Source organism: Bradyrhizobium sp. SEMIA (assembly GCF_014844175.1).
Classification (GTDB): Bacteria; Pseudomonadota; Alphaproteobacteria; order Rhizobiales; family Xanthobacteraceae; genus Bradyrhizobium; species Bradyrhizobium arachidis.
This window is the reverse complement of sequence record NZ_CP046601.1, coordinates 5791072-6252444: the sequence shown is the minus strand read 5'-3', so window position 1 is coordinate 6252444 and position 461373 is coordinate 5791072. Positions and strand designations below refer to the sequence as shown.

The 461373-nt window shown below is 62.4% G+C and carries 373 protein-coding genes, 2 tRNA genes and 26 pseudogenes (2 of these 401 cut by a window edge); 212 read left to right on the top strand and 189 right to left on the bottom strand.

Annotated features, from left to right (window positions below; all coding sequences use genetic code 11):
- The 6 genes and pseudogenes from FOM02_RS30285 to FOM02_RS30260 form a co-directional block, all read left to right on the top strand.
- Positions 1–375 (top strand): annotated as a pseudogene (locus FOM02_RS30285) (acyl-CoA dehydrogenase family protein) (it extends 798 nt beyond the left edge of the window).
- A 24-nt stretch (positions 376–399) separates the two neighbouring features.
- Entirely contained in the window at positions 400–1494 is a 1095-nt protein-coding gene (locus tag FOM02_RS30280) for an LLM class flavin-dependent oxidoreductase (protein WP_027560459.1), read from the top strand.
- Positions 1491–2429 carry an ABC transporter substrate-binding protein gene (locus tag FOM02_RS30275; RefSeq protein ID WP_092212490.1) on the top strand — a complete coding sequence of 313 codons (939 nt, stop codon included), beginning with the start codon at positions 1491–1493 and terminating at the stop codon, positions 2427–2429. Before FOM02_RS30280 ends, FOM02_RS30275 begins: the two co-directional genes overlap by 4 nt.
- Before the next feature lie 514 nt (positions 2430–2943).
- A complete protein-coding gene (locus FOM02_RS30270; RefSeq protein ID WP_265440428.1) occupies positions 2944–3789 on the top strand; it encodes a CmcJ/NvfI family oxidoreductase in 846 nt (281 codons plus the stop codon).
- A gap of 104 nt (positions 3790–3893) precedes the next feature.
- A complete protein-coding gene (locus tag FOM02_RS30265) occupies positions 3894–4202 on the top strand; it encodes a septal ring lytic transglycosylase RlpA family protein (protein ID WP_027560456.1) in 309 nt (102 codons plus the stop codon).
- Positions 4203–4431: 229 nt separating this feature from the next.
- On the top strand, positions 4432–5601 hold the full coding sequence (locus FOM02_RS30260; RefSeq protein ID WP_265440427.1) for a Gfo/Idh/MocA family protein: 1170 nt from the start codon (positions 4432–4434) through the stop codon (positions 5599–5601).
- Between the two features lie 183 nt (positions 5602–5784).
- Here FOM02_RS30260 and FOM02_RS30255 read toward each other — a convergent pair whose 3' ends face one another.
- The 10 genes from FOM02_RS30255 to FOM02_RS30210 form a co-directional block, all read right to left on the bottom strand.
- Positions 5785–5967 (bottom strand): hypothetical protein, encoded by a 183-nt coding sequence (locus FOM02_RS30255; RefSeq protein WP_265440426.1) that lies wholly within the window; start codon positions 5965–5967, stop codon positions 5785–5787.
- 369 nt (positions 5968–6336) lie between these two features.
- Complete coding sequence (locus FOM02_RS30250) at positions 6337–7545, bottom strand: ABC transporter substrate-binding protein (protein ID WP_265440425.1); 1209 nt, start codon at positions 7543–7545, stop codon at positions 6337–6339.
- A 165-nt stretch (positions 7546–7710) separates the two neighbouring features.
- Positions 7711–10245, bottom strand: a complete 2535-nt coding sequence (gene uvrA / locus FOM02_RS30245; RefSeq protein WP_027560452.1) for an excinuclease ABC subunit UvrA — start codon at positions 10243–10245, stop codon at positions 7711–7713.
- 172 nt (positions 10246–10417) lie between these two features.
- A complete protein-coding gene (locus tag FOM02_RS30240; RefSeq protein ID WP_265440424.1) occupies positions 10418–11653 on the bottom strand; it encodes an ABC transporter substrate-binding protein in 1236 nt (411 codons plus the stop codon).
- Positions 11654–11693: 40 nt separating this feature from the next.
- Positions 11694–13175 carry an ATP-binding cassette domain-containing protein gene (locus FOM02_RS30235; RefSeq protein WP_027560450.1) on the bottom strand — a complete coding sequence of 494 codons (1482 nt, stop codon included), beginning with the start codon at positions 13173–13175 and terminating at the stop codon, positions 11694–11696.
- Positions 13175–14101: a branched-chain amino acid ABC transporter permease gene (locus FOM02_RS30230; RefSeq protein WP_027560449.1), complete on the bottom strand. Its 927-nt coding sequence runs from the start codon at positions 14099–14101 to the stop codon at positions 13175–13177. Before FOM02_RS30230 ends, FOM02_RS30235 begins: the two co-directional genes overlap by 1 nt.
- Before the next feature lies 1 nt (position 14102).
- Positions 14103–14978, bottom strand: coding sequence for a branched-chain amino acid ABC transporter permease (locus FOM02_RS30225; RefSeq protein ID WP_027560448.1), 876 nt, complete (start codon positions 14976–14978; stop codon positions 14103–14105).
- A gap of 102 nt (positions 14979–15080) precedes the next feature.
- Positions 15081–16325, bottom strand: a complete 1245-nt coding sequence (locus tag FOM02_RS30220; RefSeq protein ID WP_027560447.1) for an ABC transporter substrate-binding protein — start codon at positions 16323–16325, stop codon at positions 15081–15083.
- Between the two features lie 257 nt (positions 16326–16582).
- Entirely contained in the window at positions 16583–17686 is a 1104-nt protein-coding gene (locus FOM02_RS30215; protein WP_027560446.1) for an NAD(P)/FAD-dependent oxidoreductase, read from the bottom strand.
- 100 nt (positions 17687–17786) lie between these two features.
- Positions 17787–19025 carry an SMP-30/gluconolactonase/LRE family protein gene (locus FOM02_RS30210; RefSeq protein WP_027560445.1) on the bottom strand — a complete coding sequence of 413 codons (1239 nt, stop codon included), beginning with the start codon at positions 19023–19025 and terminating at the stop codon, positions 17787–17789.
- A 305-nt stretch (positions 19026–19330) separates the two neighbouring features.
- Here FOM02_RS30210 and FOM02_RS30205 point away from each other — a divergent pair, with 305 nt between their 5' ends.
- The 5 genes and pseudogenes from FOM02_RS30205 to FOM02_RS30185 all read left to right on the top strand — a co-directional run bounded on the left by FOM02_RS30205 (position 19331) and on the right by FOM02_RS30185 (position 25045).
- Positions 19331–19594, top strand: coding sequence for a hypothetical protein (locus FOM02_RS30205; RefSeq protein WP_035730901.1), 264 nt, complete (start codon positions 19331–19333; stop codon positions 19592–19594).
- Positions 19595–20213: 619 nt separating this feature from the next.
- Complete coding sequence (locus FOM02_RS30200) at positions 20214–21776, top strand: 2-isopropylmalate synthase (RefSeq protein WP_027560443.1); 1563 nt, start codon at positions 20214–20216, stop codon at positions 21774–21776.
- 292 nt (positions 21777–22068) lie between these two features.
- Complete coding sequence (locus tag FOM02_RS30195) at positions 22069–23085, top strand: TRAP transporter substrate-binding protein (protein ID WP_027560442.1); 1017 nt, start codon at positions 22069–22071, stop codon at positions 23083–23085.
- Between the two features lie 258 nt (positions 23086–23343).
- Positions 23344–23682: pseudogene (locus FOM02_RS30190) on the top strand (hypothetical protein); the annotation flags it as partial.
- 148 nt (positions 23683–23830) lie between these two features.
- Positions 23831–25045 carry an ABC transporter substrate-binding protein gene (locus tag FOM02_RS30185; protein WP_027562230.1) on the top strand — a complete coding sequence of 405 codons (1215 nt, stop codon included), beginning with the start codon at positions 23831–23833 and terminating at the stop codon, positions 25043–25045.
- A 71-nt stretch (positions 25046–25116) separates the two neighbouring features.
- On the opposite strand, the gene FOM02_RS30180 is transcribed toward FOM02_RS30185, so the two are convergent.
- Complete coding sequence (locus FOM02_RS30180; protein WP_027562231.1) at positions 25117–26079, bottom strand: TAXI family TRAP transporter solute-binding subunit; 963 nt, start codon at positions 26077–26079, stop codon at positions 25117–25119.
- A 106-nt stretch (positions 26080–26185) separates the two neighbouring features.
- Here FOM02_RS30180 and FOM02_RS30175 point away from each other — a divergent pair, with 106 nt between their 5' ends.
- Together FOM02_RS30175 and FOM02_RS30170 are read left to right on the top strand one after the other, a co-directional pair.
- The gene (locus FOM02_RS30175; RefSeq protein WP_027562232.1) at positions 26186–27160 is read left to right on the top strand and encodes a Bug family tripartite tricarboxylate transporter substrate binding protein; all 975 of its coding nucleotides are present in this window, start codon (positions 26186–26188) and stop codon (positions 27158–27160) included.
- Between the two features lie 330 nt (positions 27161–27490).
- Positions 27491–27566, top strand: a tRNA-Ile gene (locus FOM02_RS30170).
- Between the two features lie 1693 nt (positions 27567–29259).
- On the opposite strand, the gene FOM02_RS30165 is transcribed toward FOM02_RS30170, so the two are convergent.
- Both FOM02_RS30165 and FOM02_RS30160 read right to left on the bottom strand, forming a co-directional pair.
- Positions 29260–29718: a hypothetical protein gene (locus FOM02_RS30165; RefSeq protein ID WP_416207727.1), complete on the bottom strand. Its 459-nt coding sequence runs from the start codon at positions 29716–29718 to the stop codon at positions 29260–29262.
- A 7-nt stretch (positions 29719–29725) separates the two neighbouring features.
- A complete protein-coding gene (locus FOM02_RS30160; RefSeq protein ID WP_092217518.1) occupies positions 29726–29947 on the bottom strand; it encodes a hypothetical protein in 222 nt (73 codons plus the stop codon).
- 1445 nt (positions 29948–31392) lie between these two features.
- On the opposite strand from FOM02_RS30160, the gene FOM02_RS30155 reads away from it, so the two are divergent.
- Entirely contained in the window at positions 31393–31605 is a 213-nt protein-coding gene (locus FOM02_RS30155; protein WP_194389416.1) for a hypothetical protein, read from the top strand.
- A 1580-nt stretch (positions 31606–33185) separates the two neighbouring features.
- Here the strand turns inward: FOM02_RS30155 and FOM02_RS30150 are convergent.
- The gene (locus tag FOM02_RS30150) at positions 33186–33428 is read right to left on the bottom strand and encodes a hypothetical protein (protein WP_265440423.1); all 243 of its coding nucleotides are present in this window, start codon (positions 33426–33428) and stop codon (positions 33186–33188) included.
- A 1069-nt stretch (positions 33429–34497) separates the two neighbouring features.
- Between FOM02_RS30150 and FOM02_RS30145 the strand changes: the two genes are divergently transcribed.
- Positions 34498–34686 (top strand): hypothetical protein, encoded by a 189-nt coding sequence (locus FOM02_RS30145; RefSeq protein WP_194389417.1) that lies wholly within the window; start codon positions 34498–34500, stop codon positions 34684–34686.
- Between the two features lie 735 nt (positions 34687–35421).
- Entirely contained in the window at positions 35422–35709 is a 288-nt protein-coding gene (locus tag FOM02_RS47270; RefSeq protein ID WP_416207726.1) for a recombinase family protein, read from the top strand.
- Positions 35710–37098: 1389 nt separating this feature from the next.
- On the opposite strand, the gene FOM02_RS30140 is transcribed toward FOM02_RS47270, so the two are convergent.
- From FOM02_RS30140 to FOM02_RS30125, 4 genes are all read right to left on the bottom strand, one after another.
- Positions 37099–38337 (bottom strand): tyrosine-type recombinase/integrase, encoded by a 1239-nt coding sequence (locus tag FOM02_RS30140; RefSeq protein ID WP_265440422.1) that lies wholly within the window; start codon positions 38335–38337, stop codon positions 37099–37101.
- Positions 38338–38965: 628 nt separating this feature from the next.
- Positions 38966–39358 carry a hypothetical protein gene (locus FOM02_RS30135; RefSeq protein ID WP_265440421.1) on the bottom strand — a complete coding sequence of 131 codons (393 nt, stop codon included), beginning with the start codon at positions 39356–39358 and terminating at the stop codon, positions 38966–38968.
- Between the two features lie 20 nt (positions 39359–39378).
- Positions 39379–40659: a type II toxin-antitoxin system HipA family toxin gene (locus FOM02_RS30130; RefSeq protein ID WP_265440420.1), complete on the bottom strand. Its 1281-nt coding sequence runs from the start codon at positions 40657–40659 to the stop codon at positions 39379–39381.
- Positions 40649–40987 carry a helix-turn-helix transcriptional regulator gene (locus FOM02_RS30125; RefSeq protein WP_027562245.1) on the bottom strand — a complete coding sequence of 113 codons (339 nt, stop codon included), beginning with the start codon at positions 40985–40987 and terminating at the stop codon, positions 40649–40651. Before FOM02_RS30125 ends, FOM02_RS30130 begins: the two co-directional genes overlap by 11 nt.
- A gap of 451 nt (positions 40988–41438) precedes the next feature.
- Here FOM02_RS30125 and FOM02_RS30120 point away from each other — a divergent pair, with 451 nt between their 5' ends.
- Positions 41439–41879, top strand: coding sequence for a hypothetical protein (locus FOM02_RS30120; RefSeq protein WP_265440419.1), 441 nt, complete (start codon positions 41439–41441; stop codon positions 41877–41879).
- 287 nt (positions 41880–42166) lie between these two features.
- Positions 42167–42559 carry a hypothetical protein gene (locus FOM02_RS30115; RefSeq protein WP_265440418.1) on the top strand — a complete coding sequence of 131 codons (393 nt, stop codon included), beginning with the start codon at positions 42167–42169 and terminating at the stop codon, positions 42557–42559.
- Between the two features lie 85 nt (positions 42560–42644).
- Here the strand turns inward: FOM02_RS30115 and FOM02_RS30110 are convergent, their stop codons facing one another.
- Positions 42645–43628 carry a hypothetical protein gene (locus FOM02_RS30110; RefSeq protein ID WP_265440417.1) on the bottom strand — a complete coding sequence of 328 codons (984 nt, stop codon included), beginning with the start codon at positions 43626–43628 and terminating at the stop codon, positions 42645–42647.
- Between the two features lie 509 nt (positions 43629–44137).
- Here FOM02_RS30110 and FOM02_RS30105 point away from each other — a divergent pair.
- A complete protein-coding gene (locus FOM02_RS30105) occupies positions 44138–44638 on the top strand; it encodes a molybdopterin-dependent oxidoreductase (protein WP_265440416.1) in 501 nt (166 codons plus the stop codon).
- Between the two features lie 188 nt (positions 44639–44826).
- The gene (locus FOM02_RS30100) at positions 44827–45216 is read left to right on the top strand and encodes a hypothetical protein (protein ID WP_265440415.1); all 390 of its coding nucleotides are present in this window, start codon (positions 44827–44829) and stop codon (positions 45214–45216) included.
- Between the two features lie 71 nt (positions 45217–45287).
- Here FOM02_RS30100 and FOM02_RS30095 read toward each other — a convergent pair.
- From FOM02_RS30095 to nac, 12 genes and pseudogenes are all read right to left on the bottom strand, one after another.
- A pseudogene (locus FOM02_RS30095) lies at positions 45288–46132 on the bottom strand (ABC transporter substrate-binding protein).
- A gap of 40 nt (positions 46133–46172) precedes the next feature.
- Positions 46173–46949, bottom strand: a complete 777-nt coding sequence (locus tag FOM02_RS30090) for an amino acid ABC transporter ATP-binding protein (protein WP_416207725.1) — start codon at positions 46947–46949, stop codon at positions 46173–46175.
- On the bottom strand, positions 46933–47706 hold the full coding sequence (locus tag FOM02_RS30085) for an amino acid ABC transporter permease (protein ID WP_416207724.1): 774 nt from the start codon (positions 47704–47706) through the stop codon (positions 46933–46935). Before FOM02_RS30085 ends, FOM02_RS30090 begins: the two co-directional genes overlap by 17 nt.
- A gap of 2 nt (positions 47707–47708) precedes the next feature.
- Positions 47709–48410 carry an amino acid ABC transporter permease gene (locus FOM02_RS30080; RefSeq protein ID WP_265440414.1) on the bottom strand — a complete coding sequence of 234 codons (702 nt, stop codon included), beginning with the start codon at positions 48408–48410 and terminating at the stop codon, positions 47709–47711.
- A 14-nt stretch (positions 48411–48424) separates the two neighbouring features.
- The gene (locus tag FOM02_RS30075; protein ID WP_265440413.1) at positions 48425–49192 is read right to left on the bottom strand and encodes an SDR family oxidoreductase; all 768 of its coding nucleotides are present in this window, start codon (positions 49190–49192) and stop codon (positions 48425–48427) included.
- Positions 49193–49272: 80 nt separating this feature from the next.
- On the bottom strand, positions 49273–50067 hold the full coding sequence (locus FOM02_RS30070) for a LamB/YcsF family protein (RefSeq protein ID WP_265440412.1): 795 nt from the start codon (positions 50065–50067) through the stop codon (positions 49273–49275).
- Positions 50064–50483, bottom strand: a complete 420-nt coding sequence (locus FOM02_RS30065; RefSeq protein ID WP_265440411.1) for a hypothetical protein — start codon at positions 50481–50483, stop codon at positions 50064–50066. The genes FOM02_RS30070 and FOM02_RS30065 overlap by 4 nt, the downstream gene beginning before the upstream one ends.
- Positions 50480–51466 (bottom strand): biotin-dependent carboxyltransferase family protein, encoded by a 987-nt coding sequence (locus FOM02_RS30060; RefSeq protein WP_265440410.1) that lies wholly within the window; start codon positions 51464–51466, stop codon positions 50480–50482. The genes FOM02_RS30065 and FOM02_RS30060 overlap by 4 nt, the downstream gene beginning before the upstream one ends.
- Complete coding sequence (pxpB, locus tag FOM02_RS30055; protein ID WP_027562255.1) at positions 51463–52122, bottom strand: 5-oxoprolinase subunit PxpB; 660 nt, start codon at positions 52120–52122, stop codon at positions 51463–51465. Before pxpB ends, FOM02_RS30060 begins: the two co-directional genes overlap by 4 nt.
- The gene (gene accC, locus FOM02_RS30050; RefSeq protein ID WP_265440409.1) at positions 52119–53471 is read right to left on the bottom strand and encodes an acetyl-CoA carboxylase biotin carboxylase subunit; all 1353 of its coding nucleotides are present in this window, start codon (positions 53469–53471) and stop codon (positions 52119–52121) included. Before accC ends, pxpB begins: the two co-directional genes overlap by 4 nt.
- 3 nt (positions 53472–53474) lie before the next feature.
- A complete protein-coding gene (locus FOM02_RS30045; RefSeq protein WP_027562257.1) occupies positions 53475–53915 on the bottom strand; it encodes an acetyl-CoA carboxylase biotin carboxyl carrier protein in 441 nt (146 codons plus the stop codon).
- A gap of 112 nt (positions 53916–54027) precedes the next feature.
- Positions 54028–54966, bottom strand: coding sequence for a nitrogen assimilation transcriptional regulator NAC (nac, locus tag FOM02_RS30040; protein WP_035730124.1), 939 nt, complete (start codon positions 54964–54966; stop codon positions 54028–54030).
- Positions 54967–55107: 141 nt separating this feature from the next.
- Here nac and FOM02_RS30035 point away from each other — a divergent pair, with 141 nt between their 5' ends.
- The 4 genes from FOM02_RS30035 (at position 55108) to FOM02_RS30020 (ending at position 60553) form a co-directional block, all read left to right on the top strand.
- Positions 55108–56316 carry an aspartate transaminase gene (locus tag FOM02_RS30035; RefSeq protein ID WP_265440408.1) on the top strand — a complete coding sequence of 403 codons (1209 nt, stop codon included), beginning with the start codon at positions 55108–55110 and terminating at the stop codon, positions 56314–56316.
- 21 nt (positions 56317–56337) lie between these two features.
- On the top strand, positions 56338–57003 hold the full coding sequence (locus FOM02_RS30030; RefSeq protein WP_265440407.1) for an RraA family protein: 666 nt from the start codon (positions 56338–56340) through the stop codon (positions 57001–57003).
- Between the two features lie 931 nt (positions 57004–57934).
- Complete coding sequence (locus FOM02_RS30025; protein ID WP_265442218.1) at positions 57935–58963, top strand: IS110 family transposase; 1029 nt, start codon at positions 57935–57937, stop codon at positions 58961–58963.
- Positions 58964–59863: 900 nt separating this feature from the next.
- Positions 59864–60553: a 50S ribosomal protein L11 methyltransferase gene (locus FOM02_RS30020; RefSeq protein WP_322596914.1), complete on the top strand. Its 690-nt coding sequence runs from the start codon at positions 59864–59866 to the stop codon at positions 60551–60553.
- 14 nt (positions 60554–60567) lie between these two features.
- Here FOM02_RS30020 and FOM02_RS47265 read toward each other — a convergent pair whose 3' ends face one another.
- The 11 genes from FOM02_RS47265 to FOM02_RS29965 all read right to left on the bottom strand — a co-directional run bounded on the left by FOM02_RS47265 (position 60568) and on the right by FOM02_RS29965 (position 72411).
- On the bottom strand, positions 60568–60945 hold the full coding sequence (locus tag FOM02_RS47265; RefSeq protein ID WP_416207723.1) for a transposase: 378 nt from the start codon (positions 60943–60945) through the stop codon (positions 60568–60570).
- Between the two features lie 881 nt (positions 60946–61826).
- Positions 61827–62024, bottom strand: coding sequence for a recombinase family protein (locus FOM02_RS30015; RefSeq protein ID WP_265440406.1), 198 nt, complete (start codon positions 62022–62024; stop codon positions 61827–61829).
- A 1343-nt stretch (positions 62025–63367) separates the two neighbouring features.
- The gene (locus tag FOM02_RS30010) at positions 63368–63670 is read right to left on the bottom strand and encodes a hypothetical protein (protein WP_416207722.1); all 303 of its coding nucleotides are present in this window, start codon (positions 63668–63670) and stop codon (positions 63368–63370) included.
- A 428-nt stretch (positions 63671–64098) separates the two neighbouring features.
- Positions 64099–64629 carry a copper chaperone PCu(A)C gene (locus FOM02_RS30000; protein WP_265440405.1) on the bottom strand — a complete coding sequence of 177 codons (531 nt, stop codon included), beginning with the start codon at positions 64627–64629 and terminating at the stop codon, positions 64099–64101.
- A gap of 439 nt (positions 64630–65068) precedes the next feature.
- Positions 65069–67003 carry a CopD family protein gene (locus FOM02_RS29995; RefSeq protein ID WP_265440404.1) on the bottom strand — a complete coding sequence of 645 codons (1935 nt, stop codon included), beginning with the start codon at positions 67001–67003 and terminating at the stop codon, positions 65069–65071.
- Positions 67003–67362: a copper resistance CopC family protein gene (locus tag FOM02_RS29990; RefSeq protein WP_265440403.1), complete on the bottom strand. Its 360-nt coding sequence runs from the start codon at positions 67360–67362 to the stop codon at positions 67003–67005. Before FOM02_RS29990 ends, FOM02_RS29995 begins: the two co-directional genes overlap by 1 nt.
- 15 nt (positions 67363–67377) lie before the next feature.
- A complete protein-coding gene (locus FOM02_RS29985; protein WP_265440402.1) occupies positions 67378–67875 on the bottom strand; it encodes a hypothetical protein in 498 nt (165 codons plus the stop codon).
- Between the two features lie 146 nt (positions 67876–68021).
- Complete coding sequence (gene amoB, locus FOM02_RS29980; RefSeq protein ID WP_265440401.1) at positions 68022–69269, bottom strand: bacterial ammonia monooxygenase, subunit AmoB; 1248 nt, start codon at positions 69267–69269, stop codon at positions 68022–68024.
- Between the two features lie 25 nt (positions 69270–69294).
- Positions 69295–70071, bottom strand: a complete 777-nt coding sequence (locus tag FOM02_RS29975) for a methane monooxygenase/ammonia monooxygenase subunit A (protein ID WP_265442216.1) — start codon at positions 70069–70071, stop codon at positions 69295–69297.
- Positions 70072–70266: 195 nt separating this feature from the next.
- On the bottom strand, positions 70267–71043 hold the full coding sequence (gene amoC / locus FOM02_RS29970; protein WP_265440400.1) for a bacterial ammonia monooxygenase, subunit AmoC: 777 nt from the start codon (positions 71041–71043) through the stop codon (positions 70267–70269).
- A gap of 954 nt (positions 71044–71997) precedes the next feature.
- Positions 71998–72411 carry a hypothetical protein gene (locus tag FOM02_RS29965; RefSeq protein WP_265440399.1) on the bottom strand — a complete coding sequence of 138 codons (414 nt, stop codon included), beginning with the start codon at positions 72409–72411 and terminating at the stop codon, positions 71998–72000.
- 186 nt (positions 72412–72597) lie between these two features.
- On the opposite strand from FOM02_RS29965, the gene FOM02_RS29960 reads away from it, so the two are divergent.
- Positions 72598–72813 carry a hypothetical protein gene (locus FOM02_RS29960; RefSeq protein ID WP_265440398.1) on the top strand — a complete coding sequence of 72 codons (216 nt, stop codon included), beginning with the start codon at positions 72598–72600 and terminating at the stop codon, positions 72811–72813.
- Between the two features lie 429 nt (positions 72814–73242).
- On the opposite strand, the gene FOM02_RS29955 is transcribed toward FOM02_RS29960, so the two are convergent.
- A complete protein-coding gene (locus FOM02_RS29955; RefSeq protein ID WP_416207808.1) occupies positions 73243–73404 on the bottom strand; it encodes a hypothetical protein in 162 nt (53 codons plus the stop codon).
- Between the two features lie 180 nt (positions 73405–73584).
- On the opposite strand from FOM02_RS29955, the pseudogene FOM02_RS29950 reads away from it, so the two are divergent.
- Both FOM02_RS29950 and FOM02_RS29945 read left to right on the top strand, forming a co-directional pair.
- A pseudogene (locus tag FOM02_RS29950) lies at positions 73585–73806 on the top strand (IS21 family transposase); the annotation flags it as partial.
- A gap of 167 nt (positions 73807–73973) precedes the next feature.
- Complete coding sequence (locus FOM02_RS29945; protein WP_322596913.1) at positions 73974–74789, top strand: YopT-type cysteine protease domain-containing protein; 816 nt, start codon at positions 73974–73976, stop codon at positions 74787–74789.
- Positions 74790–75245: 456 nt separating this feature from the next.
- Here FOM02_RS29945 and FOM02_RS29940 read toward each other — a convergent pair whose 3' ends face one another.
- Positions 75246–76562, bottom strand: coding sequence for a hypothetical protein (locus tag FOM02_RS29940; protein WP_265440396.1), 1317 nt, complete (start codon positions 76560–76562; stop codon positions 75246–75248).
- The gene (locus tag FOM02_RS29935) at positions 76547–77350 is read right to left on the bottom strand and encodes a hypothetical protein (RefSeq protein ID WP_265440395.1); all 804 of its coding nucleotides are present in this window, start codon (positions 77348–77350) and stop codon (positions 76547–76549) included. The genes FOM02_RS29940 and FOM02_RS29935 overlap by 16 nt, the downstream gene beginning before the upstream one ends.
- A gap of 1432 nt (positions 77351–78782) precedes the next feature.
- Here FOM02_RS29935 and FOM02_RS47260 point away from each other — a divergent pair.
- Positions 78783–78929 (top strand): BBE domain-containing protein, encoded by a 147-nt coding sequence (locus tag FOM02_RS47260; protein ID WP_416207721.1) that lies wholly within the window; start codon positions 78783–78785, stop codon positions 78927–78929.
- A 647-nt stretch (positions 78930–79576) separates the two neighbouring features.
- Here the strand turns inward: FOM02_RS47260 and FOM02_RS29930 are convergent.
- The 12 genes from FOM02_RS29930 to FOM02_RS29875 form a co-directional block, all read right to left on the bottom strand.
- On the bottom strand, positions 79577–80677 hold the full coding sequence (locus tag FOM02_RS29930; RefSeq protein ID WP_265440394.1) for a zinc-dependent alcohol dehydrogenase: 1101 nt from the start codon (positions 80675–80677) through the stop codon (positions 79577–79579).
- 233 nt (positions 80678–80910) lie between these two features.
- Positions 80911–82128, bottom strand: a complete 1218-nt coding sequence (locus tag FOM02_RS29925) for an NAD(P)/FAD-dependent oxidoreductase (protein ID WP_265440393.1) — start codon at positions 82126–82128, stop codon at positions 80911–80913.
- Between the two features lie 9 nt (positions 82129–82137).
- Positions 82138–82443, bottom strand: coding sequence for a non-heme iron oxygenase ferredoxin subunit (locus FOM02_RS29920; RefSeq protein WP_265440392.1), 306 nt, complete (start codon positions 82441–82443; stop codon positions 82138–82140).
- 27 nt (positions 82444–82470) lie between these two features.
- Positions 82471–83784, bottom strand: coding sequence for a Rieske 2Fe-2S domain-containing protein (locus tag FOM02_RS29915; RefSeq protein ID WP_265440391.1), 1314 nt, complete (start codon positions 83782–83784; stop codon positions 82471–82473).
- A 22-nt stretch (positions 83785–83806) separates the two neighbouring features.
- Positions 83807–84580, bottom strand: a complete 774-nt coding sequence (locus tag FOM02_RS29910; RefSeq protein WP_265440390.1) for an SDR family NAD(P)-dependent oxidoreductase — start codon at positions 84578–84580, stop codon at positions 83807–83809.
- Positions 84581–84620: 40 nt separating this feature from the next.
- A complete protein-coding gene (locus FOM02_RS29905) occupies positions 84621–85316 on the bottom strand; it encodes an ABC transporter ATP-binding protein (RefSeq protein ID WP_265440389.1) in 696 nt (231 codons plus the stop codon).
- Complete coding sequence (locus tag FOM02_RS29900) at positions 85303–86061, bottom strand: ABC transporter ATP-binding protein (protein ID WP_265440388.1); 759 nt, start codon at positions 86059–86061, stop codon at positions 85303–85305. The genes FOM02_RS29905 and FOM02_RS29900 overlap by 14 nt, the downstream gene beginning before the upstream one ends.
- Positions 86048–87013, bottom strand: coding sequence for a branched-chain amino acid ABC transporter permease (locus tag FOM02_RS29895; RefSeq protein ID WP_265440387.1), 966 nt, complete (start codon positions 87011–87013; stop codon positions 86048–86050). Before FOM02_RS29895 ends, FOM02_RS29900 begins: the two co-directional genes overlap by 14 nt.
- Entirely contained in the window at positions 87013–87882 is an 870-nt protein-coding gene (locus tag FOM02_RS29890) for a branched-chain amino acid ABC transporter permease (RefSeq protein WP_265440386.1), read from the bottom strand. The genes FOM02_RS29895 and FOM02_RS29890 overlap by 1 nt, the downstream gene beginning before the upstream one ends.
- 53 nt (positions 87883–87935) lie before the next feature.
- Positions 87936–89141 carry an ABC transporter substrate-binding protein gene (locus FOM02_RS29885; protein ID WP_265440385.1) on the bottom strand — a complete coding sequence of 402 codons (1206 nt, stop codon included), beginning with the start codon at positions 89139–89141 and terminating at the stop codon, positions 87936–87938.
- Positions 89142–89259: 118 nt separating this feature from the next.
- Positions 89260–90009 (bottom strand): citryl-CoA lyase, encoded by a 750-nt coding sequence (locus tag FOM02_RS29880; RefSeq protein WP_265440384.1) that lies wholly within the window; start codon positions 90007–90009, stop codon positions 89260–89262.
- A 50-nt stretch (positions 90010–90059) separates the two neighbouring features.
- On the bottom strand, positions 90060–91238 hold the full coding sequence (locus FOM02_RS29875) for a CaiB/BaiF CoA transferase family protein (RefSeq protein ID WP_265440383.1): 1179 nt from the start codon (positions 91236–91238) through the stop codon (positions 90060–90062).
- Positions 91239–91346: 108 nt separating this feature from the next.
- Between FOM02_RS29875 and FOM02_RS29870 the strand changes: the two genes are divergently transcribed.
- Positions 91347–92063 (top strand): dienelactone hydrolase family protein, encoded by a 717-nt coding sequence (locus FOM02_RS29870; RefSeq protein WP_265440382.1) that lies wholly within the window; start codon positions 91347–91349, stop codon positions 92061–92063.
- Positions 92064–93203: 1140 nt separating this feature from the next.
- Here FOM02_RS29870 and FOM02_RS29865 read toward each other — a convergent pair.
- The 3 genes and pseudogenes from FOM02_RS29865 to FOM02_RS29855 form a co-directional block, all read right to left on the bottom strand.
- A pseudogene (locus tag FOM02_RS29865) lies at positions 93204–94058 on the bottom strand (IS630 family transposase); the annotation flags it as partial.
- Positions 94004–94531, bottom strand: coding sequence for a hypothetical protein (locus FOM02_RS29860; protein WP_265440381.1), 528 nt, complete (start codon positions 94529–94531; stop codon positions 94004–94006). The pseudogene FOM02_RS29865 and the gene FOM02_RS29860, both read right to left, overlap by 55 nt.
- A gap of 441 nt (positions 94532–94972) precedes the next feature.
- Positions 94973–96466, bottom strand: a complete 1494-nt coding sequence (locus FOM02_RS29855) for a 4-hydroxyphenylacetate 3-hydroxylase family protein (RefSeq protein WP_265440380.1) — start codon at positions 96464–96466, stop codon at positions 94973–94975.
- Positions 96467–96630: 164 nt separating this feature from the next.
- Between FOM02_RS29855 and FOM02_RS29850 the strand changes: the two genes are divergently transcribed.
- The 11 genes and pseudogenes from FOM02_RS29850 (at position 96631) to FOM02_RS29805 (ending at position 104618) form a co-directional block, all read left to right on the top strand.
- Entirely contained in the window at positions 96631–97323 is a 693-nt protein-coding gene (locus FOM02_RS29850) for a DUF2848 domain-containing protein (protein WP_265440379.1), read from the top strand.
- 8 nt (positions 97324–97331) lie between these two features.
- Entirely contained in the window at positions 97332–97724 is a 393-nt protein-coding gene (locus FOM02_RS29845) for a cupin (protein ID WP_265440378.1), read from the top strand.
- A gap of 13 nt (positions 97725–97737) precedes the next feature.
- A complete protein-coding gene (locus FOM02_RS29840) occupies positions 97738–98577 on the top strand; it encodes an SDR family NAD(P)-dependent oxidoreductase (protein WP_265440377.1) in 840 nt (279 codons plus the stop codon).
- 8 nt (positions 98578–98585) lie between these two features.
- Positions 98586–99518 (top strand): ABC transporter substrate-binding protein, encoded by a 933-nt coding sequence (locus tag FOM02_RS29835; RefSeq protein WP_265440376.1) that lies wholly within the window; start codon positions 98586–98588, stop codon positions 99516–99518.
- Positions 99519–99527: 9 nt separating this feature from the next.
- Positions 99528–100061 (top strand): flavin reductase family protein, encoded by a 534-nt coding sequence (locus FOM02_RS29830; protein WP_265440375.1) that lies wholly within the window; start codon positions 99528–99530, stop codon positions 100059–100061.
- 62 nt (positions 100062–100123) lie between these two features.
- Complete coding sequence (locus FOM02_RS29825) at positions 100124–100456, top strand: amidase family protein (RefSeq protein WP_265440374.1); 333 nt, start codon at positions 100124–100126, stop codon at positions 100454–100456.
- The gene (locus FOM02_RS29820) at positions 100402–101229 is read left to right on the top strand and encodes an amidase family protein (RefSeq protein ID WP_322596997.1); all 828 of its coding nucleotides are present in this window, start codon (positions 100402–100404) and stop codon (positions 101227–101229) included. The genes FOM02_RS29825 and FOM02_RS29820 overlap by 55 nt, the downstream gene beginning before the upstream one ends.
- Positions 101230–101585: 356 nt before the next feature.
- Complete coding sequence (locus tag FOM02_RS29815) at positions 101586–102149, top strand: MarR family winged helix-turn-helix transcriptional regulator (RefSeq protein ID WP_265440373.1); 564 nt, start codon at positions 101586–101588, stop codon at positions 102147–102149.
- 1605 nt (positions 102150–103754) lie between these two features.
- Positions 103755–103937 (top strand): annotated as a pseudogene (locus FOM02_RS47255) (NADPH:quinone reductase); the annotation flags it as partial.
- Positions 103904–104233, top strand: a complete 330-nt coding sequence (locus tag FOM02_RS47250) for a zinc-binding dehydrogenase (protein ID WP_416207791.1) — start codon at positions 103904–103906, stop codon at positions 104231–104233. The pseudogene FOM02_RS47255 and the gene FOM02_RS47250, both read left to right, overlap by 34 nt.
- A 37-nt stretch (positions 104234–104270) precedes the next feature.
- Positions 104271–104618 carry a TfoX/Sxy family protein gene (locus tag FOM02_RS29805; protein WP_265440372.1) on the top strand — a complete coding sequence of 116 codons (348 nt, stop codon included), beginning with the start codon at positions 104271–104273 and terminating at the stop codon, positions 104616–104618.
- A 380-nt stretch (positions 104619–104998) separates the two neighbouring features.
- On the opposite strand, the pseudogene FOM02_RS29800 reads toward FOM02_RS29805, so the two are convergent.
- Positions 104999–106498, bottom strand: a pseudogene (locus tag FOM02_RS29800) (CoA-acylating methylmalonate-semialdehyde dehydrogenase).
- A 141-nt stretch (positions 106499–106639) separates the two neighbouring features.
- A pseudogene (locus FOM02_RS29795) lies at positions 106640–106849 on the bottom strand (FAD-dependent oxidoreductase); the annotation flags it as partial.
- Between the two features lie 26 nt (positions 106850–106875).
- Between FOM02_RS29795 and FOM02_RS29790 the strand changes: the two are divergent.
- Positions 106876–107626, top strand: a pseudogene (locus FOM02_RS29790) (polysaccharide deacetylase family protein).
- A 153-nt stretch (positions 107627–107779) separates the two neighbouring features.
- Here the strand turns inward: FOM02_RS29790 and FOM02_RS29785 are convergent.
- Complete coding sequence (locus FOM02_RS29785; protein WP_265440371.1) at positions 107780–110251, bottom strand: putative bifunctional diguanylate cyclase/phosphodiesterase; 2472 nt, start codon at positions 110249–110251, stop codon at positions 107780–107782.
- A 444-nt stretch (positions 110252–110695) separates the two neighbouring features.
- Between FOM02_RS29785 and FOM02_RS29780 the strand changes: the two genes are divergently transcribed.
- The 7 genes from FOM02_RS29780 to FOM02_RS29760 all read left to right on the top strand — a co-directional run bounded on the left by FOM02_RS29780 (position 110696) and on the right by FOM02_RS29760 (position 119899).
- Complete coding sequence (locus FOM02_RS29780) at positions 110696–110890, top strand: hypothetical protein (RefSeq protein ID WP_265440370.1); 195 nt, start codon at positions 110696–110698, stop codon at positions 110888–110890.
- 1442 nt (positions 110891–112332) lie between these two features.
- The gene (locus tag FOM02_RS29775) at positions 112333–112596 is read left to right on the top strand and encodes a hypothetical protein (RefSeq protein WP_265440369.1); all 264 of its coding nucleotides are present in this window, start codon (positions 112333–112335) and stop codon (positions 112594–112596) included.
- 419 nt (positions 112597–113015) lie between these two features.
- Complete coding sequence (locus tag FOM02_RS47245; RefSeq protein ID WP_416207720.1) at positions 113016–113249, top strand: type II toxin-antitoxin system antitoxin SocA domain-containing protein; 234 nt, start codon at positions 113016–113018, stop codon at positions 113247–113249.
- Between the two features lie 332 nt (positions 113250–113581).
- The gene (locus tag FOM02_RS29770) at positions 113582–116041 is read left to right on the top strand and encodes a hypothetical protein (protein ID WP_265440368.1); all 2460 of its coding nucleotides are present in this window, start codon (positions 113582–113584) and stop codon (positions 116039–116041) included.
- On the top strand, positions 116025–117083 hold the full coding sequence (locus tag FOM02_RS47240; protein ID WP_416207719.1) for an NAD(P)/FAD-dependent oxidoreductase: 1059 nt from the start codon (positions 116025–116027) through the stop codon (positions 117081–117083). The genes FOM02_RS29770 and FOM02_RS47240 overlap by 17 nt, the downstream gene beginning before the upstream one ends.
- 2 nt (positions 117084–117085) lie before the next feature.
- Complete coding sequence (locus tag FOM02_RS29765) at positions 117086–118228, top strand: hypothetical protein (RefSeq protein ID WP_035730126.1); 1143 nt, start codon at positions 117086–117088, stop codon at positions 118226–118228.
- A gap of 132 nt (positions 118229–118360) precedes the next feature.
- Positions 118361–119899, top strand: coding sequence for a tyrosinase family protein (locus tag FOM02_RS29760; RefSeq protein ID WP_265440367.1), 1539 nt, complete (start codon positions 118361–118363; stop codon positions 119897–119899).
- Between the two features lie 178 nt (positions 119900–120077).
- Here the strand turns inward: FOM02_RS29760 and FOM02_RS29755 are convergent, their stop codons facing one another.
- Entirely contained in the window at positions 120078–120803 is a 726-nt protein-coding gene (locus tag FOM02_RS29755; protein WP_027562269.1) for a hypothetical protein, read from the bottom strand.
- A gap of 589 nt (positions 120804–121392) precedes the next feature.
- Here FOM02_RS29755 and FOM02_RS29750 point away from each other — a divergent pair.
- Positions 121393–122850 (top strand): hypothetical protein, encoded by a 1458-nt coding sequence (locus FOM02_RS29750; protein WP_265440366.1) that lies wholly within the window; start codon positions 121393–121395, stop codon positions 122848–122850.
- 573 nt (positions 122851–123423) lie between these two features.
- Here the strand turns inward: FOM02_RS29750 and FOM02_RS29745 are convergent.
- The 4 genes and pseudogenes from FOM02_RS29745 to FOM02_RS29730 form a co-directional block, all read right to left on the bottom strand.
- On the bottom strand, positions 123424–124815 hold the full coding sequence (locus FOM02_RS29745) for an NEL-type E3 ubiquitin ligase domain-containing protein (protein WP_265440365.1): 1392 nt from the start codon (positions 124813–124815) through the stop codon (positions 123424–123426).
- Between the two features lie 1330 nt (positions 124816–126145).
- Positions 126146–128044 carry a methyl-accepting chemotaxis protein gene (locus FOM02_RS29740; protein ID WP_265440364.1) on the bottom strand — a complete coding sequence of 633 codons (1899 nt, stop codon included), beginning with the start codon at positions 128042–128044 and terminating at the stop codon, positions 126146–126148.
- A gap of 579 nt (positions 128045–128623) precedes the next feature.
- Positions 128624–128797, bottom strand: a pseudogene (locus FOM02_RS29735) (IS481 family transposase); the annotation flags it as partial.
- 770 nt (positions 128798–129567) lie between these two features.
- Positions 129568–129780 (bottom strand): hypothetical protein, encoded by a 213-nt coding sequence (locus FOM02_RS29730; protein WP_265440363.1) that lies wholly within the window; start codon positions 129778–129780, stop codon positions 129568–129570.
- A 216-nt stretch (positions 129781–129996) separates the two neighbouring features.
- Between FOM02_RS29730 and FOM02_RS29725 the strand changes: the two genes are divergently transcribed.
- The 3 genes and pseudogenes from FOM02_RS29725 to FOM02_RS29715 form a co-directional block, all read left to right on the top strand.
- Positions 129997–130383, top strand: a complete 387-nt coding sequence (locus FOM02_RS29725) for a hypothetical protein (protein ID WP_265440362.1) — start codon at positions 129997–129999, stop codon at positions 130381–130383.
- Positions 130340–130660 (top strand): hypothetical protein, encoded by a 321-nt coding sequence (locus FOM02_RS29720; protein ID WP_265442296.1) that lies wholly within the window; start codon positions 130340–130342, stop codon positions 130658–130660. The genes FOM02_RS29725 and FOM02_RS29720 overlap by 44 nt, the downstream gene beginning before the upstream one ends.
- Positions 130661–131224: 564 nt before the next feature.
- A pseudogene (locus tag FOM02_RS29715) lies at positions 131225–131379 on the top strand (transposase); the annotation flags it as partial.
- A 140-nt stretch (positions 131380–131519) separates the two neighbouring features.
- On the opposite strand, the gene FOM02_RS29710 reads toward FOM02_RS29715, so the two are convergent.
- The 4 genes from FOM02_RS29710 to FOM02_RS29695 all read right to left on the bottom strand — a co-directional run bounded on the left by FOM02_RS29710 (position 131520) and on the right by FOM02_RS29695 (position 133010).
- On the bottom strand, positions 131520–131957 hold the full coding sequence (locus tag FOM02_RS29710) for a hypothetical protein (protein WP_265440361.1): 438 nt from the start codon (positions 131955–131957) through the stop codon (positions 131520–131522).
- Positions 131958–132138: 181 nt separating this feature from the next.
- Entirely contained in the window at positions 132139–132471 is a 333-nt protein-coding gene (locus FOM02_RS29705) for a hypothetical protein (protein ID WP_265440360.1), read from the bottom strand.
- A 138-nt stretch (positions 132472–132609) separates the two neighbouring features.
- Positions 132610–132831 carry a hypothetical protein gene (locus tag FOM02_RS29700; RefSeq protein WP_265440359.1) on the bottom strand — a complete coding sequence of 74 codons (222 nt, stop codon included), beginning with the start codon at positions 132829–132831 and terminating at the stop codon, positions 132610–132612.
- Positions 132828–133010 carry a hypothetical protein gene (locus FOM02_RS29695; protein ID WP_265440358.1) on the bottom strand — a complete coding sequence of 61 codons (183 nt, stop codon included), beginning with the start codon at positions 133008–133010 and terminating at the stop codon, positions 132828–132830. Before FOM02_RS29695 ends, FOM02_RS29700 begins: the two co-directional genes overlap by 4 nt.
- 490 nt (positions 133011–133500) lie before the next feature.
- On the opposite strand from FOM02_RS29695, the gene FOM02_RS29690 reads away from it, so the two are divergent.
- The 3 genes from FOM02_RS29690 (at position 133501) to FOM02_RS29680 (ending at position 136155) form a co-directional block, all read left to right on the top strand.
- Complete coding sequence (locus FOM02_RS29690) at positions 133501–133725, top strand: hypothetical protein (protein WP_265440357.1); 225 nt, start codon at positions 133501–133503, stop codon at positions 133723–133725.
- A 601-nt stretch (positions 133726–134326) separates the two neighbouring features.
- Positions 134327–135493, top strand: a complete 1167-nt coding sequence (locus FOM02_RS29685) for a DUF262 domain-containing protein (RefSeq protein ID WP_265440356.1) — start codon at positions 134327–134329, stop codon at positions 135491–135493.
- Complete coding sequence (locus FOM02_RS29680) at positions 135490–136155, top strand: MAE_28990/MAE_18760 family HEPN-like nuclease (RefSeq protein WP_265440355.1); 666 nt, start codon at positions 135490–135492, stop codon at positions 136153–136155. The genes FOM02_RS29685 and FOM02_RS29680 overlap by 4 nt, the downstream gene beginning before the upstream one ends.
- Here the strand turns inward: FOM02_RS29680 and FOM02_RS29675 are convergent.
- The 3 genes from FOM02_RS29675 to FOM02_RS29665 all read right to left on the bottom strand — a co-directional run bounded on the left by FOM02_RS29675 (position 136125) and on the right by FOM02_RS29665 (position 138662).
- Positions 136125–137165 carry a DNA cytosine methyltransferase gene (locus tag FOM02_RS29675; protein ID WP_265440354.1) on the bottom strand — a complete coding sequence of 347 codons (1041 nt, stop codon included), beginning with the start codon at positions 137163–137165 and terminating at the stop codon, positions 136125–136127. The two genes, FOM02_RS29680 and FOM02_RS29675, sit on opposite strands and share 31 nt — an antisense overlap.
- Positions 137166–137514: 349 nt before the next feature.
- Complete coding sequence (locus tag FOM02_RS29670) at positions 137515–137940, bottom strand: very short patch repair endonuclease (RefSeq protein WP_265440353.1); 426 nt, start codon at positions 137938–137940, stop codon at positions 137515–137517.
- A gap of 50 nt (positions 137941–137990) precedes the next feature.
- Positions 137991–138662 carry a recombinase family protein gene (locus tag FOM02_RS29665; RefSeq protein ID WP_265440352.1) on the bottom strand — a complete coding sequence of 224 codons (672 nt, stop codon included), beginning with the start codon at positions 138660–138662 and terminating at the stop codon, positions 137991–137993.
- 247 nt (positions 138663–138909) lie between these two features.
- On the opposite strand from FOM02_RS29665, the gene FOM02_RS29660 reads away from it, so the two are divergent.
- The 4 genes from FOM02_RS29660 (at position 138910) to FOM02_RS29645 (ending at position 143599) form a co-directional block, all read left to right on the top strand.
- Entirely contained in the window at positions 138910–139458 is a 549-nt protein-coding gene (locus tag FOM02_RS29660; protein ID WP_265440351.1) for a hypothetical protein, read from the top strand.
- Positions 139459–139541: 83 nt separating this feature from the next.
- Positions 139542–140399 carry a hypothetical protein gene (locus tag FOM02_RS29655; RefSeq protein ID WP_265440350.1) on the top strand — a complete coding sequence of 286 codons (858 nt, stop codon included), beginning with the start codon at positions 139542–139544 and terminating at the stop codon, positions 140397–140399.
- Between the two features lie 169 nt (positions 140400–140568).
- Positions 140569–140982: a hypothetical protein gene (locus FOM02_RS29650; protein WP_265440349.1), complete on the top strand. Its 414-nt coding sequence runs from the start codon at positions 140569–140571 to the stop codon at positions 140980–140982.
- A gap of 1444 nt (positions 140983–142426) precedes the next feature.
- Positions 142427–143599: a TlpA disulfide reductase family protein gene (locus FOM02_RS29645; protein ID WP_265440348.1), complete on the top strand. Its 1173-nt coding sequence runs from the start codon at positions 142427–142429 to the stop codon at positions 143597–143599.
- Positions 143600–144148: 549 nt separating this feature from the next.
- Here the strand turns inward: FOM02_RS29645 and FOM02_RS29640 are convergent.
- The 3 genes and pseudogenes from FOM02_RS29640 to FOM02_RS29630 form a co-directional block, all read right to left on the bottom strand.
- Positions 144149–144697, bottom strand: a pseudogene (locus tag FOM02_RS29640) (recombinase family protein); the annotation flags it as partial.
- 187 nt (positions 144698–144884) lie between these two features.
- Complete coding sequence (locus FOM02_RS29635; RefSeq protein WP_265440347.1) at positions 144885–145184, bottom strand: hypothetical protein; 300 nt, start codon at positions 145182–145184, stop codon at positions 144885–144887.
- Between the two features lie 98 nt (positions 145185–145282).
- Positions 145283–145630 (bottom strand): trehalose-6-phosphate synthase, encoded by a 348-nt coding sequence (locus FOM02_RS29630; RefSeq protein ID WP_265440346.1) that lies wholly within the window; start codon positions 145628–145630, stop codon positions 145283–145285.
- Between the two features lie 1430 nt (positions 145631–147060).
- Here FOM02_RS29630 and FOM02_RS29625 point away from each other — a divergent pair.
- The 3 genes and pseudogenes from FOM02_RS29625 (at position 147061) to FOM02_RS29615 (ending at position 152087) form a co-directional block, all read left to right on the top strand.
- Positions 147061–148386, top strand: a complete 1326-nt coding sequence (locus FOM02_RS29625; RefSeq protein ID WP_027562286.1) for a DUF3422 family protein — start codon at positions 147061–147063, stop codon at positions 148384–148386.
- 191 nt (positions 148387–148577) lie between these two features.
- Positions 148578–148679 (top strand): annotated as a pseudogene (locus tag FOM02_RS29620) (DUF736 family protein); the annotation flags it as partial.
- A gap of 1620 nt (positions 148680–150299) precedes the next feature.
- Entirely contained in the window at positions 150300–152087 is a 1788-nt protein-coding gene (locus tag FOM02_RS29615) for an outer membrane beta-barrel protein (RefSeq protein WP_265440345.1), read from the top strand.
- A gap of 1395 nt (positions 152088–153482) precedes the next feature.
- Here FOM02_RS29615 and FOM02_RS29610 read toward each other — a convergent pair.
- From FOM02_RS29610 to FOM02_RS29585, 6 genes are all read right to left on the bottom strand, one after another.
- The gene (locus FOM02_RS29610; protein WP_265440344.1) at positions 153483–154835 is read right to left on the bottom strand and encodes an amidohydrolase family protein; all 1353 of its coding nucleotides are present in this window, start codon (positions 154833–154835) and stop codon (positions 153483–153485) included.
- A gap of 121 nt (positions 154836–154956) precedes the next feature.
- Positions 154957–155850 (bottom strand): amino acid ABC transporter substrate-binding protein, encoded by an 894-nt coding sequence (locus FOM02_RS29605; protein ID WP_265440343.1) that lies wholly within the window; start codon positions 155848–155850, stop codon positions 154957–154959.
- Positions 155851–155879: 29 nt separating this feature from the next.
- Complete coding sequence (locus FOM02_RS29600) at positions 155880–156647, bottom strand: amino acid ABC transporter ATP-binding protein (RefSeq protein ID WP_322596912.1); 768 nt, start codon at positions 156645–156647, stop codon at positions 155880–155882.
- A gap of 45 nt (positions 156648–156692) precedes the next feature.
- The gene (locus tag FOM02_RS29595) at positions 156693–157397 is read right to left on the bottom strand and encodes an amino acid ABC transporter permease (RefSeq protein ID WP_265440342.1); all 705 of its coding nucleotides are present in this window, start codon (positions 157395–157397) and stop codon (positions 156693–156695) included.
- Positions 157394–158185, bottom strand: a complete 792-nt coding sequence (locus FOM02_RS29590; RefSeq protein WP_027562293.1) for an amino acid ABC transporter permease — start codon at positions 158183–158185, stop codon at positions 157394–157396. The genes FOM02_RS29595 and FOM02_RS29590 overlap by 4 nt, the downstream gene beginning before the upstream one ends.
- A gap of 52 nt (positions 158186–158237) precedes the next feature.
- Entirely contained in the window at positions 158238–159398 is a 1161-nt protein-coding gene (locus FOM02_RS29585) for an aminotransferase class V-fold PLP-dependent enzyme (protein WP_265440341.1), read from the bottom strand.
- A gap of 203 nt (positions 159399–159601) precedes the next feature.
- Between FOM02_RS29585 and FOM02_RS29580 the strand changes: the two genes are divergently transcribed.
- Positions 159602–160399 (top strand): IclR family transcriptional regulator, encoded by a 798-nt coding sequence (locus FOM02_RS29580; RefSeq protein WP_027562295.1) that lies wholly within the window; start codon positions 159602–159604, stop codon positions 160397–160399.
- 176 nt (positions 160400–160575) lie between these two features.
- On the opposite strand, the gene FOM02_RS29575 is transcribed toward FOM02_RS29580, so the two are convergent.
- Entirely contained in the window at positions 160576–161580 is a 1005-nt protein-coding gene (locus tag FOM02_RS29575; RefSeq protein ID WP_265440340.1) for a thioesterase domain-containing protein, read from the bottom strand.
- A gap of 3 nt (positions 161581–161583) precedes the next feature.
- On the opposite strand from FOM02_RS29575, the pseudogene FOM02_RS29570 reads away from it, so the two are divergent.
- From FOM02_RS29570 to FOM02_RS29560, 3 genes and pseudogenes are all read left to right on the top strand, one after another.
- Positions 161584–163086, top strand: a pseudogene (locus tag FOM02_RS29570) (DUF3300 domain-containing protein).
- The gene (locus FOM02_RS29565) at positions 163083–164000 is read left to right on the top strand and encodes a DUF2950 domain-containing protein (protein ID WP_027559044.1); all 918 of its coding nucleotides are present in this window, start codon (positions 163083–163085) and stop codon (positions 163998–164000) included. The pseudogene FOM02_RS29570 and the gene FOM02_RS29565 overlap by 4 nt, the downstream one beginning before the upstream one ends.
- Positions 163984–164439, top strand: a complete 456-nt coding sequence (locus tag FOM02_RS29560) for a hypothetical protein (RefSeq protein ID WP_027559045.1) — start codon at positions 163984–163986, stop codon at positions 164437–164439. Before FOM02_RS29565 ends, FOM02_RS29560 begins: the two co-directional genes overlap by 17 nt.
- A 3-nt stretch (positions 164440–164442) precedes the next feature.
- Here FOM02_RS29560 and FOM02_RS29555 read toward each other — a convergent pair whose 3' ends face one another.
- On the bottom strand, positions 164443–164979 hold the full coding sequence (locus FOM02_RS29555) for a GNAT family N-acetyltransferase (protein ID WP_027559046.1): 537 nt from the start codon (positions 164977–164979) through the stop codon (positions 164443–164445).
- A 160-nt stretch (positions 164980–165139) separates the two neighbouring features.
- Between FOM02_RS29555 and FOM02_RS29550 the strand changes: the two genes are divergently transcribed.
- From FOM02_RS29550 to fabI, 4 genes are read left to right on the top strand one after another with little or no spacing between them, the layout of a single operon-like run.
- Complete coding sequence (locus tag FOM02_RS29550) at positions 165140–167368, top strand: DUF3141 domain-containing protein (RefSeq protein ID WP_027559047.1); 2229 nt, start codon at positions 165140–165142, stop codon at positions 167366–167368.
- A 29-nt stretch (positions 167369–167397) separates the two neighbouring features.
- Entirely contained in the window at positions 167398–168360 is a 963-nt protein-coding gene (locus tag FOM02_RS29545) for a phosphate acetyltransferase (protein ID WP_027559048.1), read from the top strand.
- Between the two features lie 5 nt (positions 168361–168365).
- Complete coding sequence (locus FOM02_RS29540; protein WP_027559049.1) at positions 168366–169580, top strand: acetate/propionate family kinase; 1215 nt, start codon at positions 168366–168368, stop codon at positions 169578–169580.
- Positions 169577–170365 (top strand): enoyl-ACP reductase FabI, encoded by a 789-nt coding sequence (gene fabI / locus FOM02_RS29535; RefSeq protein WP_027559050.1) that lies wholly within the window; start codon positions 169577–169579, stop codon positions 170363–170365. Before FOM02_RS29540 ends, fabI begins: the two co-directional genes overlap by 4 nt.
- Positions 170366–170534: 169 nt before the next feature.
- On the opposite strand, the gene FOM02_RS29530 is transcribed toward fabI, so the two are convergent.
- From FOM02_RS29530 to FOM02_RS29510, 5 genes and pseudogenes are all read right to left on the bottom strand, one after another.
- On the bottom strand, positions 170535–170993 hold the full coding sequence (locus tag FOM02_RS29530; protein WP_027559051.1) for a MaoC family dehydratase: 459 nt from the start codon (positions 170991–170993) through the stop codon (positions 170535–170537).
- 11 nt (positions 170994–171004) lie between these two features.
- Positions 171005–171655: a 3-oxoacid CoA-transferase subunit B gene (locus FOM02_RS29525; RefSeq protein ID WP_027559052.1), complete on the bottom strand. Its 651-nt coding sequence runs from the start codon at positions 171653–171655 to the stop codon at positions 171005–171007.
- Positions 171656–171658: 3 nt separating this feature from the next.
- Positions 171659–172305 (bottom strand): annotated as a pseudogene (locus FOM02_RS29520) (CoA transferase subunit A).
- Between the two features lie 98 nt (positions 172306–172403).
- Positions 172404–173006 (bottom strand): hypothetical protein, encoded by a 603-nt coding sequence (locus FOM02_RS29515; RefSeq protein WP_027559054.1) that lies wholly within the window; start codon positions 173004–173006, stop codon positions 172404–172406.
- Positions 173003–173929, bottom strand: coding sequence for an alpha/beta fold hydrolase (locus FOM02_RS29510; RefSeq protein ID WP_027559055.1), 927 nt, complete (start codon positions 173927–173929; stop codon positions 173003–173005). The genes FOM02_RS29515 and FOM02_RS29510 overlap by 4 nt, the downstream gene beginning before the upstream one ends.
- 130 nt (positions 173930–174059) lie before the next feature.
- Between FOM02_RS29510 and FOM02_RS29505 the strand changes: the two genes are divergently transcribed.
- The 3 genes from FOM02_RS29505 to FOM02_RS29495 are packed head-to-tail and all read left to right on the top strand — an operon-like array spanning position 174060 to position 177819.
- Positions 174060–176567, top strand: a complete 2508-nt coding sequence (locus FOM02_RS29505) for an alpha/beta hydrolase (RefSeq protein ID WP_027559056.1) — start codon at positions 174060–174062, stop codon at positions 176565–176567.
- Positions 176568–176576: 9 nt separating this feature from the next.
- Complete coding sequence (locus FOM02_RS29500; protein WP_027559057.1) at positions 176577–177440, top strand: alpha/beta fold hydrolase; 864 nt, start codon at positions 176577–176579, stop codon at positions 177438–177440.
- A gap of 28 nt (positions 177441–177468) precedes the next feature.
- Positions 177469–177819, top strand: coding sequence for a phasin (locus FOM02_RS29495; RefSeq protein ID WP_027559058.1), 351 nt, complete (start codon positions 177469–177471; stop codon positions 177817–177819).
- Positions 177820–177865: 46 nt separating this feature from the next.
- Here FOM02_RS29495 and FOM02_RS29490 read toward each other — a convergent pair whose 3' ends face one another.
- From FOM02_RS29490 to FOM02_RS47235, 12 genes are all read right to left on the bottom strand, one after another.
- The gene (locus FOM02_RS29490) at positions 177866–181054 is read right to left on the bottom strand and encodes an efflux RND transporter permease subunit (RefSeq protein ID WP_051377980.1); all 3189 of its coding nucleotides are present in this window, start codon (positions 181052–181054) and stop codon (positions 177866–177868) included.
- Entirely contained in the window at positions 181051–182289 is a 1239-nt protein-coding gene (locus tag FOM02_RS29485; protein ID WP_035729959.1) for an efflux RND transporter periplasmic adaptor subunit, read from the bottom strand. Before FOM02_RS29485 ends, FOM02_RS29490 begins: the two co-directional genes overlap by 4 nt.
- Before the next feature lie 59 nt (positions 182290–182348).
- Positions 182349–182606, bottom strand: coding sequence for a hypothetical protein (locus FOM02_RS29480; RefSeq protein WP_027559060.1), 258 nt, complete (start codon positions 182604–182606; stop codon positions 182349–182351).
- A gap of 338 nt (positions 182607–182944) precedes the next feature.
- Complete coding sequence (locus FOM02_RS29475; RefSeq protein ID WP_027559061.1) at positions 182945–183502, bottom strand: HdeD family acid-resistance protein; 558 nt, start codon at positions 183500–183502, stop codon at positions 182945–182947.
- Between the two features lie 135 nt (positions 183503–183637).
- Positions 183638–184750 (bottom strand): ABC transporter permease, encoded by a 1113-nt coding sequence (locus FOM02_RS29470; RefSeq protein ID WP_027559062.1) that lies wholly within the window; start codon positions 184748–184750, stop codon positions 183638–183640.
- Positions 184751–187501 carry a ribosome-associated ATPase/putative transporter RbbA gene (gene rbbA / locus FOM02_RS29465; protein WP_027559063.1) on the bottom strand — a complete coding sequence of 917 codons (2751 nt, stop codon included), beginning with the start codon at positions 187499–187501 and terminating at the stop codon, positions 184751–184753. It abuts the gene before it with no gap.
- Positions 187498–188568, bottom strand: a complete 1071-nt coding sequence (locus FOM02_RS29460; protein ID WP_265440338.1) for an HlyD family secretion protein — start codon at positions 188566–188568, stop codon at positions 187498–187500. The genes rbbA and FOM02_RS29460 overlap by 4 nt, the downstream gene beginning before the upstream one ends.
- An 81-nt stretch (positions 188569–188649) precedes the next feature.
- Entirely contained in the window at positions 188650–189135 is a 486-nt protein-coding gene (locus tag FOM02_RS29455; protein ID WP_027559065.1) for a DUF992 domain-containing protein, read from the bottom strand.
- Positions 189136–189735, bottom strand: a complete 600-nt coding sequence (locus FOM02_RS29450; RefSeq protein ID WP_027559066.1) for a hypothetical protein — start codon at positions 189733–189735, stop codon at positions 189136–189138.
- Positions 189732–190856 carry an AI-2E family transporter gene (locus tag FOM02_RS29445; protein WP_027559067.1) on the bottom strand — a complete coding sequence of 375 codons (1125 nt, stop codon included), beginning with the start codon at positions 190854–190856 and terminating at the stop codon, positions 189732–189734. The genes FOM02_RS29450 and FOM02_RS29445 overlap by 4 nt, the downstream gene beginning before the upstream one ends.
- 69 nt (positions 190857–190925) lie before the next feature.
- Positions 190926–191162 (bottom strand): hypothetical protein, encoded by a 237-nt coding sequence (locus FOM02_RS29440; protein WP_027559068.1) that lies wholly within the window; start codon positions 191160–191162, stop codon positions 190926–190928.
- A gap of 189 nt (positions 191163–191351) precedes the next feature.
- Positions 191352–191543 (bottom strand): DUF6894 family protein, encoded by a 192-nt coding sequence (locus FOM02_RS47235; RefSeq protein WP_084334272.1) that lies wholly within the window; start codon positions 191541–191543, stop codon positions 191352–191354.
- 249 nt (positions 191544–191792) lie between these two features.
- On the opposite strand from FOM02_RS47235, the gene FOM02_RS29430 reads away from it, so the two are divergent.
- Positions 191793–192503: a Bax inhibitor-1/YccA family protein gene (locus FOM02_RS29430; protein ID WP_027559070.1), complete on the top strand. Its 711-nt coding sequence runs from the start codon at positions 191793–191795 to the stop codon at positions 192501–192503.
- An 18-nt stretch (positions 192504–192521) separates the two neighbouring features.
- On the opposite strand, the gene FOM02_RS29425 is transcribed toward FOM02_RS29430, so the two are convergent.
- The gene (locus FOM02_RS29425; RefSeq protein WP_027559071.1) at positions 192522–193025 is read right to left on the bottom strand and encodes a DUF1269 domain-containing protein; all 504 of its coding nucleotides are present in this window, start codon (positions 193023–193025) and stop codon (positions 192522–192524) included.
- A gap of 444 nt (positions 193026–193469) precedes the next feature.
- On the opposite strand from FOM02_RS29425, the gene FOM02_RS29420 reads away from it, so the two are divergent.
- The 3 genes from FOM02_RS29420 to FOM02_RS29410 all read left to right on the top strand — a co-directional run bounded on the left by FOM02_RS29420 (position 193470) and on the right by FOM02_RS29410 (position 196167).
- Positions 193470–194729, top strand: coding sequence for an ATP-binding protein (locus FOM02_RS29420; RefSeq protein ID WP_265440337.1), 1260 nt, complete (start codon positions 193470–193472; stop codon positions 194727–194729).
- 22 nt (positions 194730–194751) lie between these two features.
- Positions 194752–195381, top strand: a complete 630-nt coding sequence (locus FOM02_RS29415; RefSeq protein WP_027559073.1) for a response regulator — start codon at positions 194752–194754, stop codon at positions 195379–195381.
- Between the two features lie 150 nt (positions 195382–195531).
- Positions 195532–196167 (top strand): response regulator transcription factor, encoded by a 636-nt coding sequence (locus tag FOM02_RS29410; protein ID WP_027559074.1) that lies wholly within the window; start codon positions 195532–195534, stop codon positions 196165–196167.
- A gap of 9 nt (positions 196168–196176) precedes the next feature.
- Here the strand turns inward: FOM02_RS29410 and FOM02_RS29405 are convergent, their stop codons facing one another.
- The gene (locus FOM02_RS29405) at positions 196177–197268 is read right to left on the bottom strand and encodes a HoxN/HupN/NixA family nickel/cobalt transporter (protein ID WP_035729955.1); all 1092 of its coding nucleotides are present in this window, start codon (positions 197266–197268) and stop codon (positions 196177–196179) included.
- Between the two features lie 183 nt (positions 197269–197451).
- Here FOM02_RS29405 and FOM02_RS29400 point away from each other — a divergent pair, with 183 nt between their 5' ends.
- The 9 genes and pseudogenes from FOM02_RS29400 (at position 197452) to FOM02_RS29360 (ending at position 205545) form a co-directional block, all read left to right on the top strand.
- Positions 197452–197754: an urease subunit gamma gene (locus FOM02_RS29400; RefSeq protein WP_027559076.1), complete on the top strand. Its 303-nt coding sequence runs from the start codon at positions 197452–197454 to the stop codon at positions 197752–197754.
- Positions 197755–197773: 19 nt separating this feature from the next.
- Positions 197774–198223: an urease subunit beta gene (locus FOM02_RS29395; protein ID WP_051378492.1), complete on the top strand. Its 450-nt coding sequence runs from the start codon at positions 197774–197776 to the stop codon at positions 198221–198223.
- 28 nt (positions 198224–198251) lie between these two features.
- Positions 198252–199973: an urease subunit alpha gene (locus tag FOM02_RS29390; protein ID WP_027559078.1), complete on the top strand. Its 1722-nt coding sequence runs from the start codon at positions 198252–198254 to the stop codon at positions 199971–199973.
- A gap of 9 nt (positions 199974–199982) precedes the next feature.
- Positions 199983–200558 (top strand): annotated as a pseudogene (gene ureE / locus FOM02_RS29385) (urease accessory protein UreE); the annotation flags it as partial.
- A 100-nt stretch (positions 200559–200658) separates the two neighbouring features.
- On the top strand, positions 200659–201378 hold the full coding sequence (locus tag FOM02_RS29380; RefSeq protein WP_027559079.1) for an urease accessory protein UreF: 720 nt from the start codon (positions 200659–200661) through the stop codon (positions 201376–201378).
- A gap of 19 nt (positions 201379–201397) precedes the next feature.
- The gene (gene ureG, locus FOM02_RS29375; protein WP_027559080.1) at positions 201398–202042 is read left to right on the top strand and encodes an urease accessory protein UreG; all 645 of its coding nucleotides are present in this window, start codon (positions 201398–201400) and stop codon (positions 202040–202042) included.
- Entirely contained in the window at positions 202039–202989 is a 951-nt protein-coding gene (locus tag FOM02_RS29370) for an urease accessory protein UreD (RefSeq protein ID WP_027559081.1), read from the top strand. Before ureG ends, FOM02_RS29370 begins: the two co-directional genes overlap by 4 nt.
- A gap of 47 nt (positions 202990–203036) precedes the next feature.
- Positions 203037–204053 carry an urea transporter gene (yut, locus tag FOM02_RS29365; protein WP_028146337.1) on the top strand — a complete coding sequence of 339 codons (1017 nt, stop codon included), beginning with the start codon at positions 203037–203039 and terminating at the stop codon, positions 204051–204053.
- Positions 204054–204099: 46 nt separating this feature from the next.
- Positions 204100–205545 (top strand): GntP family permease, encoded by a 1446-nt coding sequence (locus tag FOM02_RS29360; protein ID WP_027559082.1) that lies wholly within the window; start codon positions 204100–204102, stop codon positions 205543–205545.
- A 1-nt stretch (position 205546) separates the two neighbouring features.
- On the opposite strand, the gene FOM02_RS29355 is transcribed toward FOM02_RS29360, so the two are convergent.
- Positions 205547–206281 carry an SDR family NAD(P)-dependent oxidoreductase gene (locus FOM02_RS29355; protein ID WP_027559083.1) on the bottom strand — a complete coding sequence of 245 codons (735 nt, stop codon included), beginning with the start codon at positions 206279–206281 and terminating at the stop codon, positions 205547–205549.
- A 10-nt stretch (positions 206282–206291) separates the two neighbouring features.
- A complete protein-coding gene (locus FOM02_RS29350) occupies positions 206292–207332 on the bottom strand; it encodes a LacI family DNA-binding transcriptional regulator (RefSeq protein ID WP_027559084.1) in 1041 nt (346 codons plus the stop codon).
- Positions 207333–207522: 190 nt separating this feature from the next.
- Between FOM02_RS29350 and FOM02_RS29345 the strand changes: the two genes are divergently transcribed.
- From FOM02_RS29345 to FOM02_RS29310, 8 genes are all read left to right on the top strand, one after another.
- Positions 207523–208821 carry an ABC transporter substrate-binding protein gene (locus FOM02_RS29345; protein ID WP_027559085.1) on the top strand — a complete coding sequence of 433 codons (1299 nt, stop codon included), beginning with the start codon at positions 207523–207525 and terminating at the stop codon, positions 208819–208821.
- Positions 208822–208882: 61 nt separating this feature from the next.
- Positions 208883–209770 carry a carbohydrate ABC transporter permease gene (locus FOM02_RS29340; protein ID WP_035729952.1) on the top strand — a complete coding sequence of 296 codons (888 nt, stop codon included), beginning with the start codon at positions 208883–208885 and terminating at the stop codon, positions 209768–209770.
- 4 nt (positions 209771–209774) lie between these two features.
- Positions 209775–210602: a carbohydrate ABC transporter permease gene (locus FOM02_RS29335; protein WP_265440336.1), complete on the top strand. Its 828-nt coding sequence runs from the start codon at positions 209775–209777 to the stop codon at positions 210600–210602.
- 7 nt (positions 210603–210609) lie between these two features.
- Positions 210610–211614: a zinc-dependent alcohol dehydrogenase family protein gene (locus FOM02_RS29330; protein WP_027559088.1), complete on the top strand. Its 1005-nt coding sequence runs from the start codon at positions 210610–210612 to the stop codon at positions 211612–211614.
- Positions 211615–211620: 6 nt separating this feature from the next.
- Entirely contained in the window at positions 211621–212694 is a 1074-nt protein-coding gene (locus FOM02_RS29325; protein WP_027559089.1) for an ABC transporter ATP-binding protein, read from the top strand.
- On the top strand, positions 212691–213650 hold the full coding sequence (locus FOM02_RS29320) for a sugar kinase (RefSeq protein WP_027559090.1): 960 nt from the start codon (positions 212691–212693) through the stop codon (positions 213648–213650). The genes FOM02_RS29325 and FOM02_RS29320 overlap by 4 nt, the downstream gene beginning before the upstream one ends.
- Complete coding sequence (locus FOM02_RS29315) at positions 213647–214684, top strand: tagatose 1,6-diphosphate aldolase (protein ID WP_027559091.1); 1038 nt, start codon at positions 213647–213649, stop codon at positions 214682–214684. The genes FOM02_RS29320 and FOM02_RS29315 overlap by 4 nt, the downstream gene beginning before the upstream one ends.
- A gap of 39 nt (positions 214685–214723) precedes the next feature.
- Positions 214724–215848, top strand: coding sequence for a mandelate racemase/muconate lactonizing enzyme family protein (locus FOM02_RS29310; protein WP_027559092.1), 1125 nt, complete (start codon positions 214724–214726; stop codon positions 215846–215848).
- Positions 215849–216133: 285 nt separating this feature from the next.
- Here the strand turns inward: FOM02_RS29310 and FOM02_RS29305 are convergent, their stop codons facing one another.
- Together FOM02_RS29305 and FOM02_RS29300 are read right to left on the bottom strand one after the other, a co-directional pair.
- Positions 216134–216271 carry a hypothetical protein gene (locus FOM02_RS29305; RefSeq protein WP_265440335.1) on the bottom strand — a complete coding sequence of 46 codons (138 nt, stop codon included), beginning with the start codon at positions 216269–216271 and terminating at the stop codon, positions 216134–216136.
- A gap of 288 nt (positions 216272–216559) precedes the next feature.
- Positions 216560–216805, bottom strand: coding sequence for a hypothetical protein (locus FOM02_RS29300; RefSeq protein WP_027559094.1), 246 nt, complete (start codon positions 216803–216805; stop codon positions 216560–216562).
- A gap of 234 nt (positions 216806–217039) precedes the next feature.
- Here FOM02_RS29300 and FOM02_RS29295 point away from each other — a divergent pair, with 234 nt between their 5' ends.
- The 6 genes from FOM02_RS29295 (at position 217040) to FOM02_RS29270 (ending at position 224926) form a co-directional block, all read left to right on the top strand.
- Entirely contained in the window at positions 217040–217219 is a 180-nt protein-coding gene (locus tag FOM02_RS29295; RefSeq protein WP_027559095.1) for a hypothetical protein, read from the top strand.
- A gap of 77 nt (positions 217220–217296) precedes the next feature.
- Positions 217297–217977: a response regulator transcription factor gene (locus FOM02_RS29290; protein ID WP_027559096.1), complete on the top strand. Its 681-nt coding sequence runs from the start codon at positions 217297–217299 to the stop codon at positions 217975–217977.
- A gap of 9 nt (positions 217978–217986) precedes the next feature.
- Complete coding sequence (locus FOM02_RS29285; RefSeq protein ID WP_231164321.1) at positions 217987–219483, top strand: sensor histidine kinase; 1497 nt, start codon at positions 217987–217989, stop codon at positions 219481–219483.
- Positions 219473–220396, top strand: coding sequence for an RNA polymerase sigma factor RpoH (gene rpoH, locus FOM02_RS29280; RefSeq protein ID WP_027559097.1), 924 nt, complete (start codon positions 219473–219475; stop codon positions 220394–220396). The genes FOM02_RS29285 and rpoH overlap by 11 nt, the downstream gene beginning before the upstream one ends.
- A 79-nt stretch (positions 220397–220475) precedes the next feature.
- Positions 220476–223658, top strand: coding sequence for an efflux RND transporter permease subunit (locus FOM02_RS29275; RefSeq protein ID WP_027559098.1), 3183 nt, complete (start codon positions 220476–220478; stop codon positions 223656–223658).
- Positions 223655–224926 carry an efflux RND transporter periplasmic adaptor subunit gene (locus FOM02_RS29270; protein WP_027559099.1) on the top strand — a complete coding sequence of 424 codons (1272 nt, stop codon included), beginning with the start codon at positions 223655–223657 and terminating at the stop codon, positions 224924–224926. The genes FOM02_RS29275 and FOM02_RS29270 overlap by 4 nt, the downstream gene beginning before the upstream one ends.
- 67 nt (positions 224927–224993) lie before the next feature.
- On the opposite strand, the gene FOM02_RS29265 is transcribed toward FOM02_RS29270, so the two are convergent.
- The 5 genes from FOM02_RS29265 to FOM02_RS29245 form a co-directional block, all read right to left on the bottom strand.
- A complete protein-coding gene (locus FOM02_RS29265; RefSeq protein WP_063617171.1) occupies positions 224994–225644 on the bottom strand; it encodes a hypothetical protein in 651 nt (216 codons plus the stop codon).
- 31 nt (positions 225645–225675) lie between these two features.
- Positions 225676–227859, bottom strand: coding sequence for an ATP-binding protein (locus FOM02_RS29260; protein ID WP_265440334.1), 2184 nt, complete (start codon positions 227857–227859; stop codon positions 225676–225678).
- Positions 227860–227912: 53 nt separating this feature from the next.
- Complete coding sequence (locus FOM02_RS29255; RefSeq protein WP_265440333.1) at positions 227913–228572, bottom strand: winged helix-turn-helix domain-containing protein; 660 nt, start codon at positions 228570–228572, stop codon at positions 227913–227915.
- Positions 228573–228996: 424 nt separating this feature from the next.
- Positions 228997–229224 (bottom strand): hypothetical protein, encoded by a 228-nt coding sequence (locus FOM02_RS29250; protein WP_084334274.1) that lies wholly within the window; start codon positions 229222–229224, stop codon positions 228997–228999.
- A gap of 160 nt (positions 229225–229384) precedes the next feature.
- Positions 229385–229723, bottom strand: a complete 339-nt coding sequence (locus FOM02_RS29245; protein WP_231164322.1) for a hypothetical protein — start codon at positions 229721–229723, stop codon at positions 229385–229387.
- A gap of 156 nt (positions 229724–229879) precedes the next feature.
- On the opposite strand from FOM02_RS29245, the gene FOM02_RS29240 reads away from it, so the two are divergent.
- Together FOM02_RS29240 and FOM02_RS29235 are read left to right on the top strand one after the other, a co-directional pair.
- Complete coding sequence (locus FOM02_RS29240; protein ID WP_027559103.1) at positions 229880–230161, top strand: hypothetical protein; 282 nt, start codon at positions 229880–229882, stop codon at positions 230159–230161.
- Positions 230162–230249: 88 nt separating this feature from the next.
- Entirely contained in the window at positions 230250–233129 is a 2880-nt protein-coding gene (locus FOM02_RS29235; protein ID WP_027559104.1) for an ATP-binding protein, read from the top strand.
- A gap of 220 nt (positions 233130–233349) precedes the next feature.
- Here FOM02_RS29235 and FOM02_RS29230 read toward each other — a convergent pair whose 3' ends face one another.
- Positions 233350–236214 (bottom strand): ATP-binding protein, encoded by a 2865-nt coding sequence (locus FOM02_RS29230; RefSeq protein WP_063617172.1) that lies wholly within the window; start codon positions 236212–236214, stop codon positions 233350–233352.
- Between the two features lie 249 nt (positions 236215–236463).
- On the bottom strand, positions 236464–237345 hold the full coding sequence (locus FOM02_RS29225; protein ID WP_027559106.1) for an SDR family oxidoreductase: 882 nt from the start codon (positions 237343–237345) through the stop codon (positions 236464–236466).
- 351 nt (positions 237346–237696) lie between these two features.
- On the opposite strand from FOM02_RS29225, the gene FOM02_RS29220 reads away from it, so the two are divergent.
- From FOM02_RS29220 to cydB, 12 genes are all read left to right on the top strand, one after another.
- The gene (locus FOM02_RS29220; RefSeq protein ID WP_027559107.1) at positions 237697–238752 is read left to right on the top strand and encodes a catalase family peroxidase; all 1056 of its coding nucleotides are present in this window, start codon (positions 237697–237699) and stop codon (positions 238750–238752) included.
- Positions 238749–239312, top strand: a complete 564-nt coding sequence (locus tag FOM02_RS29215) for a cytochrome b (RefSeq protein ID WP_027559108.1) — start codon at positions 238749–238751, stop codon at positions 239310–239312. Before FOM02_RS29220 ends, FOM02_RS29215 begins: the two co-directional genes overlap by 4 nt.
- Positions 239313–239374: 62 nt before the next feature.
- The gene (locus FOM02_RS29210) at positions 239375–239875 is read left to right on the top strand and encodes a Dps family protein (protein WP_027559109.1); all 501 of its coding nucleotides are present in this window, start codon (positions 239375–239377) and stop codon (positions 239873–239875) included.
- Between the two features lie 227 nt (positions 239876–240102).
- On the top strand, positions 240103–240702 hold the full coding sequence (locus tag FOM02_RS29205; protein ID WP_027559110.1) for an HdeD family acid-resistance protein: 600 nt from the start codon (positions 240103–240105) through the stop codon (positions 240700–240702).
- Positions 240703–240705: 3 nt separating this feature from the next.
- A complete protein-coding gene (fdhD, locus tag FOM02_RS29200) occupies positions 240706–241542 on the top strand; it encodes a formate dehydrogenase accessory sulfurtransferase FdhD (RefSeq protein ID WP_027559111.1) in 837 nt (278 codons plus the stop codon).
- A gap of 14 nt (positions 241543–241556) precedes the next feature.
- Positions 241557–242219 carry a YoaK family protein gene (locus FOM02_RS29195; protein ID WP_231164324.1) on the top strand — a complete coding sequence of 221 codons (663 nt, stop codon included), beginning with the start codon at positions 241557–241559 and terminating at the stop codon, positions 242217–242219.
- A 182-nt stretch (positions 242220–242401) separates the two neighbouring features.
- Positions 242402–243838: a class II fumarate hydratase gene (fumC, locus tag FOM02_RS29190; protein ID WP_027559113.1), complete on the top strand. Its 1437-nt coding sequence runs from the start codon at positions 242402–242404 to the stop codon at positions 243836–243838.
- A 69-nt stretch (positions 243839–243907) separates the two neighbouring features.
- Positions 243908–244108 (top strand): hypothetical protein, encoded by a 201-nt coding sequence (locus FOM02_RS29185; protein WP_265440332.1) that lies wholly within the window; start codon positions 243908–243910, stop codon positions 244106–244108.
- On the top strand, positions 244096–244311 hold the full coding sequence (locus tag FOM02_RS29180; protein WP_265440331.1) for a hypothetical protein: 216 nt from the start codon (positions 244096–244098) through the stop codon (positions 244309–244311). The genes FOM02_RS29185 and FOM02_RS29180 overlap by 13 nt, the downstream gene beginning before the upstream one ends.
- Positions 244312–244353: 42 nt before the next feature.
- Complete coding sequence (gene mqo / locus FOM02_RS29175; protein ID WP_027559115.1) at positions 244354–245892, top strand: malate dehydrogenase (quinone); 1539 nt, start codon at positions 244354–244356, stop codon at positions 245890–245892.
- Positions 245893–245910: 18 nt separating this feature from the next.
- Entirely contained in the window at positions 245911–247311 is a 1401-nt protein-coding gene (locus FOM02_RS29170) for a cytochrome ubiquinol oxidase subunit I (RefSeq protein ID WP_027559116.1), read from the top strand.
- Positions 247312–247313: 2 nt separating this feature from the next.
- Positions 247314–248300, top strand: a complete 987-nt coding sequence (cydB, locus tag FOM02_RS29165; RefSeq protein WP_027559117.1) for a cytochrome d ubiquinol oxidase subunit II — start codon at positions 247314–247316, stop codon at positions 248298–248300.
- Positions 248301–248385: 85 nt separating this feature from the next.
- Here the strand turns inward: cydB and FOM02_RS29160 are convergent, their stop codons facing one another.
- The gene (locus FOM02_RS29160) at positions 248386–249633 is read right to left on the bottom strand and encodes an oxalate decarboxylase family bicupin (protein WP_027559118.1); all 1248 of its coding nucleotides are present in this window, start codon (positions 249631–249633) and stop codon (positions 248386–248388) included.
- A gap of 246 nt (positions 249634–249879) precedes the next feature.
- Here FOM02_RS29160 and FOM02_RS29155 point away from each other — a divergent pair, with 246 nt between their 5' ends.
- A complete protein-coding gene (locus FOM02_RS29155; RefSeq protein ID WP_027559119.1) occupies positions 249880–252177 on the top strand; it encodes an FdhF/YdeP family oxidoreductase in 2298 nt (765 codons plus the stop codon).
- A gap of 17 nt (positions 252178–252194) precedes the next feature.
- Here FOM02_RS29155 and FOM02_RS29150 read toward each other — a convergent pair whose 3' ends face one another.
- The 6 genes from FOM02_RS29150 to FOM02_RS29125 all read right to left on the bottom strand — a co-directional run bounded on the left by FOM02_RS29150 (position 252195) and on the right by FOM02_RS29125 (position 259518).
- A complete protein-coding gene (locus tag FOM02_RS29150; protein ID WP_028146336.1) occupies positions 252195–253688 on the bottom strand; it encodes a sensor histidine kinase in 1494 nt (497 codons plus the stop codon).
- Positions 253689–253783: 95 nt separating this feature from the next.
- Positions 253784–254200 carry a thioesterase family protein gene (locus FOM02_RS29145; RefSeq protein WP_027559121.1) on the bottom strand — a complete coding sequence of 139 codons (417 nt, stop codon included), beginning with the start codon at positions 254198–254200 and terminating at the stop codon, positions 253784–253786.
- Positions 254187–257330: an efflux RND transporter permease subunit gene (locus FOM02_RS29140; RefSeq protein ID WP_027559122.1), complete on the bottom strand. Its 3144-nt coding sequence runs from the start codon at positions 257328–257330 to the stop codon at positions 254187–254189. Before FOM02_RS29140 ends, FOM02_RS29145 begins: the two co-directional genes overlap by 14 nt.
- Positions 257327–258499 (bottom strand): efflux RND transporter periplasmic adaptor subunit, encoded by a 1173-nt coding sequence (locus FOM02_RS29135; RefSeq protein WP_027559123.1) that lies wholly within the window; start codon positions 258497–258499, stop codon positions 257327–257329. Before FOM02_RS29135 ends, FOM02_RS29140 begins: the two co-directional genes overlap by 4 nt.
- A gap of 20 nt (positions 258500–258519) precedes the next feature.
- Positions 258520–258930, bottom strand: coding sequence for a hypothetical protein (locus FOM02_RS29130; protein ID WP_156950869.1), 411 nt, complete (start codon positions 258928–258930; stop codon positions 258520–258522).
- 228 nt (positions 258931–259158) lie between these two features.
- The gene (locus FOM02_RS29125) at positions 259159–259518 is read right to left on the bottom strand and encodes a hypothetical protein (RefSeq protein WP_027559125.1); all 360 of its coding nucleotides are present in this window, start codon (positions 259516–259518) and stop codon (positions 259159–259161) included.
- A 251-nt stretch (positions 259519–259769) separates the two neighbouring features.
- Between FOM02_RS29125 and FOM02_RS29120 the strand changes: the two genes are divergently transcribed.
- From FOM02_RS29120 to FOM02_RS29075, 10 genes and pseudogenes are all read left to right on the top strand, one after another.
- Positions 259770–260555: an alpha/beta hydrolase gene (locus FOM02_RS29120; RefSeq protein ID WP_027559126.1), complete on the top strand. Its 786-nt coding sequence runs from the start codon at positions 259770–259772 to the stop codon at positions 260553–260555.
- Positions 260556–260653: 98 nt separating this feature from the next.
- Entirely contained in the window at positions 260654–260896 is a 243-nt protein-coding gene (locus tag FOM02_RS29115; protein WP_027559127.1) for a hypothetical protein, read from the top strand.
- A pseudogene (gene mdcA, locus FOM02_RS29110) lies at positions 260893–262546 on the top strand (malonate decarboxylase subunit alpha). Before FOM02_RS29115 ends, mdcA begins: the two are co-directional and overlap by 4 nt.
- A 9-nt stretch (positions 262547–262555) precedes the next feature.
- Positions 262556–262873 (top strand): malonate decarboxylase acyl carrier protein, encoded by a 318-nt coding sequence (mdcC, locus tag FOM02_RS29105; protein WP_027559129.1) that lies wholly within the window; start codon positions 262556–262558, stop codon positions 262871–262873.
- A complete protein-coding gene (locus FOM02_RS29100) occupies positions 262870–263808 on the top strand; it encodes a biotin-independent malonate decarboxylase subunit beta (protein WP_027559130.1) in 939 nt (312 codons plus the stop codon). Before mdcC ends, FOM02_RS29100 begins: the two co-directional genes overlap by 4 nt.
- Positions 263795–264517 (top strand): biotin-independent malonate decarboxylase subunit gamma, encoded by a 723-nt coding sequence (gene mdcE, locus FOM02_RS29095; RefSeq protein ID WP_027559131.1) that lies wholly within the window; start codon positions 263795–263797, stop codon positions 264515–264517. The genes FOM02_RS29100 and mdcE overlap by 14 nt, the downstream gene beginning before the upstream one ends.
- Entirely contained in the window at positions 264492–265172 is a 681-nt protein-coding gene (gene mdcG / locus FOM02_RS29090; RefSeq protein WP_027559132.1) for a malonate decarboxylase holo-[acyl-carrier-protein] synthase, read from the top strand. The genes mdcE and mdcG overlap by 26 nt, the downstream gene beginning before the upstream one ends.
- The gene (mdcB, locus tag FOM02_RS29085) at positions 265169–266050 is read left to right on the top strand and encodes a triphosphoribosyl-dephospho-CoA synthase MdcB (RefSeq protein WP_027559133.1); all 882 of its coding nucleotides are present in this window, start codon (positions 265169–265171) and stop codon (positions 266048–266050) included. The genes mdcG and mdcB overlap by 4 nt, the downstream gene beginning before the upstream one ends.
- Positions 266047–266997, top strand: coding sequence for an AEC family transporter (locus tag FOM02_RS29080; RefSeq protein ID WP_027559134.1), 951 nt, complete (start codon positions 266047–266049; stop codon positions 266995–266997). Before mdcB ends, FOM02_RS29080 begins: the two co-directional genes overlap by 4 nt.
- Positions 266998–267006: 9 nt before the next feature.
- On the top strand, positions 267007–267945 hold the full coding sequence (locus tag FOM02_RS29075; protein ID WP_027559135.1) for an acyltransferase domain-containing protein: 939 nt from the start codon (positions 267007–267009) through the stop codon (positions 267943–267945).
- A 220-nt stretch (positions 267946–268165) separates the two neighbouring features.
- Here FOM02_RS29075 and FOM02_RS29070 read toward each other — a convergent pair whose 3' ends face one another.
- The 7 genes from FOM02_RS29070 to FOM02_RS29040 form a co-directional block, all read right to left on the bottom strand.
- Positions 268166–269182, bottom strand: coding sequence for a helix-turn-helix domain-containing protein (locus FOM02_RS29070; RefSeq protein ID WP_027559136.1), 1017 nt, complete (start codon positions 269180–269182; stop codon positions 268166–268168).
- Positions 269183–269430: 248 nt separating this feature from the next.
- On the bottom strand, positions 269431–270726 hold the full coding sequence (locus tag FOM02_RS29065; protein WP_027559137.1) for an HlyD family secretion protein: 1296 nt from the start codon (positions 270724–270726) through the stop codon (positions 269431–269433).
- 12 nt (positions 270727–270738) lie between these two features.
- A complete protein-coding gene (locus tag FOM02_RS29060; protein WP_027559138.1) occupies positions 270739–270942 on the bottom strand; it encodes a DUF1656 domain-containing protein in 204 nt (67 codons plus the stop codon).
- A 55-nt stretch (positions 270943–270997) separates the two neighbouring features.
- Positions 270998–272794, bottom strand: a complete 1797-nt coding sequence (locus FOM02_RS29055) for an FUSC family protein (protein ID WP_265440330.1) — start codon at positions 272792–272794, stop codon at positions 270998–271000.
- Positions 272795–272961: 167 nt separating this feature from the next.
- Positions 272962–273345, bottom strand: a complete 384-nt coding sequence (locus FOM02_RS29050; protein ID WP_027559140.1) for a response regulator transcription factor — start codon at positions 273343–273345, stop codon at positions 272962–272964.
- Positions 273346–273450: 105 nt separating this feature from the next.
- Entirely contained in the window at positions 273451–274122 is a 672-nt protein-coding gene (locus FOM02_RS29045; RefSeq protein WP_027559141.1) for a response regulator transcription factor, read from the bottom strand.
- Complete coding sequence (locus tag FOM02_RS29040; protein WP_027559142.1) at positions 274119–275996, bottom strand: PAS domain-containing sensor histidine kinase; 1878 nt, start codon at positions 275994–275996, stop codon at positions 274119–274121. Before FOM02_RS29040 ends, FOM02_RS29045 begins: the two co-directional genes overlap by 4 nt.
- Positions 275997–276426: 430 nt before the next feature.
- Here FOM02_RS29040 and FOM02_RS29035 point away from each other — a divergent pair, with 430 nt between their 5' ends.
- Positions 276427–277281 (top strand): helix-turn-helix domain-containing protein, encoded by an 855-nt coding sequence (locus tag FOM02_RS29035; RefSeq protein WP_027559143.1) that lies wholly within the window; start codon positions 276427–276429, stop codon positions 277279–277281.
- Complete coding sequence (locus tag FOM02_RS29030; RefSeq protein ID WP_231164325.1) at positions 277278–277601, top strand: hypothetical protein; 324 nt, start codon at positions 277278–277280, stop codon at positions 277599–277601. The genes FOM02_RS29035 and FOM02_RS29030 overlap by 4 nt, the downstream gene beginning before the upstream one ends.
- Positions 277602–280063: 2462 nt before the next feature.
- On the opposite strand, the pseudogene FOM02_RS47230 reads toward FOM02_RS29030, so the two are convergent.
- Together FOM02_RS47230 and FOM02_RS29020 are read right to left on the bottom strand one after the other, a co-directional pair.
- Positions 280064–280259 (bottom strand): annotated as a pseudogene (locus tag FOM02_RS47230) (hypothetical protein); the annotation flags it as partial.
- Between the two features lie 262 nt (positions 280260–280521).
- The gene (locus FOM02_RS29020) at positions 280522–280950 is read right to left on the bottom strand and encodes a Rid family hydrolase (protein WP_322596911.1); all 429 of its coding nucleotides are present in this window, start codon (positions 280948–280950) and stop codon (positions 280522–280524) included.
- A 94-nt stretch (positions 280951–281044) separates the two neighbouring features.
- Between FOM02_RS29020 and FOM02_RS29015 the strand changes: the two genes are divergently transcribed.
- The 5 genes and pseudogenes from FOM02_RS29015 (at position 281045) to FOM02_RS28995 (ending at position 290499) form a co-directional block, all read left to right on the top strand.
- Complete coding sequence (locus FOM02_RS29015; protein ID WP_231164327.1) at positions 281045–283732, top strand: AMP-binding protein; 2688 nt, start codon at positions 281045–281047, stop codon at positions 283730–283732.
- Positions 283733–284533: 801 nt separating this feature from the next.
- Positions 284534–285579 (top strand): annotated as a pseudogene (locus FOM02_RS29010) (TAXI family TRAP transporter solute-binding subunit).
- Between the two features lie 77 nt (positions 285580–285656).
- Positions 285657–286223: a hypothetical protein gene (locus tag FOM02_RS29005; protein ID WP_265442212.1), complete on the top strand. Its 567-nt coding sequence runs from the start codon at positions 285657–285659 to the stop codon at positions 286221–286223.
- 16 nt (positions 286224–286239) lie between these two features.
- Complete coding sequence (locus tag FOM02_RS29000; protein WP_027559146.1) at positions 286240–286830, top strand: DsrE family protein; 591 nt, start codon at positions 286240–286242, stop codon at positions 286828–286830.
- Between the two features lie 1821 nt (positions 286831–288651).
- Positions 288652–290499, top strand: a complete 1848-nt coding sequence (locus tag FOM02_RS28995; RefSeq protein ID WP_265440329.1) for a hypothetical protein — start codon at positions 288652–288654, stop codon at positions 290497–290499.
- 220 nt (positions 290500–290719) lie between these two features.
- Here the strand turns inward: FOM02_RS28995 and FOM02_RS28990 are convergent, their stop codons facing one another.
- From FOM02_RS28990 to FOM02_RS28980, 3 genes are all read right to left on the bottom strand, one after another.
- Positions 290720–291145: a VanZ family protein gene (locus tag FOM02_RS28990; protein WP_108914365.1), complete on the bottom strand. Its 426-nt coding sequence runs from the start codon at positions 291143–291145 to the stop codon at positions 290720–290722.
- 23 nt (positions 291146–291168) lie between these two features.
- Positions 291169–291429, bottom strand: a complete 261-nt coding sequence (locus FOM02_RS28985; protein WP_199820232.1) for a hypothetical protein — start codon at positions 291427–291429, stop codon at positions 291169–291171.
- A gap of 80 nt (positions 291430–291509) precedes the next feature.
- On the bottom strand, positions 291510–293009 hold the full coding sequence (locus FOM02_RS28980; protein ID WP_265440328.1) for a polysaccharide biosynthesis/export family protein: 1500 nt from the start codon (positions 293007–293009) through the stop codon (positions 291510–291512).
- Between the two features lie 586 nt (positions 293010–293595).
- Between FOM02_RS28980 and FOM02_RS28975 the strand changes: the two genes are divergently transcribed.
- Entirely contained in the window at positions 293596–295476 is a 1881-nt protein-coding gene (locus FOM02_RS28975; RefSeq protein ID WP_084334280.1) for a Wzz/FepE/Etk N-terminal domain-containing protein, read from the top strand.
- 216 nt (positions 295477–295692) lie between these two features.
- Positions 295693–296706 carry a class I SAM-dependent methyltransferase gene (locus tag FOM02_RS28970; RefSeq protein ID WP_084334282.1) on the top strand — a complete coding sequence of 338 codons (1014 nt, stop codon included), beginning with the start codon at positions 295693–295695 and terminating at the stop codon, positions 296704–296706.
- Between the two features lie 167 nt (positions 296707–296873).
- Here the strand turns inward: FOM02_RS28970 and FOM02_RS28965 are convergent, their stop codons facing one another.
- The 4 genes and pseudogenes from FOM02_RS28965 to FOM02_RS47225 all read right to left on the bottom strand — a co-directional run.
- A complete protein-coding gene (locus tag FOM02_RS28965; RefSeq protein WP_028146331.1) occupies positions 296874–297644 on the bottom strand; it encodes a class I SAM-dependent methyltransferase in 771 nt (256 codons plus the stop codon).
- Between the two features lie 289 nt (positions 297645–297933).
- The gene (locus tag FOM02_RS28960; RefSeq protein ID WP_027559150.1) at positions 297934–299367 is read right to left on the bottom strand and encodes an HlyD family type I secretion periplasmic adaptor subunit; all 1434 of its coding nucleotides are present in this window, start codon (positions 299365–299367) and stop codon (positions 297934–297936) included.
- Complete coding sequence (locus FOM02_RS28955) at positions 299354–301510, bottom strand: type I secretion system permease/ATPase (RefSeq protein ID WP_051378489.1); 2157 nt, start codon at positions 301508–301510, stop codon at positions 299354–299356. The genes FOM02_RS28960 and FOM02_RS28955 overlap by 14 nt, the downstream gene beginning before the upstream one ends.
- A 219-nt stretch (positions 301511–301729) precedes the next feature.
- A pseudogene (locus FOM02_RS47225) lies at positions 301730–302113 on the bottom strand (cysteine peptidase family C39 domain-containing protein); the annotation flags it as partial.
- 327 nt (positions 302114–302440) lie between these two features.
- On the opposite strand from FOM02_RS47225, the gene FOM02_RS28950 reads away from it, so the two are divergent.
- On the top strand, positions 302441–302584 hold the full coding sequence (locus FOM02_RS28950) for a hypothetical protein (RefSeq protein ID WP_167380953.1): 144 nt from the start codon (positions 302441–302443) through the stop codon (positions 302582–302584).
- A 323-nt stretch (positions 302585–302907) separates the two neighbouring features.
- Here the strand turns inward: FOM02_RS28950 and FOM02_RS28945 are convergent, their stop codons facing one another.
- Genes FOM02_RS28945 through FOM02_RS28925 form a run of 5 tightly spaced genes read right to left on the bottom strand, consistent with a single transcriptional unit; the run spans position 302908 to position 306642 of the window.
- A complete protein-coding gene (locus tag FOM02_RS28945) occupies positions 302908–303225 on the bottom strand; it encodes a response regulator transcription factor (protein WP_027559827.1) in 318 nt (105 codons plus the stop codon).
- A 51-nt stretch (positions 303226–303276) separates the two neighbouring features.
- The gene (locus tag FOM02_RS28940) at positions 303277–303690 is read right to left on the bottom strand and encodes an ABC transporter permease (RefSeq protein ID WP_265440327.1); all 414 of its coding nucleotides are present in this window, start codon (positions 303688–303690) and stop codon (positions 303277–303279) included.
- Positions 303597–304499, bottom strand: a complete 903-nt coding sequence (locus tag FOM02_RS28935; RefSeq protein ID WP_265440326.1) for an ABC transporter permease — start codon at positions 304497–304499, stop codon at positions 303597–303599. The genes FOM02_RS28940 and FOM02_RS28935 overlap by 94 nt, the downstream gene beginning before the upstream one ends.
- Positions 304496–305221: an ABC transporter ATP-binding protein gene (locus FOM02_RS28930; RefSeq protein ID WP_027559825.1), complete on the bottom strand. Its 726-nt coding sequence runs from the start codon at positions 305219–305221 to the stop codon at positions 304496–304498. Before FOM02_RS28930 ends, FOM02_RS28935 begins: the two co-directional genes overlap by 4 nt.
- A complete protein-coding gene (locus FOM02_RS28925) occupies positions 305218–306642 on the bottom strand; it encodes an efflux RND transporter periplasmic adaptor subunit (protein ID WP_027559824.1) in 1425 nt (474 codons plus the stop codon). Before FOM02_RS28925 ends, FOM02_RS28930 begins: the two co-directional genes overlap by 4 nt.
- Positions 306643–307235: 593 nt before the next feature.
- Here FOM02_RS28925 and FOM02_RS28920 point away from each other — a divergent pair.
- The 6 genes from FOM02_RS28920 to FOM02_RS28895 all read left to right on the top strand — a co-directional run bounded on the left by FOM02_RS28920 (position 307236) and on the right by FOM02_RS28895 (position 310252).
- Positions 307236–307868, top strand: a complete 633-nt coding sequence (locus FOM02_RS28920) for a response regulator transcription factor (RefSeq protein ID WP_027559823.1) — start codon at positions 307236–307238, stop codon at positions 307866–307868.
- Positions 307869–308059: 191 nt separating this feature from the next.
- Complete coding sequence (locus FOM02_RS28915) at positions 308060–308452, top strand: hypothetical protein (protein ID WP_027559822.1); 393 nt, start codon at positions 308060–308062, stop codon at positions 308450–308452.
- A 174-nt stretch (positions 308453–308626) separates the two neighbouring features.
- Entirely contained in the window at positions 308627–308986 is a 360-nt protein-coding gene (locus tag FOM02_RS28910) for a curlin (RefSeq protein WP_245161728.1), read from the top strand.
- 46 nt (positions 308987–309032) lie between these two features.
- Positions 309033–309443 carry a curlin gene (locus tag FOM02_RS28905; RefSeq protein ID WP_028146253.1) on the top strand — a complete coding sequence of 137 codons (411 nt, stop codon included), beginning with the start codon at positions 309033–309035 and terminating at the stop codon, positions 309441–309443.
- 72 nt (positions 309444–309515) lie between these two features.
- The gene (locus FOM02_RS28900; RefSeq protein ID WP_265440325.1) at positions 309516–309947 is read left to right on the top strand and encodes a curlin; all 432 of its coding nucleotides are present in this window, start codon (positions 309516–309518) and stop codon (positions 309945–309947) included.
- A gap of 11 nt (positions 309948–309958) precedes the next feature.
- Positions 309959–310252 carry a hypothetical protein gene (locus FOM02_RS28895; RefSeq protein WP_027559818.1) on the top strand — a complete coding sequence of 98 codons (294 nt, stop codon included), beginning with the start codon at positions 309959–309961 and terminating at the stop codon, positions 310250–310252.
- Between the two features lie 55 nt (positions 310253–310307).
- Here the strand turns inward: FOM02_RS28895 and FOM02_RS28890 are convergent, their stop codons facing one another.
- On the bottom strand, positions 310308–310583 hold the full coding sequence (locus FOM02_RS28890; RefSeq protein WP_027559817.1) for a hypothetical protein: 276 nt from the start codon (positions 310581–310583) through the stop codon (positions 310308–310310).
- A 284-nt stretch (positions 310584–310867) separates the two neighbouring features.
- Between FOM02_RS28890 and FOM02_RS28885 the strand changes: the two genes are divergently transcribed.
- Positions 310868–311350, top strand: a complete 483-nt coding sequence (locus tag FOM02_RS28885) for a hypothetical protein (RefSeq protein ID WP_265440324.1) — start codon at positions 310868–310870, stop codon at positions 311348–311350.
- A gap of 18 nt (positions 311351–311368) precedes the next feature.
- Here FOM02_RS28885 and FOM02_RS28880 read toward each other — a convergent pair whose 3' ends face one another.
- A complete protein-coding gene (locus FOM02_RS28880) occupies positions 311369–312208 on the bottom strand; it encodes a GNAT family N-acetyltransferase (RefSeq protein ID WP_027559815.1) in 840 nt (279 codons plus the stop codon).
- A gap of 99 nt (positions 312209–312307) precedes the next feature.
- Between FOM02_RS28880 and FOM02_RS28875 the strand changes: the two genes are divergently transcribed.
- Positions 312308–313012 (top strand): SDR family oxidoreductase, encoded by a 705-nt coding sequence (locus FOM02_RS28875; protein WP_027559814.1) that lies wholly within the window; start codon positions 312308–312310, stop codon positions 313010–313012.
- 271 nt (positions 313013–313283) lie between these two features.
- Positions 313284–314108, top strand: a complete 825-nt coding sequence (locus FOM02_RS28870; protein ID WP_027559813.1) for an outer membrane protein — start codon at positions 313284–313286, stop codon at positions 314106–314108.
- A gap of 81 nt (positions 314109–314189) precedes the next feature.
- Here FOM02_RS28870 and FOM02_RS28865 read toward each other — a convergent pair whose 3' ends face one another.
- On the bottom strand, positions 314190–315251 hold the full coding sequence (locus tag FOM02_RS28865; protein WP_027559812.1) for a serine hydrolase: 1062 nt from the start codon (positions 315249–315251) through the stop codon (positions 314190–314192).
- 321 nt (positions 315252–315572) lie between these two features.
- Between FOM02_RS28865 and FOM02_RS28860 the strand changes: the two genes are divergently transcribed.
- From FOM02_RS28860 to FOM02_RS28850, 3 genes are all read left to right on the top strand, one after another.
- Positions 315573–315959, top strand: coding sequence for an ArsR/SmtB family transcription factor (locus tag FOM02_RS28860; RefSeq protein ID WP_027559811.1), 387 nt, complete (start codon positions 315573–315575; stop codon positions 315957–315959).
- Between the two features lie 2 nt (positions 315960–315961).
- Positions 315962–316453 (top strand): SRPBCC family protein, encoded by a 492-nt coding sequence (locus FOM02_RS28855; protein ID WP_027559810.1) that lies wholly within the window; start codon positions 315962–315964, stop codon positions 316451–316453.
- Positions 316454–317092: 639 nt separating this feature from the next.
- Positions 317093–317473, top strand: coding sequence for a hypothetical protein (locus tag FOM02_RS28850; RefSeq protein WP_416207718.1), 381 nt, complete (start codon positions 317093–317095; stop codon positions 317471–317473).
- A 48-nt stretch (positions 317474–317521) separates the two neighbouring features.
- Here FOM02_RS28850 and FOM02_RS28845 read toward each other — a convergent pair whose 3' ends face one another.
- Positions 317522–318493 carry a Bug family tripartite tricarboxylate transporter substrate binding protein gene (locus tag FOM02_RS28845; protein ID WP_027559808.1) on the bottom strand — a complete coding sequence of 324 codons (972 nt, stop codon included), beginning with the start codon at positions 318491–318493 and terminating at the stop codon, positions 317522–317524.
- A gap of 36 nt (positions 318494–318529) precedes the next feature.
- The gene (locus FOM02_RS28840; protein ID WP_027559807.1) at positions 318530–319414 is read right to left on the bottom strand and encodes an IclR family transcriptional regulator; all 885 of its coding nucleotides are present in this window, start codon (positions 319412–319414) and stop codon (positions 318530–318532) included.
- 211 nt (positions 319415–319625) lie between these two features.
- On the opposite strand from FOM02_RS28840, the gene FOM02_RS28835 reads away from it, so the two are divergent.
- Entirely contained in the window at positions 319626–320468 is an 843-nt protein-coding gene (locus tag FOM02_RS28835) for a hypothetical protein (RefSeq protein WP_027559806.1), read from the top strand.
- On the opposite strand, the gene FOM02_RS28830 is transcribed toward FOM02_RS28835, so the two are convergent.
- The gene (locus FOM02_RS28830) at positions 320449–321126 is read right to left on the bottom strand and encodes a response regulator transcription factor (protein ID WP_027559805.1); all 678 of its coding nucleotides are present in this window, start codon (positions 321124–321126) and stop codon (positions 320449–320451) included. The two genes, FOM02_RS28835 and FOM02_RS28830, sit on opposite strands and share 20 nt — an antisense overlap.
- Entirely contained in the window at positions 321123–322505 is a 1383-nt protein-coding gene (locus tag FOM02_RS28825) for a HAMP domain-containing sensor histidine kinase (protein WP_027559804.1), read from the bottom strand. The genes FOM02_RS28830 and FOM02_RS28825 overlap by 4 nt, the downstream gene beginning before the upstream one ends.
- A gap of 187 nt (positions 322506–322692) precedes the next feature.
- Between FOM02_RS28825 and FOM02_RS28820 the strand changes: the two genes are divergently transcribed.
- Complete coding sequence (locus FOM02_RS28820; RefSeq protein WP_027559803.1) at positions 322693–323559, top strand: DUF3280 domain-containing protein; 867 nt, start codon at positions 322693–322695, stop codon at positions 323557–323559.
- 1 nt (position 323560) lies between these two features.
- On the opposite strand, the gene FOM02_RS28815 is transcribed toward FOM02_RS28820, so the two are convergent.
- The 4 genes from FOM02_RS28815 to FOM02_RS28800 are packed head-to-tail and all read right to left on the bottom strand — an operon-like array spanning position 323561 to position 326898.
- Positions 323561–324589 carry an L-idonate 5-dehydrogenase gene (locus FOM02_RS28815; RefSeq protein WP_265440323.1) on the bottom strand — a complete coding sequence of 343 codons (1029 nt, stop codon included), beginning with the start codon at positions 324587–324589 and terminating at the stop codon, positions 323561–323563.
- Between the two features lie 22 nt (positions 324590–324611).
- Positions 324612–325379, bottom strand: coding sequence for a glucose 1-dehydrogenase (locus tag FOM02_RS28810; RefSeq protein WP_027559801.1), 768 nt, complete (start codon positions 325377–325379; stop codon positions 324612–324614).
- An 11-nt stretch (positions 325380–325390) separates the two neighbouring features.
- Complete coding sequence (locus tag FOM02_RS28805) at positions 325391–326590, bottom strand: mandelate racemase/muconate lactonizing enzyme family protein (protein WP_027559800.1); 1200 nt, start codon at positions 326588–326590, stop codon at positions 325391–325393.
- The gene (locus tag FOM02_RS28800; RefSeq protein ID WP_231164057.1) at positions 326587–326898 is read right to left on the bottom strand and encodes a hypothetical protein; all 312 of its coding nucleotides are present in this window, start codon (positions 326896–326898) and stop codon (positions 326587–326589) included. Before FOM02_RS28800 ends, FOM02_RS28805 begins: the two co-directional genes overlap by 4 nt.
- Before the next feature lie 24 nt (positions 326899–326922).
- On the opposite strand from FOM02_RS28800, the gene FOM02_RS28795 reads away from it, so the two are divergent.
- Both FOM02_RS28795 and FOM02_RS28790 read left to right on the top strand, forming a co-directional pair.
- Positions 326923–327537, top strand: a complete 615-nt coding sequence (locus FOM02_RS28795) for a GntR family transcriptional regulator (protein ID WP_231164056.1) — start codon at positions 326923–326925, stop codon at positions 327535–327537.
- A 24-nt stretch (positions 327538–327561) separates the two neighbouring features.
- On the top strand, positions 327562–328926 hold the full coding sequence (locus tag FOM02_RS28790; RefSeq protein WP_027559798.1) for an MFS transporter: 1365 nt from the start codon (positions 327562–327564) through the stop codon (positions 328924–328926).
- A gap of 51 nt (positions 328927–328977) precedes the next feature.
- Here the strand turns inward: FOM02_RS28790 and FOM02_RS28785 are convergent, their stop codons facing one another.
- From FOM02_RS28785 to FOM02_RS28765, 5 genes are all read right to left on the bottom strand, one after another.
- Positions 328978–329202, bottom strand: a complete 225-nt coding sequence (locus FOM02_RS28785; RefSeq protein ID WP_027559797.1) for a hypothetical protein — start codon at positions 329200–329202, stop codon at positions 328978–328980.
- A 97-nt stretch (positions 329203–329299) separates the two neighbouring features.
- Positions 329300–330550, bottom strand: a complete 1251-nt coding sequence (locus tag FOM02_RS28780) for an arsenic transporter (protein ID WP_027559796.1) — start codon at positions 330548–330550, stop codon at positions 329300–329302.
- A 25-nt stretch (positions 330551–330575) separates the two neighbouring features.
- A complete protein-coding gene (locus FOM02_RS28775) occupies positions 330576–331859 on the bottom strand; it encodes an MFS transporter (protein ID WP_027559795.1) in 1284 nt (427 codons plus the stop codon).
- A gap of 68 nt (positions 331860–331927) precedes the next feature.
- Complete coding sequence (locus FOM02_RS28770; protein ID WP_027559794.1) at positions 331928–332368, bottom strand: EamA family transporter; 441 nt, start codon at positions 332366–332368, stop codon at positions 331928–331930.
- Between the two features lie 228 nt (positions 332369–332596).
- Positions 332597–335062, bottom strand: coding sequence for a PAS domain S-box protein (locus FOM02_RS28765; RefSeq protein ID WP_027559793.1), 2466 nt, complete (start codon positions 335060–335062; stop codon positions 332597–332599).
- A 226-nt stretch (positions 335063–335288) separates the two neighbouring features.
- Here FOM02_RS28765 and FOM02_RS28760 point away from each other — a divergent pair, with 226 nt between their 5' ends.
- The 4 genes from FOM02_RS28760 to FOM02_RS28745 all read left to right on the top strand — a co-directional run bounded on the left by FOM02_RS28760 (position 335289) and on the right by FOM02_RS28745 (position 339805).
- A complete protein-coding gene (locus FOM02_RS28760) occupies positions 335289–336359 on the top strand; it encodes a zinc-binding metallopeptidase family protein (RefSeq protein WP_027559792.1) in 1071 nt (356 codons plus the stop codon).
- A gap of 177 nt (positions 336360–336536) precedes the next feature.
- Positions 336537–338552 carry an acetyl-CoA carboxylase biotin carboxylase subunit gene (locus tag FOM02_RS28755; protein WP_027559791.1) on the top strand — a complete coding sequence of 672 codons (2016 nt, stop codon included), beginning with the start codon at positions 336537–336539 and terminating at the stop codon, positions 338550–338552.
- A gap of 90 nt (positions 338553–338642) precedes the next feature.
- Entirely contained in the window at positions 338643–339509 is an 867-nt protein-coding gene (locus FOM02_RS28750) for an isocitrate lyase/PEP mutase family protein (RefSeq protein WP_027559790.1), read from the top strand.
- Complete coding sequence (locus tag FOM02_RS28745; protein ID WP_027559789.1) at positions 339506–339805, top strand: acylphosphatase; 300 nt, start codon at positions 339506–339508, stop codon at positions 339803–339805. Before FOM02_RS28750 ends, FOM02_RS28745 begins: the two co-directional genes overlap by 4 nt.
- A 127-nt stretch (positions 339806–339932) precedes the next feature.
- On the opposite strand, the gene FOM02_RS28740 is transcribed toward FOM02_RS28745, so the two are convergent.
- A complete protein-coding gene (locus FOM02_RS28740; protein WP_027559788.1) occupies positions 339933–341453 on the bottom strand; it encodes a PAS domain-containing sensor histidine kinase in 1521 nt (506 codons plus the stop codon).
- 152 nt (positions 341454–341605) lie between these two features.
- Here FOM02_RS28740 and FOM02_RS28735 point away from each other — a divergent pair, with 152 nt between their 5' ends.
- From FOM02_RS28735 to FOM02_RS28725, 3 genes and pseudogenes are all read left to right on the top strand, one after another.
- Complete coding sequence (locus tag FOM02_RS28735) at positions 341606–342163, top strand: GbsR/MarR family transcriptional regulator (protein WP_027559787.1); 558 nt, start codon at positions 341606–341608, stop codon at positions 342161–342163.
- Positions 342164–342184: 21 nt separating this feature from the next.
- Positions 342185–342849: pseudogene (locus tag FOM02_RS28730) on the top strand (DUF4166 domain-containing protein).
- Positions 342846–344281 (top strand): annotated as a pseudogene (locus FOM02_RS28725) (TIGR01777 family oxidoreductase). The pseudogenes FOM02_RS28730 and FOM02_RS28725 overlap by 4 nt, the downstream one beginning before the upstream one ends.
- A gap of 415 nt (positions 344282–344696) precedes the next feature.
- Here FOM02_RS28725 and FOM02_RS28720 read toward each other — a convergent pair.
- Positions 344697–345555, bottom strand: a pseudogene (locus FOM02_RS28720) (LysR family transcriptional regulator).
- Positions 345556–345666: 111 nt separating this feature from the next.
- Here FOM02_RS28720 and FOM02_RS28715 point away from each other — a divergent pair.
- A complete protein-coding gene (locus tag FOM02_RS28715) occupies positions 345667–346089 on the top strand; it encodes a tautomerase family protein (RefSeq protein ID WP_027559783.1) in 423 nt (140 codons plus the stop codon).
- A 54-nt stretch (positions 346090–346143) separates the two neighbouring features.
- Here the strand turns inward: FOM02_RS28715 and FOM02_RS28710 are convergent, their stop codons facing one another.
- Both FOM02_RS28710 and lipB read right to left on the bottom strand, forming a co-directional pair.
- Positions 346144–346857, bottom strand: a complete 714-nt coding sequence (locus FOM02_RS28710) for a DNA helicase (RefSeq protein WP_027559782.1) — start codon at positions 346855–346857, stop codon at positions 346144–346146.
- 199 nt (positions 346858–347056) lie between these two features.
- Positions 347057–347806 (bottom strand): lipoyl(octanoyl) transferase LipB, encoded by a 750-nt coding sequence (gene lipB, locus FOM02_RS28705; RefSeq protein WP_027559781.1) that lies wholly within the window; start codon positions 347804–347806, stop codon positions 347057–347059.
- An 83-nt stretch (positions 347807–347889) separates the two neighbouring features.
- Between lipB and FOM02_RS28700 the strand changes: the two genes are divergently transcribed.
- The 3 genes from FOM02_RS28700 to FOM02_RS28690 all read left to right on the top strand — a co-directional run bounded on the left by FOM02_RS28700 (position 347890) and on the right by FOM02_RS28690 (position 350260).
- Positions 347890–348132, top strand: coding sequence for a FliM/FliN family flagellar motor switch protein (locus FOM02_RS28700; protein ID WP_018647371.1), 243 nt, complete (start codon positions 347890–347892; stop codon positions 348130–348132).
- A 198-nt stretch (positions 348133–348330) separates the two neighbouring features.
- A tRNA-Leu gene (locus FOM02_RS28695) sits at positions 348331–348415 on the top strand.
- A gap of 951 nt (positions 348416–349366) precedes the next feature.
- Positions 349367–350260 carry a hypothetical protein gene (locus FOM02_RS28690; RefSeq protein WP_027559780.1) on the top strand — a complete coding sequence of 298 codons (894 nt, stop codon included), beginning with the start codon at positions 349367–349369 and terminating at the stop codon, positions 350258–350260.
- A 27-nt stretch (positions 350261–350287) separates the two neighbouring features.
- On the opposite strand, the gene FOM02_RS28685 is transcribed toward FOM02_RS28690, so the two are convergent.
- Positions 350288–351094, bottom strand: a complete 807-nt coding sequence (locus tag FOM02_RS28685; protein WP_141263003.1) for an outer membrane protein — start codon at positions 351092–351094, stop codon at positions 350288–350290.
- A gap of 358 nt (positions 351095–351452) precedes the next feature.
- On the opposite strand from FOM02_RS28685, the gene FOM02_RS28680 reads away from it, so the two are divergent.
- The 6 genes from FOM02_RS28680 to FOM02_RS28655 all read left to right on the top strand — a co-directional run bounded on the left by FOM02_RS28680 (position 351453) and on the right by FOM02_RS28655 (position 375401).
- Positions 351453–352931 (top strand): hypothetical protein, encoded by a 1479-nt coding sequence (locus FOM02_RS28680; RefSeq protein WP_265440322.1) that lies wholly within the window; start codon positions 351453–351455, stop codon positions 352929–352931.
- Positions 352919–368386 carry a hypothetical protein gene (locus FOM02_RS28675; RefSeq protein ID WP_265440321.1) on the top strand — a complete coding sequence of 5156 codons (15468 nt, stop codon included), beginning with the start codon at positions 352919–352921 and terminating at the stop codon, positions 368384–368386. Before FOM02_RS28680 ends, FOM02_RS28675 begins: the two co-directional genes overlap by 13 nt.
- A 32-nt stretch (positions 368387–368418) precedes the next feature.
- Positions 368419–368808, top strand: coding sequence for a hypothetical protein (locus tag FOM02_RS28670; RefSeq protein ID WP_027559778.1), 390 nt, complete (start codon positions 368419–368421; stop codon positions 368806–368808).
- 130 nt (positions 368809–368938) lie between these two features.
- Entirely contained in the window at positions 368939–370237 is a 1299-nt protein-coding gene (locus FOM02_RS28665; RefSeq protein ID WP_027559777.1) for an NHLP bacteriocin system secretion protein, read from the top strand.
- Positions 370234–372474 (top strand): cysteine peptidase family C39 domain-containing protein, encoded by a 2241-nt coding sequence (locus FOM02_RS28660; RefSeq protein ID WP_051377825.1) that lies wholly within the window; start codon positions 370234–370236, stop codon positions 372472–372474. The genes FOM02_RS28665 and FOM02_RS28660 overlap by 4 nt, the downstream gene beginning before the upstream one ends.
- Positions 372471–375401, top strand: a complete 2931-nt coding sequence (locus tag FOM02_RS28655) for an NHLP bacteriocin export ABC transporter permease/ATPase subunit (RefSeq protein WP_084334381.1) — start codon at positions 372471–372473, stop codon at positions 375399–375401. The genes FOM02_RS28660 and FOM02_RS28655 overlap by 4 nt, the downstream gene beginning before the upstream one ends.
- A 588-nt stretch (positions 375402–375989) precedes the next feature.
- On the opposite strand, the gene FOM02_RS28650 is transcribed toward FOM02_RS28655, so the two are convergent.
- From FOM02_RS28650 to FOM02_RS28630, 5 genes are read right to left on the bottom strand one after another with little or no spacing between them, the layout of a single operon-like run.
- Positions 375990–377282, bottom strand: a complete 1293-nt coding sequence (locus FOM02_RS28650; RefSeq protein WP_084334379.1) for an ABC transporter substrate-binding protein — start codon at positions 377280–377282, stop codon at positions 375990–375992.
- Between the two features lie 16 nt (positions 377283–377298).
- Positions 377299–378138 carry a carbohydrate ABC transporter permease gene (locus FOM02_RS28645; RefSeq protein ID WP_027559774.1) on the bottom strand — a complete coding sequence of 280 codons (840 nt, stop codon included), beginning with the start codon at positions 378136–378138 and terminating at the stop codon, positions 377299–377301.
- On the bottom strand, positions 378135–379064 hold the full coding sequence (locus tag FOM02_RS28640; protein WP_027559773.1) for a carbohydrate ABC transporter permease: 930 nt from the start codon (positions 379062–379064) through the stop codon (positions 378135–378137). The genes FOM02_RS28645 and FOM02_RS28640 overlap by 4 nt, the downstream gene beginning before the upstream one ends.
- Complete coding sequence (locus tag FOM02_RS28635) at positions 379061–380179, bottom strand: ABC transporter ATP-binding protein (RefSeq protein ID WP_027559772.1); 1119 nt, start codon at positions 380177–380179, stop codon at positions 379061–379063. The genes FOM02_RS28640 and FOM02_RS28635 overlap by 4 nt, the downstream gene beginning before the upstream one ends.
- Entirely contained in the window at positions 380172–381446 is a 1275-nt protein-coding gene (locus FOM02_RS28630; protein WP_027559771.1) for an alkaline phosphatase family protein, read from the bottom strand. The genes FOM02_RS28635 and FOM02_RS28630 overlap by 8 nt, the downstream gene beginning before the upstream one ends.
- A 240-nt stretch (positions 381447–381686) precedes the next feature.
- Between FOM02_RS28630 and FOM02_RS28625 the strand changes: the two genes are divergently transcribed.
- The gene (locus FOM02_RS28625) at positions 381687–382652 is read left to right on the top strand and encodes a sugar-binding transcriptional regulator (RefSeq protein WP_231164053.1); all 966 of its coding nucleotides are present in this window, start codon (positions 381687–381689) and stop codon (positions 382650–382652) included.
- A gap of 302 nt (positions 382653–382954) precedes the next feature.
- Here the strand turns inward: FOM02_RS28625 and FOM02_RS28620 are convergent, their stop codons facing one another.
- Positions 382955–383671, bottom strand: coding sequence for a Hint domain-containing protein (locus tag FOM02_RS28620; protein WP_051377827.1), 717 nt, complete (start codon positions 383669–383671; stop codon positions 382955–382957).
- 263 nt (positions 383672–383934) lie between these two features.
- Entirely contained in the window at positions 383935–386307 is a 2373-nt protein-coding gene (gspD, locus tag FOM02_RS28615; protein WP_028146257.1) for a type II secretion system secretin GspD, read from the bottom strand.
- A gap of 448 nt (positions 386308–386755) precedes the next feature.
- Between gspD and FOM02_RS28610 the strand changes: the two are divergent.
- The 14 genes and pseudogenes from FOM02_RS28610 (at position 386756) to FOM02_RS28545 (ending at position 398659) form a co-directional block, all read left to right on the top strand.
- Positions 386756–388308: pseudogene (locus tag FOM02_RS28610) on the top strand (GspE/PulE family protein).
- A 4-nt stretch (positions 388309–388312) separates the two neighbouring features.
- The gene (locus FOM02_RS28605; RefSeq protein ID WP_027559769.1) at positions 388313–389530 is read left to right on the top strand and encodes a type II secretion system F family protein; all 1218 of its coding nucleotides are present in this window, start codon (positions 388313–388315) and stop codon (positions 389528–389530) included.
- A gap of 16 nt (positions 389531–389546) precedes the next feature.
- Entirely contained in the window at positions 389547–390017 is a 471-nt protein-coding gene (gene gspG, locus FOM02_RS28600; protein ID WP_051377831.1) for a type II secretion system major pseudopilin GspG, read from the top strand.
- A complete protein-coding gene (locus tag FOM02_RS28595; protein ID WP_084334373.1) occupies positions 389962–390486 on the top strand; it encodes a prepilin-type N-terminal cleavage/methylation domain-containing protein in 525 nt (174 codons plus the stop codon). Before gspG ends, FOM02_RS28595 begins: the two co-directional genes overlap by 56 nt.
- Positions 390487–390499: 13 nt before the next feature.
- Positions 390500–390859 carry a general secretion pathway protein GspI gene (locus FOM02_RS28590; RefSeq protein WP_231164052.1) on the top strand — a complete coding sequence of 120 codons (360 nt, stop codon included), beginning with the start codon at positions 390500–390502 and terminating at the stop codon, positions 390857–390859.
- Positions 390856–391560 carry a PulJ/GspJ family protein gene (locus tag FOM02_RS28585; RefSeq protein WP_027559765.1) on the top strand — a complete coding sequence of 235 codons (705 nt, stop codon included), beginning with the start codon at positions 390856–390858 and terminating at the stop codon, positions 391558–391560. The genes FOM02_RS28590 and FOM02_RS28585 overlap by 4 nt, the downstream gene beginning before the upstream one ends.
- 2 nt (positions 391561–391562) lie before the next feature.
- On the top strand, positions 391563–392486 hold the full coding sequence (locus tag FOM02_RS28580) for a general secretion pathway protein GspK (RefSeq protein WP_027559764.1): 924 nt from the start codon (positions 391563–391565) through the stop codon (positions 392484–392486).
- Positions 392483–393556: a PilN domain-containing protein gene (locus FOM02_RS28575; RefSeq protein WP_027559763.1), complete on the top strand. Its 1074-nt coding sequence runs from the start codon at positions 392483–392485 to the stop codon at positions 393554–393556. Before FOM02_RS28580 ends, FOM02_RS28575 begins: the two co-directional genes overlap by 4 nt.
- A gap of 126 nt (positions 393557–393682) precedes the next feature.
- Positions 393683–394111 carry a type II secretion system protein GspM gene (gene gspM, locus FOM02_RS28570; protein ID WP_265440320.1) on the top strand — a complete coding sequence of 143 codons (429 nt, stop codon included), beginning with the start codon at positions 393683–393685 and terminating at the stop codon, positions 394109–394111.
- Between the two features lie 120 nt (positions 394112–394231).
- On the top strand, positions 394232–395086 hold the full coding sequence (locus tag FOM02_RS28565; RefSeq protein WP_141263009.1) for a hypothetical protein: 855 nt from the start codon (positions 394232–394234) through the stop codon (positions 395084–395086).
- A 378-nt stretch (positions 395087–395464) separates the two neighbouring features.
- A complete protein-coding gene (locus FOM02_RS28560; protein WP_027559761.1) occupies positions 395465–395677 on the top strand; it encodes a hypothetical protein in 213 nt (70 codons plus the stop codon).
- Between the two features lie 428 nt (positions 395678–396105).
- Complete coding sequence (locus FOM02_RS28555) at positions 396106–397206, top strand: polysaccharide biosynthesis/export family protein (protein ID WP_027559760.1); 1101 nt, start codon at positions 396106–396108, stop codon at positions 397204–397206.
- 176 nt (positions 397207–397382) lie between these two features.
- A complete protein-coding gene (locus tag FOM02_RS28550; RefSeq protein WP_231164051.1) occupies positions 397383–397775 on the top strand; it encodes a hypothetical protein in 393 nt (130 codons plus the stop codon).
- A 191-nt stretch (positions 397776–397966) separates the two neighbouring features.
- Entirely contained in the window at positions 397967–398659 is a 693-nt protein-coding gene (locus FOM02_RS28545; protein WP_084334399.1) for a lytic transglycosylase domain-containing protein, read from the top strand.
- 66 nt (positions 398660–398725) lie between these two features.
- Here the strand turns inward: FOM02_RS28545 and FOM02_RS28540 are convergent, their stop codons facing one another.
- Both FOM02_RS28540 and FOM02_RS28535 read right to left on the bottom strand, forming a co-directional pair.
- On the bottom strand, positions 398726–398992 hold the full coding sequence (locus FOM02_RS28540; RefSeq protein ID WP_159073930.1) for a FecR/PupR family sigma factor regulator: 267 nt from the start codon (positions 398990–398992) through the stop codon (positions 398726–398728).
- Positions 398943–399602 carry an RNA polymerase sigma factor gene (locus tag FOM02_RS28535; RefSeq protein WP_063617179.1) on the bottom strand — a complete coding sequence of 220 codons (660 nt, stop codon included), beginning with the start codon at positions 399600–399602 and terminating at the stop codon, positions 398943–398945. Before FOM02_RS28535 ends, FOM02_RS28540 begins: the two co-directional genes overlap by 50 nt.
- A 397-nt stretch (positions 399603–399999) precedes the next feature.
- On the opposite strand from FOM02_RS28535, the gene FOM02_RS28530 reads away from it, so the two are divergent.
- From FOM02_RS28530 to FOM02_RS28490, 10 genes are all read left to right on the top strand, one after another.
- Positions 400000–401694: a ShlB/FhaC/HecB family hemolysin secretion/activation protein gene (locus FOM02_RS28530; RefSeq protein WP_051377834.1), complete on the top strand. Its 1695-nt coding sequence runs from the start codon at positions 400000–400002 to the stop codon at positions 401692–401694.
- Entirely contained in the window at positions 401695–402618 is a 924-nt protein-coding gene (locus FOM02_RS47220) for a DUF2341 domain-containing protein (RefSeq protein WP_416207717.1), read from the top strand.
- Between the two features lie 139 nt (positions 402619–402757).
- A complete protein-coding gene (locus tag FOM02_RS47215) occupies positions 402758–403492 on the top strand; it encodes a MotA/TolQ/ExbB proton channel family protein (protein ID WP_416207716.1) in 735 nt (244 codons plus the stop codon).
- Between the two features lie 4 nt (positions 403493–403496).
- On the top strand, positions 403497–403901 hold the full coding sequence (locus FOM02_RS28520) for an ExbD/TolR family protein (RefSeq protein ID WP_027559757.1): 405 nt from the start codon (positions 403497–403499) through the stop codon (positions 403899–403901).
- 21 nt (positions 403902–403922) lie between these two features.
- Positions 403923–404639, top strand: coding sequence for an energy transducer TonB family protein (locus FOM02_RS28515; protein WP_051377836.1), 717 nt, complete (start codon positions 403923–403925; stop codon positions 404637–404639).
- Between the two features lie 78 nt (positions 404640–404717).
- The gene (locus FOM02_RS28510) at positions 404718–406517 is read left to right on the top strand and encodes a putative porin (RefSeq protein WP_231164050.1); all 1800 of its coding nucleotides are present in this window, start codon (positions 404718–404720) and stop codon (positions 406515–406517) included.
- A 2-nt stretch (positions 406518–406519) separates the two neighbouring features.
- Positions 406520–407113, top strand: coding sequence for a hypothetical protein (locus FOM02_RS28505; protein ID WP_035729624.1), 594 nt, complete (start codon positions 406520–406522; stop codon positions 407111–407113).
- A complete protein-coding gene (locus tag FOM02_RS28500) occupies positions 407110–408135 on the top strand; it encodes a peptidylprolyl isomerase (protein WP_028146261.1) in 1026 nt (341 codons plus the stop codon). The genes FOM02_RS28505 and FOM02_RS28500 overlap by 4 nt, the downstream gene beginning before the upstream one ends.
- Positions 408136–408520: 385 nt before the next feature.
- The gene (locus FOM02_RS28495) at positions 408521–421930 is read left to right on the top strand and encodes a filamentous haemagglutinin family protein (RefSeq protein ID WP_265440319.1); all 13410 of its coding nucleotides are present in this window, start codon (positions 408521–408523) and stop codon (positions 421928–421930) included.
- Between the two features lie 41 nt (positions 421931–421971).
- Positions 421972–422958 (top strand): glycosyltransferase family 2 protein, encoded by a 987-nt coding sequence (locus FOM02_RS28490; protein ID WP_063617178.1) that lies wholly within the window; start codon positions 421972–421974, stop codon positions 422956–422958.
- 193 nt (positions 422959–423151) lie between these two features.
- Here FOM02_RS28490 and FOM02_RS28485 read toward each other — a convergent pair whose 3' ends face one another.
- The 3 genes from FOM02_RS28485 to FOM02_RS28475 form a co-directional block, all read right to left on the bottom strand.
- Positions 423152–424174 carry an NAD-dependent epimerase/dehydratase family protein gene (locus FOM02_RS28485; protein ID WP_051377838.1) on the bottom strand — a complete coding sequence of 341 codons (1023 nt, stop codon included), beginning with the start codon at positions 424172–424174 and terminating at the stop codon, positions 423152–423154.
- The gene (locus FOM02_RS28480; protein ID WP_141263012.1) at positions 424171–425316 is read right to left on the bottom strand and encodes a glycosyltransferase family 4 protein; all 1146 of its coding nucleotides are present in this window, start codon (positions 425314–425316) and stop codon (positions 424171–424173) included. Before FOM02_RS28480 ends, FOM02_RS28485 begins: the two co-directional genes overlap by 4 nt.
- Positions 425317–425592: 276 nt before the next feature.
- Positions 425593–427047 (bottom strand): sugar transferase, encoded by a 1455-nt coding sequence (locus tag FOM02_RS28475; RefSeq protein ID WP_084334367.1) that lies wholly within the window; start codon positions 427045–427047, stop codon positions 425593–425595.
- A 456-nt stretch (positions 427048–427503) separates the two neighbouring features.
- Between FOM02_RS28475 and FOM02_RS28470 the strand changes: the two genes are divergently transcribed.
- Together FOM02_RS28470 and FOM02_RS28465 are read left to right on the top strand one after the other, a co-directional pair.
- The gene (locus FOM02_RS28470) at positions 427504–429300 is read left to right on the top strand and encodes a carbamoyltransferase (protein WP_265440318.1); all 1797 of its coding nucleotides are present in this window, start codon (positions 427504–427506) and stop codon (positions 429298–429300) included.
- A gap of 112 nt (positions 429301–429412) precedes the next feature.
- Entirely contained in the window at positions 429413–430435 is a 1023-nt protein-coding gene (locus tag FOM02_RS28465; RefSeq protein WP_159073929.1) for a methyltransferase domain-containing protein, read from the top strand.
- Between the two features lie 84 nt (positions 430436–430519).
- On the opposite strand, the gene FOM02_RS28460 is transcribed toward FOM02_RS28465, so the two are convergent.
- On the bottom strand, positions 430520–431755 hold the full coding sequence (locus FOM02_RS28460) for a glycosyltransferase (protein ID WP_231164047.1): 1236 nt from the start codon (positions 431753–431755) through the stop codon (positions 430520–430522).
- Between the two features lie 127 nt (positions 431756–431882).
- Between FOM02_RS28460 and FOM02_RS28455 the strand changes: the two genes are divergently transcribed.
- Positions 431883–433094, top strand: coding sequence for an alpha/beta fold hydrolase (locus FOM02_RS28455; RefSeq protein ID WP_084334363.1), 1212 nt, complete (start codon positions 431883–431885; stop codon positions 433092–433094).
- Here the strand turns inward: FOM02_RS28455 and FOM02_RS28450 are convergent.
- Together FOM02_RS28450 and FOM02_RS28445 are read right to left on the bottom strand one after the other, a co-directional pair.
- On the bottom strand, positions 433055–434947 hold the full coding sequence (locus tag FOM02_RS28450; protein ID WP_265440316.1) for a substrate-binding domain-containing protein: 1893 nt from the start codon (positions 434945–434947) through the stop codon (positions 433055–433057). The two genes, FOM02_RS28455 and FOM02_RS28450, sit on opposite strands and share 40 nt — an antisense overlap.
- A 77-nt stretch (positions 434948–435024) precedes the next feature.
- A complete protein-coding gene (locus tag FOM02_RS28445) occupies positions 435025–435258 on the bottom strand; it encodes a hypothetical protein (protein ID WP_141263014.1) in 234 nt (77 codons plus the stop codon).
- A 153-nt stretch (positions 435259–435411) separates the two neighbouring features.
- Here FOM02_RS28445 and FOM02_RS28440 point away from each other — a divergent pair, with 153 nt between their 5' ends.
- The 3 genes from FOM02_RS28440 (at position 435412) to FOM02_RS28430 (ending at position 439180) form a co-directional block, all read left to right on the top strand.
- Positions 435412–436386, top strand: coding sequence for a peptidylprolyl isomerase (locus tag FOM02_RS28440; protein WP_084334359.1), 975 nt, complete (start codon positions 435412–435414; stop codon positions 436384–436386).
- Between the two features lie 107 nt (positions 436387–436493).
- On the top strand, positions 436494–437768 hold the full coding sequence (locus FOM02_RS28435) for a hypothetical protein (protein ID WP_028146265.1): 1275 nt from the start codon (positions 436494–436496) through the stop codon (positions 437766–437768).
- Positions 437765–439180: a hypothetical protein gene (locus FOM02_RS28430; RefSeq protein ID WP_028146266.1), complete on the top strand. Its 1416-nt coding sequence runs from the start codon at positions 437765–437767 to the stop codon at positions 439178–439180. Before FOM02_RS28435 ends, FOM02_RS28430 begins: the two co-directional genes overlap by 4 nt.
- Before the next feature lie 24 nt (positions 439181–439204).
- On the opposite strand, the gene FOM02_RS28425 is transcribed toward FOM02_RS28430, so the two are convergent.
- Positions 439205–439972, bottom strand: coding sequence for a class I SAM-dependent methyltransferase (locus FOM02_RS28425; protein ID WP_159073928.1), 768 nt, complete (start codon positions 439970–439972; stop codon positions 439205–439207).
- On the opposite strand from FOM02_RS28425, the gene FOM02_RS28420 reads away from it, so the two are divergent.
- From FOM02_RS28420 to FOM02_RS28395, 6 genes are all read left to right on the top strand, one after another.
- Positions 439958–440284, top strand: a complete 327-nt coding sequence (locus FOM02_RS28420; protein WP_159073927.1) for a hypothetical protein — start codon at positions 439958–439960, stop codon at positions 440282–440284. The two genes, FOM02_RS28425 and FOM02_RS28420, sit on opposite strands and share 15 nt — an antisense overlap.
- 317 nt (positions 440285–440601) lie before the next feature.
- Positions 440602–441225 (top strand): class I SAM-dependent methyltransferase, encoded by a 624-nt coding sequence (locus tag FOM02_RS28415; protein WP_027559742.1) that lies wholly within the window; start codon positions 440602–440604, stop codon positions 441223–441225.
- Between the two features lie 84 nt (positions 441226–441309).
- On the top strand, positions 441310–443427 hold the full coding sequence (locus FOM02_RS28410) for a glycosyl hydrolase family 28-related protein (RefSeq protein WP_265440312.1): 2118 nt from the start codon (positions 441310–441312) through the stop codon (positions 443425–443427).
- 309 nt (positions 443428–443736) lie between these two features.
- On the top strand, positions 443737–445725 hold the full coding sequence (locus tag FOM02_RS28405; RefSeq protein ID WP_265440311.1) for a Wzz/FepE/Etk N-terminal domain-containing protein: 1989 nt from the start codon (positions 443737–443739) through the stop codon (positions 445723–445725).
- A complete protein-coding gene (locus tag FOM02_RS28400) occupies positions 445719–446000 on the top strand; it encodes a hypothetical protein (protein WP_265440310.1) in 282 nt (93 codons plus the stop codon). The genes FOM02_RS28405 and FOM02_RS28400 overlap by 7 nt, the downstream gene beginning before the upstream one ends.
- A 405-nt stretch (positions 446001–446405) precedes the next feature.
- Positions 446406–446789, top strand: coding sequence for a helix-turn-helix domain-containing protein (locus FOM02_RS28395; protein ID WP_027559739.1), 384 nt, complete (start codon positions 446406–446408; stop codon positions 446787–446789).
- A 200-nt stretch (positions 446790–446989) separates the two neighbouring features.
- On the opposite strand, the gene FOM02_RS28390 is transcribed toward FOM02_RS28395, so the two are convergent.
- From FOM02_RS28390 to fdhD (FOM02_RS28380), 3 genes are all read right to left on the bottom strand, one after another.
- A complete protein-coding gene (locus FOM02_RS28390; protein WP_159073926.1) occupies positions 446990–447718 on the bottom strand; it encodes a transglutaminase-like cysteine peptidase in 729 nt (242 codons plus the stop codon).
- 136 nt (positions 447719–447854) lie between these two features.
- A complete protein-coding gene (locus FOM02_RS28385; protein WP_027559738.1) occupies positions 447855–448160 on the bottom strand; it encodes a putative quinol monooxygenase in 306 nt (101 codons plus the stop codon).
- 136 nt (positions 448161–448296) lie between these two features.
- Positions 448297–449154, bottom strand: coding sequence for a formate dehydrogenase accessory sulfurtransferase FdhD (gene fdhD / locus FOM02_RS28380; protein ID WP_084334355.1), 858 nt, complete (start codon positions 449152–449154; stop codon positions 448297–448299).
- 123 nt (positions 449155–449277) lie between these two features.
- Between fdhD (FOM02_RS28380) and FOM02_RS28375 the strand changes: the two genes are divergently transcribed.
- A complete protein-coding gene (locus tag FOM02_RS28375; protein ID WP_027559736.1) occupies positions 449278–451599 on the top strand; it encodes an FdhF/YdeP family oxidoreductase in 2322 nt (773 codons plus the stop codon).
- Positions 451600–451622: 23 nt separating this feature from the next.
- Positions 451623–452231, top strand: coding sequence for a cysteine hydrolase family protein (locus tag FOM02_RS28370; RefSeq protein WP_027559735.1), 609 nt, complete (start codon positions 451623–451625; stop codon positions 452229–452231).
- 20 nt (positions 452232–452251) lie between these two features.
- On the opposite strand, the gene FOM02_RS28365 is transcribed toward FOM02_RS28370, so the two are convergent.
- The 3 genes from FOM02_RS28365 to FOM02_RS28355 all read right to left on the bottom strand — a co-directional run bounded on the left by FOM02_RS28365 (position 452252) and on the right by FOM02_RS28355 (position 454554).
- Complete coding sequence (locus FOM02_RS28365; protein ID WP_027559734.1) at positions 452252–453034, bottom strand: Crp/Fnr family transcriptional regulator; 783 nt, start codon at positions 453032–453034, stop codon at positions 452252–452254.
- A 176-nt stretch (positions 453035–453210) separates the two neighbouring features.
- Positions 453211–454368 carry a DUF305 domain-containing protein gene (locus FOM02_RS28360; protein ID WP_084334353.1) on the bottom strand — a complete coding sequence of 386 codons (1158 nt, stop codon included), beginning with the start codon at positions 454366–454368 and terminating at the stop codon, positions 453211–453213.
- A gap of 6 nt (positions 454369–454374) precedes the next feature.
- Positions 454375–454554, bottom strand: coding sequence for a hypothetical protein (locus FOM02_RS28355; protein ID WP_027559732.1), 180 nt, complete (start codon positions 454552–454554; stop codon positions 454375–454377).
- A gap of 295 nt (positions 454555–454849) precedes the next feature.
- On the opposite strand from FOM02_RS28355, the pseudogene FOM02_RS28350 reads away from it, so the two are divergent.
- Positions 454850–454972 (top strand): annotated as a pseudogene (locus FOM02_RS28350) (oxidoreductase); the annotation flags it as partial.
- A 347-nt stretch (positions 454973–455319) separates the two neighbouring features.
- Here FOM02_RS28350 and FOM02_RS28345 read toward each other — a convergent pair.
- Both FOM02_RS28345 and FOM02_RS28340 read right to left on the bottom strand, forming a co-directional pair.
- Positions 455320–455511: a hypothetical protein gene (locus tag FOM02_RS28345; RefSeq protein ID WP_027559731.1), complete on the bottom strand. Its 192-nt coding sequence runs from the start codon at positions 455509–455511 to the stop codon at positions 455320–455322.
- 51 nt (positions 455512–455562) lie between these two features.
- Positions 455563–455967 carry a response regulator gene (locus FOM02_RS28340; protein WP_027559730.1) on the bottom strand — a complete coding sequence of 135 codons (405 nt, stop codon included), beginning with the start codon at positions 455965–455967 and terminating at the stop codon, positions 455563–455565.
- 86 nt (positions 455968–456053) lie between these two features.
- Between FOM02_RS28340 and FOM02_RS28335 the strand changes: the two genes are divergently transcribed.
- From FOM02_RS28335 to FOM02_RS28320, 4 genes and pseudogenes are all read left to right on the top strand, one after another.
- Positions 456054–457061: a chemotaxis protein CheB gene (locus FOM02_RS28335; RefSeq protein WP_027559729.1), complete on the top strand. Its 1008-nt coding sequence runs from the start codon at positions 456054–456056 to the stop codon at positions 457059–457061.
- Positions 457062–457071: 10 nt separating this feature from the next.
- Entirely contained in the window at positions 457072–457341 is a 270-nt protein-coding gene (locus FOM02_RS28330; RefSeq protein ID WP_027559728.1) for a hypothetical protein, read from the top strand.
- A 242-nt stretch (positions 457342–457583) separates the two neighbouring features.
- A pseudogene (locus tag FOM02_RS28325) lies at positions 457584–460753 on the top strand (CheR family methyltransferase).
- On the top strand, positions 460753–461373 hold the 5' portion of the coding sequence (locus tag FOM02_RS28320; protein ID WP_027559726.1) for a Crp/Fnr family transcriptional regulator. 126 nt of this gene lie beyond the right edge of the window; the window shows 621 of its 747 coding nt (coding positions 1–621); the start codon lies at positions 460753–460755; the stop codon falls past the right edge of the window. The pseudogene FOM02_RS28325 and the gene FOM02_RS28320 overlap by 1 nt, the downstream one beginning before the upstream one ends.

The window sequence follows — 461373 nt, the reverse complement described above, 5'->3', positions numbered from 1 at the left end:
TGGCTGATCAATTTCCTGAAGACGCGGGTGCCGGCCAATCTCGGCGCGCCGCTGGCGAGCCTGCCGCGCGCCCAGGAAATTCTCGGCGGCATCGAGGCGAAGCTCGCAGTCAACGCACGTTTGATCGACGGCTTTGCGTCCGATTTCGACGATGGCTTGCAGCTCAGCGCGATCGAGTCCAACATCGTCAAGTTGACGGTGACCAACAACGCCGTGGCCGCGGTGGAGGACGCCCTGTCGCTGACCAGCAATCACGGTCTTTCGCGAAAAAATCCGCTGGAGCGGCATTATCGCGACGTGCTCTGCGGCCGCGTCCACACCCCCCAGGACGATGCCACCAAAATCTCCGCCGGGCGCGTCGCGCTGGGCATCTGACCAATCCCGAATGGAGTTTCACTGATGTCCGTCGAGTTCATCGGCTTTATCGCCAACAGCAATGCTTCCGAGACCATCGTGCGCCAAGGCCCGGTGCTCGATCCGAACTATATCGAGACCGTAGCGAAGGCGCATGAGCTCGCCGGCTTCGACCGCGCGCTGCTGGCGTTCCATTCGACGACGCCCGATGCATTGCAGGTCGCTCAGCATGTGCTGACTATCACGAAGAAGCTCAAGGTGATGATCGCGCAGCGGCCGGGCTTCACCGCGCCGACGCTGCTGGCGCGCCAGCTTGCCACGCTCGACCAGCTCTATGGCGGCCGCGTCTCGCTGCACGTCATCACCGGCGGCAACGCCATCGAGCTCAGGCAGGACGGCAACACGCTCGACGACAAGGACGAGCGCTACGCCCGCACCAGTGAGTTCCTCGACGTGGTGCGGCTGGAATGGACCAGCGAGAGGCCGTTCAACTACAGCGGAAAATACTACACTGTCGAGAATGGCTTCTCGCAGGTGAAGCCGGTTCAGACGGGCGGCATCTACACCTTCGTCGGCGGCGGCTCGGATGCCGCGATCGAGGTCGCGGGCAAGCATGCCGATACGTTCGCGCTGTGGGGCGAATCCTATGCGCAGGTGCGCGACGTCACGGCGCGCGTTCATAATGCAGCCGTCAGGTACGGGCGGCCGACGCCGCGCTTCAGCCTGTCGGTGCGGCCGATCCTCGCCGACACCGAGCAGGCCGCCTGGAAGAAGGCGGAGGAGATCCTGGAACGTGCCACCGCGCTCCAGGACCAGACCGGCTACCGCCGGCCCAATCACGCCACCGACGGCGCCAAGCGGCTGCTGGCGCTCGCCGATCAGGGCGCGCGCATCGACAAGCGGCTGTGGACCGGGATCGCAAAGCTCACCGGCGCCAACAGCAACACCACCGCGCTGGTCGGCACCCCCGAGCAGGTCGCGGAGGTGTTCGCCGATTACTACGATCTCGGCGTCGGCCATTTCCTGATCCGCGGCTTCGATCCGCTTCCCGATGCCATCGAGTATGGCCGCGAGCTGATCCCGCTGACGCGCAAGCTGATCGCTGCACGCGACCAGCAGCGGGGGATCGCGGCGGAATGATCCGGTTCATTGTTGCTGTAGCGCTCGCGTTTGCGGGCGCTGACCTTGCCGGCGCGCAAACGACGCTTCGCGTCGGCGACCAGAAGGGCAATTCGCAGGCCGTGATGGAAGCGGCCGGCGTGCTCAAGGACGTGCCGTACAAGATCGAGTGGAGGGAGTTTCCGGCGGCAGCCCCGCTGCTGGAGGCGCTCAGCGCCGGGGCGATCGAGACCGGGCTTGTGGGCGATGCGCCCTTCACCTTCGCCGCCGCCTCCGGCGCGCCGGTGAAGGCGATCGCCGCGATCCGGCAGACGCGCGAGGGGCTTGCCATCCTGGTACCCGAGAATTCGCCGATCAGGAGCTTCGCCGATCTGCGCGGTAAGAAAATCGCAACCGGCCGCGGCTCGATCGGCCATCAACTCATCCTGGCCGCGCTCGAGAAGAACGGCTGGAGTGCGAGCGACGTGCAGATCGCGTTCCTCGCGCCCTCCGATGCCAAGATCGCCTACACGCAAGGCTCGGTCGATGCCTGGTCGACCTGGGAGCCTTATGTGAGCCAGGAGGAGGTGCTGTTCAAATCGCGCCGCATCATCACCTCCGAAGGCCTGACGCCGGGTCTCAGCTTCCAGGTGGCGCGGCCCGACGCGATCCGCGACAAGCGGGCGGAGCTCACGGACTTCGTCCGGCGGCTCACCGCCGCGCGGGCGTGGTCGCTGAACAATATCGACAGCTATGCCGCGACCTGGGGCAGACTGATGAACATCCCGACCGCGGTCCCGCAAAACTGGCTCTCGCGCGCAAAGATCCGGATCGCTCCGATCGACGACGGCGTGGTCGCCGATGAGCAGGGTACGATCGACCTCTATTTCCGCTGGGGCTTGATCAAGCAGAAGCTCGATGCGGCGGATATCGTGGACCGCTCGTTTGCGGATGCGATCGCGAAGGCAGGATTGTAAGCGCACTTTCATGTTCCTGGACGCGGTACCTTCCCTCTCCCCTTGTGGGAGAGGGGGCATAGGCGGCCTTTGGCCGCCGTGTCTCAAGAACGCCGATGCTCTGCATCGGCCATGGCGTAGCGGCGAGACGGGTGAGGGGTCTCTCTCCGCGAGTTCGGAAGCGTAGGGTGGGCAACGGCGCACTTGCGCCGTGCCCACTATCACTCCTCGATGACAGAAGCCGTGGGCACGCTTCGCTTTGCCCACCCTACGAGACTGCGGTCGCGGATAGAGAACCCCTGATCCGGCGTTTCGCGCCACCTTCTCCCACAAGGGGAGAAGGAAGAAGCGCTCTCACAGGCATTTCAAGGACTCGTGAGAAAGGAGCAGGTTTCTCACCCAGTCGCCTTCTTCGAAATATTCCTTCTCCATTCCCAGCCCGCGCCGACATCGCCATTGCTATTTGCACCACCTCCCTTGCGCCACGCTGCGTCTCCTCAAAAATCAATACGACGACCACATCGGGAGACCGGCCATGGGCCTGCAAGAAACAAAAATCGAGTCGCTTCCCTTCGTCACCGCTGAACTCAACTATCTCGCGCCGACATCAGGCAAGCCGCGCACCTATGCTTTCGATCCGCCGCCCGGCGAGCCCAAGAGCACGTCACTGCCGGAGCCGCACCAGGTGCCGATCTTCGATGCGCGCCTGATCGCCGACAATTTCTCGCTCGACCGCGAGGGCTTTGCACTGGTGCGGCATCCGACCCGCGTGAAGGACTTTTACAACGACGAGGAAATCCGCACCGTCTATTATCCCGCCGTCGGAGCCTTCCTGCGCGCGACGCTGAAGGCGGATCGCGTCGTGATCTTCGATCACACCGTGCGCAAGCGTGTCGAGGGCGCGGCCGACATTCGCGGCGGCGGGCCGCGCCAGCCTGCAACGCGCGTCCATGTCGACCAGACCATTGTCTCCGGCGCCAACCGCGTGCGCGAGCATCTGCCCGACGAGGCCGAGGAGCTGCTGAAGGGCCGCGTGCAGGTGATCAATCTGTGGCGGCCGATCCGCGGACCTCTACGCGATTCACCGCTGGCGATGGCTGACGGCACGACGGTCGCGCCGGATGATCTCGTCGCCTCCGACCTGATCTATCCCAACCGTCGCGGCGAGACCTATTCGGTGAAATACAATCCGAACCATCGCTGGTTCTATTTCCCCGAGATGACGCCGGACGAGGCGCTGCTGCTCAAATGCTATGATTCCGCAACCGACGGCCGCACGCGCTTCGGGCCCCACACCGCCTTCGCCGATCCGAACACGCCCCGGGATGCGGCGCCGCGCGAGAGCATCGAGGTGCGCACGCTGGTCTTTCACAAATCGTAACAATGTGTGATGGCACTGCCGCGCATTGCGCGGCAGTGTTTTGGGAACTTAAGGGAACAAAGCGACGTTTGCAGCGCCGGGCAGGGCAAACCGGGAGCGGTGCCGTGCGAGCGCAAACGACATTTTTGCTTTGTTTAACCTCATTTCTCGCCGTTATTTCAGTTGCACAGGCCGAAAGTGGACTGGCCTCCTATTACAGCTATGCAAAAGCCGGCCGGGGCGAATTGACCTGCGCCCACCGTACGCGTCCGTTCGGCAGCGTGCTCAAGGTGTCCTACAGCGGACGCACGATCCAGTGCCGCGTCAACGATCGCGGCCCCTTCATCCGCGGCCGGATCGTCGATCTCTCGGTGCCGGCCGCCCGCGCGCTCGGCATGATGAGCGCCGGCGTGGTGCGGGTGTCGGTGGAATAGCGCGTCCATCATTATTGCGGCAAGCGACCCTGCTGCTCCTCACCCTGAGGAGCAGCGCTCTTGCGCGGCGTCTCGAAGGGCGAGGCCACAGCGGGGGCCCTTCATCCTTCGAGACGCGCGTTCCGCGCTCCTCAGGATGAGGGGGCGAGAGCTCGCATCGCAGTTTAATCACCGTAGAAACTGCGTCGAATTGGCTATAATGCCCTCAGCGACAAGGGGGGGAATTCGTATGGCCAAGATCAGGGTTGGGCTCGTCGGCTGCGGCTTCGTGTCGGAGCTGCATATGTATGCGTTCCGGCGCGTCTATGGCGTTGATGTCGAGGTCGCGGCGGTGGCCGCGCGCGGCGACAAAGTTGTCGCGTTCGCCCAGCATCACAATATTCCGCGCGTTTATCGCAGCTTTGCCGAATTGATCGCGGACCGCGAGCTCGATGTCATCGACATCTGCACCCCGCCCAACCTCCATGCCCGGATGATCGTCGCCAGCATGCAGGCCGGCAAGCACGTGATCTGCGAAAAGCCGTTCGCGGGCTATTTCGGCCGCGAGAGCGACAAGCAGCCGATCGGCAAACATGTGCCGAAGGCGCTGATGTATCAGCGCGTGCTGGAGGAGATGGACGCGACACGCGCCGCGATCGAGCGGACCGGCAAACTCTTCATGTATGCCGAGGACTGGATCTACGCGCCGGCGGTGACCAAGATCGCGGAGATCATCAAGGCGACCAAGGACAAGATCCTGTTCATGAAGGGCGAGGAGAGCCATTCCGGCTCGCACGCGGCGCATGCGGCGCAATGGGCGATGACTGGCGGCGGCTCGCTGATCCGCATGGGCTGCCATCCGCTCTCGGCGGTGCTGTATCTGAAGCAGGTCGAAGCCAAAGCGCGCGGCGAGAGCATCCGTGTCGCCAGCGTCACCTGCGATGTCGGCAATGTCACGGCCGTCCTGAAGCCGGAGGAGCGCACCTATATCAAGGCCAATCCCGTCGATGTCGAGGATTGGGGCACGCTCACCGCGACCTTCTCCGACGGCACCAAGGCCACCGTGTTCTCCGGCGACATGATCATGGGCGGCGTGCGCAACCTGATCGAGACCTACACCTCCGGCGGGTCGCTGTTCGCCAATATCACGCCGAACACCCATCTGATGAGCTACCAGACCTCCGAGGAGAAGCTCGCCAGCGTCTACATCACCGAGAAGGTCGACCGCAAAACCGGTTGGCAATATGTGTGCCTGGAGGAGGAATGGACGCGCGGCTATTTGCAGGAGATCCAGGATTTCATGGAATGCGCCGCGAGCGGACGGCAGCCGCTGTCGGATCTCGCGCTGGCCTATGAGACGATCAAGGTGAACTACGCCGGCTATTGGGCCGCGGAAGAGGGGAAACGCGTGGCGCTGTAGGCCGTTGCCACGCGCCCGCTGCTCGCCGGGGGCTGTCGCTTACCAGGCCCCGACCGCGATCATGATCGCGATGGTCATGCACGAGAGACAGGCAATCGACGCAGTATAGAATTCGGGCGTGTTCATTGTTGCCTCCTGAAAAGTGCGGCCTCTCTCAAAGGCTGCTGACGCGAGGAGAGGCGGCTATTTTCTGGTGCGGTTCAACTCCGCTTCGTGCTCCGCGTCCGTCTCGGCATCCGGATCGGCAAAGTCGTCGTCCGGCAGAACGAGTTCATCACGCTTGCCGGTGAGCAGAAGCTGTTTGCGCATTTCCGCCAGGCGGGCGCGGCAGTATTCCTTGTAGAGCAATTCGAAAATGGCGGGCATCTTCACCCCCATCGCTGGATTTCACGACCTGAGAAATTTCTGATTCCGGCCGGACAGGCCGCTATGCGAGCCGGTCCTGCGCGTGATGATCCTCGGCCTTAAATCGAATTAAGGCGTGAAAGCAGCGTGAAACGAAATGAGGGGGCAACACCGGATGAAGGGGCTGTCGCCCCAAGTTAATCCGTGAGAGGTTCGCGCGTGACGTGAACCTCTCAGCACTTCGCCGGTCTGGCGAGTTATTCACTCCAAAGGGAGAGGGCCCACCGCCTCACGCCCCGTAAGTCGAGCCCTTCGGCAGCGGGAACACCGGATCCTGCGTGCGGATGTTGGTCGGCCACACCACGGAGATGTGCTCGCCGGCATTCTGCATCACCACCGGCGTCGAGCGCTCGTTCTGCCCTGAGAGCGGCGTGCCGGCGGGAAGAATTTGACGCCATAGCCCTGGATGGTGCCGCCGGCGGGGATGTCGACGTCGAGCGCGGCCTTGCGGATCGCCTCCGGCTCGAAGTTGCCGTATTTCTCCTTGGCGACTGGCAGCACGTTGTTGAGCAGCACCCAGGTCTGGTTGAACCCCATCGAGCAGTGCGGCGGCACGTCGGTGGCGCCGGTCTTGGCCTTGTAGCGCGTGACCATCGCGTTGGTCAGGTCGCCCATGCCGGGCGCGAGCTTGGCCGGATCGAGCAACTGCGCCGGCACCGGATCGATGTTGCAGAAATTATCGATGTCGGCGCCGAAGGTCGCGCGCAGCTTGTCGAGCTGGCTGTAGCCGGCGCCGGCGCCGAACAGCATCTTGAAGCGCAATCCGCTCTCGCGGGCCTGACGCAGGAACAGGGTGATGTCGGGATTGTAGCCGGCATGCGAGATCACGTCGGCTTTGGCGCGCTTGATCTTGGTGACGAGCACCGAGAGATCGGGCGCCGAGGCCGAGTAGCCCTCGCGCAGCACCACCTGGATGCCGGCCTGCTTGGCATAGGCTTCGTCCGCGGCGGCAACGCCGACGCCGTAAGGACCGTCTTCGTGGATCAGTGCGACCTTGACGTCCTTTGGGTCCATGCCGAGCTTGCCTTGCGCGTGTTCGGCGAGGAAGGCGGCGAAGGCCTGCCCGTATTGATCCGAATGGATCTGCGCACGAAACACGTATTGCAGGTTCTTGTCCTTGAACACGGCGGTCGAGACCGCGGTCGTGATCCAGAGGATCTTCTTCTGCTGCTCGACCTTGGCCGCGAGTGGCACCGCGTGCGAGCTCGCATAGACGCCGTTGAGGATGTCGATCTTCTCCTGGCTGATCAGACGTTCAGCCTCGTTGATCGCAACGTCGGGCTTGCTCTGGGAGTCCGCGGCGACCGGAGCAATCTTGTACTTGCCGCCGACGCCGCCCTTCTCGTTGACGAGATCGATCGCGATCTGCGCGCCAACCGAGGAGGCGACCGAACCGCCGGCGGCGAAGGGGCCGGTGAGGTCGTAGATCAGGCCGATGCGCAATGTCTCGGCCTGCGCCTGGGCCCTCGTCCAATCGAGGCTGAGTGCGGCGGCGGCAGCCGCCGAGCTCTTCAGCAGCTGTCTGCGTGAAGTCGGCATCCTATCCTCCCTCAAAACCCGTCTGTTGATCGGTCTTGTTATCTTTTTACGAAGTATGGGGAACCGGGAGGCTGAAAGTCAACAAGGCGAAAGTCGCGGTCTATCCTCCGCGGACCGGAACGCAATTGCGAAATGGGCCGGGATGACGCTGCGGAACGCGTTTGGTCACTGCTCCAGGCGGCGGGCAAGATAGCGCGCCGTCTTCCCGCCGGCCTTTGCGCCGTTCTTTCCGCTGTTCTTGGCCACCTGATGCGGTGTGCCCGATGCGACGATAGTGCCGCCCTCGTCGCCGGCGCCGGGGCCGAGATCGATGATCCAGTCGCTGTGGGAGACGACATCCATGTCATGCTCGACCACGACCACGCTGTTGCCGGCATCCACGATCCGGTCGAGCTGGGCGATCAGGCGCTCGACATCGCGGGGATGAAGACCGGTGGTCGGCTCGTCCAGGACATAGAGCGTGTGCCCGCGTTGCGGACGCATCAGCTCGGTCGCCAGCTTGATGCGCTGCGCTTCACCGCCGGACAATTCGGTCGCGGACTGGCCGAGGCGGATATAGCCGAGGCCGACCTCGCGGACGACCGACAGCGACCGGTTCAGCGTGGCATCGCCCTCGAAGAAATCGAAGGCCTCGTCGACGCGCATCGCCAGCACGTCCGCGATGGACTTTTCGCGGATCTTCACCTCCAGCGTCTTGTCGTTGTAGCGGGCGCCCTTGCAGGTCGGGCAGGGCGCATAGACGCTGGGCAGGAACAGCAGCTCGACGCAAACGAACCCTTCGCCCTCGCAGGTCGCACAGCGCCCCTTCGCGACATTGAACGAGAAACGCCCGGCATCGTAGCGGCGAGCTTTGGCCTGCGGCGTTGCCGCGAACAGCTTCCGCACGTGGTCGAACAGGCCGGTATAGGTTGCAAGGTTCGATCGCGGCGTGCGGCCGATCGGCTTCTGGTCGACGACGACGAGGCGATCGATCTGGTCGAGGCCGGCAATGATCTTGCCTCCCAAGGTTTCGACCGTTGGTGCCAGGCTGTCATCCTCGGTGTCGGCGGCAAGCGTGTGGCCGAGATGATCGGCCACGGCATCGACCAGGAACTGGCTGATCAGGCTCGATTTGCCGGAGCCCGATACGCCGGTGATGCCGGTGATCACGCCCAGCGGGATATCGACGTCGAGGCCACGGAGATTGTTGCGGACCACACCCCTGATCTTCAAATGCCCTTTCGGCGCGCGACGGGTCGTCGGCAGCTTCTTGCGCGGATGCGCGAGATAGGTCGCGGTTCGCGATTGCTCGATGTCGCCGAGCCCCGCCGGCGGCCCGCTATAGAGGATGCGTCCGCCGCCTTCGCCGGCGTCGGGCCCGACGTCCACCAGCCAGTCGGCATGCCGGATCACCTCGATCTCGTGCTCGACCACGAAGATCGAGTTGCCCGCGTGCTTCAGCCGGTCCAGTGCGCGCAGCAGCGCCTCGGTGTCGGCGGGATGCAGGCCTGCGGACGGCTCGTCGAGCACGTAGACGACGCCGAACAGGTTGGAGCGGACTTGTGTTGCCAGCCGCAGACGCTGCAGCTCGCCCGGCGACAGCGTGGGCGTGCTGCGTTCGCAGGCGAGATAACCGAGGCCAAGGTCGAGCAGGACGGCGAGGCGCGCCGACAGGTCCTCGCAGATGCGCCGGGCGACGACGGCCTTCTCCGACCTGTCCGGCGATGGTCGTGCGAACGGCTTGATCAGCTCGTGCAGCTGCTTGAGCGGCAAATGCGAGATCTCTGCGATGTTGAGCCCTGCGAACTTGACCTTGAGCGCCTCCGGCTTCAGCCGCGTGCCATGACAGGTCGGGCAGTCCTGCGTGATCATGAACTGCGCGACGCGACGCTTCATCATCGCGCTCTCGGACTTGGCGTAGGTCTGCATCACGTAGCGCTTCGCGCCGGTGAACGTGCCCTGGTAGCTCGGCTCCTCCTTGCGGCGCAGCGCCCGCTTGACCTCGGCGGCGTCGTAGCCGGCATAGACCGGAACGGTCGGCTGCTCCTCGGTGAACAGGATCCAGTCGCGGTCCTTCCTGGGCAGCTCGCGCCAGGGCTTGTCGACGTCGTAGCCCAGCGTCGTCAGGATGTCCCGGAGGTTCTGTCCCTGCCAGGCGCTCGGCCAGGCCGCGACGGCGCGCTCGCGGATCGTCTTGGTGTCGTCGGGCACCATGGATTTTTCGGTGACGTCGAGCATCCGGCCGATGCCGTGGCAGGTCGGGCAGGCGCCCTCCGGCGTGTTCGGCGAGAACGCCTCCGCATAGAGCATCGGCTGCCCGCGCGGGTAATCGCCGGCGCGAGAGTAAAGCATCCTGAGCAGGTTGGAGATGGTCGTGACGCTGCCGACGGACGATCGCGTCGTCGGCGCGCCGCGCTGCTGCTGGAGCGCGACGGCAGGCGGCAGCCCTTCGATATCGTCGACTTCAGGAATCTGCATCTGGTGGAAGAGGCGGCGCGCGTAGGGCGACACCGACTCCAGATAGCGCCGCTGCGCCTCGGCGTAGATCGTTCCAAAGGCGAGCGAGGATTTACCGGAGCCCGACACGCCCGTGAACACGACGAGGGCGTTGCGCGGAATCTTGACGTCGACATTCCTGAGGTTGTGCTCGCGCGCACCCCGGACCCGAACGAAGCCGTCATCCTGCATCAGGCTCTCGGATTGTCTCGGTCGGTCGTCCATCTGGCTCCTCCAGCCCCCATCCGGGCATTAACGGCAAGATCGCAGGATGGGTCCTGGGACGCCAGCGCACCAGTTCCGTTCTTAACACAACAGAAGGCCCGCCGCGGTGACAGCGGCGGGCCTTGCAAGGTTGGTGAGGGGAGTTGGGCGCCGAGAAGCGCCACTCGTCAGCTTATTGGGACAGCTTCACGAAGTTCGGAAACTTCAGCTTGCCTTCGGCGATCTTCTCGGGCCAGACCACGACCTGCTTCTGATCCTGCCACTGGAAGACGAGGCCGGTCACTGCGCCCGGGCCGGACTTGATGCCGTGGGTGAACTCGTCGTCCTTGCCGTAGAACTGGATCTGGCCGATCGTGCCCTCGAAATTGGTCTTCTCGAGCTCGGCCACCATCTTGTCGGGATCGGTCGAGCCGGCGCGCTTGATCCCGTCGGTGATGATGTAGACCTCGTCATAGGCGGTGTAGCCGGTATAGGCCGGCGGCGTGCCGAACTTGGCCTTGAAGGCGGCCGCGAACGGCTTCGTCTTCGACGTCACGGCGACGTCGGGCGTGGCTACCGCGAGCGACGGCACGCCGTCGGCGGCGCCATTGGTGTCCTTCCAGAAGGTCGGGCTCAGCGCCTGCGCGCTGATGCCGAACATCGGGATCGGCACCTGCTGGTTCTTCCACTGCACGGTCGGCTGCACGCCGACATGCGAGATGCCGGTCACGATCACGTCGGGCTTCTTGCTCTCGATATTGTTGAAGATCGGCGTGAAGTCGGTGGTATCGGGCGAGAAGCGGACATGCTCGACGACTTTCAGGCCGGCCTTGGGCAGGCAGGCCTCGTAGCCGACGTCGAGCGGCTTGGTCCAGGCCGCGTCCTCGCTCATGATCGCGACGGTCTTGAACTTGAGCTTGTCGACCAGGAGGTCCTTGGCGGCGTCGCAGACGAGCTGGGCCTGGGCCGCCGAGGTCAGGTAGCCGTGGAAGGTGTACTTGTTCTTCTCGTAGTCGTTGTGGATCGCCTTGGTGATCTCGTTCGAGGCGGCACCTGGGGTGATCAGCGGCATCTTCAGCCGCGCCGCCCAGGGCTCGAGCGCGAGAACGACCTCGGAGATGTAGCTCGCGATCACGGCGGAGACCTTGTCCTCGCTCACCGCGCGCTGGAACGCGCGAACGGAGTCGGCCGAGGAGCTCTTGTTGTCATAGGTGACGATCTCGACCTTGCGGCCGAGGATGCCGCCCTTGGCGTTGATCTCGTCGGCGGCGATCTGCGCGCCGCCCGGCGTCGCAGCGCCCGCGATCGACTGCACCTCGGCGATGACGCCGATCTTGATCGGATCGTTCGATTGCGCGTAGGCGGGGGCGGCAAGGCACAGCGCCAGCGCCGAGGCGATGAAGCTGCCGCTGAGAACTGAAGATCGCATGGTCGTTTCCCTTTCTATGCTTTTTGTTGATGTCGAGGACTTACAGAAAATCGGCGCCGGCCTCCGCCGCGAAGCGGCCGGGATCACCTTCCCAGACGATTCGCGCATGCTCCAGCACATAGACGCGATCGGCGTGCGGCAGCGCGAAAGTCACGTTCTGCTCGCCGAGCAGCACCGTGATCGAGGTGGTCTGACGCAGCTTGGTCAGCGCCTTGGACAATTGCTCGAGGATGACCGGCGCAAGGCCCAGCGTCGGCTCGTCCAGGATCAGGATCTGCGGCTGCATCATCAGCGCGCGGCCGATCGCCAGCATCTGCTGCTCGCCGCCGGAGAGCGTCTGCGCCATCTGGCCCTGACGTTCCTTGAGGATAGGGAACAGCTCGAACAGCCACGCGAGCTGCGCGGCGCGCTTGTCGTCGGAAAGATGCTGGCCGCCGAGGTCGAGATTCTCCCGCACGCTCATCTCGCCGAACAGCTCGCGCGATTCCGGGCATTGCACGAGACCGCTGCGCGCGATCTTCGCAGGAGACGTGCCGCGCAGCTTGTCGCCGCCGCGCACGATCTCGCCGGTGTAGGGCAGGAAGCCGGAGATGGTGTTGAACAGCGTGGTCTTGCCGGCGCCGTTGAGGCCGACCACGGAGACGAACTCGCCCTCGTGGACGTGGATCGAGACGTTCTCCAGCGCCTGGGCCTTGCCGTAGAACACGCTGACATTGTCGACCTGGAGCAGCGGCACCCTGTCCTTGAAGCTGGTCTCGGGACGCGCATGGGTCTCGATCGCGCCGCCGAGATAGACCCGGCGCACGGTCTCGTTTCGCATGACGTCCTCGGCCTTGCCGGTGACGATCTCCTCGCCGAGATACATCGCGAGCACGCGGTCGACGAGCGCTGCGACGCTCTTGACGTTGTGGTCGACCAGCATCACGGCGCGGCCCTCGTCGCGGAAGCTGCGGATCAGGTCGGAGAAGATGTCGACCTCGGCCCGCGTCAGGCCGGCGAAGGGCTCGTCCACCAGCACGACCTTGGGATCGCGCGCGATCGCTTTCGCAAGCTCGAGCCTGCGCAGGTCGGCGAACGGCAGCGTCGGCGGACGGCGGTTCATCACGCTGCCGAGCCCGACGCGCTCGGCGATCCATTTGGCGCGCTCGACCAGCGCCTTGTCCGGAAACAGCATGAACAGGCTGTCCGGCAGCAGCGCCACCATGATGTTCTCCAGCACCGTCTGCCGGTTCAGCGGCCGCGAGTGCTGGAACACCATGCCAAAGCCCTTGCGCGCGATCTTGTGCGCGGGCAGGCCGGCGACGTTCTCGCCTTCGAAGACGACTTCGCCCGCGGTCGGGCGCTCGATACCCATCACGCTCTTCATCGCGGTCGACTTGCCCGAGCCGTTCGGCCCGATCAGGCCAAAGATCTCGCCGGCGTTGACCTCGAAGCCGAGATTCTTCACCGCCGTCAATCCGCCGAAGCGTTTGGTCAGGCCGCGGACTTCGAGCACGGCCCGGTTTGAAAGCCTCATATCCATCACGAACGAGCCTCGCGCGAGAGGGCCGCTCCGAGGAAGCCGCCGGGGAAGAACAGCACGACGAGCAGGGCGACCGCCGAGACGATGAAGGTCGCAAGCTCTCCCGTGGGCCGCAGGAATTCGCCGGCGACGATCAGGAAGATCGCGCCCAGCGCCGCGCCGAGCACGGTGCGCCGGCCGCCGAGCACGGCCGAGACGATGACGTTGACGCCGACCGCGACGTCGACGACGGTGCCGACCGAGGCGGTGCCGAAGTAGAACACCAGCAGCGCTCCTGACAGACCCGAGAAGAACGCCGAGACGATGAAGGCGGCGAGCTTGTGCTTGACGATGTTGAAGCCGAGCGCGCCGGCCTGCACCGGATCCTGGCCGCTGGCTTGGAGCACGAGGCCGATCGGCGATTGCGACAGGCCATAGAGGATTGCGGCCGAGATCGTCATGAAGCCGAGTGCGATCCAGTAATTGGCGCCGGCATTGATGGTGATGACGTCGGGGATGGTGAGGCCGATCTCGCCGCCGGTGAGATCGGCGAACACCACGATGAAGTTCTGCAGCATCAACACCGCGACCAGCGTGGTCAGGCCAAAATACGGCCCGCGCACGCGCAGCGCCGGCAGCGCCAGCACGAGGCCGGCGATGACCGAGGCCAGCGCCCCGAGCACGATGCAGAGATAGACTGACCAGCCGAACTGGTTGTTGAGGATGCCGGCGGTGTAGGCACCGACGCCGATCAGGAAGGTCGGACCGAAATTGACCTCGCCGGCGAAGCCGAAAAGCAGGTCCCAGGCCATCGCGAACACGCCGAAATAGAACGCGACGGTGAGCAGCCCGAGCACATAGCCGGAGACGTAGAGCGGCAGCGTCGCTGCGATGACGACGAGCGCCAGCGAGATGAAGAACAGGCGCGAGGTGAAGAAGGTGGACATCTCAGCGCCTCCCCAAGAGGCCCTGGGGCCGGATGTACATCACGAACACAAGCAGCAGCAGCGCCGGGATGGTGCGGTAGGCCGGTGAGATCAGATAGGCCGTGATGGTCTCGAGATAGCCGACCACGAAGGCCGCGATCAGCGAGCCGGAGACGCTGCCGAGGCCGCCGAGCACGACGATCGAGAACGCGCTCGCGGTCAGCGGTCCGACGCTGTAGGAGCTGACCCCTAAGAACATGCCGAGCAGTACGCCGGCGATGCCGGCGAGGATGCCGTAGATCGCCCAGACCACGATGTAGATGTTGGTGAGCTCGAGCCCGAGCAGGGTGACGCCGCGCGGGTTCATCGAGGCCGCCAGCACCGCCTTGCCGGTGCGGGTGCGGTTCACCAAGAGCCACAGCAGCGCGATGACGAGGCAGCACACGATGGCGGTGAAGATCTCGTTGCGCGGGGTGCGCACGCCGAGGATCTCGACCACGCCTTCGACGATCGGCAGCACGGTCTTGGCGTTGTTGGTGAAGAAATAGGCGATCAGCTCCTGGATCATGATGCCCCAGAGCAGCGTGCCGGTGAGGACGAAGATCTCCTTTTCCTCGTTCGGGATGCGACGTGAATCCTGGATCGGCTTCACCACCGCGAAATAGGTGGCGAAGGCGGTGACGAGCGCGACCGCGACGCCGATCAGCGCGCCGGCATAGGTGCCGACGCCGAGGATGCTGGCGGCGGCCCAGGCGGCGACGGCTGCGGCCACCATGATGGCGCCGTGGGAGAGGTTGAGCACGCCGGAGACGCCGAAGATCAGCGTGAAGCCGGTGGCACCGAGAGCGTAGAGAGCACTGATGGCAAAGCCATCGATCAGAATCTGGAAAACTCGCATTGATGATTGGCCAGGTGGCAGTCAAACTGCCGCTTCGAGGAAAGGTGCTGCGGGGCGCCGCATGTGGAAGCTCCCGGGAGGTGGTCCCGGGAGCTGTTCCTGCTAATTCGAGAGCTTGATGAAGCTCGGGAACTTGACGTCGACCTTGGCGACGTCCTTGGGCCAGACCGCGCTCTGCTTGCCGTCCTGCCATTGCAGCATCAAGCCCGTGATCAGGCCCTTGCCGTATTTGATCGAGTGGGTGAACGGATCGTCCTTGCCGTAGAACTGGACGCGGCCGATCGTGCCTTCCCAGTCGGTCTTCTCCAGCGCCGCGACCAGCTTGTCGGCCTCGGTCGAGCCGGCACGCTTCACCGCGTCGGCGATGTAGTAGACCTCGTCATAGGCGGTGTAGCCGGCATAGGACGGGTAGTTGCCGAACTTCTTCTTGAAGTTTTCGGCGAACGGCACCGACTTCGGCGTCACCGCGACGCCGGGCCCGGAGACGCCCTGATAGAGCACACCTTCGGCGGCCTGGTTGGTGTCCTTGCCGAAGGTCTCGTTGGTCGCCTGCGAGGAGATGCCGAACATCGGGATCGGCACCTGCTGGTTCTTCCACTGCACCGTCGGCTGCACGCCGACATGGGAGATGCCGGTGATGATCACGTCGGGCTTGGAGCCTTCGATCTTGTTGAAGATCGGCGTGAAGTCGGTGGTATCAGGCGAGAAGCGGATGTGGTCGAGCACCTTCAGCCCGATCTTGGGCAGGCATTCCTCGTAGCCGATGTCGAGCGGCTTGGTCCAGGCGGCGTCCTCGCTCATGATGACGGCCGACTTCATGTGCATCCTGTCGACGAGCAGGTCCTTGGCGGCATCGCAGACTGAGAGCGCGAGCGCCGCCGAGGTCAGGTAGCCGTGGAAGGTGTACTTGTTCTTCTCGTAGTCGGCGTGGACGCTCTTGCTGATCTCGTTGGAGGCGGCGCCCGGCGTGACGAACGGCGTCTTCAGCCGCGACGCCCAGGGCTCCAGCGCCAGCACGACCTCGCTGATATAGCTGGCGATGACCGCGTTGACCTTGTCCTCGTTCACCGCGCGCTGGAACGCGCGCACGGAATCGGCCGAGGAGGAGTGATTGTCGTAAGAGATGATCTCGATCTTGCGGCCGTCGACGCCGCCATTGGCGTTGATCTCGTCGGCGGCGAGCTGCGCCGCTTGCGGAATGGAGGCGCCGGCAATCGCCTGCGCTTCGGCGATCACACCGATCCGAAGCGGATCGGCTGCAAGTGCTGCGCCTGAGGCTGCCATCACTGCGCCCGTCGCGGCGGCACCAAGCGTCATTCGCAATGCAACAGAGAGTGCTTTATTCATGTTGTTCTCTCCCTTTGAACCAAGCTTCTTTGAGCTATTGGGGCGCGACTATAACGGCGAGGGAATTCTCGGCAAGTGAAACCGCGTTCAGGAATGTGAGAAGGGGACTAAAGTCTATCGCTGCGTAAATTGCAGGCAGGAGCGGTGCGAACAACCCGTTGCACGCACAGGCATGCAGATTTCGTCGATGGGCATGCGTGAGCGTCGAAGGCGCGCAAATAACAGGCGTCGAGCGAAAAGCTGCGATGCTGCTGCGCTCAGCGCGCTTGCAGCAGCGATGGATCGAGCGGCGGGAGCCGGGCCGGATCGAACGGCGCAAGGTCCACATCGCGCGTTGCGCCCTTGGCGATCAGCTGTGCCATGGCCTCGCCCGTCGCGGGCGCATTGAGGATGCCCCAGACATTATGTCCGGTCGCAACATACAGGCCCTCGCTCTGCGGCACCCGGCCGATCAGCGGCAAGCCGTCCTGGGTCACAGGACGAAAGCAGGCCTGTTGCGCGATGATCTTCGCAGGGGTGAACAACGGCGATAGCCGCTCGGACATGGCTTGCAGCCGCGCGATCGCGCCACTGTCCGGCGTCACGGCTGCCGGATCGAGCGGCAGCGGCGCGATATCGGAGAGGGCGACGATATGCGTGCTGCCGTCGGCGCGCGGGAAGACCTCGATCGAGACGGCGCCACCACCATCGTCATGCTCCAGGAACAAGGCATCGGCCGGCACGTTGGGGCCGAGATCGTAGACGATGCTCGGGCTGCGCTGGCCATAGACAGCGGGCAAGCTCATCCATTGTGCCGCGAGCAGCGACCATGGTCCCATCGCGATCACGACGGCATCGGCCGCGATAATGTCGCCGTCGACCGCGACGCCTTTCGCACGCGTGCCGGCCGCATCGCGCACGATGCCGGTGATGCGGCCAAGGCGAAGCTCGGCGCCCTGCGCGAGGGCGGCGTTCATCACAGCCGACGTGAACTTGTGGGGATGAACGATCGCGGTTGTCTGCGGCGTGCCGATACGCTGCGCGATGACGACGCCGTCGCTGAGCCAGCTCAGCGCGGATGGCGCAGTCCGGCGCGCATCGCCGCCGCACGCAACGAAGCCGCTATACGCGCTCATCGGGCGATAGCCCCAGTCGCCGGCGATCTCGTCCGGCAGTTGCGCGTGGAGCGCAAAACTGCGGCGCGCCAGTGCATCGAGCGGCGACCCAGCGCACCAGTCGCGCGCGAGGAAGCCGCCGGCCTTGCCCGATGCAGCGGCCGCGACCTCGGTCCGCTCGACGACGATGACGTTGATGCCGAGCTGGCGAAGAAAATACGCTGTGCAGGCTCCGATCACGCCGCCGCCGCAGACCACAACGCGCATGGCTTGTTCCTTGACGATCTCTTTTGCATCGAAAGAACTATCCAAACAATTCGGCGCCGGCGAGGCACGCCGGCGCCGACTTCGAGTTGCGTGCGCTTCCTCAGCCCGGCCCGGCGCCTTGCGTTGCCGTATACACCGCATAGAGCGACTGGCTCGCCGCCATGAACAGGCGGTTGCGCTTGGGGCCGCCGAAGGTGATGTTGCCGCAGACTTCCGGCAGGCGGATGCGGCCGAGCAGCTTGCCCTCCGGCGACCACACCGTGACGCCGTTATAGCCGACGGCGCGGCCGGCATTGCTCGAGGACCAGAGATTGCCGTTGACGTCGCAGCGCAGGCCGTCTGGACCGCACTTCACGCCGTCGATCACGCAATCGCTGAACCGCTTGACGTTGGACAGCTTGTTGTCCGCGCCGACGTCGGCCACGAAGATCTCGCCCTTGCCGCCGGGGCCGGTGTCGCCCGGACCCTTGCCGGTCGAGGCGATGTAGAGCTTCTTGAAATCGGGCGAGAAGCACAATCCGTTCGGATCGGGCACCTGCTCCTCGGTGACGACGAGGTCGATGCGGCCCGAGGGATCGATGCGATAGCAATTGGTCGGCAGCTCGCGCTTGCCCGGCGCGAAGCCGGCCGGCTGTCCGATCCGCGGATTGAGCTTGCCGGTCGTATTGCTCGGGCCGCCCGGACCATCGGGCTCGCCTTCGTACAGCTGGCCGCCATAGGGCGGATCGGTGAACCAGTAGCTGCCGTCGGGATGCGCCGCGATGTCGTTCGGCGAGTTCAGCCGCTTGCCCTGATAGGAATCGGCGAGCACGGTCGCGGTGCCGTCATGCTCATAGCGCGTCACCCGGCGCGTCAAGTGTTCGCAGGAGAGCTGGCGGCCCTGGAAGTCGAACGAGTTGCCGTTGGAATTGTTGGAGGGCGAGCGGAACACGCTGACATGGCCGTCGTCCTCGCTCCAGCGCATCTGCCGGTTGTTGGGAATGTCGCTCCACAGCAGATACCGTCCTTGCGCGCTCCAGGCCGGACCCTCGGCCCACAACAGGCCGGTGTAGAGGCGCTTGATCGCGGTGTTGGGCTGGGCGAGATCGTTGAAGGATGGATCGACCGCGAGGATGTCGGGGTCCCAGAAATAAGTGGTCGGCGCACCGCGGGGGCTGAAATCGCGGGGCGGCGTGGTGATGGTCGTTGGTGGTGCGGCTGGTCCCGTCTGCGCCAGCGCGGCGCCGGTTGCAGCCGCGGTGGCCACGGCACCGAATGCAAGTCCCTGGACAAGTGTTCGTCGTGAAAGCGCAGCATCCCGGTCACGCTGCTCGTGGTCACGAGCCTCTTGGCGTGTCATCGCGTCCTCCCGATCATGTTCGGCTGGCCGGTTGATCCGGCCGAGCAGGAGTGGAGGTTAATGCGGTCCGCAGTCAGTTGCGAGAGCCGGCTTTGCATGTTCTGCGCGATTGCGGGATGTCGCGATTTCGTCGCAGGTCTGTCCAAAACGCGGGCAGTGCTGCGCAGGAACCTGCATATGGTTGCTCGAAAAATGTGAACGACTATTGGTTCTCCTCCGCGAATCCGGCCTCCGGCATTTCAAGCCTTGATTTCGCGCTTATTGCCGCGCACAAAAACGTCCCGGGGCGCAGGTCGGAGTTGGTCGTGGGTGGCGTTGTCATATTGATCGTATTGCTCGGGATCGCGTTCGCGGCCGGCTATTTCACGCGCGACCAGATCTCCCGCAAGCGACATGCGGAAGCGCGCCGCATGCGCGGCTACGCAAAGGCGGACTGGGACCGTGCCACCGCGCCCGCCAACACCAATGAGATCGCGAGCACCAGGCCGGCAGCACCCGTCGCCACCGGCGAGCTCGGCCAGATGCTGAACCGCTGGGAGACCCGGGCTCGCGCTCGCCGCGCGGGATAGTGTGACGTTGTCTCCTGCTCGCAATGACGCAAAGACTGCCGCGAGCGCAATCCATCACCGTTACCCCTAAGGTGCGCGTTCGGCGGCGCGCCTGCGACGCTGGACGCGCCTCGAAGGGCGACGGCCCGGCTGCGTCAGCTCGGCCGTTCATCCTTCGAGGCTCTCCGCGGGGCGTGTTGCGCCCCGCGCCTCGCACCTCAGGATAACGGGGCTCGGGCCGAGCGGTGAACGCAACGCCCGCCGACACGCAATCAGGTCAGTCCCCCTGACCATCTTTTGGCGTTGCAGTTGCGCCCGTTTCTCGTCTAGAAACAGACGCATCGAGCCTCCCGGCAACCAACCGTCAACGGTTTTGACCGAGGATTTGGGGCTCAAAAGGGTCTGGCAATGCTGATTCGCGGCCAAATCGATGGGATTTCGGGGGAGGTGGCTCTGGCCGCCGCCACGATCCCGGCCGCGCTGCTGCCCACCCTCCTTATTGGCGGCCTTCTTCTTACTTGCCCCTGAGGGCCGGCTGGGCGCCACGCGCCTGGGCACTCAGGGGTTGGTACGAGATCACCGGACAACCTCAGGCGCTCAAGGCAGATGAAGGGCGCCGAAGCTCAAAAGGAAATTTGAAATGGCCCCCGCGAACAAGTCCGACAAGGACCGCGTCATCATTTTCGACACTACCCTGCGCGACGGCGAGCAGTGCCCCGGCGCCACCATGACCTTCGAGGAGAAGCTCGAGGTCGCCGAGCTGCTGGACGATATGGGCGTCGACGTCATCGAGGCCGGCTTCCCGATCACCTCCGAAGGCGACTTCCAGGCGGTCAGCGAGATCGCGCGCCGCTCGAAGAACTCCGTCATCGCCGGCCTGTCGCGCGCGCATCCCGCGGACATCGACCGCTGTGCCGAAGCCGTGAAATTTGCAAAACGCGGCCGCGTCCACACCGTGATCGCGACCTCGCCGCTGCACATGCGGGTGAAGCTCAACAAGACGCCGGAGCAGGTGATCGAGACCTCGGTTGCGATGGTCGCGCGCGCCCGCAACCAGATCGACGACGTCGAATGGTCGGCCGAGGACGGCACCCGCAGCGAGATGGATTTTCTCTGCCGCATCGTCGAGGCCGTGATCAAGGCGGGCGCCACCACGGTGAACATCCCCGATACCGTCGGCTACACGGTGCCGGAGGAATACACCCACTTCATGAAGACGCTGATCGAGCGCGTGCCGAACTCGGACAAGGCGGTGTTCTCGGTGCATTGCCATAACGACCTCGGCATGGCCGTGGCGAACTCGCTGGCCGGCATCGTCGGCGGCGCGCGCCAGGTCGAGTGCACCATCAATGGCATCGGCGAGCGCGCCGGCAATGCCGCGCTCGAAGAGATCGTGATGGCGATCAACGTGCGCAACGACAAATTTCCGTACTGGAACAAGATCGACACCACGCAGCTGACCCGCGCCTCCAAGGTCGTGTCGGCGGCGACCTCGTTCCCGGTCCAGTACAACAAAGCCATCGTCGGCCGGAATGCGTTCGCGCATGAGAGCGGCATCCACCAGGACGGCGTGCTGAAGGACGCCTCGACCTACGAGATCATGCGGCCCGAGATGGTCGGCCTGAAGCAGTCCTCGCTGGTGCTCGGCAAGCACTCCGGCCGCCATGCCTTCGTGCACAAGCTGGAAGAGATGGGCTACAAGTTGGGCCCGAACCAGCTGGAAGATGCGTTCACGCGGATGAAGGCGCTCGCCGACCGCAAGAAGGACATCTACGACGAGGACATCGAGGCGCTGGTCGACGAAGAGATGGCGGCCTCGCACGATCGCATCAAGCTGACCTCGCTGACCGTGATCGCCGGCACCCATGGTCCGCAGCGCGCGACCATGAAGCTGGACGTCGACGGCCAGATCAAGATCGAGGAGGCCGAGGGCAACGGTCCGGTCGATGCGGTGTTCAACTGCATCAAGCGCCTGGTGCCGCATGAGGCCAAGCTCGAGCTGTATCAGGTCCACGCCGTGACCGAAGGCACCGACGCGCAGGCGGAAGTCTCGGTGCGCCTGTCGCAGGACGGCCGCTCGATGACGGCACGCGCGGCGGATCCGGATACGCTGGTGGCTTCGGCCAAGGCCTATCTCGGCGCCCTCAACAAGATTGTCATGAAGCGCCAGCGCGACACCGTGACGACGGCGGCGGCGAGCTGACGTTGCTGACTTCGCCTCTCCCGCTTGCGGGAGAGGCCGACGCCCGAAGGGCGGCGGGTGAGGGTTTTCTCCTCTAGGGAAAGGGTTTCTCCTCTAGGGAAGTCCCACTGTTGAGAGACCCTCTCCCCAACCCTCTCCCGCAAGCGGGAGAGGGGGGCGCAGCGGCATTCATGATGAATACCTGCCCTGCTAACGGCCAATAGCGGCTCACTCTCCCAGCCGCTATTGATGCTCCCGGCTCGAAAATAGGCGCCCGCGTTGGGCCGCCCAAGAGAATAACAAGGGAGAGATTATGCGTACCTTCGCGATCGCCGCGTCCATTGCGGCACTGGCACTTGGTCTGAATCTTGGCTTGACCGGGCCGGCATCGGCTCAATCGCCGATCATCATCAAGTTCAGCCACGTGGTCGCGACCGACACGCCGAAGGGCAAGGCGTCGGAGAAGTTCAAGGAGCTCGCCGAGAAGTACACGAACGGCAAGGTCAAGATCGAAGTCTACCCGAACTCGACGCTCTACAAGGACAAGGAAGAGCTCGAGGCGCTCCAGCTCGGCAGCGTGCAGATGTTGGCTCCGTCCAACTCCAAGTTCGGTCCGCTCGGCATCCGCGAGTTCGAGGTGTTCGATCTGCCCTACATCCTGCCCGACCTGAAGACGCTGCGGAAGGTGACGGAAGGCCCGCTCGGAGCCAAGCTGCTCAAGCTGCTCGAGCCGAAGGGCATCACCGGCCTTGCCTATTGGGACAACGGCTTCAAGCAGATGAGCGCCAACAAGAAGCTGATTGCTCCCGCCGATTACCAGGGCGTGAAGTTCCGCATCCAGTCCTCGCGCGTGCTCCAGGCCCAGTTCAAGGCACTCGGCTCGCTGCCGCAGGTGATGGCGTTCTCGGAAGTCTACCAGGCGCTGCAGACCGGCGTCGTCGACGGCCAGGAGAACACCTGGTCGAACATCTATACCCAGAAGATGCACGAGGTGCAGAAGTACATCACCGAGACCAACCACGGCTACATCGGCTACGTCGTGATCGTGAACAAGAAGTTCTGGGACGATCTGCCGGCCGACATCCGCGACCAGCTGTCCAAGGCGATGAAGGAGGCGACCGACTTCAACAACGCGCAGTCGCAGAAGGAGAACGACGACGCGCTCGCCGAGATCAAGAAGAGCGGCAAGAGCGAGATCATCAAGCTGACGCCGGAGCAGGATGCTGCGATGCGCAAGGCGATGGAGCCGGTCTACAAGGACGCTGCGAGCCGCGTCGGCCAGCCGCTGATCGACGAATTCCAGAAGGAAGCCAAAAGCGCGACTAACTAAGCGCGCGACCAACTAGGAGCGCGACGAACCAGGAGCGCGACGAACCAAGTCGCGCCATGCACGGATAGATCATGCATGAACAAAGGGCTTCCGTGCCGGCACGGAAGCCCTTTTTGTTGCAAATCATTTCAGTGTGCATCTGAACGGACATTCACGGTAGTTACATCTCCGTAAGAACGTGCTCCCTGTCCAAGTTGTAAGTTGCGCGTCAGCCGCTTGGCGCTCATCCTCACGCCCATCCTTCCAGAGGAGGTACGCATGAGGAAGTTCACCATCGCCGCCATCGCCGTGCTCAGCATCGCCGGCTCGGGCGCGGTCTATGCCCAATATCATCGTCCGTGGATGGAGCACTTCCGCCACATCCGCATGAACCCGGAAGACCGCGCCGCCTTCGTCGACGCGCGGATCGCCGCCGTCCATGCCGGGCTGAAGCTCAACGCCGATCAGGAGAAGCTGTGGCCGCCGGTCGAGGCCGCGGTGCGCGATTTCGCCAAGCTGCGCATCGATCGCGCCAATGCGCGGATGAACGCTGGCCCCGGCGATGCCGACAAGCCGGAGGATCCGGTCGCCCGCCTGCGCCAGCGCGCCGAGGAGCTGACCGGCTGACGATCCCTCGCCCGCAGGACAGATCCGCTTCGCAGCCTGACATTGACGCCTGCCCCCTAATAGTTGCAAAAGAAACCAATTCAGCCGGGCCATACCCGGGGCAACACCGGCCAACGCGCCGGATCAGGGGAGGACAAGCGTGAATCCAGCGAGATTTGGACTGCCGGTCGCGGCTGCCTTGGCGGCAGCGCTATTGCCGGGTGCCGCAATGGCGCAGGTGTCCGACAATGTCGTCAAGATCGGCGTGCTCACCGACATGAACGGCCCCGCCTCCGCGCCGACGGGCCAGGGCTCGGTGACCGCGGCGCAGATGGCGATCGACGATTTCGGCGGCACTGTGCTCGGCAAGCCGATCAGCATCGTGATCGGCGACCACCAGCTCAAGGCCGACATCGGCGCCGGGATCGCGCGGCGCTGGTACGACGTCGACCAGGTCGATCTGATCGTCGACGTGCCGGTCTCCGCCGTTGGCCTTGCGGTGCAGAACATCGCCAACGAGAAGAAAAAGCTGTTCATCACCCACTCCACCGGCACCGCGGATTTCCACGGCAAGTTCTGCTCGCCTTATGCGATTCAATGGGTGTTCGACACCCGCGCGCTCGCGGTCGGCACCGCGGATGCCGTGGTGAAGCGCGGCGGCGACAGCTGGTTCTTCATCACCGACGACTACGCCTTCGGTCACTCCCTCGAACGCGACGCCTCCAGCGTCATCACCGCCAATGGCGGCAAGGTGCTGGGCTCGGTGAAGCCGCCGCTGGCAACACCCGATCTCTCCTCCTTCGTGCTGCAGGCGCAGGCCTCCAAGGCCAAGATCATCGGCATTGCGGCAGGCCCGCCCAACAACATGAACGAGATCAAGACCGGCTCGGAGTTCGGCGTGTTCAAGGGCGGCCAGCAGATGGCGGCGCTGCTGGCGTTGATCACCGACATCCACGGTCTCGGCCTGCAAGCAGCGCAAGGCCTGCTCCTGACGACGTCGTTCTATTGGGACATGGACGACAAGACCCGCGAGTGGTCGAAGCGCTATTTCGCCAAGATGAACAAGATGCCGTCGATGTGGCAAGCCGGCGTCTATTCGAGCGTGATCCACTATCTCAACGCCATCAAGGACGCCGGCACCGACGATCCGCTGAAAGTCGCGGCGAAGATGCGCGAGAAGCCGGTCGAGGATTTCTTCGCCCGCAACGGCAAGATCCGCGAGGACAATCTGATGGTGCACGACCTCTGGCTGGTGCAGGTGAAGACGCCGGAGGAGAGCAAGTACCCGTGGGATTATTACAAGATCCTCACCACGATCTCCGGCGAGAAGGCGTTCGGGCCGCCGGACCCGGCGTGCGCGCTGGTGAAGAAGTGATGATGGCGAGTGGCGAATAGGGAGTGGCGAATAGGGGATGCCTGCATTCGCGACTCGCGACTCGCCATTCGCTATTTCATCACCCCGATCTCGCGAAAATACTTCATCACACCCGGATGGATCAGCTCCGCCTTCGGCGCGGCCGCCACCGTGTTCGCGGCCGTGGTCTCGCAGGCCTGCGCGAGCTGCTTGCAGAAGGTGGCCTCGACGCCATGCAGCGTCTTCGCCAGGCGATAGGCGACATCGTCGGGCAGGTCCTCGCGGGTGAGGACGAAACTCCAGGAGCCGAGCGAGGCGATCGGCTCGCTCTGCTTCGGATAGGAGCCCGCCGGCACCGTGAGCGGCTTCAGGAACGCATGCTTGGCGCGGATGCGCGCGATCTCCTCCGCGCTGGGCGCGATGAAGCGCGCGCCCGACGTGCTCGACGCCACCGCGGCAAAGCCGGGCCAGCCGATGCCGGCGCCCCAGAGTGCGGCCACGCGGCTGTCCTCGACCATCGCAGGGCCGTCACCGGCGCGGTCGAGATAGATGGCCTTGAAGTCCTCGTCCTGCTTGAGGCCAAGGCCATCGAGCACATAGCGCGCCAGGATCGGCAGGCCCGAGCCCTTGGCGCCGAACGCGACCGGCTGTCCGACGAGATCGGCAATCGTCTTGTAGGGACTGTCCGCCCGCACCACGAACATGCCGGGGTTGGAATAGATCGCCGTCAAGATCTTCAGCCGCACGGGCGCGCGGCCGATGCCGGCAAAGGCCTCATAGGCCGGCTCGCCCGCGACCAAGGCGAGATCGAGCTCGCCCTTCTCCAGCAGCGGAATGTTCTCGTTGCTGCCCTTGGTGTTGCGCGGCGCGATGGTGATTTGCGGATCAGCCGCGTTCATCACCTCGGCAAAGGCATTGCCATAAAGCGGGAAGCCGCCGCCCGGCGTCGCGGTGCCGAGGCTGAGTGTCGTGCTCGAAATGGCCTTGCCTCCGGTTTGAGCAACGGCGGGGCCGAGGGGCAGCACCGCTGCGAGAAGGAGAATTGCGAATCTCATGGTCAGTCCCGGCGGCCTGCGTCAACACCGACTTGCGGCGATGTAGGCAGCGGCCCGTTTTTGTGAAAGCATGCCCCATAACGACAATAGAACAATGGGAGACGTCATGTTGCGAATTTTGCGTAACGGTGTTTTCGGGCTCACACTTCTCTTAGGTCTTTTCAGCGTCTCCCCTCCCGCCTCCGCCGCCTACCCCGACCGCCCCGTGCACTGGATGATCGGCTTTGCCGCCGGCGGCCCGGTCGACATCGTGGCGCGAATTATGGCGCAGGCGCTGTCGGATCGCCTCGGCCAGCAGTTCATCGTCGAGAACCGCGCCGGCTCCGGCGGCAATATCGCGGCCGCGGCTGCGATCAACGCAGCCCCCGATGGCTACACGCTGCTGTTCGTCGCGCCCAACAACGCGATCTCGACCTCGCTGTACAAGAAGCTGCCGTTCGACTTCCTGCGCGACACCGTGCCGGTGGCGAGCATCATGCAGCTCACCAACATGCTGGTCGTCTCCAACGCGTTTCCGGCCAAGACGGTCCAGGAGTTCATCGACTATTGCAAGGCCAATCCCGGCAAGATCTCCTACGCTTCGTCGGGCAACGGCACCTCGGTGCACATGTCGGCCGAGCTGTTCAAGGCGATGACCAAGTGCGACATGATCCACGTGCCCTATCGCGGCTCGGCGATCGCCTTCCCCGACATCATCTCCAACAAGGTGCAGCTGATCTTCGACAATTTGCCCTCCGCGCTCGAGCAGTCGCGCGGCGGCAATGTCCGCGCCCTCGGTGTGACCTCGCCGCAGCGCTGGCCGACCGTGCCTGACGTGCCGGCGATCGCCGAGACCGTGCCCGGCTTCGAATCGGTCGGCTTCTACGGCATCTCCGCGCCCAAGGGCACGCCGAGCGAGGTGATCGAGATCCTCAACAAGGCTGTCGGCGAAGCGCTGAAGGACCCGAAGGTGATCGCGCGGCTGACCGAGAATGGCGGCATCCCCAAGCCCATGGCGCCCGCAGAGTTCGGCAAGCTGGTCGCCGACGAGACCGAGAAGTGGCGCAAAGTGGTGGAGTTCGCCGGGGTCTCGGTCGACTAGGCGGGCCTGGCGGCTCGCAAGCAAGCCATCGGAGGGGCCGCAAGGCCCCTTCACTCAAAAAACGAAAACAACCCCATGCACAGTAGAAAACCAACGCAATTGCAATGGGTTACAAAATCGAACGCGCCTGGCCGCGAAAACCCATTTGACTCGTCGGGCAAAACAGGAGCATAAGGGCATCATCGCCGATTTCGGGAATTTAGAAATAACTGACCCAGCCATGCCGGCGTTCCCATCCACGGGTGCCAGCATTGCACCCCCGCCTCCATCCCTGTAAACGAACCGCGCACCGTTGCCGGCCGCGCATTCGCGAAGGGCCGTCCCGCGGCGGGGCCTGTAGCTCAATGGTTAGAGCCGGCCGCTCATAACGGTCTGGTTGCAGGTTCGAGTCCTGCCGGGCCCACCAATGAAATCAGTGACTTATCAAGGCCGGTTTCGTTTCATCGGAAGCACCGCACCAGATATCGCACCAGATACGTGCGCTTTTCGTTCGCTGACTGGGTAGCACTTAGCGATTCTGTCGACGGCATCGGACAAATCGTCGGGATTGTGATGGCCATGCGTGTTGACAGCACCTCAAGCTACATCCCGAGATACCCCGCTGCCTGCCACGAATCCGCGCCTCGCTGCATGAGCCATAACTGGACGCCGCGGTAATCGCTCCCTTGCTCGAGGAGCGCTCGTCCAATGACAACGCAGGCATAAGGGAGGGACTGGGTCCCCCAACATGCCAACTCGAGCACGGATACCTCGGTCCGGTAGCTTTGGCCGACGCGACCCACGTTTCTGGTTTCAGCCTCCTCAGGGTTAGGAAGTCAATGCCATCGTTTGTCGTCCATGCGCGTGCCAATCTTAGTCTCAACGTCGTGAGGGTGTGGTCGTTCAGCAGGTCGGTCTGACGCAGGCCGAGCAGGCGGCCGCTGTTGACCCCGCGGAGCCGTCGTCATAGGCGCGGAAAAACTCGCCGCGGGCATCTCGTCGTTCGACATCGAAGGAGCGCCGAAGTCAGTTACAAGTGACGAACGTCGTTTTGATGGAAAGCAGACGCTGTCGTTTGATAAGTTAATGAGGGGACTTGTTGGAAGGCAGAGGCTCGAGGGATTGGGATCTTTGGTATTGAGACGACGTTCGACTGCGATCAAACTTTCATCCTATTCGGGATCTAAAGCTGATCAATAGAGAGCAGGTTGTTGATTGGAAGATTCAACCATGCAAAGCTTCAAAGGCCACTCATGGCTCGGTCCAAGCGGAAGAGTTTCGACTAACTTGGAGCAATGAAGAAAAGCAATTAGGTGGCCTCGTGAGAGCCAGCGGCATCGGACAGCGCCAGTGAACCAAACTGGCCCCGCAGTAGGCACGCAGGCGGCCGGATCTCGGGCGGGAGCATCCGTGCTCCGGTGAGCCGACAACGAATGGCGCACTAGGGTGGAGTGCGCCACAACAATCCGGGCGGAATGTGGATTGCTCCACGGCCAGCATCAACACGATCATGTTGCGTCAGGTGGAGCGTGTGAGAACTGCACCCGCAGACAGCAAGCGTTTCCTCCAATTCGCTGGCGATAGGTTGCCGAATTGTTTTTTTAAGACTTGTTTTCGCACCAGGTGACTTTATCTCCGCGCCTTGGATCTCAGTGACACCCAAGACTACGCGATACAGGCGAAGCTAGCCGGTGTAATAGGCGCGACTGTGTTCTATCGCGTGTTCGCAGGCGTCAGATTTGCTGAAGTGGATGGGCCGCTTTTGTACGTCTATGCGAAGGACGAAAGCATCGCCGCGGAGATCGAAGAGGACTTCGCCTTGGTGATTGCGGATTTGCTACGGAGATCTTGAACCAGGCGATCCAGGTCGTCGTCGTGCTGCCCAAAGTATTTCAGTAGCAGCACCCCGCTCCCATCGAGGAGCAAAGCATCGCTTCCAGAACCATGCCCATGAAGCATAGCGCGAACTCTTCATTGTGAACGTGGCCAGTCAGCGGGCGCGGGTCGGATTGGATCCCGGAACACAATGCCGATTAAGCTCGATGCTGCGACGGCCTTGAGCCGCACTTCCCCAACCTGCGGGCGATGCCTGGAGGTTTATTGATTGTCCCGACCGGCTCTTAGCTGGAATAAAAACGTGCGCCCAAACTCCTCCCCTCTGATGGACGATATCTGGGTAGGCGCCATCGGATCGGTCCCGGGAAGCTGTTGGCAACGCTCAAGGCGCGCTCCTCGTCCGTCTCGAGAGCTATTTTTTGGGCGAGCATGACGTCGCCCTCGACCAAGCCACCCAGCGGGACGAAACACCAGCCCCTGCCGAGCCGCCCGTACTCGTCAATCTCGTTCACGTTCCCGGATGTTCCCCGCCGGATGCGATAACGCTTCCCGCTGTCGCATCCTACCACATCGAAGTACCCCCTGGTATCGAACTCTGTCCTTTGCTCGGGCGAAAGCCAAGAACGCAGCAGTCGTAGGGCACGACCCTGGATCGTCTTCTCGGCCTTAGCTGCTTGATAAAGCCTGCTAACCGCGACGCTTCGATGGGGCCAAAAGCCGATGCGACGAAGCCTTCTCGTCACCTCGTGATCACCCGCCCACGAGCCGCGGGAAGAACAACGTTTCTTCCGCAATCGGATCGAACGCGGTGATCCTGCTCACCTCACCGGGCCCTTTCCGCACCGCCGCGGTATATCCTTTGAGAGCAAATTGCAGAAAACGCTTCTCCGCCTCTGCCAATGCTTCTGAATTTGAGTTGTCGAAGAAGTGTCGGCTATCGCCGCTATGATCCATCACGATTTGAATTGCCATGCTAAGCTCCCGATTGCACTTCAGAAGGAATGTGAAAGCCGAGCTCTCGTTCCTAAGTTCGCAATTAACAGCTGTGGGACTTTCCACATGCAGGTAACACGTTGCACTGGGTGCCGCTCGCTGGCCCGAAAAAAGGCCCCAGCACAACCCGCCGGAGCCGTGGGAGCCTCGACAGTAATGGGGAGCCGCCGAGGCATGCTAATGTCTAGGAAGATTGAGCAATCGGGTATGTATAACCGGTGTCTGGATTGCTCTCTCTGAGTGAGCGACAGGCTTTGCTTTTCCACACGCGCGGGTTCGAGGCCACAATCGATCTATAATTTGCGAGGTACTTACGATGCCGCTTGAATGGGGGCATGCCTCGCCCAGTCCGACGCCCCAAGCCCGCGCATGCTGACGGTCGGCAGTTCAAGATCACCTTCGGCGGAGATGTGTGAGACGGGCTTGCGCGGCGTCCTAGTCTACTGCCATTGCGGACACCACATTGAACTGAGCGCTGATCGCTGGGCTGATGACGTCCGGCTGTCAGATCTCGAGCCGCGGTTTGTCTGTCAGGGGTGCGGCTCTCGGGGAGCCGACGTTCGGCCCCGACTTCGAGCGCGGCGATGCACGACTTGCAATCGTAGACCACCCGGCAGTGATCAATTCAGATCGAAGTCACAGGTGCAAACCGATAATAAACCGGATCGCGAAGAATGAGCCAACGGCGACAACAGCCGTCGCACTGATCGCAAACAAGACTCTCCAAGTCTCGTCCAATCGAGCCTCGTACAGAAACGGTGCCCGTGGTGGCCCCAGCATCGGGCCGGGGGGCATGATGATGCTGGGGCCCCCGGACAGGCTCTTGCCTCCTGGGACAGAGGCCGTCACCCGCGAGACACAAGCATATTTCCGATCAGCTGTTTCTTCGCTTGCCGATTATTCCCGGATGTGTATCCAAATTCCCACAACTCTGCTGACAAAAGGGAAGGGCCGCAGGCGCCGCTCCTGGTACGACTCCTGCGGCCGGCGCCGCGACGTTCCGCACGATCGGCGCGGCACCCTTGAGGGCTCTAAGATGTCGCTCGGATCGGATCAAGCCGCCTGGCGTTCCTGCGGGCGAACATACCGTTGCCAAATCAATGTCATTCGAAGGATTGCACCTTGGGACCGAACATGGCACGGCTTATTTTCCAGCCCCAGTGCTCCCGGCTGCCGGTCCAATTGCGGGTCGGAGCGTAGGGGCCAATGGCCTAAAAAGTTCCAAATTCGGTTGGCGAATTTATTCGCGACTGGCGGCCTACATGTGTTAGGGAGCTGGCGCATATTCTACTTGTTCTACTTAGATCCTCTTTTACCGGGCAATGTTTTGACAAGTGGCCGCAGCAGGACGACTGCTGCGGCCTTTTGCTGACAGTCGCTCCGGCCGAGCGTTTTGTGGTTCGTTGCCATTGGAGACAATACCTATGCCCGAAGAAAATTGCCTGATTGTCCGTGCTGCCGGGAGGCAACTGGACCTTTTGCGCGACGAAGCCTTTCGTATCGCGAAAGATGCAAATGTTGGCTGGTGGACAGACCGCGCGCAGGTCGGCACTAAGTTCTGCTTTGAAGACGCCAAGGCAAAAGCGTCATTTGCGGCGGCCTGCAACAATCTCGGTATTCCATACAGAGAAAACTAGTCAACGAAAAACCCGCCGGCCTCGACAGCCAGCGGGTTCTCAATGCCCATGCGTACCGCGGTACTCGTCACCAATCCGCGATGATCTATCGTAAGCCGGTATCGGTTGATGCCTGGTTACCGCTCGACGTCGGTGGGTCATGAGGCGCTGCCAGTCTCGTTTTTTGGGTCCGCCGCCGCGGCAACGCGACACTTTGCCGGTCGACCGAGGGTCTCTGCCCCGGATGATTCTGGGGAGACATGCATGTGCGGCGCGTGATGGCCTGAGGATTGAAGCGGTAGCTGGCGAAAGAGCAATGCGAAGCGGTAAGGTTCAAACAATGGGCAACTGCGGGAAGAATTTCCCGCTTGTTCTGCTCGCTTGCCACCGCTGCCTCTGAAAGCGATGGAGGCGAGTGTAAACCGACCGACGCGTCCGACCTAGCCGTTCTCCAATTTCGTCGGCAATGGCTCCATCGCCAAGAAGGGAGATTAATTGCCCTCCTCTTCCGGTGACCAAGATCGGCGCAAGTTGCGGCTTTCCGTCAACGTGGCCTCGTCCGAGCTTATGGGCGCGGAGGCGCGGGCTGACGCGATTTGTCGAGAACTCGATTGGGTTATTCAAACCCGCGTCGGGTGCGGCGATCGACTAGGCTCAGATGCGCGGTTGAACCGCACCATCCAAGCGGCTAGACGGGCATAGCTCTGTCGAAGAGCGGTGCCAAACCCCGCAGGTACATCATCGTCGTCCATGCCACAAGAATAGCTCAGGACAGTTTAGAAGACGTTGCCGAAGGTCCGACGGTAGAGACATCATGAACATGCCACCTCGCTGCATTCCGGCCGACAATTTGTGCTGACCGTTCAATCCTTTTGCAGATCTGAATCCTATGATCTGCGTGTTTATGCACCTCGCTTTCGAGCATGTTGCTCAAGCTGCTGTTTCAGCAATTGCTGCAGTGGGCTCCAACAGATTTCGCATAGATCGCGGAATGACCTGCCGATCCCCGTCGGCCCAATTGACACTGATATGAGCCCAACCAACACAATTATCCGCTTTCCGTAGGCAACAATGGCAGACGAACGTCGTCTCGGTGCTCATCACCCAACCTCCGGTTCGCTCAGCCGAACAACACAAGCCGGTAGCCCAGGTTCCCGCAGAGGCAAGTGGGGTAATGCTCGCATCAGCGGTGCCGCAGACCGTCATCCACATTTGGAGAGTGGGCTCTTCGTGCTTCCCGGCCGCCGCTTCGGCCTCCCCACCATGCCAGATGGCTATGTCGTGGAAACAAGCGCCGGACCTAAAACGACGGCCCCAGCATCGGGCCAGCTGGGGCAGTGGAACGCTCGGGACGCCGGGGGATTGGGCTGTAGTAGTGCGCCAACCCGCGCGATTACCGATTGTTCCCGCTTCGTGAAAGCTTCGCAGTTCGGGCAGACAAAAACGGTGGCCAATTTAACGGATCCGGAGTGTCTCGCACCAACTCCGAGCGAAACCAGCTCATGGTGATCCGGCAATTCGGACAGTCCGGGACTTCGAGATGCGCCAGTGCCGCCAGGCGTCCGGTGTTACACTCATAATGGCGTCGCGGTAGCCGGCGACTAAGAGCGTGTTTTGAGCAGGTCAACGTAGCGCGCGTGCAATGTTACAAAGCGCTTGGCTCCGTCGAGGAGCACTTTGACCTGAGTCGCCGTTGCCCCTTGACCAACGATAATACCGATCCGACCACTCAGGCGCGGCCCGGCCGAAGCAGCAACAACAATCCTGCGCCCAGTCATCAGCTCTTCTTTGATAACAAATAGGTCTGCGGACTTCGGCAAGTTACGGTTTGTGCTCCGGCGCATGGCCTGTTCACCACCATCTATCGACGTTGAACCCGCGATTGACGGTGCACGCCTCGGTCGCGACCGCAAAGAGGCCGACAGGAGCGATCCCCAACATTAGGCGGTCCGCTACAGTTGTGCCACCGCCCTGGCCGCGGGTAATCGGCGCGTATTGAATATGGGTGTCTTGACGACGCCGGTGCTACCAAGCCGTCCTCGGCATAATCCATGTTATTGATGCCGAACTCGCGATCTGATCCCACTTAAAGGAGAGGCGAATCACATTGAGCGAGCAACAAGCCCCCTTTGAGATGAGTTATTGGCTGACGTCCCAGTTGCGAAGATCGCACCAAGAGCCGGTAGCCGTCGTGCTTGATTTCGTAGACCCAATCCGGCCCTACCGGTGCGGTCTTGGCGACCGTGGCGATGCAGGGTCCAATGAAACTGGGAGCGGGGCGTACGCTGAAACTGGATCGCCATCGGTTGAGGCAAGTTCTATTTTTCCAGTCGCGGGAGCCGACCTTCCGGGGCTCCCGCTTCCGTTGTGTCCGGGTTGGCGACGATCCGGACGGGGAACGTTGCCTTCCGAGACAGATGCATTCTATAGTCATTCTCATTCATGGAACTAAGCCGGAGGTTGAACGTTTTGATCGTTTTTATGGTCCTCGGAGGCAAGATGATTTCCGCCGCGCATTGCTTAGAGTTTGCACGTCAGTACAGAGCCCTCTCCCAGAACCCCAACACTTCCCCAGACCGCGCCTTCCTGACGAAGAACATAGCTCGGAGCCTTACCGGGTTAGCGGGTCAATTGGATCGGCTTGATGCGCTGACAAGGGAGGAGCAGCAAAGATGCCCCGCGCCCGGGGCTCCTTAGAAGTTAAAGCTGGAACTAAGGTCTTTGCGCGCTACCTACCGCACCATCACCGGCCAAGGCTCTGCCCGTAGGCGTCAGTGGCTGGATTCGGACAACATCGGCGCAGATTCGCAAGGCGCTTGATAGTTCAAAGGTCTAAGTCCGAAATAACTTATGTTCCTGCGATGATCTGCACGCGGACGTACAATCAATACCCATCAGCAGAAGGAACATGCGATGGGATTGAAGCGACGGCGATTCAAGCAGACGGATTCTCTGGAAATGCGACTCGAGCAATTTGCACAGGATATGCGTGAGCGGGCAGATGGAAAGCCTCCCGGCAACGAGCGCAATGCCTTGCTCAAGCGAGCACGCAATGCAGATCAAGCAATCGACATTGAGCGGCAACTTCGTCAGGACCACTAGGAACGCCCAAGAGAGAAGCGGTTTAACCTGGCTCCTCCTTCCGAAAACTCTTGCCCTCCCTGCTCCCTGGCAAATCGACGCTTGATTGCCGATCCGAGAATCCAGTCCTCCAAGCGCGCCGATGGCCGCACATCGTCACTGGTGGCCGGAAGCCGCGTTGTTTTTGCTAAGCTCAAAAACGGGAAGTAGGCGACGATCAGGAAGAAAGCGAACGTCTGAAGCTCCTTAGCGCGCAGCTCGGGGTGCCTACAACTGCCTTTCGTCGACGCTTAATTGAGATGCTGCGCAACGCGCGTAGGCCACCGCTTATATCCATTGCCTTTATGCACCATCGCGCTCGCGGGTGAGTCCTTCCAGGCGAGTCGGCATTGGTAAACAGAGACCTGGCGCCCGTCTCGAGCGTCGCAAATGATCGATCTCAGGGCCATGACGATGTGGCAAAGCAGGATGACCGCGCGCGGATGGGCCTGCAATGACTTCCTCCTTTCAGAAGCAAGCGTCGGAAAGCGCACCGCTTGGGCAACCGGCGCCGCAACAGACCATGTCTTTCGGAGTCGCCCAACCCCAGGCCGTCAATCAGCGCTGACGAAGGGCGCGTGCAGATTCTTTAGCTAGAAATTGTGTCCCGAAGTCTGTTCAAGCTGGACGCCTGCTGAGCCCTTTTCTCACTTGCAGCGGCTGATTCGCCTAGGCTCATGGAGCCTGGGGGATGCTGCGAGCCGCCAATACTTGCGCATGTCCTCCGATAACCAGCGCTACTCAACTGCAAATCAGCGGAATGCAATTGCCGAGTACGCGAGCCAGCACGGACACAAAATTGTGGCGTCATACATCGACGCCGGAAAAAGTGGACTGTCGCTAAGAGGCCGCGACGCACTCAAGACTCTGGTTAGCGATGCACTGGCGGTTCAGCGCAAATTCGAAACGATCCTGGTTGTTGACGTCAGAGATGGGCCCGCTTTCAGAATTTCGACCAGGCCGCCCACTATGAGTTCCTTTGCAGGCAAGCTGGGGTACGCGTGATGCTACTGCGGCGAACCGTTCGGTGACGATGTGACTTCCATCACCACCATAATCAAACATCTGAAACGGGTGATGGCTGGAGAATATAGCCGCGAACTTTCCGAGAAAATGCCCCGTAAGCGCCAGCAGGCCCAATTAGGATATCGACAGGGCGGCACGTTGATCTACGGCTTCCGTCGTCTGTTGGTCGATGCTGAGCAGAGTGCTCGGCAGGTCCTGCAACGGGGAGAAAGGAAGGCGCTCACCACCGACAAGGTCATGGTCATCCCAGGACCACCGGAAGAACTTGAGGTGATTAGGCGACTTTTTTTCGGATGTACGTGCGCCAGAAGCTCTCGATTGCCGTCCCGGCGCCGGAAACCATCCTCAGCTACTTCGGTTCGCTGCGAAGGGCGTATGAGGCCATTGGATAGACTCCGCCGCCGATAGCTCCGTTCGGTATGAATGCGCTGCATTGGAGCAAGAAGGAGATATTGGCCGGCTTGCGGAAGCTCTATGCTGAGCACGGGCAGATCACCACCGGTCTCATTGATGGCGCGCCCGACCTGCCGTAGAATATCATTCGCCGTTACTTCGGCTCAAGGACAGCAGCAATGAAACAGGCCGGCTTTCCTGTTTTATCCCGCAGTCAAATTCAGCAGCGTCTGTGGAAGGGCAGGAAAAGACGCCAAGTGCGATGAATTCTATCATGGCGTTCGTTGGACGGAGGTGAGTCTCCTACAGGCCTTGCGCCAGCTTGAGGAGCAGAACGGCTACTATCGGCGACGCTGCTCGACCAGAACAGTGTTACTCCGAGCGCCCACCATTTTACGAAGCGCTTCGGTTCGCTTACGAATGCAAGGACCTTGGCGGACTTGCCACCCCGGACGGCCTCCGAGGTCATGAAGGCCGCCTTGAAGCGGAAGGAGGAAGGCAGGGCGATCATTGGACGTCAGCCCCGACTTCAAGGGCAGCGCGCCCGTCTATGGTATCGCTCAGAAGACATCCTGGTTGGACTGAAGCGGCTAGCGGAGCAAAAGGGCCGGTTTCAGCCCGACTTATCGATGAGGACTCTGACCTGCCTTCGTGTGGCACGGTGGTTCGTCACTCCGGCTCACTCACGGCCGCCTACGAATTGATCAGCCAGGTGCGTCTTGCGGGAAAGCCAGTGCGGTTTGGCTTGCCGCCGAAGGCGAAGCAGTCGTGGCTGTGCCCTAGGCTTACACGACGAGCTGCGAAGCAGCCCTTTGCTGCGGTTAACCCGGACCTGTGGCTCAAAAAGTTGGTAACAGTGTCGCGAAAACCCCTGAAATCGCTTGAAGCGCGCAAGTTGCCCACTTCGTCGCACACCAATGATAAATTGAGAGTTTGAGGGCCCTGCCGGGCTCACCAAAAAAGTCCGTAACTCATTCAGGCGCCATTTCGCAGGATCGGAATCACCGCACCAGATACGTGGGCTTTTCGTTCCCCAGCCGGATTTCGACTGGTGATTTTTTCCACGGCATCGGACAGATAATCGGGGTGGTGATGACCATAGGTGTTGAGCAACACCTCTAGCGACATTCCAAGATAGCCAGCTGCCTGCCAAGGGTCCGTACCTCTCTGCATGAGCCAAGTCGCAGCTGTGTGCCGCAAAGTGTGAGGGGAGATTCGCGGGCCGAGGCCTGCGAGCCTGACTGCACTCTTGAATGCAGTCTTGACTGACGTCACAGCCTTCCCATTGTACTCCACGAAATGCTTCGCCTCTGGACTAGCTCGGTGCCAGCGCCGCAGGTGCGCGAGCAAGCGCAAGGGGATCGGCACGGTGGGTTGCCGTTTGTTGGTTTTCGCGCTGCCCTGCTTCAGGCGGTAGTAGCGGCCGCGCTCTAAGTCGACGTAAGAGCGACCAATCGCGGAAATGGGAGATGCAGCAGCGATAGCTCCAGCACGAGTTCCGCTGTAGATCCCCAACAAGATAAATCGTGCAAGATGGCGTAGCGGACGCTTGCTTGTCGGGACCTTCAGGTCGTCGGTCGGCCGACGCGAGCCCTTCTGCATTTCACGATAGCGCCAGCACGTCCAAATCAGTTTGGCCGCATCGCTGCGCGTCAGCCACTGGTCTCGAGGCTGGCCTCTCTCTGGTAGTGAGATCTTCACGATTTCCCGGTGAAATCCTTCGGCTGCATGGTGGCCAATCGCAGCTCGTAGGTCTTCAAGGTCTCGCCGAGCGCCTCCCTTTTTGCGGCGCCACTTGGTGTAGGACCGGCAGGCCTCCCCATTGACCTCGCCCAGCATTTTTGCCCCCCACCAGTCGTTCAGTCGTTCGATTCGCTTCTTGAACTTGCGGATATCCGGGATGGTATCTTCGCTTTGGCTATCGACATTGAAGCGACTGCGAAGCTTGTCCAGTTGCGCATCCAAGTAGATCGAGAGGACATCTGCGATTGGAATATCGTCTATGTGGCGGATTCTTCGGCTCGGTGTGTGCTTGGATGTTATGTAGTCCCTTAGCTTTTCCTCCGCGGCCGCAATCTCATCTGCAGCGCAGCCTGTGCCGACATCCCGGCCGTTGTCTCTGATGATCCAGGTTGCTTGGTGGGTGATCTTTCCCCTCTTGTTTCGGCGGGCGGCCTTAAGCTGAAGTCTGGCGCCCTTGCTTCTTCGCGGCATAGCTCTCGCATCCGTCCGATATGAGCCAGCGTTGTAAATTCCTTGCCGGCAATCTTCTCAATAACCAATCGGTTACGATCGCGCTCGCGACGTAAGCCCGCGACCGTCATTCCTCCCAAAGGAAACGCGATCTTCACGGCATCAGCAAGGCGAAGAGGGGTATGGGGTGTAATTTCAGGTTGCGTTCGATTTGTCATCGACGCCTTATCGAATATTGTAGAGCGGAAGCTTACTCGTGCTGCAACATTCGTCGCGGAGACCTACTCCGTGGGCAAGCTCAGCCCCACCTCTATCGCGCACTCGAGCGTAAAATCGTACAAATAAGTAAAGACGACAACAGCGGTAGGGAATCAGTAAAGCTCACACTCGGGTCTCGGCACGATTCAAGAACGGGCCGTCCGGAAGAAGCGTAGGGTGCTATGGTCGAGGCAATTAGTTATGGATCCAAAGTTCCTCCATTAACCAGCGGCGTAACCGTTCGCCGTCCGGTTTTTGCGCGCTGCAATGCGCCAGGATCAAAAAGCGGAGCCAGCGCTGTTGGTCGAGCGGATGCGATGAGCCAGTGGATTTGTTCGCCAAATCCGAGAAAGCTTCGAGCGCCTTAGCCGCCTCAGGCGAGACCCACTCTTCAAGGGACAGCCGGGGAGAAGAGAGTTCTACGACGAAGCCGGTCGAAGGCTGCTGGTTTGGCGATCAGGCGTTCGAATTCTTGCAAGAGGCCATTGTATTGCGCGTAAGTAAGCCGGTCGAGCTCTCTTGGAACGATATTTGTAATCGTATACCCGCCTTCGCGGGACCAGAGCGTGAGCCTGGCCGCAGGCAGGCTCTTGTCGCTCTGCCGTTGAAAGACGAGGACATCGTCGCCGCGTGCCATGCGACTAAGGTCCTTCTCGGCGTCTATCCCACGCTCCCATGGCGTTGCTGCAGCGGCAATAAGCGCCTCCCGCAGCTCTGCACGCCTGGTTTCGGGACCAAGGATCGAGAGATCCTGGAAGACTTCGATCGCGTGTTTGTCGCTCATGTGTTTGGTCTCCGATCGAACTAGCTGATCAGGCTCGTTATGGCCTGCGGCGCGCCAATGAAGGCGTAAGGATTCAGGAACTGGCGGCGCCAAAACAAGTTTCGATCCACTTGTCCAAGCGCGGCTTCGTCACAAACAGCCGACCAGCAATCCTTGATGGTCTTGATTTGATGCACGACAATCGCGACGGCATCCGCCTCGTTGAGAAGAAACGATGGCGCGCCTTTCAGGCAGAGCGCAATCTGACTGTGTCGATCCTGGCCCAATATAAGCATCGCTTGCGTCGCCTCGCCGCCCGTGCGGCTTTGCGGGCAAATATCATAGGCAGGTGTGAGCGTCAGATTCGTGCCGTCCCAGAAGGCTGCGTGATTTCGGGCATGGTCATCCGTGTTGCCGCAGAGCACGTTGAAGACAATGCGCGAAAACAACTCCCGTAGCGTCTCCTTGGGTTCCGTAAAACGGTGGCGGATGGTCGTGGCGAGCTGTTCGTAGCTGGCGTAACGGGCCATCATTTCGTCCAGCTCAAGCAATGTTAGGGCGGATACCATGGCCTTGCGGTACCATCCGTCGGTAGCCTTCGCACGATCGAAGCGCTCGATGAGGAGGATGTCCTTGCCCGCCACGCGTTGAAGGTTCACAGGCGCGACGCGAAGCCCGGCCGCCGCGGCCAAGCGCATTGCGATGAATTCCGCCTTCACCACGCTATAGAGGTCGGTTTGCGAAGAAAACTTCGCGATGAATTTCTTATCGTTGGAGGTAATCGTCGCTTTCGGGCGCGCCCCGCCAATGGAGCTACCTTGGAAAAGAGCCCGGTCGATCTCGGGCGTCAGCGGCGTTCCTTGTTCGACGAGCGCCGCCGCATTCAAGAGCTCATCGAGAGAGGCGCCCTCGCCTTCACGCGCGACATAGGCGGAGGGCGAGGCTTGAAAATCGAGCGCGCCGATGCGATCCGACCCTGACTCGAGGAGAAAGGTCAGCTCGGCAAGACTGCCCGCGTCAATCTCCTTCTCACGGGCACCGAACTTGCGATTGAGGATCACGCGCCGGCCCCAGGCGTCGGGAGCGGCGTCGCGAATACAATTCGGCATGTTCAGATCCGCAAGAAGCGGAAGGATTCCGCTCCGCAGCGGCAATTCGGGCTGATAAAGCGCAATGGCGTCCTTGCGCTCCATATAGCTCCGTCCATAGTTGAACAGGAGCTGTTCGCCACGCGCCGACAGAAGGCCTGCAACAACCGGTTTTGTCTGGCCCGGTAGCCAAGTCCAGACATAGGCCTCAGTGAATTTGGGATTAGAAGTCATCCTTGACCTCTTCACCCCGCCGGGCACGAATGGATTTAGGCAGAAGCGTCATGACTTCGCGATTGCTTTCGATCGCCTGAGACATTGTCGCCTGCTCGACGTCGAATAGCCTGACGCCGACAATCGCGGCGACCTCAAAGACAGCGCCAATTGTGGATCGCGGGTCGCCTGCCTCTATGCGCCGCAGCAGCCCGCGCGAGATCCCTGCCCGCTCCGCGACATTGAGCGTGCTCATCTTCCGTTCGATGCGGGCCTTGCGCAGGAGCTGCCCAAGCAGCACCGCAGCATCGGCGGCATAGGCAGAAATGGGATGATGGATCTTAGCCATGGTTCATAAATAGATCGTTACGCCCCTCGTGCAACATATATAGACCAGGACTGCAAAAGCCTCAACTGGGTGGTTTATAAAAAGCCCAAATGAGCCGTAATGGTTCATTAATGGACCACCGGTTCCACATCAAATGGAGAATTATCAAGGACCTGGCGAGACGCCATCAAACCCAGATCTCTCGTCTCGTCCAAGCTTCTCACAGGAGATTTCGCATCCAAAAGCGCGACAGATTGCGAAATCGACCTCACGAACATAGCATGAACGCAGAATGCGGACCGAGCAGCATGTGGCTTGTCGAACTCGCCTTCTGGCGCCTTCAAACACTGCCCGGCGATGAAATGGAATCCTGCTTTCCGGACCGAAATGGAAGATTGGAGCAGCAGCCAAACCAAGGCTGCCGTTTTCAGACACGGTGCGAAGGGTCTCGACCTCAATCAGAATTGGGCTCTTGTCGAACAGAATTGGTTCTGTCCCGTTTGCCGGCGCAGCAAAGTCGATACTCTTCCGCCTTTCCAGTCGCGGTATTCTGCTCGCCAATTTGGAAGAGCATCACGATCACCTGCGGGACTATGTGGGGCGTCGAGGGGGCACGTTGTTCGGGGACCGCTGGACCCTGGATCTTCCGCCAGGATGTGGAGAAATAGCCGATACCGTCGAACACTTGGTATCCAGGTTCCCTCGCGAGCTCGTCTGCTCGGAATGTAATGCCGCGGACGGCAAGGCAAAGCTCATGATGAAGGGCGCCATTCCGGCGTATTTCAGCTTTTCGCCGGCTGAAATTCGCACGTTTATCGAGCCGGTTGCAAACGCGACCCACCGGATCCTCGAGGACCGCGTTGAGAAGGCCTGGCACGCCTGCGCGCCCTCGCTAAATGCTGTATCGCTTTGATCGATCAAACGTTGAGCATGATTCATTCCGGCGCGCTCTACCGGGAAAGAGGCACATCGTCCTTTCAAGCTCGCCGTCAACGGTCACGATGAACTGCCGCTCCTCGTACTCCGTTCCGTTGCTGGACTAAGGCTTGACGGTGAGCTCTTCTATGATCGTCCTAGTTTCCAACCGGTCTCTTCTTCAGTTTCAAGGCTGGTCCCCGATGTTTTCTGCGCGAAGCGGCAACTCGAATAGCAAACTTCGTCACGCTCCCGCTCCAGGCCACGCTCTGTGAGGGCTTTCGAATGGCGTTGAATCAACCATCGTTCATCCGCGCCGTGTCAGACACCGGAGCGTGTCTCATTGGCGATGCTTGGTCTCACAAGGACTCGGTCACCGCCCAGGAAATTACGGATGCCTTTCTTGATGCCAATTTGCTGGCAGAGCTCATTATTGCACGTCCGTACGTGGACGCCCGCTTCGAGCAGGAGCTCAAGCTCGAGTGGTCTCAGCGCACAGCATTATATGCGGGTGAAGTCGAGCGAGCACATAGGCTTGCTGGATTCCTGCCTGCAACCCCACCGCAGATCGAAGAGTTGCAGACGATCGCCAGAAATCCCGAACTGAGTTCGAAATTTCTCGGGCTCGACGCCAAGACCTATTCCGAGAAGGACTTCGTCAAAGATCTGACAGCCTGATGCCAACCGCCGCGACGAAGATGTCGCAGCGCGAGTTGAGACGAACCATCTTGCGGAAGGGCCTCTTCCATCCCTGTAATTGGCGCTAGCGAGCAATACGCGGGTGCTCTCCGGGATGGTCCTCGACCCGAAGGTTCATGATAGAGGCCGATGGCGAACACGGATTGGCATCACCAAACTGCACCACGTTCTGGACTGCGACCGATAATTGGAGTGAAAAGTCGAGAGGCTTCGGCGGAGGTGCGCTTGTGATGGGATTGCAGCTTGCATCCACACCTCCAAACGGCTGATTACCCTTCAGATCTCTGAACCAAAGCATCTTCTGAGCGTCCGTCGTACAGGCGTTCGAAAATGTAATGGGCGCCGACGGCAATTGGGCGGTGCTGTGACAGCTCAAGCACCCCGAAATCGGATTGTCGACCGGCCCGTTCGCGCGCCCCGCCCATCCCAAATGGGAGGCTGCGTAAGCAGGCGCCTGGTCCGAGATCGTGGTTTCGGTCAGCTTCTTGCCTGCTTGCTCGTCAGCGGGTGTGAAGCCAAAGTCATTTCCCCATGAAAGGCCTACGGGCCGGAGCCTCCGCCACGGGGAGGTATCAGTTGCATTGCTGTCAAAAGCAAAAGTCCCGAAGACCCACCCGGTTGGCGAGCGACTATCCACCGCGGCGACGTCCATCTGCATGAGGCGCACGGTTTGGGGGCCGGCAGCTGTCCGGATCGTCCACTGCGGAGCACCCGACAAGACGTCAGAACCCTGGAAGTCATTCGCAGTAACGTCGCTGAACAAGATCTTGAAGGTCATTGCTCCTTGGGGGAATTGAGCTTTTGCTAGATCGGGCGAAGCGCCGCCCAAGACCTGTCCGATCGTGACGGCACCCGCTGCATTGTAGAAGCCGACCGCATAATTGTGAATGGTCACTCCTGGCTTGAGACCGAGCTCCGGTCCGGTCACAGAACGTTCTGAGGTCAAGCCGCGCATCGGCTCTCGTGCACGCGGTCCAAAATTCATCAGCGGCATGTGAAACCAGGGCCGAACGTTGTTGGCTTCCGGCTTGAAGTCGGCATCGATCATGCCATCAAATGCATAGTCTCGCAGAGCATAGAGGTAAGCATTGGCCCCCGTCACTCCGTCCTTGAAGTCGATATTCGACCACGGTGCGTCGTTCGCCGGGACCGCCGTAGGGTACGATTGGGACAGTTTGAACCACGGACCAGCGCTCGGTACCATCGCTGATGGCGTGACGAAGTCTGGAAAGGCCCCGGTGCATTGCGCAATGAAAGGTGCCGGCTCAGGAGCTGGAACGCCCTTCCCTGTCACCGAGAGGCAAGTCGATCCGGGAGCACAACCGCTTGCGGCATGTGCATGTGTCGGAGCAAGGCATGTAATCGTGGTCGCAAAAAGGACGTTGCGAAATATACGACTTCCTAAATGTTGAATAACGCGCATGAGCCTCTTTCCTCTATGACGCACCACTTCATTCCGATACAATTACGGCGCGAATCTGCCTTTGCAAGCACGATTTGATTCCCAGTAAGTTTTCGCTCAGAGCTTGGAAGTAGGCCCTGACCTTTAAAGAGAGGATGATGATCGTGTTCTGTACGAAACGTACGGCGCTTCTCCTTTTTCTCTTTGCAGCAAGCGCGCAAGCGCAGACTGCAACGTCATCTGCTTATTTGACGGTAGATGGACAAGTGACGACTCCACTGTCCTTCTCTGAACCCGACTTTCAGGCACTTCCTCACACATCGATCACAGTCACGGATTCGGCCGGGAAAAGTACGACCTATTCAGGAGTTGACCTGGCTGCCCTTTTGAACAAAGCGGGGGTGCCGCTCAAGCAAGACCTGAAAGGTGCCGACGTCGCAAAATATCTCCACGTTCAAGGCGCTGATGGTTTCGTCGCGATTATTTCTCTGCCCGAGTTTGATAACGGCACGTTCCTGGTGGCAGATGCGCAAGATGGCTCCCCATTGCCGAGCGGGACCGGTCCTCTCCAGGTCATTTCACCTCAAGAAGGTCGTCGTAGCCGCTGGGTCAAACAACTGAACTTGCTGCAAATCATCAAATCTTCGCCGCAATAGCCGCACCAGAGCGAGGACTAGTCACTGGCGTCCAATCCGAGCGGCCTCACTCTCTGCGCATGAGCCAGACGAACACGGTCGAATAAAGCGGGTCGCCCCGAATACAACCCTTGCTCAGAGACAGTACGCCTAGCCGGTGTTCGTCGGCGGCGCGCCTGATAGATGCTTCGTTGATATATGAGTTTATCATGCCCTTCCGCGTCGATAAAACGCGCGCTCCTGACCCAGTCGGCACCGATCATGTAGCGGTCCTCAGCGAGTTGAGCCGCGGCGTTTCCAAGAGCCCATGCGTAGTGTTCTGGGCTTTTGCAAAGCCCAAACAGACCAATTGCCGTAATCAAGTCGTGCTGCGGGCCGGGTACGTCACGAAAGGGCGTGCTGAGCACATCATGGATGATGAACTTGTCGATCTTCTCCCGCACGCACGCCAAGTGATGGTGGTCACGCCCGAACCTTGCGGGCACTTGCTGGTAGCAGGGAGGGATGTCGTCCTGGTGTGTGACAGCGCGTCCCTCCCGGGAGCGCTGGAGGACTTCACCCGGCTTTCGTCCTCACCCAACCACCCGCCAACATATTGAGTTCGGCTTCGCATCACGTAGCTTCCGCCACCCGCCAACAGCAGCATCCGCGCGTGGCGCCAATTCACAGCTCATGGAAGCGGCGTGAACTTCAGCTGGCTGAGCGGTGCGACCTTGTCGGTACGTGTCATCTTGAACTCAGTGCTGGGACCGAGCCACTTGTCCCAGATCTGGTTAATCTCGCCAGCCTTGTCCATTGACAGCAGGGTCTCGTTGACCTTTGCGAGCAGCGCCGGCTCGTCCTTCTTCATGCCGATGCCGATCGGTTGCAGCACCATGGGCTCCTCGATCATCTTCAGCGGCTGCCCCGCCTCCTTGGACTGGCTGACGAGCTTGGTAATGGTCATGGTATTCGCCACCATTCCGACCGCCTTGTTCTGTTGAACCGCCATGAAGGCCGAGCCGGTATCGACGAAAGTCAGCGGGGCGGATTCGTTCAACTTGATCGCGAGTTCTGAGGTCGATCCTTTGGTCGATGCCAGCCGCTTACCCTTGAAGTCGGCCTTGGCGGTCCCAGGGTCGCTCGCCTTCACCGCCAGCATTTCCTTGGCGATGTAATAGGGATCGGAAAACTGGATCTGCTCGGCGCGCCCCAGCGTGTAGGCGAGGTTCGCCACCGTGATGTCGACATGACCGAGCTGGACTTCGGGCACCCGCGCCTCGACCGAGAGCGGCGAACCTTTGCGGCAACGCCCCAGTGTCGGGCAATCGCCTTGCAGAGGTCGACGTCAAAGCCGACCATCTCACGTGTCTTGGCATCCGGAGCCGCAAATGGCGGAACGTCCGCGAAGGTTCCGCAGCGCAGTTCCTTGCGCTGGATGATGTCCGACAGCTGGTCGGCGCACGCCGACGACGCAGGCCCGACAAGGGCTCCGATCGCGGCCACTAGGCCGACTGAACGGTTCGTAAAAGACATCTGTGTTCTCCTCCAGATTGGTCTCGTCAAGCCAGCGCGGTCACCTTGTGTGCAGGTCCGACAGGAAGCGTTGCGCACGCGGGTGTTGCGGTGAGCGGAAGAAGTCGACCGGAGCTCCCGTCTCGAGCACCCTTCCGGCGTCCATGAACCAGACGCGATCAGCCACATCACGCGCGAAGTTCATCTCGTGGGTCACGCACATCATGGTCATTCCATCGCGCGCAAGGCCGCGCATGACGGACAGCACCTCGCCCACCATCTCCGGATCGAGCGCGCTGGTCGGTTCGTCGAACAGCATCGCCGGCGGCTCCATGGCGAGCGCGCGCGCGATCGCCACGCGCTGCTGCTGTCCGCCGGAGAGCTGGCCCGGATAGTTCTGGGCTTTGGCCGCGAGTCCGACGCGATCCAACAGACGAAGGGCCGCTTGACGCGCTTCGCTGCGCTTGACGCCGTTCACCTTCATCGGTGAAAGCATGACATTGTCGAGCGCACTCAAATGTGGAAACAAGTTGAAGCTCTGGAAAACGAATCCGATCCGGCTCCGCAAGTGATTCAGCGCCGTGCCACCCACCTTGCCGTGAACGTCCCTGCCCTCGAACAGCACCGAGCCAGACTGGATTTCCTCGAGCCTGTTGACGGTACGGATGAGCGTCGACTTGCCCGAGCCGGACGGCCCGCAGACCACCACCACCTCGCCCTTCCTCACCTCGGCGTTGACGTCGCTCAACGCGGCGAGTGCCCCAAAGAATTTGTGCACGGCGACGAATTTGATCATCGGATCGGCCTCCCGGGACGGAGTCTCATGCGACATGGTCAAATGCCCCTGATGCGCTTGCGGGTACGGCAGGCAGTGCAGACACGGCAACGGGGCCTGCGGTTCGGCGCCCGGTAATCCGCCGCTCGACCATGTTGATGGCCTGCGTCAAGGTCCAGCAAACGATGAAGTAGCTGACGGCAAGGATGAAGTAGACTTCGAATGGCTTGGTCAGCAACCGGTTGTTGATCTGTCCCGCCGCGAAGGTGAGCTCGGGGACGTTGATGATGTAGCCGAGCGTGGTCTCCTTGATGGTTGAGACAAACTGGCTGAGGATGCTCGGGATCATGTTGAACAGCGCTTGCGGCAGGATGACGTAGCGCATCGCGCCGAGACGGCTGTGCCCGAGCGCGCGGGCGGCGTCCATCTGACCTTGTGGCAGCGCCTGAATTCCGGCACGCACGATCTCGCTCAGGAATGCGGCTTCATAGCCGACCAACGTGACCAGCATGGTCGCGAACGCCGGCACGCTATGGCCGATCAAAAGCGGCAGCACGAAATAGACCCACAGAATAATCAGCAGCAGCGGCACACCGCGGGTGACGTAGACCAAGGCCATGACCGGCCAGCGCAGCGCCCGCCACGGCGACAGGCTGGCCAGCGCCATCACGACGCTCAGCGGAAAGGCCAAGGCAATGCCGAGCACGGAGAGAATGAGGGTGGCCGCGATACCGCCAAGCGGCCCGTTCGGATACTGGCCGACGAGCAGCAACAGCCAGTTATTCCTGACGATCTCGAACATGCTCGCGAGCAGCGACATGATCAGACCGCTCCGGCCATGCGGCTGCGTTGCTCGAGATGGTGGCCAAGCCACATCAGCAGTAGCGAGCAGACGAGATAGACGATCGTGGCAATCAGGTAGGTCTCGAACGGACGAAAGCTCTGATTCTCGACCTCTTTGGCGGCGTGGGTCAGCTCGGCGACGCCGATCGCCATCGCAAGGCTGGAATTCTTGAACAGCGAGACCGTATGGTTCACCAGCGCCGGCATCGCGTTGCGAACGGCCTGTGGCAGCAGGATGTAGGCCATGGCTCCGACGTAGCTATGCCCCAGCGCACGAGCGGCTTCCCACTGCCCCCTCGGCACCGCGCGTAGACCGGAGCGCTGATCTTCGCTGAAATACGCGGCCTGGCACAACCCCAGAGCAACGACCGCGAACACCGCTTCGCCATTGTGATCGCCGAGCCATATCTGAACCGAGTCCGGCAGCAAGCTCGAAATGCCGAAATACCAGAGCATGAGCTGCACCAAGGTCGGCACATTGCGATGGTAGGAGACGTAGATCGCGACGAAACCGCTAGCGATCCGGCTCGGCAGCATCCGAATCGCAACCAGGACCATTCCAAGACTCATCGCCAGAAGCCATGAGCCAACGAAGATGATGAAGGTCATCTTCACCCCGTGGACCAGCATCCGGCTGAACTCCGGATTGAGCAGGACGGCCATGAGGTCGAAACCCTTCATCGCGCGCCCCTCATCTAGGTCGGGAGAATGGGTTTTGGGGAACCCTCGGGGCGAGTGGTCGACAAGCCACCCGGCACCTGCAAGGTCGGTGTGATCTCGATGTAGCCGACATTCACCGCCACCGGCGCGGCGATCGCAAACGCGATCGCGTCGGCAATGTCCTTTGCCTCGGGCAGTTCGAAGCCATCGATGAAGTTCGCGCGCGTTTCAGCGCTGTCGCCGTGGACATGGGCGAAGATATCGGTTGCAACCCGGCCAGGGCAGATCTCGGTGACGCGCACACGCTTGCCGAAGCAATCGACCCTGAGCTGACTGGTCAGCATGCTGACGGCCGCCTTGGTCGCATGATAGCTCGAGTTGCCCGCAAAGTTGTAAGCGCCGGCGATCGACGTGATGTTCACCACGTGGCCGCGATCGCGCTGAGCCATGCCCGGCACGAGCAGGCGGCAGAGATGCAGGATCGCGCGCAGGTTGACGTCGACCAGGAGGTCGATGTCCTCCGCATCCGCCTGGAGAAATTTCTTCGGCCGATCGACGCCCGCGCTGTTGACGAGCACGTCGACCTCTAGATCCTGAGCAAGCTTGGTCATAGCCGCAATATCTCTGACGTCGATCGCATGCGGGATGCAGCCGGTGCGATCGGCCAAGGCTTTCAGCGCATCCGCGCTCCGCGCGAGCGCATGAACCTTGAGGCCCTCGCGCGCCAGGCACTCGACGACCGCAAGACCGATGCCCGACGAGGCGCCGGTAACGAGAGCAGTCCTGTAATCGGAGAATGGCATCTGGCTCCTCACCTCTCAACGCTAAACGATCGCGCAACTTCCTCGCCAAGACGGATTAGCTGTGGCGGGATAAGGTCCCCTTATGGTCGCCCAACGGCCCCGTCGGAGCCCGCCACAAGCCGGGAAACCGGCAGGATCTCGCCGCCCGCAGCCTCGATCGAGGCCCGAATCCCTCGGGCCAGCTCGACGGCGCCCTGGGTATCCCCATGCAGCAGGATCGATTTGACCGGCATGGCGAGCGGCTTTCCGCTGGAGGCAATGACCACGCCGTCACGCAGCAGACGCTCGACCCGCTCGGCAACCACCCCGGCGTCGTGAATGACCGCGCCGGGCTTCGCCCGAGACACCAGCAGGCCCTCGTCGTCATAGGCCCGGTCAGCCAGGAACGTCGTGGCGACCCTGATACCGCACCGCGCCGCCGCCCCTTCGATGGCGCGACTGCTCGAGGAAAGGATCAGGAGATTGGGATCGAACGCGGCAACCGCGCGCACCAATGGTCGAGCAAGATCGGCGTCGGCAGCAATCATGTTGCCCAGCGCGCCGTGAAAGCTCATATGCGTGACGCGATGCCCGACGGCCCGCGCGATGCCGTCGAGCGCGCCGAGCTGGTAAGTGACCATGGCGGCGAGCTCGCTGAGGTCGATCTGCATCACGCGCCGGCCAAATCCCTGACGATCCGGAAACCCGACATGGGCTCCAAGGTCGACGCCTCGCGCCCTGGCGCGCTCCGCCGTGCGCTGCATGATCAGGGGATCACCGGCATGAAAGCCGCATGCGACGTTGGCCGAAGACACAAGGTCGAGCAGCGCCTCGTCATTGCCCATCGGCCACGGACCAAAACCTTCGCCCATATCGGCGTTGAGATCGATCTTCATGATGTCTCACCTTCAATCGGACGCAGTAGGAGCAGCGGCGTGCCGTAGCCCACGATCGTGCCGTGATCGGTCAGCACATCGGTCACCATTCCTGACAGGGGGGCAGGCACGGCTAGAAGCAAAGGACCGATTTGCAGGAAGCCGAGAGGCTCGCCACCCCGGACATCGGCGTCAGCCAAAGCGATTGCGTGCTCGTGAAGCGGGTGACGATCGAGAAAAATGCCCGGCGATGTAGCGCGGACGGTGATTGACGGCGCATCGACGGGCGGGATCTCCTCACCGTCAACGGCGCGCACCGATACGCCGTCGTTGACCAAACGCAGCGAGGCGCTCGGACCGCGCAGCTCGAGCAGCGCGAGACCGGCGTCCTTGAGCCAAACGCTCAGCTGGTCGACGTGATCGAGAGGAGTGCTCATCGGTCTCCCCCTTCGCCGCAGTGAAGCTCGACGAGACGACGGGCGTTGGCAAGCCAGCGGCGGGCGTCTGTCGCGGCGCCCAGCGCATCATCCCAGCTACAGCGGATGAAGCGGACGCTGCTCCCGATCGGAGCCTGGCCGAGGCGCCAGAGGTCTGCCTCGATCACCGTGCCGATTTTGGGATAGCCGCCGGAGGGCTGTGCATCGCGCATCTGGATAATGGGCTGGCCGCCATGGGGCACCTGAATGACGCCGGGCACGATACCATGTGAGCGCAATTCCAGCGGACGCAGGGGGATGAGCTCAGGGCCGGCAAGCCTGTAACCGTAGCGGTCGCTCTGCGGGGTGATCTTCCAGGCAGTCGACCACAATGCATCGTGCGATGAATTGGTGAAGCAGTCGTACTCGGCGGCTGGTAACACGCGAGCGGCGGGCACACCGTCGACGTCAAGCGGCAGCGCGAGCCCTGGCGGGACCAGGCCGAAGCCGGGAGTGGCCCGCTCGTTCGAACGGCCGGTCGGCAGTTCATCGCCATCGCGGAGCGGCCGCCCCTCGTGGCCCCCAAACGAGCCTCTCAACTGCGTGCTGCGCGAGCCCAGCACGGCCGGCACGTCAACGCCATCCGCGACGCACAGATAGGCGCGGCTCGCGCGCCATGTCGTCTGCTTGGGAAGCGAAAGCGACAGCTCCTGCCCCGCTTCGGCGCGATGCGCCCACCACGGCAACACCGGCGCCTCATCAATTCTTCCCGCACAATCGGCACCGGTGACAGCAAAAACAGTCGAGCGCTCGAAACGAACCTTGAAGGGAAGAACCGGAATCTCGATGGCTGCGGCGTTCTCCTCGTTGCGTAGCAGGATATTGCCTCCTGCAAGGGCGAGCGCGTCCATGGCGCCCGATATCCCGACGCCAAGATTGAGCCCACCGGTACGGCCGAGATCCTGGACGGTCGCTAGCGCGCCCGCTGACAAGATTTTGATCATCGCAGCACCCGGACAACCCTAAAGCGGATGCTGTCGCCCGGCTGAAGCAGTGCCGGCGGGCTGCGATTCACATCGAAGAATGCGACCTGTGTGCTGCCGATTGTGTTCCACCCGCTCGGTCCGACCGAGGCAGACACGCCGGTCTGATTACCGCCTATCGACACGGCTCCTCCCGGAATCCTAAGCACCGGCACCTTGCGGCGCGGCGTCGCGATACGCTCATCCATGCCGCCGAGATAGCAATAGCCGGGATGACTTCCGAGCGCGAATACGGTGTAGGTTGGCGCGCTATGGCGTTCGACGATCTCATCGATGCTCATGCCGGTGTGCTCAACGACATCGGCCATATGCGGTCCCGCTTCCCCGCCATAGGTGACGGGCAGATCGATGCAGTGCCCGGCGATCGGAAGCGGCTCGACGACGTCCCAGAGTTCGACGAGCCTTTGCTCGATCTCTTCCGGTCGTCGCGGCGGCTCAACAAAGGCCAGCATGAGATTGTTCATTCCTGGCACGGCCTCGCGCACGCCGGAAAATCCGGCAGCCGCGCGCGCCATGGCCCAAATCCGCCGCTGCGTTTCAAGCGTGGTCTCGCCGGGCGCCTCGAAAAGCAGCGCCGTCGTCCCGAGCAGGCTTGTGCGAGGCCGATCCGTCGTCATGGCTGCCTACTCAACCGAAGTTTCGTCTCGAGATGGTGGATACTGACACCACCGCGGATAAATTCGGGGTCGGCAACGAGGCGCCGGTGCAGGGGCAGGTTTGTTGCAATCCCCTCGATCCGCGCCTCGTCGAGCGCCACGCGCAAACGGGCCAACGCCTCATGGCGCGTCGCACCATGGACGATAAGCTTGCCGAGCAGGGAGTCGTAGTACGACGATACGCGGTAACCGGCACTCGCATGACTGTCGATGCGCACGCCAGGTCCGCCCGGCATCTGCCAGATATCAATCACACCAGGCGACGGTACGAAGCTGTCGGGGTCTTCGGCATTGATGCGGCACTCGAAGGCATGACCGCGACAGGCGATGTCGCCCTGCCTGAACGGCAGCCGTTCACCCTGCGCCACACGGATCTGAGCCTCGACAAGATCGATTCCAGCGGTCATCTCGGTAACGGGATGTTCGACCTGGAGACGCGTATTCATCTCGATGAAGTAGAACGCGTTATCTTGCACCAGGAATTCGAAAGTCCCGACGCCGCGATAGCCGATTTGCCGGCAAGCCTCCGCACAGCGCTCGCCGATTTCGCGGACCAGCCCATCTTCGGTCTGCGGGGCTGGCGCTTCCTCAATCACCTTCTGATGTCGGCGTTGGAGTGAGCAATCGCGGCTGCCAAGCCAGACTGTGTTACCGTGCGTGTCGGCGATCACCTGGATCTCGACGTGGCGCGGGCGGCCCAGGAATTTCTCGACATAGATGGCGCTATTGCCAAACGCCCGCCGCGCTTCTTCCCGGGTCAGGGTCAGCGCGTCACGCAAGCCGCCCTCACTCTCCACCACCCGCATGCCGCGACCGCCCCCGCCGCCCGCGGCTTTCAGGATCACGGGATAGCCGATCTCACGCGCCGCCGCGCGCACGACATCGAGATCCTCAGTCAGGGCTGCATCGGGACCGGGGACGCACGGAACGCCTGCCGCTCTCATGGCGCGCTTGGCCGCGATCTTGTCCCCCATGACGCGCATGCTCGCGGCCGTCGGGCCGATGAATGTCAGGCCTGCGGCTTCCACTTGCTCGGCAAAGCCGGCATTCTCGGACAAAAATCCGTAGCCGGGGTGGATCGCTTCGGCCCCGCTGACCTCGGCCCCAAACAGAATCGCTTTCTGGTTCAAGTAGCTCTGCGCTGCCGCGGCGGGGCCGATGCACAGAGCGAGGTCAGCCTGACCCACATACGGAGCCTCTCGGTCGACCTCGGAATGGACCACGATCGTTCGCAATCCGAGACGCCGGCATGTCCGCAGGAGGCGTAAGGCAACCTCTCCCCGATTGGCTATGAGTACCGATTCAAACATGAGTCACGCGAACCGTATAAGTTCTTGGCCAGCCTCGACTTCCTGACCCGAGGCAACCAGGATCGCCGACACCGTACCATCCCGTTCGGCGAGAACCCCGTGAAACATCTTCATCGCCTCGATCACACAGACTGTCGTTCCTGACGTCACAGCCTGTCCTACCGAAACGAAGGCGGGCGCATCCGGCGCCGGTTGCAGATGCACAATTCCGAACAAGGGCGCTGCGACATTCGCCTGTCGCTTCGGCGCGACACCAGGTTCGGCGCGAATTGGCCGCTGTCCGGCGCGTGTGGATGGGACCGTCTTAACCGGTACCCGAACCGTATCGCCAGGCTGCGCCCGTCGAACCAGTCTGAGCGACCAGCGGTCTTCGCTGAACTCCATCTCATTCAGATCAGACGCAGCCATCGCATCGATCAGGGTCTTAATCCGCTCCAAATCCATGTTCCGCCACCCATACGGGATCGTGGGGCTGGATGCGCCACGCCGGCCTCGACGCTAGCGCCGTCGATTCCCGCCGACCAAGACGGATTGGCTTTGCCCCTATAAGGGAGCGCTATGACGCCTTCTGGGGCCGCTCTTCACGCGGAAGGAGATTTCCCGGCAGACCGGCCACAAGCTCCAGCAGGATTTCCTTAATCGCCTGTGCGGGTTCGGAGAGCGGCAAATGACCGGACTGGCACAGCGCCAGCGGCGCCTCGATGACCGGATCGATGATGCAGGATTGCCAGGCATCGCAGGACGATGCGACCAGCCGCGCCATCGATTCGGGCAGGATGGTAGCGCCAAGCCCATCGGAGATCACGGCGGTCAGCGTGCTGGCGGATTCGATTTCCGCGACGACCTTTGGGACCTTGCCGATGGCCGCGAAAGCGTCATTCACCATCTTGCGGACGACATTGTAGGGGCGCGCGAGGTAGAGCTCGGTATCAACGAGCATTGCGAGCGGCACTTCGGGCGGCGGCGCCACCATGCTGCCGCGGCCGACGACGTAAAGCGGCTCTCGCAACAGCGGCTGGAATGCGAGGCCGTGGACGGCCGTCTTGCCGCCGTAGAGAACCGCCAGGTCCATGCGGCCATTCATCACGAGCTCGGAAAGCGTGGTGCCATAGGTCTCGTTTAAATAGAGCAAAATGCCGGGGTGCCGCGCCCGCACCGTGCGCAGAAGCGGCAGAGCCAGTCCTGCCGCGGCAGTCCCCGGCGCGAGTCCCACCGCAACGGCGCCCGAGATATTCTTTGCGGCCGCGTTCATGTCGGCGCGCGCCTGGTCGCATTGCCGCAGGATGAGCTGGGCGTGGCGATACAGCACCTTGCCGGCCTCGGTCGGCACCACACCGCTCTTGGTGCGCACGAGAAGCTGCTGACGCACCTCGCCTTCGAGCGTTGCAAGCTGCTGGCTGAGCGCTGGCTGCGCCACATGCAGCACATCGGCGGCTTGCGTCAGGCTGCCGACGTCGACGATCTTCACGAAATACTGCAGTCGCCTGAGATTCACGTCCTGTCCTCAGACTGCGGTCTGCTCCAGACCCGAGCAGAGCATCCATAAGATATGCCTATCAGGCCAGATTGAACTCGTGTTGGCCAGGGCCGAGCTCAATCTCTAGCGTCGCACCTCGCTTAGCAAGGGTCAATCACTATGAACCATCCTCGTATTTCCGCACGGGTGAGGCGCATCAAGCCTTCACCCAGCTCGGCGGCAGCCGATCGGGCAACGGCGCTGAAGCGAGAGGGCTGGAACATCGTCAGCCTTGCCGTCGGCGAGCCGGACTTCGATACGCCTGCGAACATTCGCGCCGCGGCCTCAAAGGCGATGGACAAGGGCGCCACCCGTTACACGATGCTGCCGGGATCCGTCGATCTGCGCGAGGCGATTGCAGCCAAACTGAAGCGCGAGAACAACCTCGTCTACGCCCCTTCCGACATCATCGTCACCAACGGTTGTAAAAGCGGCATCTATAGCGCGTTAGAGGCCACGATTGAGGCCGGCGACGAGGTGATCATCCCGGCTCCCTACTGGGTGTCGTATCCCGACATGGTGATCGCCTGCGAGGGCGTTCCGAAGATTGTCGCGTGCCCGGAAAGCCAAGGCTTCAAAATCTCGCCAGAGCAGCTCGAAGCTGCCATCACGAACAAGACGCGATGGCTAATCATCAACTCGCCGTCGAATCCGACGGGCGCGAGCTACTCGGCGGCGGAATACCGCAAGCTGGCCGACATTCTCCGACGTCATCCCAACGTGCTGGTCATGACGGACGACATCTATGAACACATCCGCTTCGACGGTCGCGCAACGCCGCACCTGCTGAACGCCGCCCCCGAACTGGCGGACCGCGTGCTTGCGGTTAACGGCGTGTCGAAGACCTACGCGATGACTGGCTGGCGGATCGGCTGGATCGCCGGCCCCTCCGATCTGATCGGCGCGCTGAACACGCTGCTGTCGCAGGCCGCCGGCAACGCCTGCTCGATTAGTCAGGCTGCCGCCATCGAAGCGCTCAACGGCGACCAGCGCTTCGTTACCGAAAGCGTCGCGATCTACCGTACCCGCCGCGATCGCATGCTGACGCGCATCAACCAGATCGAGGGCTTGAGCTGCCTGCCGCCCGACGGCGCGTTCTATCTCTACGTGAATTGCGCCGGGTTGATCGGTCGAAAAACTCCCGCCGGTGCGCACCTCGAAACCGACGGCGACGTCGCGATGTATCTGCTCGAAAGCGTGGGCGTCGCCGTGGTCCAAGGTAGCGCCTATGGCTTGTCGCCGTACTTCCGCATCTCGATCGCCGCGTCGCTCGATGTGCTCGACGACGGCATCAACCGCATCGCTCGCGCCGTCTCCGAACTTCGCTAGCCTCCCGATCGGAAGCACCTCATGTCAAACACCGGCATCGAAAAGAATCCCTCGGCTCCGCAAGTCGATCCCGCGGTGATCGCAGAACTGCGGACCATCGCAGTCGCCCTGCTCAGCGACCAGCTGCACCGCAATTGCGGCAGCGTTGGGCTAATCCCCTATCACTCCCCGGCGCCGATGGTGGGAACCGCGGTGACCGTGAAGACGCGCGGCGGCGACAACCTTGCCATCCTTCGTGCCTACGACTTCTGCCGTCCCGGCGACGTGATGGTTGTTGACGCCGGCGGCGACATCTCCAACGCGCTCGTCGGCGGCATCATGACCCTCGCCGCGGCCTCGCTCGGGCTTGCCGGCATGGTGCTCGACGGCGCGATTCGCGACGTTGCGGAAATCCGTGCACGCACTTTTCCCGTCTATGCGCGCGGCGTGACTCATCGCGGTCCCTACAAGGATGGTCCCGGAGCGATCAATGTCCCGATCACTGTCGGCGGCATGCCCGTGAACGCGGGCGACATCATTGTGGGAGACCAGGACGGCCTGCTGGCATTTCCACCGTCCCTGGCCGCAACGGTCATCGAGAAAGCATTGGCGCAGGAGCAAAAGGAACAAGGCACCATCGATGCGATCCGCGGGGGCCGATGGGATCGCGCCTTCGTCGATGCGCTCGAGGCGCGTTGCGCGAACTGAACGGCCCTGGCGCTTTCGAATTCGAACAAGCTGACGTTGGCCGTCGCCAACCAGTTGTCATCGCATCATCAAGCGCCCAACTGATCGCAACAAATCGTAGGGCGACCTACGAAATCGCGAACAATCCTAGCGAAATTTCCCAACTAAAAAGGTCCGTTCCGACGCGCAACGCTCTAAGTAATTGATATTGCTTGGTGGGCGCACCAGGGCTCGAACCTGGGAGCCGCTGACTAAGGGACAGCCACGGACTAAGAACAATCAATAACTTAGCGGTCGCACACCTGGGCTTATCCGGCAGTAGATGGGCATTCGTCGCACGATCATAGTGCTTAGTTGTACTGCGCTTATCGACGGGGCCGGTGCAAGCGCGCTCGGCAGGCCCCTAGTCGCGCGACAGCCACCAGACAGGTCAGCAGGCCCCAAATAGGCGATGTTGATCGGGCCGACGTCCTGGGCCACCTGTGGTAGCGCTTGCTCCTTCCGCAGCCCCGACGTTCTTCCCCCTTCACAAGATACGTGGCGAGTTGTTCGCAGACGGAGGTCTCCACGCAAACTCTCCCGACCACCTCGCGCTTCATGAGGCGGAGCATTTTCTCGAAGAACGGCTGGAAGACATATCGGTTTTAAGCATCGGCACGACCACCTCGCGGTTCTCTTTTTCGAACTCTGGTGAGACCGACTGGTCCAACGGCCAGACTGAAGGTCAGATCACGCGCCTGAAGCTCGTCCGACGTCAAATGTATGAATGTACGGCCGCGGTAGAATAGATCTGCTTCAGGCTAGGCTAATCGGTGCAGACTAGTCGGCGCTGGACCAAACTTAGGGTCAGAGCCAAATTTGCAAACGATGACATAATTGCGGTCGACGTTTGGGCGGGAGGTACTCTCGCTATTGTCGAGCTCTCGCAATCAAACGATTCGGAGCAGCTATGATGAAGCAATACGTTGGGCTGGACGTCTCGCAGAGGGAAACAGCGATATGCGTAGTCGGCGAGATGGGACAAGTAATCTTCGAAGGAAAGGCCAAATCTGATCCGGGCGCGTTGACCAGCCTGCTTCGCAAGCATGCGCCTCATGCCGAGCGCATCGGATTCGAGACTGGTGCGATGGCGAGTTGGCTTTGGCATGAACTCCGTAGGGTTGATCTTCCCGTCGTCTGTATCGACGCTCGGCACGCGCACGCAGCCTTGTCGGTTCGCATGAACAAGAGTGATCAAAACGACGCCCGAGGCCTCGCCGAGTTGGTGCGGGTCGGTTGGTACCGGGAGGTGAAGGTCAAGAGCGAAGAAAGCCAGAAGATTCGAGCGATACTCGTTGCGCGATTTCGTCTCGTGACCATTCGCCGGGATATCGAGAACCAAGTCCGGAGTTTGATCAAAGAATATGGCCTGCTGTTCTCACGCGCAATCGGCCAGCAGTTCCGCAACCAGGTCAACGAGCTGTTGGGCGATAATCATCCACTCCTCAGCGTGATAGCGCCGCTCCTGTCGATCCATGAGAACGTCTGTCAGCAACAGGATAAGTTCGATGACCAAGTCCGCCGGTTGGCAAAACAGGACGAGACGACGCGCCGTCTGATGACGGTCCCAGGTGTCGGCGTCGTGACCGCCTTAACATTCCGCCATACGATCGATGATCCCTCGCGCTTCCGATCGGCCTCAACAGTTGGCGCCTATTTGGGGCTTACGCCGCGACGCAACCAATCTGGCGAAACTGACACCAACGGCAAGATATCCCGCTGGGGCGATCGACTTCTACGAACTTACCTATTCGAGGCCGCAACCGTTCTGCTGTACCGAACAAAGAAATGGTCTTGCCTCAAGGCCTGGGGCATGAAGCTCGCAAAGCGGATTGGCATGAGGAAGGCAAAGGTAGCCGTTGCCCGGAAGATCGCCGTAATCCTGCACTGTATCTGGGTCGACGGCACATCGTTCGACTGGGGCCAGGCGAAGGAGGCCTAACCCTATTTTTTTAAGTTCCTGGTCCGGCCTGCCGGACTGGCGATGTCCCGCTGGGACGGTGGTCGTGGCGACCTCGGTCAATCGGCTGGTGGCGGTCCGTCCGCACTCCGCTGCAAACGTTGGGGCGCCCGATCCGGACATCATCATGAGGCGCGTCTCGCGACCTCGGAAAGGACCATGACCCCAGCTACGACATCAACCCAACTACGCCGAAGCCGCCAACGACATCGATTATCCAATCCCTCTGGGCGATCGTCTCACCATCCGCGATCGCTCCGTCTCCGCAACCCGACCAGCTCCGACGGAGCAATCGCTACCGGCGTGCCACTGGAGAGAATGAATGGCAGCTTGACAACAACCCGCAATTAAAGGGCCGATTGACACCTTAGATCAGCTAGATAGTCATTTGGGGCGGCATCAAAACCGCGAATTGAGCGAAGTCTTGCCCGTTCACGACGAGCTTCGTCGAAACGTCAGTTTTCAACGAAGATCGCAACTTCTGATTTATGGTCGAACCTGCCGTGAGAATAGCTGCGAGACGAAGCCATTCGTACACCAACTCGGTTGTACGGTGTTGGGTTTGCGACACCGGCGCCGACACGCTCGCTGGAGCGGCAGAACACGCCAGAGTCTGCCTGCAGCCGTTCTTCAAGGAAAATCAGAAGCCAAGTACGCTTTGGATGCCGATGGCACGGCCGTTGCTACGAGGCGACGATAGCCAGCGAAGGCGCGACGCGCATTCAGACAGGATGGGAAAACCATGATCGCAGCGTCTCTAAAACGGACCCTGTACAGAGTACCGAGCGTGCGACAGCTACCGTACTCGCCCAATAGGGCGATCCATTGATCGGATGGGACGAGGATCAGGCAAAGCGCGCGCTAGCGAACTGGAGAGTTGAAATGACTGCACCCCTAGCCGTATCGCCGCGGCACCAAATGTCCGATGTAGACGCAATGATCGCTGACCTCCGGTCGTGCGAACACCCGCACGATGTGGAAGTGTGCGGTATGCTGTTGCACATTCTCCCTGGCGTTCTGTCGCCACGCCTGAGTCACGCTCCCGACGCCTTGATATCGAAGTGGCACATCCAATCTGGAGCGACAATATTGGATCTAGGATGCGGATCAGGCGTGTTGGGGCTGGCGGCACTCCGCGCTGGGGCAGAACGCCTGGTGGCTCTCGACATTAATCCGCAAGCCGTTCTCACCACAAAGACAAACATCGAGCGGTTAGGTTATTCCGATCACGCAGAAGTGCGCCTCAGTGACATTTATTCTGCGCTACAGCCTAAAGAAACGTTCGACCTTATTCTGTTTGCCGCCCCATACTGGAACCGAAAAGCAAAGGACGACCTGGAGCGCTCTTGCTTTGACGAAGGTCACAGCGCCATGGCCGCAGCTCTGGGGGGAGCGCATAATTGGCTCAAGGCTGATGGCCTGATGTATGTCGTCTTTTCTGATCAGGGAGATATTGGGCGCGTCCTGAACGTGATCGATGACAGCAAGCTGCGCGTTAGAAACATGCATATTTTCCGACCCTCGATTGAAGGGGGGCACATTCGTATCATCTGGGAGCTCACGGTTCGGTGAAGCCTCTTCTGCCGTCACTCAAGGGAGGCCGGTCGATCGGATTGAATGACCTCATGACAACCCGGCAGTTGTCCAACCGCCCCGAGATCAATCTCGATGATTCCAGCCCTTGCACGCTGTGCAGGCCGTGAAGACGCCAGTTGTGGTGCGCCCCTCGAGATCGGAGCCACTACAGGTGTGATCTCGACGGAAATAAGAGCAGGCGCAGCATCTCCGCCCAGTCGCCCCTGGCGCACTTGTCGACGCCAGGTGAACAGCAGGCTATGAGCCACCCCATGCCGGCGTGCCCCCCAGACCGTCTCGCCGGGCTGCAAGGTCTCTTCGACAAGGCGGACCTTCTCGTCGTAACTCCATCGCCGCCGACGCTCGGCGCCCAACACATTGACCTGCATTCCCGACGTGACCTTAAAGCTAGGAGGAACTCCAACGAGCTTGATAAGCGCGTACGCGAGAAGCAGCGACTCGCACGCGAAGAAGCGGAGCGATCATCACGACACGGCCGCTTGGCAAGCTTGGCAAGGGATATTGTCGCCACAGAAACCTGAAATCCATCCCGTCACGCTTACATCAGCGATCACACGCCACGTCGCATCAGGGTTAAACGAGTCGACCCGTGCGCACTGAGCCACCATCCAAGGTGATCCCAACCTTGCGTCGCAAAGGGACGCCCAATCTCAGGGCGACAGAACCCGTCGTTCGTACCATCGTTTCGCCTTGCAAATGGCCCACAATGCGGTTGCCCTCTGCGCTCTTTGCCAAACTCAACTGCTTGGTTCACAAGCGGGGTAATCAACTGCATGCGTCGATACGTCTCGGCGAGAATGGCACTCGCACACCTGATCGGAGATTAGCCTTTCCCCGCGTTCAACTCATTGGGTTTAGGTACTACCCGCATCGGTATATGGCTGCGGTCTGCATAGAGCTCAGGGTGTAAATGAGGATTCTATACACAGAAGATGGCCAACTCGCATGGCGGAATGGAGCGGCACATTTGCGCCGTTGCGATACCAGCCGTCAGATTGCCAGACTGCGGAATATGTGTGAGCAATAGCGTCTTCATTGGTGTCCACGAGAGTCCGCGGTAACGAAGCGGTAGAGCCCCGCCAGGCGCTTTGCGAAGAGACGATCGTCTTCATGGCCGTGGCGATCGCCACGTCGACCTTCTGAGGTCGAGGCCGTGCGACGTGCAATCGGGACGCGCTGACTTCGCTCATCTGCTTGTCTTCGACGTGAGCCGGTGGGGACGCTTTCAGGACGTTGACGAGAGCGCGCACTACGAGTTCATCTGCCGCAAAGCGGGCGTCAAGGTTGCTTTTTCATGCGCGTGCAGATCTTTTGCCTCAGCAGTCATCCACTGCTCGCGCGGGTTTTCGCGGCTGATGCGCTTGCCGGTCTCCGGGGCTTTGATGAACCTTTGGCGGTTCCAGATGATGCGCCCGGCGTACAGCTCATTCTGAAGGATGCCGTTCAAGCGCTTGCGGCTACCGTCAATGGTCGGATGCTATCACGCGTCGGTTTGTTCAAGCTTGGCGATACGCTTGCGCAGCGCGGCGACTTGGCGGCGCAGCTTTCATCGTCGCCGGCCCAATAGGCGCCGCGCTGGGCGATTTCCTTGCGAACGTCGTCCGCTTCCGCGATCTCGCGGCGGATGACGCGACAATAGGAAATGCCATTCGGCCATGTCAACGTTTAAGTTGTATTGCTTTGTATAACACGTATTGAGTCATTAATTACATCGACACACAAAGGTGCACCGTGTTTGAATCGCGCGATGAAGCGCAGAATCAAACCGAACTCGCAGATGTGGACGGAAGGCGAAGCTCCTCAACTGCTGCGTTGCTCGACGAGCTACGTAAGACATCTGCGGTTCACTCGTCAGCTCGGGTGTTATCAAGGCCTCCGGCCTCTCACAAGCCGATTTGGAAATATACGTCGCGGCAGTGAAGATCATCAGAGTCCGAATGCCCGGAACAGCTTAGGGGTACGCCGTCGTACCCGCTGACACGCGGCCACGCGTGCTGCAGACGCGGGGTGCACTGATCTTGCGAAAGACGAACAGCAGCGATTGTCCGAGCTAAGCCGCCCACCCCAGCTCACGCAAGTCAGGCAGCGGGAGTGTCTCGCGCGGATAACGGACGTTCGACGACCTCTTTGCGCACGACATAGCCTCGATGCGCCGAAATCCCGCGATGCCGATCAGATAGTCTGCTGAGCACCACGGGGCTCACCAACCGACCGAGGTCGCACTAACGCGCAATGACAGAGTCGGTCTTGGTGCGGATCAGCAGATGGCAAATCGGCGATGGTCTCGCGAGCCTTGGCCAGGCTCGGCACATCAGCTTCAACCAAATGCCCTCGACACCCTTCTTCCGGTTCCCCTACGGCTCCGCGTCGTCGAAACGGATAGCTGTCATACGTCATTGGACGACTGTCGGCCTCACGAGCCAATTTCTCTTGCGAAATACCACGGCTCACCCGGATCCGACGCACATTCCAAGCCAAAAGCGCACGAGTTTTCATGCGGCCCTAGATTGGGTTTCACGCAATCGAGTATGTCCACCATTGCCTGAGCCTCAGCGGCATTAAATGTCGCGACTTGGGGATGGAAAGTCGTGGAAGCGGTCCATCGGACCAGGTTGTCAAAGATATCGAGAGCGCCGAATGGTAGTTTTACGTCGAAGAAAATGGACGCAGGGTTGGTGTGGTTTGGGCCACGCACAACGGGCACAAGTACATCAAGACGACGGGTTACTAATCATAAAGGCACCGGGTGCGCTCGCGATAGCTGACGAAAGGCTGGCGGACTATCTTGCTTCAATCACGACCGGAAATCTTGCCGAGGATGTCCCACAGGGCGATGTCGACCGCCGAGACGCCATAGACGATAGGGCCCACGCGGCCGAAATTCTGGAGCTGGAATTCCAGATCATATTTGATCTTACCTATTTCCAGGGCGCTCCTGCCGATCACGAGTGGTAACACGCGCGCCTCGATCATCGCCTTCAGCGACTTGTCCTCACACCGCGAGAAGGCCTCGCCCCAGCCTACGACGCCCTGTTCAGTTTCCGCCTCACCAACAACGTGTCGAACTGCAGTTTGGAGCGCAACTGGGATCACCGTACCAGCCTGCACGAATATAAGGCGAGACCTTGGCCTCGAGCCGGTCCGGACTGGCCGTGCGGAAAGCGTTGAGGAAGGCCATCTTGCGGGCCTGCATGTTCTGGGCGACGGCCCGCTCGTCAGCACCTGGACACCATGTGCAAAGCCGCCCGTTGGAGGAGCAAAACGTCTGTAGAGTTTCTTGTTGGTGGTTTTCCGGAAAATCCCGCAATCGGGTGCAAGTTGAGCTGACTGCACTTCAGCTTCGAATTGCCCTGCCTCAAGCTGGGTATAGGATGATCCCATCCCACCATCTCTTCAGCATGGCTACTTGATCGTGAATGTTTCTATATCTGGGGCATTCCCAAAAGCCCATCGCGCTCATGGTTCGATCTCCGACAACTTGCCTCAGACGGCGTCCATGCTTCGCCCTCCTCCTGGCACTTTTAGCGGTGAGTGTGATGATGGATTGGCGTATCATCCTCTTCAGCCAAGCCTGCCGGCTCGATCGTGAATTCGATTTCTATGGTGCCCGCCTTTTCGAATTCCAACGTCCCTTTGACCATCTCTCCTTCCTTTAGCGCGCCGTGAAGTCCTTCAAACAGGATCCGCGCGCCACCGGGTTGAAGCCTAACGAACCCACCAGGTTCTATTTGGAAGCCATGCTCATGGGTGGCGAACTTAGCTGGCCGTGCGCCTGCATTGGCTTCCTGCAAGATTCCCTTCTCGCCCGAAAGCGACGCCCCGAGCAACCGATCTGGCCCTGTGCCCCTGTTCCGAATTTCGATCACATAAGCAGTCGTCGTGGTATTGGTCGTATCCTTTGCAGCCACCCAGGGATGCTGGATCAGTAGTGTTCCGACCTCAAACTCGTGACTGACGGCGGTACTGTTAAAAAAAGCCAGGACGGCAACACCGGCAATCGGCGACAGCAATGCTCTTGCACTCGCCATCAACATCGTGAGTTTCCAAGGCATCATGGCCTCCTCTGTAATCCGCGTTTTAGCGCTTACCACGTTATGTTCGCTGGAAAGGTGGTCAGCGAACGTTTCCCGCAACTGCCCCTTTTGGAGGTGGGCTCAACTGGGCTGTATCAAAATCATTCCGCTGAATGCCGGCAGCGCGAGCAACGATCACTCGGAGGCTGATACGGGATGGCGAGATGAGATCCGCTTCTCCTGCCACCGATCCCCCATCCCAGTGCCGCAAAAGAGCTACCGCCTGCTTGTCGACGCAGAATCTGCTCGCTACTATGATCATGGCTCGTTCCGGCCTGCGATCTTGCTGGCACTAGACCTGTCGCCGCGACAAATGATCGATTGAAACTCGCGGGAGGCACTGCGCTCGGCGAGAGCATTGATCGCGAGTGCGATCAGCGGGAGCCAGACAGCAGTGAGGGCAAGAGCGGCCCGGACGCTAATGGTCATGAACGCCTCTCTTGTTGATCTCCGGTTCGGCTTGGAGCTGCCTAATTGCGTCGATCAGTCGCGAAGGCGACGCCAATCCCTCCGTCTCGTCCGAACGCCAGCGTGCGCGCGTGAATCCGAATCTGTCGATAAGAAACTCGATTATTGCTGGAGGCGAATCGTTCTCATCGAACCCGGGGTTCGCCATTGTGCGCCGATAGAGATTCCACGCAGCGGCAATGCGATGGTCTATGTCGAACACGATGCAGAGATTTCCTGACTCCCTTGGAGATGGGAACTCCTCGGAGGGAGACGGCATCACCGCGACGATCATTCCGCCTGCTTGCTCGATGGCGCGCGCGTGTTGCGTCAACTGATCTAGGCGCTGCGTTCGAATGCCATCTCGGAAGATCAACACAAGTTTTGAGCGCCCATCGCTCCTATCTTTCAACTTCTCTCTCGGGTCAACGCCGCGGCACGTCGGAAAGTCGATCGCGTGAAGCCACGGCTGCCCCGCCGATATTTCGGGACCAAGAACTCTTGCTTCATAGCCAAGCGATAGAGCCATCACGTACTCGACCACTCGCCACCTGTCCAACTCCGACAGACTTTCGGCAAAACCTGGCATCGCCGAGGATGGGAAGCCATGGCTCACCCACCAGTACATGTCTCCCATCGTATGGTCTCTCGTGTGCGGAGCAGTGAGATCGGCGGGCGGCGGCTTCAAATCTTTCGCCAACGGGCCGTCTCCCCTACCCCTCAGGCCGTGGCAAGCTACGCAATTAGCAGAGAACACGTCCTGCCCCAGGGCAATCGCTTGCGCGTCATACGGCACCGGAACCTTTGAGTAGGTCGAAGGATACGCGGGAACTGACAACCCGGGCAGTGCGACAGCCCCTGCGATGCCAAGTCCAGCAACAGCCGCGAGAGTCGCCCACCGCCATCTTCCCATACGGCCGAGCTCAAATGCGGCAATACTCCCAACTAACAGAGCAATGCAGCCGCCTATAGCCAGAACGTTACTTCCCGGTACGGTCCCCAAAGCGACGACCGGATCCAGACGGAACGAAAGGGGCCAGACTATCTCGACGTGCCTCGATGGAATGGCCTGAGACAGGCAGCCTGCAAGTAGCGTGACCAGAAATGCGAAGGCTAGCTCGATCTTCAAGACCATCGCGAGTGGCTGAGTTGCCCCTTCGGTCTTTAGCAAGGGCAATAGCCTCTGTCTGATAAACGCCGCGCAGATCAGGACCGTGCCGATGCAGGCGAACTTTCCCATCAGGAGCCAGCCATATTCGGTCGCCACCAAACCCGGCCAAGTCCCCACGTTTTCGATTGCTAGAGCTACTCCGGTTGCGACCACGAGCAACATGAGCGGCAGCGCGACCATGGAAAAGCCGCTCAGGAGCCTAAATTTACTTTCGAGCCTCTCCGCTACCTGTCGAGCCATCGCGACAACGAGGGTTGACAGTCCTCCGAACCAGAGCGCCGCCGCAGCAACATGGATCATATTGATCGCGAGGTCTGCTATAGTGCCGCCAGCCGCCGAGTGGCTCGAGGACAATCCCACCAGCAGCGATAGTCCGCTGAAACTCGCGGCAAGACCTTGCTTGTGAAGAAGTCGCAAGCTCGCAACTCCGACTAGCACAAACCCAAGCGCCGCGACCTGAGCTCTCCCGAACCGCGTGTCCAAAATGATGAAGAGCACGTCGCTGGAGCTGACCGCCAAGACCGGCTTGCCAAGGACGGCGCCGATCCGAACCGTCAAATACAAGAGACCGAGGACCAGTGCTACGGACGCAGAGATGGAAGCTATCGTCGTGAAGCGCGACCGAGTGCCGCTTTGAAGCCCCTCGCGCCACAGTGCCAAACCCCAGCAGAATCCGCCGAAAGCTGCCGTGGAGGCGAAAGCAGTCCCTCGCGCAAGTGAGAGGACCGTTTCCATCAAGGTCCTCGGTAGAGAAATTTAAACTTGCCTTCCGTGCGGTGCCCGTCAATCGAGACAACGCTCCAACTGACGGTATAGAGCCCGGCAGATAGATGAGGCAACGAAACATTCACGATTCGCCCATTGCCGCTTAGCACGGGCTGCGAAAGCCCTGATACGGCTTTATCATCGCGAGAAAGGGCGACATTGATGAGCCGCTGTTCGAGCGCTTCAGTGAAGTACAGGACCATCGGGTCGATCGGAGCTGAAATTTCGCTGCCATCTTGCGGCGTCGATCGAATGAGATGCGCATGAGCGAGTACCGCGCCTGGAATTCCGATCAGCACGGCCATCATGAAGAGCACGAACCTTTTCATCGAAACAACTCTCCTTTATCTGTGGTTCGCCGAGGATACCTCCCGTCCGATCGAGTATCGTCGACGTGCCCACAGAAACGTTCCCACGGCGCCTGACACTATGACCAGGCACCACGCCAGAAGACGTATCAGGCTCCAGCCTCGCCCCACGTCGAATGGAAAGTTTGCCACGCTTTGCCTGCGATCCTCGATCGCCACCATGCCGACGTATCTGCCGGCTTTGTCGAAATTGACGTCGATCTTGATCGTTCCGTTCGGATACTTCCTTGGTGGAATGTAGAGTATGCTGGATGGTGTGTTGGTCATTTCCATCCTTTGTACGCCGTCATCTCTAGCCAGGTTCACGCTTATCGGGATGTCTCGAAGGGACTCGTCGACGAAATCGAGAACAATGATCGTTCGCCCGACCTCCGGTATGTCCTCACAAAATTCGGCTCTCGAGCTCTGCGGCTGATAGCCAGTAAAATGCATGAAGTAGCTGTCCACTTTCAGCTTGCATTGGTCAGCCTCCATGGACACAGCTCCGTGCGCATGACCTTCGCGGACGGCGGCAAGAACAAAGAGAGCGCCGAGCGCCATCACAAGGACGGCCGGGAACGCCCCTCTTCCGCTCGCGGTCGTCCACCACTGACCTCGCCGCAACATTCGCGCACTCAAGCTTAATTAAGTTCGGTGAATACGGGCACGATTGGTCCGCCCATCTCCGCTATGACGCGTTTCCCATTCGGAGTGTAGAGGAGCAACAACCCACCGAACTTGGAGTCGACGTCGGTGAGGAAGCTGACAAGGCGCTCCAATTCCCACACGGCGTCCGTTGCCTCGATGAGCACCTCTCTTGTCTCACCGGGATTTATCGGCGTATTACTACTGAGCTCAAGCCCTGTGCGTGCGACGAGATCCCTTGGGTAGGTCGGATCTACATTGGCTACTGCTGCCGGGAGCTCCTGATTGAGGAAGCGGATGTTTGCGGTCGTGAGCTCGCCGATTGAAAGAGGTTCTGACCCTTTGTTCGTTATCCTGGTCGCTAACCTCATCGAACGGCCCGGCACGTCATAGGTGGCCAATATGACCTTGACCTCTGCGTCAGCAGGGGTTGCCGGGCGCGGCGCGACCTTATTCAACCCGCTCTGGAGGGGCACATTATATGGATATTCCTGATTGGCTCGGACGTAGCCGCCGAAGACCATGACGAGAACGACCGCCGCCACAATGATCCCGACCCCGGTATCCCTCAACGAGACCAATAAATCCTCCCTGCCCTTCTGCAGAACGAGCCATCGAGGCAAAAACAGCGGACGAACCAACCAGAACAACAACCAAGCCGCAGCCACGGCCAGCCAGGCCACATGCCATCCGACCGCGTTAGTCAGCCCGAACGTCTGCAAGTCGTCGATCTGCAGACCAGTCATAGTCTTCATCGGAAACACGAACGAATGCGCATCACCCGAGATGTTTATCCACTGACCCGGTCCCACCAGAGGGCCAGATCCCTTGATCGAGATCGAGGGATGGATGTGGCTGCTGCCCGGTGTGCGCCCCTCAAGAACCATTCGAAAATCGTAGTCGCGGCCAAGTTCCAGCTTTGCGAAAGACTGCCTCGCTGGTTCACCGTTGAGGTACGTTTCCACCCTGGCAATTGTTGGCCCCGGCGATACGCTCGATACGAAAACAATATCCGGCGGAGTAACTGCGTCCGGCCAGTCCTCCATCAGCCTGAATTTTCCCGTTAGCTCGAAGCGCTCGTTCACCTTCACGTCAGTTTTGGAAAAGTGGACATCGTAGAACTGTACCGTCCGAGTCCTCAAGTATGGCTCCTGAGCACGTTCGCCATGAGCGGCTGCGCTAGACAGTCCGGCAGTGAAGGCAACAACCCAACCGGCAGCGAGTTTTATAAGTTTCGCCAACATACCCGTCTTCCCTGTGCTTATTCGCTTAGGACGCTGGCCTGCTTTTCATACCCATGAAGGATTTGACGACATCGCCGTTCTTGAGGAACGTCGTCTGGGACGCAAAAAGCCCAAGCTGCCACCAAAGTTGGTGCATGAATATGCAGATGAAGCCCGCGAACGCCGCCGACACCCAACTAACCGAACTACCGAAAGTCCGGAGCGTACCGCGCTCGATGATACGCAGATACTCAGGCATGTTCGAACGCGGAAATGTGTAACCGATCATGTCGGCCAACGATGCGACCATTCCTTGGTGCTCGACTGGGAGATAGAACGGAGCCAAAGCGGAATAATTCGATGGCCAGAATACGAATCCGAACGCGAAGCCCGCGAAGATGGATGTGAACAGGCTATTGCGAAGGACGATTATCGCCATATCCATCAACAATGCGCCCGCGATCACCTGTGACGGCACGCCTTCCGTGAACGGGAAGCCTGTCCATATCCACCAATTCGCGTAACGTCCGAGCCACGTGGTAATCAGCAACACTGTTGCGCCCACCGTCGCGCCGATTGGCAAACGGAAGTTGACCCAGAAGATCGCCTGCAGAGCAGCAGGAAACATGATCATGGAGATGGGCGCGACAAGGGGCCAATATTGCCGGTCTTTCCAGTCGACATACATGTCCCAATCACCGACCGTGAGCATCACGTGCAGATGGAATGCTCCTGCAAAGAGGGGCACCACCGCCGCTACGACCAAGAAGTCGAATATGCGCGAGTATCTTGCTGCCTTGGGAGCTAGACCGGAGACAGAAATGACCGTCTCACCGTTGGTGCCAGCTTTCCTTTTCGGAATCGCCGCTGCATCTATTTCGGTAATTTGAGGTGACTCCTCTCCCTAGGGTTTACCTGCTCTTCCCGGAACGGGATCGCTGTCCGGGAAAAGCTGTTGTATTGTTGTGGCACGGCGTCCCGCACCGCGACTTTCCAACGTGTAGCAGACGTGCGTTCGTCACGCGCTCGCTGCATCCTGCTTGAATACAATCGGAACGAGTTCTCTAAATCGTCCGACGATCTGCATCAGGACGCCCGCCAGCGCGAGTGCGCACCATCCAAGAACCACGAAACCCCAATGCAGCGGGTGGGAGAAGATTTCCTCGGTGAGCCAGTAAGCGTGCCCCCATTCGTTGAAACCAAGATTCGGCAAAATGAGGAAAGGCCCCACTACAGCGAAGACATGCATGAGCGAGATCCCCCTGCAGAAGGCCGGAATGCGGGTCATTGCGTAAACAAAGCTGCCTACGCCAAAGAAGAGATAGATTGGAATGGTCGCATAGAACAGAATTATGTGACTGGGAGTAAATGGCGTGTCTCTGAGGGTCGTCTGATGCCAGACTCCATCTCCATCGGCGAAGAAGCTGCCTGTCCAGAAGATGCAGAAGCTGTACACGACGAGCCACATGGTCAGATAAAAGTAACTGCGCAACTCGACCTCGGGCGTGATGGCCTCAATGTTCTTGTCACGCGTCAGGAAGAGATAGGTCCAGCAGAGCGCGCCTGCGCCATACAAGACTGGCAATTCGATCTTGAAGAGCGTCATCCAGTATTCGCCAAATTCAGGTGAACTCGCATCGAGTCCCATGGAGAAACCAAAAGCCTGCTGATACAGCCGCGCGCAGATGTAGAGGATCGTCAGCGCAACGATCGCGAGCGCGAACAAGCCGTAGTTTATGCTAAATGTCTTGGTGCCCGTGACATTCGGTGTGCGATCTAACGCAGCGTCAGACATTATTCCCCCTCAGTTTTGTCCTAGTACCTCGATACTGAGTTTTTTTGATCGGTTTTGGATTCCACGACGGGTAGCTGCTCAGGAGAGACCAGCACTTCGATGCTGTGGGGCGATCCGGGCCCCCGCCTGAAGAAGCCGTGCGTTCGGGCGGCAACACCATCTTGGTGGACGAAGTGGCCTAGCCGTCGCACCAATGCACCGACGTTGAAGCATTTTTCTGGATACGCTGGCCGACAATGAGTGCATATCCCAGTCGGCATCAGTGCGCTCTCCAGGAATATTCATCCTTCCGTGCGGACGCGCCGAGGATGCTCGCCTTAACGATTCGGAGTTGCCTTCGAAGTCGAACAGTGGACCGGCGCCCAAAACAAAGGCCCGCCTGTCGTGGAACGTCCCTCAACCGTGAGGCCGTCCGCGTGAGCTGCATCGAAATAGGGACTGCTCTTATTGAGCACGTGAGCGGTGTTCCGAAAATGGCCGGCCGGTCGATCACCATTCGGGAGCGGGCTCCGCTGTTGCATATCCATTCTGCCAAGCTGCGCCCCGATCGCTTTAGAGAGCGTGAAAACAAGCGGACGACCTCGGACCGAACTGAAGGCTCTGCACAGCATCCACGGAGTTCGATCGGCCCCCTCGCTCAAGCCTACTTAACACCGGCTACGTGGCTTGGGCAGCTACCAAGTCATGTAGTTCCAGAGCACACCAGAGTATGTTCCATCCGCTTAGATGATAGCGGTTGGATCCATCCTCAGTAGCTCCCTTGGCGATCGGTAGTGTTCGGCCGTTCCTAGATGCTCATCTGCCCTCATGACGAGATAATGCGCGGGAAGGAGTAGGTGACAAGGCTGCGAATAGGGCTGAGAACGAGCGGCGTAAGCCTGCCTAGGCAACCTACAACTTGGCGAGGAAAGCCTTTGCTATCCAGAGTGGCTCTCCGGAAACAGGCCGCGCTCGCTACTCAGCCACTTTGTAAACGTCGCAGGGTTCGAGCTTAAGTTCTTCGAACGTTCGCTGCTGCTCAACAGGCAGCACGACGTCCAACACTTCCGCAGTCCATCCTTCCGAGACTGCGGCGAGGACCAATGTCAACGCCTGGCTTGGCTTGGCCGGCGCAATCCAAACTTGAGCTTTTGAGTCGTCCGCCGTCACATCAACGATGGTGAACGTGAGCCGGCCTTCGATGTAGTCGGAAATGTCGCCGACCTCAGCCCGCAACTCGGTTTCCGAAATACCCTGCCCTTCGGCAGCCTCGACAAGGCGTCGGGTGAGTTCGGCCACGTCCTGCGACGCGCCAACCGTCCGATACTGCTCGACAGCGTAAACGCTGTTCTCGATCCAGAAATCGATAAACTCGCGAGCGTTGCTCACCGTGCCCCCCTACGCCGACAGAAGGGCTCGCGTTAGCGCCAGCGAGTAAATTGAGCAAGGCCGCATCAGTTAGCGGAGCCTTGCGTCCGACGCCATCGAAGGCACTGGCCGTGGGACTGGGATGCCATCTTTGGCGGTTACGCCTCGCCATATCGCGCGATCTTCGACGCGGACGACAAGGACGGATTGTCGGGCGTCGACGTCAGCCCAGCGCAGGCGCAGATCGTCGATCCCGCCGTCGATCTCGGAAAGCAGTTCGCGTACGCGCCGCCGGTCAGTATGGGAAAGAACCCGCCCCTCCTGACGCGCGAGTACGAGACCGACGCCAAGAACGTGGCCCGAGCGCGGGCCGCCCTGGCGGGAGCCAGGCTGGCCAATTTGATCGAGACCGCTTTGAAGTAGGCCTTTTTCGCCGGCAACCGGCAACCGGCAACCGGCAACCGGCAACCGGCAACCGGCAACCGGCAACCGGCAAGATAATGATTTGGAAGTTCACGCAATGAAAAGATTATTCGCGCAACATCGCTGCTAACCTTCCGGCCTTCGCAGGGGTGCTCTCGTCCAATTGACACCGACCACGGGGCGCCCGTCTTGTTCGACGCCAGGAAGATCACGGCCGTCGTCGCCCTGTCGAGCAGCGAACTTCGCGTCGACGCGGAGACCCCGTCCGAGGCCGATTGACAGCCAATCCACCTGTGGCGGTTTGTCCGCACTCACTGCGGCGCCGATCTGGAAATCATCATGAGGCGCTCGCGACCTCGGATGGAAGATGACGCCAGCCACGACATCAAACCCATTCGCGCCGAAGCCGCCAACGATTATCCAAACCCATCAAGCGATTATGCCGCCATCGGCGATGGTTCCGTCGCCGACCGGCACGATGTTCAGATGGTCGTCCTTGCGCCTGCTCAGGGCGGCGTCGCTCATGCTCTCTTCATCCGTCGCATCGGGCTGCGGCGTTGCATTGGATCGGACCGACGGCAGCGCGCGCACGCCGCTGCCTCCCGCGCGTTCAGGCCGGCGCACGCTGGCCTCCCCCCGCAGCGTCGCTGCGGTAGCGCCTGGTCGAGGTCTGGTAGTACTGCGCGGGGATGGCCGCCATGGCCTCGATCAACGGCTCCCACGGCGCGGGAAAGTGTTCTTCCGCCATCACCCGGTGCAGCATGCGCGTATGAGGCGCTCGATCACCGGCTCTGTCACCTCCGGCTGGCGTTCTCCAGCTTCGAGCACGCCCATGTCGTGCTCGGCGGCGAAAGCTTCGTCGCTCTGGCCGAGGGCTTGCAGAACGCCCTGTGGGCGCTCGGCGGCGTGCCGCGAGGGCATCGCAGCGATAGCCTGTCAATGTCGTTCCGGAATCCGGCAGCCGACGCGCGGGAGGATCTGACACAGCGCTACGCCCCGCCCATCAGACATTGTCAGAAGTCCGACAAAGGAACGCTTTCTAAGCCGGACCACAGCTGCCCGTCAGCTCGCCATCAGCTTGTCTGGGTATCCTCGCAGCAGGGCCTAAGCAGCCCGAATTGATGCGTAGAGACTAGCGCAGCACAGAAAGGTGAATCGTCGTGTATGATCGAATCAGTGGCTCATCCACATGCACTAGACAAGCTGACGAACCGAGTCAGTCGGTGGATAGCGGCAGCTTTACGGAAATACTTGCAGATCTCGCGCCTCAGTGGAGCTCACAACCGGGGGAGTTGCCTGACAAGATGGGGGCCTGCTGCAGCAAGCCACATACCTCGGATGCAAACGTTCAAACTTCTAGCGCCTCCGGCCCCAGTACATCCTCTCCAGAGAGTCCGGCCACCTCCTTGTTTGAATACAGAACGGCCGACCTGCGTGATGCGAATGTGGACGGCATCTGCGTTGGGCTGACTGCGGAGTGGTTCCGCAATCTTAACAACAGCCCATCAACCCGAATGAGTGCGCTCACACCCGGATCGCAAACGCACGCCTCAGCGGCTGAACGGCAGCAGCAATATCAAAATCTCAAGGATCAGTTGCGGAGCAGGGGAGCAGGATCTTCTCAGGCCGACCTTCAGGCACAAAATACCATTTTGGAGGACGCAGGCTTGGAACCGGCTGGAGAAGAGAAGAGATTCGCGTTCGGCAAGTCTTCGAACGTCAAGCGCATGGTGAACGAAATCAACGAAGATGGATCGAACCATTTGCTCAGCTTGTATTTCGCCGAAGGCGGCGCACACACAGTGGCGACGTCGGCCTCGAATGGAAGGACCACGCTTTTCGACCCTAACTATGGAGAATTTACTGTTCGATCAGATCCAGACCAGATGGCTTCATTGTTACAAAGCCTCGCCAATCGTTACAGGAATCCCAACGGGCAGCATTTATCGACAATCACGACGCAAAGGATGCAGTGAGTTGGACCTTCAGGCCGGTGGTGATTGACGCCTTCTGTGAAGACGCGATGCGTCGGCCGGCAGTCGCGGCGTCGGGGGCCAAATCTGCGGCGGATAGCCGGCTGCGTGCCGGCTGGCGAGGGTGCCGGCATCGAAAGCGGGGGCTCCGGCCCCCCGCTATCCATGACGGCCGGCACAAATTGCAGTTCTGTTTCGGAATGACCGCCTGCGGTTTATCTCAACTGAGGTCGCCAAGAAACAGTTGCTGCGGCGACAAGGCCATCCCCCGCCGAGTCCACGCGCGATGTCCACTACCGCCCGGTGGCACGCCGCCTCTTCCGGCCACTTGCTGAATCCGTTCATCAGCATTCCCAGGCACTGTTCCGTGAGATCCGGGAGCCGTGCGGCGCGGTAGCAGAGTTCGTTGGCGATCAGGCGTGCAGCTTGCAGACAGACCTCTGCTGTTGGCCATTTGCTCTAGCCATTGATCAGGACTGCCAACTGCCGGTCATTGAAATGGGAGAGCCCTGCGGCGCCGCGACGGACGAGCTCGCTTGCGACGGAAAATATGGCTTGGCCTGTGTCTTCATCTTCGGGCCACTTGCTGAAACCGTTTACCAGGCTGGCTAATTGCGGCGGGGTAAGATCAGGGAGTCCGCCATCGCTGACGGCGCGGCGGCGCAGTTCAGCAGCGATCAAACCCGTGGCTCGCAGACGGGCATTCTCCTCGGGCCATTTGCTAAAACCATTCACTGCCGCCGTCAAGTGCCGGTGAGTAAGTATCGAAAGGTCGTCCGCGCGGCTATAGAACGCCTCGGCAATTGCGACTACGGCTTGGCGGGAATTCAGCTCTCCCACTGGCCGCTTGCCGAAAGCATTGGCCAGAAGTGCCAGGTGCCGTAGAGCAAAAGCGACCAGTTTGTCGTCGCGGGCGCGCCGGCCGAGTTCGGTTGCGATCAAGCCTGCCGCTTTGAGGCAGTCCTCCGTCTCTGGCCAATCACAGAACGCACTGAACAGGCTCGTTACTTCCGATGCAGTAAAAGTTGGGAGTAGGTCGGCGCGTGCAATGACCTCCCTGGCGATCGCGATTTTTGCCGAACTAGAACCGAGCTCGTCTGCCCACTTGATCAATCCGTTGGCCAGGGTTGCCAGGCCCTGCGGACCGAAATCAGAAAGCCCTTCTTCGCGCGCGGCGATCTCATTGGCAATCGCGACAGTGACGTCGCGACAGATCGTCTCTTTCGGCCAGTTGCCGAAACCGCTCACCAGAAGCGCAAGTGCCTGCGGATCACAGGCAGACAGCTCTTCTTTGCGCGCGAGGACCTCGTTTGCGATCGCGACCGCAACGTCGCGACATTGTTCCGGCCATTTGCCGAAACCATTCACCAAGTTTGCCCGGCTTCGCGGACCAAAAGCAGGGAACTGACCCTCACGGTCCGCGCGGGACAGGATCTCATCCGCCATTTTGACGGTAGCTCGGCGACAGGTTTCCTCGGGCCTGCTACTGAAACCGCTTACCAGGTTTTCCAGTAGCTGTGGAGCAAGACTCGAGAGTCGGCTTGCATCGGCGCGAACAACCTCGTCCGCAATCGCAACGATAGCTCCGTTGCAACGCGTCTCTTCCGGCCATTTGACGAACCCGTTCACGAGGTTCGCGAAGTGCTGCGGAGTAAAATCAGAAAGCCCGTCGGCGCGGCTGGCGCGGCGACAGAGTACGGCGCCGATGACGCCTGCGGCTCGAGCGAGAATTGACTCTTCCGGCCACTTGCTGAAGCGGTTTACCAGGTTCGACAAGTGTTGCGGCCAAAAATCAAAGGATCGAGTGCGGCCCGGCGGCAGAGTTCGATTCCGATCTCGACTGTAGCCTTGCGGCATTCCGCCTCGTTTGGCCACTTGCTGAACCCGTTCACCAGGTTCGCCAGGTCGTGCGCAACCAAACCACCGAGCTCGTTGTTTTGGGCGCGGCGAATTACCTCGTCGCCGATCACGGCTGTGGCTCGGCGGCAGTCGTCCTCTTCCGGCCACTTTCTGAAACCATTCACCAGGTTAGCCAGTGCCTGTGAAGTAAAATCAGGGAGTTGGTCGGCGCGTGCGACGATCTCCTTGGCGATCGCGACAATAGCCCGGCCGCAGCGATCGTCCGGCCACTTGCCGAATCCGTTCACCAGATTGGATAGTCCCTGCTGATTGAAATCGCGTAGACCGTTGTTGCAAGCGGCGCGGCGGCAGATTTCGTCAGCAAGCAGGCCTGCGGCTTGGGCGCAGTGTGGCCGATCCGGCCACTTGCTGAAGCCGTTCATCAGATTCCCCAGGTTCTGCGGAGTGTATTCAGACAGGCGGGCGCTAGAAACCTCTCGGGCGATCGCCGCAGTGGCTTGGCCACAGCTCTCCTCGGCTGGCCATTTACCGAAGCCGTTGACCAGCAATGCCAGACTTTGACTTTGCAGTTCCTGAAACGCAAAGCTCTCGTCGCAACAGAATTCGGCGATGTTGACGACTGCCTCGCGGCATTCCACCGCCGTGGGGTGCCGACCGAACGATGATGCGAAGAGAGAAAGGGCGCTGGGATTCACTAGCTTCATAAGCGTCTTGTCAAGACGCGACACCCGAACCGCTAAGGACCGGCAAGCTTGTATGCCCGGCCTCACCTCCAGCTTCCCGGCTCACCGCGTTGCATGTCGTGGCGTACCCCCACGAGGAGCGGATATTTTCTTCCAACTGCGCAACAAATCGAGCATCGAAACGGGCAGCCGCGGTTCGCAGAAACTCTGAAAGATCATCCTGCTTCCGCAGCTGCTTGCTGTAACGTACCACTGCACGTGAGAATGGGCCGATGTCGCGAGCGCTGGCGATTTCTCTTGGCGCGGCATTTAGTTCATCCGATCGTCTAGAAAGCCTTTCCGGCATTCCAGCTTGGACTTTCTGCACGGCTGAATTGTCGACGTGCGGCCTTCCTGGTCCGGGACTTAAGTCAGAGACGGATTGGCTATGCGGCACCAGCCCGCCTGTTTGCGAGCGTTCGGCCACTCGATCGGCGCGCCGTCGGCCGCCATCTGAACGCGACGGGTCAACTTCGAGATTGGGCGCAGCACCATGAGTTCGATGGATTCGCTCCGAGCTCTCAGCCTGGGTTGGCTGCGCAGGAATACCGCCCATGCGCCAGCTTCCTGGCCCGTGACCCCGCTCGGACACCGATTGCGTATTCGGCGAGAGCTCGCTTCTTTGCGAGCTCTCAGCAGTTCGGGAGGCACGCCACCGACCGCCATCAGAACGCGACGGGCGTGCTTCCCGATTTGCTGCGCCATCATTAGTACGATCGTATCGTTCGGAACCTTCACGCTGGATTGGCTGCGTCGGCGCATCGGCAATGCGCCACCTTCCTGGTCCGCCGCTGGCCTCGGACACGGATTGCATATCCGCCGAGCGTCTGCCCGCGTGCGAGCTTCCAGCCTCTCGATCGGCGCGCCAGGACTCCTCGCCACGCAAGGGGCCTGCGTCTTGAGTTGGTCCCCCACTGTCACGTCTATAAGGTCGCTGACGCTCTCAGCGTGTTCTCGACTTTCGCGGCCGCGCCCGACTGAGATTTCGGTCTGATCTTGGAGCCGCTGTGGACGGGAGACGAGCAAACGGGGGAGCACTTTTTTGGGCTGGTGTCACGAGAAGGGAATGCCACAACCTTGAATCAGAAGTGGTGCGGCTACAAAGACGTATATGACGATAGTGAGGACGCGCGGCCTGGCCAAAAGGACGTGGCCATCGGATGGACCCTCACAGCATGGCCCGTCTATCGGATGACGTCGTAGGCCTCATCGTGGATTGCGCGAGGCGATCTCCTTCCAGTAAGAATTGCCTCATGTTGCGCGACTTTAACGGTGCCACCGGGCGCATCCCAGAGGACGCGACCTCGTTCCCCCTTCGGCGCAATCACGTCAATATGCAACGGACCGGCCTGAGGAGGAAGAGAACGGCAGGTAGTGGATCCACAGTATAAGAGAGTCGATCGAACCTCTGAGCATGGCTGGGGCCTATCCTGCCATCCTCGATCTCGACAGCAATGACCGAGCGCGCGCATTCTACGGCGGTGCTGTTCCGAAACTCATGCGCCTAAAAACTCATTATGAAGCATCAAACCGGTTTTCAGCAGAGTTTGGCCTCTTCTGATCTTGTTTCAGTCAATTGCCGCGCCAGAGTCTGGCGGAATGCAGTCACGCGCTTTTGTCGCGAGTCCGTCCACTGGCCCTATGCCCCAACAGCAGGAAACGGCCGCCGCCAAAAGCGGCGGCCAAGTCAGGGAGGAGCAGACAACCGGCCTGCCAGCGGACGTGCTTGCGCACTACGGTTTAGCTCTTGCCCAGATCCCAGAACCGAGCCATCGCGTCGTCAAACGCTCGAATAGCTCTTAGCGCCGCGCAGACGCGCGATCGAGCTTCTTTCCAGAGCCTCATACTCCGCTCGTGCGAGTTTCTGATCTTTCGGAGATTGCCCGATTCAATCAACGAAGCGTCTTCTTCCTTCGCCCGTCTGCGTACCTTCGATCCGGCAAAGCCCGCCGACTCCGCTCGATCTACCTGCAGCGCCGGGCCTTGCGTGAATTGTCAGTGACTACTCTGATTGTCTTCTACTCCACAAATCACAGGCACTGCAGACCTCTTTGGACCGGTATTCGCACGCCGACTACCATTACGCTCTCTATCGGTACCGCCCACATCGGAAGCGATGTCATCGCCGATCGCGCCCACCAGAGGCGTCAACGACAGTCTACTGAAATGACCTGCCAGACGGGCTACGCAAAGGTTGCACATGGGCTCTCACGATGGTGTCAGTGTAACGTGAACGGCATCCTCGCCGCCGACAATCTCTCGTCCAAGAGTGCGCACCGCCTCAGTAACCTGAGCGAGCCGGAACGAGTGAGAACAAAGTGCCTGAAGCGCGGCCCCTTCTTCCCTGATCATATTGATTGCCATTTCGGTTGACTGCCATCCCGCGGAAAGGACCCCGACAAGCTCGATCTCACTTAGAACAACCTTATCGATCGGCAGACCATTTAGCTTGTTCTGGCCCTTGAGGCCTGCCAACACAACCCTTCCACCACGCTTCACCATATCGATCGCCTGCAACACAGGCGCCATCGCTCCGGATGAAACGTCTAGAACGACATCTGCAAGCCGGCCGTCGGTGAGCTCGATGACTCGCTCAACCGGATTCTCTTCTTCCACGTTAATGGTGGCCGTCGCGCCCAATTTCGCGGCTAGTGCTAGTCGCCCTGCATCCGCGCGCGTTCCTGTCACGATGATATTCGCGGCGCCCGCCTTCTTCGCCGTTGCGACGGCGAGCAGTCCTCTTTGCCCAGGCCCTTCGATGACGACAGTTGAACCCATTCCGACCTTTCCAACCTCGTACGCCCAGCGGATTGCGTTCGACAAGGGGTTTACCAGAGTCATCAAGTCGGTCGGGATGTTTGACGGCAGTTTGTGCACCATCGTGCGCGGATGCAAATAGGTATGCGTGGCGTATCCGCCCCAAAGCGAGGGGGCCACTTTGGTGCTCTGATATAGGCCGTACCCCAAATCCGTCTGGCAACGGGTATAGGCGCCTCGTACACAATCCTCACAATGGCCGCAGGGGATTATCGGTTCGATGGCGACGCGATCTCCCTCTTTCACGTTCCACAGCTTGGAGGCCTTCGGCCCAACCCGTTCAATGAACCCCATTACTTCATGCCCCGGGATGATCGGCATACCACCGCCCCAATCTTTAAGATGCCCGAGCCATTGATCATAGTCCGTTCCGCAGAGCCCGCACGCCTCGACACGCAGAACCGCATCGTCCTCGGCGATCTCTGGGATAGCGAACTCGCGAAATTGAAAGTTCTTCGGAGCTTCGAGAACGGCTGCGAGTGCCTTCGTCATTAAACACCTCAGTCGATGCCACTGTTTAACTAGAGCTTGAGTGAACGGGCGACAGCTTCTGCAGCTCTAACTCGCACCATTCAAGCTACGCATGAGCCACTGCCATACCAACAGGAGTGCGCTTACGAACATAGGGCTCCCCTCTCCCACCGAGCACCCGCACGGGATCCACTGCCCTTCACGGATGTTCTCGTAGTACCAGCCTTCGCCGTAGCTCGTGGGCTCGGCGGTTTTCATTGCACTTTCGCCACGTTCATTAGCGCGGTCTTATCGATCCGCGAGTTGTCCAGCATCATCCGCTTTGCCTCCCGTACCTCGCGAGGACTGTTGAATGCTGCGACCGCATTGATGCGCTCGCCCGCGACGAAGAACTGAACGAAGCGGCCGGCGTCGCAGTTGCCCTTGACGTAGACGTCGTCTGCCCGGCCCGGTATTCCCAACAGCTGAAAATTGAGGTCGAACTGGTCCGACCAAAACCATGGTAGTTCGCGATATCTCGAATCCTCATCGAGCATGGCCTTAGCAGCCGCGATTCCCTGATTCTGGGCGTTGTGCCACGTTTCAAGACGGTGTCGCAGTCCCACTCGATCGACCGGGTGGCTTGCGACGTCTCCAGCTGCAAAGATGTATGGATCGGAGGTACGAGTGGTCTCGTCCACAACGATTCCGTTGTCTACACTAAGTCCGCAGCCGGCGGCGAGCTCAACGTTCGGCTCTACTCCCACCCCGACGACCACGGTGCTGGTCTGCACAGGCGGGCCGCCAGCAAAACTCGCCCGCTCGACGGTGCCGTTACCCTCGAACGCGATGAGCTTCATATTCAGCCGCACGTCTACTCCGCGACTAGTGTGTAGCTCCTGGAAGTACGCGGCCGTCGCTCTGGGGAGAGATCGGCCGCACAATTGATCGCCCGCTTCCACGAGCGTGACCCGCACTCCCAGACCGACAGCGGCCGCAGCTACCTCCAGCCCGATCCAGCCACCACCCACGACAAGGACCTGGTTGGCCGCTCCGAGCGATTGACGAATACGAGCGCTGTCCTCAATCGTGCGAAGATAATGAATCCCTTTGAGGTCCCCTCCAGGCATGGACAGCTTTCTGGGCCGGGCACCCGTGGTCAGCAACAACCGGTCATATGAGATCTTTTCTCCGTTCCGGAGCAGAAGCTCATGTCCTGACCGGTCGATCCCTATGGCGGTGGATGCCCTGCGCACATCAATGTCCAATCCGTGCAGCTTCTCCATCGTGAACAGATAGGTGCCCGCTGGGTCCTTACCCGAGAGGAGAAAGTCCTTCGAGAGCGGAGGGCGTTCATACGGGGGATGGTCCTCCTGGCCAACAAGTACGATCCGGCCGGCGAAACCACGCTCGCGCAGCGTCCGAGCGGCCCATCCTCCCGCCTGTCCCGCGCCCACGATAACGTATTGCTTCCCGTTTCCCGTTGTTGACATCGCGGGGGATCACACGTCCACGAGGATCTGTTCGTCTTCCAACCGTACTGGGTAGGATCTCAAATCCGCATCTGCAGGCGGCCCGAGGCAACGACCAGTCGGAATATGGAAAAGCGCCCCATGCAGGGGACACTCGACGGTGTCCCCCTCCACAAAGCCATCCGACATCAGCGCAAACGCGTGCGGGCAGACATTATCCAACGCGTAGTAGCTGGACTCGACCTGGAAGAGCGCGAAATTGCGTTCTCCAACGGTGAACGCAAACGGCGTATCTGAGGACACCCTGTCACGGGTCGTAATTTTCTGCCAAGCCATGGTCTTTTCCGCCAGTTGACGCTCGATCTAAGCTGCTTCACGCTTTGGCGTGAGCTGCCCATCGTGCTGTGCCAAAAAGGTGTCAAGTTCGCCATGCTCAGACACAACATCAAGAGGTTCAACGGCGTAGGCAGTACCGTCTTTGATGATCTGTTTGAATTTTGCGAGACTTGCATCGTCTTGCACAATGTCCAGGATCCGGCGCCGCGCGCGGACGATGCCGATGTCGGCAGCCACAAGGAACTCCTTACCTCGGTCAACGATGCGACCGCTGCTCCCTTCGACCGCAAGCATCCCTTCCTGCATAGCCCGGTCTTGATCATTAAGACCATGAATGCCGGTCGGGCTGGAAAGACTTTGCCCCTCGCGGTTGATCAAGTAATTGTTCTGGGCCGTACGGACAGGAACGTACGTATCGATGATGGCGCCAGTATTCAACTTGAAGGGCTGATACGTGCTCTCCGGCGGGAACGCGAGGCCCTTCCCCACGTAGTCTAGGAAGGCCTGAGGCAGATCGCCTTTCCTATAATAGTTGAAGTCCCACGTGTAGGTGTTGTGGTCATCGATCGGGATGAACGCTCGACCACCGATTGGGAAATCTGCGCTAGGAATGGAGCTGAAGGCCGGAACCATGAACTGGGATACACGCCAGTAGAAGTTCCGCTCTGCGTTTCGTCTGGCGATAGCAAGCACGCCAATAGCAGTATTCTTTGCATACAGCTTTGGGGAAAGGTCCGAAGCCGAGTAGTGCTGATGCACCGGCGAAGTGGCCATCGTCGCCGGATTCGTATGAAGGATCGACACGTGCGAGCTGTCGAGCTCGCCCTCCATCCCCTGGAGCCAGTTGGATTCCTGGATCCAGACGGTCGCATTGCGCTGCGATTTTGGCAGGCCCATCCACGGAAACTTCGGCAGCTCCGGCGGGGTATCCTGTCCCATATAGACCCAGACAACGTCCGCCTGTTCGACCGCCGTATAAGACTTGATCTTGACTTTCGCACAGACCGCTTTGTCCGACTCATTCTGCATGTCCAGACACTGGCCGGACTTATCGTAGAGCCAGCCGTGGTAGGCACACCGAATTCCCTGCTCCTCGACGCGTCCATAAAACAATGGCGCAAGCCTGTGGGCGCAGTTCGCCTGCACGATACCGACCTGACCGTTTCCGCCGCGAAACGCGACCAGCTCTTCACCGAGCAGCTTCAAACGCACTGGCGCGCCGCCCGGCTTCGGCAGCTGAGCGGACAGCAAGGCCGGCAACCAAACCGAACGAAAGAGCTCGCCGACCTTGGTGCCAGGGCCGACATAGGAGAGAACATCAACTTGGTTGGTACGTGCCATGGTCCGCATCCTTTCAAGATTGTCAGAGGGTGAGGAAGCCGCCATCAACTGGCAGCATCACTCCATTCACGAAACTTGCCAATGGAGAGGCAAGAAATACGACGGGACCGACGATCTCGTCCGCACGCCCAAACCTCTTCATCGGAGTATGGGATAGAACGAAAGCGACGCGGTCAGGGTTAGCCCGAGATGCCTCTGTTTGTGGCGTTTCGATGAATCCCGGAGCCACTCCGTTGACACGAACGCCATATCGCGCAAATTCGACAGCCAGCGCCTTCGTCAACATAAGGACCGCACCCTTGCTCGTCGTGTACGCGCTCGTGTCATTCGGCGCCGCCGTGAAGGACTGGATCGAACCCAAGTTGATGATGCAGCCGCGTGTCCGCTTAAGCTGCTCCAGGAAGGCGGTTATGCCAAACATTACACCATCGAGATTGACAGCCATGATGCTTCGCCACGTCTCGATGTGTTCGGGCGCCCCGATCAAACCTCTACGGTGAATTCCCGCATTGTTGACGAGAATGGCGATATCGCCGGCCAGCTCTTTGGCCTTGCCAGCTACACGGGCCGCATCCGCAGCATCGGATACGTCCCACACCAGTGGCCACGCCGTGCCGCCACGCTGTTTGATCTCGCCCGCTGTTACTTCGATTGCCCCGGCGTTGATGTCGCACACAACGACCCGAGCTCCGGCCCTTGCTAACCCCAACGCGATCTCTTTTCCCATACCCTGGCCGGCACCCGTTACGACCGCCGCTTGACCGTCCAGGAGTGGCTTGCCATCCAATTCCATCATTTCGATCCTCGTCGCTTTCTACGCTGCGGGGAGCGCTCACTCAAATCGTGAGCCATCGATGGCGAATCTCTTCGCCATTCGTTCGGAAGCCTTCGCCAGTCACAGTCTCCACAACCCTTCCCTTGGACATTACGAGTATCCGATCGGCGACATTCTCGGTAAGATTCAAGTTCTGCTCCACTAGAAGAACCGCGACTCCTTCCGCCTTCAGGCGGCGAATTACATCTCCAATCTGGTCCACGACTTTCGGCGCCAGCCCCTGGGTCGGCTCATCCAGCATTAATACCTTGACGTCGGTTACAAGAGCCCGCGCGATCGCCAACATCTGCTGCTCCCCGCCGGACAGGGCACGCCCCGGATTCTGGGCTCGCTCTCGCAAATTCGGAAACAGCTCGAGAAGACGCTCCTCGGTCCACACCTGGGGAGGACGGCGCTGCCCAACCCGAAGGTTCTCCAGAACAGTCAAGGCCGGAAAGATCTGGCGTCCCTCCGGCACGTAGCCGATGCCGGCACGAACCACTTCGTGTACCTGCTTTCGACTCAGCTCCTGGCCATCCAGGGAAATCCTGCCCGCAGTCGCGGACAAGAAACCAAGAATAGCCTTTAACGTCGTCGTCTTGCCGACACCATTCCGCCCTATGATTGCGGTAACCTGCCCAGCCGGAGCATCGAGGTCCACCCCGAACAAAACTTTGCCGCTGCCGTAGCCGGCCTCCAAGCCTTCAATGCGCAACATGCCCTGCCCCCAGATACGCCTGTTGCACGACCGGATCTGCCCTTACGGCCGCGGGCAACCCATCCGCAATCTTTCGTCCCCTATCGAGCACCACAATTCGATGGGCGAGTCCAAAAACAACTTCCAGATCATGCTCGACGAGTAGAACGGCAATGTCGGTGTCCTTCAGCAGAGACTTCAGCAACTCGACTGTACCGCGCGTTTCTTCAACCGACATTCCCTGCGTTGGCTCATCCAGCAGCAGGAGCTTGGGCCGCATCGCTAGAGCAACCGCGATTTCAGTGAGACGCTGATCTCCGTGCGACAGCTGACCAGCAAGTGCGTTGGCCCTTTCGCGCAAACCTACTTTGGCCAACCACTGAAGTGCCTCGCTGGTCGTGGATTCATGAAGAGACTTGGAAAACAGCGGACGGCTACGCGCTGGGGTGCACGCCTGGACCGCCAGCCTGACGTTCTCGAGGACTGTGAGGCTTGGGAAGAGCGTTGTGATCTGATAGGTTCTACTCAGTCCACGACGAGTGAGTGCAGCCGCAGACAGACTATCGACCCGGTCACCGCAAAATGAAACAACGCCCGAGGTCTTCGTTATCCTCCCAGCAATCAGATCGAACAACGTCGATTTGCCCGCCCCATTGGGACCGATCAGCGCGACGACTTCTCCGGTCTCAACGACGACGTCAACGTCGCTCACCGCAGCCACTGCGCCCCACTTCTTGCTTAATCCGGTGCACTCAAGAAGCGGCACGATTAACCTCCAAGCGGCTGGCTCTCCGCAGCGCAAGAGCATTCACAATTGAGGACTTGATCCCCCAAAGACCATTAGGAGCAACCACCACCACAAACATAAAGAGCAGCCCCATGAAAAGTGGCCAGCTTGTCGCCACAGCGCTCAACTGATGTCCGCCAACCACCATCAAAGCCGCCCCAATCATCGGCCCGATTAAGGTCCCGCTCCCTCCAAGTACCACCGCAACTAGGACGTATCCCGACAGGGTCCAATGAAGCAGCTCAGGCGACACGAACAACAGGAATCCAGCATGAAGGGCTCCCGCCAGGCCAGCGCCGGTATTCGAAATGACGAACGCAGCGAGCCGGAGCCGGCGCGGCTCGTAGCCAATCGCGATGGCTCGCTTCTCGTTCTCACGAACGGCAACAATTGCGTTCCCCATTGGAGAACGAACAAACCTGTTCGCTAGCCATGCCGTCCCCGCGACGAGAGTCGCGGTGAGCCAGTAGTAGCCCTCTCGCGATTCCAGACCGGCGAAACCCCAGGGGCCAGGGTTCCGGATGAGCCCCGAAATTCCGTCCGAGCCTCCGGTTACGCTGTTCCATTTGAAGGCAACTGCAAAGGCCAATTGCGCGAACGCAAGGGTCAGCATGGCAAACGCGACGCCACTTGCCCTGGTGCACAGCCAACCAACCGGGACCGAGAGCAAGAACACCGCGAGGACAGCGATCAAGATCGCGGCGGGCAACGGCAGCTGACCGACGACCAACGCGAATGCGGCTACGTACGCTCCGACCCCGTACGGCGCCGCATGCCCAAATGAGAACATCCGAGCGTAGCCAACCTGGACATCGAGACTCATTGCGAACAGCGCGAAGATCAATATCTCCGTCAAAAGGGTAACATGGAAGCCAGACAAGAAGAATGGCGCCGACAGCAGAAGTGCGAGGGCGGGAACTGCGTACTTCATTAGTCTTGCTCTCCGAACAATCCGCCTGGCCGATACAGAAGCACCGCAATCATGAGCAAATAGGTTGCGACCAGCGCCAGTTCGGGAAGATAGAAATTGCCGAACGTCTGAGTGAGCGCGACCAGGACGCTACCTGCAACAGATCCGAACAAGCTCCCCATACCGCCAATCATTACGATAACGAAGGAGTCAATGATTGCTGCCCCACCCATGCCGATGTAGCCCGTAATCAACGGCACCGCGAGATAGCCACCCAAACCAGCGAATGCGCAGCCTGCAGCAAACGTCAACGATCTCATGAGCCCGACATCGATCCCAAGCGCTTGGGTCATTTCCGCATTCTGGGCGATCGCCCGGATCAGCAATCCAAGCCGCGTACGCAAGAACACGTAGGTGAGCGCCGACAGAACAACGGCCCCCCACAACATCAAGAAAATCCGATACGCAGGATACGGCTCGTCGCCAATCCACAGCACTCCGGAGAGTATTTCTGGAAGCTCCACGTCGCGAGTGTTCGGCCCCCAGATAAGCCGGATCGATTCGCTCAGAACCAAACTCAAGCCGAATGTGATCAGCAAGAAGCTACCACCATCTCGCCGATACAGCCGCCGCAGGAGAGTGAGCTCGAAAATGTAGCCCAATAGCCCCGCTGCGAACGGCGCAACCAATAATCCCACCCAGAAATTCCCTAGGAGAGCAGCTGCGGATATGCCGCAATAGGCTCCGAGCATATAAATCGCACCATGAGCAAAGTTCATGATGCGCAGTATTCCGAAGATCAGAGTGAGCCCCATCGTTAGCATCGCAAGCAGCGACGCCAACGCGAGAGTGTTCAAAGTCAGATTGAGCAATACTTGCCAAGAGATCATTTACGCATCCCTCGAATCCCAGCTCCTCCTGAAAGAAGCCGGGTCTCCGCGCCTCAATAAGTGTCCTTACGGCACCCTGGCATCACCGCATCAATTGCATAGGCCTTGCCGATCTTGGGCACCGGGTAGGCCACCTGCTCGGTCTTCTCAACCTTAGCGATGAATACCTGCTGCTCAGCCTGGTGATCGCAGGCTCGCATTTTCACTTTGCCCTTGACGCTATCGATTTCCAGCCCTTCGAGAGCACCACGCACAGCGGCCGCGTCCGTCGAGTTGCTTCGGCGGATTGCCTCAGCCAGGAACGCTAACGCCTGCCATTGTTCACCCTCATAGGTGTCAGGAACCTCGTTGTACTCGGCCGTGAACAACCGGACGAACTCGGCATTCCCGGGCGCGTCATATCCAAAATTGTATTGACTAACGCCGTACAATCCGACCGCAGCATCTCCTAGAGGCTTAATATTCAGAATATCCAAGACCTCCGTTACAAGTTGCATTCGATCCGCCAAACGGTACTGAGCAGCCTGCTTAAGGAAGGCTGTCGCATCATCTCCGCTCATCGCGATGTAGAGAACTTCGGGATTGGCTTCCCTAATCCTGGCAATGAAGCTGGAATAATCTTTAGTGCCTAAGGGCGACAGTACTTGTCCTACGAGCTCCTTCTTAAGGTCCGATATGAGCTTCTCGAACGTCGCCACGCTGCTTTTGCCCCAAGCATAATCCTGCGCGATCGCGAAGTGACGCTTCTTAGGCGAGTCTGCCAGCCAGAGAGCAATCGTCCTCGCGCGCATAGGCCCGGACGTACATGAACGGAATGCATTCGGGACAAAGTTGGCGGCAGTCATTGACCCAACCCCGCTAATGCTTCCGACGTAGACAGTATTCCAGTCGTTGAGACGCGGCATCACTGCCAGCGACTCTGGGCTCGAAATGATGCCAGTGATCAGATTCACCCCGCCGCGCTCGACAAGCTCCGTCACCTTGCGCACACACGCAGCAGGATCGCCCTGTGTATCCTCATAGATGAATTCCACCGGCCGGCCATTGATGCCACCTTTGGCATTCACGGTCTTGGCGAACAGGCGGCACGACCGCTGCACCTGCTGACCCAGCGCCGCCCAGTTTCCGGTAATTCCCGTCGGAACCCCAATCCGGATCGGGCCGGCCTCTGCTCTAGCAGGCCTAAGAAAGGCCGGCAGTAAAGCGCCCCCGGAAACGGCAGCTGAACTGACCAAAAGCGACCTTCTGCTTATTGACATTACAACCTCCCCTGAGAATGGAGCCACCGTTGGCACTATATCTCTATGGCACCCTATCTAGCTTCGTTTAATAGTTTAGTCAACATACCTATTTGACGAACAGAGGAGACCACGCAATTCAATCGATGTAAGAGATCGTTTCGCCGAAATTGAAGAGCTCGGGTGCGACAGGCGATTGCCGCTCTTCCTCGATGTGAGCCGCCAGCCCTGCGCAGCGTCCGACGGCCGCAACCGACCGCATGGCCCCGACCGGAAACTCTATTTCGTGAAGAACGGCACCTAAAGCGCCTGTTACGTTGAGCGTAATGTGTCGCTTGGCATCCTTGTCGATAGCCGCGCTTAGTAACTTGATCAGCGCGATGTAGTCGCCCTTCACTCCCGCGTCACCGGCAATCTTGAAGAGACGTTCAGCCCTGGGATCGCCTGAAGTGTATTGCTGGTGACCGAAGCCGGGAATGCGCCGTTTTTGCTTCTTGAAATCTTGGACCACCTGATCGGCCCAGACAGCCTTGTCGCCTTCAAAGGCCATTCCGTCGCTCAAGATGCGACCAGCACCCGTCATCGTACCCGCAAAGCGGTTACCTACCATCAGAATGCCAGCAGCCAAGGGAATTTGCACGTCGTCTGGATTTGAATCTGCCACCAGGCGGGCGACGAGCGCCCCGGGCGTGAGCCCATGATCCATGAGGATCAAAAGCGCTGCATCGAGGACCTTGGTCTGGGCCTCCGTCGGGCGACGCCCCGTCACGATAAAATAGAACCCCTGCGTAAAGGTCATCTCGCCGACGACGTGAGACAGCGCATCGCACCCTCTCATTCGGAGACGAGCGACATCGTTCGGATGACTGCCAATCCTAGTTGTGGCCATTCGCTACCTTTCTAAGCTCGGATACTGTTTGCGCGAGAGCGTCGATTTCATTAGCCGCGTTGCAAATCAGCTATCGCTTCCGCGGAGTAGCCAAGTGGACCGAGAACCTCAGCTGCGTGCTCATTGAGGTCGGGAGCAGCATTTAACGGCTGGTCCGCACGGCTTCCATCGTACCGGACCGGACGCCTGATGGTGATGTGCGGACCATGCACAGCATGGTTGATCTCGGTAAACGTCTCGAGATGACGCACTTGGGAATCATCCATTACCTCTTGCAAGGTAAGGATCGGAGCATGAGGGACATCATTCTCGACCAGCCGATCAATCCAATATTTCCGTTCTTGAGTCTTGGCCGTAGCTCCGAGTTCCTGCGCCAGCTGCTCGTAATTCTCCATACGGCCAGCGCGGCTCTCGAACCTTGGATCAGAACCCAAGTCAGATCGATCGAACGCCTTCTGGACACCAACCCAGAATTTGGTAGGCGAGGACATATGGATCGCCAAAAGCGCTCCATCGCTGCAGCGCAGCGCGTAAGATTGCGAGGCCCTCACTCGCATCAACGGATCCGGCCTGATCCCGGCCATGGTATAATTCGCAAACGGATCCGCGATGAAGGCGATGGCCGATTCCAGCATGTTCAGCTGAATCGTCCTCGCCACGCCCGTTCTTTCGCGCTCAAACAATGCCCCGAGGACGGCGTAACTCGCATACATGCCGGTAAGATTGTCGACTACAGAGGGCCCTGTGATTTGCCCCTCTGCCCCGAGCATCAGGCCCGAGATCCCGCTCAGCGCCTGGCCGACCGCATCATACGCGGGACGATCGGCATAAGGCCCCGTGTCGCCGAACCCGGTGATCGAACAAATTATGAGGCGCGGATTCGCCTCGCGCAGGCGTGCTACCCCGAGGCCCAGCCGGTCCATGACGCCTGCTCGAAAGTTTTCGATAAGAACGTCGGCGGTCCCAATCAGCTTGAGGAATGCTTCGCGGCCCTTCTCGCCCTTGAGGTTGAGAACAACGCTCCTCTTGTTCCGATTATACGTGCAGAAGTAGGGGCTATAGTTCCCCCCGCGAAATGACCTAAAGGGATCTCCATCGGGGGGATTTTCCACCTTGATGACGTCTGCCCCCAGATCGGCAAGCATAGTACCTGCAAGCGGTCCAGTGATCATCGCAGTGAGCTCGATGATCCTAATACCTGTGAGGGAGCTGCGCGCGTCCTTGTCCATGATTAGCCCGCTCGATTTGGTTGCATTTCACCGCCAATTCAGAAAGGATATATTGGAAAACTACCTTTGTCGACATATATTCTTTTTCGGATGGAGCGCTGGGTCGCCATGAAAGCCACATCGACGGTTGCAAAAATCAAAATCGACAACTCCTATATGGGCGGCTACCTCGCCCTGCCGCGGGAAGCCCCTCGCGGCGGAGTAGTCGTTCTGCAGGAGATCTTCGGCGTTACGCCAGCCATGCGCGCCATTGCCGACGATTTTGCGACCGAGGGCTATGCCGCCCTAGTGCCCGATATCTATTGGCGAATGCAGCGAGACCTCGACCTCGGTAACGGCGAAGATCCAGCCCAAAGACAAGCGGCAGTCGATTTCTCCGAGCGCTTCGACGAACGTGTCGGAACGACTGATATTTGCTCAAGCCTTGAGTGGCTTGCAAACTACTTGAAGCAGTCGTCGCGACCGGGCCTCGTGGGCTTTTGCCTTGGAGGTCGCCTGGCAGTTCGCTCCGCTTCGCTCACCGAAGTGGCGTGTATGGTCTCGATGTACGGAGTGCGGCTCGACTCGCTCGGTGAGGAGATCAGGAAGGCGAGAAGCCCGATGCAATTCCACTTTGGTGAAAATGACAATCACAATCCCATGGTCACGATCAACCGGATTCGTGAAATCGTGACGGAGAGAGCAGCGCCGAACGACGAGTTCTATACTTATCCCGATGCGGAGCATGCATTCTATAATCGGTTCCGGACGGACCGATTCAACGAGAAGGCTCATCGTCTTGCCAGGTCACGCATCGTGAGCTTCCTTCGGCAGCATATTGGGTGATATGAAAGAGTGACGTTTGTGCCTCCTATAAAGCCGTGGTCAGTCTGATCTGATCTCTATACGCCCAGGATCAGAACTATTGCGGCCATGATCACCACGACGCAAGCACCCAGAGTGACGAGTCTAAGTGCATCATCGTTCACATGGGCTCCGGGCTCCAAACACTTGCGTGCATCGCACCGATGAGGCGGTTCGGCGTTGTCGATCGGATGTGCCTCGGCACGCTCTGTCGTATCAGCCGTCTGCCCAAACCGGCATGCATAGCTTCTCATGCGCCTCTGCGTTTGTGGCACGAGCTCAAAAAGACGAAGAGGCCGGCACCGGAACACCAAGCAATCTTGGATACGCGTTAGCCGTCATTTTAGAATCGTGCAATTTTTTGTTGGCATCCGTGACAGGTGGGTTCGTGCCGCGGTCGGACGAGCATACTGATCTCCATGCCAATCGGCGTTTCGACGGCTCTTCGCTTGCGACACTTCGCTCCCTTCACAGCGTACTGATGCGTCGGGACCGGAAGGACTATTTCCATTTTCCGGTCGCATCACTTACCGCGCTACCAGTCGCCAGATCTGCGAAGGATGGAACGGCCCGTACCAGGGGTTCGCTTGGCGAAAGATAGGTAAGTCCAGCATCCGAAGCCAATCGCTCGACCGTACCGTCCCGCAGTGCGCTCTCGATAGTCTCATTCACGTTCCGCAAGAGCGTCTTGCCGCGGGCCAGGCCTACGAATCCAAGATTGAAGCCTGCCGGGTGCAGATAGCGACTGAGTTCGATCGGCGTGCGAGGATGGGCCGACGCAACCCCAGAAACGCTGAAAGATAATCATGCGTTACTGGAAGCAACTGCCCGCGAGAGGCATCACATGCAAGACACATCCAACATGCCAGGCGTTCTTCGAGGCAGTGCCGTACGCCGCAAAATCCGCTTTGAGCGCAGTGCAACCCCAACGCTTGAACGAATGATTGGAGACGCCATTGGGGATGCTCCTCCATGACGCGGCGCAGATCATCGATTCTGACTGTCAGCGCGTGTCCTGGAAAGAGAACGACGGATTGATAGGTAGGAAGATGAAACCCGAACAAGAACAACGCCCCGACCACCCCGCGGTCCCCCACCAAAGCCGTTTCTAGTCACGTGAATCTAAAGTTCGCCACATGAAGTTAGCTGAGCTTTGTGACAGAAGCGTTTGACAGAAGCCAAATCTGGTCTGCGGACTTGGTCCATTTGAAGGGCTTCGGGTTGTTGTTGTGCAGGTCGATGAAGGTACGGATGTCGGCCCTCGAGCTGCCTGACGGAGGTGTGAACACCTCGCTGGATTTGCTTTCTGGTGAGCTCAGCGAACCAGCGCTCGACCGGATTGATCCATGACGCGGAAGTCGGCGTGAAATGGACATGATAATGCGGCCGGCGGGCGAGCCACGTTTTGAACTTGGGCTTGTGGGTGGCGTAATTGTCCATGACGATATGGACATTGAGCCCTTCAGGGACTTGAGCGTCGATCTCTTTGAGGAACTTCAAGAACTCGACCGCCCGGTGACGCTTGTAGCATTTGCCGATGACAAAACCCGAGGCGACATCGAGTGCAGCAAACAGCGTGGTCGTGCCATGTCGCACATTGCTGTGCGTGCGACGTTCCGGTACGCCAGGCAACATCGGCAAGACCGGCTGCTCGCGATCGAGTGCCTGAATCTGGCTTTTCTCATCGATGCTGAGCACAAGGGCTCGGTTCGGCGGGGACAGGTAAAGCCCGACAATATCGCGCACCTTGTCGACGAACAGCGGATCGCTCGACAGCTTGAATGTCTGGCTGCGGTGCGGCTGCAAGCCGAACGCGGTCCACATTCGGCGGATCGTGGTGTGAGAAAAGCCATTTTCCGCAGCCATCGAGCCGATCGACCAGTGCGTCGCGTCGGGCGGCGTCGTACGCAATGTCCGCTCGATTACCTCAGCAACCTGATGGTCGTCGATGGTTCGAGGGCGGCCAGGGCGGGCTTCGGCGCTCGAAGTCGAACTGCAATTTCGCCCATTCGCTCACCGTCGTTAGCGATGGTATTGAGAGTTCGCCGGACTTCTTCAAGATCCGGTGGTTGAGCGCTCAGCCAGCTTAACCCTGCCTCTGCATTCATGATCGTCGCTGTGAGCGCGTTGACGAGAGCACTATAGGTGTCCACGAAATCCGCTGAGGTCTGCAATGGCGCTTCGCCGTTCGCATCGCCCGGATTTTCCCTTGGTTGGCTGGAACGGGTGCGATGCACTTTGCGACGTCTTACACGCTCAACGGCGTTTATCGCCTTGCGGATCACGTCGAGTACGAGCTCGGGCCGGACCAGCTTGAGGACGCAGCTGCCGTCGGTCTCGAAGACACTCGTGCCCTTGGGTTTTGCGACGAAACCTTGAACCTCCGGTTGGAGGGGATTGCTGTGCTTGTCGGCCACCACGTACCAGCTCGGCTTCGACTTCCAGGACATCGCGCGCTCCTCTAGGGGGTTATGAGAATGCTTCGGCGCTGTCGGCCGGGGGAACCGCTCTAACGTCGATGCGGCGAGCCAAGTTCTCCCAGCCACTTCTTTGTGAGTACGTGCTCATATGCTTAGGCATCTGCGTTTTTATGAGTACACGCCCTATTATGCCACCGGCGACCATCCTTAGCGAAGCGACGCCGGATCCAATGAAATAGATGTGGTCTTGAGCTTTCCTGGGCTTCTGCAGCATCATACGTTCTTTGAGTGCGATCGGCTCCAGAAATAGACCTATCGCCGCAAGGTCCGACAGCGACAGGCTCGCCAGAATCGCAATTCTCGCAAAAGACCGCTTGGCAGACGGCGTTAACATTTGGACTCCCCACAGCGAAACGCACTATTTTGCTGGAGCGCGTCGGGGGCGGGTCGCCCACCCCGAACGCTGGACCGTCAAAAGGCCGGAAGACCGAGCGCCTTCTCAACGAGTCCGGTCGCCCTCTTGAAATCGTAATTCCGGAACATGTTCTGCTTCACCAGAAACGATGCTCCGCCGTAGAACTTCTCATACTGCTGCTGACGACTTCCGAACTCCGATCCGATGAAGTCCCAAGCCATACGCATTACGGCAACACGCGTTTTGGCGTCCGCCGCTCCCGACTGCATATAGCGCTCAATATCAGCGTTCATCTCGGCGTTTTCGAAATCCGCCGCCGACGACGGCAGCGTGATCATCGCGGCGCCGCTCAACTCGCGAATAATCTCGAGCATCCGGGCGTTCAACTCGGATTGCAGAGCCATAATTGAATACAGCGCCGTCTTGGAAGGCCAAAGCACGCCACTGGAATCGATGGATGCCGTCACCTCTTGCGACAGCAGCATGTTCTCGACAAGAGAAACGAGCGAAGCCAGCTCGCCCATCTGCACCTGGACCGCCGGATTGCTATCGTTTCCGGACAGCTCATTAATACGCTTGGCCAGGCCGATCATGAAGCGCAGTTTCACGGCGTACCGGGTTTGAGCTTGACAGTTCCCGTACGCATGAGCCGGCGTCTTCCACCACTGATCCCGGCATACATCGATGTTGCGATGAATGAAGACGTTCTCCCAGGGAACAAATACATCGTCCAGAACGACGAAGCAGTCAGGCTCATCGAAGCGCCCGGACAGCGGGTAGTCGAGTGAATTCGACGCCACCGCGCCGAAAGGACGACGCGGATACAGCTTCAGTCCCGGAGCGTTGGCCAGAATCATGACGCCATTAGCGTAATTCTCGTCTCCAGGCTGAAGCGGATGGATGCAGCTAAGATAGATATAATCCGAATATAGGCCACCGGTTGCCAGCTGCTGGGCGCCCTTTAAGACGATGCCTCCGTCCCTTTCGGCCACGATCCCAGCATACAATGTTGGGTCAGCCTGTTTGTGAGCCGGCTTACTCCGATCGATCTGCGGGGGAACGATTGCGTAGCTAGCATAGAGATGATTATCGCGCATCTTCTCGTAGAAGTTCACGACGTTCGCAGCGAACTGAGCGCCGCCAGCCTTGAAGACCTCTGGAACGGCCGCATAGCCGCAAAAAAAGCCCGCCACGTGATCAGGGGTTCGTCCCATCAGCCCGAAGGTTGCCTCGGCCCACACCTCTGAGAACAAGCGGCGGGCCCGCAGATCTTCAGCCGTCTTCGGGATCTGGTAAGCCCGAAGCACCGGCTGTCCAGTCTTTGGACTCGTAAAGGTCATGCGATCCCTCAGGCCGGGCTCAGCCGCAAGATCAAACAAGCCGGCAATCGTATGAGCCGTTCGAGCCAGAGACGGGTGCTTCGTAACGTCCTTGACCAGCTCACCGTCCAGAAAGACCTGGCGCCCATCGTTCAGCGACTCCAGGAAATCGCGACCGGAACGTAGGCCGCCGGCGGACGAAGCAGTAATGCTCTTGGGCTGAGGGTTCACTGGCGAGCTCCATTTGGTGGCAAGAGAAATGTTTTGACATACGTCATCTAACATAGGTATTCTACTTAGCGTTCGATTTCAACTGAAAAGAGCGGCTCTGTCAGTTCATTTGCATTGCACTGCGCGGATGGACCGCGAAGAAACACGTGGCGGAGTGGCGGAAAGTGACGAAGTTCGAAGCGCTTATCGTGTCACAGCGAGGAGGATCGGCCGATCTCGTAAGGGCGACAATCGGCGAATTGATCGTTGCTGGCTGGACCGGTCGCGATGAAGCTGCGCTAGAGGCGCACATCGAGGAACTCGAGAGATTGGGAGTGCCGCGGCCGAGGACGACCCCGATCTTCTATAGGGTCGCCTCATCGTTGCTCACGACCGATGAAGTAGTCGAAGTCGTCGGCAACAATTCGAGTGGAGAAGTTGAGCCGGTCTTGATGCGGCTGAAAGAAGGCGTTTGCCTCGGCTTGGGTTCGGATCATACCGATCGCAAGATCGAAACCATTGGCATCACGATTTCAAAGCAGTCCTGTCCCAAGCCGATTGGCCGCAGCTGGTGGCTTCTGGCGGACGTCGAGGATCACTGGGACGAACTCCAACTGCGTTCCTACGCTGTCATAAACGGCGAGCGCCGGCTGTATCAGGAAGGATCGCTAAAAGCGATGCGCCATCCTCAGGACCTGATGGCCCGTTGCTTTGGTGCGGGCACCGGGCTGCCGATGTCGACCGCAATGTTCTGTGGGACCTTACCTGTACATGGAGCCATCGAACACGGCGATGCTTACGAGCTGGAGTTAGCAGACCCGGTTCTCGGGAGGGCTCTCCATCACAGCTATACCGTCAAGGCCCTGCCAACGGAGTGAGCACGAATATGTCGAATGGTAAACCTCATCTCGAATTCCACACGCTTGATCTGCAGAGCGGCTGGGAAACACCGCCCGGGTATCCAGAGGGCATCAAGCAGAAGATTCTCGCGAGCGATTTCAACGAAGACCGCAAGACGGGCGGCAGGAGCCGCCTGCTCCGATTCGATCCTGGCGTCTTTACGACCGATCCGTTCGTGCATGAGTACTGGGAAGAGGTGTTCCTCATTTCAGGTGACTTGACCGTCGGCAATGACAAATCGGGCAATGGAGGCACGGCATTCGCTCCGAATACCTATGCTTGTCGTCCCCCGGGGGCTTACCATGGGCCGTTCAAGTCAAACGGAGGATGCGTGCTGTTCGAGCTGCATTATTTCAGCGAAAAGCCAACCAACAAGTGACGGGCGTGTTTGCATGATGTCGCTCAAGGGCAAGACGGCCCTCATTACAGGCGCCGCGCGCGGGATCGGCCGATCAATGGCGGAAGGTTTAGCCGAAATCGGCGCAAATCTTGTCCTTGTCGATATTGACGCACAGGCGTTGGCTGCAACGGGTGCGCAACTCAAAGCCAAGGGTGGGCAGGTCCTTACCCGGGCAGTGGACGTTGCGGACCCGGCGTCGGCTAAAGCACTGAAAGTCGAGGCGGAGAGTCACTTCGGGGGCGTCGACGTTCTCGTGAACAATGCAGCCATCGGGCCCGAGAGCATCTCGAGCCGGTATCTCACTGACAGGGCAAAGTTCTGGGAGGTAAGTGACGAACTCTGGCTCGCTATGCTTCGTGTAAACGTATTCGGGCCTCAACTCATGTCTCGAACCTTCGTGAAGCCTATGCTTGAACGAGGTTGGGGCCGAATAGTGAATATCACCACGAGCCTTGACACGATGTATCGCCCCGGCATTGGAAGTTATGGACCGTGCAAGGCTGCATTGGAAGCTGCATCACGGATCATGGCTGGAGACGTGGACGGGACTGGTGTGACGGCCAACGTTCTGGTTCCAGGAGGCCCGGTAAACACACGCCAGGTGCCGTCAGAAAACGGCCTGCCAGCCGACAAGTTAATCCAGCCCGAACAAATGCGTGCGCCTTTGATCTGGCTCTGCTCTGACGAAGCGGATCAGATCAACGGACTTCGTTTGATCGCCCGCAGGTGGAATCCTCAACTGCCTCTCGAGCGTCGGCTGGCCGAGGCCAGCGCGCCCGTTGCTTGGCCTCAGCTAGGCGCTCAGTCGGTCTTCCCTTCCGCTCAACTGTGAGTATCCGCATGAAAATCGGAGTGCCCGATCTCATCTCGAATTCATACTTTCCGGCTGTCGCGGCCGTCGAGCTTGGAATTATGAGGGAGGAAGGAGTGAATGCCGAAATTGAGCTCGTCTTCCCTGTGGACCGTGCCTACGCAGCCCTGAGGAACGGAGACCTAGACTTCGTTGCAGGTTCGGCTCATTCGGCGCTTAGCGCGTTTCCCGAGTGGAACGATGTCAAGCTCGTCTGCGCGCAAGGCCAAGGGATGTATTGGTTTCTGGTCATGCGCAAGGATCTCAGCCCGCAGCGGAACGATCTGTCGATCGTAAAGGGGCGGAGAATAGGTGCCGCGCCTTGGGTTGACATGGGACTTCGCCAGCTGCTCATCGCCGGGGGAATCGACCTCAACAGGGACGGGGTCCAGATCGCACCAGTGCCCGGCGCCATCGGTAAGACCGTAAACTTCGGTCTCACGGCAGCTCATGCCCTTGAGAAGGGTCTGATTGACGGCTTCTGGGCAAACGGAATGGGCGCAGAAACAGCTGTACGTTCTGGAGCCGGATCCGTGGTCATCGATGTGCGCCGGGGCGACGGACCGGCGGAATGCTTCAACTATACCATGGCTTCAATCGCGACGACTGAACGGAAGATCGCGACAGATCCACAGCAGGTCGAGGCGGTTGTGAGAGCTATCGTTCGTACCCAGGAGATCCTCAAGGCCGCTCCAGAGAAAGCTGCTGAAGTCGCCGCCAAAGTATTCCCCGCTACGGAAGCGAAGCTGATAAGCGATTTAATCCGCCGCGACATTCCACAATATTCGGCAGGAATCTCAAGAACGTTCGTGGAAGGCATGAACGTCTTTTGCCGCAGGGGCGGTATTTTAAATGGTGCGCCGGCCTATGATGACGTAGTGGCGACGCGCTTTCAATCGTTATGGCAACCAAAACAAATCTAGGCGGGCCAGATGGAAAGCTTCGACTCTCGCGCCTTTCGAGATGCTCTCGGGTCATTCGCAACCGGCGTTGCCATCATTAGCGCTGAAACGCCTCAAGGACGTCTTGGGGCCACCGTAAGCTCCTTCAATTCGGTATCTCTGGACCCGCCGTTAATATTGTTCAGCTTGTCCCGGCGCGCCCTCGGAATCGATCAGTGGCGATCGGCCGCAAACTACGGCGTTATCATCTTGCCGGAAGACAAGAAGGACCTTTCGAACCGATTTGCGAAGAGCGGAGGCGACAAATGGGCGGATCTGACGGTCGGCCGCATGCAAAACGGATCGCCATTGTTGCCCGACTGGCTCGCATATTTCGAATGCGCCGCCTACGCTACTTACGACGGAGGGGATCACGACATATTCGTCTGCAGGGTGTCGCGGTTTGAAACTCGAACTGCCGGCGCGGGCCCGCTGCTCTTCTTCCGTGGCAGTTACAGCGCCATCGTGCGAGCCTCCACAGCCCCAGCATCACCGGACATTGATTTCGCTCTCCACGGCTGGTGATACTGAAGGACCCTACGACAAGAGTTCAAGCACGAGCTGATTTCGCCGAAATGGAGGAGCGCATGGCGCTGGCACCAACAATTCGCGCCAAGGTGGAGCATTGCCTTGAGAACGCGGCAAACCCCAGGGGCGAAGGTTCTAATGCTTTTACGCGAATTTACGCGGACGAAGCCAAGCTTACTGCCGACCATTTCGATCAGGCGCTCGCTCTCGGGATTGAGTTGCCTCCACTGGCAGGAATGGTCGTCTCAATTAAGGACCTGTTCGACGTCACAGGTGAGGTGGCGCGCGCCGGCTCGCGCGCGAGAACGGGCGAGGAGCCTGCCCACGCGACGCGGAGATCGTCCGGCGCCTTCGCGAGGCAGGCGCGATTATCGTCGGACGCACGACCATGACCGAATTCGCCTTTAGCGGCCTCGGGCTTAATCCGCACTTCGGAACGCCAGCCAATCCATGGGAACGAGACCAACGGCGCATCCCAGGCGGATCCTCGTCCGGCGCCGCAATATCGGTTACTGATCGAATGGCCGAAGCGGCTATTGGTACCGATACCGGTGGCTCGATGCGGATTCCGGCGGCACTATGTGGTCTCGTTGGGTTCAAACCGACGGCCCGAACGGTACCTTTGCAAGGCACTCTTCCTCTCTCCCCCTCATTTGTTTCGGTCGGGCCGCTAGCTCCCAGCGTCAGCGAATGCGCACGGCTCTACCGCGTGTTGTCCGGTCAGAATGTATCGCCTCAGCCGCCCTCCATGCGCCACCCCGCTACCTTCATGGTGCTGAAGAACCAGGTCTTGGAATTTCTCGATGCTCAGGTCGCCCGGACTTACGAGCAAACGCTCAACCTTGTGTCTGATTTGGGATTCAAGCTGGTTGAACGCCACAGCAGGGCGGTCGCTAACATGGCCGAGATCATGCAGGACGGGGGTATCGTGGCTGCTGAGGCATTCGAATGGCATGAAACACTGCTCGGACGAAAGGGATCCGCCTACGATCCGCGGGTACGCTCTCGAATGGAACGAGGTGCTAAACACCGGGCCGCCGACTATATCCGCCGCCTTCAGCTGAGGACGCGCCTAATCTCCGAATGGGAGCGAGAGCTGACGGGATTCGATGCCGTCCTGGCACCGACCGTCCCGACTATTGCGCCCCGAATCGTCGAGCTCTAGACGAGCGACGACGCGTATTCCCGCGCCAATCTTCTGATGCTCCGAAACACAACCATCGTTAATGCATTGGACGGCTGCGCGATCAACCTGCCTTGCCATGAACCCGCAACAGCTCCTGTCGGCCTGATGCTAATAGGGGCCGGCCGTGGCGATTGGCCGCTACTTTCGTTGGCCGCAGAGGTCGAGAACGGCATTAATGCTGTGCGTTTCAAGGGCGGGTGACGTTGATATGACGCATCTGGCAAATATATCTACGTAAATTCACTTACTTACCTTGAGTATCCATGTTATTTGCCGGACTGACGTAGCCGACTCGGCTGCACCGACTGGAAAGAACGGAACTGGAAAGAACGGATATGGCAACTAAAGCAAAAAGAGCCGAAGAGCGCGCCAGAGAACCTGCTCCGTCTACCGCCTTTACTCCTCAACCACTCGATCTTGAACGACTGAGGCGCCGAAGGAACGCAGCAAAAAAATCTCGCGAGACGGAAAATAAACACACGTATTTCATAGGAGTGGCAGAAGCTCGCTATGTTCTACGTAAGGCCTTCCGCATAGTCGAAGATCAGGCAAGAGCCTTCGGGATAGACCCGTTGGCCCATCAGGCTCTCATCCAGATCTACGGCAGCGCTGAAATGCATCTGCAGGTAAATCAGATCGCCGCTCGGCTCGATATACCTCCGGCCTTTGCTTCGACGCTGGTTAGGACGTTGGTTGAAAAAGGTTTGGCAGATCGCAGGCGCGACGATCAAGATCAAAGGGTCACCTTCGTTGGTGTAACCGACTCAGGCAAAGAGCTCCTCCACGCGATCGACGAGAAGGTGAAGTTCCACGTTGACTACTTCGCTGGCCAACTTACGCCTAGTGAGCGCGAGAGCGCGCTTTCAATACTGATGTTCTATGTCGGAGCCAAACTGTAGAGTTACGCTCACGGCCTCGCCTTCCGGTATTCCCAGCTGCGCGCAACGGCGTCTTAAGACGATCCGTTGCGCCTTTGTTACTGCGCGGTCAACTCCTTTTCAGATCCAGTACGACAGTCTTTGACAGCCTTCGAAACCGCTATCCGCCGACAGCGACCGAGCGCCCGTTCCCCTCACCTCCTCGCGGCTGACAGTGCGCAACCGGTTCGCGGAGACCGAACATGATTACGTTCGAAGCCAGACACTGCTCCAAACCTTTCACTGACCCTCGATTACTGAGTTCGTCGTGTATGGCAACACGGGTCTCCTTACATTGATCGGCTGACGATCGGTCCGGCAGCCTGGTCCGCTTCATCAGATAGGGCCGCAGCGAGCTTCTGCCCACAACCAGACAGCGCTTTGTCCGCCTCAGGTAACAAGGCCCCTAGCGATACAAATCCATAGACCATAGCCTCGTAACATCTGTGTTCAACGGGCACATTCACCTTTGCGAGCGATCCAGCGAATTGGGATCCCCTTCTCGGCCTCGCGAAAAATGCCGCAGTGATAGAGCACCCCATCGGGCAACGCAGTAGGCAGCTGGCCGCTCGCTGAAGAATGGTTGGTCGTGATGACGTCGGACTCTCGCTCAGAGAGCCTACCCACGGAGATCCAACAAAAGCTGGGCCCAGGATTGGACGGACGCAAATGCCGGTGCTCGTCTTGACTGTGACATCCAGCATGGTACGAGCCAACCCTCCGCGCCAGTGGCTGAATCCGGTCGCTTTCCGGACTAGTTTACTTGACTACCTACGTTTGATAATCCTTCTTGGTCAGAACAAGCGCCGGGGATTTCGATATCATGCCAGTTGAGCGCGTCAACGCATCCTCACTCCGTTCGATCTTAAGCTTCAGAAATGCGGTCCTCCGTTATCGTGGCGACCGACAGCACGTTAATTGCGAGGTGCCCTAATCGCGATACGGGCTCGCTTGCTGGTCGTCCGTTGCGTCGCTCCTTCCGGGCGCCGAATAGGACGCAGGGCTGTTACGCGCGTCAGATATCATCCCAAAATTGGCGCCGCTCAGGAACTCTGCCGCCCGTCGGGGCGGCGCGCTTTAAATCCCGGTTCGAGCAGTCAATGTCGCCTTTCGCAGGGTTGTTGACAATGCCCTAGGCGAAACGACTGTAACCCATCGGAGTCAACGTGACGAGGACCATGCGAGCCATCGTGCTCTCAGAACCTGGCGGCGTGGATACACTCGTCGTGAAGGACGTTCCGTTGCCACAGCCTCCGCCGGGGTGGGTACGCATCCGCGTGAACACCTTCGGTGTCAACGAGTCGGAGGTTACCAGCCGCAAGGGCCTCTCCGGCCCCGATTTCGCGATGCCGCGAATCGAATGCGTCGGCCTCGTCGACCAAGCGCCGGGCACTCATCTAAAACCCTGCCAGCAGGTGGCCACTATGATGGGCGGCATGGGGCGCTCGTTCGTCGTCGGCGCACTACCAGAGATGTTCCACCTATGGCTCTCTCTCAAAGGGGCTCGACTTACGCCGTGGACAGTCGCTGCTGGTTCTTGGTGGCACGTCGACGGTCGGCCTATCAGCCGCGGCAATAACAAAGGAGATGGGCGTGGTCGTAGTCTCCACCACTCGCCGCCCCGAGCACCTAGAAGTGCTGCGCGACTTCGGAGCCGATTACCCGATACTCGATGGTGGAAACATCGTGCAGGGCGTTCGCGCACTGTTTCCGAAGGGAGTCGATGCGGCTCTGGAATTAGTCGGCGGATTGACTTTGCAAGACACGCTTCAGGCGACACGGACTCACGGCACGGCCTGCTTCACGGGGGCACTTTCGGGCAATTGGGTAATCCCTCCTTCAATCCGCTCAGCTACATCCCATTCGGGGTGAGGCTCACCGCCTACGGCGGCCAGGCCACCGACCTACCGCCCGCCGCTTTCGACAAGCAGCTGAAGGCGATCGCAGAGGGCCGTCTGAAAGTCCCCGTCGCGAAAGTCTATCACGGCCTCAAGCAGGTCCGCCGAGCACAGTCCGATCTGGAAGCGGGGACCACGCCAGGCAAGCATGTCGTCATGCTCGATTGAGCTCAGCCTCCACATTTGATTCAGAAAGGACAAACAGTTGTCGAAACAACCCGAACGGACAAAGCACTTGGTCGATCATTACGTCGACCAACTATCGGATTGGGGGAAGATCACGACACGGCCCCTGTTCGGCGCCGTAGCGCTCTACAGAAACGGCCGTGTCTTCGCGATGGTGTGGCATGGAGCCCTGTACTTTAAGGTCGATGATGATTCTCGCGGAAAATACGAGGCGGCGAAGTCTCACCCACTGGGCTATGTGAGCAGGGGGATAGACCAGGCGCTCAAGTCCTACTGGGAAGTTCCGGCCGATGTGCTCGAAGATGGGGACAAGCTGAGTGCGTGGGCCGACCGCGCCTATCAGGCCGCAAAGAGCGGAAAGATGTAATACTGTTACGAGGTGGCCCAGGTGATCCTGAACAGAGATTGCGATCCGCGACGTTGCTGCGACCGCAAGTAATTTGAACGCTCCCGTCCGCTATCGACAAAAGCGGTCGAACCGGTCGCAAACAGCGACATCGCTAGAAGAACACTGCATCACGATGTTGTCGGGCTGTCCGACGCGACCCGCCGGCAAGTTCTTAGCTGCGTTGCTCAACATCGTAGCCCCCTCGATTTCCGACATCCGGACCCCGTCGGCTTCGCGGTCAATCCCGCGAGACGGTCAAGCATGCCAAATTAAGCGGTGCATATCTTGATGCTCAAGGGATACGCCGCCGGTTCAGAGGCGACGACGGCATAGCGGGATTCGCGCGATGTGTAACAGGCCTACGTCATAGTCGGCATGATGTAGTCGGCGCCAGGGCGAATTCCGGTGGGCCACCTCGATGTAATGGTCTTCAGTCGCGTGTAAAAGCGTACCCCTTCTGGCCCGTGCATGTGGTGGTCGCCAAACAGCGAAGCCTTCCAGCCGCCGAATGAATGGAAGGCCATTGGCACGGGGATCGGGACGTTGATTCCGACCATGCCGACCTTGATCTGGTGAGCGAACTCGCGCGCGGCATCGCCATCATGCGTAAAGATCGCGGTGCCATTGCCGAACTCATGCTTGTTGATGAGACCGGCTGCTTCACCGTAGTCTTTTGCTCGCACGACCGCGAGAACGGGGCCGAAGATTTCCTCTTTGTAGATTTTCATGCGGGGCTTGACGTTGTCGAATAGGGATCCGCCGATGAAGTAGCCTTTCTCGTAACCCTGCATCTTGAAGTTCCGGCCGTCGACAACAAGCTTGGCGCCGTCGTCAACGCCGGAATCGATGTATTCGGTGACTTTTCTGAGATGTTGCTGGGTCACCAGCGGGCCCATTTCCGCCTCGGGATCCGTTCCTGGTCCGATCTTGAGGCCACGGACCTTCGGGGTTAGCCGTGCGATGAGCTCGTCCGCCGTCCTTTCGCCAACCGGTACCGCGACTGAGATAGCCATGCAGCGCTCGCCGGCCGAACCATAGGCCGCCCCCATCAGCGCATCGACGGCTTGGTCAAGGTCAGCGTCCGGCAGAATAATCATGTGATTCTTCGCTCCGCCGGAGCGCCTGGCAGCGCTTACCAGTTTTCGCAGCCGTTTCGTAAATGTACCTGGCGATAGGCGTCGATCCAACGAAGCTAACTGCCGAGATGTCTGGATGGTGCAGCAGCGCGTCGACCGCCTCCTTGTCGCCCTGGACAACGTTGAAAACACCGTCCGGGAGCCCAGCCTCCTTTAACCAGTCGGCGATCAAGAGCGAAGCCGACGGATCGCGCTCAGACGGCTTGAGAATGAAGCAGTTGCCGCATGCGAGCGCGACCGGGAACATCCACATCGGCACCATCGCCGGGAAATTGAACGGCGTGATGCCCGCCACAATGCCGAGCGGCTGCCTCAAGGAATGGCTGCCGACGCGAGAGCCGACGTTCTCAGTAACCTCGCCCTTGAGTAGCTGCGGCGCGCCGGTCGCGAACTCAACGACTTCCATGCCACGCTGAATTTCGCCTACAGCGTCCGCGTGTACCTTGCCGTGCTCAGCATTGATCAGACTCGCAAGTTCGGAGATGCGCTCTTCGAGAATCCGGAGGAATCGGTTCAAAATCCGCGCCCGCCGCAGCGGTGTGGTCGCGGCCCAGGCGTCGGCCACATCGGTCGCCGCAGCCACAGCAAGATCAACGTCGGACTTGCATGCGAGTGCGAGAACGCCGGTTTGCTCGCCGGTCGCGGGGTTGAATACGCCTTGTCTGCGGAACCTTCACCCGCGTAGCGACGACCGCCGATATAGTGACCAATCGAAATTGGCATGCATTTACTCCGAGTCTAGGGTTGTTAGAAGATCTTGAAATGAGAGCTGGCGAGAATGTTGACGATCTCGTCGATCTTTGCCGTCAAAACAATCAACGGGCCGACAGAGCTATCTGTGTGTCGCCCGTTCATCGCATCGCGCTATGCGGCTGATCGCCTCTCGCCGTGAGCCCGAATCGGCCCAATCAACTCGGCAAGAAGCTCCGCCGTAGCCGCCGAGAGCGTCCAGCCAAGATGTCCGTGTCCGGTATTATAGAAGATACCTGGGCGCGATCCGGCACGAACCACAGGCATCATGTTAGGCATCATGGGGCGCAGGCCTGCCCATGCCGCCACTCTCGACGCCTCAACATCATTAGCTTTTCGCATCGGCTGCGTTGGGCTGGCGTTGCTCGCCGGTACTGGCGTCTCAGACGAGCTGCAATCGGCGGGATGCGCTCGGCACGGCGCGGGTGCTCGCTGTCGATGCCGCGCTCTTCCCGCGCGTCGGGCTGAATAACTTTCCAGAGACGCTTCCTCTGGCGGACTATGAAGTCGTCCTCGCCTTCGATGACGGACCGCAGCCGCCAAACACGGATAAGGTGCTGGCTGCGCTCGCACAGGAACGCGCGCGAGCCACGTTCTTTCTGGTCGGCCGATCCTCGGCGGAATTTCCCGAACTCGTGCGGCGTAGGCCGGCCAGGGGCACACCGTCGCCCACCACAGCTGGTCGCATCCGATGATGTCGAAAATCTCGTTCGAGCAGGCGAAAGAGGACATCGAGCGCGGTATCTCCGCTGTCGAAATGGGCGCTCAACGGTGTGTCCACCAAAATGCCCCCGACACCGCTCTTCCGGTTCCCCTACTTCGACGCGACACCCGCGACGCTCGATCTCTTGCAGGCGCGCGGAATTGTCGTGTTCGGAGCTGACCTTTGGGCGAGCGATTGGGAGAACATAACTCCAGAGCAGGAGCTCACAATCCTGATCGAGCGGCTCGAGGCCGCTCGTAAGGGCATCATTCTGCTGCATGATGCGCAGACGCGGACGGCGGCCATGCTGCCTGCGTTCCTGCGCTACCCGCATCAGAACGCGTATCGGATCGTGCCATCTAGTGCCGGCTGCCGCCAAGAGCGCTGAAGCCCATTGACGTCTTGGCACCACGCCTTCCCGCAGTGAAGGCGCGCGAGAAGTGTCGGAGATCACCTCCTGGGTTCAGAGACGGCTACGGGCGACCTCATGGCCTGATCTCGTTCGATTTGCCAAGCCTCAACGTGACGAAGCTGTTCCTGCGGCATGGCGATCATGCCGCCCTGGACGCCCTTGCGCCAAAGCGAAACAAGAGCTGCCCCACTTCGTCGGCTGGCCTGGCACCGCTGAACAAGAATCCTTGCACCTCGTTGCAACCTTCGGCCCGAAGCCAATCGAGCTGCTCCGTGGTCTCCACCCCTTCCGCTGTGGTCGTGATGTTGAGGCTCCGGCCGAGGCCCGAGATTGCTCGCACGATGGCCCCGCAATCGGAGCGTTTCGCCAAATCCTTGACAAAAGAGCGATCAATCTTGATCTTGTCGAAGGGAAAGCTGCGCAAGTAGCTGAGGCTCGAATAGCCCGTTCCAAAGTCATCCAGCGATATTGAGACGCCGAGCTCGCGGAGCTGGTGCAGGATCGCAAGGTTTGCCTCCGTCTCCGCCAGAAATACAGATTCGGTGATTTCAAGCTCGAGCCGCTTCGGGGCCAAGCCGGAATTCGCCAGCGCTGAAATCACCACCTGAACCAGATTGCGGCTACGGAATTGCACCGGCGACAGGTTGACCGCGACCTTGATCTCTAAAGGCCACTTTACCGCCTCTTTACAGGCTTCGCGCAGCACCCATTCTCCGAGGGGCCCGATCAGCCCCATTTCTTCCGCAAGGGGAATGAATTCGGCCGGCGAGATCATGCCCTTCCCTGGGTGCGGCCAGCGCAGAAGCGCTTCAAAACCTGAGATCTTGTCGCTCGCGATCTCGACCAGGGGCTGATAGTAGAGCTCGAACTCGCTGCTGGCAAAGGCGCGGCGCAAATCAAGCTCCATCTCGCGCCGTCGCTGCACCTGCTGATCCATCTCCCGCTCGAAAAAGCGATGCGTTCCGCGGCCATCCTCTTTGGCGCGATAGAGCGCGATATCGGCGTTACGCATCAACTCGGCGCTGCTCGCGCCGTCGCCTGGTGACAGCGCGATTCCGACCGAGGCACCGATAATGACCTCGTTATCGTCAATCTCGTATGGCGCACTCAATGTTCTGATCAGGTCGCCCGCGAATTGGCTCACATGCGTCGGCGAGGTATCATCCGTGAGAATGATCGAAAATTCGTCGCCGCCGAGCCGTGCCGCCAGATTGTTGCCGGCCACCCTGGACCGCAACCGGTCGGCCACTTGCTCGAGCAGGCGATCGCCGATGAGGTGGCCGAACGAATCGTTGACGTTCTTGAAGAGGTCGAGGTCGATACACAGCGCCGCGACGCGGTTGCCGACTGCATTAGCGCTTTCGAGTGCCTCTGCGAGCCACCTCTGGTGGAGTGCGCGGTTGGCCAGGTTGGTCAACCCGTCGTGAAGTGCCATATGGGCGATGCGGGCCTCGGCCTTGCGCCGTTCGGTGATGTCGACCACCACAACCAGATAGCCCTCGCGTCCCTCGATCATAAGGCGCCGCCCAAAGGTCAGCGCAGAAATCTCAGTGCCATCAGCCCTGACATGGCGCCAGGGATGTTCAGACTGAGAGATGTCGCCCGCTTCTCGCAGCGCCCGCGTATAGCTGACCCGCTCGTCATCTGGCCAGATCTCCTGAACTTTCATTCGCAGGAAGGTCTCGCGAGCATAGCCATAGTGCTGCACTGCGGCGTCATTGACCCTCACGAAGTCCATTGTCTCGGGATCTAACGCCCACATCGGCATCGGATTACTGTCGAACAGCAACCTGAACGAGGCATCCCGGCGCTTAAACGACGTAACGTCGGAAATGACCACGGACACGATGTCTCCGAAGGCACTGAGGCGCAAGCGCAGGCTCTGATCACCGTATTCGAGCTCGAATTGGTCGCCGAATTCATTCGCGACCGCGGCGACCAAGCGCTCCATCACCTCTTCCGAACAAAGCAGATGGTCTGAATTGCCGAGGCGCTGCCACAGCAAGCTGCCCTCTTCCACACCGAGGAGCCTTGCGGCTGCCTGATTGTGGTGCACAACTTGAAAATCAAATGGCCTGCCTGCGGGATCGCGAACGGTCGAGAGCGAGATAACGCCATCGTCGGTCTTGCAAAAGATTGCATCGATCAGATTGTATTCTGTAGCGCGCTCGTTGACATAGACGCCGACCAGCGTACCGGCCCAACGCGATAAGGTAGGCAGCGCCAGCACGTCGTAGGTCCGCACCATGCCGGCTTGCACGCAATGAGCGCTTGCGAGATAGGGATGGTTGTTTGCAATCGAATTCGAGGCCGCCCCGGTGAGGGCTGTCGCGCAGTCTGGACGCAACGCATCAAGCGGAATGTCCCAGCGGGCATCGCCCAACCAGTTCTGCACATAACGGCCAGTGCGCGAAACAGTAAACGCGCCATTGTCACACTTGAGCAGCACAAGATGATCCGCAAGCCGCCCGAGGCTCCCCAACAGCACATTTTCATAGCGGGGAAGCGTTTCGCCGGGCTCGAGCGCAGCTTGCCACTTGCGCCGCAGGATTGGCATGTCATTGAGCAGCCTGGTATCTGATTCCACGGATTGCCTGTTAGCAGCACTCATCACACGCCCCACTGACCTAAGCTTCCTGCCCGGGTGGCATAAAATCCAGCTTGGCTTAATTCGCTGTTAAAAGACGAGACGGTCGCGCTCTAGCCCTGCTGATCGATGGCGTTGCCTGGAACATCGGGCCCGATCGTCTTTCGCGCCTCACAACGCAGAAACTCTGCGGTGATAAGGCAGAATTCGACGAAAAGCGTTGCCAGTGTCGCGATGACGACGAGAAGCTTCGTAGCTAATGATTTGAGCGTCACGCATTCTACAAAGGAGCGCCGTCAGTTTCGTTCGATTTTTTTTTCGGATGTCGGATTTATGCGACCACTATTTATGACGGTCGCAGGCGTCAGCAGGTCGTTGATTGTGCTTGAAAGGCCCTCCCAGGGAGATGCGCGATAACGAAGCGCATGTTAAAGAAATGTGACGATTGCCAGCGCGAGGAGGCCACGCATGAAAAAGAGCGATGTGACGTGCTTTGGATGCGGTGCTGGCTTTCGCCGTCTTGAGCTTACGTCTGAACGCGGCATCCAAGGAAACTACCACTGCCCTGCTTGCGGCACACTGATCGAGGAGCTCGGAGCGGCTCACCTCGTGCTTTATCGCTTGACTGTACAGCCTTCCATCAAAGCGATCCGCAATCAATAACGCGTCTGGGTTGCCCTGGCCTGGTTAAGGAGCCTGAGTTGGTTTCGCTCACTGTTGCTGGCTGACAGTGCGCATCAAATATCAAGCCGCTGCTGGCGACGGATGCGACGGCTGGTTCGGAGCCCGCGCGGCCGAGGCGAAGAGCTCGGCCTTTTTCTGATTGAACGCGTCTTCGGTCCCGCGGATGCCTGGAGGCTCGCGACGACGGTCCGAAGACGGCGAGGCCCCCAAGCGTCTGCAAGACAGCGGAGCGGACCTTCGAACGCATCTCGATGATCTTGCCCAGGTCCTCCGGCAGAATTGGAATAAGCCTGCCGTCTTCACCTACCGCGCGATCGATGGGTACCGCATAGACCGGAACGAGAATAATCAGAGTGGTCGAGACGACCACATAGAGCGCAATCGAGGTGAGGAGGACATCCACCGGGATGTACAGGCCCCATAACGTCAGCCCTGCGTCCATCGCTCACCGTGCCTGTGTTGCGAGCTCATCCGCCGGCGTCAATCTGCAAAAACACTATCGAGCAGATGTGCAAGGCGCACGCCCGCCTTTTGCAAGCGCTCCCGGATGATGACGTCGCTCTTCGCCAGATACGCTGCATCGATCGTCACGCTGCCCCCGTCTGGTGGATCGCAGGATTTCCCATGACTCTGACCTGCCTTCGTGGGGCACGGTGGTTCGTCACTTCGGCTCACTCACGGCCGCCTACGAGCGCGCGCGATGATTCGCTGCGCGTGTATTCCCACTTCCGCCGATTACTCGCATAGTGCGTGTGGTACGCTCATTCTGAGCGCATCACGTGAGCTATGGAAATCAGTAATGGCTGTGTACTTGGTCACTTGGTATCTAAACAAATATAGGGCGAACTATACGCAGGCGCGACACAACCTCATCGATCACATTTCACGCTAGGGTCACACTAAGACGATGGGCCTCGATTCCGTGTGGTTCATCCAAGCACCATCGACAGCTGAGGCGCTATATGCCAACATCCGAAAATACATGGACAACGCAGACAGGCATATGGTCACGACCTGGTGAGTGGTCAGTATCGTGGTCGATTGTCCCAATCGGTCTGAGACTGGATCTACGCGCACACCTAACTGAAGGCCTTGACGCCTCAGGCCAAAATCCGAGTTTAGAACGCAAAGCATGAAAATGAGTTCATGGGACGGACTAAGCCCCGGCCAGTTTTTGGCGCGAGTAGCGTTTTCAATCGCTATCACAGCCGCAGTTGCCGTTGGCACATTCGTCGCAATCCGCTACATTGTCGGCTTCTATCGATGATCGCAGCTTGCACTGCTCGAGCACTACAGCCCCCGAGTGCCATGCTCGATTGGCCCTGCAATTGTCGGTGGCTAGTGCCTTACTCTGATTTCAGACGGGGAGCTCAGGCGAGGCTAAAATCAGTGGCGATCAACCCATTGCGGTCACCGAGACTGTGGTCGGTACGCGGATCGAATCCGAAGGTACGGTTACGGTCAAAGTGGATCCCATCCGGAAGATAACACTCGCCAATATTTTGCGCGTGGGCAGCTACGATCTTTCGACGGAGGGTAAGTTCGTCATCCATAAGATCGAGTTCATCCACGGCGGCAACGCCATGATCGGCTATTCGAAGACCGGGAAGCTGATGCGGTTCGAACCAAATAGTCTGACAAACAGCGTGGACGGTAACCACATCATTCTCGATGACGTCGACTGAATGGCGCGCGCGGCTATCGGGCAATCATTGCTCAATCAAGATTGCGAATCAGAAAAATTCGAACAAATCCCGCGCAAACGCCAAAGATCTGCAGCTATTCATCCTGACTCGTCATTAAGACTGCGGTTTTCACAGTACGCGCGACTATGCAATATCTCGATTTGCTATTTCTGGTCCTGGGTGGTCTCACACTCGGAGGTCTCATCGGTGCGCTGATCAGACCTCTCTTCGGCCGTCGCGAGCGCGGCGCGGCCCGCACCGGCGAACCTCGAAAAAAGCGCGGCCCCTACAAAAAGCGGACTCCTGCAACGGCTATCTAACGCCATGAAAGGCACGCCGTATTTAAGCTATTCTAGCACGCAGAATCGATATGTTGATCATATGGCGTACGTACCCGCCCACGTTGCGTACTCATTTTTGTGTCACACGAGCCACGAGAGTATTCGCGATATCGATCCCTCGTGTACCGCCTGCACGGGTGGTCCCTTGCTACACGCGGCGCTCCGGCTGTGGGCGAGCATTTCCAGGCATGGCCCTGTGGGCCCGTGCTTGCGTCGCTGTATCGCGAATTCAAGGCGACCGATCGAACACGATCCAAGGCTATGCTCGCGAGATTGATCCAGCGACTGGCGACGTTCGGGTGTTCATGGTGAACCCGGACGATAGTCGTTTCAGGCGAGACGGAATTCCTGCACCAGCACAGTACTTCAAAAAAGAGCTTGGATGGCTTGGCCACGCCTTGCAGGCGACGCGACCCGCGCCATGGAGTGCACCGAGCTCGGGATAGCGCTATTGGACGAGATGGTGTCCGAATGGGCTCGCTCAAAAGCCATCCATCAACAATTTAGTTGTGCATCCAGATTACCACAACTATGATCTCCAACATAAACTTTTTTTCCTGCGCCACCTTTCGAGCTGGTCGCACGAGCTGCTTTCACAATGCATTTCATAGCTTCCGCGGTTGTTTGTGGATTGGGGGAAATCAATGGAGAATGGCCCAACGCGGCGCTTCGTCGTAACGGCGAGTAAACCCAAGGGTAAGCTGCTTTCTGGGGTCAAGGCAGCTCTTGAGCGTCTCGGACCGCTCGGATGGGAGGCGCTGCTAGAGCACCACGGGCTCGATCTCTCCGCGGATGATCTCGCACACGAGCTATCGCGACCATTGACCCGCATAGACCGGTCCTTCCCCGGCTTCGAAGATTTCGCCCAAGAAGGCAATCGCGGCGTCGAGCCGGGCGCGCCCGCCAGAAGTCTCCTATTTCACGCCTTTGCATCCCCTCGGATCACGAGCTTTCGACATCGCGGACGCCTCACGAAGCTGAAGGGATTCCCCACCCTCACGGAGATCGAAGCGATCGAGAACTACGTATTCGGCCATCAGCCGCCTTCGATCGACGATCTGCGCGCTCGAGCCCAAGGGGCCCGCCTGGCCATCGTAGTCTTCGCAACCGAATACAGGGCGGCGCTGGGGACGGTCCATGGTCGGCATGCCGACATGGTCTTTGCGCGAACTGGAATCGCTCGGATTGGTACGGAGCCGCCGCTGTACGACGGAGCAGCACGCGGGTTTCTCCCCTTCGTAAAAGACAAGGACACCGGTATCCGCGCACTTCCTTGTCGATACGCCGCATACGTCGCCTGTCTGGTGCCAGGAAAGAAGGGCGCTCACGGCCCTCTCCGCTTTATCGACGGAGACGTTCAGGAGAGCGGAACGTCGGGAAGAAGCGCGCTGCGGGCCGGCTTACAAGATGCACCCGAAGCGCTACGCGTGGATGAGCCCGGCGACCACAATCGACGTTTCTGGGTGCCGCTTCACAAGCTATTCTCGGGAGGTGAATGCCTTCTCGACCGTGACATCGAAGTGCGGCTGTCCGCTTCCCATGTGAACGAGAAGATCAGGCGAGCTCACCTGAAGTTTCTCTGCAATGGACACTTCGGCGGGTGGTCTGAGCCCGCTTTGAGCGATGCCCCGTTCATTTTCCATGATGGGATCGCGGACTTTTCGGCCGAACCCGACGACGGCGGTTGGCTGCTACGACCCTTCTCTCACCCGCGACTGACCGAGCCCGCCTCCTACAAGGGCGAGCCACTGACCTTTTGCGTACCGAAGACTCCCGATAGCGGCGGATCTTGGCGTGCTTATCAGTCCAGCTTGAACCTACTTCCGCAACCGAGCGGAGCCCGCTCGGCACCGGAATATCTCCACGCACGACACGCGATAGCCGATGATGGATCGGAGCGAGACCTCAACGACGAGCCCGACATCATTAAGCTCGTCGAGGGTGGAGGGTACCGGGCCCGCCACTACGTCGACTTTACCGGCGACGGTTGGATCGACGTCGAGTGCCCCGAAATCGCGCTAGATCTTCCTCGCAGAATCCCGGCCTATTCGATAGTCGCATCGCCCGACTTCTTCCCCCTGGTCGATCAGACATCGCTTATGCAGTGGGCTGATCAATCCGTATTGCCCTCGTTGATGCACTCGCTTTGGGACGCGCCTGGATCCGGCCTTCCCCAAGCTCTTTCCGACCAGCGATACGCCGCCAATCTGCAGATCAGTGGCGCGAACTTCGATCCGGACGACGATACGATGACCGCCATCGTTGGTCCCTTCGGCTCCGGCGACGGTGCGCTCTGCCAGCTAAAGTCCGTAAACAACCACCGCGCTTCGATGCTTCCCGATGGAGCCGCTGGCGTTTTCGCACCGGGGTGGGATGTTTCTTACGACAGAACGTCTGAGACGGATCCCGAAGACACCGGCAAAAAGCTGGCTCCGGGGGTAACGTTCCTTACCAATTACGGGCTCGGCTCTCCCTTCATGGAGGATAGCAAACTGTGCGCGGCTCTCAGCTCGTTCTGGCCTGCGGCCGCACCGGACATCACTCGTACTTTTGCCCCAAGCAAGAACTATGCAACGGCGACGCCGCTGACCGACGAAGTCATCGGACTGGGATCGAAGCCGCCATGGGACGGGGTCCGGGGGCCGACCCTCAGGCAGAAGGAAGGAAAGGTCGAATACGCCTCCCTCGCCTACGCGGATTATGTCGAAAAGGCGCTCAGCGGAGGGTTCGATATAAGCGAGATAGGAAAGACGACCGTCGAGGAGTACGTCGCCAGAACCCTGACCATGGGACTTGTCTACCGAGCGCTCGGCGTAGAGACGCACGACGACAAACTCAAATGGTCCGTTCTCAGCTTCCGCATGGCCGATCCATCGGACGCCGACTTGCTGGCTGCTCAAAAGGCAACGGGACGTCGTCTAAACAAGCATTTCACATACCGCTACCTCGTATTTGACCATGCCGATCGCGGAGCCGCCGACCCGACCGATTTCAAGAAGGTGTTGGTCAACTTTGGATCGCTCAAGCTTCTCTTCGCCGATCCGACGCTCGTATTGACCAAAGATTCGGCGGGCGATTGGAGCGCCAATGAAGTCCGACGCTGACATTATAGTGGTCGGCGGGGGGCCGGCCGGATCGGCGGCGGCGATACATGCGTGCCAATCGGGGCTGACCGTCATCGTCATTGAGGCCGACGGTCAGCCGCGGCGTAGACCCGGTGAAACGTTGCATAGCGGCGCCGCTTCGATACTGGAGCAGCTCGGCGTCAGAGAGGCGTTCGAACACGCTATCGGCGGTCGCTACGGATCCATTCAAGTCGAGTGGAGCACCGCCCGATCGAGTGATCGAGGGTCGATACCATTGGCGGCGGCCAGCGGGTTTCACATCTTCAGAGACAAATTGGATGCTGTCCTCATAGAGCGGGCGGAAACGTTGAGCGCGGATGTGCGGCGCCCCTGTCGTGCACTTCGTCCCATTGTGCGCGACCAGGAGGTGGTCGGAGTAGAGACCGACTCCGGCCCTCTCGAGGCGCCCTTTGTGATCGACGCCTCCGGGAACGGCAATTGGTTTCGAAAGAGCTACCCCTCGCGAGTAGACGTCCTATCGCCGCGCCTGTTAGCTCGTTACGGATATTGTCGAGTTGACGATCTAAGAGACTTCGGCTCCCCCTCGATCAAGGGCGACCAGAGCGGCTGGCAATGGATCGCCCGCGTATCGGACGATACCCTTGCCTGGGTCAGCTTGGCTCTCCCCGGTGCTTCCGCTCGCCCGGTTAAGCCGACTGCGCTCGCTGCGCTCGCGGACGTGAGCCCGACTCGCGGAGCCGACGTTACTTGGAAGCGAGCCGATGCATACTCGGGCCCCGGCTTCTTTCTTGTCGGGGACGCAGCTTTTCAATTGGATCCAGCCGCAGGCCACGGAATTTTGCGGGCCATGATGAGCGGCATCATGGCGACGTACCAGGCGGCTGCAGCGATCAAAGGCAGGGTCGGTCCAGATGAGGCTGCGCAGCTCTACCGCGGTTGGATGGCAGAATGGTGGAGGCGCGATACCTCCGCACTAACCGAGATGTACCTCAGATTGGACGCAACGTGGGATCGATCAAGCAGTACCCGTGAACATCACCAGTCGGAGGCAGGGGCATAGCTATGACAAAGACCAAAATCGTCGATATTCGGAATCATGTTTTCGCTCCGGCGGCGATCGAAGCGGACGATTTCGTCGTCTGGAGAAATCTCGACGCTGTACCACACACCGTCGAGACCGCTCCCGACGCCAGTTTCTACTTCAATGTCGGTCCTCTTGCGACAGGCGAGGTCTCCAGTCCGGTCTGGTTTGGAAAACCAGGGAAATTTCCCTATCTATGCCGATATCACGCGGACATGACCGGCGAAATCGAGGTTGTCGCTCGCGGCGCAAAATTGCCGCAGCCCGCGCAAATGGATGGCGGACATCACGACATGCCCGGGCACGATATGCCGGGACATGGAGGGCACAATCTCTTCCATTTTCATGGCTTTGTGACCGGAGGCCGATCGGGGACAAAACTGTACATGTCCCATACGCCCGTGATCGCCGACGATCGTCACCGCTTTCAAGTCATTCTGCGCAGCAGCTTCGTCGAGCAGAAGCACCGCGACATCTACGACAAGCTCAGGGCCTCGTCATTCGGTGCCGGCAAAGTCCAAATATTTCACGATCATCTCTCACTCGTCGATATCGGCGACGGGACCATAAAGGATCTGCCGCAAGCATCGGTCGAATATTATCCTCCCGAAAGCCCTGACGGGATCGCCGTCCCTGGCCTGGAGGAGAACATTCCGGTCCGGATCGACCGGGTCCTGCATTTCCATCAGTTCGACCCGGACGCCAGCTATCCTCTCGGCCTGAGATATCTCGTCTATGGCGATGCCGACGACGTATTCATGGACCATCACATCATAGGTGCGCCAAGCTTCCATTCAGTCGCAAAATTGAAGGATGTGCCCGCGTTCTGGGAACCGACCAGGTTCGACGGCACGGCTGGAATTCTAATTCCAGAAAAGCGCATCGTAGACGTCTCTCCAAAGGTCCTGCGCAAAGTCGCTTTCGTCGACAATGCCTATCACCTCGCCTACCTGCCGCCGTCGGGCGCATACAGGCAACCGCCACCAGACCCCTTGATCCGTCGTGACGGAACGCCTCCGATTTATGACGTGACCGTGGACGGCGCCGGCAGTGATCGCGTCACAATAGACAAATTCATTCATTTTGATGTCGCGCTGCTAAACAACCGGGTCGTCATCGCCTAGGAGTACATCGCTTTGAGCATATCGCGTAGAGACTTGATGAAGTTTGCAGGAGCGTTCGCGGCTGGGGGAGGCTCTATACGATCCGTCGCTGCGGCTTGCACAGTAGGAATTACGCCGAATCCGAGCTCGGTCATGCCGCGCATGCCCCTCGAAGAATTCGTCGAGACCGCGAGCCTGCTCGACTCCTTGAGACGCGGCGTCAGGGAGATGAAGAAAAGGAAACCGTCCGATCCATTGAGTTGGTTCTTTCAAGCCGCGATCCACGGCGTCCAGCTGGATCCTACGGACCTAGGTTACAAATACTACAAGGCGGCCTTAGACCAGGATCCTGGAGTGGCGCAGGTCGATCAGAAGTACTGGAACCAATGTCCTCACTTCGGGCAGCATTCCGCGGACTTTCTACCGTGGCACCGGGCCTACACGTTCCACTTCGAACAAATTCTGCGGGAGCATACCGGCGACAGCAACTTTTCGCTTCCCTATTGGAATTATGGCCCGAGCACGAACCGGAAATTTCCGAAGGCATTTGGAGTACAGCATCTGGACGGCAATCCCGGCAACGACGCCGATGACAACATAAACCCACTATTCATGAAGGAACGCGACTTCTACCTGACCTACTACGAACATCCCCTAATACCGAACATGCCGCTGCTGGAGCTGTCCGACGCTGTCGTCGACAACACTTCTGCTCTGGCCACGGACATCTTCTTCGGTACCACAGAGGATACCGGTATCGGAGGGGGAATAGCGGACAACAACCCTGGAACGCGGGGACTGCTCGAGAGCCGGCCTCACGACAACATTCATCGTGTTGTCGGGGGAATCATTCCCGGAGCTGCGGTTGGCCATGACCAGAATGGCCATGAGATAGAGGTCGATGCGCTTGGCGCCATGGCGCAACCGCCGACCGCGGGCTTCGATCCGATCTTTCCGGTGCATCATACCAATATCGATTGGATATGGACTCAATGGAGCGTCATGCCAGGCAAGAAGTGGGGTACCCTTCCAGACGCCTCTTGGTTCATGGAGAGGCCATGGTTCTTCTTCGATGCGAAGGGAAACTGCATCAACGAACCGCGGAAATCATACTTCGATCACCGAGCGCTCGGCGTGAAGTTCAAGTACGAAGACCTGTCCAGCATGCCCCTTCCCTTACCCTCCTTTCCCGCGGCGCTAGTGGTGGCAGACAGCGGAACGGCGTCGAGAATAAAGTCTACTCAGGCGGTCGCGACTCTCGATTCGAGAATCGAGGCGGGATCGGCTCAGAACACAACGATCGTATTTCCTTCTCGAACGCTTGATGCGTTGCGATCGGCCTCCTTCGACCGTTCTCAGAAACGATTATTGCTCCGAATTTCGATAACGGGCTTGAATAGACTGCCGATCGTCGGCTTCGATGTTCACCTGACCCGCGCGGCTCCAAGCGGGGAGTTGAAACGCACTGATCCGAGTTTTCTTGGCTCCGTACATCTATTCGTCCATGCACACCATGACGACGAGGTCTTTCAAGATTTCACGATTCAGGACACGACAGTTGTCGATTCCGCGTCTCCGGCCGTCACCTTCGTGCCCGTCGCGCTCACGCAAAGCATCGGTACGGGCCGGCCGAATCTCCAAGGAAGCCCGTTAAGGATCACGAGCATCTCCGTTCTCGCGCAGGATCGGTAAGGGACGTTGAAGTCCGGAAAATTCGCCCAAACATCGCGGATGGAGCAGGTGATCCTAATTGCCGGGGCGTTGCGAGAACCTAGCATCAAGATGGTGCTGAAGAAGTAGCGACCAGGAAGAGGAAGCCGCTGCCCGCGCAAACGCAAGCTTGGTCATATCGGGCCGAAAGGGGCGCCCCTTAAACCCTAATGACGCCGGTTCGATTGCGCGCATGGTGCAGTAGTTCATTTAACCGCTTCGGCTGAATCCGCTGTCCAAAATGCGTGGTGTCATTCTCATGGAATGCAATGAAGTGCGCGGAGAAGATCTGCTCCCCAGCTCTCAAGTCCTCTGATCCGGCGTCCAATATGTTCGTTATGATCCCTTTGACAGGGTTTTTTGCAGGCATTTCCTCGTAATGGAAAATCATAGAACGGAGGCCGCTTTCGACCGGTTCAACTACGTGAACCCGCTTCCTGATCAAAAAGGCGAAGCCCGAATGCCCGAACTGAATCTTGCTTTTTCCGATGGTACGATCCGACACGGTGTAAGTGTCGTCGGCGTATGAGATCTCCATCGGAAACTTATCGAACTTGTCGTTGCTCGCGGGCCAATAAGCCTCGTATTTTCCGATCATGTTGTCGAGAAGCTTCTGCGACGTCGGCTCGGCCACGACCGCCTCGAGCAATGCCGAATGCAGCTTCGATTTCGTCGTGACGTAAAAGGCGTTACAGACGGCTTGCACGTAGGCTTGATTGAGTCTTCTGCCGGCAATTCGGTTCTCAAAATTCTCGAGATCGTCCTTGAGAGTCCTAGCGTTATTTTCATTCAGAATCGCCAGGACGCGATTGAGTTCTTCCGTCGATTTTCGCATTCGTTCGATCGCAGTATGCAAACGCTCACGTGTGTAGAGCTCGATATCCATGCCGAATTCCGGGAGAAAAAAATGCAGAAATGATGCGGGAGCGCAAATTGGGTACAAATTTACGGGAATGTCAAATTACTCGAAATTTTCGTACGGCACAACTTTGGGTACGAAACGAAGCAACCCAACTAATTGACCCCTCTAATCGAAATTGACCCGCGCGCGGACCACTTGGCATTCTTGCGACCAGCGGGAGGAGCCACGACCAATGCACGGGGAGCGCCGTAGATGGGGACAAAGATCAAGTAGCTGCTGCAGGCGGATTGGAGAGCGGATCTGCTCTCCATGTGATCCGCAGGAGAGAGCCGACCTGAAGCGCCTGGGCGGCGGGCCGGATTCGCACCAGGCTTCAATGTCGAACGATCAGGAGGCATTTCGGTGAAGCAGTTAGCGAAATACGGCCGCTCGGCGGCCTTTTGAAAGGGCGCCTCTCTTCGTTTGAAGGTTTTGATCGTCCTTTCGGTCGAACCATTAGCCCGGCGCCCGTTCCGGCACTATCGGCCGCTTAAGTAAGTTGCGTAACAAGAGCTCGTGTAGCGCAGCTCGGCTCTCATTTTGATCTCGCGATTCGACGAAGGAGTGACTTGAGATGAAAAAGGCCAGGGAAAACGCCATCGGCAAGGTGACGCTTTCGATGACCTACGAGGAAGCGCGGGACGCCGTCGACAAATACTTGAAGACGAACTCGCGCCGGTATCTCGACATCCTCGAGAAAGCGAGCGACGTGGTGGAAACCATCCGCCGCGGCTCCAAAGGCATTCTCATCGCCGACGCGTACACGCGCGCAAAGAAGCAAGGCGGCGAGGAGTTTAAGGACCGCGCGAAGATCATCCACAAATTGATAGAAGGCCGGGCTGCGGACGCCAACTTTCGGATCGACAACATCGCCGACATGGTCGGAATGACGGTCGTAGTCTTCTATCCGGACCAGATCAACGCGTTCATCCAGGTCTTCTCGTCGGAAGCCAAGAAGGAAGGCTTGTTCCTGGACAAGTTCAGCGACGGGAAGATCAGCAAGATTCATAAGGATCGCGGATACCACGCCACCCATCTTCGCATCGGGTACAAATCGGTCGATACGGAAAGATTGAGGGTGGAGATACAGGTCAAGACCATGCTTCACGATGCGTGGGGCGCTAAGACTCACGATCTGACCTACAAGCCCATCGGCGACCTGGACCCGCGACTGAAAGCTCTGATGGAAAGTTTCGGCGAAAGCCTTCAGGCGATCGAGGTGCAAAGCCAGACGCTGCGCGACTCGATTCTATCGAGGGTACAACTGATGCATTCCAAGCGGCGCGATGCGAGGTTGGAGCTGATGTCCAAGCTCACCCGCCATCGCATCAGCTCGCCGGAGGGCAGTGCGGCTTATGATGGGTTGATCGCACGCATCAAGATGGACCATGTCCACCTTTCAACGTGCGCGGCGCGCGATGCGGACTTGGCGGACCTGCTCGCGGCAATCGAGCGCCTCGAAGAGGTCGGCGTCAATGCAAAGGACCGCTTGAAGCTGACGGTTGCGTTGGCATCCTACCGAGACGACGGTATCCTCGACCCGCGGATCGACGACGCGATCGATGCCTGGAAGAAGGAAGAGCGCGATGAGGGGGTCGCTGAGCCGATCATGCAGGTATGGATCGAAAGCTCGGCACTGTACCAGACCAATCGGGTCTCGGACGCGATCGCCATCCTGCGACGATTTTTGGCCGAGAATCCGATCGACGAGCGGACTGCGGTGTTGGCCAACAACCTGGCTAACTACGTCACCGAAGTTTGCCTGGATCGGCCGAAACTCGACAAGGACGCTGAACAGGAGGTTGCGGCGCTACTTACTGGAATTGAGCCTTTCATCGACAAATTCGAGCGCACTGCGTATTTGAATACGAAGGGCGCCTATCTGGTGGTGTTCGGGGACGACAGCAAGCTCGATGACGGACTCGACCTCATTTGGGAGGCATCGAAGCTGCTGCTGTCATCCGGGGAGGCTGGGCATGGTTACTGCGAGCTCTATCAGGCTCACGGGTGGCGGCGCAAACTGCACCTATGAATACTACCAAGGGAAGATAGGACGACGAGCCATATAGCACCTTCATGTTCGAACCGGAGGGCAAGCCCGTTTGGGCTTGTCTCGATTCACCTCAAATGTGGCGACCTCGACTCTACAAGTCAACGCGCTACCAAGGGGTTAACCCCTGTTTGTTAGAGGTTGTGTGCGGCTAAGCACACATCCTCGATTTGTCTAAACGATACTCTCACGCGCTGGCGAAACCGTGACGACAGTTTGTCCTGCGGCAGCGTGACAATCACGTCGGCGCGATGTTGTTCGATCGAAGCTAGATCGCTGCGAAGGGATGTCGAGGCATTGCGACCCGGGCTTGCCTCGAGAATTTTCCTTAGGTTTCTCCGGGAAAGGATCACACCAAATAAGCTACTGACAATATTGGGATATTTGGTTGGGGCACCGTGGCTCGAACCTGGGACCCGCTGATTAAGAGTCCTGAAGATCAGCAGTCTCAACAAGGTAACCACAAACCAGAGCGATGAAGGCCCTTGATATCCTTGAGGTATTACCGGGAGAGCAAACCGGGATCATAGCGCCCATAGGCATGACGGCTTCCGGCTATCGCATCGATCTGGGTTCGAGGCCGTGCTCCCGGAGAACCTTGTGCATCAGCTCGCCCTTGATCTCACGTGCGATTTCGCTGAGGATCTGTGCTCCGACCACCCGCCGGGCATCGACATCATCCGTCAGACCATGCTCCGCGAGCCGCTCGTTCAAGCGCGTCGGAAACTCATCTTCCAGCGCATCGGCAAGCCGGTCCTGCATAGCGGCATGATCATCGGAGGCGATTCGCCTCACCACCGTATCCCAAGGCTCCCAGCTCGTTGCTAGAAAATCCTCCAAACCCGTCGCTTCCTGTTCTCGCACCGACGTCTCAGCCCTGGCAACGTCCTCCGGAGTGACGTCAGAGAGATTCAAGAAGCGCATATCCGGAGCGATGTGACGCAGTTCCAGCCGATCCCGTAGCTGGGTCTGATAGGCAAGATAGACCTCGATCTCGTCGATATTGGCCTGCGGGTCGGCACGCCGAAGCGAGCTGACCGTCTCGCGTGCGATATCGTCAAGCGCCCCCAAACGAAACATGACACGGCCATGTTGGAGCAGTTGGTCGAGCCGATTGTCATAGAGCCCATCTTTGACATCAGCGTTCAGGCGTGCGGTCTGCATGCCGTTCCAGGTCAAAGTGATGCGATCCTCGCAGGACGCAGTCGCTCCATTGGCCAGCTCGAAAAACTGCTTGCGCAGTCGCCGCCTCATCGCGGCCTGTAGCAGATTCTCGGCCACCTGGTCGCGGAACGCCTGATGACCATAGTTTACGGTGCCCGCAAGTCTTTCGAGAAACAGAGCGAAGTCCTGCGCACCCGGCTCTGCGGCGAAGCCCTGCCACGCGTCCGCTGCGCCAGGCTGGTCCGCGAGCCAGTCCGCGACAACCTCGTGCAGGGGCCGCGACTGGTGTTCCATCGGTTGTAGCGACATCGACAGGAAGACCTGCGGGCCGGCATAGTCCGCGCCGCGCGTGGCGGTCGCCAAATCGGCCAGCACCGGAGCCGGTATCGGATTAGACCGCAGGTCGATGCTGGACGCGCTGCCGAGCTGCGTCAGCACGGTCGCGGGTAAGCCGGTCAGCTGATTATTGCTGGCGCCGAGCATTTCAAGGCTGACGGGGAGTGTCTCGGGCAGATTGGTCAGCCGATTTTCGCTGACGTCCAGGTATCGAAGTCTGGCCGGAATGTCGGGCAGGCTTGTCAGCTGGTTGTCGCCTGCGTCCAGGTACCGCAGCCTTGCCGGAAGATCGGGCAGGCTCGTCAGCTGATTTTCGCTGACATCCAGGCGGCGGAGCCTGGCAGGAAGCTCGGGCAGACGGGTCAGCTGGTTATTGCAGGCGGAGAACTCCTCGATCGTTGCCGGAAGGGCGGGCAGATCGGTCAGTTGGTTGCCATCGACGGTCAAGCCTGGACGGCAGCGCTGCCGGCAGGCTGGCCAGCTCGTTGGCCATGAGGTGGAGGTGCCGGAGCCTGCTCGGAAGGGCGGGCAGACTAGTCAGCCGGTTGTCAGAAGCGTAGAGGTCCCGGAGCCCGCCCGGAAGCTGGGCCGGCAGACTGCTCAACTGGTTACCGATGACATTGAGGGTTCGGAGCCTGGGCAGGAGTGAGGCTGGCAAGGCAGTCAGGGACAATGACGACAAATTCAGCTCGTCTCTGACATCACCCTCGTCCCGCCATGCCCTCGTCCGGCGAACCCCCTCTTGCCTATTCTCGCCTTCGCCCTGCCCCTCTTCCGCTGCCCAGCTCGCCAGGGCGCTGTCCTGCGATGAGACGAGGTCGGCGGCGGCCGCTCCTGTGGCCCACCGCGTCAGGGCTGACGCCCACTGGGTTAGGCACGAGGGGGACTGCCCGGCGACCCCAGACGTTGGCTCGGTGCTTTCGGATTCGGAGGGTATGCCAGCGCGAGTCTGGGCCTGTTCTGTATTCATTGAACTTCATGACATGTTTGGTCTCGGCCGATAAGGCGGCTCTATCGGCTAGATCGAGACGTTCGTATGCTAGGAAGCTCAGCTGTCGATAAGCTGACGAGGTCAAGTTATCCGATCGGCTTCGGCCCTACTTTGGCGCCGAACCCCAAAAGGAAGCAGGATCCGTATTATCCTTATCCCGATGACGCTCGCATCATCGATGGCATAGTCAATAGAACGCTGAGCAAGCTCAAAAAGAACGAGCCTAACAAAAGGAAAGCTGCCTGGACGGCCAACCATCAATGGAAGTTTAGTGCTGGCTGCAACTAGAAGAAGGGGAGCATGCGCGAGCCGACAAAGATCGGCAGTACGAGCCTTTGCAAATTGGGTTATTGCGCAACTCGGCGGCGAGGACGTCCGCTCCCCGCGATGAATTGCAAGGTGGAGCTTAAACACCTATCGGAAGTCATAAGGAACTGTTCGTGATATAGTGAGAGCTTGCGGATGACGACGGCAACGCATTTGTGTCCACCGGCACTCGAATGTCGTTGGCGCGAGAGTCTACCCGAAACGGTTTTACTTCGATGCAGCTGTGTCGATGCAAGGCGGCAGAATAGGAGGATACCTTCAGAATCTCGCGCCCATGGCGGGGCCGTCGTGCTTCGCTCGGCGCAATACGGCAACATTGGCTGGTGGTAAGCCGACTTTGCCGAGCAAAGGATGCGAGCACGGCGCTGTGGGGGGAGAATGCCTCTAACAGGAACCCGGCGAGCGCCGGGCGGTGTTGGAGCGCCTTCGCCGAGCCTTGCATGGCATCTCGAGGAGGGATCATGATCGGATCCCGGAGAGAAAGTGATCGGCTTCGATTTTAAGTTGATGGCCGGTTCGGGCAAGCACATTGGCAGATGCCGACACCTGCGACGATGATGCACCTGTGATAAACGCCTTCTGCGCGACCTGCCGGATGTTGCCCGCGACAGTCGTCGACATCGCGGCCGCATGCTGAATATTTTGGGCAATATCTTTCGTGACTGCGCCCTGTTGGTCGATCGCCGCGGCAATCGCTGATGCAATTTGTGAGATTCTGCTAATGCTGTTTCCAATGTTTGTGATGGCGCTGGCCGACTCCAGTGTCGCTGCCTGAATGTCAGCAATCTGCTGTCCGATTTCGACGGTCGCGTTCGCCGTCTGAGTTGCTAACGACTTCACCTCGAGCGCCACAACTGCAAAGCCGCGGCCGGCGCCGCCGGCACGCGCGGCCTCGATTGTTGCATTGAGCGCCAGAAGGTTGGTTTGCCTGGCGATCGCTGCAATCAGGTCAACCACCCCACCGACTTTTGTTGCAGCAGCCGATAGCTGCTTCATCCGGCGATCCGTTTCTGCAGCCTGGCGCACGGCTTCGTGGGCGATCTCCGTTGATCGCGCGACCTGCCGGCCGATTTCGGAAGCGGAGGCCATCATCTCTTCCGTTGCCGCAGCAACCAGCTGAACATTGGCTGACGCCTCCTCCGATGCCGACGCAACGTTATCAGAGATCTCCCGAGTGAGCTGTGCCGTCTCTGTCAGCTCCCGAGCGGAAGCCTCCAGTTCGTTCGACGCGGAAGACATCGTATCAATGACGCTGCTAACGGCGCGTTCAAATGTGCCGGCCAGCTCGCCAAGCTCCGCCTTGCGCCGCTCCGCTGCTACACGGTCCTGCTCTTGACTCGCGGTAAGTTCCTCTTGCAATTTTTCCTTCGATCTCACCTTAAACGCTTCCATGGCCTGAGCCATATCGCCGATCTCGTCTGAGCGGCCAAGACCCGGCAGCGTGACATCGAACCGCCCGGCCGCAAGTTGACGCATCGCCTCGCTCATCCGACTTATAAGCCTTGCCAGCTTCTGACCAACAAGCAACGCAACGAAGCCGATCCCGAGAGTGGCAAGCCCAATTGCCCACACCAAAGCCTCTCGGAGGCGCGACGCACGTTCTTCAACAGAGCTAGCGCGAGCGTCCGCGCCTGCTATCGCTTTCAAAAGAAGGGGACGATTCCGGCCGTAGATTTGGACGAGATCGTCAACTTGGTCGTCCAGCGCCTGCTGCGATACAATCAACGCAAGAAAGCTCGATCGATAAGAGGCAACAAGCTTCTTCAGCTCACTCTTGGATTCCGGGGCAAGTTCTGAAGCAGCAAGTGCGGCCTCGAATTCGACGACGCGCTTTTCCAGCTCATCGCCATACCTCTCCTCATGACGTAGCATGAAATCCTTTTCATGCCGTCGCATCATCAAGATCAACATCGTCAGGTGCGGCTCATTGAAATGTGCAAGTCGCGCTTCTGCCTGATGCACGGCTTCGCGAAGCTTACCTTGGAGCCCATCATTTTCCGTGAGCCCGAGCACCCGCTGCGCGGAGACGATGTTATTAAAACGAGCCGCATAAAGGTTGATTCCGGCGCGAAGGAACTTCACGTCTCTCAGGGGATCGCCCTCGGACGAGGAAGCGGCCCGCTCCTCGATTTGGCCAAGGTCCGCCAGTGCATTACTGATGCCCTCGGCTTGCCGCGCCACCACGGCTTCGTCGCGCCTGCGCAAAAACTCCAACGCCAGCTGCTGCGATTCAAGAAAGGCCTGAGAAAGAGACGTCAGATGGGCGCGAAGATTGGCGCTCTCGCTTACCTCACTCTGCGCCTTCGCGAGATAACTAAGTCCGGCAACGCAAGTCGCGCCAGTGACAAGCACGCTCACGATTCCCAAAAAACCAATTTGAGTGCGTAGGCTCGGTCGAAACCGACGAAGGACCGTTGATCGGAGCCGTTTCGCGATTGTAGGGGCGGTCATCAGACTTCCAATCGAATATGAGGTCGTTTCGCGAAACCCCTAGTTTTGATTGGTTACATAAGATTGAACTCGGTTGTCATCCGAATCATACATGCGCGAATAGTCGAGAGATGGCCACGCACTCTGCAGCGTAGCAGTAATAAACCGACGCATAAATTCTGCAGTTTGCTACTCATGCCCGCAGGATTCGCGCGCAGAATGGCCCATCACAGTTCCGCGGTGAGAATCGTGCCGCGAGGCCCAACCAAAAAGATATTTCGAAGACTCTGCCGTTTCGTCTTTCGAGTGTGCCCCCCGACGGATCGATCGAATATCAGCTTGAAGCCGGGTCGTCCGCTGCCGGAGGGCTCAATCCGCACTTGACTAGTGCGCTGGTCCTTACCTGAATGGAGCTCGCATTCGATCGTCCTGGAATTCCATTAAAGCAGCAGCGATGAAGAGCGTGGGACACTCCGGCGGTTTGAGTCGCCAAGTCGAGTACGCGATGGTCGACTTGGCTTCCTTAGGGCCAGTCGAACGATCTGCGACGGTCTCGCGCTGCTTCCACTTCGCAACAGTCTTTCTGGTTGATCCCGTAGCGCTTGACGCTCTTGACTATTTTGTATTGCTCGGACGGACTGCCTCCGTCGTGGTGGCGCAGCCGTGTAAAACCTGTCCCATAGCGCATCCTTCGAATCGCGCGATAAGAATGCACCATCAAGGCCTGGGACTAAACACCTAGTGCGCTGATGCCGAGGATGTTCAATGCGCCAGGGAGCGTCGATGGTCGCCTCCCACAACCTAAGCGGAAGCGTTCATCCGTACGCCATAGAGAGCGTTAGAAGGACGATCCATTCTTTGAATGGCGGCTGCAGAGGAATTTCGCAAGCGACCTTGTCTTCCTGTACTTGTCGTGCGCCTCTCGCCATCGCAAGTTCAATGTAGATTTGACAAACGACGCGCATGATCCTGAATCGACCACACGCGCATGCAGATCTCCTCCAATCTGGGCGCCTCAATTTAGAAGTTCGGTCGCACGAAAGCAGATCGCGTAGAATAGGCGCCCGTTCGAGGATCGTCCGATCTTCGCCCGACGGCGGACTGTCGAGGCTATGCACCACTGCATTGCTCTTAAGGCCTTGGCCGGGTCGCGCTTATTCTCCTCTTTTCCGAGTAGTAGCTTTTCCGATCGTCGCCTATGACATGCGTATAGGGTGGGCGTGTAGGAATTGGCCGGCCTGTAAACCGGATGGTATGTCGGCAGGTAGCCGGCCAGCCTGGTTTTGCCCAAGGACACGGTTGCCCCGAAGACGAACCACTCTCGTGCCACGTTAGCATCTCGGCGATGACGCCGGTACGACCTTCGTAGATTGTTCGGATGATCATCTGAAAATCTGGATTCCGCTCCGCCTCGAGGAGAGCAATCCGTTCCTGTAAGTTCCGGTTCGCGCTCAATCCGCAGTCTCGAAGGCCATCACGAACGTCTCGACCAATTTGGTCACTTCTGCAGCTTCGCCAGGCGTGATCTGGCCCGACGCCACCGCGCTGAGAATTGCGCCCGTTGCTGAGGCGGCTTCGGCGGCATCTTTGATTGCCGGCAAGTCGAAGGCCTTGCGGGGCGCAGGGACTACACAGAATTTCAGATCGAGCGTGAGGGCCGCCATGCCAATCCTTTGAACGGGAAAATTGAAGGCGCCCGAAATCGCCCAAGTGTCAAAAAAGGCTAAATTTCACCAAAGCCGTCCATTGTGTTGCAGACACGGAGTCAACCGACGCAGCCGCTTGGCTGCGCAGAAAACCAGCGCATCCCAAGTAATGTGGGCCGACTTTAGTCATGACAGCGCTGCTAATATCGGCCTCATATTCGCTCGGGGTCAACATTGTCATCGCAAGAACTTTACACGCCGTCGGTTGCTGCAGCCGATCGGGATCTGATCTTCGTAGTAATCGAGCGCCATCGCGAGCTGTCCGCGCACTACGATGCGGCGGCGTCGGTTTCGGCTAAGCTCGAGGATGGTGCCGAATTTGCTGCCGCCGACGAAGTCACCGGCCAAACGAACCTGGCTCTCACGGAGCATGCAAATGTGCTCATCCGTTCCAAGCCAGCCACGATCGCGGGCGTGATCGCTCTGACCAGATACGTCGCCGGCCTGCGAGAATGGGAGCTGCCCGATGATGATGCGTGGCACCGAGCGTTCTTAGAAGGGCTGGCGGATGCGATCGATGAGATCGGCATGGCGCAGCGGCGTCGGCACATTGGAAATTGAAAAAAAGGACATAGAAATGCGATTTTTCATGTTCTTGTTGATCGGCATAATCGGCTTAGCTTCGGTCGAAACCGTCTCGGCTCGCTCCTGCACCGAGCAAGGAGCGTTGTGCGTGAGTTGGGCGAAAGCAAACGTTCCTGAAGCGGCAAGGCAAAGCGCCTCTATTGGGATATGCCGTGAAGAAATTCCTAAATGCAGAGCGCGTTGCAAGGCCGGCAACAAATACTTCGTCGGGATCGGCGGCTCTAATCAATATCCTATTGATATCTGCAATTAGATCGAACCCAGAGGCCGCACTCAGTTGGCGGCCTCTTTCCACAAAATCCGGGCACAAAAAAAGCCCTCGCCACCCGGGCCCTTTCGGCTCCAGATGACGGGTGTGGAGGTCCAGGGATGTGTGATGCCTGCGCATCGCCCGGGGTCTGCCGGCGCCGAAGGAGCCGGCAGTTATCCACGGCGCGGGCATGCGCTGCGCAGGAAATCTGCGCGCTGACCGATCGGTCTGCAGCAATCTCGCATCAAAAAGCGCTTATCGCGTACAATGGCAGCCTGCCATGCGACATCCTTCCTGCTCGCCGGTCTATCCCGCCAGGTGATCGGCGGTCGCGAGGCCCGGTTAGGATTCGCCTCCGTTGCCGGGCCTCGCTTCTTCGATCCACCATCAGATGTAGAAGAATAGAACCGCCGTCGCGATCGCGAACAGCAGCGAGCCAATCCATACATTCCGGCCCCAGTCATCGGGGGCGAGCACCCCGGATGACGCAGATGATGCCGAGGACCGTAATGAAGGCGCCGAGAAGCAGGACGGGTTTGCCGACAAACGGTGTGATGCCACTACCACATCAAACGCGAACTCAGGCGCCGCTCCGCCATCGAGCCCGCGATCGGCATATGAAGACCGACGGACGCCTCGGCCGCTGCCATCTCAAGGGCCGCGACCGCGATGCGTCAAATGTCGTCCTGACCGCCGTCGGCCACAATCTTCGCCTCGTCCTCCTGGCTGAAGCTTCTGGCTGCACCTAATCCTGAACGCTTTGATGCAGCTGCTCCCTCCACACCCGCGCTCAAACCAGATTCTTAACGGACGACTTTCTACTCCGCGGGTTGCAGGTTCGAGTCCTGCCGGGATCGCCACTTCACTCTCTCCCTCCAGTACTTTCAATGAGTTGCTGGTCGTTTTGGCTCACCGGGTTGGCGGGTGAGCCAACGGCTGTACCCGAAATGATCTTCGCGCCGGCACTCTCGGCGAGCCGGATCCGATTCGCCTCCTCCACGCAGCGCTGCGCTTCGCCGATCGTCTTCCAACCATGCCACGCCATGAGTTCGAACGCAGTGGCACCATTCATGGTATGACGAATTGCTGACGCCTTGCGCAAGCCGTGGGCGCGCCCGGGGACACCAGCCACCCTGCATCGGTCGGCGAACCAATTCCCGAAGCCCGTCGCAGTAAAGGGCTGGCCTTTTTCCGTGGCGAGGAAAGCGAGCTGTTCGGTCTTGGGATGCAATACCAACTCGGCGACGAGTTCTGGCAACAGCGGGATATCAAACTGCCAGGCACGGTGCGGCTGGCGCAAATCTCGGCCTTGGCCGGCATCTCGGCCATAGCGGCGTCATAGACCTCCATGAAGCGTGGGACCAAGGCAGTGCGCCATCTGGGATCCGAAGCCGAACCTTCTTCTGCCCGGGCCGACGAAGAGACCTTCGTCCCGTGTCGGTTGTCGTGCTCGTGCACAAATGGCGGATTACGGCGCTCGATCATTTAACCGCATCCCACTCGTTGACATCATCGTTCTGCGGCGCGGCTACTTCTGGTGCGCCGGCAACCACAATGATCTTGCCGAGCAGGTCGATTTCAACTCGCGCAACCCGTACGCCCCCTTCCACCACGCCTTTGACGGCCCGGGTGACAGGGCCTGTGTGAATGAAAGCGCGCCCCGCGACATAGCTCGAAAGGTCTCCATCTGGGCGCTCGGCCGGCCAAGCCACAGCGCGATCGTGGTTTCGAAACCCGAAAACCGAGGCCCAGATGAAGTTCAGGGAAAGGTTTTCGCAACTACCCGTTGGTGGAATGGATTTAGACAGCACCATTGGGCGACTGCAAGTTGGTAACAAGCTGGTAACAACGAAATATTTACGAGCGCAGCCGAGCGCGTAATAGGTGAATCCATTCAGGTGAAAAGAAAAACCCCGCCTAAGCGGGGTTCTCGCTTTCTGGTCGCCGTTCGCTCACTGACTCGGCGGCTTAAGCGCGAGACGTGCTGGCCGGCCGCCGTAGCTCTCCAGAAGCCGCTTGGCGCGGGCAACGGTGTCTTCGTTCTCCCGCATCGCTGCGAGTTCACGCTCCAGCCTGCTAAAGATCGGCGCGACTTTAGGCCCGTACAACACCACAAGATACGCACACATGGCGAGCGCACGTTCTAGGCGTTCGATTGTGATCGGCTCACTCATATCTGCTCCTGTGACGTTAAGAGCAGATCGCGCTGCATCGGCGCGGCCAAGTTTTCCAGAAGCCGCTTAGCGCGGCCAATGGTGTTATTCTTCTCCCGCATGGCTTCCAGCTCACGTTCCAGACGGTTGAAAATTGGCGCCACCTTTGAGCCGTCCAGAACAACGAGATACGCGCACAATGCGAGCGCTCGCTCGACGCGCTCGATGGTTAGGGGCTCGTGCTCTCTCTATGAGGTGGCCCTATGCGGCGGTGGACGATACGACTTTGTCATCTTCCCCGGCTCCTTTTGGAAATACGTTCATCCTTCTCCGCCGCGATGGCGTCAACGAGCGCCGCGGAATATGCGGCGCGGAATTCCGCCGTTCCCAGCTCTCCGCGCAGCCGCGTGCGCACCCCACCAGGATACACCTGAAACCAATGAGCATACGCGTCCCCCTTGCGTCGGGCAACATATCTGGGCAGTGTGGGTTTCTTTTGCTGGCGTTGCATCAAACTGCCCCTTCTTTGCGACGTTGGGGGCGCGCTTGGCGCGGGTAACGGTGTTGCGGGCGCAAAGCTCCGTCCGCAACGAAATCAAACGGGCGTAGAGAATAAGCCCTGCTTGCACGCCCCGAACTGTAACCCCGCCAGGGTTAATTTTTTCCGAAAGTTGTGGGCGCACGGATACAATGGCGCGTCGTCGTGAAGTCGTCATCGGTGGTTCTCGCTGGCTGTTCAAGCCGTCGCCGGTGACAGACCGGCAGCCGGGGGTTGAACACGTGCGAGAACAGGTCGAACGCTTTTGGGCTTACGCCTTGGACAGCGCGCTCGCCCCCGGCCTTGTGGCCAATGATGTATACGGTATCTCGTGGGCGTTCAAACCCATCAACATCCTGGCGCGAATCGGGTTGTAAAATTACAAAAGGTCCGACACAGCCTCCCCGATCAGCGGACACGAGGCATTGCAGGCGCGCGGTGGATTCGTGATCCGTAAAATGACAACGCCACCGCTGTGAACGGTGGCGCTGTACTGGAGGCGATGCGGCGTATCGTCAACTACGCCGATTCGGCCTTTGTCGGGCTGAGCGTTGCGGTACCCGGCGTGAAGCTCCTGTGGTTGCCCCTACGCTGGAATTTACGTTATACAAGAACATGGCCAAGTCAATATCCGTTAAACAGAAAAAGAGAGGACGTCCTGCCACAGGCAGCGATCCGCTCATGGGCTTCCGAGCTTCGCCGGAGGTGCGCGCTTCCATTGTTAAATGGGCTGAAAATCAGCCGGATGAGCCTTCGCTATCGGAAGCTATCCGCCGCTTGGTCGAAATCGGGCTAAGGGCGAAGAAGTGATCAAGCGCGTGGAAGGCGGGTCGCTGCAATTGCGGCCTGGCCCTCCTTTAGTCCTAAAAGCAGTGATGCGCGACCGAACGATCGGTTAGAGCTACGGAAAACCCTGTTGCATTCGCCCGCTGGTTGAGCGATCAATCTCGGCAACTAGTTCCTCATTCGAGTTACGCGATGCAAGACGAAGATGGTGACGACCTCAACGCCGGTAGTGTGGAAACACAGATTCTGAAATTCCGCCCTCCTCAACGTACGCAAGCAGAGATCGCGGAGGGAGAAGCCCAGATCGTTCAAAATATCAAGGATGTTCGCTACATTGTTCGCGAATATCCCGCCGAGGTCGTCGTTCGAAAGTACCTCGCAGGCAAGGATTCGGATCAAAACGAGATTTATGTACCTGACTATCAAAGGGATCTTATTTGGCCGGCCAAGAACCAATCGAGATTCATCGAGTCTGTTCTGATTGGCATACCAATTCCTTTCCTTTTCGTCGCTGATATCAGCGAAAAGGAAGACCCTGACAGTTCAGGGAGATTGGAAATTGTCGATGGTGTCCAGCGGATAAGAACACTCGTTGAATTCATGTCAGGTCAGTTGGTATTGAGTGACCTCGAGCGCCTAAAGTCACTTAATGGGTTCACCTTCTTTGACCTTCATCCGTCCCGGCAACGCAGATTCAAGCGGTCTACCCTGAGGCTTATAGAGCTGACGGAGACCGTTACTGAAGACGTGCGCAGAGACATGTTTGATCGAATAAATTCGGGATCGGTTGGCCTCGAAGCGGTCGAGGTACGCCGCGGAGTGGAAGCGGGACCGTTCGTTGATCTCACAACTGAGCTGGCTAAAGACCCGCTCTTGCACCAGCTAGCGCCGATTTCGGATTCTCAGCGGAAACGCTTCGAATACGAAGAACTCATTACTCGCTTCTTCGCTTTTTCCGATCGATACGAGAAATTTGGGACCGGCCCCGAGGGCAAAGTCGTTAAAGACTTTCTGCTCACCTACGTGCGCGACAAAAACGGCGAAATCCGTGGCGACAGCTCCGTCGCAACCAAGATGATGGCCGAGTGGAAGAACATGCTCGCATTCGTAGCAAAGAATTTTCCGAACGGATTCGTAAAGGCCGGCCGCGGCCGAAAAGTGCCCCGCGTCAGATTTGAAGCGATAGCTGCGGGAACCAACCTAGCCCTTCGGAATGGAGGACCAATTGACACGACAGCGATAGCCGGCTGGATGGAAAGTGACGAATTCAAAAAGTGGACCACCAGCGATTCCTCAAACAATCGAACAAATCTGCGCGGTCGAATCGATTTCGTGAAAAATAAGTTGCTGGGTCAATGAGCGTGCTACTGGAGGACTTCGACGAGCGGAAACGCCAAGCACGGCACTATCTGTCGGTTGTTATCACGGCAGAACGGATGTCGAGTCTTTCAGCCGCGTCTCGATCGCAGGGCCGAAGACTGCTCACATTACGCGCAGGAACCTTCCTCCTGCTTTACAATATAGTTGAGGCATCCACACGGAGCGCTATCGAAGCTATTCACGACAAGATCACGACCGAGCAAGTCCCGTTCGACCAGCTTTCACTTGTACTCCGTCAGGAAACAATCAGACGGTACAAAAGAAATGCAGATGATAGCACGGACCACGACTGGCAGGATTTCCCCTCCTCGTTCGTTGCGGTTGCCTTGAATGAGGAAGTGAAGCTGTCAGGCAACGTTGATGCCCGCCTCATCCGATCGTTGGGGAATGCCTACGGCTTCGACTGCTACACCAACAAATCTCGAACATGGAACGGCAGCGACCTGCTGACTATTAAGGAATGCCGAAACGATCTGGCACATGGCCTCAAGACCTATGAGGACGTGGGCAAACAATATCCTGCAAAGGAGTTGTTGGCGATCACTCGGCGTTCGCTTGCCTTTATGCGGGAGATTACGGCTAACATAGATCAGTTTTTGACTGATCAGCGCTACTTGCGCTGCCCCACCGCCTCCACGTGACGGAGTATCGCTTGTCCGATCTTCATGCCGAGGGCGGGCGGTACTGCGTTTCCGATGAGCCGGCCAACCTCTTTGAAACTCAATTTCTTTCCCTTCGGAACAAATTCGAAATCACGGGGGAACGATTGCAATAGCGCCCCTTCTCTCAAGGAAATTGCACGGTGCTGCTCAGGATGCCCGAAGCGTCCGTTTCCGAAGCCGTAAAATTGTGTGGTGATCGTTGGTGCGGGCTTGTCCCATGACATCCGACCATACACCGATGGATAGGTCTTTCCTCGCTCGGTTTGATGACAGGCTGCCCGCATTTCCTCTGGCCATTGTCGCCAAGTCCCGGCCTGTTTGGATCTCTTTATTCGCGCCAGATTCGTTGCGGTAAGCGCTCGCGTGGCATGCAGAGTGTCGCGCGCGTGCTTTCCACCCGCCTCGATCGCTGGTAGTCGCCCGATGGCACTTCTCACCGTGCGAGGCTTGCCTTTGTTCGCCGTTGGCAATTCGATTTGGCCCAGCTGAGAGCCTAGTAGAACCAAGCGTCGTCTCTGCTGAGGAACTCCGAAGTTTGATAGATCGAGCACCGACCAGGTGACGTAATAGCCAGCGCCTTGAAGGCCACTCACAAAGTCGGACCACAAGGGAAGATGCGACAACCGCGGAACATTTTCTAACGTCACAATCTCGGGACGGGTCTGTTTAACCAACCGCAAAAATTCCAGCAGCAATTCCCAGCGCCCGTCCGTAGCTCGTCGTTTCGTGGTGTAGCCGGAAAACGGCTGGCACGGCGCGCAGCCCGCCAAGACCCGTATCTGCGCAGATCCAAACAGGGTGAGGAGCGTCGGGGCTGTTACCGAGCGGATGTCACGCTCGATAAACTCAGCGCCGACGTTCGTTTCGAATGGGTAACGACAAGCGGGATCTAGATCGATTCCCGCGAGGATATCCAAGCCGCTTTGTTTCAGCCCGTAAGATAAGCCGGCGGCCCCGCAGAAGAGATCAACCACGCCAATGTTCGACATCCGTGTCCCCAGCCCACAGCGAATCGCGGGGGCACTGTATCAAAAAGCGTATGTATACCGAATTTACTCGGATTTCGTTGCGCCGGACTTAGGACACTGCCGGACGGAATTCCCGCCGCGCTCGCGGATCACCACGACAGCCTCGTGCTTGCCGTTCTGGTTGACGGCATAGCCGCTGCGTCATGATCGGCCACGGCTTTCCAGGCACCAGATCGGCCCGGCTCCGGCCGACCGGGGCCCCGGATGCCCCGGCTCCCGGCCGGTTCCTTTAAACGCTGAAGCCCGTGCCCGTTCGTCTAGGCGAAGCCAAAGCGCGAACACTACGCAATCATGCGAGCACTTATTGTGCCTAACCCTTCTTCTTGGGGGCTCGCTTTAGAAAGGATGCAAGCCGCTTGTTCAGGTACTCCGAGTCGTTCAGTTCGCACTCCCATAGCACCAGCGCCGACCAATTCAGCGCCGCTAGGTCGTTCAGAACGCGTGCGTCCCGTGCCTGATTCGCTAGGATTTTCTCTTCCCAGAAGATGGCGTTGGATTTCGGACGCCGGCCCTTCGGACAGGAATGCCCGTGCCAGAAGCAACCGTGGATGAAGACTGCTTTCCTGTCGCGCGGGAATAGGATGTCGGGTCGGCCCGGAAGCTTCGGCATATGCAGCCGAAAGCGGTAGCCCGCCCGATGGAGGAGAGAGCGAACCAGCAGTTCGGGAGCCGTATCTCGTTGCCGAATGCGAGACATCAGCTTGGAGCGATCTGCTTTCGACAGCCGGTCGGCCATCACCCGCGAGTTCTCCTCCTAAAGGCGATTGGAACAGGCCCCCGCTGCCCTCAAGCCCGGTCGAGCATTCTTTTCACGCTCTTCGCGTCAAACACTCCAAGCCCAAACTCGCCTGCCCAAGCTGCCGCGATCTCGCGAAGGCTCTTGCCCTCCCTCTGCAAGACTTTCCCGCGGGCGAGCGCAGCCTGCTCAGCGACGTTGGGGATCAGGCGCCTGTTCTTGCCTTCGCCCTCGACATCGAAACCAAAGGGCCGCTTGCCGCCGTTGAACAAGCGGTGAGATGCGCGGTGTCGCTTCACGTCGCGCACGCGCTCGCGGATCCGGTCGCGCTCATTCTCCGCCACGGCGGACAAGATCGTAAAGACCAGTTTGCTGATGCCGTTGCCGGTGACGTCGCCGCCCAGGTCGATCATATGCAGGGCGACCTTGTCGTCTTTCAACTGCTCCAGCGTGCCAAGGGCATCCGCGGCCGATCGGAAAGCGCGATCAAGCTTCGCGGTGATCACCACGTCGCCAGATTGGAGCGATGCCAGCAAACGCTGCCCCTCCGGCCTATCGGCGAGAGGCACAGAGCCAGACACGCCGGCCTCGACGAAGAACTCAGCCACCGACCAGCCCTTTATCATGGCGTAGCCGGTAATTTGCTGACGCTGGGTGTCCAGGGATAGGCCGCCATTGGCCTGTTCGGCGGTGCTGACCCGGCAGTATCCATAGACCTTCATGGCGTTCTCTGTGGCGTTGCTTTAGCAATGCCACATTATCAGCAATGCCACAGGCAAAGGCAAGGGAAACCAGACAGCGCAAGTTCAATCACAGGACGCGCGAATAGTTGTTCTTGACCACGGGATGTGATCTTTTCTCGCGCACAGATGGGCGTGGTCCGTGCATGCTCGGTGGCTCGACTGAGCGCTGCGTCGGACTCATAAGGGCTGGTGCGGGCCATCCCCTGTCGCCCAGGTTGGGGGTGAAATGACCGGATTGATAGTAATTGGCGGAATTGTCGCGTTCTTACCGTTTCTCATCTGCGCGACTGGGCGCGGCGGTGTTTGGAAATTCCTTTGTCTGCTGTGTTGCGTCCTCGCTTTATTTGGAAGCGTGAGCATTGTCGGTGGCGTTGTCGCTTGGATTTTGGCGTGGGTCTTCGCTGGCGTTGCTCTCTCTGCCGCTCATACCGAGAGACGCTTGGCTCGCATGGAGAGCAGATCACGCATGGCAAGCGGCCCCTCGACCGGACCATTTATCCCGGATGGAGTTGAAGCCGGCGTCCCATATCGAGTGCTCAAGAATGGCGCTATCGACGCCATGATGCAGGGGTCGGTGGTACGCTTTGCGAACATGGATCGTTTGCTTGATGCAACGTCCGGAGGATTTTTGCCTTCCGCAAATGGTGTTGATCCGGCACCGGAGGACTTCGGATCGGACGAGAGGCATCCTTGGAAGTTAAATCGCGATCTTGCTTGCTTGATCGTGGTTGCGCTCGTTGTGATTGCGATCGTCTATCTTGCGCGAGGCGCTTGACGTGTCTCCGCGCGCTCCTAGGCGCTCCCCTGTGGACCGTGGCTAACTAACTAGTCTTTGATTCAGCTATTGCGGGGATGGAGATGGCTGACCGGGATCCGGTAGAAGTGCTTAGGCTCACCATCGAAACGGGTTCGACCATACGTAAGCTCGCCACCTTCAACCTGATAGAAAATGGCGACATCGAGATCGACTTCAAAGCAGCCTTGTGGCATCGCGACGACCCGAACAGCGTCGAAAGATCAACCAAGATAATCGCTGAACAAATCTCGATCCACTCCTCGCGACAATCAATAACAGGCAATCAGATCACGCGGACGCGGATTCTAGAGGGTGGCGAGAAACGGCGCCTTGTGCAGTTTACAAAAGCGCTCAAGACGAACAACAACTTCGCACCTGTCTACTACCGGATTTTCCCACATCTAGACAACGCAGAAACGGAGATCGACGACGGCCTCCAACAAACAATTCATCTCGGCTCGATCGACGAAAGACATTTCAGCGTCATTGCCGGCGTGTATGTCGCCAACCATGACCGCAAATTCGGCCCCTTCCCGCTGCGCTACCGTTGTAAAGTGCAACAACGCTCACTTGGCGCCTTCAACCTCGTAATCCTGTATTCATTTCTCAGCTTTCCAGCGGCAGAGGACGGAACAGCAGCATTCCCGAAATCGTCTCGCGACGACGCCATCCAGCATCCAGAATTCGACGGCCTAGACGAGATTGGATCGCTTCGCGATTTCGAGAACGTTCGAAATCACCTCAGGCAGAACTATTGCCAGCGAATAGAAGACACCACGGGCATAACTGGCGAGGACTGGACCCGTATAGGAAAATTTTTCGCCTACGGTATGCCCGACGCAAACGAAAGAGTGAAGGCTCATCTGTCAAAGATTGATCGCTGGAGGCGCAACGTCGAGGGCCGTTTCGGCGGCAGCTGAGCGGAGCCTGCTCGTCGCTAAACGTATGTCCGGCGGCGGTCGCATTCGCAGTCGCCCGGTGTAATCGAGGAATCGGAGAGCCAATTGCTCGAAGGGGCGCAGCGCTGTGGGCTTGGGCCGGAGTAACCACGAGGCTCTCGGCGCGCTCGCGTTCGGTCCGCGAACCAACATGGCCGGCGCGCCGGCCGCGATGGCTGCCTCGCCGGTGGTGCCGGCAGGCGTTGTGGCGAGTTGCGCAAAGACCGTCGGCTCCCCGGGATGCGCAGGCGCCGGGCTCGGTGGCGACCTTAAGGAAGGCCGCGCGGAGGGCGCCTGGTGTGCGGCGGTCGATGCTGTCAGCTTGTTGCGCCTGTCCTTCGCTTCCTTCGCCAGCCGCTTCGCCGTCGCGGCCTTGCACGCCCGACACTGCCGTTTGAAGTGGCCGGGCTTTGTCGACTTCGCGAGCTTGGTATTCTGTGGCGTGTACTCGTGCCCCCTGGGGCAGTGCGTCTTGCTTGATTGGAAGCTTTTGCAAGTGATCACGCTGCGCTCTCTTTGCCTCGGCGGATCCACTGTCCGCCTCATCCTGTCCCCAGGGGGATGAAATCAATCAGCAATTCTGGGGGACCGGCGCCCCTGCCCTAACTGCTGCCCCAACATCCCCGGGCTCGCCAGTCAACGGCCCGCCGTAATCTCGGCCAAGCCGCGCGAAGATGAGAGCGAGAATCTGCTCTGGATCCTTCTGAAGGGTGACCGGCTGGTAATCGGCGTGGGCGATTGGAGGGCCCGTGTCCCTGAAGGTGTGACTGTAGGCATGCCCCGCCTTCTCGATCTGGCGCTCTTTCACTGGCCAGCTCCGAACTGCGATTGCCGCGGCGCTAACCGCGGCGCCTCTTCCGGCGGCACGTCGCTGTAACACGGCGCAATCGTCTGCCACCATGCCTCGAAGCTTTCGAACTCCGCCAGCTCGTCACCTCGCGGTAATCCGCCCACGGTCAGAGCCATCTCGCCGGCGGCATGCGCGGCCTCTGCGGCCCGCTTGGCGAATGCCTCCAAATCCTCGCTAGTTTCGCGTTTCCACCTCAGTGTGCCGGCATAAGCCCAATTGATCGGCCCTGGGAGCCCACCTCCACCAACAAAATTCGGAAGGTCTTGTCGGTCGGATGGCGCTTCGCGTTACCACCATAGCGAACCCATTGTCGCCCGCATCGGAGATGGATTTTGATGAACACTAGCGGACTTGGGTCGGACGCTTCCCAAACGGTCTGCAAGCATTCGCAGTCAAAGTTTGAGCAAGTTAGCTTAGTCCCTCCTGCGCGATGAGGGCTGCCGTGCCCAGCACGATTTTCTTGATTCTCCGTGGTCCAACCGCTCAGCACACCATTGTTCTCTGGCATGTCGATGACCAGCGGGACGCTCGCTTCGGGCGGCAGCCTTGTTCGAACATCCGCGAAAACTCCTGTCCGGCCGCGATTCACGCGGCTGAACAGCAAAATTGATCGAAGTGCCAGTTGGTGCAGGAAACGCTTGGCATGCCGGCGAGCACTGGCAGTTTTTAAGGCGCACCGATCCGCAGCTCGCGCTCCAGTGCCCCTCGAATGATTCCCTCGTCATCGGCCACGAACCCGTCGCGGTCCTTGCCTTGGCTATTTCGATTCCGATCTGCATCGAGCTCTCCTCTCATCCTACCTGGCGGCGAAAGGGGTTAGCAGGCTCCATTCGGTGACTCACAGCTTTCTGGTGGCGCGAAGCGCGCGATCCGTGTCCAAGTTCTGACACGGGGCAAAGTCCGTCAGGTGCAAAACACCGGCTGCGTTTGGGGCCCCTTGGAGTTTTCAAAGCGTAGTCAGGCGCTTGACGCGTGCTGACGAAGCTGGCACGCCTGTTGCAATTGGGATGCAGAAACACGGAGTGAGGGCTGAGCGCACAAATGCCCAAAACGAGTGATGCTCGCCTTCTCTTGATCCCGTGTGCTCTGTTTCTGAGAGAGAGACAGGCTAGCACACGAAGTCGCGCAAAGAGTGGCAATAGTTTTGGAGAGCAACAACATGGTGCTGCGCATGGAGTCCCCAGCTCCCCCGATCAAGGTGGAGAACTGGCTGCGAGGCGAGCCCCTCACGAGCTTCCAGCCCGGGAAGGTGTACATCGTCGAATTTTGGGCAACTTGGTGCGGACCATGTGCGGCAGTGATGCCTCATCTAGTACAGCTGCAAGAGAAATACACAGACAGCGGACTTGAGGTGCTCGGCGTCGCAGCTTACGAAAAAGCTGCAACGGCGGACGAGGCCCGAACAAACTTGGACGCGTGGTTGACCGACAAGTTCTCGAACCTGAACTATCGGATAGGGTTCGACTCCACAGGCGAAATCAGCAAGCTTTGGATGGACTCCAGCTTTTCTGTCGGGATTCCCACCTCGTTCGTGGTTGACCGTGACGGCCACATCGCTTTTATCGGTCCTCCGATGCAGCTCGATGACGTCTTGCCGAAAGTTCTTAACGGCAGCTGGCGGACCAGCGATGAAGCTAAAGCCGCCGATACAGAGCGGATCGAAACCGGACGACGCGAAATGGACGAAAGGACGCGCAAGCGGGCGTTGACTGAGCCGATTCTCGCCGCGATGAAGGCGGAGGATTGGGCAAAGGCGGTTTCGGCGGTCGAAGAGGCCGTCGCGGTGATGCCGGATGACCTCAACTTCCGCGTGCGCCATGCGGATCTGTTGCTTCACAAACTGCGCAACATGCAGACCGGCTTGCCGGTTATGAGGCAATTCGCTCGCGACGCGATTGACAAAAACAATGAGCTGTGGATGGAAGAGGCGCTGCGCCAACTCTTCAATCCGGCGAATGACAACTCCCACTTCCCGTCTGTCGAGCGCCTTGCGATGGGGAAAGAGTTGTCCGAACACATTCTTGCACTGAATCCTCCGCGACGGGACGGTGGCTTCAAGTACCTATCCTATGGGGCGGTCGCGCAGTATTATTACGAGAGCGGCAATAAGCATCGCGCAATCGAATTGGTCGAAGTGGCGTTGAACTCGCTAGGCGGTCCTGAGCCTATCCCCGACGTACTGAAACAGCACGTCATGCCGCGGTTGGTCGAAGCGCTGGCCAACTACAAGGGTGAGACGGCTTGCTATGAGAGTGTTTGTGCAACTCCGCAAGGCGGGCTTCCGAGAGCGTCAAAGCGCAGGCAAGGGAGCAAAAAGAAAAAAGAAGGGTGATAGTCGGAATTGCTCGCTGGCCATCATCCATTTCTCCGGCGGCGAGTGGCAACCAAATCTGACGGTCTGGCGTTTACACGAAAATGCCATCCGAGTCGCACCGATGCGCCCCTCGTGGTGCTTTGCCCGCTTCTACCAGACCTCGTCGGGCCTCCAAAGAAGCTCTCGATGTGCCGATCGAAAGCCTGCCGAATATGTCGGATGTGGGTTGGACGGTAGCAAGCCTGTGTTCTTGCGTGGAGGCGCAGAAATCCGAGGTAGATGGGGACCAGATTGCGTTCCAGCCGGTAGAAGGCGGAAATCGCTACCCCCCTCGGTGGGGCCATCGCCGTGAACCACGGCATTTCGTACAGTGTATGCGTAGAGAACATCCTCGACGATTTGCACCGCCCGACCGCAGTCTGTCCACCTCCCGGCAAACGCACGCCGCCACGCAAGGCCTTCAGACTTGTCTTCGCGGTGGAGCACTGCGAGCGCTTCGAGCGCGGCCACAAGACGGACCAGGCGGATACGATCGTGAGCCGCGGTCACGACCAGCAGCGAAGCACCCCGGAGATAGCGGTGAACCGTCTCCCTGCTGACGCCGAGTTCACGCGCCATAACAGCCTTCTTGGCGCCAGCGGCCACTCTCTGCAGCAGTTGCTTGACCTGATAGGGAGTCAACGCACGCCTGCGCCCCTTGTAGCCCCCCTCGCCTTCGCGAGCGCCACGCCTTCGCGCTGCCTCTCCCGAATCAACGCGCGCTCGAACTTCGCAAACGAACCCATGACGTTCAAGAGAAGCTGCGATAAGGGCGACGCCTCGGCGGTGAACGTGAGGCTCTCCTTGATAAGCTGAACACGGACGCCCCTCTCGGTGAGCATCCTAACGGGACTGGCGAAGGTCTTCAAGGTTTCGTGGCAGGCGGTCCATGGAGTGAACCACGACCGTATCGCGCTGACGCACGTATGCCACCAATTCCGTGAGCGCGGGCCGGTCGGTGTCCTCGCCAGAGGCCTGATCGGTGAAAGTACGGTAAAGCTCGATGCCGGCAAGTTGTCGATCGGTCTTCTGATCAAGCGTGCTTACCCTTATACGGCCGCGATCAATTCCTCGAATTCGGTAAACTGCGGGGCACGACGCACCCCAGTTGACTTAGAACAGCGATGCTACAAGCCTCAAACTCGTCAGAGTTGTCCAGCCGCGCAGGCAGTCTTCGTTCACCAATCGTGGCGAATGAACCTTGCCGCCATCAGGTGAAATCCTCATTTAATCTCCTAGCTCTCAGATCGAATGCTGGGCATGCCTACTGCCGCGGCAGGCGGCCAGCTCCTCCGGCCAATTTTCCCTCGATCTTTGGTTTTAGACTGCTGGACCTGCGCACATCCCGAGGGCTCTGTCTCGCGAGTTTCTCGGCCCGAATTTTCTCCAACTTGGAGATAAAGTGCACCAACCATTTCTGGATGAGATACACTCGAAGCTTCGCCATCATCCAGCGGCAGATGCGGTCGGGCTGCGACATTGAAAATGCGATCGAAATCTTGGCCGCTATGTCTTCGATGTTGTTGGAATGGATGAGCAGCGCCGCGTCGAGTTCCTTAGCCACGCCGATAACTTTCGACAAAGTCAGTACGCCGGCATCGCTGCCATCCTGCGCTGCAACCTATTCTTTCGCTACGAGATTCATACCGTCACGGAATGATGTTACCAACGTGACACGTGCGGCGCGGTAGAGGGCGGCGAGCACAGCCTGAATCTGAGGCTTCGTTCGTGGCGGATCGGCATCCAGCCGTCCGCGCCATGCCGAGCGTTGACGTCCTCGACAAGAGCCGCGACATCGCTCTGATAGTCATCGTAGCTCTTGATGCCTGATCGTGAGGTGGTCGCGATGTGCAAAAGCGAAATGCTGCGCGATTCCTCGTTCAGAAGGTGATCGATTGCCCGAACGCGATTATCGAGACTCTTCGTGTAGTCAAGCCGGTCGACGTCGACGGCAAGTTTCTCACGATTGAGACCTTGCAATAGCAACAAGGCATCGGCATTCGACAGCATATTGTGCAAATCTATCTGTATCTATGCCGATCGGAAATACTTGCGATCTTGTCACCCGGCCATTGCGGGAAATCACCACACCATTTTCGTCAGGCGTGAGCTCGAAATCGGCACGGAATTCTGTCGGTTCTCGTCGCCTGAAAGCCCATTAAATCATAAGCGAGCATCGCCTCGGCCCCACCCAAATTGCCCCACAGTAGCAGGGACCGCCTCAAGTCCGCCTGTTTTTGGTTGATTGACGTCGCCACCGGCAACCCGGTTCGATACGATGACGAGATTCACAAGTTATCCTACCCGTCTGATCTGCCGTTTTGCCCGCCATCGATCAATTTGCAAAGGTTGGTGACCGAAGATTTCCGGCCGGACCGCCGATCGGGCTCGGTGCTTTCGTGTGCACTCGGCTGGGATTAGATGTAGCGAGCCGCCTCGAGGGCGCCCCACGCACGCCCTGCTCAGTCGCAAGACGAATGCGTCTAGCCCGCGTCCACCGCATCAACGGCTTCGTCTAACGAAGCAACTTACCCACGGCCACGAAGTATCGATTCTTCACAGACAAAACAGTTTTAATTCTTCGGTGAGCGGCAGTCTGGTCCGATATCGGGTCGATCGATCGGCTTTGGGAGCCGATGATTCTGCTGGCGCAAATTGCGCTTGCTTCGAATATCAACCTTCGCCGCGGGAACGACAGTTTACGCAACGCGGAGCTAAAACGGCTACCTACCAAATTTGGTATGGGACATAAAGACGCGTTTGCATCGTGCGACCGAAAGTCTGTCACGCCAGAGAGATATTGGTGGGGACGAAAAACGTCTTGGCAGGTTTCATGCCCGTTCTTGTAAAACCCCGCGCACTAGGTCTGTTGACTAAATGCGAGCGTCGTCCTCCTGGGGCGAACTTCAATTCGGTCTTCGCGATGCTCGACCTCGCCAACCCGCGCGCAGATCGTGTGCAGGGCGAGCAGGAGCTTTGGTCATGGCCGCGAAGGAGCTTCCGCTCGCCCCCCTCTCGACATCGGCATAATCAAGCCACAAGCCGAGGTGCTCATCGGCGGACACGCGGCTGCACTTGAGGGACTGCCAGACAACCATGTCCACGTAAATCTAGGCATTCGTCGAACCCTGCCGCGCGCCACCGCCAAGTTCGCGCACGCAGCGCTACAGCTATTGAGCCGCAATGCCGACATTTCGCCGTGAACACCGGACCATACGTTGATGCCGTCATTCGAAAGCTGGATGGGGCGGCTCCATCTCAATCTGCCTGGCCCGACGCTCCTCCCGCAAGACCTCTTTCCCGAGTTCAAGGCGGCCTCGGTAGTGACCGTCGACATGACTTCATCAGCAACCTAGCCGCGCAACCGTTTCCCAGCACCGCCATTGCATCCCGCGTCAAGGCGGCCGGTTGCCTGTTCACCTGAAGCGAGGCGTCAATACATGGTCGATGAACTGGATCTGCGAACCTTCACCCCACATCCGCAACGCGACGCTGTGCTCCGCGAAGTGCACGCGCGCCCCTTCACGCGCCTTGTTTCGCCGTTCAGCGTGATCCACTTCGCTTTTCTTGCACAGGGCGAGGCGGCCACAAGCGACCGCTGCCGTTTTATCGATTTTTGCCTCGAGCGCAATCTTACGCCGCCTGAGCAATCGGCGAAACTTCATCAGATTGTCATCGGTCCCGCTACGTTACGCTGGGAGCAGCATTCGGAATTTACAACCTTTACCTGGATCTGGACTAACGCAAATTGTTCTGCCGCAGACCAATTTGACAAAGTTGATGGGACCGTCCGATCGCTGATCCGCGCGCTGCGTCAGACCGGACAGTTGCTGGTCGCGATCAGGCTAGAAGTGGAGCGGGACACCTCGCCGACCAGGCGGGCCGAACAGATTTTTGACAAGAATAGCCTGGCCATGGTTGTCACAAAGAGCGGCACAGGCGTTGCCGCTTCAGACTTCCGCGTAGACGAAAAAGGCTTCACGAAAATACTCGTCTGCGACCTCGGGTTGACATCGCACGATCTCGGAGCGCTGGTGCAGCGGCTTTTGGAAATCGAGACCTACCGTCCATTGGCGCTGCTTGGCCTGTCGGCGGCCCTTGAGCTTGCACCATCTGTTGATCGCATCGACCGCCGTCTTGTTGAGGCGCTCGAGAAAATGCAAAGCGGTGAGGGGCTGCAGTTCAACAACCATCTGCTTGCCGAGCTGACGGCGCTGGCCGCATCCTTCGAAAGAGGCGCGACCGGCAGCCTGTTTCGCTTCGGCGCCAGCAGGGCCTATTACGAGCTGGTCCAATCGCGACTATCCATCATTGAAGGCAACGATGTCTCGGGCTATCCAACCTGGTCGTCGTTTCTGGCACGCCGCATGGCGCCGGCGATGCGAACCTGCGCCACTGTGGAGGATCGTCAGGCCACTCTGTCGGTCAAGCTCGCGCGGGCCGCCGACCTGTTGCGAACCCGGGTCGACGTCGAAATCGAACGACAGAATCGCGACCTGTTGCAGGCTATCAACGAGCGCGCGAGACAGCAACTTCGGCTGCAGTGCACGGTCGAAGGATTGTCGGTCGGGGCGATAGGATATTATGTGGTCAGCCTGTTTAGTTATCTTGCCAAGGGCGCGCATGATGTCGGACTGCGAGTAGAGCCCTCGTTCCTGACCGCAGCCTTCGTGCCGATCGCGGTCGGCGTGATCTGGCTGGTGAGTTACAATGTCCGAAAGCGACACCTCAAGCACAACGACGAGCCCTCGGTTACTTGCGACTAAAGCTCCTTGAGGGAATCGGTGCCTCCGTCCTGCGAAGCTCGCATGGTCGGGGTGCGACGCTGCCGCAAGATCGCGGCCGGCTCCTGCGCAAGGTAATGCAGCCGGCGAGGCATTGTGGATCGGGTCAGTCGCCGTTGCGACGGCTGAGACGGGGCCAGATCAGGCTGAAGCCCTCACCTTCCTCATCCAGTGTGGAGATCGGGGCCGCCTGGCCGAAGCGCTCCAACGAGGGCCGCGATTATCTAGGTCTGAAGCTCGACGATCCGAGCTTCACCGCTCCGATCTTCGCCAACCCCTCGATGGTGATCGACAAGCCGGAGGCGATCGACGGCGAACAAGGGGCCTGACAGCAAAGCAGCAACTTTCTTGGCTAGGGCCAAGAATGATGGCCCAGTCGGCGGGGAAGAAAGTTGTGACGCCCCTGTTGCGCCTTATGCGGTTGAGCGTCAGCCGTCCTTCGGGCTAGATCAATCCATCGAAGAGGCCGTTGGTGCACTCGGCCTGCAGAACTGACGTCAAGGAGAACGCGGCAAGTTCGACCGCACCGAGAGGCCGGCAACTGAGTTCGATGGTGACGGGCGCTTTGTCCCTTCAGCAACGGACGGATTTGGGACGGTGAATTACACATCGGCCGCGCCGCTCGTTCACATTTATTGTCGCCGTATCCATTGAGATGCGACCGCTTGGTCCATGCCTCTATGATCACCGTGACGAAGCCGGGGCGCAAGCTTGTTGATCGGAGCTTCAACGGCCAGCCCGCTCTCGTTCGAATTCCGACGGTCAGGACCGCGAGCATTGCGGATATCTGGTGCGGTCCCGCCCGTCGACGCGACGCATTCAGTGGCGCAATCATTGCCGGGCAGGTCCAGCTACGGCTATTCCAGTGAAGCGGATGAACGCTGTGATGCTGACGGCAATGGCGCCCACGACGGCAAATATCGTCCGCCAGATTGGTGAAGGCACCGTTATCAGAGACGATTCCATATGTTTCGTCATAGCCCGCACGGTAGCGGGCGCGACGTAGAGAAGGATATCAGGAGCCGAACCCAAGCCCATGGCGCGAGAGCGAGCGCAAGCCCGGCGACACCAAAGCTCACACCGCCCGGCACAATGCCTCCGTTCAAGCCGGCACGGGTATTGGAAGCCGAACATGGCGATCGTCATGCCAACGAAGACCGGGAGCGCAGAGGCAGCAAGCATGAACGCCAGCCAACAAATCAAGCCGATAACAAGGATAATGAGTGGTGGTCCGAGGATGAACATGGCGGGTGGATTCCGTGAGATAGAGGTCTGACGGCTGCGCCTTCCACCACCACCACGGCGCGCGATACTATAGCAGGACACTCAGCGACCCGATCGTCACGGATCCAGTTGCGCGATTTTTATTAGCGCCGAGCGTGCGCTCAAAGGGCTCGTGCATTCGGCATTTGATTCTTTTCGATCTTCAAGTGGGCGCCTGCCGTTTGAAATCACCTAGCGCAATCAGTTTCAGAAAAGTCCCGCGTTCTTCTCCATTTCGGCTGCTACTCCATCGTGTGTGTTGCTTTTGAGCATCCGGGTCACAATCGCCACTCACTCCCAAGCCTTGGCTGTCTTCCGTTTGGCGGCGCTTTGGCACGCAACTATTTCCACGCAAACATAAACGTTGCGCATTGGATCTGCCCTCGCAAATGTCGGGTATGGAGAGACTGTCGGAAGCTCAGATTGTCAAATTTGAGACAACGTCGGCAAGTTGACGCGACAAACACTTCCGAAGACCCCGCAAAGCCTACGAGTTCAATTCGGCACGCGCCTTGCTTATTCGGGAAATCATCACCAATCGAAGTGCGGTGATCTTCGGGACGGACCCGGCGCGCCCGCGTGTCTGGTCTGCTCCGACGATTGTCGTGCGGCGATACTTGAGGAGGCGGGTCGTGAACTGGCAAGTTCCGGGGCAAACTTTGATGCGATGTAGAATCTTTTTTTGTGGTGCGACAACAATTGCGCTCGTCGCAAGCAGCGCAGCGAAGCCGGCGAATCTTGAGCCACAACTTAAACCGCCACAAGGGGTGTGGAACTGGTCTGGAGGCTATATTGGCGGGCATGCCGGCGGTGGGTACGGCCGCACCTCTTTCAGCAATCCATACGGTCCATCAATCTATGGCGGCATCGTCGATACCCCGGCGTTCCTTGCTGGTGGCCAGATCGGTTACAACTGGCAGAACAACAGCTGGGTGTTTGGCATCGAGCTGGATGCCAGCGGTGCTGTCTCCAACGGCACAAGTACATGCCTCGCCTCTTCGGGCTTCGTTGTGAGCGCAAACTGCAAGGCAGGTCCGAGCCTCTTTGCCACCGGGACCGGTCGCGTCGGTTACGCCTTTGGCGCGCTCGGGCACACGCTGGCCTATCTCAAGGCAGGCCTAGCCTGGCAAAACAATCGGGGCGATGTCGTAAACAACTTTGAAGGCGGCTGGCCAGAGGGCAGAACGCATTTCGACGATGGCCGGGTCGGTGGCATTATCGGGCTGGGCGTCGAGCAAGCCCTAACGCCCGCATGGTCGGTCAACGTCGAATATGACTATCTGCATTTTGGCGGGCCGAGTGTCGCGACGGCTGCGACAGTGCAGTTTCCGCCGTTTGCGATTCTGCCGGCGAGCACAACCAGCCTGACCAGTAACTATCACATCGGAAAGATTGGCCTGAACTACCACTTTGGTGCGGACCCAGAGGCCGCACAATGGTCCGATGCGCCGCTGTATGCGAAATCAGCCGGCAGCGTACCACCTATTTTCTACGCGCCCGGCTGGTCCTTCGAAGGCGGCTCGCGGCTCTGGCTGAGCCGGGGACGTTTCCAGTGGGATCACAGCGCAGTTCGGAACGGCTGGCCTGAAGACCCCAGCATACTGGAATCGAGGCTCACTTATCATGGACTGGACGGACTTTCCGGGGAGTTATTCGGCCGTGTTGACAGTCCATGGGGAGTTTTCTTGAAAAGCAATCTTGGTATCGGGCAGTTCAACAAAGGAAAAATAAATAATGAAGATTGGATACCCGAGGACGGACTTTCCTACATCAACAACCTTTCCGGCCAGTCAAACGGGAGGTTTGCCTATTACACGGCTGACGTCGGTTACGACTTCCTGCGCAGCAGCGACTACAAGGTCGGGGGATTTATAGGCTGGACCTATTATGGCCAGAGTTCGGACTCGACCGGATGCATGCAGGTGGCTAACTCGCTGTATTCGTGTTTGACGTCGGGTGACAGCAGGATCATCGGCGGAGAGGATACTCAATGGAATGCGCCTCGGATCGGCCTGAGCGCCGAAACCATGCTGACCGAGCGTTGGCGTTTGAACGCCGACGTGGCCTACTTGCCCTGGACCGGTTTCAAGGGACGTGACTATCATCTCTTGCGCGACATGACCACCTTTGATGAACAACGCGGAAATGGTGGTGGCGGCGTCCAGATCGAAGGCGTGTTGTCCTACTCGATCACCAAAAACAACAGCGTCGGCGTCGGTGGCCGCTATTGGGCCATGTGGACCAAAAAGGAAGCGACTCTTTGTGCAGCAGCAGCGGCTGCGTCGGTGCCCCGCGCATTCTTGCGAAGTACAGTATGGAGCGCTGGGGTACATTCTTTCAGGCCTCTTACAAGTTCGATTCAAGGAGTTGATCTTGGCCGGCTCGAGACTACTTCTCGAGCCATCCAGGCCTGCTCATAACCATCGACTCGGCGCCAAACAGGACGCCGACGTCGTAGGTAAGGATAGTGAAGCACCTCGGAATCGAGCAGAGCAGCTTGCATGCCAAGAATGAGTGCCAGCCGGTGCGAGCCCCACACGCCTCGAGTCCCTCCGGCCCCCGAAAGCCTCAGTGCCGACACGCTTGCACCCACCACCCGGCCTTCCTTGAGGATTTTCCAACATGAGAATAGAAGAATAGGAGAAAGTGTCAGCGCTTTCACTTCGTTCTTGGACAATAGTTTCAATGCGCGCGTCCTCAAGTTGAGAAAACGCGGCAGCAATTCAGTTGGCTCGGAATGAGCAAGCTGCGCCACGGAACCGCTTGCTTTTGTGCATTACTGCGCGCGAGAAGGCCCCGATGTCGCGCGCTCCCGCAATCTCTGCCGGCGCGGCATTGAGATGATCCGAAAGTCCGGGATGAGCTAAGCCGGCGGGCCCATCGTCGGGCAGAATGCGACGCTTCAAGTTTGGGAGCAGATCAGCGTAGTAGTCCAGAACTGCTGAGCCTGCCCTGACGACTTAGTCGATCAGCTCTTGCACCTCGGGCAAGTCCTGCGCGCGCCTGGCCGCTCGACGACAAGTTTCAAGCTCCTCAAGGAGGCTCCCCAATTTTCGCTTTGCCGCGTGACCGCGTTGGCGGCCCACATCCGAAGTCGGTGGCGGGTTCGCAAGCGCCGCGGCTCAATCTTGAGGCGGAGCGCATCCGCTTCACAACGGCGTCGAACGATTGGCTGCGTTCCTCTGGGACAAGGCCGGGCTCTAGGCTCGAACTGCCTCATCCTGCAACCCCAACGTGCGATGTGCCAGCTCGGCCAATGCCCGTCATATCGTATCCCCGATATTGATATCCTGGTCACACCTCGTGCACACGCCCCCGTTAGCAGTTGACAAACCTAAACTCCCGGACCAGTTCATCACAGTCCGTCTTGCAAAGCGCCACGGGCTGCGAAGGATATTTGGCACCGTCCCTGATCGTAGATCAGCGCTACGAATCGTGCCGCCAGCGGGTCGGCGATTGTCGAGAAGTTCGATGGCTTGTTCCAACTCTCTACCGAGGTGGCGGAGAATTAACCCTCGACTTGGCCTGTACAGGTGCAATTCAGTTTTCGCGACTCGGCCACTGCCCTTAGTCATGTGGCGCACGGCGCCCGCTTAGACTAGCATGCCGACCTACGCGCCCGCGAGTCGATCCGCTGATGCGCTCGGCAACGCTGTTGAGGCTTAGGCTATAGGCTCGAATAGCCAACTCGAGTGACCGCGGGTTCATTCGCTTACCTGATGCGGAGACCCGCAGACCAAAGCGAGCCAGGCTATCCCGCTGACGCGACCATTTTCCAAGCTTCCCCCAGCGAAATGATCGTGCTTGTGCACCGTTCAGGGATGAATTGCGCGCTCTCGATGTGGTTTACAGAAGAACTGTTGAGCGTTCCCGCGCATGATCCTTTCTATCAGACCACGAGTCTCTTCAAGCGCAACCCACCCTTCGGCAACCAATTGCGAGAGTGCCATCGCGATTCCACGACGCGCTACAAACGCATGGCCGTAAATTGGCTCGACAGCGACATAGTCGCCCCCGAAGGTGAAGATCTTGTTCGACGGGACCGCCACCAGAAACTCCTTCAGAAAGCGAACGCCCGCCACCGGATTGATAATCCACGCCCAGCACATGTCGATCGCGGCATTCGGGTAATGTTTGGCCAGCGCGATAAACTCGTGCTCGTATGGATAGCCGATATGCATGAGAACAAAACGGGTTTCGGGAAAGTCTTGCAACAGACGGCATACGTCTACGGCATTGCTGTGGGTACGGCCGAGTTGCATCACGCCATAGCCGGCCAAAACGCCGGTGTGCAGTTTGACCGGAAGGCCGCACTCGCCAGCCTTGTCGAGACAATAGCGGAACAGATAATCTTGTAGCGCCTTGAGGTCCTCGGGACCCAGGGCGTGTAATGCGCCGACTCTGTCGGCGTGATGAGGAAATAGCCTTGACGCATGCGCCTTGGTGACCGGCTCGAAATTGAGAGCGCGCGAATAGGCAATCTGCGATTTTACGGCGACGGCTTTGGGACCGTATGTTGCGAAGTAGAAGTCGATGACGTCGAGCCACTCATCGAGCGTCGCGGGTCGCCTGCCTGTCTCAGCCTCCACCCACGCAAAATCAGCAGCGCTACACCGGCACAGTTGAAGGATGCTTATATCGTGATCGAGTAGCCCTGGCTGTTCGGTCTCCATAAAAATACGCTGCAGCGAATTGACATGGCAGCCCTCGATGTTCGCTAGGCCAAAAATGCGGGCATAAAACCCGGGCTGAACCGTTTCTCGGTATTTCTCAGCGATGCGCGGCAGGCTCTCGGCTGTCAAATCATCTTCACCATAAACGCCGCGAAATGTATGGCGCAGGGCCTGGGCGTAGCCGGTGTGGCGGATGCGCTCCCAATAGGGGGCGATCAATCGATATTTTTCCTGGCTTGGAAGATCCGGCAAGAGGAACCTGCGCAGATCGGCCGCCGGAAGGCCGGCAACGACCAGATCCTCGGCCGTATAGGACCTGAATAAATAAGCCCAGTCGTTGCATGGCAATGTTCGTGGATGGATCGCTCCAGCAAGGCGTTGACTTTCCTCAATCAGATGTTCGTGGGTGTCCACAAACGGCGTTTCCTCCACCCACTGCGCAATCTTTCGATCGGAGTCCGTCATTGCCTCCCAGCCAATCGCAGCGCCACTCATTTTGGATTCCTTTCAGGTAAGGACAGCCGCTTGCATCCGCATTCGCGATCACCGCTGCGTTAACCATGCTGTATGTCTAACGTTCGCCAACGGCGCATTTCGCGACCGCACTCGGATTAGATCAATTGTCGACGACATCACTCGGATGGGCAACGCGCTCCTTAAGAGCCTCCGTCATTGGAAAGTTGAGGTTGATGTTCTTCGGTGGGATCGCAGCCATGAACCATTTGTCGTAGATCTTCGCGAACTCGCCGGAAGCCATGAGCTTGGAGAGCACGTCGTCGACCATTTTTTTGAAGTCGGGGTCATCCTTCGAGAACATCAGACCATAATAATAGATCGTGCCGTAATTGGCTCTTAAGAAAGTTAGGTCAGCGGGGTTCGAATAATCCGCCTTCATACCGGCCAAGAGAATGTCCGCCTCCACCCACGCCGATGCCCGCCCGGTGGCGAGCAGAAGCAGGGATTCAGCATGGTCTTTGGCTTGCGCGATCGTAAGATTGAGACCTTCATCCTGCGAGATACCTTTGGCGATACCAAGCGCATCGGACCCCTGTGTAACAACGATAGTCTTGCCCTTTAGATCTTTCGGCGTCTTGAACCCGCTCGACACCTTTGCGAGCCAAGCCGTTTGGCTAGCGAAAGTCGAAACGCTGAATGAGACCTGTTCCAGACGCTGCTTGCTGCTGGCAGTGCCGCCGCACTCGATATCGATCGTACCGTTCTGTATCAGCGGGATGCGGTTGGACGAATTGAGCGGCGTGAGCTTGACATGAAGGTCTGGAGTGCTGAGATCAGCTTTCAGTCGATCGACGATATGCGCACACAGGTCCAGGGAAAAACCGACTGGCTTCTGGTCGCCGCCGAGATAGGAAAAGGGGATCGAAGCTTCGCGGTAGCCAATGGTGATCGCCTTTTTCGACTTGATGTTGTCGAGCGTCGGACCGGCCTGAGCCGTGGAGACTGAAAGCATGGCGATAGCAGTTGCGGAGAGCAGTGCAAGCATTCTGAGCATGGAGATGTCTCGGTTCGGATAAAACGCGGCTAATGAATGATCTGGTTGAGGAAGGTCTTGGCCCGTTCCGTGTTCGGTGCTTCGAAGAAGGTGCTGGGATCACCCTCTTCCACGATCGAGCCGCGATCCATGAAGACCACACGATCTGCCACTTCGCGCGCAAAACCCATTTCGTGTGTGACGCAGACCATCGTCATCCCGTCCTGCGCGAGCTCAACCATGGTGTCGAGCACCTCCTTGACCATTTCCGGGTCGAGAGCGGAAGTCGGCTCGTCGAAAAGCATGATCTTGGGCTGCATGCACAGGGCGCGAGCTATCGCAACACGCTGCTGCTGGCCGCCCGACAATTGGGCGGGATACTTCTTGGCCTGATCGTGGATGCGAACTTTCCTCAGCAACATCATCGCCCGACCATGCGCCTCAGCTCGGGGTAGCCCCCTCACTTTCATCGGAGCCAACATGCAGTTTTCGATCACCGAGAGGTGTGGAAACAGGTTGAAGGTTTGAAAGACCATACCCACTTCGCAGCGGACGCTGTTGATATGGCCAATCCGATCTGTTAGCTCGGTCCCGTCGACGACTATGCGGCCTGAATCATGCTTTTCGATCTGGTTGATACAGCGGATCAAGGTCGACTTCCCCGAACCCGACGGCCCGCAGAGTACGATCTTTTCTCCTTTTGCAATGTTGAGATTGATATCACTCAAGGCATTGAAGTTGCCGAATCGCTTGACGAGTTGCTCGACGACAACCATCGGGAATTGGTCGGCTGGGCTAACCGTGCGCTCTTGCTGCATGCTGGTCTCCAGGTTGAAGCCGCCAGGGAATGACGGGATAGCAGATCATCGATGACTATCGGCGGCGCCCGCGATCGCGTACTTCTTGCGAAGTGAGGCGACGAATTGGGACGCGGCGGAACTTATGATGAGATAAGCAACGGCTACTGCGAGGTACATCTCGACGAGGCGACCATTGAGCTGTGCAAGCTTCGAAGCCGCACCAAGGAGATCGGTGAGGGACAGCACGTACACGAGCGACGTATCCTGAAACAGAATGATGGTCTGGCTCAGGATGATGGGGCTGGCTACCCGAAACACCTGCGGCAGGATGATGTGGCGATACGTATCGAATGTCGACAAGGCGAGAGCCTGGCAGGCCTCGAACTGTCCCTTGTTCACCGCGCGCAAGCCGACGCGGATGATTTCCGAATAGTAGGCCGCCTCGAACAAGCCGAACGTGATGAACGCCGTATAGGTGGCACCGACCGGAATCGGACGACCATTGCCTGACAGGTGGCCCAAAACGACGGGCACCAAGAAGAAAAACCAGAACAGGACGAGAATGAGCGGAATCGATCGCATCAGGGCAACATAGCCACGGACGAGCTGGCTCAGAATGCGGAGTTCAAAATGCTGCACGAGAGCGAAGAGCGTTCCGAGAAACATCCCAATCAGGAAGGCAGTTGCCGTCAAGGAGAGGGAGAATAGCAATCCTGACCATAAATAGGGCCATGCCTGCGCGATGATCGAGAAATCGAGGCTGTTCATTTCACGACCTCCATACTGCCAGGCAAGGAGCTTTCCAGCTCCACATCGTCAAAATCTGATCCGACGGCTTCCTTGCCTGGTGCGGTACCTGGAATGCGCACCGCTCTGTCGATGAGCATCATCGTCTGGTAGGCGATCAGAGCCAAAGCAAGATAGATGAGTGTGGCGGCACCGAATGCAGTGAAGGTTTGGAACGTAGCGTCGCTGATTTGGCGCGCCTGGGCGGTCAACTCCATCAAGCCGATGGTCAGAGCCACGGACGTGTTCTTATAGATGCCCATGACCTCGCTTGTCAGGCTTGGCACGATGAGGCGCAGAGCCTGGGGCAGGATGATATGGCGATAGGTCAAATATCCGCTCAGGCCAAGTGCGGCAGCCGCTTCGGCTTGCCCCTTAGGCAAGGCTTCGATACCTGCGCGAACCTGTTCTGCGATGCGCGCCGCGGTGTATAGGCTCAGACACCACAGGGCCGGAAAGAAAGATCCCCAAGGCGGAGGAATCTGCTTGATCCAGTCGCCTATCGCACTCGGAAGAAGCTCGGGCAGGACGAAGTACCAGAGAAACATCTGCACGAGGACGGGGATGTTCCGGAAGATCTCGACATAGAATCGGGCTAGTGCCCCGAATACGGGGTGCCGCACTGTTCGCCCGATGCCGACCACCACTCCGGCCGCGAACGCTATCCACCAGCCGAAGAAGGCAAGCGCCAACGTCCAACCAAGGCCCGAAAGAAGCCAGTCGATGTACCGCTGGCCATCCATTGTATTTTCAAGAAGAACTCCGAACATCGCGAGCCTCACGATTGCAGGTGTTTTTCTCAAACCGCTCCCATGCCAAATCCTAAGCGGCCCTGAATGACCTTTTAGACTGCCGCTCACGGATGAGATGCACCAGACGATCCACATCGTCGACTGTGTTGAACATGCCGAACGAAACGCGAATGCCATCGCGTTCGGGGGAAACACGCACGCCGTTCTCTTCGAAGTAGCCGAGCCATTCTGTCGCGGGCAGGCCAACGACGTAGATGTGAGGCGAGCGATGCTGACGTTGACGTGGACCGACGAGACTGAGGTCGAGTTCGTCCAGTTGGGCGATGAGATGATCACCGAGGTCGAAACAATGGTTCTGAATGTTGGTCACGCCAATCTGCTCGATCATATCGAGGGAAGCGCCAAGCGCGTGAATTGCAAGAAGGTTGAAGTTTCCTAGTTCGAAACGTCGCGCGCTCGGAGATGGTGACACGCGATCGGCGCGCGCGATAAGGTCGTCAGGAACCTCGGCCAAGCTGGCAGCGGCAAGATAGGCAGGCTCCAACTCCTGCAGCTTCTTATCCCAATAGAGCAATCCAAGCCCTTGAGGCACGAGCAATCCCTTGTGACTGCCGGAGCCGACGAAGCTTGCCTGAATGGCTTTCGCGTCTATCGGAACGACCCCGATCGCCTGCATGACGTCGAGGATGAAATACAGCTTCTTATCCGCGCAAAGAGCGCCGATGCTCTCGATGTCGAAGCGATGTCCGGCGTGGAAGGTGACGTGCGAGAGCGAGATCGCGCGAGTCTTTTCATCGACGTGGGGAAGAAACGTCTCCGCGTTTACGACATCCGTCATCGGAAGGAAGTCGATTTGGACGCCCTTCTTTTTCAGATTGAGGAAGGCGTAGGCGTTATTTGGGTGATCACCGTGGATCATCAAAACGTTGTCGCCGGCTCGCAGAGGCAACGCATTCGCCGCGATGTTCATACTTTCCGATGTGTTCTTCGTGAAGGCAATTTCGTCGGACGCCACTCCGAGGAAACGGGCGACTTTGGCACGCGTTTGCTCAACCCGATCGAGCCATACGCTTTTCGGTCCGGCCGTCTCCATGCTTTCACGGAGGAAGGTCTCGATCGCTATCATGACAGGACGCGCCAGCGGCGTCTGGAAACCGGAGTCGAGGTAGACCATCCGTCTGGCCGCCGGGAACTCCTTGCGCACAGCTTCCACGTCGTAATGACGAGACATTCCCATCTCCATCCTTGGTCACGTCGCCCCGCATCGTCGGATTCGGGCCTAGCGGCCATCCCAACACCTGTGCGCTGCACAAACTGTGGTCGTGAGACGACAGCGCCAACGATATGGGCAAACGGCCAGGCGTCCAAGTTATTTTGCAAATTATAGTATTATTTATTCCGAAAAATGATAATACGTTGACTACGGAGGTAAGTATGGAAGAGCAAGAAAGAACGGCTGGACCGCTCGACCGGGCATTCGCCGTTGTCGGTTACGTCGCTAGTCAGACGAAGGCTCCCTCGGTCGCGGAGATCGCGAAGGCGCTCTCGTTACCCGTTCCGACAGCCCACCGGCTTGTCGGAAACTTGGAAGAACGCGGCCTTCTGCAGAAGGCGCTTGGATCGAAGCGCTACGTAGTGGGCAATCAGTTGGTCACCCTATCCGCCAAAGTCATCGGCGCGGCTTTTCGCACAGCCCGGCGACATGCGGTGCTGCGCGCAGTCGCCAGCGAGATCGGCGAACAGTGCGAAATTGGCGTCGTGCGCGACAATGTTGTCGCTTACGTCGACAGCGTACGGGTGTCTCAGCCGCAGGGACTTCAATTCAATCCCGGCGAGGCTGCTCCACTTCATTGCACCTCGACTGGCAAGATCTACATGAGTCGGTTACCCGAGAGGGCGCGCGAGAAGTTATGCCGCTCGCTCGCTTTGACGCGGTACACCGACAATACCATCGTGGATCTCGAAACCCTCCTGAAGCTTCTCGAGGAAACCCGCCGTCGAGGATGGGCCAAAACCAATGAGGAATACGTGAAGGGCGTCGTCGGCTGCGCGGTCCCCATCGTTTCCCCGGACCGGGAACTGATCGCCTGCCTTGGCGTATCGGTGCCCGTAGCGCGAGTGAGCTTCACAGAGCTGGATCGCTTCATTCCTCCGCTTCAAAGAGCCGCCGCGCTCCTGTCGCAAACCATCCTTCAGACGGACAGTGAAGACGACACATTGGAGGATACTTGATGATCCTCAGCGCCAGCCTGCTCGGGAGGAGAGAGCTTGATCGGCTGAGAACGTATCTCCATCGATGTGATCGACGACCTCCTCGATCCTCATGTCAGCTTGCGCATACTGCCATGTGTAAGCCATCGCTGACACTTTAAAAGGTCGGGGCCTCGGAGAAAGTTCTCTTGGTCTATTCAACAGCCGCGATCAAGGGCTTCTGAAATGGCTCGAGCCAAAACTCGGCGGTTTTCTGGATTGCTCACCATTGTTGCGTGGTTGCCTGGAACCGGTACAGCACGAATAGCCTCAGCATTCACAACCCGGTCCCAGCCCTGGTTTGGCAAGTCGCTTCTGAGTTGTTTGTCAGGTGGGACCTGATGACTGATGAGAGGCTCGCTCGCATAGAACTGATGTATTTCGATCGCGAGCGACGGAACGCGATACGATCGTAGCGCGCTGTGAAATGCGTCGACCTTTTGATACATCGAAACGTCACTGTGAAGATCGTGATCTGGAGCTAGCGCTCCTATTTTCTGCGCCTTTTCAAGCAACTCAGAGATGGAAGATTGTTCGGTGTTGCATTCCAAAACCTCGTGAAACTCATCGCGCAAGATTCCACAACGATCCAAAACAAATTCTCGCGCCAAATTCTTTAGTGATCCGTTTGAAGAAGCCGCAGGTAGACTAACATCAATGAACGCCATGAATGACACAACTTCATCAGCACTCAGTAACTGCTCGGCAATTGCATAAGCCAGGATTGCACCTGATGAGTATCCAGCAAAACGGTATGGGCCACGTGGCTGGATTTGTTTGATCGCAAGGATCACCTCTGCGGCCACCGCCTCAAGAGTCGGTGGACGAACGTCATCGAACGGGGGCCATGGCAGAGCGTAGACCGGGCAGTCTACATCTATTTCCGCTGCCAAACCGAGGACATACGAACAATCCCCGAAACCTGTGGGGACAAAGAAGAGAGGTGGCTGTGATCCGGTCGGTCGAACGGGAATCACCGCCCTGTTACTGGGCTGCACCTGCAAACGAATCTTCGATGCAAGCTGCTTCAGAACAGGGGCTCGGAAGAGGTCGATGGCGCTAAAACTTAGCCCAAGATTTAATGCTCGAATGAGCATCTGCACGGCCAAGAGGGAGTGGCCGCCCAGTTCGAAGAAGTGGTCGTTGCGCGCCGGGTCGGCCAATGCCTGTCATGCTTCGTCTCCAATAAAAGTCGCGAATGTGCTGCAACGCCGCCGGCGCCGTCGGCCGAGCTGCTGAAGCCCGAGCAGTTGGAGGCTCTGGTCGCACCGATCGCGCTCTATCCCGACGAGCTGCTCGCCAACGTGCTGGCCGCCTCGACCTATCCGCTCGAAGTGGTGCAGGCCGATCGCTGGCTGAAGGAGCGCAAGAGCCTGAAGGGCGATGCGCTCAAGACCGAGGTCGAGAAGCAGGGCTGGGACGACAGCATCAAGGCGCTTGCAAGCACCGCCGATGTCCTCGCCATGATGAGCGACCAACTCGACTGGACCAAGAAGCTCGGCGATGCCTTCCTCGCGCAGCAGCCCGATGTGATGGATGCGATCCAGCGCCTGCGCAACAAGGCCTATGACAACAAGAAGCTCACCACCACCAAGCAGCAGAAGGTCAGCGTCCAGTCGCAGGAAGGCAAGCAGGTCGTCGTGATCCAGCAGGCCAATCCCGCGGAGATGTATGTGCCGTATTACGATCCGGCGACGGTGTATGGCAGCTGGCCCTATGCGGAATACCCGCCTTATTATTGGGGCTATCCGTCCTATATCGGCGCGGGCGTGGTCGCGGCCGGTCTCGCCTTCGGCACCGCCTGGGCGATCGGGCGCTGGGGCAATTACTGGGGCGGCGGCTGCAACTGGGGCAACCGCAACGTCTACGTCAATCATCGCACCACCAACATCGCCAACGGCTGGCAGCACAATCCGGCGCATCGCGGCGGTGTGCGCTACAACAACGTCAACGTTCAGCAGCGCTTCGGCAACACCAACATCAAGGCCGGCGCGTCGGATCGGATGGATTTCCGCGGCCGTGACGGCAACCAGGTGCTGCGTCCGAACCAAGGTGCAGGGGACCGCGCGGGAGACCGTGCGGGCGATCGCGCCGGAGACCGTGCAGGAGACCGCGGCGGAGCCGGTGATCGCGCCGGCAACCGCGGCGATCGTCCGAGTGCAGGGACGCGAGACCGGCCGGGTGGGGGTGATCGGGCCGGTGCAGGTGATCGGGCCAAGGGCGCGAACAAGGGCGGCGGCGACCGCGCCAAGGCTGCGAACCGTGGCGGAGGAGGCAATCGTCCCGACTGCTGCCAACCGTGGCGGCGGCAATCGCGGCGGCGCGATGAATGTCTCCTCCGGCCGGTCAGCGGCGGAGGCGGCTTTGGAGGCGGCGGCCGCGGCGGTGGCGGCGGAGGCCGGCGCTCCGACATCGCGCTCAAGCACGACATCGTTCTGCTCGGCCATCTCTCGAACGGCCTCGGCTACTATCGCTTCAGCTATATCGGCAGCGACAAGGCCTATGTCGGCGTGATGGCGCAGGAGGTCGAGCAGGTGATGCCCGATGCCGTGACCCGCGGCAGCGACGGCTATCTGCGCGTCCACTACGAAAAGCTCGGGCTGACATTCCGCACCTACCGCGACTGGCTCGCCGGCGGCGCGAAGATTCCTGCGGAGGTGACGCCATGACCGGTCTGAAATCGTTCCGTCGCGCGGTGCTGCCCGGCCTCGTCGCGCTCGCGCTGTTCGGATCGGCATCGCTCGCGCAGGAATCCTACAAGACACCGGAAGACGCCGCGGCTGCGCTTGCCGCCGCGGTCAAGAGCGGCCCGAAAGACATTCTGAAAGTGCTCGGCAGGGATGCCGAGGACATCGTCTCCTCCGGCGACGAGGTCGCGGACAACGACATCCGGGCGCGCTTCACCTCGATGTACGACGCCAAGCACGACATCAAGGCGGAGGGCAACAAGACCGCGACGCTGATGCTCGGGCCGGACGACTTCCCGTTCCCGATCCCGCTGGTCAACACCAAGAACGGTTGGGCGTTCAACACCGACGAGGGCCGGATCGAGGTGCTCCGCCGCCGCATCGGCCGCAACGAGCTCGATGCGATCCAGACCATGCTGGCCTATGTCGACGCGCAGAACGATTATGCCGACAAGGACCGCGGCGAGGGCGCCGGCGTCTACGCGCAGCGCATCGTCTCTTCGCCCGGCAAGAAGGACGGCCTGTTCTGGCGCGACGACAGCGATCCGAGCCCGCTCGGCGCGCTGGCGGCGGAGGCGTCGAAGGAAGGCTATCGCGCCGGCGATGTCGGCCCCGCGCCCTATCACGGCTACTACTTCCACATCCTCAAGGGGCAGGGCCCGGATGCGCGCGGCGGCGCGCTCAACTATGTCGTCAAGGGCAAGATGATCGGAGGCTTCGGCCTGATCGCCTGGCCGGCGGAATACGGCAATTCCGGCGTCATGACCTTCCTCGTCAATCACGACGGTGTCGTCTATCAGAAGGATCTCGGCACGCGCACCGAGTTCCTCGCCGAGCGCACCACGCAGTTCAATCCCGACCAGACCTGGAAGAAGGTCGATGCCCCAAAACCTTGAACGGCGGACGCGGATGTTCCGCCTGATCGCGCTCCTGCTGCTGGCGCTCGGGCTCGCCGCGCCGACACCGTCCTTTGCGCAAGTATCCGGTCACGTCAGGGTCAAGTTCGTCAAGGCGGGCCTGCTGGTCGGCGGCGGCGCCGGCAGCGGCGTGCTGACCTATCGCGGCAAGACCTATCCGTTCAGGATCAGCGGTCTGAGCTTCGGCATCACGGCCGGCGCGACGGTCGGCCGTTTCGACGGCTGGGCCTCAGGGATCCGCGATGTCAGTGACTTCGCCGGCACCTACAGCTCCGTCGGCGGCGGCTTTGCGCTGGTCGGCGGCGTCAACGGTGTTCACCTCCGCAACGAGAAGGGCGTGACCATCGTGCTGCAAGGCCCGAAGGCGGGACTCGAGCTCGCCGCCAATATCAGTGAGATCACGATCACCCTGAAGTGAGGTTCAAGCGGGCCGCGCGGAACCAAGATCGAGAGTCAGGCGCACCGTCCTCGGATCCTCGCTTCGCGCAGGCCTGAAATCGGACTTCGCGAACACCCGCCGCATCGACGCGTTGTCGGCCAGAACCTCGGCCGTGAGCTCGCGGATCTCCTGTTCCCGCGCGATGTCGATGAGATGCCTCAGCAGCAGGGAACCGATCCCGCGGCCTTGCCAGGCATCCACCACGACGAAGGCCATCTCCGCCTCGCCGGGATTTGTGACCACATATCGGCCGCCGCCGACGATCGCGGGTCGACCCTGTTCCAGGGCCCAGGCAGCCAGCGCGACGTGATTGCTGAAATCGACGTCCATGAAGAAGGCGCGCTCCTTCTCCGAGAAGTGTCGCTTCATGACGAAGAACCGGCTCTGCAGCGAGCTCGGCCCGGTGCGCTCGATCGCGGCGAGCATGTCCGCCTCGTCGCTCGGCCGAAGCGCGCGAATTTCGACTGGGGTGCCGTCCTTCAGCGCGGCTTGCGCGCTGTAATCAGCGATTTGTGACATGCCGATGTCGCCTGGCAGCTATTGGCGCGTCAAGCAAATCGCGCCTCGTAAGCCCGTTACAGGACAAGAGCCTTTCAAGCGTGCAGGTCATCTTGACCTAGATCAACGTTCGTCCTGACCCGCCGCCGTCAATGGTCGAACGCGACGGAGAGGGCGAAACATGTCCATCGATAAGGTGCAAATTCCGGGCGGTCCGATGTCGGGCCTCGTCGCCTCGGCGGTCGAATATATGATCGACGCGGGCCAGCGCAGTGTCCTGTTCCTGGATATCATGCGCCGGCGCGGCGACCAATACAGGGAACATGTCGCGCAGACCGCGCCGCATGTTCTGCAATATTCCGCCGAATTGATCATGGACGGGCGCAAGCTGGACGATCCCGTCAACTACGCGCTGGTGCGCATCATTCCGCCCGACAATGTCGAGATCGACATGAACCGGCGGCCGTTCGTCGTGATCGATCCGCGCGCGGGCCACGGCCCCGGCATCGGCGGCTTCAAGGCCGACAGCGAGATCGGCGTTGCCATGAAGGCAGGCCATCCCTGCTATTTCATCGGGTTCCTGCCGGATCCGATGCCCGGACAGACCATCGAGCGCATCGCGCGTGCCGAAGCCATCTTCATCGAAGAGGTCATCGAGCGCCATCCCAACGCCGACGGCAAGCCCTGCGTGATCGGCAATTGCCAGGCCGGATGGGCCCTCATGATCCTGGCCTCGCTGCGCCCCGAGCTGTTCGGTCCGCTGATCATCGCCGGCGCACCGCTTGCCTATTGGGCCGGCGTGCACGGCAAATATCCGATGCGCTATTCCGGCGGCCTGCTCGGCGGGAGCTGGCTCACCGCGCTCACCAGCGATCTCGGCGCCGGCAGGTTCGACGGCGCCTGGCTGGTGCAGAATTTCGAGAACCAGAACCCGTCGAACACGCTGTGGACCAAGCAATACAACGTCTATTCCAAGGTCGACACCGAGGCGGACCGCTATCTCGAATTCGAGCGCTGGTGGGGCGGCCATGTCAACCTCAACGCCGAGGAAATCCAGTTCATCGTCGATGAGCTGTTCGTCGGCAACAATCTCGCCGCCGGCAACATCGTGATGTCCGACGGCCAGAAGGTCGACCTGCGCAGCATCAGGTCGCCGATCGTGGTGTTCTGCTCCAAGGGCGACAACATCACACCGCCGCAGCAGGCGCTGGACTGGATCCTGGATTGCTACGCCGATGTCGACGAGATCAGGGCCTATGGCCAGACCATCGTCTACACCGTGCACGAGAGCATCGGTCATCTCGGCATCTTCGTGTCTGGCGGCATCGCCAAGAAGGAGCACGCGGAGTTCTCCGGCAATATCGATCTGATCGACGTTCTTCCGCCCGGGCTCTATGAGGCCACTTTTGAAGCGAAGGGCAAGGAGACCGCGAGCTCGGAACTGGTCGTCGGCCAGTGGGTGATGCGCTGCGAGGCGCGGACGCTCGACGACATCCGCGCGATGGGCGGCAATTCCCCCGAGGACGAGCGGCGCTTTGCCACCGCCAAGCGCGTCTCGGAGATCAATCTCAAGGCCTATCAGAAATTCCTCCAGCCCTGGATCAAGGGCATGGTGACGCCCAAAGTGGCCGCGTGGGCTCACAACATGCATCCGCTGCGGCTGCAATACGAGCTGTTCAGCAGCCGGAATCCCCTTATGGCGACCGTGAAATCATTGGCCGAGAAGGCCGAGGAGGAGCGCAAGCCGGTTGCGAAGGACAATCCGTTCCTGGCGTTCCAGGAGCAGATGTCGAAGCAGATCGTCCACGCCCTGGACAGCTGGCGCGACTCGCAGGAGGCGCTGAGCGAAGCGATCTTCCTCAACGTCTATGGTTCGCCGGCGCTCCAGGCGGCGGTCGGGATCGATCCCACCTCCGTGCCATCCCAGCGGCGTGAGATGACCGCCGAACACCGCGCCATGCTCGAGAGGCGCATCGCTGAACTGAAATCGCGGATCGGCGAGGGCGGTCTACGCGAAGCGGCGCTGCGCGCCTTGCTCTATGTTGGCTCGGCGCGCGGGATGGTCGATGAACGCAGCATCGAGGCGTTGCGCCGGGTCCGCCGCGATCATGCCGGCGCGCGCATGACCCTGCCCGAGTTCAAGATGCTGGTACGGGAGCAGTTCTTCATGCTGCTGCTCGATCGCGACGCGGCGCTGGCCGCCATCCCGAAGATGCTGCCCGACGACGTCAATCTTCGCCGCGGCGCTTTCGAGGCGGTCGAGAAGGTGCTGTCCGCGAGCGAGGACGTCACCGGCGAGCGGGCCAAACGGCTGTGGCAAGTTGCCGGCTTGTTCGGCCTCGACATCGGCGGGCCTTCCGAAACGGCGTCGAATGTTGCGCCTTTCGATCCAAAGGCGAAGGCGTCGTAGCGAAAATTGCAGGGACCGGGAGCAACATCATGTCACCAGATGCGACGGCCACGCAGTCTCCCAGCAAGTACGATCGCCTGATCGCCGCTGCCAAGGCGATCCCGCCGGCGCCGACCGTCGTCGTGCATCCCTGCGACGAGACGTCGTTGCGGGGCGCCGTTGACAGCGCTGTGGCCGGCATCATCCGGCCCCTGCTGGTCGGGCCGGAGCAGAAGATCAGGGATACGGCCGCGAAATTCGGATTGGACATTTCCGGCTATGAGGTCGTCGATGCCGCGCACAGCGACGATGCCGCAGCCAAGGGCGTCGAATTGATCCATGCCGCGCGGGCCGAGCTGCTGATGAAAGGCAGTCTGCACACCGACGAGCTGATGCGGGCCGTGACGGCGAAGGTCGGGGGGCTGCGGACCGACCGGCGCATCAGCCATGTCTTCGTCATGGATGTGCCGGCCTATGCCGAAACCATCTTCGTCACCGACGCCGCGATCAACATCTTCCCCGATCTCGACGCCAAGCGCGACATCATCCAGAACGCGATCGATCTGTACACCCAGGCGAATTTCGGCAAATCGCCGCGCGTCGCCATCCTGTCCGCGGTCGAGACGGTCACGTCGAAAATCCCGTCCACGATCGAGGCGGCCGCGCTCTGCAAGATGGCGGACCGCGGGCAGATCACCGGCGGCCTGCTCGATGGGCCGCTGGCCTTCGACAACGCCATTGACGTCGAATCCGCGCGCATCAAGGGCATCAAGTCCGAGGTCGCCGGCCGCGCGCAGATCCTGGTCGTGCCCGACCTCGAAGCGGGCAACATGCTCGCCAAGAATCTCGCTTATTTCGCCAAGGCCGATGGCGCCGGCATCGTGCTCGGCGCGCGCGTGCCTGTTGTTCTGACCTCGCGCGCCGATACTCCGCGGGCCCGGATGGCGTCCTGCGCGGTCGCCGCGCTCTATGCTCATGCAAGGCGCCAGAAGGCGCCGACAGTACCGGCGTGACCGCCATGGACAGCATCCTCGTCGTCAATGCGGGCTCGTCGAGCGTCAAGTTCCAGGTCTTCGCGGCCGAGGGCGAAGGCACGCTGCGCCGGTTGATCAAAGGGCAGGTGGATGGCATCGGCAGCCGCCCGCGGCTGCGGGCGAGTGGGGCGGGCGGCGATCCCATGGCCGACCGCGCCTATCCGATCGAGGCCGTCGCGGACGTTCCGGCGGCGATGGACATTGCGGGCGAATGGCTGCGGAACGAGGTTCGCATCCATCCGCTGGCGGTCGGGCATCGCGTCGTCCATGGCGGGCCTGACTATGAGCGGCCGGTCCTGGTCGATCATGGCGTGGTGGCGCGGCTGGAGCGCTTCGTCGCGCTGGCGCCGCTGCATCAACCGCACAATCTGGCGCCGATCCGTTCGATCCTCGCCAATTTCCCTGCGGTGCCGCAGGTCGCTTGCTTCGACACCGCGTTTCACCGCACGCACGGGCCGCTGGCCGATCATTACGCCATCCCGCACCAGCTCCACGCTGAGGGCGTGCGGCGCTACGGCTTCCATGGGCTGTCCTATGAATATATCTCCCGGACCTTGCCGCAGATCGCACCTGATATCGCAAAGCGCCGGGTGATCGTCGCACATCTCGGCAGCGGCGCATCGATGTGCGCGATGAAGGGCGGACAGAGCGTCGAGAGCACCATGGGATTCACCGCGCTCGACGGGCTGCCGATGGGCACGCGCCCCGGCCAGCTCGATCCCGGCGTGGTGCTATATTTGATCTCCGAGAAGGGGATGTCGGCATCGAAGGTGCAGGATTTCCTCTACCGCGATTGCGGCCTGAAAGGTCTCTCCGGTGTCAGCAATGACATGCGCGAGCTGGAAGCAAGTCCCGATCCGCAGGCGAGGCTGGCGGTGGACTATTTCGTCTATCGCATCGGCCTCAACGCCGGCATGCTCGCGGCCGCGCTCCAGGGCCTCGACGCCTTCGTCTTCACCGCCGGCATCGGCGAGAACTCGAGCAGCATCCGCGCCCGCGTGGCGGAGCAGCTCGGCTGGCTCGGCGTGACGCTCGATGCGGCCGAGAACGCACGCCATGCGCGGCTGATCTCGACGGCGACAAGTCGCATCCCGGTCTACGTGGTGCCGACCGACGAGGAGCTGATGATCGCGCAGCACACGCTGGCGCTGCTGATGAACGGCCACTCGCAAAATCCCAGGCATGAGAGGGTGTCATGATCCCAGTATTTCCGGACAGCAAGGTCGCCCTGAAGGGGAAGAAGGGCCTCGTCGTCGGCATCGCCAACGACCAGTCGATCGCCTGGGGCTGCGCCAGGGCGTTCCGGGCACTCGGCGCCGATCTCGCCGTCACCTATCTGAACGACCGCGCCAAAAAGCATGTCGAGCCGCTGGCGCAGGCACTGGAAGCACCGATCTTCATGCCGCTCGATGTCATGGTCGAGGGCCAGACCGAAGCGGTGTTCGAGCGCATCAAGTCGGAGTGGGGCCAGCTCGATTTCCTGCTTCATTCCATCGCCTTCTCGCCCAAGGAGGCCTTGCACGGCCGCGTCGTCGATGTCGGCCGTGACGGCTTCCTCAAGACCATGGACGTCTCCTGCTGGTCGTTCTTGCGCATGGCGCATCTCGCCGAGCCGCTGATGAAGGATGGCGGCACGTTGTTCACCATGACCTATTACGGCAGCCAGATGGTGGTGGAGAACTACAACATCATGGGCGTCGCCAAGGCCGCGCTCGAAGCCTCGGTTCGCTATGCTGCCGCCGAACTGGGTCCGAAGGGCATCCGCGTCCACGCGATCTCGCCGGGACCGCTTGCGACCCGCGCGGCCTCAGGCATTCCGGAATTCGACGAGCTGATGGACAAGGCGCAATCCAAGGCGCCGTCGCGCAGCCTCGTCAGCATCGACGATGTCGGCAACGCCACCGCCTTCCTCGCGCTCGACGGCGCCAAGCTGATCACCGGCGGCGTGCTCTACATCGATGGCGGCTACCACATCATCGATTGATCGCGCCGCGCGTTGTCACGCCGGATTCGGCCGTCTGGTCACTCGGGCTGATGATGGCATATTGCCACTGTTTTGCCCGACGGGTCAACGACTTTTCGCCAAATCAGAAAAATGCATCGTGGAATCAACCCATGGCTACTGTGCATGGGGTTGTTTTCGAACTTTTGTTTCAGCGGTAGTGCAGGGCGATCAGCTCGGCGATGCAGGCGGGCTTCTTTCCGCCCTCGATCTCGATCACGAGGTGATAGTTGACGCGCAGTCCGTCGGGCGGCACGTCCTCGGCTTCGGCGACCGTGACGCGGCCGCGCAGTTTCGAGCCCGCCGGCACCGGCGCGAGATATCTGATCCGGTCGGCGCCGTAGTTCAGCGTGTTGCGCAGGCCCTTCAGGCTGAGCACCGAGCGGATGAACAACGGCGCCAGAGCGAGCGAGAGCAGGCCGTGAGCGATGGTCTTGCCGCCGGGCATCTCCTTGCTCGCGCGCTCCTGGTCGACATGGATCCATTGCTCGTCGCAGGTCGCCTCGGCGAACTGGTTGATGCGCTCTTGGGTGATCTCGATCCAGTCGCTGGCTCCGATCTCGGTGCCCACGGCGGATTTGATCTCGTCGAAGTCCGTGAAGATCCGCATGGTCAGCCTGCTCAGAGCTTCATTTCCGGAACGTGATCGGGAATGGTCAATTCCGCCTCCGTCAGCGCCAGGACCTCGCCGACGCTGACGCCGGGCGCGGTTTCCAGGAGCGTTGCCTTGCCGTCGGGGAAGCCGATCACGGCCATGTCTGTCACGACCAGGTTGACAGGCCGCGCCGAAGTCAGCGGCAGCGAGCATTTCGCCACGATCTTCGACTTGCCCTTGGCGGCGTGCTGCATGGCGACGATGACGCGCTTGGCGCCGCTGACGAGGTCCATGGCGCCGCCCATGCCCGGCACCATCTTGCCGGGGATCATCCAGTTGGCGAGAAGGCCGTGCGCATCGACCTGGAGGCCGCCGAGCACGGTGATATCGACGTGGCCGCCGCGGATCAGTCCGAACGACATTGCGCTGTCGAAGGTGGCGGCGCCCGGCAGCGCGCTGATCGGCCGCCCGCCGGCGTCCGTGAGCAGGGGATGGGCCATGCCTTGCTCGGGGATCGGCCCGGTGCCGATCAGGCCGTTCTCCGACTGGAAAAAGACCTTGAGGTCGGACGGCACGTAATTGGCCACCAGCGTCGGGATGCCGATGCCCAGATTGACGAGGTTGCCGCTGCGGAGCTCCTTGGCGACGCGCCGGGCGATGATGATCTGCGGATCCATGGCTCACCCGTTGGTGATGAGATAGTCGACGAGCGGCGCCGGTGTCATGACGTGATCGGGCGCGATGACGCCGACCGGCACGATGTTCTCCGTCGTGACGATGACGGTATCGGCGGCCATCGCCATGATTGGGTTGAAGTTGCGCGACGTCAGCGCGTAGGCGAGGTTGCCGAGATAGTCGGCGAGGAAGGCGTGCACCAGCGCGAATTGCGCCCGCAGCGCGGTCTCGAGCAGGAAGGGTTTGCCATCGACCTCGATCTGGCGCTTGCCTTCCGCAACCAGCGTGCCGACGCCGGTCGGCGTGAGCACGCCGCCGAGACCGCATCCGCCTGCACGAATGCGCTCGACGAAGGTGCCCTGCGGAATGAGATCGACCGCGATCTGGTTCGCCAGCATCTGCTGCTGGGCTTTCGGATTGAGACCGATATGTGTGGCGGTCAAGCGGGAGACCAGCGCCGCATCGAACAGCTTGCCGACGCCCTTGCCGGGCGTGGCTGCATCGTTGCAAATCAGCGTCAGCCCGGTCTTCTTCTGCCGCACGATCTCGTCGAGCAGGCGCTCCGGATTCCTACGCCCATGAAGCCGCCAACCATGACGCTGGCGCCTGCCGGGATCATCGCAACGGCTTCTTCGACGGAGACGGCCTTCATGATTGAAACTCCCGGTCGGCCGGCGATGCGCAGAATGGCGACGGTGCGATGTTGGCGCCGGCCGGTTGCCCTCCTTTGATCTGCATCAAGGCTCCCGGTCATTCCGTTCCGGGTGCGTCCACGCCGATGCTCGCGAGCGTCTCGCGCCAAAGCTTGCGAACGCTGTCGTGGCGCTGCTCGAGCGCCGCGCTCACGGCGTCCCGATATGGCGCAAGGTCTTCGCCCTTAAGGAACAGGATCTGCGCCTGCAACAGCCGGCTGCTCTCGAACTCGATACGGCGCAGAGCCATGACAAAGGGATCCTGCGCATTGGCCTCGACCGGGAGCAGCGCAGCCGGTCGGATGCCGGCGTGAACGGCATGGGCAAGCGTTGCGAGGTGAACCGCCTGGGCGAGGCGAGGATCTGCGATCCCGTCGATGGGCGCCGGCAACCAGGCGGTCTCCCAGGATGCGGCCATGTATCCCAGGGCAAGATCGGGAATCCACGAGGTGGCGCGCATCAGCAGCGAGACGATCTCGCTCTCACGATAGAACTGCGCGTTCAGTTCGGTCTGCCAGGCGGCATCGAGCCTCATGGGTAGGGTGAAGGCGAATTGCCGGGCGAGGGCGCCATGCGCCGAGATCAGGAATGCTGCGACCCGCGTCTGCTGCCGCCGTGGAATGCGGCTGTCGAAATCGAGAGGACCAAGGAAGCCGCTCATGGCAGCGCTCGCTTGACCGGGATGGCGCGCAGATGGTCGTAGCCGGCGGGAAACGGCGTGAGCTCGCCGCCGGGCTCGTCCGGCGCGATCCAGACCGCTTGATTGCCTTGCCAGCGCCCGGCCAGCACGTCCTCGGCAAAGCGCGCGAGCAGATCGGCGGTCAGCGCGCCTTTCTCCAGCGTGAAGGCGTGATAGGCCTTTGGCACGATGACTAGTGAGCTGTTGGGAATCTCGACGCGCAACGTCTCGTGCAGGCTGCGCGGCGTCAGGAAATCGAACTCACCGTTGAGGATCATGGTCGGAACCGTGATCGCTGACAGGCGCGGCGTCAGCGGCTGGAAGTCGAGGAAGGATTCCATCAGGTTCTGGAGCGCGTAGACGTCGTTGACGAGCCAGCCCTGACGTTTGATGCCGTCGAGCTTGTCCAGCAGCGGCTCCAGCCATTGGTCCGACAGGTTCATCGGCAGCAAGAGGTCCTGGAGGTAACTTGTGCCGCCGAGGATCAGCCCGGTCCGCAAGGCATTGCCGAGCAGCAGAAGCTGCGGCGTAAGTTCGGCGAAGCAGCTCATCGGCACGAGCCCGGACAGCCGCGCGCCATGCGCGATGGCATAGCGCAGCGCGATCAGGCCGCCGAAACTGATGCCGCTCAGGAAGACCGGGCCGTCGCCGAGCTCGTCGATCAGCAGGCGTAGCGCCGTGACCTGGTCGTCCTGACTGATGAAGAGCGTCGGCTTGTCGGAAGCGCCCTGGCCGAGCAGGTCGAAGGTCGCAACGCGAAAGCCACGCGCCAGCAACGCCTCGCGATAGGCCGACCAGAGTTCGGCATATTGCGTAAGCCCGTTCACGAGCACAAAGGCTGGAGCATCCGCCGGCCCGTCCAGCTCATAGCGTACCCGGTATGAGCCATGACTGAGGAAGGGCATTGCACTGGCCGGCGGCGGTTTCGATTGTGCGATCCTCAACGTCGGCAAGCACATTCCATTGAGTTAGATCAAAGCTCGCCCGGCTGTCCTGCCTAGCGTCTCGCCAAAATGCGCGAGGGAGGATTCCGTCATGATCGCGAGAGATATCGTCAGGCGCTGCTTGGTCAGCCTGGTCCTGCTGCTGGTCGGCACGGCGCTCGCAGTCGCACAACCCTTCACGCGGCGTTCGTCGCAGGTGCAGCATGACGGTTTGAAGAAAACTTACGAGATCGCCAACTTTCGCCTTGGCGGCAAGTATGACCTGTCGGATCCCTCGAAATGGGAGAACGGCGGCGAAGGCGGCGTCACGCTGGAGTCGCTCGGCGCCGGCAAGCTGCGCACCGCCTACATCGCCATCGGCAACGCCCGGCGTAACGCGGCCGGCGAGATCACCAATGCTGTCGTGATCAACTCCTATTATTCCGGCGACTCCACCGACATGTACGAGCAGTGGGTCAAGGGCGCCGCATTGTCGGGCGGGGTGCCGATCATCGGTCCGGGCCGGCCGATCGACACCGATCGCTATTACGTCATCATGGTCGATCCGCTCGGCACCTGGGGCGCGAGCAAGCCGTCTGACGGACTCGGCATCAAGTTTCCGCAGTACAGCTACTACGACATGGTGCAGGCGAATTACCGTCTGCTGCGCGACGAGCTGAAGGTCGCGCGCGTCGCGCTGGTCACCGGCGTCTCCATGGGCGGCACGCAGACTTACGTCTGGGGCGTGATGCATCCGGAATACATCAACGCCCTGATGCCGATCGGCGGTACCACGCAGTCGGATGGCGAGGACCCCGTCGGCAACTGGACGTTCCAGATGATGACGGCGGCGATCGAGTCCGATCCCGTCTGGCAGTCCACCAACGGCGATTACTACAAGCTGCCCAAGGAAAAGCATCCGGTCCCGGGCGTTGCATTCGGCTGGTCGATCCTCGGCATGACCGGTTACGACTTTGCTTTCCGCACGACCCAGAACTGGCCAGCGGTGCAGCCGGAGATCTTCTATTGGGATCCGCCGAACGAGAAGGCCGGCTTGAACGTCACCAACCGCGCCAAGCTCTATGACGCAGTCGACCTCGTCTGGCGCAACCGGGTCGGCGAGACGCACAACATCAACCCGTATCTCGGCCGCATCCAGGCCCGCACGCTGGTGATGCACATCACCAACGATCTCTGGCTCAACTTCAAGCTGGCGCAGAAGGCGGTCGATCGCGTGCCCGGTGCGGACCTGATCGCGCAGGAGAGCCCGGTCGCGCACTACGGCGTGTTCCCGATCATCAACCAGCGCAAGAACGATCCGAAGTTCGTCGCCTTCATGGACGACGTGGTGGCGCTCGACCGCGCCCAGAAATTCGTCGACAAGAATTACCGCGTGCCCGACGTCGCGCAGAACATCGATCCCAAGAAGTCGTTCTGGAAGGCGTATGTGACCTATCCCTATCCGGTCAAATTTGCCAACGCCAAGGACAAGAGCGGCAACGCCTGGGAGATCGGCTACATGGACGAGTATGCCGGCACCGACAAGGATCCGAAGGTGCTCGTCATCATCCACGGCAAGGGTGCGTTCGGCGGTCACTACGGCAACATCATGCAATACGCGCTGCGCAGCGGCCTGCGCGTGATCGTGCCTGACCTGCCGCATTATGGTATGTCGGGGCCCGGCAATCTCGACAAGAGCCCGGCGCGCACCATGCAGGACATGCGCGAGGTGATTTACGACCTCGTCGTCAACCAGCTCGGCGTCAAGAAGGCCTATTATCTCGGTCACTCGCTCGGCGGTCAGTTCGTCGTGGGCTACGCCCTGACCTGGCCGGATGCGGTGCAGGGCCTCGCTTTGGAAGCGCCGTCAGGCCTCGAGGAATATCCGCGCGAAATCACCATCGCCAAGGACAAGAAGGCGCCGCTGTTCGATCCGACCCTCGGCCGCGACTTCGACAAGTGGAGGCAGGTCTGGGACCAGACCGGCATCCTCGCGGCGGAAAAGGCGCGCGACGAGCAGAACATCCGCGACTTCTTCTATTTCAAGAAGCGTGACCCCAACACCGGCGTGGTCTCGACGGCGAAGAGCGGCTATTTCTTCAGCGACAGCGAATATGCCCGCCTTCACACCGAGCAGCGCGTCGGGCTCACCAAGGGCAACCCCAAGGAGCTCGAGCAGTGGTGCAACGTCTTCATCTTCGACATCTACACGATAGGCGCGGAGCTGCAGCAGGATGACCCGAAGAACCTCTATGAGCGGGTCACCCAGATCAAGGCGCCGATCTTCCTCGCGTTCGGCGACAAGGAGCCGTTCATCCCGACACCCGCGTTCAACGGGCTGACCGACCTCGGTCGTGACGTCATCACGCCGTTCATGACGCGAATGACGAATGCCGGCAATCGGCCGATGCTCAAGATCTATCCGGAGACCGGACACTTCATCCACACCGACAACCCCGTGGAATATTCCGCCGATGTGGTGGACTTCGTGACCAAGGGAACGGTCGATACCTCGTCGCCGCAAGGCACCGACCGCATGATCAAGGGCGCGGTGGTGTCGGCCTTGCCGGTGGCGCCGACGCCGCCCGGCGCGGCGCCGACGGCCGGCCTCAACAAGTAGGACCTGTCGATGCCGAGAGTGCAGGCGGGCGAGGTGCAGCTTGGCTGGCGGGAGTGGGGGCGAGGCGACGTCACGGTCGTCTTCGTCCACGGCAATCTCGCCAGCAAGGACTGGATCGAGCTCGCGGCGCCCTTGTTTCCAACCGGCTTGCGCGTCATCGCAATCGACTGGCGTGGTTGCGGTGACAGCGACCGGCCGAAGCCGACTGCGGATTACGCCAACTACTCCATGCAACAGCATGCCGAGGATATGCTGGCGGCGCTCGATGCGCTCGATATCGGCTACTGCCACCTTGCGACCCATTCGACCGGCGGCATCATCGCCGCGCGCATGCTGTTGATGCAGCCGCAGCGCTTCGGCCGCGTCTTTGCGCTCGATCCGGTGACGCCGCTCGGCATGGCCTTCAACGCCGAGCAGATCGGGTTGTTCAGGGCGATGATGGCGAGCAAGGAGCTGACGCGGTCCGTGATGGCGACCGCCGCCTCGTCGCTGTTTGTTCCGGAGAGCATGGCACCGAACATGGTCCCGCGCTTTCGCGAGGGGCTCGGCGAGATCCAGGCGCTGTTCGACCGGATCATCGAGCAGACCTTCGGCGTCTCGGAGGGGGTCTGGATCGGAACGCCGGTCAACCTGACGCGCGAGAAGGAGAGCCGCGAGCTGGAGCGGCGCATGCCGGAGATCCGGCATCCGCACCTCGTCTTGTGGGGCGAGTGGGACGGCTGGATTGCGCCGGCTGATCTGCGCGCCATGGCCGAATCGATGCCGGACTGCCGCCTGGTGGTCGTCCCCGGCATCGGCCATTCGATGAACCTCGAACGGCCGGCGCTCTATGCTGGTTATTTCGGAGCCTGGTTCGGAGGACTAGCCGCTTAACCCCCAACTCCTCGAAGGGAGAGACGTCATGGCAGAAATCAATTCGTCCGTCGAAGGTATCCGCACGGCTTTGGCCGAAGCGCTCGGCCGTCTGCGCAAGGCCAATGCGGAGTATTTCGAGATGCTGGAGAAGGGACTTGCCGCTTCCCCGCTGCCGATCGCAAACCAGGCCAAGGAATTTTCCAGCTTCATGCAGCGCAACGTCACCGCCACCTTCGACCTCGGCGATAAGCTGATCCAGGCCAAGGACATGCAGGACGCACTCAAGCTCCAGGCCGATTTCTTCCAGGACCAGATGCGGGCTTTGACCGACCAGGCGAGGACCGTGGGCGAATCGGCGATGAAAGCCGCTGGCGGCCTGTTCACCCCGAAGAGTTGACACGCCGGACGGTCATGGGCGGGTCGAAGGACATGGCCGTGATAGTCTACTCAGAGCCGCCAGACGCGAGGTCCGGCGGCTCGGTCGTCGCTCTGCTGTCGCGATCGTGTCGTCGCGGCGTGCGCTTGAGTGCCGCCTTCGCGCGTTCGCGCATGCGCTGAAAGACCACGTATAGCATCGGCACCAGGAAGATCCCGACTGTGCTTGCGGCCAGCATGCCGGCGAACACGGCCGTGCCCACGGCGCGCCGGCTGAGCGCGGCGGCGCCGGTCGCGATCACGAGCGGCAACAGGCCAAGGATGAAGGCGGCCGACGTCATCATGACGGCGCGAAAGCGCATATGAGCGCCCTGGATGGCGGCTTCGTGAAGCGCGACGCCAGCCTCGCGCTGCTCCTTGGCGAATTCGACGATCAGGATGCCATTCTTGGCCGCGAGGGCGATCAGGACCACGAGGCCGATCTGGCCATAGAGGTCGAGATTGAGGCCCGCGAGCTTGATGCCGAGATAGGATCCCAGCACGCCGACGACGACCGAGAGCAGCACGGGAATCGGGATCACCGTGCTCTCATAGAGCGCGACCAGGAACAGATAGGCGAACAGCACTGCGAGCATCAGCACGATGCCGGTCTGGCCCGCGGCCTGCTGCTCCTGATAGGCGGTGCCGGTCCACGCGAAGCTGTAGCCGGACGGCAGCACGTTGTCCGAGATCTGCGCCATCGCGGCGATCGCGGTGCCCGAGGAGATGTTCGGCGCGGGGCTGCCGTTGATGGTCACCGAGCGATAGTTGTTGTAGCGGGTGATGACTTGCGGGCCTGTCACGATCTTGAGCCCGGCCAGTGATCTCAACGGGACCATCTGGCCCGTGCTGTTGCGCACATAGATCCGCCAGATGTCGGAGATGTCGGCCCGGTCGAACGCCTCGCCTTGCAGGTTGACCTGCCAGGTCCTTCCGAACAGGTTGAAGTTGTTCACGTAGATTCCGCCGAGCGTGGCCTGGAGCGCGGTGAAGATGTCGCTGATCGTAACGCCCAGCGCCTGCGCCTTGCGGCGGTCGATGTCGAGGTAAAGCGACGGATTGGTCGCGGTGAACGTGGAGAACACACGTGTGAGCCGGGGATCGGCATTGGCCGCGCCGATCAGCGCGTTGGTGACGCTGGAGATCGCGGCCGGACTCTGTCCCTCCAGCGCTTGCAACTGATATTCGAATCCGCCGCCGGTGGAGAGCCCGATGATCGGCGGCAGGTTGAACGGCAGGACGTTGGCCTGCCGGATCTGTGCTCCGGCCGCAAACATCTTGGCGATGAGCGCCTGTGCGGAATCCGCCGCCGTGTTGCGATCCGCGAACGGCTTCAGCCGCGCCACCACGAGCGCGCTGTTCGGCTCGGAGGCGCCGTCGAGCAGGGAAAACCCGATCACCGCGAGGACGTGGTCGACCGCCGGCATCTGTTTCAGGACGGCCTCGACCTGCCGGGTGACCTCGCTGGTTCGCGCCACCGAGGCGCCATCCGGCAGCTGCACGGAGGTGAAGAAGGCACCCTGATCCTCCTCGGGGAGGAACCCTGTCGGGGTCACGAGCGACAGGCCGAAGATCCCGGCAGCGAAGAGCGCCACCAGCAGGAGCGACAGGGTGGCCATGCGCACCAGCCGGCCAACGGCGCCGCTGTAGCGATCGCGCACCCAGTCAATTCCGCCGAGCACGCGGCCCATGACGCCGCGGCGCGGACCGCTGTGCCGCAACAGCAGCGCGCAGAGCGCCGGGGACAGCGTCAACGCATTCAATGCCGAGATCATCATGGCGGCGCTGATCGTCACCGCGAATTGGCGGAACAGCGTGCCCGAGATGCCGGGAATGAACGCGATCGGCACAAACACCGAGAGCAGCACCAGCGTGATCGCGATGATCGGCGCGGTGATCTGGCTCATTGCCTTCTTGCTGGCTTCGGCCGGGGACAGCTGAGGCTCTTCCGCCATGACGCGCTCGACATTTTCCACCACGACGATGGCGTCATCGACTACGATGCCGATGGCGAGCACCATCGCGAGCAGGGACACCGTATTGGCCGAATAGCCGAACACGAGCAGGACGGCGAAGGTGCCGATGAGGCTGACCGGCACGGCGACGGCCGGAATCGCCGTGGCGCGAAGGCTTCCGAGAAACAGATAGACCACGACCACCACGAGGACAAACGCTTCGCCCAGGGTGCGCAGCACCTCGGCGATGGTATCCCGCACGAAGGTCGTGGAGTCGTATTGCACGAGATAGCTGAGGCCCGGAGGGAACCGGGTCGACAGCCGCTGCATCGTGTCGGCGACCGCGCGCGCCGTGGTGACGGCGTTGGCGCCCGGCGCGAGGTAGATCGCGATCGGAACGGCTGCGCGCCCGTCGATCCGCGCTTCGCTGTCGAGATTCTGCGCGCCCATCTCGACCCGGGCAACGTCACGCACCAGCAGCGAGGATCCATCCGGATTGGCGCGCAGCACGATGCTCGCGAACTGGTCGACGGTCGCCAGCCGGCCCTGGGTCTGGACGTTGAACTGGAATTGCTGGTCGTCGCTGATCGGCCGCGCGCCGATGCGGCCGACGGGAGCCTGGACGCTCTGCGCGCGGATCGCAGCGATCACGTCCGACGGGGTCAGGTTGAGACTGGTCAGCCGCTGCGTGTCGAACCAGATCCGCATCGAGTAATTCATCTTGGCGAACAGGTTCGCCTGGCCGACGCCGGGCGTGCTCGCAATCGCGTCGAGCACGTTGATGATGGCGTAGTTGGTGATGAAGAGCGGGTCCTGCTGGCCGTTCGCGCTGTAGAGCACGAGGAACTGCAGGATCGACGAAGATCGCTTCTGCACCGTCACGCCCTGCTGCTGCACTTCCGTCGGCAATTGCGACTGGGCGCTCTGCACGCGGTTGTTGACGTTGACGGTGTTGATGTCGGGATTGGTGCCGAGCGCGAAGGACACCGTGAGCGTGTAGCTGCCGTCATTGCCGCTGGTCGATTTCATGTAGAGCGCGCGGTCGACGCCGATCACCTGCGCTTCCAGCGGCTGTGCGACGCTGCTCTCCACGACCTCGGCGGAGGCGCCGGGGAACGTTGCGGCGACGGTGACCTGCGGCGGCACGATGTCCGGAAACTGCGCCACCGGAATCTGCGTGAGCGCCAGCGCGCCGGCGATGGTGATGACGAAGGCGATCACCATCGAAAGCCGGGGGCGGTCGATGAAGACGCTCGAAATCATGGGCGGCTGCCGGGGCGCGTCGGAGCGGACGCGCCATGATCGCCCGGCGAAGCCGCGCCGCTCGCCGGAGCCTTCATGCTCGACAGGATCAGCGCGCTCGCCGGCTCGGGAGCGACGGCCTGACCCGGACGGACCCGCTGCAGGCCCTCGGCGATCACCTTCTCGCCGGCTGCAAGCCCGTTGATAACGGAAGCGATGGTCGGCGTCGACTGTCCGAGCTGGATGCGGCGCTGCTCGGCCTTGTTGTCGGCGCCGACCACGAGGACGTAATCGCCGCGCTGGTCGGACAGCACAGCCGAGCGTGGGATCGCCAGCACCTCGACCGGCTGGACGCCTTCGAGCACGACGGTGACGAATTCGCCGTCGGTGAGCTCGTGAACCGTCACGCCTGCGGCTGATGGAGCGCGCAGGATCGGATTGGCGATCTCTCCGCGCACGGTGATCGTATCGGTGTTTTGCGCGATGCTGTTGTCGACGAAATTGAGCTTGCCCGATTGCCCGTACATGCGCCCGTCGGGCAGCCGCAGCCTGATAGTGACCGCTTCGAGGCCGCCTTGCGGGCCGTATCGTTCGCGCAGCTCCAGGCCCTGACGCAGCGGCACCGGAAAGGTGACATACATCGGATCCTGGCTGACGATCGTGGTCAACACGCCCGAGCTTGGACTGACGATGTTGCCTTCCGTCACGGCCGTGCGTCCGATCTTGCCGTCGATCGGCGCGCTGATCACGGTGTAGTCGAGGTTGATCTGGGAAGCCTCGACCTGTGCCTGCGCGGCCTTGACCTGGGCCTCCAGGCTGCGCTGGTTCGCGATCGCTGCGTCGTAGGTCGATTGCTGACCGGCCGGCCCGCCCAGCAGGGTGCGTGCGCGCTCTGTCGTCAGCTTGGCATTCTCCAGCGTTGCCTCGAGCTGTACGACCTGCGCCTGCTTGGACGCTACGTCAGCCTCGAACGGCCCGCGCTCCAGGCGATAGAGCTCATCGCCCTTCTTGATCTCGGCCCCTTCGGTGAACAGCCGCTGCTCCAGGAAGGCGGTGACGCGGGCGGCAATGTTGACCCGATTGACCGCCTCGATCCGGCCGAGAAACTCGGCGGTCTCGGTGATCGGCCGCTGCGTCGCTTCGACGACGCCGACGACAGGTGCCGACGGAGCAGACTGGGCCCGCGCCGCCCCAGTGGCTGCCAGCATCAGCAGGCTTGCCGCTAGCAGCCTGGTCGGGACGTCAGCAAGGTTCATGCTCGCTCCTTGCTCCAGGCTTGAGGCCTGACGGCTCGATCATCGACCGAAAGACAGCGTTAGTCCCGCGCGGTGCGGTCGCTGCGCGCCGGCTCGTCGTAGCCCTTGCGCTGACTGTAGAACATCAGCGCGATCAGGCCGCAGCCGGACACCAGAACGAGGATCGCCGCCACGGCCAGGATGACGTTGCCGTAGGTCGGCATCGCCGGGGTCGATCGCCAGACCGAGAGACAAAACCAGCTCGCCGCCACCAGCAGCGCTGCCAGCACGGCGGCGAGGACCCATTGGCTCTTGTTGCGCACCATGTCCTCCCTCATCTTGGTGTGATCCTCGGGAGGCACCTACCAGCGCCATCCGCAGTGACGGCGGCTGCCCGTCGGTCGGCATCGGCTGGAACGGCGCGCGCTCGCGCACCAGCGCCAGCGGCCCCCATCCCCGGGCCGTGGACCCGGCCCCCCATCCTGGCCCCCACTGTGCCTGCGTCACGTCATCCAAGGGCTCGCTGCCACGTCCGGGAGCGGGATCGACCGGCATCGCGTTCGCGACGCTGACGAGGCGAGCGCCGGCGGCGCCGATCGCAGCGGCGGCAAGGGCATTGGTTGCGAAGCCGAGGAAGGCGCGGCGGCTGGAAGCGTCCATTACGTTTTCTCCGTTGTTATGCGGTCGTCCGTGCCGATTGCAGCGCGTAGACCAGCCATGCCAGGCCGTGGGCGATCAGGTCGACGCCGAGCAGGAATCCGAGCGCCCAGGCGCTGATGGTCGGGAAGCCGAACAGGATGAGCACGCCCGCGACGATCGCGAAGGCGCCGGAGATCAGCATCGTCCAGCCGTTCTGCCGCCAATGGGCAAAGCTCAGCATGAATCGGATGACGCCCGATGCGAACAGCACCGCGCCGAGCAAATTGGTCAGGATCAGCGCGCCGGAGGCGGGCTGGGTGAGCAGCAGCAGACCGAAGGCGAGATAGAGCGCGCCGAGCAGGACCTGCCAGAGGAATCCGCCCCATCCCTTGGTCCAGAAGGCGTGCGCAATCTCGAACGCGCCGGCGGCGATGGCGGTCAGCCCAATCAGCTTGACGCTGATGATGGTCGCGAACACGACGTCACCGAGCGCGAGAGCGCCGGCGGCGATCAAGACAATGCCGAGCAGCGCGCAAACCCAGAATGGCGGAGGCCCCAGAGCTTCGATGCGGGAGCGGCTGTCAAACACCGTCATCGCCATCCCTCCAGATCCGAGATGATCGGCACGCTTCGGATGGTAGTGGTGAACCCGCGCCGTCGACATCCGACGAAACCCTGAGCCATGAGCCGGGAATGTGCTGACCTTCGGAGACGGCAGCGCCATCCGGCCTCATTGCAGGAATTGCCTGAAGCGACGAAGGGACAGGACGAACAATACTCCGCCGATTGCCAGCAGCGCGGCGAATTGCGGCCACACCACGGTCAGACCGGCGCCGCGAAACAGGATGGCCTGGGCAAGGATCACGAAATGGGTGTTCGGCGCAGCGAGCATGATGTCCTGGATGATCTCGGGCATGCTCTCCCTCGGGGTCGTGGCCCCCGACAGCATCTGAAGCGGCATCAGCACCAGCATCAGCAGGAGACCGAACTGCGGCATCGTGCCGGCGGACGTGGCGAGAAAGATGCCCATGCAGGTGGTCGCAAAGAGATAGAGCGCCGTTCCGATCAGGAACATCGGGATCGAGCCGTCGATCCGGACCGCCAGCAGGCCCTGAACGATGAAGACAAGCGATATGCTGGCTGCAAGGAACACGACGAGCCCCATCGACCAGATCTTGCTCGCCATGACCTCGAACGGGGTCACCGGCATGACCAGGAGATGTTCGATCGTGCCGTGCTCGCGCTCGCGGATCAGGGCCGCGCCGGTCAGGATGATCGACAGCATCGTGACCGAGGAAATGATGTTGTTGATAGCTCCGAACCAGGTCCTGTTGAGCTCGGGATTGAAGCGTGCGCGGAGCGCCAGATCGATCGGCAGCGGCGCGGCCGAGCGGTAGCGGGACAGGAACTCGCTGACCTCGTCGGTGACGATGGACTGGATGAAGCCGCTTCCGGTGAAGGCCTGCGACATCCGAGTTGCGTCGACATTGAGCTGGACGGCGGGCGATCTCCGCGCCAGAAGGTCGCGCTGGAAATTGGGCGGGATGTTGAGCGCAAAGGTATCGAGCCCCGAATCCATACGGGCCATCATCTCGGATTGCGGGATCAGCCGGGGAATAGTGAAATAGGGCGGGCTGAAGGCCGTGATGATGCGCGTTGCGGCGGGAGATCTGTCCTCGTCGACGATGGCGATCGCGGCCTGGTTGAGGGTCTCCGGTTGTGCGCTGGAGGAGGTATAGATCGAGATCGTGAAGGCATAGACGATCAGTATGAGCATCATGGGATCACGGAGCAGGCCGCGGAGCTCCTTGATACCGAGCTGAATGACATTGCCGATCTGCATCTAGTTTGCCTGCTTCTTGAGAAGCACAGCGCCGAGCGCGAGCAGCACCGGGACCGTGACGGCGAGAGCCACGAAGGGTTCGGACAGATCGCCGAAGTCGAGGCCCTTCGAGAAGGTGCCGCGTGTAATGGTGACGAAGTGGGCAGTCGGATAGATTCGCCCGACGAGGGCGCCCGCGCCCTGGAGCGAGGAGACCGGATCGACCAGTCCCGAATATTGCGTGGCCGGGATCATGGTGAGCAGCGCGGTCGCGAAAATCGCGGCAATCTGGCTTGCCATGAACGACGAGATCACGAGGCCCATCGCAGTCGTGATGATGACGTATAGCAGCGCGGCCGAGGCGAAGGCGGCGAAGCTGCCCGTGAAGGGGACGCGAAAGATGAACACGGCGAAGGCGGTCAACAGCAGGAAATTCAGCATCGCGAGCGCCACATAGGGAAGCTGCTTGCCGATGAGAAATTCCAGCCGCGTCACCGGGGTGACGTAGAAGTTGATGATCGATCCCAGCTCCTTCTCCCGCACGACGCTTAGCGTAGCCAGGATGGCCGGAATGATCAGGAGCAGGATCGGGATCACGGCCGGCGCCATCGCGACGATGCTCCTGATGTCGGGATTGTAGAGGAAACGAACCTCGATCTGGAAATCGCCGGTGGTGCCGGCGCTGCCATGGAGCTGCTGGGCGCGCTGCGCCAGCCAGGTCGTGTGCATCGCCTGCACGTAGCCGCGCACCGTCTCGGCACGAGACGGCATTGCGCCGTCGACCCACGCGCCGATCTTGACGTTGCTGCCACGGGCGACGTCGCGGCCGAATCCGGGCGGAATCTCGATCGCAAGACTGAGCTCGCCGCTGCGCATGCGGCGATCGAGATCATCATAGTCGGTGATCGGCGCAAGTTCGGTGAAATAGCGTGAACCTGCGATCTGGAGCACGTAGTCGCGGCTGGTCGTGCTGTCGTCGCGGTCCATGACGGCGAAAGAGAGGTTCTCGACGTCCATGTTGATGCCGTAGCCCATCACGAACATCAGGATCAGGCTGCCGAGGATCGCAAGCGTGGCGCGGATCGGATCGCGCCTGAGCTCGAGCGCCTCGCGCTGGGTGTAGGCGAACATGCGGCGCGGATCGAAGACGTGCAAGGCGCCGTGCGCCTTCGCGGCAGTCTTGCCGGTGATTTGCGGCGCCGGCGATGCCCCGGCCGGATTCGTTGCCGCGATAGCGTCCTCCAGATAGGCCACGAAGGCCTGTTCGAGATTGCCGCCGCCGCGCCGGGCGGCAATTCCCGCCGGCGTGTCGCTGATCATCACTTTGCCGGCGTGCATCAGCGAGATGCGATCGCAGCGTTCCGCCTCGTTCATGAAATGGGTGGAGACGAAGATCGTGACATTGTCGTGCCGCGAGAGATCGGACAGGATTTGCCAGAAGCCATCGCGTGCGATCGGATCGACGCCGGAGGTCGGCTCGTCCAGGATCAGGATATCGGGCGCGTGGATCATGGCGACGGCAAGCGACAGGCGCTGGCGGACGCCGAGCGGCAGAGCGTCGGGCAGGGCGTCGATGACCCCGGCGAGATCGAAGCGCTCGACCATCTCGCGGACCCGGTTGCCGATCGTATCCGGCGCGAGCCGAAACAGGCGCGCGTGCAGCTCCAGGTTCTGACGGACGGTCAGCTCGCTATAGAGCGAGAAGGCCTGCGACATGTAGCCGACGCGGCGCCGGACATCCATGTCCCTGGGGTCGACCTCGTGTCCGAACAGCCGCGCTTCACCTTCGCTTGCCGGCAGCAGCCCGGTGAGCACCTTCATGGTCGTGGTCTTGCCGCAGCCGTTGGAGCCGAGGAAGCCGAAGATCTCGCCGCGGGCGATACGAAAGCTCACATGATCGACCGCAGTGAAATCGCCGAACCTGACCGTGAGCTGCTCGGCTTCGATCGCGATGTCCTCGCCCTGGTCGCTCGCGCGAGGCGGGATGACCACCTCTCTGTGGGCCCGACGTTGCTCCTCCGGGAGCAGGGCGATGAAGGCGGCGTCGAGAGTGTCGGTATCTGTCTGTTGCAGCAGCTCGGACGGCGTGCCGGTTGCGAGCACCCGCCCGTCGTCCATCGCGACAAGCCAGTCGAACCGCGCCGCTTCCTCCATATAGGCGGTGGCGACGATGACGCTCATGCCGGGGCGATCTTTCCGAATGCCCTCGATCAGCTCCCAGAACTGGCGCCGCGAGAGTGGATCGACACCGGTGGTCGGCTCATCGAGGATCAGCAGGTCTGGGTCGTGGATCAGCGCGCAGCACAGGCCAAGCTTCTGCTTCATGCCGCCGGACAGCTTCCCCGCCGGCCGGTCGGTGAACGGCGCAAGGCCGGTATCCCGCAGGAGCTGGCCTATTCGCTCCTCGCGCTCGTGCCGATCGTGACCGAACAGACGCCCGAAGAAGTCGACATTCTCGAACACGGAGAGCGTCGGGTAGAGGTTCTTGCCGAGACCTTGCGGCATGTAGGCGATTTGCGGGCAGGTCTGTCGCCGGTGAGCGGCATCGGCCATGTCGCCGCCAAGCACGAGAACACGGCCTTGCTGGATCGCGCGCGCTCCTGCGACGAGCGACAGCAGGCTCGACTTGCCGACGCCGTCGGGGCCGATCAGGCCGACCATGCGTGCCGGCGGAATCTCGAGCGTGATGCCGTCGAGCGCGCGCGTCGTACCGTAGGACAGCCCGACCGCTTCGAGGCGTATCACCGGAGGCGGATCGGGCGCGTCGCTCATTTGACCAGATTTTCCGTAAGCTGCGCCGGCCATTCGGCCTTTTGATCAAGGCGAACGAAGGCGCGGCCGGGAAGCCCGGTCTTGACCTGCTCGATGTTCCTCCGCAGCAGATCCGGCGGAATGTGCGCCCTGACCCGGAACATCAGCTTCTCACGTTCCACCTCGGTTTCGACCGTCTTCGGCGTGAATTGAGCGACGCTGGCGACGAACGTCGCTCTGGCGGGAATGACCCATTGCGGCGCGGCGTCGAGGACGAGCCGGACCTCCGAACCGATCGCGACACGGCCAGCCTGGGCCGTCGGCAGGAAGAAGGTCATGAAGACGTCGCCGAGATCGACGAGATTGAGCACGCGTCCACCGGCGCTGAGAACCTCGCCGGGCTGGGCCACGCGGAACTGGACGCGTCCGTCACGTGGTGCGCGAAGCGTCGAGTCGTTCAGATCGGCCTTGATGCTCTCGATGGAGGCTTTCGCCGCCTCGACCGCAGCCTCCGCATCGACCACTTGCGCCTCGGCCGCACCGATGGCGGCTTCCGAGCCTGCAAGCTGGGCCTCCGCCGCCGCGACGGCTGCGCGTGCGCCGTTGGCGGTCGCCCGGTCGTCGTCGAGCACCTGCTGGGACACGGCACTGGTCCTGATCAGCTGTTCGGAGCGCTGGAGCCTCCGGTCGGCTGCATCGTACTCCGCGCTGCGCTGCGCGATCACCGCGGTCGCCGTTTTCTTCTCGACCTCACGTTGGGTGACAAGGCTTTTGGCCGTCTCGATTCCGATCGTGGCACGTCGCAGCTGGGCCTGTGCCTGGCGAGCCTGCGCCTCGAGCTGCACCGTATCCATCTGCGCCAGCGCCTGTCCCGCCGAGACCAGATCGCCTTCGCGCACCAGGATGTCGCGAATGCGCCCCGGTGTCTTGGTGGCGATATCGATCTCGACCGCCTCGATGCGGCCGTTGCCACTGGCGAATCCGCTTGGAAGACCATCGCCCCCAAGCGCCTGCCAAGCGAAGTAGCCGCCGACGCAGAGTGCGACGGCAACGAGCGCGATCAGCCAGCGTTTTCGATTAGGTGTCATGACCCGGGCTGCTTTGTCGCGCAACGGGGTGGAAATGGTCGCATCCGCTCCGTCGATGCTGCGCGGGATCGCGGGCGCGATTCATCCTCGCCCCCGCGGTCCAAGCGTCAGATTGGTCACGCCGGCGGCAAGGTTCAGCCCGATCGACCGTTCGATCGACAACGGCTGAAGCATGACGCTCCGGCGAGAGCCGCCGATGAGGACGTTGGCGCCGAGGCCAGGACCCAACGCGACATTGCCGCTTGCACCGACATATTGGCCGCGCAAGGTACCGGGACCGATCCGCGAGTTCCTGGCGAACACGACCCAGGACAGGGTGCCGGCGCTGGTTACGCCGATGTCCAGGCCGACGCGCCTGATCCGTCCCTCGTAGATATATGTCCGCTGCGGGTGCCGTCTGTGGAACGTGCAGCGCAGCGATTGCGCCGATCCGAGCACCAGTCCGACACGCGGCGTCGACCAGCACAACAGCCTGCCGACCCGAAACGCTTCGGCCTGCGCGGGTGGTGCGACACCGCAAGACCATGTCAACGCAGCGATGGCTGCAAGATGCCGAAATTTGTGCATTCAATCCTCCGCCTGGTTGCTCGTTCGCGTGGCGACGTGCGGCGGCCTGCGGTCCTGGCGCACCCAGAACGAGATGGCGAGTCCGATGAGCAGCACGGCGCCCAGCAGGAAAAAGAAGATGGATTGCTTCAGCCAGGAGATCGCCGGCACGGCCGCGCCCATCGCAAGGCCAAGAAAGCTGATCTGCACCGACAGCAGGCTCACGCCCGCAAGGAACGTGCCGAGCGCGAGCAAGGTCAGCAGGACGAGGCCGGTTGCCGGCGTGGGCAGCAATTGCTGGACGCCGGAAATGAGCATGATGTTCATCGTGACCAGGACGGCGATCCAGTGCAGCGCCTGTGTCCAGATCAGGCGGAGCTGGTTGTCCCTGCCATCGACCTCCGGCCATTTGGTCACGACGCAGACGACGCCGATGGCGAGCGCCAGGAATTCCCAATAGCCGGTCAAAGGCTGGTGCGAGACGTTGGTATAGGCGACGCCCGCGATGGCGAGCAGCAGCGCAACCAGATAAGGTAGCTGCTGCCACATGAATTGAGCCGTCCCCGATCGCGTCGGGGCGGTCTCGTGGAGATCGCTTTGCTGCGCGTCAATTCCGCTCATGACTGATCGCTCGCAATCGTTGCCGGCCTCGGATCGTCGCCAAGATAGTCCTCGACATAGAACCTGATGATAGCGACCCGGCCGATGGCGACGAGAGGCATCGCGAGCGCGATGCCGAGGACACCGAACAGGGAGCCGAGGAGGACGATCGCGACCAACGTCCAGGCCGGCGGGATTTCGACCGCCTGGCGCTGGATCAGCGGGCCGATCACATAGCCCTCGATCGACTGGATGATGGTGTAGATCACGACGGCCCAGATCAGCAGCGATGCGCCGAGCGGCATTGCCACAAGCGCGATCGGGATCGCGGCAACGATCGGCCCGAGATAGGGAATGAAGTTCGACAGGCCTGCCTGAAGCCCCAGCACGAAGGGACCGGGCAGCCCAATGAGATAGAGCGCGATCCAGACGCACAACGTCATCAGGACGATGCGAACCAGTTGGCCGACGAACCACAGCCGCATGATGCCGCCCATCTCATCCATCACGGCGCGCGCACGGGCGCGGTATGAGTGCTTGACCAGCATGACCACGCTTTCGCGATGGCCGGTGGGATCGAAGGCGAAAAGGATGCCGAGGAACAGGATCACGAGCACCGCGGAGAGGAAGCTCGATGCTCCGCCGAGCAGAAACTGGGCGTGGCTGAAGAACCGGCCCTGATCGGCGAACAGCCATTGAGCGAAGTCGCGGCCCCATTCCGGGCCGAGCAGGTCCACGCCATATGACAGCAAGTGCTCCTGGAGCACGTCGACCTGGGCATCCATGACTTTGAGCAGCAGGCGCGTCTGTTCCGGCAACTTGCCCGCGCCCCAGGCCATTCCAAAGCCTGATAGCGCGGATAGCAGCAGAAGCACGAGCGTCAGGCGCCAGGCGCGGCTGATCGGAACGATCGAAGCCAGCGCTCGCGCCGCGGCGTCGAGCAAGGCCGCGAACAGCACGCCGGCGAAGACGATGAGCAGGCTGGAGACCGTCTGCCATATCAGGAACAGGGCGACGCCCGTGGCGAGCAGGGAGAGGCCGACGGCGAGCATGCTTCTTGGCGGCTCGGCGCTGTCCGGCCGTTCGGCAGCGGTCAGCACGACCTCGCGGAATCGATCTGGTCCCATCCTGGAATCGCTCATCGCTCGATCCATCGCCAGGCATCTCCGGCGCAATGCCGCTGCCGGCCGTGGGGCGCCTCCGCAGTGGCCTCAGGTACGAACGCGACGGCTGCCATAATGCGGGTGCCGGCCGCCGCGATGACGCCAGTAGCGGTGCTTGACCGGGTTGGTGTTGGTGTTGGGGACTGCCTCCTTCGGCGCAGCCGCACCTGTCTGCGCTGGTGCCGCCGCGCCGGTGTCCTTCGGTTGCGCGATCGAGAGGGATGGCAGGGCAAGGGCCACCAATCCGGCCAGAACCAGGCCGCGACCAATGGCGTGAATGTTCATGCCCGCCTCCATGCGCTCAGGGGACCACGGCTCGGATCGAGACGGCTCCGAGGGCAGGCAATCTTAGAAGTGCGCGTGGTGTGCGCACATCGGGGATTCTCTGTAGGCGGCGAGGGCAGGAAATCGGCCGGCGCGATGGACGCGCAACTCCGTAAAAGCGCCGCGGCTAAAGAGGCGCTGCCCTGGCGCTCACGAACAGGAAGCTGGGGCTGGCCGCCCGGCAACGAGCACGACGCTGCCGCGGAAGAACTCGCCGGCCCTGGCGAGTTCGGTGGCAAAATGCCGGGCATGCCGGACGGCCGCATCCTGATCGATGCAGTCGTGTCCGATGCCATCGGGACAGACACCGTATTTGTCGGCGATGTGAAAGAAGAAGCGCATGCCCCGGACTAGGGCAGACGGGGCGCTGGCTTCCAAGTGACAAAGGCGTAAGGCGCCTACGCCGAAAGGCTTAGGCGCCATGGCCTTGCGGATCGGTAACGTGAGCGTGGCGGTGGCTGCTTGGCCCTTCGCCGGTTGCAGCGCGCGCGGGTGGTTACCGCCAGCACCAATAGGGTGATTGGCCGATGTCGCTCCGCCGGTACGAACGTTAGCGTCGCTGTCCTCTGTGAGATCCAGAGGAGGCCAACCATGTCCAATTTCGACCAGAACCTGACCAATCCGCAGGCGAGCGGCAGTGCGAGCGCGGTGGACGCCGGATTGCACGACTATATGCTGCGGATTTACGGCTATATGGCCGGCGGCGTCGGCTTGACCGCGCTCGTCGCCTGGCTGACCTACGAGATTACCGGTCCCGCGCTGCTCCAGAGCCCGTTGATGTGGCTGTTCATCCTGGCGCCGCTCGCATTGGTGTTCTTCATCGGCTCGCGCATCAATACGCTGTCGGTGTCGACGGCGCGGCTGCTGTTCTTCATCTATGCAGCCCTGATCGGTATTTCGCTCTCGATCTTGCTGCACATGTATACCAGCTCGTCGATCGCCCGCGTGTTTTTCGTCGCGGCGGCGAGTTTCGGCGCGCTCAGCATGTTCGGCTACACGACGCGGCGCGATCTCTCCGGCCTCGGCACCTTCCTGTTCATGGGGCTGATCGGAATCATCATTGCGAGCCTGGTCAACCTGTTTCTGTCGTCGAGCACGCTCGATTGGCTGATCTCGATCGTGGGCGTCGGCGTGTTTGCCGGCCTCACGGCCTACGATACGCAGCGGATCAAGGCGATGTACGACAGCGCCGATGACCATACCTCCGCGGGGCGCAAGTCCGTCATCGGAGCGCTGTCGCTCTACCTCAATTTCCTGAACCTGTTCCTGATGCTGCTGCGCCTTGCCGGCGGAAGGCGCTGAGACGAGCAGGGCGGCGGCTCAGGCCGCCGGCCGCTCCACGGCGCTCTCGAGGGCATCGCGCAGGATCTTTTCCTTGGTCTCGTCGAGCGAGGTCTTGAGCACGACGCCGCCGGCGTCCTTGATCTCCTTGATCACCTTGTCCGCGGTCATGTGCTTGATCAGCACGAACAGGGCCGCGTTGCCGGACTTAAGGTTGGCGGACAGGCTCTTCATGAAGGCATCGTCGATGCCGAAGTCGGAAAGCGCGCCGCCAAGCGCGCCCGAAGCCGCGCCTACCGCGACACCGAGGATCGGATTGAGGAAGAGCACGCCGATGAGCAGACCCCAGAAGCTTCCCGTCATCGCGCCCATGGCGGTCGTGTTGACGAGCTGATTGAGCTTGATGCCGCCCGAATCCGTCTTCACCGCGATCACGGCGTCGCTGATGGTGATCAGATATTCCTTTTGCAGCTTCAGCAGTCGCTGACGCACTTCCTCGGCTTTCGCTTCGGACGGATACACGATCGCGACAAGATCCGACATGGGAGACCTCCCGTTAGGTCGAAAGACAGGCACCGGAACAGCCCGCCCGACCTTATCGCGCAAGCGTCGCTTTCGGGATCGGACGAAACCCTCGACACCGTGGATGAATGTCCCGATGGGCAAGCTCGCACTCGGCGCGAATTTCGCACGCGGAACCTCGGTTCGAAAAATCCGCATATGCTGCTATTTACTCGTTCCTGACCGGACCCGCGGCGCCGCCTACGATCGACGTGGCACAAGTTGCATATTCGTGCGTTGCAGAGCGGGCGTCACGAATTCGAGATTTTATTCCCATTGCAATGCTACTTGATGGTGTGAGCGCTGTTCGGGGTGTATAGTCGGTTGGCTCCAGGGCGGCGGACCTTCCGGAGCCGGATTGTGGATGTTTGGCGGGCGGGGGCCCACGACTGCTTTCGGTGCCGAAAAGGCGCCTGAATAGAGTGAGTGCGTACCGTGAAACTACATGGCCGTCCCCCCACAGAGTTGCATCGTACCAGCCTCGGGAGCTGGCCGCGAATAGGTTCGGACGATTCGATCGAGGCGCTCCATTGGAAGTTTTCGAGGGATCTTCTCTTCGTCGTTCGCCCGATCTTTGAGGGGCGGTTCGCCTATGAGGCGATCAATCCCGAGTTCGAATCTCATCTCGGCCTCTCGTCAAAGGACGTCCGCGACATGGATGTCTTCGATTGCATGAGCGGAGACGATGCCAGAGCCGTCTGCGAGACGCTTCGGGCGTGTCTCGCCGAAGGTGCCGAGATACGGATCCGGCAGCGTCTCGCGCTCGGCGGCTCGCCCCGGAACATCGAAACGACCGTGGTGCCGGTCGTCGATCCATCGGTCGGCGGCGTGGTCGGACTGATCGGCAGCCATCGTTCCATACGCAACGGCCCCCGCGAGAGCGTCATCGAACGCGACGACGGCCTCGCCATGGACGTCGGCCTGTTGTCCATCCAGGAAGGCATCCAGCAACGGATCGCGTCAGACCTCCACGATTCGACCTGTCAGCATTTGATTGCCGCCAGCCTTGGCTTGATGCGGGTCCGGAGCCATCTCGGCGAGACGGCCTCGGCAGGGCAGCTTTGCGACGACATCGATACGTCGATTGACGAAGCTCTCCGCGAGATCCGCGCCTTTGCCTATCTGCTGCATCCCCGGAATCTGGCGGGAGAGGGCCTGAAGGCCACCATTGAACGATACGCGGAAGGATTTGCGGCGCGCACGTCGTTGCGGGTGACGGTCGACATCGTGCCGGAGGTCGATCGGTTGCTCTACGAAACCAAGCGCTCGTTGCTGCGCGTCGTCCAGGAGGCCCTGACCAACGTTTTCCGTCACGCGAAGGCGACGGAGGTGGCGATTGTCATCGACGCGACCAATGATTGGTTCCACTTGACGGTCCGCGACAACGGACGCGGCCTCCCGGTAGAGCCCGGCCGGCGCGGCACCAGGACAGCATCGATCGGGGTCGGAATTCCGGCGATGCGAGCACGGCTGCACGAGATTGGCGGCACGCTCGACATCCATCCCAATCGGGCAGCGCCGCAATCCGGCACGGTCTTGTACGCAGCGTTTCCGTATGCCCTGGCGGCAATGCGAGACAATCGGCGAAGAGACACGACAACGACGCGGCCGCGCAGGCAGACGGTCAAAGAGAGAACACTAGCCCCCCGCGGTGCCAGGTCCAGGGTCCGGACCGAAACGCTGTGAACGGATACTGGAGCGCTCTGCCATGAAGCGAATTCTCATTGCCGACGATCATGAGGCGGTACGGTCGGGATTACGGGCGGTGATCGAGCAACGGGCGGATTGGGAGGTAGTGGCTGAGGTGAACGATGGCGGCAAGGCGGTGGCCGCCGCGATCGAGAGCCGGCCCCATGTCGCCATCGTCGACTTCTCCATGCCGCGCATGACCGGCGTCGAGGTGGCGCGGCGGATCAGGGATTATCCGCTGCAGACCGAGGTGCTGATCTTCACCGTGCACAATTCTGGCCTGCTGGCGCAGCAGGCGTTCGAGGCCGGGGCGCGCGCATTCCTGGTGAAGTCCGATGCCAACAAGCTGCTGCTTGCCGCAGTCGAATCGCTGCTGCTGCACAGGCCGTTCTGCAACAGAAGCTGCTCGACGGAACTCGATCGCGGGCCTGTGGGCGATGGCAAGCGCCACGACGATCTCACGGCGCGGGAGCAACTGGTGGTCAAGCTGGTTGCCGAGGGCTACAGCAACAAGGGAATCAGCGCGATCCTCAACCTCAGGGTCAAAACGACCGAGGCCCACCGGGCGGCCGCGATGCGTAAGCTCGAGGTGAACTCGACGGCAGGGCTGGTTCGCTACGCCGTCCGGGCCGGACTTGTCGAGGCTTGAGGCGGGAACACCGACGCGGCGTTCCGGAGGTCAGGACCTCCGCCGAGAGATCTCAGGGTTTTGCTGGATAACGCCCGCAGCCGCGGCCCATATGATCGCCAGCGTCGTTGACGGCCTCGCGGGCAAAGCGGGGAAAACGGGAACGATGCCGTGAAACGCATCTTGATTGCGGACGATCATGAAGTCGTGCGATCCGGTTTGCGCGCGATCGTCGAAACGCATTCCAACTGGATCGTGAGCGGAGAAGCGACCAACGGCGAGCAAGCGGTTGCGCTGACGCTCGAAACCAGGCCGGATATCCTGATCGTGGACTATTCCATGCCGATCATGAACGGCCTGGAGGTCAGTCGCCGCCTCAAGGCGCTCCATCTCCGGGCCGAAGTCCTGATCCTGACGATGCACGAGAGCGAGGAGCTCTTGACCGAGGCCATCCTGGCGGGGGTGCGCGGCTTCCTGTTCAAGTCGGACGCCCGCAAGCACCTGATCTTCGCGATCGAGGCCCTGCTCGACGGCAGGCCCTACTTCACCAGCATCCTGCTGGAGAAGCTGCTTCACGATTACCAGGTGAACAAGCAGAACCGGGCCGACATGTTGCTGACCTCGCGCGAGCAGAGCGTGGTCCAGCTGATCGCGGAAGGGCATACCAACAAGTCGATTAGCACGATCCTGAAGCTGAGTGTGAAGACGGTCGAGACCCACCGCGCCTCGGCTATGCGCAAGCTCAGGATGTCCTCCACCGCCGAGCTGGTCCGCTACGCCATTCGCAAGAAGCTGGTCGCGCCCTGAAGACCGCTGTTACGCCACGTCGCGCGCCTCGGCACAGGCGAGACGTCCCGTATTCCGGTGAGGCCCGCGATCTGCAACGAATGCGCGATACAGCGCGACGGATACGAGCCAGGCAAACCCGAACAAGCCGATCACCACGAAGCCGAGATCGGCAAGGCTCTCGTTGAGGCCGGCAATGGCCGACCACAAATGGCCTGACAGCTCGAACTGCCTGCCAAGCAGGCCGAGCGCCTCCACCCCGCCGATGAAGAGCGCGATGACGACCGACGCCCCCGTGATCGTGAGGTTATACCAGAGCTTGCGCAACGGATCGACGAAAGCCCAGCGATAGGCGTTCACCATCAACACACTGTCGGCGGTGTCGACCAGTGCCATGCCGGCGGCAAACAATGCCGGAAACACCAGGACGCTCCCGGCTGACCCGCCGCGAACCGCCTCCGCTGCCGAGATGCTCATCAGGCCGATGGCGGTTGCCGTATCGAAGCCGAGCCCGAACAGGAAGCCGAGCGGATACATGTGCCAGGTCTTCGTCACGATACGGAACGCCGGGCTGAGCAGGCGCGCAAATACGCCCACACCGGGAGCAGCGTCGAGATGTTCCATATGGTGGCTTGCCTTCCGGGTTGCAGATCGGAAGGTGCGCCACAGGCCGATGAAGATGGCAAGATTGATCAGCGCGATCAGCAGCAGGAACGCGGCCGAAACCGAAGTGCCGATCAGGCCGCCGATGCGCCTGCCCGGGCTGTCATCACCCCAAAATCCGATTGCGGTTTCCGACAGCAGCATGGTCGCCGCCACGACCACGCTGGAGTGCCCGAGCGCGAAATAAAGTCCGGCGCATTTCGGCGCACCGCCTGCCTGGATCAACTTGCGCACCGCGTTGTCGATCGCGGCGATATGATCGGCATCGACGGCGTGACGCAGGCCGAACACCCAGGCGAGCAGGGCGGTCGCCATGACCACTGGACGGTCGGCGAACAGCGCGAATGCCCAGAGCCACGCCGCGGCATTGGCGAAGATGAGCCCGCCGAACAGCAGGGCGGTGCCGAGCTCGATACCTCGCAAAGACCGCTTCGTCGCCTGGTACGTCGCTTGGCCCATGGCCGCACCTCGGTGTGAGCTTCATCAAAGTCCATCATACTGACGAAGGCAAGAGCCCAGCATGACGACGCCGGCTCATTGGTATTTCCCGATCTCCGACTGAGTAGAACACCGGATGATTCTTGCCGGAGACTTGTTCCAACGTGGCTGCGGTCCTTGGGAGCCGGGCTCCGGGAGAATCCCATGCAGCTAACCCCGCGAGAGTTCGACAAGCTGCTCGTCCACATGTTGGCCGACGTGGCGCTGAAACGACGGGCCAAAGGCCTCAAGCTCAACTATCCGGAAGCGGTCGCCGTGATTTCAGCGGCGGCCCTCGATGGCGCACGCGCGGGCAAGACGATCGAGGACGTCACCAACGAGGCGCGCACCGTTCTCACCAAGGCCGACGTCATGGATGGCGTTGCCGATCTCATTCCGATGGTGCAGGTCGAGGCCGTGTTCAGCGATGGCAGCCGCCTGGTCACGGTACATACGCCGATCCAGTAAACGTTTGGAGGAGGTCGACATGGCCGGACCAAAACTAGGCCCCAAGATTGCCGCCGATGTCGATCCGGCCACGTCGAGCGTACCGGTCGGTGGCTATGTGTGCAGCCCGGCAGCGATCACCTTCGATGCCGATCGGCCGGTGACCGCGCTCAAGGTGCGCAATGCCGGAGACCGCCCCATTCAGGTCGGCTCGCACTTCCACTTCTTCGAGGTCAATCCCGCGCTGGAATTCGATCGCGCCGCGGCGTTCGGCCTGCATCTGAACATCCCGTCCTCGACCGCAACGCGGTTCGAGCCCGGCGACGAGCGCGAGGTTCAGCTCGTTCCCTATGGCGGCAAGCGCGCCGTCTATGGCTTCAATAATCTTGTCGATGGTCCGACCGCCGACAAGAACGCCGCCAAGATGAAATCCAGGGCGGTGGCGCTGGCGGCGGAACGGGGCTTTCGTTCCTCGCAGACCAAGGCGTGACGCGTCCATTTCTTGAACGAGGGCCGTGATGGCGACCATCTCCCGGCAGGAATATGTCGGCCTGTTCGGGCCGACGACAGGCGACCGGATCCGCTTGGGCGATACCGGTCTGTTCGTTGAAATCGAGCGCGACCTGCGCGGCGGCTACGGCGACGAAATCGTCTTCGGCGGCGGCAAGAGCATGCGCGAAGGCATGGGAATGGACAATCAGGTGACGCGGGCGGGCGGCGCACCCGACCTCGTGATCACCAACGTGACCGTCATCGACGCGATGCTGGGCATCGTGAAGGCCGATGTCGGCATCAAGGATGGGCGCATCTGTGCGATCGGAAAGTCCGGCAATCCGCAGACAATGGATCGCATCACGCCCGGCCTGGAGCTGGGCCTGGCGACGGACGCCATCTCGGGCTCACATCTCATCCTAACGGCTGCCGGGATCGACACGCACATCCATTTCATCTCGCCGCAGCAGGCCGAGGCTGCGCTCTCAAATGGCACGACCACTTTGATCGGCGGCGGGACCGGTCCTTCGGACGGATCCAACGCGACAACGGTCACGTCGGGCCCCGGCAACATCAGCATGATGCTGCGCGCGTTCGAAAACTGGCCGCTCAACGTCGGCATTCTCGGCAAAGGACACGGCCACGGCAAAGCCGCCTTGGTCGAACAGATCGAGGCGGGGGCGGTCGGCGTGAAATGCCACGAAGACTGGGGCACCACGCCGGCTGTGCTTCGCTCCGCGCTCACGGTCGCTGATGAGACCGATACCCAGGTCTGCATCCATACCGACACGCTGAACGAGTCCGGCTTCATCGACGATTCGATTGCGGCGTTCGAAGGACGAACGGTCCATTCGTTCCATACCGAAGGATCCGGCGGCGGCCACGCGCCCGACATCATCAAGATCGCCGGGCTCCCCAACGTCCTGCCGTCGTCGACCAACCCCACGCTCCCCTACGGCATCAATTCGCAGGCGGAGCTCTACGACATGATCATGGTGTGTCACCATCTCAGCCCCGATATTCCCTCGGATGTCGCATTCACCGAGAGCCGGATCCGCGCCGAAACCATCGCCGCGGAGAACGTCCTTCAGGACCTCGGCGTCATCTCGATGTTCTCGAGCGACTCGCAGGCGATGGGGCGGATCGGGGAATGCTGGCTCCGCTGCATCCAGACCGCCGATGCGATGAAGACGGGACGCGGCAAGCTGCCGGAGGACGCACCTGGCAACGATAATTTCCGGGTGCTGCGCTACGTCGCGAAGATCACGATCAATCCCGCTATCGCGCATGGCATCGCCGACGTGCTCGGCTCGGTCGAGGTCGGCAAGATCGCCGATCTCGTGCTGTGGGAGCCGGCATTCTTCGGCGCCAAGCCGAAGATCGTGATTAAGAACGGCTTCATCAGTTGGGCGGTGATGGGCGATCCGAACGCCTCGCTGCCGACGCCGCAACCGACCTATTACCGGCCGATGTTCGGCGCCTACGGGGATGCGCTGGCCGCCAATTGCATCACCTTCGTCTCCGGCGCCGCGCATGCCGCCGGCGTCAAGGAACGGCTTGGCCTGCGCCGCCAGGTGATGCCGGTGAGGAACGTGCGCAAGATCGGAAAGCAGAACATGGTTCGCAATACCGGCACGCCGAAGATCGAGGTCAGTCCGGAGACCTTCGCCGTGACCGTGGACGGCAAGCACGCCACCGTTCCGCCACTGACGACGGTGTCGTTGAACCAGAAATATTTCTTCAGCTGAGGATCGGCCATGATCATGATTGAGAGCGTCCTGGGCAATTCCGTCGATCCGGTATGGGCCGGACGGCTGTCGGACGCCGAGATAGATCTGGTCGAGATCGACCAGTGGGAGGCGCAGAAGAGCCGCTTCCGGAAGACCACGGCCAAGGGCGCGCAGGTGGCAGTCTCTCTCGATCGCCACACGCATCTTTGCGACGGGGACATCCTGCTCTGGAATGAGCAGACGCGGGCGGCGCTGGTGGCGCGGATCGAGCTGCGGGACGTCATGGTTGTGCATCTGGACGAGCTGACGACCGAGGCGCCCGACCTCGCAATGCGGACATGCGTCGAGCTCGGCCACGCCATGGGCAACCAGCACTGGCCGGCCCTGGTCAAGGGCACCTGCGTCTATGTCCCGCTGACCGTCGATCGCAAGGTGATGGCCTCGGTCATGAAGACGCACCGCTTTGAGGGCATCCGCTTCGAATTCGTCTCCGGACGCGAGGTCGTTCCTTACCTCGCCCCGCATGAATCCCGCCGGCTGTTCGGCGGCGCCGAAGGGCCGGTGCATTCTCACGCGCACGAGAGCCACGTCCACGACGCGGCAGAGGCGGGGCAGGTCAACGGACACTCGCCGGCGCACGTCCACGCTCATCCGACTCCAGCTCCACATCAACGAATCTCGCCGGTAACGGCCGGCTCCGCACGTGATCACCGCAAATGATAATGCGGGCGCAACGAGGAGTTCCGCGTGGCTCTCGCGGCTGCTCCAGTTTGGCGACTCGATGTTTCCCGTCGGCGCGTTCTCGTTTTCGTCCGGACTGGAATCCGCCGTTCAGGAAGGCGTCGTCACTGACGTGGCCACTCTGCGAGCCTTTGCGCGGACGGCACTGGAGCAAGCGGCGCGCGGTGACTGCGTCGCACTGATCGCTGCGCATCGCGCGGCCCTCGCCGGAGACATCGAGACCCTCGCGCACATCGACGCGCAGGTCTATGCGCGCAAGCTCTCGGGCGAAGCGCGGGTGATGTCGGTTCGCATGGGCCGGAAGTTCACTGACATGGGTGTCGAGGTGGTCGGCGCGCCGCTGCTTTGCACCTGGCGTGAATGCATTGCGAAAGCGGTCACTCCGGGCTGCTACCCGATCGCGTTGGCGATCAATTTCGCGGTGCAGGAGTTGCCCGCTTATCAGGCGTTCGTTGTGCACCAGTATGGAGTGGCGACAACGATCCTCGGTGCGGCCCTGCGGCTGATGAAGATCAGCCACATCGAAACGCAGAGGATTCTCTACGAGCTCACCGGACAGGCGGAAGCGATGTACGCGGTCGCCGCGACGGCCCGGCTGTCGGATATGGCCGGCTTTGCGCCCCTCACGGAAATTCTGGCCGCTGTCCATACCCGCGCGCATGTGCGCCTGTTCATGAACTGACGTCGAATGGAGCCTCGTCATGTCGAAGAGTATCACGCGCATCGGTATTGGCGGCCCGGTGGGGTCGGGAAAGACCGCGATCGTCGAAGCCATCACGCCGCGGCTACTCGATCTCGGCATCAAGGTGCTCATCATCACCAATGACGTGGTGACGACCGAGGACGCCAAGCACGTTCAGCGGACGCTCAAGGGCATTCTGCTGCATGAGCGCATCATTGGCGTGGAGACGGGCGCCTGTCCGCACACCGCCGTGCGCGAAGATCCGAGCATGAATCTTGCCGCGGTCGAGGATATGGAGCGGCGCTTCCCCGACAGCGACGTCGTGCTGATCGAGAGCGGAGGGGACAATCTGACCCTGACGTTCTCGCCCGCCTTGGTGGACTATTTCATCTATGTGATCGATGTCGCCGCGGGCGACAAGATCCCTCGCAAGAACGGCCCCGGGATCACTTATTCCGATATCCTGGTCATCAACAAGACCGATCTTGCCCCTCATGTCGGAGCCAGCCTCGAGGTGATGAGACGGGATTCGCAGCTGATGCGCGGCGCAAAGCCGTTCCTGTTCACCAACTGCAAGACAGGCGAGGGCATTCCGGAGCTGGTGGGGCTGATCGAGCGGGAGTTCCTGTTCGACATCAATCCGCGCGCACGGCGGTCGGCATGATACCGGCAGCGTTCCATCCCTGGTCCCGGGCCGAAGCGCTCGGCGCATCGATGCCCGAGTTTGCGTCCTTTCAGGACGAGCCGCCGCAGATGCGCAGCGGCACTGTCGGAAAGACGGGGTTCCTGCGCCTGGGCTTCGAACGGCGTTCTGGCCAGACCATCCTGACCGATTTGCAACGCCGCGCGCCCTATATGGTGCAGCGGCCGCTGTACTGCGATGAAGCGATCCCAGGCTTGGCGAGCGTGTTCCTCATCACCACCACCGGCTGCGTGTTGCAGGGCGACCGGCTCGGTCTCGACGTAAGCCTTGGTCCGGCTGCGCAGGTTCATTTGACGTCGCAGTCGGCCACCAAGATTCATGCGATGGACGCCAACTACGCGGCGCAAAGCCAGACGATCACGCTCGCCGACGGTGCCTATCTGGAGTTTCTCCCGGATCCCGTGATTCCGCACCGGCACTCGCGGTTTCTCAGCGATACGCAGATCTGCGTCGCGCCGTCGGCGACCTTGCTGTTCTCGGAAATCATTCAGCCCGGCCGCAAGCACCATCATCCCGACGAGTGCTTTGGCGCAACCGTGTTGTCGATATCGACCTCGGCTGCGCGGCCCGATGGCCGATCCCTGTTCGCGGAGAAGCTGGTGATCGAGCCGCAGCGTTATGAGATGCGGCAGACGGGTGTAATGAATTCCTTCGACGTACTCGCCAACGTGATCCTGTGCACGCCCATGGAGAGGGCGGAGCGCATCCACGAACGCATGCAGGCTGCGGTCGACCTCGCGGACGGGATCGCCTTCGGCGCGTGTCGCCTGCCCAATGAGGCCGGTCTGATCTTCAAGGTGCTCGGCCGGGAAACGGCGCAGGTAAAGGCCAAGGTACGCGAATTCTGGGGGATAGTCCGCGAAGAGGTCGTCGGTGCCGCGCTGCCGCCGCCGTATTTGTGGCGGTAGCAAGCGCTGCCGACGGCTTGCCGGCCGACGGGTTCGAGGAGGCAGCAATGGAAAAGATCTTGGCCAACTGGGAAAGCCTCTCGGTGTCGTCAGGCGCGTTGCGGTTCCTGGACACCAATCTGCGCGGCATTGGACAGGTCATGTTCCAGGATAATCCGCTGAGCGGGGCGCTCTTCCTCGCCGCGATCGCCTGGGGCTCCTACGCTGCCGGCACACCCCAGGTCGCGATCGCCGGCGTGCTCGCGGTTATCGTCTCGAACCTGACGGCGCTATGGCTTCACGTCGAAAGCGAGCCGCTTCATTCCGGTCTCTATGGCTTCAACGGCATTCTCGTCGGCCTTGCGCTGGCAACGTTCCTGGCGCCCGGACCGCTGCTTTGGGTGTATGTGATCTTGGGGGCGGCCGTCTCCGTGGTCGTGATGCTTGCCACCACGAACGTCGTCAAGCCTTGGGGAGGCGCGCTCACATTTCCGTTCGTGCTCACGACGTGGCTGCTCTTGCTGGCTACGTATGGGTTTTCCGGCCTTGCGGGAACGGCGCTGCCGTCCGGCGCAGTCGTGACCGCCTTCCAACCCTACAAGGCGAACCCGCTCCAGCTGATCGACCTCGGCAATGGCGTGGTCCTGAGCATCTCCCAGGTATTTCTGAAAGGCAGCGGCATCTCAGCGCTGCTCCTGCTTGCGGGGCTTGCTGTGAGCTCCCTCGCAGCAGCCGCCTTCGCGCTCGGGGGAGCGGTCTTGGCTGTGCTGACGGCCCATCTTTTCGGCGCCGAGAGCGACCTGATCACCGGTGGCCTGCTTGGGTTCAGTCCGGTTCTGACGGCGATCGCGCTTGGGACCGTCTTTTATCGGCCGAGCTGGCGCGTCGTGGCCTACGCAGCCCTTGCGACGGTGTTCACGGTGATCGCTCAGGCAGCCCTGAACGTGGCGTTGACCCCGTTTGCCATCCCGGCGCTTACGGCGCCCTTTGTCCTGGTGACGTGGCTGTTCCTGCTGCCGCGACAGCGGTTGGAGACGGTCGCTCCTGTCGCCAACGACGTCGAAAAGCCTGTCGCAGGAGCTTGATCCGCAACGCGGCGATCATCGCTCCGAAATTGCTGGAAGGTGCACCATGGGATTGCTTGGGGTGTTGGTCGGACTAGCGCTGCTGATGTGGCTCGCGTACCGGGGCGTCAGCGTGCTGCTGGTCTCTCCGCTGGCGGCGCTCATCGCGGCCGCATTCTCGGGCGAACCGTTGCTGGCGCAATGGACGCAAACATTCATGAGCGGGGCGGCGCGGTTCGTCGCGCAATGGTTTCCCATGTTCATGCTGGGTGGCCTGTTCGGCAAGCTGATGGGGGACAGCGGCTCGATCAGCGCCATCGCGCGAGGTCTGACGAAACGGCTGGGAACCAGCCGCACGATATTGGCGGTGGTGATCGCCTCGGCGATCGTGACCTACGGCGGCGTGAGCGTGTTCGTCGCATTCTTCGTGCTGGTGCCGATGGCGCACGAGATGTTCCGGGCCGCGGACCTGCCGCGCCGTCTGTTGCCGGCAACGATCGGGCTCGGTGCATTCACGTTCACGATGTCGGTGATGCCCGGAACGCCCTCAGTCAACAACGCCATTCCGATGCCGTACTTCGGCACCACCACCTTCGCGGCTCCCGGCCTCAGTATTATCGCGTCGATTATCATTTTCGTCTTCGGAATGTGGTGGCTACGTCGGGCCGAGGCGGCTGCACTCAAGGCCGGCGAGGGGTACGGCGGCGGGGTCGATGTCGCGCCGGTCGTCAGCGAGATGGTTCGCGAGCAGGCGGCCCCCGCAGGCGACTTCGATCCGGCCGAGCTGCCGCATGGCAAGCCAGCCGAAAGTGGGCCTAGCTTCGCGCTCGCCGTGCTGCCCCTGGTCGTTGTCATTGGCACGAATTTCCTGATGTCGCTTGTGGTGTTCCCGCGACTCGATTTTTCGTTTCTATCGGAGGAGCAGTGGGGCGGCACGACCATCGGGGCCGTGTCCGGCGTCTGGTCAGTCATCGTAGCGCTCGTTGCGGCAAACCTGACCGTCCTTCTCGTCAACCTGCGACGCTTGCCCTCCGTGCGCGAAAGTCTCGACGCCGGAGCGAATTCCGCGGCGTTGCCGATGCTGATGATCGCGAGTCTTGTCGGCTTCGGCGCAGTCGTGGCCGCACTACCGGCATTTGCGACGGTTCGCGACGCGGTCTTCTCGATTCAGGGCGGACCGCTCGTCTCGCTGGCCGTCTCGATGAATGTCCTGGCGGGGTTGACCGGGACCGCGTCCGGCGGCATGGCCATCGTCCTCAACGCGTTCGGCGACGACTTCATGCGCCTCGCGGCCGAGCACCACCTCGCTCCGGAATTGATGCATCGCATCACGACGATGAGCGCCGGTACACTGGACGCGCTTCCCCACAACGGCACCGTGCTCCTGCTGTTGCAGATCAGTGGTCTCACCCACCGTGAAAGCTATCTCGACATGGTGATGACCGTGATCGTCAGCTGCATCATCGCGCTCGTTGCCGTCCTGATCCTGGGGTCGATGTTCGGATCGTTCTAACTCATCCCGCAAGGAATCCGCCGTCCACCGCGACCACCGTACCCGTCGCATATTGCGACGCCGGCATGCAGAGGAATGCGACTGCGCCGGCAATGTCCTCTGGTTGTCCCCAGCGCTTGAAGGCAGTGCGGTCGGCGATGCGTTGATAATGTGCGCGATCGGTGCGGCCGGCGGCGTTGATCGCGGTTTCGATGTAGCCGGGTGCCACCGCATTGACGCGGATAGCTTCCTCGGCCCATTTGAGGGCGAGTGCCTTGGTCAACATCACGACGCCGCCCTTGCTGGCGCAATAGGCAGGGATGCGCGGCAGCGCCAGCGTCGCATTCATCGAGGCGATGTTGACGATCGAACCCTTGCTCTCCGCGAGCAGCGGACGGAATGCCATGCAGGTCCGGAACGTGCCGGTGAGATTGACGTCGAGCACCTTCATGAAAGTCTCGATCTCGAATTCCTTGTCGCGTGCAAGAATGCCGGCGCAATTGACCAGCGCGTCGACGCGCTTGTGCTGGCGGGCGAATGACATGACGGCGGCATCATCGGTGACATCCAGCGTCGCGAGCGTGAGGCCCGCGCGTGGCTTGAGCAGGGTGCGGGCAAGATCGGTATCGTTGGCACCGGTTGCCGTGACAGTCGCGCCGAGGTCGCAAAACTGGTTGCTAATCGCAGCGCCGATGTCGCCGGCGCCGCCGATCACGACGGCATGAAAGCCGGGTGCGAGAGAGAAGTTGGAATTCATCGCGCGTGTCTCACTTCAGGGATTTCGGAGGAGGAGCGGTCGATTCACGGACCACCAGCGAGAAGTCGATCTCGCGGTGCATGATGGTCTGCTCGCCGGCGAGGCTTCGGACCAGATATTCGCCCGCACGCTGCCAGGTTTCTCCGGTCGGGACGTGGATCGTGGTCAGGCTCGGCCGCAAATGGCGGCTCCAGTCGAGATCGTCGAAGCCGACGACCGACAGATCGCGCGGCACCGAGAACCCGTCGCGCTCCGCCTCGAGTAGCACGCCATAGGCGATGACGTCGTTGCCGCAGACCACGGCCGTCGGGCGGTCCTTGAGGTTGAGGAGATAGCGGGCCGCCTCGCGGGCGTCGTCGAGCGTATAGGGCACCTCGACATGCCATTGCGGGGGAAGCTCGAGGCCGTTCTCGGCGAGCGCGCGGCGGAAGCCGGCGACGCGGGCGCTGGCGCGGTCATTGTTGCGCTGGAGCGCCGAGACGATCCCGATCCGGCGATGGCCGAGCTCGATGACATGCGCGGCGGCGCGATGGGCTGCGGCCTCATTGTCGGTGCCGACGCAAGGGTAGGGCCGGTCAGGCTGATAGATGCCGACATTGATGAAGGGCACCGCATTGTCGGCGAGCAGTTTTCGCAATCCGTCGTGATGGCAATCGCCGCGCAGCACGAGCCCGTCGACACCGCGGCTGATCAGATTGCGCGCCTGCTGTAATTCGACCTCGAGATCATATCCGCTGGTGGTGAGGAACAGCATGTATCCGACCGAGGACAGATATTGCTGAAGCGAGGCAATGCCGCGCGCGAACATCGTGTTGTCGATGGTCGGCACGATCGCGCCGAGCGTGCGCGAGCGGCGCGATGAGAGGATCCGTGCCGGCGCATGCGGAATGTAGCCGAGCGCGTCGATGGCCTGCTCGATGCGCGCGCGTAAGGACGGGCTCACCGCGTTGGGATTGTTGAGGGCGCGCGAGACCGATGCCGTCGAGACGCCGGCGCGGGCCGCCACGGCGCGGATGCCCTGCTTCACAGACTTGGCGTTGGTCAGTCTCATGAATGTAACGTTACATCTTGCGTAGGGAGCCGCTCGGTAGCGATAATGTCGCAAATCTGCCGTGGATTGTGCAGCTTGTCCATGCTTGACAGGGCGAATGTGAGGTTTATTTTGTAACCGTTTTCAGTGGTGCTCAAACGTGTTCAAAATGGTCCGCCAGCTTAAGGCGGCCAGCCGGGAGGAGAGTTCGATGAAGGCCAGGATGCTCGCGACGCATGTCGCGTTGCCCGTTCTCGCGATTGCCGTCAGCGCGCAGGCGCGCGCCGCCGATTTCGACTGGATGAAGTTCAAGGGCAAGACCGTCACCTTTCTCGCCAACAATAATCCTGTCTCGCAGGCGCTGCTGACCTACAAGGCTGATTTCGAGAAGCTGACCGGCATGACCCTGAAGGTCGACGGTTATCAGGAACAGCAGATGCGCCAGCGTCTGGTCACCGTCATGAATGCGAACAGCGACGAGGTCGACGTGTTCATGACGCTGCCTTCGCGCGAGGGCGAGCAGTTCGCGGCGGCCGGATGGTACGCTGATCTCACGACAATGGCCAAGAACGAGGTCGCCAAGGACTATGATCCGAGCGGGCTGAGCCAGGCCCTGCTCAAGGCCGCGACCTTCAACGGTAAGCTCACCAGCATGCCCATGAATCTCGAAGGGCCGATCTTCTATTATCGCACCGACATCTTCAAGAAGTGCGGCCTCGATGCGCCGAAGACGATCAAGGACGTCGAGGCTGCGGCCGAGAAGATCAAGACCTGCGATAGCACGGTGACGCCGTTCGTCTCGCGCGGCCTCAAGCCGGCGGTCGCCTACACCTTCAGCAACCTGCTGCACAATATCGGCGGCACATACATCGCCAACGGCAAGTCGAACCTCTGTTCGGCCAAGGGCAAGGAGGCGCTTGACACCTATAGCCGGCTGCTGCGCGACTTCGGACCGCCGGGCGTCGTCAACTACAGCTTCCAGCAGATTTCGGCGCTCTATCGCGGCGGCCGCGCCGCAATGGCGTTCGAATCCTCGAATGAACTGCGCACGGTGATGGAAGGCGGTGCGCGCCTGAAGGACACCGGCCTGCTGCCGTTCCCGGCGGGCGATGCCGGCCAGGTGCCGACCACGATCGGCTGGGGCATGGCAGTGTCCTCGCACAGCAAGCAGCCGGATGCGGCCTGGTACTTCGTGCAATGGGCGACCAGCCCCGAGGTGCAGAAGAAGATGGCGCTCCAGGGCATCGCGCCGCCGCGCCCGTCCGTCGCCAACGATCCCGAGTATCGCAAGTGGATCGACGAGGAGCCGGTGCGGAAGGAATGGCAGGCCGCGCTCGACGTGCTCGCCACCAAGGGTTCGTCCGAAGTCGGCTATCCCATCGTCGCCAATCCGCAATCGCGCGAGTTCATCGGGCAGGCGGTGCAGGACCTGATCCTGAAGCAGAAGCCGATCGACCAGGCCTGCGCGGATGCCGACAAGGCGCTCGATGCGCTGATCGCACTGAATTAACGGCCTCATGCCGGCAGGCAAGCTGCCTGCCGGCACCTAACTCGATCGAGGACACCAACGCATGTCGGACACGGCTGCGACACTGACGCAGGACCGGCAGAAGCTGGAGATGGCGGCGCTTTCGGCACCGGCCGTGATCTTCACGGTCGCGATGATCGCGTTTCCGGTCCTCTACACGATCTGGCTCGGCTTCCAGACGTTCTCCTCGACCGGCAAGCAGTCGTTCGCGGGCCTCGCCAATTATTCGAAGTTGATCTCGGACTACGAGTTCTGGCACGGGCTGTGGGTCACCATCGCGCTTTATGTGCTGTCGCTGGTGCTCCAGCTCGTCTTCGGCGTCTGGCTGGCGCTGGTGCTGTTCCACGCCAAGCGCCTGCCGGGCATCGTGCGTTCGCTGTTCATCTCGCCCTTCATGATGCCGCCGGTGGTGGCGGGCATGATGTGGCTGGTCATCCTCGATCCGTCGCTGGGCGCCGCCAACTATATCCTGCGATCGCTCGGCCTGCCGCCATCGGACTGGCTGGCCTCGCCGACATGGGTCATTCCGACCGTGGCGCTGATCGACAGCTGGCAGTGGACGCCTTACGTCGCGCTGATCGTACTGGGCGGGCTGCAGTCGCTGCCGCCGAGCGTCTACGAGGCCGCGCAGATCGACGGCGCATCGCCGTTCAAGACGTTCCAGCGCATCACGCTGCCGCTGCTGCTGCCGACCATCGTCACCGCGGCGATCCTGCGCAGCGTCGATCTGCTGCGCTTCTTCGACATCATCTACATCACCACCCAAGGCGGCCCCGGTAACGCTTCCAACACGCTCAACATCTACGGCTTCCGGGTCGGTTTCGAATTCTTCAACATCGGCTATGCCAGCGCCCTGATGCTGACGCTGACGGCGATCGTGTTCGGCGCCGTGCTCGCCTTCAACCGCCTGCGCGGCGCCGTGGCGTGGTGACCTCATGACCGACGCAGCCACCACCGATCGCTGGATCCGCTGGCTCAACACGCTGCAGCTCGTGCTTGCCGGCGTGCTCATCATGGCGCCGACGATCTGGATGGTCCTGTCCTCGTTCAAGCCGTCGTTCGAGGTCACCGCCTATCCGCCGACGCTGATCTTCACGCCGACGCTGGAGAACTATGTCGAGCTGACCAAGACCACGCCGTTCCTCAGCTACGCACTCAACAGCCTGATCGTCACGGTCGGCTCGACCGCGCTCGGCCTGCTGTTTGGAATTCCGGCCGCTTTCGCCGTCTCCTGGACGCGCATCTCATGGCCGGCGATCCTGACGCTCGCAGCGCGCATGGCGCCGGGCACTCTGTTCCTGCTGCCGTGGTACGCCATGTTCCGGCAAATCGGCATGATCGGCTCGTACACCGCGCTGATCCTCAGCCATGCCGTGATCACGCTGCCGATCGTGATCTGGGTCTTGCTGCCGTCGTTCGACGGCATACCACGCAGCGTGTTCGAGGCGGCGCAGGTCGACGGATGCAGCGTCACGCGCATCCTCTGGCGCATCGCGCTGCCGCTGGTGGCTTCCGGCGTGGCTGTCTCCGCGATCCTCGCCTTCGTCTTCTCTTGGAACTACTTCCTGTTTGCGCTGGTGCTCTCCAATGGCGACACCAAGACGCTGATCGCGGCGGCCTTCAACTTCATCGGCGAAGGCTCGACGCAATGGGGCGCCCTCATGGCCGCGGCGACGCTGATCGCATTGCCGCCGCTTGTGCTCGCCGCCCTGGTTCAGCGCTGGCTGGTGTCCGGACTGACGCTCGGCGCGGTGAAAGGCTAGGTATCTGATGAACGTATCGCCCCGTCCGAATTCGATCATGCAGGCCGCGGTCTTCCACGGCAACGACCGCATCACCATCGAGCGTGTTGCGATGCCCGAAGTCGGCACCGGCGAGGTGCTGGTGCGGGTCTCGCGCACCGCGCTGTGCGGCTCGGACTTCAAGCTCTGGCACAAGGGCGCCGAGTTCACCGCGGGCCACGAGATTTTTGGCGTCGTCGAGCAGCCTGGTCACCGGCTGCATGGCCGCCGCTGCGCCGTTTATATCCCGCTTCATTGCGACCACTGCGCGGCCTGCAAGCGCGGGGACACCCAGATGTGCCTGGAAGTCTCGAGCCTGATCGGCTGGAACAGGCCAGGCGGCTATGCCGAATACGTTCCGGTGCCCGAAAACTGCCTGCTGCCGGTGCCTGACGATATCGAGGACAGCCTCGCGCCGCTGCTGCTCGACACCATCGGCACGTCGGGGCACGCCGTGCGCTTCGTCAGTCGCGTGGTGCCAGCGAGTGAGGCAGGTCCGGTCCTCGTCATGGGGGCGGGGCCGGTCGGCCTCGGCGTGGTGCTGGCGCTCCGCGCGCTCGGCTATGGCGATATCTACGTCGCCGATCCCAACGCGGCGCGGTTGAAGATCGCGCAGTCCTTCGGCGCGAAGGCGCACCCGGTCGGCGATACCTCCAAGCGCTTCGCCCTCATTATGGAATGCTCCGGCGCCCATGCGGCGCGCAATCTCGGCATCGAGCTGGTTCTGCCGCGCGGCGCGCTGGTGCTGGTCGGCGAGAACGCCGCGCCCTGGACCATCGAGGAAGGCAAGGTCTTCCGTCGCAAGGATTTCTATATGATCCGGACCTTCTATTTCCCGGTCTCGGATTTCGAGCCGAATGTCGAGCTGCTGCGCAAGTACAAGGATGAATACCGCGTCCTGGTCGATGGCGAGTTCGGCCTGTTGGCTCTGCCCGAGAATTTCGCCCGGTTCGCCAAGGGCGAGCTGATCAAGCCCGTGCTGGCGCTGGACTGAGCGATCATGGCCTCGATCTCGATCCGAAATCTCACCAAACGCTACGGCAATTTCACTGTGATCCCCGATCTCAATCTGGAGATCGCGGACCACGAGTTCGTCGTGTTCGTCGGCCCGTCTGGCTGCGGCAAATCGACCTTGCTGCGTATCATCGCCGGCCTGGAGCCGATCTCGTCAGGCGACCTCTATATCGGCGACAAGCGCGTCAACGGCGTGCAGGCCGCGCAGCGCGATATCGCCATGGTGTTCCAGGACTACGCGCTCTATCCGCACATGAAAGTCTACGACAACATGTCGTTTGCGCTGGAGCTGCGCGGCACGCCGAAAGCGGAGATCGACGCCCGGGTGAAACGTGCCGCCGCGTTGCTGCACATCGAGCCTTATCTCGACCGTAAGCCGAAGGAGCTCTCCGGCGGCCAGCGCCAGCGCGTCGCCATGGGGCGCGCCATCGTGCGTAACCCCAAGGCCTTCCTGTTCGACGAGCCGCTGTCCAATCTCGACGCCAAGCTGCGCGGGCAGGTGCGCGCCGAGATCAAGGCGCTGTCGCAGGAGCTGAAGACCACCATGGTCTTCGTCACCCATGATCAGATCGAAGCCATGACGATGGCCGACCGGATCGTGGTGCTCCAGAGCGGCACGATCCAGCAATACGATACGCCCGAGGCGGTCTATGAGCGGCCGGCTAACCAGTTCGTCGCCGGCTTCATCGGCTCGCCCGCGATGAACTTCTTCCCGGTCGAGTGGCGTCAGGAGCGTGCGATCCTTTCGCAAGGTGGAACGGTGGTGCCGCTGGACGGCGAGACCGCGAGCAACCTGAGTAAGGCCGGCAACGCCGTGCTGGGCATTCGCCCCGAACATTTTGCCGTCGCTACCGATGCTGCCGATGGTATCGCCATCAACGTCAAGCTGGTCGAGCCGCTCGGCTCGGATACGCTGATCCATTTCGATCTCGCCGGCGGCTCCGCCATTGCGCGGGTCGATCCGGCGCTGCGGCCGAAGGTCGGCGATCGCATCAATCTGCGTCCGCAGCCGGGCAAGACGCATCTGTTTGACTCTGCCAGGGGACTGGTCCTGCGGTGAGCGCGTCGGCCAACATTGGTGATCTCTCCGCGCTGGCGGACGTCGCGTCCAGGGCGAGGCCCGTGCACGTGATCTGCCTCGGCCTGTCCGCGCTCGACCAGGTCTGGCGCGTCGATCGGCCGTTCGCGGGTGGAAGCGAGAAGATCAAGGCCCTCGAATACGGCACGCTTGGCGGCGGCATGGCCGCCAATGCGAGTGTGGCAGTGGCAAAGCTCGGCGCGTCTGTCGCGTTCTGGGGGCGGGCAGGGAATGATGCCGCCGGCAAAGAAATGAAGTCGGCTTTCATCGCTGAAGGCGTCGATGTCGAGAATTTCCGGCTGTTTCCCGATGGTCGTTCGTCGGTCTCCGGGATCATCGTCGACAGCAGCGGCGAGCGGCAGATCGTCAATTTCCGTGGCCTCTTTCCGGAGGCCGCAGACTGGCTTCCACTCGAAGCCGTTGCGCGCGCATCGTCCGTGCTGGCGGATCCGCGCTGGGTCGAAGGCGCGGCGACGCTGTTCCGTGAGGCGCGAGCGCGCGGCATCCCGACGGTGCTTGACGGCGACATGGCCGATGCCGAGGTGTTCGAGCGGCTGCTGCCGTCGACCGACCACGCGATCTTCTCCGAGCCCGCGCTCGCCGCCTTTGCCGGCTCGGCCAAAGATGAATCTCTTGCAGCGCTTGCGCGCTTCGGTTGCCGGGTCATCGCGGTCACGCGCGGCGAGGGCGGTGTCAGCTGGTACGAGAACGGCCAGCTGCACCGGCAGGCCGCCTATGCCGTCGACGTCGTCGACACTACTGGCGCGGGCGACGTCTTCCATGGCGCCTATGCGCTGGCGATCGGCGCCGGTCTCGACATACGCGCTGCCATGACTTTTTCGGCGGCCACGGCCGCCATGAAATGCCGCCACGCCGGCGGCCGCAATGGAATCCCTGCCATCAACGAGTGTCTTGTATTCATGAGGACGAAGCCATGAGAACGATTGGAAAGAACCGCGGCCTGGCACGGCTTGCTGACGCGGATGGCCACTTTCGCATGGTCGCGCTGGATCAGCGGCCGCCACTGTTCGACGCCATCGCGAAAGCAAAGGGCATCACGCGGGATCAGGTCGAATATTCCGACGTCACGGCGGCCAAGCGCCTTCTCGTCGAGAACCTCGCGCCCCATTGCAGCTCGATGCTGTTCGACCCGAACTTTGCCGTGCCTGCTGCGATCGATCTGTTGCCGCCGCGCTGCGGCCTGATCATGACTCTGGAAGAGCATCGCGTCGAGGAGACCGCGAGTGGCCGCAAGTCGCGCGCCATCACCAATTGGAGCGTGGAAAAGATCCGAGCCATGGGCGGTGACGCTGTCAAGGTGCTGGCCTGGTACCGGCCGGACGCCGATGCCGCGGTGAACGAGCATCAGAAGAAGTTCGTGCGGGAGATCGGCGATGACTGCGCCCGCCACGACATTCCCTACGTGCTCGAGTTGCTGGTCTATCCGTTCCTCGGCAGTGCCAATCACACGGCCGATTACGTGGAATCGCCCGGCAAGCTTCCTCAGCTCGTCATCGACAGTGTGCGCGAGTTCGCCAAACCCGAATACAACGTCGATCTTCTCAAGCTGGAGAGCCCGCTGGCAGCCAACGGCCTGCCGGCCCGCGACGGCAGCGCGGAGGCCAAGGCCGCGCAAAAGGAGTTCGATGCGATCGGCGATATCTGCCGCGAGCGGAGCATCCCCTGGGTGCTGCTGTCGGGCGGTGCCGCGCCCGAAAAGTTCGAGCGTGTGCTCGACTACTCCTATGCCGCGGGCGCAAGCGGATTCCTGGCAGGCCGCACCATCTGGCTCGATGCCGTCCTGAAGAATTTTCCAGACCGCGCGGCGGTCTCCGCAAGCCTGCGCAAGGATGGCCTCGGCGTGCTGGAGCGGCTCAACCAACTGACCACGGCCAAGGGCACGCCCTGGAAGGCGCGCTTTCCGGTATTCAGCGATATCAAGCAGGAAGGTGACTTCGCGCGCGCCTACTAAGATGGTAGCGGTTCGGCGTGGTCTCGCAGGATCTGCAGTATGACTGACAGCTTCACCATCCGTTCGATCGAGGCGTTCTGCTACCGCTACCCGCTGGCAACGCCGGTGGTGACGTCGTTCGGCAAGATGCTCAACCGTCCCGCCGTCTTCGTTCGCGCTGTCGACGAGGACGGCGTCGAGGGATGGGGTGAAGCCTGGTCCAACTTTCCAGCGCCAGGCGCGGAGCATCGCGCCCGGCTCATCAACGAGGTGCTTGCGCCGGGCCTCGTCGGGCGCAAATTCGACGGTCCTGGTCAGGCTTTCGGGGCCCTGACCGGGGGCACCGAAGTGCTGGCGCTCCAATGCGGCGAGCCTGGTCCGTTCGCGCAGGCGATCTCGGGCATCGATCTCGCGCTATGGGATCTTTTCGCGCGACGCCGGAACTTGCCGCTGTGGCGGCTGCTCGGCGGACAATCGCGCAAGATCAAGGTGTACGCCAGCGGCATCAATCCCGGCGGCGCCGCGCAGACGGCCGAAGCTGCGCTCAAGCGTGGTCATCGTGCGCTGAAGCTGAAAGTCGGCTTCGGTGCCGAGACCGACCTCGCCAATCTGGCCGCGCTGCGCGACCTCATCGGCACGGGCATGCTCGCTACCGATGCCAATCAGGGGTGGTCAATTGCGCAGGCCTTGGAAATGCTGCCGCGACTGGCCGCATTCGATCTCCGCTGGCTGGAGGAACCCATCCGCGCCGACCGGCCGCGCGAGGAGTGGCGCAGACTGCGGATGGCCGCGAAGATGCCGATCGCGGCGGGCGAGAACGTCTCCAGCGTCGAGGGATTCAAGGAAATTCTGGCCGAAGACGTGCTCGGCGTGGTTCAGCCCGACATCGCGAAATGGGGCGGGCTCAGCGCCTGCGCCGGCCTTGCGCGTGACGTCCTGAAATCGGGCAAGACGTTCTGCCCGCATTATCTCGGTGGCGGCATCGGGCTGCTTGCCTCGGCGCATCTTTTGGCGGGCGTCGGGGGCGACGGCTGGCTCGAGGTCGACATCAACGACAATCCACTGCGCGACCTCTTCTGCGGTCCCGTTGCCGACGTGACGGACGGTACCGTCAGCCTGGGCGAAGAGCCGGGGCTTGGCTTTGCACCGGCTCTCGCCTCGATTGCACGTCACCGCAGTTTGTGAAAGCCTCGGCAGCGCCAGGGCTGCTGCATGGCAGCAGCAAACGCCTGGCGCCGACGGCCGTTGGTCCGGAGCGATGGGAGTTGAGCGTGTAGATTAGCTGCAGCTCAACGGTAACGGCTGGTACGGATGAAACTCGTACCAGTCATAGCAATCCGGATAGGCGCCGTAGAGTCCATATCCGGAACGGAAGCGGCCGTAGTGGTGAAACGCGTGCTGGCGGAGGCCGCCGGCATGTCCGCCGAAGCCGAGGTGCTCGCCGCCGAACCGGGCGCCCCGCCAAGCCTCCTACATGGCCCATGCCCGCCGAAATGACCCGCCGCCAAAGCCGCCGTGGCCACCGCCGCCGCCGTGCGCGTTGGCTGCGCCGATGGCGAGGGTCGAGGCGAGCGCTGCCGTCGCCAGAATCATGATCGTGCGTGTCATGGAAAACTCCTCTCGTGTTGAGCTGCCCGGCCATCCGTGATGCCCGCTGCCGCGTCGCGCCTTGCGCGAGGCTGCTGATGGTCGAGCGAGTGATGAAAGAGAGGTAGGCGCGGGGCGCGGCAATCCAACTGAATTCGGCGTCAGACATGATGCGCGACGCTCGCGCAGGTGATCGCGCTACGCGTGCCCGCGACGCGCGGAAGGGAGCGGGCTGAACCGAGCAGCCCGCTCCCTGTCGTTCCATCAGCAGCGTCCGGCGGAGTTACGCGGCCGGTCGCATTGGCGCGATCAGTAGCCCGTGCCCGGCTCGCAAGGCACGTTGTTGCCGGTCCACGGCGCGGTCGCGAAGGCTCCGACGCGCGGCGCGGGGACGCAGGCGCGCTCGCCCGGATAATAGAACTGAGCGTTGCTCGCGACCGTATCGGCTTCGACCGCAGGCTGCCGCACGACGCGATGGTGCTCGCGCGCCATGACGGGTCCGCCCAGCATGGCGGCGGCAATCAATCCCATCGACAACAGTTTGGACGTGGTCATTCGCTCTCTCCATTGATGACGTCAGGCCGAACCAAGCCGGCTCGCTATCCAGATGTGAACGATGGGCCGCGATTCAAATGCACGAATTGCTCACCGCATTTCAACCGCGTGTGAGCCGATGCGGCGTCGCGAGCACGATCGTGCGAATCCATAACATCCGTGGCCCCCCGGACGACCGATGGCGCGTTGACAACATATGCTTGACGTAGCGCAGTTCAGAGCGGAGCCCGCAAGATGATCATTACGTTTGTAACACGCATAATTCACGCGCTCGTGCTGTTGGCGACGCGCGCAGCCGACAACATGAACCGCAATTTAATGGCACCGCGCGCGCCGCAGCATTACCTCATGCTGCAGCGGGCGGCCCGCATCAGGCGGCATCAGCGCCGCGCGTCCGACGAGCGCGGGCACTGAGCATGACATTGCGCGACGCCGAACCCGTGCTGTCCCGCCGTGCGCCAAAGCGCCGTGCGGACCATGGGACGAAGCTCATGAACCGGATTCTCCTGATCGAGGACGACGCCGAGACCGCCGAGGCGATCGTTGCCGAGCTCGCCGATCGCGGCTTCGAGGTGCAATGGGCCGGCGACGGCGTTGACGGTCTCAACCGGGCGCGCGCATCGAGCCCTGATGCCATGATCGTCGATCGGATGCTGCCGGGGATGGACGGGCTCTCCGTTATCGAAACGCTGCGCAAGGATCAGGTCAGAACGCCCGTGCTGGTGCTGAGCGCGCTCGGCGCGGTGGACGATCGGGTGCGCGGACTGCGCATGGGCGGAGACGATTATCTCACAAAGCCGTTCGCGCTGGTCGAGCTGGTCGCGCGGATCGAGGCATTGCTGCGCCGTCCGACCGACTGCCGTGAAACCATTTTGCATGTCGGACCGCTCGAGCTCGATCTGATCGAGCGCACCGCACGACGCGGCGGGCGCGAGCTCGACCTGCTACCCCGCGAATTCCGCTTGCTCGAATACATGATGCGCCGGAACGACCAATTGCTGACGCGCGCGATGCTGCTCGAGGAAGTCTGGAACTACAAGTTCGTGCCGGCGACCACGAACCTGATCGACGTGCATATGGGCCGCCTTCGCCACAAGGTCGATGGCCCCGGAGAAGTACAGCTCATCCACAATGTGCGCGGCTCCGGCTTCGTCCTGCGCTCGCGGCAATAGGGGCGGGCGATGCACCAGATTCAGTTGATCCGCTCCGCCACGTTCCTTTGGGCGCTGGCTGTGGCGGCCGCCTTCGGGTTGTTCGTGGTCGCCCTGTTTGCATTTGTCTACTTCAAGCTCGACGACTATCTGGTCGCGCGATCCGATCGCATGATCACCAGGCAGATCCACTTCATGGCCGACCTGCCACCGGCGCGACGCATCGACGCCATCGCGGATCATCTCGCGCAGGATTCCAGGGGCGTGCAGTACGCAGGACTGTTCGACGCTGCCGGCGCCCGCCTTGCCGGCAACATCGATCGTGTGCCGCGCGGGCTCCGGCTCGACGGAGCGGTACAGGGCGTGCGGCTCGATCTGTTCGAACAGCCGGTGCTGCACGTTCCAGTCGTCAGGGCGGTCGGCACGCGTCTCGAGGGCGGTGATGTCGTGGTGATGGGCCGGAACGTCGATGAAACGCGCGAGATATCGAGCGTGGTGGGCGAGGCCCTAGCCCTGGGTCTGCTGCCGGCCTTCAGCCTCTGCCTGCTCGCCGGTGCGTGGCTGAGCCTTCGCGCTCAGAGGCGCGTCGAGGAGGTCAACCAGCGGGTCCAGCGCATTGTGGCTGGCGAGCTGCGCGAGCGGCTTCCGGAGGGCGATACCGACGATTCCTTTGCGCGGTTGGCCGGGATCGTCAACGGCATGCTCGACGAGATGGAGACGATGATCTCTGCGCTTGCCAGCGTCGGCAACGATATCGCCCATGATCTCCGAACTCCGCTCACGCGCGTCCGCCTGGCGCTGGAGCGCGGGCGAACGCATGCGGCAACGCTGGAGGAGCTCCAGGAGGTTACGGATAACGCCATCGCCGGCATCGACCAGTCGCTGGCGATCGTCACGGCCCTGCTGCGCCTGACCGAGATCGAGAACAATCGCCGCACGGCCGGCTTCGGCGACGTGGCGCTCGACGAGATATTGCGGGAGGTTCTCGACGTCTACGAGCCCATCGCCGAGGACAAGCGCATTGGGCTCGGTGTCGTGATCGAGCGCAATGTGCGGGTGTGGGGTGACCGCGACCTGCTTTTCGAGGCGGTCGCTAACCTCGTCGACAATGCCATCAAGTTCACGTCGTCAGGCGGACGGGTGGAGCTCGCCCTGGAAGCGGAGGACGACACCGCGCTCGTAAGCGTGAGCGATAGCGGCCCCGGCATCAGCGAGCAGGAGCGCGAGGCAGTGCTGCGGCGCTTCTACCGGTCCGACAGGATGCGCAATACACCGGGCGTCGGATTAGGGCTGAGCCTGGTGGCTGCCATCGTCAAGCTGCATGGCTTCCGGCTGATCATCGGTCCGGCGCCCGGAGGGCGTGTCGAGATCCTTGCCTGGACCCGAGGAGCGGCCAAATCCGCCACCCGCCGGGTCGCGGACGGCGCTGCATGCAGGCGCCAGCCAGATGGGATGAGCCAAATGAAGCGCGATGCTTTCACGAATGGTCAGCCGGATTTGAGTGTGGGAGTGACGAATGCAGACTAGCCACGAAATTGCAAGGCGCGATCCGGTCACCGTGCCGGGCGCATCGATGTTGACGCCGTTCCTCAGCGCCTATTCTGCGGCCATCAGGCGCTTCGACCTGCTTGAGCCGGGGCAGGAGCAGCAGCTGGCGCGTAGCTGGCAGGAAACGCGGGACCGCGGCGCAGCGGATGCACTCGTCACCAGCCATCTTCGGCTCGCCGCCAAGCTGGCGCGCGGCTATCAGGGATATGGCCTCCCGCTGGTCGATCTGATCGCCGAAGCGAATTTAGGTCTCGTGATCGCAGCGTCTCGCTTCGAACCCGGCCGCGGCGCCCGCTTTTCGACCTACGCGATCTGGTGGATCAAGGCCGCCATTCACGAATACATCCTGCGGTCATGGTCCCTCGTGAAGATCGGAACGACGGCCGCGCAGAAGAAGCTGTTCTTCAAACTCCGCAGCGAGATCAGGAAGGCCACCGGCAGTGCAATGACTGGGCTTACGCCTGACGTCGCCGAGTTGATCGCCGGGAAGCTGGAGGTGACGGCGCGAGAGGTGATCGAGATGGACGTGCGGCTCAATGGCGACATGTCGCTGAACGCGCGCGTCGGCAGCGAGGACAATGGAACCGAGTTGGAGGCCCTTCTGGTCGATGAGGCGGTCGACGCCGAGACGGTGCTCGTCGATCACGAGCAGACGGAGCGGCGCACCAAGGCCTTGCGTGCCGCGTTGGGCGGGCTTGCTGCGCGGGAACGCCGTGTCTTCGAAGCGCGGCGGTTGACGGAATGTCCTGTCACGCGCGATCAGCTCGCCCGCGAATTGTCCATCTCCAGTGAACGCGTTCGACAGATCGAAAATCGCGCGTTCGCCAAGGTCAAGCGCGCCGTCGTGCTCGCCGCGCAGGAGGCATCACGCGCTGCCGTATGCAGCGTCTGAATTCCTTTTCATTTGAACGGAGGTCCGACCGTCCTCACCTGTCCGACGATCTCGCGTCATTTGCTCCAGGCAGACCACCATGGGAATTGTTCGTTTCGCGCTGCGGCTTCCGCACACATTCTATGTGCTTGCGGCCCTGATCCTGTTTCTCGGCGGCATCGCGATCCGGTCGATGCCAACCGATGTTTTCCCGGAGATCCCGATCCCGGTCGTCACGGTGATCTGGAGCTATACTGGGCTTTCGACCCCGGAGATGGAGCAGCGCGTCAGCACCTACAGCCAATATTCGATCAGTGCCAATGTCAGCGGGATCAAGAATATCGAGGCGCAGACCCTCAACGGTCTGTCGGTTCAGAGAATCTATTTCCAGCCGGACGTCAATCTCGATCTCGCGATCTCGCAGATCGTCTCCGCGACGAACGCCATCCGCGCCCTGATGCCACCCGGCATCCAGCCGCCGATCATCGTGCAGTTCAATGCCTCGAGCGTGCCGGTGCTCCAGCTCAGCCTCGAGTCGAACAGCCTGAACGAGCAGCAGCTCTACGATTTCGGCATCTACCGGGTCCGCCAGCAACTGGCGCCCGTGCCGGGTGTGACCTTGCCCACGCCGGCCGGCGGCAAATACCGCCAGATCATGGTCGACATCGATCCGAACAAGCTCTTGTCGCGGGGACTGACGCCGCTCGACATCGTCAACGCGGTGAACACCCAGAACCTGACGCTGCCGACCGGCACGACCAAGATCGGCGACACCCAGTACACCGTTCGCACCAACGCGACGCCGGCCACGATCCACGATCTCAACATGATTCCGGTCAAGTTCGCGAACGGCGCGACGATCTTCCTGAAGGACGTCGCCCAGGTCCGCGACGGCGCCCAGGTCCAGCAGAACATCGTCCGCGAGGACGGCCATCGCGCCGTCCTGCTCAGCGTCATCAAGAACGGAAATGCCTCCACGCTTGCCGTCGTCAATGGCGTGAAGGCGGCGCTGGCGTCGATCCGCGCGGCGGCTCCGGCGGGGATGAAGATCAACGAGCTATTCGACCAGTCGATATTCGTCACCCATTCGGTCAATGGTGTTCTGCGCGAAGGGGCGATTGCGGCGGGCCTCACGGCGCTGATGATCCTGGTGTTCCTGGGGTCGTGGCGATCGACGCTGGTCGTCCTGATCTCGATCCCGCTGGCGATGCTGTCCTCGCTGATCGTTCTGTATTTTCTCGGCGAGACCCTCAACACGATGACGCTCGGCGGGCTTGCCCTCGCGGTCGGCATCCTCGTCGACGATTCGACGGTGACGATCGAGAACACCCACCGGCTCTGGACCGAGGAAGGCATGCCGCTGCCGGATGCGACCCTGCACGGCGCTGCTGAAATCGCGGTGCCGACGCTGGTCTCGACGCTCGCGATCAGTTGCGTGTTCACCTCGGTCGTGTTTCTGGAAGGGCCGGCCAAATATCTATTCACGCCGCTGGGCCTCGCGGTCGTGTTCGCGATGCTGGCGTCATACGGACTGTCGCGGACGCTCACGCCGATCACGATCGGCCTGCTGCTGAAGGGCGAGCGGCGTCACGGCGAGGGCGATCGCCCGTCGAGTATCTTTGCGCGCGCCTCTGCCGCGTTCGAGCGCGGGTTCGAACGCCTGCGCAATGGCTATTCCAATCTCCTGCTGGCGCTGCTGCGGCATCGGGTCATCGTCCCCGTCGTCGCCGTAGCGGTGTTGGCACTCGGAGCGACCATGTTCGTCTATGTCGGGCGGGACTTTTATCCCCTGATCGACGGCGGCCAGATCCAGCTCCACGTTCGCGCGCCCGCTGGCACCCGCATCGAGCGGACGGAGGCCATTTTCCAGGCAGTCGAGGACAAGATCCGCGAAGTCATTCCGGACAAGGACCGGGCGCTGATCGTGGACAATATCGGCCTCCCGGCGCGCGCCTACAATCTCGCATTCACTGACGGATCGACGATCGGGGTGAACGACGGCACCATCCTCGTGTCGCTGAAGGACGGCCACAAGCCGACAGCGGACTACATCAAGAAGCTGCGGCAGGTGCTGCCATCGGCGTTTCCGGAGGACACCTTCTATTTCCAGGCCGCGGACATCGTGACGCAAATCCTGAATTTCGGCCTTCCGGCGCAGATCGATGTCCGCACCGTCGGTTACGGTAGCAACAACCTGGCGGTGGCCAAGGAGCTGCAGAAGAGTCTCGCGGCGATTCCCGGTGTCGTCGATGCGCATCTGCAGCAGGAGGTCGATGCTCCCGCGTTCTATGCCGACATCGACCGCACCCGCGCCGCGCAGCTTGGCCTCAATGCCAGCACGGTGGCGACCAATATCAATGTCAGCCTCAGTTCGTCCGCGCAGGTGTCACCTAATTTCTGGACGGATCCGACGTCGGGAATTCCATACTACCTGGCGGTGCAGACACCCGAATACAGGGCCAACTCGCTGAACGCCCTGGGCAACACGCCGGTGTCGGCCTCGCTTGCCGCAAGCGGGCAGACGGTGCCCGGCCTCCTCAGCAATGTCGCGACGTTCAAGCGCGGGACCGTTCCCACCAATTCGAACCAGGCCAACGTCCAGCCGGTGTATGATGTCTATGCGAGCGTGCAGGGGCGCGATCTCGGCAGCGTTGCGGCTGACATCGAGAAGGTGACGTCCACCCTGCAGAAGCAGTTGCAGCCGGGCAATTCGATCCAGGTTCTGGGGCAGATCCAGAGCATGCATCAGTCGTTCCGGGATCTCGGGATCGGACTGTTGTTCGCGGCCATCCTCGTCTATCTGCTGATGGTCGTGAACTACCAGAATTTCGGCGATCCCTTCGTCGTCATCCTGGCGCTGCCGGCGACGTTCTGCGGCATCGTGACGATGCTGTTCATCACCGGGACGACGTTGAACGTGCCATCGCTGATGGGAGCGATCATGGCGATCGGCGTTGCTTCCGCAAATTCCATCCTGCTCGTGACCTTCGCGCGGGACGAGCAGTTGAAGGGACACTCCGCGTTCCAGGCGGCGCTGAGCGCTGGCCGGACGAGGATCCGGCCCGTGCTGATGACCGCGGCGGCGATGATCGTGGGCATGATCCCGATGGCGATTGGTGGGCCGGGCGAAGAGCAGAATGCCGCACTTGCGCGGGCGGTCATCGGGGGATTGCTGTTTGCGACCCCGACCACCTTGCTGATCGTGCCCTATCTCTTTGCGATGCTGCGCAAAGGCAACGACGGCAAGCCTCGCCACGGCGTATTCGAGGAGCAACCGGAATGAGCGATGTTCGCGCAAGGACTAATGACGAGGAGGCGAAAGATCGCCCCGGGGCGGAAAGCCTGCGGATCGTGGAGCTGCCTGGCAAGGGCGAACGATCCGGACGCCGTTACGGCGGCGCGCTGCTTGGAGGCAGCGCACTCCTGCTGCTTGCGGGCGGTCTCGGCATTGGCGGCTGGCGGCATTATGAGGCCGCGCGTGACGTTGCCGCGATGGCCGAGCAGATTCGAACCAACGTTCCCGAGGTTCGGGTCGCGACGGTCCGGCCCAGCGGCGACCTCATGAAGGTCACCTTGCCGGCGACGACGACGGCGTTCGAGGCGGCCAATATCTTCGCGCGGACCAGCGGCTATATCGAGAAGCGCTATGTCGACATCGGCGACCGGGTCAAAAAGGGTGATCTCCTCGCGGAAATCACCGCGCCCGAGCTCGACCAGCAGATCGCGCAGGCGCAGGCGACGCTTGCCCAGGACCAGGCCGCACTTCAGCAGGCGCAGGCGAGCCGGGAGCTCGCCGATGTCACCAATTCGCGCGACAGCAATCTCGTCAAGCAAGGCTGGCTGACGGCACAACAGGGCGACAATGATCGTCTCACCCTGCGCGCGCAGCAGGGTGCGGTGGGTGTCGCCCAGTCGAACATCACGGCGCAGCAAGCGCAGATCCGTGTCCTGGAGCAGGAGAAGGCTTATCAGCGTGTGGTGGCGCCGTTCGACGGCGTCGTCACCCAGCGCAACGTGGACAATGGCAGCCTGGTGCAGGCCGGATCGACGTTCATGTTCACGCTGATGCATTCCAACGTGATCCGAACCCAGGTCTTCGTGCCGCAGGACGAGGCTTTCGGAGTTGGCCCGGGCGTCGATGCGGACATTCGCGTGCCCGAGATTCCGGGGCGGACGTTTGCAGGCAAGGTCACGCGGATCGCAACCGCGCTGCAGCCGGGAAGCCGGACACTGCTGACCGAGATCGACGTCCCCAATCCCGATGGTTTGCTTAGCCCGGGCATCTACTGCACGGTCGAGCTGTCGATTCCGCGCAGGACGCCGTCGATGACGATCCCATCCGACGCGCTCGTCTTCGACCAGAATGGTCTTCATGTCGTGGTCGTGCGGAACGGCACGGTTCATTTTCAACAGGTTTCGATCTCCAGGGATTTCGGCACCACGGTGGAAGTGCGCGACGGCGTGCAGCCCGGCGATCAGGTCGTGCTCAATCCTGCGGTCAATCTGGCGGAGGGCAGCAAAGTGAGCGTTCGCAAGACCGAAACGAGTTAGGGACAGGAAAGATGATGCGGATCGTGTTCGCGATGGCGATGGCTCTCCTGCTCGGCGGTTCTCCCGCTCAGGCACAGGTCGCAACGACCGGCACTACGGCAATGGATCTGCCGACGGTGCCGGGCGCGGTCGTGATCTCGCCGCTCAACAGTCCAGGGCCGTTTTCCGCGAGCACCGTGCCGGGCGATCCGGATACGACGCTGGCGCCCGTTCCGCTCGCCTCGGATCCTACGACGCCGGGGACGGTGGTCACGTGCGCGCCGTTGTCGACATCGCCGGCGCCGGTGCCGGCGACCCCGACTATATCGTCCACAGGACTTCCGACATCAGGCATCGCGGCCCCGATCCTGCCGGTCATAGGACAGAACAGCAGCTCCATTGGGACAATCTCCGCGACTGCGCCGGCGGGAACAGGTGCGACGGTGGCATGCAGCTCAACGCCGGGAGGGCAGGTGGCAAGCGCTTCGTCTCTGCCGCTTTCGATTCCGCAGGTGCCGGCTGGCCCCGCGCCCGGCACGATCGTGGCGGACACCAGCAGCGCCGGTGGCACGGGCATAGACCCGAATGCTGCTGTCGTGCCCAGCCCGAACAGCTCGGCTTGCATGGAAGGCGTCTCGATGAATCTGGCGTCGCCCGCGACGGTGTTGCCGGCCAACGCTTCAGGCGCGGCGCCGACACCCGGCGTGTCGCCGATCCTGCCGCCGGGATGCTGAGGCAAAGCCGCCGGACCTTCGTCTCATTGCGTCACCCTAGTGGCAGGTGCAAGACGCCGGCCTGTCGCCGTCGCATGTCGAAGGCGAGATGCCAGGTATCTCAGCCAGAGCGCGGGCGAAGGCGAGTGCGGGAAGATCGATTTCGTGATCGAACAGAGCGCTGAGCGGTCCGACAAGATCAAGTGCGGTCCCCTGACGGTTCGATCCCGCCATGATCCTTGCCCATGCCGCCGCAACCTTCAGCTCGTAGAAGCGGCATTGCTGCTCTCTGGCGACGGATAGTCCCTCGGCGAACAGCAGTTCCGATCGGGACAGATCGGATGGGTCATTGGCCAGGAGAACCTCACCCTTGATCCGCAACAGGTCCGCAAGGCACCACAATTGCCGGCCTTGCCGCGACATGGACAAGGCCTCTTCCACCGCGGCCAAGGCCTGCGCAGGCGTGCCGCTCGCGAGCAGGCCTTCGGCGAGCGATCCGAGAAACTCGGGGTTGCGCATCAACCATCCGTTCTCGGTGCGCGCTTTCAGACCATTGCGCAGCAGCGCTATTCCGTCGTCATGCTTGCCCTGCAGAACCAGCAATTGTCCTTTCAGGCAGGACGTCCAGCTGGTCCAGAAAGCTATTCCCTCGCGCGTGACGAGCTCGAGGAGGGAGGATATCGCCTGATCGGCAGCAGCGAGGTCATGCGTCATCAGTGCGATCGGGCAGACGGCATTCCGAAGCGCGTAGGCGATCGAAAGCTTGTCCTTCTCGCGCTCGGCGTCCTGGAGGCACTCGGCGGCAAGGGATCTGCTCTGGGCGATCTTTCCCTGCAACAGTAGCACCCGGGCGAGCATGGCCTTGGCCAGAACGCTCTGGTTCAGCAGAAACCACATCTGGTTTGCGCCGCCGTCCAATCCGTGAGCCGCATGGTCCAGCGACAGGGTCAGCTCGCGCCGTGCATCCTCCTGCGCGCCGAAGAAATGCGTGGCGGCGCCGATCAGGCGGCGGCCGACCGTCTCGTTGGCAGGATTTCCAGTGCGCAGTGCGATCTCGAGGTAGCGTTCGCCGACCTCCTTGGCCGCGGCATATTGGCCCGAATTGAGATTGTAGCTCCACAACGTCCAGACCGCCTTGAGCTGAAGCTCGAGGTCGGACAATTCCTCGGCGAGCCCAAGGCCGATGCTCAGCGCCGCCTTCATGCGATCTGCCGATCCCGTCGTGTTCAGAAGTGCGAATCCGAGGGCGACATAGAGCTGCGCCTTGAGCTTCGGAACGCAGGCGAACTCGGGACTGAAATTCGCAAGGGCGCGCTCGATCCGTGTCGAGCATTCCACGAAGGACAGCAATTGCATCCATACCGGGACGAAGCCGGCGGTCAGCTCGATGCCGAGCGCGGCATCCCCATCGGGCGAGAACGCCCAATCGAGCGCCGCATGCACGTTTCCGATTTCCTGGGCAAAACGGGAGATGTCGTCGGGAGCGGGAGAGGTGTCGCCGAGTGGCGCGATGATCTGCCTGAGAAAGGCTGCATGCCGTCGGGCAGCCTGCTCGACGAGGCCGGCGTCCGCCAGCTTCTCCAGTGCATAGGCACGAGTGCTCTCCAGCAAACGCCATCGACCCTCGAAGGAGGGGTCCAGCGACACAAGCGATTTCCCAACCAGATTGAACAGGGTCTCGATGACGTCCGAGCGCGACAACGAGCCGTCCATCATCGCGATGGCCGCATCGAGCGTGAATCCGGCCGGAAACACGGCGAGCCTGCAAAGCAGGTTCTGCTCTGCCGGCGACAACAGGTCATAGCTCCAGTCCAATGTCGCGCGCAGGGTCTGGTGTCGCGGCAATTGGTCGCGGCGGCCGCCGTTCAGGAGCTCGAAGCGCTTGTCCAGCCGGAGCAACACGGTGTCCACGCCGAGATTAGCGGCCCGGGCTGCGGCAAACTCCAATGCGAGCGGAATGCCGTCAAGCCGACGACAGATGGCGGCTATTTTCTGAAGCTCCTGCGCACTCGCAACGAAGCTGGCACGTAGCGCCCGCATTCGCGTGACGAACAGCTCCACGGCGCTTTCCTGGAGCAGCAGATCTGCATCGTGCAGCTCGGGATCGGGGACCGACAGCGGTGGAACGGCCGCAACATATTCGCCGTCGATGCGGAGACCTTCGCGGCTGGTTGCAAGCACGGTGACGTTTGGACAATAACGAAGCACGGCACTCGCGATCTGCGCGGCGGTTTCGATCACATGCTCGCAATTGTCCAGGACGAGAAGCAGCCGGCGCGTCCCGATGGCCTGCGCTATGCTTGTGGCCGAAACGTCCTTGTCATTCGAGGCCAGCTTGAGTGCGCGGGCGTCGCCGATGCGACAAGGGACGCATCCTGTAGGGTCGCGAGCTCGACCAGAGTCACAGAATCGTGGAAAGAGGCCGCGACGCTGCGCGCGAGCTCGATTGCCAACTTGGTCTTTCCGATGCCGCCGGGGCCGACGAGGGTCACGGCCCGATACGCGGACAACAATTCGGCCAATTGGCTCAGAGAGCCCTCACGACCGATCAGAGGCGCGCGGATGCTAGGCAAGTTGTTGGAAAAGGTCGCGTCGGCCGGCACCGTGACAGGTGCGGCTGCAGGGTGATCCAAAGGCCCGCTTCGCCAAGCTCCCGCGAGCGTATAACCGCGTCCCGAAACCGTCTTGAGGAGATTGCGATCCTCGCCGAGCGCCTTGCGAACCGCCGAAATATGAACCTGAAGCGAGTTGTCTTCGACGGTCAGGCCCGACCAGATGCTCCCGATCAAATCGTCCTTGGTGACCAGGAGACCGGCTGAGCCGACCAGCTTCTCGAGAATTTCGAATGCGCGGCTTCCGATCGGTACCGTGACGTCGTTGTATCGCAGCTCTCTTCGCTGACAATCGATCAGCCAACGTCCGAAGGAGTAGATGCGATCAACCGGCGAAGACATAAGGGGTCCGTGCATCAACTTCACCGCTGTGATCCGGGAGGTCACGAGCCCGCCCTTGAGATCACCGACCCTTGGTAAGAATTTGAAAGCGTGAATGCGCTTAAAGCGTCGTACAGGGGAGGTCGCCGGCGTGTCAAGAAGGCCCGCTCAGTCGCCGGCACCTCGTTCATCGTCGATGCTCGCACCCGATGCGCGCGCGTTCGATACACGAATTCGTGACCGCGGCGCGGCGTGTATCACGATGAGAGTGGATCGGAAGAACCCCGATACTATCAATGGAACATCATTTACGCACATCGCTCGGAATTGTTCGTGCAAGACCTCCGGAGCACGAATACTTCGAGAGAACGCACGCTTCGCAAGAACGGCGGCTCGATCGAGAGCCGCCGTCTTTCCTTGACCGAATTTGCTCCGGTCTGCGAGCTCAGTAGCCCGACGTGGGCTCGCACGGCGGCCGGCGCCAGGGGGCGCTTGCGTACGCGCCGACGTCGGGAGCACGGACGCAGCCGCGCTTGGAGGAAACCGGGACGCGCTGAGCCGACGCATAGGCGTCGGCATTGGTACGCTTCGCGTTACCTTCGCGAGCCATCGCGGGGGAGGCAATCATGGCTGCGACCACGAATCCGGCTGACAAGAGCTTCAGTGTAGTCATCGAACATCTCCTTGAGAAAGCGATGCCGGGAACGCCTCGGCCCGCTCACGGGACATGTGCATGCGTTTGTCGGACCCGCAGTGTTGATCGAACGAACATTTTCGTCTTTGCACGAAATCGTCGCGATGGTTGGCACGACGCGATCAAGCACGTTGTTTCGTCATCGATGCCAGTCGCGGCTGTGAAAGTGACCCGCGCCGAATACGGGCGCGGCACCGCCCGGCCGCTCGAGGCCCATTCGCCCGGCGGGCGTCAGCGCGCCACCGTTCAGCACGTCGCGATCGGGATACATTGATGAAAAGGCGGCCGGCTCCTGATCGGCGAAGGACCAGGACGCGGACGCGGACGAAATTGTTGCTGTTGAGATCAGCGCGGCGGCGATCAGGATCTTGAATGTACTCATAGCGAATCTCCATTGCTTGTCGTGTGCAGGGAGACGCTTGGCGATGATCGCTGCTCGGCTGGTGGCGTTTCCGAAGATTGTTTTGATGAGAGTCATGTAGGTCGTCGGTGCGGAAAGTCCCGGCGAATCGGCATCACTCTTGCGGGATGAGTCTGTCAGCGTTGTCAGAATTCTCGCGCGATTGTGCGTGGCCAAATGCTCCCGCTATCCGTTTCTGGGAGGCGGATCGTTTGAACATCTGGAGTGTGAGCAATGAGATCATTTGCTGCAATTTGTATCCTTGCCAGCGTTGCACTGTCGGGCGCCGCGTTCGCTCGCGGCGGCATGGGATCGCATATGTCGATGGAGAGCGGCGGTGCGCTCGGTACGAGTGCCGCCACGCCCGGAACGAACTCCCTGGGCACCGCACTTCCCTCGTCGGAGACTGGCGGTCACGCGATGAAGGGGCCGATGCTCGGCACAGACCCGACCATCGACAAGGATGACGCCCGGCTCGAAAAAATGCTGGAAGGATCAATCTGCCGCGGCTGCTGAACAGCGCGCATTGCAGGACAGGGGCCGGCGGCTACGCCGCACGGCGACCTCTGTCTTTCGAAAGGGTTGGTGGTAAGCTGGATAGAAAATGATGCAACCGCTTGGGGCTGTCCAAATCATGGCTGAGCCAGGCCAGCGTCCCGTCTATATTTGCGCGGAATGGGAAATCGATCTTGCCAGACGCGAATTGCGCTCGGCCGGAGAACTCATTCCTTTGGGGGGGCGCGCCTTTGAGATTCTTGCGGAATTGGTTCAGGCACAGGGCCAGCTCGTCACCAAGAACGATCTGACAGAGCGCGTCTGGCGGGGCGTCTTTGTCGAGGAGAGTGCACTTCGTGTGCATATCGCCGCGATCCGAAAGGCCCTCGGTGCTGACCGCGACATGCTGTCAACCACTGTTGGCCGCGGGTATCGTTTGCTCGGCGCGTGGCGGATCCGGCATTTGGATATGCCGCTACATTCTGCCGCAACCGGGCTGCCGCCATCGATCAACATCCCCAGCCCATCATTCGATCTGATCGGCCGGACCGCCGCGATCGCGCATTTGTGGCGGCTGCTGTCGGCCTACCGTGTGGTGAGCCTGGTCGGCCCCGGTGGAATCGGAAAGACGGCACTGGCGCTGGAGGCCGCCAGAACGCCGCCGCCCGGTTTCGCGGCTGACCGACTACTGGTCGAACTGGCTTCGCTGTCGGACCCCAGGCTTGTCTGTTCGGCCGTCGCCGGCGTGCTTGGCACCAAGCTCGAGGGCGAGGAGATTTCGCCGGATGCGATCGCGCGTGCGATCGGCTCTCGGCCCTTGTTTCTCATCCTCGACAATTGCGAACATGTCATCGACGCCGTGGCGCAGGTGGCCGAGCTGGTTGTCAGCCGTTGTTCGGGGACGATCATCCTCGCGACGAGCCGGGAGGCGCTGCGCATCGAGGGCGAGTATGTCTATCGCGTGCCTCCTTTGGGCGTGCCGCCTGAAGCATGGCAAGAGCCCGCTGGCGCATCCGCGTACAGCGCGGTGGAATTATTTACGAGCAGAGCGAAGGCGCTGGGCTCGAGCTTTGCACCTGACGAGAAGAACATCGGCGCCATCGCCGCGATCTGCCGGCGGCTTGATGGCATTCCGCTTGCGATCGAGTTTGCGGCGGCGCGTGCAGTCATGCTCAGCCCGCCGAAGATCGCGGCGCTCCTCGATGACAGGTTCAAATTTCTGACCACCGGCCGGCGCACGGCATTGCCGAGGCAGCAAACCCTTCGTGCAACGCTCGACTGGAGCTATGACCTCTTGCCGGAAGACGAGGCGTGGCTGCTCCGGCAGCTCGGCATATTCGCCGGCGAATTCCAGCTCGACGCAGTCATCGCCGTCGCCGGCGAGGGCATCGGCGACGTGACCGGACAGCTCGCCAGGCTGGTGGCAAAGTCGCTCGTTCTCGCGGATATTCGCGGTGACAGCCCACACTATCGCCTGCTGGATACTACGCGCGCCTATGCCTTGGAGAAGCTGCGCGCCGCCGGAGAATATCCCGGCGCAGCGGGCCGCCAGGCGAACTACTATTCCGGAGTCTTTGCCGGCGCCGAAGCCGACAGCGAAGTGAGGCCGCAGGCGGAGTGGCTCACCATCTATGGCCGACACACCGACAACGTGCGAACGAGCCTCGATTGGGCCTTCTCGCCCGACGGAGACTCGCAGGTCGGGGCGGCTCTGACGGCCGCCGCGGTTCCGCTATGGGTACAATTGTCGCTCCTTGCTGAATGTCGCGAACGGACCGAACTTGCCCTCGCGCGGCTCGATCCGGCGGCCGCGGACTCGCCGCGGCTTCGGATGCAACTGTCGGCCGCACGCGGTTGGTCGCTGATGTATGGTGTAGGCAGGGCGAGGGAGGCCGGCCCGGCCTGGGCCGCAACCCTTCAGCTTGCCGAGCAGCTCGGTGACAGGGATTACCGACTGCGCGCGCTTTGGGGACTCTGCATCGATCAGTTCAACAACGGCGAATTCCGCAGGGCGCTCGAATTTGCGCATCGTTTCGCGGATCTCGTTGCCGATTCCGGCAATCCCGTCGACCGGATGATGGCTGATCGGCTTCTTGCGACCACGCTGCACTTTCTCGGCGATCAGCGGCTGGCGTATCACCACATCGGACGAACTCTGTCGCGCCTTGGGGACCTCGCGGCAAGGCCCCAGGTCATTCGTTTCCGCTTCGACCTGCGGGTCTCGTCGCGCTACTTTCAGGCGCGGATCCTGTGGTTGCTCGGCCTTGCGGACCAGGCCTTGAGCGTCGTCGAGCACAACGTGGAGGAAGGCCGGACCAGTGGTCACGCCCTCACTTTTTGCAGCGTCCTCGGGCAGGGGGCCTGCCCGATCACGTTCCTGGCGGGTGATCTCGATGCGGCTGAACGCTATTGCACGATGCTGCTCGAGCATACCGAGCGGCATCCGATCCGCCTATGGAACGTATGGGCGCGCGCCTTCAGGGGCCTGCTGATCGCGCGCCGGGGTGACCTTGCGACCGGGTTGCCGCTGCTACGCAAAGCGCTCGAACTCGCGGGCGAGGCGCGCTTCCTGCCGCGCTTTCTGCTTCCTCTCGGCGAGCTTGCGGCATGTCTCGGAGGGGCCGGCGAGGTGTTGCAAGGGCTTGCGGTCGCCGACGAGACGCTCGCGCGTTGCGAGGCGAGGGACGAGGGGTGGTATGTCGCCGAGCTCTGGCGCATCAAGGGCGAATTGCTCCTGCTCCCCGGCGAGCATCGCTCGACGATCGCCGCAGGGCAGGCCTTCGACAGGGCGTTCGAGGTGGCACGGAGCCAGGGCGCCTTGTTCTGGGAGCTGAGGATTGCGATCAGTGTGGCACGATTGCGGATGAGCGAAGGACATGCGGTCGAGGCGCGCCATGTTCTCGCCGCAGCCTACGGCAAGTTCACCGAAGGTTTCGAGACGGCGGACCTGCGCGACGCGCGCGCCATGATAACCAAGGTCGGATCGTAGGCGGCGGATGCCCCGGGGAACGGCATCCGATTTCATCAATCGGGTGCCTGTGCGGCCTCCATAAGCGCCGCATCCCCGTGCTCTGGAACGTTCCGCAATTTCGCCCGTGACGCCGCCTGTGCCGCGCGCCGACGTCTCATTGCCAGCGCAGCATGGATCGGCGGTTCGCACGCGTCGTTCGAGACGGCCCCTCTCTATCGCGATTGCACGGCGGAGGCGGTCATTTGGCCGCAAACGAGCACGCAGGGCTCAGCTCGGCAAGCAAGCCCCTTGCCGTCACGAGGCTACGCGTGTGGAAGCCCTCGGTAAATCGCCGATAGACGGGCGCAAGCATGTCGTGCGCCTCCTGGTCGCGACGGTGTCCTTGCCACAGCCTTGCAAGCGCGATCGCCGCGCGAAGCTCATAGCCCGGTGCCTCCTGATCGCGGGCGAGGTCGAGCGCCTGCACGAGGCTCAGCTCCGCTTGCGCAAGATCCGGATCGCCCAGCTGCATCAGCACTTCGGCTCTTGTGCGCAACATGTCCGGCATGTCCATCATGAAGTTGCGGTGGCGGGCCTGGGCAATCGCCTGGTCGATGGTGTCGAGCGCTTGCTCACTCTGACCTGCCGCGGCTAGGCCCTCGGCAAGGGGCATGCGAAGCCCCACCACCGCACCGAAGCTCTTGCTCTGCAGCTGCTCTATCGCGCCTCTCAGCATGGCGAGCCCGGTACCGGTCTCGTTCCGCGCCAGCAGCGTAATTCCCTTCATGGCCTCGCCGACCATCTGGAGGATGGCGAGGTTGTACCTTCGAGCCTCCGCGATGAACCTGTCGACATGGTCTTCGCAATCCTCCAAGTCGCCATTCCAGAAGAAGACGCCGAATGCCCATGGCAGGGCGCGGCAGAACATGATCGGGTGATTTGCTGCGATGACGTCCGAGATGGCTCGGCGCACCACTTGCGCCGCCTGATCGGGATAGCCCTGCAGCCAAAGGACGCGGGCAAGGCTGATCTGAGCGCGTTTGGGATACTCCAGCGTGAGGCGGCCATGGTACTGCTCCTCCAAGCCCGGCTGCAGCAGCGCCGCTTCGAGGTATGAGCGGGAGGCGCCAAACTTGCCCAGATACTGGCAGGAGACGCCGAGCAACAGGCGCATGCGCGCCACCGCAATGGAATCGTTGCTGGCGAGAGCAATCGCTTCGCCGCGCTGGGCGGTGCCCAATGCGTCATCGTATTTGCCGGCGAATAATTGCAGCAGGTGCAACTGGTCGATCAAACGGATTTGCCCAGCTATGTCGCCGAACTCCTCTGTCAGCTTGAGTGCCCGGTTGAGGTGATTTGCAGCGAGCTCGTCCAGCTGCCCTGTGAGCACGCGGGCGGCCCCCAGCGCCGTATGAAGTGCGAGACCGTGCCTGATGCTTCCATTCGTCTGGTCGAACGCATCGATCGCGCGGGTCACCCAGAGTTCGCACTCCGCCAGAAGCGACAGCTTGAAGAACAGCGGTATCGATGCTGCAGCGAGGGCTACGCCGACCCTGCGGTCGCCCTGATCCGAGAAGCACCACGTCAATGCGGCACGTATGTTGCCGAATTCCTCGACCGCCACCGTAAGGTCCCGGTCCGATTTGTCGCCGATTTTCTCGAGGAGACCGAGAAAATAGCATGCGTGACGTCGCGCGATCGCGCCGGCGTCTCCGCCGGCGGCAAGTTTCTCTTGCGCGTATGCCCGGGTCGAGTCGGCAAGGCGGTAGCGGGGCGGTTGCGAGCCGGTATTCAGTGCAAGCATCGACTTGGCAACGAGGCTGTCGATGATGGCCAGGATCGTATCGTCGTCTTCCGTGACGGCGGCAACCGACCGCGCGGCGTCCAGCGTCGTGCTGCCGACGAAAACCGAGAGCCGGCCGAGAACCGCACGTTCCGGTTCGGATAGAAGATTGTAGCTCCATTCGATGGTGGCGCGCAGAGTCCGGTGCCGGGGCAGTGCGGTGCGTCGCCCCTCCCACAGCAAATTGAGGTGCTGGTCGAGGAGTTGCGCCATCGCTCTCGCGCCATATGTGCTTGCATGACCGGCGGTGAGCTCGATGGCAAGCGGAATGCCGTCGAGTCGACGGCAGAGGTTGCCGACATCGGAGGCGTTTGTATCCGTCAGCGCGAACTCGCCGCCTCCCGCGGTCGCACGCTCCACGAAGAGTTTCACGGAAGGATAGGCGAGGGCGTTCGCGGCCGTCAGAACGGCCCTCTCCGGCGGGCTCGGCAGCGGGGGGAGACGGTATGTGAACTCGCCCTCGACGCGCAGCAACTCCCGGCTCGTTGCCAGGATGTGCAGGTCCGGTGCGGCCTGGTAGAGCCGTTCGGCCAGCGCCGCGGCGGCTTCGATGACATGCTCGCAGCAATCCAGAATGAGCAGCATGCGCCTGTCGCGCAGGAATGTCGCGAGGCTGTAGGTGGGGTCATTCGATCGCGCATGCAGCCCGAATGAAGATGCGACGATCGCGGGCACCAGAGCGGCGTCCTCCGTCTCGCCGAGGCCGACAAAGTGGACATGACCGTTGAATTCGGCGAGCAGCGCATGGCTCGCGGAAACGACGATCGTGGTCTTGCCGATGCCGCCCGGGCCGACGACCGTGACGAAGCGCTGGGCCCTCAGCTTTTCCGAGATGTCCCTGATTGCTTGCTCGCGTCCTACCATCTGTCTGGGATGCGCTGGCAGGTTGTGGACGTAAGCGGGACTCGCTGGTGCAGACGGCCTCTGATCCGGGCGTGAGACTGCCGCGACGAAGCAGTAACCCTGTCCGGAGACGGTGCTCAAATATCTGACGCCGCCGTTGCCGTCTCCGAGCGCCTTGCGCAGTGCGGCGATATGGACGCGCAAGCTGTTTTCCTCGACATCGGCACCCGGCCACGTCTTGGCTATCAGATCCGCCTTGCTGACGACGTTGCCGGCCTGTCGCACCAGCGCGAGCAGGATGTCGAATGCCCGGCCGGACAGTTGGAGCGCGCTTCCGTCTCTTTCAATCCGCCGCTGTGAAGGGTCGAGCCGAAACGGCCCGAAGAGGAAGATCTCTCGGACGGACTCGTCTTCGGAGTGGCAAGCTGCGGCGGTCATGTCGTTGCTTTGCCAGCGAGGGGCCATTCGAGATATCAACCCAGCGCACGGATCGTTACGTTCTATGACTTGGAAGCACACCAAGACGCGTGAACGTAGTGGCGCTTCAAAAGTACCATCCGGCCATATCAGGGTAAAGGATTGGGCCGTATCACTTTCGTCCGGGGCTCCGAGGAGCCGCGTGCCCTTGAGGCTCCGCACTGCTCGCTCATTCGTGCGCGGATATCCCTGATTTGTGAGGTAGCCCTCCTATCCGAGGGATGCGGGCTTGAGGATGTCTTCCAGTCCGATCCGCCGGAGCAGTTCCGCACGAACGCTCTCGGCGACGGCGTCGACGGCTGCGGCTCCGTCGTCGTCGGGGCCGACATGGACGCGCAGCGGTCGCTGACCAAACGGCATATCGACAATATCGGCGATGGCGGCGGCAACGTCCTGCGGCGTTTGATCTTTCGCCGGAAGTTCCGCAAGGCCCGATAGCGCGATTTCGCTCACGTCGGCCGTCGGTCCATCCGCGTATTCTTCGGCCCGCATGGTGTCCAGCGGCCTGCCGGAACGGATGTAGTGACCGGGCCCGAGTGCGCTCGGAACGACGATCGTCGTCTCAATGCCCCAACGCGCGAGCTCGCCGGCATAGCCGAGCGCCAGCGCATCCAGGGCAGCCTTTGACGAAGCATAGGCCCCCAGGAATGGAACAGAGCCGCCCCGTGCGCTGCTCGACGAGACCCATATCAGCAGGCCCTGGCCCTGCTTGCGCAACTGTGGCAATGCGGCCCGATTGAGCCGTTGCGCACCCAGCACGTTGGTGTCGTAGAGCTCGGCGAGCTGTTCCGGCGTAAAGGCCTCCGCCGGTCCGTAGACGACCTGCCGGGCATTGTGCACGATCACGTCGAGGCGGCTGTTCTCGGCGACGATGGCATCGATGGCCGAGTTCACGGAAGCTTCAGAAGCAACGTCGAGCGCAATGGTTCGGATATCCATGCCCTGTTGGCTGGCCTCCTCGCTGCCGTGCTCTACGCGGCGATCCGTGTCCCGCATGGAAACGTAGACGGTGTGGCCAGCCTGTGCCAGCTTCTTGCAGGTGTTTCGTCCGATGCTGTTTGAAGCTCCCGTGATGACGATCACTTTGCTCATTCGGTTCCCAATCGCATTCCAGCTTCCGCGAGGGCGTCAGCGCGACACGTTCATCATCCCCGATCAACCGCTGTCCTTGCGCGAAGAGCATCTGACATAGGCGCCGGCACAAGTCGGGTCTTTCGAGCCCGGTGGGTGATTTTCAATTCGCACGAATTATTTCGAGAAGGCCCGAAGGGGGCTGCGGACGCGCCTCGTTGCGGACCGGACCAGCCCCGGGCGTGCCTTCTCGAAAATGGCGGCGGATTTCAGAAGATCGCGGCTGTGGCCGCCGGCTACAAGAAACCCGCGCCGTTTCAGGACGGTCGTGTGGCCGGTGGTGGACCGGTTCGCGCGTTGCAAGGAGAAATGATGAATTCGTCAAGTAACCTGCCGCGTTCGGGGCTCGGCTCGCTCGTGTTGATTGCGGCCGTCCTCGGAGGCGGCGCTGCCGCGTTCGCCTACACGGCAGGTTGGTTTTCGCCGGGGCGCCTGACGCCGGAGCGGATGATCGCGGCGCTGACGCCTCCAGGTGGCGCGCCGCTCGGACACCGGCGAAATCATGCCAAGGGAATCTGCTTCACTGGCGTTTTCGAGGCGAACGGAAACGGCTCCGAACTGTCCCGCGCCAGGGTGTTCGAGCGAGGCAGCTATCCGGCGCTGGGCCGCTTCAATCTCGGCACCGCTGACCCGAATGCCGTGGACGCGACCGTGCGTGTGCGCGGCATGGGATTGCGGATCGCAGCGCCGGACGGCGAAGAGTGGCGCATGGCGTTGATCAATCCGCCATTCTTTGCGGTGTCCACGCCGCAGGCGTTTCACGACCTGCTGATTGCATCCGGCAAGAAGGATCCGGAGGCAATGAAAACGTTCATTGGGGCAAATCCGGAATTCGCGACCTTCGCGTCCTGGGCCAAGACGGCACCGTGGACCGCCAGCTATGCGGAGGAGCCCTACCACGGGCTCAACAGCTTCATCTTCACGGATGCGAACGGTGCCGAGCACGCGGTCCGATGGTCGTTGCTGCCGGCAACGGCGGTCGTTCCGATATCGCAATCCGAGCTGGAAAAGCGCGGCCCGGATTTTCTCGAGCGGGAGATAACGGAGCGAGTCCGGGTTGCCGGACCGCAACGCTGGACCATGGTCACGACTGTCGCTGATCCCGGCGATCCGACTGCGGATCCAAGCAAGGCCTGGCCCGCGGACCGCCGCACAGTGCAGGTCGGAACGCTCGTCGTGCAGCGGATCGAACCGGAGCGGGATGGGCCCTGCCGCGACATCAACTTCGATCCGACCGTGCTGCCGCGCGGAATCCGGGTGTCGGACGATCCATTCCCGGCCGCTCGCTCGTCGGTCTACCGCAAGTCCTACGATTTGCGCGCGGCCGAAGCCGGCGACTATCCGCGAACCGAGGCGGCCAAGCCATGAACAACGCGCCCCGGCGTTTCGCGCCCATCCAGCGGATCCTGCACTGGCTGATGGCCGCTTGCATCATCGCCATGTTGTTCATCGGCGTCGGCATGGTGTCCAGCGTGGCGCCGACATATCTGCCGCTTATCCTGATCCATAAGACACTCGGTTTCACGCTCCTGGTCCTCGTCGTGATCAGGCTGGCACTCCGGCTCCATTATGGCGCACCGCCATTGCCGGCGGATCTTCCGCCGGCGATGAGGTTGGGAGCGAGATTGTCGCACCTGGCCCTCTATGGCTTCATGATCGTCATGCCGTTGCTGGGTCTCGGCATGCTTTGGGCTGCGGCCTATCCGGTCGTCCTGTATGGCGGAATTCAAATTCCGGCGTTGCTGCCGCAGAGTGACCGCGCACACACGCTTCTCTGGGGCGCTCACTACTATCTGGCTTTCGCGTTCTTTGCGCTCGTGCTGTTGCATATGGCAGCAGCGCTGTTCCACGCGTTGATCCGCCGCGACGGCGTGTTCGGAACGATCGCGCTCGTTCCATGGCGCAACAGGACGACACCGGCCGATTGAGCGCATCGTGCGCCGGCAAAACGCGCGGTTAAAGCTTTTCAACCCCAACAAGGATGACGACAATGACCAAGGCAGACCTCCAAAGCCCGACGGACCTCGGGGCCAATGCGAACCGGGATGTTCCAGCTGCGCTGAGGGCGCTGCTGGCTGACGTTTTCGCGCTTTACCTGAAGACCAAGAACTTCCACTGGCACGTATCGGGCCGGCACTTCCGCGACTATCACCTCCTGCTCGACGAGCAGGCTGAGCAGATCTTTGCCATGACCGACGCCATTGCCGAGCGGGCACGCAAGATCGGCGGAACGACACTCCGGTCGATCGGCCAGATCTCGCGCGAGCAGCGCATTCTCGACAACGACGCCGACTATGTCGATCCGCAGGATATGCTGGCTGAACTGCGCAGCGACAACCAGCAGCTGACGCGGGAGATGCGCCGGGTCCACGAGCTCTGCGACGAGTACGGCGATGTCGCGACCGCCAGTCTCCTAGAAAATTGGATCGATGAGACCGAGCGTCGGATCTGGTTCCTTTACGAGACCGGCCGAAGCGGCCCGGAATCCTAGGCACTGGCATGTCACGCGGCCGGAATGCGAGCCCGGCCGATTGCTGCGACGACACGGAGGCGAGGGCGGCCCTCGCCTCCGTCTGTTGTTTGCTGATCGTCATTGATCGATCAAGCTGCGCGCGCGTCCGTATCGTGCGGACAAAACAATATCGCGGCATCCTCGAAAGATGACTCCGAGCAGATATCTGTAGGGTTGAGCGCATCCATACGTACAAGGGTCAAGCCATGACGGATCTGTCGAACTCGAAGGCGTCGCTCGGAAGGGCCATTCACGCGATCACCGGAAAATGGGGCTGGTTCGTTGCGCTGGGGATCGGTGAGCTGATCCTTGGCGGCATTGCCTCGGCCAATCTGATGGCGGCGAGTCTTGCCTCCGTGCTCGCGATCGGTGCGACCATGGCAGTCGCCGGGGTCTTCCAGATCGTGCATGCATTCTCGGCGCACGGCCTCCGGGGCTTCCTGTTCTGGCTGCTCGCCGGGATCGTCTATGGCGCTGCCGGCGCCGTTATCCTTTACGATCCGCTACTTGCTTCGTTCACACTGTCGATCGTGGTGTGCGCCTTCCTGGTCGTCGCCGGGGCGACGCGGATCTGGGCTGGTTTCCATATGCGGCCGGCCGCGGGCTGGCGCTGGATCGTGGCTGCCGGCGTCGTGACATTCTGCGTCGGCGTTTTTCTGCTCTCGGCCTGGCCCGCCATCGGCCTGTGGCTGCTCGGTGCGATGCTGGTCGTTGATCTGATTTTCCAGGGATGGGGCTTCATTGCGTTCGGGCTGGCGCTCAGAAGCCGCGCGTCCCGGCATTCGACCGAGCCGGCGACTGTGTGAGCCATGACGACGGGTTCGACATTCACCCGGCACCGGGAGATCGCCTGGCGCGGCGGCCGCACGATCTCGACGTCGCGACTGGTTGCCGAAGAGAGCGCCATCGCGCTCACCTACAATGGCTCGACCCATGCAGTGATGATGGGAACGCCGGCCGATCTGGAGGATTTCGGTGTCGGCTTCAGCCTCACCGAAGCCATCGTCGACCGCGCGAACGAGATCAGGAGCATCGAGCTGATCTCGAATGAGCTCGGCATGGAAGTGCGGATGTGGCTCGACGGTGATCGCGCCGCATCCCTGGCCGCGCGCCGCCGTACCATCAGCGGACCGGTCGGGTGCGGGCTGTGCGGCATCGAAAGCCTCGAACAGGCGCGTCGCACGCCCTCGCGGGTTGAGGGGCGCGGCATTGCCTTCCACGCCGGGGACCTGCTGAACGCCATGCAGGCGCTGTCTCCTCTGCAGACGTTGAATCAACAGACGAGGTCCGTTCATGCGGCGGCCTTCTGGCACCCCCGCAGCGGCATCACGCTGGTCAGGGAGGATGTTGGCCGGCACAACGCGCTCGACAAGCTCGCTGGTGCAATCGTCCGCGACGGTAGCTCGGCCAGCGGCGGCGCCGTTCTCTTGACGAGCCGCGTTTCGGTTGAGATGGTGCAGAAAGCGGCAATGATCGGCGCGCCGGTCGTCGTGGCCGTCTCCGCGCCGACCGCGCTCGCCATCCAGACTGCGAATGAGGCGGGAATCACACTTCTCGCCGTCGCCCGCGACGACGGATACGGCGTATTCACGCATCCGCGCCGCGTCCTGCTGCCTGAAGAGGCCGCGCTGCGCGCCGGCTGTTGACCTCCGATATGACGATGCAGGCCGCATCAACCGAACCGCTGGCCGAGACGCGCGTCGAGGTCTTCGCTCCGGAACGATCGCTGCTGGTCGCATCCCTGCTCAGCATGTCGGGTGGTTTTCTCGACGCCTTTACGTGGCTGTCGCTTGGCGTGTTCGCGAGCTCGCAGACCGGAAATGTCGTCTTCCTCGGGATCCATGCTGAGTTAGGGCAATGGCACCGGGCGCTTCACCATACCCTTCCGCTTGCGGCCTTCGTCCTCGGCGCGGTCGTGGCGGTCCGCTCCCGGGCGCCGCTACGCTGTCTCGCCGGAGAGATCGTCTGCCTGACAGCGGCAATGCTGTTGCTTCATCGCGCTCCCGATCAGATCGTGATCCTCGTCATCTCCTTTGGCGTCGCACTGCAGTCGGCGAGCTTCAGACGGGTCGGGGATTTGAACTTTCTCTCGGTCGCGGTGACCGGAAACATGCTTCGCGCCATCGATCAGAGCTTTGGAGCGTCCGATCGCGATGCTGCGCGCGGCACCGCAACCATGCTCGCGCTTTGCCTGATGTTCTTGATGGGCGCCGTCGTCGGGGGGTGCGTGACGAGGTGGCTCGGAGCATGGAGCCTCGCTCTGCCGATCGCATTGTCGGCATGCGTTCTCTGGCTGTGCCGGCATCCGAGCCATCGGCACTGAAGCTGCGTCAACGCTTCGAACCTTGCGTATTCGCAATGCGCCTGTCCGTCGCAGGTCGAGGCGCCCGCCATGCCATTCGGAAAAAGGACGTTCGTTCGCGGAAGCGCGCGCGCGGTGCGGTTCGTACACTTCGATCAGTGCCGCACAAGTGCGTCCGACATGAACTGCCACGAGAGGCAAGAATGAGCGACTTCCGCAAAGAGACAGACAGCCTGGGCGAGGTGAACGTTCCCACGGACAAGCTCTGGGGCGCGCAGACGCAACGTTCACTCGAGCATTTCAGCATCGGCAGGGACCTGATGCCGCGCGAGATGATCCAGGCCTATGCGATCCTGAAGAAGGCGGCTGCGAACGCCAATTACGCCGGCGGCCGTCTCGGCGGCAAGATCCACAAGCTGATCGTCCACGTCTGTGACGAGATTCTCGCGGGGCAGCATCACGATATGTTCCCCCTTCACGTCTGGATGACGGGGAGCGGAACGCAATTCAACATGAACGTGAACGAGGTGATTTCGAACCGGTGCTGCCAGCTCGCTGGCACCGCTCTCGGCAGCAAGATGCCGGTCCATCCGAACGATCATGTCAACATGTCGCAATCGTCGAACGACAGCTTCCCCTCGGCCATGTATGTCGCGGCCGCGCTGAACGTGACGGAACGCCTCATTCCTGCGGTCGCGGCCTTGCATGACGCGATCGCGGCGAAGTCGAGCCAGTGGGACGACATTGTCAAGATCGGTCGAACCCACATGCAGGATGCCACCCCGCTGACGCTCGGGCAGGAGTGGTCCGGCTACGCCGTCATGCTCGCCGACAATCTGGCCCGCATCAACGACGCGCTCAAGGGCGTTTACCGGCTCGCGCTGGGCGGCACGGCCGTCGGCACCGGCATCAACGCAGCACCGGGTTTTGCAGAAGCAGTCGCCGCCGAGATCGCGCGGTTGACCGGCTTGCCCTTCGTCAGCGCACCGAACAAATTCGCCGTGCAAGGCGCGCACGACGCGCTGGTGCAACTCTCGGGTACACTGCGTACGCTTGCCGGCTCGCTCTACAAGATCGCAAACGACATCCGCCTTTTGTCCTGTGGTCCGCGCGCGGGCTTTGCCGAGCTGCACATTCCCGAGAACGAGCCGGGCTCATCGATCATGCCGGGCAAGGTCAATCCGACCCAGGCGGAAGCGTTGACGATGATCGCGGTGCAGGTGATGGCGAACGACGTTGCCGTCGGGTTCGGGGGCGCCGGCGGCTACCTGGAGATGAACGTCTACAAGCCTCTGATCATCCACAACATCGCCCAGTCCGTCACCATCCTCACCGACGGCTGCACTAATTTCCGTACCTTCCTCGTCGAGGGTACCGAGCCGAACCGCAGGAAGATCCAGGAGTATGTCGAGAGGTCGCTGATGTTGGTGACGGCGCTGGCGCCGGTGATCGGCTACGACAAGGCGTCGCGCATCGCGCACTACGCGATGGACAACGATCTCACGTTGAAATCGGCGGCGCTGAAGCTCGGCTTTGTGACCGAGCCCGAGTTCGACCGCATCGTGGATCCCGCCAAGATGGTCAAGCCTTACGTTGCTGAGGTCAAGGTGCCGCTCGCAATCGGTGCGGAGGCCGGTTGAGGGAGCAAGGCTGCGATCGGGCCCGTACAGCACCGCGCATCAAAGCAACGACAAGCAAGGAGAGATACCATGATCCGCTGTGTGCGCCTGTGGACGGGAGAGGACAACAACTCGCATTTCGAGGAAGGGTACCTTGAGCTCGAACCGGGCCAGCGTGGCGACTTTCTGACCGGCAAGATCGATGCCCTCAGTGTTTCCTTCCAGGAGACGGAATCGGGTGGCGCTTTCGCCTGGCACACCGCGCCGGTCCGCCAGTCGTGCTCACGCTGAGCGGAACACTCGATTTCCAGACGCGTGACGGTCACCACTTCCTGATTCACCCCGGCAACGTCTTGCTGGCCGAGGACACCGCGGGTTCAGGCCACAGCTGGAAACTGACCGACGATTCCTCCTGGCGGCGTGCCTACGTGATCCTGCGGCCCGGAGCAGAGGTGCCGTTCCGCGCCAAAGCGCGGCAATCCGTGCGGGCTTGATCGAGCCATCCGAACTAACAACACCCAACGAAGGAAAAAGCCATGTCAGCAGCTTCCGACCGCGAGATCGACGTTGTCCTTATCGGCGCAGGCATCATGAGCGCGACCCTCGGCGTCTTTCTTAGGGAGCTCGAGCCGTCGTTGTCGATCCAGATGTTCGAGGTTCTCGGAGATTGCGCGCAGGAAAGCTCCGATTCTTGGAACAATGCCGGGACCGGCCACGCGGCAAACTGCGAGATGAACTACACGCCGCAGCGGCCTGACGGCAGCATCGACATCTCCAAGGCGCTCCAGGTCAATGTCGAGTTCGATCTATCCCGGCAGTTCTGGTCTTACCTCGTCGGGCGGGGTGCGATTGCCGACCCGCGGTCCTTCATCCACCCGGTCCCGCATATGAGCTTCGTGCACGGCGCGGAGAACGTTGAATTCCTGCGGAAGCGGTTCAAGGCGATGTCGGCCCATCATTGCTATGAGGGCATGGAGCATACCGAGGATCCCAAGAAGATTGCCGAATGGGCGCCGCTGGTCATGGATGGAAGGAATGGGGATGAGCCGGTTGCAGCAACGCGGATCATCACCGGTACCGACGTCGATTATGGCGCGTTGACGCATCTGTTGGTTAGTCATCTCGTCAGCCAGCCGGGCTGCGCGGTCCACTACAGCAACTGCGTCACCGGACTTGACCGGGAGCAGGGCGGTCGGTGGCGGATCGAGGTCCGTGACACCGCCAGCGGCGAGACGCGATCGGTTCGCGCGAAGTTCGTCTTCATCGGCGCCGGCGGCGGTGCGCTGCCGTTGCTCGAGAAGTCCGGGATTCCGGAGGGGCGCGGCTATGGCGGCTTCCCGGTCAGCGGGATCTGGCTGCGCTGCGACGATCCGGAGATCAACCGGCGCCACCATGCCAAGGTCTACGGCAAGGCCGCGGTCGGCTCGCCGCCGATGTCGGTTCCGCATCTGGACACGCGCGTGATCGGCGGCCAGCACTCGTTGTTGTTCGGGCCTTATGCCGGCTTCTCAAGCAAGTTCCTCAAGCACGGCTCGCTGCTGGACCTGTTTGAGTCCATTCGTCCAGCGAACGTCAAGCCGCTGCTGTCCGTGGCGCGCGACAATTTTGACCTCACCGAATATCTGGTCGGGCAGGTGCTGCAGTCCGAGGGCCATCGTCTGGCAGCGCTCGACGAATACTTCCCGAAGGCCGATCCGAAGGACTGGAGGCTGCAGGTGGCGGGCCAGCGCGTCCAGATCATCAAGCCCGACGTCAAGCGCGGCGGATTGCTCGAGTTCGGCACCGAGCTCGTCGGCGCCGACGATCATTCGCTGGTCGCCCTTCTTGGCGCCTCGCCGGGCGCCTCCACCGCGGCGTTCATCGCCATCAGTGTGCTCGAAAAGTGCTTCGCCGGCGAGCTGACGGCAAGCGCCTGGCTACCGAGGCTGAAGCAGATCATTCCGTCCTATGGCGTCTCGCTGATCCAGGATGCGGATCTCTCCCGCCAGATCCGCGCCGCGACGGCAGAGGTGCTCAAGGTCGACAACATCCCGCAGCCGGCCGCACGCGCGCCGGCGGTCGCGAAGCGGGCGTGAGTAAAGAGGGGGCTTGCCATGGACCCGACGGCCCTTCTCCTCTCGCGGCTGCAGTTCGCCTTCACGATCTCGTTCCACATCATCTTCCCGGCGTTCACGATCGGGCTCGCCGCCTGGCTCACCGTGCTCGAAGCGATGCACCAGTACAGCGGCAGGCCCGTTTATCGGACCCTGTTCGAGTTCTGGCTCAAGATCTTCGGCGTCGCCTTCGGCATGGGCGTGGTATCGGGCGTGGTGATGGCGTTCCAGTTCGGAACGAACTGGAGCGTGCTCTCGAAGATGTCGGGGCCGATCCAGGGGCCGCTGCTATCCTACGAGACGTTCACCGCCTTCATGCTGGAGGCCGGCTTCTTCGGCATCCTCATCTTCGGCCGGCCGCGGGTGCCGCCCTGGTTCTACCTGTTCTCCACCGCAATGGTCGCGGTCGGCACCACGCTGTCGGCATTCTGGATCATGGTCAACAACAGCTGGATGCAAGTGCCGACCGGCTATGTCCTTCAGAACGGCCAGTTCGTTCCCAACGACTGGGTACAGATCATCTTCAATCGGGTGGTCTGGGTCCGCTTCCCGCACATGCTGCTCGCTTCTTATCTCACCGGCGCCTTCTGCGTGGCGGCGACCGGGGCGTGGTACCTGCTGCGGCGGACCTATCGCGCCGAGGCGCATGTGATGCTGCGCATGGGTCTTGCGCTCGCGGCGGTGCTGCTTCCGGTGCAGCTCTTCATCGGGCATCTCGTCGGGGACTACGTGCACGACTATCAGCCGGCGAAGTTCGCCGCGATCGAGGCGCGCTGGCATGACGAGCAGCCGGCCTCCGAGGTGCTGATCGCGATCCCGGATTCGAGCACCGAATCGAACAGATACGCGATTTCGATTCCGGTGCTCGGCAGCATCATCGCAAGCATGAGTCTGAGCTCGAAGGAGGTCGGCCTGACCAGCTTCGCGCCGCAGGACCGGCCGCCGGTGGCGATCCCGTTCTTTGCCTTCCGTATCATGGTCGGCTGCGGCTTCGTGATGCTGGGACTGGCCTGGCTCGGGACCTGGCTCGGGCTCAAGCACCGGCTCGAGCGCAGCCGCCTGCTGCTGTGGGGCATCTTCCTCAGCTTTCCATTGCCCTGGATCGCGATCCTGACCGGATGGTACACCGCGGAGGTTGGCCGCCAGCCGTGGACCATCTACGGCGTGTTGCGGACCGCTGACGCCGTGACGCCGTTCCTGACGGCGTCCGCCGCTATGACCTCGCTGATCCTGTTCGTCGCGGTCTACGCCTTCATCTTTTCGTTCGGGACTTACTACATCTATCGGCTGCTGCGCGCCGGGCCGGCGGGGCTTGGCGGCAAGCCATTGCATGTTCCGGTGCCCAACCGGCCGATGTCGCTCGCCGACAAGATGCCGGCAATCGCCGAGGCGGGAGAATAGCCATGGTGACGTTCTGGGTTGCCCTTCTTGCCATCAGTATCCTGATCTATCTCCTTCTGGACGGATTCGACCTCGGCGTCGGGATGCTGTTTGGCTTTGCCGGCAACGAGGCGAATCGTGAGGCGATGCTGCGCACGATCGCTCCTGTCTGGGACGGCAACGAAACCTGGCTGATCGTCACCGGTGTGATCATGTGGGGCGCGTTTCCCGTGGTCTATTCCATGCTGCTGTCCGCGCTCTATATCCCGGTGCTGGTCATGCTTCTGGGACTGATCCTGCGTGGGGTGGCATTCGAGTTTCGCGGCAAGGCATCGCGCTCGCGCTGGATCTGGGACGTCAGCTTCATCGCGGGATCGTTTGCCGCGAGCTTCATGCAGGGCGCGATGGTCGGAGCGCTGGTCGAGGGACTAGAATTCTCGAACGGCGAATATGCCGGAGGCACCTTCGGCTGGCTGACGACCTTTTCGGTCTTGTGCGGGATCGGCCTGTGCTTCGGTTACGCGTTGCTCGGTGCGTGCTGGCTCGTGAGGAAGTGCGATGGTCCCGTCCGAGACGCGACGCGGCATCTGGTTCCGTTGCTTGCGGTCGCCGTGCTGGCTTTCCTCGTTGTCGTCTTCACACATGCCCTGATCGAACATCTGCCCATTCTGCGCCGATGGATCGAACGGCCCTATCTGTTCGTGTTCCCCCTCATCGGCGCGGGCGCCGCCTCGGTTCTCGCCACGAGCATCGTGCGCCACGACGATTATTGGCCATTCCACATGGTTTCACTGATCTTCGCCGCGGCGTTCGGCACGCTCGCTCTATCGTTTTGGCCCTACATGATCCCGTTCGTCATCACGATCGACGAGGCGGCGGCGCCTCATTCGAGTCTCGCATTCATGTTTTGGGGTGCCGGCCTGTTCGTGTTTCCGCTGATGCTGCTCTATGTCGCGGTCGGTTATCGCGTGTTCCGCGGCAAGGCGGCCCCGGCCGCTGATCACTACTGACCGCCGTGCGCTCGAACTTGCTGTGGGTTGCATAAAAAGAAAGGCGCCGGTTTCGGCGCCTTTCTCATTGAGGACCCGAAGTCTTTCAGGACTTGGGCATGACGCCCGGGCCGTTGTCCGGCCATTGCGCGATCAGCTTCTCGTCGATGTTGAAATGCTGGGCGACCAGGCTGGGCGGCGTGTGCGTCAACCAGTTGGAGAGCGAGACCTCCTCGTAGCGCGGCGCACGGAACACGCCGATGAACTGCAGCTCGGTGTCGCCGACATTCTCGACGTAATGGCCGAGATTGCGCCGGACATAGCCGATATCGCCGGCCGAGAAGTCCGTCGTCAGCGCATTGGGGCCGGTGTCGAACACCGTCATCCGCGCCCTGCCCTTGATGTAGTACTGCCATTCGTCGGCGTTCGGATGCCAGTGCATCTCCCGCACCGCGCCTGGCGGCATCGTCACCAGCGCCGCTGCGACGGTGGTGGCGACTTTGAAGTTGCTGCTGTCGGCGACGCGGATGCTGCCGGCCGAGCTCTCCTTGACCGGGGTCGAGCTGCCAAGCGAATGGATGAAGGGGTAGGGTGGCGCTTCGGCGTGTTTGGCGACCGCAGCGCGATCGGCGGCGAGATCGCCGGGTACGGTGCCCTGGAATATCCAGCGATTGTGCAGCGGGATCTTCGCGAAGGCATCCGCCGGCACACCAAAGTTCTTCGCCAGCACCTCGGGCGGGGTATGGGCGAACCAATCCGTCACCAGCAGCGTGTTGAACTCATTGGCGTGGCCGTCATCAAAGCAGATCACGAATTCGCAGCCGTCGGGGCCCAAGCCCTGCAGCGAATGCGGTGCGCCCGCGGGAAAATACCAGAGGTCGCCGGCCTTGAGGTCGCCGACATAGGGGCGCCCCTGCGCGTCGAGCACGGTGATACGGCAGCTGCCGTAGGTCATGATCGCCCATTCGGCGGCCTGGTGCCAGTGCAGCTCACGGATGCCGCCGGCGGACAGGCGCATGTTGACGCCGGAGATTTCTTTGGAGATGGCGAAGTCCTCGACGGTGACCTGACGGGCCCAGCCGCCATCCTGGATGCGTCTTGGCGCGTTGTTGAACGAGGCCCAATCCATCGGCAGGCCGCCGACGTCGGTCGCGGGCGGGGTCTGCGCGGAGGGGAATTGCTTGGCCAGCACGGGGTTCTGCGGACCGGGATCGGTCAGGCTGCCGGGGCTCTTGGCATTCACGGCGCCTTGCGGCGGCTCGTCCGGATTGCCGAAGGTTGCGGCCTGCGCACTGGAGCCGACTATGGCGGCGCCCGCCGCGGACATGGCCAACAGATCACGTCTTGAAAACATCTTGGGTCGCTCCTGAAAAGACGAAAGGCCTCCATCGCAATGGGGCTCCAACCTCCAAACCTAGTTTCCGCTTCCCGTTTCAGCTTCCGTGAACGGCGCTCTTTTTGCTGGAATGCACTGGCTGCTGCTGCCAGCAGGCCGGGGCCGAACGTGGCAATTGCGAAATTGTGCTTCGTTTTGAAAAGACGGCCCTGCCTACACGATCCTTAACTGGCCGGGAGAATTGCCATACCGAGAGATGTCCAGATGACCACGAAATCGGTTCGTCCCTACCGTGAACCCGCCGGCGGCTGGGGTGCACTCAAGGCACTCAGCGAGGCGCTTCTGGTGCAACGGGTGCCGCTGAAGGGTGCAGCGACGCTCCGACGGATGAACCAGCCGGAAGGTTTTGATTGCCCCGGCTGCGCCTGGCCAGATCCGAAGCACACGTCGTCATTCGAATTCTGCGAGAATGGCGGCAAGGCGATCGCCTGGGAAGCGACGTCGAAGCGCTGCACCCCCGAATTCTTCGCCGAGCACACCGTCACCGAGCTCGCGAGCTGGAGCGATTACGATCTCGAAATGGTCGGGCGGCTCACGCATCCGATGGCCTATGATGCCGCATCCGACCGCTATCTCCCCGTGGAGTGGAATGACGCGTTCGACATGATCGGGGGTGAGCTGAGAGCGCTGACGGATCCGAACATGGCGGAGTTCTACACGTCCGGGCGAACCTCGAACGAGGCCGCCTTCCTCTATCAGCTGTTCGTGCGCGAATACGGCACCAACAATTTCCCCGACTGCTCGAACATGTGCCATGAGGCGACCAGCGTCGGCCTGCCGCACTCGCTTGGGGTCGGCAAGGGCACCGTGCTGCTGGAGGATTTCGACAAGGCCGATTGCATCTTCATCTTCGGCCAGAATCCCGGCACCAACAGTCCGCGGATGATGACCAGCCTGCGCAATGCGGCCCGCCGCGGCGCCTCCATCATCTCATTCAATCCGTTCCGCGAGCGGGCGCTCGAGCGTTTCCAGGCGCCGCAGAGCCCCGTCGAGATGATCACGCTGTCGTCGACGGCGATCAGCTCGAAGCTGTTCCAGGTGCGGGTCGGCGGCGACGTCGCCGTCCTCAAGGGGATCATGAAGATCCTGGTGGAGGTGGATGAAGCCGCCCGCGCTGCCGAGCAGCCGGAGATCCTCGATTGGGATTTCATTCGCGGTCACACCGTCGGAGTTGAAGCGCTGATCGACGATCTCAAGCGCACGCAATGGCCCGACATCGAACGCCAGTCCGGCCTGATGCGCGAGGACATGGAATATGCGGCCGGCGCCTATATGAAGGCGGAGCGCGCCATTCTCGTGTACGGCATGGGCATTACGCAGCATTGGCGTGGTGCAAACAACGTCCAGCAGATCGCCAATCTCGCGCTGCTGCGCGGCAATGTCGGGCGCGAAGGCGCCGGCGTCTGCCCGGTTCGCGGCCATTCCAACGTGCAGGGGGATCGGACCGTGGGGATCACGGAGGTCCCCAAGGCCGACTTCCTCGAGCGTCTGGAGCAACGCTTCGGTTTCAAGCCTCCGTCCGCGCCGGGACACAACGTGGTGACCGCGCTGGAAGCCATGATCCGCGGCGAGGTGAAGGCCTTCTTCGCGATGGGCGGCAATTTCGCCGCGGCCATTCCGGATTGGCAGGCGACGCAGGCGGCGCTCGGCAAGCTCGATCTGACCGTCCACGTCTCGACCAAGCTCAACCGCAGCCACCTGATCCACGGCCGCGCCGCCCTGATCCTGCCGTGCCTCGGCCGCACAGAGATCGATATCCAGGCGACGGGGCCGCAGTCGATCACGGTGGAGGACTCGATGTCGATGGTGCATGCGTCCGGCGGACGCAACAAGCCAGCGTCGGAGCATCTGCGCAGCGAGGTCGCGATCATCGCCGGTGTCGCCAAGGCGACGCTGGGCGAGCGCACGGTGGTCGACTGGGATGGCTTCGTTGCCGACTACGACCGCATTCGCGATGCGATCGAGGCGGTGTTCCCGATCTTCCAGGGCTACAATGCCCGCATCCGCGTCCCCGGCGGCTTCCATCTCACCTCGACGGCGCGCGAGCGCATCTGGGCGACGCCGTCGGGCAAGGCCAACTTCCTGGTCTTTCCGGGCTGCGGCGAGGATCCGCCGCAGAGTGATGACGATTTCCTGTGGCTCACCACCATACGCAGCCACGACCAGTACAACACCACGCTCTACTCGATGTCGGACCGCTATCGCGGCGTGTTCGGCCAGCGCGACGTCGTGTTCCTCAACGAATACGAGTTGAAGAGGAGGGGGTTGGCTGACGGCGATCGCGTCGATCTGATCACCGCCTCGACCGATGGCGCCAATCGTATCGTGCGCAACTTTCGCGTCGTGGCCTATTCCTTCCCGACCGGCTGCTGTGCGGCGTACTACCCGGAGACCAATCCGCTGGTCCCGCTCTATGCCCGCGATCCCCTCAGCTTCACGCCGTCATACAAGGGCATTCCGATCCGTCTGGTGCGTTCGACCGGCCTGGAGCAACAGGGGTAATCGCGGAACAGTCGCGGTCAGGCATCCACACCGAGATCGGACCGCGGCGGATCCGCCGCGATGGAGATCGGCAGGGTGAACCAGAAACGGGCGCCGCCCTGCGCGGCGCTTGCCTCTGCGCCGATCCGGCCGCCATGTGCTTCGACGATCGACCGGCAGATCGGCAGTCCCATGCCCATGCCGCTCTCCTTGGTCGTGAAGAAGCTTTCAAAGAGCCGTCCGAGATGTTCGCTGGCGATGCCGGGGCCGTTGTCCTCCACGGAGCAGCACAGCGTGGATGCATCCTGCGCGACCGTGCTGATGACGATCCTGCGATCGTCATATCCGGCTTGTGTCATCGCCTGCACCGCGTTGATGGCCAGATTGACGATCACCTGCTGCAGCTGGGTGCGGTCGCCGAACACCTGCGGCGCGGCCGGCTCAGGCCGGTGCAGGATCGCGACGCTGCGGGATTCGAGCTCGTGCCCCAGGAACAGAAGCGCTTCGCGAATGATCTCGTCGAATGGCAGGAATGCCTGCTCGGGGGCTTTCCGGGAGGCCATGCCGTGAACGCGTGCCACGATCTTGGCGGCGCGTTGAGTATCCACGACGATGTTTTCGATGGTCTTGCGGATCTCGCCGATATCGGGCACCGGCCTGTTCAGCCACCGCAGCCCGGCGGCGCCGTTGGTGGCGATGGCGGCGAGGGGCTGATTGACTTCGTGCGCGATCGAGGCAGTGAGCTCGCCAAGCATCGAGACCCGCGCTGCATGCGCAAACTCGGCCTGTACCTGCTGGAGCTTCTGCTGGGCGCGAACGCGTTGCGAGATGTCGATGGTGCCGACCAGGCTGACCTCGAGATCGTTGATGGGGCCGACGCGGGCGGTCGTGAAGAGAACGTCGACGACGCGGCCGTCCCATGTGACCATCCTGGTCTCTTCCTCGAAGTTCGTCTCGCCGCGATAGCGGGATTCCATCGCGCGCCGGAACGTGTCGGGGCGTTCCTTCCAGCTGTCGGCCAGGGAACGTCCGACATAGCCTTCCGCGCCTCCCCCGAACATCTGGATGGCCCGTTCGTTGGCCTCCTGAAACGAGAGCGCGTCCATGCAGGTCCGCAGAAACTCGGGATGGCTGTCGAAATAGGCGCCGAGATCCTTGACGCCCTCGGCGCGCAGCTTTCGAAACAGCGCGACCAGCCTGCTGGCGTCGAGCTGCCGGAATGCGATCGGCATCCGGCTGAACAGATGGCGGTAGCGCAGCTCGCTCCGCTCCAGCTCAGCGTGAGCCTTCTTCAGGGCCGTGATATCCATGATGGCGCCGACGAGCGTCAGCGAAGCGGCCAGAAAAGCGGCGAAAGCGATCGCCGTGAAATTGTCGCCAAGCAGTGAACAGGCGAAGGACAGCAGGGTCAAAACAAGGCTACCCCAAGCCCACAGCAGAATCCGATCCTGTATTGTCTGGATCGGCAGCACACGCTGCCACCATCGCTGGGGCTGTACGGGGTTAGAGCCATCCAGGCGTTCGAGCGTCATGCGGACGGTCTACCTTGCCGTAGAGGGGCGGTCTTTTGCGTTTTCGGAGGCACTTTGCCAAAACGCACGAAGCTACCACCGGGCCGTGTGCGACTTTAGGCTATCTCGGCCACGGATACTGTCACGCCGAAGCGCCGCTCAAACTCGGCGACATCAACGACCCCACGGCGGTGGGTGCCGTCGCCGATCTTGCGGTCGCCATCCCAGGCCTCGACCTCGAACAGAATGCTCCTGGCCTCGATCGCGACGACCCGCGCGACCGCGCGCACCGTGCGGCCGACCGGCGTTGCCGCCAGATGGCGGATATTGACCATCATGCCGACGCTGACATGACCCGCGGGCAGCAGCGGCTGAACCGCCGATCCCGCGGCCATCTCCATGTGCAGGATCATCATGGGTGTGCCGTAGACGGCGGGCATGCCCGGCACTACATGGCCGACCGTCATCTCCGGTGTGACGGTCACCAGCTTTTCTGCCGTCATGCCGGTCTTTACCTTCTCAAGCGGATTCATGGCTCAATCCCGTCTTCGCTTCGGTCGCGGATGGAGCGGATGTCTCGGCTGCGTGCGGCTTGCGGCCGGTGAGCCAATTGCCGAGCCGGTCGAGATAGAGATAGACCACGGGCGTGGTGTAGAGCGTCAGGACCTGCGACAGCATCAGGCCGCCGACGATGGTATAGCCGAGCGGCTGGCGCAGCTCCGCGCCGGTGCCCGAGCCGATCATCAGCGGCACGCCGCCGAGCAGCGCGGCCATCGTCGTCATCAGGATCGGGCGGAAGCGCAGCGTGCAGGCCTGGTAGATCGCCTCTTCCGGGCTAAGCCCGTGCTGCCGCTCCACCTCGAGCGCGAAGTCGACCAGCATGATGCCGTTCTTCTTGACGATGCCGATCAAGAGGATGATGCCGATGATGGCGATGACGCTCAGATCCATGTGGACCGCGAGCAGCAGCAATAGTGCGCCGATGCCGGCCGAGGGTAGCGTCGACAGGATCGTAATGGGGTGGATCAGGCTCTCATAGAGAACGCCGAGGATGATGTAGATCACGATTAGCGCCGCGCCGATCAAGAGCGGCGTGCCACGCAGGGAGGACTGGAAGGCCTGGGCGTTGCCCTGGAACGAGGTCGACAGCGAGGCGGGCTTGCCGGTGTCCTTCTCGATCTTCTGGATCGCCGTCACCGCATCACCCAGCGCGACGCCGGGCTTCAGGTTGAACGAGATCGTCACCGAGGGAAACAGGCTCTGGTGATTGATCAGGATCGGCGCGGGTTTGATGACGCTGTGAACCAGCGTGCTGAGCGGGACCTGCTGGCCGCTGGCCGAGTTCAGGTAGATATCCTTGAGCGCTTCGGGCCCGTACTGGAAGCGCGGATCGACCTCCATCACGACATGGTACTGGTTCAGCGAGGTGAACATGGTGGAGACGATGCGCTGGCCGAAGGCGTCGTCGAGCGTGTTGTCGATCGTCGTCGGCAGGATGCCGAAGCTGGAGGCGACCTCACGATTGACGGTGACTTCCAGCCGTGGCCCGGCATTGGCCTGGTCGCTCGCGACGTCGCTGATGAGGTCCAGCGCGCGGAGCTTCTCCAGGAATATCGCCGACCAGTGGTTGAGCTCGTTGGAATCGGCGTCCGTCAGGGTGAATTGATACTGCGTCTTCGACAGGCGTGCGCCGATCGTGATGTCCTGCGCTGCCTGCATGTACAGCGTGATGCCCTGGATGTGGGCGAGACGCGGACGCAGCCGGTTGATGATCTGGTCGGCGCTCGCCTTGCGCTCGGGCTTCGGCTTCAGCACGATGAAGATGCGGCCCTGGTTGAGCGTCGCGGTCGGGCCTCCCGGGCCGATATAGCTTGCCACTGACTGGATCGCGGGATCCTTCGACAGGATGTCGACGATCGCCTGCTGACGTTCCGACATTGCGGGGAAGGAGATGTCCTGGGCCGCCTCGGTGATGCCGACGATCTGCCCGGTGTCCTGTTGCGGAAAGAAACCCTTGGGGATGATCACGTAGAGGTAGCCGGTCAACGCGATGGTTGAGAGCATCACGAGCAGCGTCACGAAGCGATGCCGCAGCACCACGCGCAAGCCCCGCGCGTAGAGCGCAAGAAGGGCATCGAAGCCGCGCTCGAACAGGAGGTAGACCCGGCCGTGTTTCCTTCGTGAATCATCTTTCAGCAGGCGCGCGCACATCATCGGCGTCAGGGTCAGCGAGATGACCAGCGACAGCAGCAGCGAGGCGGTGATCGTGACGGCGAATTCCTGGAACAGCTTGCCGACATAGCCGCCCATCAGGAACAGCGGGATGAAGACCGCGATCAGCGACAGGGTAATGGAGACGATCGTGAAGCCGATCTCGGCGGAGCCCTTGAGGGCTGCCTCCAGCGGCGTCATCCCCTGCTCGAGATGGCGCACGATGTTCTCGATGACGACGACGGCATCGTCGACCACGAAGCCGACCGCGATCGACAAAGCCATCAGCGAGAGATTGTCGAGACTGTAGCCGAGCACATAGAGGACCGCGAACGTCCCGATCAGCGCCAGCGGAACCGTGATCGCCGGGATCACCGTGGCCCAGAAATTCCGCAGGAACAGGAAGATGACCATCACCACCAGGGCGACCGTCAGCATCAGCGTGAATTGCACGTCGGAGACGGCCGCGCGGATGGTGGCTGTGCGATCCGCGGCGATCGTTACCTTGATTGCCGGTGGAACCGAGGCCTGGAGCTGCGGCAGCAGCTTCTTGATGCGGTCGACCGTCTCGATGACGTTGGCGCCGGGAACGCGCTGAACGGCGAGGATGATGGCGGGATCTTTGCCGTACCAGCCGGCCAGGAGGTCGTTTTCGGGCGCCTCGATCGCCGAGCCGATATCGCGCAGGCGCACCGGCGAGCCGTTGCGATAGGCAATGATAAGGTCTTCGTAGGCGGAGGGTTTCAGCAGCTGGTCGTTGGTGTTCAGCGTGTAGGTGACGCGTGGGCTGTTGAGCGTGCCCTTGGGCAGGTCGACATTGGCGCCGGCGATGACGTTGCGGACATCTTCGAGGCCGATGCCGCGAGCGGCGAGCGCCTGCGGATTGACGCGGATGCGGATGGCCGGCTTCTGTTGTCCGCCGATGCCGACCAGGCCGACGCCGGGCACCTGGGAAATCTTCGGCAGCAGGATGTTTTCCGCATAGGCATCCACCGTCGTCAGCGGCAGCGAGTCCGACGTCAGCGCGATCAGCATGATCGGCGTCTCCGCCGGATTCACCTTCCTGATCGTCGGCGGGTAGGGGATGTTCGGCGGCAGGAAGGGGCTGGCGGCGTTGATTGCGGCCAGCACGTCCACCGCCGCGCTGTCCACCGTGCGCGACAGCTCGAATTGCACCGTAAGCTGGGCAACGCCGAGCGCACTGGAGGAGGTGAGCTGCGTAATGCCGGGGATCTGGCTGAGCTGCTGCTCGAGCGGGGTTGCGAGCGACGAGGCGATGGTGCCCGGATCGGCGCCGGGCAATTGCGCCGAGATCTGGATCGTCGGGTAATTGACGTTCGGTAGCGCTCCGACCGGCAGCAGCGGATAGGCCGCAAGGCCGAGCAGCAACAGGCCGGCCATCAGCAGGGCGGTTGCGATCGGCCGCAGGATGAAGGGCGCGGAGAGGTTCATGGAATCGCATCCTGCACGGCGCTCTGCAGGTCGGCTTCCTGCGCGGCCTTGCCGTGCAGTTCGCGAACGCGGCTGCCTTCAGTCAACCGATACTGGCCGTCGACCACGACGACCTCGCCGGATTTCAGCCCGTGGTCGATCAGGGCCTGGCCATCGCTGATCTGCGCGACGTGAACGGAACGCAAGGCCGCGGTGTGGTCGGGAGATACGACATAGACATAGCTGCCGTTCGGCCCCTGCTGTACGGCGGAGCCGGCGACAGTGAGCGCGTTCTTCTGAATCTCGAGCAGCAGGCGCGCGTTCACCAACTGGCCCGGCCACAGCCGATGCTCATGGTTCGGGAACACCGCCTTGAGCTGGACGGTGCCGGTCGTTCCCGCGATCTCGTTGTTGACCAGCAGCAGCGTGCCTTCGTCGAGCTTCACCTTGTTGTCCTGGCTGTAGGCGATGACCTTCAGCTCTCCCTGTGCTGCGTGCTGCTGGATGACGGGCAGGTCGGTCTGCGGCAGGGTGAACAGCAGCGAGATCGGCTCGATCTGTGTGACGACGACGAGACCGTTCGGGTCTGTCGGATGGATCACGTTGCCGACATCGATCTGGCGAACGCCGGTGATGCCGGGAATCGCCGACGTCAGGCGCGTGTAGCTGAGCTGGACATTGGCCTCGTCGATCTGGGCCTGGTCCGCCTTCACGGCGGCCTTGAGCTGCGCCACCTGCGCCGTCTGCGTCTCGATCAGTTGCGGGGTCGCATAGCCCTTGTCGCCAAGCTGATTGTAGCGTGAAAGATTGGCCACGGCGTTCGCGAGCTGCGCCTGGTCTCTGTCGCGATTGGCCGTCAGCTGCTCGATCTGTGCTTCATAGGGCCGTGGGTCGATCTGGGCGAGCAGATCGCCGGTCTTGACGGTCTGTCCCTCGGTGAAGGCGATCTTGACGATCTGCCCCTGAATCTGGCTGCGCACGACGTCGGTGTTGTAGGCAATCACCGTGCCGATGCCACGCAGATAGATCGGGACGTCCTTGCCGGTGACGGTGGCCGCGACCACCGGCACGGCGACGGGTACCGGCGCGGCCGCGACGGCCGGCTTCTGATCGTTACTGAAGAACCAGAGGGCTCCGCCGATCAGGATCGCGGCGAGAGCAAAGCATGCAATGGTGAGGGTCCGCTTCACGGTGATGCTCCTTGGTGATCTCAGGGATTGCCGGAGCCGTCGATTGGGGGTGTGCTGCTCATGGACGTGGGGCCGGGCACCGGCACGAACGGACTTGTTCCGGCGCCGCCGAGCTCGGTGGACCCGAGCGGAATCCCGACACGACCGACCGTGGATGTCGGGGGAGGCAATGCCGATGGCGTCGTGGTGCCGCTCTGGCAGGCGAGCGACGGGCTTCCGGAGAGGCCGCCGCCATCGAACAGGGCTCCCGATGATCCGGTATTGCCCGAGACGGGGCAGTTCGTCATGCCCAGCGAAGGATTGATCGGGGATACGCCTGGCGTTGCGATTTCGGTCGAGCCTAACGGAATGCCTTCAGGCCGCGTCGAGCCGAGGTTGAGCGGCGAGGTCGCGGACATGCCGACGGGGGGCTGCGTCGTCGGCAGCGTCATTTGCGCATTTGCTGCAGCCGGGATCAGCCATATCCAGCTAGCCGCGAGCGCCACGCGCAGATGCATCGATGCAGACGGGCGGTATCTGGATCTGTTCGATGAGAGCTGTTCTCGCATGGGCTGCTCCGGAGTCTTTCACTTGCGCGGGACGATAGGAAGCGGCCGGCGCACTGGTATTCCCTGAACGCACGTCTGGCTGTCTGCCCGCACGGTCGGGAGGGATCTCCCTCATTGTGGCTGCTTCTGAAGCAGCAGCGTTGCCTCGGACAGCTCCCGGCGGCACCTCGCAATGTCCTTGGAACGGTCCGCGGCGCGCGCGCGATCGAGGGCATCGAGCGCGAGCCGAAGATGCGCTCCGCTCGGGCCTTCGGCCTCCGCCAGCGATCGTGGTGTGGGCTGATAACTGCGCAGCGCATCGAGACTTTCCGGGCCCCAGCCATGTGCGCCGGCATTCTTCTCGATGGCCGCGTCCAGCTGCGCCTGGACACGCCAGATCGAGTCCTTGCAGGACGCCGCACGAACCGGGGCTGCCGCTTCCAGGAGGATAATAATGATAGCTGCAATCCGGATGAGTGAATTCGATGTCATTGTCGATCCTCTCGGTGCTCGAACACCTGTCTCGAATGACAGAACCGATACACGCCGTCTTTCGCGTACGAACGCCTGCCGCTCCGCATGCGCAGGAGGTCGTGCCGTCAGAGAAAGCCGGACGCGAGCGGGATCAGAGCTGCGGCGGGACACGTGCCGGCGTGCGAAGTGGCAACGGCCGTTGTTTGCCGAAATACGCGAGCGGGCGTCGAACCTAGTGTCGCGTCATTCCAACCCGGAGTGATCCCGACATGAAACACCTCAACGCTGGCCTCGCCATCGCCGCCGCTCTCTCCCTGTTCGCGACCGTCACCCCGGCGCGCGCGGAATCCCTGAAGAACATCGTCCTGGTGCACGGCGCCTGGGTCGATGCGTCGGGCTGGAAGCCCGTCTACGAGATCCTGACCAAGGAAGGCTTCCGCGTGACCATGGTGCAGGAGCCCGAAACCTCGTTTGCCGACGACGTCACGGCGGCGAAGCGCATTCTTGATCTGCAGGACGGCCCGACGCTCCTCGTCGGTCATAGCTATGGCGGTTCGATCATCACCGAAGCCGGCGTCCATCCCAACGTCGTCGGCCTCGTCTACGTCGCCGCACACGCTCCGGACGTTGGCGAGGATGAATCGGCGCTCGGCAAGAAGACACCGAGCGTGCTCGGCAAGACCGAAGGCGTCATCAAGGTCACGCCAGACAAGTTCACCTATCTCGATCCCGTGCAATTCCCGAAACTGTTCGCGCCCGATCTGCCGCGCGAGCGCGCCGAGTTCGTTGCGCGCTCCCAGGTTCTGGCCGCGACTCAGGTGTTCAGCACGCCGCTGACCGCGGCCGCGTGGAAGACCAAGCCGAGCTGGGGCATCGTTGCCGGCGGCGACCAGATCATCAATCCCGATCTCGAGCGCTGGTACTACGAGCGCGCCAAAAGCCAGACTACCGTGATCCCGGGTGCCAGCCACTCCGTCTACGAGTCGCATCCGAAGGAAGTGGCGGCTGTCATCGCCCGCGCTGCGCGCAGTGTTCAGCAGCCGGCCACGCGCTGACGACGTATTTTGCCGGTTCTGACGCACGGCCGGCAGAAGGAAGGACGGCGGGAGCGACAGCACTCCCGCCGGTCCGACTGTCCACTCCGGAGAATTCCATGACCGTGATCGAGAAGAGCAGCACCGTCCTGAACTGGAGCGTGATGACGGTGAAGCGCCCCGGTTTGAGCCGCGACTTGCCGTCCGGCAATCCGGACCTGATGTGGGTCGCGAATTCCTCGACCGAGGCAACGGCATCGCCGCGCGAGCTCTATGAGGCGATGCTGGAGCTCTATCCCGATCGCGCCAATCCCGTGTCGCTCTGGAGCGGAGCCAATGCCGCGAAGGAACAGAAGTCATGACGAGCTGGCAGAACAACCGCGCCGCGCGCGATGCGCGCATCGCGGCCGGCGCCGGCTCGCGGGCTCGCGCGCGGCAAGCTCGTGGCGGCGCACGATGCCACGCGGCTGCTGGAGGCGGTGATCAGGCCGGGCGACCGGGTTTGCCTCGAGGGTGACAACCAGAAGCAGGCCGATCTGCTCAGCCGCGCGCTGCTCGCCGTCGATCTCACCAGGGTCAACGATCTGCACATGGTGCAGTCCGGCGTCGTTCTTGCAGAGCATCTGGACCTGTTCGACCGCGGCGTCGCCAAGCGCCTCGATTATGCCTATTCCGGACCACAATCGGCGCGCATCGCCCGCATGCTGTTCGGCGGCAAGATCGAGCTCGGCGCGGTCCACACCTATCTCGAATTGTTCGCCCGCTACTTCATCGACTTGACGCCGCACGTCGCCTTGATCGCCGCCGTCAGCGCCGACCGCGAGGGCAATCTCTACACCGGTCCGAACACCGAGGACACGCCGACCGTGGTGGAGGCCACCGCCTTCAAGGACGGCATCGTGATCGCGCAGGTCAACGAGATCGTCGAGACGGTGCCGCGGGTCGACATCCCGGCGGATCGCGTCCACTTCATCGTCAAGTCCGACAAGCCGTTCTTCGTCGAGCCGCTGTTCACGCGCGATCCGGCCGCGATCACGGAAGGGCAGATCCTGACCGCGATGCTCGCGATCAAGGGCATCTATGCGCCCTATGGCGTGCAGCGGCTCAATCACGGCATCGGCTTCAGCACGGCCGCGATCGAGCTGCTGCTGCCGACCTTCGGTGAACGATTGGGACTGAAGGGAAGGATCGCAACCCATTTCGCTTTGAACCCGCATCCAGCGCTCATTCCGGCGATCGAATCCGGCTGGGTTCGGCAGATCCATTCGTTCGGCTCGGAAGTGGGAATGGACGACTACATCCGCGCGCGATCCGACGTGTACTTCACCGGCCCCGACGGCTCGCTGCGCTCCAATCGCGCCTTCTGCCAGACCGCCGGTCTCTATGCCTGCGACATGTTCATCGGCTCCACCTTGCAGATCGATCTGCAGGGAAATTCATCGACCGTCACCGCCTCGCGCATTGCCGGGTTCGGCGGTGCGCCGAACATGGGAGCGGATGCCCGCGGGCGGCGTCATCCGAGCGAGCCCTGGCTGAAAGCGGGAGCCGAGGCCGATCCTGACGGCTCCGCATTGATCCGCCGCGGCCGCAAGCTGGTCGTGCAGATCGGCGAGACGTTCGGCGACAAGAACGTGCCGCTGTTCGTCGAGAAGCTCGACGCCATCGAGCTCGCGGAGAAGCTGAACCTCGAGCTCGCGCCGATCATGATCTACGGCGACGACGTCACGCATATCGTCACCGAGGAGGGCGTGGCCAACCTCCTGCTGTGCCGCACCGCGCAGGAGCGCGAGCAGGCCATCCGCGGTGTTGCGGGCTACACCGATGTTGGCCGTCGGCGGGACCACGGCGTGATTGCACGGCTGCGCGAGCGCGGGGTGATCCGCCGCCCGGAGGATCTCGGGATCAACCCGCTCGATGCGGATCGCAGCATGCTGGCGGCGCGGTCGATCAAGGATCTCGTGCGCTGGTCCGGCGGCCTCTACGCGCCGCCCTCGAAATTCAGGAATTGGTGAGGACGGTCTATGGAAGATCTCAGGTTTCAGCACAGGGTTCGCGCACCGGCCGGCGGCACCAGGAAGAGCGCGATTGTCGGCGTGGTCGCCTCGGGCAATCTGGAGGTGCTGGTGGAGCGCGTCCTGTCGGATGTGGAATGCGCCCTCGACATCAAGACCGCGGCTACGGGCTTCGGTGAGGTGTGGACCGCCGTGATCGGCGATTTCGTCGAGCGCTATTCGCCTGGCGGGCTGAGATTCTCGATCAACGACGGCGGCGCGCGGCCCGACACGGTCTCGCTCCGGCTGGCGCAGGCGGTGCGATTGATCGCGGAGGACGGCCGATGACTGCACCGCTCAAGGACATCACCCCGGCCGAACGCGCCCGCAGCACCAGCTTCTATGAGGCGTCGGCCCGCACCCGGCTGGAGCTGCTGCTCGATGCCGGCAGCTTCGTCGAATTCATCGGGCCGGAGCAGCGCGAGGTCAGTCCGCACTTGAAGATATTCGATCTTCCCGAGCAGTTCGACGACGGCATCGTCGTCGGCCACGGCCGGCTTGACGGATCGCTCGTGTTCGTCGCCGCACAGGAGGGCCGCTTTATGGGTGGTGCCTTCGGCGAGGTGCACGGCGCCAAGCTGACGGGATTGCTCCGCGCGGCGCACCAGATCGGCTCGATCCCCGTCCTGATCCTGTTCGATACCGGCGGCGTGCGGTTGCAGGAAGCCAATGCCGGCGAGCTCGCGATCGCCGAGATCATGCGCGCGGTGATGGAGGCGCGCAGCGCCGGCGTGACGGTCATCGGCCTGATCGGCGGCAGGTCCGGATGCTATGGTGGCGGCGGCTTGATCGCAGGCTGCTGCTCGGCGCTCGCCGTCTCGGAGTCCGGGCGCATCGCGGTGTCGGGCCCCGAAGTGATCGAGACCAATCGCGGCGTCGAGGAGTTCGATTCCCGCGACCGTGCGCTGGTCTGGCGCACCATGGGCGGCAAGCATCGCCGGCTGCTCGGCGCCGCCGACGTCTTTGCCGACGACAATGTGCAGGATTTCCGCGAGGCCGCGCTGGAGCTGCTGAGCCTGGTCGGTCCGTTCGGTCTCGACAGCCTGAAGGCGGAGCAGGGGCGGCTTGCCGACCGGTTGCGCCGCTTCGGTGCCTGCGCCGATGCCGTCGATATCTGGACGGCGGAAGGCATCGCGCATGCCGAAACGGTTCCGGAACTGCCGGCCGATCAGTTCATTGCGCTCGCCGACAGGATCGGGAGGACCAGCCGTGACGCTCGATGACATCATCACTGCGCTCTTCCCCGACGGACATGAGGTCAGGAACGACAAGGGCGTGCTGCTCGGTTCGGCGACGCTACGATCCGGCGCAAATATGCTCGTCCTCGGCGTCGCTGACCGGACCGCGCTCGGCGTTGACGAGGCGATCAGACTGTCCGGCCATGTGCTCAAGTCGATCGACCGGTACAGCGGTCCGATCCTGGTGCTCGTCGACAGCGACAGCCAGCGCATGAGCAAGCGCGACGAGCTGCTCGGCCTGAACGAATTTCTCGCGCACCTGGCGAAGGTGTTGATCCACGCGGACATGAACGGCCGCCCGACCATCGGGCTTCTCTACGGTCACTCGGCGGCAGGCGCGCTGCTTGCGACCGGACTTGCGACCCGCGTGCTGGTGGGGTTGCCCGGCGCTGATCCTGCGGTGATGGACCTGCCGTCGATGGCGAAGGTCACCAAACTGTCGATGGAAGCGCTGGAGGAGAAGGCGAGATCGACACCGGTGTTCGCTCCGGGCCTGTCCAATCTCGCGCAGATGGGCGCCGTCCACATGACGTGGAGCCATGCCGCCTCGCTCGCCGATCAGCTGGAGGCGTTGCTGGCCGACATGCCGGCCGCGCGGGACGGGCGGGATGCGCTCGGCAAGGCGCGTGGTGGCCGGCTGAAGGCCGCCGATATCGCGGAGCGTGTTCGTGACCTCGCCCTGCAAGCACGTTGACCGGCCCGCAGGTCGTCACGACCTCGTCTTTGTCCGCCCGGAAGGATGGCGCGCGCTGCTCTTTCCGCATGGCGATCTCGCGTGCGATCCCCTCGTTTTGCACTGGGCGGAGCTGGGATGGCCGACAATCAGGCGGCGCGCGCTGCCCTGCGAGACGACCGGCCTCGCATTGGGTCTGCCTTTGCCTCCCTCTGCCGGCAAGAAGCGGCTCTCCCTTCTCGCCGGCCTCGACGACATCGTCGCGATCGCGAGGCCGCCCTCGCTGCGGGAAGCGCGTGCATCCGCTCCGCAATGCTGGCGGCCTACGCTCGATCGGCTCGACGACCTCGCGCTTCGCCATTCGGTGCACGCGCGCGTGTTCGGCAGCCTCGCATGGGAGGCGCTGACTGGGCTTGACTACGTAACCGCCCGCTCGGATCTCGACCTCCTGTTCGAGATTCGCCCCGAAACCGATCTTGATCGTCTCGTCGCCGATCTGGCTGCGATCGAGATCGAAGCGCCGATGCGGCTGGATGGCGAGCTGATGCGCGCCGATGGCGCCGCGGTGAACTGGCGCGAATTCCATGCCGGTGCGCGCGAGCTTCTGGTCAAGAGCATCGAGGGCGTGACCCTGCTCGGCAGGGACCGGTTCATTTCGGGAGCGACGGGATCATGATCACCGCAGCCTTGCGAGGCGCTGAACCGCTTACCCCGCGCCAGGCGCGAATTGGGTTCGATGTCTCCGCAATCGGCGACCTCGCGGCCGATTGCCTCGTCAAGGAGCTGGAAACCTGGCCGAAGCCGGGGCTTGTGAGCCACGTCGACAATGGCAGTCACGACGACATGGATGCCGGCACGTTCCGTCGCAGCGCCGCGGCGATCCGGCCTTATCTGCAGCGCCTTGCCGATGCGGGCGCGCTCGGCTGCGGTATGGGGCGGCTGCGGATCATCGGCCTGGAGGCGGAGCGCGCGATGTTCGCGGCGACCTCGAACGTCAACACGCACCGCGGCGCGATCTTCGGGCTCGGTCTGCTCTGCGCGGCAGCCGGCGCGAAGGCCGGCGGTGTGGTCGATCCCGGGCTTGCGCTCGGCGATGTCGTGACGCGCCTGTGGGGCGACAGCATTCTCGACGGTCCGGTGCTGCTGCACAGCCATGGCAGCGCGGCTCGCCGCCGCTTTCGCGCCGGCGGCGCGCGCCTCGAGGCCGCGAGCGGATTTCCCAGCGTCTACCGGATCGGTTTGCCGGCCCTGCGAAGAGCGGCGCCTGTCGTGGCGGAAGATACGGAAGCCCCGCGGGTCGAGGCGTGCTTCGCCCTGATCGCATCCGTCGAGGACACCAACCTCCTGCATCGCGGCGGGCTCGATGGCCTTAGCTTTGCGCGTGATGCGGCGCGTCGCTTCATCGCGTCAGGCGGCGTTCGTATGACCGGCTGGCGCGCCCGCGCACAATCGATCCACGACAGCTTCGTCGCCCGTCGTCTCAGCCCTGGTGGATCGGCCGACCTGCTCGCAATGACGCTCTTCGTCGGCGCCCATGAGGGGCTGAACCCATGACGTCGAACGTCATCTTGATGGCGCTGGTGCCGGTGTTTTTCGTCCTGCTGCTGGGGTTCGTTGCAGGCAAGGCCCGCATCGTCGACAACGGTCACGTCGAAGGCCTCAATGCGCTGGTGATGGATTTCGCCCTGCCGGCCTCGCTGTTCGCCGCGACCGCATCGGCCCCACGGGTTGGGATCACCGGGCAAGCTCCGGTCTTTCTCGTGTTCGGCGTGACGATGGTGGTCATCTATCTCGCCTGGTACTGGTTCGAGCGCAGCTTCTTTGCAGTGACGAGGTCCGACGCGTCGGTGCAGGCTCTGACGGTCGGTTTTCCAAATCTTGCCGGCGTCGGTCTGCCGATCCTGTCGACCGTGCTCGGGCCGGCCGGCGTCGTCCCGGTCGCCGTTGCGCTCGCAACCGGCTCGATCCTGGTCAGCCCCCTGACGCTCGTGATCGTGGAGATGAGCACCGCCAAGACCCGCGGCGGCGATGCGCCATCGCGGCCGGTTCTGACCGCCGTGCGGCGCGCGCTCGCCAAGCCGGTGGTGTGGGCACCCGCGCTCGGCGTGGTGTTCTCGTTGTCCGGCATGACTCTCGATCCACTTGTCCATGCCTGTCTCACTCTGATCGGGAACGCGGCTGCAGGCGTTGCCCTGTTCCTGACCGGTCTCGTTCTGTCGGCCCAGTCGCTTCGCCTCGATTGGAGAGTGGTTGCCGCAACGGGAGCAGCGGACGTCATGCGTCCACTGCTGGCCGTCGCAATCGTCTACGGCTTTCACCTCGCACCCGATGTCGCGAAGACGGCAATTCTGCTCGCGGCATTGCCTTCTGGCTTCTTCGGCATTTTGTTTGCCGTCAATTACCGGCTGGACTCCGCGACGGTCGGCTCCATGGTCATCGCCAGCACCGGGTTCAGCGTCGTGACCCTGGCGGTTGCGATCGCAATGCTCTTTCCTCGTTAGGCAGCGACCATGACGCTCGCGATTCTGTGCTCGGGACAGGGCGGGCAGCACCGGGAGATGTTCGCCCTCACTGGCGATGCGCCGGAAGCCGCGCACCTGTTTGCACACGCCGCGGCATCGCTGGGCGGCAAGGATCCGCGCGATTTCGTCGGCACAGAGCCCGACGAGGCACTGCATCGCAACCGCGCCGGTCAGATTCTGTGTACCGTGCAGGCGCTGGCCGCTGCAGCCGCGCTCGGCGATGCCATCCCATGCGGTGTGATCATTGCCGGTTACAGCGTCGGCGAGATCGCGGCCTGGAGCATCGGCGGCCTGTTCGATGCGACCGTCGCGCTCGATCTCGTGGTACGCCGTGCGGAGGCCATGGATGCAGCCACGCGTGCCGGCGACGGGCTGATCTTCGTCCGCGGTCTTCGGCGAGAAGAGCTCGATCGCCTTTGCGAGCGCTACGATGCCGCGATCGCCATTGTTAATCCGGGCGATGCCTTTGTCATCGGCGGTGGGCGTGAGGCGCTGGACGGGATTGCCGCAGAAGCGCGGGCGATGCACGCTGCAAGGATCGTCGTGTTGCCGGTCGAGGTCGCCTCGCACACCAGGCGGCTCGCCGGAGCCTCCGCCGTATTTCGTGAAGTCCTGGGTAGCGTGCCGGTGGTGTTCCCGCCCAGGACCGGCGGGCGCATTCTGAGCGGGATCGATGCCGCTCCGGTCGTCTCGCTCGAGAGCGGCCTCGACAAGCTTGCCGCGCAGATCTCGCACACCGTGCAATGGGCCGATTGCCTGCAAGCGTGCGTCGAAGCCGGTGCGACAGGATTTCTCGAGCTCGGTCCGGGGCACGCGCTGAGCGCGATGGTTGCGGGCATCGACACCGGACTGTCGGCGCGCTCGCTGGATGATTTCAGAAGTATGCAGGGCGTGCGCGGCTGGATCGCGCACCACCTCGGCGCCTAGAGCTGGCCGGTTCCGGACAGGTGATGCCGTCGATCGCGCTACGTTGTCGAAAAAAAGGGGCCGTCCTTTGGGGGAGGACGGCCCCAAAATGCTCGGATGCCCAGGGAGGAGAGAGGCTCGAGCGGTGACTTGGGGGTCTCAGTCACCTAACATGCACACCATCGCCGATCCCGCAGCAGAAGTATTTCACGAACCCCGGCTATTTCCCATTTCGCATGATTCACGCGAAGTCCACGGGCAACACGCGCGACATCGTCTTCGATGTCGAAGCCGGATCAGCGCCGGTGAGCCTGGACGAAGCCGACGCATTCCGGCTGGTGCACCGCCACCGCGCGGGGGTGTCACCCGTGATCCGCTTGAAGACGGTCGAGAAATGAGCCTGCGTGCAGAAGCCGACGATCAGTGCCACCTCGGCCAACGCCGTGTCGGTGTTCGATAGCAGCGATTTCGCGCGCTCGATGCGCTGATGCAGCAGATACTCGCGCGGCCGATATCCGGTCGCGGCGCGGAACTGGGCCGCGAAATGCATCCGCGACAGTCCCGCGACCTTGGCAAGCTCGGAGAGGCTGATGCAGTGGTCGAAATGTGTTCCGACATATTCCTCGACGCGCCGCAGCCGCCATTTCGGCAAGGCATTGACTCTCGCGTGTGGCAGCTCGCGCCGGGCAAGGTGCATGGCCAGCGTCTTCCCGATGCAGCGCGCGAATTCGCGGTCGGCCGAATGACCGCGTTCGGTCAGCGCTTTCGCAAGCTGCTCGGCGAAGGGATCACGAAGCAGGATCAGGTCGTTGAGGCCCTCATGCGAGGCAGATCCTGCTCCGGGTCGAAGAGGCGGAAAATAACTGCTGGCCGAGACATGGAAGTGCAGGAAATCGCACGGTGCTTGGAACTGCGCACTGAGCTGCTGCGATGGCGCGCCGATATACAGTGAGCCGGCCGGCATGACACCGTCGAAGATGGTGTGACGGCCCCTGGTCAGCTTGACGCGGGTCGTCTTCAAGGCGATCGCGAAGAAATAGCGGTCGATGGGCGTCGTGGCTTCTTCGTGCGTTATGCCTGTTTGAGCACAGGTCCAGCGCGAGATCGCGATGTCGTCTGATGTAGTGCCGGTCCGTTGGCCGGGCTGCCGCCACCTTCGTTCGAGGGGAAACGCGCGGGTCTCCCGCGGGCAATCGGAGTTGCGACGGTTGGGTTGATACGTCGACCAGGCACCGGCCGCTTGCATATCGGTGAGCATTGTTTGTCCCGTCTCTTGGATTCGGCTGCCGTCGTGGCGGCGGCCGAATGCAAATGGTCCATGCTCAACGATAGGTGCGATTTCACCGCGAGGCTCGTTAAGGAAGCTTAAGCGGTATTAGATTTTGCAAATGCGATAGGTGCGACCGCATGTCGCAAAAAGGTCAATTGAACCAAAGGGATCAGATGGTTGCGTTGTGAGGTCGGATGTTGTCGCGGACGGTGTCCGGCGACGGGTACACGCCTGATTCAGGGTTGGCGTGGCGAGGCATCGATACCGGGCGTGAGGCCGGGTGCGATCTTCTCTGCCGGCGGAACCGCGGGCTCGCGTGTGTAGGGAAGCGCTTCCACCTCGGGGCGCTGCTGCGATGCCGCTTGCAGGCAGTCCGGACGGGGCGGACGTCCCGCGCCGACCAGATCGACGACGGGATCGACGAAGCTCGCGCGGAACCGGTCGAACCAGCTTTGGCCACCGCCCGCGGACGGCTGCCGGATCGTCACCGTCGCTGTCATGCCGGAGACGAGCGGGACATCCGGCGGAACCGTATCAATGGCGAGGCGGACCGGTACGCGCTGCGCCAGCCGCACCCAGGTGTAGATCGGATCGACGTTGGGCAGGCCTTGCGTGCCTGTGGCGGCGTTCGACGCGCTGATGCCCCGCGTTACGGTCTTCACATGTCCGAGTATCGGGCTGGGATAACCGACCAGTTGCGCTTCGGCGCGATCGCCGACGCACACCCGCGCCATCTTGGTCTCCTCGAAATAGCCGTCGATCCAGAAGCTGTTGGAGTCGATGACGGAAACGTTGCTGACGCCGGTGACGGCATAATCGCCCGCACGCAGCAGGAGGTTGGTGACATAGCCGTCGACCGGACTGACCACGCTGGTGCGCTTCAGGTTCAACTCCGCCTGCGCGAGTTGGTGCGTTGCTGCCTCGTAGGCAGCCTTCGCCTGCGCCGCATTGCCTGCATAGATCTGCTGCTCTTCGGGCGTCGTCGCAAGATCGGACAGATGCTGGCGCCGGTCGAACTCGGCCTTCTTCACCACGAGATCCGCGGCCCGCTGGTCGACCAGGGCCTTGCCGACGCGGACAGCCACCTCGAAGTCGAAGGGGTCGATGACGTAGAGGACGTCGCCCTTGTGGACGAACTGGTTGTCGGCCACACGCAGCTCCACGATCTTGCCGGCAACCTGCGGCGCGACGTTGGCGACCTGGACACGCACACTGCCGTTCCGCGTCCAGGGCGCCGTGACGTAGTGCTGCCACGTCGCAGCCGCAATCACGATTGCGGTCAGTGCAATCCCCAGGGTCGCTAGATGCTTGCCGGCAGCGCGGATGAAGCGGACCGCCGCTTTGCGCTGCGGCGTCGAGGGGGACGTGGTCTGTTCCTGAGGCCTGCCGTTCTCCATCGCGCGATCACCAGTGTCGTGCGCCACGGTCTCCGGCACGCCCGAATCGTTCACGTTGTCGGCGGCATCGGCCTGGACTTCGACTGACGGCTCGCCGCGGCGCGCGGCGGCGTCCCGGGGCAGGGCGGCGTCCATGACTCTTTCTCCCTAGAAGAACAGTGCGAGCAAGCCGAACATCGCGACGTAGAGACTGAGCTCCGCCAGCGAGGGGTTGCTGAACCAGCTTGCGAATCCGACGAAGCGCAGCAGCGGGCGGAGCAGCAGGAACGCGAGCAGCGCGATTACCGCATAGGAATCAATGGGGGCGATGAGCACGCCGCCGACGACCAGCTCCCGATAGGTGTTCGTCATGGCCGTGCGCCCTAGCTTGGAGATTGTGAGGGCGCTAATGCGCCGCGCGCTGCAATCAGCATGGCGATGGCCGAATTGGCGGACAATTTGCTTCGCGCTGCCGCCTGGCGCAGCGCCTCGGCAGAAGCGAGGATGGCGCGGCCGCTGCGCCGGGCGAGAGCCTCGCGCGCGTCCCGCGCGCTCCGGCGAGCGGACCCTGTCGCAGTCGGTCCAGTTCGGCGCAGCAACGCCGCAAGGTCTCGGCCTGGTCGAAACAACGCATCGCTTTGGCCGTGATCTGACGATCCAGGGGCAAGGCACCGTTTGCGGTCAGGATCTGTTCGATCCGTGCTGCGTCGCGAAACGCGGCTTCTTCCGGCGCGAGGTGTCGGGTTCGTCCGCGGCCGAGGTGATCCAGCTCGCGCCCGGCCTCTCCCAGCAGCAGCCGCACCCTCCGGTCGCCGGATAGGGGCGGCAGCAGCATCTGTGCCGCGAAGACGAGCACCGCCGACATGCAGGCGAAGAGGCTCGTCACCAGGAACACCTCGGGGTCGTAGCTCTGCGGATTGGTCGGTGCGAGGACGGCGATCATGAACACCAGGACGAGCCGGCCGAGGGACGACAGCATCGGGTTCGGCAATGACATCAGCAGCGCGAGGCCGATGACGACAGGCGCAAGACCGATCGCCAGCAGCTGAAACTCGGAGACGCCGTTGAAGACGAGGTATTTCAGGATGCCCGCCAGCGCGCAGGCGATCGGCATCGCCGTCACCGTTACCTGCGCAAAGATTCGTGGCGCGGGCGAGATTGAGCTGAGGCCGATGATCGCTGCGACGAGCGTGAGGCAGAGCTCGGTGCTCGGCCAGCCCGTCAGCACGAAGAAGAGCGCGATCAGCATGAACGAGATCGCGGCCCGTGCGGCGGTTTCCGCCGCGATGCGGCGCGAGCGGTAGAGCGGCGCGCGCCATGCATGATGTGGGTGCGTCCCTTCACGCAGCGCTTCGAGGCTGCTGCACACCTGCGCGTTCTTTCGGCTGATCTCGGCCTGGAGCCAGGATCGGGACATCGCTATCAGCCCGACTTTATCCGGGGAAGCGGCGGGGAGCGCTGCAAGCATGCGGCCGAGCGAGAGCGCGCTGACGAGGTCGACCAGCGCGGAGCGCGCGGCTTCGGTTCTCGGCGTGCCGGTGCTCGACTCCGTTACGAGGCTGGCGATCTCCGGACGCAGTGCCGCGATGTCGTGCAGCAGGCTCGCGGCAGCCGTTGCGGAGGGATGCCCGGCCGCTTGCGCGAGACCCGTGACCCGGCCGTGCAACCCCTCGATGCGGCTTGCCAGCACCGGATGATAGTTCGGTGCGGCCAGAACCTCGTTCACGAGCGCCACCGCGAGAACGCCGATGCCGATGGCAGCGCCGCGTGCGACGCCGGTCGGGAACACCTGCAGCGGCGTGTCGATCTGCTGGACGGCGACGAGGGCGACGGTGATGCAGCACAGCGCCGCCGCATAAGCGCGATTGCCGTCCAGCATCCCCGCGACATAGACGCAGAGCCCGACCCACATGCCGAGCACCGCGAGCAGGAGACCGTCGGTCTGGGAAAACAGGCCCGCGATCGCGATGGACGCCACGACGCCGATGACGGTTGCGACCAGCCGGTAGCCGGCCTTCTCCATGCCCTGGCCGCGTGTCGGCAGGGCCAGGACGGCGACGGTGAGGGCGGACGACGACGGCGAGTCCAGCTCGAGCCAGAAGCTGACATAGAGGGCGAGCGTCATCGCCAGCCATACGCGCAACGCGAAGGCCCAGGAGCTCGCGGGAAACCCGGCGAAAACCAGTGGACGCGGCACGGCAGCACTGGCGGCGTTTACTGGCATCGTGCCTCATCCATTTCGCCAGAGCGTGCCGCCCTGCCGATCTCGACAAAATCGACGCTGACTATGAGGTTTGCCGGGCTTGACGGTATTTCCGGTCCAACAACCCGGTTGCCGAAATGCACGGCTGGTTGGGGACGAGATTGTCGCGCGCTAGACGGGCGGATGGATTACGGTTGTGCGTCGTGGCCTGCCAACGCGTCCTCGAGACAGCGGATGATCTCGTCACCGCTGGAAGGCTTGCCGAGATAGCAATGCGCGCCGGCCGCCATCACGCGCTGACGCACGTTTTCGCTTGGAAATGCGGTCATGAAGATGATCGGGAAGCGGCGGCCGGACGCAATCAACTGTGCCTGCAATTCGTCGCCGGTGATCACCGGCATCTGGATGTCGGCGATCATGCATGCTGGATCGTCTCCCGGCGCATGCTGCAGGAAGTCGACGCCGGACTCGTAGGCGTGGGCCTCGTAGCCGAGCGAGCGAACCAGGCTCGCGAGCGACGTGCGAACGCCTTCATCGTCGTCCACAATCGCAATCACGGGGTTTTTGGCCATTCGCGCACAATCCTGACCGCGGTATTCCGCAAGGCCGGGAGGATATCTCCCGTTGCGCGGCCGATGACGCCTTATGCCCCGGGGGCAGGTCCGCCGAAATTATACTCAGGTTTGGTCCGTAGTCCTTCGGGTTTGGGAAATCCCGAGCGCCTCGGCCTTGCGGACGAGGTCGGCCAGCGACCTGACCCCCATCTTGCGCATCACGTTCCCGCGGTGGATCTTGACTGTGATCTCGCTGAGGCCGATCAGGGCGGCGACCTGCTTGTTCATCAGGCCGGCGGTGACGTGGCCCATCACCTCGCGCTCGCGCGCCGTCAGGGTCTCGTACTGGGCGCGGATGTCGTCCTTGGTCGCGGCTTCGGCGCGGTGCTGTGCATCGCGCTCCAGCGCCGCCGTCACCGCATCGAGCATGTCCTGGTCGCGGAACGGCTTGGACAGGAAGTCGACCGCGCCGGCCTTCATGGCGCGCACCGACATGGGAATGTCGCCATGGCCGGTCATGAAGATGATCGGATAGCTGATGCCATGCCGAACGAGCTGGCCTTGCAGATCGAGCCCGCTGACGCCCGGAAGGCGGACGTCCAGTACGATGCAGCCAGGGCCGTCGGGCAGCGAGCTGCCGAGCAGTTCGGCCGGCGAGCCGAACAGCCGCGTCTCGAGACCGACGGATCGGAACAGGCTATCGAGCGAGGCGCGGATGCCGGCATCGTCGTCGACGATGATGACAGTCGCGTTGGAGGATTGCGCCGGCGGTTGGGCCTGGTTTGGTCGTGTCATGGCAGGGCGTGTTCTTGGCTATATGGCAGTGTCAGGTGGAATGTCGCTCCCGAGCCCGGGGTGCTCGCCACCGACAACCGGCCGCCGTGAGCTTCCACCGTCGTTCGGCAGATCGCAAGTCCCATGCCCATTCCACCATCCTTCGTCGTAAAGAACGGATCGAACAGGCGCGGCAGGTCATCAGGCTGGATGCCCGGGCCGCTGTCCTGCACCGTGATCGCGAGCGTTTCGCCATCCACGGTGCCGGCGCGCAGGGTGATGGTGCGGGAACCGGGCCGGCCCGACATGGCCTGGCCGGCATTGACCAGAAGGTTGACCAGGACCTGCTGCAGCTGAATCCGGTCGCCGCGAACCGGCGGCAAGTCACGCGCCGTTTCGACGATAAGGGCGACATCATCCTTGGCGAGCTCGCGCGCGACCAGCGCCGTCGCCTCCGCGATGATCTCGCCGATCTGCAGCACGTCCTGCTGAGCCGGGGCCTTCTTCAGGAAGGTCCGGATGCGGGTTACGATCTCGCTAGCGCGACGGCCCTGGGCAACGACATGGCCGATCGTCGTCGCAACCTCCTTGAGATCGGGGACGTCGCGCCGCAGCCAGCGCAGACCGGCCTCGCCGCTAGTGACGATCGCCGCCAGCGGCTGGTTTACCTCGTGCGCAATGGACGCGCTGAGCTCACCGAGGGTGGCGACGCGCGCGGCATGGGCGAGCTCAGCCTGCGCCGCGAGCAGGGCGTCATGCGCCTGCTTGCGCTCGGTGATGTCGACGACGAAGACGAGCACGTCATGATCGTCGTCGGATCGAGGCGAAAAGGTGATCGTGAACAGCACGGGGACCTTGCCTCCATCGAGGCGCACGAGCTCGGTCTCGCCTTCGTGGAACCGCTCGCCTTGCGCGAATGCGACCAGCGCATCGAGGAAGCTGCGATCGTTCTCGCCCAGCAGCTTGTCCACGTTCTCGATGAAGGCCGCAGAGCTGCTTGCGCCTGCCATCTTCTGCAGGGCCGGATTGACGTCGATGATTCTGGCAAGCCCGCGGGCATGACGCACGAAATCGGGGTGTCGCGCCAGATAATCGCGCAGGTCCGCCCCGCGGCTCGGTAGCGCATCCAGCGCAGTCCGCAGTCCGCTCCAGTCTTCCTCGACGACGCCGATCCGGCTTGCGTCGAACATCCGGCGGTATCGCTGCTCGCTCTGCACCAGCGCGTTGTGCGCCGCCACGCGGTCCGTGACGTCGGTATGCGTCTCAAGCACCCCGACGGGTTTACCGAGGTGGTCGTGCTGCAGGGCCCATCGGGCATCGACGGTGAGCACGGCGCCGGCCTTCGTCCGTTGCTCCACCCTGCCTTCCCATCGCCCGCTATCGAGCAGGCTGGCCTCGATGGCTTCGCGCCGGTCGGGATAGCTGGTTCGCAGCAGCTTGTCGGCGAGTTGCCCGAGCGCCTCCTCAGTCGACCAGCCATAGGTCTGTTCCGCAGTCTTGTTCCAGAACGTGATCACGCCGCCGCGATCCCTGACGAAGATCATGTCATGCGAGAGATTGAGGAGGCGCGCCTGCGCCGCAAGACGCGTTGTCGCCGCGTGATTCTGCAACACCAGCAGGGTTGTGACCCCGATTGCCGCTAGGCTCACCAACGCGCGCAGGGCAGGTGAGGCGATCTCGTGCAGATCATGCGACGTCAGATAGGCGCTGACGGTCAGGACGATGCAACCGGCTGCGGCGATGATAATGTCGTTGCGCCGGTTCGTCCTCGCCGCAAGCAGGATCGCGACGACATAGAGAACCGCGACCGCGCCCTCGAGTGGCGTCAGCACGTCGACCATGAAGACCGCGAAGGCGAGGACGGCGGACCAGAACCGCAAGCCGGCGCGGCTCATGGATGAACCCGTGGGCCGATCAAGGCGTCATCGTCGCAGGCGGTGTTTCTTCTCATCGCAGCGGCGTTGATGCCGCGATTTCACTGCGTCCACAATATCCGGCCGGATGAATTTCGTGCTCTCGTGGAAGACCCCGTGGGAAGTTGAATCCCGCGCGAGGTCCGACAGGCAGATTCCCGGGCAGAACAAGGCTCTTCGGTGATTTCGTCGATCGCTGGCGCGTCAAACTATCGCAGGCGCGCCGGGCCCTCGCTCTCACTCGGTCGCTGCGCTGCGGTCATACCTAGGTATGACGCGGTTAACCCGAGACCTTAGCCATGCACCCGCGCGTAGAATGGAGCGCGCGGATCGCCGAACTAATCTGCTCCCATCGCATTCGGGCAAGCCTGCCAGGCACTGCCGCTGCGAACTGGGACAAGGAGGCTCGACGATGTCGCTGCAGATGTCATACCCGCAAAACGCCAAGGATCATGTTGCCGCCGCAATCGACGTCTCGTCGATCGACGGCCGGCAGTTGCCGTCATCGAGACGATCGCCGCGCTCCGCCGAGGAGGCAATGACGCTCTCCCTCGTGCATCTGGATGTTGCGCTCGCCATCGAGCCGCCTGCGCCGAACGTACGAGGATCTGCCGACGGCGAGCCGAGCTTCAAGGTGTCCGCCAAGCGTCTTGCGCGCGCGTCCGCTGAGGCTGATCCGGAGATGGGTGCCGAGGAGGTCACGGATCCGGTGATGCAGCGCCTCTCGGATGCACTCGCGGCCACCAGAGCCATGCACAATCCCCATTCCGCTATCCTCGTCGATGCGTTGCGTTTGGCCATGCTGACGCGCAAGGCCAGCGGGCGGACGCTGCTCGGACAAGGCCAGTCCGAGCTGGCCGAGAGCGACCGCGAGGGGCAAGCGTGCCGGACAGTGCGGTCGCTGCAGAAATGGCGCCTCAAGCGCGTCATGCAGTATATCGACGACAATCTGGACGCGAAGGTCACCCTGCAGCATCTGGCTGCTGTTGCCGGCCTCAGCCGGATGCATTTTGCCGCGCAATTCCGGGCGGCCGTCGGCATGCGGCCGCACGATTATCTGCTAAAGCGGCGGATCGAGCGTGCCCAGGAATTGCTGCAGCGGGCCGACACCTCCCTTGTCGATATCGCCCTGACCGTCGGGTTCCAGACGCAGGCTCATTTCACGACGGTGTTCAAGCGCTTCGCCGGCAATACGCCATATCAATGGAGGAGCGCGCATCTCGCGCAATTTCTGCCGCTGCCGCGCATCGAGGCGAGGCCATCATGAGCGGTATCGGCATTCAAGCCCTGTTGCTACCGCTGCTCGGCATTCACTCGGCGCTGACGCACCAGGAGCTCATGGGATTGTTCGAGATCACACGCGGTCTCGGCACCTCCTATCGCTTCGCATCCTCGGAGCCCGGGGCAGGTGTCCTTTACGGTCGATTCACGCTGAACTTCTGCAGGATCGTTGCCGGAGGCGTCACGCATTATGCGTCGATGGAACGGTCGACCGACGAAACGGTCACCAAACGTAGCGGTGGACTCGATTTCGCGTTCGGCCATTCCATCCGGTGGCGACCGTGCTGTTCACACTCGGCATCGTAAGTCTCGGCGACGACTAGCGCGTCGGCGCATTGGCGCCGCCCGCTCCCGAAACCAGCAAACGGTGGACGCGGTCTGCGTGCTCTCTCGTCAGATTTTCGGCCAGATCGGTCCCAATCACCGCCGGGCCTTTCCTTTCTCGATCGTATACCATCCAGCCCTTGCCACCCATTCGAACAAAAAATCTGTTCTGCGACGACGTTCGGTCATTCACCAAAAATGGCTCCAAAATCTTGGGTTATTCTGACCAATCAAGCTCCAAGCATAGCCTTTGCCTATGCGAATTGAATCGGGGAAACTTGGCAACCCCATCGAAGGTGCATCAAACACAAAATAAAGTGACGTTTTTCGGCATTTTGGAACCCAAGCCGCGTTCCAGATGGATTCGCAGCCCACTACCGGGCGAGCACAAGAAAAGGTGTGATTGGACTATCCCGAGGGTGCTCGGCAAACCGAAGGGGCCGATCGGGAACCCTAGCTGGCGCAATTTCCATCAATGCCTTGGCAAGGCCAACGAATGAGATCTATTCGGAAAATTTCGGTCTGCCGTGGGCCTGCTGGCGGCAAACCTGTCGGCGCCGCCAGCAGCTTTAGCCAATTTCTTCGCGAAAAATGTGAATGCACTGAGCTAACAGAAGTATTGGGCAGGATCAGTCTGACGAAAGCATGCCTTTGTTCACTCCCGGCGGAAGTATTCTTCGTCTGAGTTGCCGATGAAGGCTCTATTCATATCTCCGCGCCGCGCGGGTTCACAACGGTGTACCCTCTCAATGAACGCGCGTGTATTCGCGTTGTGTGTCCGCCTGAGTTGGCGTCGTATGCCATCCAAACGTCGTCCCCGACATGTTGCTCGAGGACGAAAACGTGCCCGCGCCTTGCGGCGACCATGCCGGGAGCCGGTGATGTGCGCGGAAACCGCAGCCAGTTTGCCGCGAGGTTCAATTCCGGCACGATGCGGCCAAACACCCGTAGCGCGGCGCCACAACCGCAGAACGCAGAAGGGCAACCCGCGGGGCGGCCGCCAACAATTCGATTGCTGGAGGGAGTACTGCTGGTGGGGGTATTGAGCGCGGCGAGTTGATCCAACCGGTGTGTCCGCGATGAGCGCCGTAACACCGTTCGCTGAGTCAAGGTTTGCGAGTAGTATGTGAAATCACAAGGCATGGTGATATTGCATTCGGAGGCGCGATCTACTTGATATGGTCGCGCGTCCGAATTGAGGGAGGTGATTGCAACGAAGCAGCACGCGGAAACTACTTGCTTGAACATCGCAGGCTCCAAATTAAAGGACCCGCCCCAAGCAAGGAACAACCATCAACAGATTGGCTGAAATCCGCCAAAAAAGCGGCCTCTCTCTGGATGAGAGGCCAACTATACTTCTGGGGTAACTCCAAACGTGCCACTCGTCGAAGAGCGCCACCGCCCCAGCCGCGGTCGCTTCATGTGTCGACCATTGCCACGAAGTTCATATGAAGGGTGATTGGTCCCTTCGATCCGTCCAAGATCACGCGAAGGCTTTTGGGGTAGTATCCGGCCCCAATCACAGTCCCGGTCCTTCCAGCTAAGCGAGGACCGGCGGCCGGCCTTACCTGAATTCGTGAGCCCGGCGGAAACTTGAGCTGGATTTCGGCCGATCGCGACATGGAATCCTCGGCGGCGCGTGCCCAATTCTGCTCGAACGATCGCAACAGCGTGGCGCTAGACGGACGGGCGCATTGGACGGGCATATTCGACTGTTCGCTCGGCACGAAGACTTCTTCGACCGACGGTACTGAAGAACCAATGGAGCCCGGCGTCTAAGACCTTTCCTCCGCAATTTCGCAGCTCGCTCAGCAACAAAATCGATTTTCGGTGCCACAATACCAATTCATGGCCGAAGCCGGCCTGCAAAGAATTCAATCGCCCAACGGCACTACTTGGTACTGAACAACGGAAAGGCGCCGATGAGAACCTCCGTCCTTGGGAGTAATCCGCCGGCAAACAATTCGTCCGGTTTGCTTGCTGTCCGCCCTTGGCATCGAAGCAATTGAGTCGGCGTGGTGCCAGATTTTCGGTGCACTTCTCCGTCCTAATCGTCCGCAGATCGGCAGCACCGCAATTGCATGCGCTAGAATTTTAAACGGCCCCAAGTGGGGGCCGCCAACTCGCCCGACGCGAGTTTTCCACCAGCAGTTGGGGGGGTAACCTTTCGGCTGGAGGCACCGAATAGATGCCTTGCCGGGCCGGTTAGTTCCATAAGTCATTGGGGTTAGAACCAGAGATTTCCGGGGAAGTCCCGAAAGCAAATTTGGACACTGCCGGATTCAACTTAGGACACTGGGCTTAAATACGGACAGCATCCGGGGGTCCAAGTGACAAGGCCCAAGGCCCGAACGGAACGAAGAGCGACCCGGCTTGACGCGGGGGCTCCATCCCGATGGCACGCCCGATGCCGCTCGATCCCAAGGCCGGCACATTGTTAGGCCTCAAGCGTCGGCGATCAGCCTGTCCGGCGTGATCAGAAAGTCGCGCACACACCGTCCCGTCGCATTGAAAATTGCATTGGCGACGGCTGCCGCCGTACCCACGATCCCGATCTCGCCCAGGCCTTTAACGCCAAGCGGCTGACCTTATCGTCTTTTTCCTCGACGAGGTCACCTCGATGTCAGCGATGTCGGCATGAGCTGCCGGGAATGCTCCATTCAAGGACCTTGAGATCCGATCTTAATGAGCAGTTCGAGTTTGGATCGTCTGGTCGCCTAATGGTTGATATTCTGTGCAATTTTCAACTGGTGCGAGCGCCCCCGGCACGCCTCGCTTGCGGCTCGACAAAAGGAACACTGATCTCGGCCACGGCAGACGCATGCTTGCGGAAGGCGACGTTCCCGCCCCGACTTAAGAGTAAGGGGCTTGGGAGATCTCGACGGTCTTCCGAAGCGTGCCTCTAGGCCGAAGCTCGGCAGATCGCGATTGCGGTCATCTCGAGTTTGACGCCGGGGCTGGTCAGCGACTCCGACGACCGCCCGTGCGGGAAGAGCAGCCTCAGCGAAGAATGCTTCCAAGCCGCATTGAATGCGGCCTTCTCACTAAGCTTCGTGACGAAGATAGTGGTCTGAAGGACATGGGATCGGTCAGACTCCCGAGTTTCCAATAAACGCGACAATTGGCCAAGCACATCGCTCGCTTGGCCAGCCATATCAAGGCTCGTGTTCTCGGGGACGATCCGGCCGCCATTGTGCTCGACAACTTCGTGGAGCAATTCCTCACACGCAGCGCGAGTGAAGCCGAGGTCCGCTAGTGACCCAAAAGGCGATCTGTCAAAAAAGGAAATAACATAGGCGAAATTCGCTTGTCTTTCCGGGGTACTCATCATTGCCAGTTGTCTGATCTGGGGGAGAGCGAGCGTAATCTTTGCGACGGGCAATTGCGGTGGCCTTATCTGGCCGCCTGAGGTGGTAGAGGCTTCTGTGAAAGACTTGCTCCGAGAGACCGCGAAGTCGCCTCGTGTGAATTGCTCCAAGAGAATCTCGTTCTCCTCTGATGGCACAGAAGCCGAAGCGCAAAACACTCTGGGCCAAGCCATTGGTCGGACTGCCAGCCGGTACCCCCACCGACCTGCGATCGTCTCCACCACGTTTGCACCGCTGACGTACGGCGATCTTCAGCGCCGGTTGAACGATATCCGCGGGCAGTTGCGTTTGGGTGGGTTCGATTGCAGCGCCCGGATCGGGGTGCTCATGCCGAGCGGTCCGGAGGCGGTTCTTGCCATCGTGGCAGTCGCCTGCTGCAGCATCGCAGTTCCTCTTGATCCGCGGCTGTCCCCTGCAGAGATCGACCAGCGCATCGACATGCTGCGCCTGAGCGCTCTTCTGGTGCCGCAGGACTGTAGTTCTGAAGCTCGGCAAGCCGCTGATCGGAGCGGGATTGCTATCATCGAAGCCGTTCCGGTCGGACACCGCCAGCTTGGATTCCATGTCGCCGTGCGGGCAGCCGACTCCCCTGCGATCGACGCTGAACCTAGTCCACGCTCGCCCGCCTTCATCCTGCAGACGTCAGGCACGACCGCGCAGCCAAAGCTCATTCCGTTCAGCCACAGCAATATGCTGGCGGCGGCCACCCGTCTTCAGGCCTGGTTCGGCCTCACGCCCCAGGACCGTTGCCTGAGCGTGTCGCCCCCTTTCTATTCTCATGGGCTTAAAGTAACTGTCTTCACACCGCTCCTGACCGGCGGCAGCATTGCGGTCCCGGCGAACTACGCCATCGTGGCGCTCGATGAGTGGTTCGATGCCCTTCGGGCGACCTGGTACTCGGCAGGGCCCACGCTTCACGCTGCAGTTCTGGACAAAGCAAGAAGTATCGAGGATGTGCAGGCGGCGCACACCTTACGGTTCGTCGTATCGGGCGGCGCGCCGCTGCCGACAGACGTACAAGATGGCCTGCAGCGGATCTTGGGCGTGCCTGTGCTGGAGCATTACGGCTCCAGCGAGGCAGCGCAGATCGCAGCCAATCTGCCGCCGCCTGGCGCGAATAGGCCAGGAACTTGCGGCCAACCTTGGCCTGATACTCTGGCCGTCGTTAACGAGGATGGACATTTCCTAACAGCGGGCGAGCGCGGCGAGATCTGGGTTCGTGGCCCGACGGTGTTCTCCGGCTATTTCGATCTGCCGGCACTCAATCAAGCTGCTTTCGTAGATGGTTGGTTTCGCACGGGCGATATTGGCAGCCTTGACGAAGACGGCTTTCTTTCCTTGCATGGCCGCCTAAGCGAGATGATCAATCGCGGCGGTGAGAAGATTGCCCCTGCGGAGATCGAATCTGCGTTGCTGCGCCATCCGGCGGTAGCCGAGGCTGCCGCCTTTGCCATTCCTCATCCACGTCTTGGCGAGGACGTCGCGGCCGCGATCATTGCTCGACATGGGACGCTTACGACACCTGCGGAGCTTCGCGAGTTCTTGCAACGTGAGTTGGCATCTTTCAAGGTTCCGCGGCGCATTGTGATCCTCGACCAGCTGCCAAGGGGCCCGACGGGAAAAGTGCTGCGCGGACAGCTGCGTCAGTCGCTCCGCGACCTGCCAGATCATCAGGGGACAATGCCTGCGCCTGTTGTGCGCCAGAGGGCGCTGGACCTGGAAGGCGAATTGCTAACGCTATGGCGGAAGTTGCTCAAGTCCGATGCCGTTACACTCGACGATGATTTCTTCGCAAGCGGAGGTGACTCACTGCTCGCAATGGAGATGCTGATTCAGCTCGAACAGCTGATCGGCCAAGCCGTACCGGAAAAGATCCTGTTCGGCGCGGAAACCGTCCGGCAACTCGTCCGAAAGATTGACACGCAAATCGACACCCAAGCGACGTCGTTCATCCACTTTCACGCCGGCGGGAATCGACACCCCTTGCACTTCTTCAATGGGGACCTCGTAAGAGGACACGCGAGCGTGCGGCGGATGGTTGAGCTGCTCGGTCCCGATCATCCGATCATCTCCATCAATCCGCAAGGTCTTCGTGGAGAGTCTGTCCCGCCCTCGATCGAGCAGATGGCCGCCGACCACCTGCCGCTTATCCTGAAACAGCAAGCTCATGGCCCTTTCTTCCTGGGCGGAAAATGTAACGGCGCAATGGTGGCGTTCGAAACAGCGCGCCAGCTGATGGCTGCTGGACACAAGGTTCAAATGGTTGCGATGGTCGACCCACCGACCGTTAATGCCCGTGCGCTGACGCGAGCGATCGTCGCGCTGATGAAGCCCCTGGTTCCAAGTCGCGTCTTGCGCCAAATCTTTGAGCTAATGGCACAGTTGGAGCGGTACGCCAAGCGTTCGGCGAGCAAGCCGATTGTAATCGCCAACTCCGAAGTTCCACGGCCGCTGTGGGACGCCTATTCCTTCGCGATGGCGCGATATCTTCCGGCCCCGCTCGACGTCCCCGTGGTTTTCTACGCCGCCGAACACGATGGTCAGGGATGGCGGCGTCTCAGTTCTCGATTGGAAGTCGTCCAGGTGCCTTGGGGACATCAGGGCTGCCTGAGCGTCGGTGCGGCACGGCTGGTTGATCATCTGCGGCAAAGGATCGATGCTCTGGTTGATGGTGCACCCTCTGCCATTGAACAGCACGCGTCGCCAATGTTTTCTCACGGGGAGAAAATCGGTGACACACCGTGAGACTCGAAACTTGAGTCGGACGATCTCATCACGATCGATTCACCGCCGCATCGCTCAATCAGATTTCTTGGGGACTTCCGGTATTGACCCGAGCTGACCTCATGATCGTCGTAGCCATCTCCGCAGATGACTCACGGCGGATATTGCAGAGTATCGCACAGGTCTTGGTGGCGCTTCTGGTCCAGGTCGCCGGCGCCGTTCATGAACATTAGCGGGGGCACGGCTTCTGCCGCTACGCCATCTCGCCACCATTGCCGTCACGCACGTCCTGGGCTTCCAGCCATTCCGCCAAGGCTTGCTTGCGATGATCGGCCGCGCGGGCGCGCTTCGCCAAATGCTGGGTCGAGCGGCACCTTCAGCAACCCAAAGGGGGTAGGTGAGGGTCACCCATGCGAGGCATAGCATCCGCTAGCGGGGTCGCCTAGTATGCCGCATCACGATGGGCGGTATCACCATGCGACAGGTGATAATGGACGCGCCGAGGCATGAAAGCATCGTCACTCGCAACGACGACAGCTCTCGTGGGGTAGCCTACTCGCGCCTTCGCTCGGATCGAGTGTCATTTCCTCACCGGATGACGAGACATCTGGTGGCTCCGTTGCGGTTTGCGACTGCTCTCGTAGCGATTTCTCCTTCCGATGCGCCGGTCTCTCGTGACGAAGCGCACAGGCAGCCAATAATACTGCGAATAATTCCCTCCATACGGGCGAAGCGCGATTCGAAGCGCTAGCGTCGCTAGAGCGGTCTCCGTGACACGAACGAAATCGCTAGGAGGGTCGTATTGTACAAGGGAGTTGGTTGATGAATAGGTCTATCAAATTGCGCGCGCGTTTCTTGCTTGTTGCACTCGTGCCGGTGCTCCTGGCCCTCGGGCCCTCTCCGTCGGATGCGCGCCAGCAGCGTGCACGGTCTCACAGCGCGAGCCCGGCCCGGACAGCAGCATCTCCGCTCAAGCCAGAAGTTCTGGCAATGAACGCCTGGACGGTCGGCCTCGCCGGTGGACTTCTCGAGGGGGCGCCGATCCGCTTGGCCGCCGAGATGGCCCGTGTTGTCGATGATGGCGACAATCTGCACGTTCTGCCTGTGGTGACACGTGGCGCCACGGAAAACCTTAATTCGCTGCTGTACCTACGGGGGATTGACGCAGCGATCATCAATTCCGACGCGCTTGAGGAATACAAGAGCCAGGTGCCGGACATCCAGCGACGAATTGCCTACGTCTTGCGCCTGTTCCCGTCCGAACTGCAGATATTCGTTCGACCGGAGATTCAAAATCTGAGCGACCTCGCTGGCAAGAAGGTGAATTTCAACAGCCAGGGGACCGCTGCGGCCTATTCCGGACCGCTGATCTTCAGTCGCCTCGGCATCGAGGTAGAGAAGACCTTCATTCCGCATCAAATCGCCCTTGAGCAGATGCGCAAAGGCGAGTTCGCCGCCGTAGTTTTCATTACATCGAAGCCGGTCGACGCATTTGTGAAAGGCCGATTTGAGCCGGGCTTCAAGTTTCTCTCCGTCCCGTATGAGAGCAAGTTCGAGGATTATTATCTTCCCGCGACCCTCGACGCCGCCGATTACCCAAATCTGATCAAGCAGGGTGAACGCGTGGCCACGATCGCTGTACCCACCGCGCTCGTTGCATTCAATTGGCCGGCAACTCCAACCGGTTCCAGCGCGTTGAACGTTTCGTCGATTATCTGTTCTCGCGGATCGACAAGTTGCAGGGACCGGGCTTTGACGCGAAGTGGAGATCAATCAACCTCGGAGCGACAGTGCCGGGTCTCACGCGCTTTCCTTCCGCCCAGGCGTGGATCGATCGTCAGCCACGCACGACACAGGCATCGCAATGACCAGGATCGCCGCTCCATTCCTTATTGCAACTGCCGTCATCAACGGGGTTGCCCTGGCACAAGGAATGGAGGATCCCATGGCGCAGCTTCGTGCGTGTTCTCAGATGGGACGTGAGGCGCGTCTGGAGTGCTTCGACAAACTATCGCAGACGCCCGCGCCGTCCCGTTCCGAGGCCTCGAGAGCCGATAACTGGATGATCAGTGAGACGACCTCGCCCGTCGATTATTCCCCAATCGTTACGGCGACGGCATCACCGCGCGCCGGTTCAGCCGAGCCGTCGATGAAGCTATCGATTCGGTGCCGCGCCGGACGAACAGAAATGTCCTTTGCGGGAAACGGCATTTCCGGCGCGGGCGACCACTACTTGATCTCCTATCGTATCAATGGCGGCCAGCCAGTGCAGGTCGCGGCCATCGTGCCGACCTTTGGTTCTGGTGTCGCCATTGCGGGCGATATTGTTGGCTTGCTGCACTCGCTCCCGAATAATGCGGACCTCATGGTCCGCCTTTCATCCCCTGCCGGAGTTGCTCACGAGGCAACATTCTCGCTCTCAGGATTGGACACGATGCGCGCGAGGATGGCCGCGATTTGTAAATGGCCGCGCTCAGTCGCAAGGCCGGCAGTTGAGAATGGCGCTCGTTGATTAGATGGAGAGTACAGTGCGTAATCTTGAATATGTGACAAAATTGATCGTGGTGGGTACCATCGCGGGGTTGGCCTTTACATCATTCGCGGCGGCCCAGCATAACTATTGGACAATGAATACGCAGCCTGCGACTGAGCGGGCGCCGGAAGCCCAGAAGTTTCGGAAGTCGCGGGCTGCGGCCGAAACAAGCAGGCGATCTGCGTTTGCGCGCATGCACAATCCGGTCGCCCCGAAAAAGGAGCATCATCTGGTCCTGCAGGTAAATACCAATGATCCCGCTGCCATGAACCTCACCCTCAACAACGCAGCGAACGTGACCGAATACTACAGGGGTATTGGGGAAAAGGTGAAAATCGAGGTGGTTACGTTCGGCCCTGGCCTGCACATGCTGCGCGACGATACCTCGCCGGTGAAAGCTCGAATCGAGGAGATGGCCCTCAGCTCGCCTGAAGTGTCGTTCAAGGCATGCGCTAACACCCAGGAGAGGATGCAAAAGGCGGAGAACAAGTCCATACCGATCATCAAGGGGGCGGACGTCGTGAAATCGGGCGTTGTGCGCGTGATGGAGTTGCAGGAAAAGGGATGGGCCTACGTGAAGCCGTGAGAGCTGGAGGGGACGGGACCTCTTCAGGGCGGGCAGGGGCAACAAGCCCCTCCCAGGGGACTGGGTCGGGTGAGATCCCGAGTGTCCGCCCCTCGATGTGTCCCAAATCCGAACTTTTGCTCGAGACCTACGGCTACCAACCATCGGATCGGGAATAACAGCGGCCCCTGAAGCTCATTTGCAGGACGGTGCCACTGCACTCGGTAAGTTCAAATCGCGGCTCGTGGCGATGGTGCTCGCGATCTGCGCTGACGCAAAACAAGGGCCGACTACCAAAGCCGACCGTCTCGCTTGGGAAATTGAAATGACCAAGACGCACTAGACGGTCGTCCTTTCTGGCTCGCGGCCCGAATAGTGCCGTTAGAAGACCCGCCGATTTCAGCTCGGCGGGCCGTTTTCTTTCGTTTTGGCTCAGTCGCTAGACTTGTCGCTTACCAAAAGCGAACTCGTGGGAGGCATGTCGGACCAGATCTCGCGGCCCGAATCGCGCAACGGTGATATCGTCCGGCGGCTGAAGCCGCTCCGTTCTTTGTTGGGCTTTTGAAGTGGCGCACAATCCAAAGCAAAAGCTGGATCGACGTTCGCGCATACCGACGAAATCTAAAGGGACGCTTGCGCCTGTAGCGTCCCATTCGTTGCTGCCGGAGTGGCGGCATTGGAACCGGGAGCAAGCCTTCTCTTCCGGGCCGTCGTGACGTGCGTGGGCCGATGAAGGTTTGCTGCTCCGTCGCGGTCGGGCAACATTGGAATCCTCAGCACGGCGGAAACAGTACTCAGGAAGTTAGCCGAGGGCGAAGCGCGCCTGCTTGAGCTTGTTGACGGTGCGTTCGGCCCAACCAAGCAACGACGGATTGGTCACGCAGAGGGCAGCCTCTTTCATGTACATCTCGAGTCGTCTAGCGGCAGGCCGTCCGCCGTTAGGCTCTGCATCGCCAACTGTTCATCCCTTAGACGTCTTTCCACGAATTGCCGCTCTTGCTCCGTCAGCGTGCCTCTGAGCAATCGGCGATAGCGATGGATGTTGTTACTGTATACCTTCAGGCGCACCAACCGCTCGTCGATCATCTTTATCCACCATGCAGGACTGGGACTAAGCGAACCTGGCTCAGCCGCCGATCATTTTTAGCAAATGGTGCAGAGAGGCGGGAACAGTCAGCCCTCCATCCTGCGCCACTTAACAGTAACCCTCCTCTGCAGAAGGTTGACCTGGAAATTTGGGGGTATTTCGGCCAAACGATAGTTACCATGCGGGGCCCATGTCCTGCGTCGCCGAAGGCTAGCTGGAGTCCGGCCGTGCCGTCAGACCTTCAAACGACCTGAGGCTTTCACCATGAAGATAACGAGACGGCACCGGGAGCGTCTCCTGCGCGTTGCCTCTCTGGGGTCAAAAGATGGGGGGTGAAAACACGGGCTCGAACTTGTTCATGGCGCGAACAGATGTGGCCACCACGCATGAATGGCCCGTATGGAGGACGGCCAGGAAAGGATCCGCAAGGCCGAAAAAGAGGGCATCCCGATTGTTCGCCAGGCGGAGGCGGTGGAGTGAGGGGACGTGCGCGTGTTGGAACTGCAGGAGAAGAGCAGGTCCCATAAAGCCGCGATCCACAACCTAACCCGAAAGGGGCGGGTGGGTCCTCCATGCGGATTATAGGCTCCGCGCCGAGGCGGGGCGCATAATGCCGCACCTCAACAGATCGTATCGCCATGCGATGGGTAATTGCAGTGGATCGCACGGTTCTCCTCGAGAATGTAGGTGTAGGCTCGTCGCCTAGCCACCTGCTCAAGATGGGACGACCCGCGCTCTTGTGGACGAGCGTCGCCATGTTCGCAATGGCGTGCGCGCCGGAAACACGAGCGTCGCCCGATGCGGCGCGCCCCTCTGCAGATGCGCAACACGTGACGGCTGCTCGCAATCTCGATTCTCCGAGAGCGACACAGGACAGCAATCCCGAAGCCGTGCCACCGGGCCGAGGCGGCAAAGACAAATCGGCGCCGGTTGTGCAGGAAACGTCCACCGAGATTGGAAAGTCTCCGGAACAGGATTCCCATTGGGGAGAGAGACTGTCCTGTGAACTCTCCAGTGCAAGGCTTGATATTGGCCTGCTGCAGCGTATCGAGCAGGAGCGCGGGCGGGCGGAGTGGTTGGAGCAGGATCTTGCGGCAGCAAGACGCGACGTCGAAGTTCAAGCGGCACTGGCGACGAAAGCGCTCGAAGACGCTGCCAGGGTGAAGCAGACCGCGCAGGGCGGTGCGGAGCTGCAGAACGCCCTGCAACAGGCGCGTGAGCAGGCAGGAAGGCTGGAACAGGATCTCGCGGCAGCGCGCCGTGACGTCGAGGCCCAGACTGCACTCGCAAAACAGGCTGACGCGGAGGTGTCCCGGCTGAAGCGAGCGGGGGAGAGCGGCGCAGCCGGGCCAAGGCAATCGTGCGCAAGGGCCGATGCGCCGGCAGACGACCTTTCTTTGGCGCGGAGCGCAATTGACGCCTATGAGGCTCAAGCCCGCAAGGCTGGAGGAAAATTGGCCGAACTCAAGCAGGCAGCTGCGGGCGGCGCGATGTGGCTTCGCGGCCCAGACGAGCGCGACAGGTTCGCACGTCTGGAGCAAGACCTTGCGGCCGCGCGACGAGAGATCAAGACACAGGTCGCAGTCGCGGCGAAAGCGGACGAGGAAGCGTCCCGCCTGAGGGAGTCGGGGGACAGGGGCGAGGCCGAGCTGCAACAGGAGCGCGAGAAGTCCGCGCGGTTGGAGGCGGATCTTGCGACGACGCGGCGCGGTCTCGAGGCCCAGATCGCCCTCGCAACGAAAGCGGGTGAGGAAACCTCCCGACTGAAGGCGGCAAGCGAAAGCGACGCGGCGAAGCTGCAGGCATCCCTGCGACAGGAACGCGAGCGGTCCGCGCGGCTTGATCAGGATCTAGCGGCTGCGAGGCGTGATTTGGAGTCCGCGGCCGCGCTCGCGACGAAAGGAGACGAGGAGTCCTCTCGGCTGAAAACAGCAGGGGAGAGCGGCACGCTGGACCTGCAAAAGGAGCGTGAGCGGTCCGCGCGGCTCGAGCAGGATCTCGCGGCAGCGCATCGGGATAGCGAGACCCAGACGGCGCGGGCGGCAAAGGCGAACGAGGAAGTCTTGCTGCAGAAGCAAGCAGCGGAAGCCGGTGCTGCCGAGTTGAGGCAATTGCGCGCAAGGGCAGACGCGCAGGCTCGGAATCTCCTGCTGTCGCAAAGCGCAATCGGCGCGTATGAGATCCAGGCCCGCAAAGCGCATGGCGCTACGTTAGGCGTCGTGACGACCGGTTCGATCGCTCCGGACAAATCCATCGAAGTGGCCGCTCCAATCGTCGAGCAGACACTCGCGGCGCCTGCCAGCGCTGTCGCTCAACCTGCTTCCGAGCGGGCTGCGGCGGCCGCAGGGTTGGTTGCGCGGGCGAGCGCGCTGCTCCGGCAGGGCGATATAGGCGCGGCACGGCTTGTACTCGAGCGCGCCGTCGAGATGGGCAGCGCGCAGGCGAGCTTCGCGCTGGCAGAAACCTACGATCCATTAGTTCTTGCGAAATGGGGAACTTACGGCACGCTCGGCAATGCGAGCAAAGCGAAAGCCCTTTATGCCGCGGCCGGCTCTGCAGGAGTCGAGGCGGCGAAAGCGCGGCTGGAGGCGCTGCGCCGCTAGTTTTGCCTGCACGTGTCAATCCACCATCGATATCAGCGCAATGGCTCGATCGCGAGGCGTCGCTGTCCCAAGGCCGTTTTGCGGATCTCAGCTGGCGCTCGATCGGGAGGTATTATCGTAGTAGGCCCCGAACGAGAAATGAACTCGCCGCGGCTAGCTTCGCAAGACCCGCGATGGTCTCATGATAACGGCCGCAGACGGCGGCTTGGCAGCGCGTCGATCAATCGTGCAGTTTGGATGCCTGACGCGGGACAGCCTCGTTGCGGATTTCAGTACATGGATCAGGTGTCGAGTCGCGCGATAGCCAGAGACGTGCTCGTTCGAAACGTAGGACAGCGCTGCCGGCAAAAACGCCTGCGGCGCCTCCAGCAACTTTTTGGAGTGCATCTAAGATTCGCGCGTGTCGATCCGGAGTAAGCAATTGCAGAAGCTCAAGCAACGCGGCGCTGCCCAATACGATGGTTAAGACCGAAAGAGTGCGTCCGGGATATGCTAAGCAGAAGCCCATGCCGAGAAGGGCAAATGCTACAAGATGCTCCAGACTCGACGACGTCAAAATTGGTCTGTCCCTTAGCGGCGACAGGGTCGAATAAGCAATGACACACAGACAGGCCCAAGCAGCGAACTTAAGCAGTTTCTGAGGCATGAGTTGTTCCTGTCGGCTTTGCCCTATTGCCTGCGCGCATCCGCGCGGGCCGAGCCGTTGACGTGCTTGATCGGAGGCCGCGCGGCGCCATGCTCAAGACGAACGTCGGCGGTCATGATCATGCAGGGAAGTTCGAGGCCCATCGGTTCAGTGAGAACCTTGTCGATTTCGGCTTGCCGGTGCTCAGGGCCGAGGAAGGGAATCGGCATCCCGGCGTCTTTTACCCCGCCGCTGCGCGACGCCAACCGGAGGGCGGCGTCAAGGGCGGAGCCGTCGTCGCCCATGGCCGGCTTAACGTAGATCTCGTCGAATAGACCAGGCTGAGGCCGGATCTGCTGGTGCCCACGATCCCCCCCGGTCCTCATCACCTAGCGCCGACCCGCGGCGAATCAGCGGCGGTCACGTCAGTCCGGCCCGTCGCCGACGGCGCGCCTAAACTGCCCACTTTTCGGAAAGGCAGGTCAGGAAGATCCTGGTATCGCAGCGTGACCTCCACCGCGTCACCCGGCTGCAACTCGGTGTCTTCGCTCGCGACGATTCGATCCGGCCCCTTTTCGCCCTTCCTAATGATGGCAATGTCCGGCTTGCTGCCGGCTCCTTGTAGAAGTTGCGAGCGAACCATCGCGGTGTATTGAAGCTTCTCGCCGACGCTCTGCAGCTTCTCGCGAATCTCATTGAGCTTGACGCTGGAGTCTTGCAGCTCTCGGAGCAGGTCGAGCCTACGCTGGTCGTCGAGCTTTGCCAGCCTTCTGACAAACTCGTCCTGCAGCTTCTTGACCTGTAGTAGTTGCGCTGAAGTCTGCAGCTTTCGGGTTGACGACACCAGAACCGCGCGGCGCGCATCCGTCACTCTAGGGCTAATCAACGCCCCCTTGCCGTACAGATCGGTCGATTTTTGCAGATCGTCGAGATCCGTCTGGAGTGCCTCGTCATCCTTCTTCTGTTGCTCCGACAGCACGCGAACCTCGTCATCTCCCTGTCGAACGCCGCGTTGAAGGTACGCCTTCTCCTGCTGATAATCGCTCTGCTTCGTCTTCAAATATTCCTGTTCCGCATTGAGAATCTCGGAAATCGCCGATCGGCTTGCGGGCCCGTCCGTCAGAATGCCCGGGTTGAGCTGCGTTGCCTCTCCGAGCTCACTCTTGACGCGCCACATGCGCGCCTGTTCTTTGGCGAGTTCTGTCCAAAGCGACCCATACTGGCTTCTCAAGTCCGCTGACTCGAGAGACGGGTTATTCATTCTGATCCGAAGGACGTCGTAGCCACCTGCTACGGCCACGAGCTGGCGTGCAGTGATAGACGGACGATAAGGATATTCACCCGGCCTCGACACGTCTCCATTTATGTATATCGGCCTGTACTCCGCCACGGTCGCCGTGATCTCATCTGCTTCTATTACGATCGCGACCTCGCGACCATCCGAGCTCCTCTGGCGAAACACCTTGCTGGCGAGCGCAGCTCCGATTTTGGCCCGGATCTGCGGTAAGGGCAGGCCGGCCACGGGAAGCGTTCCTACTAGCGCCAATGAAATGTTCCCATCCATTTGAACGGGAGCACGTTGCCGCAGGTCGGGCACACCGGCGACTGAGACCTCTAGTACATCTCCGACGTTCACGCGATATTCCGCCTTTGCGAGAGTGATCGAAAATGTCAGGCCAACAGCCACCAAGGCCCATTTGATGCAACAACCGAGGTTGCTGCCAAAGGCATTAACCTTGAGAAAACTGCGCGGTGTGGAGATCGCCATGGAAGCAACTTTCAGTACAGACGTGGTCACCACGATAAAATCCTTCAAATTTGATGGCGGGTGCCAATGCGTCAAACGTTGCTGATGCTGGGGTAAGAGCGATCGGGAAAAACCCACGTTCCGTTCCCTCATCGACGCTAGGGGGCAGGCCTTCGTACCCATGTTTCGATTGATCGGAGCCCTGTTGGATCATCCACGTCCCATCGGCCCCATTGAATTCGGGATGAGCGCAACGGACGGCTGCCGCGACTCTAATCCGGTAGTGCCGCGGCTCAACGGACCATTGTAATTACCCATTTATTGCCTTTCCCAACCAGTGACCCGGAATGTACTGATTCAACCGGAGACGTGCGATTGGGCCGTAGAGTAGAGTGCAATGATTGGAATGAGTTATGCGTCCCTCCTCAATTTGCTGGCTCCCACCAGGTTTCCGGCACACTCGGCCGACGACAGCGGGGCCAACTCAGCAAGCGTCGGTATAGGCCGGTCGTTTGCCTCTTCAGTCTGGCGGCTATCAAATTCGTTGCCCATCGTGCCTTCGGCCTCTTCTCGCAGCGGTCGTCTATCACCGGTTGATGCATTGTGTTGCGCGTTGATGAGACGCGTTCTGCTGCATCTTCCACTACGGACCCTTTTGTTAAGTCGCCTGTGGACTTGATCTAGCTGTCGTCGCGGAGCCTCAACTATCAGCGTTGGTACGGAAATGCTGCAGCAAACAACGGAAAACTGGGTTAATCGAGACAATACGCCGCCGCCCGAATTTCGTCCGGCACCGATCGTGTCCTTGCCGGAAGTGATAGCCTTCATACGACGACGCCTTTTGATGATATCGCTGACATGTTTGGCAACGATGGGCATCGCCATACTTTACCTCATCATCACGGTGCCCACGTTTACTGCCAGGGCGCAGCTCATCGTGGACTCGAAGGTGCCCACTGCGGACGCTGCCGCGGTGGCAACGATCGTGCAAAGTCAGATCGAAATCATGAAGTCTGACAGCATTGCTATTGCCGTGATCGAGAAGCTCAGCCTTGCTGAAGACCCTGAATTCGCGACCGGCCATGGTAGCGGCGTGATATCCCGGATGCTTGGCTGGAGCAGGCCGGAAACGAAAGCGAGCGCCGTGCGCCGTACCGTGGAGTTGTTTGAACGCAGGCTTTCGGCCAAGCGCGTCGGGCCCACGTATCTTGTGGAGCTTACCTTCGAATCCAGAGATCCGGATCGAGCGGCACAGATCCTAAACGCCGTTGCAGAGAAATATATCACCCATCAATTGGATAGGACCGACCTGCAAGATGAGACATGGGTCAAGGATCGATTGAGCGAACTGAGCGCTCAAGCATCAGCGGCGAGAAAGGCATTTGAGGATTACAGCAGAAACAAGAAAGATGCAGGGGAGTCGGCCGCTACCATCGATGAACTAGCCGCGGCTGCTGAATCATCCAAGAGCGCCTATGACAATTTTCGCCTCGTGCTGCGCAAGATGGAGGCCACGCGACAACTGTCCTCGCCGGTGCTTGTGGCCAGTCTCGTTAGCGGAGCGTCGCCTCCCTTGAGGGCCACTTGGCCAAAACCCAGGATTGTGCTTGGAACATCAATCGTTGTGGGGACGCTTCTTGGCATCGCTGTCGGACTGCTGCGCGATCTGATGGAACGAGGCACGCGTGCCAGCTGGGAGGCCTGGAAGGGACTTCAACTTGCATGCATCGTAGCCGTCCCAACGGTCACGTCGGGGGACGTTTGGACGAAGTTGACCGCAGTGTTCTCTGGCCGAGCTCAAAAGAAGCCGACGAAGTCGGCGAGCCTCAGCGGCCCGGTCACGTCGATGCGAAAAGACCCAATGCCTAGCGCCATGCGTGCTCCAACCAGTCCTTCCTTGGCGGACCGTCCACGATCGCGAAACATCGTGCGCACGGCGAGTCCAATCTGGACCGTTACGGATGCACCACAGTCCCGATTTGCCGAGTCGTTACTCGAGATCAAGCTAGCCATCGATGCGATGAACCGTGGCGGCGAGCGAAATCAGGTTATTGGAATTACTTCCATGCAACCGAGCGAAGGAAAGTCCACCGTTGCAGCGGCATTGGCGTTGCTTATGGCCCAGGCTGGAGCTCGAGTAATTCTGCTAGACTGCAATCTGCGAAATCGATCACTCTCGGCCGAATTAGCTCCGACCGCTTCGTCTGGCATTCTTGATGTTATGACAGGAGCGGCTTCGGTATCTGAAGCGACGTGGACTGATTCAAAATCACAGCTGGCCTTTCTTCCAGTCGGCAATAGCTCTCGACCGATCTACGCAAGCGATGTTCTGGCTTCTGAGAAGCTCAGCAGGCTTTGTCAGATCCTTCGTGACGCTTATGAATACGTCATTGTCGATCTGCCGGCCGAAACGAGTTCCATGGATGTTCGTGCCGCGGCACATTTGTTGGATTCCTTGGTCCTTGTTGTAGACGCTGGGCGTATGAATGTCGGCGTCGTCGAGCGTGCGCGAAAGATCTGTAGCGATATGGATGAAATCATGCTCGGGGTCGTGCTGAACAAGGCAGATGTGGAATTGGTGAAACGGTACGGACTACGATCTTGATGGACGCCACGCAGGCTATGATGCGTGACAAAGGGGACTGAGGGTCAACGCCTACCACTCAGGGGCGCATGCGAGGAGCGCGAAGCTGCCGTTTCGCGTTCTGACTAACTCGAGAGGACCGGAAGTCACGCTCCCCTGGTTTTAGTGTTTTCTGGACTTGAGGTTCGCGGAGGACCGCAACGATATAATCGATATCAAACGCTGAAAGTCGGCAACATGTCCGTAGAATTTGCTCCGAATCTTGCGGTGGGACGAACTGGAAGTGGTTACTTTGATCGCGACCGGATTGTCAGCTTTTTGAAGTATCGCCACCTAAGCCGACGCTTGAGAGTGCGCCAGCGTCCTCTTTCACCTTCTGGCCAGGAGCGTCTCGTAGCCGCTCTAGCAACGCACTACTTTCGTGATCCACCAGGTTATCGGGACACACCGGCGGGTAGGAAGGATCTGCACGACCATGTTATTGCTCGCACGCATGAAGATCGCAGAACCGTAGTTCCCTGGCTCGATACGCTGTTTCGTCTGGATGGCGCCAAGATTATCGAGATTGGGTGCGGGACTTGTTGCTCAACTATCGCCCTCGCCGAACAAGGCGCCGAAGTTATTGGGTATGACATTGACAAGGGAAGTCTAGCGGTTGGCGACGAGCGCCTTTCCATTTACGGACTTAAAGCTGAGCTGATAAACGGGAACGCTACCGAGATTCCGGCAGAACGAATAGCGGAAGTCGACGCTGTTATATTTTTCGCAGCGGTGGAACATATGACCCTCGACGAAAAACTGCATTCGTTCTCGTCAGTCTGGCGTTCCTTGCGCAGCGGTGCCTATTTGATCGTGATGGATACTCCCAACCGCCTTTGGTGGTTTGATTCACATACCTCGTTGCTGCCCTTCTATATGTGGCTGCCCGATGACTTGGCCGTGCACTATTCACGGCTCAGTCCACGCGTCCCTTTCAATGAGAGAGTGAGGCCACCGATAACAGCGGAAACGCTCCTGCGTTTGACCAGAACAGGCCGAGCCGCCAGTTACCATGAATTTGAGCTGGCGTTGGGATCTCTTTCGGCGCTTCAGGTCAGTAGCTTGAATCGCTGGAAGCGTGGCAATCTACTCCAATTTGCAAAGTGGTTCGCTTTTGATCGCTCATTCGAAAGATGGCTGCGACGCCATGGCCCGCGGATAGATAGCGCCTTTTATGAGCCCTACCTCCATCTTGCGATCCGAAAGCCGTAGGTCGAGCAGATCCAGCTCAAAGTTGCGACCGCTCGTACTCGATCCTACGCGCTTGCGCGTATGTCGATGACAGTCAGCGTGTCGATGGCTTGGGAGGCCGATGAAGGCCTGGTTGGCGCGTCCCAGACGTCTCGCGTTGAGACCGCTTGTGACAGAGAAACCTCGTATCACCCGGCATGCGCCAGCGAACCGGCCGAGGCCTCGCGCCGTTTCTCCATGGTGAGGCAGAACGAGCTGGTAAGGCAGTAGGCGGCAACGCTGTTACCAAGAAGCAGCCGTCCGGCGGATCTCAAGGTGTTGAATGAATGCCATCGAATGATCGGATTGTTGAAGCCGGCCTGAGCAAGATGCCGCGCCCACAACTGTGGCGACTGGTGCTTGTGCCACTCTATCGTAGGCAGGAACGGATTGTTTAGGCGCAGGTCGCCAAACAGGTTCCGCCGAGCGCAGTCGACAATGATGAGTTTTGCGCCGGGACGGGCCAGCGAGGAAAGCTTGCCAAACAATTGGTCATACGAGCGCTGCGCTTCGCGATCGCGAGCCAATCCGATGCACGCGTCTTCGTCCAGGTGATTGATCGATGCGTGCAGGAGCAAAATGTCGAACGTGCCATCGCCGGGGTCATATTCCTGCAAGCGGCGAGGGAGCAGTTGCACGTTTTTTTCGCCAAGGAGGGAGATTGTGCGCTGGAATGCCGCGTTCACGCCAGTGGTCGAACCCGCGACCTCCGGTTCAAGGCAGATGACCTTTTCTGCTCCTGAACATGCGGCGTAAAACGATAGCATCCCATCGCCTCCGCCGATATCGAGCATCGTCTTGCCTTTGAAATCGATCCCGTCAAATAGATAGTTCACATAGAAACGGTGATTCCCGCGGGCCATCCCTTTCTCTGCGATGTTGAAGTAGCGGTCGAATGAATTAGGATCGGGTCGTTGCATCGGTCCCCCGCATCATATGTCGCGGCCAACACTGTTAGCCGCGACGGCGATGGCCCATTCTAGCGCTCGAAAGACAAAACCGAATGAAAATTCCATCGGCTCGCCAAATCATTGGAGGTAGCCCTGTCGGCGCCAGGTTCGGAGTCCGGCGGAGAACTGGCCCGTCCGGACGCCCAATTCGCAGTCAACGTGCAGGAGTGAGGGACGTCTTCGAGTGTCTCGCGAGCTTCACGGGCACGCGAGGTCGCAACCTGCTATGGAACCGGCATGCCGGCGCGAGGGCTTTTTCCTATCGTTCTCGCAAAACGTCATGCTGGTACCTGGCGAGCGGCGAGAGCAGATAGCCGATGATACGGCGGGACCCGGTCTTCATCTCCACGGTAACCGCCATACCTGGGCCGAGATCCACGACCCGATCGTCGGCCTTTAGCTGCCGCTGGTCCAGCGATATCCGGGCGGCATAGACGAGATCGTCCTGCCGCTGCTGCCCGCCATCCGACGTGTTCTGGGCACGAGACCTGGACTCGGCGGCGTCGCGGCCGTCGCGTGAGATGGTATCGGGCGAGATGCTCAACACCTTGCCGTGGAGCACCCCATACCGCGTGAAATTGAAGGTATGCACCTTGATCTCGGCGTCCTGGCCCGGATGGACGAAACCGACGTCGTCGTTCGCCAGCGTGGCTTCGATCTCGAGGTGGCTATCCTGCGGGACAACTACGGCGAGGACCTGAGCCGGCGTGACGACGCCGCCCACCGTGTGCACGGCTAGCTGCTGGACGACACCGTCGACGGGGGCGACGAGATCCTGGAGTTTCGTCCGCCGATCGGCCTTGATCGCGTCTTGGGCGACGCCGGCGGCCTTCTGCTCGGCTTTTGCCAGCTCGTCGTAAAGCGCGCGCCGGAACTCGGCTGCGGTCCTGTCGCGGGTCTCCCTGAGCGTGGCAAGCCCGGCCTCGGCTTCCCTCAACTTGCTTCGTTGAATAAGGAGGTCCTGCTGCTGGCCTACCAGGTCCTGATACTCGCTCAAATAATTTAACTTTGATCCAAGCTGCTTGTCGAACAGGTATTTGCGGGTTTCGACCCGCTCCTGGAGCGGCGGGATGGTGGCCTCGAGCTTGGCGACACTCGCCTCGACAGTCGAACGCTCGGCATTCTTCTGCGACGCTTGGCGGTCGAGTTCGGCGAGCTTGGCGCGCTGTTCGGATGTCTGGCTAACCAGGAATTGCCGGTGCATCTCGATCTGGGCGGCCGTCGCGTCTGCCGGCGGATGGAAGTTCGCGAGCGGGTCGTCGCTATCCGCGAGCGCTGCCCGCAACCTCGTAACGTCGAGCTGGGCGGCGACGAGGTCCGCCTTGACGTGGCCGTGCTCGGCCGCCGTCATGGTCGGATCGAGTTCAATCAAGCTTTCTCCGGCGTGGACCTGTTGGCCCTCGCGGACATTGATTGCCCGTACGATACCACTTTCCAGCGGCTGGATCAGCTTCGTCCTGCCGCTGGGGATGATCTTGCCGCTGGCCGAGGCGACGATATCGACCTTGCCAAGCGTAGCCCATGCGAGTGCGACGCAGAAGATGGCTATGACGGTCGCGCCGACGGCGCGGCCGACGGGCGAGGCCGGCGTCTCGGCGATCTCGAGCGCAGCCGGCAGAAAGGCGAGCTCGTAGTTGTTACGGCGGATCGGGCGCTTGGGAAAGGGAACGATGGAGTTGTTAGCGGACGCCATGGAGACCTGCCTGCAGGAGGTGGAGTTTCGCGTAACGGCCGTTCGAGTGGAGCAGATCGTTATGGTTGCCGTCCTCGACGACGCGGCCGGCCTCCAGGGTGATGATGCGGTCGGCGGTCCGCACCGTCGACAAGCGGTGGGCGATGATGAAGACAGTCCGGCCCGCTGCGATCTGCTTCATGTTCTGTTGAATGGCTCGCTCGCTCTCATAGTCGAGCGCGCTCGTAGCCTCGTCGAAGATGAGGATCCGCGGATCGGCGACGAGGGCGCGGGCCACCGCGATGCGCTGCCGCTGGCCACCGGAGAGGCTTGATCCGCGCTCCCCGACAACGGTGTCGTAGCCTTCGGGCAGAGCGAGGATGAAGTCGTGCGCGCCGGCTAGGATGGCCGCATTGAACACGCGCTCCATCGGCATCATCGGATCGGCGAGCGCGATGTTCTCGCGGATCGTCGTGTTGAACAGCACGTTCTCCTGCAGCACAACACCGATCTGTCGCCGCAACCAGGCAGGATCGACCATCGTCAGGTCGATCCCGTCGATGAGGACGCGTCCGCGCTCTGGCACATACAGCCGCTGGACCAGCTTGGTGAGCGTGCTCTTGCCCGATCCTGACGAGCCGACGATGCCGATCACCTGACCGGGTTCGACGTCAAAGGTGAGGTCCTGCAGGGTCTCGGGTCCGTCGGCGCGATAGCGGAACGTGACGTGGTCGAACGTGACCCGGCCGCGGATAGGCGGGAGCGCCGCGCGGCCCGGGCTCTGGGCCGGCTCGGGCATGGTGTTGAGGATATCGCCCAGTCGTTCCACCGAAAGTCGGGCCTGATGGAAGTCCTGCCAGATCTGCGCCAGCCGCAGCACCGGCGTGCTCACGCGTGCGGATAGCATGTTGAACGCCACGAGTTCGCCGACACTCATGCTACCGCCGATGACGAGCTTCGCGCCGAGATAGAGCGTCGCCGCGGCGACAAGCTTGTTGATGAACTGCACAGCCTCGCTTGCCACGTTGTTGAGGCTCACGACGCGGAAGCTCGAGGCGACGTAGCCGGCGAGCTGCTCCTCCCATCGCCGCTGCATCTGAGGCTCGACCGCCATTGCCTTTAGCGTCTCGATTCCGGTGACGCTCTCGACCAGGAACGCCTGGTTCTCCGCGCCGCGTCGGAATTTCTCGTCGAGGCGGCGGCGGAACAGCGGAGTCAACCCGGCTGAGATGCCGATGTAGAGCGGGAATGCTGCAACGGCGACAAGCGTCAGCAGAGGCGAATAGTACATCATCACTGCGAGGAACACGAAGGTGAACAGCAGGTCGAGGACGAGCGTGAGCGCAGAGCCGGTGATGAACTGGCGGATGTTTTCGAGCTCGCGCACACGGGCGACCGAATCGCCGACCCGCCGCGCCTGGAAATAAGCGATTGGCAGCGAGATCAGGTGACTGAACAGGCGCGCGCCGAGTTCGACATCGATGCGGTTGGTGGTGTGCGCGAAGAGGTAGGTGCGCAGGGCTCCGAGGATAGCCTCGAAGATACCAATGGCCACGATGCCGAAGATCAGGACGTCGAGCGTCGTCAGGCTGCGATGCACCAGCACCTTGTCGATGATCACCTGGAAGAACAACGGCGAAATCAACGCGAAGAGCTGGAGGAAAAGGGATCCGGTCAACACTTCGGCGAGCATCCGCCGGTACTTGCCGATAGCACCCATAAACCAGGTGATGTCGAAACGGCGTGCAAGGTCCGTCAGGCCCGCGCGGCGCGCCATCAGTATCAGGCCACCGCTCCAGATGGCCTCGAACTCCTCACGCGTCATCGTTTCCGGCCGCTGCTCCATCGGACGCTGCACCAGCACCTTGTCGGGAGCGGCTCTGCCGAGGATGAGGAAGCTGCCGTCGCGCAGCACGGCGATGCCGGGCAGTGGCGTGGTCGCGAGCCGATCCCAGCGCGTCGAGAGCGCGCGCGCCTTCAGGTCCATCGCCTTGGCGCAGCGGAGCATCTCCGCGACACCGATCCGCGGCGAGCCGATGCGATGGCGGATCTGTTCGGGTTCGGCACCTATTCCATGACAGCGCAGCAGGATCACCAGCGACAGTAGCGCCGCTTCGGTTTGGGCGGGGTCTTGAGCCGCGGCCTCGTCGTTCGGCGCGAACACGTCAAGCGCGGCGTCCTTTGAGGTGGAGCGCGACCATTGCTGCAGCCCCTCGGCGAAAGTTCTGATGCGTCCGAGGGCGGCGGTCGTCAAGCTGGCGCCCTTTGAGGCGGACCGCGACCATTGCCGCAGCCGCTCGGTAAAAGCTCTGATGGGTCCGACGGCGGCGGCCGTCAAGCCGAGCGCGAAGGTCTTCAAGCTGCGCGGCGCGGCCAGCACGACGACGCGGCCGTCCCAAACGCGCTCCAATTCTGTCTGCGACATGTATGTCGGCCGTCGCGACGTCAGATCGGCCACTACTACGCGGTCTTCGACGATCTGGCCTAGAAGCATGAACCCACCGGTCCGGAGCGCGACGATGGCCGGCAGGGACAGGAGCGGCAAGCCGGTCCAGTCGCTGTTGAATGTCCGCAACGTCAGCCCCAGCGCGCGGCCGCAATTCAGCATCTCGGTGACGTCGAATACGTCTCCCTTACAATGCTGGCGGACTTCCTCCGGCGCAACGCCGCGCCCGTGGAGCCGCGACAGAATTGTCAGTGCCGTAACGCCCTGCTCGAATGCTTGATTCTGGTGCGCGGCCTCAGGCCGCTTTGTCCTTGTGGTCATGTCCTGAAGCTCCGGCGGTGCGGTACCGTGACCGCCCCCGAAGGGGCGGCCCGGTCCCGGTCAGCCTTGGTTGCTGGTTAGTGCAGAGGTCTGGTCAGGAAGTTGGCGTGTTGTTGAGACGACGCGGATGATTGCGTCGCGGCTTGCGCGAAATGCGAGTCGCGACCGCAATCGCCCGCCATCATCTGATTGAGGAGGGCGTACGCCTTCGCGCCAGCGCCTGCAGCGGGATCGGTCGTCGTCGTGGCGGGAGCGGACGCGCCGCCCCCCCTCGACGCTCCGGCCTCGCTGAGCGTCGTTGCTGCACGTGCGAAGTCGGGATGATGGTTGAGCCACTGCGCAACGTCGGTGTTGTTGGTAGGCGATTTGCCCGACGACGTGCTGCTGTCGGACGTCGTCGTTGACGTTCCGGTGCTGGCTGCGGCCGGCGTCGTCGTCGACGTCTCAGAGCTCGTTGCGGCAACTGTGTGATGGTGATGGGACGAGTGGTGCCAATGGTGGCCTGAAGACGTGCCATGCCCTGACGCCGTCGTCGAAGTGCCCGAGCTCGTGGTCGCCGGAGGATCCTTCACCGTGATGGTCTGGGCCGCGCTCGTGATCGGGGTGTGGCCCACGCCCACCGCCGCCCGGTCCACGTTCGTGACGATCGCGATACGCCCTCTTCCTCGGGCCGGAGTACGCAATATCTAACAAAAATCCGAATTCTAATAAAGAGAATTATATTGTCGCCGTGCCGTTGACCCGGATATCGGTGTTTCGTCCCGGCGCAGTGCAAGCAATTGTGGTCAGGACGGTCAATCCGGCGCGCTCGGTACCCGCGTCGCCTGCGCGACCGCCTGCGCCGGCGTCGTCGTCGTTGCATAATCGCCGCCACTGACCAGATCGCGGCGCAGCGATGGCGGCGCCGTATGCAGGGCAAAAATCATTGCGACCTGGGTCCGGTTCTGGAGGCGGTATTTTCGCATGATGTTGCCGATATGCGCCCGCACAGTGTTTTCGGAGATCTTGAGCTCGTAGGCGATATTCTTGTTCTGCAGTCCCCGCGCAATCAGCATCATCAGCTCGCGTTCGCGCGGTGTCGGCGCAATCAAATCCTTCGGATCCCGGCTCATGGCTTCCTCCTCCCTTGGCCTACAAATTGATTTTGGCCCCCCAGCATCTTCTCACTCCGTCTTGAGCGCCTCGATTGGGCTGAGCTTGGATGCCTTGTGGGCGGGGTAAAAACCGAAGACGAGACCGGTGGCGATCGAGAAGACGAGGGAAAGGCCGATCGCCTGGCCGTCGATCGAGGTGATCCACCCGGCCATGCGGGCGACCGTCATCGAGAGCGTGACCCCGCCGCCGACGCCGATGGCGCCGCCGAGCAGGCAGAGGACGAGCGCCTCGCAGAGGAACTGGAGACGGATGTCCCGCATCCGTCCGCCAAGCGCGCGGCGGATGCCGATCTCCCGGGTGCGCTCGGTGACCGACACGATCATGACGTTCATGATGCTGATGCCGCCGACGAGCAGCGAGACCGAGGCGATGGCGACGAGCAGGAGCGCGACGGTGCGGATCGCTCCCTGCTGCGCTTCCATCGCGGCGGCCGGATCCTGGACCTTGAAATCGTCCTCCTGGCCGGCGGGGATGCGATGGCGCTGCCGCAGCAGGCCTTCGATCTCCGATCGCGCCCTGCCATCTGTCCGTCAGCGGCGACCTTGGCGATGATGTAGGCCACCGAATCCCGGTTGATGTTGCTCGCGCTGCCGAGGAAGCGCAGCTTGGCCGTGGTGAGCGGCACGAAAGCGACATCGTCCTGCGCTGGTCCTTTGCGATCGAGCACGCCGATCACTTCGAGCGGAACCTTCATGATCCTGACCTGCGCGCCGATGGGATCGTCGCCCGGCGCGAACAGCTCGCGCGCGACCGTGCTGCCGAGGATCACGACCTTGCCGGCGCCGGCCTCTTCAGCGCCGGAAAAATAGCGCCCGGTCGCGAGCTGCCAGTCGCGCACCATGAAGTGGCCGGTCGTCGTGCCGTTGATCGTCGTATTCCAGTTCTTGCCCTCGTGGATCACTTGCGCGGTTCCGGCAATCGAGCCAGCCGCGGCCTGGACTTCCGGAATCTGCTCGAGGATGGCCTGCACGTCGCTCTCGGTCATCGTCAGCTTGCTGCCGTCCTTGAGGCGCACGCCGCCCTGGTAGACCGCGCCGGGGGTGATCATCAGCACGTTGGCGCCGATCGACCGGATCTGCTCCTGGAGGCGAAGCTGCGCGCCGGATCCGATCGCAAACACGGTCACGATGGAGGCGACACCGATTACGATGCCGAGCATGGTGAGGAAGCTGCGCAGCGGATTGAGGCGCAAGGCGTGAAGAGCGATCTGAAAGCCCTGAAGCATCGTCATGATACGGCGCTCCGTTTCGGCAGGACCGGAGCCAGGGTTTCATCGGCGATCACCTCGCCGTCATGCAGGCGGATCGTTCGCCGGCACTGCGTCGCGATGCCGGGATCATGCGTGATCATCACGATGGTCTGGCCCGTCCGGTTGAGCGCGGCGAACAGCGCCAGGATCTCGGCGCCGGTGCGGCTGTCGAGCGCGCCGGTCGGCTCGTCGGCGAGCACGATCAATGGAGAGGCGATCAGGGCGCGCGCGATCGCCACGCGCTGCTGCTCGCCGCCCGAGAGCTGCCGGGGGAAATGATGGGCCCGGTGCAGCATGCCGACGGCCTCCAGGCTTTGCTCGGCACGCGCCAGGCGCTCCTTCCGGCCGACGCCGCAATAGACCAGCGGCAGCGCGACATTCTCGATCGCATTGTGGCGGGCGAGGAGGTTGTAAGACTGGAACACGAAGCCGATGCTGCGGGCGCGCAGCGACGACCGGCGGTCTTCCGAGAGATCGGCGACGTTGGCGCCTTCGAGCAAGACCGCGCCTGCGCTCGGCAGATCGAGCAGCCCGATCATGTTCATCAGCGTCGACTTGCCGGAACCGGATGGTCCCATCACGGCGACGATCTCGCCTTGCTCGATGTCGAAGCTGACATTGCGTACCGCAGCCACCGCTATGCCGTCGGTGCGATAGGTTCTGGAGACCGACTGGAGGCTGATGAGGGGCGGAGAGGCGGTCATGATCCGAACCTGATGCCGAAAAATTCCATGCCTGTCGGACGGATCGCCTGGCCGACGGCAACCTGGCTGCCCTCGACCAGGTCTCCGCTCTTGAGCGCGACCTGTTCGGTGCCGGCCGCGCCGACCGTCACGGCAACGCGCTGGAGCGAGCCGCTCGCGGTACGAACCCACACCCCGCTGTTTGCGGCGTCCGGCCGGGTGCCGGAGGGCTGGAATCGCAGCGCGGCGAGCGGGACCTTCAGGACGTCGTCATGCCGCTCGATCACGATCTTCACCAGGGCGGTCATTCCGGGCAGCAGCGCGCCGTCCAGGTTGGAGGTCGCCAGGACGACGGTGTAGGTGACGACGTGCTGCTGGTTCTGCGGCGCCTTGCGCACCTGCCGCACCACCGCCTCGAAGCGGCGGTCCGGGTAGGCATCCACCGTGAAATAGGCGTGCTGTCCGGAGGCGATGCGCCCGATATCGGCTTCGTCGACCTGGGCGTGAATTTCCATGTCCTCGAGGCGGTGCGCGACCACGAAGGTGGTGCGCGATTCCAGCCCGACCGCGAGCGTCTGACCCTCGTTGACGAACCTGCCGACGACGACGCCGTCGATCGGCGAACGGATCACGGTGCGGTCGAGATCGGCCTGCGCCGCGGCGAGAACGGCTGCCTTCTCTGGCACGGCCATGCGCGCCTGCTGCAGTTCCGCCTCGATCCGGCGGACGTCGGCCTGCGCCCCATCCACCGAATAGGAGTTGAGGGACACCATCACCTCCGCCTCGCGCTCCTGCGCGAGGCGGGCGGTGAATTCAGTCTGCGCATCGTCGACCGTCGTCGTCGCCACCACGTTTTGCGACTGGAGCGCCAGCTTCCGCTGGAGTGTCTTCTGCGCGGAGCTCTTGACCGCCTGCGCGCTCTCGAGTTTGGCGGCGAGCACGTCGCGGCTGCCCTTGGCGTTCTGCAGATCGATCCTGGCGCGATCGAGCTTGGCCCGCGCGACCTCGACCAGCGAGCTGGCGACCGCCAGCGAGGCCTTGGCTTCATCCACCTTGGCCGCGAAGCTGCGTGGATCGATCAGGGCAAGCGGCTGATCCTTGATGACACTGTCGTTGAAATCGACGTAGACCCGGGCGAGCTGTCCCGACAGCTGAGATCCCACCTCGATCGTCTTGACCGGCTGCAACGCGCCGGTGACGGTGACGGTCTGCTCGATGCTGCCGCGCTGGATCGAGGCGTAGCGGAACAAAGGCGCATCCACCCCGAAGGTCGGGGCCTCGCGCCCGACGGGCACGAGCAGGCGCTTGGTTGATTCATAGGCCCGGGCGGCTTTCTCGGCGGCGCTGCCGGCTGCGCCGCTGACGGTGGCCGGCCCGGCGGCGTAGAGCGCGGCGACGCCACATGCAGTTCCGAACAAGGCAATGACTGGCACAAATCGCATATCAAAACCCGCCTCTTTGAAATGGTTGCGGGGCATCGCGAGAGATCGCGCTATGGTTGTAAATCTTCCCAAGCGATCCCGATCGTCTCGGCAGTATGTCGCTGGTCCCGGGCTGACGGTCGGGCGCGTTGCATGATCCAGAAGTAAAACCTGCGGGTGCGACGTTTCGTGATTTGCTGGGATCATATACCGGGAGTATTCGATATGACGCGCGCGGTATCGAATTCGATAAGCTGACTGCACGTCGCGTCTGGTCTGCCCAAAAGCAGCTGCCAGCCGGCGTCGACGTCGGCACATGGATGGCGACGCCATGACTCAGTTGGCGATACCGCGCACGCGGCCGGATGGCGGCATCCGCGATACATGCCCCGCCGTGATGCCTGTGGCGCGCTCGATTCCTTGCAATCAGAAAGTTCGAGATGTGAACGCCTTCACTCGTCTTGGGCGAGTATTGGCTCTAAGACGTCGAATCGGCGGATCGACGCGCCTCGCTCGATCCGCTCCAACTCATCCAAGCACCTTGTTTGCGGTCACAAAAAGAATGGATGGCTCGTTGCTTGGTCATCGGGCCCCGAGCTGGGGAGTTTGTTGTCATGAGTTCAGATCAAGCCACAGTTTATGTCGTTGACGACGAGATTCAGATTCGAACCGCGATCGGGAGTCTTTGCGAAGAGACTGGACACAAGGTGAGGTTGTTTGCATCGACAGACGAGTTCCTTGCCGAGCGCATGTCCGGGGGGCCTTCGTGCCTCGTGCTCGATGTCCGCTTCCCGGGCACCGCGCCGACCGGCCTCGAGCTTCAGCGTCGGCTCGCGGAGACGGGGGTGCCCATTCCGATCGTCTTCATCAGCGGTCATTCCGATGTCCGCGTCTCGGTCGAGGCCATGAAGCGCGGCGCGGTCGAGTTTCTGCCAAAACCCTTTCGCGAGCAGGAGATCCTCGATGCCATCCGGCACGGCATCGAGCGTGACCGCAGGCGGCTGGAGCGCGAAGACACCGTGCGTGAGGCTCGTCAGCGCCTCAAGACGCTGACGGCGAGGGAGCGCGACATCATGCTGCTGATGGCCGAAGGGCTCGTCGCCAAGCAGATCGCGGCACGGCTCGGCGTCAGCGAAGTGACGGTGAAGGTCCATCGCGCCAGGATGATGCGAAAGCTGGAGCTGCGATCGCCGATCGAAGTGGTGAGATTGATCGACAGCATCAGCCGCGAAGCGGAGGCAACGTGAGCCGTTGCAATAACCGCATATCCGAGCCTGCGCGAAACGAGATCCTGCGCAACGTCTAGTCCGTACCGACTAGCATGAACTGCAGTCTGTCGCACGGAGCACGATCAGTCCAAAGTCATCCCTGTGATGCCAACCTCCTCCAAGACGGCATCTGAACCCAGTCAGACAACTTGGCTAGAAAGGGATACTCCATGCGCAAATTGTTTTTTGCTTCCGTTGCCGTGCTCGCTCTGTCCTCCGCGGCGCAGGCTGCCAACACCGCAACTACGGTGCAAGTCGGGATCGTAAACGGCTCCAGCGTGAACCAGCAGGGCCACGTGAACGACTCCTCGACCACCACCCAGCTCGGCTTCCTGAATTCCGCGACCACCATGCAGGGCACGACCACTCCGTCGCTCAACAATGCGAGCTCGGTGACTCAGGTTGGCGTCTTTGGCAACTCGGCCACCACTGGGCAGGTTGCCACGGGCAACAACACCAGCTCGATCAGCCAGTCCACGCTCTTCGGCCTCCCGCCGAACAACGCTGCCGCCGTTGGGCAGCTCGGCCTCGGCATCAACTCCAGCACCATTACGCAGCACTAAGCCAGCCCCATATCGGCCCCGGGCGCGTCCACCGAGCGGCGCGTCCGGGTGATACTCGACAGGCCATACTCGAAATCACCGCGATCAGGTTGCCTGAACGGGCGGCGGGTCGGCGGCTGACATTTCGCGGAGGATTATGACATGCGCAGGAAATTTTTCGTCACGACGGTCGTCATGCTGAGCGCGCTGAGTGGTGTCGATGCCCAAGCCGCCAACTCGATTAGCGTGTTGCAGTTCGGCGCGACAAATCTCTCGTCCACAGTGCAGACCGGCCCGGTGAACAACACCGCGACGACGCTGCAATTCGGCGCGACCAACACCGCATCGAGCTTGCAGTTGGGATCGCTGGCTTCGGCCAATTCGGCGACGATAGGACAGGGCGGCACGACCCCCACCGCGACCAATAACGCAGCGGTCGGTCAGGTCGGCGGCGCCAACACGAGCTTGATCGGCCAGATTGGCCTGAACAACGCTGCCGGGGTGTCCCAGCTTGGCATTCTGAACGGCTCCACGATTTTGCAGCAGGCTCCCTAACCTGAGATCGTGTTTTGGCTCGGCACAGATAGCGTGGAGGCATATGATGAATAAGCATCTTCTGGTCGTTGCGACGGCGATCCTCCTCTCCTGTTTTGCCGCGAACGGCCCTGCGCGGGCGCAAAGCGCTGACATCAAGACGATCGTCTCGGTCAACGGGCCGCCGGTCGTCTTGAACCAGAGCAGTTCGACCAACCTGGCCGGCGTGTTCATGGTCGGCGGTAACACCAGCGCGACTGTCACCCAGAACGGCTCGAATAATGCTGTCGGCATCCTGCAATTCGGTGGGGTGACGTCGGCTTCGGTCGGGCAGACCGGCATGACTAATTTCGCCTTCGTCGGCCAGACCGGTCAGTCGGCGACGAGCGTCGTGTCGCAACTCGGCAGCATGAATACGGGAGCGATCGCCCAGTTTGGCATGATCAACTCGTCGACGGTTGGTCAACACAGCCCGTAGCACACGAGCTTGCGGGCATCGACAACGAAGCGGAGAAGCGCGATGCGGTGGGGCAGGCCTATCTTGAGGCACGTGTTGGCCGCGGCGGCATTGCTTGCCGTCGTCGGCACGGCGACGCAGGCGCCGGCAGGGTCCGTCCAACGCACGCTGACCAACCGGAACGTGAGCATCGAAACGATCGTGCAGTTCGGCAACGATGTTCAGCCTGTCACGATCGAGGAAAACAGCCGCATCAACATCGCGCGGGTGATCCAGATCGGCGGGACCGGCACGGTGGACGCGACGATCATCCAGAACGGGGTGCGCAACTATGCCAATGTGATCCAGGTGGGCGGAACCACCAATGCGGCGGTCGGCCAGTCCGGCCTCAGCAACACCGCCGACATCACCCAGATCGGCAATTCCACCAATGCGCTCCTGCTCCAGATCGGTGATATGAATACGGGAGCGGTGCGGCAGTTCGGGCGTTTCAACTGGCTGGCGATCTTCCAGTTTGGCCGATGAAGGAGTCTGACATGAGATTATTCCTGCTCGCATCCGGCATAGGAATCATGAGCGTGATCGCGACGGCGCCGGCCGGGGCTGCCGACGGTCACACGACGGTGGTTCAGGACGAGAACGGCACCTCCGTCATCACGCAGAGCGGCGATCCGGCGCAGGCCGAGGTGAAGATCGAGAAGGAGCCCGGGCGTACGACGGTCTACCGCCGCAGCGGCGGAAACACGGCCATCGTGACCCAAGGCACCGGAAATGGCCCCGGAAACGCGCAGGACATGCTCGACTGGCTGCGCAAGCAGCAGGGCCGCTGACGCGCGAAGGCCCACCGTCCGTGGAAGGACGATGGGCCCTGGCCGTGAGCTGAGGCTACCAGCGATAGACGCCGGTCAGCGTGCCGTTGTTATTCCCTGCCGGGCCGACATCGCCCTGCGTCGAGCTCGGCGCCGGATGGTTGCTGCCGTTGAGCGTGCCGTATGGCCCGGTGACCTCAGGATAATATGCGCGCGGCTGAACCGTCTCATAGGCGGGAGCGTCCCAGCCGGCGCGTGGTCCGTTCCAGCCATAGCCCTGCGCCGATGCGGCCGTGGTGCCCGCGACGAGCGATGCCGTGATCAGGCAGAAGAGTTTTGACTTGTTCTGCATTGGGGATGCTCCTTTTCTTGTCGGGGCCAACGACCGCGATGGGGGAGCGTTCCGGACGTATTTTGGCGGTGCCGATCAACTCCGATCAACTGGTTATGAAGGGCCGGTCGTGGAACGAAGCGCCTGAAACGCGTAAAGAATTCCGGGCGTTCTGCCGCACCCTGTTCCGCGTTCATCCCGCGCCTTAACCAAACATTAATTATACGTTTGCGGGTGGGTGACGGCCCGGCCTAGCGTGCGGTGGGGAGCCGCTTTTCGCGAAGCCAAACGAGTTGGTGCGTATCATGATGTCCAGATCATATGGGGCGCTGTTCGCCTCGTTCAGCGCAGCCGCGCTGCTCCTTAGTCCCAGCGACAGTTTTGCACGACCCGGCGGCGCCGCGCCGCATGGCATGGTGAGCGCTGCCGCGCCGCCGGCCGCAAAGCCTGCACCGCAGCCGCTCAACGTCATCCAGGCGCGTCCGCCGATCGCGCCGGGCGCCCGGTTCCGGGGCCGCAACACGCCCTGGGTCTATTGGCCGGGCGGCGGCGGCTTCTTCTACGACGGCGCGGGCTACAGCCAGCCGTTTGCCGATATCGGGCAGCCGGCCTCCACGGACGTGCGCTACACCTACACGTATGACGTTCCCTGGGACTGGACGCATCGCTTCCCGCCGAACGTCGTGCCGTCGGACCGGCCCTATGTGCCGAGCTGCCCGACCGAGCAGGTGACGGTGCCCGGCCGCGGCGGCGGCGAGCACACCGTCAACATCATGCGCTGCTACTGAGCAGCGCATTCGGCTTAGTTAGCCGAGTTCAAAACTCGTCACGCCGAAGACGCGGTCGATCCGCAAGCTCGGGATCGGCCCTGTGTACATCCGCGCCGTCTCGAACACCGGTTTGAGCCCGAGCTGTTCTGCGAGCGCGAGCGCCTCGCGGTTGACGGCGGGGACATCGAGAAAGATCTCGCCGCCGCCGACGCTTGTGACCAAGGCCTGCACGATCGCTTCCGCCGCGGCGCGATCATCGGCGACGAGCGGGCCGATCTTGCAGCCGCTCCGGCACGGCCGGATTACGCCCCATGCGGCGAGCTTGCCGTCGCGCATCAGCGCGCGGCCGACATGGCCCGATGTCCCGATCCAGGCGCGCAGGAAGGCGCTGCGCCGGGCCGGGAACACGGTGGCGTCGTCCGCTTCCACTAGCGCGAACGGGACCGTGTCGAGCGCGACGACATCGGCTCGTGCCGATGCAGCCGCGACGACGCCGCCATAGCGGATGTTGGCATAGGCGAGCTGGAAGCCGGACTTTTTGTAGTTGTCCTGCTGCGCCACGACGCCGTCGAGGCCGATCACGCGCGTGCCTGCATGCGCGATCGCCGCGTTCCAGATGCTGAGGCCGTGGCCTCTACCGCGAAAGGCTGCGCGCACGATGTAGAAACCGAGGAAGGCGAAGCGATCATCGTAATTGACGCAGGAGACGGTCGCGACCGGCTCGCCGTCGATCTCGCCGACGAAGAAACCCTTCGCGTCGGGGATGGCGAAGCAGGCGGCGTCGGAGAGGCCCGGATTCCAGCCCTCGGCCGCGGCCCAGTCGGCGGCGAGGGAAATTTCGTCTGGGCGCAGATTGCGGATCTGCAGGTCGTTCATGACGGATGCTCTCGGCGGTGGACCTGCCGGCAGGTCCGGCAGTAGAAGGCCTCATGATAGGCCGGGTGTGCGGCTCGCCTCAACACAGGGATAATGGACATGGCAGCAGAGAAGGTCACACTCGTCACCGCCGGCGGCAGCGGCATGGGGGCAGGGGCTGCGCGGCGCCTTGCGGCCGACGGCTTTCGCGTCGCGATCCTGTCGTCCTCCGGCAAGGGCGAGGCGCTGGCGGCCGAGCTCGGCGGGTTTGGCGTCACCGGCTCCAACAAGTCGAGCGACGATCTGAAGCGCCTCGTCGACGGCGCGCTGGCCAAGTGGGGACGCATCGACGTGCTCGTCAACAGCGCGGGCCACGGGCCGCGCGCGCCGATCACGGAGATCACCGACGAGCAATGGCATGCCGGCCTCGATACCTATCTGCTCAACGTGATCCGGCCGACGAGGCTGGTGACGCCGGTGATGCAGGCGCAGAAGGGCGGTGCCATCATCAATATCTCGACCGCCTGGGCATTCGAGCCGAGCGCGATGTTTCCGACCTCCGCGGTGTTCCGTGCCGGGCTCGCCGCCTTCACCAAGATCTTCACCGACACCCATGCCGCCGACAACATCCGCATGAACAACGTGCTGCCGGGCTGGATCGACAGCCTGCCGCAGACGGATGCGCGCCGCGACAGCGTGCCGATGCGGCGCTACGGCAAGGTCGAGGAGATCGCCGCGACGGTCGCGTTCCTCGCCTCCGACGGCGCGGCCTATATCACCGGCCAGAACATCCGCGTCGACGGCGGACTGACGCGCTCGGTCTGAGGCTGCCGATCGAATCGCATTCTTGCGGCCGTGTCGTGATGCGACGCGGCCCTGCATCGCGCGTCGCTTGCGATGGATGCTGCGTGGCCTTTGCGTCACACTCGCGATGCGTTCGCGCGTAGCGCGGCTCACACTACGTCACAGTCCCAACGAACTTCGCCGCAGCCCAAGACGATGGGCGATCCACGACCTATGCCCAACCTGCGCTGGACGGCTTCCGCCGCGCGCATTTCGAAGCGCGAGTTCAGTCGCGCGGGGCAAGGAGACTGGGATGAAGAAGTTTTTGCTGGCGGTCGCATCGCTTGTGCTCGGCACCGCATCCGTGCAGGCGGCCGACCTCGCGGCGCACTACACCAAGGCGCCGGTGATGGCGCCGGTCTATAACTGGACCGGCTTCTATGTCGGCGGCAATGTCGGCGGGCAGTGGGGTAGCGCCAATCCGAGCACCTCGACCGTCTACGATCCTGCCGGCTATTTCTTCACCACCAGCGTGCCCGCCGTCAATGCGGTCGGCGCCCAGCACGTCAACAGCTCCAGCGTGACCGGCGGTTTCACGGCCGGCTACAACTGGCAGGTCAACAACGCCGTGTTCGGCCTCGAGGGCGACATCAACTATTTCGGCTTCAAGGGCAGTGCCACCGGCTCGGCCCTGTATCCCTGCTGTGCACCCTTTGCCTTCACCGTCAACTCCTCGGTCTCGGCCGACTGGCTCGCCACCATTCGGGGCCGCCTCGGCTTCCTCGCCGCGCCGAGCTGGCTGATCTACGCCACCGGCGGTGCCGCGATCGCAGAGGTGAAGGGCAACTTCAATTTCACCGACACATTTGGCGCGACCGAATCCGCCGCGATCCGCGACACCCGCGTCGGTTGGACGGCTGGTGTCGGCGGTGAGTACGCGGTCGGCAATGGCTGGTCGCTCAAGGCCGAATATCTCTATGTCGATCTCGGCCGCGCCACCACGACCAGCACCAATCTGGCCAACTTCGGGCTCACCTTCCCAGGCAACGGGTACACCCACTCGGTCGATATCAAGTCGAACATCGTGCGTGTTGGCTTGAACTACAAGTTCGGCGGACCGGTCGTCGCCAGGTATTAAGATCATCCCGTTCCGTCCTGACGTGGAAAGCCCCGGCTCAGCCGGGGCTTTCTATTTTGAAGAGGCTTTCTGTTTCGAAGCTCAGCCTGTGTGTGACGCCACCAGATGCGCCAGCGCGGGCAGGATCTTGTAGCGGGCGATCTCGTGCGGAAATTCGCCGCGATTGGCGAGCAGGACGATGCCGATCCGCCGTGCCGGCACGAGACCGAGATAGCCGGAGGCGTTGTTGAGGCCGCCCGGCTTGTCGACGATGGTGACGCCGGGCAGGCGCACATTCTCCCAGGCCATGCCCTGTCCGAATCTCTCGTCGACGCGGAAGACCTCGTGCTGCGTCATCCGCAATGCCTCGCGCAGGTGCGGGTAGACCGATCGGCCGTCGACTGAGGCCGCGACGAATGCACCAAGATCGCGCGCGGACGAAAACATCTGGCCGGTGCCCGGAAAATCGAAGTAGCTCTGCTGGTTGCCGGGCGGGCCGATCGCCATGCCCTGATCCGAATAGCCTTGCACGACGCGCTGCATCCAAACCGCGTCCATGACGGCGCGGTTGTCCGGCCCGCGCTCGGGCACGGAGGTCGCGGCCATGCCGAGCGGCCTCAGGATGCGCTGTTCGAGCAGCGTCGCGATCGGGGTGCCGTAACGGCGCTCGAGCACGAGCTGAAGCAGCACGTAGCCGGCATGGCTGTAGACGCGCTGCCTGCCGGGCGCTTCGCCGGCCTGCGGCGTCCATGCGTTGAGCATGGAGATGAACTGCGCCTGGGTGAACGACTCGTTCGGCCAGGGCGGATGATCGGTCGGCAGCCTCAGTCCCGATGAGTGCGCGGCGAGCTGACCGACGGTAACGCGGCGGACATAATCGCCCGTGAGCTCAGGCAGATATTTCGGCAAGGCATTGTCGAGCCGCAATTCACCGCGGAGCGTGCCGAGCGCGACCAGCGTCGCCTCGAACGGTTTGCGCAGGGAGCCGAGGTTGAACAGCGTGTCCGGCGTGACCGGCCTGCGCGTCGCGTCATCTGCAAAGCCGAACGTGAAGAACTCGACATGGCGCCCCGCATAGAGCGCGGCGGCAAGACCGCCCGGATGGTCCGGCGTCGCGGTTGGCGCGAGCTCGGCGGCGACGATGTCGCGCATCTGCGCGATCATGTCGGAATCCGCAAATGCGCGCCGCGGGCGAAGCGCGATCGCCAGCGGAACGAGCGCAGCCCGGGCGAAGCTTCGTCGGGTGATCGAGGATGATGTGACAACAGGCGGCACGCGCTCGGACGAATCATGCTTGTGCGCCCCCAAGTATCTTCTAGCGGTGAGGGTGCGAGGTCCCAATTCACGATTGCGCGTTGTGAGTTCCGTGGGGCGTGTAACCCGGATTGCGCTCGGCTCCATCCGGGCTATGGTGCCACGAGATTTTACTTAGCCAATCGGATAACAATTGTTGACGTCCGGCCGCTGCCGTGATTAGTTAGCTTCATGGCTAACCAATTATCCTATCTCGACCAGGTTTTCGCAGCCCTTGCCGATCCCACCAGGCGGGCGATCGTGATGCGACTATGCGCAGGCGAGGCGTCGGTCGGCGAGCTCGCCGATCCCTTCGACATGGCGCTGCCGAGCTTCATGAAACACATCCACGTGCTGGAAACGAGCGGGCTCGTTCAGTCCGAGAAATCCGGCCGCGTGCGCACCTGTCGTCTCAGTCCGGATGCACTTGTCGGCGCCGAGGACTGGTTCCAGCAGCAGCGCGCGATCTGGGAGGCGCGGCTCGACCGGTTCGAGGCCTATGTGATGAAGCTCAAGAAGGAGAAGGAGGCGGCCGCCGCCAAACGGCCGTCCCGAACAACCAAACGGAAAGGTACCTGACGATGACGAGTTCTGCCAATCCCGCCTTGTCGCAATGGTCGCTCGACCGCGAGATCGTGATGTCGCGCGTGATCGACGCGCCGCGCGAGCTGGTGTTCGAGGCGTGGTCCGACCCGAAACATCTGCCGCAATGGTTCGGACCGAAGGGATTCAAGGTCGAGACCTTCGAGATCGATGTCCGCGTCGGCGGCGTCTGGCGCTTCAACATGATCGGCCCCGACGGCACGGTCTATCCCAACCGCATGCGCTTCCGCCGCATCGAGCGGCCGTCGCTGATGGAGATGGACCATGGCGTCGACCAGGACGACGATCCCGGCATGTTCCGCTTCACCCTTACCTTTGCCGAGCAGAGCAACGGCAAGACGGTGCTGATGATGCGGCAACTGGCATCGAGCACCGAGCAGCGCGACGGCATGATCGGCTTCGGCGCGGTCGAATATGGCTACCAGACGCTGGACAAGCTGGCGGCATATGTGTCCGGAATGAAGCGGTAAGGCTTCGACATGGATCGGCCCCAGCGAGGGGAGGAATCTCGCTGGGGCCGCACTTGCGCGCGCCTTGAAAAGGGACCGGCTTCGATGCGCGATCCGTGATCAGCTAGCGCCGCGGCGTGACTCCGTTGGAAGGCGGGGTCGTTTCGTTGCGCATGCCGGGAGAGCTGGACGCGCCTTGTCCGCCGCGCTCCACATGCGAGATGCCGCCACCGCCACTGCCGGCACCTCCTGCGCCTGCACCGTCTCCGCTCCCGCCCGAACCGGATCCGCCTGAACCCGCGCCCGCGCCAGCGCCAGCGCCGCCACCGGCTCCGCCACCAGCGCCACCACCAGCACCGCCTCCCGCACCTTGTGCGAACGCTGCGCCGACCGAAGCGCCCGCGAGCACCGCGGCTGTAAAGATCGTCAGCACTGTCTTACGCATATTGCTGCTCCTCGAGGTTTTGACACGTGATGACCAATCGTGTGCGACGCCAACCCGTTCCTATGGGAGGCGTGGTCAGAGTCGTTGGTGCGGACACACGGCAACCTCACCGAATGCTGAGCGAGGGGGGCGACCGCAGAACGCAAAAGCGGCCGCGCGACCCCATGTTGCCGAAACGGCGGTCCACGGGCGGCGTTCCTGCGAGCGCAACTGGTTTGGTGTTCGGCTATCGCAGGTTAGCGTCGGGTCCGAGGATCGGAACACCGGCCGACCAGCTGCGGCGAACCGGCACCGGTAGGAACGATCGCGGCCGTTTCGCTTTGGCGGTGATGACGCATATTATCTTCAGCGACTACCGCAATACGGCTGCCGAGGAGGCCTACGAGATCGCCTGGGACTTTCTCACGCGGGCCGGCGCCATTCGCAATGAGTTCGAAGCCTGCGTGTTCCTGGCGCAGCGCATTGCCGTGATGGTCGACCAAGGCCAAACCAACCGTATCCGCATGGCCAACCGCGCGATCTCCGAATACCAGCAGCACGCCGATGAAAGCGACGACCTCACGCGCTGCGGCGGCTGCCGCGGCGAGGGGCGTTGAGCGCCGGCCTCCGATGCGACATGCCTGGGATGCCGGCGCGGTGGCGCGCTACTCACCCTTGAGCCCGGCCTCGCGGATCAGCGCGCTCCATTTCTGCGTCTCGTTGTCGATGAATTGACCGAACGCGGCGGCACTGGCTGGCCGCACCTCCAGCCCTTGGGCCGTCAGCTTGTCCTTGATCACGGGTTCGGCGAGCGCGCGCAGCACCTCGGCCTGAAGCTTGTCAACGGTTGCACGCGGCGTGGTCGCGGGCGCCATGAAGCCGTACCATCCGGCGGCGACAACGTTGGGAAAGCCCTGCTCGCGCAAGGTCGGTGCTTGTGGGTAGAGCGCGCTGCGCTCGGCCGAGGCGACGCCGAGCACCAGGAACTTGCCACTCTGGATGTAAGGCAGTGCGGTCGGCAGCGCCGTCAGCGTGGCATCGACACGGCCGGCGAGGAGCTCGGTGTAAGAGGCTGCATCGCCGCGGAAGGGGATGTTGAGGCCCTTCACACCGGCATCGCGGAATAGGAGCTCGCCGGCAAGATGCGGCTGCGAGCCGGCGCCGGGCGAGGCGAAGGTCAGCCCATCCGGCTTTGATTTGCCGTAAGCGATCAGCTCCGGCAGGGTCTTGTACGGCGCCTCCGCGCTGATGATCAGGAACAGCGGCGCGATCACCGCCATGGCGACAGGCTGAAGATCCCGGCGCTCGTAGGTCAGCTTGCCGAACAGCGCTTCGGCCGTGGCATAGGGGGCGGCGACATAGAGCAGCGTGTAGCCGTCGCCCGGCGCGTGCGCGACCGTGTCGTTGGCGATGCGCGTGCCGGCACCCGGCTTGTTCTCGACGATGAACTGCTGATGCAGGCTGCGGCCGAGCTCTTCGGCGAGCAGGCGCAGCGAGATGTCGTTCGAGCCGCCCGGCCCGTAGGGCGAGATCAGCCGCACCAGGCGCGAGGGCCAGGCGTCCTCAGCGCGTGCCGCGAATGGGACGCAGGGCAGCGCAAGCGCAGTCCCCAGCAATGTTCGGCGCGTGATGGTCATGTTGGCCTCCCGGGCGTGGAGCGCCAGTTTTGTTGTTCATCGATTGGCGCTCTTCTTGTTTGATTTTCGCATCTCGACGGCAGGCTCCGCCGCATGGACCACTGCGCGGATGCTGTCGGCAAGGGCGGCGATCCGCGGGCCGATCTCGCCCTCCAGCTGACCTGGCTGGAGCCGAAATGCGGGGATGCCGCAATTGATCGAGAAGGACTGATTGAGCTCGCGCGCGTGAAACAGCGGCGCAGCGACGGCATGGATCGAGGCGATGTACTCGCCAAAACAGGTGCAGAAGCCGCGGCTGGCGCATTGGGCGAGCCCGGCGCGGTATTTGTCGCGGAAGGCCGCCCACAGCTCGGCGTCTTCGGCTGCGATCTGCCGTTCAAGCCGCTCCGCATCGGCCAGCGGCAAGGTTGCTGCCGCGGCACGGCCCATCGCGGTCATCACGACGGGAATCGGCATGCCGACGTCGGGGACGTGCGGACCGACATCGCCGGAGCGCGCAGTCTCGACGTAGATCATCGAGGTCGCATCGAGCAGGCCGATCGAGACCGTGCCGCGCACGCTCTGCGCCAGCTCCTGCATCATCGGCCGCGCCAGCTGCCGAAATTGCATGTCGGCAAGCAGCGGGTGCGCCATCCGCAGCGCGCGCGCAGCGAGACGGTATTTCGTCCGCGCGGCTTCGTAGCGGAGGTATCCGAGCTCGGCCAGCGTATGCGTCAGCCGCGCCACGGTCGGCCGCGGGATGCCCGTCAGCTTCGACAGCTCCATGTTGCCGAGCAGGGTGGTGCCGGCCTTGAAGGCCTCGAGCACGACGAGACCTTTTGCCAGCGTGGTTGCGAAGGCGGCGTCATCGGTGCTCGCCGCGAGCACCGCGGCGGCGGTCGCGTGTGGAAGACGCCGTTTGGATGAGGAAGCGCGGGCCATGCTCGAATATCGAACGTGTGGTGCGACTTTGTCCAATAAAATCGAAGATGGCGCCAAAACCGTCCACTATACGGACGACACTTCGCCGTCTTCGATGTCGCCCCAAGCGCGCCCGGAACGCTCAAGCGCACAAATTTTTGTCGTGATTGCGTGGCGTCTTGTGACATTATTATTACGAAGACATGTCACGTCGATTACAGCGGAGCGAATCATGTTGCAGTGGCAGGCGCGGTCAAATCCCCTCGCGTGGTGGTGGGGGTCCCTGACGCTGGTCAGTGCCGCCAACATCCTCGTCTGGTTCATGCTGTATCGCGAGTTCTATCCGACGGTCGCAGGGAGCGTCGGCGGCGGCTCTGATATCGGCCTGATGTTCCTGCTCTGCGCCGCCTATGTGTTCGGCTGCGCTTTCCGCTCGGTGCTGCCGCGCGCCGACGTGCAGCGCATCTGCCTGTTCGACACATGGCTGTCGAGCGTCTTCGTCGGTCGCACGGTCGCGACCGTGGCCGAAGTCTGCTTCGCGGCACAATGGGCCATCATCCTGCACCAGTTCGGCACCATGACCGGCGCGGAAACTGTGGTGACCATCGCGTGGTTGATCGTGCCGGTGATCATCGTCGCGGAGTGCTTCTCCTGGTACGCGGTCGTGACCACCAACTTCCTCTACAACGCGATCGAGAACTCGCTGTGGGCGGTGACCTTCTTCCTCGCCGGCATCGCGCTGTGCCGTCTGATGCCGGAATTCCAGGGGCCGGTGCGCTGGGCGCTGATCGCCGGCATCGTCGGCATCGCCTGCTTCCTCGCCTTCCTCGTCACCGTCGACGTGCCGATGTATCTCAGCCGCTGGCGGGCAGGGCACGCCGAGGGCAACCGATTCCTCGGCTTGCTCGAAGGCCTGCATGACGTCTCGACGCGTTGGGTGGTGACCCACGACATCGCGCACTGGAAGGGCGAGCTGACCTGGATGTTCCTGTATTTCAGCGCCGCGGTGTGGTCGAGCCTAGCACTCTGCGCGCTCTACGCCATGGAAGGCTATCTCACGCGTTATCTGGCCTGATCGATCGAGTCTCACCGAGATCGACCTCTGTCAGAAGTCCCTGACGCAACGCCAGCCGGACCAGCTCGATGTCGGAGCCGACGCCGAGCTTGTCCTTGATCAGCGAATGCAGGTTGGCGACCGTCTTTGGGCTGACATGCAGCGTCTCGGCGATCTCCTCCGTCGTGTTCTCGGCGAGCAACAGCCGCAGCACCTCGAATTCGCGCGGCGTGAGCACGTCGGCGGCCGAGCTCTCGCCGCTGATGCGGCTCAGCGCCAGCTCGTGGTCGATGTCGGGGCTGATGGCGATCTTGCCGGCCAGCACGTCCATCACCGCGCGCACCAGCGTCTCCGGCGGGCTCATCTTGGTGACGTAGCCGCGCGCGCCAGCGCGGATCGCCTGCACGGCGAAACCGGCGTTCTGGTGCATGGTGAAGACGAGTATCCGTGCGGACTTGTCCCATTGCCTGATGCGCCTGACGGCCTCGATGCCGCCGATGCCGGGCATGCTCAGATCCATGATGACGAGGTCGGGCGCCTCGGATTTGAACAGCCGGTAGGCCTCGGCGCCGTCGGACGCCTCGGCGACGACGCGCAGGCCCGGCTGCTTCTCGAGCACGGAGCGGTAGCCCTCGCGCACGACGGAATGATCGTCGACCAGCAGAATCGTCGCGGTCATGCCGCGTGCTCCAGCACCGGCCGATCGGCGGCCGCAAGCGGAATGACGACACGCAGCGCCGAGCCGCCGTTCGGTCCCGGCTCGAAGCTCAGCCGGCCGCGCAAGGCCGCGACACGCTCGCGCATGCCGAGCAGGCCCATTCCGGATTTCCCGGCGGGATCGGCCGAGCGTCCGTCATCGTCGATCGCGAGCGCGATCTCCTCAGGGCGCATCGTCAGTTCCAGGCTGACCTTGGTGGCGCCGGCATGCTTGGCGGCGTTGGTGAGCGCCTCCTGCACGATGCGGTAGAGATTGGCGCTGATCGTGGCCGGCAGGGTCTCGAACGTGCCGTCGAAACGGATCGCAAAGCGCGTCTCGCCGCGGCTGCGTCCATTCCACCCTGCGACCAGGCCTTCGAGACTGGCGACGAGCCCGAGCTCCTCGACGTCGGGCGGGCGCAGCCGGAACAGCGCGCCGCGCAGCGTCTCCATCATGCCGGTCGCGGTCCGCGCGATGCCGTCGCATTCGCTGAGCAAAGCAGGGCAATCCTGCGCGGCGGTCTGGCGGGCGGAGGAGGCGAGCGCGCGGATGGCGGCCAGCGACTGGCCGAACTCGTCGTGCAGCTCGCGCGCCAGATGACGGCGCTCCTCGTCCTGGAGCGCGATCAGTTTCCGCGTCAGCTCGTTGCGTTCAGCCAGCGCAGTGTCGAGGCTTTCGGCGAGATGGTTGAAGACGTCGCGGATGGCGGATAGCTCGGCGAGGTCGAACGGCGGCAGCCGCGCGGTGAGGTCACCAGCTGCGACCCGTTCGAGGCCGGTGCGGATCATGTGGGTCGGGCGCAGCGCCCGCGCCAGCGCGGCGTAGACCAGGACGCACAACAGCGGCAGGGCGATTGCGAGCGCCAGCATCAGCCGGCCGGCCTCGTGCCAGGCTTCGGCCGTCTGCACCGTCGGATCGAGCCAGACCACGGCATCGCCGAGCTTTGCTCCGCGCACGATCACCGGCCGAGCCGCCTCGCGGCCGGGGTCGAACAGGCTGCGATAGAACGCCGTGAAGGCCTGCGGCGGCGGCGTTGCCGGAGGCACGCCGCTACAGAAGCGCTGGAGCATGTCGCCGCCGGTGCCGCGGACGGCCAGACACAGGCCGGGCGTCATCACATAGGCCGCCACGGGATCGAGATTCGGAAAGTCCGCGCGCGGGGCGGCCACCCACTGGACCTTGCCCTGCTGCAGCTCCAGCGACTTCGCCACGATGGCGGCGATGCTGTCGATCCGCGCATGGGCGGCGCGGTCGGCGGTGATGAGGAAATAGGCGGAGATCGCGGCGAAGCAGGCGGCCGATATGGCGGCCACGCGCAACGTCAGTCGGACCTTGAGATCGAATCTCGGACGGTTCCACATCGGCGGGCACCTGGCGAACGGGTATGTCGCCCGCGCATTAAACGGCAGAACGCAAGCCGCGCAAAGCGTTACGCTTTACCGCACTGCAATGTCGTGAAATTTTCCCGGCGCTGATCGGGACCGGCGCGGCTGCATGGCGCAGGGCTGCCCGCCAGATTGCGCCGCCGCTCCATCACATGAGGCCCGCATGCACCGCACCCGATTGATCCTCTCTGCGCTTTTCTTCCTCGTCCTCCCGGTGGCCACTTCGCCGGCTGGCGCCGAGGCCGCCATTGGCGTCGCCATGGACGATTTCAGCTATACCGATACGTCGGCCGAGCCGGCGAACCAGACCGCCGCCCACGAGCGGCGGCTGTCGGCATTCATGGCAGCGCTCAGGCGGGACATCGGCGCGGACGGCCGTTATCGGCTGGCGCCGTCGGCCCAGGACGGCGCGGCGTTCAAGGTGATCGGCGGCATCCAGAAGACCAGCACGCTGGTGCAATGGGCCAAGGTCGCCGTGATCGACGTCGGCGCCAAAAAGCTGGTGATGGACAAGCTCTACACTTTTCGCGGCGACAATGATGAATCATGGGAGCGCGCCGAGATTTTTGTCTCGCGCGAGGTGATGGCCGCACTCGCCACGCCCGCGCCGGTCGCGCTTGCGGTGTTCGATTTCGAGCTGGAGGACACGACCGCCGCATCAGCGGGCGCGTCAGCCGCGTCGGATGCGTCGTACCTCGCCGAAGTCACGGCCGGCGTGCGCGAGGTGCTCAGTCAATCCGGCCGCTATCGCATCGTCGAGATTGGCGGCGAGGCGGCCAAGGCGCACGCCTTGCGCGATTGCAACGGTTGCGAGGCATCGATCGCGCAGAAGCTCGGCGCGGATCAGTCGCTGATCGGCGTGGTGCGGCGGGTCAGCCGCACCGAATATACCCTGGGCTTCCAGGTCCGCGATGCCAGGACCGGCGCGGTGCTGGCGCGCGGGGATAGCGGTCTGCGCATGGGCGCGGACTATTCGTGGAAACGAGGGGCCGTTCGGCTCGTGAGCGAAAGCCTGGTCGAGAGCCAGTAGCTTAGAAGGTTAGTTGTACCTTCATCGATTGCGAGCGGTCGCTGGCGAGCTCGAAGGCGGCGACCGCGTTCTCGAACGGCATGGTCGCCGTGATCAGCGGCTTGACGTCGATCAGGCCGTCGCCCATCAGCCGCACCGCCAGCTCGAACTCGGGATCGAAGCGGAAGGTGCCGCGGAGCTGCAATTCCTTGGCGACGATGGTGTTGATCGGCAGCGTCATCTCGCCGCCGAGGCCGAGCTGCACCAGCGTCGCGCCGGGCCTGAGCACGTCAAGCGCGGTGCGCAGCGCGGCCTGATTGCCCGAGGCCTCGAACAGCGTGTCGAACACGCCCTTGCCGGTGCGCCAGGGATCGAGCGCGGCGGCATTGCTCGCGACGTTGATCGCGTGCGTGGCGCCGAGCTTTTTCGCGACCACCAGCGGTGCATCGGCCACATCCGTCACCACGATCTCGGATGCGCCGCCGAAGCGCGAGACCAGGATCATCAGGGCGCCATCGGGCGCAGCGGTGATCAGCACGCGCTTGCCGAGGAGGGGGCCGGCCTGCTTGCCGGCATGCAGGCACACCGCGAGCGGCTCGGCGACCGCAGCTTCCGCCAGCGACAGCTTGTCGGAGATCGGCACGGCCTGGGTCGCGTCGACCGTGATGAACTCGCGAAAGCCGCCCTGCACATGGGGAAAGCGCATCGCGCTGCCGAGGAAACGCATGTCGAGGCATTGGTTGCGCATGCCCTCCTGGCAATGCAGGCACGCCCCGCACGGCTTGCTCGGATTGACCGCGACGCGGGTGCCTGCCTTCACGCTGGTGACGCCGTCGCCCACCGCCGCAACCACGCCGGCGATCTCATGCCCCAGCGCCATCGGCTGCTGGATGCGTACGACGCCGAAACCGCCGTGATGGTAGTAGTGCAGATCGGAGCCGCAGATGCCGCCATTGGCGATCTTGACGCGGACCTCGCCCGGGCCGGGCTCCGCGTCGGGATAGCTGTCGATCCGGAGGTCTTTTGGGGCGTGAATGACGACGGCGCGCATGGTCTCGTTCCCTTGTTCGCGATCACATCGCGGCGATCATGCCGCCATCGACATAGATGATCTGGCCGTTGACATAGGTGGATGCGTCTGAGGCGAGGAAGATCGCGGCGCCGACCAGCTCATCCGGCTTGCCCCAGCGTTTTGACGGGATGCGGCCCATCAGCCAGTTGTTGAAGTCGGCGTTGTTGACCAGCGCCTCGTTCATGTCGGTGAGCATGTAGCCGGGGCCGATCGCGTTGGCCTGGATGCCGTGCTGGGCCCATTCCACCGCCATCGAGCGGGTCAGGTTCTTGATGCCGCCCTTGGCGGCCGTGTAGGGCGCGATGGTCGGGCGCGCGAGCTCGCTGCCGAGCGAGCCGATGTTGATGATCTTGCCGTGCTTGCGCGGGATCATGCGCTTGGCCGCCTCACGGCCGATCACGAAGGCGCTGGTCAGGTTGGTCTCGATCACCTTGCGCCATTCATCGGTGGTGAATTCCACCAGCGGCTTGCGGTGCTGGATGCCGGCATTGTTGACGACGATGTCGACGGCGAGGCCTTGTCTGTCGAAGTCGTTGAAGGCGGCGACGATGGCGGGCTCGTCGGTGACGTTGAAGGCCGCGCCTTCGGCCTGATGCCCGGCAGCGCGGAATTCGGCGACGGCCTGCTCGACGCGCTTGGCATCGACGCCGTTGACGATGATCTTCGCGCCAGCCTTGGCCATGCCCTCGGCGATGGCGCGGCCGAGTCCGCGCGAGGAGCCGGTCACGAGTGCGGTGCGGCCGGAGAGGTCGAACAGGGCGGTGCTCATCTCAAAATTCCTCAGACGTTGGAGCGGCGCACGGTGAGATCGGTGCGGTCAAAGACGGCGGGCAGGAGATCGACGCCAAGGCCGGGTCCTTCCATCGGGAAGACATAGCCGTCCTTGATGGTGGGCATGGTGGTGACGAGCTCATTGTACCAGCCCTTGTAGAAGGCGCGCACGGATTCCTGGATCAAGGTGTTGGGCTGGCTGAACGACATGTGGATGGCGGCGATGAAGCCGATCGGGCCGATGCAGTCGTGCGGCGCGAAGGGGCGGTGATAGGTCTCGGCCATGGCCGCGATCTTGCGGCCCTCGGTGAGGCCGCCGGTCCAGCACAGGTCCGCCATCACGACATGCATGGCGTCGCGGTCGAGCATGTCCTTGTAGGGGAAGCGCGAGCCGAGCGTCTCGCTGGCGCAGACCCAGACGTCGGTCGAGCGGGCATATTCGGCCAGCGCCTGCGGCGAGTTCATGCGGATCGGGTCTTCGTACCAGGTCGGCTTGTAGGGCTCGAGCGCGCGCGCGATCTGTTTGGCGGTCGGCAGATTCCACAGCGAGTGGAGCTCGACCATGATCTCCATCTTGTCGCCGACGGCCTTGCGGATCTTCTCGAACGGCTCGATCGCCTGCTTCATCTGGGCTGCGGTGATGTAGAGGCCCTTGTTCTCCTGAGCCGCCGGATCGAACGGCCAGATCTTCATCGCGGAGATGCCGCTTTCAAGCAGGCTCGCGGCGAGCGCATCGGCGTGGTTCATGAAGCCGTCGAGGTCTTCATAGGGACCCTTGGACGCCCCGAGATTCCAGTTGGCGACCGGGCTGATATTGGTGGAGCGGACATATTGGGTGCCGGCGCAGGTGTTGTAGATGCGCTGCTTGTCGCGGCAGAGGCCGCCGAGCATCTGGTGAACCGGCTGATTGCAGACCTTGCCGAACAGGTCCCACAGCGCGATGTCGATCGCTGACGCCGCACGATATTCGACGCCGGTCGAGGACTGCGCCATCGGCAGGTTCAGCATGTCGCGATGGATCGCCTCGATGTGCAGGGGATTGCGGCCGAGCAGGCGGCCCGCGAACGTGTCGTGGATCTGCGCTTCGACGGCGCCTGCGCCATAGAAGGTCTCGCCGAGACCGATCACGCCCGCATCCGTGTGGATGCGTACCCAGATGACGTTGGAGAATTCCTCGGTGCGCAGCGTCTCGATCGACGTGATCTTCACGGCCATTGTCCTCCCATCGAAAGGCGCCTCGCGCCTGACTTCTCATTTTGCGTTGCAACATGTTGCAGGTCGCGCGGAAGTCTTACGCCTGCTTGTAATATATCACAACATGTTTTAAGGGTGCCACAAATAAGGCGCCGCCCGACAACGAGAGCGCGGACCTGACGGGAGAGGACGACATGGCACGGCGCAAGCGCGCGCTCGAGGTGGTGAGAAACGACGACGACGGCGAGGGCAAGCCCTCGCGACGCAATCGGCTCAACTTCTTCGAGCTCGCCTATCAGAAGATCGAAGAGCTCCTTGTTCATTGCGAGCTCAAGCCCGGACAATTCATGACGATGCTGGAATTGCAGCAGATCACCGGCTTCGGGCGCACGCCGGTGCATCACGCCGTCAATCGTCTGTCCGCCGACACGCTCATCATCATCCGTCCACGCCACGGCCTGCACATCGCGCCGATCGATCTTGCGCGCGAGCACATGCTGCTGGCCTTGCGCCGCGACATGGAGCGTTTTGTCATTCGCCTCGCGGCGGATCGCGCCAGCCTTTCCCACCGCAATCAGGCGCTGCACATTGAGCGGCTGCTGCGTGAACGTCGCGCAACTTTGACCCTCGACGAGTTCAACAGCCTCGACCGCCGTATCGACGCGCTGGTGCTGGAGGCCGCCGGCGAGCCGTTCCTGGTGCACACGCTGCGGCCGCTGCACACGCTCTACCGCCGCATCGGCTACATCCACCACCGCTTCATGCCAGGGCAGGCCGATCTGTCAGGAACGATCGATCATCACCTCGGTATTCTAAACGCAGTCGCGAACCGCCGCGCCGAGGATGCCGTCAAGGCGAGCGATGCACTGATCGACTACATGGGCTCCATGTTCACGGGCATGGAGGCGGGGATCGATCCGCGCCTGCTCGATTGCAGCATCGAGCCGCTGCTCGGCACGTAAAGAGTTCAGAAGAAAGGAAGAAGAATGTCAACGATGGCCATGCCACAACCGACCGCGAGCGAAGCCGCGGTCCGCTACCTCATCACGAACTACAGTCCCAAGGGTAACAAGGTCGGCTGGCTGATGATGGCCTCGATCCTGGTCGAGGCCTGGGACCTCTATTCGATCGCCTTCGTGCTGATCTTCATCCGCGAGCAGTACAATCCCGACCCGCTGATGCTCGGTCTTGCCGCAGCGGGCACGCAGGGCGGCGCGCTGATCGGTGCGCTGCTCGGCGGCTGGCTGTCCGACAAGATCGGCCGCCGCGTCATGTTCCTGGTCACGATGGTGCTGTTCATCGTGCTGGCGCTGGCGCAGGCCTTCGTGCCGAACGTTACGTGGCTCGTCGTGATCCGCTTCCTGCTCGGCATCCCGCTCGGTTCGGACATCTCGACCGGCTACACCTACATCATGGAATCCATGGCCAAGGGTGAGCGCGAGGTCATGGGCAACCGCTGGCAGTTCATGTTCGCCGTCGGCGAGGTGCTGACCATCGGCGTCATCGTGATCTTCCTCTTGATCGACATGCAGCACGAGATGCTGTGGCGCGTGACGCTCGGCCTCGGCGCGGTGCCGGCGCTGATCATCCTGATCATGCGCCATGATGTGCCGGAGACGGCGGTCTGGCTGGTGCAGAAGGGACGCTACCGCGAGGCCAAGCAGGTCGCGCGCGAGATGTTCAACGACAATCTCGACATGCTGCCGGATCACGACGTGGAAGTGCCGAAGGTCTCGACCCGCGCCTTCCTCGCCGACCTCAAGAAGGATCCGATCCGCTGGCGCGCCACGCTGTACGGATGGATCGCCTGCTTCGCGCAAGGCAGCGAGTTCTCGACCTTCGCGTTCTATCTGCCGGTGCTGTTCGTGATGGTCGGCGTGTCGAGCGTGCTCGGCAACAACCTCGTCACGATGGCGCTGTTCTGCTTCGCCGCACTGTCCGGCTGGGTCGGCCCGCTCCTGACGCCGAAGATCGGCCATCGTGGCATCGCGATCGCCGGGTTCGGCATCGTGCTGGCCTCGCTGCTGGTGGCGGCGTTCGCGCTCTATACCGACAACAAGATGCTGCTGCCGTTCGCGGCGGCTGCCATGCTGTGGGGCCATTACTGGGACGCATCGAACTGCATGACCATCCCGACCATGGTCGCCAAGCCGAAATATCGCGGCACCGCGAGCGGCTTCGCCTACATGTTCGTGAAGCTGCCGTCGTTCCTGGCGATCTTCCTGTTCCCGTCGCTGTTCGCAGCGATCGGGCAGGCCAATGCCACGCTGTTCGTTGCGATCTTCCCGCTGATCGGATTGCTCGCCGCAATCTTCATCCTGCCGGAAGTCTACGGCTACGAGAACGACTGAGGATGCTCGTCACCCGGTCGCGGCCTCATGGCCGCGATCGGGCCTTCCTTGCTACGGGCTCAGGAAAACGGGATTGATCCCGGCGCCGTGCCCGAGCAGGCCGACCGCCTGAAGCTGGGCACTGTGCAGGTCGATCTCCACGATCGCGAACAGGGCCAGCAGCACCACCACCGAGAAGATCAGCAACGGGTGCGACGACCCGTCTTTCGCGGGAGAGCTCTGAAGCGAGCGGCGCAGGGAGAAGCTCTGCGGCAATGCCTTCGATTGAATTTGCATGATCGACCTCCTTGCCGCGGCTCATGAGCTGCGCGGCAAGATGAAGTATAGGCCGGGCATTACCGCCCACATTGATGCGCCGCAAAGTCTCGCGCGGTTAATGGATCGCCGCTGCCAGTGCTGCGATCAGGGCCGGCGGGGTTACCAGCATGCCGAGCTTGAGGAAGGGCCAGGCGCCGACCTCGATCTTCTCGCGGCGCAGCGCCACCAGCCACAGGATGGTGGCGAGCGAACCGGTGATCGAGAAATTCGGCCCGAGGTCGACGCCGATCAGGATGGCGCTGACGACCGATGTGGGCAGATGATCGGCGGCCACGATCGACCCGGCGACAAGGCCGACGGGAAGATTGTTGGCGATGTTGTCGGCGATCGCGGTGGCGATGCCGACGCTCCAGGCGGCTTTCGGCACGGATTGGGCGACGGCCTGATGCAGCAGCGCGCTGAGCTGTCCGATCACGCCGGTCTTGATCAGCGCCTCCACCATCACGAACAGCCCGCCGACCAGCGGCAGCACGCTCCAGGACACGTGCTTCAGCACCGGCACGGGCGATTGACGGCTGAGCAGCAGGACGAGGCCGGTCGTCACGGCGCCGCAGATGAAGGTCGGCAGGCCAAGCTGCTTGTCGAGCGCGGAGGCCGTGATCAGCACGACGCCGATTGCGGCAATGCCGATCGCGGTCAGCTTGCCGCCGCGGCTGAGCACCTTGTGCGGCACGCGGCGCTCGATGCTCTCCTCCTTCAGCGCGCGATGCTGGGTGAGGCGCAGTACGATATAGGTCAGCACGATCGAGGCGAGCGAGGGCAGGGCGAATTGACGCAGCCATTCGGTCAGATGCGGCATGCGCGAGCCGAACACCACGAGATTGGCGGGGTTCGAGATCGGCAGCACGAAGCTTGCGGCGTTTGCAATGAAGGCGCAGACGAAAAGATAGGGCAGCGGCTTTGCGCCGGCCGCACGCGTTGCGGCATAGACCGCCGGCGTCAGCACGATCGCGGTCGCGTCGTTCGACAAGAGCACCGTGACCAGCGTGCCGACAAGGTAGATCAGTAAAAACAGCCGCTGCGGCGAGCCGTCTGCATACTCCACCGCGAGCGCGGCAAGGTAATCGAACAGGCCTTCGAGCCGTGCGAGCTCGGCAATCAGCATCATGCCGATCAGGAAGAGATAGACGTCGATGCCCTTTTCGATGCCGGTCAGCGCGTCCTGCCAGGGCAGGAAGCCGAGCAGCACCAGCGCCCCGGCGCCGATCACGGCCCAGATCGCCTCGGGCAAGCGGAACGGGCGGATAATGACGCACGCGGTCGCGGCGACGATGATGCTCCAGGCCCAGATGGCGTCAGACGGCACGTTCAGTCCTTGAGGTGGAATGGATTCATTTGGCAGCGATAGCGGAAGCCGGCCTTGCTGTCTTCCCCTGCGGGCGCGGACCGCCATCTGCGATTTGCCGCGTCTCGGGCAAGGCAAGGAAGCAGACCACGGCACCGATTGCGGCGACCGCGCCGAGCGTGATGAAGGCCGCACTGTAGCCCGCGCCAACCACAACGAGGCCAGCTAGCGTCGTCGACAGAGCCGCGCCAATGCTCTGGGCGGTGATGACCGCGCCCTGCGCGACGTTGAAGCGGCCGGTGTTGCGCATGAGGTCGGCAACGATGACCGGGAAGATCGGGCCAAAGATGCCGGCGCCGACGCCGTCGAGCAGTTGGACGCCGACCAGCCAGAACGGGTTGTCCGAGAGCGTATAGAGCGCCCCCCGAATGGGGAGGATCAGAAGCGCGGCGAGGAAGAAGCGCTTGTGGCCCCAGCGGTCGGCCCGAGCGCCGACCAGCATCGCAAACGGCACCATCACGACTTGTGCGGCAACGATACAAGCCGACATCAGGCTGGTGCCGATGTTCTTATCCTGGAGCGCCAGTTTCTGTCCGACCAGCGGCAGCATCGCCGCGTTGGAGAGATGGAAGAGCAGGACGCAGATCGCGAAGACGAGGAGAGGGCGACAGGTGAGCAGTACCGCGAGGCCCGAAGGCTGTTCGCGCTGGGTCTCCGTGTCGGCATCGTGTAGCCCGCGGGCCAGATCATGGTCGATGGCGCCGGCGGGGATCGCGAGGATGCTGACGAGGCTCGCGATTGCCATTGCGCCGAGAAGGTAGAAGACGACCGTCGGGCCGAACCAGTAGGCGGAGAGGCCCGCCAGTCCGGCCGCGACCGCGTTGCCGGCGTGGTTGAAAGTTTCATTGCGGCCAATGCGCCGGGTGAGGACGGCATGACCAAAAATGCCGAGCGAGACGGCCGCGATTGCCGGCGGAAACACCACGGCGGCGGCCTGCGCGATGCCTTGCGAGATCGCGACCGGCAGGAAGGCGGGAAACAGCGGCAGCGACAGGGACGCGAGCGTGACCATGATGGCGGCGATGACCATCACCAGCCGCTTCGCCCGCGTCGCGTCGACCAGCGCGCCGGCGGGCGTCTGCGCTACGATGCCAGCAATGGTCGCAATCGACATCACGAGGCCAATGCGCGCCTCGTCCCAGTGCTGCTCGGTGAGGAGATAGACGGCGAGATAGGGCCCGAGCCCGTCGCGGACGTCGGCAAGGAAGAAGTTCGCCGCATCCAACGCGCGGCCAGCCTGCCTTGCCTGATCGGGTTTTTCGCTCGACATCGGTCTCTCGATCGAGGCTCGGAATCGCTCCGGCAGAAACCGATGTCACGCCAGCTTTGTTCCCGGACCTAAAGCTTCACGGCCAGCAGTACCGCGCCGGCGCCGATCATGGTGATCCCGATCCAGCCCTGCGCGGTCGGCCGCTCGCCGAGGAAGGCGAACGCGAACAGGGCCACCAGGACGACGCTGAGCTTGTCGATTGGTGCGACCAACGTCGCGGGACCGAGCTTCAGGGCCCGGAAGTAACAGAGCCACGAGGCCCCGGTCGCGAGCCCTGATAGCACCAGGAACAGCCATGTCCTCGACGAAACCGCCGAGGGCACGGCGAATTGGCCGGTGAAGAACAGCAGCACCGAGAAGGCGAGCAGCACCACGACGGTGCGGATGAAGGTGGCGAGGTCCGGATTGATGTTCTCGACGCCGACCTTGGCGAAGATTGCGGTCAGCGCGGCAAAGCAGGCGGAGAGGAGCGCCCAGGTCTGCCAGGCGGAGAGGAGGGCGGGTTTCATTGGGGGGCCGATGAAGTTTTGCGAGGTGATGGGGTGGAAGGTGCTAGCCAAACACTCCGCTGTCGTGCCGGACAAGCGAAGCGCAGACCCGGACCCATACCGCGGAATCTTTCTTGGGGCACATGCGTCGTCGTTTTTCGCCAAACACAATCCTGTGGCTATGGGTCCCGGATCGGCGCGCGCTTGAGGCGCGCTTGTCCGGGCGACAGCGTTTTGCCTGGCGTACATTCACCTTGCCACCGACAGCTTCTCGGTGATCGCCTTGCGCAGGATGCGCGAGAGCGATTCCACCGAATACGGCTTCTGGATCAGCTCGAAACCGCGATGGGCGTTCTCAGCGAGCACATTGCTGTAGCCGCTGGTGAGCACCACCGGCAGGCCCGGATAGCGCTCACGGATCACGCCGGCGAGCTCGACACCGTTCATGCCGGGCATGATGACGTCGGAGAACACGAGGTCGACGGCGAATTCGTTCTCGCCGAGGATCGACAGCGCGGCATTGGCGTTGGCGACGCGGCGGACGACATAGCCGAGGTCTTCCAAAAGCTCGGTCGAGAACTGGCCGACATCGTCATTGTCCTCGACCACGAGCACGCGGTAGCCACGCCCCGTGGTTGCGGCCTCGCTGGTCAGCGCTGCAGCTTCCTTCTCGGCGGTCGGCGACTGCGCCTGCGGCAGGTAGATGGTGAAGGTCGCGCCCTTGCCTTGCGTGCTCATCACCGCGATGTCGCCTTCCGACTGCTTGGCGAAGCCGAACGCCTGGCTGAGGCCGAGCCCGGTGCCCTTGCCGACCTCCTTGGTGGTGAAGAACGGCTCGAAGATGGCGTCGATGTTTTCGGGCGCAATGCCGCTTCCGGTGTCGGCTACCGAGATCGCGACATAGTCGCCGCTGCGCGCCGATTGCCCGCGCAGGCTCGGAATCCCGGAGACCTTGCGCACCGCGATGGTGAGACGGCCTTCGCCCTCCATGGCGTCGCGGGCGTTGATGGCGAGATTGATCAGCGCGGTCTCGAACTGCGCGATGTCGGCGACTGTGAAGCAGTCGGCATCGTCGATCTCGACGGCAATCTCGATCCGGCCGCCGACCAGCGGCCGCACCAGCTGCGCCACGCCCTCCACCTGGCTGCCGACGTTGAAGATCTGCGGCTTGAGCGGCTGCCTTCGTGCAAAGGCCAGGAGCTGTGCGGTCAGCTTGGAGGCGCGCTCGACGGTGTCGGAGATGGCATCGACGTAGCGGCGGCGGCGTTCCTCCGGCAGCTCGCGCCGGCGCAGGAAGTCGGTGGCCGAACGGATGATGGTGAGGAGGTTGTTGAAGTCGTGCGCGACGCCGCCGGTGAGCTGGCCGATCGCCTCCATCTTCTGCGACTGCCGCAGCGCTTCCTCGCCGCGGCGGCGGTCGGTGATGTCGACGGCTTCGGGCACCGCGCCGGTGATGTTGCCGTGGCGGTCGAGCACGGGACGCATGCTGAATTCGAAATCGCGATCGCCGATGGGCAGGCGCAATCGCATCTCCATCCGCACGGCTTCGCCGCGAAGCACGGTGTCGAAGGCCTCACGGACCACGGCGCTCATGCCGTGGGTCCCGGTGAACCACGGCGTTTCCCACAGCAGCTTGCCGATCACGTCCGTGGAGCCCGCCTTGATGCCGTCGAGTGCGGTGTTGTTCGCGTAGAGCAGTTCCCCCCTGAGATTGACCAGGCCCTGATACTGGTTGCTGGTCTCCAGGATCGCGCGCAGCCGCGCTTCGTTGGATTCGAGCTCGGCGGTGCGCTCGACGATGCGCTCTTCCAGCGTCTCGTTGAGCCGGCGCAGCTCGATCTCGGCCTGCTTGGCGACGGTAATGTCGTGGGCGACGCCGATGAAGCCGATATGCTTGCCGGTCGGATCCCAGCGCGGCTGCGATTCCGAACGCAGCCAGCGCCATTCGCCGCTGGCATTCTTGTAGCGCGCCTCCAGCACGAACGGCTTCAACGAGGCTTCGCCTTGCACCGATTGCTGCAGCACATGCGGCAGGTCGTCCGGATGCAGCACCTTGCGCCAGTCGAAGGCGATGGCCTGATCGTAGGGCAGGCCGACGAAGTCGACATAGGCCTGATTGGCGAAGGAGCGTGTACGGTCGAGCTTGGTGACCCAGATCGGCACCGGCGCGCTGTCGGCAATCAGCCGGAAGCGCTCCTCGCTCTCGCGCAGCGTCTCGCGCGCCAGCGCCTGGTCGGTGATGTCGATATGGGCGCCGACAAGGCGGATCGCGCGACCGTCGCGGTCGCGTTCGATCTTAGCGACGACGCGGATCCAGCGGGTCTCGCCGTCGCGGGGGCGGATGATGCGGTACTCGGCCGTGTAGTCCTCGCTGGTCCCTGCCAGCGCATCGAAGAAATGCTTGACGGTCGCATCGCGGTCGTCGGGATGGATGCGATTGACCCAGTCCTCGTGCGTCTCGTCGGCGGCCTCAGGGGGCAGGCCATGGATCATCAGGTATTCGGGCGAGCGGCGGTTCCGAAAACCCTCGCGGAAGTCGACCTCGAGGCCGCCGACCTTGCCGATGCGCTGGATGCGCGCCAGCTCAGCCTCGCGCTCCTGAAGCGCACGATAGGCTTCATCGCGCTCGCGCGCGATGTCTTCGAGGTGCTGGCGCAGCCTTTCGGCAGCAAGGGTCTCGGGCGTATTGTCGTTCAAGGCGTCGGCCGTTGTGATGCAAGAGCGCGCGTGCCGGGCCGATATTCACACAGACAAAGCGTGATAGCCATTGCTCAAAGAGGAATAAGTCGGAAAGTCGTCATCAAATGGATAGCGGTGGGTATGCACCAAACGCCGGCGCTGGCAATTTGTTCCGAGGACTGGAACGATCGGCCCGCCGAGGCGTCTTTGCGGAGCGCCACAACTCTCATTCATAAAACTCCCTTTCCCAAGAGGCTAAATCTTGAAGCTCTTTGTCTGTCAGGACTGCGGCAACGTCCTCTATTTCGAGAACCGCGCCTGCGAACGCTGCGGCCATCGGGTCGCCTTTCAGCCGGAGAGGGAGACGATGTCGGCGATCGAGCCGGACGGGGACGGCTGGAAGGTACTGGCCGACAAGGGCGAAAGCCGCATGCTCTGCAGCAATGCCGACTACGACGCCTGCAACTGGCTGACGGATGCGGACGATACCACCGGCTTCTGCCGCGCCTGCCGCCACAACGGCATCGTGCCTGACCTCTCCGATCCGGCGCAGCTTGCTCGCTGGCGTGAACTGGAAATCGCAAAACACCGGCTGTTCTATTCCCTAATCCGCTGGAAGCTGCCGCTTCAGACCCGGCAGGAAAACCCCGAGCACGGGTTGATCTTCAACTTCCTCGCCGACGATCCGAACAGCGGGCAGAAGGTTATGACCGGCCACGACAATGGCCTGATCACGATCGCGCTCACCGAGGCCGATGACATCGAGCGCGAGCGGCGGCGGCTGGAGATGGGCGAGCCGTACCGCACGCTGCTCGGGCATTTCCGCCACGAGGTCGGCCATTATTTCTGGGACGTGCTGGTGCGCGACGGCGGCAAGCTCGAGGAATGCCGCGCGGTGTTCGGCGATGATTCCGCCGATTACGGTGAGGCGCTGCAGCGCCATTATGCCGAAGGCGCGCCGGCGGACTGGCAGCAGAACTACGTCTCGGCCTATGCCACCACGCATCCGTGGGAAGACTTCGCGGAGACCTGGGCGCATTACCTCCATATCGTCGACACCCTGGAGATGGCCGCCGAGTTCGGTATGGAGGTGCGCCCCAAGGTCGACCGCGACGGGGAGTTGACGGCGCGCATCCGCTTCAACCCCTACGAGGTCAGGGACGTCCAGGCGCTCATCGACGCATGGCTGCCCTTCACCTTCGCCATGAACAGCGTCAATCGCGCCATGGGCCTGCGCGACCTCTATCCCTTCATCCTGTCGTCCGCCGTGGTCGCCAAACTGGGCTTCATTCAGAGCCTCGTCCGGGGCGTGGCCAAGGCCGGCAGGCCGTAGGCGGCCCCAGGGGGCGCGTCCCGACCGTTTCGGTCTTGCGCTGGTACGCCAGAGGGGCCGGATTTAGACCGTTGCCTCCGGCTCATTTTAATGTACCACGGGAGCCACACGGCCCGTTTCCATAGGCTGCAACGGCCAGGGAAGGGGTCCCGCCCAAGGTCGAGACTCAAGAAAAGCATGTTCAAACGCATTCTGATCGCCAATCGCGGCGAAATCGCCTGCCGGGTCATCAAGACCGCGCGCCGCATGGGAATTCAGACGGTCGCGGTCTATTCCGAGGCCGACCGCGACGCCCTCCATGTCGAGATGGCCGACGAGGCCGTGTTGATCGGCCCGCCCGCGGCGGCCGAGAGCTATCTGGTGATCGAGAAGATCGTCGAGGCCTGCCGCAAGACCGGCGCGGAAGCCGTGCATCCCGGCTATGGCTTCCTGTCCGAGCGCGAGGCATTTCCGCGCGCGCTGGAAGCCGCCGGCATCGTCTTCATCGGTCCCAACCCGGGCGCGATCGCGGCGATGGGCGACAAGATCGAATCCAAGAAGGCGGCCGCGAAGGCCAAGGTCTCCACCGTGCCGGGCTATCTCGGCGTCATCGAGGACGACAAGGACGCGGTGCGCATCGCCGACGAGATCGGCTATCCCGTGATGATCAAGGCCTCCGCCGGCGGCGGCGGCAAGGGCATGCGCATCGCGCATTCCAAGGCCGAGGTCTCCGAAGGTTTCAACCTCGCCAAGGCCGAGGCCAAGGCTTCGTTCGGCGACGACCGCGTCTTCGTCGAAAAGTTCATCGTCGATCCCCGCCACATCGAGATCCAGGTGCTGGGCGACAAGCACGGCAACGTGATCTATCTCGGCGAGCGCGAATGCTCGATCCAGCGCCGCAACCAGAAGGTCATCGAGGAGGCGCCGTCGCCGCTGCTCGACGAAGCCACGCGCCGCAAGATGGGCGAGCAGGCGGTCGCGCTGGCGAAAGCCGTGAATTACGATTCCGCCGGCACAGTCGAGTTCGTCGCGGGGCAGGACAAGAGCTTCTACTTCCTGGAGATGAACACGCGCCTCCAGGTCGAGCATCCCGTCACCGAGCTCGTCACCGGCATCGATCTCGTCGAGCAGATGATCCGCGTGGCCGCCGGCGAGAAGCTCGCGATCACGCAGAAGGACGTCACGCTGACGGGGTGGGCCGTTGAGTCGCGGCTCTATGCGGAAGACCCCTTCCGCAACTTCCTGCCCTCGATCGGGCGCCTCGTGAAATACCGCCCCCCGGCGGAAGCCAGCCAGGACGGCATCATTATCCGCAACGACACCGGCGTGCAGGAGGGCGGCGAGATCTCGATCCACTACGATCCGATGATTGCGAAGCTCGTCACGCATGCGCCCTCGCGCGCGGCCGCGATCGAGGCGCAAGCGACAGCGCTCGACTCGTTCTATGTCGACGGCATCAGGCACAACATTCCGTTCCTGTCGGCGCTGATGCATCATCCGCGCTGGCGCGAGGGACGCTTGTCGACCGGCTTCATCGCCGAGGAATTCCCCAAGGGCTTTGCGGTGCGCGTGCCCGAAGGCGAGGTCGCCCGGCGGATGGCTGCGGTCGGCGCCGCCATTGATCACGTGCTCGGGGAGCGCAAGCGGCAGATCTCCGGCCAGATGGGCGGCCGGGTCGTGCAGCGCGAGCGCCGCCGCGCGGTCTGGCTCGATCGCCAGGAGATCCTGCTCGAGGTCGGCCGCGAGGGCGAGGCCATCGCGATCCGCTTCATCGATGCCGAGGGCAAGGCCGGCAACGTCCATCTGCTGCAATCGCCGTGGAAGCCGGGCGATCCGGTCTGGCAGGGCACCATCGACGGCCATTTCGTGGCGGTGCAGGCGCGCCCAATCCCCAACGGCATCCGCCTTGCGCATCAGGGCGTCGAGGTTCCGGTCTATGTCTGGACCGAAGCGGAAGCTGCCTCCGCCCGGCTGATGCCGGTGACGACGGCATCCGACAGCGGCAAGAAGCTGCTGTGTCCGATGCCCGGCCTCGTCGTCTCCATCGCGGTGATCGAGGGGCAGGAGGTCAAGGCCGGCGAGACGCTCGCCGTGGTCGAAGCCATGAAGATGCAGAACGTGCTGCGCGCCGAGCAGGACGGCACCGTGAAGAAGATCCACGCCAGCGCCGGCGCGACGCTCGCGGTGGACGCGCTGATTTTGGAGTTTGCGTAAGCGCTCCGGCGCACGACAGTCGACCCTCACCTTGAGGAAACGCGCTCAAGGGCGCGCTCCTCAGGATGACGATTTTGGAGTGAGGCACCCATGGCCTTTCGTTCCCGCCGCGAGAAGCTGCGCTCGATCCTCTCAGGCTCGGCCTGCGTCCATCCCGGCTCGGTCTATGACGCGATCTCGATCCGCATCGCCGAGGATCTCGGCTTTCCACTCGGCATGTTCGGCGGTTCGGTCGCCTCGCTCGCGGTGCTCGGCGACCCCGATGTCACGCTGATCACGCTCACCGAGCTCGCCGAGCAGATGCGGCGGATGTCGCGCGCCTCCGCGCTGCCGGTGCTGGTCGATGCCGATCACGGCTACGGCAATGCGCTCAATGTGCGCCGTACGGTGCAGGAACTGGAGACCGCGGGCGCCGCCGGCCTCACCATCGAGGACACGCTGCTGCCGGCCGCCTTTGGCGAGACCAAGACGCAGCTGATTTCGCTGGAGGAGGGCGTCGGCAAGATGAAGGCCGCACTGGATGGCCGCAGCGATGCCTCGCTGGTCATCATGGGGCGCACCGGAGCTGCCTCGATCACCTCGCTCGACGATGCGATCCGCCGTGCGCAGGCCTATGAGGCTGCCGGCGTCGATGCGCTGTTCTTCACCGGCATCAAGTCGCGCGCGGAGCTGGAGGCGATTACGGCTGCGACGCGCCTGCCGATCGTGCTCGGCGGCGCGCCCGAGGACTTGAACGCGACCGATTATCTCGCCGGCCAGCGCGTGCGCATCGCGCTCCAGGGGCACGCGCCGATCGCGGCGGCGACGCAGGCCGTCTACGAGACGCAGAAGGCGCTGCGCGAGGGCACGGCACCGAAGGCACTCAAGGGGTTGCCGTCAGCAGAACTGACCAATCGCGTCATGCGCGACGCCGAGGTAAAAGCGCGCAGCGCCGATCTTCTCGGACTGAAAAAATGAGCCGGGCGATCCTCCAGGTCATGATCCGCGGGCGTGTGCAGGGCGTCGGCTATCGCGCCTGGGTCGAGTACCAAGCCACCGCCAGCGGCCTCGATGGCTGGGTCCGCAACCGTCGCGACGGCAGCGTGGAAGCGCTGTTCGCCGGCACGCCGAAGCACGTCGCCGACATGGTCGCGCTGTGCCGGCATGGACCGCCGTCGGCGCGTGTGGACAGCGTGACGAGTGAGACCGCGAGTGCGGACGAGCTGAACCTGCGCGGGGCAGGGGAGAAGTTCTCGGTGTTGCCGACGGTGTAGGCGATCTCACAAGAGGTCGTCATGCCCGGGCTTGTCCCGGGCATCCACGTTCTTCGTGCAGCGGGGCCAGGCGTGGATGGCCGGGACAAGCCCGGCCATGACGGCGTCGAGGTGGGAAAGTGAACAGTCACCGCGGCAGCTTCGAAATCGCCTCGCTCAGCTCGTGGATCTCGTACGGCTTGCGCAGGATCGGGAAATCGCCGCGCACGCCGGAGGCGACGTCGCTGTAGCCGGTGGCGAGCAGGACCGGCAGGCCGGGGCGGATCTGGCGCAGACGATGGGCGAGGCTGAGCCCGTCCATCTTGCCAGGCATCACGATATCAGAGAACACGAAGTCAACCCTGTTCTTCTCGATCTCGCGCAAGGCGGCTTCGGCATCGGCGACGCGCCGTACCTGGTAGCCGAGCTGCTCCAAAAGGCCGATGCTGACGAGGGCGACGTCCGGATTGTCCTCGACCAGCAACACGGTGCCGCTGCCGCGGAACGACGCACTTCCCGTGGTCTCGCGCGCTGGCGCCCCTTCCCCGCGCGGCAGGAGGATGGTGAAGGTCGTACCCTTGCCGAGTTCGCTTGCGACCTTCACCGTGCCGCCGGCCTGATGGGCAAAGCCGTGCACCTGGGACAGGCCGAGGCCAGTGCCCTTGCCGATCGGCTTGGTCGTGAAGAACGGCTCGAAAATCTTGTCGAGAACGTCCGAGGGAATGCCGAGCCCGGTGTCGGCGATGTCGATCGCGACGAATTCGCCGGCGAGGGTCGCCTCATCCAGCACGACGTTGCGCGCACGGATCGTCACCGTGCCGCCGTCGGGCATCGCGTCGCGGGCATTGATGACGAGGTTGAGCAACGCGGTCTCGAGTTCCGAGACGTCGGCCTTGATCGGCCAGACGTCGCGGCTGACTTCGAAGGCCAGGCGCACGGAGCTGCCCACGCCGGCATCGAGCACCTCGCGGATCGCCGAGATGCGGTCGGCGAAATCGATCGCCTGCGGATTGACGCTCTGCCGCCGCGCGAAGGTGAGGAGCTGGTTGGTCAGCGCCGCGCCACGCTTGGTGGCGGTCTCGATGGCCGAGATCGCGCGCTTGAGCTTGGCCTCGTCGTCGGCGCCCCGCTTCAGCACGTGGAGGCTGCCGCTGATGATCATCAGGAGGTTGTTGAAGTCGTGGGCGACCCCGCCGGTGAGCTGGCCCAGCGCATCGAACTTCTGGGACTCGGCGAGCTGCTTCTGCATCGCCTCGAGCTTGAGCTGCGTGTTGCGGCGCTCGGTGATGTCGCGCGTGATCTTGGCGAAGCCGACCAGCTCGCCATCCTCGTAGATCGGATCGATCACGACGCTGGCCCAGAAGAACGTGCCGTCCTTGCGGACGCGCCAGCCTTCTTCCTCGTAGCGGCCCTTTTCCCTGGCGATGCCGAGCGCACGGGCGGGCTTGCCGTTGGCGCGGTCGGGCTCGGTATAGAAGCGGGAAAAATGCTGGCCGAGGATCTCCCAGGGCGAATAGCCCTTGATGCGCTCGCCGCCGATATTCCAGCTGGTGATGATCCCATTGGGATCCAGCATGTACAGGGCGTAGTCCGCGACTCCTTCAACCAACAGCCGGAAACTGCGCTCGCTCTCGAACAAGTCTCTCTGCTGACTGAACTTTTCGACCATTCGGGGACCCTGCCTGAACCCGGGCAAACGTCACAGGCAGCGAATTGTTCCCGTGCCTGGGATATTTTTAGGCAAATCTCGCGGACGGTATGCAGCGATATCAGCGGCCTGACGCACTTGACAATCAATCGTGCCCATCAGATATTTCTGTCATGACAGAAATAACCGGAAAGAAGAAACTCCCTGCCGCCGTCGAGCGCTTCATCCTGCATTGGGGCGACATGGGGGACGGGTGGGGTGTCAATCGCTCGGTCAGCCAGATCCACGGGCTGCTCTATCTGGCCGAGGCGCCGATGACGGCCGAGGACATCGCCGACACGCTCGGCATGGCGCGGTCCAATGTCTCCAACTCGCTCAAGGAGCTGCTCGCCTGGAACCTGATCCGGCGGGTGCCGATCCTCGGCGACCGCCGCGACCATTACGAGGCCGAGACCGACATCTGGGAGGTCGCGGCCCGCATCGCGGCGCGGCGCAAGGAGCGGGAGATCGATCCGGCCATCGTCGCGCTCAGGGCCTGCGTGTCCGATGCTACGGATGATCCGACCATCAGTCCGGTCGCGAGCAAACGGCTGAAGGAGATGCTCGCCTTCACCGAGCTCGCCGATCACTGGTTCATGCAGATGCTGAAGGTGCCGCGGCCGCGGCTGGTCGCCTTGATGCGGCTCGGCGAGAAGATCGCCAACCTGCTGCCGCTGGGCAAGGCCAAATAGTATTGAGGTGAGGAGGTTGCGATGACGTCGGCGAGATTATCGGGCTCCAACGTACCAACCTCCGCTCACACCAAACTGCTCGACGACCGCCGCTTCCGTACCCTGCTGTCAGACGAGGATTGGGGCCGCCTGCCGCTCGCGACCTGGCGGCGCTTCTCCAAGCGCGTCGCTGACGGCGACAGCGTGGTCTATGTCGGTGTCGTCGACGAGGTCGCCTTCAGCGACATCGGCTGGTGGTTCGCACAGGTCGCGCGCCTGATCGGCGGGCCGCTGCCCACGGGGCGCGACACCGGCGTGCCCATGATCGTGACGGTTACCGAGGACGGCGCGACCGGCGGCCAGACCTGGACCCGCATCTGCGCGCGTAAGCGCGGCTTCCCGCAGGTGATCCATTCGGCGAAACGCTTCGCGGCCCGACCGGGCTCGAGGAGTATGTCGGCTTCGGCGTCTCGATGGCGCTCCGTATCGCGGTCGAGGGACAGGCGCTGACGTTCCGCAGCGCCGGCTACGGGCTCCAGCTCGGGCGGCTATGGATCCCGCTGCCGCAATGGCTCACGCCGGGTGACCTGACCGTGACGCACAGCGATCTCGGCGAGGGGGCGTTCCGCTTCACCCTCGATGTCATTCATCCGCGTTACGGCGCGCTGATCCACCAGTCCGCCGTGTTCAGGGAGGCCGTGTCATGACCCCGCTCTTGTGGACGCTCATCGCCATCCAGATCGTGATGGGCGTGTTCGACACCTTCTATCACCACGAATTCACCGAGCGCCTGGCCTGGCGTCCGTCGCAGCGCTTCGAGCTGAAACTGCATGGAATCCGCAACATGCTCTATGCGCTCTTGTTTCTGGTGCTCGGCTGGCTCGAGGTCTACGGCGCGCTGGCGCTGCTGATCATCGTGGTGCTGGTCGCCGAGATCGTCATCACGCTGATGGATTTCGTCGAGGAGGATCTGAGCCGGAAGCTGCCGCCGAGCGAGCGCATCAATCACACGCTGCTCGCGATCAACTACGGCGCCATCCTGGTGCTGCTGCTGCCGGTGCTGATCGACTGGGCGATGCAGCCGTTCGGCGTGACGGTGGTCTATCAGGGCCTGCTCAGCATCGCCGCGACCGCCTGCGCGGCGGGTGCGTCGCTCTGCGGCATCAGGGATTTTGCGGCGATGCGCCGGCTCGGCCGCATGCGAAGCGTTCCCGCGGAAGGACTTGTCGAGAAGCTCCCGGGCCGCAGGACAGTGCTGATCACCGGCGCGACGGGTTTCATCGGCAGCCGCCTTGCGGCGAGCCTCAGCGGAGCAGGGCATCACGTCATAGCGCTGATCCGCAACCCCGCCAAGGCCGAGATGTTGCCGCCGCCGGTCACGCTGATCACCAGCCTCGATCAGCTTGCCGCGAACACGCCAATCGACGCCATCGTCAATCTCGCGGGAGAGCCGATCGGCAACGGCCTGTGGACCGAAGCGAAGCGCGCGAAGATCATCGGCTCCCGCGTCGACATGACCGGTGAAGTCATAAAATTGATCGCGCGGCTCGAGCGCAAGCCCGAGGTGCTCGTCAGCGGCTCCGCGATCGGCTGGTACGGCTTGTGGGCCGACCAGGTGCTGACGGAGTCGGCCAAGTCGCACGCCTGCTTCAGCCACGAGCTGTGCGCGGCCTGGGAGAAGGCGGCGCGGCCGGCGGAGGAGCTTGGCGTTCGCGTGGTGTACTTGCGCATCGGCCTCGTGCTTGGCACCGAGGGCGGCTTCATCACCCGCATGTTGACGCCATTCGAGTTCGGCCTCGGCGGCCCGCTCGGCACCGGGCGGCAGTGGATGTCCTGGATCGAGCGCGACGATTTGATCCGGCTGATCGCCTATGTGGTGGCGACCCCCGATCTTGCAGGGCCCGTCAACGCCACCGCGCCGATCCCCGTCACCAACGCGAAGTTCACCGAGGAACTCGGGCGCGGTTGCACCGGCCCGCCATATTCCGCATCCCCGGCGGCCTGTTGCGCCGGATCGGCGGCGGCTTTGCCGACGAGCTTCTGCTCGGCGGCCAGCGCGTGCTGCCGAACAAAGCGCTGAGCCGCGGCTTTGTCTTCCGGCATGAGACGCTGCGGAGTGCGTTCGAGGCGATCTTGTGAGGTGATGTTATGGCTTGCACTGCATGCCCTCGTGCTCTGGACGGCTGGTTTCGTGGATGCCTGGCGGCGACCGCGACATTGGGGGCGTTGCCAGTCCTCGCCGCAATTCTATCTCTTCCAGATCGAGGCTTTCCCGAGGGCCTGGCTCCCATCGTCCCCCTGGTCTTGATTGTCCTGCCAATCACATTGATCCTCACCTGCCTGCTTAGCGGGATGCCATCCGCGCTTGTGATATGGCTCGGTGAGTCACTTCGAATTCGCTCAGTGCTGTTTTACGCGGCCGCTGGCGCTGCGATCGGAGCCCTGATTGCGAACGGCATCTTCGGGACGCTCTTTGAGATGGATGGGCTGTTTGCGTTGGCTGGATGTCTGGCCGGGGTCGCTTATTGGTCCGCTGCAGGAAAGGACGCGGGCGCTAGTTAGCTCCCGCGGCGCTCCGAAACGTCGCCGCTACTGCGCGCAGCGCCGCAAGCTTCGCGGGATCGCTGACCTTCGAATGCAGCATGACCTTCGAGCTGCCGAGCTTTGGCAGCTTGTGCGCAGGGCCGATATCGACCAATCCGGGCGGCGCAATCCGCCGCGCCAGCGGTGCGATCGCAAGCCCGGCGAGCGCAGCCGCCACTACCGCTGTCACACCGCCGCCGACAAAGCGCTCGCGCCAGGCGAGGCCGGCCTTGTCGAGCGCGCGCACGGCGACGGCGCGGACGCCGCAGGGGCGGGGCGAGGGTTGCGAGCGGCAGGGCTTCACCCTTCGGCAAGGTGAAGCGTCGCGACGCGAACCAGCCGAACTCGTCCTCGGTCAGCTTCTCGCCACCACGGCGGCTGCCTTCCTGGCGGACAATCACGGCGTCGAGTTCGCCAGCATCATAGGCATCCTGCATCTCGCGCGAGAAGCCGATGGTGACGGCGAGGGTGAGATTTGACGACATCGCGTGCAGGCGTTCGAGCAGCGGAACGAGCTCGGGGCCTGCGGCGTGATCGGAGATGCCGAGCGAGAGCGACTGCGCGGCCGGTGCTTCGCCCGAGAGGGCGCGGTCGTGCGCCGCGATCAGGACCCGAGCGCGATCGAGGAAGCCGGCGCCGTCGGCGGTGAGACGGACTGCACGCGGCGAGCGTTCGACGAGGCGTTTCCCCAGCAAGGTCTCCAGCCGTTGCAGCTTGAGGCTGACGGCGGCCTGGGTCGTGCCGAGTGCCTCGGCGGCACGGGTAAAGCTCTGGAGGTCGGCGACCAGCAGGAAGGCCTGGACGGTGGCGATGTCGAGTGTGGCGGTCATTTTGAATTGTTATCACTGGTATCAACAGAGATAAGATACCAAAATGACCGGAGGAGATCTAGCTTCTCATCAACGCCGCGCAACCAGCGCAGCATCTTGAGGAGAACGACAATGCCGCTGATCACCGTGTCCTACGCCACCTCCCGCCAGTCGCCCTCGCTGAAGGCCGACATCGCGAACGCTGTCTCCGAGCTCACCGCTGAGATACTGCACAAGGATCCCGCGGTCACCGCCATCATCGTGAAGGCCGTCGATGCCAGTGACTGGTTCGCCGGCGGCAAGTCGCTCGCCGAGCAGAAGCTCGCCAGCTACTGGATCGACATCCATGTCAGCGAAGGCACCAACACCAAGGACGAGAAGGCGGCCTATCTCGCCGCGATGTTCAAGCGCATGGCCGAGATTTTGGGACCGATGCATCCCGAGACCTATCTGCACGTCGACGAGGTCAAGAGCGACGCCTACGGCTTTGGCGGCCTGACCCAGGAGCGGCGCTACATCGCCGGCAAGCTCGAGGTTTCGCTGAAGGCGGCGTGACGCCGCAAGCCGCGGGTGAGCCGTCTCACCCGCGGCCTGCGTCGCTTGGAATTGTCAGCTCGCCGCGCGGAACTGAACTTCCGAATTGTTCAGAAAGCACGTCTTGTCGAACAGCTTCAGGTCCAGTGGGTTTGGCAACCTGACATCGCTGAGATCGGGGCAGGGCTTGATGGAGGAATCGTAGGACCGGTCGATCTGCGAGATGAAGACGACGATCAGCCCCTTGTCGCGCGCGAAAGATTTCAGCACGCGCACCTGAACGGTCAGGTCCGGGTTTTCCCGCCGCTGGTCGAGCAGTTGCAGATAATCGATCACCACGATTGTGCCGCGAGGGGCCGTCGCCATCTGCTTCACGACGTAATCGGCGCTGATGACGTCGGAGCAGTCGACCTCGAAGAGTTCGTCGAATTGCGCCGGCTCCACCCCGATCGCGCGCAGGCGATCCAGCACATCCTTCTCGGTATATTCGAGCGAGAAGAACGCTGCGCGATGGCCCGACTTCATCGCCTCGACGGCGAGTTCGAGGCTCATCAGCGTCTTGCCCTGGCCGGGGCGCGCGCCGACCAGCACGAGGTCGCCAGGCTGGAATTGCGGGAACAACTTGTTGGCCGGAGTCATCGCCGTCGCCTTCGCCGCGAGCATGCTCCAGGCGGAAAACCTTTCCGTCGCAGCAATGCGATCGAGCGCGGCGTGCAGCGGAATGCCTTGCTCGCGCGACAGGCGCTTGGCTCGTCGCTTGAGATGGTAGATCGGCGTAGAAAGCTTCATCGTCAAAACCTCCCATTGCGAGCAGAAAGCGCAATCCCTCCTTATGCCTGGCGCTCGAACAGTCGGTCCGATGTTGAGTCGCCCGGCATGATGTCTGCTTTCCCGGCGGAGGGGGGAGGCGTGGGCGGCGCCGGAATCGAGCATAGCCGATTCCGTGGCGTGCGGAGAACACGCGCGGTCGGGCTCGAACAGGAAAACGCTAGACGGCCGCTTCCGGCACCAACGCTTTGGTCGGCCCGAACAGCTCCTCGAACGCCTGCCGTAGCGCGATGTCGACATCGGCCATGGTCACGAGCTGGCCGAGATCAACCAGCGAGGTGACGCCATAGCGGGGATCGGCGACACCGCAAGGAACGATGCCGGCGAAATGCGACAGCTCCGGCTCGACATTGATGGCGATGCCGTGGAACGAGACCCAGCGCTTCAGCCGCACACCGATCGCCGCGATCTTGTCTTCGTGCTCAGGCCCCTTGTCGGGCCGCTTCACCCAGACGCCGACCCGGTCCTCGCGCCGCTCGCCGCGGACGTTGAAGGCGGCGAGCGTCTTCAGGATCAGCTCCTCCAGGCTCGCGACATAGGCCCGCACGTCCGGCCGGCGGCGCTTGAGGTCGAGCATGATGTAGGCAACTCGCTGGCCGGGCCCGTGATAGGTCAGCTGCCCGCCGCGCCCCGTGGCGAAGGTCGGGAATCGGGCATCAAGCAGGTCGCTTTCCTTGCCCGAGGTGCCGGAGGTGTATAGCGGGGGGTGCTCGAGCAGCCAGACCAGCTCCGGCGCCTCGCCCGCCGCGATGGCGGCGACGCGCGCTTCCATTTCGGCGACGGCGTCCGGGTAGGGCACCGGCGCATCCGAGATTCGCCATTCGACGGGCGTGCCGCCGGAGGCGGAAAACGACGTCAAATCGAGCTCTTGACGTTGGCTTTGGCGGGGGTCTTGAGGCGAATTAACCATTGGCTAACCATAACGTGGTGATGATTGCAGGCGCAAATGCCAAGTCCTTTGGCGTTGAGTCCCAGGTTGCGGCGGTCCTGACAGTGCCCACTCTCGATAAAGTCACCGTGGATCTCATGGTCGTCCTCGGGACGACCACCATGCCAATCCATCAAGTATTACGTCTTTCCCGCGGCGCCATCATCGAGCTCGATGCAACCGAGGCCGACGAGGTCAAGGTCCTCGCCAACAATCTGCCGGTGGCCTCCGGCGTCGTGCTGGTCGACCGCAACCGGATCGCGGTCGAGGTCAAGCAGATGCTGCCCCGCTCGCCCGGGACCCGGTAGGGCTCGGGGCACACGGCAGCAGCCAAGTACTTGATAAGGCTTTGGCACCCGATAGGGCCGATCCGGGCAGGGAATAGGGATTTTTCCCGCTAAGCTGTGGAATTCGGGGCCTTTGCAGGCTTGTATCCCCCTGATGGATTTGTTAGATCGGCGGCCGCTGATCCGGCCACCCGAACAACCTCAGGCCGGCATCTCCTAGCGCTCGTGGCGGAACTGGTAGACGCGCTGCCTTGAGGTGGCAGTGGGTAACACCGTGGGGGTTCGAGTCCCTCCGAGCGCACCATAAGCCCATATTTCACGTTGAAATCATTAGGCTTTTTCTGGGGTCTGCCCGGAAATGTTATGACTCCGTTCTCGCTAGGCGTTCGCGTGCCGTTGGCCCGAGGCGCTGCCGGCCAGTCATCGAGTGACTGGCTCTGATCGAACGTGACGATCTTCTCAATCCCACTGATTCCAAGGCTCTCTCGATTGGCTTGCGCGGTGTAGTGAGCGGGCATTTTGGGGTCGGTGCAGCCGACCATCGGCATCATCTGGCTTTCGGTGCAGTCTGCATAGGCAGCCACTTCGGCTCTAGCCTTGCGGACGCCATGGCCGCTCTTTTTCGGTTCGTTCACGGCGGCCAGGACCGCGTATTTCTTCAGTTTGGCCGCCCATGCGAAGCACTCAGAAAGGCGTGTGAGACCGCTACGCCTGTCTTATGCGTGATGGCGCCGCGGTCATCCTGAGTTCGGGCGAGACCATTGAGTACCGCTTCATGTGCGAAGGCCTGAAGGAGGCGAAGGGCATTAGCTGGACAACCTTTTCGGAGGTGGTCGACGCCGGAGCCCGATCGCCTCGGCATCCGGGCCGCTCGTTTCATCAGGTTTCAGATCGTGTCATTAGCCTTCAAGGAGGAGCATGCGCTGCCTGCTTCTTTCTCCCGTTAATCCAGACCCTTAGCGGGGGCCGGTAGCTCCCCATTGCTCCTGGGATTGTCTCTCTCAGCGGGACTTCAGAAAAATTTTGCAGACGTCGGCCCGACTCCATGAGATGCATGAGCGGGCGCAGTGCCGCGCGCGCGGGGTGGTAGTCGATAGGTTCAGGTTTCGGATCGGAGCCGCCGCGCTGCTCGTTTTTAAGAATGCGTTTGAGATGGCTGTCACGCGCCGTTGGCGGTCCGTGAGCCGAGGGAGGGGGGCTTGGGACCTCTTGCGATTGACGGTTTCGGACCTTCCGCCGGATTGTCGCGACGCCGATGGTGATGACTGCAGACGATATCCTGTCGCATCCGGCGTTTGAGAGCTGCGTTCGCGGCCAGGCTCAGGCAATGCTGGCGATACAGGAGGCCAGCCCGCGAACTTCGTCGCCGTTCGCGACCCAGCAGCGCTGGCTGATGAGTCAGGCGATGCTGGCGGCTTATTTTCGCAACGAGGCACAGCAGACCGATTCCGGAATTCTGCCCGCACGACTGGTCGATCCGATCGTCGCCCACGGACTCGCAAGCCGCAACACTGCGTCAGCCTTCGTCAACGAGATGCTGAAATACGGCACCGTGCGCCATGTTGCGGGGAGCGAAGGCCGGCGCTATCGGCCGATCGAGCCGTCGCCGCTGGCGCTTGCAGTGTTGTCGCATTGGCTGGCGGCGCATCTGACGGCGCTGGACGGGCTCGATGGCGGCAACAGGTCGGCTGAACTGCGTGAGCGGCCGGCTCTGCTCGGCGCGATTCAGCCGCTGATCGCCGATGGCCTGCTGGCATCGCGCGCGGTTCGGGAGCCGAACGGAACCTTCTCGCTGTTTACCTGGATCGACGATGGCGGCGTCGTGATGGATCGCCTGATCGTCGGGTGTCAGCAGGATTCGATCGCTCTGTCACGCATTCCGACCGACGTGACGTCGGTTTCGCGGTTGGCGCAGGGCCTCAATTTGTCGCGGAGCCAGCTCGCCCGCAAATTCGTCGTCGCCGAGACGATGGGCAGTCTTGGCTGGTCGGGCGCCCGCGGCAAATCCGCGTTGTGGGTCTCGGCCGAATTCTGGCGCGAATATCACGCCGCCCAAGCGGTGAAGCTCGCCATCATCGAGTCGGCTTTCGAAGCCTGTCGCGCGTATGGCGCTGGCGATCAGGCGCGCAGCGTAGCGGCATCCCGATGATGCCGCTCATCGCGAAAGTCGCGAGGATCAGCCGTGCCAGAACCGATAGTCAAGACCGATACGAAACTGGTCGAACCGCTCGCCGCGCGACCAGCTGAAGGTCTGGGTGCTGCCCGCAAATCCGGCAGTGGATACCGAACTGGTGACGTTGCCGAGATCGACATGAAGCCATTCGGCGCGCGCAAACCAATTGCCGTCGATATTCCATTCGCCGCCGAGGCCCGCCGCCCAACCAGACCGCGTCACCGAACTGCTCGACGTTCCCGCGGTCGCTAAGGGCGACACGCCACAGCCGCCGACAAGACAGCTTTGTGTTGCCGTTGTATCAACGCGTCCCCAAGCAGCGCCGCCGGTGACGTAGATCAGGAATTTGTCCATGGCGATGGTGCCAAACCGGCCGCGCACCGTCGAGAGCCAGGCCGTCTTGCTGCTCAGCGAGTCGGTGCCGAAGCCGGTATCGCCGCAGACACCCGGCGCAATGGTCCCACGGCAGAAGCTGTATTTGGCATTGGTGAAATCGCCATCGGCTTCGATGCCGACAAGCCAGCGCGGAGCGAATTGCCAATTGTAGCCTGCTTGAGCGCCACCGATAAATCCGGTCGCGTTGATACGATTGCCGGCCGGAAATGAGAGGTTGGCGAGCGTATCCGTAAAATTCGATGTTCCCGAATTCGAATTGCTGACGCCACCAATGTTGCCGCCGATATAAAAGCCGGTCCAGCCGAGCGCCGGCGGTGCGGCGACCACGGGCGCCTTGACGGCCATGTCCGCCGCAATCGCCGGCGTCGCGACGAGAGCCGCAAGGCCAAGAATACTGAGCGCGACTTTGTTCAATGCCCCCTCCAGAAAACGCTTCGTCGGCAACGGACGAATGAAAGCAATTAGTGGTTGACCCTAGCATCCGAAAATAGCGCACACCACTACTATGTGAAAGTTAGTGGCGTTCTCGGCATGCGCATTTCAGGGAGTCGATTCAGACGATTCGTCCACGCCGCGCGGATATTGCAGGACGCCGATTATTGCGGAGCGTCATTGCGAACGTGCATTCACAAACAAGGTCCTGCATCTGCTCATTTTTGGGCTTCGGCCTGCTGAAATGTGCTTTGCCCCACGCATGACGACTGAACTGCCTTGCGCTCGAGACTGACGTAAACGATAGGTGATTCAGCCGACGGTAACCGGGAGGATGGCGGTGAAGGCGAAGGGTAAACGCACAGGCAAATCGTCGAGCGACACGACCGCCAAATTCCAGCCCCTGAGCGCGGACGACCTCAACGGCATTGTTGGTGGAAATATCACGCCGCCTCCCGGTCAATTCAATTCGATTGCGGGCTTCGATACGTCCCATCTGAATCTCGATGCGAACTCGATGCTCGCCGGCGTCTCTTCCCAGGAGATCGCGCAGGCCGTCGTCAATCACCAGACGACCGAAACTCAGGCCATGCATTTGATCGAGGCGGTGGCTGCCTACGATCAGACTCACGCCACTCAGGCGCTTGCTGACTTTGCCGGCGCGATCACGCAGACTTCGGGCCACAGCAATGATGGGTATGCGGTCGGCGCCGAGATCGGCCATCTGATCGCCGCGGGGCAGGTGAGTGCCACGCAGGCGATATCGGACATTGCGGGAGCGGTTACCGCAGGGCAGTCGACCGGCCATGTGGCGGTCACCATGCTCGCGGGTATGAGCGGACCGGTTTCCGCGAGCGTTCAGGCCGCGGCTGGAACGGAAATCGCGGCGCTGGTGACCGCGGGCAGCCTCACCGCAACACAGGCCGTAACCGACATCGTCAACGCAAATGGTGCGGCGGGTGCGCTGACCCTCGATCAAGTTATCAATGTCCTGAACGATGCAGCCGGTACGCCGGCGATGCACGCCGCGGTCGCGAGCGAGTACAACAGCCTGATGGCGAGCGGTCTGACCACGGGCAACCACATCACCGCCGATATCGGTGCCGCAGCGGCGCATTCCTATTCGGGAATCAGCCACGATTCGACCGCCGACATGAACATGATCATGGTCGCGAAAACCCTGACCATGGATGCGGTGATCGCTGGCGATTATGGCGCTCTGGCGGGTTTCCAGCCGTTGTTGGCCACGATGCAGAACGCCGTCGCCAACGGCAACGAGTCCGTTCTCGACAACGCAGTGGCCAATAGTGTGCTGTCGCTGGTGAATGCCGGCGGCCTCACGCTGACGACGGCCGTTGCGGATCTGGTGCAACAGATCAACAGCCACGCCATCAGCGGCGATCAGGGCTTTGCGCTGCTGAATTCGCTGGTGAACCTCGCGCCGAACTACTCCAATCTTGCGAACAACGTCGGTAGTCCGCTCTCGGTCGATGCCGTACTCAATCAATTGGCGCCGGCGAGCGCGCAGACGGGGAGTCTTTCCGACGTCGTCGCCGCAGTGAATTCCGGTCGGTTGGCAGTGGGGCAGGCCATCGCCGCGCTTGGCGGCCTTGCCGCCGGCTCCACGGTCGCGCAGATCACGGCAGGTGCCGACATCGCCGGATTCATCCAGTCGGGCTATATTACCACCAATGCGGCCATTGCTGACATCGTCAGCTCCAACTGGTCCACTACGGAGACGTTCAATTTCCTGCTCGGCATGGCGAGCAGCGGCAACACCGCGATCGCGGGCGCGCGATTGCGGAAATGCCGAGCGTAAGCTCGCCGTCGCAGGCGATCGCCGCCATCAATTCCGCCATTGGCCTGACCGCGATCACGCCGACGCAGGCGCTTGGTATCCTGGTTGATCTCGCCGGTTCGACCGGTACGCAAGCGGCTGTCGCCGGTGAGATCGATTCCCTGATCTCGAACCACCAGCTGACCACGTCGCAGGTCATGACCGCCATCGGCAGCGCGGTGACCTCATCGGCCCTGACCGCGACGGAAGCCGTGACCTTGCTGGCAGACATCGCGGCGCCGGCGTCCACTGCCGTGCAGACCGCCGTCACAGCGGAAATTGCGTCTCTGGTGACCGCTGGCAATCTGACCGCCGATCAGGTGGTCACGGCGCTGGCTGGTCTTGTCGCGGGCGGCGGGGCTGCGATGCAGTCATTCGTTGCGACGGAGATCGGCGCGCTTGTCGCGGCGAACCAGATCACGACGGTGCAAGCGTTCGCCGACATCGCGGCCGCAGGTGCTTCACATGTTCTGAACCCCGGTCAGACCATTGCCCTGCTGGCGTCTTTGGCTTCCAACTCAACGCCTCTGCAATTCACCTTGGGGTCCGACATCGCCACGATGATCGGGTCGGGTGCGATCACGGCAAGTGCGGCGGTTACCGACATCGCCGGCCTCAACCTGTCGGCGTCGGAGGCATTCAATATACTGCTCGGCCTGGCCACCAGCGGCGACACAGCGACCGCAAGGGCCGCCACCGCGGGAATGGCGAGCCTGCTGTCGCCAACGCAGTTGGTCAGCGACATCGATTCCGCTATTGCCACATTCACGATTACCGCTGCACAGGGAGTGGGTCTGCTGATGGACCTCGCCAGCAGTGCGAGCATGACGCCGGCGGTCGCCGTCGAAATCGATTCACTGATCGCGAGTAATCAGATCACCGCCAGTGCGGCGATGAGCGCAATTGGCGCGGCGGTGACGTCGTCCGTCCTCACGGCGGCGCAAGCCGTGACTTTGCTGGCCTATGTCGCGGTCCCGGCTCCGACGGCCGTGCAAAATGCGGCCACCGCCGAAATTACGACACTGCTGACGAGCCGCGCGATCACGGCCGATCAGGTGGTCGGTGCGCTGGCCAGTGTCTTTGCTGGCGGCACCACAGCGATGCAGGCATTCGTGGTCGCGGAGATCAACGGGCTGGTTGGCGCGAACCAGATCACGGCCATTCAGGCCGTCAGCGACATTGCGGCCGCCGTGACCGCGCATGTCCTGACCGCCGACCAGGCCGTCTCCTTGCTGAACATGCTGTCCGCCACCGGATCGACCGCCATGCAGGCCGCGGCCGGCGCCGAGATCGCGGCGCTGATCGGCTCGGCCTCGATTTCCACCACCAATGCCGTCGCCGCCATCACCCACTCGACCAACACGAGCAGTGTCGCCTCGATCGAACTCGCGATCGTGCAGCTGATGAACGTCGCGGCGAGCGGCAATGCGTCGGTGCGCGCGGAGATCAACGCGGACATCGCGGCGTTGATTTCGGCGACCTTCCCGGCCGATACCGCGGTGACCTTCCTCGCTAGCCTCGCCGCGAGCAACAACGCCGCGCTCGACAATGCGGTCGCCGGCACGATTCTGTCTCTGGTCGGAGGCGGCGCGTTGTCGATCACCTCCGCGATCGCGGACGTGACGCAGGCGGTCAGCACCCAGGCCATCAGCGCCGACCAGGCCGTGGCGCTGTTCGCGTCGATGCTTGGCGCCGTCGGGAGCAACGCCATCAACCAGGCCGCGATCGTCACGGCGCTCGGTCAACTGGTCTCCGGTTCGCTCACCCTGTCGGCCGTCATGGCGGACATCGTCACGGCCGTGGGTGGTGGTCAGTTGACGGCGGCGCAGGCCATCTCGGCCTTTATCAGCCTGATTGCCGGCGGGTCCATCGGCGTCCAGGTCGCCGCCGGGACCGAGATTGCCGCGCTGATCCAGACCGGCGCGATCACCGCCAGCGCTGCGATTACGGCGATCGGTGGCCTCGCCTCGGCCGAAACCTTCAACATCCTGATCGGCATGGCGGTCAGCGGCAATGCCGCGACCACGAGTGCGGCCGTCGCGGACATCAGCACGCTGGTGTCGCCGGGGCAGGCGCGCCTCGACATCATCGCGGTGCTGAACGCGTCCGCCGTCACGGCGCCGCAGGCGCTGCCCATTCTGGTAGACCTCTCCGTCATCCCGTCGTCACCCGGCGACGGGTTTTCCTGGCAAACGATGATGTCCCAGGAAATCTCGACATTGCTGAGCGCTAGCCAGGTCTCGGCGACGCAGATCACCGCTGCGGTCGACGGCGCCGTTAGGGCCTCAGCTATCACCGCAGCCGCGGCCGTGAACCTGCTGACCAATCTCGGCTCGTTGGGGTCGACGAGCACGCAGACCGCGATGTCGGCAGAGATCGTCGCGCTGATCACCGGGGGCAAGATCACGGCCGTGCAGGCGATCGCGGGGCTGACCAGCGTCTTCACCGGGTCTGGTGGCAGCGAAGGCGGCAGCGTGGCGTCGTTCACGACGAACTTCGTGTCGCATACCATCGGCGCGCTGGTTGCGGCCGGGCAGGTCTCCAACACGGCCGCGATCAACGACATCGTTGGGCTGATCTCGTCGAGATTCACGCCGGCGACGGCGGTGGTCGTGCTAGCCGGATTTGCGTCGAACAACAGCCTGACGCTCGACAATGCGGTGGCGGCCGCCATCGTGTCCCTGCTGAACGCCCAGACATTCAGCATGACTCAGGCCGCCCGTGGCGTCTCCACCGCGGTGAGCAACGGCGCGATTACCGCTGACCAAGGCATCACCTTGCTGGCGGCGATGCTCGGCATCACCGGCAATGTCAATCCGAATTCGCCGCTCGGCCCGACCGGAATCTATCAGGCGCTCGCGGCGCTGGTTCCCTCGCAGATCACCGCGACGGCGGCCGTGGCGGACATCGTCACGGCGGTCGGCAACGGCCAGCTGACGGCGGTGGAAGCGATCAACGCGTTCGCCTATGTGGCGAGCTCCATCGCGGCGCAATTCGCCGCGGGCCAGGACATCGCCGCGATGATCCAGTCCGGGGCCATCACCGCCAGCGCCGCCATTGCACAGGTCGGCAGCCTCGCCCCGGGCACCATTAACAGCAACGAAGCGTTCTATATCCTCGCCGGCATCGCGCTCAATGGCAGCAGCGCGACCGCAAGCGCCGCCGCCGTCGTCATGGCTGGCCTCGGCGTGCCGGGGCAGGCGACCCAATACATCACCACGGCCGTCAACAGCGCGGCGATGACGGTCCCGCAGGCGGTCAGCATCCTGCTCGAGCTCGCGGCCGTCACCGGCATGCAGGCGGCTGTCGGCGCCGAACTCGGCACATTCATCTCGAACAACCAGATCACCACGGCGCTGGTGATGACCGATATCGGCAACGCGGTGGCGGCGTCGGTTCTCACGGCGACGCAGGCCGTGGACGTGCTGGCGGATCTCGCGGCGCCGGCCTCGTTGGCGGTGCAAAACGCTGCCGCAGCGGAAATCACCGCGCTGGTGAGCGGCGGCTACATCACCGGCCATCAGGCGGCCACGACGCTGATTGGTCTCCTCACCGGCGGCACGGCGGCGATGCAGGTCTTCGCGCTCTCCGCCATCAACGCGCTTATTGCCGCGAACCAGGTCGCCGCCACGCAGGTGGTGGCCGACGTCGCCGCCGCTGGCGCCGCCAATGCGCTGACCGCGGACCAGACGATCTCGTTGCTGACGTATCTGGCCGAGTCCGGGTCCGGGGCGGTGCTGGCCGCCGTCGGCGCCGATATCGCCGCGATGGTCACGGCCGGTACCGTGACCGCCACCCAGGCGGTCGCCGACATCTTCGGTACCACCGACACCATTACGCCGACCAGTATCCTGCCCGCCATCCCGGTGATGATGTTCGCGGCCGCAAGCGGCAATGCGAGCTTGCAGAGCGCCATCGTTGCACAATTGTCGTCGCTGGTCGCGCCGTTCTACAGCGCCAGCAGTCTCGATCAGAACGTCGTCTCGGCGCTGAACGGCGCCTTCGCGGTCAGCAATGTCCCGAGCATCGTGCATATGATGCGCGATTTCCCGGGGCTAAACGTTTCGGCGGCCGAGGTGAACGCTGACATCGTCAGCGCCGTTGCGAGCGGAGCGCTGACGGTGAGCCAGGCGATCGCGGTCCAGCAGGCGCTCGCGGCTCAGCTCGGTTCTGCGTGGCCCAATACGCCGATCACCCAACCCCAGATGGCGACAGCGCTCGGAGCGCTCGCCGCGTACAACAACCCGACGGTCAATTCGCTTGTCGCCAGCACCATCTGGTCCATGGTCAGTGGCGGCCAGTTCGCGTCGTTCAATGTCGTGCTGAACCCTGCCGTCAACGGCAACGCCACGCTCAATGTCACGCAGCAAGCGGCGCTGTTGCTGGCGCTGGCGGCCGACGCGCCCAGCGGCGCGAACAGCACCGTCTACCTCAACACCATTGGCAGCGTCTTCGCCTCTCTGACGGCCGCCCACGGGCTCCCGCTCACCCAGGTGACAGCCGATATCACTGCCGCGGTCAACGCCCATCAATTGACCGGCGGCCAAGCGGTTCAGGTGCTGGTCGGCGCCGGATCCATCAGCATCGCCGCCCAGATCGTGGTCGGCGGCCAGATCGACGCGCTGATCCAGGCCGGCAGTGTCAGTGTGTCCGATGCCGTCGCGCTCGTCGCCGCGCTCGGCGCTGCCGACGCGTCGTTCGGCGTGCTGATCGGCATGCTGGTCAGCGGCAACAGCGCAAACATCAGCACTGTTGCGCAGGAGATGCTGAGCCTTACTCAGATCCAATTCCCCGCGTCGGCCTTCAACGACATCAACACCGCGATCTACGCCGGCGCCATCACGGCGGATCAGGGCCTTGCGGTGCTGGCGGCGTTCGCCGCGGCCGGCAACGCCTCGACCCAGATTTCGGTCGGTGCGGAGATTGCTGCGCTGATCGGCAACAGCACCATCACGTTGACCGGTGCGATCACCGACATCGGCGCTGCCGTCACGTCGACGGTCCTGAGCGGCGCCCAGGCGGCCAACATCCTGCTCGGCCTCGCGAGCCAAGGGAGTGTGACGACGCAAGTCGCCGTCGGCGGCGAATTCGCCGCGCTGGTGACGGCGAACGCTCTGAGCGCCAATGCGGCGACGGCCGACATCGCGGCCGCGGTTCCATCGATCATCACGGCCAGCCAGTCCTTCAATATCCAGATCGGGATGGCGTTGAGCGGCGACCCGGCGCTGCAGACAACCCTGACGCCCGCACAGGTCATGACCAACATCAACGGCGCGCTGGGCGCGTCGTCGATCACGATCACTCAGGCGCTCGCCTTGCTGGCGCAGCTCGCGAGCGGCAGCAGCGCCATGCAGTCGGCGGTGGCCGGCGAGATCAATCTGCTGGTCGGCAACGCGACCATCACCGCGGCGACAGCGGATCAGGCGTTCGCGGTGCTGGCGCAGCTCGCACACGTCGGCAACAGCAGCATCCAGTCGGCGGTTGTCGGCGACATCAATCTGATGATCGCGGATTCGATCATCACCACGTCGCAGGCGATGACCGACATCGCCACGGCGGTGCACGGTGCGTCGCTGACTGGCGATCAGGCGGTGGCGCTGCTGGTGGGCATTGCCGCGCAAGGCACGCTCAGTGTGCAATTCGCGGCCGGCGGATCGATCGTCGGGCTGATCGCGGCCGGCCAGCTTGCGGCCACCAGTGCGGCGACCGACATCGGCAATGCGGTCACATCGTCGAGCCTCGCGTCCGATCAAGCGGTCGCGATCCTGCTTGGTATGTCGGTCGGCACCAATGCGGCCGCGGCCTCGGCGGCAGCGCACGAACTGCAGATTCTCGTCACGCCCGCGCAGCTCATCGCCGACATCAACAACGCGGTGACGGCGTCCCAGCTCACCGCGACCCAGGCCTTGAGCGTGCTTGCCACGCTGGCGGCGACCGGATCGACCGCGATGCAGACCGCGGCGGTGACCGAGATCAACACCCTGATCGGCGGGCTCACCGTCACGCAGGCGATGAATGAACTGCTCGCCATCGCCGCCAACGGCCTGACCGTGCAGGGCGCGGTGGCGAGCGAAATCAACACGCTGATTTCAGGCAACCTCCTCACCGCTGCGCAGGCGGCGGCCGATATCGGCGCTGCGGTGCCGTCGGTGCTGACGGCGGACGAAGCCGTCACGCTGCTGATCAATCTTGCCACTTCGGCGCCGGCCGCCGTGCAGACCGCCGTCCGCGCGGAGATCTCCACGCTGATCACCGGCGGCCAGATCACCGCCGACCGGGCAGTCATCGACCTTGTGGGCGTTGCCGCGACGGGCTCTGCGGCATTGCAGGCGGCCGTCGTCGCCGAAATCAACACCCTGATTGCCGCCAACCAGACCACCGCAGCGCGGATCATCGCCAATCTTGGCACTGCGGTCGCCACTGGTCTGCTCGGCGTGGACGAAGTGATCACGCTGACAGCGATCCTGGTGGCCTCATCGTCGCAGGCGCAGGTGTATCAGGCCGGACTCGGCATCGCGAACTTCGTCAACTCCGGTCTGGCCACGGCCGCCCAGGCCGTCGCGGATGTGATGAGCGCGACGTCGCAGGGTGTCACACTCGATCAGGCCTACGCCCTGCTGGTCAATGCGGCGGGGGGGAATTCGGCGCTCGACGCCGCGCTGAGGACCCAGCTCTTCACCGGCACCGTGCCCGATCTCCCGTCTCTCGCAGCGCTGCTGCCGGCAGCGAATTCCGCGGTCGCTGCAGAGATCGGAAAGGCGATCCTCTGGACTGCCTATCAGACCCCTGCGACGACGCAGGCTCAAGCCAATCAGGACCCGCAAATCGCCGCCAATGCCATCGTCACGCAGCCGTGCGATCAGGCCGTGACGGCGCTGGTCGCCATGGCGGGCCTCGGCGCCCAATTCGGCGCGAACGCGGGCGACGTCGGGCGGATCTTGGGCGCCGCCGTGATCAACGGAATCGAAGCGATCATCGGCCATGGCCAGGTGACCGGCGCAAGCGCGGTCGCCGATATCGTCAACGGCCTGAATGCCGGGCTGATCTCGGCCGATCAGGCCGCCTACATGATGACGTATCTGGCGAGCTCGGGCTACGTGACGCAGGCTGCCGCCGGCGCAGGCATGGTGGCCGCGATCGCGCAATCTTCGCTCGTCTTCACCAAGCTGTACGCAGGCGACTACACGTATTTCATTCCTTCGCAGTACAACCTCGATCAGCAGGTCCAGCTGTACGCGGGCGTGATCGGTGCGCCCAGCGCCAGCCCGTCGTTGCAAGCCACGGTGGCGGGCTGGATCGCCAGCTATACGCCGCTCTCCCTCTCCGGAGGGCAGGTCGTCGGCGACATCGATGTGTTGGTCGCCAGCGGCGCACTCACGCCCGCGCAGGCAGCGGTCGTATTCTATCAGCTCGGCGCCAACGTCGGCAGCGCTTATGGCGGATATACGGATTCGCTACAGACGGCCCTTCAGGGCGCGATTTCGGGGCTCGGCCCCAACGCCACCGCCGGCATCGTCGAGCTGATCAGCGATCAGATCATCACCGCGGATCATGGCGTCGCCCTGTTGCTGAGCCTCGTTGGCAACGGCACTGGCTCGAACAGCCTGGTCGCCAGCGAAATCGCGACCCTGGTGCACAACAACGCCACGACCGCCGCGCAGGTGATGACCGACATCATCACTGCCGTCAGCTCCGGCGGCGCCACCGTCGACCAGGCGGTCACGCTGCTGGCGGTCCTGTCGGTCCAGGGGAATGCGACGCTGCAATCCGCGGCGGATGCCGAGATTCTCTCGCTCGTCACCGGCAATCAGATCCCGGCCGCGCAGGCGATGACAGATATCGGCAACACCATCGCGGCCGGCACGCTGACCGGCGACCAGGCGATGGCGCTGCTGGCGAGCCTTGCCGGAAGCGGCAATGCGGCGGTACAGGCCGCGATCGGTAGCGAAATCGCAAGCCTCATCGGCGCCGCCAAGCTGACGGCGAGCCAGGTCAACACCGATCTCGCCACTGCGATCACCGCCAACGCGCTGACGGTCGACCAGGCGGTTGTCGTGCTCGGCAGCGAAGCCCTTGCGGGCAGCGCCGCGGTGCGCACTGCGGCCATTGGCGAGCTCTCGGCGCTGGTCAGCGGCAACCAGATCACGGCCGCCCAGGTCGGCGCTGATATCGGCAGCGCCATCGGCACCGGCTTCACGGCCGATCAGGCGGTCGCGCTGCTGGCCAGTATCGCGGCCCAGGGCAATGCGGCCCTGCAGGGCGCTGCCGCGACGGAAATTCTCGCCTTGATCGCTGGCCATCAGGTCACCGCCGCGCAGGCGATGACCGATATCGGAAACGCCATCACCGCCGGAACGCTGACCGGCGACCAGGCCATCGGTGTGTTCGCCCTGCTGGCGAATTCCGGCACCGCGGCCGAACAGGCCACCATCGGGGCCGAACTGGCGACGCTGATCGCCGCGGCCACGATTACCGCCACGCAGGTCACGACCGATATCAACACGGCGATCACCTCCAGTACGTTGACCGCCGACCATGCGGTCGCCGTGCTCGCCAATCTCGCGACTGCCGGCAGCTCCACGGTGGTGGGTGCCGTCGTCACCGAAATCGCCGCGTTGGTCGGCGCGAACAGGATTTCGGCCGCCTCTGTTGCGACCGATATCGTCGGCACCATCGGTGCGTCTCTCACGATCGACCAGGCAGTCGCTCTGCTGGCCGGCGTTGGCGGCCAAAGCGGGGTGGCGCTGCAAGCCGCTGCCATCAGCAACATTCTCACGCTGGTCCAGAACAGCCAGATCACCATCGCGCAGGCGCTCACCGACGTCGGCGGCACCGTCGCGGCCGGCACCCTCACGGGCGATCAGGCCGTCGGCCTGCTGGCGGCTCTCGCCAATGCCGGCAGCGCGGCGCAGCAGCAGGCGGTCGGCACCGAGATCGCGGCGCTGATCGCGGCGAACCGCATCACCGCCTCGCGGGCGATGACGGATCTCGATAGCGCGGTCGCAGCGGGTGCAATCACTGCCGATCGCGGCATCACCGTGCTGGCCGGCGTCTGGCTTGCCGGCGGCACCGGCGTGCCCGCCACCGTGGTCAGCGAAATCCTCGCGCTGGTCACCGAGGCCAGGCTCAGCGCCGCTCAGGCTGCGACCGATATCGGCGGCATGGTGGGCGGCGTGCTCACCGCCAATCAGGATGTGACGTTGCTGGCGAACCTGTGGCTGCAGGGCGGCACGACGGTCCGGGGCGCTGTCGCTCAGGAGCTGGTCACACTCATCACCAACGGCAACGTCACGGCCGCGCAGTTCGGTGCTGCGATTACTGCGGGCGCGCTGACGGCCGATCAGGTTATCGCCCTGATGGCCGTGGTCGCCAGCGACGGCACGACCCAGATTCAGACCGCCATCGGCGCCGGCATTGCGGCGCTGATCGCCGGCAACCAGATCACCGTCACGGCGGCGATCAGCGACATCAACACCGCCATCGCCAACGGCGTGCTCACGCCGGACCAGGGCGTCACGGTCCTGTCCGGCATGTCGGCGAACGGCAGCACGGCAGTGCAGACCGCGGTCGCTGACGAGATCGAGGTCCTGATGGATCCGGTCATTTCGGCCAGCCAGGCGATGGCCGACATCGCCAATGCGGTCGGCAACGGCATCACGATCGACCAGGCCGTCGCAATGCTGGCGGTGCTGTGGACAGAGAACGATGCGACGCTGCAAGGCGCCGTCGTCAGTGAAATTCTCGCACTGATTTCCGGAGGCCAGATCACCGCCGTGCAGGCGATGACCGATATCGGCAACACGCTCGCTGCCGGCACGCTGACCAACACCCAGGTCACAGCGCTGTTCAGCGCGCTCTCGAGCGCCGGATCGTCGACCGTGCAGACCGCGGTGGCCATCGAGGTTGCGAACCTGCAGGGCGTCGCGGGCATCGATGCGCAGGTCACCAGTCACGGCATCACGGCCGCCGCCGCCATTCCGGCGCTTCTGAATCTGCTCGCCGGCGATCCGTCGCAGCAGTCGGCGGTCACGACCGAACTTCTCAAGCTCGCCGGAGAGACGCCCAGCGTTGTTCCGCTGATCGCGTCGGATATCGCCGCAGCCATCGGACAAAATTTCAGTGCCGATCAGGCAATCAATCTGCTCATCGTTGTCGGCGCGCAGGGCAACGCCGCGCTGCAAGCCAGCTGCGGCGCGGAGATCGCGTCGCTGATCACCAGCAACCAGGCCAGCATCGCTCAGGTGATGTCGGACATGTTGGGCGCGGTCGATTCGCAGTGGACCGCGGGTCTCGACCCCTGGGCGCGCACGGGAGCCGATATTCGGACCATATCGCCGGATCAGGCGATTGCGCTGCTGACCGCGATCTCGTCGCATTCGGGCGCCGCCGTCCAGGTCGCGGCCGGCGACACGATCTTCGTGTTCACACAGTTGAACTGGATCTCGGCTGCGCAGGCGGTCGGCGACATCACCGCCGCGGTCACGTCGGGAGCGCTTGGCGCAGGACCTGCGGTGGTCATGCTGGCTGCGGGCGCCGAATTCGCCGCCAATATCCTGCAATCGGGCTACTATACGATCTTCAGCAACGGTATCCCCGCGAACTACGTCGCGCCGACCCAGTCGGTCTTCCTCGGCGGAATCACCACGCTGATTGCCAACAATGCGTTGAGCGCGGCCGCCGCCATGGCGGATGTCGCAACCATCGCGGGCCTCCCCACGCTCGGCTTTACCGATCAGGCGACACAATACTGGATTTATCGGACGCAGTTCGGCAGCGTCACGACCACCCAGTATCAAGGGCCTAGCTACATCTACACCTACAGCATCGATAGCGTCGGGGTGAACGCCACGACCGCGCCCGCTAACGCCAGCCACGTGTTGTCGCTGCTGGTCGGCCTTGCGGAAATCGGCACAACGGCGGTGCAGTCTGCGGCCGGCACCGAAATCTCCACACTGATCGGGCAAAATCAGATCACCGCGACGCAGGCGGCGACCGCCATCGGCGGCGCGATCGGCAATGGCATGACCGCCGACCAGGTGATGGCGATGCTGGCGGGCATCGCCGCCACCGGCAGTTCAACCGCGACGGCGGTGGGTAATGAAATCCTCGCGCTGGTGACCGCCGGCAAGATCACGCCCACGCAGGCGATGACCGATATCGACCACGCGGTCGCCGCGTCGGCTCTGCCGGCCGGCGCTGCGCTCACGGTGCTCAATGCCGTTGCGGCCGGAGGCAATGCCAGCGAGCAGACCGCAGTGATCGGCGAGGTCGGTGCATTGCTCGTTGAAAGCAAGATCACGTTCTCGCAGGCGCTGTCGCTGTTGGCGACCGTCGCGGGCGAAGGCCCGACCGCCGTGCAGACGGCGGCCGTCAGCGAGATCGCAACGCTGATCACGGGCCATCAGCTCACGGCAACGCAGGCGCTGCCGACGCTCATCACCATTGCGGGTGACGGCAACGGTACCGTGCAGGCGGCGGTGGTCAGCGAGATCGTCACGTTGCTTACGGGCAATCAGCTCACCGTGACGCAGGTCGTCTCCGGCATCGGCAATGCTGTCGGCGCGGGCCTCAACGGCGACCAGGCGGCCAGCATGCTGGTGTTAGTCGCGGCGCAAAACACCGCGGCCCAGAGCGCCGTCACGGCCAAACTCGATGCCCTCGTCAGTGGCAACCAGATCACGCCCAGCCAGGTGACGGGCGCGCTCCTTTTTGCGTTCGCAGCCGGAACGATGTCGAACGGCCAGGTGCTGTCGATGCTGATTGGCGTGGCCGCAGGTGGCAATACCGCGCTTGCGCTCGCCGTCGGCGCCGCGATGGATCCGTGGGTTGGCGGCTCTTACAGCCCCAATTATCTCAGCATCAACGGCGTCGCCGCGGTCGTCGCGGCCGTGACCTCGCATACCTTGAGCGCCAACCAGGCCGTCGCGGTGCTCGCCAGCATGGAGATGACTGTCTTCAACTACGAGGTCCAAACGGGGCAGGGCAACTCCGCGCTCTTCGCCGCGTGGGTCACCAACAATCTCGTCGCCACAAACCTTATCACCGCCGAGCAGGCGGTTGGAGCGCTGCTGCCGCTCTGGGGGCAGAACAGTACGTTGCTGCAAGCGACCGTGGTCAAGGAACTGACCGCGCTTCTGGCCGGCAACGGGTCGGGTGCCTTGATGACGCCGGCCGCGCTGATGGCTGACATCACGACGGCCGTCACGTCGAATTCGTTGCCCAGCTCTCAGGCCGTCATCCTGCTCGGCGCTTTGCAGTCGTTGGCGCCGACGACTTCCTATCCGGCCATCCTCAACGAGATCGGCGCGCTGGCCAATCTCGTCGGTGGGGGCCAGATCATCGCGCAAATCCAGGCGACGCTTACCTCGAGCCAGGTCCAGACCATCTTCTCCGACCTCGAAGGGTCGATCTACTTTGTAAACTCCAAGGTGGCGCAATTCATGGCCCAGCTGTTGGCCGGCGTTGCCACCACCGGCGCCGCCAACACGATGCTGGCCGGCGCCGCGCTCGCCTCGATGGTCGTACAGCAGCAGCTCACGGTCTACACGTTCAACATCACGCCGCTGATTACGAGCGGCGCCCTGACCCAGGCCCAGGGCGTCAATGTGCTCGCGGCGACCATCGCCAACCTTCCGTCATCGGCCATCGAGTCCGTCGGCATCGCCGGACAGCCGGGCGTCAACGCGATCAACAACCTCGCCAACTACATCGCCGCTCTGGCAGGTGTCGCGGCGATCGGCGAGATCGACGCCTTTGTCGGTGCGTCGTCGGCGTCGATGACCGCCTGTGGCGCGCTCGCCGGGGCGTTCGCCGATCTTCTCACGCGGTTGAACAGCCAGGGTCAGCCCCTGGCCACCGTCGCGCAGATCGTGACGCAGGTGAACAACGACGTCAGCAACAACGTGCTCGGGGCCGACCGGGCGATCTGGTTGCTCTCGGGCCTCGCCGCTCACGTGACCAGTCCGCTGATCGGTGCCGAAATCGCCACGCTGGTGACCAGCGGCCGCATCACCGCCGCGCAGGCGATCAGCGATCTCGATGCCGCCGTCACGGGCAATCTGTTGTCCGCCAGCCAGGCGATCGCGGTCCTTGGTGGCATTGCGGCGAACGCGCATGGCAATGCCGCGCTGCTGACCGGTGTCGCCAACGAAGTCGCAAGCCTCGAAGGCGCCGTCCTCGGCACCACGCAATTCCAGGCCGCCATCACGTACGCCGCGGGTGAGTTCGTCGCGCTCGCCAGCGGCCAGAAGACCGCCGCGCAGGTGATCACCGATCTTGAAACCTATTCGACCGCCAGCGTTCCGGCGGACGTGCTGCTGAGCGTGGCGCTGATCGAAAGCCAGGGCGCCGGCCTGACGACGGCCGCCAACGCGCTTGCGACCGAGATCTACAACCGCATCAACAACGATGCCGCGGAGAGTGGCCTCGCCCAGCTGGTCTCGCAGGGCATTCTCTCCCTGACGATGGCCCAACAGATCGTCACGCAGGCCTTGACCGCCGCGTGGTCGAACATTCCGACGCCGGTCCTCAATCTGCCAAACGTGCCGGCGACCGGACCTTATTCGGCCAGCGTCACCGGCGGCATCACCGCGCCGATGACCTTGCAGCAGGCTCTCGTTCCCGCGATCGATCTGCTGAACCAGGATGTCATCGCCTATACGGACGCCCCCGCTGTCATCGCCGGAACGATGACCGCTGCGACGGCGATCGCCAACGTCGAAGCCTACAGCGGGTCCTTCCCCTATGTGGTCGACGTGGCGCTGATGCATCTGTCGATGCTGGTGAATGCCGGCGTCGGCCCGGCGCCGAACCTGACGCTTCTGCAGCAGCTGGGCGGTTACACCCCGGCAGATCTCCAGGCCGTCCAGAACGCCTACAACGCCCTCACCGCGGCGAACGCCGCAATTCTGGTGGCGCTGGGCCATCGCCTCGGTACCGGCACCACCGAAATCGGCCTGGTGGGCGCGATCACCGGCGGATACCTGTCGTACGCCCAGGCGATGGCGCTCCTGAACAGCGAATTGACGGCCGCGCTGGTGCATGCCTCGACGACCGAAAACAGCGCGCTGCACAGCGTGGCGTATGCCTGGATCGACATCGTCGCCAACAACATTGCCAACTCCGGCGCCCTCTCGATCCACAACGCCGCGCTGGCGGTGCAGAGCCAGATCGAAAGCGGCGGCCTCACGACCATCCAGTCGTTGCTGACCGGCATTGCGACCGTCAATGCCGTCGAGAGCAATGCGGCCAATTACTCCGTTGAGACCGATCTCGCTGGTCACCTCAGCCAGATGTGGATCTCCTTGATATTGCCGGCCAATGCGAGCGTTACGGACGTGGCCCAGGCCGCTCACACAGCGGCGGCCTGGTACCAGCAGGCCTGGACCACGGCGTGGACCAACTTCCCGCTGTCGCACATCATCGGCGGCGAGATCGTCGGCAATGCGACCGCCGCGCAAGGCTACATGGATCTGCTGTCAAATCTGCTGGTGAGCGGCCTGCCGATCGGGCAGGGGCCGCTGTTGAATGCTCTCGGGCTCGGCAAGAACGTCCAATCCATGCAGTCGGCGCTGATCAACCAGATCTTCGGCACCACCAGCGAGTTCGTCGATCCGGAGGACATGGCCAACGGCTTCGGCGATGTGCTCAGGGACGCCTGGGAAAAGATCAGCTTCGGCTATGGCAAGGGTCTGACCGGAAGCGGCGCCGGCGAGGCGGGCGAATTCGAGGTGGAGCTCAGTGGCGGCGGGCTTATCGAGTTCAGCCCGGCCATGACATTCACGATGGTTCAGCTGGCGTCGAACGGCATGGTCTCGTTGATGACCGCGGACGCCACGGCGAAGTACTTCGACCTCCATCCGGACGGGGTCAATATTTCGGGGCCTCTGCTGGGCGCGTTTAGGCTCATCGCCAATACTTGCAACCTCGTCACCAACCTCCTGAACACCACGGCGCTCACCTACATGGGGCAGATCTATACGATGGGTACGGACATCGTGAATATTTTCGCCGACATCGGCAACACCCAGAAGATCGCTGCAGATGGTGCGGCGCTGGGTGAGGCGTTGTTCCAATATTCGGTGGGCTTCCAGTTCCCGGCCGTGCAGAATCTCGCGCAGGATGTCGGCGCCGCGTTCCAGGATCTGTTCACCGGGCATCCGCTCAGCCTCGCCAGCGACGTGCTGTCGCTTGGTGGCGACGCGATCCGGCTGATCCTGAGCAATCCCTACCTGCAGGCTGCCGCCGCTGTGCTCAACACCTACGCCACGCAGGTGGAGGACGATCTTGGCCTGAACAGGGTTGCCAATGCGTTCGAGAGCCTGGGGGATTGGCTGGCCGAGGCCAGTGCGCTGCCTCCGAACACCACCGTGCAGCCGCTGGGCCTCAACTCGGCGACGTTCTATCAAACCCTTCAGTCGACCTTCAGCTGGCTGTGAGGCAGACGTCAGGTTTGGGATTAGGAGTTCACGTGTCCGATCAGACCGAAGTGCCGGCGTCCGGCAAGGCCGCCGATCCCGCAGACCCAAAGGCGGCAGAGGCCTTGGGCACGGCGCTGGGCCTCTCCCTCCAGCAATTGGCCGCCGCCAACGACGCGCAGCAGATTGCCATCCTGGCGATGACTGCGGTCCTGGCGCTGTCGCCGGGGACCGCGGCCATCGAGACCGACAAGCTCGGGGCCGTGCTGGCGATTTTGACCAAAGGCCAGCCCAACGGCGACGCCTACCGGGCGCGGATCGCCCAGTATGTCAGCCTGATGGTAAATATCGCCCGCAAGCTGCCTGCGGCGGTGGAGGAGGCGAAAAAAGCGGCTGCTCAGGCGCCTGCGGTCGCCGCCGAGAGCGCGCGAAAGGACAACTGACGGCGTTGGTCAGGTCAGCCGCCGCGGAATTCACCATCCGCGGCAAAAAGCTGAAGCGCCGCAAGGCCATTGGTGTAAATATGGCGGGCCACCCGATCAGGACGGGCGCGGCCAGGCGTAGCGAACGGGCATGGCGAACGAGGGCATTTTTCGCGAAGCAGCACTCGAGAGGTTGTCGGCGCCGGAGCGGCTCGACCAGGGGCTCCGCATTGTCGGACGTCCGACTTGGGTCGCGCTGCTGGCGCTGGCGGGTCTCGTGGTCGGCGGCCTGATCTGGAGCATCGTCCTGACGGTGCCCGTCACGGTGCCGGGGCAGGGGATTTTGCTATCGCCAGGCGGCCTGCTCGACGTGACCGCCGACAATCCCGGGCGTCTGTTGAGCTTCAGCGTGGCGGTCGGCGACAAGATCAAGGCCGGTACGGCGGTAGCCCGGCTCGATCAGCCGGAAATTCGCGAAGACCTGATCAACGCGGAAGCCGAATACCGCGATGCCGTCGGTGAACGCGACCAGATCGTGAAATTCCAGGAGCGCCGCGGGCCGGCACTCGCCGCCTCGATCGCGCAGCGCCGGCAGGGCTACAAGGACGATATCGCGTTTCTTGAAAAGCAACTCGGTTGGCTCGACGAGATCGCCAAGGGCGACGCCGTGCTGATGGACAAGCAGATCCTCACGCGCAAGAGCGCGCTCGAGACCCGCGTCGAGATCGGCAAGGCGGAGGCGCAGCGCGCGCAGGCCCAGGACGGCATTCGCAACCTCGATTTCGAGGCCACCAAGGCGCAGACCGACGATGAGCGCGAACGCCTCAACGTCGAACTGAAGGTCGCGGCCGCCGAGCGCAAGATCCGCACGCTGCGCGAGAAGCTCGACCGCCAGAGCGTGGTGCTGAGCCCGTACGACGGCACTGTCATCGAACTCAAGGTCAATCCGGGCGAAATCGTCGATCGCAACGCCGCTTTGTTCTCGCTGATTCCCGACAAGGTCGCCGAGGCGCTGCCGAAGGTTGACAAAGACCCGATCGGGCCGCTCTATGCGGTTGTCTATGTGCCGTCGAACGACGGCAAGAAGGTCCGCCCCGGCATGAACGTGCGCCTGTCGCCCTCGACGGTGCGGCGGGAAGAGTTCGGCTTTATCGAAGGCCGCGTCCGCACCGTGGCGGAGGTGCCGGCGACCGCGGAAGGCATGTACCGCACGCTGAAGAACCGGCAGCTGGGACAGTCGCTCGCCAAGGACGGCGCCCCTTACGAAGTCGTGGTGGACCTGTTCGCCGCCAGGGACACGCCGAGCGGCTATCGCTGGTCTTCCTCGCGCGGCCCCGATCTCAGCATCAACGCCGGCACGACGGTCGGCAGCGACATCGAGACCATGTCGTTGCCGGCCCTGAGCCTGTTGATCCCGCCGCTGCGGCAGGTTCTGGGAAGCGGTTCGTGAAGGCGTTGCTTGCGCTGAAAACCAAAATCGCCGAGGCGACGTCGCGCGCGGCGCTGCTGTTGTATTTCGCGTGGCCAACGCTGCGGGCACGCATCGGCGACGCTTCGGTGCACAGGACACCTACGATCCTTCAGTACGAGGCAGCTGAATGCGGCGTCGCGTGTCTCGCCATCCTGCTCGCTTATTTCGGCCGGTGGGTCCCGATCGAGGAGCTGCGTGAGGTCGCCGGTGTGAACCGCGACGGGACCAATGCGAAGAATCTGCTGCTCACCGCAGAGCGCTACGGACTTGAGGGCGGCGGCTATACCGTCGGTCCAGACGATCTGACCGACGACGTTCTGCCATGCATCGTATTTTGGGAATTCAATCATTTCGTCGTGGTGGAGCGCCGCACCAGCGAGAAAGTCTGGATCAACGATCCGGCGACCGGTCCCTGTGTTCTCACGACGCAGGATTTCGATCGGGCGTTCACCGGGGTGATACTCGCCCTGAAGCCGGGCCCCGATTTTGCTGCGGGAGGTGAAGCGCCTGACCTGGTGCGCAGCATCCGCCAGACCCTGCCGGGCTTCAAGGCGCCGATCCTGGCCGCCGTACTCGGCGGCTTCCTGCTGGTGGTGCCGGGCCTGATGATCCCCGGTCTGCAACGCGCGTTCGTCGACTACTACATGATTGCCGGATTGTCGCGCTGGCTGTGGTGGCTGGTCGGTGGCATCGCGGCGATCGCGCTCGCGAAGGGACTGCTGACCTTTCTGCAACAGCGCACGCTGGCGCGGTTCCAGGTCAAGCTCGGAGTCGACACCAGTGGCCGTGTGTTGTGGCACATCCTTCGCTTGCCGATGGCGTTCTTCGCCCAGCGCAACAGCGGCGAAATCACCAATCGTCTCATGGTCAGCGACCGCCTGACCGGCCTGCTTTCGGGCAGTCTCGCGGTCACGTTCATCGGCCTGCTGTCGATCGTGATCTACGCGCTCGTCATGCTGGCCTACAACGTGCCGCTGGCGTTGGTGGTGATCGCATTCGCGGCACTCAACCTCGCGCTGCTGGTCTGGTTGTCGCGCCGGCTGTCGGACGCCAACCGGCGCATGCTGCAGGACGAAGCCCGCATGCAATCCACCATGATCCACGGCTTCGCCAATCTTGATACCTACCGCGCCAGCGGCGCCGACAACCTGTTCTTCCGGCGCTGGGCCGGCGAGCACGCCAAAGTCGTCAGCGCCGAGCAGGCCATGGCGTTCTGGCAGCGGCTTCTGGCCGGCCTGCCAATCCTGCTCGGCACGATCGCCGGTGCCTGTATCGTGTTCATCGGCGGCGTCGGCGTGATGCAAGGCACCATCAGCATCGGCATGCTGGTGGCGTTCCAGGCGCTGATGGCCAATTTCAACGCGCCCGTCACCAGCGTGATGGGGCTGACCGCGCAATTGCAGCAGGCGCGGGGCCATATCGACCGGCTCGGCGATGTCGGCCGGCAGCGCGTCGATCCAATTCTCGAGGCCCCTGATGAGTCGGGCGTCATTCCGGCGCTGCATGGCGCCCTGGATATCCAGGGCCTGACCTTCGGCTACACGACGGTGACGGCGCCGTTCCTACGCGACATTTCGCTGAAAGTGCCGGCCGGCGGTCGCGTCGCCATCACGGGCGCCACCGGCAGCGGAAAGTCCACGCTCGCCCGGCTGATGGTTGGCCTGATGACGCCGCGCGACGGCGTGATCCGGATCGATGGCATCGATCTCGCCCGGCTGTCGGCGCCGGTGTTGCGCTCGGCGGTGGCCTATGTGGACCAGACCACCACGCTGTTCGGCGGTACGGTGCGCGAAAACCTGACCATGTGGGATCTGACCATCAGCGAGGATCGCGTGGTGGCGGCGGCCCGGGACGCGATGGTGCACGAAATGATCGCGTCGCGCCCGATGGCCTACGAGACGCGCGTCGACGACAATGGCCGCAATTTCAGCGCGGGCGAACGTCAGCGCCTTGCCATCGCCCGGGCGCTTGCTGTCGATCCGGTGCTGATCGTGTTCGACGAAGCCATGAGTTCGCTGGATTCCATCGCCGAACAGGGAATCATCGACAATATCCGCCGCCGTGGCTGCACTTGCATCCTGATCTCGCACCGCATTTCGACCCTGCGCGATTGCGACGAAATCATCGTCCTGGACGAGGGGCGCATTGTCGAGCGCGGCCGCCACACCGCCCTGATGGCGGCGCATCGCCAATACCAGAAGCAGGTCGAGGCATGATGGCGCCCCGCCCACCCGTGCTGACCCTGGCGTCGAGTGACGGCATGCTGGCCGCGCCGTTCGCGGCCGCGCCCAGCATCAATCTCGAGCCCGGCGAGGCCCTGGCGCTCAGCGCAACCCGGCAAGGCCACATCATCGCCGCCGGACGGGTCGAGATCTATCTCACCGTGAAGAGCGGCGACGAGCTGTCGGGACGCATGTTCCTGTGCGAACTCGGCGGCGGCGAGTACATCGCGCCGATCGTGGTGGAGGACGATCTGCTGGTGACCGCGGTGGCGGTCGAGACCAGCGCGATCGCCGCCATCCGTACCGACACGCTGGCCATCCAGGCCAAAGGCTCCGAGCAGCAGCACAACGCGGTGGCCGCATCCATCGACGGGTGGCTTAGTCATCTGAGCGCCGCCGTGAGCCGCATGGTCGGCCCGGCGCCGCTCGATATCGTCACGTTCGCGCCCGGCGAACAGGAGAAGGCCGCAGGCGAAGCCGCGCTCATGACCCGTGGCGGCGTGGTCTGGTTGACGGCGCTAGGCGCCGACCTGTCGTGCTGTGGCGGCGTGCCGGTCGCCGGCATGAATCGTCGGCAGGTGGCGGCGGTGGCCGGCGGCATCTGGATCTCGCCGGCACGGCCCTGCGAGGTTCATGCGGTCGGCACCGCCGATATCCTTCGCCTGTCGGAATGGCAGCGCCTGCTGGAGTTCACCCACGCCACCTTGTTCTCGCTGGTCCGGCGCGCACACGACACCCGCCAGGACGCGTTGCGCCAGGCGGTCCAGGGCCGGATGGCGCGCACCACCCGCACGGTTAATCGCGCCTTCACGCGATTCGACGCGGTGCTGGGCAAGGTCGCGCCGCAAGCGGCCGCCGAGCCTGTCGGCGACGAGCCGTTCGTCGCGCCGTTCGTCACCATTGTGGGCAAGCTCGGGCTCGACTTCACCAACCGGCAGCGCGAACAGCTGTCGCGGGCGCGCAATGTCGACGACGCAGCGCGCGCGGTGCGGTTGCGCAACCGGCAGGTGGTGCTGAGCGGCGACTGGCTGCAGCAGGATCTCGGTCCGCTGATCGGTTTCCTCGACGATGCGCGGCGCCCGGTGGCGCTGATCCCGACCGACGCGAAGCGCTGGGTGATGATCGAGGCGGAGCACGCCAGGCCGAAGCCGGTCGACGCCACGCTAGCGGCCCGGCTCGCGCCGCAGGCGCACATGCTCTATCCGCCATTCCCGGATGGGCCGATCGGGTTTCGGCAGTTCATCGGTTTCGGCTGGCTGCGCAACCGGTGGGATACGGCGCTTGCCGTCTCCATGGCGCTGGCCTCCGCGCTGCTCGGCCTCGCGACGCCGATGGCGATGCAACTGGCGTTCGATCGCTTCATTCCGGGCCACCAGACGCTGTCGCTGTTCACCCTCGGCATGGGCCTCGTGCTGGCCGCGTTCATCGCCGCCGGCTTTCGTTTCGTGTTCGACATCGCAAGCCTGCGGCTCGACGGGCGCGGGGCGGGCGCCTTGCAGGCCGCCTTCATGGATCGGCTTTTGCGGCTGCCTGACAGTGCGTTGCGCATGAGCCCCGGCAATATCACGAGCCGCCTCGTCGCGGCGGATCAATTGCGCCGCGGCGCCTATTCGCTGATGCTCGGCTCGATTTCGGCGCTGTTCTTTTTCGTCAGCAACATTGGCCTGATGTTCTACTACTCGCCCGCGGCGGCGGGGGCGGCGATCGGGCTGTTCGCCCTGATCGCCGCGATTGCGGCGTTCTGCGGCTATCATCAGCTCGATGCGCTGCGCCGCGGGGAGGAAATCCTCTCCGATATCTACGGCATCGTGTTCCAGCTCGTGCATGGCATCACGACTCTGCGCGCCACCGGATCCGAGCAGCGCGGCTTTGCGCGCTGGGCCATGGATTTCGCCGAGCTGCGCTCCCGCATGTACCGGGCGCGGACCTTCGGCACCCTGTTCGAAACGGCGCTGGTGGTCTTCGAGCTGCTGGCGCTGGCGCTCATCCTGTTGATCCTGTCGCAGCTGTCGCGCGACGAACTCTCGACCGGCGCGTTCGTGTCCTTCATCGCCGCCTATGGCGCCTACATGGGCGCCTCGTTGCAACTGGCACGCAGCGTCGTCGCCGCCTGGAATTCGCAACCCTCCTGGGGGCGCGTGGCGCCCCTGCTGCGCGTCGCGCCTGACGTCGCCGGATCGAAGCGCGATCCGGGCGTGCTGACCGGCAACATCGATGTCACCAACGTCTATTTCCGTTACGGCCCCGATGCGCCGTTCGCGCTCCAGGGCGTCTCGTTATCGCTGGCGCCGGGCGAGCACGTCGCGCTGGTCGGCCCGTCGGGATCCGGCAAGTCGACCCTGATGCGGCTGCTGCTCGGGTTTGAGATGCCGGCGAGCGGCACGGTGCAATACGACCGGCAGGATCTGCGCTATCTCGACATCGAAATGGTACGGCGGCAGATCGGTGGCGTGTTGCAGAACACCGCGCTGTTTCCCGGCACGCTCTATGAAAACATCATGGGCACCCACGAGGGCACGCTCGAGCAGGCCTGGGAGGCCGCGCGGCAGGCCAATGTCGACCAGGACATCCACGCCATGCCGATGGGCATGCACACAATCGTGACCGAAGCCGCAGCGGCGTTTTCCGGCGGCCAGATCCAGCGGTTTGCGCTCGCCCGCGCCCTCGTCGGCAAGCCGCGCATTCTGCTGCTCGACGAGGCCATGAGCGCCGTCGACAATTTGACGCAAGCCCGCCTGACCGACAGCCTGCACCGGCTGGCGGTGACGCGCCTCGTCATCGCGCACCGCCTCACCACCGTGAAGAGCGCCGACCGCATCATCGTTCTCGACCGCGGTAAGGTGGTGCAAACCGGCCGTTACGACGAGCTGATGGCGGTCAAGGGCTTGTTCGCCGATCTGGTCGCGCGGCAGCTTGTTTGAAATTCAACACGGCTTTCTGCCTGCAGGATATCCGGCGGTCGCGCATGCAAATGATGTGTCGTTGGCCTCGCTGGTGTGGTGGCGATTGATTTCAATGGTGGGCCCGGCAGAACTCGAACCTGCAACCAGGCCGTTATGAGCGGTGGGGGCCAACCTGACCTCGCATAGGGGAGGGTTCCCCTACAGCGAGTAGGCCGAAGGGCACTTTTGAGCGTGAAATGCACCAAAACTCGCCTTCCGCTACCGTAACCCGTTGAAATGATAGTAAATGAGTCCGCCGCTCCGAGCGCACCACCTCGGAACTAGCTATAGTTGTTGGTGTTTTGCGGCTTGGCTTTTCGGGCTATCTTTCGAATGCAAGTTCGCTCGTCGAATTTGAAGCTGACGTTTCGTCGGTGGGGCAGCGAGAGAGGCCAAGGCTGAGCCAACTGCGCGGATCACTGCGGCTTGCCTGGCACACCCAGCTCTAAAGCGCGATGAGATCGGGATGAATCGTCATCGCGCTTTAGCTTGTTGTTTGTGCATGATCTTTTCGGAAAACCGCTGCACACTTTGCGCTAACGCGGCCCTCCGGGTCCGGATCATGCTCTAGCCGCTGCATTTGGGCATGAGGCTGTTCACATCCCGCACCAGGTTGGGCATCACCTCCTCAGCCGGATGTTTGCCCGTCACCAGGCTCTCCGTGTGGTTCTTGATGACCTCGATGATCTTCAGGGAATTCCCACCCGGAAATGATGCCCAGTCCGTCAGCACCGGCAGTTGCTGAATGCTGGTCATGTGATTGGGGTTCTTGGCATAGAACGAGCCGAGGAGGTCGGACGACTTCACAGCGATCTCGTTGCCGGGCATGTAACCGGTATAGTTCACCATCAGCGTCTGACCGCTCGGGCCAGTGACGAACTTCACGTACTCCCACGCAGCCTTCCGCCGCTCGGCGTCCTTGGCGAAGACCATGGCGACATTGCCGCCCGCCGGCAACTTGCCCTCCGGCGCCGATAGCGGAAATGCGACGGTCGTGAAATCGAAGCGGTTGCCGATCTGGCGGTCCGCCGCAGCGACGTAGGATGTGGAATCGACGAGGATGGCGATCCCGCCCGCGACGAACGCCTGACGCGCCTGGCTGATACCGAGATTGGGCATTCCCGACTTGCCAAAAGATTCCAGGATCTTGAGGGCCCACATGCCGGCAGCATCATCGAAGGCAACCGTGCAGCCGTCGGCTTTCAATATACGTCCGCCGCGGCTGGTGATGAGCGACTGGAGCAGCCAGTTTCCGGTCTGGTCCCATTGATAATAGAATCCGGTCACGCCGGCTCCGGCGATCGTCTGGATTTTCTGACCGGCGGCGATAAGTTCGGGCCAGCTTCTGGGCAGGTCGGCCGGGTCGAGGCCGGCCTTCTTCACGAGGTCGGCGTTCACGTACAGCACTGGGGTCGAGACGGCGAAGGGGAGGCCATAGAGCTTTCCCTTCCAGCGGCCGAGCGTCGCAAGCGTCGGGTAGTAGCCAAGCTTGTCGAGGCCACCATCCGCCGCCACGAAAGAATCGAACGGCGCGCCGAGGCCGCGATCCACGAACAAGCCGATCTGATTGATGCCGTTGAAGGCGACATCCGGCAGGCGACCGGTGATCTGGTCGCGCAGGATCTGCTGGGCCCCTTCTTCGTATCCGGCGACTGGATTGCGAAACTTGACCTTGATGTCGGGATGGGCCTCGGTGAAGCGCTTGGCCAGTTCCTGCTGAAGAGCATTGAAGGTCCCTGGTGTGGTATAAAGGACGTCCAGCGTAATCTCCTCGGCATGGACGGGGGTGACCGCGCAAGCGGCCAGCAACGCGGCACCCACAACTCTCAACACGCGGCGCGGCAGCAGTTTGTCGATCATGACGATCTCCCTTGGGTCACTTCATGGCGGTGGTTGCCAGCCCGTCGATGAAACGGCGCTGGGCAAGAAGGAAGGCGAGCAGCAGCGGAGCGACGATGATGGTGGCGCCGGCCATCAGCGGCCCGAGGAATTGACCAGCCTCGTCATCGCGGAACAGGAGAATGCCGAGCGCCGGCGTCGAGATGTCTTCCGTCCGAACCGCGATGAGTGGCCAGAACAGGTCGTTCCAGTGGGCGACGACCGAGAAGACCCCGAAGGCGGCAAGCGCCGGCGCGCTCATGGGCATCATGATGCGCCAGATGATCTCGAACTCGCCAAGCCCATCGAGACGGGCAGCGTGGATGATCTCGTCCGGGATGGATCGGAAGAACTGGCGCAGCAGGAAGATGCCGAAGGCCGAGATGATCCACGGAAGGATGAGAGCCGCATAAGTGTCGAGCAGCCCGAAGACATGGAGCAGGACAAAATGGGGGATGGCCAGCGCCTGAGGTGGGACGAGAAGCGCGACCAGCACAGCGGAAAACAGCGTGTCGCGGCCGCGGAAGCGCATCTTGGCGAGCGCGTAGGCGCATGGCACGCAAACCATGAGCTGAAGCGCGAAGATCGTCGCGCAGACGAACACGCCATTGAGCAGGAAGCGGAGCATCGGCGCCGCGGTCAGCGCAACGCGATAATTCTCGACTCCCACGAAGGTCTTGGGCCAGAGATGGAAGTCGGGTTGAAAGATTTCGTCGGGCGGTTTCAGCGACAGGCTGATCATCCACACGAAAGGCAGCAGCGCGAAAGTCGCGGAGACGACCAGCAAAGCATGGCGCGCGATGCGCCCCGCAAGCCGGTATCGGCGGTGTGCGCTCATGAATAGTGCACGCGGCGTTCGATGAACCGCGCCTGGGCGAGTGTGAGGGCAATCACGATCGCAAGGTAAACCACCGTGAGAGCCGCGCCGTAACCCGTGCGCAGATAGTCGAAGCTCTCGGAATAGAGCCGATTCAACAGAACCTCCGAGGCGTAGTTCGGGCCGCCCTGGGTGAGGACGCGCACACTGTCGAACACCTCGAAGGCGCGGCTTGCGGTGAGGATGATGACGAACATGGTGACCGGCCCCAGCATCGGGAGAGTTACGATGCGCAGCCGGTCAAGGACACCGTCCGCGCCGTCGACTGCGGCGGCGTCGTAGAGCTGCTGAGGGACCGCTTTCAAGCCGGAGACGAACAGCACCATGGCGAAGCCGAAACCCTGCCAAATGCCGATGAGGGCGAGGGCGAGGAGGGCGGTGTGCTCGTCCCGCAGCCAATTGACCCCGGTCACGCCGAACGCGGCGAGTGCCCGGTTGACGAGGCCGATACTGGGATGGAGCATGGTGCCCCACACCACCGCCATGGCTGACATGGTCGACATCACCGGCAGGAAGTGCACCGCGCGATAGAAGCCGCGCAGGGCAGGGCTCGCCTCGATGAGCAGAGCTGTGGCAAGGCCAAGTCCCACCGTTCCGGGCACGACGATCGCAACGTAGAGACACGTGTTGATCAGGGCCTTCCAAAATGGCGGGTCCGCCCACAACGCAGCAAAATTCTCGGTGCCGATGAAACGGAACGTCGCGGCACCCAATTGCCAGTCGGTGAACGAGAACAGGATCACCGCGGCAGCGGGGCCAAAGAGCAGGCAGATGAGCAGTATCAACGCCGGGGAGACTGCAAGCCAGCCAATAGCGGCCTCCTCAGTCCGATGCCGACGACGGACAGCCGAGCGGATGGGGGTCTGGATCGAAGCCGTCAGGCTCATGCCGCCGCCACCCGCTCGATGTTGCCGCAACGCCTGCCGGCCTCGTCGAACTGCATCAGCCGCGCGGCGTCGACCTTGAGCCCAACCTTGCAGCCGAGCGAAAAGCGCCGTTCGTCGGGCGAGGTGCGGACCACCGCGGTTTCCGAGCCGTCACGGAGAGCGACATGCACGAAGATGTCGGAACCGAGATTTTCAAGGTTCGTCACCGTGCCGTTGAGGAGCTCATCGGCCGGCGTGGTCAGGATTGCCGCTTCGGGACGAAATGCAAGGCGCCTGGTCTGGGGCGCGAGGGCTGCCAAGACACCTGATCGATTGTCCGTCCAGTGAGCGCGCGTGACGATGTTGATCTTCGGGCTGCCGATCATCTCGGCCACTCTGAGATCCTGCGGGTCGCGATAGAGCTCTTCCGGAGGGCCGACCTGGAGCAGCTCGCCGCCCATCATCACGGCGACGCGGTCCGCCATCGTCATGGCCTCTGACTGATCGTGCGTCACATAGACGAAGGTCACGCCGAGGCGGCGGTGCAGCGAGGTGATTTCCGTACGCATCTGCACACGCAGCCTGGCATCGAGATTGGATAGCGGCTCGTCCATCAGGAAGACGGTGGGGCGTCGCACCATCGCGCGCCCGAGGGCGACTCGCTGGCGCTGCCCGCCGGAAAGCTGGCCGGGCTTGCGGTGAAGCAGATGAGCCACGTCGAGCATGACGGCGGCCTGCTCCACCTCCACGCGAATGCTCCGTTCGATGGCGGCCCGGCCCGGCACGAGCGGGCCGATCAGCGGCAGGCGCTGCGCGAATGAGAGCTGCCGCGTGCGCAATGGCAGCGCGATGTTGTCGAATACGGTGAGATGGGGATAGAGCGCATACGACTGGAACACCATCGCGACATCCCGGTCCTTTGGACGGGCTCCGTCCACGGGGCGGCCGCCCACGTTCACCTCACCGGCGTCTTGATCCTCGAGCCCCGCGATGATCCGGAGTAAGGTCGACTTGCCGCAGCCCGACGGTCCCACCAGGGTCAGGAATTCCCCGTCCTCGATTTTCAGGGAGACGTCCTTCAGGACCGGCGTCTCGCCATAGTGCTTTTCGATGCCGCGCAGCTCTATCTCAGCCACGGCTGCCTCGCTGGAGCGCGTTGCCGTCCGTCCCGGAGGCGGACAGACCAAGATGAGCAAGAATTGTAGGCGCGATGTCGATGACCGAGCTTGCTTCGGAACGCACCGCTCCGGCCGAGAAGTCCGGCCCTGAGATCATGAGGAAGGGAGACTGCTCCGCTGCGCCGAGCCCGCCATGCTGACCCGCGCCGATCACGTCTTCCTTGCCTTCGGAACGCTTGGCGGCAAAGCTGGTCCCGACAGCGCCGAAGCGATTGGGAGCCTCGGTCGCACGCATGGCGACGGCGCAGGCGAGTCCGTTATCGGCGGATTGCCCAACACGGTGCAGCTCGGCCTTGGGCAGGACAGCACCGGCCCAGTCCTGGCGCGCCAGAAAGTCGGTGATTGCCGCCTCGCGGCCGGCAGCGTTGCGGTGAAGGTAGATAAGTGCCGAGGTGCCGTTGGAGGCGACCACCACGTCGCCGGAATCAAGACTTTCCTTGAGGCCTGCGGCGACCAGCTCAGCCTCGATGTGGATGACGCCGCCCACCACCTGATGGCCGTGGTCGGATCCAAGCAGGAAGAGCACGTCATCGCGGTCGGGCAGGTGCGCCACCGCGTCCATGACGCGCTTCGCGTTCCGATCGGCTTCCTTCACGACGGCGAGATGTTCGGGCGAGCCCAGCGGCAGTGCGTGCTGCGAGGAGTCGGGTTCGCCCAGCCACATCAGAGCGAGGGCAGGAGGATTCCGGACCAGCACAGCCTCGGCAATGAAGCGTTCGGTCATGGCCCGATCGCCAGCCACGTCCAGGGTCACGCGAAGCTGTTCGGCTTCGGGCAACGGAATCCGGCCTCGCCCAAAGGAGCCGGCGCGATGATAGATGCGTCCGTGGCCGTCGGGATCGTGAGCATAGGCCGCTCCAGGAGACACGTTGCTGTAGATCACTGCACCGCCATGCTCACGCAGGCGCTCGGCAAGCGTCGGAACGGCAAGGCTGCATCCGGTGACACGCCTTTTGTGCTGGAGAAAATCCGGCCGACCGGCGTCGTGACGCACAAGATGGTCGTCCTCGACGAGGACCATGGTGTTGCCCTGGAGACCGTGGCGAGCCGGCAGGCAGCCGGTGGCAAGACTTGCCGAAACCACGCGCGTGCATGAAGGAAAGACCGTGCTGTAGGCCGAGAATTGCTCGGCGCGTTCAGCGAACGCGGCCAGATGCGGCGTGGTCTCGGGGGCGACGAAGTCCCGGCGCAGGCCGTCAAGGACAACGAGGATGGCGCGGCGCATGTTTACGCTTTCACGTTGAGCGGCACGAAGGGACGCAAGCGGCAAAATTTTCGGTTTGTATTTTGAGCAGGCCGGATCGGCGTCGGTTCACCACGCTGCATGTCGTTCCATCGTGCCTGAGAGGAGGCGGGGTCCTGCTTCGGACTCCTAACGGCGGCCGGCGACGCTTTTGTGACACCGTGGGTACATTTGTGCCGAATGCAGAATTGCGATATGGATCGAGCAACGGGGAGCCTGGACGTGCTGGACCAATCCAACAAACCGGAAAACGAGAACACCGCGGACTCTGCGCTGATGGCGCGGGTCTGCTGGCACTACTTCAAGGAGGGGCAAACCCAGGATGCGATCGCCCAACACCTCCAGCTGACCCGCAAGCGTGTGAATCGCCTCCTGGCGGAGGCGCGCGACACGGGGTTCGTGCAGATCACCATCAACAGTGGGGTGAGCGCTTTTGGAGCGCTCGAAAGCGGCCTGGTGGAGAGATTTGGTCTGCGTCGCGCGATCGTCGTGCCATCGCCAATCGACGGAGGAGACGCGCGGCCCATCATCGGCGCAGCAGCCGGCCACTATGTGTCCGAGCATTTGCCCGAGCCGGGCACCCTCGGCATCAACTGGGGCGGCACGATCAACGCGGCCGCGCAGAACCTGCAGCGGCGGGCTGGCGGCGGCAATCGCGTCGTACTCTTATGCGGCGGGCTGGCAGAGAGCACCCGCATCAACCCATACGACAATGCAGCGATGATGGCGCGGGCTCTGGATGCGGTGTGCTATTACGTGACCGCGCCGATGTTCGCCGACACGGCAGTGCTCAGGGACGCGTTCGTCGCCAGCGGGCCAGTGCAGACTGTGCTGGGGATGGTTCCTCATCTCGATATGGCGCTGCTCGCAGCCGTCGATTTGTCCGAAAGCTCGAAAGCGCTGGAGTATGGCCTCATTGATCCCAAAGTTTGGCGATCGCTTCTCGATGCGGGGGCGGTCGGCGACATTTGCGGACATTATCTCGATGCGGAGGGCGGGTTGATTGTCCATGATCTGGCAGCGCGCGTGGTCAATCCTCCGCTGAAAGAGCTTCTCAAGGTCCCCCAGATCGTGCTTGCCGCCGGCGGCCGCCAGAAGCTCGCCATCATCCGCGCCGGAATCCGTGCCAAGCTCTGTCACGTTCTGATCACTGACGAGCAAGTCGCTCGAGCGCTGCTCGAAACATAGCGCTGGTTTACAGGCCAGTTTTTCATTTTGACCACCCTCACATCTGAGCGAAGCAGCCCTCCGAGCGCACAACATTTGAAATTACTGATGTTTCCGGGTTGGCGGGGTGCGCTTTGGCGTGACTTCTCCACAGGCTATCCACAAGGATATCCCGGGTCGGTTCACAGCTTGCATTGGTCTTGGGCGTCGCCGAGGGCCTTGGTCGGCCGGCATGGAATCACAGGCGGGCGGCCAGCCGGAGGGCGGCTCTCACATCGCGATCAGGGGCCGCAAAGTGCGGCCCCGGCGGTCTATGATCGATGTCAGGCTACCGCTTCCGGCAGCTGTGCGGCGAGGGCGGCCGCACGGGCGTCCAGCCGGGCGCGGACCAGGTCCAATTGCCGCTCGCCCCGCGATGGCGACAGCAGGCCTTTGACCTCAGTCTTGATCTGGGCCCGCAGGCCGTTGCCGACGATCGGCGCGCAGTGTTCGTCCCGCGTTTGCCCGTGCTCGCGAAGATAGCTCGACGCGTTGCTCATGGATTCGTCGACGCGCAGCAGGGACTCGCAGGGCGCGCCTTCGGCATAGATCACATCATGGCTATCGAGCTTGATATGGAAGAATTCCAGTTCGTCATGCTCATGAGCCGGGTAGCGCGAGATCGTGGTGTCGTTGATCAGGCACTCCGCCGGGATCAACACGCCGTCGATCAGCAACGCATGCCCCCCGGTCACGAACAGGTCGGCCGAAGGGACATTTGGCGCGAGCGCGCCCCGAGCGATGCGGACGGGACGCGCATGCTGGTCCCACGGTCTGCTTGCATCGCGCCTGGTCCGCCGAAATCGCCCGATCCACTCGATCGGCCGTGCTCCGCCGAAGGCGGTCGGGACGATATCGCCCACGCTGAGGTCCTCGATCCTGCGAACGCCCGTGAGCGTCGTGATCCCAGTGCCTTTCAGGAAGCAGTTCTTGCCGTGGTAATAGGCCCGGGCAGGCCCGACCCCGCAGCCCGCAAGTGCGGCCGCCGCGGCGAAAATCATGCGACGTGTCATCGCTTTCGATGGGGTCTTCGCTCGATCCGCCTGAGACATTCGTTCGCGTCTCCAAAATTCCGCTTACCCCGCGATCGTCCGTTCCGGATCAAACCGGAAATGATGCGTGTAGCGTTGCTACCGTCTCGTTATGTTAGTTTAATGTTATACATTAACGCATGTGCGAGGTAAACCCCTGTGGGGGCAGCGTCGACTGCGACATGATCTCGCTCGCGCTGGCTAGAACGGAGGGTAGTTGGGCCGTCGGAGACTCAGCGGTACGTGGTCGGGCCGGTCTGCTTCGGTCCGATCGCATTAATCGTGCCGCGCAGCTTGGTGCGCAGCTCCTCGGCGACGAAGTGAGCGTCCGCGCCGTCGCGGATGATCTGCGGGCGGATGAAGATGATCAGCTCGGTACGCTTGACCTGCTTGTCGGTCTGCCCGAACACGACCTCGCCGAGCCCGGGAATCTGGTCCAGCCCCGGAATTCCGGAGCGGGACTTGGTCTGGCTGTCGCTGATCAGGCCTGCAAGCAGCACCGTCTGGCCGCTGGCGACCGCAACGGAGCTGCGGACCTTGCGGGTCGACACCGTCGGTGTCAGCGAGTTGGTCGAGGTCGAGGAGGAGCCCGACGAGGAATTGCTGACGGGATTGGAGATCTCCTGCTCGACGTCGAGCCGGACATTGCCGTTGGCATTGATCCGCGGCACGACGCGCAGGATGATGCCGGTGCTGCGATAGTCCGTCGTGTTGGCGATCGTGTTGCTGCCGGTCAGGACCGTCGCGCTGCCGGTCTGGATCGGAATCTCGTCGCCGACCTGGAGCGTCGCAATCTGATTGTCGATCACGACCACGGACGGATTCGACAGCACCTTGACGTCGGTGATGGCGTGCAGGGCATTGAGCACCGCCCTCGGCGTCTGCGCGGAGCCGACCAGGAAGTTGAAGCCGGGGATGGCGCGCTGAAGCACCACGTCGGTTGCCGCAGCGGCAACTGCGCTTGCGCCGTTGTAGCCGAACGATCCGGTGTTGGGCTTGAGACCGAGATCGCGGCTCATGATGTAGGACTGGATGCCGTATTGGAGATCGTCGGTCAGCGTCACCTCGGCGATGGTGGCGTCGATGGCCACCTGAAGCTGGGGCTGGTCGACCTCCTTGATCGTCTGTTCGATGGTGCGGTACTGCTCCTGGCTCGCATAGATCAGGAGCGTGTTGTTGACGCTGTCGGCAGTGATGCGAACGCCGTCGAGAACACCGGCTCCGCCGGGTCCTCCTCGTCCTCCGCTCTGGCTCGAGGCGGAATTGTCGAACAGGCTGCCGCCGCCTTGCGCGCTCGAGCCCGCGCCGTAGCTCGCCTGATTGCCGGACGAGGCATCTGCTGTCATTGCGCTGCCGGAGCTGCCGGAGCCGCGTCCGCTCGATCCGAACCCTCCTGACCCCGACGACTGGCCCGTAGGGGAAGCCGAGAGCCGGTTGAGCGCGGAGCCGCCGCTCGAACTCGCCGACGCGCCGGAGCCGGGTGCGACCTGTCCAGCCGGACTGTCCAGCGGCGATGACGAGGCTCCCGACGAGCTGCTGCCGCCGAAGACGTCGTTCAGCACCCGTGCAATCTGCTTGGCATCGCCGAACTTCACGCGATAAACGTGAACCGCGGATCGCCCCGTGTTGGTCGTATCGAGGCGGCGAACCCAGGTCTCGACGCGCTGGAGCAATTCCGGCTTGCGTGTCACGGCGAGCACCGCGTTCATGCGCGCGATCGACTGGAACTTGATGAGGTTCTGCGTCATCCCGCCTTCGCCGGAGTCCACGATCTTCTCGAGCTCGACGATGATGGGGCCTGGATTGCTGTTCTGCACCGGGAAGATGCCGACAGATTGTCCCTTGAGGAAATCCGCGTCGAAGCTGAGCACGAGATCGACCGCGTTGCGGCGCTCACTGCCGGTGCCCTGGATCATGATGAGGTTGCGGCTGGTATCGGCGCGGATCATGCCCTGCTTGGTGGCAAAGCTGTCGACCAGCTTGATGACCGTCTGTGCCGAGACATATTGCAGCGGCACCACGGTGATGCCGTAGCCGGGCGTCATGCGATCGGCCGCATCCGCCGTGCCGACCCCGACCGCGTCGGCCTGGGGCATCAGGCGGTAACCGGTATCGTCACGAACCAGCGCGACGCCGACGAGGCGAAGGGCGTTCTCTAGCGCGAACACGACGTCGGTTTTCGGGATCGGCCGCCCCGACGAAAGGCTGATATTGCCCTGGACGCGGGGATCGATGACGTAGCCGACACCGAGAATGTCCCCGAGCACGATCTTGGCGACGGATGCGATCGGCGAATTGTCGAAATTCAGCTCGAACTTGTCCGCACTCGTCGTTGCGGCCTGCGCCGAGGTGGCCGTCGCGGCATCTTCACCGGGGTCCGCGGCGTAGATCGCAGTCTTGGCCTTGGGACCGGTGCTGAGCTGTCGCTGCGGCAATTGTTGCGGATAACGCGGCAGCAGGTCGACCGAGCGCACCTTGTCGAAGACGTCAGGATCCCTGTTGTTGTCAGCATCGGCGATGCTGCCCACCGTGTTGCAAGATCCAAGCAGCACCGAGATCATCGCGCATTGGACAAACAAGCCGATCTGGAATGCTGTTCGGCTCACCGACTGCCTCACTCACGCGCCGCCCGTTGCCACTTCTAGGTGGGTCGAGCCGAATGCCGTTTGCTTAACTCTCTCCTGTGACAGCCATGTGTTATAAACGTTGCGTGGTCACGCGATGATTGTAATCTGAATGTTATCGGCGTTTGAGATCCGCGGAAATCGCGCTGAAATTTCAAGGCTGTCGACTGCGCCTATGTTGTGAATCGTCGGCGTCAATAATGTGGATGATCATAACGTCACATTTCCAATCGAATAAGTACGGTAAACGGCGCGCTCGCCGCTTCGAGCGGCTGTCAGAGTTTTCCGGTAGACGTTCATGGCTTCCCCGAATGCGCATGAGTTCGCAGCTCGTTTCAGCCGAACGGCCGGCCTGAAGGCGGACGCGGACAAGCTCGGCAGGCTGAACGGGTCCGGGCCTGCAGAAGGCGGCCTGCGCAAGCTGTGGGAAATGAGCGAATTGTCGGCCAGCGAGTTTGCCGACGAAGTTGCGCTCTTCTTCGAGCTTCCGCGCCTGACGCTTCAGGACATGATGGCGGCGGAGTCCAGGTCGCAGCAGTTCTCGCGCCGCTTCCTGCGGGAAATGGCCGTGTTCCCGTGCCAGCCGGCCGGCGCATCGCCGGTCCTCGTGGTGGCCGACCCGACCGACCGTGCCTCCATTCAAGCGGCCGGAATCGTGCTGGGCGCGCCGCCCACGATCAAGGTGGCCTCGTTCGAGGATATCGCCACCGTGCTCGACCAGCGCCTTGGCGAGGAGGAGAGTGCCAGCGCCGAGAGCGCCGTCAGCGCCACCGTTCAGGACGACGACATCGACAATCTGCGCGACCTGGCGAGTGGCGCCCCTGTCGTCCGGGCCGTCAACGACATGTTCGAGACTGCGGTGGAGCTGCGCGCGAGTGATATCCACATCGAGCCGGGCCGCACGTCGCTGATCGTGCGGAGCGCGTCGACGGGCTGCTGCGCAACGTGGCGACGCCCAGCGGTGTTCCGCCGCAGGCGGTGATCTCCCGCATCAAGATCCTTGCCGGTCTCAACATCGCCGAGCGTCGTCTGCCGCAGGACGGTGGCGCGCGGGTCCGGGCCGCGCGCTCGGAGATCGACGTTCGCGTGGCGATCATGCCGACACAGCACGGCGAGTCCGCCGTCATCCGTCTCTTGCCGCGGGACCGGGCCCTGTTGTCGATCGACAAGCTCGGTTTTCTTGCCGGCGACCAGAGCAAATTGCGGCGCATGCTGGCGCTGCCGCACGGCATGATCATCGTCACCGGCCCGACCGGCAGCGGCAAGACGACGACGCTCGCAACGGTCCTGTCGCTGCTCAATGAGCCCACCCGCAAGATCCTGACGATCGAGGATCCCGTCGAATACGAGATTCCGGGCATCTGCCAGTCCCAGGCCAAGCCGTCGATCGGGCTGACCTTCGCCACCGCGCTGCGCTCGTTCGTGCGCCAGGACCCCGATGTGATCATGGTCGGCGAGGTCCGCGACTCCGAGACGGCCCATGTCGCCATCCACGCCGGGCTCACCGGCCATCTCGTGCTGACCACGTTGCACACCGAGACCGCGGCGGCGGCTGTGCCGCGCCTTCTCGATCTCGGTGTCGAGGCGTTCCTGCTGCGCTCGACGCTCCGCGCAGTGATCGCGCAGCGCCTGGTGCGCCAGCTCTGCGACCGTTGCAAGACCAGCCGGCCGCTGACCCAGGCCGACGTCGAGGCGGACCCGCGTTACACCGCGGTCGGCCTTGCGGTCGGCAACACTATCTTCGAGCCCGCCGGATGCGAACGCTGTGGCGGCGTCGGTTACCGCGGCCGTATCGGTGTGTTCGAGGTGCTGGAGATGAACGAGGAAGTGCGCTCGCTGCTCGATGAGAAGTCCGACTGGGAATCCATCGACAAGGTCGCCATCCGCAACGGCATGACGACGATGATCGAGGATGGCCTTGCCAAATGCCTGTCGGGCATGACCTCGGCGGCCGAGATCCTGCGCGTGACCACCGTAAGGTGACGAGATGCCGAACTTCCGCTATCGCGCATTGACCCAGAAGGGCGAGGTCGTTTCCGGCTCGATCTCCGCGGCTGATCTCGCCGAGGTCGCGCAGCGCATCGAATATCTCGGTCTGGTCGCGATCGATGCCGGCCCTGCGGAGGAAACAAAGGGATGGTCGCTGTCGCTGGCCTCGCTGTCACTCTCGAAGCCGGGACCTGCGGACGTCACCATCTTCACCCGTGATCTCGCGCTGCTGTTGAAGGCGGGGGCGCGTCTCAACGACGCCCTCGAATTGCTCGCCAACGACATGGATGTCGGTCGGCTGCGTCCGGTCATCAATAACATCAAGAACTCCATCCTTTCCGGCGAGAGCTTTGCGGAAGCGCTCGCGCGCGAGCCGGTGCTGTTTCCGGCGATGTATGTCGCGCTGGTCAGGGTCGGCGAGATGTCCGGCGGGCTCGACCACATCCTGGAGACGCTCGGGGCCGAGCGCACGCGCGCCGAAGCCTTGCGCCGCAAGGTGACGGGAGCCTTGCAATATCCCGCGTTCGTGCTGCTCGCGGCCGGCGGCGTGCTGATCTTCTTCGTCACTTTCGTGCTGCCGCAGTTCTCCGCGGTGCTGCGCGACTTCAACGCGAAGACCGATCCCGTGATCGAGGTCTTCCTTGCGCTTTCCGACATTTTGCGCGGCCATGGTTTCGAGGTCGGCGCGGTGGTCGGCATCGCCGTCATCGGCGGATGGCTGGCGTGGCGGAGGCCCGCCGTCCGCGCCAGCGTCGTGACCCAGCTGGCGCGACTGCCGGTCATCTCGACCGTCGTGGAGTTTCATCGTGCCACGTTGTTCTCGCGCAATCTCGGCATCCTGCTCGGCAGCGGCGTGACGCTGACGGCAACGCTTCGCATCCTGGTCGACATCATGACAGCAACGGGCGACGTGCCGGCATGGGCGGCGATGGCTGACCGTGTCCGCCACGGCGGCAGGCTCGCCGATGCACTGGCCGCCTCGGCCGTCCTGCCACCGGTCGCGGTGCGCATGCTGCGGCTTGGCGAGGAGACCGGCCAGCTGCCGACGCTTTCGGGCCGCGTCGCGGAATTCTACGAAGAGAAGCTGCAGCGGCAGCTCGATCGCGTCGTCGCCATCATCGGTCCCGCGGCGATCGTCCTGATCAGCGTCGTCGTCGGCGGATTGATCGTGTCGGTCATGACGGCGCTGCTGTCGGTCACTCAAGTTGTCGGATGAGCAGGGGAGGAGGCGCATGATCGGCTTTTCGAGGAGGGGCCTGTTCGCTCCTCCAAGGCGGCGTCGGCGCCGTCGCGGTGAGGAGGGCTTTACGCTGGTCGAGATGCTGGTCGTCATCACCATCATCGGCATGATCATGGCGCTGGTCGGCCCGCGGGTGCTCAACTATCTCAGCGAGTCACGCGTCAAGGCGGCCAAGATCCAGATCCAGAGTTTCAGCAGCGCGCTCGACCTCTTCTACCTCGACGCCGGCCGCTTCCCGACCAGCTCGGAAGGGCTGGGCGCGCTCGCGCATCCGGTGAGCGGCGTGGCGTCCTGGAATGGACCTTACGTCAAGGGCGGCAGCGTTCCCAATGATCCATGGGGCAACCCTTATGTCTACAAGCAACCCGCCGAGAGGGACCCTTACGAAATTCGTTCGCTCGGCTCAGATGGCCAGGAAGGCGGCACGGGAACGGCTGGAGATATCTCCTCGGCGGCGAAGTAGCTTCGACAGCGGGGAAGCGGGGTTCACCCTGCTCGAGATGGTTTGCGTTCTCGCGATCACGGCGCTGCTCGTCGCGATCTCGCTTCCGCGAATGCCGCTGGCTACGTCGCGTCCCAAGCTGGAAGCTTACGCGATCCAGATCGCAACGTTGCTGAAGGCCGACCGCAATGCGGCGATGGGACGCCGGCTTTCGGTCCGCGCCGTGGTCGATGCGCCCGGGCGAACCGTTCGGGCCGGTTCGCGTGCGGGATTTGTCAAGGTGCCGGACGACGTCGTGTTCGATGCGCTGCTGCCGCAGCGCTGCAATGGTCGGGAAGTTGCCTCGGCCATTACGTTTCTGCCGAGCGGAATGTCTTGCGGCGGAGTCATACGGCTGACGCGGTTCGGCAGTGGGTTCGACGTGCGGGTGAACTGGTTGACGGGAGGGGTGGACATTGTCGCGCAGGATGTCGTCCAGGCGGCACAGTGAGGCCGGCTTCACGATGATCGAGGCGGTGGTTGCGCTCGCGATGCTGTCCATCGTGCTGGCGGCAATCGGCTCGCTGGTGGCCCGGAACGTACGCGGCGCGCAGCAGCTCGAGCAGCACACCGCGCTGATGCAGACGGCGCGTCTGATCGCGTCCCGTCTGCCGCAGGAGGGTCAACCGCTTCCGACTGAACTGGCGGGCAGGGAAGCCGGCTATCGCTGGCAGATGCGGATATCGCCGTTCGTGGATGCGGACACGGCGATTCCGGACTCGCCGTTCGTTCCGCAGCGAGTCGAGTTGCGCGTGCAATCGCCAACCGGGGCGATCGTCGCGCTCGAGACCGTGCGCCTGCAATATCGGGACGGGCGCCAATGAGCCGATCGCTTGTTCGGATGTGGAGGTCGAATGCGGGCTTCACCATGTTCGAGGCTCTTGTCGCCCTGGCGCTGATGGGGCTGGTTCTCGGCGTGCTGGCAAGCGTGACAGGAGGATGGTTGCCACCCTGGAATCGTGGCCTGCTCCAGACTCAGCGCAATGAGCAGGTCACGATCGCGCTCGATCGCCTGGCCGCGGACCTGTCTGCGGCCGAGTTTGTGACGCCGAACCGGGACAGCACCGCCGCCTTGTTCCGTGGCGATGAGTCCTCGATCGTGTTCGTGCGCTCGGCGCTTGGCCCGAACAACCGTCCGGGCCTGGAGATCGTGCGCATTGCCGAGACGGCCGATCGCACCGGGCGGGCGCTGGTGCGGGCCCAAGCGCCCTTCGTCTTGCTGCCGAGCGGTGATCCTGCGGTCGATCCGATACCGTTCAGGGACCCCGTCGTGTTGCTGCGCGCGCCGCTTCGTATCACCTTCGCCTACGCCGGCCCTCGTGGTGACTGGTTCGCCAATTGGCCTGCCTGGGCAGGCCTGCCGACGACGGTGCGTTTCGACCTTCATGACGCCGAAGGAGCGATCGTGCTTTCGACCGCAACGCGCGTCCGCGCCAACACGGCGGCACCTCAGTCGGAGCCGGTCAGTGATGCTCGCCCTGGCGATAGCCAGGCGGCAAATAACAGCGCCATCGGGGTCAGGTGACCATGAACCGTTCAAAGGTCGGCTCGAGGATGAGCGAGCGCGGTTTCATCGTGGTGGCGACGCTCTGGCTGCTCGCCGCCCTGGCCGGGTTGATCCTGGTGGGCTCGCTGTACATGACGCAATCGGCGATCGCGCTCAGCGCGTTCGATGCAGCCACGCAGCTGCAAATGATATCGACGGGAGGCGTCGAGCTGGCTGCGTACCAGCTCTCCGGTGTTGCGCCGGAGGCACGCCCATCTCGGGGCAGCTTCACCTTCCGGCTCGCGAACGCGAGGGTAGCGGTCGAGTACCAGTCGGAGGCGGCGCGCATCAATCTGAACATGGCGCCTCGATCCTTTATCGCGGGCCTGTTTGCAGCCCTCGGCGTCGGGTCGGACGCGGCCGGCCAGCTTGCCGATCGGGTGGCGGCGTGGCGGAATCCGCCAAGGCAAAATTTCCAGGACGAAGAGGACTCCCGCTACGCCGCTGCCGGCTTGAAGTACCGGCCGCGCCACGCAGCCTTCAGCAATATCGACGAGCTCTCGCTCGTCATGGGAATGCCTCCGGAGCTGGTAGAGCGCGCGCGGCCGTACCTGACATTGTACAGCGGCATTGCCGGAATCAACGTCCTGGAGGCCGCTCCGGAAGTCCTCGCCGCGCTTCCCGACATGACCTCCGCGAAGGCCGATGCATTCCTCAATCAGCGCGACTCCTTGTCTTCGAAGGATCCGGATTTCGTCCTGGGTATTCTCGGCGGCAGGGTGGCCGGCGCCACGGTGGCGGTAGGCAATGCCTACCGCATTCGCATGCGCATCATTCTTCCCGACGGCCGGGACAGCAGGTCGGAAGGGGTCATCATGCTTCCCGATCGGGGCACGAAGAGCGCCTACCGGGTGTTCACATGGCGAGACGAGATCGATCCGTCGACAGGAGGGGCGCAGAGATGAGCGTCGTCAGTGAAATCACGGCAGCGTTGTCGTTATGGATCGACTCTGTTGCCGCTGTCGTAAGCGCGCGGCTCGTCAATGTGAAACCGGTTCGCCGGATCGAAGTCGCCGAGGACGAATCCGGCGCCTTCTCCATGCGTCTTGCGCCGAGAACGAAGGTTGCAGACGGCGATCTCTCCCCCTGCCGCGTCGACGTCAGCGATGGCACCGTCAGCGGTCCGCTTTCGCCGCAATGGGCGGCCGCGGTGCGGGGGGGCGTGGTCGAGTTGCGGCTGCAGCCGTCCCGCTTTGTTTTCCGCCCCATCGAGCTGCCGAGCCGCGCCGCCGAGTTCCTCGACGGTATCATTCGTGCTCAGATTGATCGTATCACGCCCTGGGCCCCCAGCGAGGCGCTCTTCCACTGGACGCCCCCTCAAGGCATTGCCGGCGACCGCATCGAAACGACGGTGGTGGCCACCGGACGCGCCGCGGCCTCGTCTCTCGTGCAGGCATTCTCCGACCTGGGAGCAGCAGGCGTCGAGATCGTGACCGGGACACCCGAGCACGGCCGGATTACGGTCCTCGATCAGCGGAGCGGCAAGCAGGCGGAAAATCGCCGGGTCCGCACCGCCCTGGTCGCAGGTCTCGCAGCGACTGCTCTGCTGGCGATGCTGTCGCTCGGGTTCGGCGGTTTCGTCGCCGACTCCTACGACGCGCAGCAGCAGCGAACCCAGCAGCGGATCGCGGAACGGCGCGCGGTGATGCGCGGCAATCAGGCCGGCTCGGGCGGCAGCCCGCTCGACCTGTTGATCCGGCGCAAGCAGGGCTCGCCCTCCAGCGTGCTCGTCATCGAAGCGCTGTCGGCGCTGTTGCCTCAGGATACTTACGCGACCGAGGTCCGGATCGAGGGCGACAAACTGCAGATCGTTGGCGTCACCCGCGACGCGCCATCGCTGATTTCGATCCTGGAGCAGTCACCACACTTTTCCAGCGCGGGTTTCTTCGCGCCGACGACGCACGCCACCAACGAGTCTGGCGAGCGTTTTCACATCGAAGCCAAGCTCAAGCCTTATTTCGGGTCCGGTACATGATCAGCATGCCGCGGGTTGAATCCCTTCTCGTACGATTTCCGATCGCGGCGGCGGCCGCCTACGTCGCCCTGATCGTGATGTTTCTCTTCATCACGATCAGCACGACGCTCGACGTCCTGGAGCGACGTGGAGCGGCAGGGGCCGCCCTGGAAATCCTCGAGCGCCTGGACGCGCGCGGTCCGGGACGCTGCCCCGGCGGCCCAGGCTGCCGTCAGTGTCCCGCCGGGCTCGCCATTCATCGAGGGCGGGACCGCCTCGCTTGCCGGCGCCGCGCTGCTGCAACGCCTCGTGACGGCGACGAAGCGGGTGAACGGCGACACGCTGTCGTCCCAGGTCGATGTTCAGGGCTCGAAATCCAAGGCAGGCTTCATTACGGCGACCTCGAACTTTGAGATCGATCCCGCCCAGCTCCAGCCGCTTCTGTACGATCTCGAAGCGGGAATGCCGTTTCTGTTTGTTGACGAGCTGGTCGTGCAGGCGTCATCAGCGTCGACGCAGGGCGGCAAGCTGCGTGTGCTGCTTGGTGTGTCCGGACAGTGGCAGGGCCAGAAATGAATAATGCGGGGCTCAGCAGACGCCCGGCGCGCGCTCGTTATCTGTCGGATGTCGCATTTCGATGCCGCTTGATCGGATCGTCATGTTAGCGCTATGATGATAATGTCACAATTCCGAGAGATGCAAACGTTATTGCTCGCCTCCATGTTCCCCCTGGAGAAAGGCGCGGAAATGCGCGCTCTGGCCTTGCTGATTGGTTTGGTGCTGATCGGTAACGCCGAAGCGCTGGCCACGAACGCGCCGCTGACGGTCGATGCCCAGACCACCGATCAGAGCGGCGGCGATTTGTTCGCGCCGAGGCCGGTTGTGGCGGCACCCGCCAGCACTGCGCCGCCAGCGTCGCAGCCGAGTGCGATTGCTGTTACGACTGCGCCTCCGGTCGAGCACATCACGAGCGGCAATCCGCTATGGGCGATTCCTCTCGCACGTCTGACGGCTTCGCGCGACCAGCCATTGTTTGCACCGTCGCGGCGTCCGGCGCCGCCGCTGGAGATGATCCGGTCCGTGGCGGCGCCGGTCGGTCCACCCCCCAAGCCGCCAGAACCTGAGAAGCCCGAGCTCTCCTTGCTTGGCACAGTTGCAGGGTCGCGCGAACGGATTGGCCTGTTCATCGATTCCGCAAGCAAGGAAGTTCTGCGCCTCAAGGCGGGCGAAGACCATCGGGGATGGACGCTGCGTAGTGTCCGCCCCCGTCAGGTCGAACTGGCGAAGGGGCTGGATAATGCGATCCTCGATTTGGCCCCCCCCGATCTCAAACCAGGGCCATCCGCACCAATGCTTGCCGGGACGGCCGCGCCAATGGCCGCTCCGGGAACGGCAATGACAGCGTCCGCCGCATCGTCGCCGCCAGCGGCTCTCGTCAACGCAATCAAAGCGACAGGCTCGCTTCAAACATTGACGAGCGCTGGCGTTCAACGCGCACTACAGGTGCCCCAACCACCTGGAAGTCCGGGCACGCAGCAGAGGCCTCGCTAGGTGAAACTCGGGTTGACGCGCAGACCCGCGCCTTTGAGCGATGCGCACGAAACAGCTCGACGCAGGCGAATGCAGGATTGCGATGCTGGAGCCATCGAAAGCTGCGCCGCTGGTGCGACCAACGGCCGCGTAATGCTGCCGGGACGCGAAAGCCAGCTCGTCCGACATTGTTGCGCTTGCCACGTAATGACCGCCTTTCGCCCAACATAACGGCCGCTTTCCATCTTAAATTTGAAGTCATTTTTTTAATGTTGGTCACAGCAACGATAAGAAACATTCTTACAAGGATGAGAAATAGGCATCGCGTAACGGGCAGTGGGCTGCTGCTTGTGCAGGCGTTTAAAGCCGAGTCTGTGTTTGTAGTTTTTGGGGGTTGAAATGCGCGCGACAAATGCGATCGATTTGGCTTGCCTAAAGTCCGCGTGTTCAGAGTCGAACGAGAACGTATACAGCCTCGGTCTGAAGCAGGACGAAAGCAGCAGACTTCGCCGCATCGAAAACCTCAAGCTCGAGAACGCGCTACTGATGCGCATGGTCGAGGAAACCCGGATCGACATCGCACGCCTGCGCGAGCTGCTGTCTGCGGTGTGACCGCCGAGACTTTTCTGGTCGGCTAATTCGCGCCGCCGGCCGCATGGGCCGCCGCGGCGACCGGCAGGCAAGACAGCCAAGCGACCCTGATCGGATTGGCGCTCGCCGATAGGCGGGCCCAACCGCCCGCGTCCTTGTGTGCCGCGCTCGCGGCTTCCTTTGCGGCCGCTCCATGCGGGACGTCCCGCACGCACCCTTCGAACAATGTTGTGCGTCTTGTTTTCGTGGTCGCTGCGCGTGCGGCGTCTATGAAGCAGGAACCACATTCTGATCCGCGCTTCTCTGCGGAGGGCGTGCCGTCGCGCCGTGCACGCGCGGCGAACGGTACTTCGGCTGGGTACGAAACGATCATGCGATTGAGAAACTACCTGGCGATCGCATGCTGTCTCATCTGCTCCCCTCTGCTCGGTGGTTGCGGATTCATTTCGATGTCAGGGCCGGCCAGCATCGACGTCAAGGCCGAGAATACGACCGTGCTGCCGTTCGCCGTCGTCAAGCTGACGCCCGACATCGTGCATCTGCTCGAGAAGTTCGAACCCAGCGGATTGCCTGGAGCTCTGTCCGACAGTCGTCCTCCCTCGAGCATTCGCTTCGGCATCGGCGACATCGTCAGCGTTACGATCTTCGAAGCCTCCGCCGGCGGCTTGTACGTGCCGCTCGAGGCCGGCGTGCGACCGGGCAATTTCGTGAGCCTCCCCGATCAGGCCGTCGATAACGACGGAAATATCACGGTGCCCTATGCCGGCCGGATACGCGCGGCGGGACGCACCAACGTGCAGATCCAGGATGACATCCTGGCGCAGATCAAGAAGCGTGCAATCGATCCGCAGGTCGTCGTCACATCGAGCCAGCAGCGGTCGTCGCTGGTCAGCGTGTTCGGCGAGGTCAGGACGCCGGTGCGCTTCCCCATGCCGGCGGCCGGTGCGCAGGACCGGATCACCGACGCAATCACCCGCGCCGGCGGCATCAGCGGCGCCGGCTGGGAGACCTGGGTGGTCCTGGAGCGCAACGGCAAGCGCGCCACGGTGCCATTCGGCAATCTGGTCTATTTCCCCGCGAGCAACATCTTCGTGCAGCCGGGCGATCGAATTTATCTCTATCGCGAGCCGATGAAATTCGTCGCCTTTGGCGCGACCGGCCAGCAGGGCGAGTTCAATTTCGACGCCTGGCGCATCAATCTCACCCAGGCGGTCGCGAAGGCCGGCGGGCTGCTCGACTTGCAGGCCGACCCTGCCTCGGTCTTCCTCTACCGCCGCGAGCCGCGCGACGTGGCAAAGCAGCTCGGGATCGACTGCTCGAAATACGACGGCGATACCGTCCCGGTCGTGTTCAACGTCAATTTCCAGGACCCGGCGGGGTATTTTGTCGCCACCAAGATGCAGATGCGTCCGTTTGACGTGCTCTACGCCGCCAATGCACCGGCGGTGGACATCACCAAGGTCCTGAACTTCATCAACACCGCCGTCGTGACCGCCGACGATGGAGTGACCCTCGTCAATGACATCAAGGTGGTTCGAAGCAAGCTCTGAGCGACGGCGGGTACAGATGGGAGTGCCTCGTTTCATATCGAGACAAGTCGGTTTCGACGAGTTATGATAATGTGGGATTCTTATACGGTATCGGCTGGTCGGCAATGTTGTCCCCACGCGGGGCGACGAGAGAAATGCGCGCTGGCTATCGGAGGCTTCGCAGCATGGGCGATGCTATGTCAGGGTTCAGATTTGCGAGCGGTAGCGGGCTTGTCGCCTATGTCGTCGCCGTCATGACGGTCTCGGCGATGGCTCAGTCGCCTGGTCCGGCTGAACGGCGTGAGAGCACGGTCATCGGCGGCCAGCCGAGCGGCTCGACGCTTCATCGCTGCGTCGATGTGCAGATCGGAGGCGACAGCGCGTTCGGCTGTCTGAACGAGAAGCTTCGGCGCGAGGTGGACAAGGTCAATCCGACGCTCAACCTGCCGCCGATCGACGCGCGCTCGTCCGACGTGCGGGTCGGCAACGCGAATGAAGCAGCCGTGCGCCAGCAATACGGCTCGAACTACGGTCGCTCCGTCATTCCCTATCGTCCGCCGCCGATTTCGAACGTGCTGCCGCATCGATGATGTCGAAGCCGTCTCCGCGCGCGACGTCGATTGGGGCCACATGCCGATTGTGGTCGTCGGCCGCGCTGTGTCTGCTCATCGCTCTGAACGGGCAGGCGAGGGCGGAAGACGACGAAAGTGGCCACAAGCAGGAGATCAGCGAAGTCACGGCTTCCCCAACGGAGACGGACGAGAGCGTACTCGAACCCCTGATGCTCGAGCCGTTTGCACCGCGACCGCTCACGGCCGCCGATTTTCCGCCGGTAAATCCGCTTCTCGCCGGTTCCACATACGCCAATTCCACGTATCGGACGAGCGCACTGTTCGGCCGCGACTGGCGCGCCGGCCGGGCGCAATACCGCCAGCTCATCGAGCGTGAATCGCTCGCCTTCGGCCTTCCGCCCGCCCTCGTGGATGCCGTCATGGCGGTCGAGAGCCGCTACAATACAGCCGTGGTCGGAATGGATGGCGAGGTCGGATTGATGCAGGTGATGCTGCCGACCGCGCGGATGATGGGCTTTACCGGAACGTCAGCGGAGCTTGCCACGCCCGACGTCAATGTGCATTACGGCGTCCGCTATCTCGCGGGAGCCTGGCGTCTCGCTCACGGCGATCTCTGCACCGCGACAATGAAGTATCGCGCCGGCCATGGCGAGACGCGCTTTTCGTTTCTGTCGGTCGAGTACTGCACGCGTGTCCGCGCTCATCTGACCGCCAACGGCGTTCCGGTCACCGGCTCCGTGCCGCAGCCGACATTCGGCGGATCCCCTGCGCTCGGCCGGGCTCCCGCCAGGGCAGCCACGCGCGGTCGCATGCTGTCGGGGACAGGCGCTATCAACTTCGCCGAGCTCAATACGCGCCTGCGCAGCGCGGCCGAGCGAAAGTCGCCGTCCGATCTGCGCTGACAGGATATTTGCCGAACAGGATATTTGCTGAAGACGACCGGCGGCTTGGAAATCAGGCCTGTCGTCTCATGCGCGCTTCTTGCTTCGCGATGGACGCCGACGCCGCACGGCGGCGGGGGCCGGGCGGCTGGTCGCCAGCGCCTGGCCGATGGCCTGCCAGCATTTCACGGCATCACGGAAGGCGTGCTCGTGGGCAGAGCTCTTGCCGCGCCAATCCATCAGTTGCTCGGCGTCCGCAATCGTGGCCTCGCCCGACTTGAGGCGCAGGATCCACGACAGTGCCTCACGGATTAAGGGATCTAAGTGATCGACCTGATGGTTTCGCTTCGTCACGATCCAGCGCTTTCCCGCCCATGCCGGTCATGAGCGGATGGCCCCGATCGACATATCTCTGTAGGTGAGACGATGCAACGCGCTGAAAACCGAATTTGCTGCGGGCGGGACGTTTGAGGCGGTCGGCGCAATGCTCGACTGCCTGCTTGAGATCGGTCTCGACGGTCCGAACCGTCACACCGAGAAGTGCGGCGATCTCCCGGTTCGGCAATCCCTCGATGCGCGACATTATCAGGACGCGGCGCCGGCGCTCCGGAAGCTCGGCAATCGCGCGCTTGAGCAGTTCGACCTCGGAGCGGTCCTCGATCACGCGAGCTGCGTCCGGCCGGTCATCGGGAATCTCGAGCAGGCTGTCGACCTCGTCCGCGGTGAGGCGGCGCTTTTCGGCGCGGCGGCGATCGGTGGCGATGTTGAGCGCGATGCGAAACAGATAGGCCTTGGGGCTGCGCACCGGTCCGATTTCCCGCATGCCGGAGAGACGGAGATAAGTCTCGTTGAGCGCCTCGGAGGCGAGGTCGGGCGAGCCGAGACGGCGCGTCAGCCGCCGATCGAAATCGACATATTCGGCGAGCAGCAAGCTGCGCAGGCTCGAGATGCTATCGTTAGTCATGTTACGCCCCACTTATTAAGCCCCGAATTTTTGCGGGACCGTAGTGAGGCCGCACAACGATAATGTGACGAGCTGTTATTGAGTATCGATCATCTCACGATAGTTGCGTTATGTTGCGAGGAATCATCACATCAAGCGAAGCGTCGTGCGATGAGCGCGAGAATCTTTTCGCGGCGACTGCGAGCGCGACGTCTATCGGGTAAGGCCCGGCCGACTGGCTGTCCCGGTTGGTTCGGGCTGTCCGAATATCTATGCGGCAGCGACGAGCTGGCCGCAATGCGAGCATGAAATCGAGGCTTAGGTGAATTCGCGTGATCTGCACGAGAGGCGCGCACGCCGCCATACGCCGCTTCGGTTGCGCGCCGCACGGAGAGGCCGGGCGGTCGTCGCATGCGTCTTGCGGCTCTCAATCTGCGGTCTGGTGATCTGCGCGACATGTGCGAGACCGGCGGCGGCGAAGCCCGAGGCCAATGCCGGGAAGCCTGCTGCAGCAAAGCCTGCGGCCGCGCCGGCAGAGACCGCGCCGGCCAAAGGTGCCGCCGATGCCGCAAAGCCGGCAGCTCCGGAAGCTCGTTTCGACATCGACGAGTTTCGCATCGAAGAAGCGGACAATCTGCCGCAGATCGAGGTCGAGGCCGCGGTCTATCCTTTTCTCGGCCCGCACAAGAGTGCGCAGGACGTCGAGAAGGCGCGCGCCGCGGTGGAGAAGGCCTATCACGATAAGGGTCTTCAGACCGTGACCGTGGCCGTCCCCCAGCAGGATGCGCAGCGCGGCTTCATCGTGCTCAAGGTCGCCGAGAACCGGGTCGGACGTTTGCGCGTGAAGGGCTCCCGCTATTTCGACCTCAAGAACATCAAGGACAACGCTCCTTCGCTGAAGGAAGGAACGTTGCCGAACTTCCAGGACGTGACCAAGGACATCGTCGCACTCAATCGCTGGTCGGACCGGCGCGTCACGCCGGCGCTGCGGGCGGGTGTCGCGCCGGGAACGGTCGATGTCGATCTCAACATCGAGGACACCTATCCGCTGCATGGCAGCATCGAGCTCAACAACAAGCAGAGCCCGAGCACCACTCCGCTGCGGGCCAGCGTCTCGATGCACTACGACAACCTTTGGCAGCTCGGCCACTCCATGACCTGGACCTACCAGGTCGCTCCGATGAATCCGAAGGACGCGATGGTCGTCTCCGGCTCGTATCTGGCGCGCACGGAGATCGATTGGCTCAGCGTTCTCGTCTATGGCCTCGTTTCCGACAGCTCGGTGGCGACGGTCGGAGGCGCAAACGTCGTTGGTCCCGGCCAGGTCGTCGGTGGTCGCGCCGTCCTGACATTGCCGTCGAGGGGCGATCTGTTCCAGACGCTGTCGCTCGGCGTCGACTACAAGGACTTCAAGCAGACGCTCCAGCTCGGCAGCGATGCCTTCAGCTCCCCCGTGACCTATGTGCCGCTCGTCGGCACTTACGGCGCGACCTGGCAGGGCGACGGGCATCTCACGCAGCTCAATGCGACGGTTACCACCGGCTTGCGCGGCATCGGCTCGAACCGCGACGAGTTCGACGCCAAGCGCTTCGACGCGACCGCGAGCTTCATCACGCTGCGTGCCGACATCTCGCACACCCAGGATTTCGCCGGCGGCTTCCAGCTCTACGCCAAGCTCCAGGGCCAGGCGGCGGATCAGCCGCTGGTATCCAGCGAGCAGTTTAGCCTCGGCGGCCAGGACACAGTGCGCGGCTATCTCGAATCCGAGGTGCTCGGCGACTATGGCGTCGCCGGAACGCTGGAGCTGCGCACGCCTAACCTCGCGCAGTACATGCAGCAGAAGTTGCCCAATCCGCTCGGCGATCCCATCAAGTACAACGCGTTCGACGATTGGCGCTTCTTTGCGTTCGTCGATGGCGGCAATGCCAGGATCCACGAGCCGCTGACGGACCAGCAGTCGCATTTCGATCTGGCGAGCTATGGCGTCGGCATGCGCATGAAGACGCTTCGTTATCTCAACAGCATCGTTTTCGTCGGCGTTCCGCTGACCAGCCAGCAGGTCACCGTCGCCAATCATCCGCGGTTCAGCTTTCGGGTCTGGGGAGAATTCTAGATGTCGCTCCTTCGTTTTGGATCACGTCCCGGATTTCGCCTGAGCGCGCCGGTGATGCTCGCTCTCGTCTTCCTCGCGGCGCTGTGGCCGAGCCCGGCATCGGCGTGGTGGAACGACCAGTGGACGCTGCGCAAGAAGATCACCATCGACACCGGTCAGTCCGGTGCCGGCGTCAGCGACGCGATCGGCACGACGCCGATCCTGGTCCGGCTCCACGTCGGCAATTTCCGCTTTGGCGCGGCCAAGGAGGACGGCGGCGACCTCCGCTTCGTCGCCGGTGACGACAAGACACCGCTGAAGCACCATGTCGAGAAATACGACTCGCTGCTCGGCGAGGCACTGGTGTGGGTCAGCGTTCCCGATCTGAAGCCGGGGACCAAGAACGACATCTGGCTCTACTACGGAAACCAGAAGGCGCCGGCCGCAGTCGATGCCAAGGGGACCTACGATCCGGACACGCTGCTGGTCTATCACTTCAACGACCGCGCGACGCCGGCGCAGGACATCACGGCCTGGGCGAACTCCGCGCAGAACGCGGTGCTTGCGGCCGACGGTGCCATCATCGGGCAGGGCGCGCGCCTTGACGGTCAGACTGCGCTCACGCTTCCAGGCTCGCCGTCGCTCGTCGTCGCCGAGGGCGGCGAGCTCACCTGGTCGATCTGGGTCAAGATGACCGCGCCGCAGCCGGGCGCCGTGTTGTTCGCCCGCACCGAGGGCGCGAACGGGCTGACGGTCGGACTGGACACGGCGTCGCGTTCGTCGAGGTCGCGAACGGCGGCAACACCCAGCGCGCCGCCGGCGGCGCCGCGATCGCGCCCGCTGCGGATGCGGCGGCCAATCCGGCCGCGCCGCAGGCGATGCTGCTCAGACGCCGGCGCCGGCTCCGGTCAGCGCGGCTGCCGGATTTGCCGGCGACGTCGATGAATTCCAGATCGCGAAGGTTGCGCGCCCAGCCGGCTTCATCAAGCTCGCGGCGATCGGGCAGGGGCCGGAGCAGGCCAAGCTGATCTCGTTCAGCGTCGATGAGGAAACCTCGGGCTGGTTCAGCGGCGGCTATTTCGGCGTGATCCTGCGCTCGGTGACGCTCGACGGCTGGGTCGTCATCGGCCTGCTCGCGATCATGGCGTTCATCAGCTGGTACGTCATGGTCGACCGCGTCTCGTACCTGAACAGGGTTGCGCGCGGCAACGAGATCTTTCTCAAGCACTTCCGCGAGACCTCGACCGACATCAGCGGTCTGCTTCAGCTCGACAGCCAGGAGAATGATCCGAGTTTCGGCGGCGAGCTCGGCAAGAAGCAGCGCAAATGGGTGCATGCCGCGCCGCTCTATCGCATATTCGCGGCCGGCGCGCAGGAAATTCGCAAGCGCTTTGCGGGTGGTGGCTACCGCCGGCTGTCGCCGCAGGCGATCCAATCGATCCGCGCCGTGCTCGACAGCGGCTTCGTGCGGGAGAGTCAGCGCCTCAACCGGTTGATGGTGATGCTCACCATCGCGATCTCCGGCGGCCCGTTCCTTGGCCTGCTCGGCACCGTCGTCGGCGTCATGATCACCTTCGCGGCGATCGCGGCCAGCGGCGACGTCAACGTCAACGCCATTGCGCCAGGCATCGCAGCCGCCCTGGTCGCCACCGTCGCGGGCCTCGGCGTCGCGATCCCATCGCTGTTTGCCTACAACTACCTGACGATCCGCATCAAGGACGTCTCCAGCGAGATGCAGGTCTTCGTCGACGAGTTCATCACGCGGATCGCGGAGTCCTATGAACTGCCGGACGAGCCGGTGAAGCAGGCGGCGGAGTGAAACCATGCAAGTCCAATCCGAGAGCAAGCCGTACGACGACATCAACATCACGCCGATGCTCGATCTCGCTTACGTGCTGCTGGTGATCTTCATCATCATGACCACGGCGACGGTGCAGGGCATGAAGGTGAACCTGCCGAAGGCGAGCGCAGCGCCGTCACTGGCGCAGCAGACCACCAAGGCGATCACGGTCGCCAATGACGGCAAGCTGTTCCTCGATACCATCCCCGTGACGCTGCCCGAGCTCGAGCAACGGCTGGTGCAACAGCGCGCGCTGACGCCGGAGTTTCCGATCGTGGTGCGCGGCGATGCCCAGACCCAGTACCAGAACGTCGTCGACGTGCTCGATATGCTCGGCCGCCTGAACTTCACCCAGGTCGGCATGGCGACGAAGCCGGTGGCGCGGTGAACCCGGTTGCATGTGACGCCGATGGACCAGCGCGACAACAGCAACGAGAGCGAGGGACCGGCCTGGCGGCGCTATCCGCTGCTGGGCGGCGGCGGTCTGCTCGTCGTTGCGCTCATGGTCGGCGGCATCATGGTGCTGATGAGCGGCGACAAGAATCCGCCGCGCAAGGTGAACGAGCTTCAGGTCACGATGATCCTGCCGCCGCCGCCACCTCCGCCTCCGCCGCCGCCTCCACCGGAGCAACAGCCCGAACAGAAGATGGTCGAGCAGACGCCGGTCAAGCAGGAGATGATCGAGGAGAAGCCGATCGACATCCCCAAGGAAGCACCGCCGGATGCGCCGAGCGATGCCAACGACAGTCCGCCATCGCTCGAAGCCAACACCACGGGTCCAGGGACGCTGAAGGGTGGCAAGGGCGGCCTCATCGGAGGCGGCGGCGGTGGTGGCGGCGGAAGCAGCAAATGGGGCTGGTACGCCAGCATCGTGCAGGCGCAGATCGAGGCCGCGCTGCGCGCGAACGACAAGACGCGTCACGCCGTGATGCGGGTCAGGGTCCGGCTATGGCCGGATGCGACCGGCCGGATCACCCGCGTTCAGCTGGTGTCCTCGACCGGCAACAGCGAGCTCGACGCGGTGATCCGCGATCAAGTCCTCAGCGGCATGACCTTGCGCGAGCCGCCGCCGAGGGAAATGCCGATGCCGATCGTGATGCAGGTCACGGCGCGCAGTCCGGGCTGAGAAGACCGCGGAACGGAGAGCCGTCCGCGCAAACGGGTTTGAGAGTGAAGAAGGGTTGACGTTATGTGGCGTGCAGAGATGACAAAGCGACAGCTCGCGGGAACCGCAGCTATCCTGCTTGCGCTTTCCGTTCCCGCGTCGGCCCAGGATGATACGCCGCCGGGCAAGCGCCCGACGGTATCGCGCAACGCGCCGCCGTCGTCGAATGCGACCGTCAACCTGATCAACCTGCTGGTGAAGCAGGGCACGCTCAGTGAGGAGCAGGCGGCAGCGCTGATCAAGCAGGCGGACGACGAGGCCTATGTCGCCCGCCAGGCCACGCGCGACGCCACGACGAAAGCCGAGGGCGCCGAGAAGGCGGCGGCGACCGCGACGGACGCGGTCTCGCCGCCCGGCACCAAGCGTGTCACTTATGTTCCCGAGATCGTCAAGAAGCAGCTGCGCGACGAAATTCGCGCCGAGGTCATGGCGAAGGCGGAGAAGGAGAACTGGGCCTCGCCGGGCAAGTATCCGGAATGGGCGCAGCGGATCCGCTTCTATGGCGACGTTCGGGTGCGGTATGAGGGGGACCATTTCCCGGCCGGAAACGGGCCGCTGCAGAACTACAATGCGACCAACACGGGAAGTCCGTTCCTCGAGGACAATTTCAACGCGGTCAATCGGTACTTTCCTCCGACCTACAACACGACGCAGGATCGCAATCGCTTCCGATTTCGCGCACGGCTCGGTGCCGATGTCGATCTGTATGACGGCTTCACCGCAGGCCTGAGAATTGCGACGGGGGAGAACAGCTCGCCGGTCTCGACCAATCAGACGTTCGGCAACAATGGCGGCGATTTCTCGAAGTACGCGCTCTGGCTCGATCGCGCGTTCATCAAATATCAGCCGGTGCAGGACTTCGTTGGTTCGGTCGGCCGGTTCGACAACCCGTTCTGGTCGCCGACGGATCTGGTCTGGTACAAGGAGATCGGCTTCGACGGCTTTGCCATCCAGGCCAAGCAGGAGGTCGCTGAAGGATTTACGCCCTTCTTCGTCGGCGGCGCGTTCCCCGTCTTCAACACCGATCTGAACGCCGGGCTCAACACGGCGAACCTGAATGGACCGATCAAGACTCCGAGCCGCGACAAATGGCTATTCGGTGCGCAGGGCGGCTTCGGGGCGCGGTTCGATCCCGAAACGAGCCTGACCATGGCGGTCGCTTACTATGATTTCACGAACATGCGCGGCAAGCTTTCCTCGCCATGCCTTGTCGGCGCTGCAACCGATGTCTGCGACACGGATATCTTGCGGCCTTCATTTGCCCAGAAGGGCAACACTTACATGCAACTGCGCAACATTCCCCTGGTGCTGCCCGCGTCCTTTCCGCCAGATGGCTCTCTGAACTACCAGTACTACGGCCTGGCGAGCGACTTCCGTCCGGTTGTCGCCAGCGCTCAGCTCGACTTCGCCCAGTTCAATCCAATTCACGTCATCCTCGACGCAGAATATATCTGGAACACGGCGTTCAATCGTGGAGCGGTCTCCGCTGTTGCGGTGAACAATTTCGCGGGAACGCCTGATGGCTCGGCCGGCCCGTTCAACGGCGGCAACCAGGGCTGGCTCACGCGCCTCACCGTCGGCAATAAGGAGATCAAGCATCTCTGGGACTGGAACGCGCATGTCGGCTACAAATATCTCGAGTCCGACGCGATGGTGGATGCGTTCGTCGATTCCGACTTCGGTCTCGGCGGCACCAACCTCAAGGGCTACTTCATCGGCGGCAATGTCGGCCTCGGCGAGAACATCTGGGCTTCGGTGCGCTGGATGAGCGCTAACAATATCGCGGGCCTGCCCTATGCAGTCGATATCGTGCAGCTCGATCTCAATGCGAGGTTCTGACCATGCGGCTGTTGCGTCTCTCCTCCATTGCCGCGTTGGCGTTCATTATCCCCGCGATCGCGCACGCAGACCAGGAAGGCGATCGCCTGCGCGAGGCGCTGCGCACCGCGACTGCGCAGGCGAGGGCGGCGGAAGATCAACGCGCCGCGCTCCAGGCCAAGCTGACCTCGGCCGAGCAGGAACGTGACCGGCTGCGCAAGCAGAACGAGGCCTACCGTGCCCAGGTCAAGGAAGCGGAGCAGGCCTATCGTCAGGCCGTGAAAGACTTCAACGAGCGTCTGTCTGAACGCGACGATTCACTCGAAAAGTGGAAGGTCGCCTATGGCGAGGCGGCGGGCGTCGCGCGGGCCAAGGACGCCGAGCGGGCTAAATTCGAAGCTGAGGCCACCGCGTTCAAGGCGAGCACCAAGGCTTGCGAGGCCAAAAACGTCCAGCTCGTGAAGACGGCTAACGAGGTCGTGACCAAATACGAGGCGATGGATCCGTTCGAGAAGGTTCTCGACCACGATCCTGTATTTGGATTGAAGCGGGTCGAGCACCAGAATGCGGCCCAGGACTTCCGCGACAAGATCCTCGAACAGAAGGCCAAGCCATGACCGATCACGCATTCAAAGCCGCCATGCTTGCCGGCGCGCTCATCGCTGCCAGCTCGTCGATGGCCACGGCGCAGACCCGCAATGCACCCCAGCCGGCGCCCGCACCCGCACCGGCGCGTCCCGCGCCTGCAGCTCCCGCGCGCGCGCCGGCCGCCGAGGACGTTTCGGCGGTGAAGACCGGCGAGGTCATCGCACGGGTCGGCGGCAGCGACGTGACCGCAGACGAGGTCAAGGCGACGATCATGCTTCTGGACGCGCGCCAGCAGGCCGCGATGGCGCGTGATCCGGCCCTGCTCAGCCAGACGGTGCGGGCAATCCTCGCCAATCGCCTCGTGCTCAAGGAGGCAACCGCCAAGAAATGGGAGCAGCAGCCGGCGGTCGTCGCCCAGCTCGCGCGTGCGCGCGAAAGCCTGATCGTCGAAAGCTATCTCCAGTCCGTGACGGCGCCGCCCGACGGCTTTCCAAGCGAGGCCGAGGTCAAGAGCGTGTATGAGGCAAATGCCAGCGCGCTCCTCGTCCCGCGCCGCTTCCGCCTTGCCCAGATCGTGATCGCCGTGCCGAAGGATGCGGATAAGGCCGCTGAGGACACCGCACGCAAGAAGCTCGATGACGTCGTCAAGAAGGTCAAGCAATCGGGTGCGGATTTCGCGGCGATTGCGCGCAGCTCGTCCGAGGAATCCTCGTCGGCCGAGCGTGACGGCGAGATCGGCTGGGTGAACGAGCCGGATCTGCGGACCGAAATTCGCAGTCAGGTCACTGGACTGCAAAAATCAGGCATCACCGAAGCGATCCGGCTTGATGACGGCTGGCACATCGTGAAGCTGCTGGATACCGAGGCTGCGCATACGCGGCCGTTTGCGGAGGTGAGGGATGCCCTGGTGCAACGTATGCGGGTCGAGCGCATCGAGGCCAATCGTCGCGCCTATGTCGCGGAACTGCTCAAGCAGTCTCCCCCGGTCGTGAACGAGATCGCGCTTTCCAAGCTGCTCGAGGCGAAGCCCGACGCCGCGCCGTCGCGCTAGGCAATCGTCTGTCTCATCAGTCCCGGCCAGATTGCGGCAGCGCGGTTTGGCCGGGCTTTTTGCGCCCTGGAACTGCGTCGGCACGAGGCGGATATCGGTGAGCCGTGTTGTTGTCTGCTCCATCGGACATATCGTTAATCGTTAGTTAAATATCATATAAATGTAACAGTATATGTGATACCCGACGCGCACGTTGCGTGCTCTCAGCGGCGGCCGCGAAACCGGCCGGTGCGGCCGGTGGGCCGCCCTAAGCAACGCCCATTCCCGCTGGAGTGTGACGCGTGACTATCGATCGGAAACCATCGGCCTTTTCGCTTCGTTGGCGCAGCATCCGGGCCGCGCTGCTGACCTCGACAGCCATTCTGCCCGGACTGATCAGGGATCCATGACGCGATCGACACCGCAACGTTGGCTTCCAGCAGCACATCAGGCACCACTTTCGGCGGCACGCCAGGCGCAGCAGGACGCTGCTGCGGCCGCCGCGCAAGCCGCCTCGACCGTGAATGGCGTCATCAAGAACGGCTTGATGCCACTTGGCGGCGTGAAGGACGTCACCGCACAGAGCGGATGCGGGGATTCGTGCTCGACGCTTCAACTCAACACGCCGGCCTCGTGGCAGAACGCCAGCACGACCTTCACCCAGACCGTCAAGGACGGGAAGTACTCGGTCGACATCACCCAGACGCAGCAGAAAGCGATCCTGAACTGGGAGACGTTCAACATCGGCCGCAATACGTCCGTGAAGTTCCAGCAGCAGTCCGCCGACTGGACCGTGCTGAATCGCGTGACTGATCCGACCGGCTCGCCGACGCAAATTCTCGGGCAGATGAGCGCGCTCGGCGGCGTCTACGTCATCAACCGCAACGGCATCATTTTCGGCGCCGGGGCGCAGGTCAATGTTCACGCGCTGGTGGCCTCGAGCCTGGACGTTGGCGCGCTGAATTTGACGCAGAGCGCACGCGATCAGTATTTTCTGGGTACCGGCATTAATGGTGCGAACTCGTTCTCCGTTGCTACCACGTTGAAGCCGGCCGACTCGGGCTACTCAGCTGAGAACAACCACTGGGGTGACGTAACGGTCCAGGCCGGCGCATCGATCAAGACCAGTGTGGTCGATCTGGATTCGCCCGGCTTCATTTATCTGTTCGGCCGCAACGTCTCCAATGCGGGGACGCTCACGTCTCCTGCCGGCGAGGTTGCCATGGTGGCGGCCCGTACCATCGATCTTGTTTCGGGCGGGTACTGGAAGCTGCCGTCGGCGGTGCTTCCTTCCGGCGTGGCCTATCGCGGCACCGATTTTCAGATCACCCAGTTCGCCGATGACTATCTCCTGTCGGCTGATGTCCTCGGTCAGTCGCTTACGACGAAATACGCTGCAGGAACGGGCCTGATCAGCAATAGCGGTCTGATCGAAACGCCGCGCGGCATCACCCAGATGAACGGTGATCGGATCACGGTCAGCCAGACCGGCGTCATCTCGGCGGATACCGGTATCACCCGCAACAGCATGGTCCTGTTGCGGGCTGCGACCAGCGTCGACCTGCAAGGCACGATCAGCTCACTTCCCTACGACGATCCATTGACGAGCAGCCTGCCGCAAGGCGGAAGCGCGGGCGGCACGGTGCAGACCTTCGCCCCGGCCTATGTCGAACTGTCTGCCCAGAACTCGGTCACGGTGGGCTCCAGCGGCCTGATATCGGCCCCGTCGGCCACCGTGAATCTGCGCGCGATCGATCTAGGTTCGAGCAATTCCAAGAGCATCTATTCGTCAACCGCGACCGGTGTCACGACGAACTCGTTATTCGGTTATGGCACCAACGTCCTGCGGACGCTCAATTCCAGCATCACCGGCCCGCAGCAGGTCCTGCTGGAGGACGGCGCAACCGTCGACGTTGCAGGGCTGCAGAACGTCGTGCTCCCGGCCAGCTACAATTTCATCCCGTTCGTGCCGCGCGGCAATGAATTCGCCGATATGCCGCTGCAGCGCAATGGCGCCCTGTACGGCCAGACATTGTGGATCGACATCCGCGCCTCCGGGACGCGAAGCGACGGCACGACATGGGTGGGAACGCCAGTCGCCGATGCCAGCGGCACGATCAACGCTTACGGCCGCAGCATTCAGCAACTCTTGACCAGCGGGGGCGCCGTCACCCTGCAAACGGACCAGACCGCAACGGACGGCGCGACCACCAACCGCAGCGTGATTACGCAGTCCGGTTCGGTGATCAACGTCGCGGGTGGCAACGTCACCTATCTCCCGGGCATGGTCTCGACCAGCGTGCTGCTCGGGGCTGATGGCCGCAGATACGGTATCGCGAACGCCGATCCCAACATGACCTATCTCGGGCTCGCCGGCACGTTCACGGTCAATCACTCGCGTTGGGGCGTGAAGGAGGTCTGGTCGACTGCGACGAAGGTCTATCAGCCCGGCTATACCGAGGGACACGACGCTGGCGGCATCAACATCACCACCGTCAGCCCCCAGCTCCAGGGCCAGATGTATTTCGGGTCCGCGGCGGGCGAGCGGCAAATCTCCATCGGCCTCAAGCCATCGGCGACGAATGGCGTCACCGCCACTCAAGCCAAGGGCGACGAGCTCCCCTCGCAAGGATATCTAACTCTCAATCTCGCGAGCAGCGTCGTGATCGGCACGAGCCCGGATTCGACGTCCGGCGGATTGGGAGTGACGAACCAGATCGGGCATATCGCGGGCGTACCCGACCCGTCGGAATTCGCGCCTGTTGTGAAGGGCGATGATTTCATCCCGACCAGCGTGTACCAGACCGTGCTGTCGGCCGCGACGTTGTCGAGCTACGGTCTCAGCCTGCTGCAGATCAACAGCAACGATCTGCTGGTCACGCACAATTCGGCGAACGACGCGGCAGGAGTGCCCGACCTCAACCTCGCGGCCGGTGGAACATTCTCCGCTAAGACCGGCAGCGCGATCAGTATCGCGGGCAATATCACGGCGGCCGGCGGCCAGATCAGCCTGGTGACCGACGGCTTTTCGGCTCGAAACAATCCCTTATTCCGCTCGGCGCAGACTGTATCCGGCAAGGCCGACATCTTTGTTAAGGGTACGCTCGACGTCAGCGGTCGCTGGGGGAACGACACCGGCCGGCGCGGGACCGATATGGGCGGCCCAGGATACATCGACGGCGGCTCGATTTCGATTGCGACGAATACGAACAGCAACGGAATTGACACCACCGGCAATATTCTGCTCGCGCAGGGATCGGTGCTGGACGCCTCGAGCGGCGGATACATTTCCTCGACTGGTGTTGCCAAGACCGTCTCGACGGGCGTCATGGCCGGGCGCGGGGGCAGCATTTCACTCCTCACTTATCAAGGTACCGCGTTTGTCGACCCAACCGACAGCGGGGGGCCGGCGAGGCCGAGCAGCGGCAACGTCGCGCAGCTCCAGCTCGACGGTACGCTACGGGCCTACGGCTTTGAGCGCAACGGCACGCTGACGCTGGGCGCGGCCAAGACGATCACGATCGACAGCACCACGCGCGCCGACGCGAACTCGGGCATCGTGACTTCGACCGGCGCGGGCTTCACGTCGGTCACGCTCGCGGCCTCCCGGCTGACGGATGGCGGATTTGGCGCCTATGTGATCGAATCGACCCCCGACGGCTGGACCGGCACGAAGGCGACAATCACCGTGGCCGCCGGGGTGAACCTGACGCTCCAGCAGCAGAACCTTTCGAGCATTGCCGACTACAGCAAGGTCGGGACCGGCAGCAAGATTGCGGACGTCGCGGCGCGGACGCGCCTGCCGGACGATCAGCGCAAGGCGGTGGATCTCACGCTGAAATCGGACAACATCCTGCTCGACACGGGTGCCGTGATTACGACCGATCCGCAGGCCAAGGTCAGCTTTGGTGGCATCCCGCAGTACACTGTGTTGGATCCGACCCGGGAGCAGGCAGCCCAGAACGTCCTGCTGCGCGGCAGCGTGATCGATCATGGCGGCACGGTCGTGGTGAACGCGCAGAAGACCTGGCTTGGCCGCCAGGCCAAGGTCGACGTCTCCGGAACATTCGTGGCCAACTCACGCTTCGGGCAGCCAAAGGGCCAGCTTGTCAGCGGCACGGTCCTGGGCGGCGGCACCTTTACCATCGAGGCCGCCGCGCCAAACGTTCAGGTCGGCACTCTCGCAAACACCTACACGCCCGGTACTGTGCCGTCCGGCACTTATGTCGTCGCCGAGCAAGGTGCTGTGGTCGACGTGTCCGGTTACGCCACGTCGATCCAGGCCCAGGACGGCCACGGCGGCGCGGTCACGGTTCAGTCCTGGAGCGATGCCGGCACCGTCAAGGTCGATGCCGCTGCGTTCGTCTGGGGCGGCACCTTCGAGGCGAAGGGTGGACGTTCGGCCGACGGCACGCAGGTGATGTCGGCGACGGCAAAAACGCCGCTGGCCAATGGCGGGACCCTCATGCTCGGCGGCGGCGCGATGCTGCTGCAGCAGGATTCCGCCAATGTCATGGCTGCACTGGCCGGAACTCTTGCAGGCGGTCCGGCGACGCTTGCCAACCTCGCGGGCAATTCGAGTTCGCTCGTCAATCAGCTTGCGTCGGCGTCGGGTACGTCGTCTTCGATCTTCGCCGCAGTCGATCGGCTGAGCGCGTTCGAGAACGTCTTCCTCTACAGTGGGACGGCGCAAAATGGAGCCGCGCGAATCTTTACGGGTCTGTCGGGGAGCACCTACGGCATTGCCGCGCCGACGTTGAATCCATTGTCGATCTCGGGCTCTGTGACCTGGACATCCGACAACGGCCTGTCCCGGCTCTACATCGCGGCCAACACCATCAGCTCCACGCAATCCGGCAGCACGGTGACGTTAGCCGCACCCTATATGCTGCTCACCGGCGGGAGCGGTGCCAGCAGCACCGCCGGCAGCTCGCTGCATCTGGGCTTCGAACGCACCAAAGCGGGTGATCCGACCTCGGACGTCATCGTCGCCCGGACGATCGACATCGAGAATGCCGCCTTTGCCGGCTTCAACGATATCCAGCTGAAAAGTTCGGGCGACATACGTCTCAGCACCCCGAAGGTTACCAACGGCGGCAGCTCGACCGATGCTGCGCGGTTCAGCGGCCGGATCGCGGCGGGCGGCGCCAACATTGTCCTCGACGCCCAGCGAATCTACCCCGTCTCGGATGTCGACTTCACCATTCAGACGACCGGCAACGTCACTTTCCAGGCTACCGCGGGCGGCCGCAGCGATATTCCGCTGTCGGCCGGCGGCTCGCTCAGCGTCTATGCCGCGACCATCGATCAGGGCGGCAATATCTTTGCCCCGCTCGGCAGGATCACGCTCGGCGATGACGGCACGGCGGCCGGCAACACGTCGAAAATCCAGACCACGTTGGTGACCCTCGAGCCCGGCAGCCTGACCTCGGTCACGCTCGCCGACACCGTCGTGCCCTACGGCGAAACGATCGACGGCGTGAACTGGTATTACAACGCCAGTCTCCACCCTGTGCTGGCCGCAGCAAACGGTACCGAGCCGGTGCTGCCGTCGAAAGGGCTCGTGCTGAACGGAAAGGGCGTTGCGGTCAAGCAGGGCTCGACGATCGATACGCGCGGCGGCGGCGATCTCCAGGCGGCCGAGTGGATCCAGGGCAAGGGCGGCTCGCGCGACACCCTCGCGACGACGCCCTCGGGCCAGACCGTCTATGCGCTCGTTCCCTCGAGCAGCGATCCGGTCGCAGCCTTCGACATCCATTTCACCACGGCGCGCAGCCTCGACGGCGGCCAAACCGTCAAGGCGGGGGATGTCTATCCGCTGGCGGGACAGCAGATCTATCTCGACGGCAGCAGCGGCGTCCCGGCCGGCACCTATACGCTCTACCCGGGGCACTATGCGACCCTGCCTGGCGCGCTGCGCGTGGTCGACTATGGCAGCAATCTCGGGCGCAACATCCCATCGGGCACGACGCTGCCCGATGGCACGGTGCTGGTGTCGGGCCACTACACGCAATCGGTGCGGCCTGGAACTTCATCGTCCGGCAGCGAGCTGTTCGCGGTTCAAAGCAGCAGCGTCTGGCGTCAATACAGCGAATACAGCTTCAGCACCGCCAACAGCTATTTCACCGACAAGGCGAAGCACGACGGCGTCGCGATCCCGCGGCTTCCGGTCGATGCGGGCCGCATCGCAGTGATTGCCCAGCAATCGCTCCTGCTCGCGGCAACCGAGCTGAACGCACCTGCCAATGGCGGTCGCGGCGGCGAGCTCGATATTTCGGCGAGCAAGCTGGCCGTGCTCAGCTCCAGCGTCAATCAACAGGGCTATACGGCTGCGGGCTATGTCGTCGTGGCGAGCGAGCAGCTCGCGAGCTTCGAAAGTGTCCTGATCGGCGGATTGCGCAGTGATACGTCAAAGGGCACGCTGATCACAGGGACCGCATCTGAGCTCGTGGTCGATACGCCGGATGGCCTGATCGTTCCGGAAGTCATGCTGGTCACCCAGCCGGAAGCGACTCAACAGACTGTCTCGTCGTCATTCCAGGTCAACGTCAGTGGCAATTGGGTCGACGGCACGACCCAGTTCAACGCCACTGTGCCGACGGGCACCGGCACCATCTCGATCGCCACCGGCAGCGTGATCACGACCAGCGGGACTGTTCATACCGGCGCGGGACGCAACTTCTATGTCGGCTCGAATCCGAGCGGCAGCACCACGGCACAGCAAGTAGCGGCGGCTCTCGGCGGAACGCTGGATTCCACCGGCACCGTCATCACCGGTGCCGATATCAACAAGCTCCCCGTTAGCGTTCCGGGGGCGGGCTACGCCAACGGCACCCCGTCGTCCACAGCCGTGTTGTCCAGCTATTCCAGCCAGGGTCTTGGCGCCCTGTTCGTCGCGTCTCAGGATTCGACGCTTGCTGTCGCGGGACCCTCGGGCTCGCCGCTGACCATCCAGTTCACGACGCTGGCAAGCAGCGGCCTCCCGGTGCGTAGCGCCGACGGCAGCAGCAGTCCGGCCACGATCACATTGCCGGGCGGCAATGTCGGTCGTATCGAGATCGAGGCGGGCGCGCACATCACGACCAACAACCTGTTCATGCAGGCGTCCGCGACCACCAACAACATCATTCTCAACAAGGCGGTCGCGGGCAATCCCAATCTGCCGGCGACGACCATCACCGCGAACCAGGCCAAGATCGCCGGCCGCAGCATCGGGATCGGCGCGAGCGCGAACGACAGCGTGATCTTGAGCCAGGGCAATCTGGCCCAGCTCGGCGGGGTGAAGAACCTGACGCTCGCCGCAACCGGCGGCGACATCACGTTCTACGGCACCAACCTGATCCAGACGATGATGCAGGGGCTGACGCTCGACGCGCGCGCGGTGACGGGGACCGGCGGCAACAGCAGGATCGAGGTCGGCGGCACCCTGACGCTGGTCAACACCAGCGGCGCGACCGGCACGTCGGCGCAGGCCGGCGTCGGTGGAAGTCTGAACGTCACCGCGACCAACGTCGTATTCGGCGGCGGCAGCCAGACCATCGCGGGATTCTCGCACGTGAATCTCGCTGCCAGCGACCAGGTGCTGTTCGGCAATCAAGGCACGTTGACGCTGGGCACCGGCAACGACGTGGTCGGTCTCCAGATGATCACGCCGCTGGTTGCGGTGGGCGGCAACACCTCGAAGGGCGGCGGATCGTTCGTCGTTGCCACCTCCGGTGCCGTCAACATCGGCGACGCCATCGTCGCCGATCCCAGCAATCCGCCCGTTCGCGCCAATCCGCCCAAGGATAGCGGTGACACCGGCGGCAGCCTGCTGCTCAAGGGCGGCAGCGTCAATGTCGGCGGCTTTGCCGATGATCAGGGCAAGCAGCGGTCGGGCAGCGTCATCCAGGCGCAATCTGGCTCGATCACGCTGGAGGCGACGACTGGAGACATCACGCTCGACAACAATGCCTATTTGTCGGCGCGCGGCTACGCCAAGAACCTGGTCGATACCACGACCTATTTGGCTGGCGGGAAAATCGTGCTGAAGGCCGATCTCGGCAACGTCGTCACGCGCGGCGCCAGCGGCGCGGCCAACGGCAACGACGCCAGCGTGATCGACGTGGCGCAGACCGACGGTGGCATGGGCTATGGCGGACAGGTCCAGATTTTCGCGACCGCCGGCCAGGCCACGGTGCTCGGGGATCTCCGCGGCAAGGGCGGCAACGGTCTCGGCGGCGGCTTGCTGATCGACGCCAACAGACTTCAGGTCGACGGCCAGGGCTTCATGCCAAGGGTGGCGCTCGATCCGCTGGCGGACAAGTTGCTGGCGGGCGGCTTCACCGGGGCGGTCGACATCCACACCCGGACCGGCGATCTGATCCTGTCCGAGGGCCACACGCTCAAGGCCAACTCGGTCACGCTCACGGCGGATGACAAGACCTGGAACGGCGGCGATCCGACGCAGCAGTTCGGACGCATCGTCATCGCAGGCACGATCGACGCCAGCGGTTATGCCGGCAAGACGGCCGACGGCACCGGGCAGGCCGGTGGAAAAATCAACCTTTACGCCGCCAACGAGATCGACCTGACGCCGACGGGTGTCCTCAACGCATCCACCGAGCACCGCGATGAACGCGGCGGCGACGTGACGATCGCGATCGGCTGGGGCACCAAGAGCAATGCCGGCATCGACCTGCAGCCGGGCTCGCGCATCGACGTCCATGGCGGCACCAAGGGCGGGCTCAGCGGCGGCACGGTCCTGATCCGTGCGCCCAATGACGGCGGCAACGACGTCTACATCACCGAGATCGCATCGACGATCACTGGCGCTCGTGACGTGACGATCGAGTCCTACGTCAGCTTCAGCACCAACGGCCAGGGCGGCATCGATGCCTCCTCGCTCGGCTGGAACGGCGTGCTCGATCCCAGCGGCTCGGTGTCGAAGACGAGCTTCAAGGTCAACACGGTGTATGTTCCCCCGGGCAGCGGCGGGGCGTACACCCAGGTTCCCGACGTGATCTTCTCTGCGCCCGCGACATCCGCGACCGGGCTCAAGAGCATTTCGATCGCCTCGACCAGCAGCTGGTACCATCTCGATCCCAATTTTGTCGGCGAGGTCGTGATCGAGGCGCCCACGGACGGCCTTGCGGCAAGCGGCATCGTGACGACCGACGCGAACGGCGTTCCCACCTTCACCATCACCAATCCGGGCAGAGGCTTCACCGGTGCGCCTGCGACGATCCGCTTCTACAGCCAGGGTGTTCTTGTCACCACCGCGCACATGACGGGCAGCGATTTCGCCAGCGCGCAACTGACGACGGCCGGCCAGGCCCAGGGCACCGCGGTGATGGGGCTCAAGAGCATCTCGATCGCCACGACGAGCAACTGGTATCACCTCGACCCCAATTTCTCGGGCAACGTGGTGATCCAATCGGCCTCGGGTGGTGCTTCGGCGACCGGAACCGTGACGACGGACGCCAACGGTGTTCCGACCTTCACCATCACCGGCGCCGGCAGCGGCTTTACCGGCGCGCCTTCTACCATCCTGTTCTATCAGGGTGGCAAGCTCATTCTCACCGGTCATCTGACCGCCAGCGATTTCGCCAGCACCGTGATGACGGTCGTCGGCGTCAATGTGACCAATGCCGGTGCGGGTTACGCCAGCGGTGTCGCCGGCGCTGCCATTGCCAGCTTCTCGGGCGGCGGCGCTGGCGCGACACAGGCGGCTTCACTCATTGCGGATATGGACACGGTCGCCACGAGCAGCTCGGTTGACTTCGCAGGCGTGACGCTACGGCAATATGTGCAGGGCAACTGGACCTACAACACCAGCACCGAGGTCAAGCATTTCGGTTTCAGCGGTGCCATGGATCGGATCGTGAAGCCGCTCGCCAACCAGCTCGGTTCGGTAGTGCATCTGCGGCCCGGCGTCGAACTCGTCAATCCGGATCTGAACATCAATGGCGGCAGCATCACCGTCGCCAGCAACTGGAATCTGGCGGCCGGCACCGTCGGGAAGTTGCAGAACAACACCGGCTCGCTAGCGGGGACCCAGTACTTCGATCCCAGCATAAGTTACGTCGATTTTGCCTACCGCTATCTGGCGAACTACGGTAGCCTGGACGCGCCGAGCTACGGGGTGGAAGCCGGCGCGCTGACGCTGCGCGCCTTCAACAACATCAACGTCAACGCCTCGATCTCCGATGGGTTCTTCCAGTTCGGGGATTATCTGAACTCGACCTACAGGACGACTGCCGTCTCGGCCTATCTCGGTAACCCCGCTGCACGCAGAATCGACAATAATGCCAACCTGAACACCTCCAAGCCGGCACCGATCGCACCGTACAAAACGAACAGCACGACCGGCGATCCCAACGGCGTCAGCGCGAGTGCGCTTGACCTCAACGAAGCGGACCTGTTCCCGCACACGCTGAATGTCTGTGTCAGCCATTGTGGTGCCGACTCCGCATCGGATGACCTAGCCGCGATCACCAATCCCGGTTCGTGGTCCTACCGTCTGACGGCCGGCGCCGACATGGGAAGCGCCAATCCAAACGCGATGCAGTCGCTCGCAAGCGTGAACGGCCGCGGTGCCGGCGACGTCGTCGTGAGCGGGCACGCGCCGGCATCGACCATCGCGGCGAATCTCAATCTCCCGACCATGGTGCGGACCGGCACTGGCAGCATCTCGGTCGCGGCCGCGCGCGACGTCACTTTCGCCGATACGGTCGCGCCGGGCGTCATCTATGCCGCGGGCGTGAACACCGCCCGATACGCCAACCCTTACGATGCGTCTGGCAATGTGACGGATGCCAACGGCTTCCTCGAGCCGCAGCTGTTGAGCTATAGCAGCCCGACACAGAGCGGCACGAATTCGACCCTCGTGGAAGCGATCTATGGCGCGCCAACCAACGCAGCTTTCCCCACTGCTGCGGGTGACGTGTCGGTCATCGCACAGCAGGACATCAAGGGCTACAAGAACGTCACGACGACGACGAAGAACCCACTTAATGGTCAGGTCACCACAACCCTGTGGAATGCCTACTATGTGCCATGGCTCATCGCCGATGCCGGCGTGACGAGCTCGGTCGGCGCCCCAACCGTGGGTGCCGGCGTATTCGCTCCTTCCGCAAGCATTGCATCACAGACCGCCTGGTGGATCCAGTACGCCAGCTTCCGGGAGGGCATTCTCTCTGCTGGCGGCAACGTCAATGTCGTTGCAGGCCGCGATCTGGTCGACGTCTCGGTCTCACTGCCCACGACCGGGCGGGTCACCGGCGGGCTTTCCTCGGCGAGCACACCGCAAACCCAGCTCTATGGCAGCGGCAACATGACGGTGCGAGCGGGTCGCAATCTGCTGGGCGGTTCATATTACGAAGGCTCGGGGCACGCGAGCATCCAGGTCAGCGGCGTCGTGGACGCAAACGGCACGATCACGCTCAGGGACGGAACGAGCGCGCCCAATTACACCCTGCTCGCGGTGGACACCGGCCAGATCAGCATGCTCTCGGGCGGATCGATGGCGATCGGCGGCGTGGTCAACCCCGCCCAGCTGCACCTTCAGTCGGGCACGGCGGCCAATTCCGCGACCACGGCTACCACCGGGCTGCTCATGAACACCTATGGACCGGACAGTGCGGTCAACGTCGTGGCATCCACTGGAAACCTGAACATCGCGATGCCGCAGACAGGTACGATCGCCTGGATCACCGGATTGACCTATCCTGCGAGCTTCACCGCGATCGCAGCGGACGGGGACATCACCACAAAAGGGCTCGCGCCCAATTCGACGACTAATACCCTATCCGTTATGCCCGGCATCGTCTTGACGGGCTCGGAGAATGGTAGGTTTGAACTGCTTGCGCAGGGTAGCATTGATCTGACCGGCGGCTATACCAATCTGGCTACGGCCGCGCCGTCCATTTCGGCGGGGCCATCGTTGCTCGATACGGCGTTCGACCCATACCAGCCCAACAACGGCATGACGGGCGCCTCCAGTTCCGCACTGCTCGCCCACCGGAACGACCATGATACCAACCCTGCACGCATCTACGCGGTATCGGGCGACATCTCGGCGGTGGCGACCACGACAAGCCTCATACCGACTGGTTCAATCGTCTCCTCGGCCACGCCGGTTGACTATTCGAGGGTCGAACTCAACCGGCCGGCAAAAATCTATGCCGGCCGCGACATTCTCAATCTCAATCTTATCGCGCAGAACGTTGCTGCAGACGACGTCACGACCATTGAGGCGGGACGTGACATTTTGTACAACTACGGTGCGACGTTTTCCAACGTCACATCGGCTTTAAATCTCCCGGCCCCGACCGGTTTCACATTCAGGCGTGTTCTCGGTGGGCCTGGCCTGCAGATCGCCGGCTCCGGTTTCCTCGTCGTGCAGGCCGGGCGCGACCTCGGGCCGTTCCTGCCCGTCACACGCGACAGCAGCGCCTTCACCCCGGACCAGGAGGGCATCGCCTCGGTCGGTAACGCCAGCCTGTGGCCGGTCGGCAACCGATTTGTCAGCCTGGGCTCGAGTGGCCTTTACGACATCACGCTGCTCGGTGCCGTCAACGCGATCACGAAGAAGCGCAACGAGTTGCTGCCGGGCACCGGGGCCGACATCATCACGATGTTCGGCGTCGCCAACGGCATCAACTACGAGGGCTACTCGACCGTGGACCGGGCCACCAATCAGTCCGTCTATCATCCGGGCGTGATCGGCACCTATATCGATCCCGCCAACGCCTCCCGCGTCGATCACAACTATATCGGCGAGCTGAAGGATTTCCTCGTCAGCATCGGCAGGTCGGCCAGCAGCGACGCCGACGCATGGGGCATCTTCCAATCATTGCCGAAGGATCTTCAGCACGTCTTCGCCGACAAGGTGTTCTTCGCCGAGCTCAAGGCCGTCGGCAAGGCGCAATCGGCAACATCAGGCAACTACCAGCGTGGTTACCAGGCGATCAACACCATGTTCCCGTCGGACTTCGGGTACACGCAGAACGCGCTGGGGGGCGGCACCAACGGCGCCAACGCGCTCAAGCACACCGGCGATCTCGACCTGCTGCACGCGACGATCCAGACCAGGCTCGGCGGCGACATCTCGATCTTCGGTCCGGGCGGAACGATCCGCGTCGGCTCGCTCGCGCTCGAGCCGAACCCGCTGCTCAAGCCGAACGATCTCGGCATCCTCACGCTCGGTGTCGGCGACATCAACACGTTCACGGATGCCAGCGTGCTGGTCAATTCGAGCCGTGTCATGACCCAGCAGGGCGGCGACATCCTGATGTGGAGCTCGAACGGCGACCTCGACGCCGGGCGCGGCGCCCAGACCACGCTGTCGTTCCCGCCATTGCAGGTCGTGTTCAACTCCGACGACTATCAGAGCGTCGATCTCGGCGGCCTCGTCAGCGGCGCCGGCATCGCAGCGGTCCAGAGTTCGAAGCTTGCGAAGAAGTCGAACGCCTACCTGCTCGCGCCGCGCGGCACCGTCGATGCGGGCGAAGCCGGCATCCGGGTCTCCGGCAACCTGACGATCGCGGCGGTGCAGGTGGTCAATGCCGGCAACATCCAGGTTGGCGGCACCTCCACCGGCATCCCGACCGTCACGGCTCCGAACATCGGCGCGCTCAGCGCCGCCTCGAATACTGCCGGCGCCGCGGCCAAGTCGGCCGAGCCGCCCACCGCGGGGGGCAACAACGATCGCGCCTCGGTCTTCATCGTCGAGGTGGTCGGCTACGGTGGCGGCGAAAATGGCGGCCAGGACTCCAACTCGTCCGGCAACGGACAGGGCACCAAGTCCGATGACAAGGAGCGCAAGCAGCCCTGAGCGGGGCTGCGCGCAACACCACGGGCCCGGGGGACCGCGCGATGACCGACATCCACGCCATCATCCTGACGCTGGAAGAGGAGAAGCACATCGCGCGCTGCATCGAGAGCATCCGCAGTCAGTGTGCGAGCATCCTCGTCGTCGATTCCGGCTCCAAGGACCGCACCAGGGAGATCGCGGCCGGCCTCGGCGCAGAGGTGATCGAAAATCCCTGGATCAACTATGCGACCCAGACCAACAAGGCGATCTCGGCCTGCGCCGGCAAGACCGGCTGGCTGATGCGCATCGATGCCGACGAATATCTCACGCCGGAATCGGCGGCCGGCCTGCACGACCTCTTGGACCGGCAGCCGCGCGACGTCGGCGGCATCGTCGTCCGCCGCCAGATCGTGTTTCTCGGCCGCCGCATCAAATGGGGCGCGATCGAGCCGAGCTGGCAGCTCAGGCTCTGGCGCGCCGGGCAGGGCTCCTGCGAGCAGCGCTGGATGGACGAGCACATCATCGTCACCGGCAGGGTGGTGCGATCGAACATCGATCTCGTCGACGAGAACCTCAACTCGCTCGACTGGTGGACCGGCAAGCACAATCGCTATGCCTCGCGCGAGGTGATCGACATCCTCGCCTCGCGCGGGCTGCTCGGCGAGAACATGGACATCCAGCGCCACAGCGCGTCCTGGCAGGCCAAGCTCAAGCGCTTCGTCAAGGAACGCGTCTACGAGAAGCTGCCCGGCGGCGTGCGGCCGCTGTTGTTCTTCCTCTACCGCTATGTCGCGCGGCTCGGCTTCCTCGACGGCAAACAGGGCTATTATTTCCACGTCCTCCAGGGCTTTTGGTACCGCACCCTGATCGATGCCAAGCTCGACGAGGTCATGGCGTTGGCGAAACGGCGGGGGATTCCGGTGAGCGAGGCGGTGCGGCTGGCGACCGGGTTTGACCCGAACGTCGCGGTACCGGCGCCGGCGCAGCCACTGCCGCGCATTGTCGCGGCAGAGGGCGAGCGTAGCCGCGAGCGGGCTGTCGCACACTAATCGCACGCAAGTTCGTCTGGAGTTTGTCGTCGCGAACCGGCGAGAGCAGATCGATCGGTTCCGATTGCGGTACGCGTAATTGTGTGGCGACGCCACGCTCGCGCGGACCAACGCGCAGTCAGTCGTGAATCAAAACAGTGCCGCATCCGATCCCGGATGCGGCACAGTCGACATCAACCCGTTCTTTTGTCCGTTACTCTGCCGCCTCGATTTCCGGCTGGCGGATCATCGGCTTCAGAGATTCCTTGGGGCGCTGGGTCTTCTGGACCTGCTGGTCGATCCAGGCATAGGTCTTGGCGATGCCGCTCGCGAGCGGCTGCGATGGGCGCCAGGCGAGCTTCTCGAAGATCAGCTTGTTGTTCGAGTTGCGGCCGCGCACGCCGAGCGGGCCGGGGATGTGGCGCGGGGTGATTGTCTTGCCGGCGATCTCGGCGGCGATCGCCGCGAGGCGGTTGATCGAGACCATTTCTTCCGAACCGATGTTCACCGGTCCCGCCCAGTCCGAGCGCATGAAGCGGATGGTGCCTTCGAGGCATTCGTCGATATAGAGGAACGAGCGGGTTTGCTCGCCGTCGCCCCAGATCTCGATCTCGCCGGGATTGCCGGCCTGCGCGACCTTGCGGCAGATCGCCGCCGGCGCCTTTTCCTTGCCGTCGTTCCAGGCGCCTTCGGGCCCGAAGATGTTGTGATAGCGCGCGACGCGGACCTCGAAACCGTGATTGCGGGCGTAGGCGGCATAGAGGCGCTCGCTGAACAGCTTTTCCCAACCGTACTCGCTATCGGGTGCTGCCGGATACGCATCGCTCTCGGCAAGGCCCGCGTTCTCGGCCTCGAGCTGCCGGTATTCCGGATAGATGCAGGCCGACGACGAGTAGAAAATGCGAAAACTGTTGCGGCGGCGGCAGGCCTCGAGGATGTTGAGGTTGATCTGCGCCGAATTGTGCATCACCGAGGCGTCGTTCTCGCCGGTGAAGATGTAGCCGGCACCGCCCATGTCGGCGGCGAGCTGATAGACCTCGTCGAAGCGCGTATCGACGGCTTCGTGGCAAACCGCGAGATCCCTGAGATCGCCGACGATGAAATCGTCGGCCTGGGTCGGGCTGAAGCGGGGATATTTGAGGTCGACGCCGCGGACCCAGAAACCTTCCGCCTTCAGGCGCTTGACCAGATGGGACCCGATGAACCCGCCTGCGCCGCAGACCAATGCCTTCTTCATACGCTGCTCCTGACCAATCGTAGTTTCTTTGTTGACGATGCGTTCTGGCTCGCACCGAAATCTTCGAGCAGCTGCGTGCATCGCTCACTGTCGCCGACATCGACATGGAAGTACGAGCTCGACTTGCGCTGGTCGCAGAGCAGGTGAACGTCGGATTCCGTGGGGCCAATGAACATCACCGGTAGATCGGAATCGACGCAGGCATAGACCTTGGACGGCAGCACGTAGCCGACGAACGCGTTCTTCAAGGTGATGAGATGCGCATCGGGCGTCCTGAGCAGCGAGGCGAGCTGATCCAGCGGCACGAGATCGGTGCGGATGTAGGGCACCTTGGCCGCGTCGAGCGCCTCGGCGACGGTCGCGGCGCCTTTCCCGATGGCGTTGAGCCAGAGCAGGACCGTTCCCGATCCCTGCCTGTAATGCTGGATATAGGCGTTGACGAATGTCGCCGTGTCGTGCGCGATGCCCCAATTTCCCGAGTACAGCAGCAGGAACTTGCCTTCGGTCTGCGCCGGGCGGGCGAGCGGCGGCGTGTCCGGACCGATCGCTATCGGGGAGGGATCGCGCTTCAGGACGATGCGCTCCTTGCTCACCCCGATCTCGCCGAGCCGCATCGCCTGGTCATGGCCGAGCACCTCGAAGGTGTCGACCCGGCGGCGCCAGAACAGGGTGAGGGTGAGGACGAGCTTCAGGAACAGGCTGGCGCTGCCGCGTTCGGCGATCGCGCATTCGGGATGGAAATCCGTGATGCGATAGATCAGCCGCTTGCGCAGCAGCGCGTTCAGCGGTGCGATCCAGTGCAGGAACAGCGGCGGGCTTCCGGTGAAGAGGACCGAGTCGGCCTTCCGGATGTAGGGCAGGGCGGCCCGCAACAGCTTGGTGTTGGTCGCGACCGTCCAGCGGATGCGCGCTGACGTCTTTGCCTTGTCGTAGGCCGGGACCGGCACCTTGACGATCTCGAGCGCGCCGCGCTCGAAACGTTCGATCGAACTGGTCGCCTCGCCGGAGGTGAGGCCGACGAGCGTGACATGCAGGCCGCGGTCGCGCGCGAGCTCGCGGGCGAACAGCACGGAATATTGTCCGACCGCGCCAAAGTCGGGCGGAAGCCAATCGCAGATGTAGACGAGGCGGGAGTCGGACATGATGGCGGCGGGCTGCTCAGTGATTTCGTGCGGTGAGGTGGCGGTCAATTGGCAGCCCGAAGTCATTGCCGCTCGGGGCTTGGTCCAAGCCGCGCCCGGTCAGACACGATGCGCGTCGCGTGCGCATATCGGGGCACTCGGGTGACATAACATTTAATCCGAAGGTTGATGTGGCAATTTGTGATTGAAGTTATGATGTTAACATGTCGCCTTCACGACGCGCGACGATCCGCGCCATGGACGACTGAAGGCGCGGTGATTCCGTGAGTTCCAGCCTTACGCCTGCGATTTTTCCAGCTCGCGCCATGCCTGCGCGATTGCGTCGTTCTCGACCCTCTCGCCGAACAAGATCATCGGAACGGTGCCGAGCATGATCTTGAGGTCGAGCATGAAGGACATGTTCTTGACGTACCACACGTCGAGCGCCGCCTTGTCGGTCGGCGAGATCGCCCGTCCGCCCTTGATCTGGGCCCAGCCCGTCAGACCCGGACGGACCAGGAGCCGGGCCGAATAATCCGCCGGCTGATCGATCGGAAGCAGTGGACGTGGCCCCACGAACGACATGCGGCCCATCAGGATGCTGATCAGCTGGGGCAGCTCGTCCACCCGCGTCCGGCGCAGCGCATTGCCGATCGCGGAGATGCGCTGCGACTCCAGCCTGCGGCGACCTTGCGCGTCATGCGCGGCGGCCATGGTGCGGAACTTGAAGACCTTGAACGGCTGGGCGCCGAGCCCGGGACGCTCCTGCCAGAACAGCACCGGAAATCCTACGTCCACGATCGTGACGATCGCGACGAGGCCCATCAGGGGCGCCAACATCACCAGCAGCAGCGTCGCCAGGACGATGTCGAGGAGCCGCTTGACGGTGCGATAGGGCGAACTCGCGAGGCCCTCGTTGCTTTTTGCGTTGAATGCGTAGGTCTGCGCCCGCGTCTCCGACGCATTGTCGCCGCGCGCCACTTCGGGGCTCGGACGTTCCCATGCGATCTTCTGGTCGAGGAATTCCAGTGGGATCGCGTTGGAAGCTTCGAGCGCAAACAAGGCCTCCCGGGCCTGGATCGACAGCTCGCGCAGCGGAACCGCGAGCGCGATCCGCGTGATGACGACGCCGTGCACTTCGAGCGTACGGACCACGTCGGCAACGTCTTCGGGGCTGCCGAGCACGCGATGCGACAGCAGCGAGAGGCCGCGGCGAGCCTGGGCATCCAGGAGGCCGACGACGCGCACGCGATCGCGCGCATAGCGGGTGATGCAGTGCAGATAGAGTTCGGCGAGCTCGTTGACACCGACGAGGAGGACGGATTCGGCAGCAGGGACGATCACGTCACGCGGCCAATCGCGCGGCGAGCGCCGCATGTGCCAGAGCCGGCTGCCGATCCGCGCCCCGATCATCAGCGTGACGGTGATCAGAACCTGCAGCAGCGGCAGGGCTCGCGAGACCCCGTCGAGCCGGTTGGCGATGAAGGTCAGTACGGCGGCACCGGCTACGATCGCGATGACCGCAGCGACGATGTCACGATAGTTCTGTGGAGAGCTGTAACGCCACACCGCCGTGGTGACGCCGGACAATGGCAGCACGATCGCGGCTGTGGAAATCGTGAGAAGTCCGTAGGGGATCAGAGCCAGAAGATGATCGCTCGAAAACTCGAGATTTTCGCGGAGCACCGACGAGGCGACCAGCGCGATCGACACCAACGCCAGATCCACCAGCAGAATGCGCAATGATCTCATGGCAATATACCGTCTAATTCCTTGTCATTTAATAGATATTCGCCGCGTCAGCAGGTGCTCCGGGCGGCTGCTTCACGGTTAACATTCGATTAACATTGGTCTGTGACATCGGGGCGACATCACAACATCAATTAGAAAGAGGTTCACAGAACACGTGGAGTCGTCGTGGCGGTGCATGTCGCCGAAAGCCTCGGCAGGCGCAGATTTGCGCGACCGGCGATGCCGCATGCGCAGCGACGTGCGTCACGAGGTTCGATGACGCTGTGATGTGCAGGCGATGCTCTCATGTCATCGTAACATAATATGACCTGGTGTATCCCGTGCCCGCGTTGCCAGGACCGAAAGCGTGCTGGCAATTGTGAGGTGCGTGCCCGGGGCTCGCGCATAACGTTCCGCGTAACACACGCGCCGACGCACGAAGCCGTGCGGCGAGCGTCAGAGGAGACGGGTGGGCAGATGACCGCGATCCTGGGGCTGAATTTCAATCACGCCGACGCATCGGCCGCGCTGATCCTGGACGGTAAGGTCGTCGCCGCCGTCGCCGAAGAACGCTTCGCACGTCGCATCAAGCATGACCCGTCGTTCCCGGAGAACGCGATCAGGTCCGTCCTTGCGATCGGCGGCGTGAGCGCCAAGGACATCGATTTCATCGCGGTGCCTCGCGATACCCAGCAAAATCGATTGAGCAAGGCGCTGTATGTCCTGCAAAATCCCTGGCAGGGGGCGCAGGCGGTCGCTGAGCATCTGCGTCGCGCCAATGCCGAGAAGGGAACTGCCGACCGGGTTGCGGAAGCCTGTGGCGTGGCGCCTGGCTCGCTTCGGGCCAAGGTCGTCAACGTGGAGCATCATATCGCGCATATCGCGAGTTCCTATTATTGCTCGCCGTTCGAGGGCGTTACCGCCGGCTTTTCCTTCGACAGCAGCGGCGATTTCGTCAGTGCGATGGCGGCGCGGTGCGAGGGCAGTCGCATCGAGGTGCTCGATCGTGTGTCGCTGCCGAACAGCCTCGGCTTCTTTTACACCGCCTGCTGCCAGTACATCGGCTTCGACGGCTTCGGCGAGGAATACAAGGTCATGGGCCTTGCCCCGTATGGGGAGAACACCCACGCGGAGTTCATGCGCGACCTCGTCAGCTCGCCGGACGACGGCTGGTTCCGTCTTGCACCCGGATGGTTCGGGATGCATTCGGGCGGCGAGAGCGGCGGAATGGACGAGCGCAACGCGATCGTGACGGGCACGCTCTACACCGACAAATGGATCGAACGGCTCGGCCCGCCACGCAAGCGCGGCGACGAGCTGACGCAACGGGAACGCGACATTGCCCGCTCGTGCCAGGTGCGGTTCGAGGACGTCGCGATGGATTGCTTCCAGAAGCTTCACGATCGAGTTCGCAGCAACCAGATCGCCTATGCCGGCGGATGTGCGCTCAATGGCGTGGCGAACGCACGCCTGCTGCGTGATACCCCGTTCGAGAAGGTCTATCTCCAGCCGGCCGCATCCGACGACGGCCTGTGCATCGGGGCTGCCATGTGGGCCTGGCACAACGTGGCCGGCAGGTCGGAGCGCTTCTACATGAAGCACGCTTATTGGGGCCCGGAATATTCGGACAGCGTCGTGCGTAAGGCCGCGGAAGCGTCCGGCTTCCCCGTTCATCAGGTCTCCCGCGCCGAGCTCCCCGAGGCGGCAGCCCGGCTGATCCGCGCGGGTCTCGTGATCGGCTGGTATCAGGGCCGGTCGGAATGGGGGCCGCGCGCCCTCGGCAACCGTTCGATCCTCGGCGATCCGACCCGCTCGGACATCAAGGATCTCATCAACGCCAAGATCAAGCGCCGCGAGCTATTCCGTCCCTTCGCGCCGACCATCGTCCGGCACGAGGTCGGGAAGTATTTCGAGCAGGACGTCTTCAGTCCGTTCATGATGCACGTCGTGAAAGTGCGTCCCGAGTGGCGCGATCAGCTCCCCGGCATCACGCATGTCGACGGCACCGGCCGTCTCCAGAGCATCGAGCGCGAGACGAACCCGCTGTACTTTGACCTGATCGAGGCGTTCGGACGGCAGTCCGGCATTCCGATCGTTCTCAACACCAGCTTCAACGAAAACGAGCCGATCGTCGACACGCCGGAGCAGGCCGTGAGCTGCTTCGTGCGAACCGGACTGGATGCGCTGTGTCTTGGGAATTACATCGTCGCAAAGCCGGAGCATGAGGCGCTCGTGCGCGACGTGTGTAGGTCGCAGGAAGCTGCGGCGACTTGATGCTCCGTCATGCGGCTCGATCTCCTTTGCGGAGGCAGGGCCGCCTGCGTCGGTACCGACGATATGTGAGCATCGCCGCGAAGCAGCGTTAGCGACAATGAGGAATGATGGAATGTCACTGGAAAAGATTCTACCGAGCCTTCGTTGTCCGGTGAATGGAGACGAACTCACGCGCCGCGGCGATCTGCTGATATCCAAATCCGGCAGGGAATATCCGATCGTTCGTGGCGTTCCCGTGCTGCTGTCTAATACCGACGACCCGACGCTGTGGGTCGTCAAGGCGTCCTACGAGGCGGCGCGCAAGCATCCCGAGGATCCATACCAGGCCGAGACCGTGGCTGTGCTGCCGCACGAGTTGCCGGCGCTGAAGGAGCGTTTGCGTCGCGCGGGCGAGGAGAAGGTCGATCCCGTCATTTCCTTCTTGATGATTGCCACGAATGGCTACTTGTACGGCGATCTCGCTGGAACTCTCCAGGAGGTGCCTATCCCGCAGATCCGCTTGCCGCAGGGTGAGGGCCTGTTGCTGGACATCGGCTGCAGCTGGGGGAGGTGGTCGGTTGCGGCCGCACGGAAGGGATATTCGGTCGTCGGTATCGATCCATCGCTGGGCGGCGTCCTGGCGGCCAAACGTCTGACGCAGAAGCTGGGGCTCGACGTGACATTCGTGGTCGGCACTGCGTTGCGGCTTCCCTTCGCCCCCGGCACGTTCAACCACATCTATTCCAACAGCGTGCTGCAGCACTTCTCCTACGAGAACGCCGAGCTCGCTGTTCGCGAGGCTGCGAAGGTCTCTAAGAAGGATGCGTCTCTGCTGATGCAAATGCCGAACAAGTTCGGCATCCGTTGCCTCTATCATCAGGCGCGGCGCGGATTCAGGTCCGGCACCGGCTTCGACGTTCGGTATTATTCACCCGGATATCTCCGAAACCTGTTCGCCTCGAGCTTCGGCCCGAGTGAGCTCAGCATCGACGGCTTCTTCGGGCTTGGCGTTCAGGCATCTGATCGGAAGTTCTTGCCGCTCTCGAAGAGGTTGGTCGTCGACGCATCGGAAGCCCTGCGCGGTGTGTCCAGGGCGCTTCCCGGTCTGCTCAACGTTGCCGACAGCCTCTACGTGAATTCGCGCCGCGCGGCCTGACCGCGTGCAGGCTTCGCCGGGCCGATCGCTGGTGGGAGCGGCGGTCAGCAATGTCGACGGCAATGCCAGTTATGGCGTTGCCTTTCACAACATCGCCTTGGCCGTTTCGATTGTCCGACCGTGAGCCATCGCGATCTCGGAGAGCAGGCGGCCAAGCTGCCTGGCCGGGATGCCGATCTCGAAGCGGCGCAAGAAGCAGTCGCGGGCGGCCGCGCCCATAACAGTCCTTGCGGACTGAGGCATCGAAACGAAGCGCGCCAACATGTCGCAGACGCCGGCGGCGTCATCCGTTGCGATCAGTCCGGCGGCGTCCGACTTGACCTCGCGCCAGATATTGACCTTGTCGGTAATCAGGACCGGCTTGCCGGCCGCAAGCGTCTCCGCGACCGCAACACCGAAGTTCTCCTGATGCGACGGCAGCACGAAAGCATCGCAGGCGCGCAGGGCGCCCCATTTGACGTCGCCGAACACCGCGCCCGGCCAATGGATACGACGTTCAATGCCGGCCGCTCGTGCCTGGGCCTCGAGTTGTCCCCGCCATCCGATCTGATCCGGGCCCGCGATGACGAGATCAAGTTCGGGATGCTCGGCGGCGATCCTGGAAAACGCCGTGACCAAGAGGTCGCAACCTTTCTTGGGATGGATACGACCGAGAAACAGCAGGAACGGCCGGTCGCCGAGAGCAGGTAAGGATCCGCGGAAGGCGCTGATCTGCTGCTGGCAATCCCCCTGGATGTCCGCAGTGCCATAGCCGACGATCCGCTCGCGGACATGGTAGGGCCAGAACGTATTGCGGGCCCGTATCATTTCGTCTTCGGTGGTGAACAGCACGGCGTCTGCATTCTTCAGCAGCGGGCCCTCGGAGAAGGCCCAGAGCGCCTGCTTCATCGCATGCTTCAGGCCTCCGCGCGCCCATGGATCCAGCATGCCGTGGGCAAATACGACGTAGGGAATGCAGGATCGTGGCAGAACCTGCCGCGCTCCGAAGCTCGAATGATTCCAAAGTCCGTTGACGACCGCGATGTCGTAGTCGCCGGCATGCGCTCTGAGCCACGGCGAGAATTTGGGCGCATAGCCGTAGTGGGTCCACAGCCAGTTGAAAGGCCCGGATGGACGGCTCAGCATGCCGCTCCCAACTGCGAAGGTCGGCACCGGACATTCGCGGACCCAGGGGTCGTCCGGGCCGTCGAGGCTGACGATGTGCGTGTCCATTCCGTACGCGCGCCGGGCCTCCGCCTGGCGCAACAGGCCCTCGATCGCCCCGCCGCCGCGAGGGTCGACCGATGCTATGATCTCGAGAATGCGCAATGATGATTTCATTGAAGGCTTCACATCCGGATATGATGCTACGACATATGGATGGATAAGCGATACCAAAATGATCGCTGCCGTATGAAGGATTGCGCCGAGCGGCGCTCCCGGCACGGCCGGATTCATCAGACTGTCAATGAGGGCTGCCATCACGGTGCGCTGGCAACACTTGCGGGGGTCGCCGGGAGCATCGCGACGGACGGGCTGGGGCCGCGCAAACCGGCGGGATGGCTGGGCGGTTTGCCGGCAAAAGGATGCGATGATGAGCGACGCAATGACACCCAACGCACGGGTCGGGTCGGCGCCGGTACGGCAATCACTTTCCGTCAAGGAGACGGTCCTCGCGATCTGGCAGCGCACCACGGGTCCGAAGGGACAGCAGGCGAATGCCGATCTTCGCCACATAGGGATCGGCGTGAGGCGGGTGGTTCGTTTGCTGGATGAGATTGAATGGTCGCTGGGCAAGAGGATTCCGATTGGCACTGCGTTGAGACTGGGCACGCCGGACGCCATTGCGGAGGCGATCGCGACGGATCGGTGGCCCGAGCCCTCGCCGTTGCTGCTGCTGAAGGATGGCGACGATCGCCCGCCGCTCTATCTGATTGCCGGCGTTCGCGGGACTCTGTTTGAAGTCGTCGCGCTAGCGCGGGCGTCGTCATCATTCCCCGGCAAGATCTGGGGTTTTCAGCCGCCCGGCTTCGAGGGCGACACACCGCGTTTCGAGTCGATTGAGGCGACGGCAGCCTGGTACGTCAGGCACCTCGCCGGCGATCACGCCGAGCCGGTCAATCTCGTTGGATACTCGATGGGCGGCGAGATCGCGATCGAGATGGCGAGGGCCCTGCGCTCGGACAATCGAAAGCTTGGATTGGTCGGCCTCATCGACACCAACGTCGTGGAACGACACTGGTCGTTGAAGACACGATTGCGATACGTGGCCCGGCGTTCGCAGTTGCGCGTGTTGGGACTATTCGAGGCGCCGTCGGAGCAGCGCTGGCAGACACTGCTCAATATCGTGCGCCCGCTGATCCGCCGCCTGATAGGCCAATTCACCTACGGTGCCGAATTCACGCGCTATTACGAATCCTCACTCGACGACAGGATCAAGGTGGTCAAGGACCTCGCGCTCGTCGCCTACGAACGCTACGTGCCGCCCGTGGTCGATTTTCCCGTCGTGCTGTTCAAGTCGTGGGAGTCGGCCAAACGGGATCTCGTCGATCCCGTCGAAACATGGCGGCCGAAGGTGCCGGAGCTCGAAGTGGTCGAAGTCGACGGGAACCACGCCAACATGATCTTCCCGCCTTTCGTTCACGGACTGGCAGCCGAGATTTCCATCCGCCTGTCGTAAGGCGCATGCCGTCTGGAATACGTCCATACGGTCCGCGGCCCGGCGTCGCGCGGCCGAATGGCTGGCTTGATCCTGCGCGGCCGAACCACGCATGTGTCCGAGGAGAACAAAAAAAATGCACCCGGCCGAAGCCGGGTGCACATGCCTCGTTTGAAGGAGGCCTTGAACGGCAGATCAGGCGCCCTGCTTGCTCGAGAGCCCGGGTTGCTCGGATCACCGGCATTACCCATCATCGACGGGCCGCCCGTGATGAGCGGGATGATCGGGTCGCGCCAGGTGTTCGGGATCGCCGAGAAGCCCTGCGAATTGAGGATCGCAGTCGCGGCCGCGTCGTAGTAGTGGAACCCGATGTAGTTGAACAGGTTCTGGAACGTGCCAGCGCCGAGGCCACTGTCACGCGTCTGGCTGTAGCACTGGTACATGTCGAGCCAGGTGAAGCCAGCGATCGGGTACGAATTCGGCGTGGCCGGGTTCGGAACCTGAGACTGCGAGCTCCAGTTCAGCGGGTTGGCGATCGCATTGGCGTCCGGCAGGATCGGGTTGACGGCAGCCATCGAGTTCTTGATGCGGGTCGGCGACGGCCACTGGAAGGCGCCCGTGTTGTTGTCCACGTCATACTGCGACTGGACGTTGGCGACCTTCATGCCGGTCGAGAGAACCGGCTGCGAGAAGTCAGTGGTGGAGTAGCCGATCGCACCGTTGTTGCTTTCGATCGCGGTCTTGACGCCGCCATTGGTGTTGCCGGCGATGAAGGTGCCGCCGCCGGGATTGTTGTTGAGAGGCTGAGCCGGCGAGCAGGTGTCATTGGTGAAGTCCGGCCAGTTGGTCAGGTTGCTCGCGCGGTAGAGAGCGTCGGGGCAGGCCGCGTTGGTGCGGTCGCTGAACCGAAACTCCCACGAGCGGGTGGACGGGGTTGCACTGAGCGCGTCGGTCGTGTTGAGCGGGCCAGTGACACCCTGGCACTGCCGATACAGGGCATTGACGAACAGGAAGTTCGTGCCGCTGCCGTCGGAGCGGTGCACGACCTTGATCGCGCCGGTGCCGAGCTGAACGTTGTTGTTTGACTTCTTCAGCTCGGGGTCGTTCCAGGCGGTGATGTGGCCGGTGAAGATGCCGCACAGCGCCTTGCGGGTCAGGTTCAGACCGGAGTAGTTGCCCGGATAGCCGAACGTGGCCTTGTCGGCGGTAGCGCCGGCCGGAACCGAGTTCTGGATGTTGAGCGGCGTGCCGTTGCCGTCGTTGCCGTTGAACGCGATCACGACAGCGCCAGCCATGGCCGGCATCTGAATGATATTGCCGTACTTGGCCTGGTTGCCGGAGTTGACGTAGTTGGTCGCGTCGGTCGCATTCCAGACGTCGTCGCTGCCGACGAACTGCACGGACGGATAGCCGTACTTGTCGGTCCAGCCGGGAATCCAGCTCGAGACGATCGGCAGGTGAACGGCGGGCGCAGCACCGAAACCGGTCGCGTTGGAAGAGCCGTCATGAGCGATCAGCGCGCGCTTGCCACCGCCGGAGCCAACCGGAACGTAGAGGATCTGCATGAACAGGCCGCTGAAGTCGCCAGTCGCGCTCGGGCACGACGGGTGGATCGGATAGGCGGGCTCGAACGCACCACCGGGGTACGGCCAGGTCGGGCCGCCGGGGTTACCGTCGACTTGCACCGAATGGCAGTCAAAGAGATAGCGATACACCGGTGCAGGGAACGACGCACCTCCCGCGTAAACCAGCTGAGCTTGAGCCGGCGCAGCCAGGCCGCAAGTGCCGATGGCAGCCGTGGCCAGCAAATACGCTTTCCAGTTTCTCATTAGAGACTCCTGTTCAATTTCTAAGCTCCCGACCTTTTCCCCCAACGGGCATCGTATCGGGCGCGGCGGACCCTAGTCAGGCTTTGTTATGTTTTAACGTTACATTTGTGAACTCGATAACATCATTTATCGATGTGCAGGACTCCTTGCGTTTTCACCGCGCTCGCGTGCGCTGTCGTGAAATTTTCGCGGTGGCGCTGAAAGCAAAACAACGTCGCATTCGCCTTGCCTTGCTGCGAATCACGCTGCGCCGGCGTTCGCAATTTCGTGCGATGCAATTGCTGCGGCTTCCGATTTCCGCATTGCGCCGGCAACGTCGATCGTGAGCGAATAACATAACGGGAGTTGATGGTCACAAATCATTCTTCTCCGCATTATATTAGCGTCAGGCTTGGATCATTACAGACGCATCCTGGTCATGCCGAGCGGGTACGACCGGCTGCAGTTGCAGCGGCATCGCGTTCTGCCGCGCAGCCCGCGATGATGCATTTCGAAATCTGATCGAGGGTATGATGGTTCTCTGTCGTGGTCGCCGCCAGCAGTCGTCTGGTGTGTATTCTCGAATGGTAGTGGGACTCGCAGTCGCGACGAGCCTTTGGGCCGCGAGCGGATCCGGCTATGCACAGTCAAGCCAGACGGTCGTCGCCAAGGTCGGCGACCTGATCATCGCGAAGGTTGACGGCGTGGTGATCGACGGCCGCGACTACGAATTGGCCCAGCAGATGTTTGCGCACGACTTGAAAGGACTGGATGAAAAGGCGCGTCGCGACTTTCTGGTGCAGTACCTCATCGACGTCGCGTTGATGTCGAAGGATGCGCAGAAGAGGGATCTGAAAGTGGATGAGGCTGCCCTGCAGCGCAATTTCGATTTCCTGCGCAAGAAGGCGCTGATGGAGAGCTGGCTGGGCACCGTCGCGCAGTCTGCCATCACGGACGATTCGGTTCGTGCGGCATACGATCAGGTGGTCAAGGACACGAGCGAGCCCCAAATCCGCATGCGGACCATGCTCTTCAAAGTCGACGCGACCAACGATGAAAAGGCGGTCAAGACCGCAGAGGACCGTGCCAATGAGGCCGCCGCCCGCGTCAAGAAGGGCGAGGAGTTCGCCAAGGTCGCCGAGGAGATGACGGGAACGTCTCTGCCGGCCACGCTCAAGGAAGTGGGCTACTTGGATCGCCAGCAGATGAAGCCGGAAATTGCGAAAGTCGCGTTCGCGACCGAGGTCGGAAGCACGACAGCTCCGATCAGGACCGAGCAGGGCTGGGAGGTTCTCAAGATCGAGGACAAGCAGGCGCGCAAGCCGCTGGAATTTAACATCGTACGGGAAAAGTTCGCCGTGGTCGTCGGGCGGAAGGCTCAACTAGCGGCGATGGAGAAGCTGCGGGCGGACGCGAAAATCGAGCGGATGGATAGCCTCGAGCAGCCGCAGGACCAGGCCGCCAAGACGCCGAGTGAAGACGCCAAGGTGAAGGCGCCGAACTAACGGCGCATCGCGCGGTCGCGCCGAACAGTGCGGGTAGGGACGATTAGACCGGAGCGTCAGCGGTTTCGGTCGATCGTCCCGGAAGGATGCGGAAACAGGAATTGCCAGTGAAGGCACGGTTGTCGGCGGCCGCCAATATCGGCCTCCTGTTCGGCGGATACGGCTTCGGACAGGGAGCCGTGTTCCTTGCCCAAACCTGGTTGATAGCCGTCGGCGAGTATCGTTTGCTCGCGTCCTTCGGGACTCATTTCCTGTTTGCCGTGCTTGGCAGCCTCGTCGTCGATGCGGGCTCGAGCACCACGCTGGCGCGCCACGCGGCGTCATCTTGCCGCGAGACCGGCGCTCAGGATCTCTCGAAAGCGTTTTGGGACACGACCGTATTTCGTTTGCTTCTTGCGCTCACTCTGGCCGTCGCGGCGAGCATCTATGCATTTGCTTTCGCGCCAGACGGATTCTCCAGCAACTATGCGCTCTCCGCGGCGCCCGGCCTGATGTTCGTCGCCTGGAATACGGCCGGATTGCTGGATGGATTCAAGTTCAGCGGTATCAGCGGAATGAGTGCGGCATTCCCTTATGCAAGTTCGGCTCTCGTCCTGGTTATCGCTGCCAGACACGCCTCGCCGGATGCCGCGGGCGCCGCTCTCGGCGCCGCTTTTTCGGCTGGATGCCTGCTGATGGTTGCGACGCAGTGGATTGCGCTCGGCAATCTCGGCTGGCGGCCGCATGCGCGGACCACGACGTTGAGCGGCCTGCGGAGGGCAGCGCGGGAAGGTGGGGCCATGCTCTGTGTCCACTTGCCGGCACAACTCTATGGCCGTGCGCAAGTGGTGTTGAGCGCGGCTTGGCTCGGTGCCGAGACGACGGCTCTCTTTCTCTACGCCAAGCAGATAATCACGGGAGCTCTTCAGGTCATCGCATTCGTGCAACGGGTCGAATTCCCGACCTTGGTTGCTTGCATGTCCGGTCATAACGAGAATCCGTTGGCGACGGTCTTCCGGGCGCAGAAATTGGTGGCCGCTACGGGACTTGCCTTCACGGCGGCGGTGTCGACGGCAGGACTGGTCGCGGCACAATTCCCGGAGAGCCGGTTCAGCGCGGTCGCACCGCTCCTGAGCGCGTTTTCACCGGCAATCCTGACTGTCACCGCGGTGATCATGATGATGCAGGGGTTGGCCGCAAGCGGGGCCTATGAGGGTCTTGCACTGGATATCGCGATCTTCCACCTCGTCGGGGTTGCGGCCAGCTACGTCCTGCTGGACAGCTTGGGCGTATACGCTTTCATCGCGGCCGACATCGTATCGACCTTGCTCGGCATCCTGCTGCTCGCGCTGCGGCTGGGGAGATCCAGGCAGCGGGTTGCGGCGATGGGGCCGCAGCCGTGATTGCGGCAGCCGATGCAAGGTTGCGCAGCCTCGCCGGCAAGCCTGCGGCGCTGCAAGGACATCGGCTCGTCGCCTCTGCGACGGTCCTGAGGCTGACCTTCTTCGTCGGGTACTACGCTTTGAACGTGCTGTTCGCGGCGGACAAATTCGTCGCAGCGCTGACGTTTCCATCGTTCTTGATCTGTTGCTACAACATCTTGCGAATACGACGATCCTGCGCGAGCGTAGAGGACATGCTTTGGCTGCTGATGTACGTGTTCTTCGTGATCGCTCCCTGCCAGACTCTCAGGTTCGGGCATTTCGAGAACGAAGGACCGGTCACCGGGTTCTTTTTCACCAACGGCGAGATCGCAATGGCGTTCGTCGTCGTCTTCGTCTTCCTCCTGACCGCTACCGTAACGCGCGTCCTGGTCAGGCGGCTCGTATCGGCGTCGGAGCCCGTGCGCTATCGGTTGAAAGACAATGCGCTGCCTGTGCTGCTCGTGCTCTGCGTGCTCGGTTTTGCCATGTTCGTGGTCGCCCAAGGAGGCATGGGAAACGTCCTGGCGGATCGATATTCCAAGGAACTGTCGGACAACGGCGCCATGGGAACGGCAGGCGCCTCCGCGCTGGCATTGCAGATGGTGGCCTGCCTCTTGATCTGCGTCCACGCGAAGTTCATGCCTTACCGGCAAAATGCCCGCCCGGTGGTCGTCGCCATTTCGACCTCACTTGCGCTCGCCATGCTCTTTATTGCCCAGAATCCGTACAATACGGCGCGGTTCTATTTCCTGATGGCCTGGCTGCCGATCGTTCTGGTCTTCATCTCCGGCAGACTCGGCATCAAGACGTTCTATCTGGGCGTGCTGGTCGGCCTCGTGGTTCTCATGCCGATGCTCAATCTCACGTCGAGGTCCGGCGCCTCGCTTGCCGAGGCCGTCGAAGCCGTCGACTTCTCGAGCGTGCTCACGATCCCCGGCCTCGATGTGCTTGACATGCTCGTTTACGAAGTGCGCTATCTGGAGCTGTCGGACTTTTTCTGGGGGACCAAGACGCTGGGCCTGGTGTTGTTCTTCGTGCCACGCAGTCTCTGGCCGGGGAAGGAGACCATTCTGGCCAGCGACATGGGGCTTGTCCTGGCCGACCTCGGGACGGCCGGAACGCCGAACCTGTCGGGCTTCGTTGCGGGCGATTTCTACGCCGATCTCGGCATCGTCGGCGTTGCCATCGGAGCGTTATTTGTGTCGTTCCTCCTCACATTCTTCGGGATCAAGCGAGCGGTTCTCGTTCACGGGCTGGATCTGCGCGCGTTCGTCTTCATGGCGTCGGCGCCCATCCTGGTCCGCGGCTCGCTCGGCTCGGTGGTTGGGCTGACATTCGTCGAAATGATCATCCTGGCAGTGCTGACGCGCGTCATGTGCCGACGGTCGTGACCGACCGCCGCGGCAACGCAACGATCATCTCTTGATCGTGTGGATGTACATCATCTCGCCGTTGAGGTTCGATCCACTCGCGAGAGCAAACCAGATGCGGTTGATCGCGATGCGGAGCGGAAAGAAGCGATATCCTGCCGCCTCGTCGACATTGCGCTCGGTCTCGTAGCTGTAGGTCTTGCCGCCCTTGCGCCCCGCCGTCGCGCTGAACATCAATCGTCGCGCCTGCAATTCCCATGGCGTGAACGAGCGTACGCCCGCGAGTTTCAACGGTCCCAGCCGCTCCAGCATTCCGGTCAGCGTCGTGCCGGTGAAGAAGCTGACATGCTCATGCGGGATCCATTTCGGGAATTGTCCGCCGAGTACTTTGACGACATTCGAGGCGAAATTATCGGTGCCGATGATGAGCGAGCCGCCAGGCTTGAGATGCTCGCATATCCGCAAGACGAACTCGCGCGGTTCAGGGATGTGCTCGATCACTTCGAACAGGGTGATGATGTCGAAGCGGTCTTCGGCCGCGAGATCGTCGAGGCTGCGATAGGTCTTCAGCCCAAGCGTCTTGGTCGAATAGTCATATTGTGCCCGCGACAATTCGACCCCGGCGATGCTCGCGCAGTCGCGCGCCTTGTCGAGCAGGAAGCCGTATCCCGAGCCGACGTCCAGCAGCGAACGGCCAGAGAGCTGCGGGCAGAACCGGCGCAGCACGTTGATGTTGATGGTCGCGTTGACCCGTTGCCCATCCATGTGGCGCTGGTCGTGATAACCGTCGATGTAGAATTGATCGATGGCCACGGCCTGCATCGTTTCGCGCGAGAACATGAAGTCGCATGCATTGCAGTGCGCAACTCTGATGCCGTCGAGCATGAGGTGATCGCCCAGATCGTTGGAATGACACAACGGGCAAACGTCCTTGGTTTGGAATCGACGAGCGGCGACATTCATGGGATCTGGCCATTCCTGGAGTCTGGTCGCGGTGTCGCACGTCGACGACATCGCTCGTGCTTTTGCCCAACCAGCGGCATTCCGTGGCGCGAAGACGACCGCGAAGCCGCCGATCTGGTCGCGCGACCAGCTTCTATCACACGCGGGATGACAATCATATAACCAGTAACATGCCATGAGATTGCGGGGATCACCTCGTAGCGAACGCGGCATGCGGTCACGGCTCGCCGCCGGCAGACCCAGATCGTTCATGCGGCCAAAAAGGAGGTCAACCCGCCCGACAAGCGCCTCGAGATCGTAATAGAAAATGATATCATGTATAACATAACTTGCGGGAGCGGATGTAAAATAGCGATCTCGTTGTTGCGATTTCGCCGCCATGTCACGGCGCTCGTCTAATGATCGTACCGATCGGCGATCGATGTCCGCGGGTCGTTCTGCATTGAAGGGCGTGGCCGCGCAACGGCTGGGAGACGTGTATGGAACAGCTCGAGTCGATCTCCGGATATACCTTTGACGATGCCGAGCTGAACGGATCGCATGACATCCTGCTGCCGTGCCTGCTTGCCGTGCTCGATGAGCGGGGCGGGAAGGGGACCCGCGTGATGGATCTCGGATGCGGCAACGGAGCGGTCACCGAGCTGCTGCATCGTCGCGGTCATTCCGTCGTCGGAGTCGATCCCTCCGAAACCGGCATCCGGTATGCGCGGCAGAAATATCCGCATCTCCAGATCGACCGCGGCTCGGCCTACGACGCCATGGAAAAATATGGCCAGTTCGACTTCGTCGTGAGCCTCGAGGTCGTCGAGCACCTTTACAACCCGCGCAAATTTGCCGCCACCGTTCATAGTCTGCTCAAGCCGGGCGGCACCGCGATCATCAGCACGCCCTATCACGGATACTGGAAAAACCTGACGATGGCGGTTACGGGCAGGCTCGACCACCATTTTACTGCCCTGTGGGACCATGGGCATATCAAGTTCTGGTCGTACAAGACCCTTCGCCAGCTTCTCGAGGAAGCGGGTCTGCACGACGTGGAATTTCATCGCGTCGGCCGCATCCCCCCGCTGGCGAAATCGATGCTCGCCGTTGCCCGTAAATAGAACGCGCCCGCGATGTTTCGATCGGTCTGCATCGCATTCGCGCTGATCGGACTGACGGTTGCGGGCGCAGCCGCGCAGCCGCACGTGTTCTGGTACAACGATCCCGTCGGTCCGGATGAGACAGTCATCGTCACCGGCTCGCAGCTGGACGCAGTCAAGGCGATCAGCATCAGCCGCGTTCCGGGCGGCGCGTCGGGGCAGGCAGCCGGTCCGCGGTCCGTGGAGTTGATCCAGCAGGACGCGCAATCCGTGAAGTTTGTCGTTCCAAAGGAATTTGCTCCGGGAATCTACCGCTTCACATTGGCTTATCCGGAAGGCGAGGTTTCTCTCCGCCTCAACAGGCCGGCGGTCTATTGGGTGCAGGCGAGCCTCGGCGACACGGTCTCGCCGGGCGAAACGGTGCGCGTATTCGGGCGCAACATCGTGCGGCAGCCGGATCGCGCAAAGCTCGTTCTGCTTCCGGAACGTGCGGGCCAGCCGGTCACGTTGACGTCCGTCGCAGGGAGCCTCTGGCACGGAGGTTTTCGTCTTCCGGACACGGTTGCACCGGGTGACTATCGCTTGCGCCTCTCGAACGGCGACGGCGACGAAGATGATTTCGTCGACGCCGGACGCATTCACGTCGTTGCCGCCGCCGCGGAGAGACGGTCGATTTTCAACGTTCGCGAATATGGTGCATTCGGCGATGGCATCATAAACGCGTCGCGGGCAGTCAAAGCGGCGATCAGTGCCGCCCAACAGAGCGGCGGCGGGATCGTCTACCTTCCGCGCGGGCGGTATTTGATGACGGGGCCGCTCCTGATCCCATCCAATGTGACCCTCAGGGGCGAGCGCACGGATCTCGTCAACCTGGTCTGGCAGGACGTGGAGGATCCACCGGAAGCGCTGATCGCCGGTACGTCGCATTTCGCCATCGAGGATCTGACGATCTACGCCTCCAGGCACGGCCACGTCGTGGTTGGTGGCTTTCTGAACGGTGTGCCGATTCCGAGCGCATCGGACATCGCCGTTCGTCGCGTGCGCATTCGCGCTTCGGCCTTTCGCGGCCACATGTCTCCGGAGCAAACCTTTCAGCGGATGCTGAAGATCGACCGGCAATACGGCCAATCGCTGGATACGATTCGTCTGACGGGCGACAAATTGACGGTGACCGATTGCGATGTCGTCGGATCGGGCCGATCGCTCTACTTGTTCAAGCCGAGCAACACCGTCATATCCGGCAATGTTTTGAACAACGGCAGGTTCGGGTGGTACTCGTTCACTGGCGCAAATCGCATCATATTCGAGAATAACACCGTCACGGCGGCCGATCTTCAGGGCACGGGAGGGTCGATCAATACGCTTTCGCCCGACGTCACCGGTTCGGAAAACGTGTTCTTCGCCAACAATGTGTTCAAGGCGTTATACGGCTGGGATCGCGAAGCGGTGTCGAGTGATGGAGGCGGCGGCTTCTATTTCGGTCCTGCCTCGAGTGTCGCGCCGGACCGGCTATCCTTGCCGGGGCCGGCGAATGAGCGCGTGATCGCAACGACCTGGGTGGGCGCCGTGGTCATGGTCGCGGACGGGCGGGGAGCCGGCCAATTCGCGCGCGTTGCGGCCTTCGACCCGGCCGGCAACGATAGGCCGATGTCGGTTGCGCTGGACCGCAAGCTCACGGTCGAACTCGATGCGACGTCGGTCGTCACCGTAGTCCAGATGCATCAGAACTATCTCATCGTCGACAACACATTCGAAGACGTCGGCGTTGCCGCGCAGTTCTATGGCACCGGCTTGAATCACGTGCTTGCCGGCAACGTCGCTACGAGGACCGGAGGGTTCTTCGACCGCGCCCTGATCTATCACCACTTCCAGCCAAGCTGGCAGGTGCAGATCCTCAACAATCGAATTATCGAAGGCAACGCATACCAGGCTGGGCCTGATCGCACGATTGCGTCCGGCGAAGCCTTGATCGCCGTTCAGGCGGTACGACCGCCGGGCATGTTGAAGCAACCGCCACTGGTCCGTGCCGTGGTCGTGCGCGGCAACCATATGGACAACGACGCTCATATCGAGGTGACCGGCGTAACGCCGGTCTTTCCGGGCGTGCGTGACGTCGTCGTGGAGGACAACGTCATTGGATCGTCGCGCGTGGGCCTGGTCATCGACCGCGGCGTGCTGCTGGCGACCGAGCGGCGCAACACGGTCAACGTCATCGAGAGGTGACTCTCCAGCGGACCGGTCCGGTAGACGATCTCGAGACGATCACGCCGGTTCATGGTTGAGCCGTGTCGAGCTGATCGGAACGGAGTGGCGAGAGCGATCGCATGTGCCCTCGCCACTTGTGACGTGCAGATGACGCTGACGTCGTCTGTTTTATTTCGTTGAAGCGGGCGACGATACGTCTTGTGCGTAGGGACCGGACGATCGGCTTCGGCGGAGCGTTTCCGGTGGCCCAAGACGCTCGTCACGCGGCCGGAAGGTTGAGGATTTGGACGAGGGCGCGCCGTTGGCGCGGATCCTCGGCGGACAACGATGGATACCCGAACGGCAGTACCAGCCAAGCCAATCGATCAGATCGACCGCGAGAGTCTCGGCGGTACCATTTCCGTGTCCGATCTGGTCGAACAGATATGGGGCTTCATTCGCCGCCAATATCTCGTCTTTGTCATCGTCACCGCCTGTTCGATCGGTCTTGGCCTCGTCTATCTGCTGACGACGCCTGCGCGCTACACCGCGCATGCGATGATGCAGATCGACTCCAGCAAATTGCGTGTCCTGCAACCGCAGCAGGTGTCGTTCTCGGACACGCCGCTCGACACCACGCAGGTCGAAACCCAGGTCGAAGTGCTGAAATCCGAAGGACTCGGGCTGTCCGTGGTCAAGGAGATGCGGCTGACGGAGGACCCGGAGTTCGCAGGCAACGGAGCGCGGCTTTGGGGATCCGGCAATTCGGCGCAGGACGCCGAAAGCCGGCAGTCCCAGGCCCTGGATGCCTTGCTGCGTCAGCGCAGCATCAGCCGGGTCGGCCGCACCTACGTCCTCGACATTGCCTTTACCTCGCTGCGCCCGAATCGCGCCGCTGAGATCGCCAATGGCATTGCCGAGGCCTACATCGTCGATCAGCTGGAATCGAAATACCAGGCCACGCGGCGGGCCAGCAAATGGCTCCAGGACCGGATCACCGAGCTGCGCGAGCAGGTCTCGGCCGTCGATCGCGCCGTGCTCGACTACAAGGAAAAGAACAAGATCTTCGACATCGCCGTCGCTCCTGCGGCCGGCGGCGCCAGCGCCAGCGCTCGTTCGCTCGAGGAACAGCAGCTTGCGGAGATTTCCAGTCAGCTGAGCACCGCGCGCGCCGCGAGCACCGAGGCGAAGGCGCGGCTCGATCGCATCCAGGAGGTCCTCAAGATGGAGATCCCCGATGCCTCCGTGGTGGATTCATTGCGAAGCGAGATCGTCATCCGGCTGCGCAACCAGTATCTCGATCTCGCCGCGCGCGAAGGCCTCCTCTCGCAACGCTATGGAAGCGACCATCAGGCCGCGATCAATGTGCGCGCCCAGATGGACCAGATCCGCCAGTCCATCACCGACGAGCTGCGCCGCATCGCCGAAAGCACCAAGAGCGATTATGAGATCGCGACGGCTCGGGAACAGTCGATCAAGAACAAGCTGGCGGACATGGTCTCGGATGCGCGCATCACCAACCGCGAGCGTATCGGCTTGCGCGAGCTCGAAAGCAACGCCCAGGCGATCCATACGATCTATGACAGCTTCCTCCAGCGCTATATGGAGGCGATCCAGCAGCAATCGTTCCCGATCACCGAGTCCCGCATCATCAGCGCGGCAACCGCGCCCAAGCAGAAGAGCAGCCCCCGGGCCTCCGTCGTCCTGGGCGTCGCAACGGTGCTTGGCCTTGCGCTGAGTCTTGCGGTTGCCGGCCTGCGCGAGGCGCTCGATCCGGTGTTCCGGAGCAGGCGGCAAGTCCACGAAACCCTTCAGGTCAAATGCCTCGCCGTCGTGCCGCTGCTCGACGCTCCGCCGCGATCGCGCCTGCTCGCGCGATGGCGGCGAAACGCCATGCAGGATGCTGCCGTCATGCCCGCCGGCGCAGATGCGATGCTCGGCCGGGTGGTGCTCGATCCATCGTCGCTGTTTGCCGCCTCGTTGCGCTCGATCAAGGTGGCGGTCGACGTCAGCACCGCGGGCCAGCGCAGCAGGGTCGTCGGTTTGATCTCGACGCTGCCGGACGAAGGCAAGTCGACGATCGCCAGCAATTTCGCGGAGCTGATCGCGCATGTCGGCAAGAAGGTCATTCTGGTCGACGGCGATCTCCGCAATCCGACGCTGAGCCGGGCGATGGCCCCGGATGCGGCGAGCGGCCTGCTCGAGGTTCTCGCCGGAGAGGTCGGACTGCACGATGCCGTTCGCACCGCGCGCGGCCCGCCTTCCTGCCGACGGTCCTCGGGTCCCGTGATGCTCACGGCAGTGAGCTTCTCGGCTCGGAGGCGCTCAAGATGCTGATCGAGCAGCTGCGGGAGACATATGAGTACATTATCATCGACCTGCCGCCGCTCGGTCCTGTCGCCGAGGTGCGCGGAACGGCAGGCATGATCGATTCATATGTTCAGGTGATCGAGTGGGGCCGATCGCGCAAGAACACGGTGCGACAGCAGTTGCTCGGAGCTCCCGAGATCTACGAGCGGTTGCTCGGCGTGGTGCTCAACAAGGTCGATCTCAAGGAATTCAGCCGGCATGAGACGCTGGATGCCGTCGGCGGCCAGAACGGCTATTATTAAAAGTTGAAGCTGCGCCAAATCGCAACCTCAGCTTAGGGTAACAGAAGATCATCCTCATCTTCCGGACCCACTGTGGCTCCGTGCGGGCGGCGGGATTACCGGCCGCTGGCCGCAGCTCCGATTTTTCCTTTAAATCCGCGATCGAATTTGCGATGCAGGCTCCAGGGGTTGAAGGCGACCTGAGTCTGGAGGGGAATTTTGGCAGGACGCCGGTGTGTGCTAACAGGGCCGCGGGACCGGCCGGGGGCATCGGGCGAGCGCAAATTAACCATCGGCAATGCGATGGTCGCGCAGAAGGCTTTACTGTGGGGACAATTCGCGCCAAGCCTGTCGCTACGAAGCTACTTTTCATTAGTAAGTTGAAAAGGTTAACTAATCCCGCTTTGCTAGGGCAAAGCGGGGACATTGGCCGGAGAGGGCGAGATGGTCGGCAGGAGACATGATTCGCGGGAAATTTCGGACAAGTTGGCCCAGGCGGATCAACTCGCGGCCAGAGGCAAGACCCAGCGCGAGATATCGAAGGCGCTCGGCGTCAGCATCATGACCTATCATCGCTGGAAGAAGATGCTCAAATCTCCCGAGCCGGCGATGGATGGGACAGGCGGCGCGATCGAGATCGGCTCGAGCGTTCCGCGCGATGCCAGCTCCGAAGACACCATCAAGCGCCTCGAGGTGGAAAACGCGCAACTGCGACGTCTTGTAACTGACATGTTGCTCGAGAAACTGAAGTACGAGGAGGAGCTGCGTGCACGCCAGGAGCCGCGGCTCCGGCGCCCCGAGAAGGGCTAGCGCGTCTGCGAGCAAAGTGAACGCCGGTTCACATCGGGAAAGTGCGTCAAAACGAGAATCCGGAAGCCCCGTTCCGATGTCCTCGGAACGGACATGGCGCTAGGGCATGATCCGGAAAAGTGCGCAGCGGTTTTCCGAAAAGATTATGCTCAAACAATAACCTAAAGCGCGATGACGATTCATCCTCATCTCATCGCGCTTTAGGGCCTGATCCCCAAAGGGGGAGGCAAGGGGAAGGACGAGGCAAGCGACGCGGGAAGCGGCGAAGCCGACAACGCGAGCTCAACGGCCGGTTTGGCCTGCTCGGCACCGAACGATACCCAGACGTTTGGATCCGTCGCGCTCTGGCGCGACAGGTATCGATAATTCGTCTCGTACCAGAACAGGATTTCCGGCGTCTGGTTGTCGAGGATCATTTCGCCCCGATCGGACCGGACGGTCAGGACGGCATGGCGTGTCCTGGTCTGGCCGTGCTCCTCGACGATGGTGATGAGCAGCGCGCCCTGGGGCCAACCGGTCTTCGCAAGCAGCTTGCGCTTGAGCAGGACCATGTCTTCACAATCGCCGCGGTCGAGCGGGTAGGCCCAGCGCTCGGTTTTTCCATAGAGCTCGGTATCGCTGGTCCACGTCACGCGATCGTTGACGTATTTGTTGATGTCGTAGAGTTGCTGGAGCAGCTCCGGCGTGAGGGTCACGTCGCGCGCCTGATCGGCTGAGGGCTTGCATTCGTCGGCGTTTGCAGCGCAGAGCTGGAGCCAGCCATTGGGCGCCTTGGTCGCGTTGCCGATCGCGGCGAACAGCGCCGGTCGGGCAAGGAAGGCGTGAGCCGGGAGCGCATCCCAGACGAACAGGGCGGCCGCGGCAGCCGCGGCGGCGGTCCACGCGCGAAGCCGTCTGGCGGTCCGCCCCTCCATGCAGAACTTCGTCATGCCCATTCCCCACCGGATTCCGGGTGGGAGGTTCGCAAAGACCGCTCGCGATCCCGCTAAGCAATTGTTTCAAATTGAATGGATCGGCGCGAAAGCTCTGGCGCCGCGGCGGCCATGGTGTGATTTCAGTTAAGATTCAACGATGGTCGCTCCGCAGCGGCTCCCAGATCTCGATATCGCGATCGCGCGTGAGCAACCCGGGAAGCGCCTCGTGCCAGGCGTCGCGATAGGATCGCTTAATCTGGACATTCAGGACCTCTTCATGGCTCTCCCAGGTCTCGTAGAGCATGAAGCGATATTCGGATGCCGGATCGCGGTGCAGGACCGCCTGGTGGAATGTCGGCTCGTTCCGCATCGCATCGAGCACCGTCCCGAGCAACCGCAGAAAATTTTCGCGCTGCTCAGGCACGACGTCGAACTTGATGACGTAGGTAACCGGCATGGGTGAATTGCCTTGATGTTCGCCCTGGCGGGAATTGCTGCCAGTCGACGTGAGGATGCATCACGCGACTGGGGCCGGTCGATTACCTCCCAGGTAAGAAGGACGCGGGATGTACGCGTGAATTCGGCTGCGCAGCTCAGCCCGACGCTGCATCTGCCTCGGCCTCGGACATCGACACCCGCGCCGGATGGCTGAAGATTTCGAATTCGTTCCCCCGCGCGACACCGACCAGCGTGATGCCGCTGGCCTCCGCCGTTCGCACGGCCAGTGCGGTCGGCGCCGACATGGCGACGATCACGCCGGCACCGATCGCAGCGGTCTTCTGCACCATCTCCACCGAGATGCGGCTGGTGAGAACGACGGCGCCCGCGCGCCCGGATGTCCCTTCGCGCGCGAGAGCGCCGGCGAGCTTGTCCAGCGCATTGTGGCGGCCGACATCCTCCCGCACGATCATGATCCTGCTGCCCGGCTCGAAAAATCCGGCCGCGTGAGTGGCGCGTGTCACGTGATTGAGGATTTGCGACTCGGAGAGCGCCGCGATGGCCGAACTGACCTGTTCGGACGTGAGGCCAGTCGGCCGCTCGACTGGCGGTGCGATGCGGCGGGCTTCATGCAAGCTTTCGATGCCGCACAGGCCGCAACCGGTCGGTCCGACGAGGTGCCGGCGTCGTTGCTTCAGCAGGCGCCCCGCGTTCGGCCGCAACCATAGCCGCAGCTCGATGCCGTCGGCGCTGGGCACGACCGTGAGCTCCTCGATCTCGCCGATGTCCGTGATGATCCCCTCGGTCAGGCTGAATCCCAGGGCGAGGTCGGTCAGATCGCCGGGGCTGGCCATCAGCACGGCGGCGGTCGTTCCGTCGTAGACGAGCGCCACGGGACATTCCTCGGCCATGACGCGCGTGTCATGCATGCCGCTCGACGTGAGCCGGGGCATTTTCACCGAGGCCTTGGGGGCAGAGGCACGATCGCGTGCGTTGAATTGGGAGCCGTGCATGAATGCTTGCCTTACGTCTGTTCATCGACGCGCGAGCGCGAGCAAGGTTCCGAAACGTCCAGGAACTTGCGATCGGATCTCGGGTTCTTCGCGTGCAGGGCTTGCACGATCGAAGGACATGTCATGCGGCAAAAGGCAAAGGTCGAGACCTATGATGCTCCGGCAGGTGGCTGGGGCTCGCTCAACGCCGTTGCTCACATCCTGACACAGGAAGAGGTCGCGATCCTCGGCAGCGAGATCCTGCTCAAGCAGAACAAGTCCGATGGCTACATGTGCGTGAGCTGTTCCTGGGCCAAGCCGGCGAAACCGCGTCCGTTCGAGTTCTGCGAGAATGGCGCCAAGGCAACGGCCTGGGAGATCACGCGCAAGACCGTGACGCCGGAGTTTTTTGCACAGCACAGGCTGGCCGAGCTTCAAACCTGGTCCGACCATCAACTGGAGGAGCAGGGGCGCCTGACGACGCCGATGCGGTACGATCGCGCCAGCGACAAATATCTGCCGGTCGGCTGGGACGAGGCCTTCCGCGAGATCGGCGCCGAGCTGAACCGCCTCGATCCGCGTTCCGTCATCATGTACACGTCCGGTCGTGCCTCGCTCGAAGCGAGCTACATGTACCAATTGTTCGGCCGGATGTACGGCACCAGCAATTTCCCCGATAGTTCCAACATGTGCCACGAGACCACATCGGTGGCGCTGCCGGAGGTGATCGGCGTTCCCGTCGGCACGGTGCAGCTGGAGGATTTCGAGACCACCGATTGCGTCTTCTTCTTCGGCCACAACACCACGACCAACGCGCCGCGCATGCTGCATCCGCTCCAGGAGGCGGCGCAGCGCGGTGTGCCGATCGTGACCTTCAATCCGCTTCGCGAGCGCGGCCTGGAGCGCTTCGTCAATCCGCAAAATCCGGTCCAGATGATTGCGGGCGGGACCCGGATCAGCTCGCAATATTATCAGGTGCGGGTCGGCGGCGACGCTGCGGCGATCATCGGGATCTGCAAATTGGTGATCGAAGCGGATGATCGCGCCGTAGAATACTGCGAGCCGCGCGTGATCGATGTCGACTTCATCAGGCAGCACACCTCTGGCTTTGACGAGTTCGCGAGGTTCTGCCGCGCGCAGGACTGGAACGAGATCGAGCGGGCGTCCGGCCTGCCGCAGTCGGCAATGCTGGCGGCCGCGAACACCTACATGGCGGCGAACGCCGTGATCGCGAATTACGGCATGGGCGTCACCCAGCACAGGCACGGGGTCGAGACGGCGAAGATGATCGTCAACTTGCTGCTTCTGCGCGGCAATATCGGCAAGCGTGGCGCCGGGATCTCGCCGATCCGGGGCCATTCCAATGTCCAGGGCCAGCGCACGGTCGGCATCTCCGAAAAGACCAAGCTCGTGCCGCTCGACAAGCTTGCCGAGCTCTACGGTTTCGAGCCGCCCCGATGGGATGGTTTGTCGACGGTGGACGCCTGCGAGGGCATCCTGAAGGGCGAGGTTTGCGGCTTCGTCAGCCTTGGCGGCAATTTCCCGCGCGCCGTCCCCGAGCGGTCCTTGATGGAGCCCGCATGGTCACACCTGCGCCTGTCGGTGCAGATCGCGACCAAGCTCAACCGTACCCATCTCGTGCCGGGAGAGATCACATACCTTCTGCCGTGCCTCGGCCGAATTGAGATCGACCAGCAGGCGAGCGGCGCGCAGGCGGTGTCGATGGAGGCTTCCACCGCTTGCATCCATGGCTCGCGCGGCCAGCGCAGGCCGGTGGCCGAACATCTTCTGTCGGAGCCGGCGATCATTGCCGGTCTCGCCAAAGCGACATTGAAGCCCAATCCCGATGTCGGTTGGGACGCCTGGGTCGCCGATTATTCGAAGGTTAGGGACGCCATCGAGCGCACCTATCCCGATCAATTCAAGGACTTCAATGCGCGGATGTTCGAGCCCGGCGGCTTTGCGCGGCCGCTCGCGGCCCGCGAACGGAAGTGGAAGACCCCGAACGGCAAAGCGAACTTCACGGTTCCGAAGGCGGCCTTCGCGCCGCCGCGCGAAAGCGACGGCATCTACGAGTTGATGACGATGCGCGCGGACGGGCAGTTCAACACCACGATCTATACCGAGGACGATCGCTTTCGCGGCATCACGGGCGGTCGCTACGTCGTGTTCATGAATCCTGCCGACATGGAGGACGACGGGCTGAAGTCGGGGGATACCGTCACGCTGGTGACGGAAGCGGGCGATGGCGTCGAGCGCAGCTTGAGCGAGCTCCAGGTCGTGCCCTACGGCATCCCACGCAGGAGCGTCGCGGGCTACTATCCGGAATGCAACGTGTTGATACCGCTCTGGCACTATGCGGAGGGCAGCAAGGTCCCCGCGGCGAAATCCGTTCCGGTACGGCTGTTCAAGGACATCCCGCCCGAGATCCTCGATGACGGAGAGGCTCCGATTTCGGCGACCTGAACGCGAGCTGGCGGTGGAGGACGATGAGGGACAGCACGTCGAAAGTCGCCGATATCACGAACGCCGTTCACCTCTGCATCGACATGCAGAATATTTTCGCGCCCGGCGGGCTGTGGGCGACGCCGTGGATGGAACGGGTGTTGCCGACGATTGCCGTCATCGCTTCGCGCTACCAGGCCAGGACGATCTTCACGCGCTTCATCACGCCGCAGGGTCCGGAAGATCGGCCCGGACAATGGCAGAGCTATTTTCACCGTTGGCGCGAGGCTACGCGCCGGCACCTGCCGCCATCCGCGCTCGAGCTGGTGCCGGCGCTCGGCCGGTTCGTTCCGCCGGCCGTCGTCATCGACAAGCCGGCCTATTCGGCATTCAGCAATCCCGGTCTTGCGACCCTGTTGGTCGAAAAGCACGTCGGCGCGGTCGTCATCACCGGGGCAGAGACCGATGTCTGCGTTCTGTCGACGGTCCTTAGCGCGGTCGATCTCGGTTTCAGGGTCGTCATCGTCGAGGACGCGCTGTGCAGCTCATCCGACGTCGGACACGATGCGCTGATGACGATGTACCGCACCCGCTTTCACGGCCAGGTGGATCTCGTGACCGCCGAAGAGCTGGCGGAGTTCTGGCGCGCGTAGAATGCACGAATCGAACCAGCTCATGCGAGCGCAACGTCGGCCGGCACCGCTCTCGGTCGCGCCGGCCGCGGATCGCTCTCCCCGGATCGCATGCTCAGATAGGCCGGGTCGAAGCCGGCAAGCCGGACCAGGCCGGGCCAATCCGTGATCGTCATGGTCTTGCCTTGCCATTGCAGCAGGTTGCAGCGGCGAAGCTCCTGGATGGTGCGATTGGCGTGCACCGGGGACATGCTGCAAGCGGCCGCGATGTCGGATTGGGTGAACGGCGACGACAGCTTGAAATCCCTGGCAAGGCCGACGGTTTGCAAACGTGTGGTGATCTCGCAGAGCAGATGCGCCACGCGCGTCAACGCATCGCGGCTGCCGAGGTTGACGGTCCAGTTGCGCTGGATCGCGTGATCTGCCAGCAGCATCAGCAGCAGGGCGTGCGCCATCGCCGGCGAACGCGCCGCCAACTCGCGAAAGAAGCGATGCGGCACGAGGGCGACGATCGCGGGGCCGAGCGCAATCAGATTGCCGTCGACGCGCGGGCGATGGAGCGTGTGCAGGTTGGCGATGTCGCCGGCAACGCAAATCGATGTGATCTGCCCATCCGCGCTTTCCGGATTCTGCCAGGACAAATAGCCCTGGAGCAGCAGGCAGCATTGGGTCGTCTCGTCGCCATGGCGAAGAATGGCCTGATGTGCGCCGACATGCGCAATGCCGCTCGGCATGTTCGCGAGAAGGTCGAGATCGTCGGCGGTCAGGTCGGCAAGGCTCGCCAGACGATCGGCGAGCCTCGAGTAAGCAAATCCTACTTGCATGCGATGTCCGATGGCCCGCCGCCCGCGTCGGACTTTGGCCGAGATGGGCGGCGGAAAGCATTAACCTTTGATACGTTTGCGTCGACGAATGGGCCGGGAGCAGCCATGTCGCATGATCGCGTGAGGTCAGGGAACTGTGTTCGTCAATCGGCTCGCCGAACCAAGGTTCCCAGCGTTCAATTGACGTTGTCGCCGAGCATGTTGCGGAAGGCGGTGATGACGGCGGCAACGCCACTCACGCCTTGCATGAGCGCGATCTCGCCCTGCTGCTCGTGGCGAATGGCATGAGCCATGATGCGCAGGCGCAGATCACCGCGGCTGTGCCACATCTGGTCAGCCATCCTGACCGCGCCTCTGTGATGCTTGCTCATCGCTGCGACGAACAACGCGTCGAACTGGTCCGCCGGCGCGGTCTTGACCTGCCGCATCTCGTTCGGCGTCAGGAAGCCCGGCATGGCGGCACGTTCGTCCGTGCTGCAATCCGGCATGTCCGTGTCGAACCAGCTCAGCCACCAGGTCTCGAAAATCCTGTTCTCACCGGACTGGCTTGCGACCATCAGCATCGCGAGCTTGCGCAGATGCGGGTCGCGGGCGCGTTCGGCGCCGCTCTGCGCGAGCTCGATACCCTGCGTGTGATGCGTCGTCATGTGGCGGAGATAGGCCTGGTCGGCATCCTTGTCGCGGCCCATCCACGGCAACTCGTAGCCGATGCTGCCGAGCAGCGCGATCGTGCCGAGCACTGCAATCGCGGCAACCGCGCCGGTGACCCAGGCATTGGTGAAGCGCACGTCTCGTGCCGGTGCGTCGCCCGGCATCCAGCGCAGCCACGCGAACAGGGGATACATCACGGCGGATGAGCCGTGGACGAGCAGGCCGATCCAGTAGGGCTGTTGCAGAGTGAACAAGGGCTGCCAGAACGGAAACAGCGGCACCAGCACGAACCATTCCATGGCCGAGGAGAACACCGCCCAGGGCAGCGCGAGCAGCAGGATCGTCAGCGGCCGCAAATCGGCGGTCCAGCGCCCGAGCGCGCCGAAGAAGACCAGCGCCCAGGAAAAATCCGCCCATTGGTGAAAGGCGATGCCGGCGAGGATCGCGCTCCACGACGGCTCGGAGCTGATTGCCCAGTCGCGCGCCGGAATGGCCGCGACCGTCATCCAGTCGACCGCGGCATCGCGGCCGATCCGGGCGGCGAAGAGCTGGCTGATGATGGTCGAGAAGCTGCTGCTGATGAGGCCGAGCGCGGCAGCGGCGATCCAGCGTGAATGCCGCCGACGTATGGAGAGTAATGAGGTGCTCTCGCCAGTGTGTTGAAGGGAGATAGCCGGCTGCACGGCGATTCACGTGAGCTGCTTGAGCTTCTTCAGCGGATTGAGCTCGCTCGGCTGGCCCTGCTCGTCGCGGCCGCGCTCGGCTTGCGCCTTCCCGTCGTCGTGGAGATCCTGATCGCCGATGAGCTCGCCGACGGCTTGCCTGGCCCTGCCGACGATCCGCTCGCGAAGACCCTTGGTCTTGCCCATGAGCTGCCTCCGATATGGCCTGCCTCCAGGCTCACGCCGCTAGCCCCGGCGCGTGAAGGGGGGGCGAGCGCCGGGGCTGCGGTCTAGTACGCTTCCGGAAGCGGGGGGACGCCGGAAGCGTTGATGAGACTCGCTGATGCGCCGATGGTTCCTGCGGTGATTACCGGTCTCGAGCCCGATGATCACCCCTTCATTGCCCTGGAGCAGGGTGGTGGCGTCCGGCAGCGGCGCGGGCGGTCGGTCCGGATGTGTCGACATCAGCAGGCGGCCATGGCCTTGCCAGTGCCATTTGCGCGACGCGGATATCGTCACGGGGCTCAAGAACAAGATCCAGACCACGGTGGCGAACGTCACGACGAACGAGATGCTGGCCAAGCAGCATCGCAAGATGGCCGAGCCGGGCACGGCCAAGTCGTAAGGCCAGGGCGCTGCAATTTCCGCGCAGCGATGCGGCAAATTCCGCGCGGCCAAACAGATGGAGGGCGTCGATTCACATACCCTAATGCGCCGGGGCTCGTAAGCGATCAGACTGCCCTGGCTGGAAGAGGGGCTGCGATGGCAATGGATCGCGTCGAACAGGCGTTCGTGGCAACCGCCATCACGGGTTTTGTAGTGATGCTGGTGGCAATCGTTTGGATGATGGTGAGCTGAGCGGGGAGGCCTGTCTTGCGCGTCGCGCTGCCCTATGCTGCGGTTCTCCTGTGCCTGGCGGTGACCGTCTGGCTCGCTTTCGCGCATCTGTTCTGATCCCGCAAACCTCTGAACTCAGCGGTCTCGTGCGGTTCTCTGCCTGTCGCGGCGCGCCGCGTTGCGGCGCTCCTGCTCCAATTCGTCGCGCAGACGCTGCCCGCTGACCAGATGGTCGCTCCTGCGCAGCAGTGCCATGGCCTCGCGAACCAGGTCGTGCGAATGGCTCAGGAGTTTTCGGTCGAGGGGAGAGTCCGGTACATAGATCATCGACGGCTCCTTGCGCGTTGAGAAGTGCAAAGCAAGACGCCTCGTTGCGTGTCAGGCCTGCGGATCGGCGATGAGCGCGGCCAGCTTCCGCGCCATCGCCGGAAGATCGATCGGTTTTTCCAGCAGCGGCACGTCCTGGAATTCCGGACCGAGGGTGATCTTGTCGTATCCCGTGGTGAACACGAAGGGCACGTTGCGTGCCTTCAGCTCGCGCGCGATCGGGAAGATCATCTCGCTGCGGATGTTAACGTCGAGCACGGCGGCATCCAGGACGCTGCCGTCGTGCAGGATCTTGAGCGCGTCCTCGAGGTGACCGACGGGACCGGCGATCTCCGCGCCGAGCGCGCGGAACGTATTGCTGATGTCGTCGGCGAGAAAATATTCGTCCTCGACCACGAAAATGCGCCGCCCACTCAGTTGCGCGCGTTGACGTGACGATGTCGGCGATACCGCCATGGTGCCTCCGGCATTCGCTTCGAGCCCATAGGAACATAAGACGGTGGCCCGCCTTGGTGCAAACGATGCAAACGGAGGCCGGTTCCATGCGCAACCGAGACATCATTGTCATCGGGGGCTCCGCCGGAGCCACCCAACCGTTGAAGCAAATCTTGGGTGGTCTGCCCGCGGACCTACCCGCCGCCGTCTTCGTCGTCCTGCACATTCCGGCCCAAGGTATCGGCATCCTCTCGACCGTCGCCAGCAATGCCGGCCCGCTTCCGGTCCGGCAGGCCGAGAACGGTATGAAGATCGAGCCGGGTCGGATCTATCTGGCCGCGCCCGACCATCATCTGCTGCTCGCTGAGGATCGCGTCTTCCTCGGCCGCGGCCCGCGTGAGAACATGGTTCGTCCGGCGATCGACGCCTTGTTCCGCTCCGCGGCCCTCAACCACGGGCCGCGGGTCATCGGGGTGCTCCTGAGCGGCCTTCTCTCCGATGGCGTCGCCGGCCTCAACGCCATTAAGCGCTGCGGCGGGATGACCGTGGTCCAGGATCCCGCGGACGCCATCGCCGACGAGATGCCGCGGCGCGCGATGGAGGCGACCACCATCGATCTCTGTTTTCCCGGCGCCGGTATGGGAGACGTTCTGTCCGAACTCGTTAGGGAGCAGGCCGGCGCCGCTCTGCCGATCCCGCCCGAGATCAGGCTCGAGGTCGAGATTGCCGCCGGCGAACGGATCGGCAGCGACAGCCTGATGGTGATGGCCGATCCAGTCGCGCTGACCTGCCCGGCCTGTGGCGGCGTCCTGTCCCAGGTCAAGGATGCCCGTCCGACGCGTTTCCGCTGCCAGGTCGGGCATGGCTTCACCGCCGATACGCTCGCTAAGGAGCAGGAAGGGCGGGTGGATGAAGCCTTGCGGGTCGCGCTGCGTATCATCGAGGAGCGGGCGGAACTGGTGCAGCGCATGGCGGCCGAGGGCCGGCGTGCCGGGCGGGCCGCTGTCGCGGAGATGTACGAGGTGAGGGCTGCCGAATACCGCGAATATGCCGACATGATCCGGCGCGTCGTGCTAAAATCGCTCGATCCTCCCGTTCGCAAGCGGGAGGCGTGAAGGCTCTGCCATGGCCATCTCCCCTGCCGAACGCACCGCGCAGCTCAATGCCGAGCAGAGCCTCCTGGTGAAGGCCGACCACGACATCGAGGAAGGCTGGCAGCGCATCCGCGATCAGGAAGAACGCGTGCTTGAACTCATGGCCGGCGGCCACGACACCCGTCAGGCGGAGCGGCTGGTGCAACTGCTCAAGGAGACGCTGGTCGAGTGGGAGCGTCACCGGACGCTGATCGAGGAGCGCGTGGCATATCTCCAGCGCGAGGTCGATCTGGGCAACTGAAGGCCGCTGCCCTGGCTGCGTATCCGGCGCTCCAACCTCGGCCGTTTTCGTTGCATTGCGGCTTTTGCCAAGCCGGGCACGCCCGGGCTTTCGGGCTGGAACCGACCGACCACGCCTGGTACGGGCGTGAGTAACACTTCGGGACATTTTGGCCTTTGATCTGTTGGGGTAATATCGATTTCTGCTATTTGCAGGGGCCGGTCCCTGTTGGTTCCGGTCGGTGAACGAAAGCTGCCAGAGCCATGAATGAAATCGGCGACCAGCCGGTCGAGGGAGAGCGTCAGATCAAGTCCCCGCTGATCATCGGCGTCGGTGCCTCGCCCGCCGCGCTGGACAGCATCGAACGTTTTTTCGCCAAGCTCAGCGTGGGCACGGATCAGGCCATTGTGCTGGCCCTTCAGCATCACGAGGCTTTCGACGAAGCCCGGCTGCGCCGGATCGTTCAGGACTCCAACGGCAGCAAGGTCGCCGATATCGGCGATGGCCATGCGATCGAGGGCGGCACCATCTACCTGTGCCCGCCGGCGATGATCACTACGATCCAGGGTGAGCGGTTCGCGATCCGCAAGGCCGAGCAGGCGCCCGGCGAGCGTGCCACCATCGACAGCTTCCTGGTGTCGCTGGCGGAGGAGCGCGCCGAGCAGTCCATCGGCGTCATTCTCGCCGGCACCGGCGGCGACGGCACGCTCGGCACCGCGACCCTGAAGGATCACGGCGGCCTCGCCATCGCCGAGAAAGTCGTGAGCCAGGAAGAGGCCGACCAGCTGCACGACAGCAATAGACCCGCCGCCATCGCCGATTACGTGCTGTCGCCCGAGGACATCCCGGAACATATCCAGGTCTACGCCCGACATCTGCGGCGCCTGGACGAGAAGCAGGGTTTCGACGAGGTGCTCGCCGCGGCCGCGACCTCGCTGTCGCGCATCGCGGACATCCTGCGCAACAAGACCGGGAATGATTTCCACGGCTACAAGCAGAACACCTTCCTGCGCCGCGTGCAGCGGCGCATGCAAGTGGTCCAGATCGACGAGATTTCCGCCTATGTCGATCTCCTGCGCAACGACAAGGACGAAGCCCAAAACCTCTTCAACGATCTCCTGATCGGCGTCACCGAGTTCTTCCGCGACAAGCGCGAGTTCGAGGTGCTTGAGAGCCAGATCATTCCGAGGATATTCGAGGGCAAGGCCGCGGGCCAGCAGGTGCGCGTCTGGGTGCTCGGCTGCGCCACGGGGGAAGAGGCCTATTCGATCGGCATCCTGCTGCGTGAGCACATGGCCCGGATGGACTCCGCGCCGCAGGTGCAGATCTTCGCCACTGACATCGATGGCCGTGCGCTCGCCGCCGCGCGCGTCGGCCGCTACCGCACCAACATCGAGGCCGACATGACCGGCGAGCGCCTGGCGCGCTGGTTCGTGCGCGAGGGCGACACCTATTGCGTGGTCAAGGAGCTGCGCGAGATGTGCATCTTCTCGCAGCACAACGTCATCAAGGACGCGCCGTTCTCCAAGCTCGACATCGTCTCCTGCCGCAACCTGCTGATCTACCTCAATGCCGAATTGCAGAACCGGGTGATCCCCCTGTTCCACTTCGCACTGCTGCCGGACCGCTATCTGTTCCTCGGCAATTCCGAGAACGTGACGCGGCATCCAAAGCTGTTCGCGCCGGTCGACCGCCGTGCCCGCATCTTCAAGAAGCTCGAGACCGGAACGCGGCTGCCGCCGGAATTTCCGATCACGACCGCGGCGGGCAGGGCGCCGGTCGAAGTGCCGCCGGTGCGCTCGTTTGGGCCCGACGTCGGCCTGGAACGCCGCGCGCAGCGGATCGCGGAGCGCTATGCGCCCGCCTACGTCATCACCGACGACAATTTCCAGATCCTGCATTTCTCCGGACGGACGGGCCGTTACATCGAGCCGACGGCGGGCGCCGCCACGCTCGACCTCCTGCAACTCGTGCATCGCGATCTCAGGCTCGAGCTGCGCACCGCGCTCAGCCGCGCGGCGGAGACGGGCGAGCCGGCCCATGCCGAGCAGGTGCAACTCGGCGTCAACGGCCACCGCGTCCTGGTCGACATCACCGTCGAGCCGATTCAGGAGGGCGCCGGCAGCCAGCGCAACTTCGTCGTCCTGTTCAAGGAGGCCCGGTTCGCACGATGGAGGCGAACCAGGGCAATCCCAACGTGCTGGTGCGCACCGAGCATGTCGAGCGTCTCGAAAGCGAGCTGCGCGCGACGCGCGAGCGCCTCCAGGCGACCATCGAGGAGCTCGAAAGCACCAACGAGGAGCTGAAATCCTCCAACGAGGAATACCAGTCGCTCAATGAGGAGCTGCAATCGGCCAATGAGGAGCTCGAGACCTCGCGCGAGGAGTTGCAGTCGGTCAACGAGGAGCTGACCACCGTCAACGGCGAGCTGGCGCACCGCGTCCAGGAGCTGACGCGCGCCACCAGCGACCTCAAGAACTTCCTCGAGAGCACGCAGATCGCGACCGTGTTCCTCGACAACGATCTGCGCGTGATGAACTTCACGCCGGCGATCACGCAGGTGCTGCATCTCGTCGAGACCGACACCGGCCGCCCGATCGCCCATATCAAGGCGCGCATCCCGATCGAGGAGCTCTACGACGACGTCCGTCGCGTGCTGCGCACGCTCGCCGCCGCCGAGCGCGAGCTGAGCGCGCCCGACAGCGGCACGCGCTACATCGTGCGCATCCTGCCCTATCGCAGCATCGACAATTTCATCGCCGGCGTCGTCATCACCTTCATCGACGTCACCGCGATCACCCGCGCCGAGGAGCGGCAGCGCCTGCTGCTGGCCGAGCTTCAGCACCGCGTCCGCAACACGCTCGGCGTGGTGCGCTCGATCGCCCGCCGCTCGGCCGATTCCAGCACCACCGTCGAAGAATATGCCTCCCATCTCGACGGCAGGCTCAACGCATTCGCCCGCACCCAGGCGCTGGTGACCCGCGATCCCGAAGGCGGCGTCGACCTCGAATATCTCGTGGTAGAGGAGCTGCTCGCCTACAACGCTCGCGAAGGCGAGCAGATGCGCGTCTCCGGCCCCAAGGTGCGCTTCCAGCCCAAGGCCGCGGAGACCTTCGCGCTCGCGATCCACGAGCTCGCGACCAACGCGCTGAAATACGGCGCCTTGAGCCAGCCGGCCGGGCGCATTGAAATCAGTTGGCGCCTCGACGAGAGCACGGAGCCGGCGGAGCTCGTGTTCGAATGGCGCGAGCGCGGCGGGCCAAGGGTCACGCCGCCGCCGCGCAAGGGTTTCGGCACCGAGCTTTTGGAACGCACGCTGGCGTTCGAGTTCAAGGGGCAAACCACGATGGCATTCAATCCGGCCGGGTTGCAATGCACGATCATGATTCCCCTCAGCAAGCGCGCATTCCACACACCCGTGGTGGCTGGCTGATGACTCTGTCGACCTCCGATCGAAGCCTGGTGGAGCCGGTGGTTCGCCGGCTGAGCGCGCTGAGGCCGTTGTCGACTGAGGCCCGCGCATTGCTCGAATATGCCATGCTCGAAGGCCTGCAACGCGCCGGGGCCGGCGAGGACCTGATCTCGGAGGGCGATCCCGTCGACAGCGTCCGCATCGTGCTGTCGGGCTGGCTCTGCCGCTACAAGACACTCGAGGACGGAAGGCGCCAGATCGTCAATTTCATCTTCCCCGGCGAGAGCTGCGATGCGCACGCGTTCCTGCTGTCGGTGATGGACCATTCCATCGCGACGTTGACGCCGGCGATCTATGCCGAAATCAAGCGCGCGCGGTTCGAGAGTCTGGTGGCGGGCGATCGCTCGCTCGCGGACGCGTTCTTGTGCGAAACCCTCATCAACACTGCCATCCAGCGCGAATGGGCGATCAACCTCGGCCGTCGCATTGCGCTGGAGCGTGTGGCGCATCTGTTCTGCGAGATCTTCGAGCGGCTTCGCCCCGTCGGCATGATCGACGGCAATTCCTGCATCATGCCGATCACGCAGATGGATCTCGCCGACGCCACCGGGCTGTCGGTGGTCCATCTCAATCGCACCGTG

Bases quoted from the DNA above. Each gene is read 5' to 3' on its own strand.
- FOM02_RS30280 (WP_027560459.1), top strand. From the start codon at position 400: ATGTCCGTCGAGTTCATCGGCTTTATCGCCAACAGCAATGCTTCCGAG.
- FOM02_RS30275 (WP_092212490.1), top strand. From the start codon at position 1,491: ATGATCCGGTTCATTGTTGCTGTAGCGCTCGCGTTTGCGGGCGCTGAC.
- FOM02_RS30270 (WP_265440428.1), top strand. From the start codon at position 2,944: ATGGGCCTGCAAGAAACAAAAATCGAGTCGCTTCCCTTCGTCACCGCT.
- FOM02_RS30260 (WP_265440427.1), top strand. From the start codon at position 4,432: ATGGCCAAGATCAGGGTTGGGCTCGTCGGCTGCGGCTTCGTGTCGGAG.
- FOM02_RS30255 (WP_265440426.1), bottom strand. From the start codon at position 5,967: ATGCCCGCCATTTTCGAATTGCTCTACAAGGAATACTGCCGCGCCCGC.
- FOM02_RS30250 (WP_265440425.1), bottom strand. From the start codon at position 7,545: ATGCCGACTTCACGCAGACAGCTGCTGAAGAGCTCGGCGGCTGCCGCC.
- uvrA (WP_027560452.1), bottom strand. From the start codon at position 10,245: ATGGACGACCGACCGAGACAATCCGAGAGCCTGATGCAGGATGACGGC.
- FOM02_RS30240 (WP_265440424.1), bottom strand. From the start codon at position 11,653: ATGCGATCTTCAGTTCTCAGCGGCAGCTTCATCGCCTCGGCGCTGGCG.
- FOM02_RS30235 (WP_027560450.1), bottom strand. From the start codon at position 13,175: ATGGATATGAGGCTTTCAAACCGGGCCGTGCTCGAAGTCCGCGGCCTG.
- FOM02_RS30230 (WP_027560449.1), bottom strand. From the start codon at position 14,101: ATGTCCACCTTCTTCACCTCGCGCCTGTTCTTCATCTCGCTGGCGCTC.
- FOM02_RS30225 (WP_027560448.1), bottom strand. From the start codon at position 14,978: ATGCGAGTTTTCCAGATTCTGATCGATGGCTTTGCCATCAGTGCTCTC.
- FOM02_RS30220 (WP_027560447.1), bottom strand. From the start codon at position 16,325: ATGAATAAAGCACTCTCTGTTGCATTGCGAATGACGCTTGGTGCCGCC.
- FOM02_RS30215 (WP_027560446.1), bottom strand. From the start codon at position 17,686: ATGCGCGTTGTGGTCTGCGGCGGCGGCGTGATCGGAGCCTGCACAGCG.
- FOM02_RS30210 (WP_027560445.1), bottom strand. From the start codon at position 19,025: ATGACACGCCAAGAGGCTCGTGACCACGAGCAGCGTGACCGGGATGCT.
- FOM02_RS30200 (WP_027560443.1), top strand. From the start codon at position 20,214: ATGGCCCCCGCGAACAAGTCCGACAAGGACCGCGTCATCATTTTCGAC.
- FOM02_RS30195 (WP_027560442.1), top strand. From the start codon at position 22,069: ATGCGTACCTTCGCGATCGCCGCGTCCATTGCGGCACTGGCACTTGGT.
- FOM02_RS30180 (WP_027562231.1), bottom strand. From the start codon at position 26,079: ATGAGATTCGCAATTCTCCTTCTCGCAGCGGTGCTGCCCCTCGGCCCC.
- FOM02_RS30175 (WP_027562232.1), top strand. From the start codon at position 26,186: ATGTTGCGAATTTTGCGTAACGGTGTTTTCGGGCTCACACTTCTCTTA.
- FOM02_RS30160 (WP_092217518.1), bottom strand. From the start codon at position 29,947: ATGGCAATTCAAATCGTGATGGATCATAGCGGCGATAGCCGACACTTC.
- FOM02_RS30155 (WP_194389416.1), top strand. From the start codon at position 31,393: ATGCCCGAAGAAAATTGCCTGATTGTCCGTGCTGCCGGGAGGCAACTG.
- FOM02_RS30150 (WP_265440423.1), bottom strand. From the start codon at position 33,428: ATGCGCCGGAGCACAAACCGTAACTTGCCGAAGTCCGCAGACCTATTT.
- FOM02_RS30145 (WP_194389417.1), top strand. From the start codon at position 34,498: ATGGGATTGAAGCGACGGCGATTCAAGCAGACGGATTCTCTGGAAATG.
- FOM02_RS47270 (WP_416207726.1), top strand. From the start codon at position 35,422: ATGTCCTCCGATAACCAGCGCTACTCAACTGCAAATCAGCGGAATGCA.
- FOM02_RS30140 (WP_265440422.1), bottom strand. From the start codon at position 38,337: ATGCCGCGAAGAAGCAAGGGCGCCAGACTTCAGCTTAAGGCCGCCCGC.
- FOM02_RS30135 (WP_265440421.1), bottom strand. From the start codon at position 39,358: ATGAGCGACAAACACGCGATCGAAGTCTTCCAGGATCTCTCGATCCTT.
- FOM02_RS30130 (WP_265440420.1), bottom strand. From the start codon at position 40,659: ATGACTTCTAATCCCAAATTCACTGAGGCCTATGTCTGGACTTGGCTA.
- FOM02_RS30125 (WP_027562245.1), bottom strand. From the start codon at position 40,987: ATGGCTAAGATCCATCATCCCATTTCTGCCTATGCCGCCGATGCTGCG.
- FOM02_RS30115 (WP_265440418.1), top strand. From the start codon at position 42,167: ATGGCGTTGAATCAACCATCGTTCATCCGCGCCGTGTCAGACACCGGA.
- FOM02_RS30110 (WP_265440417.1), bottom strand. From the start codon at position 43,628: ATGATCGATGCCGACTTCAAGCCGGAAGCCAACAACGTTCGGCCCTGG.
- FOM02_RS30105 (WP_265440416.1), top strand. From the start codon at position 44,138: ATGATGATCGTGTTCTGTACGAAACGTACGGCGCTTCTCCTTTTTCTC.
- FOM02_RS30100 (WP_265440415.1), top strand. From the start codon at position 44,827: ATGCCCTTCCGCGTCGATAAAACGCGCGCTCCTGACCCAGTCGGCACC.
- FOM02_RS30085 (WP_416207724.1), bottom strand. From the start codon at position 47,706: ATGTCGCTGCTCGCGAGCATGTTCGAGATCGTCAGGAATAACTGGCTG.
- FOM02_RS30080 (WP_265440414.1), bottom strand. From the start codon at position 48,410: ATGAAGGGTTTCGACCTCATGGCCGTCCTGCTCAATCCGGAGTTCAGC.
- FOM02_RS30075 (WP_265440413.1), bottom strand. From the start codon at position 49,192: ATGCCATTCTCCGATTACAGGACTGCTCTCGTTACCGGCGCCTCGTCG.
- FOM02_RS30070 (WP_265440412.1), bottom strand. From the start codon at position 50,067: ATGAAGATCGATCTCAACGCCGATATGGGCGAAGGTTTTGGTCCGTGG.
- FOM02_RS30065 (WP_265440411.1), bottom strand. From the start codon at position 50,483: ATGAGCACTCCTCTCGATCACGTCGACCAGCTGAGCGTTTGGCTCAAG.
- FOM02_RS30060 (WP_265440410.1), bottom strand. From the start codon at position 51,466: ATGATCAAAATCTTGTCAGCGGGCGCGCTAGCGACCGTCCAGGATCTC.
- pxpB (WP_027562255.1), bottom strand. From the start codon at position 52,122: ATGACGACGGATCGGCCTCGCACAAGCCTGCTCGGGACGACGGCGCTG.
- accC (WP_265440409.1), bottom strand. From the start codon at position 53,471: ATGTTTGAATCGGTACTCATAGCCAATCGGGGAGAGGTTGCCTTACGC.
- FOM02_RS30045 (WP_027562257.1), bottom strand. From the start codon at position 53,915: ATGGATTTGGAGCGGATTAAGACCCTGATCGATGCGATGGCTGCGTCT.
- FOM02_RS30035 (WP_265440408.1), top strand. From the start codon at position 55,108: ATGAACCATCCTCGTATTTCCGCACGGGTGAGGCGCATCAAGCCTTCA.
- FOM02_RS30030 (WP_265440407.1), top strand. From the start codon at position 56,338: ATGTCAAACACCGGCATCGAAAAGAATCCCTCGGCTCCGCAAGTCGAT.
- FOM02_RS30025 (WP_265442218.1), top strand. From the start codon at position 57,935: ATGAAGCAATACGTTGGGCTGGACGTCTCGCAGAGGGAAACAGCGATA.
- FOM02_RS30020 (WP_322596914.1), top strand. From the start codon at position 59,864: ATGACTGCACCCCTAGCCGTATCGCCGCGGCACCAAATGTCCGATGTA.
- FOM02_RS47265 (WP_416207723.1), bottom strand. From the start codon at position 60,945: ATGCAGGTCAATGTGTTGGGCGCCGAGCGTCGGCGGCGATGGAGTTAC.
- FOM02_RS30000 (WP_265440405.1), bottom strand. From the start codon at position 64,629: ATGCCTTGGAAACTCACGATGTTGATGGCGAGTGCAAGAGCATTGCTG.
- FOM02_RS29995 (WP_265440404.1), bottom strand. From the start codon at position 67,003: ATGGAAACGGTCCTCTCACTTGCGCGAGGGACTGCTTTCGCCTCCACG.
- FOM02_RS29990 (WP_265440403.1), bottom strand. From the start codon at position 67,362: ATGAAAAGGTTCGTGCTCTTCATGATGGCCGTGCTGATCGGAATTCCA.
- FOM02_RS29985 (WP_265440402.1), bottom strand. From the start codon at position 67,875: ATGGAGGCTGACCAATGCAAGCTGAAAGTGGACAGCTACTTCATGCAT.
- amoB (WP_265440401.1), bottom strand. From the start codon at position 69,269: ATGTTGGCGAAACTTATAAAACTCGCTGCCGGTTGGGTTGTTGCCTTC.
- amoC (WP_265440400.1), bottom strand. From the start codon at position 71,043: ATGTCTGACGCTGCGTTAGATCGCACACCGAATGTCACGGGCACCAAG.
- FOM02_RS29935 (WP_265440395.1), bottom strand. From the start codon at position 77,350: ATGAAGCTAGTGAATCCCAGCGCCCTTTCTCTCTTCGCATCATCGTTC.
- FOM02_RS47260 (WP_416207721.1), top strand. From the start codon at position 78,783: ATGGCTGGGGCCTATCCTGCCATCCTCGATCTCGACAGCAATGACCGA.
- FOM02_RS29930 (WP_265440394.1), bottom strand. From the start codon at position 80,677: ATGACGAAGGCACTCGCAGCCGTTCTCGAAGCTCCGAAGAACTTTCAA.
- FOM02_RS29925 (WP_265440393.1), bottom strand. From the start codon at position 82,128: ATGTCAACAACGGGAAACGGGAAGCAATACGTTATCGTGGGCGCGGGA.
- FOM02_RS29920 (WP_265440392.1), bottom strand. From the start codon at position 82,443: ATGGCTTGGCAGAAAATTACGACCCGTGACAGGGTGTCCTCAGATACG.
- FOM02_RS29915 (WP_265440391.1), bottom strand. From the start codon at position 83,784: ATGGCACGTACCAACCAAGTTGATGTTCTCTCCTATGTCGGCCCTGGC.
- FOM02_RS29910 (WP_265440390.1), bottom strand. From the start codon at position 84,580: ATGATGGAATTGGATGGCAAGCCACTCCTGGACGGTCAAGCGGCGGTC.
- FOM02_RS29905 (WP_265440389.1), bottom strand. From the start codon at position 85,316: ATGTTGCGCATTGAAGGCTTGGAGGCCGGCTACGGCAGCGGCAAAGTT.
- FOM02_RS29895 (WP_265440387.1), bottom strand. From the start codon at position 87,013: ATGAAGTACGCAGTTCCCGCCCTCGCACTTCTGCTGTCGGCGCCATTC.
- FOM02_RS29890 (WP_265440386.1), bottom strand. From the start codon at position 87,882: ATGATCTCTTGGCAAGTATTGCTCAATCTGACTTTGAACACTCTCGCG.
- FOM02_RS29885 (WP_265440385.1), bottom strand. From the start codon at position 89,141: ATGTCAATAAGCAGAAGGTCGCTTTTGGTCAGTTCAGCTGCCGTTTCC.
- FOM02_RS29880 (WP_265440384.1), bottom strand. From the start codon at position 90,009: ATGGCCACAACTAGGATTGGCAGTCATCCGAACGATGTCGCTCGTCTC.
- FOM02_RS29875 (WP_265440383.1), bottom strand. From the start codon at position 91,238: ATGGACAAGGACGCGCGCAGCTCCCTCACAGGTATTAGGATCATCGAG.
- FOM02_RS29870 (WP_265440382.1), top strand. From the start codon at position 91,347: ATGAAAGCCACATCGACGGTTGCAAAAATCAAAATCGACAACTCCTAT.
- FOM02_RS29860 (WP_265440381.1), bottom strand. From the start codon at position 94,531: ATGTCCTGGAAGTCGAAGCCGAGCTGGTACGTGGTGGCCGACAAGCAC.
- FOM02_RS29845 (WP_265440378.1), top strand. From the start codon at position 97,332: ATGTCGAATGGTAAACCTCATCTCGAATTCCACACGCTTGATCTGCAG.
- FOM02_RS29840 (WP_265440377.1), top strand. From the start codon at position 97,738: ATGATGTCGCTCAAGGGCAAGACGGCCCTCATTACAGGCGCCGCGCGC.
- FOM02_RS29835 (WP_265440376.1), top strand. From the start codon at position 98,586: ATGAAAATCGGAGTGCCCGATCTCATCTCGAATTCATACTTTCCGGCT.
- FOM02_RS29830 (WP_265440375.1), top strand. From the start codon at position 99,528: ATGGAAAGCTTCGACTCTCGCGCCTTTCGAGATGCTCTCGGGTCATTC.
- FOM02_RS29825 (WP_265440374.1), top strand. From the start codon at position 100,124: ATGGCGCTGGCACCAACAATTCGCGCCAAGGTGGAGCATTGCCTTGAG.
- FOM02_RS29815 (WP_265440373.1), top strand. From the start codon at position 101,586: ATGGCAACTAAAGCAAAAAGAGCCGAAGAGCGCGCCAGAGAACCTGCT.
- FOM02_RS29785 (WP_265440371.1), bottom strand. From the start codon at position 110,251: ATGAGTGCTGCTAACAGGCAATCCGTGGAATCAGATACCAGGCTGCTC.
- FOM02_RS29780 (WP_265440370.1), top strand. From the start codon at position 110,696: ATGAAAAAGAGCGATGTGACGTGCTTTGGATGCGGTGCTGGCTTTCGC.
- FOM02_RS29770 (WP_265440368.1), top strand. From the start codon at position 113,582: ATGGAGAATGGCCCAACGCGGCGCTTCGTCGTAACGGCGAGTAAACCC.
- FOM02_RS47240 (WP_416207719.1), top strand. From the start codon at position 116,025: ATGAAGTCCGACGCTGACATTATAGTGGTCGGCGGGGGGCCGGCCGGA.
- FOM02_RS29765 (WP_035730126.1), top strand. From the start codon at position 117,086: ATGACAAAGACCAAAATCGTCGATATTCGGAATCATGTTTTCGCTCCG.
- FOM02_RS29760 (WP_265440367.1), top strand. From the start codon at position 118,361: ATGCCGCGCATGCCCCTCGAAGAATTCGTCGAGACCGCGAGCCTGCTC.
- FOM02_RS29755 (WP_027562269.1), bottom strand. From the start codon at position 120,803: ATGGATATCGAGCTCTACACACGTGAGCGTTTGCATACTGCGATCGAA.
- FOM02_RS29750 (WP_265440366.1), top strand. From the start codon at position 121,393: ATGAAAAAGGCCAGGGAAAACGCCATCGGCAAGGTGACGCTTTCGATG.
- FOM02_RS29730 (WP_265440363.1), bottom strand. From the start codon at position 129,780: ATGGCGGCCCTCACGCTCGATCTGAAATTCTGTGTAGTCCCTGCGCCC.
- FOM02_RS29720 (WP_265442296.1), top strand. From the start codon at position 130,340: ATGAGATCGGCATGGCGCAGCGGCGTCGGCACATTGGAAATTGAAAAA.
- FOM02_RS29705 (WP_265440360.1), bottom strand. From the start codon at position 132,471: ATGGTGCTGTCTAAATCCATTCCACCAACGGGTAGTTGCGAAAACCTT.
- FOM02_RS29700 (WP_265440359.1), bottom strand. From the start codon at position 132,831: ATGAGTGAGCCGATCACAATCGAACGCCTAGAACGTGCGCTCGCCATG.
- FOM02_RS29690 (WP_265440357.1), top strand. From the start codon at position 133,501: ATGGCGCGTCGTCGTGAAGTCGTCATCGGTGGTTCTCGCTGGCTGTTC.
- FOM02_RS29685 (WP_265440356.1), top strand. From the start codon at position 134,327: ATGCAAGACGAAGATGGTGACGACCTCAACGCCGGTAGTGTGGAAACA.
- FOM02_RS29680 (WP_265440355.1), top strand. From the start codon at position 135,490: ATGAGCGTGCTACTGGAGGACTTCGACGAGCGGAAACGCCAAGCACGG.
- FOM02_RS29675 (WP_265440354.1), bottom strand. From the start codon at position 137,165: ATGTCGAACATTGGCGTGGTTGATCTCTTCTGCGGGGCCGCCGGCTTA.
- FOM02_RS29670 (WP_265440353.1), bottom strand. From the start codon at position 137,940: ATGGCCGACCGGCTGTCGAAAGCAGATCGCTCCAAGCTGATGTCTCGC.
- FOM02_RS29665 (WP_265440352.1), bottom strand. From the start codon at position 138,662: ATGAAGGTCTATGGATACTGCCGGGTCAGCACCGCCGAACAGGCCAAT.
- FOM02_RS29660 (WP_265440351.1), top strand. From the start codon at position 138,910: ATGACCGGATTGATAGTAATTGGCGGAATTGTCGCGTTCTTACCGTTT.
- FOM02_RS29655 (WP_265440350.1), top strand. From the start codon at position 139,542: ATGGCTGACCGGGATCCGGTAGAAGTGCTTAGGCTCACCATCGAAACG.
- FOM02_RS29650 (WP_265440349.1), top strand. From the start codon at position 140,569: ATGGCCGGCGCGCCGGCCGCGATGGCTGCCTCGCCGGTGGTGCCGGCA.
- FOM02_RS29645 (WP_265440348.1), top strand. From the start codon at position 142,427: ATGGTGCTGCGCATGGAGTCCCCAGCTCCCCCGATCAAGGTGGAGAAC.
- FOM02_RS29630 (WP_265440346.1), bottom strand. From the start codon at position 145,630: ATGCTGTCGAATGCCGATGCCTTGTTGCTATTGCAAGGTCTCAATCGT.
- FOM02_RS29625 (WP_027562286.1), top strand. From the start codon at position 147,061: ATGGTCGATGAACTGGATCTGCGAACCTTCACCCCACATCCGCAACGC.
- FOM02_RS29610 (WP_265440344.1), bottom strand. From the start codon at position 154,835: ATGAGTGGCGCTGCGATTGGCTGGGAGGCAATGACGGACTCCGATCGA.
- FOM02_RS29605 (WP_265440343.1), bottom strand. From the start codon at position 155,850: ATGCTCAGAATGCTTGCACTGCTCTCCGCAACTGCTATCGCCATGCTT.
- FOM02_RS29600 (WP_322596912.1), bottom strand. From the start codon at position 156,647: ATGCAGCAAGAGCGCACGGTTAGCCCAGCCGACCAATTCCCGATGGTT.
- FOM02_RS29595 (WP_265440342.1), bottom strand. From the start codon at position 157,397: ATGAACAGCCTCGATTTCTCGATCATCGCGCAGGCATGGCCCTATTTA.
- FOM02_RS29590 (WP_027562293.1), bottom strand. From the start codon at position 158,185: ATGTTCGGAGTTCTTCTTGAAAATACAATGGATGGCCAGCGGTACATC.
- FOM02_RS29585 (WP_265440341.1), bottom strand. From the start codon at position 159,398: ATGTCTCGTCATTACGACGTGGAAGCTGTGCGCAAGGAGTTCCCGGCG.
- FOM02_RS29580 (WP_027562295.1), top strand. From the start codon at position 159,602: ATGGAAGAGCAAGAAAGAACGGCTGGACCGCTCGACCGGGCATTCGCC.
- FOM02_RS29565 (WP_027559044.1), top strand. From the start codon at position 163,083: ATGACCGGTCTGAAATCGTTCCGTCGCGCGGTGCTGCCCGGCCTCGTC.
- FOM02_RS29560 (WP_027559045.1), top strand. From the start codon at position 163,984: ATGCCCCAAAACCTTGAACGGCGGACGCGGATGTTCCGCCTGATCGCG.
- FOM02_RS29555 (WP_027559046.1), bottom strand. From the start codon at position 164,979: ATGTCACAAATCGCTGATTACAGCGCGCAAGCCGCGCTGAAGGACGGC.
- FOM02_RS29550 (WP_027559047.1), top strand. From the start codon at position 165,140: ATGTCCATCGATAAGGTGCAAATTCCGGGCGGTCCGATGTCGGGCCTC.
- FOM02_RS29545 (WP_027559048.1), top strand. From the start codon at position 167,398: ATGTCACCAGATGCGACGGCCACGCAGTCTCCCAGCAAGTACGATCGC.
- FOM02_RS29540 (WP_027559049.1), top strand. From the start codon at position 168,366: ATGGACAGCATCCTCGTCGTCAATGCGGGCTCGTCGAGCGTCAAGTTC.
- fabI (WP_027559050.1), top strand. From the start codon at position 169,577: ATGATCCCAGTATTTCCGGACAGCAAGGTCGCCCTGAAGGGGAAGAAG.
- FOM02_RS29530 (WP_027559051.1), bottom strand. From the start codon at position 170,993: ATGCGGATCTTCACGGACTTCGACGAGATCAAATCCGCCGTGGGCACC.
- FOM02_RS29525 (WP_027559052.1), bottom strand. From the start codon at position 171,655: ATGGATCCGCAGATCATCATCGCCCGGCGCGTCGCCAAGGAGCTCCGC.
- FOM02_RS29515 (WP_027559054.1), bottom strand. From the start codon at position 173,006: ATGAGCGGCTTCCTTGGTCCTCTCGATTTCGACAGCCGCATTCCACGG.
- FOM02_RS29510 (WP_027559055.1), bottom strand. From the start codon at position 173,929: ATGCCCTTCCTCAGTCATGGCTCATACCGGGTACGCTATGAGCTGGAC.
- FOM02_RS29505 (WP_027559056.1), top strand. From the start codon at position 174,060: ATGATCGCGAGAGATATCGTCAGGCGCTGCTTGGTCAGCCTGGTCCTG.
- FOM02_RS29500 (WP_027559057.1), top strand. From the start codon at position 176,577: ATGCCGAGAGTGCAGGCGGGCGAGGTGCAGCTTGGCTGGCGGGAGTGG.
- FOM02_RS29495 (WP_027559058.1), top strand. From the start codon at position 177,469: ATGGCAGAAATCAATTCGTCCGTCGAAGGTATCCGCACGGCTTTGGCC.
- FOM02_RS29490 (WP_051377980.1), bottom strand. From the start codon at position 181,054: ATGATTTCGAGCGTCTTCATCGACCGCCCCCGGCTTTCGATGGTGATC.
- FOM02_RS29485 (WP_035729959.1), bottom strand. From the start codon at position 182,289: ATGAACCTTGCTGACGTCCCGACCAGGCTGCTAGCGGCAAGCCTGCTG.
- FOM02_RS29480 (WP_027559060.1), bottom strand. From the start codon at position 182,606: ATGAGGGAGGACATGGTGCGCAACAAGAGCCAATGGGTCCTCGCCGCC.
- FOM02_RS29475 (WP_027559061.1), bottom strand. From the start codon at position 183,502: ATGACGGTGTTTGACAGCCGCTCCCGCATCGAAGCTCTGGGGCCTCCG.
- FOM02_RS29470 (WP_027559062.1), bottom strand. From the start codon at position 184,750: ATGCAGATCGGCAATGTCATTCAGCTCGGTATCAAGGAGCTCCGCGGC.
- rbbA (WP_027559063.1), bottom strand. From the start codon at position 187,501: ATGAGCGACGCGCCCGATCCGCCTCCGGTGATACGCCTCGAAGCGGTC.
- FOM02_RS29460 (WP_265440338.1), bottom strand. From the start codon at position 188,568: ATGACACCTAATCGAAAACGCTGGCTGATCGCGCTCGTTGCCGTCGCA.
- FOM02_RS29455 (WP_027559065.1), bottom strand. From the start codon at position 189,135: ATGCACAAATTTCGGCATCTTGCAGCCATCGCTGCGTTGACATGGTCT.
- FOM02_RS29450 (WP_027559066.1), bottom strand. From the start codon at position 189,735: ATGAGCGGAATTGACGCGCAGCAAAGCGATCTCCACGAGACCGCCCCG.
- FOM02_RS29445 (WP_027559067.1), bottom strand. From the start codon at position 190,856: ATGAGCGATTCCAGGATGGGACCAGATCGATTCCGCGAGGTCGTGCTG.
- FOM02_RS29440 (WP_027559068.1), bottom strand. From the start codon at position 191,162: ATGAACATTCACGCCATTGGTCGCGGCCTGGTTCTGGCCGGATTGGTG.
- FOM02_RS47235 (WP_084334272.1), bottom strand. From the start codon at position 191,543: ATGCGCTTCTTCTTTCACATCGCCGACAAATACGGTGTCTGTCCCGAT.
- FOM02_RS29430 (WP_027559070.1), top strand. From the start codon at position 191,793: ATGTCCAATTTCGACCAGAACCTGACCAATCCGCAGGCGAGCGGCAGT.
- FOM02_RS29425 (WP_027559071.1), bottom strand. From the start codon at position 193,025: ATGTCGGATCTTGTCGCGATCGTGTATCCGTCCGAAGCGAAAGCCGAG.
- FOM02_RS29415 (WP_027559073.1), top strand. From the start codon at position 194,752: ATGAAGCGAATTCTCATTGCCGACGATCATGAGGCGGTACGGTCGGGA.
- FOM02_RS29405 (WP_035729955.1), bottom strand. From the start codon at position 197,268: ATGGGCCAAGCGACGTACCAGGCGACGAAGCGGTCTTTGCGAGGTATC.
- FOM02_RS29400 (WP_027559076.1), top strand. From the start codon at position 197,452: ATGCAGCTAACCCCGCGAGAGTTCGACAAGCTGCTCGTCCACATGTTG.
- FOM02_RS29395 (WP_051378492.1), top strand. From the start codon at position 197,774: ATGGCCGGACCAAAACTAGGCCCCAAGATTGCCGCCGATGTCGATCCG.
- FOM02_RS29390 (WP_027559078.1), top strand. From the start codon at position 198,252: ATGGCGACCATCTCCCGGCAGGAATATGTCGGCCTGTTCGGGCCGACG.
- ureG (WP_027559080.1), top strand. From the start codon at position 201,398: ATGTCGAAGAGTATCACGCGCATCGGTATTGGCGGCCCGGTGGGGTCG.
- FOM02_RS29370 (WP_027559081.1), top strand. From the start codon at position 202,039: ATGATACCGGCAGCGTTCCATCCCTGGTCCCGGGCCGAAGCGCTCGGC.
- yut (WP_028146337.1), top strand. From the start codon at position 203,037: ATGGAAAAGATCTTGGCCAACTGGGAAAGCCTCTCGGTGTCGTCAGGC.
- FOM02_RS29360 (WP_027559082.1), top strand. From the start codon at position 204,100: ATGGGATTGCTTGGGGTGTTGGTCGGACTAGCGCTGCTGATGTGGCTC.
- FOM02_RS29355 (WP_027559083.1), bottom strand. From the start codon at position 206,281: ATGAATTCCAACTTCTCTCTCGCACCCGGCTTTCATGCCGTCGTGATC.
- FOM02_RS29350 (WP_027559084.1), bottom strand. From the start codon at position 207,332: ATGAGACTGACCAACGCCAAGTCTGTGAAGCAGGGCATCCGCGCCGTG.
- FOM02_RS29345 (WP_027559085.1), top strand. From the start codon at position 207,523: ATGAAGGCCAGGATGCTCGCGACGCATGTCGCGTTGCCCGTTCTCGCG.
- FOM02_RS29340 (WP_035729952.1), top strand. From the start codon at position 208,883: ATGTCGGACACGGCTGCGACACTGACGCAGGACCGGCAGAAGCTGGAG.
- FOM02_RS29335 (WP_265440336.1), top strand. From the start codon at position 209,775: ATGACCGACGCAGCCACCACCGATCGCTGGATCCGCTGGCTCAACACG.
- FOM02_RS29330 (WP_027559088.1), top strand. From the start codon at position 210,610: ATGAACGTATCGCCCCGTCCGAATTCGATCATGCAGGCCGCGGTCTTC.
- FOM02_RS29325 (WP_027559089.1), top strand. From the start codon at position 211,621: ATGGCCTCGATCTCGATCCGAAATCTCACCAAACGCTACGGCAATTTC.
- FOM02_RS29315 (WP_027559091.1), top strand. From the start codon at position 213,647: ATGAGAACGATTGGAAAGAACCGCGGCCTGGCACGGCTTGCTGACGCG.
- FOM02_RS29310 (WP_027559092.1), top strand. From the start codon at position 214,724: ATGACTGACAGCTTCACCATCCGTTCGATCGAGGCGTTCTGCTACCGC.
- FOM02_RS29305 (WP_265440335.1), bottom strand. From the start codon at position 216,271: ATGACACGCACGATCATGATTCTGGCGACGGCAGCGCTCGCCTCGACC.
- FOM02_RS29300 (WP_027559094.1), bottom strand. From the start codon at position 216,805: ATGACCACGTCCAAACTGTTGTCGATGGGATTGATTGCCGCCGCCATG.
- FOM02_RS29295 (WP_027559095.1), top strand. From the start codon at position 217,040: ATGATCATTACGTTTGTAACACGCATAATTCACGCGCTCGTGCTGTTG.
- FOM02_RS29290 (WP_027559096.1), top strand. From the start codon at position 217,297: ATGAACCGGATTCTCCTGATCGAGGACGACGCCGAGACCGCCGAGGCG.
- FOM02_RS29285 (WP_231164321.1), top strand. From the start codon at position 217,987: ATGCACCAGATTCAGTTGATCCGCTCCGCCACGTTCCTTTGGGCGCTG.
- rpoH (WP_027559097.1), top strand. From the start codon at position 219,473: ATGCAGACTAGCCACGAAATTGCAAGGCGCGATCCGGTCACCGTGCCG.
- FOM02_RS29275 (WP_027559098.1), top strand. From the start codon at position 220,476: ATGGGAATTGTTCGTTTCGCGCTGCGGCTTCCGCACACATTCTATGTG.
- FOM02_RS29270 (WP_027559099.1), top strand. From the start codon at position 223,655: ATGAGCGATGTTCGCGCAAGGACTAATGACGAGGAGGCGAAAGATCGC.
- FOM02_RS29255 (WP_265440333.1), bottom strand. From the start codon at position 228,572: ATGTCTTCGCCGGTTGATCGCATCTACTCCTTCGGACGTTGGCTGATC.
- FOM02_RS29250 (WP_084334274.1), bottom strand. From the start codon at position 229,224: ATGACTACACTGAAGCTCTTGTCAGCCGGATTCGTGGTCGCAGCCATG.
- FOM02_RS29245 (WP_231164322.1), bottom strand. From the start codon at position 229,723: ATGACTCTCATCAAAACAATCTTCGGAAACGCCACCAGCCGAGCAGCG.
- FOM02_RS29240 (WP_027559103.1), top strand. From the start codon at position 229,880: ATGAGATCATTTGCTGCAATTTGTATCCTTGCCAGCGTTGCACTGTCG.
- FOM02_RS29235 (WP_027559104.1), top strand. From the start codon at position 230,250: ATGATGCAACCGCTTGGGGCTGTCCAAATCATGGCTGAGCCAGGCCAG.
- FOM02_RS29230 (WP_063617172.1), bottom strand. From the start codon at position 236,214: ATGACCGCCGCAGCTTGCCACTCCGAAGACGAGTCCGTCCGAGAGATC.
- FOM02_RS29225 (WP_027559106.1), bottom strand. From the start codon at position 237,345: ATGAGCAAAGTGATCGTCATCACGGGAGCTTCAAACAGCATCGGACGA.
- FOM02_RS29220 (WP_027559107.1), top strand. From the start codon at position 237,697: ATGAATTCGTCAAGTAACCTGCCGCGTTCGGGGCTCGGCTCGCTCGTG.
- FOM02_RS29215 (WP_027559108.1), top strand. From the start codon at position 238,749: ATGAACAACGCGCCCCGGCGTTTCGCGCCCATCCAGCGGATCCTGCAC.
- FOM02_RS29210 (WP_027559109.1), top strand. From the start codon at position 239,375: ATGACCAAGGCAGACCTCCAAAGCCCGACGGACCTCGGGGCCAATGCG.
- FOM02_RS29205 (WP_027559110.1), top strand. From the start codon at position 240,103: ATGACGGATCTGTCGAACTCGAAGGCGTCGCTCGGAAGGGCCATTCAC.
- fdhD (WP_027559111.1), top strand. From the start codon at position 240,706: ATGACGACGGGTTCGACATTCACCCGGCACCGGGAGATCGCCTGGCGC.
- FOM02_RS29195 (WP_231164324.1), top strand. From the start codon at position 241,557: ATGCAGGCCGCATCAACCGAACCGCTGGCCGAGACGCGCGTCGAGGTC.
- fumC (WP_027559113.1), top strand. From the start codon at position 242,402: ATGAGCGACTTCCGCAAAGAGACAGACAGCCTGGGCGAGGTGAACGTT.
- FOM02_RS29185 (WP_265440332.1), top strand. From the start codon at position 243,908: ATGATCCGCTGTGTGCGCCTGTGGACGGGAGAGGACAACAACTCGCAT.
- mqo (WP_027559115.1), top strand. From the start codon at position 244,354: ATGTCAGCAGCTTCCGACCGCGAGATCGACGTTGTCCTTATCGGCGCA.
- FOM02_RS29170 (WP_027559116.1), top strand. From the start codon at position 245,911: ATGGACCCGACGGCCCTTCTCCTCTCGCGGCTGCAGTTCGCCTTCACG.
- cydB (WP_027559117.1), top strand. From the start codon at position 247,314: ATGGTGACGTTCTGGGTTGCCCTTCTTGCCATCAGTATCCTGATCTAT.
- FOM02_RS29160 (WP_027559118.1), bottom strand. From the start codon at position 249,633: ATGTTTTCAAGACGTGATCTGTTGGCCATGTCCGCGGCGGGCGCCGCC.
- FOM02_RS29155 (WP_027559119.1), top strand. From the start codon at position 249,880: ATGACCACGAAATCGGTTCGTCCCTACCGTGAACCCGCCGGCGGCTGG.
- FOM02_RS29150 (WP_028146336.1), bottom strand. From the start codon at position 253,688: ATGACGCTCGAACGCCTGGATGGCTCTAACCCCGTACAGCCCCAGCGA.
- FOM02_RS29145 (WP_027559121.1), bottom strand. From the start codon at position 254,200: ATGAATCCGCTTGAGAAGGTAAAGACCGGCATGACGGCAGAAAAGCTG.
- FOM02_RS29140 (WP_027559122.1), bottom strand. From the start codon at position 257,330: ATGAACCTCTCCGCGCCCTTCATCCTGCGGCCGATCGCAACCGCCCTG.
- FOM02_RS29130 (WP_156950869.1), bottom strand. From the start codon at position 258,930: ATGACGCTGCCGACGACGCAGCCCCCCGTCGGCATGTCCGCGACCTCG.
- FOM02_RS29125 (WP_027559125.1), bottom strand. From the start codon at position 259,518: ATGACATCGAATTCACTCATCCGGATTGCAGCTATCATTATTATCCTC.
- FOM02_RS29120 (WP_027559126.1), top strand. From the start codon at position 259,770: ATGAAACACCTCAACGCTGGCCTCGCCATCGCCGCCGCTCTCTCCCTG.
- FOM02_RS29115 (WP_027559127.1), top strand. From the start codon at position 260,654: ATGACCGTGATCGAGAAGAGCAGCACCGTCCTGAACTGGAGCGTGATG.
- mdcC (WP_027559129.1), top strand. From the start codon at position 262,556: ATGGAAGATCTCAGGTTTCAGCACAGGGTTCGCGCACCGGCCGGCGGC.
- FOM02_RS29100 (WP_027559130.1), top strand. From the start codon at position 262,870: ATGACTGCACCGCTCAAGGACATCACCCCGGCCGAACGCGCCCGCAGC.
- mdcB (WP_027559133.1), top strand. From the start codon at position 265,169: ATGATCACCGCAGCCTTGCGAGGCGCTGAACCGCTTACCCCGCGCCAG.
- FOM02_RS29080 (WP_027559134.1), top strand. From the start codon at position 266,047: ATGACGTCGAACGTCATCTTGATGGCGCTGGTGCCGGTGTTTTTCGTC.
- FOM02_RS29075 (WP_027559135.1), top strand. From the start codon at position 267,007: ATGACGCTCGCGATTCTGTGCTCGGGACAGGGCGGGCAGCACCGGGAG.
- FOM02_RS29070 (WP_027559136.1), bottom strand. From the start codon at position 269,182: ATGCTCACCGATATGCAAGCGGCCGGTGCCTGGTCGACGTATCAACCC.
- FOM02_RS29065 (WP_027559137.1), bottom strand. From the start codon at position 270,726: ATGGACGCCGCCCTGCCCCGGGACGCCGCCGCGCGCCGCGGCGAGCCG.
- FOM02_RS29060 (WP_027559138.1), bottom strand. From the start codon at position 270,942: ATGACGAACACCTATCGGGAGCTGGTCGTCGGCGGCGTGCTCATCGCC.
- FOM02_RS29055 (WP_265440330.1), bottom strand. From the start codon at position 272,794: ATGCCAGTAAACGCCGCCAGTGCTGCCGTGCCGCGTCCACTGGTTTTC.
- FOM02_RS29050 (WP_027559140.1), bottom strand. From the start codon at position 273,345: ATGGCCAAAAACCCCGTGATTGCGATTGTGGACGACGATGAAGGCGTT.
- FOM02_RS29045 (WP_027559141.1), bottom strand. From the start codon at position 274,122: ATGACACGACCAAACCAGGCCCAACCGCCGGCGCAATCCTCCAACGCG.
- FOM02_RS29040 (WP_027559142.1), bottom strand. From the start codon at position 275,996: ATGAGCCGCGCCGGCTTGCGGTTCTGGTCCGCCGTCCTCGCCTTCGCG.
- FOM02_RS29035 (WP_027559143.1), top strand. From the start codon at position 276,427: ATGTCGCTGCAGATGTCATACCCGCAAAACGCCAAGGATCATGTTGCC.
- FOM02_RS29030 (WP_231164325.1), top strand. From the start codon at position 277,278: ATGAGCGGTATCGGCATTCAAGCCCTGTTGCTACCGCTGCTCGGCATT.
- FOM02_RS29020 (WP_322596911.1), bottom strand. From the start codon at position 280,950: ATGATGAGTACCCCGGAAAGACAAGCGAATTTCGCCTATGTTATTTCC.
- FOM02_RS29005 (WP_265442212.1), top strand. From the start codon at position 285,657: ATGGCGCAGCTTCGTGCGTGTTCTCAGATGGGACGTGAGGCGCGTCTG.
- FOM02_RS28995 (WP_265440329.1), top strand. From the start codon at position 288,652: ATGTTCGCAATGGCGTGCGCGCCGGAAACACGAGCGTCGCCCGATGCG.
- FOM02_RS28990 (WP_108914365.1), bottom strand. From the start codon at position 291,145: ATGCCTCAGAAACTGCTTAAGTTCGCTGCTTGGGCCTGTCTGTGTGTC.
- FOM02_RS28985 (WP_199820232.1), bottom strand. From the start codon at position 291,429: ATGGGCGACGACGGCTCCGCCCTTGACGCCGCCCTCCGGTTGGCGTCG.
- FOM02_RS28975 (WP_084334280.1), top strand. From the start codon at position 293,596: ATGCTGCAGCAAACAACGGAAAACTGGGTTAATCGAGACAATACGCCG.
- FOM02_RS28970 (WP_084334282.1), top strand. From the start codon at position 295,693: ATGTCCGTAGAATTTGCTCCGAATCTTGCGGTGGGACGAACTGGAAGT.
- FOM02_RS28965 (WP_028146331.1), bottom strand. From the start codon at position 297,644: ATGCAACGACCCGATCCTAATTCATTCGACCGCTACTTCAACATCGCA.
- FOM02_RS28960 (WP_027559150.1), bottom strand. From the start codon at position 299,367: ATGGCGTCCGCTAACAACTCCATCGTTCCCTTTCCCAAGCGCCCGATC.
- FOM02_RS28945 (WP_027559827.1), bottom strand. From the start codon at position 303,225: ATGAGCCGGGATCCGAAGGATTTGATTGCGCCGACACCGCGCGAACGC.
- FOM02_RS28940 (WP_265440327.1), bottom strand. From the start codon at position 303,690: ATGGAAGCGCAGCAGGGAGCGATCCGCACCGTCGCGCTCCTGCTCGTC.
- FOM02_RS28935 (WP_265440326.1), bottom strand. From the start codon at position 304,499: ATGACGATGCTTCAGGGCTTTCAGATCGCTCTTCACGCCTTGCGCCTC.
- FOM02_RS28930 (WP_027559825.1), bottom strand. From the start codon at position 305,221: ATGACCGCCTCTCCGCCCCTCATCAGCCTCCAGTCGGTCTCCAGAACC.
- FOM02_RS28925 (WP_027559824.1), bottom strand. From the start codon at position 306,642: ATGCGATTTGTGCCAGTCATTGCCTTGTTCGGAACTGCATGTGGCGTC.
- FOM02_RS28920 (WP_027559823.1), top strand. From the start codon at position 307,236: ATGAGTTCAGATCAAGCCACAGTTTATGTCGTTGACGACGAGATTCAG.
- FOM02_RS28915 (WP_027559822.1), top strand. From the start codon at position 308,060: ATGCGCAAATTGTTTTTTGCTTCCGTTGCCGTGCTCGCTCTGTCCTCC.
- FOM02_RS28910 (WP_245161728.1), top strand. From the start codon at position 308,627: ATGCTGAGCGCGCTGAGTGGTGTCGATGCCCAAGCCGCCAACTCGATT.
- FOM02_RS28905 (WP_028146253.1), top strand. From the start codon at position 309,033: ATGAATAAGCATCTTCTGGTCGTTGCGACGGCGATCCTCCTCTCCTGT.
- FOM02_RS28895 (WP_027559818.1), top strand. From the start codon at position 309,959: ATGAGATTATTCCTGCTCGCATCCGGCATAGGAATCATGAGCGTGATC.
- FOM02_RS28890 (WP_027559817.1), bottom strand. From the start codon at position 310,583: ATGCAGAACAAGTCAAAACTCTTCTGCCTGATCACGGCATCGCTCGTC.
- FOM02_RS28885 (WP_265440324.1), top strand. From the start codon at position 310,868: ATGATGTCCAGATCATATGGGGCGCTGTTCGCCTCGTTCAGCGCAGCC.
- FOM02_RS28880 (WP_027559815.1), bottom strand. From the start codon at position 312,208: ATGAACGACCTGCAGATCCGCAATCTGCGCCCAGACGAAATTTCCCTC.
- FOM02_RS28875 (WP_027559814.1), top strand. From the start codon at position 312,308: ATGGCAGCAGAGAAGGTCACACTCGTCACCGCCGGCGGCAGCGGCATG.
- FOM02_RS28870 (WP_027559813.1), top strand. From the start codon at position 313,284: ATGAAGAAGTTTTTGCTGGCGGTCGCATCGCTTGTGCTCGGCACCGCA.
- FOM02_RS28865 (WP_027559812.1), bottom strand. From the start codon at position 315,251: ATGATCGCGCAGATGCGCGACATCGTCGCCGCCGAGCTCGCGCCAACC.
- FOM02_RS28860 (WP_027559811.1), top strand. From the start codon at position 315,573: ATGGCTAACCAATTATCCTATCTCGACCAGGTTTTCGCAGCCCTTGCC.
- FOM02_RS28855 (WP_027559810.1), top strand. From the start codon at position 315,962: ATGACGAGTTCTGCCAATCCCGCCTTGTCGCAATGGTCGCTCGACCGC.
- FOM02_RS28845 (WP_027559808.1), bottom strand. From the start codon at position 318,493: ATGACCATCACGCGCCGAACATTGCTGGGGACTGCGCTTGCGCTGCCC.
- FOM02_RS28840 (WP_027559807.1), bottom strand. From the start codon at position 319,414: ATGGCCCGCGCTTCCTCATCCAAACGGCGTCTTCCACACGCGACCGCC.
- FOM02_RS28835 (WP_027559806.1), top strand. From the start codon at position 319,626: ATGTTGCAGTGGCAGGCGCGGTCAAATCCCCTCGCGTGGTGGTGGGGG.
- FOM02_RS28830 (WP_027559805.1), bottom strand. From the start codon at position 321,126: ATGACCGCGACGATTCTGCTGGTCGACGATCATTCCGTCGTGCGCGAG.
- FOM02_RS28825 (WP_027559804.1), bottom strand. From the start codon at position 322,505: ATGTGGAACCGTCCGAGATTCGATCTCAAGGTCCGACTGACGTTGCGC.
- FOM02_RS28820 (WP_027559803.1), top strand. From the start codon at position 322,693: ATGCACCGCACCCGATTGATCCTCTCTGCGCTTTTCTTCCTCGTCCTC.
- FOM02_RS28815 (WP_265440323.1), bottom strand. From the start codon at position 324,589: ATGCGCGCCGTCGTCATTCACGCCCCAAAAGACCTCCGGATCGACAGC.
- FOM02_RS28810 (WP_027559801.1), bottom strand. From the start codon at position 325,379: ATGAGCACCGCCCTGTTCGACCTCTCCGGCCGCACCGCACTCGTGACC.
- FOM02_RS28800 (WP_231164057.1), bottom strand. From the start codon at position 326,898: ATGAACAAGGAGCTCTTCGATCTTCTGATAGGCGAGCTCGAAGAAGTT.
- FOM02_RS28795 (WP_231164056.1), top strand. From the start codon at position 326,923: ATGACGATGCTGGAATTGCAGCAGATCACCGGCTTCGGGCGCACGCCG.
- FOM02_RS28790 (WP_027559798.1), top strand. From the start codon at position 327,562: ATGTCAACGATGGCCATGCCACAACCGACCGCGAGCGAAGCCGCGGTC.
- FOM02_RS28785 (WP_027559797.1), bottom strand. From the start codon at position 329,202: ATGCAAATTCAATCGAAGGCATTGCCGCAGAGCTTCTCCCTGCGCCGC.
- FOM02_RS28775 (WP_027559795.1), bottom strand. From the start codon at position 331,859: ATGTCGAGCGAAAAACCCGATCAGGCAAGGCAGGCTGGCCGCGCGTTG.
- FOM02_RS28770 (WP_027559794.1), bottom strand. From the start codon at position 332,368: ATGAAACCCGCCCTCCTCTCCGCCTGGCAGACCTGGGCGCTCCTCTCC.
- FOM02_RS28755 (WP_027559791.1), top strand. From the start codon at position 336,537: ATGTTCAAACGCATTCTGATCGCCAATCGCGGCGAAATCGCCTGCCGG.
- FOM02_RS28750 (WP_027559790.1), top strand. From the start codon at position 338,643: ATGGCCTTTCGTTCCCGCCGCGAGAAGCTGCGCTCGATCCTCTCAGGC.
- FOM02_RS28745 (WP_027559789.1), top strand. From the start codon at position 339,506: ATGAGCCGGGCGATCCTCCAGGTCATGATCCGCGGGCGTGTGCAGGGC.
- FOM02_RS28740 (WP_027559788.1), bottom strand. From the start codon at position 341,453: ATGGTCGAAAAGTTCAGTCAGCAGAGAGACTTGTTCGAGAGCGAGCGC.
- FOM02_RS28735 (WP_027559787.1), top strand. From the start codon at position 341,606: ATGACAGAAATAACCGGAAAGAAGAAACTCCCTGCCGCCGTCGAGCGC.
- FOM02_RS28715 (WP_027559783.1), top strand. From the start codon at position 345,667: ATGCCGCTGATCACCGTGTCCTACGCCACCTCCCGCCAGTCGCCCTCG.
- FOM02_RS28710 (WP_027559782.1), bottom strand. From the start codon at position 346,857: ATGAAGCTTTCTACGCCGATCTACCATCTCAAGCGACGAGCCAAGCGC.
- lipB (WP_027559781.1), bottom strand. From the start codon at position 347,806: ATGGTTAATTCGCCTCAAGACCCCCGCCAAAGCCAACGTCAAGAGCTC.
- FOM02_RS28690 (WP_027559780.1), top strand. From the start codon at position 349,367: ATGGTGATGACTGCAGACGATATCCTGTCGCATCCGGCGTTTGAGAGC.
- FOM02_RS28675 (WP_265440321.1), top strand. From the start codon at position 352,919: ATGCCGAGCGTAAGCTCGCCGTCGCAGGCGATCGCCGCCATCAATTCC.
- FOM02_RS28665 (WP_027559777.1), top strand. From the start codon at position 368,939: ATGGCGAACGAGGGCATTTTTCGCGAAGCAGCACTCGAGAGGTTGTCG.
- FOM02_RS28655 (WP_084334381.1), top strand. From the start codon at position 372,471: ATGATGGCGCCCCGCCCACCCGTGCTGACCCTGGCGTCGAGTGACGGC.
- FOM02_RS28650 (WP_084334379.1), bottom strand. From the start codon at position 377,282: ATGATCGACAAACTGCTGCCGCGCCGCGTGTTGAGAGTTGTGGGTGCC.
- FOM02_RS28645 (WP_027559774.1), bottom strand. From the start codon at position 378,138: ATGAGCGCACACCGCCGATACCGGCTTGCGGGGCGCATCGCGCGCCAT.
- FOM02_RS28640 (WP_027559773.1), bottom strand. From the start codon at position 379,064: ATGAGCCTGACGGCTTCGATCCAGACCCCCATCCGCTCGGCTGTCCGT.
- FOM02_RS28630 (WP_027559771.1), bottom strand. From the start codon at position 381,446: ATGCGCCGCGCCATCCTCGTTGTCCTTGACGGCCTGCGCCGGGACTTC.
- FOM02_RS28620 (WP_051377827.1), bottom strand. From the start codon at position 383,671: ATGATTTTCGCCGCGGCGGCCGCACTTGCGGGCTGCGGGGTCGGGCCT.
- FOM02_RS28605 (WP_027559769.1), top strand. From the start codon at position 388,313: ATGCCGAACTTCCGCTATCGCGCATTGACCCAGAAGGGCGAGGTCGTT.
- gspG (WP_051377831.1), top strand. From the start codon at position 389,547: ATGATCGGCTTTTCGAGGAGGGGCCTGTTCGCTCCTCCAAGGCGGCGT.
- FOM02_RS28595 (WP_084334373.1), top strand. From the start codon at position 389,962: ATGGCCAGGAAGGCGGCACGGGAACGGCTGGAGATATCTCCTCGGCGG.
- FOM02_RS28590 (WP_231164052.1), top strand. From the start codon at position 390,500: ATGATCGAGGCGGTGGTTGCGCTCGCGATGCTGTCCATCGTGCTGGCG.
- FOM02_RS28585 (WP_027559765.1), top strand. From the start codon at position 390,856: ATGAGCCGATCGCTTGTTCGGATGTGGAGGTCGAATGCGGGCTTCACC.
- FOM02_RS28580 (WP_027559764.1), top strand. From the start codon at position 391,563: ATGAACCGTTCAAAGGTCGGCTCGAGGATGAGCGAGCGCGGTTTCATC.
- FOM02_RS28575 (WP_027559763.1), top strand. From the start codon at position 392,483: ATGAGCGTCGTCAGTGAAATCACGGCAGCGTTGTCGTTATGGATCGAC.
- FOM02_RS28565 (WP_141263009.1), top strand. From the start codon at position 394,232: ATGCAAACGTTATTGCTCGCCTCCATGTTCCCCCTGGAGAAAGGCGCG.
- FOM02_RS28560 (WP_027559761.1), top strand. From the start codon at position 395,465: ATGCGCGCGACAAATGCGATCGATTTGGCTTGCCTAAAGTCCGCGTGT.
- FOM02_RS28555 (WP_027559760.1), top strand. From the start codon at position 396,106: ATGTCAGGGCCGGCCAGCATCGACGTCAAGGCCGAGAATACGACCGTG.
- FOM02_RS28550 (WP_231164051.1), top strand. From the start codon at position 397,383: ATGTCAGGGTTCAGATTTGCGAGCGGTAGCGGGCTTGTCGCCTATGTC.
- FOM02_RS28545 (WP_084334399.1), top strand. From the start codon at position 397,967: ATGCTCGAGCCGTTTGCACCGCGACCGCTCACGGCCGCCGATTTTCCG.
- FOM02_RS28535 (WP_063617179.1), bottom strand. From the start codon at position 399,602: ATGACTAACGATAGCATCTCGAGCCTGCGCAGCTTGCTGCTCGCCGAA.
- FOM02_RS47220 (WP_416207717.1), top strand. From the start codon at position 401,695: ATGTCGCTCCTTCGTTTTGGATCACGTCCCGGATTTCGCCTGAGCGCG.
- FOM02_RS28520 (WP_027559757.1), top strand. From the start codon at position 403,497: ATGCAAGTCCAATCCGAGAGCAAGCCGTACGACGACATCAACATCACG.
- FOM02_RS28515 (WP_051377836.1), top strand. From the start codon at position 403,923: ATGGACCAGCGCGACAACAGCAACGAGAGCGAGGGACCGGCCTGGCGG.
- FOM02_RS28510 (WP_231164050.1), top strand. From the start codon at position 404,718: ATGACAAAGCGACAGCTCGCGGGAACCGCAGCTATCCTGCTTGCGCTT.
- FOM02_RS28505 (WP_035729624.1), top strand. From the start codon at position 406,520: ATGCGGCTGTTGCGTCTCTCCTCCATTGCCGCGTTGGCGTTCATTATC.
- FOM02_RS28500 (WP_028146261.1), top strand. From the start codon at position 407,110: ATGACCGATCACGCATTCAAAGCCGCCATGCTTGCCGGCGCGCTCATC.
- FOM02_RS28495 (WP_265440319.1), top strand. From the start codon at position 408,521: ATGACGCGATCGACACCGCAACGTTGGCTTCCAGCAGCACATCAGGCA.
- FOM02_RS28490 (WP_063617178.1), top strand. From the start codon at position 421,972: ATGACCGACATCCACGCCATCATCCTGACGCTGGAAGAGGAGAAGCAC.
- FOM02_RS28485 (WP_051377838.1), bottom strand. From the start codon at position 424,174: ATGAAGAAGGCATTGGTCTGCGGCGCAGGCGGGTTCATCGGGTCCCAT.
- FOM02_RS28480 (WP_141263012.1), bottom strand. From the start codon at position 425,316: ATGTCCGACTCCCGCCTCGTCTACATCTGCGATTGGCTTCCGCCCGAC.
- FOM02_RS28475 (WP_084334367.1), bottom strand. From the start codon at position 427,047: ATGAGATCATTGCGCATTCTGCTGGTGGATCTGGCGTTGGTGTCGATC.
- FOM02_RS28470 (WP_265440318.1), top strand. From the start codon at position 427,504: ATGACCGCGATCCTGGGGCTGAATTTCAATCACGCCGACGCATCGGCC.
- FOM02_RS28465 (WP_159073929.1), top strand. From the start codon at position 429,413: ATGTCACTGGAAAAGATTCTACCGAGCCTTCGTTGTCCGGTGAATGGA.
- FOM02_RS28460 (WP_231164047.1), bottom strand. From the start codon at position 431,755: ATGAAATCATCATTGCGCATTCTCGAGATCATAGCATCGGTCGACCCT.
- FOM02_RS28455 (WP_084334363.1), top strand. From the start codon at position 431,883: ATGAGGGCTGCCATCACGGTGCGCTGGCAACACTTGCGGGGGTCGCCG.
- FOM02_RS28440 (WP_084334359.1), top strand. From the start codon at position 435,412: ATGATGGTTCTCTGTCGTGGTCGCCGCCAGCAGTCGTCTGGTGTGTAT.
- FOM02_RS28415 (WP_027559742.1), top strand. From the start codon at position 440,602: ATGGAACAGCTCGAGTCGATCTCCGGATATACCTTTGACGATGCCGAG.
- FOM02_RS28405 (WP_265440311.1), top strand. From the start codon at position 443,737: ATGGATACCCGAACGGCAGTACCAGCCAAGCCAATCGATCAGATCGAC.
- FOM02_RS28400 (WP_265440310.1), top strand. From the start codon at position 445,719: ATGCTGATCGAGCAGCTGCGGGAGACATATGAGTACATTATCATCGAC.
- FOM02_RS28390 (WP_159073926.1), bottom strand. From the start codon at position 447,718: ATGACGAAGTTCTGCATGGAGGGGCGGACCGCCAGACGGCTTCGCGCG.
- FOM02_RS28385 (WP_027559738.1), bottom strand. From the start codon at position 448,160: ATGCCGGTTACCTACGTCATCAAGTTCGACGTCGTGCCTGAGCAGCGC.
- fdhD (WP_084334355.1), bottom strand. From the start codon at position 449,154: ATGCACGGCTCCCAATTCAACGCACGCGATCGTGCCTCTGCCCCCAAG.
- FOM02_RS28375 (WP_027559736.1), top strand. From the start codon at position 449,278: ATGCGGCAAAAGGCAAAGGTCGAGACCTATGATGCTCCGGCAGGTGGC.
- FOM02_RS28370 (WP_027559735.1), top strand. From the start codon at position 451,623: ATGAGGGACAGCACGTCGAAAGTCGCCGATATCACGAACGCCGTTCAC.
- FOM02_RS28365 (WP_027559734.1), bottom strand. From the start codon at position 453,034: ATGCAAGTAGGATTTGCTTACTCGAGGCTCGCCGATCGTCTGGCGAGC.
- FOM02_RS28355 (WP_027559732.1), bottom strand. From the start codon at position 454,554: ATGGGCAAGACCAAGGGTCTTCGCGAGCGGATCGTCGGCAGGGCCAGG.
- FOM02_RS28345 (WP_027559731.1), bottom strand. From the start codon at position 455,511: ATGATCTATGTACCGGACTCTCCCCTCGACCGAAAACTCCTGAGCCAT.
- FOM02_RS28340 (WP_027559730.1), bottom strand. From the start codon at position 455,967: ATGGCGGTATCGCCGACATCGTCACGTCAACGCGCGCAACTGAGTGGG.
- FOM02_RS28335 (WP_027559729.1), top strand. From the start codon at position 456,054: ATGCGCAACCGAGACATCATTGTCATCGGGGGCTCCGCCGGAGCCACC.
- FOM02_RS28330 (WP_027559728.1), top strand. From the start codon at position 457,072: ATGGCCATCTCCCCTGCCGAACGCACCGCGCAGCTCAATGCCGAGCAG.